This is a genomic window from Pseudoalteromonas sp. BDTF-M6 (assembly GCF_018334135.1).
Lineage (GTDB): Bacteria > Pseudomonadota > Gammaproteobacteria > Enterobacterales > Alteromonadaceae > Pseudoalteromonas.
Window position 1 is genome coordinate 1 of sequence record NZ_JAGXTQ010000001.1, and the last position, 461,373, is coordinate 461,373.

Here is a 461,373-nt window from a genome sequence, read left to right on the forward strand (position 1 = left end):
TTTGCTTGGTGATAATAGCGTTCTGGACCCACCTGACCCCATGCCGAACTCAGAAGTGAAACGGAACTGCGCCGATGATAGTGTGGCATTTGCCATGTGAAAGTAGGTCATCACCAGGCTCCTAATTAAAGAAAGCCCGGCTCAAAGAGCCGGGTTTTTTAGAGCAAAAAAAGAATTTACAAGTTTTTGCTTGGCGACCATAGCGTTTTGGAACCACCTGACTCCATGCCGAACTCAGTAGTGAAACGAAACAGCGTCGATGATAGTGTGGCATTTGCCATGTGAAAGTAGAACATCGCCAAGCTCCTAATTATACGAAGAACCCAGCTTATAGCTGGGTTTTTTCGTTTAAAAGCATTGATGCTCTACTTGAACATGGCAGGAAAAAAGCTGAGCGAAGCGAATTCATTCCTGTGATAAAGCTGTAAGGAACAGCTTTACATCGCGTAGGCGACCCGCAGGGCGGAGGGCAGGAGAGCCCGAAGTAAGGTAGTCGCTCCGAAGTAGAACATCTTACTGCGTAACGCACCAAGCTCATATTTAAAGAAACCCGTAGCAGTAATGCAGCGGGTTTTTTGCTTTCGGGGATTTAAGGTTATCCGTTTGGTAAAACTAAATCATCCTTAAAGCATTTATCCTTCGCGTATCCCTGCTCTCACGTTTTAAATAACGAACCGAGCTGCTATTCAACAAAGAACCCCGCCAAGTACTGGTTTTTTGTATTCATCCTAATAAAACATACTTACTCTAAACGGTTCCTGTGAATGCCCATATGATGTGGTCGAAATAAGTATTAAACGCTATGCTTCTTGGTCATACAGCTTTAGTACGGCTATAAGTCTGCCGTAATGGATTAAGGTGGCAAAATGACTAATAGGATTGTTTTTACGTTTTTTACACTTCTTTTCTTCGTAGTAAGTAGCAATGTTGTGGCGAAAACGATTGAGATAGGAGAGATCAATTTCTCTCCCAGGCTGTTTCATGTCGGGGATGGACAACCCTCTATATCAGTGTGTGATTTTAATTCAGATGGTAATAAGGATATTATTGTTTCGAATTATTTAGACAATAATATCGCTATCTTTCAGGGGAATGGCAAAGGAGACTTATCCGAATTAGCTCGCTTTCCCGTTGGCGAAAACCCTACTGATATGGCCGTATCTGATATTAACAAAGATGGAAATGTTGATGTCGCGATTGCTAACCATGAAACATCATATGTGACCTTACTTTTTGGGGACGGTAAGGGGGGGTTCAACAAGGCTTCCCAGTCACCATTAAATATCGGTATTAAGCCTCATCCCCATGAGGTGCAATTACAAGATCTTGACGGCGATAATATTGCGGAGCTGATCGTAGACAGTCGCGACAACGACGGGTTGTTAGTATTGAAAGGTCTGGCGAATGGTCAATTCAAAACACCCGGTAAAATAATCAATGTCGGAGGGGATCCATACCGAGGCTTTGCAGTTGCTGATATAAATGGCGATCGGGCCTTGGACTTAGTTACTCCCAATCAAAGCGATATCGGTATAGCAGTTAATTCTGGTTCAAATAATACGTTATTTTCTTTAACAAAGATGGGGCTGTCTGCGTCTCCATTTTCTGTCGAATTGGCAGACCTCACTGATGATGGCAAGTTAGACTTAGTTGTCGCTACAAATGGTCGTTTTTTATCTGTTTTACCTGGAGATGGGCAAGGGAGCTTTCATGAAACCCAAAAAACTGTGATAGCGACAACTTCTGGAGCTAAACAAGTAGCTACAGGAGATATAAACGGAGATCGAATACAGGACGCGTTAGTTGCCAATTGGTCTGGTGAGTTGACCGCTATTATTGGCAATAAAACAACACTTGAAAGTTATACATTCAAGCACACGAGTATTCCTAATCCGTGGGCAGTAGCTTTGGTAGATCTCAATAAAGATGGTAAAAGTGATTTTATAATTGCTGATGGCAACAGCAGCTTAGCTGCAGTTTATATTAGTCAAAAGCGTTGATGACTTTTGCATCAGAAATCATTGCCGGATATACGTGTAATTCTTGTTTTGCAGGCAGCCGTGCTAATAAAAGGGTCACGGTTTTACGCTTTTACTATAAAGTTGCTGAGCTATTACACCACATCAGTCTTTAGCCTAGTCTGTGGTTTAGTGGGATATTAGTTAGAAAGAAGGAAGGGTGTTCCCCGGCGTTGCGGTTACGAATATCAGCCCTTGAACCCTAAGGTTCAAGGCGGAAGACACCTGTAAGCCGTAGGCTTCTCGGTACATGCCGAGCTTGCGCAGTAGCCTACAAAATGCATTCCTAAATAAAAATTATCGGCTCAGGGACGTCATTCGCTGGCCAACAAGCTAGGGAACACCTTTAGTATATAAGACCCAACAACAGGGATACAGCTTAATCACAAAATTTCCTTCTAAGTGCGGGCAAAGTAAACAAGCTGGGCGTTATTTGATCGCTATCATACTTGGGTGGTAACAATACGGTGGAGTCGCTCTCGCAGCGATGGTAGCATTGGGCATTGAAATCAATATTTTTCGTCATACGCGAGCCAATCATGAGCGAACAACCTAGCTATCAGCAAGCCCAACTACTCCTGGAAAGTAACGACATCTTTGTGATGCCCTCCGAAGTGCAGGGAATTATCACCGGCCTGTTGGCCTGTGGCCTGGATATCGAAGAAAAAGATTACCTGGGTCTGCTGAGTGACGTGCTTAATGACGGCATCAGTTTCGAAAAGACCCTTAAGCAATGGCTGAGTGAGCTCTATACCCAAGCGGTTGAAAGCTTCTCAAACGAGCAACTGCAGTTTGAGCTGATGCTGCCGGACGAAGAAGAAAGCCTGATCGATCAGGCCAATGCCCTGGTGGCCTGGGTCAACGGCTTTTTACTCGGCTTTGGCCTAAAGCAAAAAGATTATGGCAAGCTGTCCGATGACGTAAAAGAAGTGATCCAGGACTTCACCGAAATCAGCCGCCTCGATACCCACTTCGATGAGACCGAAGAAGACAAGCAAGCACTGCATGAAGTGCTTGAGTACGTGCGCGTATCGGCCATGCTTTGCTTTGCCGAGTTGGGTAAACGAGAGAGCACGGCGACAACCTCAAAGACGCTACACTAATGAATATCACGAACGCAGAATACCGCGCGCGCCAGCACCAGTTGCTGGCGCAAATGAAACACAACTCGGTTGCCCTTATTCCCGCTGCCAAGGAAATTACCCGCAGTCGCGATACCGAATTCCCATTTCGCCAGGACAGCGACTTTTTCTATCTCACCGGCTTTAACGAGCCCGATGCCATGTTGGTGCTGGTAAAAGGTGAAGAGCAAAAGTCGATTCTTTATTGTCGCGCCAAAGATAAAACCGCCGAGATCTGGCATGGTCGCCGTATGGGCGCCGATGCCGCTAAGGAACAATTACCCATCGACGATGCCTATACTCTTGCCGAACTGGATCAGGGGCTCATCGATGCGGTGAATCAAAAAACCACCCTTTACTATGGCCAGGGCGTCTACAAAGACGTGGATGACCAGGTTTTTGCCTTACTCAATACGCTTCGCGGTGCCCCTAAGAAGGGTTACCGTGCTCCCGAGGTGATCCGCGATATTCGCACCCTGGTGCATGAAATGCGCTTGTTTAAATCACCTGCCGAGCAAGAGATCATGCGCCAAGCGGGCAAGATCAGCGCCGACGCCCATAAACGCGCCATGCGTTTTGCCAAGGCCGGGGCGACAGAGTATCAACTTGAAGCCGAATTACATCATCATTACGCCATGAACGGCGCCCGTTATCCGGCGTACGGCACCATAGTGGGCAGTGGCGATAATGCCACCATCTTGCACTACACCGAAAACGAGTCGCCCCTCAAAGACGGTGACCTGGTGTTGATCGACTCCGGCTGTGAGCTGGCTGGTTATGCCGCCGATATTACCCGAACCTTCCCTGTCAACGGCAAATTTTCTGACGCGCAAAAGGCCGTATATAACGTGGTGCTCAAGGCCCAGTATGCGGCGCTGGACATGGTTAAACCGGGTAATACCCTGGCGCAAACCGCCAAGGTGGTAAACCGTATTCTTACTCAAGGCCTGATTGACCTCGGTTTGCTTGAGGGCGAGCTTGACGAGCTATTAGAAAGCCAGGCCTATCGCGCCTTTTACATGCATGGTCTTGGCCACTGGCTGGGTTTAGACGTGCACGATGTGGGCGAATACAAGCAAGATGAAAAAGACCGTCCTTTCGAGCCAGGCATGGTGCTAACTATTGAGCCGGGCCTCTACATCAGCGAAGACGCGCCGGTTGCCGAGCAATATCGCGGTATTGGCATTCGTATCGAGGACGATGTGCTGGTCACCGAAAACGGCCATGAAAATCTTACCGTCTCGGTGCCCAAAGAAGTGGCCGAAATTGAAGCGCTAATGCAGGAGAGCTAATAGGTGCAGCACTTTGATGTAGTGATTGTAGGCGGCGGTTTAGCCGGGGGCACCTTGGCTAATGTTTTAGCACAGCAGTGCCCGCAATTGCGTTTAGCCGTTATCGAGGCGCACCAGCCGAGTAACGACTATCATCCCAGTTTTGACGATAGATCCATCGCCCTGGCCGCCGACTCGGTGCAATACCTCAAAGAGCATGGCTTGTTTAATGAGCACAGCGATTATGCCTGTGCCATCAAACAGGTGCAGGTTTCCGATCGCGGTCATTTTGGCAAAACCCAGATCAGCCATGAGGATTATGATCTTGACGCCTTGGGTTATGTGGTTGAGGTGCGCCCCTGGGGTCAGGCCTTGCATCGTGCCTTGGCAAGCCATACTCAGGTCACTCAGTTTTGCCCTGCGAAAGTCACCGCGGTGAGCATGCATGAGGCACACAACCAGATCACTTTGGATGACGGCAGTGAGCTCAGCGCCAGGCTGTTGGTGGTGGCCGATGGTGCCCAGTCACCCACACGCAAGTTATTACATCTGGATTTTGACACCCAGGAATATACGCAACACGCCCTCATTGCCAATGTCGAAGTGCAGGACGACCATCAATGTCAGGCCTTTGAGCGCTTTACCAGCCATGGCCCGCTGGCCTTACTGCCCATGTCGCGTAAGCGCTATTCATTGGTGTGGTGCGACCAAGGCCATAAGCTGGGCGACTTGCAAGATGCTTCCAGCGACGAGTTTGTTGCCAGACTGCAGCACGAGTTCGGCTATCGCGCCGGGCTCTTTACCCAGGTCGGCGAGCGCAGCGTTTATCCCTTGGTGTGGGGTCGGGCAAACAACCTGGTCAGTCACCGCGCCGTGGTAATTGGTAATGCCGCCCATGCCATTCATCCCATTGCCGGACAAGGCTTTAACCTTGGTCTGCGCGACATCAAAGAACTGGTGGCCAAAATTGCCTATGCTGGTGATGAGTTGGGCACATACGGCTTTACTTCGGCCTACGCTCAGGCGCGCGCCGAGGACATTACCCGGGTGATGACATTGACCGACGGTTTAGTACGTACCTTTTCCAATGGCTCGCGCACCATAGCCCTTGGGCGCAGTGTGGGTTTGGCGGCAATGCAAATATGCAGTTCGTTGCGCCAACCATTAGCAAAACAATTAATGGGGTTTAATTAACGCATGTTTCAAGCAAAGGTAGCCGTGGTAGGCGGCGGGTGTGTCGGTTTAAGTGCGGCGCTGGCACTGAGCCTGCAAGGCGTCTCCGTGGTGGTCATCGATGCCGGCGATAAATGCGCGCCCTTAAGCGACGAATACGGCCTGCGCGTCAGTGCCATTAACCAGGCCAGCGAAGCCCTGTTTACAGAGCTCGGCGCGTGGCCGCTGATGCAAGAGCAGCGTATTAGCCCTTATACGCAAATGGATGTGCGCGATAAGGACAGCTTCGCCCATATTCATTTCAGCGCCGACGACTACGATGTCACCCATCTGGGTCATATTATTGAAAATGATGTTATCCACCGCGCTCTGGTAGCCAAATTAGAGCAGCAAACCAATGTAACCTTGTTGTTTAATCACGCCTATAAAGACATTCACCAAAGCGACAGCAATGTATTAATTACCCTGGATAACGGCTCACCGGTGATGTGTGAGCTCTTGATTGCCGCAGACGGGGCCAACTCAGGTGTGCGTCAGCGCTTTAATCTGCCCATTACCTTTAAAGATTATGATCATCATGCTCTGGTCGCCACCATTAAAACCGAGCAGGGCAACGAGCAGTGCGCCCGTCAGGTGTTTTTGCCGGACGGCCCTTTGGCATTTTTACCCCTGGCCGATGAACATATGCACTCCATCGTCTGGTCGTGCTCACCGCAGCAGGCACAAGCCTATCAAGGCATGACTGACGAAGAGTTTAATAAGGCGCTCTACACCGCCTTCGACGGTCAGTGTGGCCTGTGTGAGGTGCAATCCAAACGCCCGGTCTTCCCACTGACCATGCGCTACGCCCGTCAATGGGTGAAGGAGCGTATCGTGCTGATGGGCGATGCGGCTCATACCATACACCCGTTAGCGGGTTTAGGTATGAACTTAGGTCTTAAGGATGCGGCGCGTTTTACCGAGTTGCTGGCCGAGCCTCTGCTCTGCGGTGAGGGCGATATTCAACGAGCACTGCGCACCTATGAGCGCGAGCGTAAGCTCGATGCGCAAAAGCATATTGCCACCATGCAGGGCCTAAAAACGCTGTTTGCCGGTAACAACCCCATCAAGAAGCTGGTACGCGGTTTAGGCTTAAGTGCGGTGAACGATATCAAGCCGCTGAAGCAGCTGTTCGCCGAGCAGGCGCTCGGCAAATAATCCAGGCTTAACTCAGGCGTAAGGTAATAAACTCTGCCAGTTTATCTATGGCATTAGCCGGCTCCTGAGCACGTTTGATTAAACTAATGCCCACTTGCCCAAGCACCGGCAGCATGTCGGTGTGTGTGGTAAAGGGTAACTCTTCGGGCACGGTTTTACGTGCCAATACCGTGATCCCCAGCTCTTCCTTAATGGCCGCCGTGAGTCCGGTCAAATCCGCATTGGTATACACAATACGCCAGGGAATGCCGGCCTGCTCTAGGGCGTCGATGGCGCGGCGGCGATAAATACAGCCCTGCGGTGCCACCACCAGGGTGACCGGTTTGTTTGGGTTGATGGAGGTGTTGCCCACCCACACCAGCTGATCCTGCAAAAAGCTTGGGTAGTGGGGGTTATCGAGCTGCTCGACCAGGGTCAGCAGCAGGTCAAACTCGTCGCGGTTACTCACATGCATCAGCTGTTTGCTGAGCTCGGATTTCACCTCCAGCGACACATCCGGATACAAGGACACGAAGTCGCCAATAATGGCGGGCAAAATGCTGGCGGCAAATTCACTGGGAATGCCCAGACGCACCTTACCGGTGACGGTTTCATTACTAAAGAGCTGCAAGATGGCGTCGTTTTCCTTGAGAATCTGCTTGGCCAGCGGCAGCAGTTGCTCTCCCTGGTGATTAAGCACCTGGCGTTGCCCCTGTTTTTTAAACAGCTTGCGGCCCAGTAAATCTTCAAGGCGCTTTATTTGCAGACTGACCGCAGGTTGCGACAGCCCCAGCAGCTCTCCGGCCTTGGCAAAGCCACCCACGTCAACAACGGTGACCAGGGTGCGTAAACTGTCCATGGGGATGTTTTTCATATTAGTAAAGGAAATTTATTGGCCTATATACATTGCAATTATTTATCAATCGATAAAAAATTACAATTTGTTGTTGCCCAAGCCCAGCCCTATACTGCCAACAGTTTAAAAATCCACAGTTGAGGCAGCCATGGCGTTCCAATCTCTCTTTTTTGCCCGCCATCACGGCGCAGAAAACGCCCAGACCAATACCTTTGTGTCGGCCAATGAACAGATCATCGATCTCGGTGGTTCGGAAGTGCTCTTGTTATTGCAAAGCCTGAAGACCAGCACCTTGAACTGGGCTAATAAAACCGGTATGGCGGTGCGTTATGAGCTTGCCGAGCAGGCGCTCAGTTTTGATGTCTTCTTCTTAAGTGATACCGCCTTGCGCATTGTGACCACCAATGCCGAGCAGCTGTTGACGGTGCTAACTTCGGCCAGCGAGTCATTTGATGTGGATATTTTGCCGCGTCCCGAGCTGAATTGTCTACACTTTAGCGGTCCCGATGCCGGCGAGTTCCTAAGCCAGCAATTCAGCCTGTATATGGGCATGGCCTTAGGCGATAACAGCCAGCATTATGGTGTGCAGTGCGACGACTGTTTTGTGGTTGCCAGCGCTAAAGATGCGCAGCAGTACTATCGCGTGTTTGCCCTGGCGTCAACGCTAACGGATTTAACCCATAACCTGACCAGCGCTCATTTTAACCCCCAAGCACAAGCTGCTTAAATGAGCTCTTCGGGTTATGTAAGCATCTTTTGCCAGATGTTAAAAAAGTAATCGTTAATTTGGGTGCCAGCGGCGAACAACTTATGTATAATCGCGGCCCATGTTATTCCCCCTCAATTTATGAGGCCACGCCCACCATACTGGGTTTGTAAAACGTGAAGGAATATTATGTCTTCTAAAACACCTCTACATGCCAAGCACCTGGAAGCCGGTGCAAAAATGGTTGATTTCTTCGGCTGGGATATGCCAATCAACTACGGTTCGCAAATCGAAGAACACAACGCGGTGCGTACCGACGCGGGCATGTTCGACGTATCACACATGACCATCGTTGACGTTCAAGGCGATGATGCCAAAGCCTTCCTACAAAAGCTGGTAGCCAATGACGTTGCTAAGCTGACTGTACCAGGTAAAGCACTTTACACGGGCATGCTTAACGAGCAAGGCGGTGTGATCGATGATTTGATCATCTATTTCTTCAGCGACACCGAATACCGTTTGGTTGTTAACTCGGCTACCCGTGAAAAAGATCTAGCGCACTTGGCCGTCGTTTCTGCCGATTTCAGCGTGAGTGTGACCGAGCGTCCTGAGTTCGCCATGATCGCCGTACAAGGCCCTAACGCCAAAGCAAAAACTGCCAAAGTACTAAGCGATGCACAACAACAAGCCGTGGCCGATATGAAGCCATTCTTCGGTGTGCAGGCCGGTGATTTATTTATCGCCACAACAGGCTATACTGGCGAAGACGGTTACGAAATCGTAGTACCGAACGAGCAAGCCGCTGATCTATGGCAACAACTGCTAGACGCAGGTGTAGCGCCGGCGGGTCTGGGTGCGCGTGACACGCTGCGCCTTGAAGCGGGTATGAACCTATACGGTCAAGACATGGACGAAAGCGTTTCTCCGCTTGCAGCGAACATGGCGTGGACCATTGCTTGGGAACCGGCAGAGCGTAACTTCATTGGTCGTGAAGTAGTAGAACAACAACGCGCTGACAAGAGCACCGACAAACTGGTTGGTTTGGTGCTTGAAGAGAAGGGCGTATTACGCGGTGGCCTAAAAGTGATTTGTGATGCGGGCGAAGGGGTGATCACCTCGGGTACCTTCTCACCTACACTAGGTCACAGTATTGCTCTTGCCCGTGTACCGCGCGAAATCGGCGATACGGCGCAAGTTGAAATGCGTAAGAAACTAGTCAATGTTAAAGTGGTTAAACCTTGCTTTGTGCGTCAAGGTAAAGCCGTAGTATAAGAATTTAAATTTACACCAAAGGAACAGACAATGAGCAACATTCCAAGCGACTTAAAATACGCTAGTTCACACGAGTGGGTTCGCGCTGAAGGCGATGGCACTTTCACTGTAGGTATCACCGAGCACGCGCAAGAGCTTCTAGGTGACATGGTATTCGTAGAGCTGCCTGAAGTAGGCGACGAAGTTGACGCCGGTGAAGACTGTGCTGTTGCTGAGTCTGTTAAAGCGGCTTCTGATATCTACGCGCCAATCGGCGGTGAAATCGTTGCAATTAACGAAGAGCTGGAAGATGCACCTGAGACGGTAAACAGCGACCCTTACGGTGACGGCTGGCTATTCCGTATTAAAGCATCTGATGCTTCTGAGCTTGATAATCTGCTTGACGCAGAAGGCTACACTAACAGCATCGACGAAGACTAATTAGTCGTTTGGGCGTAAGCCCGAAAAAGCCCCGTTTCGGGGCTTTTTAAGTTTATGTGCCGCCATATCGGCACCTTTACAGGTTTGGTGCAATGCCATATTTGTTGGCAATAACCCCCACTAAACCGCATTAAATTTCTTGGATCATAGGAATCTGGACACATGTCAAATGCCAAATCTCTTGAACAGTTAGAGCAAAAGCAAGATTTTATTCGTCGTCACATTGGCCCAAGCCCGGCGCAAATGAGCGACATGCTTAGCGCTCTTGGAGTATCGAGTGTTGAAGCGCTTATGGAGCAAACTGTTCCTGCTAGCATTCGTCTTGAGAACGGCCTGCAAATTGGCGAAAGCCGCACTGAGGTTGAAACCCTAAGCTACCTGAAATCGGTAGCCAGCAAAAACAAGGTATTCAAATCATACATAGGTCAGGGTTACCACCCGACACATGTACCTCACGTGATCCTGCGTAACGTTTTAGAAAACCCAGGTTGGTACACAGCATACACGCCTTACCAGCCAGAGATTGCACAAGGTCGTTTGGAATCTCTGCTTAACTTCCAAACGCTATCAATGGACTTGACCGGTCTTGACCTTGCAAGCGCGTCACTACTTGACGAGTCAACTGCTGCGGCTGAAGCCATGGCTCTTGCAAAGCGCGTTTCTAAAGCGAAAAAAGCCAACGCATTCTTTATTGCAGAAGACGTTCACGTACAAACTATCGACGTAGTAAAAACACGTGCCGAGCAGTTTGGTTTTGACATCATCATTGGTCCTGCAAGCGAAGCTGCAAACCATGAGATCTTCGGTGCCTTATTCCAGTATCCAACAACAAGCGGTGAAGTGGTTGATTTAACTGACCTTATCGCTGCTGTACAAAGCAAAAAAGCACTAGCCTGTGTTGCTGCAGACATCATGGCGCTTATGCTACTTAAAGCCCCAGGCAAACTAGGTGCAGACGTAGTACTTGGTTCAGCACAGCGTTTTGGTGTGCCTATGGGTTACGGTGGTCCACACGCGGCATTCTTCACAACCCGTGATGCATACAAGCGTTCACTACCAGGTCGTATTATCGGTGTTTCAAAAGACCGCCTAGGTAACGACGCATTGCGCATGGCAATGCAAACACGTGAACAGCACATCCGCCGTGAAAAAGCGAACTCGAACATTTGTACTGCACAGGTGTTACTAGCGAACATGGCAGCGTTCTACGCGGTTTACCACGGCCCACAAGGTCTGAAAACCATCGCTGAGCGTATCCACCGCTTTGCTGACATCCTAGCAGCGGGCCTTAAAGAGAAAGGCGTAGCGCTTAAGCACGACACCTGGTTCGACACCATTACCGTTGTTGCTGACAACAAAGACGAAGTGGTTGCACGTGCCGTGGCGAAAGAAGTGAACTTCGCGACTAACCACGCAGGTGAGTACTCAATCTCTGTATCTGAGACCACAACACGTGAAGACGTACTAGAGCTATTCGACATCATCCTAGGTGAAGGTCATGGTCTAGACGTAGCAGCACTTGATGCACAAATCAGCGCCAATGGTTCACAGTCTATCCCAGCTAGCCTGGTACGTGATGACGAAGTGCTAACGCACCCGAACTTCAACTCGTACCACAGCGAAACTGAGATGCTTCGTTATATCAAGCGTCTAGAAAACAAAGACTTATCGCTTAACCACTCAATGATCTCGCTAGGTTCATGTACCATGAAACTGAACGCGACCGCCGAGATGATCCCAATCACCTGGCCAGAGTTTGCTAACCTGCACCCGTTCTGCCCGCTAGACCAGGCGGCCGGTTACCAGATCATGATCAACGAACTACACGACTGGTTGGTAAACATCACGGGTTACGATGCAGTATCACTACAGCCTAACTCAGGTGCACAAGGTGAATACGCAGGTCTTATCGCGATTCGTAAATACCATGAGTCACGTGGCGAAGGTCACCGTAACGTATGTTTGATCCCAAGCTCTGCACACGGTACTAACCCTGCATCAGCACAAATGGCCAGCATGAAGATTGTGGTTGTTGATTGCGACAAGCAAGGTAACGTGGATATGGCTGACCTGAAAGCGAAAGCAGAAGAAGTGTCAGAGAACCTATCGTGCATCATGATCACATACCCGTCTACACACGGTGTATACGAAGAAACAATCCGTGAAATTTGCGACATCGTGCACCAGCACGGCGGCCAAGTGTACATGGACGGCGCGAACATGAACGCGCAAGTAGGTGTAACAAGCCCAGGCTTCATCGGTTCAGACGTATCGCACCTTAACCTACACAAAACATTCTGTATCCCACACGGTGGCGGTGGCCCAGGTGTTGGCCCAATCGGTGTTAAATCACACCTAGCGCCATTTATGCCTAACCACAGCGTAATCAACGTACCGGGTACTAACCTAGACAACGGCGCGGTGTCAGCTGCTCCTTACGGCTCTGCGGCAATCCTACCAATTTCATGGGCATACATTGCCATGATGGGTAGCGACGGCCTACGTGAAGCAACAGAAACAGCGATTGTGAATGCAAACTACCTAGCTGAAAAGCTAAGCGAGCATTACCCAATCCTATACCGTGGCCGTAACAACCGCGTTGCGCACGAGTGTATTGTTGACCTACGCCCACTTAAAGAAGCCACTGGCGTGTCTGAAATGGACGTAGCTAAGCGCTTAATGGACTATGGTTTCCACTCACCAACAATGTCGTTCCCAGTGGCGGGCACATTGATGATTGAGCCAACTGAATCTGAGTCTAAAGTTGAGATCGACCGTTTCATCGAAGCGATGGTGTCAATCAAGAGCGAAATCGACAAGATTGCTAACGGCGAATGGTCAATTGAAGACAACCCGCTAGTGAACGCGCCGCACACGCAAGCAGACGTACTAAGCAACGACTGGAACCGCGCATACGACCGTTTCTATGCTGCATTCCCAGTTGAAAGCGTAGCGAAGAACAAGTTCTGGCCAACAGTAACACGTATCGATGACGTGTTCGGTGACCGTAACCTGATCTGTTCTTGTCCTGCGGTAGATACGTATCGTGACGAGTAATTAGCTGATTACTCGCTGCAGAGCGAGGGCTGATTAACAAGTTTGGAAAGCGCCCCTGAAAAGAGGCGCTTTTTTTGTTCAGATGAATGAAGTAGGATATCGTCAAAAAAGAGGCTGAAATATGGATTCTGAGCTACAAAAGCAACTTAACTCTTTGAAAGCATTACATGAAGATGATTTCTCCAAATTAATTATTAAACCCTTATTTGAAGCTATGGGCTATCAGCGAGTTGATTTCAATGGGGGGCCCTTTGAGAGAGGTAAAGATTTAATTGCCCAGATTCGTGTTCCACCTCAGACAAAACCTACTGTAGTTTATATTCAATCTAAGAAAATTGGAGATATTCAAAATACTAAAGAAAGCGCGAAGTTTACAAGTTTAACGCATCAATTAAGGCAATGCTTAACGGGTAAGATAACGACAGTTACAGGTGATGAACTTAAAGCAGATCGTGTATATTTAGCATGCCCAGAACTTGCTTCAAATAGGTTTATTGAGGAAGTGAAAGAGCAAATTTTTAATGGGGATAGGTTGCCATTTGAGTTTTTAGATGGTCCAAGAATTGTCGAATTTATTAAGGACTACAAACCTGAATTGATGAAGTTACTTCAAGGGGAAGCTAATTTTATTTCAGAAAAATTCCAACCTAAATTAACTAATCAGTTGTTTTATGATGCATTGAACTATGAAAATAAGAATAATCATGAGTTGAAGGATATTTATTGCGAGTCAACTATAACTGTCGGTAATGAAAGGAAGTTCTGCTTACTAAATTCTGCCTATGTCGTTAAAGAAAGTAAAAAGTTGGTAAAAATAAATGAGTTCAATGAGTATCACCTTCTAAATGAAGATATATCAGTTAAAACAGGGATTGGGTTGTTTTCAAAAGAGATTTCCACTCTGTTATTAGAGAGATACAATCAATATCACTGTTATATAAAAAGTGAAGATTTATTGGATGATGAAATAAGTAATAAAAAGGAATTTATTAGAAATATATTAAGAAATACAAAGTTTAAATATCCAATATTTGGCAGTATTGAATTTGATTTATTTATTGGTGGTGGGTTTGAAGATTTAGAACTTAGAACAAGTGATAAAATTGATTTTTATAGTGAGATTAAAAATATAAAAGAAATATCACAGTTACTTGAATCGCTTTCCATAAAAAAGCAAGAATTAGGGAAAAATATTTCAACAGTTTCTGTACCTTTATCTATAGATTTTAATGCCGATGAAATCGTAGGGGTGTTTAATAAAAAGAAGAGTCAGCTTTTGTCTTTTGGAGAGGTAACTAAGGTGAACGTCTCAGGTTACTTAAAAATTGCAAAAGAGCTAGAAGAAATATCTCAAGTTTTTGATTACTTTCCTGAAATTTTTGAAGTGGTTAGATCTAATGAATCGATACAAAGGCCTCAGATAAATGTACTAGACGCCTTTCAAACGCAAAATAATATAATTTTACTTGGTGATGCTGGATCAGGAAAAACGACAAACTTACAGATCTTCGCCAAGTTGTTATACGAGCGAAAAGTGCAGGATTTAATAATATATGCAACTTTAAATGAAGTGTCTAGGTTTTTACCTGATAAAAATGAGCAAGTATTCGATAATCGTATTTTAGACAGTTTATTACGCTATCTAAAAGTAGAAATAGATCCATCAGTAAATGAGTCGTCACTCAGAGAGCATCTTGCTAAATCTGGAACAATTTTGATCTTTGATAGTATAGACGAAGCAATAGTTGAATTTCCCTGGATCATTGAGTCTCTAAGAGAGCTAACTAATCGTTTTAAAAATATTAGGGTAATCACCTCTTCACGGTTTAGTGTAGAAAATATAGCCGGTCTAGGCTTTGCCAACATATCTTTACTGCCATTTGGAGAGGAGCAAAAACGAAACTTCTTCGATAAGTGGTTTCTTGGAGACTCGGAAAAAGTAAAGTCAATTATGGAGCATTTAAAGAATAACTCTGCACTAGACAAAATTGTTACGAACCCCTTGTCGGCCACAATAATGGCTACTTTACAAGCGTCTGACGTGCCTCTCCCAAAGAATGAAACTTCGTTGTATAAAAAAAGATTTGAACTACTTAGTGGGGTTTTTGACAGATTCAAAGGAAGTAAAAGACAAGTTTGTGACAGTAGTGAATTGATCGAATGTGCAAGAATATTGGCGTATTTGATGCATTCCGCTAATAAAAGGGAGTGGGCATTAGATACCATTCTGAGAAAGCTAAATGATTATTATGATGATAGCTCTAAGTTAGAAATGCTTGTTCGTGAGCTACAGACCCCTAGTGAAATCCTTCTCATTAACTCAAATGGCAAACTTGGATTTGGTCATTTGAGATTCCAAGAATATTTGGCCTCAGAGCATATTGATAAACAACAAAACCATAGAATAGATAAAAAGCTCAAGAGCTCATGGTGGCATGATGTATTGGTTCTTTATTCGCAACATGCCTTCCAAATTGAGTGGTTAGTAAATGATGCTGCTAGTGGTGGATATGTTACAAAAGTTAAGACTTTGTTGAGAGAAATGGTTGCCAATCGCCCGCAAAAGGAATTGCAGACATTAACAAGTCGTATAGAAATCGCACTAAAAGATGAGTCACTACACGGCTAGTCTGAGCTTATTGAAACAGGTCTGCTTTTTTAACCTGACCCAGACATAGCGAACCAAAGGAGTCAGGTTTTGCTTTTTGCATTGCCTCTAGCAATTGAGGTAGTTTAGGGATATGCATTTGCACATGGAATTAATCATTAAGAATGGAAGCATCAGTAGTCTTTATCGGCAAAGTCGTCGTTATCTTAGTGGGTATCGCTTCAATCGTAGGTGTTATTAGTCGTGTCTACTTGGGTCATAGTTCGCAAAGCTACAAAAGAGTTGAGCTGTATCAGCAATTGCAAAAGCTCTGCGGTAGAGACGCGAGCACTAACTTGGCAGAAATCTTAGTTATCTTGCGCTTATTCACACGCGCTGATCTTACCAATAAAGAAATTGAATGGTTCATTTGGACGCCGGGTGCATTCCGCCACCTTCAAGAGTATGGAAAGAAAATCGAATTTATAGATATCGATTACGAGAAAGATTCTTTTAAATGGCGTGGGAAGTTCGATAGCTCACTGAAACGTAATGCTTTTTTGTCCTTCTTGTTTATAGCCTACTTCACTCTTGGTGTTGTCGGGGTGATTTTTATGCAGTTTGCATCAATGGATATTGTAGATAATGTCTACATCGAGTTTTTTCTGACTGTCGCATTAGGTTTTGGTGGGGCTGTTTGTTTTATTTTGGCGTATATTTCACTCATAAAATCCCTCATTCTCTTGCCTTGGGAATACTTAATCGATACGAACCTACGTGGCGACAGAGCCGATGAACATGTCGCATCGGTAGTTGCGGATACCAAAGAAAACAAACGGCGATATATTCATTTATAAATGGAGTGATTAACGATGAATAAGAAGCTGATAGCCTCAGCTGTACTCAACCTCGTATTGGTTGCAGTGTTGCTCAAGGGTACGTTCGAACCTAAAGATCAGAAAGTGTTTATTGCGACAAAAGATCAAGTCGCTTGTGTGGAGAACTGGAAAAAGAAGACATACGCCAAACAACAAATCTGGGGGCCAGAATATTTTGATGAACACTATGTGGTGTTCGATGACTCGGTTGAAGGAGCGCGCTCTTTTGAATCTGAAATTTCTGGGTGTTTTTATGATGCGACCACAGGCACAGACCAACTCCAGGAACTGGAGCCTCTTGTTAAGTTGCTAGAGAGCGAAGGCTATAAAAACATTAGCTTTTACAAACCTCCTCAAGACTCTAGAATCACAGTGTATGGTAAATAAACAACTAGAGATAAATTACAGGGAATTTACATGAGAGGAAAAAATAACACAGACACCCACTCTAGAAGGAAATAAAGGGGGCGGGTCTTGCATTGTGCAGTCCAGCAAATTCACCTGACCTCTTTTATCTTCTATCTCAATCCTCTGGCCCTTTCAGGGTAAAGGTTAAGTGCTTACGCATATCTTTTAGGATCACGCCTTTTTTCAGCATGGCGGCGCTTAAGCGTTTTTGCCATTTGAGTAGGTGAGGTTCGGCGGCCTTTAGTGCTTGGTCATTTTCGAATTGAAAACATAGGAGCAGGGAGCCGGGGAACAAGTGGTACTCCACATCAAACCAGCATTGCAACATGCCGGGTATTTCTGCGCGCGCTTGTTGTTCGAGTGCATCGGCAACTTTGAGCACCAGTGCTTGTTGTTTTAGCTGGACTTTGGAGAGCTTTTTTATGGAAGTTCGAGATAAGGAGTTACTGTAATAAAGCATAATTATAACCGTGTCCAGAGCGCTATGGAATGCAGAATGCATTAGACAAACTAACAAGGCATCTACCTTAAGAGGTATCTCGCATCTGCCACCACGACAAGATCTTACCCGTTCTTTATTGCATATACGCCTGAACTCAATCCATTTGGTTTTATCTCAGCAACCCCTTATAGTTTTGTTTAACTTACAGACATTTGCACCAATGGGGTCAGATCTTGCTTTTTGCATTTGGCCCAACCCAAGCCAACAATCCCTGCTTGATAGGTTGATAATGATGAAGCTTTTTATTGTGTCAGTTGTGTTGCTATTTGGTTTCGTTGCTCTCCAAAATCTCGAAAGACCTCCTAATGAGTTAAGAGTGACAGATGAAGAAATAGGTATGTCCCTTGAATCCCAAAACTTTTCTTCAAAGAAGGAGATTAAGAGTTATATAGAGGAGATGTATTCGAAAAAAGAAGAGATGATTAAAGTTAAAATAGAAGAAAGGAAAGAAAAATTACAAGCGCTCAAAGTATTAGCTTTGGCATTGTTGGCAGTCGCGCTAATTTCTGTCTTCGTCATCAAGTCAGTGCTTGAGAGGTTATTTTATGCTGCACTTCTGGTAATTTTTTCAATAATAGAATGGAGTAGATTTACCTTCAGTGGATTTGTAATTGGGCTTTTAGTCATAGCCTCAATCCAAGTTGTATTTTTTATCTTTAGTAAAGAAGGTAAGTTACCAGCCGAAAAAGGAAAGTGATAAGACCCCACCGTAAAAGATAGAATCTAGCCCCCCAAAAATTAATTACTTATTTTTAGCAGCCAATGAGGTCAGGTCTTGCATTGTGCATACCCAACCCAAGCCCACAGGTACTGTAAATCTCACCAAATAGCTCCGCTGTTTCAGCTCATTTCCCGTTTTAATTCGCACTTTCGATCTCGGCTTTTAAGCACAGCGTATAAATATTTAATGGCATTGCAGAGGATATTCAGGGTTTATTTTTGCTGTTTTCTTTTTCGTATTTCTCATAGAGATTAATGTCAAAAGTGTACTTAACGGTTCCAACACCCCATAAAAAGAGCATTGAAATCAGCCAGATGTTGGCTATCTCTTTTGGTATTACCCTTTCTTCTCCAAAACGGAATAGGTCGAAATACAACCCAAATATGGGTATGGCTGGGAATAAAACAAAGAACCAGTAGATAGAACCTTTGCCATCCTCAATGACGTTTCGTCTTCTTAGTTCATCGTAATAAATGAGATATAAATCACTCTCTAAATCCAACTCGCGAAGTTGTGTGAGTAGTTCTTCGTTTGTGAGTGACTCCGCTTCCTTTTCTGGGGTCATTATCGGCTGTCCATGTTTGTTATTGTTGAATAGAGGAAAATCTCAGCCATTATGTACCAACTAATGGCGCCAAGTCTTGCTTTTTGCATCTGAGCCACCTAATCCCACAGCCACTAAGAATCTAGCCCCAAGAGCCCGCTGTATCAGCTCATTTGCCCGTAGTTTTCAAACTTAGATCTCGTTATTTCGCCAACAAGGCTACCCCTGTTCAGTTACCGTGTTATATTCATTTTAAGTGTCATCATTTTATCCGCATTAGGCTGGTATCAATACCGGGCCAGCTTAGCAAATGGATGTAGCCGCGAATTTAAGAAGAGGCGTATGCAAGAATCAGATTTATTTTCACAACTGGGCCAACGCAAGCAGCAGCAAAGTGAGTTGGTCGACACGGTCAACAAACATTATGGCGATTATGTGTTTAACTCGGTCGGTGCAGTGACCACCAGTGAGAGTGTGTATTTCCCCATTAAAGAAGGTGTGCTCGCCGGCTATTGGCTGGACACGGATGCGGCAGACTATCAATCCCTGGAAGGTAAAACCCTTTCATCCATCCAAGACCTGTATTTCTTTGTCTTTACCCCGCAACAGATGCAAGAGCTGATCCTTGACGGTGACGAAGAGGAAGAGTGAGTAGACCCTGACCCCCTAATCATATCGGTTGGGTAAGGTCTTGCTCTTAGCCGAACCCACAACCACTCCAATCTCTATGTCGTCACACAAGTGTATCAGTTGATTTCCCGTTTAAATTCGCGCTGGAGAAATCGGCTTTTGTTGCGGAGTGTGATGATGACAGCGAGGCACGAAGCCGAGCTAGATTTACCAGTACAGGGAGGTGCTGTTAAATCGCGTCAGCAGCTAAGCGCAGCGTTTAACAAAAACCTGAGTTCGGAAGCATTAGCGAATTACGGGTTCGCGGAGTTTCCAAAGAGGGAGTCGAATCACTCCCTCTTTGGTTGTCGTCGCCAACGCGACAAGATCTTAATTTGAAAAGCCGCTGTCAGCGGCCTGACTCGACAACCAGACACGCTAATCAATCACCTCGCTTTGCTCACTAAAATACCGGCCGCGCTTAAGTTGCCACTGGCCGTCGCGGCTCTGGCACATGGCATAGCGAAAATAGGGCTGGATGCCAGGCCAGTGATAGCGCAGGTCGCTGAACCACACGCAGCTTTGCTCTGCCGATGTCTCTTTTGCTAACACCACCGGGTACTCGGCAAAGTCTCTAAAGGCCTTGAAGTCTGTGTGTTGCCACGCCTGGTGAATAGCTGGGTCGGAGTACGCCGGCAGTGTGTAGCTGCGCCATTGTAAAGTGCCCACCTCGGTATAGGCCTCGGCAAAGCCCTTTACCCCAGCGGCGTGTGACAGGCCGTCCGCCAGCGGGTCTGTTGTGAACTTACTATAGGCCTGATATATGTGTTCCTCGTCTTCGCTCAGCAGCTGCCAATAAAGGGGCGAAAAAGGCTGTGGCAGCAAGCGACTATCTGCCGCGGGAGCAGGTGGTTGCTGCTGTATTTGCGCCATTAAAGTGAGTTTTATGCCAAGCACAGCCGCAAGATAGAGCAAAGGCGGGCTCAAGGCCGCCAGGCGAAAGCGCTTTTTACGCCACCTTTTTTTTCGGCAAATATACATCAGCAATGCGGCCAGTATCACGCTCAGGGTGAAGTAGGGGTCGACAATAAACAAGAGATCCCAGCTGATCTTGTCGTCGGACAAAGGCGCAAACCAGCGGGTGCCGAACACGGTTAAGGTATCTGCAACTAGGTGCGAGAGAATAGCCAGCCAACAGATGGTAAAGACCAGTGCGGCGTTTGCCAGGCGCAGCAGTTTACACAAGAGATAGCTTATCAGCGCCGCCCACACGGGGGAGAGCAGCAAGGAATGGGTTTCAGCCCTATGCCAATAGGCCAGAAAGTCTAACGGGTTGAGCCAAAAGAGCAGGTAGTCAATGTCCGGAAAAAGGGCCACCGCAGCGCCGATCGCGGCCCTGAGTTTCCAGTCAGTCTTTGTGCAGGTGTCTGCGCCGGCATCTTCCGATAACGGCTTAGCTGCGGGCAACTGGGCGACAAGAGCGCCAATTAATACATGGGTGAGGGGATCCAAGGCTAGGTTGCTCGGCCCGGGTGGGAGAAAAAGCGATGGCCGGTATGGAGTCCCTTTAGCAAGCCTGCCAACAGGGATCTGGTTTTAGCATTATCGGCACTGTTATCGCTTAAAAAGAAATAAAAGCTGCTCAGGTAGGCGCTGGTGAGCGCAATCTCATCGGCCACCTTGGCCAACCCTTGTTGTCGGCGTGCCGCGGCTTCTCTGAACCACTGCACGGTGCGGCTGACGCGGGTCACACCATGAGCCTGCAGGTGAAAGTGCCCAGGCTCTAGTTTATAGCGCATAATATCGCGCACCACGGCTTTGTAAGGAGCCAGATAATGAAACCAGCTCATGATGCAATTGAGGGTGCGCTCTTGCTCTGAGCCCCGTCTACCGGCCTCGGTATCGGCGTATTCGAGCATGGCTTGGTCGGCGCGGTCGAATAAGGCTTCGGCGAGATCGTCCTTGGAACGAAAGTGCCTGTGTATATCGCCTAAGCCACAGTTGAGGGAGGCGGCTAACTCATGCAGCGAGAAGCTATCCCAGCTCGATTGCAATGCTAATACAATGGCACGATCAAGGATGGTCTGGGGCGAAAGCGTATAGGCAGCCATTGAAAGAACGCCTTGGGTAAAAGCCGGTTGATGTTGTTTTTAGTATAGGTAGCAGCGGGCGCAGCAGCAACTGGGTCCCTAGCGTGCCTTATCCTGCAGCGCTCTCAGTTACAAGGAGAAGCAGACAAACTGAACAGGTTTTTAGGCGCCGTGGCCAGGCTTTTCTTTTGCTGTAGTAGAGCAGAACCTGTGTATTCAAAAGAGGGAGAAGGTGACTGGTTCGGCAGGGGGGCCCGCCCGGTTGTGCCAAGCGAGGGGCTGGGCTCTTCTTATCTGAAACAGCAAAGTAGATTGCTGCGACAATATTGCGCTATGTGTATCTAAAACCTATGCTTTTTATATCTGCCTGGCTCGAAATTTGATAAGCAAATGGAAAACCTGACGATTGCAATGGCCGGTTTAACCGCCATTATTCTTTTTATTTTTGGGCTTCAGAATTTTTCTCGGGAAATTGAAAGCATCTCTGGCGAGCGTTTTCGTAAGTCGCTTAGCCGAGCGACGCGCATACCCATACTCGGCGTCTTTATTGGCGCCATCGTTACCGCTTTAATTCAGTCCAGCTCTGCCACCTCGGTGATCACCATTAGTTTAGTTAACGCCGGCGTTTTAACCTTTAAGAACAGTGTGGGCATTATTTTCGGCTCCAACGTGGGCACCACAATAACGGCGCAGTTGGTGGCCTTTAAGCTTACCGTATTTGCACCCGTGTTTATCATGATCGGATTCTTTTTATCCCTTACCCGCAATCGTTTTTCTATCTTTGGCAAGACCATTTTCTATTTTGGTTTTGTGTTTTTCAGCCTCAACCTGATCTCTTCTTCTTTGGCGCCATTGCAAAATAATCCGGCATTAATCGAAATTTTAACGCATCCGCAAAACCCTCTGATTGCTATTTTGGTCGGCTGTATTTTTACGGCCTTGGTGCAATCCAGCTCGGTTACAACGGGTCTGGCTATTATCTTCACGCAACAGGGGGTTTTGGGCCTTGAGAATGCGGTGCCCATCATCATGGGGGCAAATATTGGCACCACGGCAACGGCCATGATCGCTGTTTTTGGGATGGATATCGCCGCTAAAAAAGCAGCCTTGAGTCACTTCTTGTTTAATGTGGGTGGGGTGTTGTTGTTTTTGCCCGCCATTTTATTGTTTGGCCACAGGTTAAGTGAAGTGACCATGGACCCAGCCATTGCCTTGGCTAACATTCACTTCATATTCAACGTGGTTGCCAGCCTCATATTTATTATTTTTCTGACGCCTTTTACCCGCTTTGTCGACTTTTTGCTGGGTGAAGGGAAAATGGATTTTGAGCGCCTTGAGCTGCCAACCTATCAAGAAGATGAAGAGTTTCAGCTTATCGTGGACAGGCTTGAAGCGGGTAACCAACAGCTGCTCAACTTTTTAAAGGAGAACTACAACCTCGTCACCCTAAGCTTAGAAACAAACTACATGAGTATTCAGGACACGGCGCAAAAACGCATTGAATACGTCAACTTTATTGAAAAAGAGTACATGACTTACTTCACCTCGTTGTTAAGCAAGATGAAGGATGAAGAGCAGTCGAGAGAGCTGATAATACAAATTAATCGCTATGATTATCTGTTCCAGATCCATGACTCAATTACCGATCTGTTTGAGAGTAAGCGCATCATGAGCAAACAATTTATCGAGTTAAAAAGTGATATTTTGATTCTGGTGAGAGAGCTATCGAGCGATACCTTAAATCTTTTTACCCAAACCAGTGAGCATTTAGAAGAGCCAAAAAATGAGGAAATTGAGAAGTCGGCCAAGTTGTTGCAACTGCATTTAAATCAGGCCCACCGCAAGCTGTTATTGTTACTTGCCGATACCAATAGAAAAGATGCAGGGGCGCTCACCAACTTTGTTACTTACTCGCAACGCCTCAAAGATAAATTAATAAATTTCCATAAGGTGTCTTCAAACATAACCGCCGAATTATGACGCGCTGGCAAGGGAAGATAACGGGAGCTCTTGGTCGCATCGTCACTGCCACTATAGTCTTTGCCCCGATACTTCTTTTACCGCTTTTGGGTGAACCAAAACGCCGGTGGTGTAGTATCTTTGCTTATGATCATAACCAGCTGAGCGCTTGCAGTAGCGCATCAAACAGGAGCACGCATGTTAAATATGGATTTTGCCGAGAAGTTAGCGATTAAAACGGCAGCGCAACCCTGGCTGGCAAGCCCAGCCAAAGGGGTGTGGCGCAAGCCATTGGAGCGCGAAGGCAAAGAGTCGGGGCACACCACAAGCATAGTTAAATACGAGGCGGGCTCGCGTTTTAATCCGCATCCTCATCCTCTGGGCGAGGAGATCTTTGTGCTTGAGGGGGGGTTTTCAGACGAGCACGGCGATTACCCGGCAGGCACCTACATTCGTAATCCGCCTAAGAGTGTGCATGCGCCCTTTAGTAAAGAAGGCTGCGTGCTCTTTGTGAAGCTCAATCAGTTTGATGAAAAGGATACGCAAACGGTGCGCATCAACACCCGGGAAACGCCCTGGCAACAGGGGCAGGGTGGTCTTGAAGTGATGCCACTGCACACCTTTGAGCATGAACATACGGCCCTGGTCAAATGGCCCAAGGGCGAGCGCTTTGTGCCTCATAAGCACTTTGGCGGCGAAGAGGTTTTAGTGCTTAGCGGCGAGTTTTGCGATGAGTTTGGTCGTTATCCGCAGGGCACCTGGCTGCGCAGCCCGCATATGAGTGAGCACACGCCGTACGTAAACGAAGAAACGGTGATCTTGGTGAAGGTAGGGCATGTGCCTTTTCGCTATTAGCCTTGGCGCAATACCTGCGGCCCGGCTAGGTGGTTCAATTAAGGAACCGGCGCTGGTTTTGCACCCGTTTTTATTATCATGCTCCTTTTAACACCGGGATATATCTGGTTAGATAGGGCTGCAAACGCATTGCAATAAAGACAATAAGTAACAACGCAATGTGATAAATTTCGAATGAAACGTCGGCAGATGTGCAGGTGCTGCAGGCCTGGTGTATCAGTTGTCTGCCTATCGGCGTGATCTTATAAATAAAAAATAATCGAGGTAACAATGAAATCATTAATTCACTTTCTTGCGGCAATCACGCTTGCGTTTAGCTCTGCGGTCTTTGCCCATGTCGATTTGAAAACCAGCGTGCCCGCTGATAAGGCCACGCTAGCGCAAACACCCGAGCTTTTATCACTCACTTTTACCAAAGAAGTGCGCTTGGTGAAGGTATCACTAAAAAATGCGCAGGGTGAGGCCATTAAATTTGGCTTTAAGCCCACTAAGGAAGCGAGTCTTGAGCATTCCTGGGCACTTCCTGAACTTGCGCCCTCAAGCTATCAGGTTGATATGATTTTTCTTGGCCAAGACGGCCATAAAATGAAAAGCAGCGTTAGCTTTGTTGTGAACTAAGCAAGGCTAATACCCAGTGATGGACGTGTTTATCTGGAATACCATCATTGTGCTATCGAAAATGGCCTTTTATGCAGGCTTTGCCGGTGTTGCCGGTTATGCCTTCTTGGGTCAGGTGTTTGCCCATGAACAGGACCCCGCACGGCCAGGCGTATTGAGCGGCATTTGCCTGCCATTATCCCTGGTTCTGCTTGCCTTTGCCGGCAATGCTGTTTGGTTTTTTGCCAATACCGGTGCCATGGCAGAAGACGGCATTGGCGGCGCGTTCGATGGCTTTATCCTGGAAATTATGTGGGATTCATCCATAGGTGAAGCGACCCAGGTGAGAGTCCTGGGCTGCCTGGCTGCCTTAGGGGCGGTGATGCTATTGGCTTGCTCTGCCAAAGCCACATTAGTTAAATGGGCGCGCCATTGCCTGTTTGCTGCCAGCTTATTAATGCTTGCCTACTCCTTTACCTTGGTCGGGCATGTTTCTGAGTTAACGGCGCTAGAAAAAGCGCTTTTAATGGTGCATGTCGTGGTGATGGCCTGGTGGTTTGGGGCCCTGTATCCGCTTAAACATGCCGTTGAGGTGCTCAATGATGATGGGCTAATAGCCCTGATGAACCGCTTTTCACGGCAGGCTAGTGTATTGGTTGGTGCTTTACTCTTGGCTGGCACCTATTTGGCGTTTCAATTGCTCAGCAGCCCTCAGGCACTGTTTGCGTCGAGTTACGGACAAACCTTACTGATTAAGCTAGTGTTAGTGCTGTGTATATTGGCGCTGGCCGCCAGGCACAAGTTTATACTCGTTCCTCGGCTTAACAACCCGGATGGGCGGGCGGTGTTAGCTAACTCCATCACTCTAGAGATGGTCATCGCAGGGGCCATTTTGGCCGTAACCGCTTGCTTGACCAGTGTGGTAGGCCCTACTAACTAAAACAATAAAAAGAGAAGCATAATGAAATTACTATTCGCATTTTTATTCCTGCTGGCAACGACCAGTGTTGCCGTGCAAGCCCAGGGTGGCGATGAAAAAGACGCGAAACTGTTCAAAGGGTTGGACACACCAGCGGCCAAGGCGGTGCTAACCTTTAAACAGGCCCTTAAAAGCGGTGATAAGGCGCTCGCCAAGGCACAGCTTGCCGATGATATTATTATTTTCGAGGGCGGGCGCGTAGAGCGCAGTGCCGACGAATATGCGCATCATCATATGTTATCCGATATGAAATACCTGAAAATGATGGAATCAAAAACACTGGAACATCAGGTTGAGGTTTTCGGTAACACGGCGGTTTCTGTTTCACGCAGCCATACCAAAGGCAGCTATAAGGATAAGCAATACGATTATGAGGGCATGGAAACGATAGTGCTGGAGCAACAAGACGGACAGTGGAAAATCAAGCATATTCACTGGTCTAACTAAGCCCTGGCGCCACTGTATCCCTGGTTCTGGCTGCCAGGCCAGACGCACTCGCAAGTGATTGCGTTCAAGTGATTATCTTGATGCATAACGCTAATAAAAAAGCGCCCTAAGGCGCTTTTTTATTGATCTTGCTCGCCATTGGCGCAGGCAAGCGCTAAATGGCCGTGAGACTGTGCTCCAGCATGGCCTTAATCTGGGCCACGATTTTTGCTTCCACTTCAGGTTCAAACTGGGCGATACGCGGAGTGTGAAGATGCCCGGTGGGAATGTCGGAATTGAGCTCGTTGCGCAGGCGAATACTGCGATAGGAGATCTCGTTCGATAAATAGCCGCCACCGCCACCGTTTACCGCAACGGCGTTTTTAAGCTCTTCCAAGGTCTTGGGCTCAAAGGTTTTCTCCAACGTGGTGACCTTGTGGTTGTCGATGATTTTATATGGGCCCTTGGCCTGTTGCATTTGCGTTACCGGCAGGCTGAACTGCACAAACTCATCGCCGGGTAAGGGACGGCCATTGAGGCTGGAGATTTTCGGTGCCGTTTGCGTGCCGCCATAAACGATATTGGCGTTATCCGGAGCGGTGACGCTGCGACGTTTGCCGGGAAAGCGCTCAAGGTCAAAGTCTTTACGACCCATGCTCACGGTGACCACCATATCCACGCTGTTTAGGGCGTAGTAGGGAGCGAGGATCTCTTCAATCAGACCCTGGTCAAAGTCTTCATAACGCACCGGGATCATCACGGTGTTGATTTCCGCTTGTACGCCCTTAAAACTGATCACCTGGCCATCGAGTAACAGCGCGGCTACGCCGGAGGGGTTGCTTTGGTTAATGTTCCTGTCGAGCAAGAAGGGATCAAAGCCGGTGAGAAGGATTTTTTTGGCCGTGCCTTTAGTGTATTCCAGGTCATCACGGCCGCGGCTGCCGTGCTCTAACAGACTTAGCAAGGCGGCTTGCTCGGCCTCACTGAGCGCAAATGCGGGTTTAACCGAGCGCATCACCTTGCTAGATTGCAGCCGTGCCCAATAGAGTTCGCGATCATCATAACTATTTGTGCTGGTCAGGCGTTGTTTGGCGCTTTGCCATAGTTCGCTGGCATGGGCGAGAACCCGAACTTTGGCTTCGGCATAGCTTTTTGCCGTTTGCCACTGCTGCTCAAATTGACTGATATCAGTGCTAAAGGCGCTTAATACCTGGGGCATGGCGCTGGTGGCTTTTTCAATGCGCAGTTCTTCAACGGTGAGGTTGGCCGCAAACGCTGGGAAGGTGGATAAAATAACGCCAGAGGCTAATAGTGCTTTGATCATAGTGGTCCTATACAGTGTCAATGCCTAGTTGGATGCTTGCGTTACTATCCTATGCCTGTTTGCCCAGCGCAAATAAATCGGTCGGATGTTTTGGTGTGGTGGTGATTGAGCATTGCTGCGGTATTACCTACAATAGCGGCCAAATTCATAATTTAAGAAAAATCACCATGACAGATACAAGTGCAAAGCCCGCTATCCCAGATATGCTTTCTATCAACCCGCGTAGCAAGTTCTACAACGAAGAAATTCTAAAGCATGAGATTGGCGTACGCTTTAACGGCAAAGAGCGTTTCGACGTAGAAGAATACTGCATCAGCGAAGGTTGGATTAAGGTAGCCTCACCGAAAGCGCTAGACCGTCGCGGCCAACCACTACTGCTTAAAAGCAAAGGCACGGTAGAAGTTTTCTATCGTTAAGCCTCCGAGGCAGGCTGTTTTTAGCCTGCCTAATTCGCGATTGCTCTGTGAGTACCCGCGTTTTACTCTATTAGCTCACATTGGACGTGGCGTTAAACATAATGAAATGGACATTATTATTCAGTAGCTTGCTACTGAGCCCTGGCTTACTTGCCAATGCGCAGTACACCGAATCCGAGTGTATCTTGCTGCAACATCAAATCAACGACTATGGCCATGTAAAGCAGTCCTCACCTTATCTTGTTGCCAAAAAAGCGTACGATAGACACTGTGTTAGCCCGCGGGCGACGAATTCAGAAACCTCAACGCCTACCGAAATCGTCATACGTCCTAAGATTGCCAACTCTACCGAGCCAAACAAGACTTATGTCCCTCCTAAAAAGGAGGTATATCAATCTAAGAGTCCCTTTGAACAGATATTTTCCCCGCTGATTTCCATCGGTTTATGGGTCGCTTTTGCGCTCTTAATACTGGCCGCGTTTAAAATTGCTCTGGTATTTAAGGCCGGAACCATTGGCGAATGGTGGGTAAATCGGAAACTAAACGAGTTAACCAAGGGCACCAATCTTACCCTGTACGAAAACCTTCTGCTGCGCACCGAAAACGGTGAATTTACCGAGGTGGATCATCTGTTGGTGAGCCCATTTGGTATTTTTGTGATTGAAAGCAAGAACTACAGTGGCTGGATTTTTGGCGGTGAGAGGCAAGCTAAATGGACACAGCGAACCCTGCGCTCCAAATCTCAGTTTATGAATCCGTTGCGGCAAAATTATAAGCACTGTCTGGCGGTTCAGTCTTTTTTAAGGGTTAAAGAGGGCATTGAGTCGCTGGTGGTGTTTCACGATAAAGCGACTTTTAAAACGGACATGCCAAAAAATGTAGTAATGTTAAGCAATATGAATGACTACATTAACGGTTTTACCGAGCCAAAATTTAGCAAGGCGCAATTAGCTGAATATAATGTGCTTTTATCCATGAGACAAGAAAGCACTACAGCAGAAGATTACAAAGCGCATATTCAGCAAGTAAAAGCGCGCCACGAGTCGGCCAGTTAGCTCAGCGCAGGCAAGACACGGTAATAAACTAACAAAAATAAGAAATTACAGTATGCACGTCGATCCAACATTATTAGAGCGAGTCGAGGATAAGCTTAATAACCAAAATGCCGTGAAGGCTGGGCTCGCGGGGGCGCTCTGGAGTATGCCTTTACTGGTGATTTGGTATGCCGTGTATTACTTCGCGCCCGCTTTTTCACCCATGATGCTGTTTATTAGCGGGGCTCTTATTGGTTTTATGGCGCGCTATCATGGCCAGGGTTATGGTCGCCGTTTTGCTGTAATTGGCTTTGTCACCCATCTGATCCTGGTGGTGGTGGCCATCAATATCGGCATTGTGATCACCGGCACCATCTGGGGCGTCATTTTGCTTGGCTTGTATCTCTCGGGCGCCTGGGCGGCGGCGTTTTTTGCGCGTAAAGGCATTCCTTTAACCCAAAATAAGGCCTTTTATGTCTTAACCGAGCAACAGGCCCATTCCAGCGACTCCTTGCTGAAAAATCGCTGGTATGTGGCTGTGCCGCTCTTGCTGCTGGTGGCTTCGCTGACCAATGTGGCAACGGCATTTGGAATTCACATCTTCCACGGCATTAATCAGCAGGTGGCGGCCGCCGAGGATTATCAGCAAGAGTTGGAACGTCATCGTGCCAAGGCTATCGATGTGACACCTAACAGTCTGGATAAGCTCACCACCAAAGAAGCCTTGTTCTATGCCTATAGCTACTACACCGGCCGCCATGTAAATGCCCGAGGCCAGTATAAAGGTGAGTACCCACTTTCAACCTTCAAGGCAAAAACCATACTGAATTACCTGGTTAAGTATCGTCAGGAACCCAGAGCCGCCTTTATTTTAGCGCGGGTGAATGAGGATAAGTCGCGCGCAGAGATGTTGCAAACGGCCATCGCTCAGGGCGACCAATATGCCAAGTTCTACTCTGTGGTTGCCTATGGCTGCACCAGCGAAGAAAAACGGGCCAAGCAGCTTTTGGCGGGCATGCAAAGGTTGGTGAACGAGGAGCCCATCGCCTCGGACATTAATACCCTGATGCATTACGGCTTTGGGTATATGTGCGACGAACTCGATGATGCGGACTTTGAACTGCGTTTTCTTCGCGATTATTCGCCTAAGTCATAGTGCGCTTTATTTATCGGCTCGCCCAGAACTGCTACTCTAGACCTATAAGAGTTTAAGTGAGTAATGAGCATGATCAATGACAACGACATTATTGAAACCCTGGAAGAGCTTGAAGCGTTTTTACGTTTAGTTGAAAACGGCGGTTTGGGGCTAGATAAGGCCACAGGGATTGCCTTGGCCACCAATAATGCCGATGGCCGCCCCTTTGTGGCCGTGCTGGATGACAATCACCAGCTTCTGTATGGCCGTTGGGTGAGCGCCTATGTGTATGAAAATGGCAAAGAAATGATCCAAAACGCGCCGCAAAGAAGACATTAAGTTTGTTCTGCTTGGCGGCCGACAAGGCGTGTTGGGTGCCAAGCGCGTAGTCACGTGATACAAAATAAGCCAGTGTGATTCGAACTTCACACTGGCTTATTTATTAGCGGTGAATTTGTTAGCGCTTTCGGCAGTTGCTTCATCTATAAAGCATTTACTTTACACAAAAAGTAGCTTAGTCTTTTTAGGTTATTTAAATTGAGAGTGTTATGTTTAGACTAGTTTCACAGGTATTGGTTATTGCAGCCGTGCTGTTTGCTCTGCTTGGGCAGGCATTCGCGTATTCTGCGATGACGTGTGAAACGACTATGGACGCTCATCAATCTCATGTAGCCATGAAGATGGCCCCCGAGCACACCCAGATGCAGCATCATCAAGGCATGGCACACGGCGACACAGCCATGAGCGCAGCTATGATGGACGATTGTTGTGAGGTGCAGTGTGTTTGCCCGGCAAGCGCCTGTGCATCGGTGACCGTTGTCAATTCCTCTACCGCCATGGCCGACGTGATTGCCGTCAGTGAAGCTGTTATTAGCGCCACTCCCACGCAGCCAAGCGCGATTCAAACGTCTCTTTTTCGCCCCCCCATTTTTGCCTAACACAGGGTTAATGCGTCAAAAATCTGCTCAAAGATGATGAGCACTTTTGTGATAATACACGCTTAGGCGTGTTGAAAAGCCAGCGTTTGCTGGGGGCTAAAATGATTAAAAAGTTTTTAAAAGTAGCAGTGTTAGTACTGCTTTTACCGAGTGTTGTTCATGCCAATGAACGCAGCAACAAGCATGATGTTTTAGAGCTGTTGGTGTACAAAACACCGACCTGTGGTTGCTGTAAAAAATGGATCTCCCACATAGAGAGTGAGGGGTTCATTACCTATGCAAAAGACTACCTGGATATCAGTCCGGTCAAAGCTAAACTTGGCATCGCCGCCAATTATCGCTCCTGCCACAGTGCCATTTCACGCGATGGTTTTGCTTTTGAGGGCCATGTTCCCGCGAAGTTTATCCGGCAATTTCTCAAAGAAGATCACGCCGATGCCATTGGCCTGTCCGTTCCCGCTATGCCTTTGGGGTCGCCGGGGATGGAAGTGGGAGACAGGTTTACGCCTTATCAGGTGCTGATCCTCTATAAAGATGGCAGCAGCAAAGTCTATGCACATGTTAAGACCTACGAGGAGCAGTTCTAATGACTAGCTATTCTTTTAGCGCTTCTACCTGGCTGTTAGCTATCGCCGTCGCTACCTGTTCGCAGGTGGCTCGGGCACAGCAAGCGATCACCCTTGAACAAGCAGTCATGATGGCGCAGCAAAATGATCCTTGGTTGCATGGCAATCGCCTTAAACAGCAAGCCATTGAAAACAAGAGTGTTGCTTCAGGCGCCTTACCCGACCCTCAGGTTTCCCTCGGTCTTATGAACCTGCCGGTAGATACCTGGGAGTTTGAGCAAGAGGGGATGACGCAAGTGAAAGTCGGCGTGACGCAAATGTTCCCTCGCGGAGACAGTTTGCAATTAAAACAAAGCCAACTTGCGCTCGAGTCGAGTCAATACCCGCTGTTGCGCGCAAACCGTAAGGCGCAGCTTCAAAGCAAGGTGTCAGAGCTGTGGTTAGACGCTTACCTGGCGCAGCGCACAATAGAGCTCATAAAGGGCGACAGAGCGCTGTTTGAGCAAATTGCCGAGGTGGCAATGATTAGCTACTCCAATGTGATTGGTAAGACGCGCCAGCAGGATGTTATCCGCGCCGAACTGGAAATAGTGCAACTCGAAGACAGGTTGACGGTAGAGCAGCAAAAACTGGAGACCCTGTTGGCGCAGCTCAACGAATGGCTGCATAGCTACCATGAAGATGAGTTTGCAATAACATTCAATGACGACCAAAGCACGTTCGCTTTTGAGGTATCAAACCAGTTGCCTGCACTGCAGCTGTTAAATGCCGAACTGTTAAAGGCATCCGATTATTCTCGCCAGCGCCTTTCCGGCGAGCTGGCCTATCATCCCGCGCTTCTGGCCATCGATGTGAAACAGCAGGTGTCGGAAAAAGGGGTGCAGCTGGCCGAGCAGAGCTATAAGCCCCAATGGGGCGTCAACGCCAGCTACGGCTACCGTGGCGATATGCCTTCCGGCGACAGTCGTGCCGACTTTTTCTCTGTGGGCGTTACCTTTGACCTGCCGATTTTCACCGAGAATAACCAGGATAAACAAGTAGCCGCCTCGGTTGCCGAGTCTGAGTCGGTAAAAACAGAGAAGTTACTGCTGCTCAAGCAAATGATCAGCGCAGTGGAAAAAGAGCTCAAGCAGTTAAAGCGCTTGTCTGACAGAAAGGCGCTCTACGGCGAGCTGTTACTTAAACAAACACAAGAACAGGCAGAAGCATCGCTCAATGCGTACACCAATGATGATGGTGATTTTGCCGAAGTCGTTCGGGCCCGGATCGCCGTTTTAAATGCGCGTATTTCGGCACTTAACATTGACGTCAACCTGCTTAAAACCGTTGCCCGAATCAATTACTTTATGGCTCGCTACCAACCACAACAGCAAACCAATAGCCAGTCCATACCTACATACCGAATTGGAGAAGAATAATGTCGTCTAACAACAAAACGATTATCGCCGTAATTATTGGTGCCTTGATCGGAGTCGGGGGCATGAGTTTGTTTCACAGCCAAGAGTCTGACACCGGCCAAAAAGCAGCCGATTCAGGCGAAAAAAAGCCGCTTTATTGGGTGGCGCCCATGGACTCCAATTATCGTCGTGATCAGCCGGGTAAGTCACCCATGGGCATGGATCTTGTTCCGGTGTACGAGGAAGAAGAGTCGGGCGGTGATATTGGCCCAGGCGCGGTAAAAATTTCTCCAAATGTGATCCATAACCTGGGTGTGCGCACGGCACCGGTGCAAGTAAAAACAATGCAAACCAATATCTCCACCGTGGGCTACGTTCAATATGATGAAGACGAACTGATCCATATTCACCCCCGTGTTGATGGCTGGATAGAAAAGCTCTACGTCAAAGCGGCCGGTAACCCGGTGGATAAAGGGCAGGCGTTATACACCCTTTACTCGCCACAGCTGGTCAATGCCCAGGAAGAGTTTCTGATCGCCTTAAAGCACAGCACCGGTTCTTTGGCGGCGGCAGCAAGAGAGCGCTTAAAGGCGTTGCACATGTCTTCTGAGTTTATTAATGAGTTGGAGCGTACCGGCAAGGTGCAACAAACCGTTACTTTTTATTCGCCGCAGCAAGGGGTTGTGGATGGCTTGCAAGTGCGTGAAGGATTTTATGTGCAGCCCGGTACCACGCTGATGAGTATTGCCAAGCTGGATCAGGTGTGGGTTGAGGCGGAAGTGTTCGAGCGCGATGCCGATGTCATTAAAAAAGGCCTGCCGGTGTCGATGACACTGGATTATCTTCCCAGTAAAGAATGGGCCGGTGTGGTTGATTATGTTTATCCGACCCTCAATAGCCAAACGCGTACCCTGCGGGTGCGATTGAAATTTGATAATCCGGGCTATTTGCTTAAGCCGAATATGTTCGCGCAAGTGTCGATTCAAGCAGAGCAAACCGACAACACCATGGTGGTGCCAAAAGAATCGGTGATCAGAACCGGACAGCAAGATCGCGTCGTGCTGGACTTTGGTGACGGCCAGTTTAAATCGATAGCGGTAACCCTGGGTCGAGTGGGCGAGAATGAAGTTGAGATACTAACGGGTCTTGAAGAAGGCGATGTGGTGGTGACCTCGGCCCAGTTTTTAATTGACTCGGAATCAAGTAAAAGCTCCGACTTCAAACGCATGTCCCATGAGGAGGAGCCTGCGTCGGTATGGATGGAAGGTGAGATCAACAGCGTAATGGCGGGTCATCGCATGGTTAATATCACCCACGGACCGGCAAAAGAATGGGACTGGCCGGAGATGACCATGGACTTTACCGTGGCAGACTCGGTGGATATTGACGCCTTAAAATCGGGTCAGACGTTGCATTTTGAAGTGACCAAAACCGAAGACGGCGGTTATGAGCTAACCGGTATTCACATTATGACCGAGCCTGAGGTGTCCAGTGCCACCGTGATGGGGGTGATAAACCTTGTTGATGCGCAAAACCGCATCTTGAACATCAGCCGCGGACCGATTGAAAAGTGGGGCCGCCCGGCCGCTACCATGGACTTTATGGTCGCCGACGATGTTGATATCTCTGCTTTTAACGGCGGCGATGAAGTGATGTTCACCTTTGAAATCAGAGACGACTTTGTCATCACCGAAATCTCTCTCGCTGATAATACGCAACAGCAAGATGCTGTTGATCACTCAGCGCATTAAGTAGAGGGAAGTAGCTATGATTGAATCAATAATTCGCTGGTCGGTAGGCAATCGCTTTTTTGTCCTTCTGATCACCTTGATCATTGCCTTTGGCGGCTTGTACTCGCTGAAGAACACCCCGGTTGATGCCATTCCAGATCTCTCCGATGTGCAGGTGATCATTAAAACCAGCTATCCGGGGCAGGCGCCTCAGGTGGTACAGGATCAGGTGACCTTTCCGCTGACCACGGCCATGTTGTCGGTGCCCGGTGCACAAACGGTGCGCGGTTTTTCTTTTTTCGGTGACTCCTATGTTTACATCATCTTTGATGATGACACCGATTTGTATTGGGCACGCTCGCGGGTGCTGGAGTACCTAAGCCAGGTGGCCTCTAGCCTGCCGGAGACGGCCAAGCCGCAACTGGGCCCGGATGCCACCGGTGTGGGCTGGGTGTATATCTATGCCTTGGCCGATAAAACCGGCCAGCATGACCTGAGTCAATTGCGCAGTATTCAGGACTGGTTCTTGAAGTATGAGCTGCAAACCGTGCCCGGCGTATCGGAAGTAGCCGCAGTGGGCGGTATGGTGAAGCAGTACCAGGTGCAGGTCGACCCGGATAAGCTGCGTGCCTACAACGTACCGCTGGCACAAATTCAGGTTGCCTTGCAGCGCGGCAACAAAGAGACGGGAGCATCCGTGGTCGAGCTGGCCGAAGCCGAGTATATGGTGACCGCCACCGGCTATATTAAGTCGGTCAGTGACATTGAAAAAATCCCCCTGGGTATAAATGAACAAGGTACGCCGCTGCGTATAGGTGATCTGGCCAATGTCAGCCTGGGGCCGCAAATGCGCCGCGGTATCGCGGAATTAAACGGCGAAGGCGAAGTGGTTGGCGGCGTAGTGGTGATGCGCTTTGGTGAAAACGCCCAACAAACCATAGATGGGGTCAAAGACAAGCTCGAATCCTTGAAGTCGTCGCTGCCGGAAGGGGTTGAGATTGTCACTGTGTATGACCGTTCCAAACTGATCGAAAGCGCGGTGGATAACCTTTGGAGCAAGCTCGCGGAAGAACTGGCCATTGTGGCGTTAGTCTGTATGGCCTTCCTGTTCCATTTACGCTCCTCCATTGTCGCCGTGGTTACCTTGCCGCTGGGGATTTTGGTGTCCTTTATCATCATGTATATGCAGGGGATCAATGCCAATATTATGTCCCTGGGCGGTATCGCCATTGCCATTGGTGCCATGACCGATGGTGCTATCGTGATGATAGAAAACATGCACAAACACATGGAAAAAACGCCCCTGACCAACGAAAACCGCTGGGAAATCGTGGCCAAGGCCGCCTCCGAAGTGGGGCCGGCGCTGTTCTTTAGCTTGCTGATCATCACGGTGTCTTTCTTGCCGGTGTTTATTCTTGAAGCACAAGAAGGGCGTATGTTTGCGCCGCTGGCGTACACCAAAACCTATGCCATGGCGGCGTCTGCCGGTTTGGCTATTACCCTGGTGCCGGTATTGATGGGTTACTTTATCCGCGGCAAAGTAGTCTCGGAAAAGAAAAACCCGCTCAACCGTTTGTTGATTGCCATCTATAAGCCTGTGTTGGCACAGGTGATGAAGTTCCCGAAACTCACCCTGGTGCTGGCCATTGCCTTGACCCTGGTAGGATTCTACCCGGTAGACAAAATTGGCAGTGAGTTCATCCCGCCGTTGGATGAAGGGGATTTAATGTACATGCCAACCACCTATCCGGGTATTTCCATTGGTAAAGCCCGTGAGTTGTTGCAGCAAACCGACAGGCTGATCCGCACCGTGCCGGAGGTGGAGACTGTGTTCGGTAAAGTAGGGCGGGCGGAAACGGCGACGGATCCGGCGCCGCTGACCATGATAGAAACCTTCATTCAGCTTAAACCGCGCGATCAGTGGCGCGAAGGCGTGACCACCGAAAGCCTGAAAGCGGAATTTGATAAATTGGTGAAATTCCCCGGCCTAACAAACGCCTGGGTCATGCCGATTAAAACCCGTATCGATATGCTGGCAACCGGTATTAAAACCCCGGTGGGTATCAAGGTCGCGGGACCGAGATTGGATGTCATTCAAGACATAGGTCAGCAAATCGAGCAGCTTTTGCCCCAGGTGCAAGGAACCGCCTCTGTTTACTCTGAACGTGTGGCCGGCGGCCGTTATATCAAGGTGGATATTTCGCGGGAAAAAGCGAGCCGCTTCGGGTTAAACATTGAAGACGTGCAGCAGGTGGTCTCTACCGCCATCGGCGGCATGAATGTGACGCAAACCATCGAAGGCCAAGAGCGTTATCCGGTCAACCTGCGTTATCCGCAGGATTACCGCGACTCGCCCGAGCAGCTTGCTCGTCTACCCGTGGTGACCCCAAATGGACAACGCATTGCCCTTGGCGATGTTGCCGATATTCGTATTGAGATTGGTCCGCCGGGTATCAAGAGTGAGAATGCCCGTATTAACGGCTGGACCTTTATCGATATCGCCGATGTGGATGTGGGCACCTATGTTGAAAATGCCAAGGCGCATTTGGCAGCCAACCTGGATTTACCGGCGGGTTACTCGATCAACTGGGCCGGACAATATGAGTACATGGAGCGAGCGAAAGATAAGCTGGCCTATGTCTTGCCACTCACCCTGGCCATTATTGTGGTGCTGCTTTACTTAAACTTCAGATCCCTTGTTGAAGTCGGCATCATTATCATCACCCTGCCCATGGCGATGATCGGTGGCTTATGGTTGATGTACCTTGAGGGCTTCAACTTCTCCGTGGCCGTGGGTGTAGGCTTTATCGCCCTGGCCGGGGTCGCGGTCGAAATTGGCGTGATTATGCTGGTGTATTTAAACCAGTCCTATAAGGAGGCGAAGGAACGCTGTAAAGAACAGCGCATTGCCTTCGACAGAGCACAGCTGACAGCAGCCATTATGGAAGGGGCGGGCATGCGTATTCGCCCGGTAATGATGACGGTTGCCACCATTATCATCGGCCTAATGCCCATCTTATATGGTTCGGGAACCGGCTCCGAGGTGATGAGCCGTATTGCCGCGCCCATGGTGGGCGGTATGCTCAGTGCGGTGTTACTGACTCTGCTGGTCTTACCGGCGGTCTACTTTATCTGGCGCGCTCGCGCCCTTGAGGCAGACAAAACACCGCCCTTTAGCCTGCTAAAAAGCAGCCGAAAATACCACAAGTGGCTGATGCTGTTTTTAGGCTCTCAGTTTGTGATCTGGTCGGTTACCGGGGCCTACATGGTGTTTTTCGATATCGATTATATTCATGGAGACACCCTGGTTCACGACCATCAGACCAAGGTGCCGGTGCAGCAGGTCAACTATCCCATGAGCTCGTTAAGGGCTCAGTACACGGGCTTGGAGAAGCTCTCGTTGGGGATGCACCTGGATAAACCGGTTTATCGCTTTGTGCAGGACGATGTTCACTATCTGGTGGATGCCAACACCGGCGTATTGCTGTCGCCTTTGGCGAAAGACGAAGCCGTGAGGGTAGCCAAGTTCGAGTACACCGGCAGCGGTGACGTTGAAAGTGTTGAATACATAGACGACAACCCCCCCTTGGAGTTGAGTCGACGGGTGCATAATGCATTGCCTGTATGGCGTGTGAATTTCGACAACCTGGGCAACCCAGCGCTGTACATTTCCGCCCGAAGCGGTGAGGTACTGGCCAAGCGACACCAATGGTGGCGCTTGTTCGACTGGATGTTTAGATTCCACGTGATGGACTACGAAGACAGTGAAATAGACAATCAATTGCTGTTTTGGGTGACCCTGTTTAGCATCTTGGCCGCCTTGGCCGGCATGGTGCTGGTGTACTTTAGGGTGTTTAAAAAGAACGAAGAAGAGCATGCCTTAACGCAAGACCTCCAACAAAAAAATCAACTACAACGAGGTGGTGTCTGATGCAGTGGATACGATCAATACACAAATGGACCTCCCTGGTCGTGGGGGTTCAGTTTATGCTGTGGTTAGGCAGCGGCTTTTATTTTAACTTGATGGATCACCATAAGGTCGGCGGTCATACCTATCGCGCCCACGCGCATGACCAGGTGCAGATCGATACCGCAGCCTTGGTCGAACCAAGAAGAGTGCTGGAAAAAGCCGAGCCCAGTGTGTCGCTCAAGCAGATTGCACTGCTCGGTCAGCCCTATTATTTGCTTACCCATAAGCACGGCCTGTACCCTTACTTTGAGAACGAATACAGCCTGTTTGATGCCTATCGGGGCAATGAGGTGAGTCTAGATGCAGCCTTTGCCACGCGACTTGCCAAGCAATCCTACAATGGCCCGGGCAGCGTCGGAGAGGTGACCCTGCTGCAGCCACCCCTTGAAGACTTTCCCAAGCAGAAAAATGCCGCGTGGCGGGTGAACTTTAACGATGATATTCAAACCAGTGTGTATATCGAGACGGGGTCGGGCCGTGTGGTAGGGCACAGCGATGCCCACAAGCGCTTCGCCGATATCTTCTTTATGTTGCACTTTATGGATTACGGCAATGAGGGCAGCTTTAACAATATACAGATTATTCTGTTTGCGTTTGTTACCTTGTGGCTGTCGCTTTCCGGGCTGATCTGGACCCTAGATATGATTAAGCGCGGGCAGTATAAGGTCGCCCTGTTGTCGAAGCGCTCGTCGGTGAAAATATTTGATCATGAACAGCAGTTGCTTGATCAGCTTGAGCTTTCCACCGCCACTAACTTACTGGATGGACTCGCGGGCCATGACATTTCCCTGCCATCCACCTGTGGCGGCGGGGGCACCTGTGGGCGCTGTAAGGTGTTGATTAACCCTGCTCCTAAGGCCACATCCGACGACCATCAGCACTTCTCGCAAGCTGAGCTGGCGCAAGGATTTAGGTTAGCCTGTCAGCACTTCTCCAATGACGTTAAAGACATGACCCTGTTCGATGTCACCGATGCCAAAAAGGTGGAGCTGACCCTGGTGGGCAGTGAGTTTGTAAGCCCGGATATCAAGGAGTTGAGATTTAAGGTACAGGGGCCGCCATTGGCTTATAAAGCCGGTGCCTTTATGCGTTTCTTCATTCCCGAAGGGCAAGTACCGGTCAAGCCGAACGATATTCCCAGCGATTACAAAGCCTATTGGGACGATGAAGACCATACCCATTACCCCAGAGCGGCTTGCTCACGTAACTACTCACTCACCTCGGTGAGCCAGTTAGATGAAGAGCTGGTGTTCGCGATTAAATATCATCGCGCCCCGCAACAGGGCGTGCCGGCGGGCTCGGGTTCCAGCTATTTATGTACCATGGCGCCAGGTGACACGGTTGATGCGCTTGGTCCATTCGAAGAGTTCTATGTTGACCAAGACACCAAGGCGCCCATTGTGGTGATCGGCGCCGGCTCTGGTATGGCGCCGTTGAGAGGGATTATCAAGGAGCTGCTTTTGGCTCGCAATTCTAAGCAGCACGTTCACTTCTACTTTGGTGCTCGTCATGAAGAAGACCTGCTCTACCAGGAAGAGTTTTTTGCCCTGAGCCAACGCTTTGATAATTTCCGCTTTACCCCTGTGCTATCGCAAGCCGGCCCGGATTGGTTAGGCGCCACCGGCTATGCGCAGCAGGTGTTGTTCAATAATATGAATAAAGAAGCCCTGTTAGCCGCGCACTATTACATGTGCGGGCCAAAAGCCATGATGGATGAGACCATAGCCACCCTGGTTAATATGGGAGTCGATAAAAACGTTATTCACTTCGATAGCTTTAACTAGGCTCGAACGCGTTAGCCGATGAATAAGGGTCTAGCGCCGTTCGATTAAAGCCCGCAGATGCGGGCTTTAATTTATGTTCTAACACTAATTGTTATTTTTGGGCGCATAGACCGTGGTTTGCGCCGTACTGGTGTTACCCGTGAGATCGCTGCAGGCCAGATCGATTGTGTAGGTGCGACCGTCGCCGGAGCCTTCTCGCTCGGCGCGCAACTGTACGTTCAAGGTGGTGCCGGTTTGATTGGCGTCCCAGTACCAATCGGGTTCGGTACTGCCATCGCCCTTGCCATCGCTGCTCTCATTGCTGCTGATATGGGTGACGCGGCATACGGGGACACTGTTGTCGCAGACATCGTTGACCGTCAGGGCGATCACCACGTCGATCATTTCATGGTTTGGCGGCCAGAGGATATGCGGTGAGGCCAGGATGTCGTTGAATTGTGGTGCCAGCGTATCTTCCACCTTAATCGTACTGGTGCAGCTCGAGGTCAGCTCCTGGGCATCGGTGGCGGTGTAGATGAGCTCTGTGATCCCCATGGGGAAAGACTGGGTTGCTGGCCTGCTTAGCGCCACCGTGGTTGAACAGAGATCTGACCCGGTTGCCGCGCCTGGGGTCAGGGTTGCAGAGCGGTTGCCGCTGCACTCGGCTACTATGTTTTGCGGGCAGTTAATCTGTGGGGGCACAGTATCGACTATTTCCACCAGCTGCGGTGCCGTGGCCTGGTTATCGCTGCCATCGGTGGCGGTCCAGGTGATGGTATTGGCGCCAATGGGGATAATATTGGGGGCATCGTTGCTAATAACTGGAGTTAGGTCGCAGATATCTGCGGCACTTGCCAGCCCGAGTTCTGGGGAAGCACCTTGGGGTGAGGTGCACTCCACGGCGAGCACATCGGCGGGGGCGGTAATTTCCGGTTCCTGAGTGTCCTGTATGGTCACGTTAAAGAAACAGCTTTCGGAGTTTCTGCCACTGTCCATCACAGCGCAGGTTACCTGATTGTCTCCCACGCTAAAGAGCGAGCCTGAGCCTGGAATACAACCTTGGAAGGTGGCGACGCCACAACTGCCATCGCTCACGCTGGGGTCGGCAAATTGTGCCTCGGTATCAGGCCCGGTGCATTCTTTAACTACAGGCGCGGGGCAGCTAATACTCGCGGGTACGCTGTTGTCTCCCTGGCATAAATTGCTGCGAGGGCAGGTAAGCTCGGCCGGGGGACTCTCGGGGAGTAGCTCGCCATTTTTCAAGGCGGCAATGCGCAGGGCACGCTCCCACACGCGAATATACTGCTCCGCCGACTCAAACAAGGCATCGTTATAGGGTTTGGCAAGACCGATATTTTCCATGTCTTTCACTAGGTCGGGCAGCAGGCCCACATGGGCCAGTCCATCGACATTGAAGTCAAAGGCTTTAAATCCGCTCAGTTGCTTATCAAATGTACCATAGCCGTCGAGGGTAAAGGGGTAGATAAGTTTATTGTTTTCGCGCAGTTGGGCGCTGCGTTCAACATCGGCGCTGGAAACCAAAGTAGGAATATCACTGCCGCAGGCATTACCGCCAAAACGAGGGCCAACATGACCGGCGACGCCGTTAAAGTCACTGCCCAGAGCCACAGGGCCGCCCATCACATCCACCGCATACTGATAGGCTTGGGCAAAGGTTCTGGAAGAATGACGGCAGCTATCCTTGATGGCTACGCCAAAAAGTGGCTCTGAGTAGGGCAAGGTGACCTTATAGCCCTTGATTGCCGTGTCTTGCACATCGTCCTTGGTCATGGCCGCTATCATACCGCCACCATCGCGAATGGCTTCGAGTTGCTCTTTGGTGCGCATGCGTTCATGACGGCCTTGGTTGCCACCGAACGTACGCCGGTGCAAATCAAAAAACTGTACATGGCTGGCCACCAGGGGATAGTAGGCTAAGGGGTTATTTTCATCGCCCGCATTTAGGCGCGTCAGGGCCAGGGTGTTGTCCAGGGACTTACGGGACATATGGTCGATATCTATTATCATGCCCTTGTCCATCAGCGCCGAAAATAACTCACTACCTAACCCGCGTTTATCCGGACCTGGGTCGGTGTCGCTGAGGTTCAGACCATAGCGGTTGCATGCGGGGTAAAGAGGGTAGATGGGGCGCACGGGCAGCTCTGAGTCAAAGCCGATGGCGCCGATTAATCGTTTTAACAGGTCGTCGAAGGGCCCGCCGGACAGCCGGCTGCCATACTCACCATATCCCACACCACAATCTTCTATATGCCACCAGCGCTGCTCCGAATAGGCATTGCCGACGGCGATAATGTCGTTCCAGGTGGCGGCGCCGCCAAAGGCGTTATCGAAATTGTGAATAGGGAAGAAGTGACGCACGCCCTTGTCGAAGTAATGATTCACCGCTTTTGTCACCGTGTCTATGGGCTCACCAAGCTCGTTGCGCACCAGCTCGCCATTGCTGTCACGCATATTGGGGCAGCTGGCTTCGGGACGATTGCTATTTTGTTCTTTACAGTTAAAGAGGTTATCCACCTCTATGCCCAGCACCACGGCGAGCTTGCCTTCACTTATAACCTGGCGTGCTTCTGAGGGGCTGGTGACGATACGGAACCAGCCTTCTTTGGCGCCCGCTTCGCTGGCACAAAAGCCGGAGGCCGGGTCGGCAGCACAGTTTTCATCGATAAAGCGTTGGAAATCATAGGCGGCTTTTATTTGTGCGTCTATGGGACCCATGGAGTTGGCGCAGTCGCTTCCTTCGGTGGACTTGCACAGCGCCTCGTTGGTGACCGCCAACATGGTGGTCAAGCGCATGCCGCCACGAAACGCACGTTCCACCCAGGGGTAGTACATTTGCTGGTGGGTGGTGGTGGTCCAGGTTGGCCAGTTATTGAAATACGGAGGTGCACCCGTACCGACCGAGCCGTCCTTGGTGCCGGCGCCAACGGTGTCGCCGTTAATCAAGCCCTCGAGTATGGTGTGAGTGCCGTGGATGTCGAGATCTTCCTGTTGCGACATTGCTGAATTAATGCTGTTACTTGCATCTAGGGTAAATTGACCGAAGTCATCAACCGGGGCCGACTCACCGGCAAAGGTCCTGCCACCATGGGCTAAATGGGCAAACAGGTGGTTATGCAGGTCGGCGTAGCCGCGCAGGGCACAGGTTCGCGGCTCCTCGCTGGCGCTCCAGCCCGCTTGCGGTTCTTCGATAGCAACACTGCCGACACGTGCACAAGTACCACTGGATTGCGAGGGAATGCCACCAAGCCAGTCGGCGGGGTCAACCGTGCCGCAACTGCAATCACCGGTACAGCCAGGAATTTCTACTAGATCCGATTGACATGCCCCGCTGGTATTTGGCTCGCCTACACAGCAGGCTCTTTGTCCTTCACCGCCGCATTCGGTCACCGGCGCACAGGTATGTTGAGCAACTTGCCCCGTGGCTATGCTGCCACCACAATAACAATTGCCGGCGCAGCCAGCGACGGGAACTAACCCTGAGTTGCAGGCGCGTAGCTCACCCGAGGTGGTGGTTTCCGTCAGGCCATTGCAGCAGGCTCTTTGTCCTTCGCCGCCACAGGAGGTGGTGGCTTTACAGGTGCCCGATGCCTGAATGCCAAATGGATTCAGACCGCCGCAGGTACAGTCTCCTGAACAACCCGCGACTTCAACATTGCCGTAATCACAGGCCTGGCCAAGCCAGACCTCAAAGGTACCGGCACAGCAGGCGCGCTCGCCATCGCCGCCACAGCTGCTCACGGCGTAGGAATTGGGAGTATACAAACAGGCCAGTAGTAAGGTAACACCCGCCATTACGTTGAGCTTAAGTAAGTCGTTACTAATCTTTTTAGTTACGCTTTTTATGGCACTGGTTAGCAAAAGGCGAGAGCAGGTGCAGGCACACCTGACCAGCAGTGAAATCAACATAAAATCTCCTTGAGGATGATTCTTTTGTCGGCGGATTTCACTTCAGTTTGTCAGGCAGACTTGGTTTGAGTTTGTCGGGCAGACTTCATTCAGCCAGCAATGTTTCAACGTGGCTATAGCTATAGTTGTTTATTGTTATTTAGTAAAGAAACGCTCTGCAAGGCGGCCGGTCAGCTAGATTCGCGGCTTATTTGATAGGTAAAACAGCCTGTTAGCACCGTTTTCAAAAAGGAAACGGTTGGTCAATATGCCAGCGAAGGCGTCTTTCTAAACCTAAATGACACCGCTTTTATAACCTTATGACAAGGGCTTAGAGCAAACTATACGGCACCTGGATATTTTGCTTACAAGTTATAACAGCAGCCCTAATTTCTTGGCCGTTTGCTAATTACTGCACATATACGCGTTCAGGTTAGCTCTGTAATTTGAACTAAGTGATTTAAGTTTGACCTTGGTCCTACTCCCAGGTCTACACTTTCATCAATAATAGCGGTTAAACGAAATTTAGCCTTGGAACTTGGTTTTAACGCGTAATTTGGTGTGCGAACAAGGAGAACAAAGTGAGTGAGTCGAACGCAAATCAACAGCTTCTTATTGAAGGAGCCGGCTGTGCCAGCTGTGTTGGCAAAATAGAGGCGGCACTAAAAAAAACGCCGGGAGTGGTTAGCGCGCAAATGAATTTTGCCGACAGAATCGCCTCGGTCACCGGCACCGCATCAACCCAGGCCTTAATTGCCGCCGTGGAATCGGTGGGTTATAACGCCAGGGCTGTAGACGAGCAAAGCGATGAAGATTTGGTCGGTGAAAAAGAACTCGCCGATAGGACCTATTATAAAAAGCTGGTCAGGGATACGGTGACAGCCTTGTCGGTAGGTGTCCCTTTGATGCTGTTTGGTTTGCTTGGCGGCGATATGACGGTAACCACCGCGATGCAACGTGCAGCCTGGTTAGGCGTTGGCCTGCTCACTCTGGCGGTGATGTATGTCTCCGGCAAGCATTTTTACACCGGAGCCTGGAAAAGCTTTAAAAACCATAATGCCAATATGGATACCCTGATTGCCCTGGGCACGGGCACGGCCTGGCTTTACTCCATGGTGGTAGTGGCCATCCCCGAGGCCATTCCTCCCATGGCACGGCATGTGTATTTTGAAGCCACCGCCATGATCATTGGCCTGATCAACCTCGGCCTGGCGTTGGAATTAAAAGCCAGAGGCAAAACATCCGAGGCCATTAAGCGTCTGATTGGCTTACAGGCCAAGACCGCGACGGTGATCCGCGATAATAAAGAAGTGCAAATTAATATTGCGCAGGTCTTGCTGGACGATCTGGTCAAGGTCAAACCCGGCGAGAAAATTCCCGTTGATGGTGTGGTCAGCGAGGGCCATACCTTTATCGATGAGTCCATGCTGACCGGCGAGCCCATGCCGGTTGAAAAGTCTAAAAACGACGAAGTAGCGGCTGGCACCATTAACACCTCGGGCTCGATACAGTTTCGGGCCACCCGGGTGGGGAAAGACACGGCGTTGGCGCGCATAATCAATATGGTTAAGCGAGCGCAAAACTCCAAGCCGCCCATAGGCCGCCTGGCCGATGTAATCGCTACCTATTTTGTGCCCGTGGTGATGATCATTGCCGTACTGACGGCTTTGGCATGGCTTAACTTTGGCCCCGAGCCCGCACTGGCACTGGCCATGGTCTGCGCCACTACCGTGCTGATCATTGCCTGTCCTTGTGCCTTAGGCCTGGCAACGCCCATGTCGGTGATGGTGGGTGTGGGCAAGGCCGCCGAAGCGGGGGTGCTAATACGTAATGGTGAAGCCTTGCAAACCGCTTCTAAAATCACCGCCATGGTGCTGGATAAAACCGGCACCATTACCGAGGGAGCGCCTCAGGTCACCGACCTGGTGGTTGCCGACACTCATGAGCAGCAGGAAGTATTGCAACTGGCGGCGAGTTTGGAAAGCGGCTCGGAACACCCGCTCGCACAAGCCATAGTGAGCAAGGCACAAGAGCAGGACGTTGAGTTGTTACCGGTGGACTCCTTCAAGGCTTTGACAGGTTTAGGAGTAGAAGGGCGCTGCGATAATAAAACCTTGTTCTTTGGCAATGCCAAGCTGATGCAACAACAGGGCATAACGCTTGGCGATTTTAGCGAACGCGCTCATGGCTTGGCGAAACAGGCCAAAACTCCCATGTTTTTTGCTATCGATGGTGAACTGGCCGCCATTATTGCCGTGGCCGATCCGATCAAAAAGGACTCCATTGCCGCCATTGAACGCCTGCAAGACAATGGCATTCGTGTCATTATGCTGACCGGTGATAATCAGGAAACCGCCGCCGCGGTGGCACATAAAGCCGGGATCACAGAGTTTTTTGCCGAGGTACTGCCCGAAGATAAGGCCAACAAGGTTAAAGAGTTGCAAGAAGCCGATGAGGTGGTCGGGATGACAGGCGATGGCATTAACGATGCTCCGGCCTTGGCCTTGGCCGATGTCGGCTTTGCTATCGGCACGGGCACGGATGTTGCCATCGAAAGCGCCGATATCACGCTAATGCGGGGCTCACTCCATGGTCTGGCCGATGCCATTGCCGTGAGTAAGGCAACCCTAACAAACATCAAGCAAAACCTCTTTGGTGCCTTTATTTATAATGTCGCCGGTATTCCTATTGCCGCCGGCGTGCTCTATCCATTTTTTGGTATGCTTTTGAGCCCGGTGATCGCCGGTGCGGCCATGGCGTTTTCTTCCCTCACGGTCGTCAGTAACGCCAACCGTTTGCGTTTATTTAAACCCAAAGATGCGTGATTGTGCGCTTTAAGGAGAAACTTATATGATCATCATCAATATCTTAGGGCTGGCACTTATCGTCTTGATAGTCTGGTGGTTTTGGCTTTATAAGCCGGCGCAAACCGTTATGCAAACTCAGCCGCTGACCATAGAGGTTAAAGACGGAGTCTATACTCCCGCGGCGATTCAGGTGGCGGCGCATCAAACGGTGACCCTTAACTTTTTACGCAAGGATCAGTCGCCCTGCTCGGAGATGCTGTTGATCCCCGACTTGGGCGTCAGCGAGCAACTTGAGCTGGACAAGGTAACGCCGGTAACACTGACCGATTTGGCACCGGGAGAGTATCCATTTCACTGCCAAATGCAGATGTATCGCGGCACCTTAACCGTGGTGTGAGCTTGATTCAGTTAGTCGGTAATGACTAACTTATATTTTTGCGCAGCCATAGCTGCGTCTCTGATACGGACTGCTAAAAAGTATTGTTCACCATCAAACAATTGCGGGCCAGTAAATACATGGCCCAGCTCACTGGGGGTCTCGGTGCTATCCAATAACACCTCATTGGCGTTATAAAGCTCTAGATAGAGGTCGGGGCCATTATAAAATGGCTGGGTACAGGTGCTCGGCGTTGAACACAAATAGATACTGACGGTGATTTCACCATCCATAATAAAGGCGAATATATCGGCTTGATCGCTTGCTGCGTCAAGCTCTCCGGTGATCAGCACGCCGTTACTGGGCTTGAGAATAAAAGGTGTGGCTTGCTCAAACTCATTATTGGGCTCACTTTCCTGCAGTGACTGAGTCGTCCAGTTTTTGCTTATAAAATCATCGTCTATGACGCCATTTTCCGGGTCGACTTCGGGCACATTGCCGTCTTCCTGGCAAAACACTTCTCTAGTGCATTGGCCCGTGTACCAGGCTATGGTCAAAGCAATACCGAAAGGGTCATTAAAGGCGGAAGCGGGACAGTAATATAAACTGGTTTCTGTACATATTTTGACTGGGGGAGCACTGTCGCCGTCACTGCCACCACAGGCGACAAATAAGCTGCTAACTCCAAGAACGATAAGGCGAATAACAAAGGCTGAGCGAGTCATAGTGCGTTGTTTCTTGACTGTTCAATCACTAAACTATAGTTCGTTTTAACGCACCGATTGAACTCAATCGGCTTTGCCTTTTGGCTAGGTGGATGGGGTCATGGTGGGCACGGGAAAAGCAGCCTTGCGGCTGCTTGAGGAGATAGTTAAGAGGCTAGCAATAAGTCCCTTGGTGCTGTCCTAAGGGGTGCACTTTTTGCCACGGCAGGGTTTGTCGCCACCGCCCCCATCACCGCCACCGCTGCTTACAGTGACCTGTGACCAGTTGCTCCAGCTCGATGCGCCAGCGTTATTGGTCGCCCGTACTCGGTAGCGGAAGATGCCCGCGTCACTGCTGTCTACATAGTTACTGGTGTTTTGCGCAAGCTGGGCAATTACAGTTGTACCCCGCCAGGAGCCATTTTTATGTTGCTTCTCGCGCTGTATCTCAAAAGCGTTTTCGTCATCGCTGTTGTCCGTCCAGCTCAGCAGCGCCGTACCATCCTGGCCGTCGCTTGCACTGAAGCTGCTTGGCGCTGCTGGTGGCATGGGTTGCGCCGCCGTGGTGGCACACTCAAGTGCCGACGCCAAGGTTTGATTATTGGCCAAGTCTTTGGCCGTGACACTGAAGCAGTATTGGGTTTCACCTTGCAGTCCGGTTGCCATGAACTCAGTGCCGGTTTGCCAGGTTCCGGAGGTGCAATCCGTGCCGCCTTGCTGACAGCTAAACAGATAGCTCACCTGGGCGCCGCTGTCATCCGTGGCGGTCGTGGCCTGCATGCTGATCTCGCTATGGCTGATGGCGCTGGGAACTTGGGCAAAGCTCATGGGGTTAGGGTCCGGAGGCGTGGTATCCGGTGCCGCCGCAGGCAGGCTGCCATTTAAGTAATAATGGCCCTGGCTGGCATAATCGCTCACATAGGGCCCCGACGTGCCATACACCTCCAGGGTGTATAGATCGGCGGCAAGGTCAAGTTGCAGTGTGGCGCTGGTTTCTGCATCGCCAGCAGAGTCCGCAATAAGCGAGCCGCCAGCGTCATATAAACGCAGCCCAATATCAAGGTTGGCGCCGCGACGGGTGCTGCGTGTAAAGGCATCCCACGCCGGGGTGGCACTGATCTGGGCGCTGCCTGTACCGGCATTAAACTGGAACCAGTCACTGTCGCCCACCTGCACCGTGCCCTTATTGTCGCCAACAGCGTTGCTTGGATCCAACTCGCGATTGGTCGCGCTGAACTGGCCAAACTCATCGACTATGAGAGCCGTTGGCGATTGGGCATTGCCTTCGTTGTCGCTTGAAGCCCCCAGTTTATTGGTGATGATGGCAATATCGTCTTGCAGTTGGTTGGCGTCGGGGTACTCGCCTTTGCTCCACTGGGTGATATTCTTGCTATAGGAGTTACCCATGATCGGAGCCCAGCTGCCGAGTTCGGTATTCTCACCCAGACCACCATAGTAGGAGGTGGTGGATGTACCATCGTGGCTTAAGCCCAGGTTATGACCCAATTCGTGGGAGCCAGCTTCGGCCATATAGGTTTGACCGCCGCCACCGAGGCGGTTGTAGTACACGAAGGCCGGTTGATAATAGGTGTAATTACTTCTTCCCCAGACACTTAAATAGGCCACGCCGCCGGCGCCTTGAGAGGGCAGCGCCTTGTTTGTGGCGTCGCTGTCTTTGGTAAATAGTACCCAGCCCACATTGGCGCCAAAGCTCGCTGGAGCCTGGGTGGTTACGTCGATGTCAAAGGCAGAAAAGTCGTCGGCCATGCGCGCCCAGATTTGGTGGATGCGGCTGCGCTCCGAGTCGTTAAAGGTGCTGGGATCGCCATCCAAATCATAGGGCAGGGTGTCATAACTGGTACCACCGCCCCAGGCGCGGCCACTGACCAGACCACCGTCAAAATCTAAATAAACGGTATTGGCGGCGCCGGGTTTGCTATGCAGGTTAAATACATCAATGGCAGGCAGAGTCGCCGCGGCGCTCGGCGCTTCGCCGGTGCCAGCTCCCTGTACCAGACCCATTTCCACGTAAAAGAGTTCACCATTGTTATCCGCCTCCATAAAGGCCGTATCCAGCGCCGGCACTCCAAGGGCGGTGAGCTGAGCCAGTACTTTTTGTTGTACATGGGGAGGGAGCTTGGCAAGGCTGTGTTTTAAACGGTTGTCGGGGAGGTTTTCCAGGGCCTGATCTGGCAGCGTGTTCTGCGTGTCATTAGCTGTGTTGGCGTAGGCTTGAGTCCCTAAGGCGAGGCTAATGGCCGCGACCATTGAGCTTATTTTATGCGCTGTGGCTGATTTCATTGTGCATCCCAAATGGTTGGCTCGGCCTTGGGACAGAAACTCTGGTAGCCGCATTGCGACCGCACTGGCAATCCCGCTTTCTTTGGGCTGTACCCCAAGACCGGTGACTTTGCGCCCCATCCTCGCGAATGGTTTGCCCTTCATGTCTTTGTTAAATGACCATTTGAGCCTAGCAAGGGATAAATGAAAATCAAATATTAATTATTTAAAATAGGAACAGCGGGCGATGCCAATACCCCGGTTAGGGGAATAGGATAGGAATCAAGCTGCCAATAAGCGTTGTAACGCCGCGAATTAGTATTGTCAGCCATGGCTGATATTCATCCCGTCAGCATCAGGGGGCAATCTATCGCCCACTGCTTGTACCGTTAGCATGTACATTGTATGTTGGCTATTGGTACCAGTCGCATTTTTCTATGCCCTAGGCCTCGAGTTAGATAAGGCTCAGTAGGGTAAAGGAAAGCTAGACCAAGGTCGTGTTGCCTTAAATTAGGTACGTACAATAAGTTAGGTTAAGTACACACGAGGTGTACACACTAGCTAAAGTCAGTCGAGCCAAACAAGCAGGGAAGGCCGTTTAGGGAGGGCTTTAAAATGAGCAAAGCATGTATTGCCGTAGCCGATGATCATCCTTTAATTGTGTTTGCCATTGAACATAAAATTAAGGGGGCTTGGCCCGATATTCAGGTTGAAAGCGCCCATTGTTATCACCAACTTTTTCGCATTCTCGAGCAAAAAGAACAGCAAATTGATTTAGCCATCGTTGATTTGTCCATGCCGGGCAGTGAAGGGATCCAGGGGGTGGAATACATCTGCAAAAACTACGAAAATGTGCCCGTGATAGTGATCAGCGGCAATGATGACTTCAAAAGTTGCACCGCTTGTTTAGACGTCGGTGCGCTGGAATTTGTCTCTAAAACCGAGTTTGACTCGGTGATTATCGATTTGATCTCCAAGTACCTTTTTAACGACTCACCGCAACCGAACAAGGTCTTGTCTCAAGTCGAAGAACCCCAGACATTACCCCTACTCACCCCCAGCCAACGCAAGGTATTAAAGCAAATGGCCGATGGCTTAAGTAATAAGGCGATCGCCCGAGAGCTGAATATTTCGGAGAAAACCGTCCGTGTCCATGCCAGCGCCATCTTTAAACAGCTGGATGTGGAAAACCGTACTCAGGCGGCGGTGAAATACAAGCGTCTTGCACACGCCATTGAGCTTTAAACGGCCTTTTAAATCGCGTCAGCTGCGCAATTTATTTTATTCCTCTATTTGCAATAAAGTTGTGGCTTACCCTAAAAACCACGACTTTATTCGCATTTTTGAGGCCGTTTAGGCTAAATGACCTAGTCCATTTTAGCCGATCAAATTAGGTAATCTGCTTAATATGTTATGTGTTGTTAACTGCTTACACTGGAACTTCATAACAGACGAGGATGTGGTGCCATCTGGGTTGTTAAATGGCTCTCAATACTGTTTGAGCACGTTTATAAGTCTTTAAGGGAAGCCCCTTGAGTAAACGTGCAATAGAAAACATGCAATGAAGTTAATAATAATGACAGAGGGAGGACGTAATGGTCCAAAACAAACTCAAATTGCTTAGCATGGCGCTGTTGGCCGGTACCTTAACGAGCGGTTGTACCTTTATTGGCGAGCATAAGGTCACAGGTGGCGGCACCATGGCATCGGCGGGTGGTGATAAGAATGCCGTGTTTACTTTTAATGCCGAAAACTGCGGCGAGGACGAGGTTAAGGGTCGCGTGAACTATGTGGATCATAGCGCCATTGATTTCGAAGATGTTGGCGGCGTAAGTATTAAAGCTGAAGTGGACAACTTCGGTTATTGCGCGCTTACCGATGAAGGATTAGAAACTGGCGTGCAGGAATGTAACTGCATGGATCAGTTTGAAGCGCAATTTACCTACTCATCAAAAAACCCCCAGGCGCCCGGCGAGGGCACCGGCTTTGTCTGCTTCTTTGATACCGGCGAGGGCAAGGGTAACTTCCACGGCGCCATTACGGCCTTCAATCTTATCGACGGACCCTATGACGGCTACACCAATGTTGGCACCGTTAACGGTAATATTCAGCAGCACAGCTGCCTACAAACTAGCGAAGCAGAATAATAAGGAGCATACGGATGTTTAATAAAACTCTACTCACTGTATTGGTAGCCACTGCTTTTTCTGCGCAAGCCGAGTTAGTTGAGGGTACAGATATGCTGGCGGGCAAAACGGCCCGCGTCATTTTCGAATATCATCAGGGTAATAAGGCCGAACTGGTTGCCGCGATTGAAGCGGTCGGTGGTGACGTCAAACGCCAATTGGATGCCGATAACTCGGTGGCGGCGGTGATCGATGCCGATATGTTTGAGCAATTGCAAAATAATGGCGCGATTAAATCCATCGAACTCGATGCCGTGCGCCAGGTTATTCCCAACGCAGTGACGCCAAGTGGTTTTCAAGATTATGCCCCCTACGGCCTACCCATGGTGCAGGCCGAACAGCTCGATTATGCCGGTGGTATCAAGGTCTGTATCGTCGATACCGGTTATGATCTCGGTCACCAGGAATTGCCAAGCACCACGGTGACCGGCGACGATGAAGGTGCTGGCCCCTGGTACCAAGATGGTCACGGTCACGGCACCCATGTTGCTGGTACCATAGCCGCAATCGACGGCAATGGTGGGCTGACCGGGGTGCTCGGCTCTGGCATGGCCGAATTACATATAGCACGGGTGTTTGATGACGAGGGCGGCTTTGTCTATGCTTCGGATCTTGCCGGTGCGGTGGCAGATTGTGCCAGCGCCGGTGCTAAGGTGGTGAGCATGAGCTTGGGTGGCGCCTTTTCAACCAAGGTGGAAGCGCGTGCCTTTGCACGCTTAGAGCGTGCTGGCGTGATGGCTATAGCCGCTGCTGGTAACGATGGCAACGCCACTCATAGCTATCCCGCGTCCTACGATGCGGTGGTGTCTGTGGCTGCGGTGGATGAGACAATGCAACATGCGGCGTTTTCACAAAGAACCGCGCAGGTTGAGCTGGCGGCTCCCGGTGTCGATGTCATTTCCACCTACCCAGGCGGCCTGTATGCATCGATGTCTGGTACCTCTATGGCCACGCCCCATGTTTCAGGTGTGGCGGCGCTGGTGTGGAGTCACTTCCCACAATGCAATAATTACGAGATAAGAAATGCCCTTAGCGCCTCGGCGATGGACCTAGGCGAGGCCGGCTATGACTATAAATACGGTCATGGTTTGGTGCAGGCCAAAGCCGCGTATGATCACCTGATGGCCAATGGTTGTAACGGCAAGGGTGTGAAGTAACAAGCAAGTTCCCCTCCTAAAAGCATAGCCCCGCAAAGGGGCTATTATCCTCGATGGGGGCCAGGCCACCCGTTAAAAACCTTGTTCACCTCTTTATTGCGCGCTTTGCTTCTTTTGTGAGTGTAATGACCAACAAGAATCAAAATGAAAACCCTATGATCAGCTCTGAAAAGGAAGAGGGTGTGGAAGTGTGGTATCGCTATTGATTAACTCAAAGCTGCAGGCCTGCTTGCTAAGGCAGAGGGATAAACTCTTCCTCATCGCCGGGCACCTTGGGAAACAGACCACTACGCCATTTTTCTCTCGCCTGCTCAATATGGGCTTGGCTGCTTGAAACAAAGTTCCAATCGATGATCCTTGGTCCGAGGTGAGCGCCGCCAATCAAGACGATGCGGGAATATTCGTGAGCGCGGACGCTTAGCGCGGGTGTGCAATCGAACACCGCCATGCTTTGAGCGGGCACTGAGGTGCCGCCGCAGTGAATATGGCCACGCACTACATACAAGCCCAATTCCTCGCAGCTGGGGAGTTGCAGCGTTTGTCCGGGCGCTAGTTCAGCTTCGAGGTAGAGGGTATCGGAAAAGGTTTTTACCGGCGAGCCCTGGCCATAGGCGCAGCCCATCATCACCCGTACCGGTACGCCTTGAACCCTGGTAATAGGCAAAGAGGAGGCGGGGTAATGATAAAAAGCCGGGTCCATGTGTTCGCACTCCTGTGGCAGCACCAGCCAGAGTTGAAGGCCTTCTACACTGTGCGTGTCGGCGCGCTCCTGCTCACTTTGCCTTTCTGAATGCACCACGCCCTTACCGGCCACCATGAGATTGATATCGCCGGGACGAATAGGCTGTACACTGCCTAGGGAATCGCGATGTAGCAGTTCGCCGTCAAACATATAGGTGACGGTGGCGATACCTATATGAGGGTGAGGACGCACATTGACGCCCGCTCCTGGAGCGAAGGTCGCGGGCCCGAGGTGGTCGAAATATATCCAGGGTCCTATGGTCGTTACTTCTGTCGTGGGCAGGGAGCGCAGCACCGAAAAACCACCCATGTCTTTATAGCGAGGTGTTAACAGCGCTCGGATCGGCGAACGTGCGGCGATCGGTTTACTCTGCTGCGCTTCTGCATTACTGACTCGACTCATGCCTTGCTCCTTGAAATTGACCTCGGTAAATCAACTAAATCGCTAAGCTGCTTTTCAAGTTTAGCCTCCCTTGGGCAAATAGATAAAAAAAGTCCGGACAAAGGGGCTTGGCTTAGATAGTGGGGAGTAAGGGGTGTGCTTTTTATTTATTTTATCCCCAATATGGGACTTCTTATTATTTAAATATAGAAATGAATGTACCAATAATTTAAACTTTTACAAAAGCTTCATTTATTTTTAACAAATTGCGTTCAATATCGCCGCCCTGTACCACTATCAAAAATAGTTTTATCAGGGAACAAAAATGAAAATAAATAAAACCATGCTGGCGGCAGCCATTTCTTCAGCACTGCTGATGGGTTGTGACTCGGACACAAAAACAGTTGAAGTTGAGCGTGTCGTTGAAGTTGAAAAAATCGTCGAAGTACCGGTTGAACAGGAAGAAGTTACCTCGGTTAAAAACGTCATTTTAATGATTGGCGACGGCATGGGCCCACAACAGATAGGCCTGCTTGAGGAATATGCGCGTCGGGCGCCAAACAGCGTATTGGCGAGCACGACTACGGGCATGCAGAAGTTTGCCGACGGCGGTCGTGTTGGTTTGTCGCTTAATGCCCCGGGCGGTAAAAACGGTTCTTTGGTAACCGACTCGGCGTGCTCGGCGACTCAGTTGGCAACCGGCATGTCGGCGGCTTCTGAAGTGATTGGTTTGGATGACCAGGGTAATGTGGTCGAGACCATTTTGGAAAAAGCCAAAGCGGCGGGTAAGGCTACGGGTCTGGTGACCGATACCCGTATTACCCACGCAACGCCGGCGGCTTTTGCGGCGCATCAACCGCATCGCTCGTTTGAGAATGAAATTGCCGAAGATCTGTTGATGAACCAGGTCGATGTTTTATTAGGTGGTGGTGCTCGTCACTGGTTACCGCAAGATACCGCCGATCGCAAAGATGCTTTGGCGGCAGAGTTAGGCGGTAACACCAGCGTGATTAAAAAGTCCAAGCGTAGCGATGATCGTAACCTGATCGCAGAAGCACGTGACGCAGGCTATACCTTGGCCTTCGATAAGGATCAGCTGAGCGCGGCAGAAGGCGCTAAGCTACTGGGTCTATTCGACGACTCGGCGATGAATGATGGCATCGAATACACGGCCTGTAAAAACGATGAAAGCCAGTGTAACCATGAGCCTTCGCTGCGTGAGATGACGCTTAAAGCCTTGGATATCCTGTCTCAAGACGAGGATGGTTTCTTCTTGATGATCGAAGGCGGCCAAATCGACTGGGCGGCGCACGTTAATGACACCGGCTGGTTACTACACGAGCTATTGAAGTTTGATGAAGCGGTTGATGCCGTGTACGAGTGGGTAAGCGAGCGCAATGATACCCTGGTGGTGATCACCGCGGACCACGAAACCGGTGGTTTTGGTTTTAGCTACTCGGCTCATAATATTCCTGAAGCAACCACCTTGCCGGGCGACGGCATGAAAGGGGAAGACTATAAGCCAAACTATAACTTTGGTTCGCTGTCTACTCTGGACAAGATCTATGCCCAAAAAGCGTCTTTCTATGCGATTTACGACAAGGTGAATGCTGATTGGGATTTTGGCGCTTCAACGCCGGAGCAATGGCAAACTGCGGTAAACGCGACCCTGCACCCGGATTTCCATATCGATTATGCTGATGCCCAAGCGATTGCCGCGGTTAAGCCTAACGAAAACTATTATGCGGATCACAAGTACCTAAGTGCGACTCAGATACCGGCTATCAACGACTTCAGCGACTTCTATGTGTATGCCTATGAAGACCAAGGAGCTTTGATCGCTCGTGCGATTAGCTCGGAGCAAAGCGTGACCTGGGGTAACGGTACCCACACCGCGACGCCAGTTGCCGTGTATGCGTTTGGCCCGGATGGCGTGACCAAGCCATTCTCAAGCATGCTGCATCATACCGAAATCGGTCAGTTAATGGCCAAGGCCTTACTGGACAACAACTAAGAGAATGGGTGCCAGGGCGTTGTGCTTTGGCACCTTAACTACATATTTCTTAAAGGGCTTAGCGGTTTAGCTTACGGGCGCGGAAATTGCGGCCCTTCATTTTACCCTCACTGATGGTTTTCAGCGCCGCATTGGCGATTTTACGCTGCACGGCGACATATGAGCTGATGGCAGTGACCTTGATTTTCCCAATTTGATCCCCGGTAATGGCCTGATTAGAGGTCAGGGCACCGAGAATATCCCCCGGGCGCAGCTTGGACTTTTTGCCGCCATCGATTTGTATGGTCACCATGGGCGCACGCTTAATTGCTTTGCTAAAGACGTTGTCATTGGGCAGGTCGGTAGGCTCAATGGTTTGTTCCAGATAATCTTCTAAGGCATTGACCTTGTGCGACTCCTTATAACTCATCAAGGAGCAGGCGATGCCTTTTTTACCGGCACGACCGGTACGGCCGATGCGGTGTACATGGACCTCGGGGTCATGAGCAATATGGTAATTGATCACCATATCCACATGGTCCACATCGATACCTCGGGCGGCGACATCCGTGGCCACAAGGATACTCAGGCTATGATTGGCAAAGCGTACCAGGGTGCGGTCGCGGTCTTTTTGTTCTAGGTCACCGTGTAAGGCGGCGGCGTCAAAGCCCATATTCTGAAGTTGATCGCACACCTGCTGACACTCGGCCTTGGTATTGCAAAAAATCACCGCCGACTCGGGCTGGAAATGCAGCAGCAGTTTTTGCACCGCCTCCAGGCGCATCTCGTTGTTGTCCACCTCATAGAAGTACTGCTCTATGCTGCTGTCGTCATGGGTCGACTCTACCGTGACCTTTTGTGGGTTGTGCATCACGTGCTGGGCCAGCTGCTCAATCTTAGGCGGATAGGTGGCGCTAAAGAGCAGGTTTTGTCGCTCTGCCGGGCAGTGATCGATGATGTATTGCAGCGGCTCTTCAAAGCCCATTTCCAGCATGCGATCCGCTTCATCAAGCACAAAGGTGTTTACCTCATCCAGGGATAAGCGGCCCTTGCGCAGGTGCTCTTCAATGCGTCCCGGGGTGCCGACAATAATATGGGCGCCATGCTCAAGCGAGCCTATTTGCGGCCCCATGGGGGCACCGCCACACAGGGCGAGCACCTTGATATTGTGAATGGCACGAGCCAGTTTGCGAATTTCCACCGCCACCTGATCGGCCAGCTCTCGGGTCGGACACACCACCAGGGCCTGAACACGGAAGCGTTTTACATTGAGATTATGTAACAGCCCCAAAGAGAAGGCGGCCGTCTTGCCTGAGCCGGTTTTACCCTGACCAATCACATCCTTGCCCGCCAAAATGAGCGGCAAGGTTTGCGCTTGGATTTCTGTCATATGGTGATAACCCAAAGACTCTAGGTTATCGAGCAAAGAGCGAGAAAGCGGGGTGCTGGAAAAGGCAGGTAAGGTCACGGTGGCAATCATCTTTTAAAAGGAAAAGGGGATTATAACATGCTCAACCTCGTGCCGGCAGAATAAAGAAGCAGTTCACAACCTACCTAAACGTTTCATGCTGAGGGTTCAATTAAATCTTGACTTTAAAAAATCCAATTACTACATTTGTGGTAGTTGATAACTACAAGTGTAGTAGTGAGGAATCAAATGAAACTCAGTGATTTTGAAATGGATGTGATGCAGCTTTTTTGGCAACACGAGCCATGTACAGCGAGCCAAATCCATCAGTTGCTTAGCGAAGCAAAAAAGAATAACAAGCAAGTGGCCTATAACACGGTGAAAACAATTGTCGATCGGCTTGAAAAGAAAGGCGCGGTGGAGCGTTGTGGTCAGCAAGGCAGGGCGATTGTTTATCAGTCTATTGTGACGCAAAGCGCTCTGTCAGAAGAAGCCGTCCCCACCTTTATGCAGCGCTTTTTTAAGGGAAGTTCCCGTAATCTCATTGCTCACTTTATTAAAGAAGAGCGTCTTAATGATGAGGATATTGCCTATTTACAAAACTTGTTAAATAGCAAAAAGAAAGACATGTAAAAAAGGAGGGCGATATGACGGACTATTTCCTAACCAGCTTATTTATTTCACTGTGCGCACTGATCGCATTAAAGGGGCTACAAAGTGCTCCGGCACGACTGAGCTTCTATGTATCGGTGTTGGCACTGTCCAGCTGGCTTGTGCCCTGGCAGCATATGCCCGAAGTTTCTAAATATCAGCAAGACCCAGAGCTGACTTTTAACGTTGCACATTTTTGGCAGACGGCTCACTCGCAAGGCGAACAACAAGATGCTTTAGTTACTCAAGTTCAGGCACCAGTGTCGTTAGTTGATGGCTATGCATTTGATGTTTCTCATCTGGTATTTCTGGCGTTGCTAATTGGTGTCGCCTTGTTTATCTGGCGCATAGGGCAGTACTTCTCGTTTATCAAGCGACTTTATCGCCACTCCACACCCTGTAACCGGTATGAGCACAGTAGTGGGGGTTACCCTGTTCGGGTTGCAAAGTTGGGGGCTCCGGCTTTCGCCAGTGGGGTGACACGACCCACTATCTGGCTGGATCGGGCGCTGCTTGATGCCAAAGAAGTTCATTCGATTATTCAACATGAGGCAACCCATTTACGCCAGGGGGATGTGTATTGGAGCTGGGCTATTTGCTTGTTGGAAAGCCTATTTTGGTGGAATCCCCTGTGCTTATTTTTAGCTAAAAAATCAAAGCAACAGCTGGAACTCAGCTGCGATGAAAAGTGCGCAGCGAGCTTTCGGGAACAATATCAACTGGATCTTGCTAGTGTACTTTTATCGCAGCACCAAGCGAAAAACGGACATAGGCAATTTATGACCCCGTTGTTAAGTATCGCTCAACAACAGAGCTTTAACGTGCAACGGATTAAAATGTTAGACAAGGAGAAAACTATGAACAAAAAGCATGTCATTGCACTAGTTATGTCACTCGCCTTTAGTGCCGTTGCGGCGGCGCAAATTGTGGATAAAGATAAGCCGCAGCAGGTACAAGCACAGCAAACAGCCATTAGTTATGAAGAGCAAATGGCTGCGTTGCTCGATGGCGCAGCCGAAGCTAAAAGCAAAGATGTAGAAAAGCTCAATAAAGTGTTTGCTAACATCCTACATTGGCACGCCAATAGAGCCGTACTCAACGAACAGGACGAAAGCAAAATTAAGCTACTGAGCTTTACCCTGCTGAGTCATGTTGGTCACAAACTTGCTCGTTATGAAGATGTCATGCTTGCCTTCGCAGACTGGTATCCCGATGGGGACTCGGCGCCATATTTTTTGAAAAATGTAACGGCCTTGACGCACTTGCAGCTGCAGCAGCCTAATTTAGCAATCAATGAGTTAAACCAACTAAAGGCGCAGCTAAAAGACCAGACTAAACCTGGAACCCTGATGAATCTGGCCCGTTCGTACATAGAGGTGGAGGACTTTGACAATGCGCTAGCCATCCTTGAGCAGTTACCAGAAGACAACAAGTACACAGCCGTTTTGAAGTACTATGTTTACTTCCATCAAGGTGATAGTGAAAACATGGAGCGGATTAAAGCGCAGCTACCTACAGAAGTAGCCAGTTTACCGCCGAGTCTTCCGGATTTTGGTATCCCCATGTCGCCATTGTTAGCCAAGTTATAGTGCAATACTAAAGCCCCAAAATTGGGGCTTTGTTTTTATCATTGCTTTGTTGGTTAACAAGATAAAACGTCGCGGTACCGTTTTGCTTATCAATCCGACTATAATGACTGGCAGTGCCGGTATTCGTACCAATGGCGAAAATAAGTCCAGTAAGGCGCTTAGTTACATTGGAGGTAATAGTGAGTGAGCAACAGGCTGCGTTCGACTCTTTGCGTGCGCAAATGACAGAGTATGCTCCCATCGGTGAGCAGACCTGGCAGCAATTTAAGCCCCTGTGCACCTTGATTCATGTGGATAAGCACCAGCTGATTTATCCAGATGGGGTCGTGCCACGGTCCTTCTCTTATCTCTATCGAGGCTTGGTACGTTGTTTTGTTACCGATGAAAAAGGCAATGAATACAATAAGATGTTTTTCGATGAGGGCAAGTTTCCCGGGTCTATGACGGCGCTGTTAACACAGCAAGCATCAAGTTTGGCCTTTGAGGCACTGGAGCGAAGTACGCTGATTGCCATCGATTTTAAGGGCTATCGCCGGCTAATGCAGAGCAATACAGAGCTTATGCTCTACCATATCCATTATCTTGAGAAGAATTGGTTGTTGGCAAAAGACCAGCGTGAAATCGAGATAGTGCAGGACGATGCCACCACCCGTTATCTGCACTTTAGCAAGCAATTTCCAGCCTTAGCCGAGCGCTTACCGCAATACCATATCGCTTCGCATTTAGGGATCACGCCCACCCAGTTAAGCCGGGTGAGAAAAAACTTATCCCTTATCAACCTATGTAAATGAACCCTGAATAGCGCCTCGATACACTGTGTCTCATCCGCTGGAGCATTTCCGCTCCAGCCCCGAGAGGATCGATACAGAGGTGAGTATGGAGTTTTTAACCGCACTAGAGTGGCGTTACGCCGTAAAAAAATTTTCCCAGCAAAGGGTGCCTGAAGCGCAATTGCAAACCCTGTTACAGGCCGCCACCTTAAGCCCGTCGGCGTATGGATTACAGCCTTATAGGTTAATTCTGGTACGTTCAACATACTTGCGCGAGCAACTGGTGCCTCATTCCTACGGCCAGGATAAGGTGGCTAATAGTTCGCATTTACTTGTTTTTGCGGCGCAGACAAATATTGGTGATGAGACGGTGAACCGCTATATAGCCCGCCACAGCGAAGTCACGGGCACCCCCATTGCTGATTTACAACGTTACGGTGATCATATGAAGTCTGCGCTGGCCAGTAAAACACCGGCACAGCGGCAGGAATGGGCGCATCAGCAAGCTTATATTGCGCTTGGCAACTTGCTTACCTGTGCGGCACAGATGCGCATAGATACCTGCCCGATGAGCGGGATTGACGCGCAGCAGTATGACCGCATTCTTGGGTTAACAAAGCGCGGTTTAACCACGACCATGATCTGCCCCATAGGCTATCGACATCAAGAAGACAGTCAAGGTCAGGCTGCGAAGGTGCGCTTCGACTATGCCGAGATGGTAGACAGCATATGATGGCCTTAATGCTTTGTATGCTGGCCATTGCCGCCGGCGCCGCCATTGCCATACAAGCGGCCATGAATGCGCAATTGGGGGTGTTGCTCAACAGCGCAATGTTCGCCACTGGGGTGGCGTTTTTGACCAGCTTTACTCTTGTCACCGCGGTGCTGGTATTCACCAGTAAAAGCTACCCGAGTGTTGGTGTCATCACCAATGTGCCCTGGTATTTGTGGCTCGCCGGCGTGTTCAGTGCGTTTGGCGTCAGTTGTTTTTATTATCTGATCCCAAAAATGGGCCTAGGAAGCATGATGTCGTTTGCCTTGTCGGGGCAAATTGTGGTGGCCATGCTTGCCAGTCACCTGGGTTGGTTTAACTTGCCCGTTAAGGCTCTGGATGGCAGCAAGTTATTGGGAACGGTGTTATTGATTGGTGGTGTTATCTTAGTGAATTGGGAGTCGAGAAGTGGATATTAATCGAGCCAATATAGCGAACTTAACAAGCCTTTGGGAGCACTATGGTGCGGCGCCCTTGGCTGATGAGAGCACATGGCCATTTAAGGTCAATCATGTGTGGCCTCATCGCTGCTGGCACCCAGAGCCCGGTTCGCTGACCAGCATGGCGCCGCTAGCTGAGGCTCGAGCTGGGGTGATGTTTCCACTTTGGCCGGATTTGCACGGGGCGTCATTGCAGTTCCCCGAGGAGCGTGAGTTAGCGCTTAAACACGCCGGTTGGGATTGCGTCTTAGCACAAACGGCCATGTATTTGCCCTTGTCAGTAAGTGATTATCCACCCACCTCGGATAAGCCAATCACGAGCGCAAAGTTGGTGGTAAGAAACATTACTAGGGTCGAGGAGGTTTCTTCCTGGATAGAGGTGGTGAATGATGCTTTTGGTTATCGTGTGGATGCCCGGGCCATTGCGCCTTTACTCGAATGTGAGCAAGCACAATTATATGTTGGTGTATGGGCGGGAGAGGTTGTTGCCAGCGCGCTTTTGTATTACACCGGGGAGGTGGTCGGCCTTCATCAGGTCGCGTTAAAACAAACACATCAAGGACAAGGGCTTGCCAAAAGCATGATGCAGGATTTGCTCAGGCTTGCGGTAGCCTCGGGGGCGCAGTATATGGTCTTGCAGGCATCGGCGGCCGGTAGACCGTTGTATGAAAACCTTGGCTTTATAACCCAGTTTGAGATCCGCAGTTATAGCAACCGCGCTTAACAATTGAAATCTGTTACTGCTTGTCATTAAAGCCCTTACCGGTCAATAGTGCTATAACAAAAATGCCGGTCTATATAGACCGGCATGGGTGTTGCAATGTATCGGTAGTTTAACTAAGGCTTAGAAAACTACGGTTACAGTTGCAGAGCAGTTAGTCGTGCCTGCTTCACAGATTGAGTAGTTGTATACACCGCCGCCTTTTTGGTTGATAGCGTCAGTGTAGGCACCGTCATTGTTGGTTGTGGTGATAGCCGAGCCGTTGCGATAGATATCAACATTGCTGCTGTTTGCACCGCTCCAGCTTAGGTCTACGCGTTGACGACCTTTTACCTTGTAACCAAACGCATTTAGGTCGATAGAGCCGCCCGTAGCACCGCTGCTTACATTCACGGTTTGTGAGCTGGTGTCGGTTTGACCGGCGCTGTCGGTTACCGTTAGCGTCACGGTATAAGAACCGTCAGCCGCATAGTTGTGGCTAGGGTTTTGCGCCGAGCTGCTAGCGCCGTCGCCGAAGTTCCAGCTGTAGCCGGTTACGCCGTTGTCATCCGAGCTCGCGTCGGTGAAGCTACAAGCCAGGGCATCACATGAGAAGCCGAAGTCTGCAACCGGAGCATTGTCAGATGAACCGCCGCCACAGCTAGTACCCGCTAGGTAATCGATGGCCGCTTGTGCTTTAACCAGACCGTAACCGGTTTTCACGTCACGACCGGCAGCATCTAAATCTTCAGCAGTAACTGCCAGGGCGTTACGCACTTCCGCTGCCGAACAGGCGGTATGATATGACCACACCAGGGCTGCAACCGCACTCACGTGAGGGGTCGCCATTGATGTACCATTGTAGTAATCCCAGTCCTGGCCATCTACTTTAGATAGGCTCGCCGTTTGACCCGCTTTTGCAGCTAGCTCAAGGCCGGTTGCACGGTCAATTGAGGCCGTTGGAATGCCTTGAATTTTGCCATTGAAGTCAACCATAAATGGCGCTTGTAGGCCCGGGCGAGCAGCATTACTGTAAACGATAATACCTTCGGCACCGGCGTCGGCACAGGCATTGGCGCCACGGTATTCAGGGTATGAATTTTCCGTTGAGGTCGAGCTGTCACCTTGGTTTTCACCACGTTCAACAAGACAGATTTTACCCGTCATGTCGCCACACGAGTATGAAGTACCCGTTGTAGTACATACGCCTAGCGCGCCGCTGGCTGAGCCATTGTTGCCCGCAGGGTCAAATGACAGGCTGCTGTTGTAGAACAGGTGTGGTACCACGCCATTAGCGAAGTAGTCGGTACCGCCAACACTTAGTTGTGCTAGCTGACCGTCGCCTAGACCTACGCTTGACAGTACGGCTTCACCTGGACCGGCAAGTTCAACCTGGTTGGTGCGCTGTGAGAAGTTAGCGTGCATATTGCCAGAATCAACGGCCGCTACCGATACCACGTCATCATATGAAGCCGGGTAAGAGTGAGCGGTATTACCGTCGTTACCTGCCGCGGCGATGCTTAGTACACCTTGGCTGTAGTAGTTGGCAAAGGCATTGCCTTCGGTGCGGCTGCTGCCACCACCACCTAGACTCATGCTGATAACGTTGGCGCCCGCTGCCACACAGTCATCAACTGCTGATACCAAGCTTGAAGAGTAGCCCCAGCCAGACTCGTTAAATACTTTAATGATATGCAGGTTTACATTGCCGTTTGGCATTACACCCACAACACCCGAACCGTTAGTGATACCGGCTACGGTACCGGCAACGTGAGTACCGTGTGAACCGCCTGGCGTTGACCATTGGCCGGTACCTGAGTCGTTGGTGCCTGATACCAGGTTCGCATCTAGATCCGAGTGACGGATGTCATAGCCTGAGTCGATAATACATACGGTGCGGTTGCCGGCTAGCTCATCGGAAACGATATCCGCTTGCACGCGGCTGATACCCCATGGCTCAACCTCTGTGGTGTTTAGGTTGGTGGCAAGTAGGTGACGTTTAACGTCGGCTTCTACAAATTCAACATTTGGGTTGTTACGCAGGCCCTTAAGAGCCGCCGCTGGTACTTCCATGGCGAAGGCATCGTGCTTGGCCAGATCAACTTTAATCTCACCGCCTAGCTTTTTCGCCAGCGATTTTACTTCGGCAGACTTACCGCGAGTAAATTTTACGATTACGCGCTCTTTGCTCGCTCCGTTCGTTTTTACTTGTTCAGCTTTATCCTTGCTGCCTAAATTCGGTTGTAAAGAGTTTGCTAGTGCTGCTTCTGAGCCAAGGCCTAGAGCCAATAGGGTGGCCGTAGCAACGAGAGAGAATTTAGACTTCATAGTGAATACCTTAATTTAATTATTGTGTTGTCATTGTGCCTTGGTGACACAAGGGTATTTGACGTTGACGCGGTTGCCGCCAGTTGTAATTCGGTTACCGCGTTAGGCCCGATTATGAAAACATAGTTGTTAAAAAAAAGGTACATTTTTTTGTAATTGTTTTGGGTAAAACAGAGTTTGAAATTAAAAAGTTATTTAGATTCAGTGTGTTGTTTTTGTCTTTCTTTCGATTTAGATTTGCGTAAATTTTAACAAGTGTGCATTGGTTGTGTGTTTTTGGGCCATTTTTGCATTTTATGGGATGATAAGAAAACCCAGAACCCAGAAGTTGCTCTCACCTTTGAGGCTGTTCGCAATGGCTCACAAATTTAATCATCGATCACCTGTGGCGGTGGCAAGGTATCGGCAGGTAATGAGCCCAGTTGGTCATGAAAAAAGGTGGTCAGTGTTAGGAGTAGCTCATTACTTGGTGTCCATCTTCTTGGCCAATGTTCTATGATACTAGCTTGCAAAGGCGGGTAAATACATCTTTGCCGCAGGGTACTGGCAGTGTACCTAGTGGTGCTCTATTCGACTAAGCTTAAACGGAGTTGAATCATCACAGCGAGTTTAATTTATGAGTGTTCCTGCCATTCCTGCCGGTTACCATTCGATCACCCCCTACCTGATTATTGATGGGGCGGTACGTGCCATTGGTTATTATCAACAGGCCTTTGGTGCCGAATTGGTGATGCAGGTGCCTATGCCCGACGGTGGTATTGCCCATGCCGAGCTAAAAATCGGCGACTCTCATATTATGTTGGCGGATATGTGCCCGCAGGCACATTTTCAAAGCCCCCAGGTTTTAGGCGGTACGCCGGTAAGCCTGATGTTGTATGTGCAGGATGTGGATGCGGTATTCGCTCGAGCCATTGCCGCAGGAGCCAAGGAGGTGCGTCCGGTGCATGACCAATTTTACGGCGATCGCGCCGGCACCTTGGAAGATCCATTTGGTCATGTGTGGACCATAGGCACCCATAAAGAAGACTTAAGCGAAGAGGAATTGATGCGACGCATGGCTGATTTTATGAGCCAGCAAGAGGATGCCTAGGGGCTCATTGAACCGCTGAGAGCCAGCCCTGACGATATTCCAGGGGAAAAGTTTAACAATTGGTTGTAAATGTTGACCAAAAGGTACCTAAAAATGAGGGTTTGGTTAAGCATTCTATTGCGTACAGGGTAATAAGTTACTTGCTTGATGAGCTATGGTATATTTGTTAAAACATGCTGAATATTCAGAGTGTTAGGCTTTTTTCAACTCTTTATCGGCAATCTAACTCGGCTCATTCTCTTTATGGTCAAATTTTAGTGCATAACCTTTTTCACCCCAGTCATGCAAAAGAGTGGTCACAAAGCTCTTGGTATCTTGTTATCGCCCTCGTGTTTATGGTGCTAACCTTGCTCGGTGAGCAGCTCGGGCTGGTAAGCATTATCGAGAACTATATTCTGGTGCACTCATTCTTGGAGCTCGTTTCCATTATAATCTCGGTGCTGATTTGCGCTGTGGGTTGGAGTGCACGAAGCTACATTAAAAACCCGACCTTTGTATTTGCTTCCGGTGTTATGCTCTGGGTCGGCGTGCTCGACTTTCAACATGTGTTTTCATTTGCCGGTATGCCAGATTTTATTACCCCGGCCAGCACCGATAAGTCGCTTCACTTTTGGTTCGCCGGACGTCTATTTACCGCCGTTGCCATTATTGCCTTGGCGGCAGAGCCCTGGTGGCAAGTGCGCTCAAGCAGTATCTACCCTTCGCTGATAGTCGCCGGGATCTGTGCTATCGGTATCAGTTGTGTCTTGTTATTTTTTCCTCATTGGTTGCCACACAATTATATCCCAGGGCAAGGACTGACCGACTTTAAACGAAATTTTGAATACTTTTTGATGGCGTTGTATGCCTTTGCTGCGGTGCTGTTTTTATTGCGTCTCGCTCAGGCACGGCAAAGCTATAATGTAAGCCACTTGTTTGTGGTCGCCGTGCTGATGGTCTTAAGCGAGTATTACTTTACCCTTTACAACAACATAAGCGACTCGTTAAACCTGGTTGGTCATTTATATAAGATTGCCGCCTATTTGTTGCTGTACCAGGTGCTGTTTGTAGAAACCATTACCCGGCCATTTCTCGCACTTGAGCAGTCGCAGCAGCGCTTGGAGGCTACGTTAAGTGCCTTGCCTGAGCTGGTATTTGAGATAGATGAGCATGGCAATATAGTGCGTAGTCACAGCAAAGAGAGTGAGCCTTTTTTACTGCGCGGAGACGGTATTGGCCGCAGTATTTATACGCTTTTTGCTGGGGCCGATCAGGCGCGTCTATATAACGCTGTGGCCGAGGCAAAGCGCAAAGGCATGGCCGAGGTGGCCGACATGGTGATTAGCCGCCAACAGCAGCTTCGTCATTACCAATGCGTGGTGGTGAAACTCGTCGATAAGGCTTCCGTTAATTACCTGGTGGTGGTGCGAGATGTGAGCGAGCGCGTCGCGCAAATTGACGCCTTGGCCCATGAAGCCAAGCTCAAAGAGGGGTTGCTGGGCTTATCCGATGTAGCCTTCAGAGGCTGCGAGTCGGCGCTACTTGCTCATGGTGTGCGCTATGCGCGTTCCCTGGCGTCATGCCAAAGCCTCGCATTGTATGGCATAGATGGTGCCGGCCGGTTGCAGGTGCTGGCTAGCGAAGGGGAAGTGGAACCGACGCTCAGTGCCGAGCTAATGTCACAGTTATTGCCACAACTGCAAACTCAACAGCATGTTATTCGCACTCTTGGTGAAATAAGCGCAAAGGCTGATTGCACCTCGTCGGCACTGGGCACCATTTTGGCTGTGCCGGTTCGGGAGCAGGAAACGGTGCGTATGGCGCTTTTGCTACATAATGATAATGGTAGCTTTAGTCCCCGTGAGCTTGAAGCCATCACCATTTTGTTGCAAGCCATCTGGCACCTGCTTAATCGCCTGCGTCAGGACGAACAGATGAGCACCTTGTCGTTGGCGGTAGAGCAAAACCCGCATCCGATTTTGATCACCGATACCGAGGTTAAAATCGAATATGTGAATCGGGCCTATGTTGAGCTCAGTGGCTACAAGCGTGAAGAATTGCTTGGTAAGAACCCGGCTATTTTAAGCTCGGGCAAAACGGCTTCTCAGGTGTATCACTCCATGTGGCACAACCTCAAATCTCAACAGCCCTGGGTCGGAGAGCTGATCAACCGAAATAGGCACGGAGAAGAGCTGATCGAGCGCACGACCATTTATCCGATCACGGATAAAGACGGTGCGGTCAGCAAATATATCTCTTTTCAGCACGATATTACCGCACAGATAGAAAACGAAACCAAGATCCATCATCTGTCTTACTATGATCAGCTCACCGGGCTGGCCAATGTGAAGATGCTGCGGCATGTATTTGCATCATTGCGTGCGAAAAATAAGCTGACCGAGGGCGCACTGCTGTCCATAGGTCTGGACAACTTTAAGGTGCTTAACGAAGCCCTGGGCTATGACAAGGGTAACGTGATCCTTAAAAGCCTGGCTCAGCGGCTGCTCAATTTGGGCGATGAAGACGAATTAATTTGCCGTTTGCCCGGCGATCGTTTTGCTTTTTTTATGCCCTATGCCAACGCCAACAGTGCCTCGTGTAAGGCGCAGCGCATCCTCGAAACCTTGCGCACGCCTATTAATATTGACGGTAAAAACATAGTGCTCACCGCTTCTATCGGTGTGGCGCTTTACCCGCACGATGGTGATAACAGTCAGCGGTTATTGCAATTGGCCGAGGCGGCGCTGTTTGAGGTGAAAAAACGCGGTCGCAACAATTTCCTGTTCTATGCGCTGGAGATGAACCGACATGCCTCGCGGCAACTGCAAGTGATTAACGCCTTAAACCTGGCGCTGTTGGAAGATGAATTTTCCCTGGTGTTTCAGCCTCAGGTTCGTATCGACAATCGCCAGGTGGTGGGGGCCGAAGTGCTGGTACGCTGGCACTCACAGGAGCTAGGGAGTGTGTCACCGGGTGAGTTTATTCCGGTGGCCGAACGTGCTGGTGTGATCAAGGCGCTTGATGCCTGGGTGTTTACTCATGCGCTGGTGCAAATTAAACAATGGCTCACACTGGGGTATGAAGAACTGGTGTTTGCGGTAAATTTATCGGCGGCGAGCTTCGAAGATCATGAATTGCTGACTAACTTGATGCGCGAAGTTGACCGACATGGCGTGCCCGCAACTAGTATCGAACTGGAACTGACCGAGGCCATTGCCTTAATGGATCCAGACTCTGTGCTTAAGCGCATCCAATCTTTACGTGCCGCGGGCTTTAGGGTGTCCATCGATGATTTCGGTACCGGCTATTCGTCGATGAGCTACTTAAAGCGGTTCGATGTCGATAAACTGAAAATAGATAAATCCTTTATCGATGATCTTGCCAGCGGTGAGCCAGAGGATGTGGCCATAGTCAAGGCCATGGTACAACTGGCCAAGGCCCTTAATATTGGCAGCATAGCCGAGGGCGTGGAAACCGAGCAGCAGTGGCAGAGCTTGGCACGCTTGGGCTGTGATCAGGTGCAGGGTTACTGGTGCGCCAAGCCTTTAGTGGCTGAGGACTTTGTTGCCTTTATTAATACCTGGAAATAAACAGCGGGGCTTAAGTCGCCCCGCTAGGAGAGCTGCAAGGCGAGTTAACGTCCTTGCAGTTGTTCGCTTATCTCGGTAAAGATGCCAGCATCGTCTATGGTGGAGGGGATCTGCAGCTCTTCACCATCGACCAACTGGCGTAGGTTCTTGCGCAGTATTTTTCCCGAGCGTGTTTTCGGTAAGCGCGGCACACAGATAATATCCCGTAAACAGGCAATCGCGCCTATGGTAGAGCGCACCGAGGTTCTGAGCTGCTGCTCGACCTCTTCGTTGCTGCCGCTAAAGTCGTCTTTGAGTACCACCATGGCCATGGGTATTTGCCCCTTGAGGCCGTCATGGATGGCAAACACCGCACACTCGGCTACCGCAGGATGAGCCGCCACTATTTCTTCCATCTCGCCGGTGGAGAGACGGTGGCCGGCAACGTTTATCACATCATCGGTGCGGCCCATAATAAACAGATAGCCTTCCTCATCGAAGTAACCGCCATCGCCGGACAGGTAATAGCCCGGATACTGGCTTAAGTAGCTGCTTTTAAAGCGCTCGTTATTTTGCCAAATACTCGGCAGGCAGCCGGGAGGTAAGGGGAGTTTAATGGCTACGGCGCCATGCTCATTGGCTTCACATTGTTCACCATGGACATCGAGCACCTGCACATCAAAGCCCGGGGTTGGCACCGTGGCGCTGCCGGCCTTGGTGGGGAGGGTCTCGATGCCGATAGGATTACAGGCGATGGCCCAACCGGTTTCGGTTTGCCACCAGTGATCCAGCACCGGCAGTTGAGTGTGTTCCTTAAGCCACTCATAGGTGGGCGGGTCTAAGCGCTCACCGGCCAAGAACAGCCGTTTTAGGCTCGAGGTATCGTATAGTTTAAAGCCCTGAGCACTGGGATCTTCTTTCTTAATGGCACGAAAGGCGGTAGGGGCGCTGAACAGGGCCGTAACCTTATAGTCTTCGACCACCCGCCAAAATGCGCTGGCATCGGGCGTGCGTACCGGTTTGCCCTCGTAAAGCACGGTGGCACAGCGGTAAATCAGCGGCGCATAGACAATGTAGGAGTGACCCACCACCCAACCTATATCCGAGGCCGCCCAAAATACCTCGCCGGGGCGCATGCCGTACACGGTTTCCATGCTGTAATGCATGGCCACCGCATGGCCGCCATTTTCACGCACCACCCCTTTGGGTGTGCCCGTGGTGCCCGAAGTGTAAAGAATATACAAGGGGTCGGCGCCTAAAACCGGCACCGCCTCCACGCCCTGGGCGTGCCTCATGGCGGTGTCCCAGTCAAGGTCGCGGCGTTCGCTAAGGGGTGCATAACATTGCGGACGTTGGTAGATAATACAATGTTCGACCTGGTGCTGAGCTTGGCTAATGGCTTCGTCGAGTAGGGGTTTGTATTCGATCACCTTATTGACCTCGACCCCGCAGGAGGCACTGAGGATCAGTTTTGGCGTGGCATCATCGATACGCACCGCCAGCTCGTGGGCGGCAAAGCCCCCGAATACCACGGAATGAATCGCGCCGAGACGGGCGCAGGCCAACATGCCGATCACCGCTTCGGGGATCATTGGCATGTAAATTACCACGCGATCGCCCTTGGTGACGCCAAGGCCCTGCATGACACCGGCAAACTTGCTGACCTCATCGAGCAATTCGCGATAGCTATACTGGCGTTTGCTGTCGGTCACCGGCGAGTCGTAAATAAGCGCAATCTCATCGCCATGGCCGTTCAATACATGCTGATCCAGCGCCAGGTAGCTGGTATTGAGTTCGGCATCGGCAAACCAATGATAAAAGCCGTGCTCATCCTGATGATAGGCTTGCTGTGGGGCATTAAACCAAGCAATGCGCTCGCTTTGTTGCAGCCAGAACTGCTCTGGATTATCGCTAAAGGCGCGATAGGTGCGTTGATATTCGCCTGACATACAAGGCTCCAAAATAAAATTGTGAGAGAGTTATACCAGTTCACTTAAGTAGCTAATCATTCTAGCGGGCTAAATATCGTGCACACGGCGTTGGGGGTTTTACTATGTAGAATAACTACATAAGAAAAACTCCGCCTTGTTAGCACATCATTTATCCAGCGCTATCTCTGCTCACATACTTAACAGAATTGGTATTAATAAAAATAGGCGCTTATGGCGCTGAGCAAAATGCGACCATAGTCGGCAGTGGTGTGAGTCTAAGCGTTAGCGAATGACTGATAATGTCTTTAACGGCGGCGGATATGGGTGCAATAGGAGTTCATTACAATATTCAAGCCACCGGCCTAACCGGTGGCCTTTTTATTTACTCGGGCATATTCATCACGATACGCCCGGTGATCTCGCCTTTTTCCATATCCGCGAAGATATCGTTGATATCATCAAGGTGTTTCTCGGTAATAATGGCTTTCACCTTGCCGCGGGCGGCAAATTCTAAACATTCTTCCAAGTCTTTGCGGGTGCCGACGATGGAGCCGACCACGCTGACGCCGTTGAGCACGGTATCAAAAATAGGCAGGGGCATGTCCTCCGGTGGCAGGCCGACCAGCACGCATTTTCCGCCGCGGCGCACCACATCATAACTTTGGCGAAAACCCGCTTTGCTCACCGCAGTACAGACACTGCCATGTACGCCGCCGCTGACTTCTTTAATGGCGTCGACCACATCGTCCGTTTTAAAGTCGAAGAAATGCTCGGCACCCAGAGAATACGCCAGCTCACGCTTGGCTTCACCCGTGTCCACGGCCACAACCCGCATGCCCATGGCCACGGCATATTGCACCGCCAGGTGTCCAAGGCCGCCGACGCCGAAAACGGCCATCCATTGTCCGGGCTTGGTCTCGGATACCTTGAGTGCCTTATAGGTGGTCACGCCAGCACAAAACAGCGGTGCGGCATCTGGGTAGCTGAGCCCTTCGGGTATTTGCACCACATAATCGCCATGGGCGGCGCAGTATTCGGCGAAACCGCCATCGACGGAGTAGCCCGCATTTTGCTGCTCCAGACACAGGGTCTCCTTGCCATCGAGGCAATATTCACAATGGCCACAGGCGCTGTACAGCCAAGGGATACCGACGCGATCTCCAAGCTTTAAATGGCTGACGGCGCTGCCGAGCTCAACAATTTCCCCCACACCTTCGTGGCCGGGAGTGAGCGGCATTTTTGGTTTGACCGGCCAATCGCCGTGACAGGCATGTAAATCGGTGTGGCACACGCCACAGGCATGAATTTTAACCAGCACCTGATGGTCGTCGATACTGGGCTTGGCTACCTCTTCAATGCTTAGAGGGGTGCCAAAACTATGGGCAACTGCTGCTTTCATAATGAATCTCCTTATTGTTGTCATCATGAGGACTTATCCAGCTTAGCGCTAAATAAGCCCGATGATTTGCTTGGCCGTCCATGCTAGTTGTACCCCAGTCCAGTAATCGCCGTGATGATCCGGGGCAAAGAACACGCTGAAATTATCTGTATATGGAACTGAAAGTATCCATATTTTTACCTGTGTTGAGGGCTGCGAAAGGGGGAAGAGGGGTAAGGCGGTGACCTAACTATCGCGGTCACCGCCTTGAGGGGGTTACTTTTTATAACGGGCAAACCAGGCCAGGGTGTGCTCGATTTTCGAGATCATTCTTGATGGCCGCGAGGCGATGCCGTGGGGGGCACCGGGCACGCGGATCAACACGCTGTCTACCCGCTGCAGTTGCAAGGCCTGATAAAATTGCTCCGACTCAGAAATAGGCGTGCGGCGGTCCTGTTCGCCGGTCATAATCATGGCCGGGGTGGTGACATTGCCTACCAAGGACAGCGGCGAGCGCTGCCAGTAGTGCTCCAGGTTATCCCAGGGAAGGCCCGGGAACTGATTGCGAATTTGTCCCAAGTAGCTGTCGGCGGTAAGTACCTTACTCACCCAGTTGATCACCGGTTTGGTGATGGCCGCGGCATTAAAACGATCGGTTAAGCCAATAGCATAGGCGGTGGCTATCCCTCCGGCAGAGCCGCCGGCAATATAGAGGTTATTGCTGTCGATAAAGCCCTTGGCAATCAGCGCATCCACCGCCGAATTATGGTCGGCAAAGTCTTCCTTGGACGAGTATTTACCATCGAGCAGCAGCGCAAAGTCTTTGCCATAGCTGGTGGAGCCACGGTAGTTCACATACACCACCACATAGCCCTCGCTGGCGTAGCGTTGTAACTCGGCACTAAAGTGTGGGCCGTAGGCCAGGTGCGGGCCACCATGGATTTCTAACAACAGCGGATACTTTTTATTGGCATCAAAATCCGGCGGGGTGATATACCAGCCCTGAATGTTTTCGCCGTCGAACTGTGAAGCGACATTCAACTCATGCACCTGGCCCAGGGTTTTATGTCCAAGCAGATCTTCATTGAGGTTAGTGAGGGTGCGTGATTTGCCTTTACGGCTGTAGCCGAGATCGGCGGGGCGTTGGCTACTGCCCGAGGTATAGGCCAGGGTGCCATTATTGGCCATGGAGAACTCGCCGCTGACATAGGGGCGTCCCAGCGAGGTGCCGGAGACATTATCGACCAGCTCGTTTACCTTACCCTTGGTGTTCATGGAGGCCAGTTTGCGTTTACCAAAGTCGTCATATTGCACCACAAAGTCGCCCTTACCTGACCAACGGTAGTCGGCAATGGAGCGGTCCAAATCGGCGCTCAGGATGGTGATTTGGCCACTGTCTACGTCCATCATGGCCAGGTTGGTGTTGACGTAGGGCACCGGCTCATTGTCGCGGGTAAGAAAGGCAAGTGTATCGCCCTTGGCCGAAAAGGTAGCCTGGCTTTCACGTCCAGGTAGGTCGGTTAGCTGGGTGAGTTTGCCCGATGCCAGGTTGATGGCATAGAGATCTGACTCTGTGGTGCGATATTCCCACTGTGGGTGCTGATCGCTGGAGAATACCACCGCGCTGTTGTCCGGTTGCCAGGTCAGGGGGCCATAATGCTGGAAATCGCCCTGGGTAAGTTGGCGCGGCGTACCGCCCTCGGCAGGCAGCACGAAAACGTGGCGATAACTGGGCTCTAAAAAGCCGCTGCCATCGGCCTGATAACGGGCTTTTTCAATTACCGTGACCGGGTCTGACCACTTCGCGCCCTCGGGCTTTGTTGGTAACTTGACCGACTTTACATACTCGGTTTTGCCCTCTTTCACATTCATGGTAAAGGCCAGCTTGGTGCCATCGGGAGACCAACTGAGATCGCCAGCGGATTTAGGCAACTGGGTCAGCAGTGCCTCCTTATCCTCGGCCAAATAATACATATGCAGTTGGTTTGAGCCGCTGCGATTGCTGCTAAAAACGAGACGTTTGCTATCCGGTGACCAACGTGGCTGGCTGTAATTAAATTGATCGGCGAACAGCGGCACATGGGTGTCGTCTTTAAGGCGATAGAGCCACAATGACTTGGTGGCGCTGTCGGTCATAATATCGTAGCCGTTGCGTACATAGACAATATGGCTGCCATCGGGGCTGATTTGTGGGTCACCGACATATTCAAGGGCAAAAATATCTTCGGAGGCAAAGCTTTGGTGAGTATCGGCGTAAGCCGGAGTGGCGACGAGTAGGGCGGTGCCAAGGGCTGTGCCAAAGGCACTGCCAAGCACTTTGCCCAACAGGGGAAAACCGAATTTTTTCATTACAGATGCTTTATTTAGGATAAAAATTTATCCTAGGTGTGCAATTAGGGGCTTTCAAGCCGGACGCGACAAAGTGCAAAATTTGTTCGATCAAGTTCAGGTTTCAGCGATCCCCAAGCGCTAAAATGCGCCTCCTGGGTAAGAAATTAGTAAAAGCGCCCAAGTTTGCCTAAGATAGCGCTCAATACCCCAACGATAAGGTGGCGCCATGGACCACAGTCAGGCCCATAATTATTTGCTCAAAAAGCCACACGCCAAGGTAGAGCAGCCCTTTGGCCCGGGAGTGGATGTCTATAAGGTGGCGGGTAAGATGTTTGCCACCTTAACACTGCGTGCTATTAACGATGGCGCACCGCAATGGCAAATGAACCTCAAGTGTGACCCCGATGAGGCGCAGGCGTTGCGCGATATCTTTAGCGCTGTGCTGCCGGGGTATCATATGGATAAGCGTCTTTGGAATACGGTGATTTTAGACGGCAGCATTCCAACGGGGGAAATTGAGCGCATGATGGATAATTCTTACCTGTTAGTGGTGGCAAAATTGCCAAAAGCCACCCAACAAGAGCTCTTGGCGCGGTTAGGGTAATGACTGAGAGTCTGCCCATGCAGCGTATTATCGTCAGTGATATCTTCGGGCGGACCAGGGCGCTGGAGCGTCTGGCTGCTGAGCTAGGTAATAAGGTGCGTATTATCGACCCCTATGGCGGTGAGCCAATGGCATTTACCAGTGAAGAGCAGGCGTACGACCATTTTATGGCCCATGTGGGGTTGGCGTCTTATCGTCAGCTTTTAAGCGCTCACTTGGGTGGCTTAGCAATGCCAACAAGCCTCATCGGCTTTAGTGTGGGCGCCGCGGCTCTATGGCAACTTGCGTCGCACAAGCGCTTAGACAATATCACAGGTATGTTGTTGTTTTATGGTGGGCAAATTCGCCACCATTTGGCGTTAACCCCATCCATACCTGTCACGCTGGTATTGCCAAAAAGTGAGCCTCATTTCGATATCAACGACCTGGCTCAGGCCTTGTTTGCCAAGGAAAATGTTGAAATCATTTCCACCGAGTTTAATCATGGCTTTATGAACGCCTGTTCGCGGCATTACGCGAAAGAGGCATACCAGAGTTATGTACAAGCCTTGGGTGACATGGGCGCGCAGCATTGCTGGTCACAACTGCGCTTGGGCAGTTGGAACAGCGGCTAAGATACCCTGGTTTAAGCGGTTATTTATATTGCATTGCGTACCCTGTTTGGGATAGTAGAGAGATAGCGCTGACGACGTGGCGCCAGACGATTTTTGGAGAAGTGATGGGGTTGTATGGGCGACTTGTGCAAAAAACACGACAGTGGATCCACTCGCGGCATATGCTGTGGGGCGTGACCCTGGCCTCATTTTTAGAGTCGACCATAGTACCCGTGCCCTTGGAAGCCTTGTTAGTTCCACTGATGCAGGCGCGGCGCGATAAAATTTGGGCTATTGCCCTAGTGGCCACTCTGGGCTGTATGCTTGGTGCCTTATTTGGTTATGCCCTGGGATATTACCTCTTCGATGTGCTGGGTGATTGGCTCATTGACCTGTTTTCCACCCCGGAGCAATTCGCCAATGTTAAAGCGCAAATGCACAGCCAGGGCTTTTGGTTTGTGCTGACCCTAGGCATAGTGCCTATCCCCTTTCAAATTGCCATGCTGGCGGCGGGGGCGACCCATTATTCCCTGTGGCTTTTCTTCCTTGCCACCGCCATTGCCCGCTCGTTACGTTATTTTGGTCTCGCCCTGGTGGTGCATCTCGCTGGCAATCAGGCGGAAAAGGTGATCCGTAAACATAAAATGAAAGGCATCGCCGCTCTGAGTGCGCTGGTGTTGGGCACCTGGTGGCTGGTTAGCAGTTTGTCGACTTCCGGCGTTAATTAAAACGCATATGTAAATTTTGCTAAAAAGTGGTGATAAATACGTAAACTTGGTCATTGCTACCGGCACTTGTTATCAATTTTTGTTTATCTATATGATTTTTATGTGCTTTTAATCTTGGTCTAAAGTTTGCTGTAAAAGTACTAGCCTATATAGGATTACTCTTTAAGGAATTGAATTATGTCGGTACCCGTCGCGGATAGACCCCTAGAGCAGGTTAAAGAAGAAGTCATAGACCAGCTTATACTTAATTACAGCCATGGCGAGCTCTCTGCCGAGGCGTTCGAGCGCCGTTTAGATGCCGCTTACGACAGCACGGATCAAGAATATCTAGTGACCTTGGTTGCCGATCTCCCCTTACAAGCGGATCCACGCTATCAAAGCGAAAAGGCGGCCCGTTTGCGCCCACAATATGGTCGTGGCGATGAGCAACCGATTGGTGAGTCCATCACCACCATTTTAAGCACGGATCACCGTGGCGGCGATTGGGTGGTTCCTAAGGAAATGCAGATAAAAAACGTGCTTGGGACCTTGGAGCTGGACTTTAGTAATGCCATCTTCAGCAACCCGGACGTACATATTCACCTTAACTGCTATTTGGGCTCATGCGAGATTTATGTGCCAGAGGGAGTTGATGTGGTGACTCAAACCACTAATATTATTGCCTCCACTAGCAATCAGCGAGTGGCCTTAGGTCCGCGGGATCAAGACCGCCAACGTCCGCGCATTTTAATCACCGGTCGAAATGTTTTAGGCAGCGTAGAAATTAGCGTAAAAAGAACCATGAAAGAAAAGCTGAAATCCTTTGCCGACAACCTGCGCACCCTGTTCGATGACGGATATGGTAATGATAAAAGTGATAAATATTACTAACTTGTATTTTAGTGGCTATAATTAGCAATGCTGTTTCAAGCAGCTCCCAGGTTGCGGCGGTGTATTTAACCGCCGCTTTTTTTTGCCCGCATAAAAGCACAAGCCCAGGGTCGCATAGATGAAGGGGCATGGTTATAATGGCGCCTTGATTTTTTGGGTGCTGGTTAAGCGCGAATGAATGCAGTAGAGAAAATATTTGTGCTGGGCTTGCCCCGTACCGGCACCACCAGCGTGTGTGTGGCGGCCTTGCAGTTGGGCTTGCCTACGGCACACACCGCCTATACTCAGGCGTGCTTTGAACAGGCGCAGCTAGTGGCCGACACCCCCTGTTTTAGCCATTACCCTGAACTTGCCAGACGCTATCCACATAGCCGCTTCATTCTGCTAGGGCGCGACGAGCAGTCTTGGCTGGCATCCATAAAGCAATTATTAGCGCGCATGAGCGATAACCTGTTATGCACCCATGGCGGATTTAGCCCTTTATTAAAACAAAGCTATGGGCGCGTATTTGCGCCTCTCAATGAGCAAACACTCGCGAACGATGAGCATCTGTTACACTGCTATCGTCGTCACCAGCAGCAGGTACGCGAATATTTCGCAGGCCAGAGCGAGCGCTTATTGTGCCTAAACTTGAGCGAGCCCAACGCCTATCAAACCTTCTGCAGCTTTCTTCAGGTCTCCCCCAAGGAAAGTGCGTTTGCCCACCTCAACAAGGGCAATAAGGTAATGGCCTGGCGCGATATAAAAAGCCCCCTGAAGATCGCTTCGACCCGTAATGGCAAGGTTGATAATCTTGATAGCTGGTGGTTGGGTGAACGGCCATCGACCGTTGAGATGGACTAGCGTGAAGGACGATGGCTGCGTACAATAGCGCCAATTTTAGTTGTTAGTAATCCTTATGTTTGAACTCGAATTTAATACTCCACAACAATGGACCGATGCGGTGCTTGCCGACTTCGATGCCTTTTTACAAGACCACGCCGCCGCCGAGAAAAAAGCCTCGGGTATGGCGCTGTCCATGCTGTCTCACTATCCGGATAAGCGTAAACTGGTGAAGGCCATGACAGACTTGGCACTGGAAGAAATGATCCACTTTAAGCAGGTGGTGAAGCTGCTGACCGAGCGTGACGTTAATCTCGGCGACGATAAAAAAGACCCCTATGTAAACCAGTTGCGCGGCATGTTCCGCCATGGCAAAGAGGTATTCATGCTTGACCGACTCTTGGTGGCTGCGGTGATTGAGGCTCGAGGCCATGAGCGTTTTGCGCTGATTGCCGAAGCGCTGCCGCCGGGTAAGAATAAGGAGTTTTACACCGCCATCGCCAAATCCGAAGAAAAACACAAAAACCTGTTTGTGGAGCTGGCCTATGAGTATTTCGATAAAGAAGAAGTGGATGCCCGCTTGGCCGAGGTGATCACCCGCGAAGCACAAATCTGTGCCTCCTTGCCATATCGCGCCGCGTTACACTAAACACCCATGCCCCGGTGCCCGTTAGGACCACCGGGGACGAATCTATTAAGCCTGTGCCTTATCCAAGGCGCGTAGCTTGAAGCCCAGCCAACATAAGATGATGCCGAAGGCAAAGGCATAAATGGCGACCAGCCAAAGCATGGCAATGATCCCCTGGCCCGGGTTAATGATCAGATAGATGCCAAAGATAATCGACACCACACCGCTTAACAGCAACAAGGTCACTCCCTGCAGGTGTTTAAAAAGCTTGATGGCCGCGGCCATTTCCATCATGCCGATGGCGATGGCCCAAAACGCGATCAAATAGAGCATGATCAAGGCGGTTAGTTGCGGCATGCTGACCGTGACTATGGCCGCTAAAATTCCCAGAATGCCGGCGATCAATGTCAGGTGCCAGTAGGATGAATACTGCTTTTGTTTAAACGCCAGCCATACTCGCGAGCAGCCGTCGAACATAAAAAAGGCGGCAAAGACAAAAATTAAGGCGCCTATGGTCGCTTGCGGTGAAAACCAGGCAACGGCAGCAAAGATAATGGCGATAAATCCTTGGATAACAAAAATTGGCCACTGACCCGTTATTGAAGTATTAATACTCATTATTCGCTCCTATTGTGGCTGTTTATAAACTTGGCCTGCTTTCATAACAAAATCAACCCGCTCCAAGACGCTGATATCTTCCAGTGGATTGCCCTCGACGGCAATAATATCGGCGGCAAAGTCAGTGTTTATCTGGCCTAATTGCTTTTCGGCACGCAAGAGCTTGGCGGCATTGATGGTGGCGCTTTGAATGGCCTCTAAGGGCGTCATTCCAAACTCCACCATGCGAGAGAACTGCTTGGCATTATCACCATGCGGATAGATAGCGGCATCGGTACCAAATACCATATTCAATCCGGCATCCACCGCACGACTAAAGCTTTCTCGCTGACGCTTGGATACCTGGCGCTCTTTATTGAGGTTTTCCTCGGCGACGCCATTTTGCTCACCAAAGGTGAGGGTGTATTCGGTGTTATAGATATCCATCGACAACCAGGTGCCATGCTTTTTCGCGAGTTTTATGCCCTCGTCATCGATAAAGCTGACGTGTTCAACACTATCGACGCCGGCGATAATGGCTGCTTTAATGCCGCTGGTGCCATGGGCGTGGGCCGCTACGGTTAAACCGCGTAAATGAGCTTCTTCCACCAAGGCGTTCATTTCTTCCTGGCTGTACTGCTGTACGCCTACCTTGGTGCCTTTGGAGAAAACGCCGCCGGTGGCGCAAAACTTGATCACGTTGGCCCCGTATTTAATGTTTTCACGCACCTTGGCGCGCACCGCCCAAGGACCATCGGCCACGCCTTCAGCGCGATAATTTAACTCCGGCGGTACCCGGTTGTTGTCGCAGTGTCCCCCCGTGACCCCCAAGGAAGGGCCCGCCGCCCAAATGCGAGGACCGGGCACATCGCCAGCGTCGATGCCATCGCGCAGGGCAATCACGCTGTAGCCGGTGGCACCCACGTTACGCAGCGTGGTAAAGCCGGCGAGCAGGGTTTTATGGGCAAAGTAGGCCGCTTTTATGGCCTTGCGCGGCGCCGAGTCGCTAAAGCGTTGCACCCGCGGCACGGTGGGATCTGAGGTCAGATGCACATGCATGTCCATCAGCCCGGGCAGCAGCATTTTATCGCCCAGGTCGATTAATTGATCCTCGACTTGGAGTTCACTCGGCAGGGCATGGCCTATATCTGTGATCACGCCCTCATCTATGCTAATAACCACATCGTCAATAATCTTGCCATCGGTGACATCCAGCATTTTGCCGGCTTTAACATAGGTGGCGCCATGCGCTGGGCTAAACACAGCCAGAAGAGTCAGGCCGAAGGCGGCACTGATGGCAGTACCCACTAGGTTTTGAAGAGGCTTAAACATGATAATCCCGTAAATAAAAATAGCCGTTTAAATCTAGCAAGTGTCTGCTTTTCTGGCAATTTTTAACGATAAAGCGTGAGCTTTTTACGCTTGCTGACTATGCTAAGTTAAGACCGACGTAAGGATGAGAGACGATGTTGATACGGGTGTGCTTACTGGCCTTGATTGTGGTCAGTGGCTTGTGTGGTGCCACACAAGGCAAGGTAACGGTAAAAGAGATATTGCAACAGCAGCAACCGGAGCGCAGTGAGCAGGAGCAGGCCGAACAAGCTCAAGAGATTGAAGAGGTCATGCTCGATAAACTCCACCGTGAAACCCCCCGTGGTGCCATGCAGGGCTACCTTAACGCCGCCCGGACCCGCGACTTTGCCCTGGCCAGCGACTATTTAGATTTTCGTAACTTGGGCCCCGAGGTATTGGCGCTGGGCAAACCGCAATTGGCGGAGATCCTCTATCTGGTACTGGACCGCACCCTGTGGGTCGATGTGCAAAGCCTCAGTAGCCAGCCGCAAGGAAAAAGCCAGGACCTACTCCCTAGTTATCGCGACCTGGTGGGCGAGCTAAAAACCTCTCAGGGGCCGGTGCAGATCTTATTACAACGAGTGCCAGCCGACAGCGGCGGCGACTACATCTGGAAAATTTCCAATGCCACGGTGGCACAAATCCCCTTATTAAAGGAGCAATACAGTTATTCCCCCAGTGGTGAGTGGCTCTATAAGAATCTCCCAGATTATAGTTTTCTCGGGGTCAAACTCTGGCAATGGGTCTATTACAGCGCCAATTTGCTGGTGTATCTCTTACTGGCCTTTGCCATTACCCGGGTGCTTGCCTTTACCGCCAAGCGTATTAAGCCGGACTTAAGTGCCGAGGCCTGCAGCCTCATCAATGGCCCCTTGTGTTTATTGCTGGGTGTTATACTCGCCCGGAACCTAGCTTCCGACGCCAATTCGACGCTGGCCAGCAAGGCGGTATTTGAAGGGGCGACCTTATTGATCATAGCCTGGACCTGGTTTGCCCTGCGTGCCATTGACGTGGTTCGTTATCGCTTTAGCCAGCGACTGATCCAAAGAGGTAATGAGCAAGCCGTATACTTGCTGCGACCGCTAGGCAACGTCGTGCAAATCGCCGTGGTCATCATGGCATTATTTTTATGGCTGGAAAACCTTGGTTTTAGCGCCACCACCTTGGTGGCCGGGCTGGGTATCGGTGGCTTGGCGGTCGCCCTGGCGGCGCAAAAGTCGGTGGAGAACATCATAGGTGCCATCACCTTATATTCATCGGCGCCGGTGCGGGTGGGGCAGGTATGTCGTTTTGGTGAGCAGGTGGGCACGGTGGAAGAAATAGGCCTTAGGGCAACTCGGGTACGCACGTTAAACCGCACCGTGATCCATGTGCCCAATGCCCGCTTTGTCGATATGGAACTGGAAAATATTTCCGAACGTGAACGTATCGCCTATCGTCCCGAGCTGATCTTGGACAGGAGCACCACTAGTGCGCAAATCTCGGCCCTGCAAGCTGAACTGATAGACATGCTGACACGGCAGCCAGATGTCGCCGATAACCCCTGTCGAGTGCGCTTTACCGGTTTTGTGCCGCGGGGGCTGTGTATCGAAGTGCTTTGCTATATCGAGACCACCGATTTTAATGAGTATTTGACCCGTTGCGAAGCGCTCAACCTGGCTGCTTTATCCTTGCTGCATAAACTGGAGATTGATTTGGCGCCTCCGGAGTATCTTTGAATAGTCTATTTATTAACCATTTAGGTTTGGCGTTGGGCTTTTTATATTTATAAGTTTGGTCGGTATCGCGAAATATTATAATTCGGCTATGCTTAATTTTTGCGCATAAAGGACAAATGTCCTTACTTGCCGATAAAATCTTTAAAAATTCTTGATTGTGTCGGTAAATGAATAGAAATGTTGCAAAAAAATGAAATAAAGCTGAAGTAAAGCTTAATTTAGATGCTATACTTCGCCACCGTAATGTTCAGCCTTTTATTTGTGCTTGTACTCTCAAATTTAAGGTCCGCGTGGAGCACGCGAAAAATTGAGCATTGTGCCAGGTGATAGGGCGCTACATATCTACCAATGAACAAAAGAGTACAAATAAGGGTTAAATCCGACATGAAAGCGATGAAACGTACTGCGCTTGCCAATCTAATAAAAGCAACGCTGTTCTCTGCTGCTGCAGGTACTGCATTCACTTCTACCGCTGCTGAGCAACAAGGCCCGGCCGCGAAAGACAAATCACTTGAAGTTATTCAAATTACAGCTCGTAAACGTGTTGAAAATGCACAGGAAGTTCCTGTAGCCGTTTCTGCACTTCAGGGTGACAGCCTGGATGCGTATAGCGCAGCGGGTATGGACATTCGTTTTATGAATGCCAAGATCCCAAGCTTGTCGATTGAATCTTCATTCGGCCGTTCATTCCCACGTTTTTACGTCCGTGGTCTCGGCAATACCGACTTCGATTTGAACGCTTCACAACCTGTTTCTTTGGTTGTTGACGAAGTGGTGCAAGAAAACGCCATTCTAAAAGGTTTCCCAGTATTTGACGTGGCTCGCGTTGAAGTATTGCGTGGTCCACAGGGTACGCTGTTTGGCCGTAATACCCCGGCGGGTCTAGTGAAGTTCGACACCGTTAAACCAAGTCAGGAATTTGAAGGCTATGGTTCTGTATCATACGGCAGCCGCGGTGCTATCGACTTTGAAGGTGCTGTAGGCGGCGCTTTAACGGATCGCCTGTCAACGCGTGTTTCTGTGCTTTGGCAAGATAAAGACGATTACATCGATAATGTTGCTCCGGGTTTTGAACAAAAAGACGTGCTAGGCGGTTATACCGACCAGGCCGCTCGTATTCAATTCCTTTATGAAGGCGACGAGTTTACCGGTCTATTTAACTACCATGTTCGTGACATGGACGGCACGCCTATTGCGTTTCGTGCCAATGCCATCAAGCCGGGCAGCAACGACCTAGTATCTGGTTTTGACCACGATAAGGTTCAGCACGATGCCGCGTCACGTGCAACTCAACAAGTAGAATCACAAGGTGCCAGCCTGCGCCTAGAGTGGGATCTGGATGAGCACACGATAACCTCGATCACTGGGTGGGAAAGTGCTGAGATCTACTCACGCGCCGATATCGACGGTGGTTACGGTGGTTATGAAATCGACGGCCAAGCAGTGCCAAGCGGCCCTGGCTTTATCCCGTTTACCTCAGAAAGTGCCGATGGTATTCCGGATCACGACCAATATACGCAAGAATTACGCCTTTCAAGTAACTTCTCTGGCGACTTCAACTATCAGGTAGGCTTGTTCTACTTTGATGAAGCCCTGACCATTGAAAACTTCAGCTATGATACGGCCGCTAACGGTGCCCTAAACGGTTATGTACATCAGCAACAAGACACCGAAGCCTGGGCGGTATTCGGCTCGGTTGACTACACAGTGACCGATGATTTCAAAGTGACTGTGGGTCTGCGTTACTCTGACGACGATAAAGAATTCTCGGCCAACCGTACCCTTAGCCCTGTGGGCGGCGGTACCTTGTTCCTGACAGAAAACCCAAGCGACGACCATGTGAGCTGGGATATCTCAACCAACTATAAAGTGACCGACGATATCAACTGGTATGCTCGTATCGCTAACAGCTTCCGCGCCCCAAGTATTCAGGGTCGTATCCTGTTCGGTGACGAAGTAACCGTGGCCGAGTCGGAAACCGTGACTTCGTACGAAACCGGTATCAAATCTGACGTATGGGATGGCCGAGGCCGTATCAATGCCGCTATCTTCTATTACAACATGGACGATCAGCAGTTGACCGCTGTAGGTGGTGGTGCGAACTTTAACCGTCTAGTTAACGCTGACAAAACAACTGGTTATGGTTTTGAGCTGGATACTCAATGGGTACTGACAGACAACCTAAACGCGACGTTCAACCTGAGCTACAACAACACCGAACTGAAAGACAACGACTTGGCAGTTGCTGTGTGTGCTCAGTGTACGGTTACGGATCCAACCTATCAGGTTCCAGGTGCATTTGGTCCTGAAGACCGTGCTATTTTGGACGGTAACAGCCTGCCGCACGCTCCTGAGTGGATTTCTAACCTAACGCTTCGTTACAGCCGTGAAATGGCCGATGGTGAGTTCTTCACCTATGCGGACGTTTCATACCGCAGCGAGATCGACTTCTTCTTATACGAGTCGGTGGAGTTTGAAGGCAAGGCCTTGACCGAAGTGGGTCTGCGTTCGGGTTATGCCTGGGCTGAGGGCGACAACGAATATGAAGTGTCGGCCTTCGTTCGTAACCTATTTGACGAGCAGCAAGCCATTGGCGCCGTTGATTTCAACAACAACACCGCCATGGTGAACGAAGAGCGCTACATTGGCGCCGAGTTCAAGATCAGCTTCTTCTAAGCTAACGATTAAGCACGAAATTCAAAACCCGCCTCCCTGGCGGGTTTTTTCGTTTATATCCTCGCACCTTACTGGTACAGTACAGTTTTTATAGATACATGAGAGCATTTGCATGTCTGGATTTTGGAACTATCGCGTCATCTTGGCGGAAGAGCAGGGCAAAGAGCCGCTTTATCAAATCCACGAAGTGGAATACACAGCTAATGGCAAGGTGAGCAACTGGTCGGAAACCGGTGCCGCCCCTTTCGGCCATGACCTTGACGAACTTAAAGCCGATGCCGAGCGACTAAAAAGCGCTTTTGAAAAGCCGGTACTCAAGGTAGTACGCCAGGCTCGCGGCTATGAGCTGGTTGAGCTGGAAAGCGGTGAGCCAGCCAGCGCCGAGCCACCCACAGCAAGTTAAACCAATTAAAAGCGCCTCAGGGCGCTTTTGTGTTTATGGGGAGGGAGCATGATCAACACCTTATTATTTGATTTTGACGGCACCTTGGTGGACTCCGAGGCGGTGCACTATCGGTGTTGGGAGCGGGTGCTTGCCGATTATGGTATTCGCTATGATCAGACGACGTTCTGTCAGCGCTACGCCGGACGCCCTACGTTGGCCTCGGCCGAGGACATGGTGCGACAACATCAACTACCCGCCAGTGCCCAGGCCCTAGCGGCCAGAAAAAATACCCTTTTTTCCGAGCTGGCGCAAAGTAGTTTGCCGCCGCTGATGGCACACGCCCAACTTACCTTGCAGCAGGCTCATCAAGCGGGTTTTACTTTGGCCTTGGTGACCGGCAGTACCCGTGACGAGGTAGAGCCCATTTTGCAGGGCTATCAGCTGGCATCCCTGTTTAGTTGTATCGTCTGTAAGGATGATGTGCGTAACCCCAAACCGCACCCCGAACCTTACCTGCTAGCGTTAGAACAATTAGCGGTTCCCGCAAGGCAGGGGATAGCGATTGAAGACACAAGTACCGGCTCGCGCTCGGCGAAAGACGCCGGACTAGCGGTGGCGGCCATCCCCAATTGTCATACCCTGGTTCAGGACTTTAGTCATGTGGACAGGCGCTTTGATGACCTACAACAGTTTTATCTTTGGTTGTTGCAGCAAAAATAAAGGCCTGTGAGCGCTTAACTCTAGAGCAGCAGGTTAATGGCCAGCGCTATAAATATCAGCCCGGTGAGCCTGTCTATCCAGAGTTGGGCACTGGGGTTGCGTTTAAAGTAACGCGCAATCTTGTCACCGAAATAGATGTAGGTGCAATCCACAGGAAACGCCAAGATAGGGTAGAGCAGGCCAAAGATAGCCAGTTGAACCGTGGTGGAGGTGTTTAGTGTCGGGTCAACAAACTGGGGAATAAAGGCGATAAAAAAGAGCGCCACCTTGGGGTTGAGGACCTCGGTCATCATCGCCTGAAACAGTGGGCTTTGTTTTTTCAATTGCACATGGGGCTTGTCGTCACAACTATCAGCCACCGTATTTTGCTGCCAGCTTTGCCATAGAGTCATAATGCCGAGATAAGCCAAATAGCAGGCCCCTAAGTATTGCACAGTGGTATAGGCGGTGGTGGAAGCCTTGAGCAAGGCCGATAGGCCGACCACGGCAAACAGGGTATGGGCCACGCCGCCTAAAGCAAAACCCAGAGCACAATGCAATCCGGCGCGGCGGCCATTGGCAAAGGTTTGCGCCATTAAAAAGGCATTGGAAGGCCCTGGGCCGACGGCGATTAAAAAGCTGGCGCCGAGAAAGGACAAGAGGAGTTCGGGGTTAAGCATGATAACGAAAGGTGGCCTGTAAAGCGCACAGGGTAGCAGCTCGGTAAAAAACAATAAAGCGGGCATAAAGCCCGCTTTATCTACTTACTTCTAATTTGGCTTAGAAGCTAACAGTTACAGTTGTTGAACAAACTGAGCTGCCTTGCTCACACACTTGGTAACCGAAGCTACCAGATACCTTACCTAGGCTGTCTGTGTGGGCGTTGTCGTTGGCTGTGGTAGTGATCAGCTGACCGTTACGGTAGATATCTACCATAGAAGTTGCTGCACCGCCCCACGATAGGTCAACGTATGCGTCGCCGCGAGACTTATAACCGTTGGCATCTAGAGTTACGTCAGTACCTGGGTTGCCGCCGTTGCCGCCGTCACCGCCACAGCCGTTAGCCGTTAGGTAAGCATCAGCGTCAGCTGCTTTTACGATACCGTAACCGAAGTATACGTCTTTACCCGCTGCACCTTGGTCATCGGCAGTCGCTTTGAGCGCGTTGCGGATGTCTGTACCAGTACACTCAGGGTGGTTAGACCAAACCAGAGCCGCAATACCAGAAACAGCAGGTGTTGCCATTGAAGTACCGCTCATGTAGCCATAGTCGCTAGCAGAGATAGTAACAGTCGCTGAAGTTGCTGCCATTAGTGCAGTACGGTCTTCAAGGGCTGTGCCTACCGCCGGGATAGAAGTGCTGTTGGTGTCGCCCAGCGTGCCATATAGCATGCCTGGTTCGTTGTTCACGATAATCGCGCCTAGACCACCAGAAGCTTCACAGTTAGCAACCTTGTCGTGGAAAGAGATAACACCACGGTCGATTAGACATACTTTGCCAGCTGCGCCGCTGTCGGTCGCTTCTGCCGTGCCCATGAAGTAAAGATCGCCGGCTGCTGAACCTGTATTTTCCATTGCCGATACTTCTACGCCTACACCATCGGCTGAAGCTGAAGCAAACGCCGCCATACCCGCAGGGTAAGTAGAAAGCGTATCAACACCGCCTGCCGTTACTTCTACACAGATGGTTTCATCTTCGGTCACGTTTTTACCGCGGCCAGAAGTACAGCTTGGGAATTGTGAGAAGGTAGCAATGTTATTATCGGCATCGTTAGCACCGATCATCATTACCGATGGGTAACCCGCAGGGTATGAACGTACGCTGTTGCCATCGTTACCTGCTGCAGCAACAACAAGACCGCCTGCCGCAGTAAAGTTTGCAAATGCATTCGATTCAATGCTGTTTGAACCGCCGCCACCTAGGCTCATGCTGATGATGTTGGCACCCGCCTGTGAACACAGGTTTGTAGCGTGAGCCAGGTCAGATGAATAACCCCAACCTGAAGCGTTGAATACCTTGATGATGTGCATATCAACACCAGGAGCCATACCGACTACACCAATGTTGTTGTCTGCTGCACCGATAGTACCGGCTACGTGTGTACCGTGTGGACCACCGTTGTCGAACCAGTTACCAGTACCTGAATCATTGTCACCGGTAATTGCACCCCAGTTGAAGTCAGGGTTAGATGCATCAAGACCAGAGTCGATAACACATACTTTCATGCCGGCATTGGCGTTGAAAGTAACTTGGTTAGCTTGCGATTGGTAAACAGCATAAGGAGTCAGCTGTTGTGACATTGGATCGCCAAGGTCATCGTTATAAACGCCCATTGGGTAACGGCGCTGGTCCGCTTCTACCAATTTAACGTGTGGGTTGTTAAGTAATCCTTTAACCGTGGCCAAGTCTTTACCAGCGAAAGTCGCTGCGAAGAAGCCATCACTATCCATGTTAACTTCACCACCCAGTTTTTTAGCGAGCGCTTTCACGACGCCTTTCTTATCGTTGTCAACTTGGATGATGTAACGGTCATCAGCAGCCATAGACTGTGTTGCGCCACTTAGAAGTGCTAACGCAACCGCGCTGCGAATCATTGTTTTTTTCATAGAAACCTCAAAGCATTGAAGGGTGTTAACCGTTGTTTAACATTCGTTAACAATCTTACGTGGGTTGTCACAAAGTGCAATAGTATTTTGTTCCTTTTTTTGTACTTTTTTAGAATATTCTGTAGATGGTTTGGGTAATAAAGTTATAAAGAGGCGTCTATCTAGCTAAATTAAAAGAGGATTTAAAATGTGGACTACTATGGGGACAGAAGCCAGCATTGAAAGTTCATTCATAAAACACTGGCTAAAATTGCAACAGTTTGTCTTATTTATGTAACATTCTTCCCTTGCTGCCGAGTAGAATAAGCCAAAATGGCAGCAGCATGGCGATATGCAGGGCGATTAACGCCGGAGCCGTCAGCGGCAGTGATTGGGTTAACAGCACCAAGACTCCTGCTCCGCTCATCTGCATCACGCCAACCAGAGCCGAGGCTGTGCCTGCCTGTTTGGCAAAGGGGGCGAGGGCGGCGCCTGCGGCACTGCCAAGAATAAGCGCATAACCCAGGGCGCCTACGAACATGGGTATCATCAGCGCCGCCGCATGTGGGCTGTGTTGACCCGCCACCAAGGCAATGGCACACACTAGCATCAGGGTTAAACCCAGCCGTAAGGCGCGGCGTGAGCTGCGTTTTATCAGTTGCGGGGCGATAAAGCAGGCCACCATGCTAATGGCACCATTAATGGAAAACCACAGCGTGAAGGTTGGGATATCCTCGCCCAGATGTTCAATGATCCACCCCGGTGCACTGGTGACGAACATTAGAATCGAGCCCATGGTCAGCATGGTGATGCAGCCGTTAAACAGGAAGACGGGGTGGCGCAAAATTGGCGTGAAGCGGCGTAAATCGAAGATATGGCCCTGATAGTGACTATCCTGCGGTCGGGTTTCACGGTAGATAAACCAGGTCGCCAGGGCACCGAACACAGCCCATATCAACATAAAGATAAAATTGCTTTGCCAGTTAAAACGTAGCGTCAGCCAGGCCCCTAAAATGGGCGCCAGGGCAGGGATAAGGCACACCACGCCATTTAAATAGGTCAGTATCTGGCCGCTGCGAGCCGGGCCAAAGACATCGCGCACTATGGCAAACGCGGCAACAAAGGTAGCACAGGCACCGAACCCTTGCAGGGCACGGGCTACCAGCAGCCAATTCAAATCACGGGCCATGGCACCGGCCGCGGCGGCCAGGGCATAAATGACTATGCCGGCAAGGGCGATGGGGCGGCGGCCTATTTTATCGGCCAGGGGGCCGGCAATAAGCTGACCTAAGCCCACGGTGAGCATAAAAATAGCCACCGTTTGCTGTAGTTGCTGTTGTGATACCTGGAAATCATTGGCCATCACCACAAAGGCGGGCAGGTAAATATCGATGGCCAGCGGGCAAAACACCACTAGCATCATTAATACGGCGATCAGAGATTTGCTTGGTTGAGAACTGGATGAAACTGAAGAAGAACTCACGATAATAATACGGCCTAGCTTACAAAGACGTATTGTAAAAATGTCTCCAAATAGATGCCAGCATTAATGTGGAAATGTTTTGTGTGTCTGTCGCGTTTATTCGTAGGTCGGTCTTTAAGGTCGACACAAGGGCTAGTTGATAGATCTTGTCGGGTCGCCGACGACGACTTAGAGGAAATGCACCACCTATGTGCAAGTAATTCGTCCATGAAGCTCAGCCCCTGTCGGCATCCATGCCTCCACCGCCCGGCCTTGCACAGTGCGCAAGGCGTTCGCTTACTAAAAATAGTCCACCGGACTATTTTCTATACGTGCTCACCCTAGTGCTGCGAAGCAGTGCTTCGGTCACTCGTCGCCCTCTTGGAACTCCTAAGACACCCGTGATTCGCCTAGGCTTCCGAATTGAGCGTTTTGTTAAACGTTCCGCTTAGGTGTTGATGCGATTTAACAGCACATCCATGTCCTGATAAATCTAGCTCGACATCGTGTCTCGCTATCAACAACACACTTCACAACAAAAGCCGATTTCTCCAGCGCGAATCCAAACGGGAGAGGCGGCACCTGATACTTCAGAGTTTGCTGATGGGCTGATAAGTGCCACTAGTGGACTGTGGTAACGCCCGGCACACGCGCCGGTTTGGAGCCGCGAAGCGGCGGAAAAGCGGTCGCCGTGATGCCGCTTGTTAAATGGTTTAATCTCCAAAACCTTCCTTCGTAATCTCACCATCTTCAATCCAAATATCGTATCCCATATCTCCCCATGTATCGTCACCAAGAATCATGACAGCGATACGATTATCGGACTCAACCTCTATTAACGAGACATGGTATTTGGATGGGTCAACGAATACATCTTCCCACCCTTCGCACATAGCTTTCACATTCTCTTCAATGTGCGCTTTGTGGCGTTCGACCCATGATAAATACAGATCTAGCGTCGATGTGCTGGGTAGATCAATTTCAACGTCGGGGAAGTTGAACTCCACATCCTTGTAATGAAGACACCAGCAATTAGATTTTCCATCGTAAGAAACAGAAAACGATTCGGTGTTGATGGTTGGTCGAGGCTTCTTATTCAATCCGAACATGATGATTACATTTAACAATTTAATATCGAGCGATTGGGTCGTTTTTCTGCCGCAATCTGTCTCGTTTTTGTCCTAAGACCATTGATAGCAAATTTAGGAAGTACTTACCAGCATTGAAGTTACGCTATATTGCTCTAAACGTGGACACGACAAAAACGACCCATTGGGTCGTTTTCCTGACTATGGGAGAAACTCAACGATTATGGATGAATACACTGTGATTTCGGTGGAAGGATGAACGTTCGATCCTCGCTCTAATCAGATTTACAGTTTGCGTTGACCTAAATTGAAACGCAGATTTATCAGCTAAATCCCCTTACATTGTATCTGAAACGCGATGCGAGAAGAGTAATCGCCCGCAGGGATTGCGGGGGAAAGCGTGCTCAGGGCATGGACGCCCTGTGCGCGCTGGTTACGTTCACTTCTCGAAGCGCGTTGAGGAAATAATGCAATGTTGGGTTACGGGGGGTTAAAAGTATGTGCAAGCCATTCATCCTTGAAGCGGGGCTCCTGTCGGCCTCCTTGCCTCCACCTCCTCGCGCTGCGAAGCCGTGCTTCGGTCGCTCGTCGCCCACCGCGACAAGATCTAACTTATTAATTGCATTAGCATCTGTGCAAAAGATTCATTCCTGAACAGAAGTTCCTATTCGTGATGAAGTTACGGTGTCTCCGTTACTAGTAGAGCTTGAACCTTCAATACCAATAAATACGACTAAGGATGTAGTTGCATTTAAATCCAAACGCATGTTTACTGGTACGATGAGTGCTTAAGGAGAAGAACAATGACTGCCCCCCCATTATTACGTACCTATCAAAAGTTCACTAAGTGGCCCTGTGGGCACTGGCTGTTTTCAAAGGCCGTGTGCGCGAAAGCGCCGTATTTTTCCTCCATCAAACCGCAAATCACTGAGCTGATGCCGGGTAAGTGTGTGGCTAAGGTGAAAAACCGTCGTGCCGTGCATAACCATATCGGTACCATACATGCGATTGCCCAGTGTAATTTGGCTGAATTGGTGGCCGGTGTGATGACGGATGCGACCGTGCCCCATAAAACCCATCGCTGGATCCCCAAAGGGATGAAGGTGGAGTACCTAAACAAGGTGGATACCGATATGCAGGCGACGGCGAAAATACCCATGCCCCATCAATGGTTAGATAAAGAAGACCTAGTGGTACCGGTAGAGATAGTGAATATGCGTGGAGAGTTGGTGTTTCGCGCGGCTGTCACCATGTACATCACCGCGCGAAAAAAGTAGCCTTTAAGATTCGGCTACTAGGGCGTCATCGTTGCTGACAACCGACAGCGTTTCTTGCTGGTTCAGTTGTTTGATTTGCCCTTCCATCTGCGCACCGGCGGCGATGCTTAGGGTGTTGTGAAAAACATCACCCTGAACTTGGGCAGAGTTTTCAATGGCGACCTTGTTGGCGCGAATAGAGCCGCTCACACGGCCACGTATGGTCACTTCACCCGCTTCCACACTGCCTTCGACATGGCCCTGACTGCCAATCAGTAAAATCTCGGCTTTAATGTCGCCTTCGATGCGACCATCAAGTTGTACTTCGCCTTGACTAACCATTGAGCCACTGAGGCGCACATCTGCGGAAATTAACGAGGGGGTATTATTATTTTTATTAGTATTCAAAACGGGACTACTCTTCTGTGTATCTTTGTTCTTTGAAAACATCGGTTAATGCCTTGGTGATTTTGACCGGATTGATATGTTTATTATTGTGCAACACCTCATAGTGGAGGTGAGTTGCGGTACTGCGACCGGTGCTTCCCATTAATGCGATGACTTCGCCTTTAGTGACGATGTCGCCGCGCTTAACGTGGATTTTATTTAAGTGTCCAAAGCGTGTGGTAAAGCCATTGGCGTGCTCTATCTCGATGAAACGCCCATAACCACCGTTACGCCCGGCACGCACTACGGTCCCATCCGCAGGAGCAAAAATTTCGGTGTTACGCCAGGCCGCCAAATCTACGCCTTTGTGCATAGCGCGGCGACCATTCATGGGATCTTTACGCAGGCCAAAGCTGCTGGAAATATAATAATCGGCTGCCGGTAACATGTGTGGTACCTGCGCCAACATGGATTCAAGCTGATTTAGGGTCAACAGCTTATCGACCACGCTGAGCGAGCTGGTGTCCTGCTCGTCGGCATCAAGTAGCTCCAGTGGACCACCCTGGGCAACCTGTTCCTCGCTTTTTGCGATCAGCTCATCCATCACAGTGCTGGGTAGGCCGGCGCGCGCAATCGCGGCGCCAAGCAACTGTTCGCGTTTGGCGATGGCCTGGTCGAGCAATGAAAAGGTGTCGTATTGACGTTGCTGTAGCGTCGCTAAACGTTCATCGACGCTGCTGTCCACAGCTGGGGTGTCGCTGGCCTCGAAGGGAATGCCTTGCTCCGGCATCAGTGATGCAGGCAAGGAGGCCAATACATTTTGAGTCAGTTGCTGGCGTTGTTCCAGCTTGCTCAATTTGGCAATAAATTGTTCTTGTTGCTGCTGTGCCTGAGCGACTTGCTGACGTAAGTGCTCGTTTTCGGCAATGATATCACCGCTGCTCAACTGCAACTGGTTCTGCTGCCAAAAGTTATAGGCACCAAAGGAGGCCAAAGAAGCAACACATACAAAAGCACTAAGCGCCATGGCACACTGCTTCTTGGTTGTTAATTCAACCACTGTTACTTCGCCCTCTTGGCGAATTAAGAGCTGCCGTGCAGGGAAGTACTTAGCAATAAAGTATGATATTTTTAACTTCATAGAGACAAATTACTGACAAAAACGTTGCTAAGATAACAAGGTGAGCTTAAAAAGCCAGCAAAAAATTGTAATTGGCCGCAAAAAAAAGCAGCTTATCGTGGATAAAAGCACGAAAGCTGCATTTTTATTAGTTATCCTTCCTCGCTATAAAAGCGCTTATGTTGGAAGGAGACGCTGCCTTACAATGTATTAGTTGGCAGGTAAAACGGTGGCGCGACATTCGCCAAAACCGATGCGTGCAAAGCCTTGCTTCTCACACCAGCCACGCATGATCACGGTATCACCATCTTCCAGGAATTTACGGCTTTCACCATTACCCAGGTCAAGTGACTCTTTACCGCCGCGCGATAGCTCAAGTAGCGAGCCCGCTTCTTCATGCTCAGGACCAGACTGAGTGCCCGAGCCCAGCATATCACCGGCATTAAAGTTACAGCCGTTTACCGTGTGATGGGCAACCATTTGCGCTACGGTCCAATAGGAGTGCTTAAAGCTTGATTGTGACAACTTGGCTGCCGGTGTGCCTTCGGCACGCATCTTTTCGGTTTCTACCGACACATCCATTTGAATATCAAGGGCACCTTGCTCGCGGTTTTTAGCCGACTCTAGGTACTCAAGTGGCTGTGGATCCTTCTCGTCACGAGTCCAGGCCAGGCGATAAGGAACCAGGGCTTCATTGGTAACAACCCATGGAGACACGGTAGAGGCGAAGTTTTTCGCCAGGAATGGACCCAGCGGCTGGTATTCCCAGGCTTGTAGATCACGTGCCGACCAGTCGTTAAATAGACAGAAGCCAAATACGTGCTCGTCTGCGTCATCAAGAGCAATCGACTCGCCCAGCTCGTTACCTTTACCCAGGTAAATACCCAGCTCAAGCTCGTAGTCCAAACGCTTACACGGGCCGAAAGATGGCGTATCCGCATCCGGTGCCTTAGTTTGGCCCTTAGGACGCGGGAAGGTTTGACCGCTTACACCGATGCTTGAAGCACGGCCGTGGTAGCCGATTGGAACCCACTTGTAGTTTGGTAGCAAAGGGTTGTCCGGGCGGAACAGGCTGCCTACCGCGGTAGCGTGATAGATTGAAGTGTAAAAGTCGGTGTAATCGCCGATATGACAAGGTAAGTCATATTCAACTTCCGATTGGGCAATCAAAGCGTCGCTTAGTGCTTGCTCGTGCTCGCTGCCCGTGCGCAGTGCTTGTGAAAGCGCAAGACGCAGTGCCGACCAGTGTGCCTGACCCATGGCCATAAAGGCGTTTAGGCTGGTTTGTGACGCGACTTCAACGGCTTCTTGAGCAAGACCGCTGAAAATGCCCAGTTTGGCCACGGCGGCTAGGTCTACTACCTGATCACCAATGGCGACGCCACCACGGAATGCTTCGCTGCTACCGGCGCGGCGGAAAGTGGCAAAAGGCAAGTTTTGGATTGGGAAATCGGTTTTGCCATCGTTCGCAGAGCTGACCCAGCTGGTCAGGTTAATATCGTGCGTTTCATTGAGTTGCATGAGTTATTCCTTTTGCTAAAGCTTTTATCTGTTATTGAGCCAACAATAAAAAAAACAAGGGCTCGGAACTTAAAAAAGCAGTGCCCACACAAAGGTGGGCGCTGCTTTTTGGCGCTAGATTGAGGAGCGCTTAGATAACGCCACGGCGCTCTTGGTCACGCTCGATAGACTCGAACAGGGCCTGGAAGTTACCTTCACCGAAGCCGCCATCATCAACACGTTGGATCATCTCAATGAAGATAGGACCAAATAGGTTCTTGGTGAAGATTTGTAGTAGGTAACAATCTTCGCTTTGGCTATCTACCAGGATTTGGTGCTGTTTGATCTTCTCTTTATCTTCTTTAACCCAAGGAACACGGTCGAAGATGGTGTCGTAGTAGTGATCTACGATGTCCAAGGTCGCGATGTTGCTTTGATCAAGCTTATCAAGTGAGGCAACAAGGTCGTCGGTCAAGAAGGCTAAGTGCTGTACACCTGGGCCATTGTACTCGTTTAGGTACTCATCGATCTGGTTGTTGTTGTTGTCTTTACCTTCATTGATTGGAATCGAGAAGGTGCCACATGGTGATTTAAGGGCGTAAGACAATAGGGCCGTCTTCTGACCTTTAATGTCGAAGTAACGCACTTCGGTAAAGCCGAATACGTCTTTGTAGAAGTTAGCCCAGGTTTCCATCGTACCCTTGTACACATTGTTGGTCAGGTGGTCGATGCGAAGGAAGCCTTTGCTTTCTACAACGTTTTGCTCTTCTAGGTCTACGAAGTCGGTGTCGTAGATGCTGCCTTTGTCACCGAACTGGTCGATGAAATAAATCAGGCTGTCGCCGATACCGTAGATAGCAGGGTAAGGCATGTCTTTGTGCGTTGAATCGGTTGCTGGTTTGGCACCACGCTCAACGGCAGTGTCGAATGCTTTTTGCGCATCTTCTACACGCCAGCCCATAGAACAAATGGCCGGGCCGTGGCTCTTAGCGAATTCTGCAGAGAAGCCACCACGCTCATTGTTCAGTAGGAAATGGATATCGTTTTGGTTGTAGTAAACGATGTCTTTATCTTTGAATTTCTTTAACTTTGAAAAGCCAAAGTCGGTAAAGATCTTGTCCATGTAGTCCGCATCAGGTGTTGCGTACTCGGTAAACTCAATGCCCTTGAGGCCTAATGGGTTATTTACTTCACTCATGATTTTGCTCCACTTGCTGTGTGTTTGGCTTAGCGTTGGCGGTAAAGGTCGTTGCTGCGTATAAAGCGCCGCCATCGCCATCAAGCCATAATAGTTTGAGGGCATAATCGGAGAATTTGTTCGAAAGCGAAAGAGTGAGAGGCTAATTAACTAGTGGGTAAAGTGTAAACATTAGTGGACGAAATCATACTGGTGTAAGGTTTTCGTTAAATTGGGCAATAAAAAAGGCGCCCTAGGGCGCCTTCCTTGACATCTATGAAAGAATTATTGCTTCTCACCAGTGAGTTCTAATTCTTCTTCTAGCAGCTGCTCTTCGTCATGAGTGCCTTCTGCGCCATGCATCCAGTCTACTAGCTTGTCAGCCATCAACCATAAGCAGATACCAGCGAGGAACGCCATGATGGCCACGCCACCGAAGGTGCTTAATGGGCCTGCATCACCAACTAGCTTACCGATTTCAGCGGCCGCATAGTTACCGATACCCGAGAAGAAGAACCACATGCCCATAAGGAGTGAGGTGTACTTCAGCGGTGCTAGCTTAGATACCATAGACAGACCGATAGGCGATAAACAAAGCTCACCCATGGTGTGGAATACATAGGCCATGACCAACCAGATCACATGGGCTTTAGTATTGGCATCATCACCAATTTGCAATGCCGCACCTACCATAGAGATAAAGCCTAGGCCAAGGAAGAACATACCTAGGGCAAATTTGCGCGGTGAATCCGGCTCTCTGTCTCCCATACGTATCCAGAAGCTGGCAAAAATAGGCGCTAGTAAGATGATGAAAATAGGGTTAACCGCTTGCAGCCAGCTCGCCGGCATTTCCCAACCAAAGAATACCAGGTCGGTTTTGTATTTAGCGAATAAGTTCATTGAGCCCGCAGCTTGTTCGAAGCCGGCCCAGAAAATGATGGTGAAGAAGCTCATGATCAAAATAACTTTGATACGGTCACGCTCTTCATTAGTAAGAGGCTTTTTAGCAGCAGCTTGGTTGTCGTCACCGCCTTGCTTCGCTGCAGGCACGGTACCGATATTACCCAGGTACTTGTTAGCTAGAGCCAACTGCAGGATAACACCAAGAAGCATACCCACACCGGCAGTTAAGAAGCCATACTGGTAATCGAATTTTTCACCGATAGAGCCTACTACGAAGTAGCCTAGAATAGAGCCCAGGTTGATACCCATGTAGAAAATGGTAAATGCGCCGTCGCGACGTTTGTCACCTTCAGAATAAAGGTCGCCTACCATGGTGGAGATGTTTGGCTTGAAGAAGCCGTTACCGATAATCAGTAGGCCAAGACCCAGGTACATAAATTCAAGCTCTAAGCCTGGCACCATGGCATGAGGCGTACCCAGGGCAAATTGACCCAGGGCCATGATCACACCACCTGTGATAATGGCTTTACGTTGGCCCGAGACGTTATCTGCAAACCAACCGCCAAGTACTGGCGTTACATATACTAAGAAGGCATAGAAACCCAAGATGCTTAGGGCATTTGAATTCAATGCTTTTTGATATTCTTCGTCGGCGCCTGCTGACATAGGGTCAATGCCGAAGTAGGCCATATCCCAGCCCATGGCGGCAGCGGTAGCAATAGTAGAAAGGTAAAGCACGAAAATACCGCGCATACCGTAGTAGCTCATGCGTTCCCACATTTCTGTGAAGAACAGCAGGAAGAGCCCCTTAGGGTGACCTAGAAAATCACCTGTTTTTGGTGCTGAACTCATTAAAAATACTTCCTAACTAACAAATTTATTATTTTGCAATGTCGAGCATCGCTGCTAATTGTGAGGCCTTATTGTTGTTGCTTTTGCTACTTTAGCCGCCGCACTAAAACACGGCTTTAGTCGGTGTAACCTAGGGTGAAACCTCGGTTGACACCTCCGGGTGAGACCTCAGTAGTCGGCCTGTATCGGCAGGATAAAAGAGCGGCTAACTACCGAGTTTGGTAGAGCGGGCGCCACTTTACCCTAGCGACAAACGCGCCACAGTATACATATCCACTGGCATCAGGGGAAGTCCTACGACTTAACGGTAAATGAACCAGATGCTGTGCGGTGATATTACGGCCTAGCAATAAAGCATTAGCAAATTTGTGCAATATTCTTTACAATTTGCTACCCAATTATTGTTAATTTAGCGTATGATTGCGCCAGCCATACTGATAACCCGCTACTGAGGAACACATGCGTCTTGAAATTTACTGTCAGGACCGAATTGGTATCGCCCAAGAGGTACTAAATATATTGGTTAACTATCAGGTTGATTTAAAAGGCATTGAAGTAGATGCCAAGAATTGCCGCATGTATGTTAGTTTCCCGCCTATAGAGTTTGAACAGTTTCAAAAAATCATGCCTTCCATCCGCCTAATTGACGGCGTCGAGGATGTACGCACCACGGCGTTTTTGCCTTCGGAGCGTGAGCATAATGAATTGAATACCCTGCTAAGTGCACTGCCCGATGGCGTGATCTCCATCGATAACAAGGGCTGGGTGCGCTTATGCAATGCCGCCGCCTGTCGCGATTTGCAAATGACAGAGCAAGAAGCGGTTGGCGCCAACATCAACAACCTGCTTAAAGGCTTTAACTTTACTCGCTGGCTTGAGGGTAAAGAAGTGTTGGGACAAACCACCCGAGTGGAGGTTGGCGGGGAAGACTTTATCGCCGATATTCTGCCTATTTCTGTGCCCCAAGGGGATGATCAGGATGCACTCGCCGGTGCCGTGATCAACATTAAGTCGCAGAGCCGATTGGGACAGCAGGTCAGTGCATTTCGTCGCTACGGCCAGGAAAGTTTTGCCACCATCCATAACTATTCCACGGCGATGCGTCGCACCGTGCGCGAAGCCCGCAAGATGGCGCAGCTTGAAGCGCCGATTCTTATTACCGGTGAAACCGGCACGGGTAAAGAGCTATTGGCCCGAGCCTGTCACTATGCGTCAAACCGCTCCATTAAACCCTTTATCGCGCTGTCATGCGCTTCACTTCCCGATGATGTCGCCGAGTCCGAACTCTTTGGTTACGCTGGTTATGAAGACAACGCCGCGCCAAAACGCGGGGTGTTAGAGCAAGCGGATGGCGGCACTGTTTTCCTCGATGAAGTAGGGGAGATGTCATCCCAGCTGCAAACCAAGCTGCTGCGCTTTTTGCAGGATGGTACCTTCCGCAAGGTCGGTGATGAAAACGAAGTAAAGGTCAATGTGCGTATTATTGCCGCAACGCAAAAAGATTTACCGGCCATGGTGCAAGAGGGAACCTTCCGCGAAGACCTTTATTACCGCATCAATGTATTGACCTTAGAGATTGCGCCGCTGCGTGATCGCAAGGCCGATATTGGCCCGCTGGCGGAGCATTTTGTGCAAAAATATGCGCAGCAAAATGGCGCCCCGGTTCCGACCTTAAGTGAAGAAACCATAGAGTATTTGCAGCAATATCCCTGGCCGGGCAATGTCCGCCAGTTGGAAAATGCCATTTATCGCGCCGTATCCTTACTCGACGACAGCGAGCTGACCGTAGAGCATTTGCAACTGCCGACCTTTACCAATGATCTGGGTTACCTGGAGTCGGACTTTGAAGGCAGCTTAGATCAGGCGGTCAAACGCTTCGAAGCCACCTTGTTGCGTAAGCTTTATCCAGCGTATCCGAGCTCACGGCAATTGGCCAAACGCCTGGGTCTTAGTCACACCGCGGTCGCTAATAAGCTGCGCGAATACGGTATTAACCGTAAGACCGTGAAGGTGTAGGCCATACCCTAAGCGTTAGGCGCAAAAACAATTTTTACGGGCACCCAGTGGGTGCCTTTTTTATGCGCTCATATATAAGAAGATAATGGATTCAACACCTTGATGTTATTTGTTAAAGGAAGACGCAATTAGGTGAGCTTTTTTTAAAGCGGTGCTACCATGCTGGTCATACCTGTTTGAAGCCCTAGGAGCATACCTTGAACTTATATTTTCGGCTGTTGTGGTTATTTTTTAAGATTAAGCGCAACAAGGCGCGCCAATCTTTATTAGAAACTGTGGATATCGACTTTCGCGCCTGGCCCCTGGATTGCGATATTAATCTGCACCTGACCAATTCCCGCTATCTGGCCTTGATGGATATTGCCCGCACCTGGATGACCGAGCGTCTGGGCATGCTGGGTGCGGTGATGAAGCGCCGCTGGTTCCCTATAGTGAATGCCACCGCCATCACCTACATTCGTGATATCAAGCCTTGGCAAACCTTTACCGTGTCCACGCGTTTGGTGGGCTGGGATCATAAGTACTTCTATATCGAGCAAAAATTCACGTCCAATAGAGGTCTGCATGCCATTGCCTATGTGCGCGGTGTGTTTCGTGGTCGTGAAGGGGTTGTTGATGTGGCGGATATAGTCGCCTTGACTGGTTATGAGGGCGAAATGCCTATTTTGCCGCCGGAGATAGTGCATTGGAAAGCCATGTTGGAACAAAAAAAAGCGACTAATCAGAGTTAGTCGCTTTTGCTTTCGCTTACATTAGCAAGTGTGGGCTTGGTTATACCAATTCACTTAAATAGCTAGGATCTGTTTATCTTTGCGGTTTACTTTATGTTCAATCTAAACGCATTCTCATGAATATAATCATTGATTTATGCGGTTAAATTCATCCATGAAGCTTGGTTACATCGCGCATCCATGCGCTCACCTCGCTAAGCTGCGAAGCATTGCTTCGGTCTTGCTCGCCTATGTAGAATAACTACATAAGAAAAACTCCGCCTTGTTATCACATCATTTATCCAGCGCTATATCTGTTCACATACTTAACAGAATTGGTATTTAGAAGCTGTAACGTACACCGAACATGGCAACAACAGGGTCGATTTTAATGTCCAGAGTAAGGGCTTTAACGCCGTTGGCGTATACGCTGGCGTCGCTATCGATATCCATGTAGCTGACCATGCCGTGTAGGCCCCAGTTTTTGTCCAGCGCGTAGTTAAAACCTACCTGAGCGGCTAGACCCAGCGAGTCATCTAGCTCTACATCTACGTCGTTGGTACCCAATACGGTTTTAAGATCTTGGCTCGCTTGCTCATCGAAGAAGATGGTGTAGTTAATACCGGCGCCTACGAATGGGCGGAACTTATCGCCAGCCTGACCAAAGTGATACTGACCAAGCAGCGTCGGTGGTAGGTGTTTAACTTCACCGATTGATGCACCTTTAAGTCCGGCACGGCCGTCCACATCGTGGCTAAATGGTGTCGCCGCGATTAACTCTAACACCCAGTTGTCGTTTAATGCGTAGTCGATGGTAATACCTAACTGCGTATCGTCATCAACGTTTAGGCCTAGCGTTGGGTCTTGGTCGATTTTAGACACTTCGCTGTCCGGGTTTACATTAATGGCACCCACATTAATGCTCAGGTTGCTCATGTTTGCGTGAGCAAGAGAAGAGGTACCAAGTAAAAGACCAACTAAGGCTGCGCTAAGTGTTTTTTTCATCTTCATCTTCCTAGTAGAAATTTCGAATTTGTTGTGCTGATGGCGCCATTATCGGGGCTGGGAGAAAATAAAAACTGTTCTAGATCAAGATTTCGTCCGCGTTTATCCGCCACCTGGGTGGATCTTTGATTTAGATTAAACTTTACGTCGATTGCGAGCGACATAAGGCTGTCATAAAAAGGCGCTGTAATGGTTTTAACGCCATGCAATGGAGCATTTTATGTCGAACGCTGTCCGCCTAGCGGCAAACGCACCAAAACTTGCAGACGAGCTTGTGTACCTGCAACAGCTTATTCGCTTTCCCTCGGTGACTCCCAATGAGGCCGGCGCCATCGCCTGGCTGAGCGAGCAACTTACGCAGCGGGGTTTTAGTTGTGAAACCTTAGCTTGTCGGGGGGTGACCAACTTGATAGCCAAATACGAATTCGGCCCAGGTGCGGCTTTCGCGTTTTGCGGCCATATTGATGTGGTACCCGCTGCCGCCGAGCGCTGGCGTTGTGACCCTTTTGCCGGCGACATTATCGATGGCGAAATCTATGGTCGCGGAGCCGCAGATATGAAAGGTGGAGTTGCGGCCATGCTGGCGGCCACCGACCGCCTGTTGGCAACTAAGCCGACTCAGGGGCAGTTTTATTGGCTGATCACCTCGGATGAAGAGGGGGAGGCCGAATACGGCAGTGCCGAAATAGCCAAACATTTGGCAGCTCAGGGTGTACGCTTAGATGCCTGCTTAGTCGGTGAACCCACCGCCGATCTATATGCCGGTGATACCATCAAAAATGGCCGTCGTGGCGCCTTGTCGGCGCGTATTAGCGTGAAAGGTCGCGCCGGACATGTGGCCTACCCAGAACACACGCTAAACGCCGCGCATATCGGCGCCCAACTGGCGGTCGCGCTGCAACAAATTCAGTGGCATAAGGACATCGAGGGATCGAAAACCACATTACAGGTGACCGGCCTGCATGTACCTAACAGCCTGGATAATTTGGTTCCGGCTCAGTGTCAGTTGACCTTTAATGTGCGCTACAGCCATGGTTATCGTGGGGCCGATGTACAGGAAAAGGTCAATCAGGCCTTAGCGCCTTGGCTTAACGAATTAGAGATCAGCTGGGAGCGCCCCTGTGAGCCCTATTACACAGCCGGTGGTGGGGATATTGATCTGATCGCGGTACTGGAGAGCGCCATTTATTCCTGTACTCATAGTTATCCTAAGCTCAGTACCAGTGGTGGCACCTCGGATGGGCGTTTCTTTGCTAATGAGCATACCCAGGTGGTGGAGTGTGGCGTACGCAACCACACCATTCACCAGGATAACGAACGAGTCGCTGTGACGGATCTTAATGCCATTACCGATATTTATGCCCACACGCTGAAGCAGATATTTGCTCGCGCTTAACTCGTTGCTGAAGTTGATAAATGAAAAAGCCGGTGCAGACACCGGCTTTTTTGTGGTTGGGGGAATGCTATGTATTATTGCGCCTTAGTGCGGGCGATCAGGCTGTCATTGGTTAGATAACGCTGTGCCTTTTTCTCTTTGAGTTTGGCCATATCGACCAAGACCAGGCCATCGATACAGTTATTAAAGTCGGGATCGACACTAAAGCTTAAAAAGGAGACCCCATCCTCCTGGCAAAGTTCAGTGTATTGCTTGAACAGGGTGGGGACCTGAGCGCCCATATTGGCGAGGATATGCTTGAGCTCGGTAAAGTCTGCTTTGACATCGTCACCACAGAACACGCTGTGCGCCTGGGCCAGGCTATCGTCATGATGTTTAAACTCATGCTTTGGCGTGGCCAGTTGCTGCTTTTGTCCATAGTAGTGCTGATAATGATACACCAACAACTCCTTGGCATTTTCCGGCAGGGCATTGGAGAGGCTGACGGCACCAAACAAGTAGCGATACTTGGGGTAGCGGCTTACGAAAGCGCCGATGCCAAACCATAAATAGTCCAGGCTTTTACGACCCCAGTATTTGGGTTGTACGAAGCTGCGTCCGAGCTCGATGCCTTGCTGGAAATATTCATCCATGCCCGGCTCATAATAAAACAGGCTGTCTGTGTACAGGCCCTGGCGCCCTTGCTTGGCGATGATTTCATCCGCGCAGGCCAGTCTGTAAGCGCCTACTAACTCCAGCTGCTTTGGATCCCAGAGCAAGAGATGATGATAATCCATATCATACTTATCGATGTCGCGGCGTTTACCACTGCCTTCGCCCACGGCACGAAAGGCGATTTCCCGCAGGCGGCCAAGCTCGCGAAACAGCGCCGAGCTGCCTTGATACTGATACAGATAAATCTGCATGCCGTCCTGGGTTTCCCCTAAACGCTCGCACTCGTTAAGGGCGGACATCAAGGCCTTGCGGCACTCGGCATGGGCGATGGGGGTCTGGGTTTTTAGTAGCTCCGGCTTTTTCGTGCCGAGACGATACAGTTGCTTACGAATAAGTCGGCTGATCTCTTTATCGTTGAGGTTATCAAGCAGGTAAGACTTGGGCACGATGGCGGCGCCAATTTCAAATTCCAGCGACTTTTGTCTTTGCTTAAACATCTCTTTGACCAACAAGAGGCTGGCGAGCGGCTTGTAGATCATCGAAGTGCCATAAAACAGCGGGCTGTTTTTGGCCTTAACTAAAATCGGCAAAATGGGTGCGCTGGCTTTTTTGGCGATGCGTAAAAAGCCGTGGTTCCAGGTGCAGTCTTTAACGCCGGTCGGACGCAGGCGCGACACCTCCCCGGCGGGGAAAATCAGCAGTGCCCCTTCATCTTTAAGGTGTTGATGAATGGCGCCTAACTCTTTTTTGCGGCTGTTGCCGGACATATTGTCCACCGGCAATAATAAAGAGTGCATGGGCGTGACGCTCATAAGTAGGCGGTTGGCAACCACCTTGATATCCGGGCGGACTCGCGCCAAGACGCTGATCAGCGCCAGGGCATCAAGTGAGCCGATAGGGTGGTTTGCGACGATCACCAGTCGTCCTTCACTGGGAATATTGTCCAGCTGAGCCGAGTTAAAGCGGGCACTGAAATCAAGCTCTTCTAAAACTTGCTCGATAAATTCCAGGCCTTGTAAGTGCGGGTAATTATCACCAAAAGCAACAAACTCTTGCTCATGTAACAGATAACCCAGGCCTTTTTTAACCAGCCCTTTGACCTTGGGAGAGTTTGCTAAACTCGGTAGGTTATCTTCTACGACCTTATCAATGCTGATCATATTGTGCCCTTTGGCAGCGAAATAATAGCTAGATTAAAAATCGACCATGACACTAAGGTGTAAAATTGGTGACAATTTTAAGACTACTTATGTGATAGTCAAAAATGGTAGAAGGAATAAATTACAAAGGGTTTCAGAGCCTAGTGATCCAAGAAGCAAGCTATGTGATACTGCTCTTTTTATTGTTCGGGAGCACGTTATGGGCTTATTGATAGCCATACCTAATCGTAATACAGAGCGTTTAGAGGCGCAGTTGGTGGCGCAACTGGGTGCCGACAAGGTGCAGGTGTGGCCCGATATCCGAGATGCTGACAGCATAGACATGGTATTAGGTTGGCAGGTTCCGGAGCAACTATGGTCGCAGTTACCGAATGTGCGTGCGGTGATGTCCTTTGGCGCCGGCGTTGATGGCCTGAATTTGGCGGCGATCCCCGGCCAATTGCCGGTCAGTCGAATTGTCGACCCGGAACTGGCAACCGATATGGCCGAGTATGTGTTAACCCAGGTGTTATTGCATAAAACCAATATGCCCCGCTATATGCGCCAACAAGCGCAGCAAGAGTGGCGACCCAGGCGGGTGCATAGCCATAACAAGGTGGGTTTACTTGGGTTTGGTCAATTAGGGCAAGCCATTGCCCGGCGTTTAAACGCCAATGGCTTTTCGGTGCTGGCCTATTCGAACAGCGCCAAGACTGATAGCGACGATGTACAGCATTTCCAAGGTGCCCAGGGTTTACAGGCCATGGTGACACAAAGCGACTATCTGATCTGTATTCTCCCCTTAACCTCGCAAACGAAAGGCATTATCAATGCCGACTTATTGGCTCAATTGCCCGAGCATGCGGTGGTGATCAACGTAGGGCGCGGTGCCCATGTGGTAGAAGAGGATTTACTTGCAGCATTACAAATGCAGCAAATTGGTGGCGCATCTCTCGATGTCTTTAATCAGGAGCCTTTGCCACCGGCGCATCCGTTTTGGCAAACCCCAAACCTGATCGTTACTCCCCATTGCAGTGCGCTAAGCAGGATAGATACCGTGGTTGAGCAAGTGGTGGCTAATTATCAACGACTAGAGCGGGGCGACGCTTTGCTCCATTGCATAGACAGAAAAAGGCAATACTAATTTACTACTGGCTAAGTAAACAGCTTGTTAATTTTTGGTCGCTTGCTTATAGTGTCTGCCGTTACATACTTGATGTAAAAAAAAGAATAATAATTTTAGCCGACTACAGGCTAAGCCAAGTGGGAAGCGTCATGAAACACAATCAAGGTGGAGCTAAGATTAGCTATGTGCTGATTTGGGTTGCTTTTCTAGGATTAGCTGCCTGGTTCAACCAAGCTAACGGCATGCCTCTGTAAGGCAGCAGTACTACCATTCCAATGCATAAAAATGCCGAGCTGAGCTCGGCTTTTTTTTGTCTTTAATAGGCCAGGTTAGCGCTTGGCATGCAGCTCTCTGTTTTCCTGTTTTTTCTGCGCACTTTTCTTCAACAGCGCATAGGTTGAGCCGAGTCCGCCATGGCACTTCAGAGCGCTGTGAAAGGCCAGAACACAATCGAGTTGTTGTAACCAATGGTTAACATAACTTTTCAACAGGCCTTTATGTGGCTGACTTTTTTCACCGATGCCGTGCCTGATCAATAACACCCGAATGTTACGTTCGTGACAATCCGTAATGGTTTCATACATGACTTTGCGTGCCTGGACCAGGGTTTGTCCATGCAAATCCAAAGTCGCATCCACATCGTATTTACCGAGTCGGAGATTTTTAAACACGCCTTCTTGCACACCGGATTTTTTAAAGGTTAAAAAATCATGGGGGTCGAGCAGTTCAACGTGTTCGCTTGCTAACAGGTTGTCATCGAGTTGAATTGCCTGCTCTGCGGCACGGCGCTTTTCTTGCTGCGCCAGCGTGGGCTTGGATGAACGGTTAAAGTGACTGACGGTATCGGGTTTCGCCATGGGAGTGACGTCGCCCATAAACTCAGCAAATAAGTCGCTGTCGTGTGCTTGAGATGAAGAACTCATAATCGCCTCGCCAGAAAGAGTACTGCCAGGCTTTATGTTAGCTTATTTTCTTACGGCTGTACCACAGCATTTTTTCGCTGTGGTACCGAGTGCGTGCTTTTTGCGCTGAGCTCGATAGCTGTTGCACCGAGCTAGCGCTATGACATATTACATCAGGCGACCAACGCGGCTAGTGTACACCTTGAACAAATAAAAGGTATTAATTAACACTAGGGTAATGTTGGTCAGACCGTTGGGCGTAACCAGCTGTTGAGCATGAACAAAAAACAACAAACCAATGGCAATGCTTGCGGCGATACGCAATAGGGTGCCATGACTAATAAAGAAAGCGCCAATAGCCAGTGCTCCAAGTATGATTTGTATTCCAAGGTTGACGTCCAACTTGCTCGACTCCAAAGTGTAATAAGGCTAAAAAAGGAGCGCTATTATGCGAGTCAATATAGGCGTAAACAAACGAAAAAAAATATCGTTTTCGGATAAGTTATATTAATCTGAAATTTAATTCACCCAGAGTGAAAATACACCCAGATTTGATTGAAGCACTAGGAACTGGGAGCGGGTATTGAAGCCGAGTAAATACTGGAGAATGACGAGTTTTGTTGGGTAAAAGTCGGTAAATCAGTTGTTAAGGAGGCGTTCAGCAGTATTTTTGCCACTTAGTTAACTAGATAGTGATGCATATGCGGGCATAATTCAGGCGCTCCCGTTTGGTATTTTTGTACATTAATAGTGAGCCAGTCACGCTAGTTCGACAGAATAAACATAAGTTTGCGTAATGTTTACCAAGGCCATTAAGCGCCCTGTCAGTAGCCTGGGTGTAGAGTCGGCGCTTAGCCTGTTTGGTAAACTGGTGGCCGCTGCGCGATGTGTTCTTGTTGAAGTCTTGGCCTAACCGTCGCATGGCTCTATAATGGTGGCGGTTTTTAGTGTAGCGTGGTCATGTAAGTTAGTTCTTAGAATGCCCCATTCGGTAGGATAAGTTAGGAAGTTTCAATGGATGATATAGCAATTTTAATAGTGGATGATGTTGGCACGGTACGGAGTTTTCTCAACCAAACCTTGATGCATTTAGGGATAGACAATGTTGATGAAGCGGCAAACGCGGCGCAATGTATGTCGGCCTGTGCGCAAAAAAATTACCAGATTGTGTTTTTAGATATTGAATTGCCCGATGGCGACGGTAAGGCGATGATCGCCGATATTAATGCCGTGTTACCCGACGCTAAGGTAGTGATGGTCAGCGCTCATTCAACCATAGATAACGTCAAGGACGCCATAGACAAGGGCGCCAAAGGTTTTGTGGTGAAACCCTTTTCTCCAAAGAAGATAGCGGCGATGCTGAAAAAGTTTTATCCCAGTATAGAATTTGCGTAACAGGCAAAGTGTGGCGAGGAGCAGAGGCTCCGTCATTTGCTTTCACGTATTGCAGACATAAAAAAACCGGCCTAGGCCGGTTTTTTTGCTAGATTAAGAGCTAAATTATAGCGCTTTGATCTTAGCAGCAAGACGGCTCTTATGGCGAGCTGCCTTGTTTTTGTGGATTAGACCCTTAGTTGCGTAGCGGTCTAAAATAGGTGTAGCTACTGCGAAAGCCGCTTGTGCAGCTTCTTTGTCACCAGCTTGGATGGCAGCAATTACTTTTTTAGTGTATGTACGCATCATTGAACGACGGCTTGCGTTGTGCTGACGGCGTTTTTCGCTGGTTACAGCGCGTTTCTTTGCAGACTTGATGTTAGCCAAGGTTTGCTCCTAACAATCTTAAATAAAGCTTATATTTAAAGGCCGTGGACTATGCCCGTTTTTTTTAAATTTGTCAATCAAATTTACTCACGTGGCACAGCCAACTGCAGGAGTAACGAATCGCCAATGCCTACCGGGAGACACATATATAAGGTGCGATAGCGGGTTAGCGCACCCTATACCCAATAAAATTTGGTTTGTTATTGCAGTTAATGGCCTGTGACCGCGGCGGATTATAGCAAAGCAAATGAGCGGCGACCAGCGCTGTATTCGTTCGGCTTTTATTGGCATAATGCCGCAATTAATGTCGGCCCAAGAGAGGATGTGTGGCTAACAGCTTGTTTCGTTCCGGTATGATTGTCAGTGCCATGACAATGATTTCGCGGGTGTTAGGATTAGTGCGCGATGCGGTGGTGGCCAATTTATTGGGCGCCAATGCCAGTGCCGACGTGTTTTTATTCGCCAATCGTATTCCCAATTTTTTACGTCGTTTGTTTGCCGAAGGCGCGTTTGCGCAGGCCTTTGTGCCGGTGCTGAGCGAGATTAAAGAGCAACAAGGCGATGACGCAGTACGGCTCTTTGTTGCCCGCGCCGCAGGCACCTTGGGCACTATATTAATTATTGTCACCTTACTTGGGGTTATCGGTTCGCCCATTATTGCTGCGCTGTTCGGTGCCGGCTGGTTTGTAGACTGGTACCAAGGTGGCCCCGAAGGGGATAAATTCCTCTTGGCTTCGAGCTTGTTGAAGTGGACCTTTCCCTACTTATTCTTTGTCTCCTTGGTGGCCCTCAGCGGCGCAATCCTGAATGTCTATAACCGCTTTGCGGTGGCCGCATTTACTCCCGTGCTGCTTAATATTGCCATTATCGGCTGTGCTATTTTCCTGCACCAACACTTTGAGGTAGGAGCCTATGCGCTGGCCATCGGTGTGTTTGTGGGCGGTGTGGTGCAACTGGCATTTCAAATTCCCTTCTTGTACCGCGCCAAGATGTTAGTTAGGCCACGCTGGGGCTGGCATGACGAAGGGGTAAAAAAGGTACGCACCCTGATGATCCCTGCGCTGTTCGGGGTGTCGGTGTCGCAAATCAACCTCTTTTTGGATACGGTGATCGCCTCCTTTTTAGTTACCGGCTCCATTGCCTGGCTTTATTACGCCGATCGCTTAATCGAATTCCCGCTGGGGCTATTTGGTATCGGTATTGCCACTGTGATCTTGCCGACCCTGTCGAAATTACATGCCGGCGATAAAGGTTCGGACTTCCAGGTCACGTTGGACTGGGGCGTACGCTTTGTAATTTTCCTCGGGCTGCCGGCCATGGTTGGCTTGATGCTGATCAGCCCGTTGATCATTACCGTGCTGTTCGACCACGGCGCCTTTGCCAGTGCCGGTGAAGACCACGTAAAAGCGGTGGCCTTAGGGGTTGCCGCCTACGCGGTGGGCTTGGTGAGCTTTATGCTGATCAAGGTATTGGCGCCAGGCTTTTATGCCCGTCAAGATACCCGCACTCCGGTACGTATCGGTATTATTGCCATGGCTTTGAACATGGTGTTCAACCTTATGCTGGCCCCCTTTCTTGGCTACTTGGGATTAGCCCTGGCCACGGCGCTGTCGGCTACCTGCAATGCCTTGTTGCTTTATCGTCAGTTGGCCAAGGATGGGGTGTATCACTTTTCCCGCTTTAGCCTGGCTTTTAGCCTCAAGTGCGTATTTGCTAGCGCAGTGATGGGTATTTTGGTTTACCTGGTGCAAGCCCAGTTTGACTGGCAACACTGGCCGCTGCTCGAGCAGATTATGTTGCTGGCAGGCTTGATCGGAGCGGCCGCAAGCACCTACTTTGGCATGCTTTTTATTTTCGGTGTACGGCCAAGAACGATAAAAAATGTGGCAACTACTGAATCACATTAAAAAAAAGATTATAATCGGGCACTTTCGTCAGCAGTAGTGCGCAAAGACAAGGCATTTGAGCGATGGAGCTTATACGCGGAATCCACAACATACGCGACCAACATCATGGCTGTGTACTCACCATAGGTAACTTTGATGGAGTGCACTTGGGCCACGTCGAGGTGATCAAGGGGTTATTAGGGGACGCCAAGGCGCTCAACCTGCCTAGCACCGTGATGATCTTTGAGCCGCAGCCACAGGAGTTTTTTAGCAAAGAGCAGGCTCCGGCACGGCTAACGCGATTACGCGATAAGCTTGCCTTACTTGCCAAGCTTGGGGTTGAGCGGGTGATTTGCGTCAGCTTTAACCGCAAATTTGCCAATTTGGCCGCCGCCGACTTTGTGCAGCAGGTGTTGATCGATAAGCTGGGTGTAAAAGCCTTGACCGTGGGTGATGATTTTCGTTTCGGTCGTGGCAGAGAAGGTGATTTTTCTTTGTTGCAAGAGATAGGCAAGGGCGCCTGCATGGCAGTAAAAAGCACGGAAAGCTTTAAGAAAGCCAATGCCAGAGTGAGCAGCACCGCCATTCGCACCGCCTTGAAGGCGGGGGATTTGCAACTGGCGAAAACCATGTTGGGTCATGACTACGCCATCAGTGGCCGGGTTATCCATGGCTGGAAAAAAGGCCGTGAATTGGGTTTCCCAACGGCTAATGTGGCACTCAAACGACAGGTATGCCCTCTTAATGGCGTATTTGCGGTGCAGGCAGTGATAGCCGGGCGCACCTATAACGGGGTAGCGAATGTGGGTAATAAGCCTACATTTAATGGTACCCGGGCCTTGTTGGAAGTACACTTGTTCGACTTTGACCAGTCGATATATGGACAATTTATAGAAGTGAAGCTCAAACATAAGCTTCGCGACGAACAAAAATTTAATGGCTTCGATGAGCTGGTGCAGCAAATTAAGCACGACGCCATCGCGGCAAAGCAGTTTTTTACTTTAGCGACCACCGCTGAGCGCAGCGGCAGTCTGTAGCCGATACGGAAAGTAGGATTAATGAGCGACTATAAACACACCTTAAACTTACCGGAAACCGAGTTTCCAATGCGTGGCAACCTGGCCCAACGCGAACCGCAAATGTTAAAGCAATGGTACGAGCAAGACTTGTACGGACAAATTCGCGCCGCAAAAAAAGGTAAGAAGTCTTTCATCTTGCATGATGGACCTCCTTATGCCAATGGCAACATTCACCTAGGTCACTCAGTAAACAAAATCCTAAAAGACGTGATTATCAAATCGAAAACCCTGTCGGATTTCGATGCGCCTTATGTTCCGGGCTGGGACTGCCACGGTCTGCCAATCGAGTTGATGGTAGAGAAAAAGGTAGGCAAGCCGGGTCACAAGGTAACGGCCGCAGAATTTAGACAAAAATGTCGCGACTACGCAGCCAAGCAGGTGGAAGGCCAAAAAGCCGACTTTAAACGCCTGGGCGTATTCGGTGAGTGGGACAATCCTTATCTGACCATGAACTTCGATTTTGAAGCCAATGCCATCCGTACCTTAGGTCGTATTATCGACAAGGGCCACCTGCATAAGGGTGCTAAGCCGGTTCACTGGTGTACGGACTGTGGTTCGGCACTGGCCGAAGCCGAGGTTGAATACCAGGACAAGCAGTCGCCAGCCATCGATGTGAAATTTGTGTTCGCTGACGAACAGGCCGTTGAAGCGGCATTCGCCTTGAGCGCAGAGCACAAGGGCACAGGCAGCATCGCCACCGCGATTTGGACCACAACACCTTGGACCCTGCCGGCAAACCGTGCCGTAGCGGTGCACGCTAATCTTGAATATGCCTTGGTTCAAGTAGAAGACGAAGGTCAACAACAGCGTCTAGTGCTTGGCTCTGAATTGGTTAAAGATTGTATGGACCGCTTTGGCTTTAAGCATTTCCACACGCTTGGTTATGCCAAAGGTTCTGCCCTTGAAAACCTGCAAGCTGCGCACCCATTCTTAGAATTCAATGTGCCGGTGATTCTGGGCGACCACGTTACCACGGACTCGGGTACAGGTATCGTGCACACCGCGCCGGGTCATGGTCAAGAAGACTATGCGGCAGGTCTTGCCTATGGTCTAGAAGTTGCCAACCCGGTTGGCGCTAACGGTGTGTATCTTCCGGATACACCTATTTTCGCCGGTCAGCACGTATTTAAAGCCAACCCGAATGTGATTGAGCTGCTGCAAGAAAAAGGTGCCTTATTGCATCACCATGCGCTTCAGCACAGCTACCCACATTGTTGGCGCCACAAAACGCCTATCATCTTCCGTGCTACGCCACAGTGGTTTATCGCCATGGATAAAGCGGGCTTGCGCCAGGATTCACTGGCTGAAATCAAGAAGACAGAGTGGTTGCCAAGCTGGGGTGAAAGCCGTATCGAAAACATGGTTGAAGGCCGCCCGGACTGGTGTATCTCGCGTCAGCGTACCTGGGGTGTGCCGATTGCCCTGTTTGTGGATAAAGACACGGGTGATTTACACCCGAACAGCAGCGAACTGATCGAAAAAGCGGCGCAACTGGTAGAGGAAGGCGGCATTCAGGCATGGTATGACCTTGAGCCGGAAACCCTATTAGGTGCGGATGCCGAGCGTTATGTAAAAGTACAAGATACTTTGGACGTATGGTTTGACTCGGGTGTAACACACGCCTGTGTACTGGACGCCCGCGACGAGCTGAGCTCTCCGGCGGATCTATACCTGGAAGGGTCGGATCAGCACCGTGGTTGGTTTATGTCATCGCTGATGACCAGTGTTGCCATTCATGGCCGCGCGCCATACCGCCAGGTTATGACTCATGGTTTTACCGTGGATGAAAACGGCCGCAAGATGTCTAAGTCTTTAGGTAACGTAATTTCACCGCAAGACGTGATGAATAAGATGGGCGCCGACATTCTGCGTCTATGGGTGGCGTCGACCGACTTTACTGCAGAGATGACGGTGTCGGATGAAATTTTCAAACGTGCCGCGGATCGTTACCGTCGTATTCGTAATACCAGCCGTTATCTATTGGCTAACCTAAATGGCTTTAACCCAAGCACCGACTTGGTTGATGTGGCTGACATGGTTGAGCTTGACCGTTGGATCGTTTCTCGTGCGGCGCAGCTGCAAGAAGAAATCGTTAATGCCTATGACGAGTATCAGCTACTTGTGGTTACACAGAAGCTAATGAACTTCTGTACCGGCGAGCTGGGCTCTTTCTACCTGGACGTAATTAAAGACCGTCAGTACACGGCCAAGGCTGACTCGCACGCTCGTCGTTCATGTCAGAGCGCTCTGTACCATATTGCCGAGGCGATGACACGTTGGATGGCGCCGATTCTAAGCTTTACCGCTCAAGAGATCTGGCAGGTGCTGCCGGGTGAGCGCAGCGAGTTTGTATTCACGGGTACCTGGTATGAAGGTTTAACTTCGGTTGAAGGTCAGTTCTCTAATGAACAATGGCAAACCGTGTTGAATGTCCGTGATGCGGTAAACCGTGTCCTGGAAAGCGCCCGTAAGGAAGACATTATCGGTGCTACCTTGCAAGCAGAGGTGACTCTGTACGCCAATGACGAGCTTAAAGCGACACTGGATGCCTTGTCTGACGAGCTGCGCTTTGTGCTGCTGACTTCTAAAGTATCCGTGCTTGCCCATGGCGATAAGCCAGCTGACATTGAAGAGTCTGAATTGACTGGCTTAGCCGTATTCGTGGCCGCCACTAATGCACAAAAATGTGAGCGTTGTTGGCACTATTGTGATGACGTAGGCAGCGTTGAAGCACACCCTGAGCTGTGCGGTCGCTGTGTTACCAATGTTGATGGTGATGGCGAAACGCGTCAGTTTGCTTAATCTAAGTTGTAGGAGTGACTGTGTCAGCTAAGCGAAATGGACTAATTTGGTTGGTACTCACGGTGGTGCTTTTGGTGGTCGATTGGGCCACCAAAACCCTAGTGATTAATACCATGACTGTAGGGCAGAGCATTGATATTTTGCCTGTTTTCAATATTACTTATGTGCATAATCCGGGAGCCGCATTTAGCTTTTTGAGCGAGGCCGGTGGCTGGCAGCGCTGGTTCTTAAGCGCCATTGCGGTGGCTATTTCGGTGCTGCTTGTCTGGTGGCTTAAACGCCTACCCGCATCGAATAAATTACTTGGCTGTGCCTATGCTCTAGTGCTGGCCGGTGCCTTGGGGAATCTTTATGATCGCATGGTATATGGCTATGTGATTGATTTTATTCATGTATACTACCAGAACTGGCATTATCCTAAGTTTAATATTGCCGATTGCGCCATCTGTATTGGTGCCGCGCTATTGTTAATTGATGCCTTTAAATCAAGCAGTAAAAAGGAGTCGGTCAATGAGTGAAGCGATTATCGGTGCTAATTCTGAAGTACTGTTTCACTTTTCGATTAAGTTATCGGACGGCTCTGCCGCCGATTCTACCAAGGTCCACAACAAGCCTGCTAAACTGGTAATGGGTGATGGCAGCCTGACGGAAAACTTTGAGAAGTGTTTACTTGGCCTGCGCGCCGGTGAGGAAAAAAGCTTTGAGCTAGAGCCAGAGGACGCCTTTGGTCATCCTAACCCGGACAACATCTATCACGTTGACCGCAGCAAGTTTAGTGCCGAAGCGCCGGCCCAGGTGGGGGCGATCATTGCCTTTACCCAGCCCGATGGCACCGAACTGCCGGGTGTAGTACGAGAAGTGCTGGGCGAGTCGGTAACCATTGATTTCAACCATCCTTTAGCGGGTCAAAAGCTTACGTTTGAGGTGGAGATCTTGGAGGTCAGCAACGGATGAAAATCATGTTAGCCAACCCGCGCGGATTTTGTGCCGGGGTCGATCGAGCGATCAGCATAGTAGAGCGTGCCTTGGATATTTTCGAGGCCCCCATTTATGTGCGTCACGAGGTGGTTCACAATAAATACGTGGTTAATGGCCTGAAAGACCGAGGCGCCGTATTCGTTGAAGAGCTCCATCAGGTACCCGATGACAGTATTGTGATTTTCAGTGCCCATGGGGTATCGCAAGCGGTGCGCCAGGAAGCTAAACGTCGTGATTTGAAGGTATTCGATGCCACCTGTCCCTTGGTAACCAAGGTGCATATGGAAGTGACTCGTGCTTCACGCCGTGGCACCGAATGTATTTTGATTGGTCACCAGGGTCACCCCGAGGTGGAAGGGACCATGGGTCAATATGACAACCCTGAAGGCGGTATCTATCTGGTTGAAACCCCAGAGGACGTGGCTAAGCTTCAGGTTAAAGATGCCAGCAAGTTGTTTTATTGCAGCCAAACTACCTTGTCTGTTGACGATACCGCCGATGTGATTGATGCATTGCGTGAGCGTTTCCCCGACATCGATGGTCCACGCAAGGACGACATTTGTTATGCCACCCAAAACCGTCAGGATGCGGTGCGTGATTTGGCCGACAAGGTTGATGTGCTCTTGGTTGTCGGAGCGAAGAACAGCTCCAACTCTAACCGCCTGCGTGAACTGGCTAGCAAGATGGGCACTGCAGCCTATTTAATTGATGATGCCAGCTCCATTGATGCCAACTGGTTACAAAATGTTGATAGTGTGGGCGTGACCGCTGGCGCATCGGCGCCCGAGGTGTTGGTAAAAGAGGTGGTCAATCACCTTAAATCACTTGGCGGCGAACAGGTGGTGGAAAACCCAGGGCGCGAAGAAGATATCGTCTTTGCCGTTCCTGCAGAGCTTAGATAAGCATTTGGGGTGATTAATGAGTCAGTCGTTATCAGCCCAAGCTAATTCCTATTCTTTACTGACCACCTTGTGTCAAACGCGCGGTATTCTTAGCGCTTTGATCGTGGCACAGGTACTGGCCCTGATCATTAGTTTCAGCGAGTACCAACCGGATAATTTCTGGTTGGTACTTGGCCAGAGCAGCCTGCTTATTCAATTTATTACCTCTATTAGCATTGCCGCGCTTTATATTCTGAGCCGAGTTAAGCCCGACCTAAACAATTCGGTGCAAGCGCTTGCGGTGGTTGCCGTGTTGGTGCTTAGCACCCTGGCTATCACCTTGTATATCAGCTATCTCGAACTGCTCGATGCTGGGCTTTCTCATTGGTTTGTGTTTAAAAGCAGTGCCATCAGTCTGCTGGTCGCGGCTTTGTTTGTGCAGTTTATGGCCATCTATAACGAGCATGCCAAGGCGCATTCGGCCTATGCGCGAGCCCAACTAGATGCGTTACAAGCCCGTATTCGCCCACACTTTTTGTTCAATAGCCTCAATACCTTAGCTGAGTTGGCCCATGAAGATAGCGACGCCGCTGAGGAGTCGGCATTGGCGCTGGCATCTTTATCTCGCGCCGCGATGCAGGTGGGACAACAAAGCACCCTGGCGCAGGAGCTGGCCTTAGCTAAGCGCTATATTGCCCTTGAGCAGTGGCGCTTTGGCGAGCGTCTTAAAGTCAACTGGCACCTCCCGGCGAACATGCCTGAGCTGGTTTTGCCTTGTTTAACGCTGCAGCCCTTGTTGGAGAACGCCGTCGTCCATGGTATTGAGAGCAGTGATAAAGGCGGAGTGATCGATGTTGAGGTACATATTGGTAAGCAAAGTGCTACTGTTATTGTTAGCAATAGCCTGAGTGCACAGTCGACCCCAACGACTCGGGCGCACAACGGTATAGCTCTGGATAATATTCAAAAGCGCCTTAGTATCATATATGCGGGTCAGGCCAGCATGCGCGCGCGCCGACTGGCGAACAGTTACCGCGTTAAGTTGGTGGTGCCTAAAATGGAGTCAATACAGTGCAAGTTTTGATCGTCGATGATGAACCCATGGCGCAAAAACGTCTAAATCGTCTTTTGGCCGATCACCAGCATATTGATGTGATTGGTTATGCCGATAATGGCCATGAGGCTGTTGAGTTAGCCGCCCAGTTACAGCCTGATGTGATCTTTATTGATGTTGAAATGCCAGGGAAAAATGGCCTCACCGCGGCACAAGAAATTAACGAGCAAGCGATTCCTCCGGCCATCGTTTTTGTCACCGCTCACCCCCAGCACGCCCTCGATGCCTTTAAGGTGATGCCCGCTGCGTACCTTTTAAAACCCTTGGAGCGCCAAGAGCTCGATACAGTAGTGAATAAACTGAGTCAGCTAAATAAGGCACAGGTAAAAGGGCAGCAACAGCAGAGCATTAGCTATAAGGTAGGAAATCAGACCAAAAAATTAAACCTGGCTGATATTCTTTATTGTTGTAGCGATGGTAAGTACACCCAAGCCTTCTGTAGTGATACGCAGGTGTTACTCGATACCAGCCTCAAAGAGTTGGAGCAACAGTACCCGAGGGTGTTTTTGCGTATTCACCGCAATACCTTGGTAAACAAGGCGCAGCTTCAATCCGTGGTGCAGCAGGACAAGCAATATCAGGTACGGTTAAAATCTAGCCCCGAGTTATTGAGTGTCAGTCGTCGCGAAGTCTCGCGGGTAAAAGAAGCGTTAGCCGACTAACTTATCATTAACCATGTTTTTCGCTCCTGGATTGCTACCCGCTACTCAAGTTTGCAGGAAGCGATTTAACTTCCTTCACACGTCACTTATGTGAGTTCAGCTTAACGCTGTTTTTTAAGGAAAAAAATCTTAGTTTTTTTGGTACTACCTGAACCCTTTACTTAGCTCGACCGCTTATTCCTCTAAATATACCGTTTATTCCTTCTGACGTTGAGCCTGGTGCTTGAGTTACTAAACTGTTAAGAATTACTGCAACTCCATGGATCATTATGCGTCATCAACAAGGTTTTACCCTCCTCGAAACGCTTATCGCGTTTATTGTTTTAGTCTTTGGTCTCCTCGGTGCCATCGCCTTACAGGCAAAGGCAAAGCAGGCTACCTATGACGCCATGCAGCGTGCGGCAGCGCTGGGCGTTGCCAACGATGTGATTGAGCGTATGAAAGCCAATACCGAAGGGGCGCTGGCGGGCAACTATAACGGCAATATTGCCAGTAGTGATACGCCACCGGAAGCAAGCAGCTATAAGAGCTGTATAAACAACGGCTGTAGTGCAGCTGAAGTTGCTCTGTTTGATAAGGAACATTGGCGTAAGTCGATTCGTGGAGTTGATGCAACCGGTTCGCAGCCAGATAACACGGGTTCGTTGTCTGGCGCCATGATTTGTATTGATACCACCAATGGTGGGGCTGATAACCGAACTATTAAAGTGACTATTTCTTGGGATTCGCGTCAAGAGTTGACCAGCAATGCAGGTGCCGGGGCGGTTAAAGCGGATTGCGGTACCAATGATGACCGCCGCCGTGTTTTAGCACTTAATTCATTTCTATTTGTGTAGGGAGCGACAATGGATATAAAGCACAAGAGGTTTAATCGAATAGCCGGTTACACCCTATTAGAGCTAATGATCGCCATGGTCGTTGGTTTGTTTTTAATTGGCGGGGTTATGTTTACCTATTTGAGCATGAAGGTGACCACCTCGGATACAGTAGAAATGGGTGAGCTGCAAGAGACGGGGCGTATTGCTTTAGATATTTTGGGAAAAGAAATCACCATGGCGGGCTTTTTTGGTCGCGCTAAAGCAGATTCAATTGCTTTCAGTGAAGTTGGTGCCGTGACGGCTCCAGCAACAGATTGTACCGAAGGGCCTAATAACGGCAGTTTTCCAAACCCCGGAGTAGGGACAAACTTCCGTGTACTTTATGGAAGTGTAGTGCCTGAAAATTCAACGAATGCTCTGACTTGTATTGATGATGCAGTGGGAGGCAGTGACGTTATTCAAATTAAACGAGCTTCTGGTACTGATGTAAGCGGCAGTGGTACAGATGGTAATCAATTTTATGTGGAAACAACCCTGGGTAGCGCACGTTTTGTAACAGGTGGAAGTACTGCGGTTGACCTTACAGGTACTAATGTTTGGCCATATAATCACTCTGTCTATTACGTAAGCGAGCAAAATTATACTCGCGGGGACAAAAACATTAGCGTTCCGGTATTAATGCGTAAACGTTTAACCGTTAGTACAGGTATTGTCTCTGAGTCTGTACTTGAGGGTGTAGAGAATATTCGTTTTCTATACGGTCTCGATCAAAATGGTAACGGTGATGTCGATGTTTATCGAGATGCAACGCAAATGACCCCAGCCGATTGGGAGCAGTCCGGCACCACTAAGATTAAAACAGTTCAAGTTTCCGTACTAGTGCGTGCAGCGGAAGAAGATGCCAATATTCAATTGACCAATAAAACTTATGTATTGGGTGGTGATGCGGCAGGGACGCAGCGCTCTCTGACGTTTACTGATAATTATCGCCGTATGGTGTTTGTCTCTACCTTTAAGGTAAACAATTCGGGGGGTGACCAATGGTTAATCGCAATTTAAATCTATCGCATCAGCGCGGTGTAGTGCTTATCGCAGCTTTAGTGATGGTACTGGTAGTTAGCGGTATTGCAGTCACCTTGATGAGCAACAGCACCGTGGACATGAAGGTGATCAACGCTGCACAGGATTACGATGAAGCGCTCACTCGTGCCTACGCCGACACATCACGTGCCATTTATGACGAAATAAAACTAAATGGCGCTACCCACTTTACCACGCCTAACCTCGGCACTGAGGATGAAACTGTGGCGCTAACAGCAGCTGGGGCACAATCGACCTTTGAATTAGTTAAAGCGCCAGGGGAGTTACTTGCTACAAACTGCTCTCCCAGACGATCGGCAAATGATACTGCCTCAGATATAAAATGTAGCCGTGATTTAAGGCTCTTTACTACTAACAGTTACGGTAAAGGTAATCGCCATTTAGTTAGTGTGATTGCTGGCATAGAGCAAGAATCTCTATAGCATGCTTGAAATAAATTAATAGGTGAACGAAATGAAAGTTCTAAATAAATTAGCTTTGTTGTGCGCATTGTCTGTGCCAGCAGCAATCCATGCTGAGGATATCGAGGTATACGTTGGAGACCCAACTGCGGTAGGTATTAAGGCAAAGGTGCTGTTTATCATAGATAATTCAGGAAGTATGAACGAAGGCGTTATTGCTGCAGAGGGTTATAATAAGGACGTAGTTTACGGTAGTGAGGGCGCCGATAGCGGCTTTAAAGATGACTACGTCTTTTACTCCGTGGGTGTGCCTATCGATGATATAGCGCTAAGCGAGTTAGAAAATCGCTCCGATGCGAAGCGTTTTAACATGTTGCTTAATGGCTGTGATGCGGCCAAAGAAGCTTTAGAAGAGTTTGGTTATTTTACCGGCAAGATGCTCGAGTTTTCTGGCAAGAATAACTCTGGTGAATGGATAAACCTAAAAAATGACAATGGCGGTAATATGCAAAACGCCGTTGATTGTTTGGCTGATTTTCGTAATGACGATGGTGATAATACCTTTATCTCTCAAACGTCAAGCGAGGTACTTTTTGATCCTCACTTAAAAGTATCCGTGGGTGGGGGCGACCTATTAACCTCAGCGGATGACGATGAGTTAATAGGTTTCCCTACTAATAAAAGAAACCCTGATCATAGTGACTTTTTGGGTTATTCGGGAGCCGACCCCATAGCCACATATTCTCGAGACGAGATGGAAGCTGTTTTTGAACAAGCCAGTGTCGTTACCCTCTATTCTCCCAATTATATTCGTTGGTATATAGACAAAGAGAATAACCAAACCACACAAGATAAAATTGAAGTAGCAAAAGAGACAATCCAAACGACTCTAGGTGCAACGCCCGATGCGGACTTTGCGCTTATGCTTTATAACCTCAACTATCCTGAAAACAAACGTGATGGTGGTCGTATTGTTTCCGGCTTTGGCCAGGATGAAGGGATTGTTGATATTGTTTCGGCTATTTCTGGGGAAACAAATACACCTTTATGTGAAACCTTATTCGAGGCATACAATTACTTTGCCGGGAACGCAGTGGATTTTGCCGATGATGACACCACCTGTAGCAGTGATTCCGGCGCCTGCGCTGGGATAGGGTATCAGGGAAATAACCCACCATTTGATATGTCTACAACTTTAAACGGTGAGGGAGTTACTTACGTTAGTCCTTTTGATGATCGTGGTGGTTGCGGACAAGACATCAGTATTATCTATATTACCGATGGTGCACCCACACTAGATGGTGCGGCGGATGACTCGGTAAAAGCGCTGTTCCAAAATTACGTTGTCGATCAGATAGATGGCCAAACCCCTTCGACTGTGCCAAATGTTGAAGACTTAAAAGGGCGCGAATATCTGCTAGATGAGGAAGGGAATTATGTGACGGGCGAGGATGGAGGGCCAGTGGTGCTGGCTGAAAGCTACTTGCCAGCGCTAGCCCATTTCATGAATAAGCAGGATATCAATAAGAGTATTACTGGTAACCAAACCGCTACTTTATACACAGTGGGTTTTGGTAATGGCGCACCCGAGGCGATTCTTCAAAAAGCCGCCGAAGAGGGCGGCGGCAGATACTACTTTGCTGAAAATGGAGACTCACTTGCGGAAGCCATTACGGAAACCTTGAGCGGTATTTTGGAAACGTCAACCTCATTTACCGCCCCTGCGGTAGCAAGTAATAACTTTGACCGTACGAGAACGTCAGACTCTGTTTATTATGCGATGTTTTTACCAACAGAGGGTGCTCGTTGGGCAGGTAACTTGAAAAAGTTAAAAGTGTCCGATGGTAAAGTGGTGGATAAAAATGGTGTACCAGCACTAGATGCTCTTGGCAATATTAAATCGGGTAACGATATTGTAACGACTTTCTGGAGCGCAGCGCCGGATGGTCCCGATGTTCGTGCCGGTGGCGCTAACTATGTTCTATCACAGCAAGATTTAATTAACCGAAAAGTGTATTCCGATATTGGTGCCAACGGAGTACTTGATGATTTTACTCCGAGTAAGGTCAATAGCTTTTATGGCAGCGAAGGGGAAGCTGCGTTTGCAATCGGCGTACCGGAAGGAAGTGTGGCCGAATTAGTCGCTTGGGCGAGGGGATTCGATGTCGATGATGATGATAATGATGGACTGACATCCGACACTCGGCTAGATATTATGGGCGACCCCTTGCATTCACGTCCTGTGGCTTTGAGCTATCCTGACGGTGAAATTAAGGTTATTATGGGTACAAATGCGGGCTTTGTGCATTTGTTTTCGGATAGAAATAATACCTTAACAGAACAATGGAGTTTCATCCCGAACGAGCTGTTCAATATCTTGCCAGTGCTGCGCAATAACCGCGGCGGTGACAAAGTTTATGGGATGGATAGTACAGCAACAGTGCACTTTATCGATGCCAACAATAATGGCATCGTAGACGAAAGTACTGACACAGTATGGGCATTTATAGGTATGCGCCGAGGCGGATATTCATACTATGCTCTAGATCTTTCTAACAGTAATGCTCCTAGATTAATGTGGAAGTTGGATCCTACCACCCCAGGAATGTCTCAGCTTGGACAAACCTGGTCCAAACCTATAGTTACTTATCTCAAAGGTTTTGTTGACGCCAATAATAGACCCGAACCAATTTTAGTCTTTGGCGCCGGTTATGATACTAATAAAGATACGAGTTTCGATGAGGACAGCGTTGGTCGCGGTATTTACCTTGTTAAAGCCCGTGACGGCAGTTTGGTTGGTAAATTTACCAATGAGCCTTTAAACCTAATCAGCGATGGTATTTACTTTAAAGGCCTTCATGGCATTGTGGGTGATGTGGCCATGCTTGATAGTAATTATGATGGCTTTACCGATCGTATGTATGCCAGCGATACCGGCGGTAATGTTTGGCGTTTTGACTTACCGAGTGCAGATAAAAGTACCTGGTCGGTGTTTAAGTTTGCTCAATTGAGTAACCCTCTAATCGAGTCTGAACAGCGTCGTTTTTATTACGGCCCTGCAGTTGCTCGAACCTACTTCACTAGCGTTACCGAAGAGACTGTGACAATTGGTGGGCAGGAATCAACAACCGTTTCTAGGGTAGAATCGCCAGTTGAAGCAGTCTTGGTTGGTAGTGGAAATCGTTCTCACCCCTTGGAAAAAGTTGAGAACAATTACCTGTTTATGCTGCGAGATAAAAATACGCGCACACAATCATTTGGTGATTTAAACCCTGCGCCCTTGCCTTTAACACCAGCGAACTTGAAAGATATTTCAGATTTGCCTTTTGATAGTGTTGAAGCTGGAACGGATGAGTTTGAGCAAGAAGAAATATCCTTGAGTAGCTATCAGGGCTGGATGTATAACCTACCGAACACGACAAAGTCATTGGCTAAGCCCTCAGTATTATTTGGGGTTGCTTATTTTACATCATTTACACCCAGTGAACTGAATGACTTAGAGAAATGCGTCCTAGAAGGAGGGAAAGGTCATCTTTATGCATTTAACCTGCATTATGGCTCCACCGTTTATAGCTCGTTGACCTTTGACCTTGGTAATAAAATACCACCTTCACCTACCTGGGTGGTGGAAGATCAGTTTTATTGTCTAAACTGTGGTACCGGAACAGGTGAGGAGTACGGTGGTGAAAATGGAGGTGAAGGAGGTCTGCTTGAACTTATCGCTATTGATGAAAATGATCCTACCAAGACCGCGTTACCAGGCTTTAGAACGACGCAGAACTATATTTATCGCCTTGAGGATAGCAACTAATGAAAAGATGTAACGGATTTACCTTAATTGAGCTGATGATTGCAGTGGCCATCGTCGGGATTTTAGCGGCTATTGCCTATCCTAATTATCAGGACTTTGTTATCAGTAGTGCGCGCTCTGAAGCCATGAGTGCCGTGCTTGATGCGGCCAGTAAGCAAGAACAGTACTTTGCAGATAACCGTCAATATACAACAAGCATGAATAACTTGGGTGTGGCTACTCCTACGGAGTCGGGCTTATATGCGATTTCAGCTACCGTAGATGGGCAAAGTTTTGTAATTACCGCTACTCCAAATGGAGGGGTGGCACTAAAAGACACCAAGTGTACTACATTCACTATTAACGAGGTTGGCGTTAAAGGAGCAACCCCGAGCGCCAATACCGATACTTGTTGGAAGAGGTAAGCTATGAAAACATTTTCTATATTGATGTTAGTAGGCGCCTCGGTGCTTATGTCATCTAACCTATATGCGATTACGGTACTTAATGGCTATAAGTGTTATGCCTTACTGGAAAATAACACCTTTGCCGTTATTGATGTTGAGATAAAGCAAAAGAGTAAGGCGAAAGCCGCTCATGCTGCGATTGCCGAAGGCCATAAATACCCCGGCAAGGAGTTGCAACGGGTAGCCGAAGTTCAGCAGTGTGTTATGCGTAGCGAGGAGTTCTCAGATGCTAATGCACGTAAACTGGATAAGCTGAAACTGCGTTAGTCTCAATCAAATTGGTTTAACGCTATAAAAATGCCAGCTTAGCTGGCATTTTTATTTTATACAAAGTAGTTGGGGGATTTTATGTGCTTGGTTTGTGCTCTATCGCTTCGTTTAAGTACCAATTGAGCCGGCATTGAGATAGAAGCCCTCCGCCGTATAAGCAAGCCCGCGTGAACTTAGTGATGCAGCAGGCGTTTAAAATATACCTATTGTTCGAGGTGAACTTACAAACATACACCTGAGTCGGGCTGAGCCCAAACCTCACCCTTGATGCGACCCTAATTACATTTATCGCTATCCTCACGTAAGCGGATTCGACCGATTTGACTCACGGTAATACGCAATGCCGGTTGATTTAATTTAGAGTCTGTTGAGCAATAGACAAAGCTGCCGTTATTAAAGCCCAATAGCATTCCTGTGGGTTTAAAACTTAAACTGGTTCGCGGATAGCTAATGCTATCACCTGCACTTGGGGAAGCGATAATACTGAGGAGCTGTTCGTTAGCATTGCGCTGGCGGTCATTATTTTCATCAACAAAAATCATTATGTCATTTTGCCAGGAGTCTGTGCATCGCTGCGTTATGCTGGGGCAGATCCTGACAAACTGATTATGGTAGATGGCGTAGGCACGAGCTGACATCACTTGACGATGTAAGGTTTGTATATAGCTGGTGCGTCGATTAGTGAGTTGTATATCGGCAAAGCTAAATAGCGTGATGCTTATAAGAATAGATGCAACGGTCAGTGTCACCATCAATTCTATCAGCGTCATACCTAAGGTGGCATGGTGCGTATAAATAAGAGAATGTGCTTTCATCCTTGAAGCCCATATCTAGTCCTTTAACTGTAAGATTAGTTGCCTTCTTAGGAATCGCAAGTACTTGTGGTTTTACCTCGGTTGCGAATAGTGCCGGAAGACATCACTTCAAGTTGGATATTGTATTTATTGTCGGCCGATGGGCAGTAGATAAAGGAGCCGGTTTCTCCTGCACCTACCTGACCGCGTTGGTCAAAAGTTAGCTTCATATTTGTAGCGGTGCTTTTTATCTTGCTATTAGAAACAAGAGAAGACACCGAACGCAGTAGGATATCTGCACTGTTCTCAAACGTACCATTATTGTTGATATCGGAAAACATGATGATGGTGCCCGTCATCCAGTCTGCTGCACAAGCGCCATCAGAGCCTGGGGTAGCCATGGCGCACATTACAACTGGGTCTCCGGTCGTCATCGCTTTAGCGCGGGCAAATTTGACCTGACGTTTAAATTCCATGGCAAAATTATTTGCTTTTTCTTTATTCGTCATTTGTGTGGTGCTGAATAAAGCGATGCCTAATAAGATGGCGCCAATGGCGATCGTGACCATAAGCTCGATAAGGGTAAAACCGCGTTGCTTAGCAAGGTGATGATTTTTCATTACATCGTCCTGTTGGTGTAATTATATTAATTTTAACACTATTAACGCATTAGTCACCCCCTTTGATGTTTGCGTCGTCGTCAACAATTGACTAAAATCGGCCCATCTGCCAGTGCAAGAACGAAAATATGAAAAAAGTAGAAGCTATCATCAAGCCATTTAAATTGGACGACGTACGAGAAGCCCTGTCGGAAGTGGGGATCACGGGTATGACGGTATGCGAAGTAAAAGGTTTTGGCCGTCAAAAGGGTCACACCGAGCTTTATCGCGGCGCCGAGTATATGGTCGACTTTTTGCCCAAGGTGAAGCTGGATATTGTCCTTGCCGATGAGGATGTCGATCGCGCCATTGAAGTCATAGTTAGTACAGCACAAACGGGCAAAATTGGTGACGGTAAGATTTTCGTGACTGATGTTGAGCGCGTGGTTCGTATTCGTACACAAGAAGAAGACGAGCAAGCCATCTAATATCAATTACATTAATAAAATTGCTATTTAAGTTATAAAAAAATCCGATGTGTTGAGCATCGGATTTTTTATTATCGTCGTTAAGCTGATTTACTGCTTAACGTTTATCCTTGTTTAATTCCAGAGTCTGTCTGGTGTGCGCCGCCATGTCATCAAGGCCTAGCTTTTCATAGCTCTTCACCATCATTTCCAGAGCCGGGATCAAGTAGCTGCTTTGCGAGAAATGCTCTACCACATATTTACCGCGGTTGGCGGCCGCCAAATAAGCCTCACGCTCATAGTAATAATTCGCTACCTTTAACTCATTGCGAGCCATTTTATTGAGTAGCCATACTAGGCGACGTTTTGCCTCGGGAGCATATTTACTCTCTGGGTAGTTATTGATCAAGGTCGAGAAGTCGGTAAAGGCGACGCGGGTGCGCTGGGCATCACGGTCTGCTCTGTCTACACCAAAGTATTCCTGGAAGGCATTCTCATCGGCCTTAATATTCACCAAGCCTCGCATGTAATACATGTAGTCCAGGTCTTTATGGTTCGGGTTTAAGCGAATGAATCGATCGATGGTGGCCAGGGCCTGTTCGGTATTGCCTGTTTGATAATGGGCATAGACCAGGTCCATTTGTACTTGTTTGGAGAAGGGGCCAAAAGGATAACGAGCATCAATGGCCGATAGTAATTCGATGGCGCGGGCGTAAAGGCCCGAATCAAGCGTTTGGCGTGCATCTTCATAGAGTGCCTGCGCCGATTTATTTGGCACGCGTTCTATTTCTTCTTTTTCCGGTGCCGATGAACATGCGCTAAGTAAGGTGGCCGTAAATATGACAGCTAATGCCCGTTTACTTATTTTATTTATCATTAATTAGGTACCTTCGTTGTCTTTGGCTAGGCCAAGTAGGTAAAACCGAGTAAACTATGCGAATTATGCGATTCTAACCCAGTCAAGCAGAGCTTGCACTGGTAAATTAGGTAAAACTTGCTTATGGCAGAACAAATTTCCCTCAGTGCAGAGGTTCCCGTAGAGCTGGGCGGTAAACGTCTAGACCAAATTTTAGCGCAATTGTTCCCGGATTATTCTCGCTCGCGCATTAAAACTTGGATTCTCGATGACATGGTGCATGTGAATGGCCTGGTGGTAAACACCCCGCGAGAAAAATTGTTGGGGGGAGAACAGGTTAGCATCGAAGCTCAGCTAGAAGCACCACGTGAATATGAAGCACAAGACATCGAATTGAACATCGTTTATGAAGACGATGATATTTTGGTGATCAATAAGCCAGCCGGCCTGGTTGTTCATCCCGGTGCCGGTAACCCAGATGGTACAGTGCTTAATGCCTTGCTGCACCATTGTCCAGAAATTGAAAACGTGCCGCGTGCCGGCATCGTGCACCGACTGGATAAAGACACCACGGGTCTCATGGTGGTTGCTAAAACCGTACCGGCGCAAACGCACCTAGTGGCCGCGCTGCAAAAACGTGATAACTTTACCCGTGAGTATGAGGCCATTTGTTATGGCACCATGACCGCAGGCGGCATGGTGGATGCACCCATTGGCCGTCATGCCACCAAGCGTACCCATATGGCGGTTACCGAGTTTGGTAAGCCGGCGGTGACCCATTACCGTGTCGCCGAAAAGTTCCGTGCCCATACGCGTTTGCGTCTGCGTCTGGAGTCGGGACGTACGCACCAAATTCGCGTGCACATGGCGCACATTAGCCATCCACTGGTAGGCGACCCCTTCTATGGCGGCCGTCCGCGTCCACCGAAAAATGCCAGTGAAGAGTTCATTAGCGTATTACGTGGCTTTAAGCGCCAGGCCCTACATGCGATTAAGCTGCAATTGGCGCACCCGATCACCGGTGAGCAAATGCGCTGGCAGGCACCTGTGCCCGAGGACATGGTTGCACTGACCGAAGCCTTGCGTCTGGACACTCAGCTAAATGGTCACGAAGACTATTAAATCCAGCCTGTTCGAACCAAACTGGCCTGCTGCTGCGCCAACGGTCACGAATGCACCCGCGCAAGTGGGTGCATTGCAAAGCACTCGTCAAGGCGGTGTTAGTCTTGGCCAGTATCAAGGCTTTAACTTGGGTGAACATGTCGGTGACGACACCTCCCACGTGGCTCAAAATCGTGCCTTACTGAATGCCCACTTACCTGCTCCTGCGCATTTTGTGCAGCAGGTTCACGGCATCCATATTCATACCCTGGTCGATAATAGCGACACCGCTCATATTGAGGCTGACGGTTTGTTTACCCGCTGCGCTCACACACCACTTGCGATCATGACCGCAGACTGCCTGCCCGTATTACTTGCCAGTGATGATGGTGAAGAAATTGCCGCCTTACACTGTGGTTGGCGCTCTTTGCAAGGGGGAATTATTGAAAAGGCTATTCCCTTATTCCATTCACCTGCCGCTAAGATATCCGCGTGGCTTGGGCCGGCAATTGGGCCAAAGGCCTTTGAGGTCGGTGCCGAGGTCAGAGCGCAATTCCTGGCTCTTGATGGTGCCCACGAAGCTGCCTTTAAGGCTCATGGCGAAAAATTTCTCGCCGATTTATCCTTGCTGGCAACACAAAAGCTGCAAGGCCTTGGTGTGACCTCTATTGCCGATGCGCAGCAATGCACTTATTCATTGGCCGAGCAATACTTCTCCTATCGTCGCGATGGGCAAACCGGGCGCATGGCAAGTGTGATCTGGCGCAAATAATAACCAATTATTTCTATTCCCAACTTGAACATTTCCCATCCTGCACCCATTAAATAGGTAATCAAACTATTTAGTGGAAACAGATACATGCGTTTAGACAAATTTACGAGTAAATTCCAACAAGCGCTTTCCGATGCCCAATCTTTGGCATTAGGGCGCGACCACCAATTTATTGAACCCGTTCACCTCATGTATGCGCTGCTGCAGCAAAGCGGCTCGAGCGTGCGGGCCTTGTTTGCCCAAGCCGGCGTCAGTGCCGATGAACTCAATACCAAGCTTTCACAGGCGATTGAAAAAATATTTAAGGTCGAAGGTGTTGGCGGCGATGTGCAGTTGTCGAACAACATGGTCACCTTGCTTAACCTGTGCGACAAATACGCGCAAAAGCGTAAGGATAAATATATTTCCAGCGAAATTTTTGTTCTTGCCGCTTGTGACGACAAGGGCCCGCTGGGCGATATCTTTAAGGCGCTGAACATCAGCAGCAGCAAGGTCGAAACCGCCATCGAGGCCCTGCGCGGCGGGCAAAAAGTGGATGACCCCAATGCCGAAGAAACCCGTCAGGCCCTGGAAAAATTCACCATAGATCTCACCGAGCGTGCCGAGCAAGGCAAGCTAGATCCTGTGATCGGTCGCGATGAAGAAATTCGCCGCACCGTGCAGGTGTTGCAACGCCGCACCAAAAATAATCCTGTGCTTATTGGTGAGCCCGGAGTCGGTAAAACCGCAATCGTTGAGGGCTTGGCGCAGCGCATTATTAATGGCGAGGTGCCCGAGGGCCTTAAAAATAAGCGGGTGTTGTCGTTGGACATGGGGGCCTTGGTGGCCGGCGCTAAGTATCGCGGTGAATTTGAAGAGCGTTTAAAGTCGGTACTCAACGAATTGGCCAAGGAAGAGGGGCAGGTGATCCTCTTTATCGATGAAATCCATACCATGGTCGGCGCCGGTAAAACCGATGGCGCCATGGATGCGGGTAATATGCTGAAGCCGGCGTTGGCCCGCGGTGAGTTACACTGTGTCGGTGCCACCACCCTGGATGAGTACCGTCAATACATTGAAAAGGACGCCGCCCTTGAGCGTCGCTTCCAAAAGGTTCTCGTGGATGAGCCCAGCGTTGAAGACACGATTGCCATTTTACGCGGCCTAAAAGAGCGTTATGAGTTGCACCACTCGGTGGAAATTACCGATCCGGCGATCGTCGCCGCGGCAAACTTATCGCATCGTTATATTAGTGACCGCCAGTTACCGGATAAAGCCATTGACCTGATTGACGAAGCCGGTTCATCGATTCGTTTGCAAATAGACTCAAAACCAGAGCAGCTGGATCGCCTCGAGCGTCGTATTATTCAGCTGAAGCTGGAAGACAACGCGTTGGCGAAGGAAAAGGACGAAGCCTCACAAAAGCGCCGCGAAGAAATGCAGGAGCTGATCAAAGAGCTGGAAGGCGAATATGCCGAGCTAGACGAGGTGTGGAACGCAGAAAAAGCCTCGCTGCAGGGCACCCAAGTGATCAAGGCGGAACTTGAGCAGGCCCGTTTGGATCTGGAAGTGGCTCGTCGAGCAGGCGATCTGCAACGTATGTCGGAGCTGCAATATGGTCGTATCCCTGAGCTTGAGCGTAAGCTGGATCTTGCATCTCAAGCCGAGATGCAAGACATGAGTCTGTTGCGTAACAAGGTTGGCGAGGATGAAATTGCCGAAATCTTATCGCGTTGGACAGGTATCCCCGTTGCGAAAATGCTTCAAGGTGAGCGCGAGAAACTCTTACAAATGGAAGCAGAGCTTCACCAGCGGGTGATAGGTCAGGATGAGGCGGTAACCGCGGTGGCCAATGCCATTCGTCGCTCTCGTGCCGGATTAGCCGACCCCAATCGTCCCATTGGTTCCTTCTTATTCTTAGGGCCAACCGGGGTAGGTAAAACGGAGCTAACCAAGGCCTTAGCTCAGCTTATGTTCGACACCGAAGATGCCATGGTGCGCATCGACATGTCCGAGTTTATGGAAAAACATTCCGTCGCCCGTTTGGTCGGGGCGCCTCCAGGCTATGTTGGCTACGAGGAAGGCGGTTACCTGACCGAGGCTGTGCGTCGTCGTCCGTACTCGGTGATCTTGCTCGACGAGGTGGAAAAAGCACACCCGGATGTATTCAATATTTTGCTCCAGGTGCTTGATGACGGTCGCTTAACAGACGGCCAGGGGCGTACCGTGGACTTTAAGAACACGGTGATCATTATGACCTCAAACCTGGGTTCGGATGTGATCCAAGAGGAAGCGAGTAAAAACGACTACGCGGCCATGAAAGAGAAGGTGATGATGGTACTCGCTCAGCAGTTCCGCCCCGAGTTCATCAACCGTATTGATGAAACCGTGGTCTTTCATCCGTTGGCAAGTGAACATATCAAGCAGATTGCCGATATTCAGTTGGCAAAACTGTACGAGCGTCTCACCGAGAAGGGATACATTCTTGAGGTAACCAATGAGGCGCTGGCAAAACTGGCTGAAAGTGGCTTTGATCCTGTGTATGGTGCTCGCCCACTCAAGCGTGCCATTCAGCAGGCCATTGAAAACCCGCTGGCGCAGAAATTACTCGCCGGTGAGTTGACAACGGGCAATGTCATCTGCATTGATGCGGATGAAAACGGTTTTAGCTTTACCAGTAAATAAGTACAATCTTATAAGACATAACAAGGCGGCCTGTTTTTGGCCGCCTTTTTTATTGTCTCTGTGCTGCGGTAATGTCAATATATGTAATAAGAAATCGAACAAACAGAGTTGCTTATGACGCGCGACTATCAAGCCATGGCTATCCAGGCCTTTGGTGAGCCCGGAGCACTTAAACCCATCTCGGTGGCATACCCTACAATTGCCGAGGATGAAGTATTGGTAAAAGTGCTTAGTGCCGCCATTAATCCCATTGATGTAAAAACCCGTGCCGGTATTGGTTTTGCTGCAGAGCAAAACAAACACAACTTACCCTTGGTATTGGGTTATGACCTTTACGGCGAGGTGGTTGACTGTGGAGACAAGGTCTCTGGTTTAAGCAATGGCGACCTAGTGATGGGCATGGTGGGCTTTGCAACGCATCCTGGCACCTACGCGCAGTATGCCAAGGCGCGTCGCAATGAGTTGATCAAAGTTGATAAGGCGAATGCAGATCCCCTGTTGGCCGGTCTATGCCTTGCGGGTCTGACTGCATTTCAAGCCATCAATAAGCTCGAGTGTCCGAAAAGCCAGCCTTTGTATATCAACGGCGCCAATGGCACCGTGGGGTCATTGGCATTGCAAATTGCCGCCAATATGGGCTACCGCGTTGTGGCCATTACCCGCAGTCCGTTACCCGATGGATTGGCGGAGCGTTTTGAGCAAATCAGCTATGATGATTTCGTTACTGCGCCGGCCAAACGTTACCTCCTTGATGTGGTGGGCATGGAAGTGGGTATGCGTTGCCTGCAAGGGCTGAGCGCACACAGTGTGATAGTGACGGTTCCGACCCTGTCACAGGCGCAGATTATTGCCGCGGCAAAGGTACAGGGTGTAAAAGGCATGGGCGTGTTGGTAGTGAAAAATGCCGCGCAATTGCAACGCCTTTACTCTTGGTATTGTCAGGGCCGGTTAACATTGGCACACAGGTGTATGCCATTAAGTGCTGCCGGGATGGCGCATCAACAAATAGAACAAAATAGCAGCAAAGAGAAAGTAATTTTACTGCCCTGGTCTTGAGTAATGAGCGATGCCCCCCATAACAACACAATTGAGCCGACGCTCTAGAGGTAGGATTTTTTGACTTGTACACAATTACAGCAGCGACTTAGCGCTTTGTCGGCGCCATCGGAATTGGCGGCGATAGTAGGAATACAACGTGGTATTGAGCGCGAGGCGTTGCGTACGAATAAGCAGGGCGGTTTGTCGACGCGCCCGCATCCGATCGCCATTGGCTGCGCACTGACCAACTCAATGATCACCACCGATTTCTCCGAAGCCTTATTAGAATTTATTACCCCGGTGAGTGATGACCCCGAAGAAACCCTGGCGCAGCTAAGGGATCTGCAAAAGTTTACGCTCGAGCAACTCGATGGTGAACTGCTGTGGCCCGTGAGTATGCCCTGTTATATTCAGGATCAGGATGAAATTCCCCTGGCGCAGTTTGGCAGCTCCAACATAGGGCGGATGAAAACCCTGTATCGTGAAGGCCTAAAAAACCGCTATGGCAGCATGATGCAGGCCATTGCCGGTGTGCACTTCAATATTTCATTTCCACAGAGCTTATGGCGTAGCCTGCAAAAACAAAGCGGTGACACTGGCGACTTGCAGTCTTTTATCTCCGACGGTTATCTGGGACTGATTCGCAATTTTAAGCGCGAGCTGTGGCTGATCAGTTATTTATTCGGCGCGTCACCGGCTCTGTGCAGTTCCTTCTTGGAAGGGCGTAAAACAGACTTGCCCTTTAAATCGCTCGGCAAGGGTTCCTTGTATCTTGAGCATGGCACGGCGCTGCGTTTGGGCGATCTGGGCTATACCAACAGTGCTCAATCCAGTTTACGGGTCATGTATAACTCGCTTGAGGAATACGTAGACGGTTTGAAAAAAGCGATCAGTCTGCCTTCTGACTTATATCAGGACCTGAATGATTATCATGCGGCCCAGCCGCAGCAGCTTAACAAGAATATTCTGCAAATAGAGAACGAGTTTTACTCGCCTATTCGTCCTAAACGTAATGCTCGTTCAGGTGAAAAGCCAACTCAGGCCTTGTTGCGTGGCGGCATTGAGTATATCGAGATCCGCGCTTTGGATGTCAATCCTTTTGCCGATACCGGTATCGACCTGCAACAAATTCATTTCCTCGATGTCTTTTTGACCTATTGCTTATTAAAGGCGTCGCCTCAGATGAGTTGGGATGAGCAAACCCGTACTCAGGAAAACCTTGATCTTGTGGTTAATCAGGGCCGTGATCCAGAGCTCGTTCTAAAGCGTGGTGACCAAGAAGTGTTATTAACGCATTGGGCGGCGGATATTTTCGCCGAGCTAGCGCAGGTCGCCGATTATATGGATAAGGCCTATGGGGTGAATTATTACCGCGAGACGGTTAATGAGCTTGCGAGCTGGGTTGAGGCGCCAGAAAAAACCACGTCAGGACGTTATATGAGCCAGTTATTGGCCAATAATGAAGACAATGGCGTGTATGCACTGACGCTGGCAAAAGACTATCTGGAGCAGCATCAGCAATGGCAATACCATAGCTTTGATAAGGCCTATTTACAGCAACAGGCCGAGCAGTCGGTACAAGCGCAAAAAGACATAGAAGCGGCCGACTCGTTGAGCTTTGAAGCCTTTTTAGATGACTATTTTCAGGAAGAGTTTCAGGGATAAAAAAAGCGCGGCTAAGGTAGCCGCGCAAATTATTCTACAGGGATGAAACAATGCTAAACTGCTGCATTCATATACTCAGACTGGGCCTAAAGGAGTTAGTTCAAAAAAAATGAAAAAAATTTCGACTTTATTGCTGCTGACTCTGTATTTGTCTGGTTGTGCCACCGCACCACCAAAGCAACCCGATGATATTTGTAAGATTTTTGAAGAAAAGGAAGACTGGTATTTTGATGCAAAAGATGCCCAGGATAAGTGGGGATCACCGAAACATGTGCTGATGGCCATGATGTATCAAGAAAGCTCCTTCAAGCACGATGCCGCGCCGCCGATGGAATACTTCCTTGGTTTTATTCCCATAGGTCGTGCCAGCGATGCCTACGGTTATTCTCAGGCTAAAACTTTGACCTGGGAAGACTATACCCGTGAAACCGATAACGGCGGAGCCGACAGGGACGACTTTGACGATGCCATCGATTTTATGGCCTGGTTTGTATGGAAAACCCATCATGTCAACGGCGTGTCCAAGTGGGATGCCTATGCCCAATACCTTAATTATCATGAAGGCTGGGGTGGCTTTAAGCGCGGCACTCACAATAACAAGAAGTGGTTGCTCTCGGTGGCCAATAAGGTGAAACAGCGGGCCGGACGTTATGGCGCGCAGTTGAAACGTTGTGAGGCCGATTTAGACAAGAGTTGGCTGGAGCGTTTGTTCTCTTGAGTTAAAAAACGGCGCTAAGGCGCCGTTTTTTAATGCCGTGGGCAAGTTATTGCGCCTGCTGTGGAAAGGTGTGGATATACACATCGCGCTGCGGGAACGGAATGGTAATGTCGGCGGCATCAAAGGCAATTTTCACTCGCTCGTAAAGGCCAAAGTATACCGGCCAATAATTTTCAGACTTTACCCAGGCCCACACCAGCATGCCAATATGGCTGTCGCCGTGCTGGCTTACGTGCACCAACGGCTCGGGGTCTGCCAGTACCATGTCGTAGTCTTTTAGCACCGACATCAGCACCTCACGAGCCTTGTGCACGTCGTCACCATAGCTGATCCCAAATTCGATATCGACACGACGGTTTTCTTCGGCGAACAGGTTCTTTACCGTGCCGTTAGAGAGGGCCCCGTTGGGGATAATGATTTTTTGGTTGTCGTAGGTCAGTAAAACGGTCACAAAAATTTGTATCTCTACCACCTTACCCATATGGCCTTGCGCCTCAATAACATCACCCACCTTAAAGGGTTTAAAGAAGAGAATAAGCACGCCACCGGCAAAGTTTGCCAAACTGCCCTGCAGCGCCATACCAACGGCTAGACCTGCGGCACCGAGCATGGCGATAAAGGAGGTGGTTTCGACTCCGATCATGGAAGCGACGGAGATAAGCAACAGCACCTTGAGCACCACGCCGATAAAGGAGACCAAAAAGTGTGTTAACCCAGCCTCGACCTTCACCTTGTGCATGGATCGCTCGCACATGGTGGCTACGCGGCCGATAAGCCACCAACCAACAAAAAGAACCACAAGGGCGAGGACGAATTTAGGGCCATACTGCATCAGCATTTCGATGGCGGTGTTGTAGATATTTTCCAGGGAGATGTCTGTCATCTGTGCTTTCCTTCGTTAACGACAAAGTTTTATTAAAGCACAGATGACGGCAGTGATATTGATTTTTCTAGCTTTTCTTGCGCTTCTTTGGTGGGATGACGCGCACTAGTTTGATCATGTTTTCTCTTACTTCCAGCACCTCAATAGGGTAGCCGGCGATTTTTAACCCCAGGTTGGCGTCGGGAATATCTTCAAGATATTCAACAATTAAGCCGCTTAGGGTCTTAGGACCGTCGATGGGCAGTTTCCAACCCATCTCCTTGTTGAGGTCGCGAATATTGGCGCTCCCTTCGACCAGGACTGAGCCATCGGACTGCACCTCAACCTCTTCGCTCGGTGCGCGGGACTGGGTGGTCGTGAAGTCACCCACCACTTCTTCAAGTATGTCTTCTAGGGTTACCAGGCCTTGAATATCACCGTATTCATCGACCACAAGACCGATACGTTCTTTCACCTGCTGGAACTTATGCAACTGGGTGTTAAGCGAGGTTCCTTCCGGGATAAAGTAAATCTCTCGTACCGCGCGCAGCAACGACGACTTGTTAAACTGCTCTTTGGTGAGCAGGCGCAGGGCATCACGAGCGTGGATAAAGCCCACCGCATCGTCGATTTGGTCACGGTAGAGAAGAACGCGAGTATGTTGCGCATTGGTGAGCTGTTTGCTGATCACCTTCCAATCGTCGTTGATATCAATGGCGTTGATTTCGTTACGCGGGATCATGATGTCTTCGACGGTGACCTGCTCAAGGTCTAGAATCGAGGTGAGCATGCTTTTATGCTTAGCCGGTAAAAATGCGCCGGACTCGCTCACTACGGTTTTTAATTCTTCTTTACTCAGGCTGTGCTCTTCAATTTCCTTAGTCGACACACCGAACAGGCGCAGCATGCCGTTGGTCATAGCATTGACCACGACCACCAGTGGATATAGTACTTTTAATAAGATTTTGAGTATTACAGAGCTGGGGAATGCGACCTTCTCTGGGTAGAGCGCTGCCAGCGTCTTTGGCGTTACCTCGGCAAATATAAGCACGATCAGGGTCAGAGCAAAGGTGGCAATGGCGATACCCATATCCCCATACAAGCGCAAACCTATAATGGTAGCTACCTGAGCTGCGGCGATATTTACGAGGTTGTTACCGATAAGAATTAAACCGATCAGTCTATCGGGGCGAGTCAGCAGTTTACTGACACGCTTGGCGGCAGGATGATTTTCTTTTTCTAGGTGCCTAAGACGTATCCGGTTTATAGACATGATGCCGGTTTCAGAACCGGAAAAGTAGCCTGAAATCAATATGAGTATGCCCAAAACTATAAACAGGGTACTCGTCGATATGTCGTCCAAAGAAGGATCCTTTTGTTGTTAATCAGGGTATATTAAGCGGGACTCAAAGCTCAGAGTCAAGCCCACTTATGGTGGTCTGTCCGGGGTTGGTTAAAAACGATGCAAAATCACTTCTTGTACAAAGCGACTACCGAAGTAGGCAAGCGTTAATAAGGCGGCACCGACCATAATGGTCAGCACCGAGGATTTTCCGCGCCAGCCTTTCAGGTGACGGCCAAACACTACGGCAGCAAATATTGCCCATGCCAGCAGGGATAAAATGGTTTTATGGGCATAGTCTTTACTGATCATGGTATCGACAAAAATAAAGCCAGACAGCAAGGCGATGGTCAAAAGCGCTGTGCCCACGGTAACCAACTGGTACAACTGGCGCTCAACCACCATCAGTGGTGGCAAGTGGCTGTAGACAATGGCCAGGTCTTTGCGCTTAAGGCGCTTATCGATAAAGTAAAACTGTACCGCGTACAAGGTAGCGATAATCAGAATGCAGTAGGCCAGCAAGGAAAGGGTGATATGGGCTACTAAACCCGCCTCAAGGTGAATATTTTGCACTATCATATGGTGCGGCATAAACAGGCTGGCGAACAGCAAAATGGCGGCAAAGCCATACACCACGGGCAGCAGCAGGGTGGCCGGGAACTTGAGCGACACCGCGGTGACCGACAATACGATAACCCAGCAGGTCAATAAAGAGACATTAATAAAGCTGACATCTTGGCCCTGATTGGTAAAGACCGAATTCACCAACAGCACCATGTGCGTCAATATTGCCAGGGTACTCAAAATGACCGTGGCTTTTTGTGAAGGTCCTTGGGCGTGAAATAAGCGTGATAAAACGTGCGCCGTCGCCGCAGCGTAAAAAACACAACTCAATAATGTCAAAACTGTGATCAGCATAATGACCTTTATAAGGAATTAAATGAATGCTTTAAAAGGACATTGTATGTAATGCACACACGCTTGCCTAGATCTAATTATGTGAATCCATTGCACTTGCCTCTGGGATTTGCCCCTCGCTTTCAGTTATAATCGGCGCCAATGTAAGTAGCAACGGACTCGTTAGCGATGTTTGAAAACCTTCAGGAACGATTAGGAAAGACCCTAAAAAATATTAGTGGCCGCGGCCGTCTTACCGAAGACAATATTAAAGAAACGCTGCGCGAAGTACGTATGGCGCTACTTGAGGCCGACGTTGCCCTGCCTGTAGTACGTGAATTTGTTAAGCAGGTTAAAGAGCGTGCGGTTGGCACAGAAGTAACTAAAAGCCTAAGCCCGGGTCAGGTTTTCATAAAAATCGTCCGTGAAGAGCTTGAAAAAGCCATGGGTGAGGCCAACGAAGAGCTCAACCTGAACGCCCAGCCGCCAGCGGTAGTCATGATGGCGGGTCTTCAGGGGGCCGGTAAAACCACCAGTGTGGGTAAACTGGCTAAATTCTTAAAAGAGCGCAAAAAGAAATCGGTATTGGTTGTTAGTGCCGACATCTATCGTCCGGCGGCGATTAAGCAGCTAGAAACCCTGGCCAACGAAGTTGACGTAGAGTTCTTCCCCAGTGACATCAGCCAGAAGCCGGTTGATATTGCCACAGGCGCCATTAGCCACGCGAAGAAAAAGTTTATTGATGTGGTGCTGGTGGATACCGCCGGTCGTTTGCACGTCGATAGCGACATGATGGACGAAATAAAAGAGCTACACGCCGCCATCAATCCGATTGAAACCTTGTTTGTTGTTGACTCAATGACGGGTCAGGATGCGGCCAATACGGCTAAAGCCTTTGATGAAGCCCTGCCGCTTTCTGGTGTGATTCTGACTAAAACCGACGGTGATGCCCGTGGTGGTGCGGCCCTGTCAATTCGTCATATTACCGGTAAACCGATTAAGTTTATCGGTGTGGGTGAGCGCACCGACGCGCTAGAGCCATTCCATCCGGATCGTGTTGCTTCACGTATTCTTGGTATGGGTGACGTACTGTCGCTTATCGAAGAAGTGGAGATGAAGGTCGATAAGGAAAAAGCCGCCAAGGTTGCCGATAAGGTATTTAAAGGCGACGGCTTTACTTTGGAAGACTTTGCCGACCAGCTACGCCAAATGAAGAACATGGGTGGCATGATGTCTATGCTCGATAAACTGCCGGGTATGAACAATCTTCCTGATGCGGTTAAAGGCCAGATGAGCGACAAGACCTTTGTGCAGATGGAAGCCATCATCAATTCTATGACCCCGAAAGAGCGTGCTCGTCCGGAAATCATCAAGGGCTCGCGTAAAAAGCGTATTGCTGCAGGTTCGGGCACTCAGGTCCAGGAAATCAACAAACTGCTTAAGCAATTCACGCAAATGCAGAAAATGATGAAGAAGATGAAGGGTAAAGGCGGCATGATGAAGATGATGCGTGGCATGAAAGGCATGTTGCCTCCGGGCATGATGGGTGGCCCAGGCGGCCCTAAGTTCTAAGCCTTATACTAATAGAAAAAGTAAGATAAAAAAGCGTGATATCAAGCACGCTTTTTTTATGGGTTTGTAAAGCATCCTGGCTCATGGAATACTGGCAAGGAAAATAGCCGTGCTTGATGGGTTACTGCCATGCTCCGAGTCTTCCTTATTTGTTTGCTTACCTTGTTCGCATCTGGCTGTGCCAATTCAGATTGGCGCACCGCAAGTCGTGAGTCATCAGGTATTGCGCTTCCCGTTTCACAGCCGCAAGCGGCTATTGAATTTTATGCCGCCGATGCCTTTAGTTGGCGCGGTTGGTTTGCGGTGCACACCTGGTTTGCACTGAAGGAGCAGGGCGCCGATCAATATACCGTGTATGAAGTTGTAGGTTGGGGCGTAGACAGAGGGCGCTCGGCGCTGCGCACCTACAAAACCACCACCCCGGATAGATACTGGTATGGCGCCAAGCCAGAGAAGTTTTTATCCATTAGTGGTGAAAAAGCACAACAACTCATCCCAAAAATAAAAGCAGCGGCTAGACGTTACCCTTGGGCTGATGAATACAGCCTTTTCCCCGGACCGAACAGCAATACCTTTCCAGCCTGGATTGGTTTGCAGGTGCCGGAGCTGGAATTGGAAATGCCATTTTCTGCTATTGGTAGTGGTTATGCAAAGTAAGGGGGCGTCAATGAGGCTGCGCTCTTTTCGACAAGCCGATACTGATGCCTTAGTCACTATGCTTAACGATGCAAATGTACAGCGCTTTTTATCACCTAAAATTCCCTTTCCCTACACCCAAGAAGATGCTCTTTGGTGGGTCAACGAAGGAAGTAAAGCCGGCCTTACACGAGCTGTCGAGGTCGATGGGGCGCTGGTTGGTTGTATCGGTGCCCTACCGGGGGAGCATGAATACCAGCGCAGTGCCGAGGTTGGTTATTGGTTTGGTAAGGCTTATTGGGGCAAGGGCTATGCGCAAAGCGCACTTAATCTGCTCATCAAAGAAGTGCAAGCAGGTAGCGACTGGGTACGTCTGCACGCCAGCGTGTTTGACGCAAACCGGGCCTCTTCAAAGGTGCTCTCCAACACAGGGTTTATTCAGGAAGGGCGCCTGCACAAGGCGATTTATAAAAACGGACAATTTTTTGATGCCCTTATTTATGCCAAGCTGATTAAGAATCAGGTGTCTGAATAACAGGCAATTGCTCCTGCCACAGGGGCTTAGGATCAGCATTTAACCGACTTAAACAACGTATTAAATGCAGTTCTTACTTGCATTGTGGCAAAAAATTCGTACAATTCCCCAGCTTCCCTCTATGGGGAAGTAAACTTATTAATGAAAACAGTCAATCTATTTAGAGGACGGTATGGTAACTATTCGTTTGCAACGTGGTGGCGCTAAAAAGCGTCCTTTCTATCAAATTGTGGTTGCGGATAGCCGTTTCTCGCGTGACGGTCGTTTCATCGAGAAAGTAGGTTTCTTTAACCCTATTGCTGCTGGTCAAGAAGAAAAGCTTCGTCTAGACCTAGCCCGTGTTGATCACTGGGTAGGCCAAGGCGCATCTCTTTCAGATCGCGTAGCTAAGTTAGTTAAAGACGCTCGTAAAGCGGCTTAATAGGCGTAAGTGTAACCATGAGTCAACAAGAGCAAGCCTCTACAATCGTCGTTGGCAAACTCGGAGCCCCGTATGGGATTAAGGGTTGGCTTAAGGTGCATTCATTTACTGATGATCCCGAAGGGATCTTCGATTTCAGCCCATGGTTGATAGGGCAACAAGGTAAATGGCAAACCTTTGAAGTGAGTGATTGGCGTCGCCACAACAAAGGCTTTATCGCCAAGTTCGCGCAAGTAAACGACAGAGACCAAGCAATGGCTTTTACCAATGCGGAAATTTCTGTGTATGCGGCGCAACTTCCAGAACTGCCGGAAGGTGAGTTCTATTGGCGAGATCTCATCGGCATGGCCGTGGTAACCGAAAAAGGTTACGACTTAGGTCAGGTTGATGACTTGATGGAGACAGGCTCAAACGACGTGCTGGTTGTGAAAGCAAACAGTAAAGATGCGTTTGGCAAGGGTGAGCGTTTAATCCCTTTCTTAACCGATTCGGTTATTCAGAATGTGGATTATGAAACTCGCCAGATTACCGTGGACTGGGACCCAGGTTTTTAATGGCGCAAGCACCTTTATGGGTGGGGGTGATAAGCCTCTTCCCCGAGATGTTTTCGGCTATTACTGAGCAGGGCGTTACAGGCCGCGCAGTGAAACGCGGTTTAATCGATTTTCACTGCTGGAACCCACGCGATTACGCGACGGATAAGCACCGTACAGTGGATGACCGACCTTATGGCGGTGGTCCGGGCATGTTAATGATGGTTGAACCATTAAAGCAGGCCATAATCGATGCCAAAGCCGCAGCGGGCGAGGGTGCTAAGGTAATTTATATGTCACCGCAAGGGCGGAAACTAGATCAGCAAGGCGCGCAAGAGCTTGCTCTTAGCGACAAACTGATTTTAGTAGCTGGTCGTTACGAAGGTATAGATGAAAGGATCATCGAGTCCTATATCGATGAAGAATGGTCGATTGGGGATTTTATCCTCAGCGGTGGTGAACTACCGGCCATGACATTAATCGACGCGGTCGCGCGATTAGTGCCAGGGGTGTTAGGCCACAACCAGTCGGCTGAGCAAGACTCATTTTCGGATGGCTTGCTTGATTGTCCACACTATACCCGGCCAGAGATATTGGATGGCAAAGCGGTTCCACCCGTTTTACTAAGTGGTAACCACCAGGAAATTGCGAAATGGCGGCTTAAGCAGTCACTCGGAAGAACCTGGCAACGACGTCCAGACTTGTTGCAAAACCTAGCTCTGACTGAGGAGCAAGCAAGTTTACTTGCTGAATATCAGCAGGAAAACAAATAGCTTGTGGCTAGAAGACAGTTACACCTAGGAAAGTGAGAAATAAAATGGCAAAAGTAAACCAAAATATTATTAAAGAGCTTGAAGCTGAACAGCTTAAGCAAGACGTTCCTGCGTTCGGCGCTGGTGACACAGTTGTTGTACAGGTACGTGTAAAAGAGGGTAACAAAGAGCGTCTACAGGCCTTTGAAGGTGTTGTAATCGCTAAGCGTAACCGTGGCCTACACTCTGCATTCACAGTTCGTAAAATCTCGAGCGGTGAAGGCGTTGAGCGTGTATTCCAAACGCACAGCCCACTTGTAGATAGCATCGCAGTTAAGCGTCGCGGTGCGGTACGTCGCGCTAAGCTTTACTACTTGCGTGAGCGTTCTGGTAAGTCTGCACGTATTAAAGAAAAACTTAATTAATACGCGCGTTTTACTAAGACGTGATAAAACGGGTCAGCTAGCAATAGCTGACCCGTTTTGGTTTGCAGGGAATGCATGTACAATTGGCTCCTGCTCTCAGGCGACTTGCTCGCAACTTCAACCAGATAACCCTTCTTTTACGTAAGCATTGCTGTTAGTATCGGTGTAATTATTAATTTACCCTATGTAATTATAAGTTTACACCATGTCAGCCGAGCAGCAGTTAGCCCAGTTACGCAGCGAAATAGACGCCTGCGACAGTGAATTAGTCCGCCTTTTAGCTAAACGTAATCAGATCACCGAGCAGGTCGGTAAGGTCAAGCAGCGTTATGGTGCTCCTCTTCATGCCCCAGACCGCGAGGCCAAGCTGGTAGCCGAGCGCCGAGCGCAGGCAAAGCAACAGGGTGTTAATCCGGATTTAGTAGAAGATATTCTCCGTCGTATGATGCGCGAGGCTTACCAAAACCAACAAAGCGAACTCGCCTGTGTTTGCCCCGAGCTCAGTCCTGTGGTGATCGTCGGTGGTCGTGGTGCCATGGGTCAATTATTTGCCAAGCAACTTAAACGCAGCGGCGTTGAGGTGCGCATCCTGGATAAGGACGAGCAACAACAAAGTAAAGCCGAGGAAATTATTCGAGGCGCTAAATGTGTGATTATCAGTGTGCCCATCAATGCCGTTGACAAGGTGGTGGGATCGCTTCCTGCACTCGATAGCGATGCGTTACTGGTGGATATTACCTCAGTCAAGGAAAAGCCCTTAGCGGCGCTTACACAAAAGCACAGCGGCCCTGTGCTGGGTTTACACCCCATGTTTGGCCCGGATATCAGCCATTGGGTTAAGCAAACCGTGGTGGTGTGCCCGGGTCGCCAGAGTAAGGCGGGGGAGGCTCTGCAAGCCCAGCTTAAGGTCTGGGGTTGCCAGTTGGTTGAAATGAGCGCTAGAAAGCACGACGAAGCGATGCAAATTATTCAGGTGATGCGCCACTTGACCACCTTTGTATACGGCCAGTTCCTTGCTCGTCAAGAACACAGCTTGCAGGAAATTCGCGATTGCTCATCGCCTATCTACCAGCTAGAGCTAATGATGGTGGGGCGCCTATTCGCACAAAGCCCTGAGCTCTACAGCGATATTATGCTGGCGCAGTTTGACCGGGTTGAGCCGCTGCTTGAAGCGTATCAAAATACCTACGAGCAGACCCTGAGTATGCTTCGTGATAAAGACAAGGACGCCTTAATTGCCGCCTTTAGCGATGCCAAACACTTTTTTAGCGACGCCAGCGATCAGTTCCTACGCCAGAGCCGGGCACTGCTTAATAAGGCCAATGATGCCAAAGTGCTAGATTAATCATTAGCACGCCTCAAGCACAGGTCGGTGCGTGGCGCCGACCTGTGCTTTAATTTGGTGCTTTAGACGCTACCCTCGGCTTCGACCACCAAGATTCTCGAGGCCACTTTGGGGTGTGCGACATGCTCTGTGCCTACCGAAGCAAAGAATATATCGCCCGCTTCTAAAATCCTTGATGTTTCCTGGCCATTTTTCCGATAAAACATCTCTACCAGACCATCTAAGACCACAAAGACCTCTTCACCATCATTTGTGTGCCATTTATAAGGACTATCGGTCCAATGCAACCTAGTGGTTATGCCATTCATGTTGGCAATATCCATTGCCCCCCAAGCCTTATCGGCAACGAACTCTTTGCTTTTTATTATCTTCACAGAATTCCCCTGTGGTGGATGATTTTGATTAGTGAGTGAGGCTCCAATACGGAACTACCAGAACTACCAGTGAGTTGGTGTTAACTTTATCGGCGCCTACAACATGGCGCGGTTACAGTAGGTCGCCTTCTCAAAATCGCTAATATTCATGGCGATATTTGGCACCTCGGGAAAAAGGACAATAAGCTTTGAGACCAGCTGTTTGGACAGGTGTGCTTTTTGCTCTTTACTTCTTCCTTCCATGATATGGGCAAAGACATGAATAAAATCCTCAAGCGTGTTGCCCACAGAATACGTTTTAAATGGATTTAGCCGCACCTTAATATCGTTTTCATCAAACAAGCCGGTGGCAGCTGCCACCAGGTGAATTTGTTTGATAATAAACTCCTCGTCATGGGAATTTAAAATACTGGCGGAGCAGTCCATTACAAAATGTGGCATCTTTTTTTTCCCTAAAGTGTGTATTGTTAATCGCACTGTCTGTATTTATACCGCGATTGCGGGCATTTGCCCTAACAAGCAGTCGCTTCACCCGGCTTATCTTCGCTGTTACTGGTGAGACATGCCAAGGCTGGCCTGATTAATGAGGCACCGCTTGCCCATTCCAAAATAACATTAAACTCAAGTCGTTACTTATACATCTTTGTGGTGCGCTACTGAAATTAGGCATAAGTAATGGGTGTACCTTTTGGAATCATAAGTGCAGATAAAGGCTATAGTTAATAATGGGTTTGCAGACAAGGAGGTGGAGCACAGTTGCCCACAAGTGCCTCGCGCGATTAGCAACGGGGTCCTTAATGCAGAGCCGGCACAAGCCGGGGAGTCATAGTATGAATAAGCTCTTTATTTCACTCTTTGGTATTTTTGCCTATCTTGTTGGGCTGGCGGGGCTGAGTGCATTTATGTTGTATTTGGGGGGTTGGAGCTTTTTGCCGCTGCATATTAATTCCGAGCCGATCGGCGACGCTGGCACACAGGCGGTCCTCATTAACCTGTCCATTATGCTGTTATTTGGCTTTCATCATAGTTTGGCGGCACGCAGCAGTTTTAAGGCAAAGCTCAACCAAATTGTGCCGGCGGCGGTCGAGCGCAGTATCTATGTTCTGATTTCTGGCCTCTTTATGTTTGCCTTTTGTTTCTACTGGCAACCCATCGCCGGAACGGTTTGGCAGACGGATAACCAGGTGGCGGTGATTATTCTGCGTGCCCTGCATGTCTTTGGCTGGCTGATATTGGTCTTGGCCACCTTTGAGATAGATCATTTTCACCTTATGGGGTTAAAGCAAAGCCTGTCCATGAATCCGGAAGACGGCCATGAATTTAAAGAAATCTTTCTTTATAAAATGGTGCGTCACCCCATTCAAACTGGGGTGCTAATGGGTGTCTGGTTTACGCCTTATATGAGCATGACGCAGTTTATGCTCTCGGTGTGCATGACCGTCTATATCTTTATTGGGCTGTATTTTGAGGAGAAATCCCTGGTGTCTCGCTTTGGTAATGTGTATGTGGATTATAAAAAACGGGTGCCTGCAGTGATCCCGTTTTGGCCCATGAGCAGTAAGCAGACTGAAAAGTAACCTTCTCAGGTAATTGAATTTTTTGTTTATTAAATCGGCACTAGGCTATAAGCTGGCGACTGGTTTTTGAGATCAAAAATAGAGCCCCCAATGCTACAGGGGAATAATAAAGCAACCGCAAAGGAATGTGATATGTCAGCACCTGTTTTGAAATCTGCAAACGCCACGGCTCAGTGCGGTGTGGCGCGCGCCGATGGTGAACTGGTTCTTACCGAAAGTGAACTACAATTTTGCCCCTTCAATGAAACATTTGGCCTTGGGCCCTATGCCTTTTCTCGTAGCAGTATTGCCACTGTGCAAAGCACATCAGCAAAGGGTGGAGGTGTCATCCCACTATCGAATGAGGCGATTAAAATTACCCTCACTAATGGGCAAGCCTATGAGTTTATTTTGGCAAATTCTCAGCAGTGGCTGAAGATATTGCAAGGGCAGGAGACTGGGGTCAAAAAGGTTGAGTGAGTGCTATCAGCGTTTGCGCTTTAGCCAAATCACCTGAGCGAGCTTTTTGGGAGAATGAGGCTGTAACTCTTTATCGTCATTCTCATTCGCAAAAGAGCGCTTAAATGACATATAAATCACCTTATTGTGCACGCGGTAAAAAGCTCGTTTTTGGCTCATAATCTATGCTCCAATGTGTCTATAGAGTATAGCCCTTATATGGGCACTTGCCTTTTAGCGGCACAGACTGCGCCCGTGTGCGTCATTACGCGAGATGTGTAATGAAAATCATACTGGAGGCAGGAGGCCAATATGAATCGCGTGTTTGGTTTAGGCACAAAAGTGTTCTACACTGGCTACTCAAAACTTCAATGGACGAAGAGGTAACTCAATGAAAAATTTATTAATATTGGCCGCAATCGGCGCGGCAGTTTATTATTTCTACAACAATACCGATACTATTACTTCTATTATTACGCCTGAACGGGAAATGGTCTATGCCCAAGCCCGTATCACCTATAACTTACCCGGTCGTGAGATAGAGATGATCGGAGTGGGGCACAGATACAAGGAAGGTGCCTGTGATGCCAACTTGGTTCAGGACTTTGTGGACCAGTGTGTAGAGGAAAACTATTGTTCCCATGTCACCTTTGAATGTAAAGAAAGCCTGGATAAGCGTTATGCCTCCATGTTGCAGCAACAGCCGGCGCGCACCCACTATATTCACCTCAACGGGAATCGCGATGCCCGCAAAGGCGCCTTGATCTTCTGGGGCCTCACAGATCAGGAAGCGAAAAAGGTATGCACCAGCATCACCGCAAATATCAATCGCAAGAATGATTGGGATATGACCGCCCAATGTATTTAGCCGGTCGCTAAGCGGATAACGAAACGCCAACCCTAGGGTTGGCGTATTTTATGCGCTAACAAAAAGCCTAGTTTTTAAGGCGGGCGAGCACCTTATCCAGCCCTTGCTTTGATGCCGCCACGCTTTGCAGCGGTGTTATCTGCTCGGGATATTGTTCTTGTTCTAACACCAGCCACTGGGTTTTTCCCTCCTTAATCAGGGTCTCAATGATTGCCTCCCAAGGAATAGCGTTTCCGCCCACAATAGGGCTAAGGTCATTGTCTTTGGCCACCACCTTAATGTGCGCCGAGCGGGTGCGCTGTGGATACGCTTTTATTAATGCCTGGGCGTCCTGCTGGGCATACTGCACCCATCCAATATCGAGTTGCAGTGGTAAGGAGTTTGGGGAGTGGGTGGCGATATAATCCCAAAATGTCGCCCCTTTGTAGGGTTCAAACTCACGCTCATGGTTATGAAAACCGATCTCCATATCGAAGCGTTGTGCTTGTGCATGAGCGGCGTTTAACTGCTCGGTAAATTGAGCGACTTTGTCGGCATCCCAGGCGCGCTCGTCCCAGGGAATATAGAGAGTGTTAACCCCAAGTGTTTTATAAAACAACAGGGTGTGGGTGAGCACGTCTGCACTGAGGGCATCAAAGCCTATATGAGCGCTACTGGCTCGAAGACCCAGACTGGCCAGTGTTTTCTTAAGGGCGCTGGGATTATCACCATAGGGGCCAAAATCTCCGGCGAATTCAACGCCACTAAAGCCCATGGCTGCGAGGGCTTCAAGGGTGCCGTGGAAGTCGGCTTTAAGGGCCTCTTTTACAGACCACAGCTGCACGCTAATAGGCGGTGTCTTTATCTGCGGCTCTTGTGCTGCCACCGGCAAAGACAGAGCTAAAACACACAGCAATACCAGTGCGTTAAAAGAAAGATATTTCATAGTGAGTCCATAGAAGCAGAGCCCATAAATGGGCTCTGAAGTTCGTTAACTATTAATCCTGGTAGGCGTAGCTGCTGAGTCCAAGCTCATCAAGCACCTTATCCAGGTGGGCTTTGGCTTCTGCGTTGGGTCCCGGATAGTCGCCGGCAATGGGAACATTGCCCAGGTAGCCAATGTCTTTACAGCCCTCGGGCGAGCAGAAAAACGCCCCCAGTACCAGCTCTTTAAAGCGCCAGAAGGCTTTGCCAATGCGTTTAAATTGCTCCGGGGTATCATCCGAGTAATAGGCGATATCGTCGATAATTGCCTGCTGCTGAGCGCGACTCAGCGCGGCAAACTTGGCCTTGAAGCGCAGTTGAGCCTCGTCGTCTATCCAGGCCAGGGCATGTAAAATAGTGATGCGGTCGCGTTGTTGTCCCTCGTAGGGAGCGCTGACCCATTCATCTATTACCCCAGGAACTTCAAGCTCGGAGGCCGATGGAATATCGCCCTCACGAGGCACTATCCAATCCGCCAGTATTGCCACCAGGGTTAGCTGGGCGGCACTGAGTGTCAGCGGCCAGGGAGACTGAGGCGGCATAATCATATTGGGATCGGTGCCATACCCGGTCGCGGTCACGGGTTTAATATTTAAGGCCGGCCAATGGCCAGCATTACTTGTGCCTGCGACACCTGCCTCAAGGGCTTTTGAACAACCACCACTGAGGGTGACGGCGGAGCCCGCCGCTAATAGCCCAAGCCATTTAAGCGACTCGCGGCGGGTCATGCCCGATTTATATTGATAAGGGTTGTTACGATCATGGTGGTGCATTTATAACGCTCCTTTGGCAATTTGCTCGCTGAGCCAGGTTGAGTTGCGCATCGCTAGCGTCATAATGGTAAGCGTGCAGTTTTTATGTGGGTTAGAGGCGAAAACACCGGCGTCCATCACGAACAGGTTGTCGCAGTCCCAGGTTTGTCCCCATTGGTTGGTGACCGACTCCTTCGGTGAGCTGCCCATGCGGGTGGTACCCACCTCGTGGATGATTTCACCGCCCTTGGAAATGGCTTTTTCCGGGGACGGGAGCGTTCCTACCTTGGCGCCCATGGTTTCCAAGATGGCTTTAGCGGTTTGCAAACCATGTTCGATTTGTTTGAGCTCTCTGTCGGACCATTTGAAGTGGAATTTAGCCACCGGAATGCCCCATTTATCCTTCACCTCTGGGTCGATTTCCATATAGGTATCTTTATTAGGTAGCATCTCGCCGCGCAGGGCAAAGCCCACGTATGAGCCATAGGCGTCACGGACCTGTTGCTTCAGAGCCGGGCCATAGCCCTGCTTATCACCGGAGACCCCAGAGCCGGGTTGACCAAAGCCACTGCTGATCTCAAAGTGATAACCGCGTGGGAACGAAAGCTCACCTTGTGCCTGAGCTTTATGCCCCCACCATGGAATAAACAAATGGTTCGCGGTATGGCCATCTTCGTTGTAACGCGGACGCCCTTTCAATGCGGGGATCTGCGCCCCCAGCCAGGCACCCGTGCTGTCCATTAGGTTACGACCTACCTGGCCGCTGGAATTGGCCACACCATTGGGGTGCGCCGCGGACTTGGAATTAAGCATGATGCGTGCAGACTCACAGGCGCTGGCGGCCAGGATCACCACATCGGCTCCGATGGCATGCTCGGTTGCCGTCTTCTTATCTACATAGGTGACGCCTGTGACCTTACCGTTATCGTCGACAGAGACGGACTTAACCATGGCATCGGTGATCACTTCCAAGTTGCCGGTCTTTTTCGCCATGGGAATAAGCGAAGTGGTGGTTTGGAATGCCGCGCCGATGGAGCAGCCGTGACCACAAGGGGTGGCGTAGAAACAGGCCATGCGGTCGTCAATCGGGCGGGTTAACACGGCGCGGTGCATGGGCGCAGCTGGAATGCCAAGCTTTTTCGCCGCGGCCGCAACCAGTAACTCGGGTACGCGGGGTTTAGGCGGTGGCTGTAAGATACCCTCTGATGAAGGCGGCATATCGTCTAAGCCGGTGTTGGTGCCGCACACTCCGACTATGGCTTCGGTTTTATCATACCAGGGCGCAAGGTCTTGGTATTCAAACGGCCAGTCGGCACCGTGACCATCGCGGCTTTTCGCTTTAAAGTCGTGTTCGGAAAAACGCAGCGAGTAGCGACCCCAGTGATTGGTGCGCCCACCCAGCATGCGCGCGCGCCACCAGTAAAAGTCCGTGCCTTCGGCTTCGGTGTAGGGCTCATTAGGCACCTGCCAGCCGCCATCTACCGTGGCGTCGTAAAAGCCAAAGTTTTTGTCTTTATTGCCCGCTCCCATCAAGGGTGCTTCGCTATTGCGCTTAAACATGGGGCTTTCGGTTTTCGGGTTATAGTCGCGTCCCGCCTCGAGCATTAACACCTTGTGACCCAGCTTGGCCAGGGTATAGGCGGCCATGGCGCCGCCGGCACCGGAGCCAACGACGAGCACTTTATGATCAAACTTCGCCATCACTACAGCTCCTTAATCTTGATATTTTTAAACCACACGCGGTCGCCGTGGTCCTGCAAGCCAATGTGCCCACCTTGGCCCTGGGCAAAGCCCTGCCAGGTAGCAAACTTGCTGTTTTCCACCAGGGCATTCCAGGTGGTGCTGCCGATGACTATGCTGGTGGTGCTGACGCCGTTTTGCCATACCTCGAGGTGGTTATCGCGCAGACGAATACGCACATCATTCCACTGACCTGCCACCTTATGGGCACTGCTTGGCGCGGCGAATAGGTCGTAGATTGACCCCGCCAGGTGCGAGTCAATCTTGTTATCCGGGTGCTCCTGATTATCGAGAATTTGTATTTCCGGGGCGTGAGAATAGATGGCACTGCCTTTTTCATCCACTAACACAAAAATACCACTGTTGCCTTTTTGAGCGATTTTCCACTGCAGTTGCAGGTCAAAGTCGTCATAGCTTTTCTTGGTGAGAATATCGCCTCCGCCACCGGCGGTTAAGGTCATGGCGCCATTTTCAACCTGCCATTGTGTATTCAGGCCGTCACTTTTAAAGTTACGCCACTGCGACATGTCTTTGCCGTCAAATAGCAGCTGCCAACCTGCTTCTTGCTCTTGCGCTGTTAGCTGGTTGTCCTTTGCCCATACGCCAGAGGCGCAGGCTGAGGAGCCCAGGGCAAGCACCAGTGGCAGGGCTTTAATTGTTTGATTCATAATAGGAAACCCTTGTTACTCTTTACTTGTTGCTACATGGGCGTGTGCATCCACACCCTTATTGTTTTTGATATAAAAATACAGACCTAAGAAGGCGATGATAAGAATGGTGGGGAACAGTAAAATATTGCCAAGCACCGCCTGACCGGCAAGCACATCGGCCTGTTGGGCATCGAGATTGGCCGCCGTGGCCTGGGCTCTGGCGCTGTCGATCCAGCTGCCGATCACCGGGTTCCAGAGGCTAACCGCGAACATGCCGGCACCGCCCATCAATGACATACCCAGGGCACCTGTTTTTGGGGTGTATTCGGCCACGCAACCCAGCATGGTTGGCCAAAAATAAGTGACGCCAATGGCAAATAATACCGCCGCCAGATAGACCATGTTGCCTTCGGCTTGGCTCATCACAAAAATACCGGCCGTAGCACACACCGCCGAGCCTAACAGGACGCCCGTGGGATTAAATGTGTGCACGATTGGCCCGGCAAAAAAGCGACCCACCGCCATCAGTCCGGTGATCAGCGCCAGGATCATCATGGGCGAGGCTCCCGATGCACCTAAGATGCGCTCTATCCACTGCTGCGTGCCCAGCTCCGTGGTGGCGGTCAGCGTCATACAGACCACCAAAAATAAATACAATGGCGAGATCAGGTTTTTCAGGTTGCTGAGCGTCGAATGCGTGCGGGTATCGAAAAGTGGGAAGCGCGCTCGTATCATCAGGGCGCCATAAATGAGTGTGGGCAATAAAATTAGCGCCACTTGCCACTGCCAGTTAAAGCCGCTTGCCGTCATGGCGCTTGAGGCCAAGGCGCCAATGACGATGCCGCCAGGGAACCAGACATGGAAACGGTTCAACATGGTGGTGGTATTTTTCGGATACATTTCAGCGATAAGCGGGTTACAGCCGGCCTCAACGGAGCCGTTGGCAAAACCAATTAAAAAGGTTGAGAGCAGTAAGGCCCAAAATCCGTCGGCATAGATGGTCATTACCAAGCCGGCAAAATGGCAGATAAAGGCCAGGGCCACCAGCTTTTTCGCGCCGATGGCATTATAGATGGCGCCGCCGACCATGGTGGCGATGGGAAAGCCTAAAAAGGCCATGGCATTGACCCAACCAAGCTCGGTATCGCTGAGCGAAAACTGCTCGCCTAACTGACCAAGAATACCGGCGCGAATGGCGAAGGTCATCGAGGTTACAACCAGTGCGATGCAGCACAGGCGAAACACCAGGCGGTTATTATGATTATTATCCATTGTGGCTGTCCTCATTAGTTGATGCCCAAAATGCGTTTGTTGCGCTCGCTGTCGGTGCTGGCGCCAGCGAAATCATCAAAGGCCTTGTCGGTGGGCCGGATCAGGTGTTTGGCAATAAACTCGGCTCCCTCACGAGCGCCCGATTCCGGGTGCTTCAGGCAGCATTCCCACTCCAGCACCGCCCAGCCGTCGAATCCGTACTGAGTCAGCTTGCTGAAAATGGCGCCAAAATCTATCTGGCCATCGCCCAGGGAGCGGAAACGTCCCGGACGCTCTTGCCAGTTCAAATAGCCACCGTAAACACCGGCTCGGCCACTGGCATTAAACTCGGCGTCTTTGACGTGAAAGGCTTTAATGCGTTGGTGATAGATATCAATAAATTGCAGATAGTCCAACTGTTGTAAGACGAAGTGACTGGGATCGTAGAGGATATGCGCCCGTGGATGATTATTGGTCGCCGCTAAGAAGCGCTCAAAGGTGGCGCCATCGTGTAAATCTTCACCGGGATGCAGCTCGTAACAGACATCGACCCCAGCCTTATCGAAGGCATCCAAAATAGGCAGCCAGCGCTTCGCCAGCTCCTCAAAACCCTGCTCAACAAGTCCTTGTGGACGTTGTGGCCAGGGATACATGGTGTGCCACAAGATTGCACCTGAGAAGGTGGCATGGCTTTTTAGTCCCAGTCGTTCACTGGCCTTGGCGGCCATGACTAACTGCTCGGTAGCCCACTTTTGTCGCGCCTGAGGCTGGCCTTTAACCTCATCTGGGGCAAAGTTATCGAACATCTCGTCGTATGCCGGGTGTACGGCCACCAACTGGCCCTGCAGGTGAGTGGAAAGCTCGGTGATACACAGCCCGGCATCATTGACGATAGCGTTAATGGAGTCGCAATATTCCTGTGACTGGGCGGCGCGCTCAAGATCGAATAAGCGCTTGTCGTTGGTGGGAATTTGCACCCCTTTGTAGCCCAGGTCGGCGGCCCAGCGACAAATGCTAGGTAAGCTGTTAAAAGGCGCTTCATCGCTAACAAACTGGGCAAGAAAAATGGCAGGTCCTTTGATTTGTTTCATATTTTTAGTGATCCATGGTGAAGGGGTGCCACTTGCTGTCTTGCTTGGACGCCGCAACGGCATTGTAAATAAACGCCATGCCCCGCACGGCCTGGTCGATGCCCGGTACATCAAAGGTCTGGTTGCTAGACTCTTGGCCTGCCTTATGGGCGCTGATCTGCGCGGCAAAGTTGCGGTAGATGTTGGCAAAGGCCTCTAGGTAACCCTCGGGGTGTCCAGCCGGGGTGCGCATGGCCATCATGGCGGCGTCGCTTAAGGGGCAGACACCGGCACGCAGCAACTGGGCAGGGGCGTTATGGGGGCGAAGCCACAGGCTGTTCGGTTCCATCTGTGCCCACTCGAAGCTGGCGTGCTCGCCATAAATGCGCAGACGTAAGTTATTTTCCTCGCCGACGGCGATTTGGCTGGCCATCAGCACGCCCTTGGCGCCGTTGTTAAAGCGCAGCAGCACGGTACCATCATCGTCTAAGGCTCGTCCCGGCAGCACCTGATCAAGATCGGCACAGAGCTCGGTAATGGCCAGGCCGCTGACATACTCCACCAGGTTGGCAGCATGGACGCCAATGTCACCCATGCAGCAACTAATGCCCGACTTATGGGCATCCAAACGCCATTTAGCCTGTTTGCCCTGTTCATCCGCCGCTTGCGACAACCAGCCTTGTGAGTACTCGACCACCACCTTGCGAATGGCACCAAGCTCACCGGCGATAATGCGTTGCTTGGCCTCTTTAACCATGGGGTAACCGGTGTAGGTATGGGTTAAACCGTACAGGCTGGTATGTTGTTCAAGCAAGGTAGCAAGCTGTTGGACTTCACTAAAAGTGAGGGTAGCTGGTTTATCTGAGAGCACATGAAAGCCGTGCTCTATAGCCATTTTGGCTACTGGGAAGTGCAAATGATTGGGCGTGACGATGGCGATAAAGTCGGCGCGCACATCATCCGCTAGCTGAGCTTCTCCTTGCACTAAGCTTTGATAATCGCGATAGCAACGCGCCGGCTCCAGGCCGAGCGTTTGCCCTGTTTGCAAGCAGCGCTCGGGATCTGAACTAAATGCCCCGGCGACCAAGTCTATTTGCCCATCCAGGCGAGCCGCGATGCGGTGCACTGCGCCGATGAAAGCACCCTCGCCACCGCCTACCATGGCCATTCGAATTCGTTTGTTACTCATCTAATATTTCCTATATGCAGGGTTATACAAGGCGGTTGGAAAACACCCTGTTTATGAGTTTAGTTAACGCTATGTTATCGATAATAGGGAAGTGCGCTGCGAGGGGATAATAAAAATTCGGTTGACAATGCAACAAAATCGGCGTTTACAATAAAAGAACAAGGCCGTTATTTAGAGCAGGTGTAAGCCCATGGAACGTACCGAATTTCTCCATAAAGTCGGAGTAAATCAATTGATTGCCGCTTTTGATCTGATCCCCGATATTCTTTTTTGGGTGAAGGATACAGACAGTCGAATTCTGCATGGTAATCAACACTTTATAGAGCACCAGGGGTTTAAATCCCTCGATCAGATCCTGTTTAAAACGGATTTTGACTTTTCCCCTAAGCATTTGGCGTTTCAGTATGTAAACGATGATAAGCGGGTGATGCAGGGGTATGGGGTGACCGACCGTTTGGAATTGAATTACACGGACAGGGGAGAGCTGGGCTGGTTTTCCACCTCAAAACATGTGTTGAAAGATGAGCAAGGGGCAATCATCGGCACCTATGGCGTGACGCGCCATTTACAAAAAACGTCGAAGGCCCTTTCGCACGTCAAAGCCATTGAGGCGCCGGTAGAATATATTCGCAGTCACTTCCATCGTCATATTGGTATCGAAGAGCTGGCAGAGTTGGCACACCTGTCGGTGAGTGCACTGGAACGGCGCTTTAAAAAACATCTGGCAAAAACACCCAATCAGTATATTAACGAGGTGCGTTTGGAGAATGCGCGCAAATTATTGGTCGAAACCCAGCTGCCGGTCTCCCAGGTGGCCTACCAATGTGGTTTTGCCGAGCCCAGTTATTTTAGCAAACAATTCAAGCGCCTATTTGGCGATGTTCCCTCCAAACTGCGGGATACAATTGAGGATTAAAGCCTAAAGCCTAAAGCCTAAAGTTCAACCCCAAGTCGATGGCGTAATAACTGCAAGGCGCCGCTTTCGGGAGGCGTTTGCATGGGGGTGAGCAGGGCACGGTGCTCCTTGCTGAGCGAGGGCTCAAGGGCATGAGCAACCCCACCCATCAAGCAGATGCGGCTATAGCCTTGTTGTTGGAGATGGTCGATGTAGCGAGATACAAAATGCGCGGCCTGGCTGAGGAGCGCTTTACCCAGAGGTTCATGGCCATGACTAAACACCAAAGGAGCAAATTGGGCAAAGTAGCCCGGAGCCGCATTAATGCTTTGCGCGGTGAGCTCAATAGCTGTGTTGCAATGGGTGTATTGCAGTAGAGCGTCATTCAAGGGGCATGACGAACTCAGACCATCGAGCACCTCCAGGGTATGGCGCACCAGGCTCAGCCCCAACCAGGCACCACTGGCGCCGTCGCTTAGCAATAAGCCATGGCCACCGAACTCGGTGAGCTGATGATTATCTATGGCGCCAGCACAAAATCCGGTGCCGATAATGATCACCGCGCCTTTGCGGGCTTGATGGGCGCCGGCGCAGGCAATATGCATATCCGTCGTGATATCCAAGCGCGCAAACGGGTGTTGCCATTGTTGCATCTCGCTAAGGGCCGATGGCACTGCGGCCCCGGCTAATCCTGCGCAGACATAGAGGGTGTTTAATTTCTCCAGCGGCACATCGGCATACATCAAAGCACGCACCGCAGCATCGGTGATCGATTCCTGAGCCTGGGCGATGGAGGTGGCGATATTGGCCGGGCCCGATGTTGCCTCGGCGAGGAATAGGCCACTGCCATCTTCTAGGCGCACCCTGCATTTGCTGCCACCGCCATCGATACCCAGAAACAGCTTGGGAGCGCTGGGCGTTTGCGAGTCGTGTTTAGTCTCTTGCATCTAGTATTGCCTCGATGGCCGAACGGGAGACCAGGCCTTGAGCCCGGTGCACGCCGGCGTAACTGTGTAGTGAAATAGGGCCGTATTGCTGTGCCAGCTTTTGCCAAATGGGGGCGGCATTGTTAGGCGTTATCCCACCGCCTACCACCAGTTCCAATCGGCCACGGGCATGGCTTGCTAATGCCCGTAGACGCTCTATTCCCGCCGCAGCGCCAAGGCCACTTTGCCAGGGGGTACCGCTGCTTAGCACCCGATCAATACCCAGGTTGATCAGGGTATCCAGGGCATTGAATTGATTGTCGATGGCATCAAAAGCCCGATGAAAGGTGCACTTAAGATTCGCGCGCTGAGCTTGGCGCACCAGGGCCTCCAAAGCATGCGCATCGACGTCGCCGGCGTTTGTCAGGACACCAAAGACGACCCCGCTGGCACCATGGGCAGCGGCTGAGTCTATGCAGTTAAGCATTAGCTTTAGGGTTGAGCTATCCACAACAAATGAGCAAGCGGTTGGGCGGATCATTACCAGCAGCTCGGTATTGGCCGACACCAACTCTCCCCCAAGTGCCATGGCCTGGGTGCTTGGGGTGATCCCGTTTTGGTCCATATTGGCGCATAACTCGATGCGTTGGGCACCACTGTTGCACACCTTAGTCAGGTTTTGTCGCAGCACTTGGAGGTTGTCCGAACTCAGGCAAACTTCCAGAATTTTACTATTGTTGGTTGTCATCGACTGGCTCATCGCGGGTGACTACTTTTTGTTTTCATTGATTTTTAAGCGAATTAAATGGATTTAAAATCTTTTTTATCAACTAGTTGTAATTTTTACCCAAGGTATTTTTCCGCAATACCAATAGACATTGCACTATAAATTAGGTTGTGGCCAATTGGATCTTTTTTTGAGCCATACGCCGATTTTGTTTTAGTGCTCACCGAATTTATATTATCGCTCCCTATGGTCCTGATTCTATCCTGTGGGCAAGTTTTACAAACTATTAACTTGTGAAAAGTAAGGCAGTAATAGGAACGTAGGCGACACCCCTCGTCAGCCTTTGTTTGGCGAGCAACAATAAGAGAGATACTTGGAGACTGAAATGGCCAACAATAAGAACAACCGACGAGGCGCGGGTCATGCGCAGCGGTTCACAAAGTCTGCACTGTTTTTAGCAATGATGGCGGCGGGAAATGTGGCGTATGCGGACCCCGGTGCCGAAGAAGACGAAGATAAAAAAGAAATTGAAACCATCGAAGTGCGCGGAATACGTGCTTCAATGGCAGAAAATATGGCGATTAAGCGCCTGTCCAACGCCATTGTCGATGCCATTACCGCCGAAGACATAGGTAAGTTTCCCGATAAGAACGTCGCGGACTCCTTGCAGCGAGTTCCCGGTATCGTTATCTCCCGCAGTGGCGGTGAAGGGGAAAACGTTAGTATTCGCGGCTTATCATCGGATCTAACCTTTACCCAACTCAATGGCAACTTTATTGCCTCGTCTCCGGGCTCACCGTCACGTTCATTTAGTTACTCCTTACTGCCTTCGACCATGGTGCAGTCGGTGGAGGTCTTTAAGTCTTCCGAAGCCCGTTTGGATGAAGGCGGGGTGGGCGGTACCGTGATTATTCACAGCCGTAAGCCCCTGAATATGGAGGCCAACTCTGGCGCCCTAAACCTCGAATACACCTATGCCGATGTCACCGAAAAATACGAGCCTAACTTCAGCGGCGTGTATTCGTGGAAAAATGATGATGAGAACTTGGGTCTCTTAGTCGGCTATTCGCGCCAGGACCGCACTAACCGCTCACTGAGCGGCGATATGAGCGGCGGCGGTGGCTGGCGCTGGGCGACCAGCTCGGATTTACCCGCGGTGGATACCCAAGGCAACGAAATTACCGACAGCAGCCGTCGTTTTGCCGCCTTAGAGGATGCCTATGGCAATGTTTATGATGGCGTTTGGGCGCCTCAGGTTGCCGGCGTTGGGGTAACCAAAGAAAAGCGTGAGCGTGAAGGGATTCAAACCACCTTGCAATGGCTGCCTATGGACACCCTGGAGCTGACCTTTAACTACTTCCATTTTGAACTGGGCCAAGACAGAACCACCTCGCAAATGTGGATCCCCGAATGGAAATACAACCCCAATCATTTGGTTGGGGTTGAGCTTGACCAAAGCGGCACCATAGTTACGGGGATGGACTTTACCACGGGCGCAGGTGGCACCGAGGGAAATATGGAGTTTCCTTGGATAATAGGTAGTTACACCCTTGAAGAAGACACCTCAGATACCTACGACTTCGGTTTTGAATACAGCGGCGAGGTGTATGACTTAAAAGGTAAATTTGGTCGCACCGAGGCCAGTGGTGGCCCTTCCGAGTCATGGCGAGCAGCCTACAAAAGTGGCCAGCCTGCCGGTCGCAGTGATTCCGGTATGGTGGAAAATGCCGCGGCCTTCGCCGGTTGGCGTTTGGGTGATCGCGTCTCCTTATATACCGATCCAGCCTTGTTGGATAACCTGCTGGCCGGTGTTGCCGGCGACCCGGATCCGGGCTCGACCGGCTCGAGTTATATCGTCAGTGATTTGGAAGAAGACTATGCGCAACTGGACTTTAGCTACCACTTGAGCTCGGGGTGGGTCGATACCCTGCGGGTGGGGGTGAAACACCGTAAAACCAGCTTGCACCGTGAGACCAATAACACCTTCTTTATCACTCAAGAAGGGGCGGCAGGCATTGCCAACGGCACACTTGATCCATTTAGCCAAGGTGCCATCGACGAGGTTTCCTACCAGTGGATTGGCGGCATGCCAAACCTGGAGGATGTGCTTAATAGTCGCTCTGAGCAGAATATTCCCGGCGGCTTTGATGTCAATGTTATGCCCACCATTAACTGGGATAAATACCGCGATATCGTCACCAATGAATACGCTAAATATACCCGCAAAGAGCCGGATTTCGTCTTTGATATCGAAGAGAAAATTACCGCAGCCTATGTGCAGGCGGATTTTTCCTATGAAAGTCTGCGCGGTAATGTCGGTGTGCGTTACGTAAAAACCGAAACCGATATTATGTCCTCGGACAAAATCAATTTCTTCCTGGACGATATTGATGATGTCACTCAGGAGGATATTCTTGGTGAGCGTCGTTTAATCGACGTGGAAGAAACCATTGGCCGTACGTCTACCGACCATCAATTCTTACCCAGCTTAAACCTGGTGTGGGATGCCACCGATAACCTGGTGCTGCGCGCCGCGGCGGCGAAAACCATGTCTCGTGCCCCATACAACGACCTAGGGGCACCGGAGCAATTAACCTTTATCTCCCAGGAATGGGCGGACGACCGCCTGGAGTTCCGTGGCAACCCGGTTGAACCTGGCTGGCAGGGCTCAGGTGGTAACAAGGATTTAAAACCCTATGAGTCGGTGCAAACGGATATCTCCGCCGAATACTATTATGGTGACGGCTCTGCGGTGGGTATTGCCCTGTTTAACAAGGACGTAGATAACTTTATCGTGCCCTTGATCATCACCTCAACCCGTGCGTTTGATGGCTTCACCAACCCCAATACCGGCGAAGTGATCGTGCCCGAAGGGGAGATCACGGTGACGCCGTTTACCACCACGGCCAATGGTACCAATGCTACCTCGCGCGGTATTGAGATATTCGCCCAGCACGCCTTTGATAATGGCTTCGGCATTAACACCAACTACACCCTAAATGATACCAACCAGGCGGATGTCAGTGTCGATGGTGAAAAGGTCGGTGAGTCGGCTCTGGTGGGCAGCGCCGATAACCAGTTCAACTTCTCTGCTTACTTTGAGAACGACACCTTCAGCGTCCGCGCTTCGTACAACCGTCGCGGTAAAACGGCCCTGGGCCTAGCCGATGGCCTGATCGTGTACCAGGAGCCGTACCAACAGGTTGATGTTAATGCGTCATACAGCTTGATGGATAACCTGTCCTTTAGCGCCTCGGTGATCAACTTGACCGAGGAAGAGCCCAGAACCTTTTACGGTGAGGACAGCAAGGCCAGGTTACGCAGCAGCAGCTACAGTGGTCGTCGCTACTATGCCGGCTTAACGTATCGTTTTTAATCAACTCATTATGTGACATGCGCATCTAGGCCCTAATTGATGGCAAGAAAGAAGAGCAATAATGGCCAGCTTCGGGCGGTGCGCATCAGTAAAGAACAAGGTAGCAATATGAAAAAGTCTAATTTAATTAAGGTGACCTCGGTCCCTTTGGTGCTCTGTACCCTGCTCAGTGGTTGTGGTGGCAGCGATGATCCAAACCCTCAGGAGGTGCCGGTTACCCCGGCGAGTACGGCCGCTGAGCTGGCAGGCTCGGTAGTCAAGGGCACGCTCAGTGGCGCGCAAATCAGTGTGGCCAGCCTAAATGGCACGGCGCTTGGCATCGATGCCGAGGCCATCAGTGATAGCGATGGCAAGGTGTTTTTCACCGTCAGTGGCGCACCAGGATTTGGTATTAATACCACGGTGAAGGTGACAGCCAGTACCACCGCACAATCAAGCATGGTGTGTGATGCCCTGATGTGTGGTGATGCGCAAATTGCCCAAGAGCTAAGCGGTGAGACCCTTGCCGGTGCGCAGTTAAGCACCTTAACCCAGGTTAGCGTGCCCTATGGCAATCAGACCGATGGCGAGGCGGATGCGACCATGCAGGTCAATGCCCTGACCACGCTGGCGACGTTTTTAGTGGAGCAGGAAATTGCCAATGGCCGCAATGTCTCCAGTGCCGATCTGATGGCCCTGGCACAAGCGGAAATGTCCGCCTTACTGTTACGCGCCATGGGCTGGCAAACCAACAACACCAATGTCTTCGAGCTCCCTGTGGTCAGTGCCCATAGCCTGGCCAACTTTCAGGGTGTAGAGCAATGCGAGACCGATGAGGCCGGTGAGCAGCAATGCCAAACCCCGTTGATCGATGACGCCAGTATTAAGTTGTCCTTGCTCAATGCCGCTTTTGCCCAGCTTGATGGTGATGAAACCTTGGCCGGCAATATCTCGGTGGCGCAGGCTGATTTAAGTGCGGCCTTGGCGGACGATGCCGAGGCGCTAGAGCGTTTTCGCCAACGTCTGTTCGATGCCATTGAGCAGCACCCACTTACCGCTGAGCTTGGCCTCAGCGCTGCGACCATCGTTGATTTAACCCTGCCGCTGTTTGATGAGGCGAGCAGCACAGGGCCGCTGAGGGAAGTGAGCACGGTGCAAACTATGCTGGATGCCACCATCAGTGCCCGCAATGCCATCAGTGATGCGGAAAGCGCCGACAAGGCCTTCGATAAAGACTTACAAAGCAAATGGCTTGATCATAATGATTGGCAGGGCGCTCCCAGTGTCGAGGACCCGTCCTGGTTGCAGGTGGACTTTGCCGCGCCGCAGGCGATCAGCAGCGTGTTCATTACCAGTGCCAACGACGCCCCAGCGCGCGACCCGGAAAATTTCGACATTCTGGCGTCCAACGATGGCGGTCAGAGCTGGGTAACCCTCGCCAGCGTTGTGGGGGCCGCGTTTGATGAGCGCTTTGAGCGCCAGGAGTTTGCCTTTGCCAACGCCCAGGCGTACACCAGCTATCGTATCAATATCACCAAAAATCAGGGCAATGATGGCTTGCTGCAACTGGCGGAAATTGAGTTTGTTGGCCCTGTGCATGTGAGCGTGGACCACAGTGATGACCCACAAGCGATCGCCTCGGCGCGCAACAGCATTGGCGATGCCGAGAATCAGGATAAGGCCTTTGATAATGACCCCACCACCAAATGGTTGGATCACAATGACTGGCAAGGTGCGCCCAATGAAGCGGATCCGTCCTGGATTCAGCTCGACCTCAGTGCTCCAAAAGCGGTCAATGAGCTGGCTATTACCAGCGCCAACGATGCCCCGGAGCGTGACCCGGAAAACTTCTCGCTGCTGGCGTCCAATGATGGTGGCGAAAGCTGGGTAACGCTGGCAAGCTGGGTTGGAGAGGCCTTTGATGAGCGTACCGAGCGCCGTACCTTCGCCGTGGCTAATCAACTGGCCTATAGCAGCTATCGCTTGGAAGTAAGCAAAAATAAAAATAACGATGGCCTGCTGCAACTCGCCGAAGTGGAGTTGATTGGTCCCGAACTTGAGGGTGTGGACCACTCTCTGAGCGATGGCGCCGGCTACAGTGCCCGCTTTAGTATCAGTGACTCAGAAAGCGCGGCCCAGGCCTTTGACCGTGATGTAAGCACCAAGTGGTTGGATCACAACGATTGGCAGGGTGCCCCGAGCGAGGAAAACCCGGCGTGGATCCAGGTGCAGTTGGCCGAGGCGCAAGCCGTCAACGAGCTGATGATCACCAGTGCCAACGATGCGCCTGAGCGTGATCCGGCCAGCTTCTCGCTATTGGCATCGAACGATGGCGAAAACTGGTTATCTCTGGCTAATTGGGCGGGGGAGGAGTTTTCCGAGCGCTTCGCACAACGCCATTTCGCCCTGAGCAATGGTCTGGCCTATTCACATTATCGCCTGTCGGTGAGCGCCAATGCCAACAATGATGGTCTGGTGCAAATTGCCGAGGTTGGCTTTATCGGTCCTCAATATCAGTTACAGGATTTAACCGAGTTGCCCGATACCGCCTTTAGCGCTCGCTTCAGTATTGGTGAAGGTGAAAACCAGGATAAGGCCTTTGATAATGACGTAAACACCAAGTGGCTGGATCATAATGACTGGCAGGGGGCGCCAACGGCTGAGAATCCTTCCTGGATCCAGGCCGACTTCGGCACCGCTCAGGTGGTCAGTGAAATCGCCATTACCAGCGCCAATGACGCCCCGGAGCGCGACCCTGAAAACTTTAGCCTACTAGGTTCGAATGATGGTGGCCAAACCTGGGTTGAAGTGGCGTCATGGATCGGTGAGAGCTGGGATGAAAGGTTGGAGCGTCGCACCTTTAGTTTTAGCAACGGCTTTGCCTACAGCAGTTATCGCGTGAGTATCAGTAAAAATGCCAATAATGATGGCCTAGTACAAATCGCGGAAATCGAGTTAATTGGTCTTGCAAATTAACCTGCCCACAATGCAAAAGAGCCAGAAGTCATGACTTCTGGCTCTTTTTTTTGCCTGTTAATTCACTTCCACCGCTTGTAACGAGTCGCTTTGATAGCACCCCAGGATGCGCACAAACTGGGTATGATCTTTCAAGGCTTCAAGAGCACGCTGCACCTTGGGCTCGGCCAGGTTGGCAATTAAATCAACATAGAATACTTCTTCCCAGGGGTTGCCCGGTACCGGGCGTGACTCCAGTTTTACCATGTTAATGCCATGCTCTTTAAAGACCATCAGGGCATCGGCCAGCGAGCCCACATGTTGCTCGGTGGCCATAATAAGCGTGGTCTTGGTGGGGATTTGCGTTGATACCTGCATGGCCTTGCGCGCCACAACAATAAAGCGACTGTGGTTCTCACTTTGATTGGCAATGCCGGTTTTCAATACCTCTAAACCTAAGTGCTTGCCGGCTTCCGCAGAGCCGATGGCGGCACTGTTGTCACAACTCAAGGCTGCCTTCATGGCGCTGGTGGTGGAGTCACAGTTTTCCAGTTGTACTTTATTTAAACCTTGAATAAAGCGACTGCACTGGGCAAAGGGTTGGGGGTGACCGTAAAGCTTGGTAATGTCGCCCAGCTCGGTGCCGGGTTTGACCAAGAGGCAATGTTCTACAGAGTGAGTGACCTCGCCTACGATGGAGACTTGGGCGTGCTGGAGCAGGTCGAATACTTCATTGATACTGCCAGAGCTGGTGTTCTCGATTGGCAGCACGCCGAAGTCGGCCTGGCCTTTTTCCACCGCGCCGGTGATTTCATCAAACTGGGCACAACCCAGCTCGACCAGCTTACCAGGGCGGCGACTGAAATATTTGTGCACCGCCAGCTGGGAGTAGGAGCCCTGGCCACCCAGATAGGCGACTCGATTGGTCTCTCCCAATACCTCTGGGTTGAGGTTTTGCTGCAGCATGGCCTGCTGATGGAGTACCGAGTCTTCGAGCACCCGCTGAAAGACGCTATTGATGTAGTAGGCATCCAGGCCGAGGGATTTACCGTAGCTGATCAGCTTTTCCAGTAGTTCTTGCTCTCGGGCCTCGTCACGAATGGGCTTGTTATTGGCGATTTTATATTCCACCACCGAATGGCTGATGCGGCGACGCTTTGCCAATAAAATCAACAGCTCAGAGTCGATTTCATTGATGTCTCGGCGCAGTGCCAGGAGCGTATCATTGGTCATTATTAGGTTTCCTCATTCCCAAAACGAAAAAGGCCTCCCGGTTGGGAGGCCTTAGCATGTGTGTGAATCTCACGTACTCGCTCGCGCCTCCCTAACAAGGGTGGTAGATAAAAAAGCGAAAAAATACGAAAGACATAATGTTCATGACTTCAATCTACTGGCATGGGCAGTTAAAAGTCAATAGGCCAATGGCGGTAATGGAGGAAATAATTTTTGTCGCCCTTGGCCTTGCCAAAAAATCACTCACTGGAGACTAAGATATTAATTTATTGGGCGTTTGTTCCCAAAACGACTATATTGATCTTGTTGTTAATTCTTTTGTCTTAGTTGTTAGAGGGTTGGCAAAAATTCGCGTCAAAAAGGGCTATACATAAGCGCTGTGGCTGTTATATTTGCTAGCTGGCTAAAATAATAAAAAACCAGATACTTAAAAAGGATCGGCTGTGGTTTATAGGCGTCCGCCATCTCGATTTGGCATACATTCGTTAAGCATAAAGCTCTCGGTATTGATTTCGGCTATATGCCTGATCGCCGGCATTTTTGCTGCGGTGTTTATGCTCAAGTCCGAACAAAAACAATTAATGTTCCAGGAAAATGAGCAATTAAACCAATACAGTGCGCGGTTTATTGGCCAGTTTGGACAATTAATTGATAGTAAAACCAATATTGCCGAACAAGCCAATGCGGTGGTGGCTCGCGAATTATTTTCCGCTGAGCGTGACTACAGTGCACCCATGCCCCAGTTTATTGCCACCGATGAATCCACCCTGCGTAGCGTCACCCCAGATGGCATGAGCGCGGCGGTAATGCCAAAAGCCAATTACTCCCCCTATTATCAACAGCTCTTTACCCGCTCCGAAGCGCTATGGCGCATTATATCGCCCACGCTGACACAAGAATTTTTCAACTACTATCTGTTAACCGCCGATGATTTTGTGCGTATCGCCCCTGCAACCTGGGCCATGGATGCACCGGAAAATTATCGGGCGAATAATGCGGTTAACTTTAGTCGCGTTGGTCCAGAGCTGAACCCAGACAGGTTGGCGGTGTGGACACCTGTGTATTACGACAGAGTAGGGCGCAAATGGGTGGTGAGCATAGTGACCCCCATTTATCAGAACAATGAACATACCGCATTGACCGGTGCCGATATCGAGCTGAGCAATTTATTAAGTTTTTTACCCATAGACGATAAACACCAGCAGATGTTCGTGGTGGATGGCAAGGGTCAGTTATTGGCGCACCCAAAACTCGATGACGCCACCTACCAGCGTTATGGCCGTGAAGGCCGAGCGCTGCGTATGTCCGATTTTATTAATCCCCAACTGGTCAAATTAGTCGGTGATGCCTTGCGCCTTGAATTACCTACCATGACCGAAGAGTTTGAGTATGATGGTGAGCAATACCTGACTACCATCAGCAAGGTTGATGGCCTGGATTGGTATGTTGGCATTTATCGTAAGCAGTCCAGTGCCTTGGAAGCGCTGGAGGCGTTGCAGCTTAAGTTCCTAGGGCTGTTTATTCTTTATGCTATTCTGGTCGCTTTATTATTGCATCAGGCCTTATATCAACTGGTGTTGCGCCGTATTTATCTGCTTGTCGATGCGGTATCCAGCTTTGGTAAGGGCAAGATGGACACCGAATTTCCGCCCGAGGGTAAGGATGAAATAGGTGTTCTTAACGGCTCCTTTAAAGACATGAGTGTGGAGCTGATCAACACCATCACGGGCCTAAATCAACGTATTAAAGAAAAAGACATTGCCGAGCAGGCCGCCAATCGTTTGTCCAAGGCGGTGGCGCACTCGGGCACGGGCGTATTGATCACCAACTATCAGCTGCAAATCGAATACGTAAACCCGAAAATGCTGGAAATGACCGGCTTTGATGAAGAACACTTTACCAATGCCAAATTGCTGAGTGTAATCGCCAAAGAAATGGCGATATTCAACGATGATATCGAATATGATTTACGCACTCGTAATTACTGGCGTGGCGACACCATGTTGGAGCAAATCGACGGGCATGCCTTGTGGGTATCCCTTAGCGTATCACCCATCCGTGATGAGGAAGGGGGCGTCAACAGCTATGTGGTGTCGGCGCAGGATATTTCCTTTGTCAAAGAAAGCCAGCGCAAGATGGAGCAACTGGCTTATTTCGATACCCTGACCGGTCTGGCTAACCGTACCTTCTTCCGCATGCAATTGCGTAAGTCCATGGCCCTGGCCGAGCGTGGTCACTACGCCTTTGCACTGTTTTATTTCGATCTCGATGAATTTAAACGTATTAACGATACCCTAGGCCATGATATTGGCGACCAATTACTGGTGGAAGTGGCCAATCGCTTGAAGAATCGTTTGCGTACCGAGGATACCATTGCCCGCCTTGGCGGTGATGAGTTTGCCGTCTTGCTCAGCGGCATTGAAAGCCAGGAGCGCGCCAAAGAGGTGGCGCACACCATACAGCGTACCTTGAATCAACCCATTACCTTAGGAAATAACGAGGTGATCGTCAGCGCCAGTATCGGTATTACCATGGCGCCGGACGACAGCAGTGAGGAAGACCAGCTCCTTAAACATGCGGACTTGGCCATGTATGAGGCTAAGGCCAAGGGCAAAAACACCTACCATTTCTACTCCAGCGAGCTTAATGCCGCCGCGAACGAGCGCTTGTATATTGAAAATGAGCTGCGCCAGGGTATTCGCGACAGTCAATTCCATCTGAATTATCAGCCGCAGGTTGATAGCCGCACGGGCAAGGTCCTGGGCTTTGAAGCCCTGATCCGCTGGACGCACCCCACTCAAGGAGCCATCTCCCCGGTGAAATTTATCCCCATTGCCGAGGCCACCGGCCTGATCGTTGAGCTCGGTGAGTGGGTCTTGCGTGAGGCTTGTCGTTTCTCGGCGCGCCGTGCGCAGGCTGGGTTGGAAGCAAATATTTCCGTGAACTTGTCGGTGCGCCAGTTCCAGGATGCCAACCTGATCCCATGCTTGGCTAATATATTAGAACAAACCAAGGTGGCCCCGAAAAATCTGCACCTAGAGCTGACCGAAAGCATGCTGATGGGGGATGTGGATACCGCTATTTCTCAATTGCATGACATTAAACGCCTCGGGGTGTCGATTTCCATCGATGATTTCGGCACCGGCTATTCGTCGCTGAATTATCTCAAGCGTTTCCCCGTTGATGTGCTTAAGGTTGACCGCTCCTTTGTACAGGACATTCCTGACGATCCGAACGATATGGCTATCACCGCGGCGATCATCGCTATGGCGCAAAAGCTGAACCTTAATGTGGTGGCCGAAGGTGTGGAAACCAAAGAGCAGATGGAGTTCTTAAAAGCCAACAACTGCTTTGTGGTGCAAGGTTATTACTTTAGCCCGCCTTTGACCGAGCAGGGGGTGGCCGAGTTGCCGCATGTCATTTTCGGCTATGAGGCGACATCTCAATAGTGAGGCAGGGCCCGGGGTGGGCCCAAAGCGCTCACGCTCGTGAGCAGCTAAAGCAGTGGGCTGACATCCACCGGTAGGTCAATCAGAATCAATAAGGCACCCCGGCCACCATACTCCAATGGTGCCTGATGCATGGCGATAATATCCGGATGCTGCACCAGATACTGAGGCACCTTGTGTTTTAAAATGCGCTCGCCAATACCGTGCACCACACAGGCGCAGTGTACATGTTGCTTTTTACACGCGCTGATCAAGGCCGCCAGTTCCAGTTTCACCGTTTCTTTGCTCATGCCATGGCAGTCGAGGATAAGCTCCGGGGCATAGTCACCGCGCCTTAGCTGCTTGGCGAGATATCTGTCTTCACCTTCTTTGACATAGCTAACCGTACCCTGGGTATCGATATCGGGTATGTACTCGTCGGAAAAGTAGAATTCCGTTTTACTTTGACGCTGCACCTGTTGGCGCTCGCCGATGTGCTTCTTTTGCCCGCTGGTAAGGCGCACGGTGTCGTTTTTCACCCGCTTGGTCGAGCCAATGCTTTGGCGAAATAGATCGATGTCGTCTTGCGACAGTTCGGTGTTGGCCGAACTCGGAGGTTGCTGTTTTTTCATGGCCGAGACTTTGGGGGTTATTGACTCTTGCTGTTTGTTTCTGGCGCAGCTTGCAGGGTATTAATACAAGGCTGTGCATGTGCTAGCTGGATATTCTACATGAATATGAGAAAACGCAGTAGAAATACGCGGCATGCGTATCCGCTACAACTTACGTTGAGCTTAAAATAAACCAACTGGATAAACAGATACCAGGTAAAAAAAGCATAAAAACCTAGCGCTAAACACGCTACAATGGCGACATTATTAGCTGAACTAGCAACAGAATATGAACGACAACCTTATTAGCGATGCTGAACTGCAGGAAGCTCAGCAGGAACTGCATAGCATTAGCGATTGGCTACGTTGGACCACCAGTCAATTTAGCGCCCATGGCATTTATTTTGGTCATGGCACCGACAATGCCTGGGATGAAGCGGTAGCACTTATTCTACCTTCATTGCATTTACCCATGGATGCCCCGCAAAACCTGCTGGGCAGTCGCCTGACTAGTCGCGAAAAACAGCACTTATGTGCCTTGATCGCAAGACGCATTAACGAGCGTACGCCGGTGGCCTATTTGACCAATCAGGCTTATTTTGCTGGCATGCCGTTTTACGTTGACGAGCGTGTGCTGGTGCCGCGTTCGCCCTTTGCTGAGCTTATTAACGAGCAGTTTTCTCCTTGGGTTCAGCACCCTGAGCAAATCACGCGCGTGCTTGATATGTGTACCGGCTCGGGCTGTATCGCCATAGCCCTGGCGCAAGCGTTTGACAATGCCCTGGTGGATGCGGTGGATATTTCTCCTGACGCTTTAGCGGTGGCCGACTTCAATATTCAGGATTACCAACTGCAAGATCGGGTGATGCCGATTCTATCCGATGTCTTTAGCGGCGTCGGCGATGAAAAATACGACCTGATCGTCGCCAACCCCCCTTATGTGGATGCCGAAGACATGGCCGACTTACCAGAAGAGTTCCACCATGAGCCGGAGCTGGGTCTGGCATCGGGCGAGGACGGGTTGGATGTTACCCGTGAGCTATTAGCCAAGGCCTCCGCTCATCTCACCGAACAAGGTTTGTTATTTGTTGAAGTGGGCAACTCTATGGTACATATGGAGATGCTTTACCCCGACGCCCCCTTTACCTGGTTAGAGTTTGAACACGGTGGCCTTGGGGTATTTATGATTTCTAAAGCACAGCTTGATGCCTACTTCGGGCAATAAGCACCGCTGATTTTTCGCGCCATTTGGAATGAGGATGAAGTATGGCAGGTAATAGCATAGGGCAGCTGTTTCGGGTGTCCACATTTGGTGAAAGCCACGGCCCCGCCCTCGGTGGGGTAGTCGATGGCTGTCCCGCCGGTTTGCAGCTCGATGAAGCCGACCTACAGGGCGACTTAGACCGCCGTAAGCCGGGACAGAGTCGCTACACCACAGCGCGTCGTGAAGAGGATAGAGTGAAGATCCTCTCCGGCGTGTTCGAGGGTAAAACCACGGGAACCAGTATTGGTTTATTGATTGAAAACACCGATCAGCGCTCCAAAGATTACGGCAAGATCAAAGACGTGTTTCGACCGGGTCATGGGGATTACACCTATTGGCACAAATACGGCATTCGCGACTATCGTGGCGGTGGACGCTCCTCGGCGCGGGAAACCGCGATTCGTGTGGCCGCCGGAGCTATTGCCAAAAAATACCTTAAGCAGTTTCATGGCATAGAAGTAAAAGCCTGTTTGTCACAGCTTGGCCCCATTAAGGCCGAGCAGTACGACTGGCAGCAGGTTGAGCAAAATGCGTTTTTCTTTCCAGATAGCAGCAAGCTTGATGCCCTGGATGAATATATGCGCGATTTGAAAAAACAAGGTGATTCCATCGGCGCCAAGGTCAAGGTGGTTGCCAGTGGCGTCCCCGTGGGCTTGGGTGAGCCTGTTTTTGACCGCCTCGATGCGGAGCTGGCGCATTCGCTGATGAGCATCAATGCGGTCAAGGGCGTGGAAATTGGCGACGGCTTTGCGGTGGTCGAACAAAAGGGTTCAGAGCATCGCGATGAACTGACGCCGGAAGGCTTTACCTCAAACCATGCCGGCGGCGTGCTTGCGGGTATTTCCACCGGTCAGGACATTGTCGCCAGCATTGCCCTTAAGCCGACCTCCAGCATTACCGTGGTGGGCCAGAGCATTAATACCAGTAATGAGGCGGTGGAGATGATCACTAAGGGCCGTCACGATCCCTGTGTGGGCATTCGCGCCATACCCATCGCCGAGGCCATGATGGCCATCACCCTGATGGATCATCTGTTGCGTCAACGGGGGCAAAACCCCGATGTACGCCTCGAGCATGGGCCAATACCCGGACAAAGACCCGAATAAAAAACGCAGCCCTAGGGCTGCGTTTTTACTTTAGCGGCCAAAGCCCGTACAATCGCGCGGTGTTTTGAATTTACCCTTAGTTATGCACCAGGTTGACGAATTAATCACACTCTTTGAACGCACATTTTTTGCCACCCATAACACCCGATTGGTGCGTGGCGACGATGAGCCTATTTATTTGCCCGCCGACGACCGGTGCGACTATCATCGCATTGTCTTCGCCCATGGCTTTTATGCCAGCGCCTTGCATGAAATAGCCCATTGGCTGGTGGCCGGAGAGCGTCGTCGTCAATTGGAAGACTACGGCTACTGGTATTGCCCCGATGGTCGCAGCAAGGCACAGCAGCATGAGTTTGAAAATGTTGAGGTGCATCCGCAGGCCATTGAATGGGCGCTGTGTTTGGCCGCCGGTTTTACCTTTAACGTCTCGGCGGATAACCTAGGTGGTGAGCAAACCTGTCGCTTCTCCTTTCAAAAGCGTGTCTATGATAAACTCCTGACCTTGATAGAGCAGGGTTTTAATGCGCGCACCGAGCAATTGCTTATGGCCCTGGCACAGCATTATGATCAACCTTATCCGCTGTGTCGCACACAGATACAATGGCAACCTCCAAAGGAACTAGATTATGCAGTTTAAGCTGGGTTTTATTATCAATCCCGTGGCCGGCCTGGGAGGCGCGGTGGCTCTGAAGGGCAGTGATGGTGCCGATACCGCCGCTAAAGCCATGGCTCTGGGTGCAGAGCCCAAGGCGCACCTGCGTGCTCGCGCGGCACTTGAGCAGTTGCTGCCGCATCAAGAGCATGTGACCATCTATACCGTTAATGGCGGTATGGGGGAGTTGGTGGCCAGGGAGCTCGGCTTTAATGTCGAGGTGGTGTATCACAGTGCCCACCCTACCACGGCACAGGACACCGAGCGTGCGGCGCAAATGTTGTGCGAGCAAGGCGTTGACCTGATTTTATTTGCCGGTGGCGATGGCACCGCACGAAACCTTTGCCATGCCATTGGCGAGCGAGTACCGGCCTTGGGCATTCCCGCCGGCTGCAAAATCCACTCCGGCGTCTATGCCATTACCCCTAAAGCGGCGGGCCGGGTGGTGGAGATGCTGGTTATGGGTGAGCTGGTCACGCTTGCCGAAAGCGATGTGATGGATATCGATGAAGACGCCTTTCGCGCCGGTGCGGTGCGTGCCAAACGTTATGGTGAACTGCGTGTGCCGAGCGAATTGCGCTATGTGCAGGCGGTGAAAAATGGGGCCGGTAAGGAAGTGGACGAGCTGGTGCTTGCCGACATCGCCGCCTATGTGGTCAGCGAGATGGACGAAGATTGGCAATATATCATCGGTTCGGGTTCAACCGTGGCCGCGGTGATGGAAGAAATGGGTCTGGACAATACCCTGCTTGGCGTTGATCTGGTCCAGGATCAGGAATTGATCGGCCGCGATATGACCGCACAACAGTTGCTTGAGGCCTGCAAAGACAAGCCGACTAAACTGGTGATCACCTTGATTGGCGGCCAGGGCCACCTGTTTGGTCGTGGTAACCAACAGTTGAGTCCGGCCCTGATCCGTGCCATAGGCAAAGAAAACATTATCGTGGTGGCGACCAAGAGCAAGCTGCAGGCGCTAGAGGGGCGACCACTTATTTGTGATACCGGCGACAGCGCCCTGGACGACGAATTATCCGGTTATATTCAAGTAACCACAGGTTTTAATGACCACGTGCTCTATGCCGTGGGCCACAATGAGGAGCAGTAATGCCTTATTCAAATTATGTAGACGCGGCGCAGCGTTTTTTTGACGATTTGGTTGATCACGCCGATGACGACCAGCTATTTGCCGGCGGCTATTTACGCGGTCATTTCGATTTGGCCGTGGGTTATGCGCAAGTGGAAAACCTGGCCCTAAGTCCGGCAGAGCTAAACGAGCAAATTGAGCAGAGCCTGGTTAAGGCCTACCATAATGGGGAACTAACCGATGCCGACCGCGACCATGTAGTGGTTATTTGGGAGCAGGTGAAAGCCCTGGCCAGTTAACGGCTTCAAGCTCTACCTAGTTACAGGCATTAGGCGAGTCTAATGCTTTAGCATGTAGCCTTTATGTTAATTTTCAAGTAGGCTGCATGGTGTTAATCGCTCGGGACCTGTGCCCGAGTGACTGTTTTTAGGTTAGGAGTCACAAAATGAATAATAATAATGGTGACCAGCAAGGAGCTGCACCAAGTGGCGCAATCGCGCGCTTTCTCAATACCATAGAGCGAGTGGGGAATAAACTGCCAGACCCGGCAATGATTTTCCTCTTTGCCATGTTACTTATCTGGGTTCTATCCTGGGCCTTCTCGGGCGTGACCTTCGATGTTATCGACCCGCGCACTCAAGCCCCCATAGTGGTGAACAACCTGCTTACCGGCAATGCCTTGGCGGGCTTTTTGGCTTCCATGGTGAAAACCTTTACCAGTTTTGCACCCTTGGGCGTGGTGCTGGTGGCCATGCTGGGTGTGGGTGTGGCCGAGCATTCGGGCTATATCAATACCGGCATTAAACTTATGCTTAAACGCACACCTAAGGCGTTGCTGACGCCCATGGTGATCTTGGTGGGCATTGTTTCACACACAGCCACCGATGCCGGGTACGTGCTGGTAATTCCGCTTGCCGGGGTGATCTTTTATGCCATGGGACGTCATCCCTTGGCGGGTATCGCCGCGGCGTTCGCCGGGGTGAGTGGCGGCTTTAGCGCCAACTTTATTCCATCGGGCATTGACCCCTTACTGCAAAGCTTTACCCAAAGTGCGGCGCAGATCATCAACCCGACCATGGAAGTGAACCCACTTAACAACTATTACTTTACCTCGCTATCGAGCATCTTTATTGTGCTGGTGGGCTGGTATATCACCGACAAAATTATTGAGCCGCGACTGAAGAGCTCAGAAGTGGACGGCAATACCGATGAACTGCCTGCCTTTGACCAGGCCACGGGCAAAGAGAAGAAAGCCTTTTTAATTGCCACCGGCGTTATGCTGGCCGGCTTGGCCTTGCTGGCCTATGTTGCGAGCTTAGACACGTCACCGCTGCGTGCCAAAAATGGCAACCTGGCGGACTTTAGTGCGCCGATTATGCAATCCATAGTGCCGCTGATTTTCTTGCTGTTCTGGATACCTGGTGCAGTGTACGGCTTTGTTGCCGGTACCTTTAAGACCTCGAAAGACATGATCATGGCCATGACCAAGGCCATGGAAGGTATGGCTTATTATATAGTCATGGCGTTTTTCTGTGCCTTGTTTATTGCCGCCTTTGCGCAGTCAAACCTAGGGGCTCTATTGGCCATTGAGGGCGCTGCCGTGCTTAAGGCCATGTCGCTGCCAAGCGGGGTGACCATTATCGGCATCATCTTCTTAACCGCCTTTGTGAACCTGTTTGTTGGTTCAAGCTCGGCGAAATGGGCGTTATTGGGACCTATTTTTGTGCCCATGCTGATGCAACTTAATATCTCGCCGGACTTAACGCAGGCCGCGTATCGTGTGGGGGACTCCAGCTCCAACATCATTACGCCGCTGATGCCGTACTTCCCGCTGGTGGTGGTCTATTGTCAGAAGTATGTGAAGAACACAGGTATCGGCACCCTGATAGCCATGATGCTGCCTTACTCCATTGCCTTCTTGGTGGGCTGGAGCCTGTTTTTACTGGCCTATTGGGGTCTGGGTATTCCGCTGGGCATTCAAGCCTCTTATACCTACGGCTAAACGATTGTCCTTGGTATAACACAGCAAATAAAAAGGCCGCTATTTAGCGGCCTTTTTCATTTTGGCGTTTTAGTTAAAGCGCCATGTTAGGTTGGTGTAGATATAACGACCACGTGGGTTGTGTACCGAAGATACATAACCGTATAGGTCGGAATCACCATCACCGATAGCAAACGGTGGATCTTCATCGAAGACGTTGTTCATACCCACTGAGATACGAATATCGTCGTTGACGTTATAAGCGCCTTGAATATCTACCAGGGTATGGGAGTCAACATCGCGGGATTTGGCGGTGTCGAAATCAAGATCACCGTCAAAGTTGATATCCGGGGTGTCTTCAAACGAGCCCACATAACTGATGTTCATGTTGACATTGAAGTCCTGGAACTCCCAGTTGGTGGCGAATAAACCACGGTGACGCGGGTATTCGTATTCGCCGATATACTCACGACCGTCCTTGTTGAACTCGTGCATATATGACCACTCAAGGTTGAACTTGAGCAGACCCATATCGTCCATATCCATCTTATAGTTGGTGGATAGGTCGATACCCGAGGCCTCTTGCGAAGAAACGTTCTCGAACGTACTGTGCACCTGCTGGATCACACCCAGGCTCTGGCCTGCAACAGGAGGAAGACGCACACACACGGTGCTGTTTTGGTCATTACAATGGGTGTTGTATACGCTACCGAAGTCTTGTTCGTCGATCTTGTTGTCTTGCTCGATGCTCCAGATATCTACAGATATGCCGAACTCGTTAACCGGCGCCCAAATGGCACCTAGGTTCCAAGACTCAGACTCTTCGGCATCAAGATCCGGGTTACCGGCAAACTCAATATTGTAATCGAGTAGATCACAGTCTTGGCCCGTGGCCTGACAACGATAAGTATCAATGAAGAATTGACTCTCTTCCGATGGGCCTAAGCCAATTTGTGCCAGCGATGGAGCACGGAAGCCCTGAGCCCATGAACCACGTAGTGAAAACTCGCCACTGGGTGCCCATTTAAAAGCTACCTTCGGATTGGTGGTTGAACCAAAGTCGCTGTAGTCATCGTGACGACCGGCCAGTTGTAGTTCAAAATCATCGCTTAGAGGAATAGAGAATTCCACATAAGCAGCCCACTGGTCGCGCTCTGCCGCCGCCGATACCGACTCTGTGCCGAAGATCAGACCGCGCTGGAATTGGTCATCAGGCACATCGCTGACGTCTTCATCGCGGTACTCAAGACCGGCGGCCATCATGACCATATGCTCATTAAACTCAAAGGCTTCGCCGCTGATGCTGGCATCGAATGAGGTCATATGCGACTCACCGCGACGCACTAGGCTGGTGGTGATGCGGTCGATGACCTCAGGTGAGTTCTGAACGCCACCGAAGGGATTGTAGTTACCGGCGTCGATTTCCTGCTGCAGGAAGTCAACACGGACCCAACCCATAGAGCGGTCGCCGGTTTGCTCTGACTTACTGCGGCCTTTTTGCGCTGCTACTTCCCAGCCTCAGTCATTGATTTCACCGCGTAATCCCGCCACGATGCGCAGGGTATCGGACTCGATGTCCCAACGGCGAGGGCCCGCATCTACTGTACGGTAACGACCAATTTCAATATCTTGGTTGAAAGGGTTGTTTGGATGACTGCCAGGGACAGTTAAGCCAGCATCTTCATCCAATGGTGTTGGTGCACCACCGGCTTCCGAAGTATTATGCTGCGCGGCGATTTCCATAAAGGCGGTGATATCGTTATTAAATTTATAATCGAATTGGGCGATGGCACCAACACGCTCTGCAGGCGGCGTAATAAAGCCATAAGGGCCGTAATCAAATAAACAGCTACCGCTCGCGGTGGCGCTGTCGGCAGGACAATCCGGGTCAATGGTTTTCACGCCATCGACATAGAAATAGCCAGGGAAGCCACGCGATGAACGAAAATCCATACCGCCATAAGGCGATTGGTTAGCGGTGCCTAAACGGCCCATTTCATCGGCTTCAAGTCCGGTATTTTTAAAGTAATCAAGAATAACCGAGGCGCTGCCTTTGTCGCTGGTGGTACCCCATACTAGGCTGGCAGTGGTTTCTTCGTGGTTTGGTCCCGTGGTACCACCATAACCGAGGTTCACTTCGATGCCTTCGATGTCCTTTTTCAAGATCACGTTGACCACACCGGCGACCGCATCGGAACCATAAATGGCCGAGGCGCCGTCTTTTAGAATATCGATACGTTCGATGGCCGACACCGGAATCGAGTTGATATCAACGAAGGAATTGGTAATGCTCTCGGCAAAGGCACTAATGGCTACGCGGCGGCCATTGATCAGTACCAAGGTAGCATCTGGACCCAAACCACGTAAGCTTACCGCGGCACCACCGTTGGCGGTTGAATCCTGGTTATTGCCGCGGGTCGAGAAGGTACCATTACCGGCCACGGGCATACGCTCAAGCAATTGCTGCAGGTTGTCGTAACCCATGTTAGCGATATCTTCTTTGCCGATACTTTGTACCGGTGAAGGACCTTCCATATCGGTGCGTTTAATACGCGAACCCGTGATTTCAATGCGTTCGACGTTTTCCGCCGTTGTCTCTTCGGCTTGCGCTTGAATCGACATGGACAGCGCGCCGGTGCCTAAAGCCAAGGTGAGTGCCGTGCGCAGGGCACTGGGTGTGAACTTTCTCATCCTGAAATCCTTATTATTATCCCTGTGGGGATTTTTCGTTGTCATAATTATCTACTGCTAAGTATCCACGTAGGAGTGTAGTAGAAATTCAGTAGAAACATAGGATTAACATTATTAACAACTTAAAGGCAATGCATCTTTTGGCTGAATCTGTAAAAAAACGTGTAAAAAAATTTACATCATGGCGGTGACAAGCGCAGAAATAGGGGCTCGGACCGTTGGGGAGAAGGCTGATGGCGCAATATTTTGTTACTTAAAACGGGCATAAAAAAAAGCGAACTTAGGTTCGCTTTATCTTGCTTTGTGTTTCATGACCCGCTCTTTTTCGCGAGCCCAATCTTTTTCTTTGGTATCAGCACGCTTATCGTGCATCTTCTTACCCTTGGCGAGGTAAAACTCCAATTTTACCCAGCATTTTTTCCAATACATGGCGGTGGCCACCAAGGAGAAACCCTCACGCTCGGTGGCACCGATCAAGCGATCTATTTCGCGCTTATTCAATAGCAACTTACGATAGCGCATGGGATCGCAAATGGTGTGGGTTGAGGCGCTGTTCAGGGGTTGGATTTGGCTCCCCAATAGGTAGGCTTCCCCGTTCTTAATATGAATATAGGTATCGGAGATATTGACCTTACCGGCGCGAATACTTTTCACTTCCCAGCCCTGAAGCTCAAGGCCAGCCTCGAATTTATCGTGTAAAAAATACTCATGACGCGCTTTTTTATTGAGCGCGATGGTATTTGAGGTCGATTTTGCTGTTTTTTTCTTTGCCATAATGGCGCCATTATACTGATTGTATGCGTATTTACACCAGTTTTTTCTTGCCTCCCTGACGCTTTAAGTGGCGTGCTGTTTTCACCTTAACCGGGTGTGCAGCGAATGCCCCTTGGGGCTGGCCCTAAAGCTTGCTAGAATTGCGCTGTTGTGAGGAGAGGTTATGCCACAAATAGAAAAATCAGCGCTGGTGATGTATAGCAGCAAGGAAATGTTCGACCTAGTCAATGATGTCGATGCGTACCCTGAGTTTTTACCCCATTGCAGCGATGCCAAGGTGTTTTCAAAGCAGCACAATCATATGCGTGCTGGGTTGGAAATATCCAAGGCCGGACTAAAAAAGTGGTTTACCACCGAAAATACACTCGATGCTGAGCATCACACCATCGCCCTGGCGTTGGTGGATGGCCCCTTTAAGCATTTGCATGGCCATTGGCAGTTTAAGCCCTTGGATGAGCATGCCTGCAAGGTAAGCCTAAAATTGGAATTCGAGTTTGCCAGCAAGCTGGTGGAAATGGCTTTTGGTCGTGTTTTTAACGAAGTCGCGAAAAACATGGTACAGGCTTTTACCCAGCGCGCCAAAGTGGTTTACGGAGAGCGTTAATGATAGAAGTTGAAGTGGTATTTGCCTTACCCGATAAAGCGACCGTGCTCAGAGTTGAAGTGCCCAAGGGCAGCACCGCCGAAGAAGCGGTATTGAAATCGGGCATAGTGGAAAAATGCCCGGAAATTGATATGAAAAACCTGACCCTGGGTATTTGGAATCGCACCTGTAAGCTGGATACCGAGCTGAAAGCCGGGGATCGGGTTGAGATTTACCGACCGCTGATTGCCGATCCTAAAGAGGCGCGCCGAAAACGCGCCGAAAAAGCTAAGGAAGAAGGGCGTGCCAATAAAATCACCGGCGCCAAGGTAAAAAGCGATGACCCTAGCTAACTTGTAGACCAGTGACACAAAAAACGCGGCCATGGCCGCGTTTTTAGATCATCCCGATAATTTTGTTATTGTTCTAACGGGGTATTAAAGTCTTCTGGTTGTTCATAATCTTCCGAGCTGATGCTGGCAAGGCGATCATTGGCAAATTGCAGCGTAAGCTGTTTGCGCTGTTCGAACTTGCGACCAAGATTGAAAACATAAAGGTAATACCAGGTATCCTTGTCAAAGGCATCTTGCGCTACCGGCTTACCGAGCACGTAGAGTACTTGCTCGCGGGTCATATCGACACGTAATTTATCAACGTCGGATTGTTCTAGAAAGTTCCCCTGGGGAATATTGATGCGGTAGACCCAACTAGAGCATGCACTTAAACTACTGCACACAATAACGATGGCTGCTACCAGCGAAAACTGTTTAAACCACTGCATGTTCGATTATCAGTCCTTATTTGTTGTTGTTAGCATGATACCCATTCGACACCGAAGGTAAAGCGCGAAATCATAAATCATACCAATTCTGTTAAGTATGTGATCAGATATAGCGCTGGATAAATGTTGTGATAACAAGGCGGAATTTTTCTTATGTAGTTATTCTACATCGAAAAATTTCAACACAGTTAGCACGATATTTAGCCCGCTAGAGTGATTAGCTATTTAAGTGAATTGGTATAAGACCCTAACCGAGGTAATTAGTTTAATGAGTCTAGAGAAATCCGAGTCTTGGTGGTTGTATATTGTGCAAACAAGATACGGCCATTGGTACACCGGAGTCAGCAATAATGTTGCTAAACGCCTGCAAGCGCATGAGCGGGGGAAGGGGGCCAAAAATCTAAAGGGCAAGGGGCCGCTCACCCTGGTATTCACCATGCCAGTAGGAACCCGAAGCGAGGCCTGTAAACTCGAAATCGAGGTTAAAAAACGCAGCCGTGCCGGCAAAGAAAAGTTTGTTAACGAACATGAAAACCATCGCACCCAGGTCCTAGCAGCTCCTCAATAAAGTGCGTTAACAGTTGCAATGTTTGCGCATAACGCTCGCTTTGGATCTGTTCTGGGGTGTCGCTCGATTGATGATAATGTGGGTCATCCGCCGAGGTGACAAAGATAAAGGGGAGTTTTTTTCTGGCAAAAGCCCAGTGGTCGCTGGCTCTTAACCAGTCGATGCGCTCACCATCAAGGCGGCGATTAATACTGCGGTTGCTCCTCGCCATTTGTGTTTTTAAGGAGCTGTTATCAAGCTGTGCCTTAGCCATGGGGCATAAATCTTCCCGGGTATAGAAAAACAGCCGGCTGTTGGCGCGCGGTAGATTAAGCATATCGAGATTAATATTTAGGCGTATTGCTTCATGGTCTTTGTTGTCGACGAAGTGCTTGGCGCCATGCAGGCCGTTTTCCTCGGCGTCGAAGGCGGCAAAGGTGATGCGTTCACGCAGCGGCAGCAGCTGCTCTGCTAGATAGAGGATGGCAGCGACGCCCGAGGCATTGTCATTGGCCCCAGGATAATGGTGACGCCCGGGTTTACCTAAGTGATCATAGTGGGCGCTTATTACCAGACAATCCCGTAGGCAATCGTTGCTGATGATATTGCGCCCCTGACCTTGTTGAAAAAAGCCCTGCTTAAACGCAAAAGGCTGTAACTGCGTTTGATAACCCAGTTGTTGCAATCGTGTTTGCACATAGTCCCCGGCTAGCGCACCGGTGTCGCTGCCAGCCTTGCGCCCGGCCAAGGCTTCGCTGCTGAGGTAGATCAGGTCTTTATGCCATTGCGCAGAGGGAGAGGCTAGGGCCAGATGCGAAGCAAACAGCCCCAGCACGACCATCAAGTAAAAATTTATTTTCATCGATTTTTTGCGATCAGTTCCAAGCTGGCCAGTTTGCCGCGATAGCGTAATTTATCATAGTCAAAATGCGCTCTTTTTTGCGCCATCAGTAAATACTTCCGCGTCGCCTTGATGTCACCCATTAAGTAGTAGGTGTGGGCCATGCCAAAATAGCTTTCGTGGATACGTTCATCCAGCTCGCGGGCCTTGCGAAAATGATTTAAGGCTTGGGCATATTGTTTTTGTACCAGGCTGTCGTTACCCAAGGCAATATGGTAGTAGGGGTTATTTCTGCGCAGTTGTGCCAGTTTGCGCTCTATGTCCTCGGCCAAGTGTGTACGCTCGGTCAGGCGATAAAGAATCGCCAGATTCCCGAGCGCGGTGTTGTTATCCTTGTCGATATTGATGGCGTATTGATAGGCGCTTTCGGCGCGCTCGAAATCATTGATGAGCCGATAGAGGATGCCTAGATTCCCCCAGCCGCCCGAGTAGTAGGGATCCATTTGCGTGGCGGCGTAAAAGTAGCTGTAGGCGCGTTCATAGTCTTGTTCAACTAGCGCCGCTGCGCCCTTGTTGTTATAAAACATGGCGGCGACACGCTCTTTGGTGATTTCCGTGGTTTTAAAATTGCCATCGGAGATATCCGGGGCAAAGTCCACAATGACCTCGCGCTCGGCATTGTAGAGCTCATACACTTCGTTTCGGCGACGCGGCTGATATAAGCGCAGGTTAATATGGCCGGTGAGTAGGTTATAGCCGCGATTAAGTGCCCAATATTCGGGGATATGCACGCGTTGAAATTGCCCCTTTAAACCCAAGTGCTCGGCCATGCTAAAGGCTAAAATGGACAGGGATAAACAGTTGGCATTGAGTTGTTTATAGGTTTGCGCTGCGGTCAGAGTGGCACCGGATTGGTAGCGCACGCTTTTGTCGCCATTTTCTAAAATAAGCATCATCAAGCGCTTGGTGGCGCTCAGATTACCAGAGCGGGTGGCGAAGGCGTTGTTTAACTGGGCCTGCATCGAACTATCGAGGGCGAATATTTCTTCTAGACTCTCCACCGGCTGCGCTTGGAACTGCGGGTGATACGCCAAGTTAATTGGTGGTGCGGGAAGCTCTTTGACTTGTGTGCTATTGCACCCCCATAACAAAATAAGCGGCATCACTAGGGTAATTAAGCTGCGCATACTAACCTCCACGGCTCAGGCATAGACATTACTTGGGGCCCAATCCTTGGAGAAAATACTAGTCTAAGTATAGTTTAGCTTGTCGTTTAGGTAGTTGGCTAATTGTTACAAAGCATGAATGGGTGATTGATTCGTAAAGAAAAAAGCCCAAAGTATCGACTTTGGGCACAAGGGAGTGACGGCTATTTATTGCGTCTAAACAATCTTTTTCATCGCAGACATATAGCTGCGCAGCTTAGTGCCGACGATTTCTACCGGGTGGTTACGTAAAGCCGCATTCACCTGGATCAGGACCTGGTTGTCGACACCATTGTCCGTTTGCACAAGGCCGCGGCCGATCACGTCCGTGTCTATATTGCGCATAAAGGGTTGCAGCAGCGGCAAACACGCATGGTTATACAAATAGCAGCCATACTCCGCGGTGTCTGAGATGGTACGATTCATCTCATAAAGCTTTTTACGGGCTATGGTATTGGCGATAAGCGGCGTTTCATGGAGCGATTCATAATAAGCAGATTCCGCTTTAATACCTGCCGCCGTCATGGTTTCATAGGCTAATTCTACGCCCGCCTTGACCATGGCTACCATCAAAATCCCATTGTCGAAAAATTCCTGTTCACTGATGTGCACATCGCTATTTTGCTGTTGCTCAAACGCCGTTTCTGCCGTTTGCGCGCGCCAGCCCAGTAGCTTGGTGTCATTTTCGGCCCAATCCGCCATCATGCCCTTGGAAAAGTCGCCGCTGATAATATCGTCCATATGCTTGTTATAAAGCGGGCGCATAATGGTTTTCAGGTCTTCGCTCAGGGCAAAGGCTTTTAATTTTGCTGGGTTACTGAGGCGGTCCAGCATGTTGGTGACACCGCCGTGTTTGAGTGCTTCGGTGATCACCTCCCAGCCATATTGAATGAGTTTGGCCGCGTACCCGGGATCGATACCTTTTTCCACCATTTTATCGAAACACAGCAGGGAGCCGGTTTGCAGCATGCCGCACAGTATGGTCTGCTCGCCCATCAGATCCGATTTTACCTCGGCAACAAAGGACGAAAGCAGTACGCCGGCGCGATCGCCACCAGTACCCGCGGCATAAGCCTTGGCTTGCGCCAGGCCCTTGCCTTCAGGATCGTTTTCCGGATGCACGGCGATTAAGGTTGGTACACCAAAACCGCGTTTATACTCTTCGCGCACTTCCGACCCCGGACATTTGGGAGCGACCATGATCACCGTGATGTCGTCGCGGATCTGCTTGCCTTCTTCAACTATGTTAAAGCCATGGGAGTAGGCAAGGGTAGCACCTTGCTTCATCAGTGGCATAACCGCATCAACCACGGCGCTATGTTGTTTATCCGGGGTCAGGTTTAATACCAGATCTGCATCTGGGATAAGCTCTTCATAGGTGCCGACCACAAAACCATTTTCGTTTGCGTTTAGGAAAGATTGACGCTGCTCGCTGATGGCCGACTCTCGCAGGGCATAGCTAACGTCTAAGCCCGAATCACGCAGGTTTAAGCCCTGGTTGAGGCCCTGAGCACCACAGCCGACAATGACCAGTTTTTTGCCAATGAGCACCTGGACGCCGTCGCTAAACTCGCTGCGATCCATAAATTCACATTGCCCTAATTGTGCCAGTTGCTCGCGCAGGGGGAGGGAGTTGAAGTAATTTGCCATTGTCGGTCCTCGAAAATAATAGTTCTGCTAATAGGTCTGTTATTGACTGTAGGCAAAATAGAGTATTGCGTAAAATGATATATTTGCATTATTGTGTTGCATATATTGAAATGGGGTGGCCATGCAACATAAACAACTGCATTACTTTTTGGCGCTTGCCGAGACCCTGCACTTTGGTCGTGCCAGCGAGCGGTGTTATATCAGCGCCTCGACCCTGAGTCGTAACATCAAACAGTTAGAGCAGGAAGTGGGGTGTGAGCTGTTTGTGCGTGATAACCGTCAGGTACAGTTGACCGCGGCGGGGGAGCACTTCTCTCACTATGCCAAAAACACCCTGGTGCATTGGCAGCAGTTTAAAGCAAGCTTGAACCAAGAGCAGGAAGTCGCCGGCGAGCTCAGTATTTTTTGCTCCGTCAGTGCTGCCTACAGCTTTTTAAATCCTTTGTTATCGGCTCTGCGTCAGCGCCATGGTAAGATTGAAATGAAATTACATACCGGCGATCCTGCTCAGGCGCTGGAGCGCGTGCTGGACCATCATGAGGATGTGGCCATCGCCGCCAAACCCGCACGTCTAGCACAGCAGTTGGCATTTTGCCGTTTAGGTTGGTCGGAGCTGGTGTTTATTGCGCCAAAAATTCCCTGCGAAGTGAGCCAACGTATTAACCAGGGCGGGGCGATTGCTTGGGAGCACCTTCCCTTTATTATCCCCGAGCAGGGGGAGAATCGTAGCCGACTGATTAATTGGTGGCGAACAAGGCGAATTCAGCCGCCCATTTATGCTCAGGTCAGCGGTCACGAAGCCCTGGTTTCAATGGTGAGTTTGGGGCTCGGCGTGGCCTTGATCCCGCAGGTGGTGTTAGAGAACAGCCCATTTAGTGATAAGGTACAAATAGTCAAAGTGGCTGATGCGCCACCGCCTTTTGAAATTGGCCTGGTGGCCTTGCAGCGACGATTGTCCGAACCGGTGATCGGCGCCTGCTGGCAGGTGGCGGAGCAACTATAAATGGGGTTTAAGTGACCAATGCGGCGTGATTTGTTAACAATTGTTATTGCATGCTGAACAAAACCTTGACTGTTGCTAGGATAGCGGCCTGTTTATTCTCGGGAAAGCATATGCGTTTAGGGCTTCATAATTCTGTGTTGAGTGCCGCTTTAGCTGCTTTGAGCAGCGGCGTGCATGCTAACGAGGTGCCGTTAGAACAATGGCACCTTGGCGTTAACATCGGTTACGGAGTGATGACCAACCCTTTGCATGGCGGTGATGATGTGCACTTGTATGTGGTTCCCGATGTCGCCTATTACACCGATACCTGGTATCTCGACAACAACCAGCTAGGCTACACCTTTGTCAATCAAGACGAGCATGTGCTCAGTGCCATTACCGAGATCAACCCGGAAACACGGTTTTTTGTCGACTGGCACCCCAGCAATGTATTTGCGTTGCAACAAATAGACAGCAGCGCACCTTTGATAGCAGAGGGCCCGGCAAGAGTAAGAGTTGATGACCTGGATAAGCGTCATTGGGCCCTTGATGCCGGTTTTGAATATCATTATTTCACCTCAATTGGGCAGTTTCAGGCTAAGGCGTTGGCGGATGTCAGCGATGTTTATCGCGGCTGGCGGGCTCAAGCTAGTTGGCGCTGGGGGTATCGTTTTGAGCAATGGGTATTGGAGCCCAATATTGGCGTCAATTACAGCAGCCGCGAGCAAAATGACTATTTTTACGGCTTAAGCCGGGAAGAAACCGGTGGTTATGGCGCCATTGTCGTTGGTAGCAGTGTGCAGCCCTATGCTAAAATTGATGTCAGCTACCTAGTCGACGAACACAATGCGCTACGCATGCACCTTGGCTACATTGACTATCATAGTCAAGCCAAGGCCAGTCCATTGTTTAAGGAGTCTTCCTCGTTGACCTTATTTATCGGTGTGAAGCACCTTTTTTAGCATGATGAGTTTGGCGGCGACAGCAGTGATCGGCAGTGCGGTGATAATGACCGCCATGCCTGCATTGGCAAACGAACTGCTGGAAATCTCGCCGCAATATTGTGTGGTAGAAAACAAAGAACAAGCCTGTACGACGCAGGTGAATATTCGCTGGACTTTGCCCCAAGCCATACCGGTGTGTTTGCTTGAAAACAACCGCACCTTGGGCTGCTGGCCCGCGCAGCAACAGGGGGTGTGGCAGTATAAAGCCGAGGTTCAGTTACCAGCCATATACTCCCTCACTCACGCGCACACAGGCGAATTAGTCGTAGATACCCAGCTGGAATTGCAAACGTTACGCAGCTCGCGCAGACGCTTACGTTCCGTATGGAGTTTTTTTTAATTCAGGAGTTGGCCCATGGCGAACATACTCTTAGTCGAAGACGACCTGGCTCTGCAAGAGCTAACCCGGGACTACTTGCAACAGAACAACCTCAATGTGGAGGTATTATCTCGTGGTGACGAGGTGATGGATTATGTGCAAAAACATCAAGTGGACCTGATGATTTTAGACGTGATGCTCCCAGGCAAAGACGGCTTTGCCGTGTGCCGCGAAGTACGAGACAAGTACTCCTTTCCTATTTTGATGCTGACCGCCAAGGGCGAAGACTTTGACCAGGTAATCGGCTTGGAACTGGGCGCCGATGACTATGTAATCAAGCCGGCAGAGCCCAGAGTATTGCTGGCACGCATCACCGCCTTGTTACGTCGTACCCAGGAGCAAGATAAGGCGGTACAAAGTGTGACCTTTGGTGAGCTGAAAATCGATAAAAACAGCCGCATCGTCACCTTAAAAGACACTGAAATCACGCTTACCTCACATGAATTCGAGCTTCTTTGGTTGCTCGCCAGCAATGCCGGTGAGGTGTTAAGCCGTGAATACGTGCACGAGCAAATGATTGGTCGTCAGTACGATGGTTTGGATCGCACCGTCGACGTGCGTATTTCGCGACTGCGTAAAAAGCTCGGCGATAACAGTGATAAACCCTATAAAATCAAGACGGTTTGGGGCCAGGGTTATCTCTTTGTTAGCGATGCATGGAGTGAATAACTAATTTGGGCAAGCTCTTTGTCAGCCTTTATTTATACATTATTGTCTCGCTGGTCATAGCGACCGGGGCCATAGAAAGGCTATGGCCCGCCGACGAGCAATCAACCCCATTGGCGATGGAGCTGGGCAATAACTTTAAGGCCCTGGCACAGAGCGAGCTCGGTCGTCAGTATATCAACAGTCAATACCCCATGCGCCAATTGCAGCGTAGCGACATTGCCTTGCCGGAGCAGGTGCAAGTGCGTCTGGAGCAGGCGCAGGCGGTGCATGTTTTCGATGCCGACGAGCATCTGCTTTGGTATGTCCCCCTAGATAATGAGCAATTACTGCAAATAGGCCCGGTGGAATTGCCTAAGGCTCCCGGTGAGAACTTTGTCGGCCCCTATTTGCTGGTGCTGCTGCTGGTGGGCGCTCCAGTTGGACTTTGGAGCCTGATGCTGTGGCGCGATTTTAATAAACTCAGTGAAACCTGTGCGCAGGTGGACGGGCGCACCGACATTAATGTCAGTAACATGGGTCGCTCCTTCTTGTTGCCCATCACCGATGCCTTGCAAGTGATGCAACGGCGTATTCACAGCCTGCTCAATGCTCAGCGTGAGCTCACCTCTTCGGTCTCTCATGAATTTCGTACGCCCTTGGCACGGCTCAAATTTGCTTTGGCCATGCTTGAGCAGGGCAGTGACGAAAAGCAGCAAAAGTATATGCAGTCTATGACCTCGGATATCACCGAATTGGAAAATCTGGTCAGTGAAATGCTGCACTATGCGCGTCTGGATGCACAAGGGCCAACCTTGGCGCTAGAGCTAGTCGACTTAAACGAGCTGGTCGATAACATGGTGGAAAAACTGAACTTTGATAGTAAGGTCCACATCGAGGTACTGCATGAGCAGCCGAATCTCTATCGTTGCGACCCGCACTTTTTAGCGCGTGCCCTACAAAACCTACTCGGCAATGCCTTAAAACATGCCCGCCACCATATTCAGGTGCGTATTTGCTCCAACGAGGAACAATGCGATGTCTGTATCGAGGATGATGGTGCCGGCATTGCCCCGTCAAAAAGGGCCGATATCTTCAAACCCTTTATTCGTCTAGATCAAAGTCGTGCCAAAAGCACCGGCGGCTATGGCCTTGGCCTGGCGATTACCGCAAAAATCGTGCAATGGCACCATGGTAAAATCAGCGTCGATAGCAGCGCCCTGGGTGGTGCCAAGTTCGTTATGTCTTTACCCCAACCCAAGTCAAAGCCCAGTTAGCTCCTGTTTCTTTCACTCGTCGTTATCAAAACTTATAACTAAATTTAAATAAACTAATAAATGATATTGATTGTTATTTGCGTATCGTTATAATGAGGCCCAATTACAAACAAGAATGATTATTATCTAACTTGGGATGACAACATGAACTTGCGCAAATCTCTTATTACTACCGCTGTACTTGCGGCAACCTTAGGCCTAACTGCTTGTGGCGGTGGCTCTGGCTCTGATAATGACGGCGGTACTCCTCCGGCAAACCAAGCACCTACCAATATCACTGTTTCAGCCAGCTCGGTTAATGACGACCTATCGGTTAATGACGACCTAGTAGGTGGCGTAGTGGGTACGCTGAGCGCAACGGATGATAGCACCTCGGGTTTAACCTTCTCTTTAGCGGCCGACGAGGCCTTGTTTGAAATCGTTGACGGCACCACGCTAAAGCTAAAAGAGGGGATTGCCCTTAACTTTGAACAGCAAAGCGATGCCACAGTAACAGTCACGGTAACCGATGCAGGTGGTTTAACCTTTAGCAAAGAAATCACCATCAGCGTGGCCGATGTGGATAGCGAAAACGGCGTAAACATCTATGAGTTCGACTCTAAATTAGGTGCCGGTTCATCGGTTTCTTACGGCGGCCAAATTGCTCGCCACGCACTCTCGGCTGAAATTAAGCACTATATCGGTCAGTTAACCGGTGACTATGTGACCACTAATAGCCTTACTGGAGACATGGTAAAAGCGCGTTTGCATGCCCTTTGGGGTGACGTTGACGGTTCATACGAGGTAGTAAAGGATGACAGCCTGAGTTTCCTTGGCGATATCGACACGGTACAACACTCATTTGCGGACATTTCATCTTCCGGCAAAGAGCTGAGCGCTAAAGTAGCTGGTAACGATCCGTCTAAAATGCACAAAGCCTGGCAGGAAGAAGGTAACTTCCTGGGTTGGACTGACTTCGGTACACAGGCAAAAACGCCTGAAGGTTTGATTTTCCATTACTTTGATTTGTTGGCCGCCAACATCGATAAATACAATGGCGGTGAAATCCTGTTAGACCCTGCAGGCAACACCATCACTAAGCTTTATATCACAGAGTCTGGTTTAGACTTAAACCAGTTAATTCAAAAGCACACCCTGGGCGCCCTGATGTTCTCTCAAGGTACCGATGATTACCTAGAAGAAAGCATCGGCTTTAATACCGAAAATGTTGTTGATAACGTCAATGCCGATGACGGTGCCGCCTACACCACATTAGAACACCACTTCGATGAAGGTTTTGGTTACTTCGGTGCGGCGCGTAACTTCCTGGAATACAGCGACGATGAAATTGCAGGTAAAGGCGGTCGTGAGGCGTTTGCTTCAGGCTACAACGATTATTCGGGCGACACTCTAATCGACCTTAAGTCAGAATATAACTGGGGTAACTCGACCAATGCCGCCAAACGTGACCGTGGCGCCACGGTAACGACGGACTACTCGGCGGCGGCCATGAATGCCTTTATCGCCGGTCGTAAGATTATCAACGATAACGTAGGCTCTGCGCTTAGTGCCGAGCAAATGGATGCCCTAAAAGTACAGCGTGATATCGCCGTAGCCAACTGGGAAAACGCCATTGCCGCCACCGTTGTGCACTACATCAACGAAGTTCATGCCGACTTAGCCGTTGTTGCTGCGGGTGACTATACGGCAGATGACTTCGCTAACCTAGCCAAGCATTTCTCGGAAATGAAGGGTTTTGCCATGAACTTCCAGTTCAGCCCATTCTCTCCGTTCAATGCCGAGGCCAATGTCGGTAAATTTGCTGAGCTGCACGGCTTGCTGGGTGATATGCCAGTAATGACCGATGCTGCTGCCGTAGCGGATTATCAGTCTGACCTAATGGCGGCTCGCGACTTACTGCAAAGCATCTACGGCTTTAATGCCGATAACGTTGCTAACTGGTAAGCAATGAAATACGGCGACACGCCAAAATAGTATTTCCAAAGGTTAGTCGCGAGTTAAATCGCGCCTAGCCTTTTGTCGTTTTCAGTATCTCCCAAAAAATGGGAGTTTGGCCAAATAGGATGAACCATGACTACTGCGAATTTTCGCGTTAAAACTCTGGCATTTGCCTTGACCCTGGCCTTGGTAGGGTGTGGCGAGAGCACCTCAAGCTCGCAGGGCGAAGGCTTTAATAACGGTGGCGATCAAGGGGTAATCACCAACCCGACTTCATTCGATGAAGCCGAGCTGGTTGCCAGCCTGGTCGATAACGTTATCACACCGGCTTACACCTTGTTTTATACCCAAGCGCAAGCGCAGCGCACCGCGATTGCCGATTACTGTGCCCTTGAGCAGGCGAGCATAGAAAGCAGCTCGGAGCAGGCGTTAGCGGCGATGAACACGGCGCAGAATGCCTGGCTTGATACCATGGGGGCTTGGCAGCAGGTTGAAGTGATGCAAATGGGGCCACTCCTTAGCAACAGTGGTGAGCTGCGTAACCGCATCTATTCGTGGCCGGCTATTAGCCGTTGCGGTATCGACCAGGATGTGGCCTATCATCAGGATGGGGTGATCAACCTGGACCCTAATCGTCCTTACGATATCAGTACCCGTACCGCCACTCGCCGTGGCTTGTTTGCGTTGCAACATGTGCTATTTAACACCCAGTACGATCATCACTGCAGCATCGCCAACGAGGCTTTGGCAGATTGGAACAGCCTAACCGAGCTTGAACGTAAGGTGGCCCGCTGCGAATACGCCGTTACCGCCGCAGACGATCTGATCGTTTCGGCCGAGGAATTACTTAATAAATGGCAGGGTGATAATGGCTTTGCGGCGCAGTTGAAAAGCGCTGGCGAGCCAGGCTCTCAGTTTGAAAATGCCCATGTTGCCCTGAACCGTATATCGGATGCCATGTTCTACCTGACCGAAATGGTGAAGGATAAGAAGTTGGCCGAGCCCATCGGTATTTTACCTAACTCCTGTGGTACTTCGGCCTGTGCCGAGGACGTGGAAAGCTTCGATGCGAAAAGCTCACTTGCCAATATTCAGGCCAACCTGCTGGCTTTCGAAGCCTTGTTAGTGGGTCAACAGCAAGGCCAGGAGGCCCTGGTCGGTTTTGACGATTACCTGGATGAAGAGCAGGCGACGGCCACCAAGGAGCGCATGTTGCAAGCCATTAGCGAGACCAAGGCCGCCATTGCCGCCATCGACTCGAGCCTGGCCAACGCGCTTATCGACAATGAGCAGCAGGTGCGTGACGTGCATACCAAGGTGAAAGCCATCACCGATGAGCTGAAAAACGACTTTATCAACGAACTTGCCCTTGAGCTTCCGGCTACGTCGGCCGGCGATAACGACTAAGGAAGACCATGAATTACAGTAAATTAGCCTTAGCCGTAGGCATTGCGGCGCTGGGTTTTAACGCAGTTGCCGAAGAAAAAAAATCGCTTGAGCATATTCAGATAATCAGTCACCACGATAAGTTGCGTACCGAAGCCGGATCCGCGACTTTGATCGGCGAAGAACAACTGGAAGAGTTTGAATTCGATGATATTCACCGCGTGCTTTCTCAGGTGCCTGGCGTCAACATTCGTGAAGAAGACGGTTTTGGTTTACGTCCGAATATCGGTTTTCGAGGCGTGACACCGGAGCGCAGTAAGAAGATCACCATTTTAGAAGACGGTGTGTTAATAGGCCCTGCACCATACTCGGCGCCGGCGGCCTACTACTTTCCGGTCACCACGCGCATGACCGCGGTGGAAGTATTCAAAGGCCCGGCGGCTATTAAATATGGCCCGCAAACCGTGGCCGGTACCCTTAACCTGGTTAGTCGTCAGGTGCCGGATTATGCCACCGGTGGCATTGATTTGGCCGTGGGCGGCGATGGCTATAACAAGGCCCATGGTTACTACGGCGACCGTCAGGGTAACTTTGGCTTTTTGGTTGAAGGGTTGCACCTGGAAAGTGATGGCTTTAAGGAGCTCGATGGCGGCGGCGACACCGGCTTTGAAAAAGACGACTTTTTGGTGAAGCTTGACTATCAGCTTGATGGCCAGCGATTCGACCAACGTTTTGAGCTCAAGCTTTCATATGCCGATGAATTGTCAGATGAAACCTATTTAGGTCTAACCGACAGCGATTATGCAAAAAATCCATACCGTCGTTATGCGGCGTCGCAACCGGCGCAAATGGATACAAAGCACACCCAGGTGATGTTTACTTACCAGCTGAGTGCACAGGACTTTGACCTGACCACCCGTGTATATCGCAACGACTATGAGCGCGCCTGGCTTAAACTTAACGGCGTTGGCAATACCAGTGCCAGTCTGTCCGATATTCTTGCCAGCCCGGAGGAGTTTGCAGAGCAGTATCAAGTGATCACTGGTGAGCGCAACTCAGTGGTGGCCGGTGAAACCACCTATTACCTAACCATGGGCACCAATGACCGCGAATACTATTCGCAGGGTATTCAGGTCGATGGTAACTGGCGTACGGCTTTGTTTGGTATGGATCACAAGGTTTCATTTGGGGTGCGTTTCCATCAGGACGAAATCGAGCGTAACCATTTTGAAGACATCTATGCCATGGTGGATGGTTTTAACACGAGAGTCGCCGATACCCGATATTTCACCACAGAGAATACCGAGTCGACCGATGCCTGGTCGGTGTACCTGGAAGATCAGGTGACCCTAGGTCAGCTTACCTTGGGCTTGGGTGTACGCGGTGAGTTAATGGACATGGAGTACCAGAACGATAAGCCGGATTTTGCCGATGACTACCAGCAAAAAACCACTCGCATCTGGCTACCGGGCGTCAGCGGTTTTTATCAGTTGAACGACAACAGTGGCTTATTATTCGGTGTGCATCAAGGCTTTGTGCCGTCGAGCCCTGCGGCGCCCGTACGTGCTGGTGAAGATGACTTTGAGAAAAGCGTTAACTACGAGTTCGGTGGCCGCTTTAACGATGGCGTGACCAGCTTTGAAGTGATTGGCTTCTTTAATGATTATTCTAATTTAATCGAAAGCTGTGGCCAGTCAAACTGTGGGTCTCAAGGCCAGCTTGATCGTGAGTTTAGCGGCGGTGAAGTGGATGTATGGGGTGTTGAGTCGCAATTGGCGCAAACCTATCCGCTGAATCTGCATCTGGATATCCCCATGAGTCTGACCTACACCTACACGCAAAGCGAATTCAAGGAAGAGCTGTTCTCCGAGTTCGTGCAGTGGGGTCATATTCGCAAGGGCGATCGTTTGCCTTATTTGCCGACGCACCAGGCTACTCTAAGCATTGGCTTGGCACATCAGGACTGGGCCCTGGATATGCTGGTTAAGTATGTCAGCGATATGCCGGAGACCGCCGGTGTCGGGTATGAGGGATTCGACCTGGCTCTGGCAGGGGAAGAAGTACCGGCCACGACCGTGGTGGATTTGGCTGCCCATTACGAACTCGGTCAATATGGCCGCTTGTATGCCAAGGTTGATAATTTGTTCGATCAGGATAAGATTATCAGCCGCCGCCCGTACGGTGCTCGCCCAGGCAAGCCTCGTACCCTGTCGCTAGGCTACAAGTATCAGTTCTAATACCAATTCTGTTAAGTATGTGATCGGATATAGCGCTGGATAAATGATATGATCACAAGGTGGAATTTTTCTTATGTAGTATTCTACATAGGAAAATTGCAACACAGTGGGCATGAATTTAGCCCGCTAGAATGATTAGCTATTTAAGTGAATTGGTATACTTAGGAAGGGTCATGCTCGAGACAATTTGGCAAAGTGTTTTACAAACGCCCGATTATCTTTTTGATGCCAATAAACGCATTTTTATTGGTTATATCATCATGGCCCTGCTATTAGCCCTGTTTGTTTATGCCAGGCGCAAAGGCAAAGCCTCGCCACGAGGTTTTTTGCGCTACGTGTTTGCAAAAAAAATCTGGTGGGCCCCCAGTGCCCGCCAAGACTACCAACTCTGGATTTACAACCGTATCCTCAAGGCGCTGCTTTTTGCCCCTGTGGTTCTGACCATGGTGCCGATAGCACTTGGGACAACTGAGGTGCTCGAGGCCGCATTTGGCCAACATAAGCCCTTGGCGCTAAGCGAGACAAGTGTGGTGGTCATCTTTACCATCTTGTTGTTTTTAGCCGATGATTTCTCTCGTTTTATTCTTCATTATGCGTTGCATAAAATTCCGTTTTTATGGCACTACCACAAGGTTCATCATTCCGCCAAGGTGCTGACGCCTTTTACCATTTATCGCTCCCATCCGCTGGAAAGCTACCTTTATGCCTGTCGTATGGCCTTATCACAGGGCCTAGTGGTAGGGCTGTGTTATTACCTCTTCGGTAACACCTTATCTATGTTCGATATCTTGGGCGCCAATGTCTTCGTTTTTGCCTTTAATGCCATGGGCTCTAATTTACGTCACTCCCATGTCTGGTTGAGTTGGGGCAAGGGCGTTGAAAAGTGGTTTATTAGCCCGGCCCAACACCAGATCCATCACAGTGACAATCCGGTGCATTTTGATACTAATTTAGGATCCGCTTTGGCAATTTGGGACAGGTTGTTTGGCAGCCTGATCCGCGCCGATGAGGTGGGTAAAATCACTATTGGCGTTGGTCAGTATGATGCCGGCCACCATTCTATTTGGGCAATTTACAGCAAACCTGTTGTTGACTCCTTTGCCACTTTAGTGCCGCGACGCTTTAAAAGTCGGGCACAAAAACAGCCTGAATCTTAACCGGCTTAAGCTCAGGGTGTAATAATAGAGAGTGGGGAAAAATAGGCTGGCGACGGGCATTGCCAGCCTATTAAATGAGGGAGTAGGCCCTCACTAAACTAGTGGTATGTTTTGGCTTTGGCAAAGCCTAATTCTGTAAGCTGACTTATCAACCCAGGATCGTCCAAACGCTCCGGTGTGCTGTTGGCACGCATGGCATGATCTTTTGGCACCTGATAAACATCCAGCATCTTTTGGAATAACACATAACGTAAGTACTGAGGTGTTACTCCCGCATCTTGAATGGAATCAAGCTGCAATTGCACTTCTTGTAATTGTTGTGCATCTCGGTCTTGCAATGTCGTCATCTTTTTGTTGATGGACATACTACCTCCTACCTACGTGCTGCGCAAAAATCGTCCTCAATGCTGGCGTAAGCGAACACAAATTTGTGTTAAAAATAGAGACTTACATCAGCGTAAGAATTAAGTGTACTCCTTTTTTCGCTGCTATGACCAGTTGCCGTGTAAAGCTTTGTAAATAGCCTGGCAGAAGGCCTGGCTTTATGTCGTGCGGAGGGGAAATCAGGTGATAACACAAAGGCTTGCGTTATCACCTAAAGACAGTGGAATGGGTCTAGCTGAGGGCGATTTTGGCCTTCACGTGTTCGGCGAAACCGCTACCGGCTTCCAAATAGAAGTTGTAGGTAGAGTCCACACCCAGCTCTCGCAATTCTTTTTGTTGGTCCGGGTAATTGGCGATGGCGGTCACCTGACCTTTATAACCGGAGGCCTTGAGCTGCTGCAGCGCCAAAATATTTTGGTTGTGTTTGGGCATGGCTAACATAACCATTTCCACCTGCGAGTGGTTCAGTCGTTGCCAAAAATCCGGATCCGTGGCATCGGCGGTCAAGGCCCGGCGTCCGCGCTTAACATGGCGGGCAACCACTTCCGGTTTGATATCGATACCGGCCACCGCATCGGGAAAGCTTGCGGCGATGGTTTCATAGGCACCGGTGCCGATACGACCCATGCCGAAGATAACGATACGGGTGTTGTGCAGATTCACCGGCAGCTCTTCTTCCAAGCGCGTATCGCTTTCAAAGCGCAGCAGCCAGTTTTCCATACGGACATAGATTTCGTTGGCGCGCGCATTCAGCGGTGAGGCAATAATAAAGGTGACGGCCACCGCCGTGGCTACGACCGCCAACCATTGTGAAGATACCCAGCCGCTGCTGGCGGCCACCGCACAGACGATAAGGCCAAATTCGCTGTAGTTGGCCAGGGTAAAGGCGCTAAGCAAGGAGGTACGGGCGCGCAGGCGCACCGAGTTGGTCAATGCGTAATAGAGCATCACTTTTACGCCCAGTACCGACACAATCAGCAGGGCCGCGACTACCGCACTAAAGGTCAGCTCGGCGTTTAAGCCTATAGTCAGGAAAAAGCCCACCAAGAGAATGTCTTTAAAGCTTAATAAGGACTTGGCCAATTCACCGGCCTTTTTATGGCTGGCAAACATCATGCCTAGGATAAGAGCGCCGAGATCCCCTTTAATCCCCGCAAACTCAAAGGCTTGATAACCCGCGACCAAGGCGAAGAAAAATCCGAACAAGGGGAGCAGCTCACCGTGTTTGGAGCGGTTGAGGATCCAGAACATGACAGGGCGAACCAGCGGCAATAATACCAGCAAGGCCAAAGCCCAGTAATTGGGCATCTTGCCGGTGCTGGCGACTAAAAACAGCACCGCAAAAATATCCTGCATAACCAAGATACCGATGGAAATCTTACCGTGCAGACTGGCCATCTCACCGCGGTCTTCCAAGACCTTAACGGCAAACACAGTGCTTGAGAAACTAAAAGCAAAACCCAACAATAAGGCGGTTTGCCAATTTAACTCCACGAACAAGGGCAGAGCAAAAACACCAAGCAGCAATAACAAACCGCCAAATAGCGCCGTACTTAAAACGATATGCGCCGTTGCCGGGACCCAGACCTGCACCTTCATTAAACTGGATACCTTCAGTTTCAGGCCGATACTAAAGAGCAGCAGGGTGATCCCCAAATCAGCAATGCTATTTAACAGCTCCGTGGTTTTATAGCCGGCGAAATGCAAGACAAAACCAGCAATTAAAAAGCCCACCATAGGCGGAAGTTTTACTTGGTAGGCGGCGAAACCGCAGACAAAAGCAATGGCAAAAAAGATGAGTTCCATAGATTTCTTTTTATAGTCGATATGCTCACAGTGTAGCGAAAGCCTGGCTTGATGAAAATACGTTACCTTAGAGTTCAATGACTAAGCTCATAGCGGGTAAAAATTTCCATTATTTGTCGTTAACCTAAAGTTTTCACTGACAAGGCTGTAAAAATGTGGTTAAGATGCGAAAAAGGATCTTCAAACAGGAGTAGTTATGTTTAAAAAAATCCTGGCTTCAGTTGGCATTGGTGCGGCGAAAGTAGATACAGTGCTGCAAACCGAGCATTTGCACCCTGGACAAAAATTTCACGCCGAAATCATTATTAAAGGCGGCGATGTCGAGCAAGATATTTCCGGTCTGGAATTGGCATTAATGACCCGTGTTAAGGTAGAGGCGGATGACGGCGCTTATTTTGCCAATCATATTATCGACAAGTGGCGGGTGAGTGAAAAGCTGACATTACAACCGGGTGAGGAGCATCGTATTCCGTTTGAAGCGAGACTGCATTCGGAAACGCCGATCACCGAGTTTAGTGCCGGTTATAACCAGACTCAGGTTTGGATTCAAACCGGTTTGAATATCGATTTGGCGCTTGATGCCAGTGACCGTGATGTGTTGCACATCTACCCTAATGAGGCGGTTAAAGCCTGTATGCAGGCCATGGATAAGCTAGGCTTCTCCTTGGTGAAAGCGGATGTGGAAAAGGGTTATTTGCGTGCACCCAGCTTCCAGTCAACCTCTGGTTGTTATCAGGAACTGGAGTATCGCCCGGGGAATCGTGGCATGTTCGGTATTCAGGAAGTGGAGCTCTCTTTCGTACCTGAGGCCCATAAAACCCATGTGCTTATCGAACTGGATCGCGCGTTTCGTGCCGACGGTTACATCGACCTAACCATAGAGCATGATCATGTAAACCTATCGCAGATTTGCGATCAGCTTGAGCGTTTAATTCACTGATAACATTTGGTAATTAATCTAAAGCCCGGCTTAGCTGGGCTTTTTTGTCGGAGCAATCCATGAGTATTTTATGGCGGCATAAACATTTTAATGAGCTAAGCCTTGATGAGCTTTTCACCTTGATGCGCGCCCGCGTCGATGTGTTTGTGGTGGAGCAAAACTGCCCTTATCCCGAGTTAGATGATGCCGATATTGCAGCGGATACATTGCATCTGATGGGGTATCAAGACGGCCAGTTATGCGCTTATGCCCGTTGTATAAGTAAAGGGGAAAACCTAGCCATAGGACGGGTGCTTTGTGTCGATAGATGGCGTGGGCAGGGGGTTGCTAAGGAGCTGATGAATGAGGCCCTGTCCCTGTGCCACAGTCACTTTCCCGGGCGCACCGTGCTGCTGAGCGCACAAACCTATTTGCTCGACTTTTATCGCGGCTTTGGTTTTGAAACCCAAGGCGAGCGCTATTTGGAAGATGGCATAGAGCATCAGGATATGCAGCTAATCTGTCAATAGCAGCACCCATAAAGGCGCTGCAACCCTTACTCTAACTATTCAAAATGCACCCAGGTGATCCTTTGCTCTCGCGTGGCTTCAATAGCCTCGACAGTGGGTGCTTCTGCTTTGCAACAGCGAATCGCTAAGGTAAGTTCAATATGGCGCTCATCCACCCCTCTGGCAATTAGCTCCTGTACTATGATGGCAGAGCGGTGATGCGCCAGTACCGTATTGTATTGCTCGCTGCCAAAACCGTCGGTTTCTCCTATCACAGTGATGGGAGCTGCGCGATGTTGATATTTGGCCACAATCTCATCAAACATGCCTTGTTGCTCTTTATGGATGAGCGAACTTGCGAAGTCGAAATAAAAAATAAAGGTGCCAGGCTCAGCCTTTGGCCTCTCTATAAAATTATATTCCACATTGGGCACGTTTAGACCAAGCACGGCAAAGTGAAATCCGTCATATTCCAGTGAGTTGAGCTCTTCATGGGTGGCAAATTCGATGCCATCTGTTGAGTAAATATCAACCCGAGTAAGACTGGTTTGCGGCTGGGCGGTAAGTAAATGTGTTGTGGTACCGGCATTTAGCTTATCAGGCGCCCCAATCTGTAATATTGGGCGAGTTAACGCTGGTACGGCAACGGGGCCTTGGTATGGTGTTGCCGTTGGCACAGCCCGTGGCACAGCCCGTGGCACAGCCTGTGGCACTGCCTGTGGCATAGCCGTTGGCACTTTAATTGGGACCATCGCTGGAGCCGTAACTATTTGCGGTGTTTTAGGCGGCACCGCAATGGGCCTCTCCATCGGCACGGCGATGGGCGTTTTACCGGGCGTGGCAATAAGCTCAGGGGTCAGGACAGGCCTTGGCACTTTTTGTTTTATGGGCGTGGGCACGGCCACATCGGCTTTATTGGGTACCGAGTAGCCCGTGTTGGCACCCGTACTAGTGGGGGTCGGTGTTTTCTGCTCGATGGGCGTAGGCACGGCTACATCGACTTTATTGGGCTCCGGGTAGCCCGTGCTGGCACCCGTGCTAATGGGCGTCGGTGTTTTCTGCTCGATGGGCGTAGGCACGGCTATATCGACTTTATTCGGTTCCGGGTAGCCCGTGTTAGTCGGCGTCGGTGTTTTTTGTTCGATGGGTGTCGGCACGGCCACATCGGCTTTATTGGGCTCCGGGTAGCCGGTGCGAGTCGGCGTCGGTGTTTTCTGCTCGATGGGTGTCGGCACGGCCATATCGGCTTTATTCGGTTCCGGGTTGCCCGTGCTGGCACCCGTGCTAATGGGCGTCGGTGTTTTCTGCTCGATGGGCGTGGGCACGGCTGCATCGGCTTTATTGGGCTCCGGGTAGCCCGTGCTAGTCGGCGTCGGTGTTTTCTGCTCGATGGGCGTAGGCACTGGTACATCGGCTTTATTGGGCTCCGGGTAGCCGGTGCTAGTTGGCGTCGGTGTTTTCTGCTCGATGGGCGTAGGCACGGGTACATCGACTTTATTCGGCTCCGGATAGCCGGTGCTGGAACCCGTACTAGCAGGGGTCGGTGTTTTCTGCTCCATGGGCGTAGGCACGGCCACCTGAGTAAGTTCAGGCTCTGCAAGTTGGGAAGGGGTTGGCTTGGTCTTTGAATTGTAAGTGGCCGTAGTAGAGGGCCGAGGCTTTAACGTCGCTTTTTGTCCTGGGCCGGAGGCATTCGGCCCCTTATGGTATTTTTTCTTAACCGCCAAAGGGTGAGTGATAACTGGGGTCACATCGACATTGTGTTCGCTGGTAGTTGAGCCCAGTGTCGGGTTTACCGGATCTGGGTTCGGTGTTGTGCCCGCATTATTGCCGCTATTAGGCGGATTCTGATTTGTTTGCCCATGATTTTGCTGGCACTGCCAGGAGTGGGACGTTTGGCAATGAGGCGACGCCTCGGCTACCTTGGCCACAGCGATTGATGTGACGGCCAGGGTGAAAAAAATTAGGTTACTTTTCATGACTGCGGCCTTAAAAACTGTAAATGGCTTGCGCCCAAAAGCGATAATCACTGTCCGATTCATCGGTGTCGAAACCCGTGAGGGCATCGGCCCCCAGATTACTACCGACCTGTTTTCCTGCAATTAAATTTACGCTGAAGTCATCACGCAGGTTGATATGGGCACCAAGGCCTAAGGATTTGAGCTTAATTTTATTGCGTAGGGTCGGGTTATTTAGTTGCCAATTTGGCCAGGTGTTGTGGTACAGCTTTGCCTCGCCGTATGAATAGAAGGCTGAGACCTGTGCGCCATAAAGGACGTTAAAATCATAACGAATATCGGCATAAACAAGGGTCGCGTCATCACCGCTCAGTTCACCGACCGGATAGCCGGGCGAGCTATATGGTCCGCCGATATAAAACTTTTGCGACGCGTCCAGGTTTTCGCTGGCTCGCTGACCCTTTAATGAAAGATAGGCAGAAAATGCGCCCCCTAGGTGCTGAGCACGCGCAAGTTCAAAATTTATTTTGCTAAAGTGACCGGACGTTTGTGCATTGGCGTTATCAAAGTCGATGTAATCCTCATTTGCGGCTATGTCCAGGTCGCCGTAAGTCACCGATAAGGAGTAGTAGGAGACTCCAGCGGCAAAGAATTCATCATCGTGATCGCCACTGATCCCAAGTTGCAGCGCATTGAGCCGCCTTTTCGAAAGAAGCCCAGAGTTATCGCTGTCTTTTGAATAGAGGTGGACCAAATCACCGAGGAAATTAAGGTTTTTATGGCGGCTAGCGATAAATGGGTAGGAGGCAAACACCCTGAATTCGGAGCTGTGTCCCTTGGCATCAAGTACGGCGAAGCGTTTACCTAATTTGTAGTCCACCGCATCCGCACTGAGGCCAAAGCGGGCGCCATTACCGCCCAAGGGCCTGCTGTAACGAACCAGGAGGTAATTCGACTTTGAGCCAGAACTTACCACATCAAGGCTGAGCAGATCACCCGACTTGGTGGGGCTGTTAACGTTAATATTTGCACCCAGGCGCTCTTCGCCGGTGTAATAATTTCCAAAATTATTGACATAAACACTGCCATCGAGCCTTGGCTCATCGAAGGTCTCAACTAAAAAATTGGCTGTGCCAACTTCGGCGCCCGGGTAGAGCGTTGCCTTAGAGCTGATCCCGGGAATGCGTTCGATTAAGGTGATGACCCGCTCGAAGTCATCCGCAAGAACATGTTCGCCCTGAGTAATGTTGTTTTGCAAATAGGAGATGAGGCGCTCATTGTCTACCCGCTCCTGAGAATTACCCAGGTGAACGCCATTATTGGCCAGCAACCCTTCATAGACATGCAAAACAATCGTCCCTTTACTCACGGCCTGTGCTGGAATAATGACACGGGCCGCAAATAGGCCCTGGGCTCTATAGGCCTGCTGCAGTGCATTGGCGGCTTGGTGTATTTCTGCGGTGCTCAGTTTTTTATCCTTGTAGGGAGCCAGTACCTGTTCAACCAGCTGTTTGTTGAGTAGGGTATTACCATGAACTGTATAAGCCTGCACCCACACGGCTGCAGTCGACTGCGTCCGCTCGGTTGTGGGCAGCAACTGGTTTTGCTCGAGTTCGGCGCGCTCCACTGGTTTTAGAGGTTGCTTATTTTGTTGTCGTACCAATGTACTTGGGTCCGCGTTCCTTACTGGAGGCGCAGCAGATGCGTATCCATACCCACACATAAATAGGGCTGCAGGTATCCAGATTGCTCTGCCAGCGAAGCAACGTTTGTTCATGTTATTGTTGGCTTTTCTAAAAGAGAAACAGTTGTTTTCTACTCTTAGTCCATTTCCTTCTATTTTTCAATAAATTAGAAATGAATTTTTATATAAGGATGGCTGCTTAATTCGACACGGCAAAGCACATTTTTCTTCAGTAACTTAGATAAGTTGGCCGTTGAACCTGGTATTTTATTCCTACTACTGAGGCGAGTCTTATGCTTTGGGGCAAAACAAAGCGGAGTACTTGACTCCGCTTCTGGCTCTCACGGTTGGGGATAGCTCATAGATTAGGGGTAGCTTTGGAAGGCCTGATCTATGTATGGGGCTAGCGGCTCAAGCGGCGTCTCTTGGGTATAGCCAAACGGGTCTTGATACTTGATCCTAAACTGGTGGTCAGTGAAGCCATCAGGGAAGGTCTGCGTTTGAATTTCCAAATCGGCCGCTTTAAAGAATGAGTATTCTTCGGCCGGAATGGGTGCAGGGACGTTAATGATTTTTTCTCCGTTGCCCATCCAGTTCACCTTGATCTTAAAACCTTCGCCATTGAACTCGTCAAACTTGGGCTTTTGATACAAGGTGAGGGTCATGTCTTTCTCTTGGTAGCTGATGGTTTCAACATCGGCGACCGTCACCGGAGTGACATCGTTTAAAATACCGTTGGCGTTGAATATCATCAGGCCGTGCGAGTAATTTAGCTCGTTCAGCGCATTGGTCATTTCCATAACCTGTAAGTCGATAGTAAGGTCCTTACCGCCGCTAATTTTACCAGGAGCGGTTACGGTGACCAATACTTTGCTGTACACCCAGGCATCGTTAGCTACGGCTCTATATACTTCAGAGCCGTTATAACTGTATGAACCACCTTCTTTTTGAAAGCCTTTAACGATCAGGTTAGTGGCATTTTCGAAAACAATTTCGACTTCATCCAAAGATTGTTCGGGCGTATGAATTGAGCTCGATGTTTTGACCTTTACCTTTTTTACCATGTTCAGGTCCAGGCCCGGGTAAGGGACTGATGAACTGGCGCTAGGGTAGTTGATTTCATACTCTGCGGCCTTAGCTTCGGAGCTTAGGCCCAGTGTCAGAACTAGGGTAGATAAAAAAACCAGAATGGCTTTCATTTGTATTTCCTTGTTATGTGTTTGTTATTCCAAATGTGAAAGCCAACAAATGCTAACATAGAAAAATCGGTACATCCCGTCTAACGAGCAATTAGCTTGTTTTATAAGGCATATTTAAGGAAAAGGGGTGATAAAAAAGGCCGCGAGTGCGGCCTTTTTTAGTATTACGTAGAATTAACGTAATGAGTTAATAAACACCAGGGCAATACACACCGGGCATACAAATTTGATGTACCAGGGCCAAATCTTCCAGAACCAACCGTCAGCGGCTTCCGGGTGGCCGGATTGGATTTCTTTAAGTAAAGACGCACGATGCCAAATCCAACCCACAAAAATACAACACATCAAGCCCAGCAGTGGTTGACCTATGCGTGTGGTGATGGCGATCACCAGGCCGAAAAGCTGTTCGAAGTTAAGCAGGATGATGGTGCTGACAGAGCCTATCAATGCACCTATGGTCCAGGTGGCCGGTTTACGGTCAAGGCCAAACTTCTCTACCGTGTACGACACCGGAGCCTCGAGCATGGAAATAGAGGAAGTCAGAGCGGCAATACTCATAAGCGCGAAGAAAGCAAAACCTACAAACAAACCGGCGCTGCCCATGGTATCGAATAGGGCTGGTAGTACCTGGAATACTAATGTGTCTTCTGAGAGTAATTTACCTGCTTCGTCAAAGATTTGTACGCCTTGCTCTTGTGCCACATACATGGCTGGGATAATTAACAGACCGGCAACGAAGGCGATAAACACATCGATAAGCGTCACCGAAGCACCCAGGGTAACCAGGTTCTCTTGCTTAGAGATATAAGAACCATAGATGATCATCACGCTGGTACCGAGCGACAGGGAGAAAAACGCTTGGCCGAGCGCGCTTACCAACAGGGTCGGCTCGAAGATGGCGCTAAAATCTGGAAGTAAGTAATTGCGCAGACCTTCGCTGGCGCCGTCTTGGCTCATTACATAAGCGATCAACGCAAATAAAATACCCAGTAAGGCCGGCATTAGACGCTTAGACCACTTTTCGATGCCGTTCTCCACGCCCTTACTGATAATCATCACGGTCAGCACGATAAAGCCGCCGGCGAAAAGCAGGTTACGGGATAGAGACTGGCTGGTTAGCCAGTTTGCTGCCTCGGGAGCGCCTACAAGTTTGGCAACGGGTTCAGCCGTATAGCTGATCATCCAACCGGCCACGATGGCATAAAAACTTAAAATCATACCGGCACAAATAATGCCGCCAAAACCAACTAAAAATGCCAGTGGATGTTGCCATTTATGCTTGGATACTTTTTTCAGCGAGCTAACGGCATTGGCTTGACCATAGCGGCCAACAACCAGTTCGGCCATTAATGCTGGATAGGCTAAACAGAAGGCCAGAACCAGATAAGCAAGCACAAAGGCAGCTCCACCATTAGAGGCGGTTTGAGTAGGAAAGCCCCAAATATTACCTAGCCCCACCGCCGAACCGGCAGCGGCCATTATAAAACCAAAACGGGAGCTAAACTCCCCACGCGACGCACTCATATTATTATACTTCTCTGTAGGTGAACTGCGCCCTAAATCTACTGTAATTTACATGAAATAAAAAGCACAAAGCGGTAATTAGTGCTGTGCAGCCAGGGTAAAGCGCGCTATACGGACAAATTCCAATCTATCCGCACAGCGCCTAGTTGCAGAGCGTCGCCACGTTACCGAATTGCCTGAGCGTTGTAAACACTGTGTTACAACGGTAGCCTTAAGGTGAATTGTGCCCCGCCTAATTTTGTCGAGGAGCCTACCTGCAAGTTACCCTGATGCCACAGCATCACTTTATGGCAAATGGCCAAGCCCAAGCCATAGCCATCCTGGTTGCGGTGCTTGGCACTTTGATAAAAGGGCTTAAGCACTGCGGCGCGTTCTTGTGGCGGGATACCGGGGCCATCATCGGCGATGGCAATGCATAGTTGTTGGGCATGGGTGTAGGCGCTGATAACGACCTGGCCATTGGCATAGCGTAGCGCATTGGTAATTATATTGTGGATGCAGCGGGCTAACCAATGCAGATCGCCATGCACTACCAATTCGCTGGGACAGTCTATGTGCAGCTGTTTATCGCCCAGTTGTGGTAGTAACTGCTCACCTACCTCCTGTAGATAGGGGAGAAGCTCGGTGCGGGTATAATTAAGGGCAATATTTTGTTGTTGCAGCGCGGCAAAACTGAGGTAGCTTTTGAGCATGGACTCCATGGTGTCAAGATCCTTTTCCATGCGCTTAAGGTAGGCCTGTTTGCTGTGTTCGTCCTCACTGTCCATGGCAGCATCAAGGCCAAAGCGCAGGCAGGCGATGGGGGTGCGAATGTCATGGGAGAGACTCGACGCCATCAGTTTGTTTTCGGCCAGAAGCGCATTTATCTGCTCGGCCATGGAGTTAAAGCTGTGCTCGAGCTGCTGTGTATAGCTAAAACGGCTTTTAGCAATGCGGGTGTCGAGCTTGCCTTTAGCAAAGCGTGTGGCGGCATTGGCTAAGGTGGTAATGCGGCGGGTTAAAGGAATAAGGGGTAACCACATGCACAGGCTGAAGCCGCTGTAAAACAACACAGTGAGCAGCAGGTCGTGTTGGGTGCTGGCCGGTTTGGGTAGACGCATGGTGAGATGGTGGTTGTTCAGCTGCTCTGCCGAGCGCACCAAATAGAGGCCATCTTCATCGGCCAGAGTTATGCCCTGATAGTGTTCTAGCTGTTGGCGCAGGGGCGAGGGCAAGGCCAGGGTGCTGTTGGCTGCGTAACCTAGGTCGAGATTAAAGTGGCTGTTAAGCTCTGCAAGTCGTTGGCGTTGCTGCTCTGCGGGATAGCTGCCTAAATAGGAGAGCATGCCGCTCAACAGCGCCTGCTGCTGACTAAAATCATTGTGTTCATCATTATCGTTGGCAATCCCGTCGATCAGCCAGCTCAACAGCACCACAGACAGCAGTGCCGTGCCAAGTAGGGATATATAGAGCTTTTTCATTGCTGCCGCTTACCTTGGTCGCCTAGTCGGCGGCTTCCATATGCCAGGCATCTTTAACCAATAAGTAGCCCTTGCCCCAGATGGTTTTGATCCGTTGCGGTTGCTCGCCATCACCATCAAAACGCTTACGCAGCGCCGAGATCACTACATCTATGCTTCTGTCTAAGCCATCATATTCGCGACCCTTAATGGCTTTGAACACCGAGTCTCGGTCAACAACCTCGCCAGCGTGACGGGCAAGATAAGCGAGCAGTGAAAACTCCGCATGAGAGAGCTCCACGGGTTGCTCGGCCAGAGTCACGCGGTGCGCTTGAGTGTCGATATGCAATTGCCCCACGTTAATATGCAGAGGCTCTGCTGGTGGCTGTGAGTCATCGCTGACATCGCGTAAATTAGCCTTGATGCGTGCCAGCAATACCCGGGGACGAGCCGGTTTAGCGATGTAGTCGCTAGCGCCGACCTCCAAGCCAATCACCTCGTCGAGCTCATCATCCCGTGCGGTAAGCATAATAATGGGTTGCTGATAAAATTGGCGCAAGCGGGTACAGACGCTGATCCCGTCGAGACCGGGGAGCATAATATCGAGCAAAATTAAATCCGGGTTATGCTCGTGCACGTAGGCTTCGACGTCGGCGCCGTTATCGCATAAGCCGACGCGGTAGCCGTTTTGAGAAAGAAACTCACGCATCCACTCGCTTAGCGAGGGGTCGTCCTCGACCACTAAAATAAGGGGCTGCTGACTCATTAAAATAACCTCCATCGCCGTTTTTTCTGGCCACTGGTGTATACCCACTGCACCCGAACTTCGGTGCTGGCAAGTACTTTTCCCGTGGTGACATGAACCAATTCAAAACCTTGTGCCGTAGCGCTGGCAAATTCCAGTACCAATTCACCTTGTTGCTGCTGTTGCCAGCAGTGCAGGACCTGAGTTGCCTGGCTTTGACGGATACAGTAGCGCTCTTCATTGGCCACCTGCCAGCTCAGGGTGATATCGGAATAACAGGTGCGTCCCTGACGCAGCGCAACACAGGTATTCGGGGTACTTAGCAGTGCCGAGCTAGGCGATGGGCCTGGCGCCGAGCTCAGCATGGCTTCGCCCTGAGTGTTGCTCGCCCAACCCGGTGCGGCAAACAGTAAACTAAGGCTGGCATAGACTCTAAAAAACATAGCGTACGCCTACCTTGGCCTTATGCTGGTATTCTTGAGAAATTATCGGGCTGTCGCTGATCTCTGAGGAAAACCAAGTCGATAACCAGCCCGCTAAAAACACCCAGTTTTGCGATAGCGGATGTTCGGCGTGCAGCTCCAAGACTAAGGACTGGGAGGCATGGGCTTTGTATACGGACCGCTGGTCGGTGGTTTCATGGGGATCGATGCCAAAGTAATAATCGGTGAAATCGCCGCCATAGTAGTTAACACCCAGGCCGGTGCGCAGCTCCCAGTTTCGGTATTGGCTAATGCGCGTTAAGAAGCTGGTAAAAATCCATGAATTATGGGTGCCGGTCACATCATGCATCAATTCAAAAGACAGCTGAGCGTCGCCAAAGCGCCGAGTTAGCCTTAGGCCCACATCGAAATCGTAATGGCGGCGGTCGATACCCGCGAGCTCGTCCACCACATCGCGGTCATAGATTTTTAGCCCGGTTTCGTCGAACCCCGATTGCACATTGGTGCCGACTATATCCAAGCCCCAGTCAAACTTATCTATGAGGGAGTAACCTATGACCAGGCCGCCACTTAATTGACTGTGGTCGATATCCAGGTAAAAGTTGTTGTAGCTGACAACCAGGTTTAGATCCGGCTCAAGGCCGTCGTCATATGAGTCGAGACCAACCAGGTAGGAGTCTTCAATATAGTAGCCGGCGCCTATGCTCCAATCCCAATTGAAGCCAGGTTGGGGTTCCAGGCGGTTGTCGGAATAATAGCGGTTGGTAGCCAGCGTTTGTTGGCTAACAAGCAAAAACAGCAGGACAAGTAGGGTACGAATTGGCATGGCTTCAGGCTTTTTATTTTATAGTAGGTTGCTTGGGCGCCGAAAACTGTAAGAAATTGTAGATGGGCTTGCCCGTGCGTTGACAAGCCCCTGTGCTCAGTTGATGTTGATCTTCTCCAGCAAAATACCGCTTAAGTAGTAGTGCAGGTCCGGCACCAGGGCACTCACCTCTGTGTCATTGCAGGCACCGGCGACTTTTTCCAGCGCCGAGGTTTTGCTTACCACCTTATACTGAGGTGCCTTGGGCGCTGGTTTTTCGCCGCGCTTAGCGAGGGCGTCTGGTGAGTTATGAGTCTGTACGAATTCCTGCACTTGCTGCAGATTATCTATGTAATCTGTGATGGTCAGCTGATAGCGCAGTGGGTTGCGTTGGAAACTGGCTGTATCGAGGGATGATTTGGCAAACCAGACCACGTCTTTGGAATCACGATGAAACAGTTTCATGCTCACCGAGCCGGAGATATTGCTGCATTCTTGCTGCGCAAACTCTTCCATAAGGCGCTCATCACCCAGAATATGGCTGTTGCTTAGGCGATAATCAACCTTGTCTGCTTCGCTGATATCTAGTTGGTTGATGCTCAGAATATAGTCAGCCTGTTTGGCGTCACTGATCACCGTGAGCGCTTTATCGTTAAAAATGGCAACCAGGCGATTGCGCAGGCGGTCTGTTAGGGCCACTTGCTCGCTTTCGATCACCACGCTTTGCCCACGTCTAACCGGATGAGCAGGCAACTGCACAGATTTCACCCGTGGTTGCTGATGGTCAACCTGGTATTCAAGAACATAGGTGCGCTCACTGAGGCTCGGCTTAGCCGGCATAGCAACCCTTTGCGTCTGTTGTACAGAAGTGGTCTGGAAGCTGCTGCACCCGCTGATCAGGATTGCCAAACCAAGCATTCCCAGTGCTAAAGAATTCTTCATCATACTATTTATAACTCTTAGTTTCCCTTATCGCTGCGCCTGGGCGCCCCTACTCAGGTATACCCGAACAGCATTGTACGTGAGTTTAACCCAAAGTTCATGATAATATTTACCCAATCTGAATTGTTAACACTAAAACAACAATAATGAAAACCAAGAGTTTAGTTGCTTCTTTCTGTCTTTTCCTCAACAGTTTAGTGCCGGCTTATGCCGCTTCCATGGGGACCGATGCGCGTCAATGGCATGGCTTTGTGGATTCTTATGTCACCGATTTAGAGCGCCAGCTTAAGCAAAAGCGTGTGCCGGGGGCGGCCTTATCAATCGTGCACCCAGATTACCCCTCCATCGCCTTGGGTTTTGGTAAAACCAAAGTAAGAAGAGGGCGCCGCGTTGATGTTAATACCCGTTTTCGACTTGCCTCGGTATCGAAAACCTTTGCCGGGTCGCTGGCCGCAAAGCTGGCCGAACAAGGGGTGATCAAGCTGGATGCCCCTGTTTATCAATACATTCCCGAACTGCGTAGCACGGATTATAAAAATACTCTTAAGGTTTCCCACTTACTGAGCCACTCCAGTGGCCTAGTGCCCAATGCCTACGACAACCTAGTAGAATCGCGCATGTCCTATGCGGATATTGTCGAAAAGCTGCTTAAAGTAGAGCCCGTATGCGAGCCTGGAGAGTGTTATGGTTATCAAAATGTGATGTTTTCTTTGGTTGGCGATGTGATTGAGCGTGCCAGCGGCAAAGATTATGAAACCTGGATGCGAGAGGATATTTTCCAGCCGCTGCGGATGCGTCACGCCAGCTTAGGTTATGAAGGCATGATAGCCGATGAAAACTATGCCTATCCCCACATACGTGGGAGCAAACGTTGGCGTACTGCGCGTTTAAAGAAAAACTATTATAAGGTGCTGCCCGCGGCGGGCGTTAATGCCAGTGCCGCGGATATGGTGCAATGGCTGAAGGCGCAATTGGGCATGTACCCAAGTGTGTTGCCACCGGCGGCACTGCAAACCCAAGTGCAACCTTATACCCTGACCTCAAAAGAGCGTCGTCGCCGCATTTGGGGCGAGCATGTTAACGAGGCGCACTATGGTTTGGGGTGGCGCATTTACCAGTATGATCATGAAACCATCTACTACCATAGCGGTTGGGTACAAGGCTATAGAACCGATATCGTGGTGATCCCGCGTCTCAATGTTGGCTTTAGCCTATTACTCAATGCCGAAACGGGCTTAATCAATGAACTGACCACGCAATTTATCGACCAGCTATTGGCCTTGCCACGTACCGCCTAATTGTGAAGCCAAGAACTGAACAACAAAAAAGGTCAGCAGTTGCTGACCTTTTTTTCTTTATCCGATACGAGCCAAAGGCACGCCAAGCGATTAGTTGCGCGGCAACTGAATCTTGCGGTCTTCGCTTTGGCGATACAGAGCAATGATGTGACCAATGCTTTGCACCTTATGAGCACCGGTTTCGCGTACGATGGCGTCAAAAATCAGGGCTTTGGTCTCACGATCTGTGGTTGGCACCTTCACTTTGATCAACTCGTGAATATCCAAAGCACTGTCTATTTCGGCGATGACGCCCTCGGTTAGACCATTGGCTCCCAGTAAAACCACAGGTTTCAGTGGGTGCGCAAGGGATTTAAGATACTGCTTTTGTTTATTCGATAGTTTCATAGATTTTATAAATTTTGCTGATTCGAGCTTGAATTACGGGTATTCTAACGCCATCTAGCAGATATTACTATTAAGTTACGTGTTAATTTATGACGAATAAAAAGCACTCGGCGAGCTCGAAGCGCTGGCTAAAAGAGCATTTTGACGATCACTATGTTCATGAGGCACAGAAACAGGGCTGGCGCTCGAGAGCGGTGTTCAAACTCGAAGAGATTCAGCAAAAAGATAAATTACTCAAACCCGGCATGGCGGTGGTGGACCTCGGGGCTGCTCCCGGTAGCTGGTCCCAATACCTGGCACAGCAGGTGGGCGACAATGGCCAGGTGATTGCCTGTGACATTCTGCCCATGGACTCATTGGCCGGCGTTGACTTCCTACAAGGCGACTTCCGCGAAGAGGCGGTGCTTAATGCCTTGCTAGATCGTATCGATGGTAAAAACGTCGACGTGGTCTTTTCCGACATGGCACCGAATATGAGCGGGAATATGAGTACCGATCAGGCCGGCAGTATGTATTTGGTCGAACTGGCCTTAGATATGTGTCACCAGGTGTTGAAGAAAAATGGTGCTTTTGCGGTCAAAGTATTCCAGGGGGAAGGTTTTGATCAGTTCGTCAAGGACGTTCGCGAGAGTTTCCGTACCGTAAAAATCCGCAAGCCCGATGCGTCAAGACCGCGCTCTCGCGAGGTATATGTAGTAGCGACGGGCTACAAACTGTAGTACAGTTGTCGGGAAAAGTTGAACTTAATTAATTTAGATACAAGAGGTTAACACCTTGAGTGATATGGCAAAGAATTTAATACTCTGGCTGGTTATTGCCGTGGTTTTAATGTCTGTTTTTCAGAGCTTTAACGGTTCGGAAAACATCGACAGACAAACGAGTTACACCCAATTCGTAAAGGATGTACGCAATGGCGCGGTACGTGAAGTCGTTATCGATCGCGGCACTGGCGCTATTACCGGCACAAAAACCAGTGGCGAGCGGTTTCAAACCACCATGCCAATGTATGACGAAGACTTGATGAATGACTTGTTGAAAAACGACGTCAACACAAAGGGTGTTCAACCTGAAGAACAATCCCTGTTAGCCAGCATTTTCATTTCTTGGTTCCCAATGCTGTTGTTGATAGGTGTGTGGATCTTCTTCATGCGTCAGATGCAAGGCGGTGGCGGTAAGGGCGCTATGTCCTTCGGCAAGAGTAAAGCCCGCTTAATGAGTGAAGATCAGGTTAAAACCACCTTTGCCGATGTAGCCGGCTGTGATGAAGCCAAGGAAGATGTCACCGAGTTGGTTGATTTCTTGCGCGACCCATCTAAGTTCCAAAAATTGGGTGGCAGCATTCCTAAGGGCGTATTGATGGTGGGTCCTCCTGGTACGGGTAAAACCTTGTTAGCCAAGGCCGTGGCCGGTGAAGCCAAGGTGCCATTTTTCACCATCTCAGGTTCTGACTTCGTAGAAATGTTTGTGGGTGTCGGTGCGTCGCGTGTACGTGATATGTTCGAGCAAGCGAAAAAAGCCGCGCCTTGTATCATCTTTATCGATGAGATCGATGCCGTAGGTCGCCAACGTGGTGCCGGCATGGGCGGTGGTCACGACGAACGTGAGCAAACGCTTAACCAAATGCTGGTAGAAATGGACGGCTTTGAAGGTAATGAAGGCATTATTGTAATCGCTGCCACCAACCGTCCTGACGTGCTTGACCCTGCGCTATTGCGTCCTGGTCGTTTCGACCGTCAAGTCGTAGTTGGCCTACCGGATATTCGCGGTCGTGAACAAATTCTTAAGGTACATATGCGTAAGGTACCACTGGCAGACGATGTAGAAGCATCCGTGATTGCCCGTGGTACGCCAGGCTTCTCTGGTGCGGATTTGGCTAACCTGGTGAACGAAGCCGCCTTATTTGCAGCCCGTGGTAACAAGCGCGTGGTGAGCATGGCCGAATTCGACGCCGCTAAAGACAAGATCATGATGGGCGCCGAGCGCAAGTCCATGGTGATGTCGGAAGAAGAAAAAGAGATGACCGCCTACCACGAAGCGGGACACGCCATCGTGGGTCGCATTGTGCCGGAGCACGACCCTGTTTATAAGGTGTCAATCATTCCGCGTGGCCGCGCCCTGGGTGTAACCATGTACTTGCCAGAGCAAGACCGTGTGAGTCACTCTAAAGAGCATCTGGAGTCAATGATTTCCAGCCTGTACGGTGGTCGTATTGCCGAAGCCATCATCTACGGTGATGATAAGGTCACAACCGGTGCCAGCAATGATATCGAACGTGCCACGGAAATCGCCCGTAAGATGGTGACTCAGTGGGGTCTAAGTGCCAAGATGGGCCCACTTCTTTATGCCGAAGAAGAAGGCGAAGTCTTTATGGGTCGCGGCGGTTCGCGCAGCATGCACATGTCTGACGAGACCGCGAAAACCATCGATAGTGAGGTTCGCCTGCTCTCGGATCGCAACTATCAACGTGCCGAGCAGATCCTTCGTGACAACATTGATATTCTGCATTCAATGAAAGACGCACTGATGAAGTACGAAACCATAGATGCGAAACAAATCGATGACCTAATGGCTCGCCGTGAGGTTCGCCCACCGAGCGATGCCCATGACCAAAAAGCTGCCAAGGCAAAGCCGTCAGTAGCAGAGCCTGAAAAATCGGCACCAGATCAAAATGCCTCATCCTCTCAGGATGACAATCCAAGCTCTGAAGACGATAAGTAATAAACTCAAGCCCCAAAACATTGGGGCTTTTCCTTCTTTGGATCATCTTATATACCAGCACCCACCGAACTTTCGTTTCCAGGGCGCTGTGTCTTTTTATTAGGGAAGAGTAACCATGTTATCTTTACCCCGAGGTCGTCTACTGGACCTTAACACCCCTCAGGTGATGGGGATCCTCAATGTCACGCCAGATTCCTTTTCTGACGGTGGCCAGCACAATGACTTAGACAACGCTGTCAAAAAAGCGCTAACCATGTTGGAGCAGGGGGCCACCATTATTGATATCGGTGGTGAGTCGACCCGCCCAGGGGCGGCGGATGTAATCGAACAAGAAGAGCTTGAGCGGGTTATCCCGGTAATAGAGGCGATACGCGCACAGTCAGATTGCGTGATCTCCATCGACACCAGCAAAGCCGCAGTTATGACAGCGGCGGTTCAGGCCGGAGCCGATATTATTAATGATGTGCGTGCATTAGAAGAACCGGGCGCATTACAAGCAGCGGCCACCTTAGACGTTCCCGTGTGTTTAATGCATATGCAGGGGCAGCCAAGATCCATGCAGCAAGCGCCGGATTATAAGGATGTGACCGCCGAGGTCTGTGCCTATTTGGCTAAGCGCGCCCAGACCTGTATTGATGCGGGCATTAAAGCCGAGCATATTATGATCGATCCGGGTTTCGGCTTTGGTAAATCGTTGCAGCACAATTATCAATTATTAGCCGAGCTTGAGCAGTTGCAACAGCTTGGTTATCCGGTATTAGCCGGGCTTTCACGCAAATCCATGTTTGGCCAACTGCTGGGGCGACCGGCAGACCAACGCCTCAGCGCCAGTCTGGCGGGGGCATTGATTTGTATGCAAAAGGGCGCGGCAATAGTGCGCGTTCATGATGTTCAAGAAACCGTCGACCTGTTGCGAGTGCATGAGGCGATGTTGCGGCCCACAGACGTGCAGCCGAAAGAATAAGAGTACAGGAGTAACAAGAATGAGTAAGAGAAAATATTTTGGCACCGACGGCGTTCGTGGCCTGGTTGGGCAATACCCGATCACTCCTGAGTTTGCCCTAAAATTAGGTTGGGCCGCGGGTAAGGTGCTATCAAAAATTGGCACCAAAAAGGTCATTATTGGTAAAGACACCCGCATTTCCGGTTATATGCTAGAAACTTCGTTGGAAGCCGGACTTATAGCCGCGGGCATCGATGTGGTCTTACTTGGTCCTATGCCAACACCGGCGGTGGCGTATTTAACACAAACCTTCCGTGCCGAAGCCGGAATTGTGATTAGTGCCTCTCATAACCCTTACCATGATAACGGCATTAAATTCTTCTCCAGCGAAGGCTTGAAGCTGCCGGACGCGGTTGAGCTGGAAATCGAAGCCATGATGGATCAGGACATGGAATGTGTGCCTTCCGAAAAGCTGGGTAAAGCGCGCCGTCTGGTCAGCGCCGACGGCCGTTACATTGAGTTCTGTAAGAGTCAATTCCCGCAAGGACATTCCCTTGAAGGTCTAAAAATCGTGCTTGACTGTGCTAACGGTGCTACCTATCACATTGCCCCGGCGGTCATGCAGGAGCTCGGTGCCGAGGTGATCCCGTTTGCCTGTGAACCCAATGGCTTAAACATCAACGCCAAGTGCGGCGCCACCGATGTTGCCGCCTTGCAGCGCAAAGTGGTAGAAGAAGGAGCCGATGTGGGGATTGCCTACGATGGTGACGGCGATCGAGTGATGATGGTGGATCAGCAAGGGCAAGTATTCGATGGTGACGACATTGTTTATATCATCGCCTGTGCCCTGCATGAGCAAGGTGAGCTTGGCGGCGGAGTGGTCGGTACCGTAATGTCGAATATGGGCTTAGAAAATGCCCTGAAAGAGAAAGGCATTGGCTTTGAGCGCTCCAAGGTGGGCGACCGTTATGTGATGGCTCTATTAAAAGAAAAAGGCTGGAAAATCGGCGGCGAAAGCTCAGGTCACGTATTAAACCTGGACCTTATCAGCACCGGTGATGGCATTATTTCAAGCCTCCAGGTGCTGGCCGCCATGGTGACCAGCAGAAAAACCCTACGTGATCTTGGCAATGGCTTCGTTAAGTACCCGATGAATATGATCAATGTACGTTATCAGCCAGGCACGGACCCAACGCAAAATGCCGAGGTCTTGGCCGCGGTTAGCGAAGCAGAGGCATTGCTCGCGGGCAAAGGTCGAGTGTTACTGCGTAAATCCGGTACCGAGCCCGTTGTGCGAGTGATGGTAGAAGCCGAAGACCAAAGTCAAGTGCTTGAGTACAGCAGTAAAATCGCGCAAGTTGTTGAAAGTGTGAGCAGTTAAGCAGCGCTGCAGAAATAACTGCTTGTAACTTAGGGCGAGTCGAGTTAGTATCTCGCCCGCTTTCGAACATGGAGTAAATCATGACATCACGTAAGCCCCTAGTGGCTGGAAATTGGAAGTTAAATGGCTCTTTAGAGCTGCTTAATGAGATGGCCCCCGCGCTGAAAGCCGTAGCCGACCAAGATGTTGATGTGGCTCTTTTTGTTCCTGCATTGCTGGTAGCAAGTGCCGCTCAACAGGGCGTAGTGACAGGTGTTCAAACCGTCTCTGAATACGAATCCGGTGCCTATACCGGAGAGATTCAAGCCTCGCTGGCTAAAGAGCTAGGCGCAAGCTTTGCTTTAGTGGGTCACTCTGAGCGCCGCCATATTTTTGGTGAAAGCAATGACGATGTTGCCGCTAAGTTCGCCATGGCACAACAACAAGGTTTAACGCCTGTTCTTTGTGTTGGCGAGACCGAACAGCAACGCGAGCAAAACGAAACAGAATCAGTGATCAGCGCGCAAATCGACGCGGTGATTGAAAAATTAGGTGTGGCTGCGTTATCTCAATCTGTGATAGCATACGAGCCGGTTTGGGCCATAGGCACGGGTAAAACCGCAACGCCGGAACAAGCCCAACAAGTACACCAATTTATTCGTGCGAAAGTTGCTTCGTTAGACAGCGAGATTGCACAGCGACTGCTTATCCTTTACGGTGGCAGCGTTAATGAACAAAACAGTAGTGAATTATTTGCACAAGCAGATATAGACGGTGGCCTAATTGGTGGTGCCAGTCTTAAAAAAGATGCCTTCATCAGCATCTGCGAAAGTGCAAAAGGATAGAATTAAATGTACGAAATTCTTTTAGTAGTTTATTTGATTGTTGCATTAGCCTTAATTGGTTTCGTGCTAATTCAACAAGGTAAAGGTGCTGACATGGGTTCGTCATTTGGTGCTGGTGCCTCGGCAACCGTTTTCGGTTCATCGGGTGCAGGTAACTTTATGACTAAAACGACCACGGTACTAGCAACGATTTTCTTCGTTTTGAGCATAGTGTTAGGTAACCTAACCGCTGGTCAAATCAAGCAAACCGATCAATGGGAAAACCTTGAAGCAGCGCCAGCGGTAGAAACCGTTGAGCAACCTGCATCAGACGTTCCAGTTGAGGAAGAAAAGGGTTCAAACAACCCGGACGTTCCAAACTAAAAAAATTAAGCCGTGGTGGTGGAATTGGTAGACACGCCATCTTGAGGGGGTGGTGAGCATAGCTCGTGCGGGTTCAAGTCCCGCTCACGGCACCAAATTGAAAAACCAAGCTAAATGCTTGGTTTTTTCATGTATAGGCCTTGTTAATTCTGGCTTTAACGGTTATCGAAGGTTGCTTATTAATAACCACGGCACTATAATAGGTGCCACGAATGAAGGTCGTACTCAGGTACACTTCATGCAGCAGATTTTAAACAGTTAGATAGTCATATTTAATTGTTTTTTGAAGTTCGCGCATTCTTTGAAATGCGCGTTTTGCGTTTAGCAGAAGTGATTTTGCTAAGTCGTCGCAGCGGTTTTATCGTACGGATATAGCCCGCAGCCAAGCTAGGCCCTAGGCCGCACAGAAAATCAGGTTGCATATACTCGATATGTGCAGCCAGTGTGACGCCCCGCTTGGCTCGGGGCGTTGTTGTATCTGTATTGAAAATGGGGCTTTAGCCCTTTTTTTGTTTCTATGGAGAAGTTTCGTGACAAAGCTCGAACAAACATTAACCGAGATGTTAACTCCGGCGGTCGAAGCATTAGACTTCGAGCTCCTGGGACTTGAGTTTATTCAAGCCGGTCGTCATTCCACCTTGCGTGTGTATATCGACCACCCAGACGGTATTACGGTAGATAACTGTGCGGATGTCAGTCGTCAAGTTAGCGCGATCCTCGACGTAGAAGATCCCATTACCAATGAATATGATTTGGAAGTATCTTCACCTGGTGTCGATCGTCCACTGTTCAAACCAGAACATTATCAAAATGCAGTGGGTGAGGAAGTCAGATTAAGAACTAAGCTTCCACAAGATGGTCGTCGTAATTTTAAGGGCGACTTAGTAGCAGTTAACGGTGATATGATCACAATTAATGTTGATAATCAGGAGCACATGCTCATGATCAGCAACATTGAACGTGCGAACATCATCGCCAAATTTTAATTTCAGTGCGAAGGAATAGGGCAAGCGAGGCAATACCTATGGCAAAAGAAATACTGTTGGTGGCGGAAGCCGTTTCCAATGAAAAAGCGGTCCCCAAAGAGAAAATTTTTGAAGCATTAGAGTTCGCACTAGCGACCGCAACTAAGAAAAAACATGACGGCGATATCGACGTGCGCGTATCTATCGATCGCAAAACCGGCGAGTACGACACTTTCCGTCGCTGGCAAGTAGTTGAAGCGCTAGAAGATGGCAGCTTAGAAAACCCTTATCGTGAAATCACCCTTGAAGCGGCACAGGTAGATGAGCCGGAAATTCAACTGGGTGACTATGTTGAAGAGCAGATCGAGTCAATCAAGTTTGACCGTATCACCACGCAAATGGCCAAGCAGGTTATCGTACAAAAAGTACGTGAAGCAGAGCGTGCCCTTGTAGTTGAAGCCTATAAAGACCAAGAAGGCGAGCTAGTAACCGGTGTGGTTAAAAAAGCCAGCCGCGACGCCATCATTCTTGATTTAGGTAATAACGCCGAAGCGGTTATCTACCGTGACGACATGCTTCCACGCGAAAACTTCCGTCCGGGTGACCGTGTACGTGGTTTACTTTATGCGGTCCGCCCGGAAGCTCGTGGTGCGCAGTTATTTGTAACCCGCTCTAAGCCGGAAATGCTGATGGAGCTATTCCGCATTGAGGTGCCGGAAATTGGCGAAGAGATGATCGAGCTGCGCTCGGCAGCGCGTGACCCAGGTTCACGAGCTAAAATTGCCGTTAAATCAAACGACAAGCGTATTGACCCTGTGGGTGCCTGTGTAGGTATGCGCGGTGCACGTGTGCAAGCGGTCTCGGGCGAGCTTGGCGGTGAGCGTGTTGATATCGTGTTGTACGATGACAACCCGGCTCAGTTCGTTATCAACGCCATGGCGCCGGCGGAAGTTGCTTCTATCGTGATGGACGAAGACTCACGCTCAATGGATATCGCCGTAGAGGCGGACAACCTGGCACAAGCCATCGGTCGTAACGGCCAAAACGTACGTCTAGCAAGTCAGCTTACCGGCTGGGAGCTAAACGTAATGACGGTTGAAGACATGCAGGCGAAAAACCAGGCAGAGTCGGACAAGCTGATCACCCTGTTCACAGAAGGGTTAGACATCGATGATGATTTCGCCGAGCTACTTATCGGTGAAGGCTTCTCAACCCTAGAAGAAGTGGCGTACGTACCGACCAGCGAATTCTTAGAAATTGACGGTCTTGACGAAGAGACAGTTGAAGAGCTGCGCAATCGCGCCAAAGATGCGTTAACAACGAAAGCGTTGAAAGACGAAGAAAGCCTAGAAGGCGCAGAGCCGGCAGAAGACCTATTAAACCTTGATGGCCTAGATCGTCACCTTGCCTTTGTCATGGCAAGCAAGGGCGTAGTTACGCTTGAAGATCTAGCCGAGCAAGGCATCGACGAACTAGTAGAAATTACCGAGCTTTCTGAACAGGAAGCGGGCGACCTAATCATGGCCGCACGTAATATTTGCTGGTTCGGTGACGAGTAATTTATTAACGGAGGTAACAAAGAATATGGCAGAAGTAAGTGTAACAAAACTGGCCGAGGACATTGGTACAACTGTTGATAAATTGCTACAGCAATTGGACAGTGCGGGCATCAAAAAACAAGCGGACGACCAGGTAAACGAGTCGGAAAAAGCGCAATTGCTCGATCACTTGTCAAAGCAACATGGTGGTTCTGGCGCCTCGGGCCCAGAGCGTATGACGTTGCAACGCAAGAAGAAAAGTACTCTGAGCGTGACTGGCTCTACCGGTAAGGCCAAGGCAGTGCAGGTAGAAGTGCGTAAAAAGCGCACCTACGTCAAGAAAAGCGCTCTAGATGAGCAGCAAGAACAAGCGCGCTTAGAAGCCGAAGAGCAAGCGCGTCTTGAAGCCGAAGCACAGGCCAAGCAAGAAGCAGAGCGTAAGGCTAAAGAAGAAGCCGAGCGTAAAGCGAACGAAGAGGCAGAGCGTAAGGCCAAAGAAGAAGCCGAACGTAAAGCCAAAGAAGAAGCGAAGCGTAAAGCCGAAGCACAGCGCAAAGAAAGTAAAGGTTCTGCAAAGGATGAGGCGCAAACTCAGAAAGAACGTGATGAAGCAGAGCGCTTACAGAAAGAAGCAGAAGAGGCAGCATTGAAGAAAGCCGAAGAAGAAGCACAACGTCAAGCGGAAGAAGCTCGTCGCCTAGCCGAAGAAAACGAAGCACGTTGGAAGAAAGAAGAAGAAGAGCGTAAACGTCGTGAAGAAACGGCGGATCACCACCTAACTACTTCTACTTACGCACGTGAAGCGGAAGACGAGTCCGATGCACGCGAAGAGAAAAGCGCGCGTCGTAAAAAGAAAAAGCCTAAGGGTAAAGAGAGTGTTGATGCCAATGCTAAATTTGGCAAAGGCAAAAAAGGCAAGCTGAAAGCGCCCACGTCTTTACAACACGGTTTCCAAAAGCCTGTTGCCGATAAGAAGCAGGAAGTGCGTATCGGTGAGACCATCACGGTTGCAGAGCTTGCATCACGTATGGCGGTTAAAGGTGCCGAAGTCGTTAAGACCATGATGAAAATGGGCGACATGGTTACCATTAACCAGGTTATCGACCAAGAAACCGCGCAGCTAGTTGCCGAAGAAATGGGTCACAAGGTAGTGGTAGTTCGTGAAAACGAGCTGGAAGAGAAAGTACTGAGCGACCGCAGCGAAGGCGGTAAAGCGGAATCTCGTGCACCGGTTGTTACCGTTATGGGTCACGTTGACCACGGTAAAACATCAACCCTGGATTATATCCGTAAGGCGAAGGTTGCCTCTGGCGAGGCCGGTGGTATTACCCAGCACATAGGTGCATACCATGTTGATACCGATAATGGCATGATCACCTTCCTGGATACTCCTGGACACGCGGCATTTACCTCAATGCGTGCCCGTGGTGCGAAAGCAACGGATATCGTAATCCTGGTTGTTGCCGCAGACGACGGTGTAATGCCACAGACTAAAGAAGCGGTCCAGCACGCCAAAGCGGCTGAAGTACCACTGATTGTTGCTGTGAACAAGATGGATAAAGAAGGTGCCGATCCTGACCGAGTGAAGAACGAGCTGGCCCAGCTAGACGTTATTCCTGAGGATTGGGGCGGTGAGACGCAATTCGTACACATCTCGGCGAAAACAGGCCAGGGCGTTGACGAACTGTTAGAAGCCGTACTTATGCAATCAGAAATCCTTGAGCTAACAGCTGTTTCTGAAGGCATGGCATCGGGTGTGGTTATCGAATCTCGCCTTGATAAAGGCCGTGGCCCGGTAGCAACCGTGCTGGTACAAGAAGGTACTCTGAAGCAGGGCGATATCGTGCTGTGTGGTCTTGAGTATGGCCGTGTACGTGCAATGCGCGACGAAAACGGTAAAGAGATTAAAGAAGCAGGTCCATCGATTCCTGTGGAAATCCTGGGTCTATCGGGTGTTCCTGCTGCCGGTGATGAAGCAACGGTTGTACGCGACGAACGTAAAGCGCGTGAAGTAGCACTATACCGTCAAGGTAAGTTCCGTGAAGTGAAGCTAGCGCGTCAGCAAAAAGCCAAGCTAGAGAACATGTTCACTAATATGACCGAAGGCGATGTCTCGGAAGTGAATATCGTACTGAAAGCCGACGTACAGGGTTCAGTAGAAGCCATCTCCGATTCATTGGTTAAGCTTTCTACCGACGAAGTGAAAGTGAAGATCGTAGGTAGCGGTGTAGGTGGTATTACCGAAACCGACGCATCACTTGCGGCTGCATCTAACGCCATCATGGTTGGTTTCAACGTTCGTGCCGACGCCTCAGCGCGTAAGGTAATCGAAGCGGAAAACCTGGATCTTCGTTATTACAGCGTAATCTACGATCTGATCGAAGAAGTGAAACAAGCCATGACCGGTATGCTTGCACCTGAGTTCAAGCAAGAGATCATTGGTCTTGCCGAAGTACGTGACGTGTTTAAGTCACCTAAGATCGGTGCCGTAGCCGGTTGTATGGTTACCGAAGGTGTGGTTAAGCGTTCTAACCCAATCCGTGTACTACGTGAAAACGTGGTTATCTACGAAGGTGAGCTTGAATCACTGCGTCGCTTTAAAGACGACGTACAAGAAGTTCGTAACGGTATGGAATGTGGTATCGGCGTTAAGAACTATAATGACGTTAAGGTCGGTGACCAAATCGAGGTATTCGAGATCGTTGAAGTACAACGTTCTCTATAACCTTGATCATTAAGTAAATTTGATGGGGGCCTTTGTGCCCCCATTTGTGATTGTGTAATACCCGCCGTGCTCTGTGTGCGTGCTGGTATCCTAAATATAAGTGGTGAAAATGAGAGAATTTTCTCGCACAGAGCGCGTTGCGCAACAGATCCAAAAAGAAATCGCGGTGATCATTCAGCGTGAGATTAAAGACCCGCGTTTAGGCATGGTAACGGTATCGGCGGTAGAAGTGTCGCGTGACCTGTCTTACGCAAAAATCTTTGTTACCGTGTTCAATCAAGAAGACGAGAGCAAGAGCAAGCAGAGCCTGCGTGTGCTAAACGATGCCAGCGGTTATATTCGTTCTTTACTGGGCAAGCGTATTCGCGCCCGTATTATTCCAGAGCTGCGCTTCGTCATTGATACCTCACTGCTTGAGGGTATGCGTATCTCTAACCTGGTTGAGTCGGTGATGCGCGAAGACAAGCAAAAGCGCGGCGGCAGCGACGAGGAAGAATAAGCAGCATGGCCAGACGTACAAAAGGCCGTCCGGTCGATGGCGTACTTTTACTGCATAAACCGCAAGGTATTTCCAGTAACCGCGCATTGCAGCAGGCTAAAGGCATCTATTATGCACAAAAAGCCGGGCACACAGGGGCACTTGACCCGTTAGCCACCGGCATGCTGCCGATTTGCTTTGGTGAGGCGACCAAGTTTAGTCAGTTCTTACTCGATACCGACAAGACCTACGTGGTGCGCGCCAAGCTGGGTGAACGTACCACCACCTCGGATGCCGATGGTGAAGTGGTCGAAACCCGTGATGTCAATGTGACGAAAGAGCAGTTAGAACAACATGTGGCCGGTTTTATTGGCGAGTCGGATCAGTATCCGTCCATGTATTCGGCGCTAAAGTATCAGGGGCAACCTTTATATAAATACGCGCGCGAAGGCATCGAGGTACCGCGTAAGTGTCGTCGTATTAATGTTTACAGCTTGACGCTAGACGAGTTTGACGAGCAGACCAATGAAATTCAGATGACCGCTCATGTGTCTAAAGGCACCTATATTCGCACCATAGTGGATGACCTAGGTGAATTACTTGGCTGTGGCGCGCATGTGATCATGCTGCATCGCTCCAAGGTAGGTCATTATCCGGCTGAGAAAATGGTGACTCTGGACCAACTTCAAGCCCTGCTTGATGAAGCCAAAAGTCAGGATAAGGCGCCGAGCGAAATGTTAGATCCGCTGTTGCTGCCTATGGATACGGCAGTGCAAGACTTGCCCAGCGTGGAAATTGACGAGCAGCAGGCCATTGCCTTTGCCCATGGTCAAACCGTGGTGATTGGCGAGGTGCCAGAGGAAGTGTGCGCCGTGCGTTGTGGCGAGCGTTTCCTGGGTGTGGGTGAGCGTAACCAGCATGGTCATCTAAAAGCCAAGCGTGCCGTGGCCATCACAAATAACTTGTAGTTATTGGTCAGCTTGGTAAAATAGCGCGCTCAATTGGTGGGGCTGGATTAGTGATCGGCTCTTACCGTATATAAACACTCATTTTTTGGAGTAATTTATGTCACTAAGCAACCAAGAAAAAGCAGATATCATTGCTAAATTTGCACGCGCTGAAGGCGACACTGGTTCACCTGAAGTACAAGTTGCACTTCTAACTGCAGATATCAACAAGCTTCAAGGCCACTTTGCTAACCACAAGCAAGACAACCACTCACGTCGTGGTCTTCTTCGCAAAGTAAGCCAGCGCCGTAACCTGCTTAACTACCTTAAAGGTAAGAGCATCGAGCGTTACACAGCGCTAATTAAAGAACTTGGCCTACGTCGCTAATTCTTTGATACCAGTTTGAAAAAGGGGCCTAATCGCCCCTTTTTTTGTGCGCTTTTGGCGAGTATACTTAGCTCTGTCTAAGTAAGTAGGCTGAGCCTACACACTAGATGGCACCATATTGCCAATTGTAGTAAATAAAGGCATTCGCTCGAGTGTGGTTATTTACTGTAATTGGTAAGGTGCTTAAGAAAACCTTTTTAACCTAGCTTAAGGTTGGCAATTCAACTTTTGAGCGGGTTAAATGCAACTTAAGGAATGATTAAGTGCAAGCAATTATTAAAGAATTTCAGTACGGACAACACACTGTAACGCTAGAAACCGGTGCTATTGCCCGTCAGGCTGACGGTGCGGTACTAGCAAGTATCGGCGATACGTCGGTACTAGTAACCGTAGTAGGTCGTCGCGAAGCGAACCCAGGTCAGGACTTTTTCCCTCTGACTGTTAACTACCAAGAAAAAATGTATGCGGCTGGCCGTATCCCTGGTGGTTTCTTAAAGCGTGAAGGTCGTCCTAACGACGGCGAAACGCTTATCGCGCGTCTAATCGACCGCCCAATTCGTCCACTTTTCCCGAAAGGCTTCGTAAACGAAGTGCAGGTAATCGCGACCGTGGTTTCAGTAAACCCTGAAATCCAGCCTGATATCGTGGCCCTAATTGGTACTTCTGCGGCCCTAGCGCTTTCTGGTATTCCATTTAACGGTCCTATCGGTGCATCACGCGTAGGTTACATCGATGGTCAGTACGTATTGAACCCATCACTAACCGAGCTTAAAACAAGCAAGCTAGACCTCGTTGTTGCCGGTACCGACAACGCCGTACTTATGGTTGAATCAGAAGCAGAAACGCTTCCAGAAGACGTAATGCTTGGCGCCGTTGTTTACGGTCATGAGCAGTCTCAAGCCATCATCAATGCTATCAACGAGTTCAAAGCCGAAGCGGGTAAAGCTGCTTGGGATTGGACTGCGCCAGCAAAAGACGAAACCCTAGCGGGTAAAGTTGCAGCTATCGCCGAAGAGAAAATCGGTGAAGCGTACCGCATTACCGACAAGGTAGCGCGTAAAGACGCTCTTAGCGCAGCGAAAGCAGAAGTGATCGAAAAACTAAGCGCTGACCTTGGCGAAGACGAAAGCCTGGACGAGCAAGAAGTATCAGGCGAGTTCGGTTCACTTGAGAAGAAAATCGTTCGTGGTCGCATCATCGCGGGTGAGCAGCGTATCGATGGTCGTTCACCTGAAATGGTTCGTGCCCTTGACGTGAAAACTGGCGTACTAGCCCGTACTCACGGTAGTGCTATCTTCACCCGTGGTGAAACTCAGGCGCTAGTAACGGCAACACTAGGTACAGAGCGTGATTCTCAGATGATCGACGACCTAACAGGTACTTCTACTAACCGTTTCATGTTGCACTACAACTTCCCTCCATTCTGTGTGGGTGAAACTGGCTTTGTTGGTTCGCCTAAGCGTCGTGAAATCGGCCACGGTAACCTAGCGAAACGCGGTATTGCTGCGGTACTACCTACACTTGAAGAATTCCCGTACTCAATCCGTGTGGTATCTGAAATCACTGAGTCTAACGGTTCATCGTCAATGGCTTCTGTATGTGGTACCTCACTGGCGCTAATGAACGCCGGTGTTCCTACTAAGGCATCAGTTGCCGGTATCGCCATGGGTCTAGTGAAAGAAGGCGACAACTTCGTTGTTCTTTCTGACATCTTGGGTGATGAAGATCACCTTGGCGACATGGACTTTAAAGTAGCCGGTACCTCTGAAGGTGTTACCGCACTACAAATGGATATCAAGATCGAAGGTATCACTAAAGAAATCATGCAGATCGCCCTTAACCAGGCACAGGCTGCTCGTCTACACATCCTAGAGGTGATGGACGAAGCGATTTCTGCACCGGCTGCTGAGCTTTCTGACTACGCGCCACGCATCTATGTAGTGAACATTCCACCTAAGAAGATTGCCGATGTTATCGGTAAAGGTGGTGCGACGATTCGTGCGCTTACCGAAGAAACCGGTACTACCATTGAAATCGAAGACGACGGTACAGTTAAGATTGCCGCCACTGACGGTGAAAGCGCTCGCGCTGCCATCGCGCGTGTTGAGCAATTAACGGCTGAGCTGGAAGTAGGTACCATCTACGAAGGTAAAGTAGTACGTATCGTTGATTTCGGTGCCTTTGTTAACGTTCTACCTGGTAAAGACGGCTTAGTACACATCTCACAGATCAGTGATGAGCGTGTTAACAACGTTGCTGACCACCTGAGCGTAGGCCAGGAAGTAAAGGTTAAGGTACTAGAAGTTGATCGCCAAGGCCGTGTACGCCTAAGCATCAAAGAGGCGCAAGAGCAAAACGCGCCTGCAGCAGAAGCGGCAAAAGACGCCGAATAAGCGATAAAAGCATAGTAAAAGGGGCTGTTTAGGCCCCTTTTTTATGGTTTAATGAAAATCCACACACGGATTATAGGTATAGGACTTTGAGAAAAACATTATCGCTTACGGTAGCCAGCGTTATCACGCTACTCTTAACCGGTTGCCAATCCGTACCAGATAGTCCCCAATACGTTGTTACCGTGCCTTTTGCTGCACCTCTGCCGAGCGACTATCGCAGCGAAGTGGCGGTTGCCCGCTACAGCGAGCTTATTGAGCAGGCCGAACTGCCCAGTGATCAACAAGCCTTACTTTATTATGATCGCGGTAAACTTTTCGATAGCCTGGGTTTAAGCACCTTAGCGCGCATCGATTTTAGCCGTGCGGTCAACCTTAAGCCGGATCTGGCCGAGGTGTATAATTTCCTCGGTATTCATCACACCCTGATGCAGCAATACGGCAAGGCCTATGAAATGTTTGATTCCGTGCTAGAGCTTAATAGCGAGCATGAATATGCCTACTTAAACCGCGGCATCGCCTTGTATTATGGCGAACGCCCGGGCTTAGCCAGCGACGATTTACAGACATTTTTGCAATTTGCCCCGGATGACCCGTATCGGGTGCTTTGGGTGTATTTGGCCGAGCGTGCCGAAGACCCAGTGAAAGCCAAGGCCAGCCTGATGGATATGGCCCAGGCCTTAGATCCACAAAATTGGGCCTATCAACTGGTGGCCTTCTATCAGGGTAAAATCACCGAAAGGGAACTCCTGGCCACCTTGGCCGAGGGAGTCGAGTCGCATCAAGAATACGCCGAGCGCTTGTGTGAGGCCTATTTCTATATCGCTAAAAGCCATCAGGCCAAGGGAGAAAATACCCTGGCCAGCGATTATTTTAAACTGGCTCTTTCGACCAATGTGTATGAGTTTGTCGAATACAAGTATGCGCGCCTTGAGCTAGACATAATGGCAGGCGAGGGTGCGTACTAGCCTGTTAGGTATCTTACTGCTTGGCCTGTGCGGAAGTATCAGTCATACACCCGCATTGGTGCAGTTTCAGGTGCACAACAATGCCGCCGCCGCGACCTTTTGGTTTTATCAAAACCCCACAGAACTTACGTATCAGAATTACAGCGAACCCGTGTTGCGCCGCCTTGCTAGAGTAGGTGCGGCCCCAGCGCAGGTACTGCTTTCCCAGTTATTGCTTCATCAGGGCGATTTAGGTGGTGCGCGCTTACATTGGCAGCAGGCGCTTGATGGTAAAGGGGAGCGGCGCGTTATGCTGCAACTCTGGCAGCAACTGGCCCAGGCGATGGTGCAGCAAGGTCAGTGGCAGGCGTTGGGTGAGATCAATCGAGCTTATACCTTACCCGATGAGCTGGAATATCGTCGCCGCTTTCACCTTGGTTTAGAGGTCGGGGCCGATGGCCACGACTATGCTCGGCAGCTGGGTTTTGGCACCGACTTACATAGATTGCGGCCACAAGCCTGTCGCTATAACCTGCTTTTGCTCGGCGACAGTCTGGCGGCCATGCATAAGTTGCAACAATTGCGAGGGCGGTATCTAACTAACCCCGAGCCCAAGGCCGGTTTATTTTGCTTGTCTGAGCCACAGTATCTGGGGGATGCTCTGGATTGCCAATACTCGGCCGACAGCTTTGGTCGCTGTGACTGGCGTCCGTTAGCGCATAAACCGACTAAGCTGCCGCCGGGGTTTGATTTTATCGTCATGGTGACGGGTGGGGGCCTGGCCAATGTCCAAGGCGGCATTATGCACCTAGGCGTAAGTGCCCCTTACCATGTGTTTATGCACGAGCTCCTGCATTTCAGCGGCTTCACCGATGAGTATCCGGCGCCGCCAGCGCAGCAGAGCGCTTGTGAACAGTCGGGCAGAGTGTATGCCAACCTCTTTGTCGGTGAGCAGGCACCGCCAGGTTGGGCGCCCAGCGCCTATTGCGGCAATGGTCGTGGTTATAAACCCAGTGCCGGGCAAAGCCTGATGGAGCAGTCGGAAGTGGGGGTGACACCTTTATACAGAAGGCTATGGTTAGCCGAGCTAGCAAGGCCTGGGAAACATATCCGTTTTGCCGACTTCTTCTATCGCCTCAGTGGCGAAACTCAGTGGCGTGAATATCGTGACGCGCTGGATAATAAAAGTGACTCTGAGAGTCTGTAGTCTAGATTTTTGTTAGGTAGGTTAGTAGGGTGTTAACCGGCGTCTAAGATTTAGCCGAATAGCCTTGGCGAGTCTAGACAAAGCCTGGGCAGCCCAGTATAACTGATTAATTATTAAAATTTAATTGGCACTGAACTAATCTTAATATTAACGCTCTCGGTGCCCCAAGAGCCCGCACCTTGCGGGGTCAAAATAACAGTTTTACCAAGGAATTTGGTAACAAAAGTGAAGGTTTTTAAACTATGACATTGCTGTGGATACCCTTGTTATCCTTGTTAGGCAGTTTACTTGCGAGTTTTACAGGCAAATTATCGCGCAATCAAAGCGCCGCCGTGACTGCAGTCATGCCTATAATCTGCCTGGCGCTGGTGATCAGCATGGCGCCGCAGGTATTGGCCGGCGAGACACTCTACGCCAGCCTACCTTGGATACCTGAATTAGGGGTGAATTTATCCTTTCGCTTAGACGGTTTAAGCCTGCTGTTTTGTATTCTGATCTTGGGTATAGGTCTACTGATCATCCTCTATGCGCGCTATTACCTGAGCGCCAACGACTCCATGCCCAAGCTTTACGCCTATTTAATGCTGTTTATGACCGCCATGCTCGGCATAGTCACGGCGAACAACATTATTCAAATGTGGTTTTTCTGGGAGCTGACCAGTGTTAGTTCTTTCTTACTGATCAGCTATTGGTGGTATAACCCAGAGGCGCGTAAGGGCGCGCGTATGGCTTTGGCTATTACCGGGGCCGGTGGTCTGGCCCTGCTTGCAGGTTTGGTGCTACTGGGACAACTGGTCGGTAGCTATGAGCTGGATGTGATTTTGCAAAGTGGTGAACTGGTAAAAAGCTCTCAGTGGTATCCGCTTATTCTTGTTCTGGTGCTCCTTGGTGCATTTACCAAATCGGCTCAGTTTCCGTTCCATTTCTGGTTGCCTCATGCCATGGCTGCGCCGACGCCAGTCAGTGCCTACTTGCACTCGGCGACCATGGTTAAGGCGGGTATCTTCCTGCTGGCGCGTTTCTATCCTGCTCTAGCGGGTACCGAGCTGTGGTTTATTATCGTTGGCGTTACCGGCTTAACCACCTTGTTGGTGGGTGCTTACATTGCTTTGTTTAAGCACGACCTCAAAGGCTTGTTGGCCTATTCGACCATCAGTCACTTAGGTCTGATCACCTTGCTATTGGGTCTGGACACTCAACTGGCAACGGTGGCGGCGATTTTCCACATCATCAACCATGCCACCTTTAAGGCCTCCTTGTTTATGGCCACAGGTATTATCGATCATGAAACCGGCACCCGGGACATGCGCAAACTCAATGGCATGTGGCGCTATATGCCCTATACGGCGACGTTAGCCATGGTAGCCGCGGCGTCCATGGCCGGGGTACCGCTACTGAATGGCTTCTTATCGAAAGAAATGTTTTTTGCCGAAACCCTGCACCAGCAGATGCTAGGCTCCATGTCCTGGCTGATCCCTGTATTGGCGACCGTAGCCGGTGCCTTGTCGGTGGCTTATTCGGCGCGCTTTATCCATGACGTATTCTTCAATGGTGAGCCAAAAGATTTACCAAAACAGCCTCATGAAGCGCCGCGCTATATGCGTGTGCCGATCGAAATTTTGGTGACCCTGTGTGTTTTGGTTGGTCTGTTCCCAGCATTTGTGGTGGACCCGCTGTTAACCGTGGCCTCTCACGCCGTGCTGGGTGCCGAGGCGCCGGACTATCACCTGGCTATCTGGCATGGTTTCAACCTGCCGCTACTAATGAGTGCGGTGGCGGTGGCCGGCGGTCTCTTTATTTACTCGCAGCGTAAATACCTGTTCCAATTCCAGGCCTCTTTGCCTAGCGTCAGTGCCAAAAAAGCGTTCGATGCCAGTATTCAACGAGTGGTGGTGTGGTCGCGCGAGCAAATCCTGCGTATTGAGAACGGCTCATTGCAGCGTTACGTCTTTATTCTTTTGCTCTCTACCTTAGTGGTGGCGGGTTTACCCTTGTTTGAAATGCACACCCTGGCTGGGGCAACCGGACTTAGTGAGATAGATGCTCATAATGCCATCGGTGCGGCGTTGCTGATGATAGGTGCGCTGGCCACCTTGATATGGCATCGCTCGCGGATGATAGCCTTGATCCTGGTGTCCGTGGTGGGTCTGATGACGTCCGTGGCCTTCACCCGTTTCTCGGCGCCGGATCTGGCCCTGACTCAGCTTACCGTAGAGGTAGTGACCGTGATGTTGCTGATGCTGGCGCTGTTCTTCTTGCCGCAGCGCACCCCGAAGGAGTCGAGTTCGCTGCGTATTTTGCGCGATTTAGGGGTCAGTAGTGCCATAGGTATTGTGGTTGGCAGTATCTGTTATGCGCTGTTAACGCGCCCGCAAGAGAGTATTTCTCAGTTCTTTATCGGCAACGCCAAAACCGGCGGTGGCGGTACCAACGTGGTCAACGTGATCCTGGTGGACTTCCGTGGTTTCGATACCTTGGGTGAAATCACCGTACTGGGCATCGCCGCCCTGGGTATTTACAAGCTGTTATTGAATCTGCCGTTATTTATGCCGGCCTCGGACAGCGAAGGGCGTCCTTGGGCGCGTGAGCGTCATCCTTTGCTTTTGGCGAGTATTTCACAAAGCTTGTTACCGCTGGCTATCATGGTGTCCGTGTATATCTTCCTGCGCGGTCATAACCTGCCAGGTGGTGGCTTTATTGCTGGCCTGGTAACCTCCATTGCCTTTATTTTGCAATACATGGCCAATGGCTCCAACTGGATCCGAGCGCGTATGGATATTAACTACCGCAAGGTCATCGCCTCGGGTCTGGCCATCGCCACCCTGAGCGGCCTGGGTAGCTGGCTGTTTGGCCGTAACTTCTTAACCAGCTGGTTCGATTATTTCGATATCCCCTTGGTGGGTAAGACCGAATTGGCCAGCGCCATGATATTTGATTTAGGTGTGTATCTAACTGTGGTAGGCGCAACATTAATGATCCTTGCCAGTCTTGGTAAATTGACGGCAGAAACCCCGAAAGAAAAGGTTAATCTCTAATGGAACTCTTATATGCAAGTTGTGTAGGTCTGTTAGTGGCCTGCGGCATTTACCTGATTTTGCGCGCCCGTACTTTTCCCGTGGTGCTGGGGCTGACCATGCTCTCTTACGCGGTCAATCTATTTCTGTTTTCGTCGGGCCGATTAAAAATAAACCAGGCGCCGGTGCTAGGGCAGTCGGCCAGTTATGCAGATCCACTGCCGCAGGCCTTGGTGTTAACCGCCATCGTAATCGGCTTTGCGATGACCGCCTTTGTGGTGATCCTAGCCATTCGTGGCCGTGCCGATTTGGGTAACGACCATGTGGACGGTCAACCGCGCGCAAGCCGCGCCACTAAGGGGTCGAAATAGATGCAGCATTTGATCACCTTACCCGTATTGTTGCCGCTGTTGGCGGGCATTATTCTGTTGTTGCCGCCGTGTGGCAAAAACCTGGTATTAAGACGTTGGGTGGCCAGCTTTATGGCCTTATTTACCCTGGTGGCGTCGACCTTGCTATTAACTACTATCTTGGGCAGTGGTCCCCTGGTCTACGCCATAGGTGAATGGCAGCCGCCCTTTGGTATCGTCTTGTATGCGGACCCGCTGGCGGTGGCCCTGTGTATCCTCACCAGCTTTTTGTCTTTGGTGACCATAGTGTATGCCAGTCGTGGCGACGATAAGGCAGGGAGTTTCTTTCATCCTTTGGCGCATTTCCTGCTGATGGGCGTTAATGGTGCCTTTTTAACTGGTGACCTGTTTAACCTGTTTGTATTTTTCGAGGTCTTATTGATCGCCTCGTACGCCTTGCTGATGCATAAAAAAGACAAGCACACCACCAAGGCGGCGCTGCATTATGTGATTTTAAACCTGGTTGGCTCGAGCATTTTCTTGATAGCCCTGGGCGTGCTGTACGGCGTGCTGGGTACCTTGAATATGGCCGATATGGCAGTGAAGGTAGCGCTGTTGCAAGGCGATGATATTTATCTTGCCAAGATTGGCGGCCTTCTCCTGCTTATCGTCTTTGCCCTTAAGGCGGCCTTGCTGCCCTTGCATCTGTGGCTGCCGGCCACTTATGGCCGTGCTATGCCGGTGATTGCCGCTCAATTTGCGATCATGACCAAGGTTGGGGTCTACGCCATTATGCGTGTCTTCACCATGATCTTCGGCGAGCAAGCGGGGGAGCTAAGCGGTATCGCCAGCACCTGGTTGTGGCCTTTGGCCCTGGTTACCCTGGTGGTCGGTGCGGTGGGCGTGTTGGCGGCGGAAGACTTGCGCCGTTTAAGCGCCAATCTGGTCATTGTGTCCGTCGGTACCCTGATTGCCATGGTGGCGCTCAACAACGAGCAGGCCACGGCGGTGGCCATCTATTACCTGATCCACTCCACCATTGCCTGTGCCGCCATGTTCCTGGTTGCCGATATGATAGCCTTGCAGCGCGGCAAGGTGCAGGATCGCCTGGTTAATAGCCGTGGCGTGGCCGAGCCTAAATTGTTGGGTTTCTGTTTTGTGTTTGCCGCCATAGCCCTGGCCGGTTTACCGCCCTTATCCGGTTTCGTTGCCAAGCTGTGGTTGCTCGACGCCTCTTATGGCGCCGAGGTGGCCTGGGTGTTTTGGCCCATTTATCTGCTTGCCAGCCTAGCCACCCTGGTGGCTTTGTCTCGCGCCGGGACCAGTTTGTTTTGGCACGATCACCCCAATCAGGATGAGCAGTTTGAAGACAATGTCTACGCCGGTAAACGCCGTACCTGGGCCTTGGTGTTGATTTTGGCCGTGCCCCTGATGATGACGGTGTTTGCCGCGCCGCTAAGTGAGATGAGTAATCAGGCGGCCGCCGCTTTGCACAATTCTCAGGTGGCCATAGACACAGTATTTGCCTTGGCTAAGGAGCAATAACATGCGCTTACAAGCTCGTTATAAGTGGTTGCCAACGCCATTTCGCAGCATTTTATTATTCGCCGTGTGGTTGCTGTTAAACAACAGCGTTTCCGCTGGACACCTCATTCTTGGCGCCGTGCTGGCGATTGTGATCCCCCTGGTGATTGCACCATTTCGGACCGCCCAGCCACTGATTTTGCGCCCGGGCCTGGCGACCAAGCAGTTGTTTATTGTGCTTTGGGACATCATTACCGCCAATGTGGAAGTGGCCTTTAAAATTTTAGGCCCGACCAAACGCTTACGCCCAGGTTTTATCAAGGTGCCGCTGGACTTAGAGCATGAGCTGCCTATTACCATGCTGGCCAGCACGGTGTCATTAACGCCCGGCACCGTCAGTGCCGAGGTGTATCCCATTCCTGAGTCCTTGCCCAAAGGCGAGGTGCCGACGCAGCGCTTCTTACTTATCCATGTGCTGGACCTTGATGATGAGCAGGCCCTGATCGAGACCATTAAGCGTCGCTACGAAGCGCCCCTTAAGGAGATTTTCCAATGTTAGAAAGTGTATTACTGATGGTCTTTGCCATGATCGGCGTGTCCCTGATGCTTAATCTGTGGCGCTTGATCGTCGGCCCTTCGGTACCGGATCGCATCCTGGCCTTGGACACCATGTATATCAACACCATAGCGCTAATTATTCTCTATGGTATCGGCATGCAAACGCAGATTTATTTTGAAGCGGCGTTGCTTATTGCCATGTTGGGTTTTGTCAGTACGGTGGCGGTCTGTAAGTACCTGCTCCGTGGCGACATCATTGAATAGGAGCGGCTATGACTGAATGGCTTATTTCGGCGTTATTAATCGTCGGCGGACTGTTTATCCTTATCGGCTCCATTGGCTTGGTGAAAATGCCGGACTTTTTTATGCGCCTGCACGGGCCGACTAAGGCCACTACCTTGGGTATGGCCTTGCTACTGATAGCCGCCAACGTGTTCTTCAGCGTAGAAAATGGGGTGATTAATATTAAAGAAATCCTGATCTCCATCTTCTTGTTGATCACCGCGCCCATTACCGGCTATATGTTGATCAAATCAGCTATCCATCATGAGCTCAAGGCGAAGGATGGCACCAAGGGCATGGATAATATCGAGGACGATTAAATCTCGTGAGTTCAGCCGGTGGTCGCGGCAAACGCGGCCACTGATTTATTTCCCCGTTTCTTCTTGCGCACCATCATATTTTTGTGCCTCACTGCTACTTGGTATTTTCAGGGCTTTGCCGGGTTCAGTCAAAAGCGTCCGGTTTTCGCGAAAAAAGTGTCCGTTGCGGACACTTTTTATGTCCGCGGACAAGCGCCAAACTTCACCATCCACAATTAAAAACTAATAAAAACAATGAGATAAAGTTTTTATTATATTGGCATGCTTCTCGTAACTAATAAAACAATTAGAAAACATACGGATAGCACCATGTTGATCACTACCTTAGTCTTTTTTACCTCGCCACTGTTGATGCTAGTGGCGGCGTTTATTATTGGTTTGATAAAAACACCCAACCTCACTAATCAGTGTGAGGCGTTGTTATGATCCGCGATACTCAGGGACAAGATATTCAACTAGCGGCCACTAAAAGCTACCGCAAATATTGGCTTGGAGCGGCGTGCGTGACCTTGGTTGCGGCCTTGGCCGCCTACAGTTTGAGTGCCAGTAATGGTGATACCCAATTATCACTAAGCCGGGATTCGGTGAAAACTGCAGCCGTGGTCCGTGGCGATCTGGTTCGCGATATCGCCACCACAGGGTTTATTGTGGCCGCCAATGCGCCGCAAATCTACAGCCCGTCAAAGGGCTATGTGCAGCTACTGGTCAACCCAGGCGATGAAGTGGCAAAGAACCAAACCATAGCTAAGGTTCACAGCCCGGAACTGACCAACGAACTTAAACAACAAGAATCAGAGCTGCAGCGCCTGAGCGATGAGCTGTCACGCAAGGAATTGCAGATCCGTCGCGACAAGTTGGCGCTGGCACAAACCTTAGATATGGCCACGGTCACCCTGAATGCCGCCGAGCGTGAGCACCGTCGGGCGCTGTTATCTATTAAGGATAATCTTATCAGCCAAATCGACATGGAGCAGGCTCAGGACGACCTGGCGCGCGCTAAGTTGGCCTACAAACACGCCCAACAAGAAGTCGAAATCGGTAAAGACACCCTGGCATTCGAGCTTAAATCGGCGCAGGGAGATGTGACGCGCCAACAACTGGTGGTGGATGAACTAAACCGCCGCGTTAACGAGTTGCAGATAGTTGCCCCCGTTGCTGGGGTGGTGGGTAACTGGCTGGTGCAGCAACAGGCAGCAGTGTCGCCAAGTGAGGCACTGATGACACTCGTTGATCTGAGTGCCTTTGAAGCCGAGCTGCAGGTGCCGGAAAGCTATGCCAATGAACTGGGACTGGGCCTGGAGGTTGAGCTCAAAATTGCCGACAACCGTGTGGTCGGCACCTTGTCGTCTATCTCGCCGGAAGTGAAAGAACGCCAGGTCAGTGCCCGGGTGCGCTTCGATCAATCGCAGTTTGACAAAATTCGTCAGAATCAGCGCTTATCGGCACGCATCTTATTAGAAAACAGAGAAAACGTATTGATGGTGCGCCGCGGAGCCTTTATGAACGAGGGTGGCTTGATAGCCTACCGCGTCAATGGCGATGTCGCCGAGCGCATTCAAATTCAAACCGGAGCGACCAGCGTAGCCAATGTGGAGCTCACCGCCGGCGTCGCCGAAGGCGATACCCTGGTGGTATCAAACTATGACTCATTTAAGCAGGCCGAGCGCGTTTTACTGCGCTAACTCCAGCTCAACATCAGAGGAAGAATACAATGATTAAAATGAATAACATCAACAAGGTATACCAAACGGAAATGGTGCAGACCCATGCGCTACGCGACTTTAATCTCGAGGTGGAGCAGGGCGAGTTCATCGCCGTCACCGGCCCAAGCGGCAGCGGTAAAACCACCTTTTTAAACATTGCCGGCATGCTGGAGCCCTTCTCAAGTGGCACCTATGAGCTTGATGGTATCGATGTTGGCAAGCTCAACGACAATCAGCGTGCCGATCTGCGTAACCAAAAAATCGGCTTTATCTTTCAGGGCTTTAACCTTATTCCCGATTTGAACCTGTATGAGAACGTGGAAGTGCCGTTGCGCTATCGCGGCATTAAATCGGCGGAGCGTAGAAAGCGCATTGAACGCTGCCTGGAGCTGGTAGGCCTGGGCGCGCGTGCCAAACACCTGCCGCAGCAGCTTTCCGGTGGTCAGCAGCAGCGGGTGGCCATCGCCCGGGCCCTGGCCGGTGAGCCGCGCTTTTTACTCGCCGATGAGCCAACAGGGAACCTGGACAGTTTAATGGCCCGCCAAGTGATGGAAATCCTCGAAGAAATTAACCGTGAAGGCGCCACCATAGTCATGGTGACCCACGATCCTGAGCTGGCTCGTCGCGCGCCGCGCAATATTCAGGTGGTTGACGGTCAACTGGCCGACTTCAGCCTGTATCAGGGTGCGCCCAATAAAGAACAGACGGCGGGTGACATAGCCGCACGCGCAGCGGAGGCCTAATATGCTTTGGTACTATGTGGATTTAAGCTGGCGTTCGTTTAAACGCACGCCCCTGGTCAGCGCCTTAATGGTGATAGCCATTGCCATAGGTATCGGTATCACCATGACCACCTTGTCGGTGTATCACATGATGAGCGCCGACCCCATCCCAAGCAAAAGCGAGCAGCTATTTGCGCTGCAACTGCAAACCATGGACGAAGGCGAGGGTTGGTTTACCAAGGATGATATTCCTTACCAGTTGACCTTTAAAGATGCGCAAAGGCTGATGACGGACGCCAAAGGTGATGCCCAGGCAGCCATGGTGCGCACCGGCTTTGCCGTGCACCTGGGTGACGAGAGCAATGCGCCTAAATTGATGGACGCCAGGGCTACGGGGCGGGACTTCTTTTCCATGTTCAACGCCCAATTTATCCATGGCGGCCCGTGGAGCCAAAGTGATGAGGACAATGCCGTTAACAAGGTGGTGTTAGAGCGTAGCCTCAGCGAAGAGCTTTTTGGTGAGACTAACCCAGTGGGTAAGACGGTGTTTCTCGACAAGTTCTTGTTTGAAGTGGTCGGCGTGATTGAGCCGGTAACCGAGCACACCAAATACTACGATTTGAATAACGGTTCATTTAAACGTCCCGAGCGCGTGTTTTACCCATTCTCACTGGTTAAAGAACTGGAAATAGGCACCTGGGGTAACAGCAATGGCTGGAAACGCGAAATGGTGACCACCTTTAAGCAAAGGCTGGACTCTGAGATCGTCTGGATCCAGTACTGGGTGCAGCTCGATAGCCCAGAATCGAAAGCCAATTATGAGCAGTATTTAAAAGGCTATATTCAGGAGCAACAGAAGATAGGTCGCTTTGCCCGCAAAGAGCCTAAATACAGCCTGCGTGATGTAAATCAATGGATGGAATACAACGAGGTGGTCAGCGAAGATAATAAAATTTTAGTGTTGTTAAGCTTTATGTTCCTGGCCGTGTGCTTGGCTAATATTCTTGGCCTGCTGTTAGCGAAATTTATGCGCCGTGCACCCGAGGTGGGCGTGCGTCGCGCCTTGGGGGCAAGTAAAACCCAGGTATTTTTTCAGCACCTTGTTGAGGTGGGGCTATTGGGGCTCTTCGGTGGCCTGCTGGGCATTTTACTGGCGCAGCTATGTTTGTGGGGTGTCAGAGAAAGCTACAGCTATTATTCGGCCCTCGCGAAGATGGACTTTTTGATGCTCGCCAGCGCACCTATCATTGCCATTGTCGCCTGTATCTTGGCGGGTTTGCTGCCGGCCTGGCAGGTGTGCCGTACCAACCCCGCTTATTACCTGAAAACGCAGTAGGAGAGACCCATGTTAGAATTAAAACCCATGATCAACGCACTGCTGCGCTCAAAAATAGGGGCTGTGCTGTTGCTGATACAGGTGGCAATCACCCTGGCTATCGTCAGCAATGCCGCCTTTATGATCAGTGACCGTCTGACCTATTTAAACCAGGAAACCGGTTACGACGAAGAAGCGATTTTCAGCCTGAGTGTCAGCACCTTCGACCCAAGTATTAACCTGGTTCAACAATATGCGCAGGATGAGCGCGACCTGCGCGCCATTGACGGTGTTATTGATGCAGCCATGACCAACTGGATGCCGTTGTCGGGCAGTGGTTCCTCAAGTAGCATGCATTTGGTGCCCAATCCCGAAATTGGCACCGGGGTGCGGGCGGCCTACTTTACTACCAATGAGCATATGCTCAATACCTTGGGCGCCAAACTGATCGAAGGACGTAATTTCTACCCGGAAGAAGTGGTGCATGCGGATAACTACGATAAGTTGCCCAATACCACGATAGTTACCAAGGATTTTGCCGAAGAGCTCTATCCAGATGGTTCGGCCCTTGGCAAAGTACTGTATCAGGGCGAAGATGCGGTAGAAATTATCGGTATTATCGACACCATAAAAGGCCCCTGGCTGAATGACAGTCGTCCGGCCAACGTGGTGATCTTCCCGTTCAACCTGTCTCAACCTCGCGCCGGATTTTTAGTACGTACCGAGCCGGGCAAGCGCGCACAAGTGATGGCAAAAGTGGAAGAGCTCTTATTAAAAAGCGAATCGCGCCGTGTTTTTTACGGCATCGAAGGCTTGGACGAAAGCAAGGCATCTTATCTGGCCCGCGATACCCTGGTGATGCGCATGCTGGTGGTCTTGATAGTGGTATTGGTGCTGGTGACTGCTCTGGGTATTTTCGGTCTTACCTTATTCAATATCAGTAAACGCACCAAGCAAATTGGTACGCGCCGCGCGCTCGGGGCTCGCAAGTCGGCCATTGTTCGTTACTTCCTCATTGAGAACTTTTTGGTTGCCGGTTTAGGCCTGTTGATTGGCGCTGCCTTGGCGGTCTTATTAGGCCAGCAACTGATGAAAGTCTTCTCTTTACCCAGCTTATCCTTTACTTTCGTATTGGCGAGTGCGGTATTTATGCTCATAATGAGCCTAGTGGCAGCATGGGGACCCGCACTGCGCGCTGCCAAAGTGGCGCCAAGTATAGCCACGCGCTCAATATAATAACAATTCAGCGCGCCCTTGGGCGCGCTCTAGATAAGGGTCTGTTGACCTTTGTTGTTTGTTTCTGCAGCAGTTTGTAGTGAATTTATACAAGGCGGCACATGTGTGGTGTAGTTATTCTACATAAACATGTAACAACACAGTAGAAATGCGCTACACGCGCTGCCCTACGGGTTCATCTAAACGCATCCTGCTCTGTGTTACTCGCTATGAACATAGAATGACTATGCATCATAACGAGCGTCGTGATCAGAATGCGTTTAGATTGAACATAAAGTAAACCGCAAAGATAAACAGACCCTCAGGATAATATGAAAAAAATACTGATAGTTGACGATAACCCGGCGGTGTTAGACGCCTTGTCGCTGCTCCTAGAGCTGCATGACTACCACGCCGTGACCTGTGAAACGCCCGCCGAGGCGTTACATATTGTGCGCTATCAGCGTATCGCGCTGGTGCTTCAGGATATGAACTTCAGTGCTGATACCACCTCGGGTGAGGAAGGCAAAAAGTTGTTTTACGACTTGCGCGACATTAACCCTCATCTGCCCATTGTCCTTATCACCGCCTGGACCGAGCTCAGTACCGCGGTGGAGCTGGTTAAGGCCGGAGCCGCCGACTATCTGAGCAAGCCCTGGGATGACCAAAAGCTGCTCACCACCATAGATAACCTGGTGGCCCTAGGCGAGGCGGCCAGTGAAAATGCCACCTTTAAACGCCAGGCTCAAGAGCGCACCCAGGTCCAGGAGGGAGCTGATTTGGCCGGTCAGGTCTTTGCCAGTGCCGCCATGCATCGGGTGGTGGACATGGCCCTGCAGGTGGCGCGCTCGGATGTGCCCGTGCTTATCACCGGTGCCAACGGCAGTGGTAAAGAAGGCATCGCCGAGATTGTCCACCGTAATTCCCCTCTTAAAGCCAAGCCCTTTATCAAGGTTAATGCCGGAGCCTTGCCCGCGGATTTGATTGAGGCCGAGCTCTTTGGCGCCGAAGCGGGGGCCTTCACCGGTGCCAAGCAAACCCGAATCGGTCGTTTCGAAGCCGCCGATGGTGGCACCTTGTTTTTGGATGAAATTGGCAACCTGCCGCTCGATGGTCAGGTGAAGCTGTTGCGGGTGCTGCAAACTGGCGAATTTGAACGTGTGGGCTCAACCCAAACCCGTAAGGTGAATGTGCGGGTGATCTCCGCCACTAACGCCGATTTGCTCGGTGATATCCAGCAGGGGCGCTTTCGCGAGGACCTGTACTATCGTCTTAATGTTATCGAGCTTAGCATTCCCCCTTTAGCGCAGCGCAAGGACGATATTGCCGCCTTAATCGCACACTTTCTACCGGGACGGGAATTAAGCCCTCATGCCGAAGCCATGCTGCGCCAGCATTCCTGGCCTGGCAATGTGCGTGAGCTGGAAAATGCCTGTAAGCGCATTGGTGTGCTCAAACCCGAAGGAGAGTTGCAGGCTGAAGACTTCGCGCTGCATCCTGTCGGTGAGAATCACCAGGTTAAGCATGAACCGGAAAAACACGAAATTGAAGCGGCCATGCGTGCCCATCAGGGGGTCGTCGCTAAGGTCGCTCGGGAGTTTGGTTTATCGCGTCAGGCCTTGTATAGACGCATGCAAAAGTTTGGTATCGATTACTGATGATTATATTTCCCAAAGGGGCGGGTCGACTTATCTGGCAGCTCAGTCTGTGGATGAGCCTGTTTATCTGCCTGCTTGTCACCATCGGCGTCTTATTTGACGTATTTAACCTTATGCAGGGGCTGGTTCTGGCCCTGGCTTTGGGAGTAGTTCAGGCGCTCTTTGTGACCCTGGTGGTATCGCCCATAGCAAAAGGCTTACAGGCGGTCGAGTCGGGGCTGTTAAACTTTAAAGACGGGGATTTTTCAACCACCTTGGCCTATCAGGGCAACAATGAGCTGGGGGATTTATGCAGCCTGTACAATGAAACCGCCAACAAGCTGCATCAAGAGCGCCAGTGGATCTATCAACGAGAGCTGATGCTCGACAAGGTGCTGCATAACTCGCCGCAGGCTTTGCTGTTGGTGAATTCGAAAGGGCAAATCGTGTATACCAATCACAGTGCTCGCGGTTTGCTATTTGCCGGTATTAAGGTGGAAGGGGAAACGCTCTCGAATCTTTTTAGTGGCATGCCCGAGGCCATTGCCGAAGCCTTGCAACGTGGCGGAGAGGGTCTGTTTAGCGTTGATCAGGAGCAGCAACAAAGGCAAACCTGGCACCTGGCCACCGGCGAGTTTTTATTAAATAACCAACCCCATAATCTCTATATTCTAAAACCCATGACCCGGGAAATATCGCGCCAAGAGGTGCAGGTATGGAAGAAGGTGATACGCATTATCAGCCACGAGCTGAATAATTCACTGGCACCGATTTCTTCCATGTTGCACTCCGGGCGTTTAATTGCCCAGCGGGTAGACGATGAACGCCTAGAGCGGGTGTTTAATACCATAGACGAGCGCATCGCCCGCCTGAGTGAGTTTGTACAAGGTTATGGCAAGTTCGCCAAACTGCCGCAGCCACAACTCAGCGAATTTAGATGGGCCGAATTAATACAAGGGTTGGCGCAGCAATGGCAGTTCAAGATCAAGGGGGAGTTGGCGGAGTTTGGTTATGGCGACGAAACACAAATTCAGCAATTACTGATCAACCTGCTAAAAAATGCTCATGAGGCGGGCGGTGCCGCCGAGGATGTCTGGCTGAGCGTGGAAAGCCATGGACAGCAGGTGATTTGCGTTGGCGATAAGGGCAAGGGCATGACCGAGACCGTGATGGCCAGCGCCTTGGTACCATTTTATTCCACCAAAAGCAGTGGCAGTGGTCTTGGCTTAGCCCTGTGCCGGGAAATCTGCGAGGCCCATCATGGTGATATCAGCTTGCATAATCAACCCCAAGGCGGGCTGGTGGTGCGGGTAAATCTGCCGATGGTAAAGGTGTAGGCTTTGCCATGGCCTGGGCCAAATCAGCGTGGCGGGTAATTAAACTTGCTCGCCCACGGCGCTTGGGGCAAGCTAATGGCATGACTCCCTATTGTCCAAAGCTATGAGCAACACACTTTATATCACCGGGGCCGGCGTCAGTGCCGCCAGCGGTATTCCCACCTTTCGCGGTGAAGACGGCTTTTGGCGCATCGGCAGTAAAAATTATACGCCGATGGAAATGGCGACGCGGCGCATGTACCAAACGCGCCCGGATGAGTTTCTCGCCTGGTATTACCATCGATTTGCCAGTTATCGTGACCATGGTCCGAACGAGGTGCATTACTGGTTGGCGGATAAAAATCTGATCACTCAAAACATCGATGGTCTCGATGGCAAGGCCGGTAACCAGGACTACATTGCCATTCATGGTCGCCTGGATTTGATGACCGAATTTCACAATCAGGGCGAGCCGGTTGATAAACTAACTGCTCCCTGGGAGCAGGTGGATGAGTCGCGGCTAAGCCAATCCCTATTAGAGGTGTTTGCCATCCCAGAGCAGGGGCCGGTGCTGCATCGCTCGTTTAAGCCCTTTGTGTTGCTGTTTGATGAGTACTATACCGACCTGTACGGTATAGATGAGGCGCAGCGGCGCATGCTGGCGGCGGATCGCATGGTGTTTATGGGCACCTCTTTTAGTGTCAATATTACCCAGATGGCACTGGAGGTGGCGCGCAGCTTAGCCATTCCCATTGAGGTGGTCGACCCGCAGCCCACGCATATTCTGCACCCTAACGTCACTTATCATAAAATGACGGCCTTGGAATATATTCAAAAGCAGGGCTAGGGCGAGCCCAGGTTTTGGGCAAATAAAAACCCGGCTTTCGCCGGGTTTGGTAACATCACATTTGGGTGGTTAAACGCTTATTGATTCGCTTCTAACTCTTCACGGGTTTCGCGGATTTTCTCAATCAGCGCGTCAATCTGGTTTTTGGTTTCATCCGATAGCTCGCCGGCACCTTCTTTTGACTCATCCCAGGCCTTTTGCGCTAACTCTTTTGAGTCGGCCATCAGCTGGCTGAACTGAGTTTTGCCTTCTTCACTGGCCGCTGAGGCAAGCGCCTTGGTTTCAGCCATCAATTCATCAACTTTTTCAGAGAAGGATTCTTCCTGCAAGTTGTTGGCCGCTTCTTTTACTTCATCAACGGCGCTGTCCCAGGCAGCCACCACTTCTTCTTTGGCCTCTGCGGCGCTTTCTTTGGCTTTTTCGCTGCTGGTTTTGGCATCTTCACAGGCGCTTAGTACGAAGGCGCTGGCGAATAAGGTGATTACGGCAACTAGCTGTTTCATAACATTTTCCCTTTTTTGTATTACTAATGGGTTCATTATAGAACAAGAACTTAAATAGAGAATGAATGTTTTTACAGCTCGCACCGAAGCGGGGCACGGGCTTAGTGATTTCGCCCCGTTTTAGTACATCCAGAGTCCAGATAAAGGTGGTTTTAAGATGTAATCATATGATATTTAGGCTTAATTTAATTTGGCATCAAACCTGCGTGCAGAAAGTGTAAGCAATTGCAGCGAGGATTGAGTATGGCGATGAGTTACTTAAGCGTAATCGAGCGATATCGAGAACATTACGCCGATGTGGTGCCCTTATTGGAATCATTAATACATTCGCTGGTTGCCCAAAGCGATTGGCCGGGCAATGTGAATAAAGCGGTGGCGCAGGTATGCCGGTGCTATGGCTTTGCCGAGCTGGTGTATGTGCTAAATGCCCAAGGCATCCAGCTCAGTGCCAATATTCAAGCCGATGGTCATATTGCCCCGGGTCGGGGCGTCAATCGTGCCAGCAGGCCTTATTTTATCGCCATTGCAGACAATCAATCCGCCGTGGTGATGACCGAACCCTATATCTCTTTGGCATCGGGCAATTTGTGCGTCTCTGTATTAACAAGTTGTACCCTGGCAGAGCATAAGCAAGGTTACGCGGTTGTCGATGTTAACCTGGTTAAGCTTATTGAATATATCATGGGAGATCGCTCCCGCGGCCGCTTCAGTGGCGCATTTAAAGTCGGATACAGTGTGATTGTGGTGAGCCTATTTACCCTGGTTTTAGTTTTGGTTTATAACGTTGGCCTAGAGATAATGGATTTATTGGCCAACCTTAACAATGTGAGCGATCCGCTAAGGCCTTTCGGAATTATTATTTTTATCACCTTAGCTCTGTCGATATTTGACCTTGGGAAAACCATTTTAGAAGAAGAAATCTTAATGCATAAGGATATCTTCCGACATAGCTCTACCCGGCGCACCATCACCCGGTTTATCTCGACAATATTGATTGCCGTGTCCATCGAAGCCTTGCTAACCATGTTTAAAGCCTCTTTAGGGCAAGGTGAATTTACCATTCCCGCGTTATTGATGATGCTGAGTGTTATCGGCTTATTAATCGGTTTAGGGATTTATGTTTACCTCGGTGCCAAGGCCGAATTAATGCTGGTGGAGGCGCAGCAGCGGCGCTCAAAAGAGTAGGTTGTGCGATAAAAAGACAATGGGACAATGGCCCGTTTAGAGTCAAGATAGTCACGGGGAATTGGCCAAGCCTGGTATTCCCCGCGTTGTTAAGCCCTGATAGGATTTAGGTTATGAAACGAAGTCACCGGCGCGCTCGGGCTGATACAGGACTTCGGTAATTTTTACTTTTAAAGTGCCACCCGTGGGCTTAGGCCACTCTATTTCATCGCCCACTGCCAAACCAATCAGGGCACTGCCTGCCGGAGCAAGAATAGAGACCTTTTTGCCGCTGTTATCCATATCTTTTGGGTAAACGAGCGTCAGTTCGAACTCTTTACCCGCAGACTCGACATAAAACCTTACCGTCGAATTCATAGTGACCACCGCCTCCGGCATTTCTTTGGGCGGCACTACATTGGCCCGGTTTAACTCTTCCTCCAACAGCTCAAGGCCTGAGGCGTCGTTGTGCGGCAAAGACTCAATCAAGTTATAAAGGCGATCTAAATCCAAGGTGGAAATGGTGATGTCGGGTTTATTGTTCATTTTTATCAGCTAACAAATAAATGCCTAAAGGCACACACAGTATTTAGCCGAGTATATCTGCAAAATAAATAAAGCCAATGGTTATTTTTGCTGTTTTATTTAAGGGGGTTTATTAGGTTTTATGCAATATAAATTTTAATTGCAAGGCGGGGTAAAAATGATGTTGTACTTTTTACATGGCAAACCGGCTGGGAGCGCAAGGGAAACGGGGATTGCCATCTAAGGCCTCGTGGCCGGGAACGATGTGCTTACTGTGCAGGGATTCGGCTGCTTGAGCGAATGTGCTTAAGGTTTCCCATGTACACCCAGAGTAATCATGTGCTCCAACTACAAATTTAACAATACGCTTTATGTTTTCCAATGATAGAATCGCGCTCACTGCGTCTATTTTTGGTTTTATTAAATTTAGCTAATCATGTACGAAAACATTAGATACTCGTTAAACAACCTGAAGAACAACAAGCTGTTTGAGCTGGCCGTGGTGTCGGTGATCATTATTTCCGCCTTAGAGATAGGAGCAAAAACCTTTTCTTTGCCGGATGGCGCCATGTCCTTCACCAACATACTGGATGTATTCATCACAGTTTTCTTTTTGTTCGAAATATCGATCCGCTTTATCACCGATGAAGACAAGAAGAACTTCTTCAAAAAAGGCTGGAATATCTTCGATACCCTGGTTGTCGCCGTTAGCCTGCTCCCCATTAACGACAGTGAAATGGCCCTGTTAGCGCGCTTGGTCAGGGTGTTCCGGGTATTGCGTATGGTGTCGGTGGTACCTGAGCTTCGGGTGTTGATCAACTCACTTATTAAGGCCCTGCCGCAATTGGGCTATGTGATCCTGTTGATGTTTATCATCTTCTATATCTACGCCGCATTTGGCAGCTTTATCTTTAAGGACATTAACCCCGAATTATGGGGCGACATCGCCATCTCCATGCTGACCCTGTTCAGGATCATGACCTTCGAAGATTGGACGGATATTCAATACGAGACCATGGAAGTCTACCCCATGTCGTGGATTTTCTACCTGACGTTTATCTTCTTCACCGCCTTTGCCTTTTTAAACATGGTGATAGGCATTGTCGTCAACGTGATGGAAGACGAACACGCCAAGGTGCGTCAGGAAAAGGAAGCGGCGGACAATACCCCAACCATTGAAGACCTGCATAAGGAAATTCAAGAGCTAAAACAGCTCATAAAGGAGCAGGGCAAGGGACAAGGCAAGGAGCAAGGGTAAACGCTTTTATCTTGGTGGGTGTTTCATATCCACCAATCTAAATTATGACCAGCCATCGGATTGTAAACGAATAAATGCGTTGACCCGATGGCCGACTTTCGTCTCACTTTATCAGTTGCAGCGCACTTATAAACCTCCCTACACTTCACGATTGCTAACCTTAACTTTGCCTATCAATGTATTATGGTCGAAATTAGGCCGTAGGCTTTAGAAACTAATTGCACTTGATTGCGGCACTCAGATTTTCTGAGCAAGCTGCGAATATGAAATCGCACTGTAGCTTCACTAATAAAAAGGTGTTCGGCTAGTTGTTTTACCGAGTCTCCCTGCATTAGCCTTTGTAAAACGGGTAGTTCCGCTTTTGTTAGGTTAAAAGTATATGTCAACTGCTGCGCAGGCAATGCGTCGTTTAGAGGCGAGAGAATAAAGATAATACAACCGACAGGGTGCTTAAGCTGATCCATTTGTTGCTCTGTCGTGCGCCAAGGGAAACACAATACAGCCTTGCGAACGCCGTTTTCATAAAACGTCATCATTGCATCCTCCATGGTGTTATTCAGTACAAAGCGGATCATCTTATTGAGTTTATTCGTGTCCCTTATATTGGGCAAACGCACTCTGTATCCTTGTTTATCTGTATGGCTGCAGCACAAGTATTTATGCGCCCTGCTATTGCATTTCAGTAATGCCCCATGTCTTGAAAGTAGGATAGTCGCCGCCGAAACGTGCTCCAATGAGCTTAGTAGTGCATCGCTACACTGGCGGGCCCGGGCTAGTTTGCTGTTTATCATAAAAGCGCGTTTAAGGTGGGGTAACAGATTTTGCATCAAGGCCAATTCATGGTGTGAAAACAAGGGGTCTGCTGCGCTTCTAACCACCGACAACCAGCCTCGCTTATTTTCATCTTTATAAAACAAGCCGGCATTAAATATCTCGTACCCCAGCTGATGATAAAAGTGCCGGTAGGAATAAATATTCAGCAACTTTTCTCCCCTCCAGTAGTTTTGCGTCAATAGCACAGTGCCGGGCGGTATTTGTTCGAGCTGTTCTGTAAAGGTATCGCGGTGGGCAATATGCGTTTCGTAATATCGGGTATCGGCGAGACTGACTCCATTTGAGTAGACAAAAGGAAGGGTGTGCTCGGTTTTATTTTCTAACACCAAATTTACGCTGTGGCCACCGATAGCTTTTTGTACCGTCAAGGCGGCATTAGGCCAAAGGCGATGGTCTGTCGCCGCCGCATAAATGGCATCAATAATTGGCAGTATTCTTTCAACGCTCATGGTGCATTACCTTAGCGCTCTCAGACGATGCTAATCCTAAGCTTGAAAGCTGCATTTTCCGCAAAAATACCTAATACAAAAAGTGTAGCGTCAAAGTGAGAACTATCCATTTGGATAGGGTAATTTCACACGAATGAACCTAGCTTTTTATAGACCAACAGGGAAGTGTTCAAGTGCTTCCCAAGTTTTCCAAACAAAGGCGGCATATGATGAAATTCACGAGTGTTGGTGCAAGGTGTGCGGTAACTTATTGCGCCCGCCTTGGCACCTTTACTCAATAATACCTTCATTGATAGGAGTAAACATTATGACTATCAGTACCTTAACCAGCAGGCTAATGTGCCTGCTTTTAATGGTCCCCATGTTGGCGGTGGCCGGGCAGGCACTGGTCATTGACAGTGTTGAGCTTAGCGGCAGTGATAATGGCGATGGCAGCCATGCCCTGGTATGGCGGCTTACTGTTAGTAATCAAGGTGAACAGCAGTATACGGCCATCAGCCTGACGCCTCACCTCAGCGCCGCCATACCCGAACCGGCAACTAGTATTGATATAGGCACACTGGCTCCGGGCGCCAGGACCGAGTTTAGCTGGTCGTTTCAGGCGTTTTTACCCGCCGAGATACTAAAGCACGAGCCCCTGTTTATTGGCGTCACCTTTAGTGCGGCCGATGGTAGCACGCACAGTGTGAGCCAGGTGCTCGAACCCTGGAGGGCGCAACCATGAACGGCTTTAATACACACTTTCAGTACAACTTCTGCCGCTATTTTGCTTGTTTAAAGCCTGGGCTGGTAATGGCGGCGCTGGCGCTGTTGGGCTTGATATCGCTCAGTGCCTCGGCGCTCACCGAGCGGGTCAGCCAGAACGATGCCGGGATTGGGGGCAATGCTACCAGCTCTGCGTATGCTGCCGGGCAAAGCATCAGTGACGACGGCCGCTATGTGGTGTTTTCTTCTTATGCCACCAACCTGGTGGCCGATGACACCAATGGCTACATCGATATCTTTCTCTATGACAGAGACACAGACGTTATTAAGCGCATTAACCTGGCGCCGGACGGCAGTGAGGCCAATGAAAGTAGTTTTCACCCCAGCATCAGCGGGGATGGCCGTTACGTGGTTTATCGCTCTCATGCATCTAACCTGGTAGCGGGCAGAAGCTTTGGTACCTACTTATACGACAGGCAAACGGGAGTAACCGATTATATCGCCTATGGAGATACGCCGTCTATCAGCGTTGACGGTCGCTTTATCGCTACCAGCGACGGCTATGTGTATGACAGGCAAAACGCCACGCAAGAGCCATTTTGTATAAATTCGAGTGGAGCCTTTGTAGGTGGTTGCTACTGGCCCGCCATAAGCCGTAACGGGCACTTTGTGGTGTTCGAATCTTATGCCAACAATCTGGTGACCAATGATAATAACGGTACCTTGGATGTGTTTATTCGGGATCTGCAGTTGGGGGTGACCGAACGTATCAGTGTTGCTAGTGATGCCAGTGAAGGGAATCTAGGTTCCTACAGAGGAAAGGTCAGTGACGATGGCCGTTTTGTGGCGTTTTTTTCCCGTGCCACTAACCTGGTGGCGAATGACTCCAATAGCAACTGGGATGTGTTCGTTCGTGACCGGCTCAACGGCACCACAGAACTGGTGAGCAAGGCCAGTGACGGAACCTTTGGCAATAGCTATTCGGTACTCCCCACGCTCAGTGGCAATGGTCGTTATATTGCATTTCGTTCGGGTAGTAACAATCTGGTTGCCGGCGCCTTTGGTACTCAGGTATACCTGCATGACAGGCAAACCGGCGAGACAGAGCTGGCCAGCATCAATAACTCGGGCGTTGCGGCAAACAATACGAGTGATACACCTTCCCTGAGCGGCGATGGCCGCTATCTGGTATTTTCTTCCTATGCCTCCAACCTGGCGGATAACGACTTACCGGGTTGGGACGTGTTTGTACGCGAGCTGGATGTGTCGCTCGATAGCGACCAAGATGGTGTGCTGGATGCCTCGGACAATTGCCCGGATATGGCCAATGCGGATCAAGCCGATAACGACGGAGACGGCCTGGGTGATGTTTGTGATGATGACGACGATAACGACAATCTGCTTGATGGGGAAGATAACTGTCCCTACAGCGCCAACAGCAATCAGCTTGATGCGGATAATGATGGCTTAGGTGATGTGTGTGATGCAGATATGGACGGTGATACGGTTGTCAATGAACTGGATAATTGCCCCGCCATCCCCAACTCGGAACAGGTGGATACCGACGGTGACAGCACCGGCGATGCCTGTGATACGGATGACGACGACGACGGTGTGTTGGATACGGTGGACAACTGTCCCATAAATGCGAACGTTGGGCAGGAAGATCTCGACATGGACGGTATAGGCGATGCCTGCGATGCCGACCTAGACGGCGACTTGGTGGCGAATGACAGCGACAATTGCCCGCTTATGGCCAATGTGGATCAGGCCGATAATGATGCAGACGGAGAAGGCGATGCCTGCGACGCAGATGATGACAACGATACCATTGAGGATAGCGCTGATAACTGTCCACTTATCGCCAATATTGATCAGAGCGATAACGATAGTGACGGAGCGGGTGATGCCTGTGACCCGGATGACGACAATGACGGTGTAGCTGATGACCTAGACAATTGTCCGTTTAGTGCCAATGCCACGCAGGATGACACCGATGGCGATAACAGTGGCGATGCCTGTGATACCGATGATGACAACGACGGTGTGTTGGATGGCTCGGATAACTGCCCCTTAATGAGCAACCCGGATCAATCCGATCTGGATGGCGATGGTAAAGGCGATGTATGTGATGCCGACTTTGATGGTGACGGCACAGCCAATGAAGTTGATAACTGCCCAGCGATAGCCAACTCTAGTCAATCGGATAACGATGACGATGGCGTAGGTGATGCCTGTGACCCGGATGATGACAACGACACCGTGCTAGACGAAACAGACAACTGCCCCTTGGTGGAAAATCTGAATCAGCTCGACAGTGATGGCGATGGTTTAGGCAATGCCTGTGATATGGATGATGACAACGACACTGTGTACGACGATACGGATAACTGCCCACTCATTGCCAATACCGATCAGGCTGACTTCGATGGCGACGGACTTGGTGATGTGTGCGACCCGGATCGTGATAATGACGGTGTGGTCAATGGTGACGACATGTGTCCGAATACCGCAGGTGCAGTGGTTGACGGCGAAACCGGTTGCTCAATTGCCCAATATTGCCCCTGTGAGGGGGCCATGGGACAAACCTCATGGCGCAATCACGGTAAGTTTGTATCCTGCACAGCGAAAACAGCAGAAAACTTCGTGGCAATGGGCCTGATCACGGATGCAGAAAAAGACGCGATAGTGTCGGCGGCGGCCGCTTCTTCTTGCGGTTCTAAAAAGTAGTGATTAGCCGCATACAATAATGAATAAAGCCGGTGCGTAAATACGCCCGGCTTTATTTTAATAAGAGAGAAGACAGAAGCAAATTTGTCACTACCTGAATTCCAGCCAATAAACTACATTGTTAGGCAGCTGATGGTGTTATCTATTGGTGTTATTGGGAGCTTAAACTTGAATCCCCAAAGCTAAGCACGGTTTCCGTTTTTCTCATTACTTGGCTCTTGCTAGGTTTTGTGTTGTTATTCTATTACTCTCTGTTGTTATCAGCTTGTATGTATGGTGGTGGCAGTGGATCAGTCGCCCTTAATTATTATTTACTAAGCTAGTTCTATGATGAAAGCTATCGAGCATTACCTGGTGCTTGGGAGAGTTCCCCTCATGATTTTGAGGCCAAATATATTACTGGTTGTTGTCGTGCTCGGTTATTGCCTGGGGTTTGCCTCTAGTGCCAGCGCAGCCTTAACTTTAAAAGCCGAGCGCCAACACCATGTCAATGCAAGCACCTTCAATGTGGCAGATGGTCTATCCGCCAACTCGCTACAAGATATGGAGTTTGATCAGTTCTCCAGGTTGTGGATAGCAACGCAAGACGGCTTAAATATGCTTGATGCCAATCAAGTTATCGCCTTTGGTCCCACGCATATGGAGAGAGGGCTAAAGGGCAGTTACATTCATGAGCTCTTATTCGATAACAAGAGAGGTTTGTGGGTGTTGTCAAACCATGGGATCGAACGTTTGGATACGGTGGATTTTTCAGTCGTTGATGTCAGCCCAGAACTTCCGCAGGCTCAAGATTTTAAAAGTTTAATTCAGTGGGATAACCAGCACATAGCTGTGCTTGCGGATAATCAACTGGTTTTGATAGATACAAAAAACTTTAGTGTTGTTAAGGCTCCCGATTCACTTGGCCCGGTGAATAACCAAATAGAAATTAATGGCCGGGTGTTACTACAAAAAGAGAATGGGTTTAGCTGGGTTGAGCCTAAAACCTTTGCATTAACACCCGCCTATCCAGCCCCGGATAAGCGCAGGGTGATTAGTTATACAGTCGATAGTAATCATTTTCTTTGGGCTGTTTCCTTGGGAGGAAATATACACAGATGTGACGAACATCAATGTGAATCGGTGAATTTGGTCACCAAGGATGGGCAAGTCGCCTCCGCAGGTCGGATGGTCGCACATAAGGATCAACTCTTCATAGTAAGTAGCGAGGGCTTATTTGTTGTTAGCGCCGATCTGAGCGATGTTCGGGTCTTAACCACAGATAATCAGAAAAACCTTTTCATCAAGCGCCTTCGTTTTCTTCGCCTGTTTCTCAGTGATAATGGCGATATACTGATAGGCGCAATGGATGGGCTCTACCACTTTCCTTCGAGCTATGACGCAATTTCAAGCTACTCTAATTTTGACAGTATGTTCGGTGAATAGCCGTTGTCGGTGGCTGTTCTTCAAGCTGATCCGGAGCCTCGCCTTGTGGTGGCAGGGTCTTCCAATTTACTTTATTTTCATGAGGATCAGGGGGAACTTAGGTTACTTGAGCGCAGAAGTTATCCAGAGAGCTTTGAGCCCGTCCATTTTATCGATAATTCCTCGCATTTGTTTTTAAACTCGTATCACTCAGGAACCTTATACCATGAGAACGGGCAATGGCTTGGCTTAGGGTCGCTGATGCCTGAATTGGCAGAAGAAAAAACTCCTTTATCGGATATATACGAACTCACCTCGGGCGACCTCTTGCTTCTCTATCTCGATGAATTGATTCTTATGAAAAAGAGGGGCGATCAGTATTTCATTCAATGGCGCACCTCACTTCCGGTAGAGGTTGCCTACAATGTAACCGTGATGGCAAACACCATTTTTGTTGCAGCTTTCAACAATGGTTTGCTGGCAGCCAATTGGCACGATGAGCAAGCGCCAGAAAGTTGGCAAACCTTAGTCAGTGGAAAAATTTTAGCGGGCATGCAACAGATTGATAATAGCTTGGTGATGCTGACAGGTCAGGGTTTGTTTCGGATAAATGCAACCGAACAGGGGTTTGAAGAAGCGGAAATTGAAGACAATCATTTGCTGATCAATAAAGTGACACTGTGTATGGCGCCTTATATGCAAGAAGACTGGATAGTATCAACCAATAATGGCGTGGCGATATTTGATAGCAAGCTTTCTCTACAAGACTATTTAATCATGGATGACGGCCTGAGCCATCGTGAAAGCTTTCAATTTGGTTGTACAAGGATAAATAACAGCACTGTGAACGTTGGCTTCAATGGGGTAACGGTATTTCACGATAAATTGCTAAGCAAGCCACGGCCGCACTTGAGTTTGGTGAGTTCAAAGGTTGATGGCGAGCCCTTCACTATGAATGGCGAAGAGCAGCAATTTACCGCGCCCGATATATTGGCATTTAAAACAGCACTGAGTTTTACGTCTCTCAACGACAATACCGTTATCGAATATGCGCTAAACACAGAAGCGGGTGAGTGGACCAGGCAAGAGGAAACCTTGGTGACTTTGCCCTCCTTATCATCCGGTACATATCAACTCTTTGTTCGAGCTCGTTTAGATAACGGTGTACTCAGTGATACGCTTAAATTTCAGTTTAAAGTTAAACCGCCAGTGTGGCTGCAACCGCCAGCGATAATATTCTATACATTTACTTTTACGGCATTTGTTATTTGGGTGTATAGCCTGGTCATGCGCAGTAAATTGGAGCGACTCAAGTATCTGGAAAAGCAAAAAACCTTACAAGACGCTTACACCAAAGAGCTGCAATATCAAATTAAGCAAACGACCGAAGAATTAGAGCAAAAGCAGCGGCTGCGAATAAAGGAACAGCAGGATAAGGCAAGGTTTATTACAGGAGCCAGCCATGATATTAGAAACTTGGTGAGTTTATTGAAACTTGATGTTTTCAGGGGCTCATCGAAGGGAGAGAGTGCGATACCCAGTAGTGCCCATATGGGAAGTGTAGTAGAGAGCTTGGATCAGCTTACGGCAAATATTGTGCAACTATCAAAGCTTGATGCAGGGAGCATAGAACCCGTTGAAGAACAGGTTGCCTTGGGCAGTATCTTGAAATCCGTCGAGAATATGTTTTCACCTTTGTGTAAATCCAAAAACCTAGTATTAAAAGTGAGCAGTGCGCCTGATAAACTCGTGCAAACGGACTCACATCTGCTGCTCAGACTTATAAATAACCTGGTGGATAATGCCATTAAAAACACCCCAGAAAATGGAGAGGTATGTGTCAGTGCTACATGTTTGGGCGATGTGTGTCATATCCTCGTTAAAGACAATGGCCCCGGCTTACCCGAAGGGATCTGCCTCGATAACATAGTGCCATTTTCCAGAGGAACTCATTCCTACACGGGCAGTGGGTTAGGGCTCTCAGTGGTCAGTAAAATTGCCGAGCTGTTAAACATTCCCTTGCACTATCGCAGCGCTAAGCCCCATGGCGCCATTTTTGAATTGGCGCTTAAAACAGTCAAGCCAACAGATATCTTTGAACATACGCAGCAATCGCCATCGATAAAGCTGGCACTCGTTGAAGATGACCCGCAACAATTAAACTGGCTTGCAAACACTTTGAGAGCAATGAATTATGAGGTTCATTGTTTTACAGGTGCTGACGAGTTACTCGCCACGGCTGGGGCGCAGTTTTGGGCAATCATCTCAGATGTTGATTTAGCACAGGCAAAAGATGGTATAGATTATCTCGAAGAATATCAGCAAAAGCTGACAGAGCAGGGTATTGTTGTGTATGTTTCTGGTAACGCCAACGCTAAGTCACGGTTGGGCAAAGACACAGGTGTCTACTTTATGAAAAAACCCATAAAGTGTAAAAAGCTAGAACAACTTTTAATCAGAGGTTTAAAGCAATGAGTCGTTTTCAGGTTGTAATTGCAGATGACCACCCCCTTTTTATTTTTGCGCTAGAGCAGAAAATAAAAGCGATATGACCTGATGTTGTTATCCACAGCGCTAATAGCTACCAGCAACTATTTCGTATTTTAAGTGAAAAAGAAGAAGACCTAGATTTAACAATTGTTGATTTATCAATGCCCGGGTGCGTCGGTATAGAGGGAGCCAAGTATATTGCGGATAACTACCCCGCATTACCTCTTATTATTATCAGTGCCCACGATGATTTTCAGAGCATGAATGAGTGCCTAAAAGCAGGTGCTTCTGAGTTTGTATCAAAAACAGAAATTGACACAGATATAGTAAAATTGATTGCCAAGTATTTGGCGGATGATCAAGCTGATATAGCAAAAAAGCTAGAGTCGCCCTCAGGTTCTGGTAATTTACCCCTATTTACTCGACAACAACACAAAGTGATGGCTTTGATTGCTTCTGGCCTGAGTAACAAAGCGATCGCCAATCAGCTCAACATTTCCGAAAAAACCGTTCGTTCCCACGCTTATACGATATTTAAGCTGCTGGAGGTTGAGAACCGCACTCAAGCTACAGTTAAGTACCAACAGCTCCTTAATCAATAATCTCGTCTCAATTTCCTTACCGTAGGCCGCCTTCATTTTAAGTGCGGCTTCTACGCTCTATGTTTATTTCTTAAATTACAATTAATTCATAAAATTCAGATAGCTAAGCTTCTTATCCGTCTTTTTTTGAGTCAAATGACTTAAGTCCAGAGACTCAGAAAATTGGGTTATCTGTTCAATATTTTAATTTTTTGTAAACCCGTACACTGGGTCCATAGCAGTAAGGGTTTGGAGTGTCACCTATAGGATTAAGCTCCGTATTCTTACTGAGGTCGCATGAGCTTTATTCTCAAACAATAAACAAATGTTGAGATTATAAAGCTCAAGCGTAGTGACTCATAAAATAAAGTTCAAATAGGGGGACTCAATGGTCCAAAAAAATCTAAAAGTAATCACAATGGCGCTGTTGGCCGGTATGTTGTCAACGGGTTGTACTTTGGTAGGTGAACATAAGATGACAGGTGGCGGCACCATGGCCTCGGCTGGTGGCGACAAAAAAGCAACTTTCACTTTTAACGTCGAACGTTGTGATGGTGAAAATGCTAAGGGTCAGGTGAATTTTGTTGACCAAACTGCAATTGATTTTGAAAGTGTGGGCGGTGTAAACCTGCGTGCAAAAATAGATGACTTTGGTTTTTGCCAATTAACAGATGATCTCGAAGTGGGTGAGGAAGTGTATTTGTGTAACTGTGGGGATCAATTCGAAGCGTCATTTAGTTATGAGTCTAAAAATCCGCAAGCGCCAGGTGAAGGTACAGGTTTTGCGTGCTTTTTAGATACCGGTGAAGGTAAAGGTAACTTCCACGGTATGGTAACGGCGATGAACTTGGTAGATGGACCTTATGACGGTTATACAAACCTAGGCACGATGAATGGCAACATTCAGTCACACAGCTGTCCTGATAAAAACAAAGACGAAGAATAAGGAGTTCCCCAGATGCAAAATAAAAGTTTAATCGCTCTATTGGTAGCAACCGCTTTTTCGGCAAATGCTGAGCTTATTGATAATCCAGGCGCAACCGCAGACCGCGATGTACGCGTAGTGTTCGAATACCACCAGGGCAATAAAGCTAAGCTGGTATCGGCAATCGAGGATGCTGGTGGCCTGGTTATTCGTGAGTTGGACAGCGACAATTCGTTTGCGGCTACCATCAACGCTGATGTGTTCGCACAAATTAAAGATAATAAGGCCATTAAGTCTGCAGAGTTTGATGCAAAACGTTACGCGATACCGCAAATGGAAGATGCCAGCGCCAACTTCGAAGACTACACACCATATGGCTTGGCCATGGTACAGGCTGACCAGTTAAAATATTTAGGCGGTATAAAGGTGTGTGTGGTCGACACGGGTTATGACTTAGGCCACGGTGACCTGCCTTCATCAACGGTAGATGGTGACAGCGAAGGAGCTGGTCCTTGGTATCAAGATGGTCACGGTCACGGTACTCACGTAGCTGGCACTATTGCGGGTGTAGATGGCAATGGCGGCTTGACTGGCGTGATAGGTTCAGGTGCCCCTGAGTTACACATTGTTCGTGTATTTGACGACTTTGGTGGTTATGTTTATGCCTCTGATCTTGCCGATGCGGTTAACGACTGTGCTGATGCCGGCGCAAAGGTAATCAACATGAGTCTCGGTGGTGCCTTCGCAACAAAAGTAGAAGAGAGAGCTTTCGCCCGTATCGAGCGCTCTGGCGTGCTAGCCATCGCCGCCGCCGGTAATGACAGAAATGCAACCCATAATTATCCGGCATCTTATGATAGCGTAGTGTCAGTGGCCGCCATCGATAAGAATATGGAATGGGCGTTCTTCTCGCAAAGAACGGCAAAAATTGAAGTAGCGGCGCCGGGTGTCGGGGTTGTTTCTACCGTCCCAAGAGATGCAGAAGGCCAAGATTTATATGCGAGTTATTCTGGCACCTCGATGGCCAGTCCACACGTAGCGGGTGTAGCCGCACTTGTATGGAGTCATTTCCCGCACTGTAACAACTATGAAATTCGTAATGCCTTATCTGCCTCGGCTAAAGACTTAGGTGAGCAAGGGCGTGATTACAAATTTGGTTATGGTCTGGTGCAAGCAAAAGCTGCTCACGATTATTTAACTGAAAATAACTGTGATGGCCGCGGCGTGAAGTAACAGCCTGCCCGATTCTGCGCATTCATTAACGATAGTTATTAGACTGACGGGCAAATAGGTGGATGCGCAGCTTCTTACAGGGAAGTAGGATTTATCAGCTAGTTCAATTCTGGTTCCCAACCTCATTCAAGCTCCTTATTTAAGGAGCTTTTTTATTGCCTGAACTCCCGGAAAATTTGTCACCACCCAAATTCTAGGCAATAAAAAACCCCGTGCTTGTCAGCACAGGGTTTCTTTATTGGTGGAGCTGGGGGGATTTGAACCCCCGTGCAATGCACTAATTTACTGGGTTGAAGAATTGCTTGTGTAGTGGATGTGTAGTTAATGCTCGTGAAGACTCTAACTGGATTATTACTTTAAAAAGTATCTTACTTACCCATTTAAAATCAGATTTATTCGAGTAGAGCTAACAAAGAGTGGTAAGGCACTTTTTAGGGCTAGCTGTTTAATGAGGTTGAAAACACCCTTCTGAAATTGCCTGTCCAAAAGGTGGGTTTTCTATATTACTTTGACTTCTTCATTAGTAGTTCGATGCCTTCCCTTGGATCAATTCCCAGGACTTCGCATATACGAACGTACTCCATTACATCAAGCTTACGCTCAAATGTTTCTATTTTACTGATATAGCTGTGTGAGGGCAGCGATAACCTTTCTGCTAATTCGGGTTGTGATAGTCCCTTGAACTTACGCTCTGCGATCATCCAACCGATTAACTTTCTGTAATTAGGATCAAAAATTGTTTTCATAGTTGAAAACGATACGATCTTTATTAAAATGTCCGAGATTCGGACAAATGACCGAATTAATTAAAACTAAAAGAAACTGAGGAAATAAATGAAAACACAAGGACTAGCTACATTGGCAGTTGCAGTTGTCTCTACATTAATGACAGGCTGCGCATCGGTTAATAATGCATCTACTGAAAAGCAGAAAAGTATTGAGCTTTACCGCGTCTTTGATATTCAAACAGCGGGTGGCCGAGATGTGGTTGTAGAAGCTGCGAGTGACGGTCTTGGGGCAAACGTGCAATCTGCAAATGAATCCCGTCCAATAGTTATGGGAGAAAAGCCTGCAAAACCTGGTCGTTTTAAGCCAGTTGACGGTACTAAGGGGATGGGGCAAGCAGGCGGCATGATGGCCTTTGCGATGCAGATGAATGCGTCTTTAGGGAATATGCTAAAAACGGCTGAGTGTGATGGTGCAGTGTGGACAGCAACGGCACAAAAAAATGTATCAAATGCGTTTGATATGTCTTTTAACCTATGTCTTTGGGAATACCAGCAAGGGTATGCATTGGACGTCTATGCGAACTACACCAAGCAAGAAGGTGGTGGCTTCTTAGGTATGGACGGCCTAGCGCGCCAGGCGGCATATGCGATTTCCGGTTCGCCGGAAGAATGGGCTGAAAAAACAGTTCTAGATGTTGTGCGTAAGATTAAAGAAGAAGCTGGAGGTAGTGTTAAATTTGTGGAAGGTTACCCTAAAATGAACTCCACCCCATGGCAGGATTCAGGTGAAGTATTCAACGCGCAAGGGTACCTTGCTCCAGCTCCTGTTACGGCTGACTAGAGGATCATGGCAATGATTAAAAAGTTACTGGTCGTAGGCTTTTGTACTTCTTTGGTCGCGTGTGGTGGCCCTGGCAGCTCAGATATTGAAGGTGCTTTAAATGCACAATTAAAAGAGTCTAAATCTTTTCAAGCTATGGCAGGCAAGGATGATGGCTGTCCAAGCTATGCTGAGGAGCTCTCACGAGCCTCCTATACACGGCAACAGAGTTGTAGATTGTGGTACTCACAAGTAGAAGATGTGGACGTAGACAAGTGTGTTGAGGAGAGGAACGGGAACTATTCGTGTAAGTTTAGTTTAGTGTTTGCCTCACAGCGTTACGGAAACTTTTCCACCAGTATTGAAAGTACTTTTGCGGAAACAGCGAGTGGTTGGAAGGAAGTTCAGTAGGCTGGATTAATTTTCTAAACCCAGTTGAAATTCAGGCCATCCGACTGGGTGGCCTTTTTATTGTAAGGTCTTCCGGAAAATTAGTTTTTAATTCGTCATGCATGTGCCGAAGAGTTGCTATTCGAAATACCTGCAGCGGATTGCGCTGAATATTACATTATAAAAAAAGCCAGCTAGGAGCTGGCTCAAAGATTGTTATGATTCAAAAAGTGTTTTGATGGGGGCATTAAAAAGGTAGTAGTAATGCGCCATTTGTCCGCTTTTTAAAACATAATTCTGTATTTGCGATGTGTACTGCTTAAGTGCAAAGAAATGCCCTGGTAGAAACACGTTTGTAATTGGCCTCAGCTTAGACGGTAAGCGTTGTAACACTTGCTCTGAGACGACAATAAACTCCGCCTGAGCAATGTAGTTTCTTACGTAGTAAATACACTCATCACCTTCCTCTAGCAGCGCAATAAAGTCCTCGTCATTTGATAGAGCAGGGCGCTCTTGAATCAGTTCTATCACATTTGTATAGGTCATTTTGTCCTCCAAGTTTTTTGATGTCCTCAGAAGTAACTAAATTCCTCAACGGGAGAATTTTGCTGTTGGTGTTTCTATGTATTGTTATCAGTAATTCAGAAGGAATATTTATGAAACACCGATTCATTAATGCTGCGGTAGTTGAGTGTTATCTCAGATCCGTCAGTGAAGGTTTTAGATATGCGTATGACAGCTTTTGTGATATGCGCATGACCGAAGATAACTTTGATGTGGATAAAGTGATTTTTAAGCATTTTTCAAACCAGGGGTTTGCATATGAACAGCTGCCATTACTTAGGGCAATACTGACAGCCATTTTCGCAAACTATAGCCAGACAGACTTTCCTGACCCCGATGCACATCTTGAATTTCCTGAACCAGATTTTGATGAATTTTATGAAGAGGAGGATGAAGAGGATGAGCAGGTGCAGTTGACTCTGCCTTTTGAGTGGTAGTGTTTTTTTTTGGGGAAGTCTTTGTAGGCTTCTCCAGAATTTATGTGAAGCCCATAGTTTTTGAACTAGAATTATGATTAATGGAATGTACATTGGTGTATGGAAGGATTCATACGATGCCTCATAACTCCGGCTCTCATAAGTTACTACTCTCAATCTATAACATCTTAATCATTTGCCTGTATTTATTTGGCTGTGGCTTTTTGCTTTATGCATTTATGGCTGCTTCTTAAGCGCAGGCATCGTTATATTCCCCCTCAGTTGGCCCTTTTTATCTTCGAGTACAAAACAGGAGATAAATAATGAGCCATGAAATTCAATTCGTTAAAAAATATAGCCGAGAGAGTAAAAGCCCATTTGATGATGCGTCAACATCACTGTGGTTAGCTAACGTAGTTAGTGAGCCCGATGAAGCATTAACATTAGACTATTCTCGTTATATTTATGCTCACCGAGATGCATGTGGCCGAATAATTGGGATTAGCATCAGTAAGTCTATGGTTGCTGAACATCCAGATATTGACAGCCAGTACCTGTCGGGTGTGCCTATGCTCGCTGTGTTACTTTTCTATATTGATGAAATAGAGGCGTTTTGCGAACACTGGGCAGACGAATTCGAATCATTTTTCCTGCTGCCACCTGATCTGTTTTTTGAAATAGCTCAGTGGCGATGGAATGCAATCGTTGTAAACGATGATAGCTAATTGAAGCGACTCGAAAGAGTCGCTTTTTAGCGGCGGATTAGAATACTCTATGTCTTTCATGTGTAACATTGTTTCGTCTAAAAGAAATTTTTAAATCTGTAAGTTAACAATCAAAACATGAGGTAACTTTACCTATAATTTGCTAATTTATTGAGGCTTAGTATTGCGACGGAAAGGTATGTGACCGTTAAATATACTGATAAGGATGGCAGAAAGCCGATGTGCTTTCTGCCATTCATTTACTAAATATTACATACAAATAAACAGGTTTTAATGTTTACCGCATGAAGATTGTGCAGCATTGGAAATCAAAAATTTTCTTCTGCTTTTGTCAATTAAACCTCTGAGAACGAACTCATTAGTTACAGCTGATATTAGTGATATGTACTGACCATGGTTGCGCCAATGCTCTGTGCTACCTCTGGGCCCTGAACAAGGGACCAACTGGGTGATAGAGCATCCATTGGTTGGATCAACGACCTCAAACTGTGGGGTCAGCGGACATAGATCTACGTAATCGGTAACACTATCGTTATCATCGTCTGTATCACAAGCGTCACCGAGCCCATTGTTATCAAAATCAATTTGATTTGGATTGTAAACTGCAGGGCAATTATCAGCCTCATCTTCAATGCCGTCATTATCATCATCCAAATCACAAAGATCCCCGACTCCATCATTGTCTAAATCAAATTGCTCTGGGTTTGCGATATTGGGGCAATTATCTTGAGCATTAAGGTGGCCGTCATCATCTTTATCGGAGTCACAAGCATCACCCACTCCATCGCTATCTAGATCTAGCTGTTCACTGTTAGGAACTTCGGGGCAATTATCCGTTAAGTTTGCAACACCATCGCCATCAAGATCCTCATCACAAAGGTCCCCAACACCATTGTTATCAAGATCTGATTGATTAGCATTCGAAATCAAAGGGCAATTATCAAGTTCATCGTTAATGTTATCGTTATCATCATCCGAATCACAGGCGTTCCCCATGGCATCACCATCATTATTCTGTTGGTTTGAATTTTCCACCAAAGGACAATTGTCATTGCTATCGACGATGCCATCGTTATCGTCGTCCGGATCACAAGCATCTCCTATCGCGTCACTATCATTGTCAGATTGATCTTGGTTGGCTTCATTAGGACAATTATCATTGTCGTCATAGATTCCATCATCATCGTCATCTAAATCACAGGCATTACCGCTGCCATCAAAATCACTATCGCTTTGAGATTGGTTAGGTATGCCTGGACAGTTATCACTTGAATTATTCACTCCGTCACCATCCAGATCCATATCACAGATATCCCCGATACCATCATTATCAAGGTCATCCTGATTAGGATTAGGGGTAATGGGGCAATTATCATTTAAATCAAGCACATTGTCGTTGTCATCATCTGGATCACAAAGATCACCCATTAGATCATCATCGTTATTAGACTGACTTGGGTTGATTATAGTTGGACAATTATCGACTAAATCATCTATACCATCGCCATCACCATCATTATCACACTGATCGCCTTGCCCATCATTATCCCGATCTAGTTGATCTGGATTACTGTCAAATTGACAGTTATCACTAATATCAATAATGCCATCGTTATCGTCATCGGGATCGCACTCATCACCTATAGTATCCAAGTCATTATCTAGCTGATCAAAATTTGTAACTAAAGGGCAGTTATCCAACTCGTTGTTAAGTCCGTCATTGTCGTTATCAACATCACAGGCATTACCTATTCCGTCGAAGTCACTATCTATTTGGTCGGGATTGTTTACGCTTGGACAATTATCTACACCATTCGCAATACCATCGCCATCGTCATCGTTAGTACTTTCCTTTAAATCAAAAACATAAACAGCACCAGAGTTACCAGCTTGGGTATCATCATAAATATCAGCTCCCATGATACTATTGCCGGATATAGCTAGTGCCGTACCGAAATTTTGTGTTTCTGAAGGCTGTAACTGTTGGATTCTAAGCCACTGGTTAGTATCATCTTGAAGATAGAGGTCTGCAGTTCCTCTTGGTACTGACCCAAAAGTGTTACCACCAATTAGTACAACACCACTTTCTGTTGCCACAGCGCGACCAAAATTACTGGTTTCATCAAAATTTTCGCTAAGTAGTTTAACCTCATGCTGCCAAATACCACCATTACGACGGTAGATATAGGAAGACCCTGCAGTTTGACGAATAGTTTTATCTAGTGGTGCCCCTATTACTGCTACATCACCATCTAGCCCCACACTGTGACCGAACCCTAGTGAGCTTGAATCAGTAAGATCTTGAGGAACAATAACTTGTTGTAATTCCCAATTATTTAAGGCATTCAAAACAAACACATAAACACCTCCCGGACCAACTGTAGTTTTACCTGGCTCATTTAGTTTCCATGTTCCCACTAAAATAGTCCCGTTATCTATCACAATTGAGCGTTCGCCATAACCAAATGACAATTGCGGTTCTTCTGGAGCAGGGGTTAATATTGTTGGGAGCTCCCAACTATCAGCGATTCTTTTATAAACATAAGCTGCTCCCGTTATTGCCCCTGAGCCATTTCCTAATAAATATTGGGGGGCTCCAACTACTATGGTATTACCTTGGATAGCGACAGAACTACCCAGTTGCTGAGCTCGACCACTTGCGAATCCCAACAGCTTATCCTGTAGCATCCAGTCACCTTGCTCATCGCGGATAAACACATAAGCTGCTCCATCTTGATATCTCAAAGTCGTTTCTAATGGGGCTCCAACTACAACCGTATGACCAGATATTGCAACAGATTGTCCGAAGCAGATAGCGCTTTCTAATGTGTTGGGTATAAGGGTTGCCTCATATTGCCAGATGCCATCGTTATTACGATGATATATGTAAGCTTTCCCGCCATCCTCACCAGCAGCGCAGTTTTGATTAGCACCAATTACTGCAAGGTTGCCATCAATCGAAATAGAGCTTCCAAAATAATCAAAGTAGGCACCATCTTGAGCTAAGATTTTTTGGCCTTCAAGCGCGGTTAATGCGAATGTACTAGGTATGAAAAGTAGTATTAAAATTGCTATAAGCAACTGCTTAGGCAATGAGTAATAAGAAGTAGATAGTTGCATAGGTATCTCCCAGGATAAAAATACATATGATTATGTCGGTACCCAAGGAGTGAAAGAAAAATAAAAGCACATCCCACAAAAATAATATTTTGAGCAGGATTATTATTTCATTATGCTCCTTGTCTTTTATTAGCCAGCAAGCTTCGTTGAGGCGGTACCTAGGTTTGATGTAAATAGTTCGGTATCAAGAACCAATATCCATACGTGTGGTGCGCACCTTAAGCTTTGCAACTTTTAAGTAGAAGTGCAGTAGGTTTTCTAGCAACAAGCAGGCAGCATGATCATAGATAAGTAGGCGGCATAAGCAATGTAAGTTCCCACTACAACTAGTTGAAGAGTGATTTTCCAAAGAATAGTTCATGGAAAAAAAACTTCCAATCTTAGTTAGAGAATTATTGGTGTCGATTCAGGGAACCTAGGAGCAGTTACCTATAACGTAGTATATGCTCTAACTAGGAGAGTGGTACGCAAAATGGTTAAGTTGCATACCAAAATCAAAATTTCCATCAGAGGCAAGTGTGTCAGGGGCAGTTTTGAAGATAACTTCAGAGCGGAGCTACTCTTTCGCAAGAACAGTTAGCAAAGTATGCCCACGCCCTGAGGTTTCCCCAACAAGAAAGCCATTTTATTGTCTGACATCAATCAAACTTTTCCGCCCATTTTTTATATTCTTTTGATTTCAAAAAGTCTTCAAAGATTAAGCCTTTTTCCAAATCTGAGGGCGTTACTGGGATTTGATCCTTATTTTCATCGAGCAACTTCACCAATGCTTTAAAGTTTTTGTTGATTAAGGTCAGAATCATATCAATATGCAGCGGGTGCATGTCATATTCATCAAGTAGAAGTTGACGAAATTGCCTGACCTGCTTTTTATTTCCCAGCAGCGAATGCACTTGAGTAACTAAGAAAGCGCTCTGTTGATCCTTGTATTTATTGTAGTACTGCTCGGAATACGCCAAGGCTTGCTCATAACCTTTGGTGTCAATTAATATTTTAACCAACGCAGAATAGGTTTTCTCAGTGGGTTTGTATGCATGCTGCATTTTTGCATACACCAAGGCTTGCTCATAATTTTTGGAGCTAATGAGTATATTAATCAAGTCCGAATAGGTTCTCTCAGTGGGTGTGTTTTCATGCTGCATTTTGGCGTAGCGCAGGGCGGATTGATAATCACCTGACTCCCTGTAAGATTTTATCAGGTGGCGAATAATCTCTTCTGTGAGGCCAAAATTGCTTTCAACAATAGACAGCGCTTTACTCATCTTCTGATAGTCATTTTCATCCCAATACCAGGGCAACAGCCGCAATGCGGTATAAATACTTTCGCCATAGACTTGTTCAACTGTCTTGGCGGTACTTGCATAGTGGCGTTGTTGGAGTGCGAAATTTCTTAGGCCCTCTTGGCGAGTATCAATCCCAAGCTGCGCGAGGGTTTTATATTTAAGCGCTAGCATAAGTGGCGATACCCTGACGCTCGGAGATAACATATCGAAGCCGGCCATAACTTCTTTCCATTCCTCGCGAGCACCGTGCTCCCAAATACTTTGGAAAATCGCCCAATCTTCATCGGACACTTTTGCCGGTGATACAAACCTTTGCAGTAAAGCCTTACTGGGGTTGCTGGTAAAATACAAATCGTAGGCTATCCAGGTTGAATAAGTTAGGGCGTCATGTGCAATCACCACGTCGGCAACACGAGGGTCGTCTTTATTCTGAGACAATTCAAGCAAATAGAAATTACCAATAGGCTCGCGCTCACTGCCCAGCCTATCTTCCACAACAATTACCGGCCCATTAAAGTCGCCGAAGGTCCCCTTGCCCAAGGCACTAAAACTAATCTCGTATTCCCCAGCGTTGTTTACCTCTAACACTATACCGGGATACTGACTGAACCATTGGGCAAAATGATCAGCGACTTTTTGTCGGGTCTCAGGATCGTCGGTGACAATCATAGCCACCTTTGCACTTAAGGCTGGCAGGTCTACCTTATCCTTAGGTACTCCCCATGCACTAAAACCGAGAAAATCCACCAACCCTTCATCGGATTTATTATTTGCAAAAGCTGTGTGGGGAAACAGAATAAGAAAAAGTAAAAGCGCGCGACCAAAAAAAGGGGACATAGCAAAACTCCATTTACATGTTCAATTCACGTTGATTCGATGGCAATACAAAAGTCTCATCTTAAAGCACAAGGTGTAAAAATGCCATTAGAAATACGGAGCCTTGCAACACCGTGATATTTTGAAACAGTTAAGCAGTAAGCCAGATGCCAATAAATATTAGGCTATGGCTTTGAATGGCCTGACAGTTTAACTATTAGCTGCTGGAGTCATCTATACTCGCTACTTTGGTGACGGCGTTAATGCCATTTTTGTGACTATGCAATGAGTGATTATCAATCTGACACAACCCAATTTCGTGGCTGTTGGTATCAACTGATAGGCGGCAGTGCGTTTTCACCCAGAGATTATGGGATCGGCTCCTACAATAGCTATACTCCATTGGGATATAGCGCGTCCTTTTGTCTTGTAGACAGGCTCCGGAATTTATTAAGTTTGTATACAAATCATGATCCTATGATGCTCTTTTATTTCAGCAAACTCAAGGTGAGCGGGCACAATCAACAGACTCACAATTTTATCCCGACATGGATGCTCCCCTGGACAGGCTATTGCGTTCCATGCGACGCCAGCGTATTCAGCCTCCCGCGCTTAATAACGTTCAAGCCAGCCCGATGTCTGATAACTTTTGGTTTTACGCTGATATAAATCTGCCACTAAACTATTGCGGTACTCTGATTATTGACAGAATGCCGATGATTTCTGGCGATGAGAGCGAATTGTATATCCGTGAAGCGATTAAGAATATTGTGGAAAGCGGCAGTCATATCACCCGTTGGACGCTGCAGTTTGTCGTTGGACAACTTATTACCGAAACCGCCCATGAGCCTGATGAGCGCTTGGCGGAATTGATAGAGTGCTACGGCGAACAGGAACCCCTAGAATTAAATGCTGTCATTCCGGTCGAGGTAAAAAATACTAGGGGCTTGAATATGGATTTGGCGTCGGCAGCGTCATCGAACGCACTTCCCCTTAATGACAATGTGTTGTTTAATGATTTTGAGATTGAACCGCCTCAAACCACAAAAAATAATATTTTTTAGCGGCCAATATGCTTTGCTGAAGCTCTTGAACTAATAAACCCTTTACAAATATTCTGAATTTATAGGGTAGTTAGGTTTAAGCCTGAAGGACACAATGCTAGACTGCAACAGACAAGGTTAATTGTAGGGACTCACACGAGGTTTACTATGTCGATTCGATTGCTTTTCTCTCTTTTCATAAGCAGCTTGCTATTACCTAGCTGGGCAATGGGCTATGCAACTATTGAACAACAATTGCAGAGCTTTAGCTTCCCTGACAATTGCACTCAAGCTCCCGTGGTACCAGACTACGACGATAGAAACGTGGATTGGAATGCGCTTGAAAAAAAAGAGACGGAGTGGCGAACTTGCCTGATCAATGCTAAAGGAAAGGATGCACACGCTCTGAAGACGTTCTTTATCGAAATTGGTGGGGATTTAACTCAAAGTCCCATTAACCGTAAACTCTACCCAAAATACCCGCGTAACTGTCAGTGCGGTCAACTAATGGATCAACTGCTGGGGCAGTTATCAGTTCGTGAACAACAGCGATATACACGTTTTCAGCAGTATATTGCCGATCATGAAGAACGTAATCGCAGAGTTGATGAGTATAATCGAAATGTTGCTAAAGCGAATCAGCGTAATTTTGAACGCCAGTTAAGAAAGGAGCAAAAGCGTGAGCGCGAAGCTACCTACGACGCTATTTGGCGTGGAATGCAAAACGCCCGCTACCAGAACTGAAAAGAAATTATTAGGGTCAGGTCTTGCATTGTGGACACCCTGAACAATCATTTAGTATGAATGAATAGGTTCGAAAGACTATATTTTGTTCAAAGATGACCTTCTGTTCTCTACTTATTCTTACTTCAGTCTAAATCCCCCTATAACGAAGATACTTAGAATTAAGGTCGCATATCGATAATACTGAGGACGCTCAATCCCTACTTAGAAAATGCCGTCTCCCGTTGCTCCCAGGTAATGGATCTCGACAGAAGATCTTTTGGGGTTATCTAACCGATGGGAATTGGTGAATCTATGGCGCTGGAAAGTAATCTTGCAATCAGCAAAGCGCCACGAGAAGGTTGCTTTTCTATGGCAGATAAATAGCAATGATGGAACACTAAAATTATAAAAACGTTACTTCGATATTACCTCAAATCTGGCGTACCAAACTATGCACCTCACATCTGCCTAAAGCATCCGTAACTTAGTTAAAAAGTGATCCTTTGCCCTTCAAGTGATTATGAATCCTTGGGTATTAATATTCTCTCACTTATCTGTTGATGTGTACTTGGTTTGTCTATTTGATACGTAATCAGGTCTTGAGGGAGATTTGGTTTGAGTAAATCGTTAAATAACTCGTTATCAGTCAATGAGCTGTCGAGCCACATATTCATCACTTCATCCCCCTGGGGTAGCATGAGCGGCATGGCTTTTGAGTGGATGTGCTTTAGCTTGTTGTGCGGCGGTAGTGTTATGACGGAGCAACTTAATGCACGCTCACCTGTGAGCGGGTGAAGCCACTCGCGGTATAGCCCACCAAAGGCAATAGCTTCCCCCTCTAACGCTTCAAAATCATAATAATGAATGGGCTTCTTATTCACATATTCAGTCTCACCGAAACCTGAAGCCGGAATAATGCAGCGAGTCTTTCTAAATGCCTCAAAGCCAGCACTTCGAAGGACATTTAGCTTGTCGTAACGGGTATTAAAGGATGTGTATTTTGAGGGCTTAAATGAACTCTCTGTTCTCTCAAGTAACAACCACCAGGTGGCTTTCTCTGCCCGTCGTTGACTCTGTTGTTCCCTTATTATGGTAATTGGGCTGGCTGCGCGTAGAAAACGTCCCTCCTGGAGTGGCTCAGACCAAAACTGAATATTAAGCTGCTGGATTAGGCGCTTTACACCTGAGCTAGCAGCGACACTTAACCTGCCACACATACTTTTCTCATTAACGGACCATGTATCCAATTTAGACTACAGACTATTAGTTCTGTAGAAATATTTTCATTGCTCTCTGTTCTAACATGATAGAGTTAAATATACTGTATGTATATACAGTTTTGGTTGTTGTTATGAAGGTTATTCCTATTTACATAGAAGCTGGGATCACGGGCTTTGAGTCACCAGCCGCTGAATATACAGAGCTTGGCCTGTCATTGGACGAGCTGCTTATTAAACACCCACATGCAACTTTTATCGGGCTCGCGAACGGTGACTCAATGCAAGAGGCGGGTATCTTTGACGGCGATCTATTGATTGTGGATAGAGCCGAAGCAATCCAGCACGGTGATATCATCGTTGCCAATTACAATGGCGCATTTGTTTGCAAACAGCTTGATAAACATCAAGGACGACTGTTATCAGCATCTCCTGGCTATGCTGCCGTACAAATTAAAGAAGGCGATGAATTTCAAGTTGAAGGGGTCGTTACTCGCTCAATACGCTTACATCGTAAAGCAAAAGAGCTCTTGATATGTACGCATTAGTTGATGCCGTCGCCTTTTATGCCAGTGCTGAAAAGGTGTTTGACCCAAGCATAAGAAAGCGCCCCGTAGTTGTTCTAACTAACAACGATGGATGTGTGTGTGCGGTGAGTCCGGAGGCCAGGAAGCTCCAAATTCCAAAGTTTGAGCCTTACTTCAAACTAAGGCACCTGCTCAACAAACATAATGTCGTGGTGCGCTCGTCCAACTATGAGCTTTATGCAGACCTGAGCTCACGTATGATGGATGTTATAGGGCGTTTTAGTGACAATCAGTACATCTACTCAATTGACGAGTCCTTCCTGAGATTTGCTGGCTATAACGCACTGGTAAATGATTGGCACCAGTATGGCCAGGACATTCGCAGAGCTGTTTGGCGGGAGACTAAGTTACCCGTTGGCGTAGGCTTTGGTTTAACCCCAACACTTGCTAAAGCAGCCAATCATGCAGCTAAAAAGTTGGAAGGTTTTAAGGGGGTAGCGGTCATTGACGACAACCATTCTGCCAAGGCTATCCTATCCAGGATGAAAGTCACGGATGTATGGGGCATTGGTGGCCGTTTGGGGAAAAAGCTCAACATCATGGGCGTTCAGAATGCCTGGCAGCTTGCGTGTCAAAGTCCAAAGAATATGCGTCGGCAATTTTCTGTTGTAGTAGAGCGTACAGTTGAAGAGTTAAACGGCAAGCTTTGTTTGTCATGGGATGATGTCAAAAGCCCGAAGCAGGAAATCTTCTCGACGCGGAGCTTTGGTGAGCGGATAACGAATATTAACGACTTAAAAGCCTCATTAATCACGCATTGTGGAATAGTAGGGAAAAAGCTTCGGCAGCAAGCCTCTCTTACTCGTCGTATCATGATATTCGCTCATAGCTCCCCCCACGAAGATAATTTCTATAAGCGCAGTTACCTGTATGACTTTCCCGTGCCAACTAATGACAGCCGCATTATTGCCAATGCGGTTAGCGAGGTAATGCCTTATTTGTACGCACCTGGTGTGCGATTCTATAAGGCAGGTTTAGGTGCAATTGACCTGGTTTCTGAGCAGTTTATGCAGGCCGATTTATTCACCCCTTGCCTGGACAACAAAAAACTTATGAACAGCATGGATACAATCAACCAGCTCTTTGGCACTGGCACCATAAGGCTAGCTAGCGCACAGCAAAATCAGCGCTGGTCAATGCGACGCGATTTTTTAAGCCCCAGATATACAACTAGGTGGTGTGATATCCCTCGAATATTGTGCTGATGGTTTGGAGGCAGAAAGGTTGGGCGTTAGTGCATGGCTATTGAAGGCTTGTAGTTGAAGGGCTGGAATGTGCCATTGTGATACGCTTTTTCTCATTATAAGTATTTATAGATTAACTGTAATAACGGACGCTAAACTAACTATTTTGGACAAAAAAATATAGATAAGAAGGGCGGCTCAGTATCGTTGTGAACCGCTCAGCTTCTATTAAAGGGTTTATATCTAAAAAATAGGGTGATGTTCATACTAATTCTCATTTTGACATAATAGCTGTTGCCTCTACAGCAGGTAATGTTTGTTAGTTCAATATTTGAAAGTAACAAACACTAACCTGCACCAGTATTTTAAAAGAAAAGGGCTTGGTTATTACACGGCTGATAAGAAAAAACCAAACTAAATATCAATATTTGAAGCTTTCCTTAGTTTTAGCGTTGATTCAAGCTGCTTGAAATTTTCGTTTAAATATTGCTTTTTTCTTTCAGAAATTAGCTTTTCCAATGTTTTACCAGTTGTGTATTTTAATCGAACGACGACACCTGAATCGGTTAAGTTTAAAATGTATTCAACACCTATGTTCAAAGAGGAAACTTCATTGCTTCTAAAAAAATCATTCTTGATGGAAAAGTTATAGTTAATTATTTTAGAACCCTGCTTATAGTCTGGAGGTGTTCCATATTTATTGGTGATTGCCATAGAGATATCTCTTATAGATGCTCCTTTGTAAAATCTTTTAAGTAAAAAAAACCCTACTTTTCCATCTCTATCTGTTTCTATTATTTCTATTTTCCAAGTTGAAGGTATTAAAGAGTTGTCATCCAGGGATTTAAATTTATTTCCTTTTCCTTTGGTAAATTCATTTGTTAAACTTTTAATAAATGAGTTAAGCTCCTCCTCAGAAACTTCATATTTTTCATATATATCATTAAGGTCTTTATAGTCCGAATAAGTAGGGTGTGCTCCTTCCTGTGACATGCTACTGACTATATATTCGGAGTCTTCGAATCCTGAAATTTTTGCCTTTTTAATCACCGGACCAAATTGATTTTCTTGATATTCATAAAAATTCACGTTGAGTTCTGTACCGAATTGAACACCGTTGTAATTATTACTTATAAATGCTTTGTTTCTATCATCTAAAGTAGCAAACTCTCCTTTTTCTTTTTTGTTGATTGATTTCGAAAGCTGGTTATTGCCATCGAAGCAAAGTAGAATTGTTCCTACATCAATTTCCTTATCGCCAGAATATCGGTAGCGCCCTCTTACATTTTTTCCTAAATTAATGTTCCACATCATAGTGTCACTTGAAAAGTCCCCGCCGAAGTTAACGGAATATCTATTGTTTTTATTAGGGTGAGTGTTAGATTTTCCTAATAAAAGATCTTCAATTTTGTTTTTTATATTTCCTCTAAATAGTTTAGGGTTTAAGTCTGGTATAAAAAAATCAAAACTGTTTTCCATGCAATATTTCTGTGCAGCACTTTTTCCTATCATCCCTTCTTTCTGAACAATAATGGGATGTAAAGTTAAAATTTCTCCTTTGTGCTCGATTGAAATGGAAGCAAGCTTATTGCTGCTAGGAAACGCAGAAATCGAGAAGAAAAATAAGAATAGTAATGCTTTTAATTTTAACATAATCATTCCTTTTTTAGTAAAACGTAGAGTGAAAATTGCACCATAAAATCAGGTTAAATATCTTGATTTTTATTAGAGAACTTTTTTCAAACATTTATGACAAATATTGAGTTTAGCCCGTTCAATTATTAAGTCAAAAGTAAGCTAAGATTGACGTCCGCTATGGAGAAAAATGGATGAAACTGAGAAGCATAGTGAGCATCTCTAGTTCGCTCAAAGATGACCTTATCTTCCCTGTATAATTTCTTCAGTCTAAATTCCCCTTTAACGAAGATACTTAGAATTAAGGCCTCATCTCGATAACAAGAGGACGCTCAATCACTACTTAGAAAATGCCGTCTCCCGTTGCTCCCAGGCAACGGATCTCGACTGGAAACCTTTAGGGTTATCCAACCGAGGGAAATTGGTGTACCCACGGTAAGAGCTGGCACTGGGAAGGCTAGCTGGGTTAGTTGTACGAATGCGTTGCAAGTGGCCCTGGTGAATGGCAGAGCAATAATGTGAATAAGCAGGCACGTGTGCCTGCTTTTTTCTTTTCCAGCGCAGAAGGCTTTCGTGTCGGGGTAAACGAACGCCCTTAATTCCTCTGCCTCGGTGCTATGTACTCATGCAGGTCAAAAAATAGAGGAGTTTCTGCATGACGTCTAAACAAAGATTGGTTCTTACTACTTTAGATAAGCTTTGTTGGCTATTTATGAGGGTAGGGGATGTTTTGTTATTTGTGTTCCTGGTCGACATGCTGGTGCCGATACGTCAGGCATTGGGTTGTCCGCTGCAAACTATGGATATTCTGATTGCTTTAGTGTCAGCCTGGATGGGAGCGCTGCTGTTGTGGATTGTGCAGTTAGAGCTATCTAATAAGTATGAGTAGTTCCCCGAGTGAACGCTTATTTAGTTATGCAGTTGAATAAAACAGGAGGACGGACTGCATGAATCGAATGAGTAAAAGACAATATATTATCCGGGCAATACATGAACTGCTTCATACATTTGCTTTGGTAAACCTGGTTATCTGGATAAGTAACTGGCTTGGCCTGGTCACAGTCAATACAACTTACAAGTTGAGTGACATAACAGGGCTTATGATAATCACTGGCATCTATGTGATGTCCGTTGCACTCAAGGTTTGGAGCCTTGGTAAGCGCAACATATAACACTGTCGGCACCCTCGGGTGCCGATTTCTTATGAGTAAAATTATTCAGCTCACGCAGATATACCAATTATTTGCTGAATCCCAAACAATAGCGCCAATTGGTGCGCTCAAGCCATCAAGGCTAGGAGTTGTGTCACTTAAATATCGTAGCGTGCCACTTTTTACGGTGTAACCTTTTATTCTAAGTTTTAGTCTGTTTTTATCAGGTGAGTGCCCTTCGATAAATGCTAGTACTTGACCATTTTCATCGCTCCTGTCAGTGGCAAATTCTTGCCTATGCAACGAGCTATAGCCAACACCAACGTAGTTCAGTTGTCCATCTCTACAAACTTGTGAACCTATATTGGCTGGATCCTGTACAGCTTTCAACTGAGCTGCTCGAGCAACTTTTTCCTCAAATAGCCTCTTATCTAGCTCTTCACTCACAACATGAAGAAGATAACCCTCAGCTTGGTGTGTAAGGTTTTCATCTGCAAATTCGTGGTTCTTATATTTATCTAAATAGGCTGTTAATTGATGTTTGGCGCTGTTTGAGCTTAGTGCTGAAAGCTCATCTCTTTGCTGTTGAACGAAATGTAACTTTAGGCTCTGTTCTAAAGACTCTTTTTTAACTTGAACCTCGTCATGTAAGGTGTTCAAACTTTCTGCAAAAGCTTCTACTTCGGGAAAGCTATTAAACGTATTTTCGTATTTGAAATACTCATATGCTGAAAGGAGTTCCATTGAACTATATCTCTGGCGCAATGTGTTGTAGCTTAACGCTTCTCCTTCTAGTTTACTAAGTTCTTTGGATAGGGGTCCAAACGTTGCTTGTAACTTCGCTTCCCCCCCTATTTTTGTTAAGGCATCGGTATATGCTTCTGTATATTCTTCCGGTTGAAATTCAACTAACATATATGACGCTATTGCAGCAGATAAGCCGACAGTTGCGATGGCCATCTGTGCATTAGCGATAGCATCATACTGCCTCTCCATAAACCTGATCTCACTTGCGGTTGAGCAAGGATTATTTGACGAATCGTTACCAGTTACTGTAGTCACTGTGCATCGTTGTATGCGTTGATAGTCCCATGTTGGCTCTGATGTCATAAGGTTTACCCAGGCATAGCTTTTGTTATCGATCTTTCTTTTATCTAAAGTAAATTCAGTAAATTCGTAGCCATCATCAATTTTTTCTAGTTTTGCAAAAATATCTTTTTTATATGCTGTGGTTGGCTTAAAGAGGTTTGTGAGGTGGGAGTTATCGATACGACCATTAGAGGTTGTGGAGGTACTAGCACATCCCGTTAGTGCGGATGATATAAGTAGAGCTAGTCCAAGCTTTTTCATTTTTTGTTCCTTTAGTGTGTAATAGTTATTTTAATTATTTGCAGTTATTCTAATGAAGATAAATTAACATTCAATATAACACTATGAAATTATTGTTTTTTCTTTTTTGTTGACGGCAGGGCAGCTGTTAATTGACTGACAACATAATTTTAAGTGTAAAAAAGCGCGTTTATGAGCTCGGTGAATTTTGTCCTGAAAATTAACTTCTCTTGCAGCAAGGTCGCCTCCTGAGTGGTGAGATACGGCGCTTTGCTTTTCTTGTCATATCGATGCGGGAGCTCATCAAGTAACTGGCGTTGAAAGCGCCTGGTGTCGTCAATTACTCTGCCTGAGCTGCTGACAAAAAAGACCTTATCAAACAGTGGGCGCTGACAAAGCATATTGTTGGCAAGCTTCAGTAAGGTGGCCTCCACCTTGTTCTTATTTTTAAACGAATTCTCCAGCTCAATTGCAGCGGTACTGTAATCTGAGTTAATGACAACGGCATCAACGTTTTTGATGTCGTTGGACGGGTAGAGGCGTTTAAATTCTTTCTCGGTGACAAAGCCTCGCCATAGCGGGGCAGGCTGACCACTGGTGGTTTTGTTATGCACTCCCTGCATCAACACAAATTGTAAGATGGAATCGTGCATGATGCTGTTCTGATTGAGCTGCTCAATGGGATTGGTTTTGGACCGAAACAGTATTTCATGGCGTATTACTTCCTCAGCATATCTGGCACCGGAAAAGGTCAGCACGTAGACAACCCCATCCGCGGCGCGGCTGGTTTTTACTTTTGCGAGTAACTGTTTTTTGGTCAGCTTGTTTAGTAATTCGGTGACCTTGTGTCTTTGTATTTCGAAAATGGCCGTTAAGGTGATGGCTGAGACAAAGCCAAATCGCGCTGCCAGTACCACGGCTATCTCTTCTTTTCTTCTGGCCTTGTGTCGATTGCTCAAGTCCTTTGAGTAATACATATCGATTTCAAAATAGGGCTGATACACATTCCAGTTGGTAATACGTTCGGTATTGTCGAATAACAGCATAAGACTCCTTTGTAAGTTTATTGAGTAGGACTTTTACAAAGGTTCGTACTGTGCAAAATCGCGCAGTTTTCAGATTTCTATTGGGTAACTGAGTCGGTGTTTTAGTCGCGGCGCACTACCCAATAGAGCACCTGACGCTTTACCACTGTCAGCAGGAAGACATTTAAAAACTCAAAACGGTATTTTGATTTTTATCGCTTGAACCGCCCGCCAGCTCTGGATGTTGACGTTCGTCAACGAGCTGGCTCTACGTCACTTTGTGACTAGCTCATCAAGCTCAGCGCATGTTCGGCTGCGCCGCACTAACCCCATTTTTACCATGCTTAGCTATGCAACATTCAGTTGTGTTGCTGGCATAGCCAATCAGTCTACTCGGTTCCTCGTATGCCAGGGGTTTGGCACTTACACGCTTCGCTGCTGCGGCCAAATTTTTGCGCGGCAAAAACAAAACTGGGGTTAGTTCGCCGATGCGAACATGCGCTGCTTCACGTTGACATGTGCTTCGCAATGACAACATTACGCGATTTATTGGTTTGATTCTCAAACGCTTTTTATTGCAGCCAAAGCCTTGCTTTGCTGCGGGTGTTTGCGCTTCGCTTTCATTAACTAACGGTGCTTTAGAATGAGCAGAACTAGGTGAGTAAGAGGGAGGGGGAACCTAAAGGGATTGCTTGAGCGAAACAATTACATTGTTGCTGAGCTATCGCAGTCAATGAAATTGAAAATGCCATATTTTTTATTAATTTACTAGTAACACACAGCAATTTAAACAACGTTAGGGTAATAAAAATATGACGCTATTAAGCCAACAGCTGTTCGGTCATTGTGACTGTGAGAGCGATACCACCTCATCTCAAAGCAATGAGGTAGAAGCCATCTTATCGGAGCCTCAAGTAAATCCGGCCAACGGCTTACCGATGATTGCAGACTCCATGATAGACGTGAGCGGTAACGTTTACGGCACAAGCTCACAGGATATGACGCCGTCATTATGCACTGACAGCCATGAACTTACGACGCTCTGTGAACCATCAATGGGTAGCGTGGAGGAGTTAAACAGCGATGCAGGATTCATCCTTGAGGATGATAGCTTTAACACCTTTTCTGATGACAGCGGAGCCACAGATTGGGGCACCGGATTCTCAGACAATGCGGTGGGAGAGTGGTGACAGGCTAGTGTGCGTTTAAACCTATTATGTCTCTAAGTTGTTACTAGCAACGTCAATCAAAGGCACCTGTTTAATTGTTTTAGCTGGTGCCTTTTTTCACACTAATGCCTATCAGCAAAATGTTGTTTTTTACTCCTTTGGAAGCGGAATTTTTGTTAGTTAGGAGGTGCTTCTTTGTAATGTAGTAGCGGTGTTTGCTTAATCATTTTTTTTTGATTTAAAAAGCTTTTGTTCAAATAACGAAAATGTTTTAGGTCAACGAGAGTTTAAAAATGAGAAAATTAGTACCGCTTAGCAAGTATTGTGAACTTTCCGGAGAAAAGAGAAAAGCAGTTGAGCGTCGCATTGAGCGCGGAATATGGGCTTATGGTGAACAGGTTTTAAAAATTAAAGGAGTTCGCGAGCGATGGATAGACCTAGCCGCAGTTGAGGCTTGGGTTCGACAAAGCACAATGCACTGAAGGGTTGTACTCACATTAATAAAAAGCAAGTACCGAAAAAATCAGTGAGCTAAGCACCATACGTGGTGCTTTTTTTATGTTATTTAGAGCGAAAGAAATTGGGGTATTTAAGTTATGTAGGAGAGTTTATAGCAATTACATTGTTGCTGAGCTATCGCAGTCAATGAAATTGAATTTGCCATATTTTCCAGTAAATTACCAGCAATAAATACAAGCTTTTGTCAGGCGAGGTTTATTGTTAGCTCACAACAATAAAGTAAAGCGTTTTTTGTTTTGCATAATCCTAATTCTTTTTTTTTTAAATTTTCTGTTCAAATTTATTACTCATTAGCAACTCATTAAGAGGCTCATATGTTAAGAGTTTTACCACTTCAGATGTATTGCAAAGAGTTTGGCGTTGATAAGACTGAGATCGAACGATTGATAGCATCAGGGGTTTGGATTTACGGAAAACACATTCGCAAAGTAGAAAATGTACGCGAGAGATGGATAGACCTAGACAGTGTTGAAAGCTTGAACTAGAACAAAGTGGAAAGAAAATGACAATAAAGGTAGATAAGAGTTTAAAGCTTCAACGCGGCGTGACCGTGCGCAAGAATCGTTATGGTGTGCCTACGAGTATCCAAATTTGCTTCAAATACAAAGGTCATACTTGCCGTGAAAAAGTTAACTATCCGTTGACACAGCAAGGTGTAAATAGCGCTATTTATTTGCTTGGTAAAATTAAGACCGAAATTCAGCAGGGGACGTTTTACTATGCAGATCATTTTCCGAACTCTAACCGACTGACAACTTTTGGCCATGCTAAACGTGGGGCCGTAATTGCGGATTACTTAAACAAGGTTATAAAAAACAGTCAACAGAGAGAACTTGCTAAGTCGACTATCACTGGCTATGAAAAAGCGCACTCAGCATTGAAAGCGCTCTGGACTGTGCCCGTGGGTGAATTGACATTGATGATAATTATAAATTTTTTGAAAGCGCAGAATTGGTCTAGTAAGACAAGCCGGAATCGTATCTCAGTCCTTAGCAAAGCTTTAGACTTGGCTGTTATTGATGAACTTATTAATTCCAACCCACTGAAAAAGCTTAAGCTATCTGAGCATGTCAGAGTTAATAACAAAGTCAGTTCGAGGGGGAAACATGAAGATGTGAATCCTTTTTCTCCAGCTGAAATCGAAAAAATCTTGGGCGCTGCTAGCGGTACAGATCGTGCAATTATTGCGCTGTGCAATGACACAGGTTTGCGTAGCAGCGAATGGGTCGCTTTAAAAAAAGAAGATGTGTGCTTTGTCTCAAAAACAATTTCTATTTACGAAGCTATAGTTGAGGGAGTTACGAAAGACCCTAAATCAAAAAGTGGAAAAAGGACAATTCCTGTGTCAGATACAGTTATGTCTTATCTTGAAGAAGAGATGAATAGTCAAGATAGTGAGTACGTGTTTTTAAATAAGAAAGGAAATCATTTCAACCAAGACTCTTTTAGAAAGCATCGCTGGTCGAAAGTAATTGGTGAAGCAGGTGTTAAATATCGTTACCCTTATCAATTGCGTCATACTTTTGCTAGCCGACTAATTTCTGAGGGTGAGAATGTGTGGAAAGTATCTAAATTGCTGGGCCATAAATCCCCTGAGACTGTCTTTAAACATTATGCCCAATATATTGAAGCTTATGAGAAGAAGGTGGAGACTTTAAGATAACAGCCTTAGTTAGGCCTTCTCGTAAAGTTTATATCAAAACACCGCTGTAGAGCGGTGTTTTTCTTGATGTTAAGAAGTTTCAACCTAATTAGGGATGCAGTCTGAGTTAACACTCCTTAGCTAAGCTGAATGCTCTGGAATCGGCCGATACGAGCCGCGGATTATGGCTTTGACTTAAACTTTATCCAATTATCAATATCTGCTCTTTTCCACGCGACTGCACGAGCAGAGAGTTTAAAACCCTCGGGGAATCGACCTTCCTTAATCATAGTGTATATAGTGGAGCGGGATAACCCAGTCATCCGAGAGATATCTTGTAGCCTTACAAGCTCGCTCACTTGACTTTTTTCAGCCTCTAACAGAGATATTGAAGAAGGAGTCGGAGGTGCGGTTTCAAACTGACTTTGTTGTAATTTTAAAGCTGCTTTCAGGTTTGTGATTTGTGTGAGAAATAAGTTGAGCTCAGAAATTGTGTTGGTACAACGGAGCTCGATTAGCTCCAAATACATTTGAACTTCTGATGGGGTGTGATTGGCTGGCTTCATTTAGATAAACTCAAAAGCGATTACATAAGATCTAAAGTAGAAAAATCCCCTTACTTGGTCAATCTGCTATCAACTCTACTTTCGTTAGCTTCCTTATTTACGCCGTTTCACCGCCAAAAAGTCGAAAATTTTGTGTGTACTATGCGTGTAATTTGAGTGGAATTCGATGTTTTTAATTTAATGAATGATTTGGCTGAAACTCAGCAGTGGCGGTGTGTGTAGCAGGGGTGTACTTTGTAGTGGGTGCTCAGTGGGTGTTTATTAGGTAAAAACCCTTCCAAGCCCCGTGTAGTGGGGGCTTGGTGGGTGTTTGAGTGGTGGAGCTGGGGGGATTTGAACCCCCGTCCGGAAAGCGTCGACCTTCGGTCCTACATGTTTAGTATCGTCTATTGGTTAACCTTTGAGTCTCGGACGAACACGATAAACAAAGGCGAGGCCGCTTAGTTTTAGCCCTTCAACCCCGGCCAGGGTTTCCGTAGCGAGTCCGTGTAGGGTGACACTTCAGAACCGGGTCCACAGACATACACCGGAGAAGTGCTAGCGGGCTATTATGCCGCTAGAGCGTAGTTATCGTCGTTTGCGATTACTTTAAATGCGGCTTTTTTACGAGGCCAACCGCACCTCGACATGCACCTTAGGCTTCTTGAATCCCGTCGAATCCTAATCAGCCCCTGAAATACGTTTCAGTCCTTGTAGTATAACTGAGTCGGCGCCTTTACCACAAGCACGATATTAGAAATTGTTATAAATCAGGAGCCTTAGCCTAATTACTGTGCAAGAAAATGCGCTCTGCAGACCAAAAGACTTATCATCAGCCCTGTTTGCGGGTATCGGAGCTACTCCGAGGCCGTTTGCTCTTGCGCTTCTTCTGATTCTTCGACCGGCAAAGGCCAGCCGCCGAGGGCTTGCCATTTATTGACGATATAACAGAAGAGCTCGGCGGTGCGCTCGGTATCATACAGGGCGCTGTGTGCCTGAGAGTTATCGAATTCGATGCCAGCGGCACGACAGGCCTTGGCCAGCACGGTTTGCCCCAGTGCCAATCCCGCTAAAGAGGTGGTATCAAAGCTCACAAAGGGGTGGAACGGCGTGCGCTTAATTTTGCAGCGCTCAATGGCGGCATTAAGAAAGCCGTGATCAAATGCGGAGTTATGAGCAACCACCACCGAACGTTGGCAGCCCGCATCCTTTTGTGCCTTGCGCACAAACTTACAAATGCTTTTCATCGCATCAAGCTCGTCAACCGCACCGCGCAGCGCGCAAAACGGGTCGATGCCGTTAAATTCGATGGCCGCTTGCTCAATATTGGCCCCTTCAAACGGGGTAATATGAAAATGCTGGGTTTGGTCCAGGCTCAACACGCCCTGGTCATCCATTTTTAGGGTGGTGACGGCAATTTCCAATAACGCATCGGTTTCTTTATTAAAGCCAGCGGTTTCAACGTCGATAACTACAGGAAAGAAGCCGCGAAAGCGTTGTGAAAAAAGAGGTTGTTGTGCGTCTGCCATCTAATTACTGCCCAAAGCCGATAAAGGTCGGCTATTATGGCAAAAACTCGACGCGGCCAACAGGGCTAAGGAAAAATTATTCTAGTCACAGGGCTACTAGGTAATGGTATGTATATTGCTTGTAAAGTGAGAATGTAATTTGATGTCAAAGAACCAGCGAGGTGGGGCAACCCATGATTAAGTATACCGCCATTGTTATGGCACTTGTGGCCAGTGTCGGTGCCGAGGGAGCCATGCGCACCTATGCGGCCGATGCGCAATCATCAACGTGGCAAATGGTCGAAAACTCTCGCCTGCAGTGTCAGCTTAGTCATCCGGTACCTTTTTATGGCGATGCGGTATTTCGCAGCGTTGCCAGTAAAAACAAAGACGTACGCTTTAATCTCGATATGGTGGTGCGCCCCAATAACTACGATGTCGCGGCGTTAGAATCGGTGCCGCCAAGCTGGCGTCCGGGTCACCAGGGGAAGGTTTTGGCATCCATGGAGCTATTACGTCAGTTCGATGGTGAGCTTAATAACGACACCGCCTGGCTGATGCTGACCGAGCTGGAAAAAGGCAATCAGCCGACCTTTTACTATCAGGATTGGCGTAATGAGCAAGATCGCATTGCCGTGGCCCTATCGGCAATAAATTTCCCATCTGCCTATTGGACTTTTCTGCAATGCCGCGATGCCTTGCTTCCCTATAGTTTTGAAGACATTGCCTTTACGGTGATGAATTATAAGAAAAACTCCAGTGATTTAACCAAGTCGTCGAAGCAGCGTTTGCAACAAATTGGCGAATACCTCAAGCATGATAAAGAGATAGAGTCGATCACCATTGCCGCCTATTCAGATAGTTACGGCGGACGTTGGAATAACCTCGAGCTATCAAAGCGTCGGGCCGAGGCCATTGCCGAGTATATAAAAGAACTGGGCGTGGATGAGGGTAAGTTGGTTACCACTGGATTCGGTGAAAAGCGCCATATTGCGTCGAATGAAACCGTGATCGGTCGGGGTAAAAACCGCCGCGTGGTGATCCAAATAGCCAAGCCTTAGCAGGCATGAGAGGAAAGTAAAAAGCCAGCGAGATGCTGGCTTTTTTTGTGTTTACATGCCGCCGGCGGTCTTGGCATTGACCATGGCGCTGATTTCCGTCCATTCACCGCGCTGGTATACGGCGATGCGCAGCGGGTGGCCAGCAACATTATAAAACAGGGTAAAGCGGTCGATATCGCTGGTGATCTTCATTGGCTCACCTAATTTATCGCTGTAAAACGCCTGTATTTGAGTGTCGCTAAGGCGAGTGAAACCGTCCAATACCATAGGGTACTTCTTTTCCACCGTCATGTGGGTTTTAAAATCTTCTGGCAACGGCAAAATAGATAAGTCGGCGTTAGCCTGTTGGCTGGCGGCCATTAACAGGCCCGCAAATGTTAAGGTTGCCGCTCGACGAAGCGCGTTGTTCATGATTTCACTCCATTTATATAAAATTATTAACCTGCGTTGTGGGGTTAGGGCTTTATTCGCCTTGTCCTTGCTAAGAGAATAAATAAGTTACAGCTCAAGCAGTTACTATCCCAGTTCAGGTTTATTACTTATCATATATAAAGTTAACCCATGTTTAACGAAAAATCATGTTATTTGTCCGCGTTTTAGGCCGCGGATAATAAATCGGGCCGGGTGTAGCGCCTGATCGACCCGTAAACTCAGTGGGCTTGGCTCATCACACAGGCTCGCGACCAGAGCTTCGGCGCAGAGAGGCGCACTGCATAATCCCCTTGCTCCCAGGCCGGTAAACAGGTGCAAACCGGTATACTCGTGCTGCAACGGCTCGGCTTGTTGCCAAACACCCACACCCAGTTGCGGAAAGGCCTTCATATACTCATGGTCCTGGGCATATTGACCAAACAGCGGCAGGTGATCGCTTAAGGTGGCCCGTATCGCCGCTTTCGCCCCGCTAATGCTGCCTAATTCCTCGGTCCATTCACATTGGCCATAAAAGTCGGCAAATTGTTGCCAGTTGCTGTCGTTATCCTCGGCGCGAATATCCCTCTCTTGGGTGTCCTTGGTAAAGGTGGCGCCCATGCAATGCGCGCCCCGATTACTCGGGGTGAAATAGCCCTTGTGACAGAGCACGGTATTGAGCTTGCTTGACGCTGGACTGCTTTGCAGGTGTGACACTTGTCCGCGCACGCTTTGCAGTGCCAACCCCTGACCCGGCAGCAGGCTATCGCTGTGCTCACCCATGCAAATAAAGACATCGCTGAACGGGCCATAGGTCTGCTGCTCGCCCTCTAGATACCATTGTCCGTCTTGTTGGCACAGGGACCGGATAGGGGTATTGAAGTTGAGTTCATGTGCCACTTTTTGACAGGCGGCATTCGTTAGCGCCTGTACCAGTTGCGGTGGGCTCAACCAGCCGCCTTGGGGGATAAACAGACCGCCATAAGGAATATCCACGGCGGCTAATTTGCTGGCCTGCTCGGCATCCACTTCATGGATAAGCCAGCTTGGCCAGTTATCCTTGGCCACCAGGTTAGCATGACGTTTGCGCATTTCCTCTTTTACGCCTTGTAACAAGACGCCGCACCATTGATGGTCGAAGGCATAGCCATCGGCCAGCAACTGCTCATAAAGGCGTTTGGCGTAGATAAAGCTATGGGCGAAGAATTCGCTTGAAGGTGACACATCCGCCTGCAGGTGCGGATACAGAGCACCCTGATTATTATGCGAGGCTCCCTGGGCCAAATCGCCATCGGCACAAAACAAGGTGGCGGCTATATTACGGGCGCTGAGGCGATGCAACAACAGGCTGCTGGCGATGCCGCCGCCGATAATGGCGACCTTATTTAAGGTGCGAGCCTGGCGTTGATAGGGAGCAGGGTAGTTGGCCTGTGCGGTAGGTGTAGTCAGCTGACCGACGATCATCTCCCGTTTACGACCATAGCCTTTTACTTTTTGTACCTCAAAGCCGGCACCCTTCAAGCCGCGACGGACAAAACCGGCTGCGGTAAAGGTGGCAAAGGTGGCCTGCTCGCGGCCTAAATGGGCCATGGCATCGAAAAGGCTCTGCTGCCACATATCCGGGTTTTTGCTCGGTGCAAAGCCGTCTAAAAACCAGGCGTCGACCAGTCCGGCGCTGCCATAATTAAGCTGTGTTAAGGAGTCTTGTACATCGCCAATCCATAAGTCCAGGGTGACCTTATCGAAATGCAAACGATGGCAACCGGGCAGGGCATCCGGGTATTGGGCCAGCAGTTGCTCGGCGAATTGGCTCAACTGTGGCCAGTTATTCAGGGCCTTGGCCAGGTCTTCTTTGCGAATGGGAAATTTTTCAAAGGAGATAAAATGCAGGCGTTCAGCCTTTTTATCGGCACACTGGCTAAAGCGATGCCAGGCGTTAAGAAAGTTTAGGCCGGTGCCAAAACCGGTTTCGGCAATCACAAAATGTTTGCGCGGGTGCGTTTTTAATCTCTCATCTATATGATTATGCTGATAAAATACAAAGTCAGATTCGGCCAAACCGTCTTCGTTGGAAAAATAAACATCGTCAAAGGCATCGGCAACCGGGGTGCCGGTGTCATTAAAATGGATAGTCGCGTGGGTGATCATGAAGACTCAAGGCTTAACAGTTTGGCCACTATTTTAGCGTCTTTAAAGCGGCACGTATATTGTCACCAAAAGATCATCGCGACACGCTTGAAAAATTCAGAGTACAGATGTACGCTGGAATGACCACTTCGTAGGAAGTTTCCGCGTACACTACACGCAATTTAGGAATAAGCAGGGTAAATTCTCATGAGAAGAGCCGTCATTACGGGTATCGGTGTGGTTTCAAGCATCGGTAATAATAAAGAAGAAGTATTAGAGTCTTTAAAAACGGGCAAAAGCGGCATCGCTTTTAACCCGGAGTTTGCTGAATATAACCTTCGCAGCCAGGTTTCTGGCAGCATAGATTTAGATGTAAAAGAGCACGTTGATCGCAAAGCATTCCGTTTTATGGGTGATGCGGCGGCTTATGCTTATATCTCAATGGCACAGGCGATTGCCGATTCTAAACTATCGGATGAGCAAGTATCTAACGAGCGCACCGGCCTTATCGTTGGTTCGGGCGGTGGTTCATCTAAGTACCAGGTTGAAGCGGCGGATACCCTGCGTGAAAAAGGCGTTAAGCGTGTAGGTCCTTACATGGTTCCTCGTACCATGGCGAGCACCACCTCTGCGTGTTTGGCCACTCCTTTTAAAATTAAAGGCGTTAACTACTCAATCAGCTCGGCCTGTGCCACATCTGCACACTGTATCGGTCACGCGGTTGAGCAAATTCAGCTGGGTAAACAAGATGTGATCTTCGCCGGTGGTGGTGAAGAGCTACACTGGACCCTGGCAATGGAATTCGACGCCATGGGTGCCTTGTCTACTAAGTACAATGAGACTCCTGAAAAAGCATCACGTACCTATGACGCTAACCGTGACGGTTTCGTTATCTCTGGTGGTGGCGGTATCGTGGTTGTAGAAGAGCTAGAGCATGCCCTTGCTCGTGGCGCGCACATCTACGCTGAAATCACAGGTTACGGTGCCACGTCTGACGGTTACGACATGGTAGCCCCTTCGGGTGAAGGTGCGGTACGTTGTATGCGCCAGGCCATGCAAGACCTAGACACGCCGGTTGATTACCTGAACACGCACGGCACTTCGACACCTGTGGGTGACGTAAAAGAGCTGGGTGCGATTCAAGAAGTATTCGGTGGTAACTCACCTGCTATCAGTGCAACCAAGGCGATGACGGGTCACGCCCTAGGCGCGGCAGGTGTACACGAAGCGATTTACTCACTGCTAATGCTTGAGAACAACTTCGTAGCGCCGTCTATCAATATCGACGAGCTGGATGAGCAGGCACAAGGCCTAGACATTGTGACTGAGCGTCGTGATGTTGAGCTTAACACCGTGATGTCTAACAGCTTCGGTTTTGGTGGCACCAACGCGACCTTGGTAATGAGCAAGTACAAAGCTTAATACCGACCTGAGTTTGCAGAAAAAGCCACGCAATTGCGTGGCTTTTTTGCTTTGTGGCAGCAGCATGATTAAAATAGCGCTCCGCCGTTGTTGCTAGGATAAATAATGAAAATATTAGCAGACCAAAACATGCCCCTTGTGGATGCCTTTTTTGCCCCTCTGGGCGAAATTGAGCGATTCGATGGCAGGGCCTTGACTCCAGAAATGGTCAAGGATGCGGACGTATTACTGACGCGCTCGGTGACCCAGGTTAATGCTGCGTTATTGGCGCAAAATACCAGCTTAAAATTTGTCGGCACCGCCACCATAGGCGTGGATCATATAGATCAAAACTACCTGGCCGAGCGCCAGGTGCCTTTTGCCAGTGCCCCAGGCTGTAATGCGGTGGCCGTAGCCGAATATGTGCTCAGTGCGGTGTTTGCCCTGGCGCAAGAGCAGCATTTCTCGGTGTTCGACAAAACCATCGCCATTGTTGGTGTGGGCAATATCGGCCAGTGTCTGGCGGATAAACTCGCCGCTATCGGTGTGAAAACCCTGTTGGTCGACCCACCACGGCAGGCGCGCGGTGATGCCGATGACTGGCACAGCCTGGAGGCGGCGTTAGCCGAGGCCGATATCATCACCTTTCACGTGCCTCTGGTTAAAGACGGTGAGCATTGCACCTATCATTTACTCGATAAGCAGCGCATTGATGCTCTGGCCGAGGGTAAAATTGTGATCAACGCCAGTCGTGGCGATGTTATCGATAATCAGGCCCTGTTAGTGCGTCAACAAGCCCAAGATGATTTATGTTTGGTCTTGGACGTGTGGGAAAACGAGCCGGACATACTCGAAGACTTGTTGCCCTATGTGGAGCTGGCCTCGGTGCATATTGCCGGACACACGCTAGAAGGCAAGGGCCGTGGCACCTTGATGCTGTATCAAGCCCTGTGCCAGCACCTGGGTCTAACACCTAGCAGTGATTTAGCGCAGCACTTACCGACACCAAGCCTAGCTCAGCTCACTCTGAGCGAGAGTTGGAGCAAGGAGGAGCTTGGTGCCCTGGTTCACCTAATTTACGATGTGCGTCGTGATGACGCCATTTTACGTGCACAACTGCATAGCCACGGCTTTGATCTGTTGCGCAAAACCTATCCGGTTCGCCGCGAGCTCAGTACCTTGACGCTCGGTGGCAACAACCCTTACCTGAGCGCCTTGGCAGCGTTTGGGTTTAGTATTTAACGCCTTGAGGAAGACACATGTCGCAAAAATATAATGTCGCGGTATTGGGCGCCACTGGTTTAGTGGGCCGTCAAATCATAGAGACCTTGGCGGAAAGAAAATTTCCGGTTGACCAACTGTTCCCATTGGCCAGCAGCCGCTCGGCGGGTGAAGAGATTGAATTCAACGGCGAAACCATTGAGGTGCTAGATGTTGAGCAATTCGACTTTGCTAATGCGCATATCGGCTTGTTCTCAGCCGGTGGCAGCGTTTCTGAAAAATACGCGCCCATCGCCGCCGAGGCTGGGTGTGTGGTGATCGACAATACCTCACAGTTTCGTTACGACTATGATGTGCCTCTGGTTGTGCCGGAAGTGAATGCGGCCAGTCTGGCGGATTTCCGTAACCGCAATATTATTGCCAACCCAAATTGTTCAACCATCCAGATGCTGGTGGCGCTCAAGCCAATTTACGATGCTTACGGCATTGAACGCATTAATGTCTCTACTTACCAGGCGGTGTCGGGTGCCGGCAAAGAAGCGGTTGACGAGCTGGCAAAACAAACCGCTAATCTGATGAACGGCCGTCCTCTGGATAATCAAGTCTTCACCAAGCAGATGGCGTTTAACGTGATCCCGCAAATCGATGCCTTTGAAGATAATGGCTATACCCGTGAAGAAATGAAGATGGTGTGGGAAACACAGAAGATCCTCGGTGATGAAACCGTGATGGTAAACCCAACCGCGGTACGTGTGCCTGTGTTCTTCGGTCATGCCGAGGCCATTCATTTAGAAACCCGTATGCCGGTGGACATTGAGCACGTTAAGCAGTTATTACAGGATGCGCCGGGTGTAGAGCTTATCGAAAACGAGCATGATTACCCAACGCCGGTTTCCGATGCCAGCGGCAACGACAGCGTGTATGTAGGTCGTGTCCGCCAGGATATCTCCCATCCCCATGGTTTAAATATGTGGGTGGTGAGTGATAACACCCGTAAAGGGGCGGCAACCAACAGTGTACAGATTGCCGAAGAGCTGATTGCTCATTACCTCTAAACTGTGTCTAAAAAGAGAGCGGCCAATGGCCGCTTTTTTTATACATATCAACTGCTTCGATATACCTTGAAATTGCTACCTTGGCCGTGGATATTCACCCATATCTGGTTTATAGTTTGCTGGTGGAATAATACTTGCTATAAAACGCAATAAAGCTCAAAAATAATAACGAATCGTCAAAAAATGCTCGTTTGCCCACGGTCCTGCAAATACAGCACTTAACGTTAGTAAAGGAAAAGCATGCGCTCTCTAGTTACCCTGTTTTTTTTACTCCTAGCCCTGAGCCATGGGGGTGCCAGTGCGCAAAGCACCGAAATTCGCGGCCCCAAAGGGGTTGATAATAGCGAGCAAGGTCGCGCTATCGGTCCCATCAAACCCAGCGATACGCTGTGGCGTATCGCTGCCAAGGTGCGCCCGGACAATTCGGTGACCATGTACCAGGTTATGGTCGCGCTGTATGAAAAGAATCCAAATTCCTTTTTAGATAACAACCTCAATCACATGCGTGACGGTGCTTACTTACAGATACCGTCAATGAGGGAAATTCGCACCGTTGATCCGCAGCAGGCCAAGGCCAAATCGGAGCAGGATGACAAGCTGTGGGCCGGCCTTAAAACCGCCTCCGCGGCAGGTAACAAGGCGGGGGCCAGCGCCACTTCGACTACCACTACCACAGACAAGCAAGCGAGTGCCGCGCGTCAACAGCAAGCGGCCCTAGCAAAACAAGAATTGGAATTAGAACTGGAGCGGCTGAAACAGCAGCAAAATGAGCGCTTAATCGAACTACAACAGCAGCTTAGCGCTTCGGTAAGCAATGCGGAGTCGATCTTGGCGGACAATGATCGTCTGCGAGCACAATTGCAGAAGATCACCGAACAGCTCACCCAGGTTAAGGCGCAACTCGATGAAAAAGATGCCGAGTTGCAGCAACAGCTACAGCAATTTATGGCCGAACGTAAGGCCATGGCGCGGCAACAGCAAATTCAACAAGAGCAAAATGCCGGCTGGTTTAACGCCCTGCCGGGTTGGTTGAGTTTACTGTTAATGATGACCTTACCGGCGCTAGCCATTTTGGCGCTGGTGGTGGTGTTCTTGAAAAAGCGCAACCAGGGCGAGGATTCAAAGCCGGTCGCCGAAGAGCCCTTGATGGACATGTCACAGCCGATTGCAGCGACTAGGCCTACGAGTGGATTGGACGAGCTGGATTTGTCGAAGGGCGACGATACCCTGGAAGACTTGCCGCTCGATGACACTCTTGAGGAACGCCTGGATGACTTCCTTGATGAGCCCTTAGACGAGCCTCTGGATGACCCTTTAGACCAGCCGTTGGAAGACCCTTTGGAGGACCCCTTGGGGGACATGTTCGCAGAGCAGGGTATCCAGCTTGATGAGGGCAGCGATGATACCCTCTACGACGACAATGATGACGGCAAGAGTATAGACTCCTTGCTAGAACAAGATGAGTTAGATGATCTGCTTGCCGATGACGATCTGCTTTTTGGCGATGATGGCAAAAAAGACATTAGCCCGGAGGAAGCGGTCCTTCAGCAGAATTTTGATTTGCCCAGCGACGATATGGAGGCGCTGAGTGATGACGAAATTGATGACTTGTTTGCGACAGAAGCGCCTAGCAGTGTGGAGCCTGCTCTTGATGACTTGCTTGATACGCTACCGGAAGATTTACCCGAATACTCGGATGAGCGAGAAAATGAGGTATTACCCGAGGACGTATCTGAGCTTTCAGCCGAGCCGTCAGCCGAACTTTCAGCCGAACTTCTACCTGAAGATCTACCCGAGCTCTCGGGTGAGCAGGAAAATGAGGTAGCCAAAGTAGTAGAAGACGTCGCGGATGAATTCGATATCGATGATCTACTTGACGAGGTTCAGGACGAACAAGATGAGTCTGTGGCCGAGCCTTCAGCCGAGCCTTCTGCCGAGCAATCAGATGAACTTTCAGTGGAACTTTCAGCCGAACTTCTACCTGAAGATTTACCTGAGCACTCAGCCGAGCAAGAAAATGAGGTATTACCCGAGGACTTGCCTGAACTTTCAGCCGAACTTTCAGCCGAACTTCTACCTGAAGATTTACCTGAGCACTCAGCCGAGCAAGAAAATGAGGTATTACCCGAGGACTTGCCTGAGCTTTCAGCCGAGCATTCTGCCGAAGTAGTAGAAGAGGTTGCGGATGAGTTCGATATCGATGATTTGCTGGATGAGGTTCAGCAAGGCGACGACACGCTTGATGAACTCGAAGAGGAAGGCTTAAGTGAGCTTGATGAAGCTGAACCCACCAAGAAATCTGCACAGCTACTTGAGGATGAATTGGACGAGGCGCTGGCACTGAGCGACGATTTGGATGCGGGGGACGATCCACTGGCGCAGCTGGACGAGCCTCTAGCGGAAGAAGACAGTGGCGACGCCAGCATGCCTTCAGCCGAGCTTTCACCCGAGCCTTCAGCTAAACTTTCACCCGAGCTTTCAGTCGAGACCTCAAATACAGCCCTATCCGGTGACAATTTAGCCGAGTCAGCGGCATCTCTCGATGCTGTTGACGCAGACTTAGACATCGACCTGGGTGATGATCCCTTGTTGGCGGACGACGACCTCGAATCGCAAAGTAACGCCGACCTTCTTAGCGAACAAGTCGACTTGGGTGATGTGAACAATCCCAGCGCACAGCTTGAGGATTATCCCGAACTGGAAATGGATGAGCAGTTCAGCAGTGCCACCGAGCAGCAGCTGAGCGAGGCGATGGCCGACGCCGATGAGTTTGATATAGATGCCATGTTGGCCGCCGAGTATGATGAAGACTCGGCCCTGGATGATGAGCAACTGGATGAAGACTTTCTTGCCGACCTGAGCGAGACGGACTTCGATGCCATGCTCGACGAATTGGCGGAGTCGCCGGCTCAGTCACAGGAACACTCGCCGGAGGGGGATGATATTGCCGGTGATTTAGACCTTCAGGCACTGTTGCATGACGGTGATAATGAACTGGCTGACCTTGAAGAAGCCGCGGATGCAGCCCAAAACACAAATGATGCCCAGCCGGCAGAGGTAACGCCTGAAGCGGTCACCGACAGTGAGGGCAATTATGTGGACATCGATGAACTATTGGCGCAAAGCGATGACGCCGAGCTCGATGATGAGCCCTATAAGGATGCCAATATGGATGTGGGCCTGGGTGAGTTCGATGATTTGCTGGAAGATACACCGAAAACCGATGTCGATACCGAAGACGGTGGCTACAGCGCCAAGCTGGATCTAGCTCGTGCCTATTTGGAAATTGATGATGTCGACTCGGCACTGGAGGCCTTGCAGGAGGTGCTTGATAACGGCCCGCAAACCTTGCAGCAAGAAGCGCAGGCACTTAAGGAGCGACTACAAAGCTAAGTGCCTAGGCGTAAGCTTGTAAATCGATAAAAAGCAGCCCTAGGTTGCTTTTTTTGTCGCTGCCGGACTATACCAGTTCACTTAAATAGCTAATCACGCTAGCGGGCTAAATATCATGCTCACGGCGTTGAAATTTTTCTATGTAGAATAACTACATAAGAAACATTCCGCCTTGTGAATATATCATTTATCCAGCGCAATCTCTGCTCACATACATAACAGAATTGGTATTAGCTATTTAGGGCCAGAGCAGATAAAATGCCGAAAATTTTGCAAACGAAAAGAGTGTCAATGCGCGTCGCGTTAGGAATTGAGTATAACGGTGCTCGCTACAGTGGTTGGCAGCGCCAGTCCCATGTCAGCAGTATTCAGCAAGAAATTGAAACGGCCTTATCGCGAATTTGCGATCATCCGGTTGAGATCACCTGTGCCGGGCGCACCGATGCCGGTGTCCATGCCACGGGGCAGGTTATACACTTTGATACCCACGCCAAGCGTGATATGGGCGCTTTTACCCTGGGCATGAACTCGCAACTGCCCGACGACATTGCCGTGCGTTACGCCATGCAAACGGATGACGAGTTTCACGCCCGCTTTAGTGCCACCGCTCGCCGTTATCGTTATGTTATCTACAATCATCCCTACAGACCGGGTATTTTACGCTCCGGTGTGACCCATTATCATCACCCTTTGGGTGCCGAGCGCATGCAGGCCGCTTGTCACTATATGCTCGGCGAGCAAGACTTTACCTCATTTAGGGCGGTGCATTGTCAGTCGAACACGCCGTTTCGCAATATTCATCATCTCAACGTTGAGCGGGTGGGGGATTACATAGTCGTCGATATTAAGGCCAACGCGTTTTTGCACCATATGGTGCGTAATATCACCGGCTGTCTGATGGACATAGGCGTTGGGGCACAAGAACCCGACTGGATGCAACACTTGTTGCAGATTAAAGACCGCACCCAGGCCAGCGCCACCGCCAAGCCTAACGGGCTGTACCTCGTTGATGTCGACTATCCCGAGAAGTGGCAGATACCCTCTACGCCCTTGGGGCCTCTGTTTTTACCTAATAATTAAGCATGAGAGGTCGGTAGTTTGGACTACACCGACCAGTTTTTTATATCTAAGCAACTAAATTCATGTTTTAATTGTGCTAATTTATCGGCTAATTTTGGGGTGGTGCATCTGCCCCGCTACTAACAAGCATTAAGAGAGTTGCAAATGAGCTGGTTAGAAAAGATCTTACCAAAAACAACCAAGTCTTCGGGCAAAAAAGAGATCCCAGAAGGTGTTTGGGCTAAATGTACTTCGTGTGACGCCATCCTTTATAAGGCTGAGCTAGAAAAAGCGATGAACGTGTGTCCTAAGTGTGACCACCACATGCGTATCACCGCCCGTAAGCGTCTGGAGCTATTCCTAGACGACGCCGGTCGCACCGAGTTGGGCGCTCAGCATGAGCCTAAAGATGTCTTGAAATTTAAAGACTCGAAAAAGTATTCAGATCGCATCAACGCTGCACAAAAGAGCAGCGGTGAGAAAGATGCTCTAGTGGCCATGAAAGGCCAGCTTAAGGGTATTCCGGTAGCTGCTGTTTCATTTGAATTCGCCTACATGGGTGGTTCAATGGGCTCGGTAGTGGGTGCGCGTTTCGTTGAAGCCGTGAATGTGTGTTTAGAGCACAACATGCCACTGGTGTGCTTCTCTGCGTCGGGCGGTGCTCGTATGCAAGAAGCGCTTATGTCACTGATGCAGATGGCGAAAACCAGTGCTGCACTGGCGAAGATGAGCGAAAAGGGCTTGCCGTTTATTTCGGTATTGACCGACCCAACCATGGGTGGTGTATCGGCGTCATTAGCCATGCTAGGTGACGTTAACGTGGCTGAGCCAAAGGCACTTATCGGTTTCGCCGGTCCACGCGTAATCGAGCAAACTGTACGTGAAACCCTGCCTGATGGTTTCCAACGCAGTGAGTTCTTATTGGAGCACGGTGCCATCGACATGATCGTTGACCGCCGCGAAATGCGTGACACCTTAGCGCGTCTGCTGGCCAAGTTAATGAACTTGCCTTCTACTGAACAAGAGCATAGAGTAGCGTAAATTTCTCGGCAATCTAGAAACTTACCTATGTCAGATTCGAAACCGAGCCAATCATCTAGCCTAGATGATTGGCTTTGTTATTTAGAGCAGATCCATCCTGCCAATATTGAAATGGGCCTCGAGCGCGTCCAGCGCGTGGCAGAGCAAATTGGCCTGCTTGATACCCGCAGCAAAATCATTCTTATCGCCGGCACCAACGGCAAGGGCACCACAGCACAATGCCTGGAAGCGCTCTTGTTAGCCCAGGGCTATAGCGTCGGTACCTATGCCTCGCCTCATTTGATTCGATATAACGAGCGGGTGCGTATTAACGGCGCCGAGCTTGACGACCAAGTCCATGTGGATGCCTTCAGCGCGCTTGAGCAAGGGCGAGGGGATACCGCACTCACCTATTTTGAATACGGCACCTTAGGGGCGCTACACATCTTTAAGCGCATGGATGTTGACTATGTGCTGATGGAAGTAGGCTTAGGCGGGCGTTATGACGCCACCAATATCGTCACTCCCGTTGCCAGCGTGATCACCACGGTAGACCTGGATCATAAAGAATACCTGGGCGATACCCGCGAATTGGTAGGCTATGACAAGGCCGGTATTTTCCGCACCGGTGTGCCTGCGATTGTGGGCGATTTGGATATACCCCATACCGTAGTCGATTACGGTGAGGAAATTGGCGCCGACCTCTGTTTATCCCGTCGTGATTTTCATTTCAGCGAAGATGAGGTCACCTTTAGCTGGCAAATGGACGATTATGATCTGTGCTTTGCGCAACCGGCCATTCCGGCGCAAAACGCCGCTACGGCGCTGAGCGTACTCTATAAACTCAACCTATTACCGGATATTACGGTGATCGCCGATTGTCTCAAGGCCCTGAAAGTCACCGGGCGTTTCCAGACCTTGGGCGAAAAGCCACTGGTGGTTACGGATGTGGCCCATAACCGCGAATCTGCACGTTTTCTCGCCAAGCGTTTACAATCCTTTAAGCAACAAGGGCTTACTATCTATGCCGTGGTTGGCATGTTGGCCGACAAAGAGCATGATGATGTGATTGGTGCGATGAAGGATGTGGTCGATTATTGGCATGTAGCTACCTTGGATAACCCCAGGGGCACACAGGCCGAGCAGCTGTCACAGACCTTGAGTAAGCAGGTAAATGTGGCTGGTGCGCATACGTGTGTTGGTGATGCCATTGAGGCGGTTTTACCACAACTTTGTGAGCAAAGCCTTTTGATTATATTCGGATCGTTTTACACTGTAGCAGAAGCAATCACATTTTTTGAGAGTTAGGGGCTGTAAAGAGTGAACTCAGGGTTTGTTAATCGTTTGATCGGAACCACTATTGTAGTTGTTGCTGCTATTGTTTTTATTCCCAACATCTTGGATGGAGACAAGGTGCGCTACAAGGAAGGTTTTAAAGCCATTCCCGAGCGCCCTGAGTTCAAGTCTATCGACTTACAGCAGGCCCTCTCTGCCAAGGCCGATGCGGCTGCGCTACCCAAAGATGAAGCAGTAGAAGAAGTGGCTCCGGACGATGACAAGCTAGTGGCTGAAGGTTCGGCCGACGGCTCGGTTGCTAACACCGCCGATGAGCCATCACCAAAACCGCAACAAGCCGACGCTGAAAATGACACCGTAACAGTTGCGACCCTAAACAAGGAAGAGCCTCTGGAGCGTCCGGCACAAAGCGGTTTAACGCAAATGGCGTACGTAGTTCAATTAGGGGCCTTTTCTCGTCAGGCTAGTGTCGATGCTTTGATGGCCAAGCTCAAAGACAACGGTTTTAAGGTCTTTACCCGTAAAGTGAAAACGCCTAATGGCACGCTCACCAAGGTGTTGGTGGGCCCAGAGTTGAGTAAGGCAACCCTTGAAAAGCAACTGCCTAAGTTACAAAAGCTGACTAATTTACAAGGTCGCATCACCCAGTTTCAAGTAACAAAATGATCTGGTATTTAACGCCTCGCTCCGCTAGAATGCGCCCCAAACGAACGACTAGTGGTTATTATGATCTGGGTTGATTACGCCATTGCCGGCATTATTGCACTGTCTACCATTATTGGCTTAGTGCGAGGCTTTATTAAAGAGTCGATGTCGCTGGCCGTTTGGGCCGCTGCGTTTTTTGTATCCAGTATCTTTTACCCCTATTTAGCTTCCTACCTAACCAATATTTCAGAACCCCTTTTAAGAAATGCCGCAGCGATAGCCATATTGTTCTTCTCTACGCTGTTGTTGGGTGGATTGTTAAATTACATTTTAGGTGAATTGGTGCAACGCACCGGTTTGTCGGGTACCGATCGCGTTTTTGGAATCGTGTTTGGTGCTTTGCGTGGCGTGTTGGTCGTAAGCGCCGTCCTATTCTTTCTCGATGCCTTTACCGGAGCCCCAAATACAAACTGGTGGAGCGCATCTCGACTTATCCCTGAATTTGGCTTTGTGATCGAGTGGTTTTTTGACTACCTCGAACACAACTCAAGCTTTTTAAATTCAGCTAACCGTTAATCGGCGAGGAAAATTTAATGTGTGGTATCGTTGGTATAGTCGGAACATCGCCTGTTAATCAGGCTTTGTATGATGGCTTAACTGTTTTGCAACACCGCGGTCAGGACGCGGCGGGTATTATTACGATTGAAGATAATACCTTCAGTCTGCGCAAGGCCAATGGCTTAGTAAAAGATGTGTTCCATACAAGGCACATGAAGCGCCTGCAGGGCAATATCGGTCTTGGCCATGTGCGCTACCCAACCGCGGGCACATCAAGCTCAGCGGAAGCCCAGCCTTTCTATGTGAACTCGCCATTTGGTATTGCCATGGCCCATAACGGTAACTTGACTAATGCTGAGCAGCTAAAAGAGCAGCTGTTCAACGAGGCACGCCGTCATGTTAATACCACCTCGGATTCAGAGATCCTGCTGAACGTGTTAGCTCATGAGCTGAGCAAGAGCGATAAGCTGAAATTAGGCGCAGAAGATATCTTTGCCGCGATTTCAGAGGTGAACTCTAAGGTGATCGGTGGTTACGCCACGATTGCCATGATCATCGGCCACGGCATGGTGGCGTTTCGTGACCCACACGGCATTCGTCCGCTTATCTTTGGTAAGCGCGAAACGGAAAAGGGTACCGAGTACATGTTCTCATCAGAGAGCGTGGCACTGGACACCGACGGCTTTGAAGTTATCCGTGACGTTGCCCCTGGCGAAGCCATTTATGTGACCGAAGACGGCCAGCTATTCTCACAATTGTGTGCCGATAAGTCGGTTTACAACCCCTGTCTCTTTGAATTCGTATATTTTGCCCGCCCTGACTCGACCATAGACAATATGTCGGTATACGCCACGCGCGTAAACATGGGTACCAAGCTGGGTGAGAAGATCAAACGTGAATGGGCTGATAAGGACATTGACGTGGTGATCCCAATTCCTGAGACGTCGTGTGATATCGCATTGGAAATCGCTTCTGTACTTGAACTGCCTTACCGCCAGGGTTTTGTGAAGAACCGTTATATCGGTCGTACCTTCATCATGCCGGGTCAGGAACTGCGTAAAAAGTCGGTACGTCGTAAGCTCAACGCCATTGCCCGTGAATTTAAAGGCAAAAACGTCTTGTTGGTTGATGACTCAATCGTTCGTGGTACCACTTCGGCCCAGATCGTAGAAATGGCCCGTGAAGCCGGCGCTAAGAATGTGTACTTTGCCTCAGCGGCGCCAGAAGTACGCTTCCCGAACGTCTATGGTATCGATATGCCATCGGCCGCCGAATTAATCGCTCATGGTCGTGAAGTAGAAGACATCAATGCCAGCATTGGTGCCGATGGTCTTATCTATCAATCGCTGGAAGATTTGGTTGCTGCGGTGTCGCAAGAGAACCAGGAAATCACCCGTTTTGAAACCTCCGTTTTCGATGGTAACTATGTGACCGGTGATATTAACCAGGATTATCTAAATCGTATCGACGAGCTGCGTAATGACTCGGCCAAATCTGGTCGTGAAAAGGCGATGTCGGCCAACTTGGAAATTCATAACCAAGACGATTAAGTGCGTGCATAAGCAATAAAAAAGGAGCCATAGGCTCCTTTTTTATTGCTTAAAATTATTGCTAGCGGCTGAAGTCAGCTAGCTAAAGATGGGTGAGACGATACCGTTGGTCCATAAAATGGCGGTAGCAGCCAAGATTATCACCAGTAACACTAAACCACAGGTCACCACCGAGCTGGCATAAATAAAACCGCGCTCGTAGGGGATATGCATCAGGATCGGCACACCGGTGTAGAGTAGATACACCGAATAGCTGAGCGCTACCAGGCCAACACAGACAATAAACCACAGAGTCGGGTAGAAGGCCGCAAAGGCCGCCATAAATACCGGAGTCGAGGTATAGGCCGCAAGCTCAAGCGTTTGCGTGAAGGTCGGCTCGGCGCCGAAGGTTTTTGCCATCCAATGAGCCAGATAAGCGAGCGCAAATACGCCGACAATCAAGGCCGCATACATGGCGCCAGCGATCATCAAGGCACTGTCGTGAGTCAGGTAAACCGGATCACCGGTACCAACACTCCAGCCTAAATGAACTGCCGAATAATAGCCCATGATACTGGGGATCAAGGCAATGAGTAGAATGTGCGATAAGCTATAGAGCAGGCTTTCGTGGCGATTGTCGATGGTTTGCCACTCTTCAACTGGATGGGCATATAAGCCCCAAAGGTGATTTAGAATCATAGAGTTACCCCTTAAATAAACTGGTTTTTGGCTGTATTATTTTTCACCAGCACTCATTTATGTATCGTCTAGAGCCTGGCGTTTGTCAAGAAAGTCCCCGAGCGCGTCGAATATGGTAAAATAGCGCCAATTACCAAGATATTGATTGAAGTTATGCTGGCCAAGTACCAAGAATTATTAGCTCCCATTCACTCATTTTTAGGATGTGAAACGCCGCAATCCTGGGTTGAAGAAGCGAAAAAGCCTGAGAATTTACGCATTATTCTGACCGATCACCTGATCTGTGAACTTAAAGCCGCGCAGAGCGCCATGTATCTTATTCGCCGTTATGCGGTGGACGAGCAAAGCGGCGAGGCCTTGTTGCAGTGGCTGAAGCCTTACGAAGACTTTACCTATCGCCAGGTGGGTGATTGGCAGGCCTTGGCTGATCACAATAAGCTCAATAAATCCATGATCCCCAAGTCTAGTGTGCCCTATGGCCAGGACCTCATAGATAAAATGGTGCTGCTGATCAAAGAAGAGCTGCATCACTTTTATCAGGTGCTGGAAATCATGCAGGAGTGCGGCATCGACTACGATAAAATCACCTCCAGCCGTTATGCCAAGGGGTTATTGCGCCATGTACGCACCTATGAGCCACAAGCCCTGATCGACAAGCTGATCTGTGGTGCCTATATCGAAGCGCGCTCATGCGAGCGCTTTGCCATGTTAGCGCCTCATGTAGATACGCGCCTGGGAGAGTTTTATGTATCCCTGTTACGTTCTGAAGCGCGTCATTATCAGGATTACCTCACCTTGGCTTCGGCTCTCGCCGGTGAGGATATTTCCGAGCGCATCGCGTTTTTTGGTGAGGTGGAAGCGGAGTTAATTGCTTCACCGGATGAGGATTTTAAGTTTCACAGTGGCGCACCCGTTGCCGCTTAGTACCTAACTAAAAGTGACTAACTAAAACAAAAAAGCCCAGGTTCAAATTACGCCTGGGCTTATTTCAAACAGAGCTATCGGCCGAGTTGCTAAAAGAACAAACGCTCGCGTTCATGGCCATGACACAGGGTAAGACCGCTAGCATCGGCTACTATGTAGGAGCTGTGCTCATACCAATCACCGAGTACCACCCGGGTTTTACCGCCGTGGTCATGAATAGCGGGGCGGTGGGTGTGGCCGTGGATCATCAGCTCCACCTTATGGGCAGCAAAGGTTTCCAGCACCGCACTAGGCTCGACATCTAAAATCTCGGCGCGTTTGTTTTGCTGGCTCATTTTACTCTTGATACGCGCATTGCGGGCAACGCGGCGGCGATACCAAAGCGGCATGGCCAGCATTAAGCGCGGCCACCACCAACCGCGTGACTTGCGGCGAAACTTTTGATATTCGATATCCTGCGTACACATTTCATCGCCATGGAGCAGTACCACCTGGGTACCGTAAAGGTCGATAACGGTTTGCTCGGGTAACAAAGTCATGCCCGCTTGGGCCGCGTATTTTTGGCCGAGCAGGAAATCACGGTTGCCATGAATAAAGTAGACCTTAACGCCACTATCACTTATCGCTTTTAATCTTGTGGCAATATCATCGCTCAGTGCTTCATTGGCATCATCACCAACCCAGACTTCGAAAAAATCCCCGAGAATATAAAGCGCATCCACATCTGCATCTATATGGGTATCTAAAAACTCAAAGAAGGCGGCGGTGATATCTGGCTGAGCGGCGCTCAAATGCAGGTCGGAAATAAACAGCGTACGTTTCATGGGGCCCTTAATAGCAAAAAGCGCGACAGAGCCGCGCTTAATAAAGTATTACTCTACAGTAACCTTAGTGATCACCACATCTTCAAGTGGTACATCCTGGTGGAAGCCAGCAGAGCCAGTGGCTACGCCTTTAATCTTCTCTACCACGTCCATGCCTTCTACTACTTCTGCGAAGACACAGTAGCCCCAGCCTTGTGACGTTTCGCTGCTGAAGTTTAGGAAGTCATTGTCATTAACATTGATAAAGAACTGAGCGGTCGCAGAATGTGGATCCGGCGTACGCGCCATGGCTACCGTGCCTTTTTTATTGCTAAGGCCGTTGTTAGCTTCGTTTTCTATTGGATCTTGCACAGACTTTTGGTCCATACCCGGTGCAAAACCACCACCTTGAACCATAAAGCCATCGATAACACGGTGGAAAATAGTGCCATCGTAAAAGCCGGACTTGGCGTAGTTTAAAAAGTTGGCGACCGTTTTTGGTGCTTCTGTTTCAAATAGCGCCAGCTTAATGGTGCCCATATTGGTTTCTAATACAACCATGATGATTCTCTATGTATTAAGGTGAAAAGGTTATTTTATCCCACGGTGGTGAAACTCTCAATCTACTAAGGGAGGATAGGGCTATTAAGTCCTTTAATTTTGTTGCTTTTAGCCTTTTGCGCGGTGGCGGCTTGCCAAGCGCGGTGGTAAGATAACGGCATTAATATAACCGATAGGATCCCCTTGTAATGTTGCAGATATACAACACACTTTCACGTCAAAAAGAACACTTTGAGCCCTTGAATGCCAATAAAGTGGACATGTATGTGTGTGGGATCACCATTTACGATTATTGCCACGTTGGCCACGCCCGTACTTATGTGTCGTTCGACGTGATGAACCGTTATTTGCGTTACCTTGGCTATGATGTCACCTATGTGCGCAACATTACCGATGTCGACGATAAGATCATCGCCCGTGCCAATGAGAACAAAGAGCCCATCGACGCTTTAACCAAGCGTATGACGGCCTCCATGCATGAAGACTTTGCTGCCCTTAATATCCTTGCGCCGGATATCGAGCCTACGGTAACCGGTCATATGGACGATATCATCGCCATGATTGAGCGTTTGATTGCCAAAGGCCACGCTTATGTAGCGCAAAGCGGCGACGTGCTATTCGACGTTTCCAGCTTTAACGATTACGGCAAGCTTTCACAGCAGGACTTGGAGATGCTTCAGGCCGGTGCCCGTGTCGAAGTTGCCGAGGGCAAAGACGATCCTTTGGACTTCGTGCTATGGAAAAAAGCCAAGGCCGGTGAGCCAAGCTGGTCGTCACCTTGGGGTGAAGGTCGCCCGGGCTGGCATATCGAATGTTCGGCCATGAGTTCAAAACACCTAGGCGAATACTTTGATATTCACGGCGGTGGTTCGGATCTGCAGTTCCCACACCATGAGAACGAAATTGCCCAGTCGTGCTGTGCTAACAATGGCCGCTATGTGAAAACTTGGATCCACACCGGCATGGTGCAGGTAAATAAAGAAAAGATGTCTAAGTCATTAGGCAACTTCTTTACCGTGCGTGAGGTATTAAAAGCCTACGATCGTGAAACCGTGCGTTACTTCCTGATCAATGGTCACTACCGCAGCCAGTTGAACTACTCGCAGGAAAACCTGGAGCAGGCTCGTGCATCCTTGGAGCGTATCTACACCGCCTTACGTGATGTTGAGCCGGTTGAGATTGAGCTTAAAGGCAACAAGTATGCGGCGCGTTTTGAAGCGGCCATGAATGATGACTTCAATACGCCGGAAGCCTTGCCTGTGTTATTCGAGCTGGCAAAAGAAGTGAACCGCCTTAAGGGTGAAGATGCCCCAGCGGCGGGCCAACATGCTTACCTGCTGGTTAAGCTGGCGGAAGTATTAGGTATTGCTCAGCAAGACCCTGCAGCTTTCCTTCAGGGTGAGCAAGACGACGATGAGGCGGCGCACATCGAAGCGCTGATTGAACAGCGTCGTCTGGCCCGTGAGAACAAAGACTGGGCAGCAGCGGATGAAGCCCGTGATGCGCTTACGGCCTTGGGTGTGGTGCTTGAAGACAGTGCCGGTAAAACCACCTGGCGTAAAGCGTAAACGCAAAGGTATAACGCCTTGTTAAAAACGCCGCGCATTTGTTCGCGGCGTTTTTGTTTGTCGTTTCTGTCTTGACCTCAAGCTAATACCAATTCACTTAAATAGCTAATCATTCTAGCGGGCTAAATATCAAGCTCACTGTGTTGGAATTTTTCGATGTAGAATAACTACATAAGAAAAATTCCGCCTTGTGATCCTATCATTTATCCAGCGCTATATCTGATCACATACTTAACAGAATTGGTATAAAGGTCTTAGCCTGGCTGCCGTTATTATCAATCAGGAATCCGAATGAATATTTTTCTTGCCATGATCCCCGCCTTCTTATGGGGAACCACCTATGCGGTCACCAAGTACGCCATGCCCGACTGGCCACCCATTTTACTTGGTGCCTTGCGAGCTTTACCGGCAGGGATTGCGCTGTGGTTTCTTAAACCCTCTTTGCCCAAAGCCGGGCAGTGGCGCCCCTTGCTGCTTTTGGCTGCGGTGAATATCGCTCTGTTTTTTGCCTGTATCTTTGTGATGGCGGTTAATTTGCCAGCGGCCATTGCCGGGGTTGGCATGGTTTCCGTACCTGTGGTGGCACTGCTTTATGCTTGGCTAGTGAAAGGGCAGAGGCCCGCCTTGGTGCAATCCATTTGCGCACTGGCTCTGGTCTTTTTAGCCTGGCTGTTGTTCGACCCTAAAGAAGTGAGTTTAACCCTGATTGGCATGCTGGCGTTATTTGCCTCCTTGCTCTGCATCGTGGTTGGCAGTGCCCTGGTGCAAAAGTTCTCCATGCATATTCATTGGTGGACGGTACTGACCTGGCAACTGATCCTTGGCGGCACCTTGCTTGCAATCGCTGCGCTTATCCAGGCATTTTATCTTGAGCCCGAGGCTTATCAGGCGCTGCAAAATCCCATCGAGCGTCAACAATGGTTGGCAGTAGTGTGGCTGGTGCTGCCCAACACCGCGGTGGCGTACAGCTTATATGTGTGGCTGTTGGGACGCATGTCGGTGGTGGAGTTTACCTTTGGCACCATAGCCAATCCCATCGCCGGTATTATTACGGCGGTGCTGTTATTGGCAGAGACGTATCAAGGTTGGCAATATGCCCTGATGATGGCGATGATAGTATTTTCGGTAACGCCGCAAGGGGTGCAATTACTGCGCTCGCGATGGGAAAACAAAAAGGCCAGCGAATAGTGCTGGCCTTTTTTGAATTTAGCGTATTGCATTAGCTGTGATAGTTTTCACAGGCTTCCAAGGTGTTTTCAATCAGGCTGGCAACCGTCATTGGGCCCACCCCACCCGGAACCGGGGTGATATAGCTGGCGCGTTGACTGGCAACGTCATAGGCCACATCGCCAACCAGGGTGCCGTTGTCCAAACGGTTAATCCCCACATCGATCACCAGGGCGCCTTCTTTAATCCATTCACCGGGAATAAACTCAGGTTTACCCACGGCTACAACTACTAAATCGGCACGGCGTACATGAGCCTCTAAGTCCTGGGTGAACTTGTGGCATACAGTGGTTGTACAACCTGCCAGCAGCAGCTCAAGAGACATAGGACGACCAACAATGTTCGAGGCACCAACAACAACGGCGTGCATACCTTTATAACGAACGCCGGTTGAGTCTAGCAGGGTAATAATGCCTTTTGGCGTACAAGGGCGTAGCGCTGGCATGCGTTGAGCTAGGCGGCCAATATTATAAGGGTGGAAGCCATCCACATCTTTATGTGGAGTAATACGCTCTAACACCTTCTCGGCGTTAAGACCTTCTGGAAGCGGCAATTGTACCAGGATGCCATCTACTTCAGGATCGGCATTAAGCTGGTCAACCAAGTCAAGAAGTTGTTGTTCGCTGGTATCACCAGGTAGATCATAAGACTTAGAAACAAAGCCTACTTCTTCACATGCCTTACGCTTAGAACCTACATAAACCTGGCTTGCCGGATCCTGACCTACCAGTACAACCGCGAGGCCCGGTGCGCGCAGACCTTGCTCTTTACGTTCGGCGACACGCGCTGCCACTTGGGCGCGAACTTGCTTTGCAATTGCCTTACCATCAATGATGTTTGCCGTCATGAGTAACCTTTAATTGGGGTGGTGTGCTTTTTAGGGGGCGCTAAAGAGTCACACGAAATTAGAACGAAATACTTTTATTAGAGCCGTACGGTATAAAAAGGGGTCACCGTAAGGAACCTGTGCAATATTTTCGCAGAAAAGCGCTGCCTAGCCAAGCTAAGAGCCATAGGAAAGCACTGTTTTATGGGCTAAATTGATAAAATATCGAACAAATTCGTTAAAACTTAAACAAAGCGAGTTAAAAATAAGCAAACGCACCGTTGCGGCGAAAAAAATGTTTGACCTCGCCAGGTCAAATCACTATTATGCACCCCGTTGTCAACGAGGGGTCGAGTTCGAAACCTCAGGCAAAACAAGTATCGGCGATTAGCGCAGCTTGGTAGCGCACTTGGTTTGGGTCCAAGGGGTCGCAGGTTCAAATCCTGCATCGCCGACCACTTTTCAAAAGTGAAGTGAGCGTCTTGGTTTGGGTATTTAATCCAAACTATCGCAGAATCTAATTCCGCAGGTCGTTCACTTTCTTTAGGAAGTGTCACTTGATGAGCACGAAGAAGTATTCGTTGCACCGCGCCCGTAGCTCAGTCGGATAGAGCAACGGCCTTCTAAGCCGTCGGTCGAAGGTTCGAATCCTTCCGGGTGCGCCATTATTGTGGCGGCTGTAGCTCAGTTGGTAGAGCCCTGGATTGTGATTCCGGTTGTCGCGAGTTCAAGTCTCGTCAGTCGCCCCATTTTTCTAAATATACGTATATCGGCGTTTAGCGCAGCTTGGTAGCGCACTTGGTTTGGGTCCAAGGGGTCGCAGGTTCAAATCCTGCAACGCCGACCACCTTTTCTTAAGGTGAAAGCGAAAACATATTTAGAAAACACAATTTGAGTATCGGCGATTAGCGCAGCTTGGTAGCGCACTTGGTTTGGGTCCAAGGGGTCGCAGGTTCAAATCCTGCATCGCCGACCACTTTATTTATAAGAAATAAAAAGCAGTTTGTTTGGGTATTGTGCCCATCGCTTGCAGGTTAAAATCCTGTATCGCAACCACGTTCTCCCCCCCCCCCCCTAAAAAATATCTCTTTTTTCTTTTAGATAGCAATAACTCTTAATTTAAGTAGCTCCAGCGTATCATTGTGATCAAGTATTTGACGCGAACTGTATGCAAAGTGCGCTAAGTCATGCCCAATAGCCGCAGATCCGCTAATTTCTCGGCCTGCGCTCTCGACTCTTATAAATATTAGGTTATAATGCCGCGTCTATTGTTAAACATAAGTGCCCATAGGGCAGTGCAGGCATAGGGATCGCCCCCGTCATCACCGCGGCAAAATTGCCATTTTGCGTGAGTGGCCATGATAAACGATCGCCGTGTATGTAACGAAGGCGCAACGCCGCCATATTTGAAGATTGAGGTAAATCATGCAAGTTTCTGTTGAGACGACTCAAGGCCTTGAGCGCCGTCTGACTATCACTGTTCCTTCAGCGAACGTTGAGACCGAAGTTAAAAAACGCTTACAACAATTGTCTAAAACTCAGCGTATCGACGGTTTCCGTCCGGGTAAAGTACCAGTTTCTATCATCCAAAAACGCTTCGGCGCAGCGGTACTTCAAGAAGTAGCTGGCGACCTAATGCAGCGTAACTACATCGATGCCATCATCGCTGAAAAAATCAACCCAGCCGGTGCACCTACTTTCGCTCCTAAAGCGCTTGAAGCAGGTAAAGACCTAGAGTTTGAAGCCACTTTTGAAGTTTACCCAGAAGTTGAGCTTAAAGGCCTAGAGAACATCGAAGTTGAGCAACCAGTTGTTGAAGTAAAAGACGAAGACCTAGCTAACATGCTAGAAACACTTCGTAAGCAACACGCTTCATGGACTGAGTCTGAAGAAGCTGCTGGCGAAAACGCACGCGTTACTATCGACTTCGTTGGTACTATCGACGGCGAAGAGTTCGAAGGCGGTAAAGCTGAGAACTTCCCACTTGAACTTGGTCAAGGTCGTATGATCCCAGGTTTCGAAGACAACATCGTTGGTAAGAAAGCCGGTGAAGAAGTTGTTGCCGATGTAACTTTCCCAGAAGAGTACCACGCTGAAAACCTAAAAGGTAAAGACGCGCAGTTCACTATCACTGTGAAGAAAGTAGAAGTACAAGAGCTTCCAGAACTTAACGAAGAGTTCGCGGCGCTATTCGGTATCACCGAAGGTGGTGTTGACGCACTTAAAGAAGAAGTGAAGAAGAACATGAGCCGTGAGCTTAGCCAAGCTGTTAAAGCTAAGGTTAAAGAGCAAGCGATCGAAGGTCTTCTAGCGCAAAACGAAATCGAAGTACCAAAAGCCCTTGTAGAGCAAGAGATCGACGCACTTCGCAAGCAAGCTGCACAGCGTTTTGGCGGCGACGCTCAAAACATGCCTGAGCTTCCAGCTGAGCTATTCCAAGAGCAAGCTATCAAGCGCGTTAAAACTGGCCTACTACTAGGTGAAGTGATCAAGTCTGGCGAAATCAAGGCTGACGACGCGAAAGTAGAAGAGCTAATCAGCACTATGGCTTCTGCTTACGAAGATCCAAGCGAAGTAGTTGAATACTACAAAGCCAATGAGCAACTAATGCAGCAAATGCGTAACGTTGCCATGGAAGAGCAAGCGATTGAAGCAATCGTTGAGAAAGCTAAAGTAACTGACGTAGAAACTGCGTTCGACGACATCATGAACCCGCAGGCGGCTCAATAAGTCGTTGACTTAAGTTACAAGCAACGTTTAAATGGCTCGTATGCTTTGCTCGCAAAGCACCGAGCCATTTTAGTTTGTGTCGCTCATTAAGGAATCAAGTAATAATGAACAATGGTATGACAGATCCGCTTAACGCATTAGTTCCCATGGTGGTAGAACAAACCGCTAAGGGAGAACGCTCTTATGACATCTACTCGCGCCTTCTTAAAGAGCGAATCATCTTTTTAACGGGTCCGGTTGAAGACCATATGGCCAATCTGATTGTGGCCCAGTTGCTATTCTTGGAATCAGAAAATCCAGAAAAAGACATTCACCTGTATATCAACTCTCCGGGTGGCTCGGTCACCGCAGGTATGTCTATTTACGACACCATGAATTTTATCAAGCCTGACGTCAGCACCTTGTGTGTGGGTCAAGCGGCCAGTATGGGGGCATTTTTGCTTTCTGGTGGTGCCAAGGGTAAGCGTCATTGTCTGCCTAATTCACGTGTGATGATCCACCAACCGCTAGGCGGCTTCCAGGGTCAGGCATCCGATTTTGAAATTCACGCTAAAGAAATCCTGTCTATCAAAGATAAACTAAATAGATTGTTGGCAGAGCACACGGGACAGCCTTTGGATGTGATCTCTCGTGATACCGACCGTGACAACTTTATGAACGCCGATGCAGCGGTTGAATATGGTCTGGTTGACTCTGTTTTTGATCGACGCAGCGCCAAGTAATCTAATTGCTGCGCTTTAACCAATTGGCGGCGCAATGCGCCGCAAAGTTTGGTATATTTGTTTAAGAAGTCCATTTGCTACAATGTAATAAAGCTCGTAGCGTAAAGAATGAGGTAGCTGAATGTCCGATAAACCAACAGACGGCGAAAAGACAAGTAAACTGCTGTACTGCTCGTTTTGTGGTAAATCTCAGCACGAAGTACGAAAGTTGATCGCAGGCCCATCCGTTTATATTTGTGATGAGTGTGTTGACCTGTGTAACGACATCATCAGGGAAGAAATTAAGGATATCGCGCCCAAGGCGAACGCATCTGACAAGTTGCCGGTTCCAAAAGAGATCCGCTCTCACCTAGATGATTATGTAATTGGCCAAGAACACGCCAAAAAAGTACTGTCGGTTGCGGTTTATAACCACTATAAGCGTCTGCGTAACGCCGGTAATACCGATGGCGTTGAATTAGGCAAGAGTAATATCTTGCTGATCGGTCCAACCGGTAGCGGTAAAACCCTATTGGCCGAGACCATGGCGCGCCTATTGGATGTGCCTTTTACCATGGCCGACGCCACCACCTTAACCGAAGCCGGTTATGTGGGTGAGGATGTTGAAAACATCATCCAAAAACTACTGCAAAAATGTGATTACGACGTTGAGAAAGCGCAGCGTGGTATCGTCTATATCGATGAAATCGACAAGATTTCTCGTAAGTCGGATAACCCGTCTATCACCCGAGATGTATCCGGTGAGGGCGTGCAGCAAGCGCTACTGAAACTGATTGAAGGTACGGTTGCCTCAGTTCCACCGCAAGGCGGCCGTAAGCATCCGCAGCAGGAGTTCTTGCAGGTAGACACCTCTAAGATCCTCTTTATCTGTGGTGGTGCCTTTGCAGGTCTTGATAAGGTTATCGAGCAACGCAGTGCCAAGAACACGGGTATTGGCTTTGGTGCCAATGTGAAATCGAGCAGTGCCGAGCGCAGCCTAAGCGAATCCTTTAAAGACGTGGAGCCGGAAGATCTGGTTAAATATGGTTTGATCCCAGAATTTATTGGTCGTCTTCCCGTGGTAGCAACACTGACAGAGTTAGACGAAGATGCGCTGATTCAGATCTTGAATGAGCCGAAAAACGCCTTAACGAAACAGTTTGCCTCCTTGTTTGCGATGGAAAATGTTGAACTGGAGTTCCGTGAAGACGCACTAAAAGCCATTGCTCATAAAGCGATGGAGCGTAAAACCGGTGCCCGTGGTTTGCGTTCAATTGTTGAGGGTGTCTTGCTTGATACCATGTACGAGTTACCGTCTATGGAAGATGTCAGCAAGGTAGTAATCGACGAAACCGTGATCAAAGGTGAGTCCGACCCCATCCTTATCTATGAAAATAACAGTCAGGATAAGGCTGCATCAGAATAAAAACTAAGCAATTGAATTTAAAAAGGAGCCTAAGGCTCCTTTTTTTATAAATTTGTTGAACTTTGCCCCGCCAATCCCCATATACTTGGGTAATTGTTAAATTTTGAGAAGTCCGAAGAGAGTTAGTATGACGCTTGAAAGAACGGATCGCGTTGAAATTCCAGTACTGGCATTAAGGGACGTGGTGGTCTATCCCCACATGGTGATCCCGCTATTTGTCGGTCGCGAAAAGTCGATTCGCTGTCTTGAGGCAGCGATGGATAAAGACAAACAGATTTTCCTAGTGGCGCAAAAAGACGCCTCGGTAGACGATCCAACCAGTGAAGAAATTTATACCGTTGGTACGGTTGCCAGCGTTTTACAACTATTAAAGCTGCCCGACGGCACGGTTAAGGTGCTCGTTGAAGGCACCCAGCGTGCGCGCATCGAAAAATACACCCAAGAAGATGACTTCTTTGTTGCCGAGGTTGAGTACATTCCCTCTAGCGATATCGACGAGCGTGAGCACGAAATCTTTATTCGCAGTGCGGTGAGCCAATTCGAAGGCTACGTCAAACTGAATAAAAAGATCCCGCCCGAGGTACTGACCTCGGTGTCCGGCATTGAAGAGCCGGCACGTTTGGCCGACACCATGGCAGCACATATGCCGATTAAGGTGCCGGAAAAGCAAAAGGTGCTTGAGATCAGCGATGTGACCGAGCGTCTGGAATACCTGATGGCGATGATGGAAGGTGAAATCGATCTATTACAGGTCGAGAAGAAAATCCGCGCCCGGGTGAAAAAGCAGATGGAAAAATCGCAGCGTGAGTATTATCTCAACGAGCAGATGAAAGCCATTCAGAAAGAGCTCGGTGAGATGGAAGATGTGCCAGACGAGTTCGAAGGGCTGCAAAAGAAAATAGCCGAGTCGGGCATGCCGGCCGAGGCCGAAGAAAAGGCCATGGGCGAGCTGAAAAAGCTGAAAATGATGTCGCCGATGTCGGCCGAAGCCACGGTTGTGCGCTCCTACATCGAGACCATCACCAATGTGCCGTGGAAGAAAAAGTCGAAAGTGAAAAAAGACCTGGCCGGGGCGCAGAAGATCCTCGATTCTGACCATTACGGTTTAGAAAAGGTTAAAGACCGCATCATCGAATACCTCGCGGTGCAGCAGCGTACCAATAAGCTCAAAGGGCCGATTCTGTGTTTAGTAGGGCCACCGGGTGTAGGTAAAACCTCGCTGGGGCAGAGTATTGCCCGCGCTACCGGTCGTAAGTATGTGCGCATGGCCTTAGGTGGCGTTCGTGATGAAGCGGAGATCCGTGGTCACCGCCGTACCTACATAGGTTCTATGCCAGGTAAATTGATTCAGAATATGACCAAGGTCGGCGTACGCAACCCGCTGTTCCTGCTTGATGAAATCGATAAGATGTCATCGGATATGCGTGGCGACCCGTCATCGGCATTGCTTGAGGTATTAGACCCAGAGCAAAACAGCACCTTTGCGGATCATTACCTTGAGGTGGATTACGATCTGTCGGATGTGATGTTCGTGGCGACCTCCAACAGCTTTAATATTCCTGGCCCCTTGTTGGACCGTATGGAAGTGATCCGTCTGTCCGGTTATACCGAAGACGAGAAACTTAATATCGCCAAGCAGCACCTTATTCCTAAGCAGATTAAGCGCAATGGTTTAAAAGAAAAAGAGCTGACCATAGACGACAGCGCCATCATCGGCATTATTCGTTACTACACCCGCGAAGCGGGCGTACGTGGTCTCGAGCGTGAAATTTCTAAACTGTGTCGCAAAGCGGTGAAAAACATTCTGCTTGATAAGAGCCTGGAGCATATCACCATAGACGACAATAACCTGGAGGAATACCTCGGGGTGCAGCGTCATGATTATGGTAAGGCCGAAGGTGATGATCGCATTGGTCAGGTAACCGGTTTGGCGTGGACCGAAGTGGGCGGCGATTTGCTAACCATAGAATCATCTGCGGTACCAGGCAAGGGCAAACTAAGTTACACCGGCTCCTTGGGCGATGTCATGAAAGAGTCGATTCAAGCGGCCATGACGGTAGTACGCTATCGTGCCGAAAAGCTGCGTATTAGTTCGGACTTCCACGAGAAGCGTGATATTCATGTGCACGTGCCTGAAGGGGCAACGCCGAAAGACGGCCCAAGTGCGGGTATCGCTATGGTGACTGCCTTGGTGTCTAGCCTCACTGGGAACCCGGTGCGCTCGGATGTGGCCATGACAGGAGAAATTACACTGCGCGGTGAAGTATTGCCTATCGGCGGCTTAAAAGAGAAGCTGCTGGCGGCACACCGAGGTGGCATTAAGACGGTGATCATTCCGCAAAAGAATGAACGCGATTTAAAAGAAATCCCTGAGAATGTTCGCGAAGGCCTAGCTATTCACCCTGTGCAATGGATTGACGAGGTGTTGGAGCTTGCTTTAGCCCAGCCAATCGAGCGTTTTAGCCTTGATTGCGCAAAAAGTGAGTAAAAATAGTAAAAAAATATCGTAAAGGGCTTTTCAAATCACTAAGGTGTGATAAGTTAGGCACTGGATTTGAGCCTAGGCCTTGTGTGGCCTAGGTTTCAAGACGATTAAGGCGTTTGGAAAGGATGCGTTCTTTTCTAAATTTAATAGCACAGAGATGCTCTCAAGCTGTACACTTTTCACAAGCTGAGTCGCTCTGGATAATAACAATGTAAGGGGATGATATTGTGAATAAGTCTCAATTAATCGATCAAATCGCAGCTGATGCTGATATCTCTAAAGCGGCTGCCGGTCGTGCGTTGGATTCATTCATTGAGTCAGTATCAAATGCACTTAAAGAAGGCGATTCAGTTGCCCTAGTTGGTTTCGGTACTTTTTCTGTACGTGAGCGTGCTGCTCGCACCGGCCGTAACCCACAAACTGGCGAAGAAATTCAAATTGCTGCTGCAACCATTCCTTCGTTCAAAGCAGGCAAAGCGCTTAAAGACGCAGTTAATTAATTTGCGAAGCTTGAATTACTAGCAAACGGAAAACGATTGTTAGCTTCAAGTGAAAAAGCGTATCTGCTAAGATACGCTTTTTTTATATCCTTCACTTTATTGTAAGGTTAAAACCGTACTGGAAAGTGAAGGGGGTACTAAATAAATAGAGATAAAGATAAATGCTAGAAAAAATCAGAGAAGGCTCGCAAGGCTTGGCGGCCAAAATTATTCTAGGGCTAGTGATTTTATCTTTTGCTTTGGCAGGGATCGGGGGCTACTTAGGTCAGACTACCGAGCAATCCGTCGCTGAGGTGAACGGGGTAAAAATCACGCAGCGCGACTTTGCCAGAGCATTCGACAACGAACGCGCTCGTCAAGAGCAGCAATTCGGTGAATACTTTGCGCAATTAGCCAATGACCCAACCTTTATGGCTCAACTTCGCCAGTCCGTTACCAATCGCTTAATCCAACAAGAACTACAATCGCAATTAGCGGCAGAAATGGGTTTACGCGTAAGTGATGCAGAAGTACGTAAAGCAATTATAGACATGCCAGCCTTCCAGTTTGGCGGCAAGTTTAGCAACGACCGTTACCTTCAGGTCATGCGTCAAATGGGTTTCCAAGCCGATGACTTCCGCGAGTTTCTTCGTAAAGAAATGACGCGTTCACAGCTGGTCAGCGCCCTGGCAGGTACCGATTTCACCTTGAGCAACGAGCTAAACCAAGCGGTTGGCTTGCAGCAACAAGAGCGTGCGATTGATTATTTAGTCATTGATAACGACAAGTTTAAAGAAACGGTCACCGTTAGCGATGAAGAAATTCAAAATTACTATGACCTAAACCAAGCCCAGTTCTTAGCGCCTGAGCAGGTTAAGGTGGCGTACGTTGAGCTTAATGCCGACACCCTTGAGTTGGCCGAGCCTATCAGCGCAGAGCAAATCAAAGAGTACTACGAGCAGAACCAGGCCATGTACAGCGAGCCGGAAAAACGCCGGGTTGCGCATATCTTAATTGAGAACAGTGAAGATGACGCCGCAGCACAGCAAAAGGCCGAGGAGCTATTAGCGCAACTGCAGCAGGGTGCCGACTTTGCCGAACTGGCCGAAACTCAGTCGGACGATATCGTCAGTGCTGAACTAGGTGGTGATCTAGATTGGATTGAGCGCGACATGCTTGACCCTGACTTTGAAGATGCGGCGTTCGCACTGAAGGACGTAGGTCAGCTGTCAGAGGTAGTGCAATCTGAGTTTGGTTATCACATCATCAAACTAACCGACTTGCAGCCGGGTGAAATGAAGGCCCTGGCCGATGTTGAGCCTGAGATCCGCAGCGAGCTTGAGAAAGTTGAAAAAGCCGACATCTATTACGAAAAACAAACAGAGCTGGCAGAGCTGGCGTTTGAAGTATCGGATAGCTTGGAAGATGCGGCAGCGGCAATTGGCGCCACGGTGCAAACTACCGACTTATTAGCACGTGTACAACTGCCTGCACCGCTAAATCAGCCCAACGTTGCTAGCGTTATCTTCTCGCCTGAACTGCTTGAAGATCGTGTTAACTCAGAAGTATTAGAGCTGGGTAACGAACATGTAGTAGTGGTACGTGTTGTTGATCACAAACCTGCGGCTACCAAAGAATTGGCACAAGTACGTGAGCAAATTCAAGATATCCTGGTAGCAGAAAAAGCTTCATCGCTTGCTAAAGAGCAGGCCGAGACCTTGTTCGCCGAGCTAGAAGCTGGCACGGCTATCGCTACACTAGCGGAGCAAGCCGGTGTTGAACTGCTAAGCGAAGATAAACTAACGCGTCGTACCTTTAGTGTGCCGCCAGCGTTGACTCAACAGGTGTTCAAGCTGGCTCACCCGGATGCGACTCCTGTGGTTGACCTGGTCGAGCTTAATAACGGTAACGTGGCCCTGGTAGCGCTTAAGTCGGTAAATACGCCGAGCGAAACCGAGGTGGACGATCAGGTTAAGCAAAGTCTAACCATGCAACTTGCTAATAAAAACTACCAGACCTTCGTAGAAGCGCTAGAAGCGCAAGCGGAAGTGGTACGTAAGCCAATGGCACCGCAAGGCGAATAATCATCGCTAAAGCATAAAAGAAAGGCCGCATTTGCGGCCTTTTTTATTGCTGTGCGCGACTCTTCGGTGAGCAAGGGCAGAGTGTTTAATAGGTTAAGTGTGTCCTGAGTCCGTACTTGAACCCTAAGCTTGTTTTATCCAGGGTAACTAGCAGGTCAGCAGCCGCTGACAGGTTTTTGATTGCGGGTTGGTGAAGATTTCCCGGGTGTTACCGTACTCCACAACCTCGCCGTGATCCAACACCATCACCTGATCGCTCATATGCTTTACCAGGCTCAGGTGGTGGGTGATCAATACATAGCTTAGGCCGCTCTCGCGTTGCAACTCCAACAGCAGATTCACCGTCTGTGCCCGTACCGAAGGATCCAAAGAGGATAAGGCTTCATCAAGCACCAACACCTTGGGGTCGAGGATAAGCGCTCTGGCGAGCGCCACTCGCTGCAACTGCCCGCCGGAGAACATATGCGGATAATAGTGGCGGTGCTCAACTAACAAGCCCACTTTGGAGAGGGTCTGCTTAATTTTTTCCAGGCGCTCGGCAGCGCTTAATTTAGTATTAAAACGCAGGCAATCGTCCAAGGTTTCCTCTATGGTCAGGGCCGGATTAAGCGAGGTCGTTGGGTCTTGAAAGATCAGGCGGATAGCACTGCTATCACCCAAATGCTTGGGGCCATCCTTAATCAGCTCGCTTTCAAGAATGATCTGCCCACTACTGACTTCATCGGCACCGGCCAACACCTTGGCGAGCGTGCTTTTCCCCGCGCCGGTTTCGCCTATCACCGCCAGGGTTTCGCCTTGGCCAATACAAAAGGAAATATCTTTGAGCAGGGACACCTTTTTATGGCTGAGCAAACCGGCGCGGACATTGATCATTTTATTCAGTGCTTGCACTTTCAGTAGGGGTTGCATCAGCTTTGCTCCTGCTTATGTTCCTGTAATTCCTGCTCTAGCGTATGTTCTTTCTCCTGCTTATGCAGCGGAAAGTGGCAGGCGTAGCTGTGGCCATGCTCTTTTTCCAGCTTAGGTGTCACCACACAGGCTTTTTGTGCGTTGGGACAGCGGGGACCCAAGCGACAGCCTATTGGCAGGTGCTGCAAGGTCGGAATGGTGCCTTTGAGGGCGTACAGGGGCTGCTTATGGCCCAGGGCCATATCGTAGTCGGGCAGGCTTTGCAGTAATGCCTTGGTGTAAGGATGGCGCGGGTGAGCAAATACCTGCTCGGTGGGCCCGGCTTCTACCATCTGACCGCAATACAGTACATGCATGCCATGGGTCCAGTCTGTGAGCTCTTCGAGTTCGTGGGAGATCATCAAGATGGACATGTTTTTGAGCTGGTTTAAACTCTTTAACAGCCTAAATACCTGGGCGCGCGTGGTACTCTCAAGCGCCGTGGTGGGTTCATCGGCAATAAGCAAGCGCGGTGAGCGGGCGATGGCCATGGCGATCATCACCTTTTGACACACCCCTTCGGAGAGTTCATGAGGGTAGCTGGACAGCACCTTTGAGTGCTCCTTGATACCGACCTTATGCAACAAGGCACGTACGCGTTTTTTCTTGGCACGGCGGCGCTGGAAAATATTACCGCTTTGGTCCGTTTCGGGAATACTTTCTTCAATCTGGTCGCTGATTTTCGCCGTTGGATCCAGGCAGCGGCTTGGCTCCTGATAAATCATCGCCAGGTCTTGGCTCACCAGCTTACGGCGCTTTTCATCGGACAGGCGCATTAGGTCCACACCGCGCCAGTGCATACGATCCGCACGCACCTCCCAGCGTTTATTGAGGGCACCCACCAAGGCTTTGGCAATCAGACTCTTCCCCGAGCCGGACTCGCCGATAAGGGCATGCACTTCACCTTCTTTAAGGCTGAAATTAACACCGTCAACCACGCGAATAATGGAGTCCGAGGTTTTCAACTCTATGGTGAGGTTGCGAATATCAAGTAACTGCATTAGTCCGCCCGTCGCTCTTTAAGTACGTTGCGCAGGCCATCGCCAACCAGGTTGGTGGACAGCACGGCTAAAAATAGCAAGATCCCCGGCAGCGCTACGGTCCAGGGCGCCAGATAAATTAAGCCGAGGTTTTCCGCCAAAATCGCACCCCATTCTGCGGTCGGGGGCTGGGCACCGAGCTTTAAAAAGCCCAGGGCAGCAATATCGAGGATTGCCAGCGACAAGGCCATGGTGAAGATAACCACGATGCGCTCATAAATGTTGGGGAAAATACCGCGCACTAAAATTTGCCAATGGTTAGCGCCGTCCAAACGAAAGGCGCTGATATAGTCCTTGCTCAGCTCTTCCACCACCAGGTTGCGTACCGAGTGAATAAATTGCGGCAGCAGTGCGAAAATAATGGCCCAGACGGTATTCATCAGACCCGGACCGAGTATGGCAATAATAATAATGGCCAGCAGCAACGAGGGGATGGACAGGGTGATATCAAGCAGGTGATTCAAAAAGCTGGCCCGCAGTCCGCGGCTGATCCCAGCAACCGTACCCACCAACACGCCCACGAGCGTGGTCACCAGCGCCGCCACGATAGATAGGCCAAAGGTGTAGGTGGCGCCATTCATTAGCCTGGAGAGCACATCACGGCCCAGATCATCGGTGCCGAGAATAAAGCGCACATCGCCGTCTTCGTGCCAAGATGGCGGGATCAACAGCGCGTCGGCATGTTGCTCATTGATACCATAAGGCGCCAACAGGGGGGCGGTGGCCGCTAACACGGTAAGCGCCAGGAACAACCACAAGCCAACCAGGGAAACGTGGTTGGCCCTAAATTTACGCCACAGCCTGAAAAGCGGCGAGACGTTGGATTGTTCGGTAAATAATTTAAAGTTTGCCATGCGCTTGATTCCGTGAGATCGGGTCGAGCAGGGTATAGAGTAACTCGGTGAAAATAGTCGCAAAAATAATAAACATGGAAATGGCTAACAGGCCACCCTGAATAGCCGGGAAGTCACGCTGATAAATGCTGTCGATAAGCCAACGGCCTATACCCGGCCAGGAGAAAATAACTTCGGTGATCATCGCCAGGGTGATCAAGGCGCTAAACTGCAAACCAATTTGCTTAATGACCGGCAGCAAGGCGTTACGCAGGGCGTGGTGAATAATCAACTGGCGACGACTCAGACCCTTGGCGCGCGCGGTTTTGATGTAATTTTGTTCTAGTACGTTGAGCATGGAATCACGGGTAAAGCGCACCAATACCGTGGTTGGGTAGGTGGCCAGCACTAGGGTCGGCAATGCCAGGTGATGCAGGGCATCGGTAAAGGCCTGACCGCCATAGGGGAAACCGGCAAGCATCACATCAAGGAGAATAAAGTGGGTGCTGGCGGGTATTTCATACAATAAACTGATGCGCCCGGACATGGGGAACAGGCCCAATTGCAGGCAAAACACCATGATCAATAACAGCGCCAGCCAAAATATGGGCACCGAGTAACCCACCAGGGTGATGCCGCTGATCAGCTTATCGGGCCAACGACCCTGCGACAGCGCCGCGAGAATACCGGCGGGAACGCCGACAATCACCGAGACCAACAAGGCATACACGGCGAGCTCGAAGGTGGCCGGTGCCAAGGTAAGCACATGACTAAAAACCGGATCCCCTGAGGCAAAGGATAAGCCCCAGTCCCCTTGGAGAATACGCCCGACAAAGGCCAGATATTGGCTGATATAGCCCTCATCGAGATGGTACTTGGCGCGTAGCTCGGCGCTTTGTGAAAAGCCCGCAGTTTCTATGCCACTGAAATTGGTGAGCGGCTCTCCGGGAAACAGATAGCCCAGGGAAAAGGTAAACAGGCTCAGGGTAAAGAGCATAAACAGCAGCAGCGAGAAGCGGCGAATGGCAAATTCAAACATCATGGCTCTTTACTCGCGTGGGCTAGGGAAATACCGCCAAACGGGCTTAGGGTAATGCCTTGGATATTGGCATCATTGGCCTGTGAGCGTTTACCGTGGGCCAAAGGCAGCAGCGGCAATTGCTCGGCAATCATTTGCTGGGCCTTAACATAAAACTCTTTGCGCTGTGCTTGATCCGTGGTGGCCAGTGCCTGGGTGAGCAAAAAGTCGAATTCCGGGTTACACCAGTTGGCTGGGTTTTTACCGCTAAAGGTAGCGGCACAACTGAGTAAGGGACTAAAGAAGTTATCTGGGTCCGGGGTGTCGGCAGCCCAGCCCAATAACACGCTGTCGTGACGATGTTCATCGACGCGCTGCAAGAAGGTGTTCCACTCGTATTCGACTATGCGCACCTTCACGCCCACCTCGCGTAAGTCGCTCTGCATCAGCTCCGCCATTTTACGCGCGTTGGGGTTGTAAATCCGGCTCACCGGCATGGCCCAAATGCTCATTTCAAAGCCATTTTCATAGCCGGCCTCGGCCAGTAGCTCGCGGGCCTTATCCGGGTTGTATCCGGGTAAGTTATTTTGTTCCTGGTAGGCCCAACTAATGGGCGGCAGCATGGAGGTCGCCTTCACACCTTGGCCGTAATACACCGCCTGCATGATTTTATCCACATTAATGGCGTGGGCGAGGGCACGACGCACCTCGGGGTTGTTAAAGGGCACACGCTCTGTGTTAAAGGCCCAGTAGCCAATATTTAAATTATCCTGCTGCTGTAAGTCTATGTCACTGCGCTGGCGTAATACATCGAGCTGGGTGGCACTGGGGTGCGGGGTGACATCACACTCCTTGGTTAACAGCTTGACGATACGCGTGGTGCCGTTGGGGGTAATATCAAACACCAGCTGGTCGAGGTTGACCTGGTGCTCCCAATAATCCGGGTGGCTGTAATAGCGAATAAAGCGGTCTCGTTGATACTCGCGATAAACGAAGGGTCCGGTGCCCACTGGGTATTGGTCGAACAGCTCCATTTGCTCGTTTTCCATCAGTTTCATGGCGTACTCGCGCGAGGTGATGGCGGCAAAGTCGGTGGCCAGGTTGGCTAAAAAGCTGCTTTCCGCATTAAAGAGCTCAAAGGTCACCTGATATTCCGAGTCCTTGCGAATATTGCGGATCAACTGATCCAAGCCGACACTTTGAAAATACGGGTAATTGGCTTCACCAACAAAGTGATAAGGATTATAGACATCGAACAATCGATTAAAGGAGAAGACTACATCGTCGGCGTTGAAAAGGCGCGTGGGTGAGAAATAGGCGGTGTTATGAAAATGCACGTCTTCACGCAGTTTAAAGGTGATTTCGGTGCCATCTCGGCTTATTTTCCAACTGGTCGCCAGCTCGGGAATAAATTCGCCGCTGACCGGGTCGATACGCAGCAGTCTGTTGTAAAGTTGTTTGGAAATGATGTCTATGGTGGAGCCGGAGGTGGTCACCTGAGGGTTAAACGACACCGGGTTGGCTTCGGCGCAATAAACCATGCCTTCTATGGGCGCATAGTGGGCATCTTCATTTTGGCACCCAGCGAGAACTAACGCCACGGTGCCCAACAACCATTTATACACGGGCTAAGCCTCTTGTTTTTGCTGCGAATCAAGCAAATTGTATTTCTTTAAATATCCTCTCAGTTGATGATACGTTAATCCGAGCATTTGTGCAGTTTTCTTTTGATTAAATTGACTAAATTTAAGCGCTTGGCGTAACAGCTCGGTTTCGTATTCAGCGGATAACTGCTTCAGGTCGCACGGGAAGCTAAAGCTTGGTTCGCTGGTGTTGTTGGCCACCGCGCTAGCGCTACCAGGGTCAATGTTTTGGGCCGAGTCGTGGGCGCCTATGGATGGCGTGGCGATCGGGCGGTTAGTTGATGCCTGTGGTCGAAACGGGCTGGCAAAGGGATCAAGGTTAATGCTGTGCACCGCCAGGTCTTCATTACCATGGCGATAGAGGCTGCGTTCAATTACGTTTTTTAATTCACGCACATTGCCGGGCCAGTGATATTCCAACAGGGCTTGTTTGGCTCGGGTGGTAAAGCCGCTAAAGAGTTCCCAACCGAGATTACGGGCCATGTTTATGGCGAAGTGCTCTGCCAACAGCAATATATCTTCTTGGCGCTCACGCAGTGGCGGCAAGGTGATCACATCAAACGCGAGGCGGTCGAGTAAGTCGTGGCGAAAATGCCCTTGGTCGGCCAGGGCGGGTAAGTCTTCATTGGTGGCACAAATGAGCCGGGTGTCGACCTTAATTGGCGCGCGGCCACCGACGCGCTCAAACTCGCCATATTCTATTACCCGTAACAGTTTTTCCTGTACCGCGGCCGGGGTATTGGCTAATTCATCGAGGAACAGGCTACCGCCATTGGCGCGCTCGAAGCGCCCTTCATGGCGTTTGCTGGCGCCGGTAAAGGCCCCGCTTTCATGGCCAAACAGCTCGCTTTCCAGCAAATTTTCGTTCAACGCCGCACAGTTGAGGCTCACATAGCTTTGATCCCAACGTCGCGAGAGATAGTGTAAACGGGCGGCAATAAGTTCTTTACCCGTACCGCGCTCGCCAATCACCAACACCGGCTTATCCAGTGGCGCCAGTTGAGAAACCTGATCGAGCACGGTTAAAAAGCTGTCGGATTGGCCGAGCAGATTGTCATTTTTACGAAACTGACTCATTTACACTAACTCTTAGTAATTTTTGCTAAAGCTTAGTGTATTTCATTATTTGACGATTAGAAAGGGGTTTGTTAAAAGTGGTGTAACTGAATGAAAAGTATGGCTTTATTAAGTTATTTTAAAGTTGGCAAGCAACTTGATACCACGTAGAGTAGTCAACGAAGACTTCTACATTTGAGGTATAAGATTATGGGAATTTTCTCACGTTTTGCAGATATCGTTAATTCGAATATCAATGCCATTTTAGACAAGGCCGAAGATCCTGAAAAGATGGTACGCCTGATTATTCAGGAAATGGAAGACACCTTGGTTGAGGTGCGTTCTACTTCGGCAAAAACTTTGGCGGAAAAGAAAGATCTTAGCCGTCGCTTGGAAACACTGAACAAGCAGGTTGAGCAGTGGCAGGAAAAAGCCGAGCTGGCGCTGTCGAAAGACCGTGACGACCTGGCTCGAGCGGCGCTTATCGAAAAGAATAAGGCGGCGGAAGCCCAAGTTGCTCTAGAGCGCGAGATGGAGCATGTTGAAGAGCACATCAACAAGCTGCAGCAAGAGATCAGTACCTTGCAGGAAAAGCTGAGCGATGCCAAAGCTCGTCAAAAAGCCATTATTTTGCGTCAACGCTCGGTACAATCGCGCCTTGATGTCAAGAAAACACTTGATGGCAACAAGGTACAGGACGCGCTTGATAAGTTTGAGCGTTACGAAACTAAAATCGACGGTTTAGAAGCCCAGGTTGAATCGTACGAGCTAGGTCAAAAGTCATTGTCTGACGAGATCGAACAGTTGGAAAAAGACGAAAAGATCGACGACGAATTGTCGGCGCTTAAAGCGAAAATGGGTAAAAGTGAAAAAGCAGAATAACAATGATTAGTGGGCGAGCTCGACAAGTTTCACGGCTACGCCCACACTTATAATACGCCGAAGCAACAGGCAGGAGAGGAAGATGTTTGATTTTGATTTATTATTGCCCCCCATCGTAATATTTTTGGTGTTGGTGGCGCCGCTGTGGCTTATTCTGCACTATCGCAGTAAAAAGCAAGTAAGCCAGGGGTTGAGCGAGCACGAGCATCGTCAATTGGTTGAGCTGGCGAACAAGGCCGAGAAGATGGCCGAGCGTATTCATACGCTAGAAACGCTGCTTGATCAGGAATCGCCACAGTGGAGGAATAAGGTATGAGCACCAAGCGCGAACTCTATCGCGACCCCAAACGCGGTAAATTAGCCGGGGTATGTGCGGGGATCAGCGATTACTTTAATATCGAACTGTGGCTGGTACGCATTGTTTTCGTCACCGCCGTTCTACTTGCCGGTGGCCCACTGTTTATCGTTGCCTATATTGCCGCCTGGTTTATTCTGGATACCAAGCCCGCAGACGTGGCTCAAGCAGACGCGCAAAAAGCGGCACATGTGGGTGAGGTTAAAGCCAAGGTCTGGCAAAGGGGTGAGCCGCCACGCAAGGCACTGAAAGATTTAAAAGAGTTTATGACCGATTTAGATGGGCGCATTCAGCGCATGGAAACCCATGTGACCTCGCCAACCTTTACGGTGAGCCGAGAAATAAACAAACTTTAATAATCCCATCCTGCCCAATGGATAAGCTGACCTCGTCGGCTTATCCTTTTATTGTTTTAGGGAAAAAGGAGCTAATTTGTCCTACTCTCGCCTTGATACGCTCAAAGACAAAGCTAAAAAAACACTGCAGCGCACCCTCGATGGTCATATCACTCTGGCGGTGACCGGCTTGTCTGGCAGCGGTAAAACCGCATTTATTACTGCCTTGGTACACCATTTAAGTGAGCAGGCCAACGATAAGAATCTGCCTTTTTTCCGCGTCATGCGCGAAGGGCGCCATATAGCGACCACCCAGGTGCCACAAAAAGCCCTGAACATTCCGACTTTCGGCTATCGCCATGCCATCGAAAGCATTACTCAGGAGCCGCCACAGTGGCCACAATCTACCAAGCGCATTAATACCTTGCGCCTGGCCATGCGCTATCGCCCCCACCGCGGGCTGCGGGCGCAACTTGGCGACACCGCCACCTTGACCATAGATCTAATCGATTACCCCGGCGAATGGTTAATGGACTTGCCGATGCTGAATATGGATTACGCTACCTGGAGCGAACGTCAGCTCACCATGCTTAACTCCAAGGTCCGCCGCGCCCATAGCGAATCCTTTTTAGCGCAACTGGCAGGCTTTGATAGCCAGGCCCCAGTGGATGAAGCACAACTAAAGACCCTGAGTAATGAATATAAACAGGCGTTGATGACCATTAAAGCCAATGCCCATGCCGCCAATTTACAACCAGGGCGCATGCTTATTCCCGGTGAATTGGAAGGGGCACCCTTGTTGGCATTTTTCCCTTGCCCAACGCCGCAGGAATCTGGTGAGAACACCCAGTATACCCAACTGCAAGCGCGTTTCGAGGCCTATAAAAGCCAGGTGGTGAAGCCGTTTTATAAAGACTATTTTTGCCGCTTTGACCGTCAGGTGGTGTTGGTGGATTTACTTCAGGCCTTAAAACTCGGTCCGGAGATCTTTGCCGAGCAGGCCGAAGCCATTACCGAGTTACTGGCGTTTTTTGAATACGGTAAAAGCAACCTGCTGAGACGCTTATTCCGCCCCAACATAGATAAGCTGCTGTTTGTAGCGAACAAGGCCGATCAGGTCGGGGTGAACTACCACCAGGACTTAGCCCTGCTGTTGCATGACTTGGTGAAGGCCAAGGCCAATGAACTCGCTTTTGCCGGGGTCGAAGTCGACACCATGGCTATGGCCGGGGTGTGCGCCACTCAAAGCAAGACGGTCAGTGAGCAAGGCCGTAATTTGCACTGTATATATGGTAAACCCCTAAGCGAGGAAAACTGGCTTACCTATTTACCGCCACAGCCACCACGGCATCGCCTTAACGAAGGGCAGTGGCCAAAACAAGGTTTTGATTATATCGATTTTGCGCCGCTGCCAGGTAATGACGGCAAGCTGCGTCATATGCGCCTCGACCATGCCTTAGAATTTTTATTGGGAGATAAGCTGCGATGAGCGACGAAGTAAAGTTGAGCGCCGGACGCCGCATACAAGAGCAAGGCCCCACACCAGGGGCCGAACAACTGCAAGGCGCGCAGATAGTGGCGCGCTCTGAACAAGCCCCTAGCAGCGAAGAGGAAGCCCTCTTTGGTGATGACTCTGAACTTGAACAAAGCATCGAGAGCACCATCAAGGGTCGCAAGGGCTCGCTGTTAAAGCGGTTATTTGTATTATTGTTACTTAGTTTAATCCTGGTGGAGACCGGATTGAGCATTGTCGCCAGCTTTGCCACCGCATGGTGGTTAGGCGCCTTATACAGCGCCGTGATCGCCTTGGCTGTGCTATTAATGGGGCGCTTGTTATGGCGTGAGTTGGTGAATTTAAAGCGTTTGAAGGTCAATCAACATCATCAGCAGCAGGCCGAGCGTTTGCTTGAGAGCGAGCAAATAGGTCAGGCCTTGCCCTGGTTGCAAAGCGTTAATCAGATACAAACTCATCCTGAATTTGAAACCTTTAAGGCGCGCATTGGCGATCATTTAAGCGACCGTGAGGTGATGATCTTATATCGCGATACCCTGCTGGTCAGTCAGGACCAACAAGCCAAGCAGTTGATCAATCGTTATGCGGTGGAGTCTGCGGTACTGGTGTCGGTGAGTCCACTGGCGGTGGTCGATATGCTGGCGGTGCTGTGGCGTGGCTTAAAGCTGGTGGATGTATTGGCTAATAACTATGGTCTGGCTCTGGGATATATGAGTCGGGTGCGCTTATATCGCAGTCTGCTCAAGCAAATGCTGTTCGTGGGCTCAACCGAATTGCTGGCCGATTTGGCCGCCACCGCCTTTGGTGGCAAGTTGTTAAGCGTGTTGTCGACGCGAGCGGCGCAGGGCCTCAGTGCCGGCGTACTCACCGCGCGCATAGGCTATAAAACCATGGAGCTATGTCGTCCCTTGCCGCGTCTTGAAGCGAAACCTTCGCTGCTTAAGGCCACGGTGAAAAGTCTGGCCAGTCGGTTGGCTCGAGTCGACAAACAAACCAATGAAGAGCAAAAAAACGTCAACTAAGGTTGACGCTTTTTTGGCCCTAAAATAGTGTTTCATGGCCGTCCAAGCGGCTAGCTTGCTTGTTTTTAAAACAATTATGCCCCTATTTTAAAAGAAAAAAGGTGGCAATATGAGCAAACACACATACACAGACGAAACCCTTTGCATCCACAGCGAGCAAGGTCGACAGGATCCCCACAGAGCGCTTGCGGCGCCCTTATATCAAACCTCTACCTTTGTCTTCGACAACGCTGCTCAAGGGGCAGCACGCTTTGCTGGCGAAGAAGCCGGCTATATATATTCTCGCTTAGGCAACCCTACTGTCCGTGAGCTTGAAGAGCGACTGGCGGCACTTGAACAATGTGAAGATGCGGCGGCCTGTGCCACGGGGATGGGAGCGGTTTCGGCGGCGGTCATGAGCTTTTTAAGCGCCGGCGACCATTTGATTGCATCCAAGACCGTTTATGGCTGCACCTATGCCTTATTTAGTCATCTGCTCACTCGCTACGGGGTTGAAGTGACCTTTGTCGACTTTAGCGATCTGGACGCTATTAAGGCGGCGCGCCAGCCCAACACCAAGATGGTCTTTGCGGAAACCCCGGCCAACCCAAATATGAAGGTGTATGATCTTGAGCAGATCTGCGCCTTTGCCAAACTGCATAACCTAATAAGTGTTGTCGATAACACCTTCTTGACGCCGCTGTTGCAAAAACCGGCTACCCTGGGGGCGGATTTAGTGGTGCACAGTGCCACCAAATACCTAAACGGCCACGGTGATGTGGTGGCAGGGCTGGTGTGCGGCAGCGCCGAGCATATACAAACGATTAAGTTTACCGTGCTTAAGGATATAGGCGCGACCATGAGCCCGTTCGACGCCTGGTTGATCCTGCGTGGTTTAAAAACCTTGTCGGTCCGCATGAAGGCGCATTGCCAAGGGGCACATACGGTGGCTGAGTACTTGGCCGCTCACGAAAAAATTGAAAAGGTGTATTACCCAGGTCTGGCAGGGGACCCCGGCCATGCTTTTATTGGCACGCAGATGAAAGACGCAGGCGGTGTTATTGCGTTTGAGCTCAAAGCTTCGTTGAAAAAAACGGAATCCTTTATCAATCGCCTTGAACTGTGCACCCTGGCGGTGAGTTTAGGTGACACCGAAACGCTAATACAACATCCGGCCTCAATGACACACTCCACCTATGAGCCTGAGCAGCGCCGCGCCGCCGGGATAAGCGATGGCCTGGTGCGCATTTCAATTGGCCTCGAAGATGTTAACGAAATTATTGCGGATCTAGAAATGGGATTAGCATCCATTTAGTCAGGTGTAATTAATATTGTACGAATATTTTGATAGACACCCCTTTAATTTTAAGGGGTGTCTATTTTTGTTTATATTGGTGTAATTTTAGGTTTACGAACGATTGTGTTTGCCGATAGCCCTTGTTAGCTCCATCTATTACAAATCTGCGTACTTTTACTTAGTATCTGGTTAACACAGATTAGCTACCAGTTGAGCGTTTAGGTACGTTCATTGGTCGAAGATGTAAAGGTTATTATGGCTAAGTCAAGTAAGTATGTCTCCAAGACCCCCGATGAAAATGGGGTGATCCACTGGAGCGATGAAGAGAACCAAATTTGGTCAGAATTGGTTGAGCGTCAGTTGGCCTGTATTGAAGGCAAGGCCTGTGACGAATACCTGGAAGGGTTAAAGAAAATTAACCTGCCACATGATCGCATTCCGCAATTACACGAACTGAATGAAGTGTTAGAGCGCGAAACCGGCTGGCAGGTTGCCCCTGTGCCGGCGCTTATCGACTTCGATGAGTTTTTCCGTTTATTGGCGAACAAGCAGTTCCCTGTGGCGACCTTTATTCGTACCCGTGAAGAGTTCGATTATCTGCAAGAACCGGATATTTTCCATGAAATCTTTGGTCACTGCGCCATGCTGACCAACCCGGATTTTGCCGAGTTTACTCATAAATACGGTCAGCTAGGCTATGCGGCAGATAAAAAAGACCGCGTCTATCTAGCACGTCTATACTGGTTCACCGTTGAGTTCGGCCTGATGCAAACCGAAAAAGGTCTGCGTATATACGGCGGCGGCATCTTATCGAGCCCGGGCGAAACCCAGTACGTGTATGGTGATGAGCCAGAAATTAATCCAATGAATGTACTGAATGTGCTGCGCACACCGTACAGAATCGATATTATGCAACCGGTGTACTACACCATTAACTCCATCCATGATTTATTTGATATTTCACAGATGGATCTGATGGCATTGGTAGCCGAGGCAAAAGAATTAGGCTTGTTTGAGCCCAAATTTCCCCCTAAAGAAAAGATAGCAAGTTAAGGAATTAGTAATGTCTGAATTAAGCGCACAAAAATGTGAAGCGTGTCGTGCGGATGCGCCTAAGGTGTCAGATGATGAATTGGCAGTATTGATCAGAGATATCCCTGAGTGGGTGCCTGAAGTACGTGATGGCATTATGCAGCTTGAGCGAGTATTTAAGTTCAAAAACTTCAAGCAAGCACTGGAGTTCACCAACCTAGTAGGCGCCATGGCCGAAGAAGAAGGTCATCACCCGGGTCTTCTGACCGAATGGGGCAAAGTGACCGTGACTTGGTGGTCGCACTCTATCAAGGGTCTGCACAAGAATGATTTCATTTGTGCTGCCAAAACAGACGCGGTTTTTGCTGCTCTGTAATTAAATACTTCCGTGTTTGAGCCACCTCGCTATTCTCTAGCCGGGTGGCTTTTTTGTTTTTCACAACTTGCTATAATGCAGCGCTAAACAAAACAAAATATGAAATGAAATATGAGCGCTGCTGATCTTGATTACATCAAGCAATCCATTGCTACGGTTGCCGATTATCCTAAACCGGGCATTATGTTCCGTGACGTTACCAGCCTATTAGCCGACCCTAAGGCATTACAACTGACCATAGATCATATGGTTAATAAGTATAAAGACCTTGGTTTTACCAAGATCATTGGTACCGAATCGCGCGGCTTTATCTTTGCCGCACCTTTGGCTTATGTATTAGGTGTGCCTTTTATTCCGGTGCGTAAGCCGGGCAAATTACCTCGTGCGGTCATTGCACAAAGCTACCAGTTAGAATATGGTGAAGATACCCTGGAGCTGCACCAAGACGCCATAGTGGCCGGCGATAAGGTATTGTTAGTTGATGACTTATTGGCAACTGGCGGCACCATTGAAGCCACCGCGAAACTGGTTGCCAAGCTCGGTGGCGAAGCAACTCATGCCGCCTTTGTGGTTTCCTTACCGGATTTAGGCGGTGAGCAACGTGTGCGCCAACAGGGAATTGACGTATTTAAACTAGTCGAATTCGAAGGCGATTAAGCATGAGCTATCAGGTTCTTGCCAGGAAATGGCGACCGCAAACCTTTCACCAACTTGTTGGTCAAGACCATGTAAAACAGGCACTGGTAAACGCCCTGAATGAACAGCGTTTACACCATGCTTATTTGTTTACAGGGACGCGAGGCGTGGGTAAAACCACCATCGCCCGAATCTTTGCCAAGAGCCTGAACTGTGAGCAGGGCATTTCAGCTCAGCCCTGCGGCCAATGTAGCACCTGCTTAGATATCGAAGCGGGTAAGTACATAGATCTTATCGAAATCGACGCGGCCTCACGTACCAAGGTTGAAGACACCCGGGAAATCCTCGATAACGTGCAATATGCACCGACACGAGGACAATTCAAGGTGTACCTTATTGATGAGGTGCACATGCTTTCCAAACACAGCTTTAACGCGCTGTTAAAAACCTTGGAAGAGCCCCCCGAACATGTGAAATTCTTGCTGGCGACCACAGATCCGCAAAAATTGCCGGTGACCATCTTATCTCGCTGTTTGCAGTTTAATCTCAGCGCCTTATCGGTTCCGCAGATCAGCACCCAGTTGCAGCACATTCTCGGCCAGGAACAAATCCATTACGAAGACTCGGCCCTGGCTGTACTGGCCAAGGCAGCCGACGGCAGTATGCGTGATGCCTTGAGCCTGACCGATCAAGCCATAGCTCAAACCAATGGGCAGCTGGTGGAAGAGGCGGTCAAAGACATGCTCGGCCTAATGGATGTACGTTTTGCCCAGCAACTACTGAGTGCCGTACTCCTGCACGATGGCGCCGAGCTGATGCAACAAACCCGAGCCTTAGCGCAGCGTAACCCTAATTATGTTGCGGTGTTAGATGATTTACTTAACCTGATGCATGGCATCCAGCTGACTCAGCTGGTGCCCAGCGCCGCGGCGCTTAGCGAGCGCGATGCCCAATACGTCAGTGCGGCGGCCAGCAGCGCCGATCCTCAGCATATTCATACTCTGTACCAATTGCTGTTAAGCGGCAAACGTGACTTGCAATGGAGCAGCTCACCACAGGTGGGCTTTGAAATGCTGATGTTACGCCTACTTGCCTTTGAACCGGCGGCCTTGGCATCCATGCCAACAGCGCAAACCAGTGTGAGCGAGATGGCCAGCCCTAAGGCCTCGGGCCAAGAGCAAGCGGCTAACCTGCGCGCCATGCTGGCCCGCAATAATAATGATCTGGCTTCAGCGCCAAAAGCTGCTAGGCCAGAGCCTGTGTCCGCACCTGCGGCTACACCCGCGACAACGCCTGTCGCTGCACCTGAAGTGCCTTCTGAATCCTCTGCACTAGCTGTAGAAATGGATGAGGAAGTGGCGCAGGAGCAAGAAGCAGCGGCGCAATTTGATGCCGTGTTACAACAGGCTCAAGAGTTAGGTTATCAGGGCAGCGAGCCAGTGCAGCCTAATATAGCAGAGCCTGTATTCCAGCACCAAGCCGCACCAGAGCAAGTACCTCAGGGCGCCGTTCAAGAACAAGACCAAGTGCAAGCGCAACCCCGCATTGAGCAAATGCAGTCAGTAAGTCCAGAGCCGGACAATCAAGCTCAGGCGGCACCGGCCGAGCAGCTTCATGCCTTGGAAGAGCAAACTCAATCGGCCATCGCCCGTATTCTGCAAAACCGTAAGTTGGCAACGCCTGCAGCCGCACCTGGCCAAAGGGCGCAAAGCGGCAATGAAGTGACCCAAGGTGGCGGTGACGTAAAAAAGGCAGCGGCCCGGGGTGAGCGGGCCGAACTAAGCGCATCACCAGGTTATTTTGATACCGCTGTTGCAACTGCAGTTGCCATGCCTGAGCCTGCTCAGCAACAGCAACAGCAACAGCAACAGCAACAGCAACAGCAACAGCAACAGCAGCAGCAACAGCAACAGCAGCTAGAAGCGGCCAAGCGTAAGCAAACGCCGGCGCAGCGCCTGCTCGACAGGCACCAGCCGGACCCGCAAAAGCTGGCCCCCGAGTTGCTGCAACAGTTGCAGGCACCGGTGACAAATACCGAGGCACAAGAGCAGCCCTTGGTGATCCCCGTGCCCGAAGGCTTTACCAGCAGCATTAGTGACATCAAATTTGCCCATCAGCAAGATGCTTGGGCGGCCTTGATAGACGAGATGAATTTAGGTGGGCGTACCCGTCAGTTTGCCCTGCAAAGCTGTTACCGTAAGGAACGAAACCAGGTGTTTTTGCAGGTCGATGCCAGTCAGCAACATCTTGATGGACCGGCGTTGCGCGAACGCTTGGCGCAATGTTTTAGCGAGCAACTGGGCGAGCCTATCGAATTGCATATAGCGTTTAGCCCAGAGGTAGCGGGTACGCCAAAACTGATCCAAGAAACGCTCGACGCTCAGCGTTTGCAACAGGCGGTGGCGGCGATGCACGGTGATAACAATGTGCAGCGTTTAATGACGCAATTTTCGGCGATCCTTGATGAAAACTCGGTGCAGCCATTGTAATTTTTCCTCGCTGGCCTTATCTTTGCCAGCATAGATTTAAATGAAGAGAGAACACTATGTTTAAAGGTGGAATGGGCAACATGATGAAGCAAGCGCAGCAAATGCAAGAGCGCATGCAAAAAGCCCAAGAAGAAATCGCAAACTTAGAAGTAACCGGTGAAGCCGGTGCTGGTCTGGTTAAAGTAACCATGCTGGGTAGCCACAATGTGCGTCGTGTTGAGCTGGATGAGAGCTTGATGGAAGACGACAAGGACATGATTGAAGACCTACTGGCCGCGGCCTGTAACGACGCCGTACGTCGTGTAGCCGAAGAAAGTCAGAAGCGCATGGCCGAAGTAACCGGTGGTATGAACTTACCTCCTGGCTTTAAAATGCCGTTCTAATTAAGAACATCATAAAAATTAGCGCCTTAGGGCGCTATTTTTTTGCCTGTTAGTACCTATGACCAATACCCACATCTACCCTGATGTTTTATCATTGGCACCACAATAAGAACCCCCCAAAAAAACCAAGAGAAAGGACACTCTGTTATGAAGTACAAACTCACCGCTATGGTATTGGCCGTTAAATTGTTAGCGCTTGGTTCGAATCACGTCCAGGCCGGCGACCGAGGCTTTAATACGCTCCAGGCTATCGACGAATATAAAGTACCCTCTATACGGATGATTGAGGACGGTGGTGAATTTTTTTGCCCGGATGCGGATACACAGGGAAGCCTAAGAAAATATGCCAGTTGCGATGAGTATTCGGCTTTGATCAAGCGCGGTTGCTATGGTAAATCACGAGAGGAATTTGGCCGGGAGCTCGTCTACGGTGCAGCGTGCGCCGAGTTTACCCTGCTTGATCAGGTCAAGGTGGCCAAGGAAAATCATTTTGATATGGACTCTGCCAATTGGTGGCACCATATTCCCGCCAGCATCATTCCATTACCAGGTGGGATTGAGAGCGACGAAATGAAGCAGCAAGCACAAGGTGAGCTTGAAACCCTGGTTAAAGGCAAGACCCTAGGTGAGCTCTCGCTTGTTAATAACAAAAGTAACCCACGCTTGTTTGAGACCGTGCTTGGCTCACATACGCGAGAGTGTGGCGTGGTCAAGGATACGTTTAAATTGTTTGTGCAATTAATCGCCGACTTTAACGGCGATGGCAAGGCCGACTTGTTGCTGAGCGGCACTCGCGATAACCTTTCCGATGATTGCCCTTTAAATGCCTACAAAGAGGGCGGCGGCTCGACCACTTTCTTGTACGAGAAACACAGTGCTCAGTCAGAACTTAAAGTTACGCCATATCGAGAGCTAATCGAGTCGGCCTCAAAGTAGGGCTAACAACTCCCTTATACTTTTGCGCTTGGTTTTGATACCTTAACGCCACATAATAGAGCGCTGAATTACACAGTGTCGCAGCTTAATCGGAATTTACATGCAGCTTTCGCCAAAATTAACTCAACTTGTTGATGCTTTGCGTTGTTTACCGGGCATAGGCCCGAAATCGGCTCAGCGGATTGCCTTTCACTTATTGGAGCGTGACCGTGAGGGCGGCAGCCAATTGGGGGCTGCGTTAAGCCAGGCCATGGTGGATATTGGTCATTGCAACAGTTGTCGTACTTTTACCGAGCAAGAGCAGTGCGAGCTGTGTGGCAATATTAAACGCCAGGATTCCGGCTTGCTGTGTGTGGTGGAATCGCCCAGCGACGTATTAGCGGTGGAGCAAACCGGGCATTATCAGGGCCTATACTTTGTCTTAATGGGTCACTTGTCGCCCCTTGATGGCATTGGCCCAAAAGAAATTGGCCTGGATGTGCTCGAGCAGAAGCTGGCCGCGGGAGACATTAACGAGGTGATCCTGGCGACTAACCCGACGGTAGAGGGCGAAACCACGGCCCATTATATTGCCGAGCTGTGCAAGCAATACCAGGTGGGTGCCTCACGCATCGCCCATGGCGTGCCTGTCGGTGGCGAGCTGGACCTGGTTGATGGCATGACCTTATCCCATGCCTTTAACGGCCGTAAGCAGGTCACCTTCGACGATTGATTTGCTCTAAAATCCAGCAAAAAGGCGCCTTTTGGCGCTTTTTTCGTTTTTTATCTCTTGAATCCCAACCGCATCACCCCATATACAAGAGCATATCTGGTTATCAACCTACTCAGTTGAACCTGTTTGCTAACGGAGAGAGAAATGACAGCAACATCAGAAAAAGAAACGCTTGGCTTTCAGACTGAAGTAAAGCAACTGCTTAACTTAATGATCCACTCTTTGTATTCAAACAAAGAGATCTTCCTGCGTGAGCTGGTATCGAATGCTTCTGATGCCGCAGATAAACTGCGCTTTCTAGCCCTCGAAAATGGCGATCTGTACGAAGGCGATGCAGAACTCAAGGTGCGTATTAGCGCCGATAAGGACAAGGGCACGGTAACCATTGCCGATAATGGTATCGGTATGACCCGTGATGAAGTGATCAGCGCCTTAGGCACCATTGCTAAATCAGGCACCGCAGAATTTTTCAAAAACCTGACCGGCGACCAAGCCAAAGACTCTCAGTTGATCGGTCAATTCGGTGTGGGTTTCTACTCGGCCTTTATTGTGGCCGACAAAGTAACCGTGCGCACGCGCAAAGCCGGTGAAACGCATGCTATCGAGTGGGAATCAAAAGGTGAGGGTGACTACACCCTGGCCGAGATCGACAAAGACAGCCGTGGTACCGAAATCATCCTGCACCTGCGCGACGATGAAAAAGAGTTCCTGGACGATTTCCGCCTGCGCGGCATCGTCAATAAATACTCGGATCATATCGCCATTCCGGTAGAGATGTACCGTGAGCCGGTGCCAGAATCAGAAGGCCCAGACGGCGAGAAAATCGAGGCGCAACCGGGTCACTGGGAAGCCATCAATAAGGCAGAGGCGTTGTGGACTCGTGATAAGTCTGAGATCAGCGATGAAGAATACCAGGAGTTTTACAAGCACGTAGGTCACGACTGGGAAGAGCCGCTGACCTGGGCACACAACAAGGTGGAAGGTAAAACCGAATACACCAGCTTGCTGTACATTCCTAAGCGCGCACCCTTTGATATGTATAACCGCGAGCGTCAAAGCGGCTTAAAGCTGTATGTACAACGCGTATTTATCATGGATGACGCCGAGCAGTTTATGCCAAGCTACCTGCGTTTCGTAAAAGGTCTGTTGGACTCAAACGATCTGCCGCTAAACGTATCCCGTGAGATTCTACAAGATAACAAGATCACCCAAACAATTCGTAAGGGCTGTACGTCTCGCGTGTTGAAAATGCTGGATCGCATGGGTAAGAACAAACCGCAAGAGTATCAAACATTCTGGGATGAGTTCGGCAGCGTGATCAAAGAAGGTCCGGCGGAAGACATGGCGAACAAAGAAGCCATTGCCAAGCTGCTGCGCTTTGCTTCAACGCATACGGACGAAGCCACGCAGAATGTGTCACTCGAGCAGTACATCGAGCGTATGAGCGAAGGCCAGGACAAGATTTATTACGTGGTGGCCGACAGCTTTGAAGCAGCGAAGAACTCGCCACACCTAGAGATCTTCCGCAAGAAGGGCATCGAAGTCTTGCTACTGAGCGACCGTGTTGACGAGTGGATGATGAGCCACCTCACCGAGTTCCAGGACAAGCAGTTCCAGTCGATCACCCGCGGTGATTTAGACTTAGGCGATTTGGACGACGAAGAGAGCAAAAAGGCCCAAGAAGAGTCTGAGAAGGAAGTGGAAGGCTTGCTTGAGCGCATTAAAACGGCACTGGGCGATAAGGTCAAAGAAGTACGCTTTACTCACCGTCTAACGGACTCACCTGCCTGTGTGGTAGCCGATGAGCACGATATGAGCTCACAGATGATCAAGCTTATGGAGTCCGTCGGTCAAAAGGCACCGGAAACCAAGCCGGTCTTTGAGCTTAACCCTGAGCACCAGCTGGTTAAGCACTTAAACGACGAGCAGGACGAAGACAAGTTTACTCAGTGGTCAGAGGTACTGCTGGACCAGGCTCTGCTTGCCGAGCGCGGCAGCTTAAAAGACCCGGCCGGGTTTGTAACCCGCCTGAATAAGCTGATGCTGGATTTAAGCAAGTAACAAGTAAAAAACCCCAACTTTGAGCCCGAGCTAACCACTCGGGCTTTTTTTATGAGATATCGAGTGATTTCCATAAATTACATAAGATAGACTAGGGGAGTTCTTTTCTAACTAAATGATTTCAAGGATGAAAAATGCAAGACTTTTTGTTAGTTATGATTTTTATAATCTCAGCGCTCATCTATCCAGTTTTTTTTGTTTTTATGATGATGTTTTCGCAGCACTTAGACAAACAGGTGTTTAAAGAGAAAACTCCGGCTTTCTTTAGGTATCTAGCCTTACCACTATGGAGTGATAAATATAATAAGTTTGAAGAACGTTCCCACAAAAAAATTTTATTCTTTTTTATTCCGGGCATCTTGTTAGCGTGTTGTTTTGGTTATGCGCAAAAAGCGATTAAAGACAAAACAGCTTCTTTTTTTGCGACCTTTCTTGCGGTATTAATAGTGCTTGATATCACTCTTATAATAATTAGATAAGCTTCCAAAAGTGCCCATTGGTTGTTGTGGTTTTACTTTGGTTACGTGCCAGAGTGATGAAATAACAGTGACACCTAGATGCCTGTCAAAACAAGGAAGGGCGGATGACAACCACAGAGAAAAGTCGCTATTACGACTTAACCGAGCACAGCGCCGTGAGAGATGACTTGCGCTTCGCTGTGACGTGCGTGGCTAAACATGGGGTGGTTATCGATTGTGGTTGTGGTGCGGGTGCCGACATTGCCTATTTACGCGCACAGGGTTTTACCGTGCATGCCTTTGATATAGAGCCCGAAGCCATTGCGCGTTGCCAAACGCGTTTTAGTCATGACCCGCAGGTTCACCTTAGCCAAGCGAGCTTTTCCAGTTTTGCCTATCCTCAGGCCGACCTCATTGTTGCCGATGCCAGCTTATTTTTTTGCCCGGTAGCTGAGTTCGATCGGGTTTGGGAGAGACTCACTGGCGCCCTGTTGCCGGACGGTCTATTTTGTGGCTCCTTTGTCGGCCCCGAAGACACCATGGCCTCCGAGCACTACAGCAGGGATGCCTATTGGCCCGAGGTTTTGGTGTTGGATGAAAGGCAAATCAAACATAAGTTGCTAGGGTTTGACATACTGCGTTGGCAAGAACACAGGGTATCCGGTGAAACCGCCAATGGCGAGCCGCATCACTGGCATATATTCTCCATGGTGGCGAGAAAATCAAACTAAAGGCGTTGCCAGCGGCGTTGAAACATACACGGCCCATCGCAAGCACTTGCGCACAACATGAACATTGCGCATAGTGGAATTCTATTATCCCCATCATTAAGGCAAGGTATGAATTCGTCTTTACTCGGTGCGTTAGCACTTCTTAGCATGTCTTCTTTTTCGTTATTCGCAGAGACTTCTGCAAACCCAATCGCCATCGCCATTCACGGCGGTGCCGGCACCATTGAAAAGGCACGCTTTACGCCGGAGCAAGAAAAGGCGTATCGCGCTAAATTAAGCGAAGCGGTGGAAGCAGGCTATGCGGTGTTAGACCAAGGGGGTGCCAGCCTTGATGCCATCAATGCGGCCATTAATGTGCTGGAGAACTCGCCTTACTTTAACGCCGGTAAGGGTGCTGTGTACACCTATGAGGGGGAGCATGAACTCGATGCCTCGATTATGGATGGCCGTACCCGTGAAGCCGGTGCCGTTGCCGGGGTGAAGCATATTGAAAACCCTATCGATTTAGCCCGTCTGGTGATGACCAATTCCGTGCATGTGATGCTCAGCGGCGCTGGGGCTGAAGAATTTGCTCAGCAGCAGGGCATGAAGCTGGTGGAAAACAGTGTGTTTGATACCGAAAATCGTTATAAAGCTTTGCTTAAGGCCAAGGAAAAGCTGGATAAGGCCAAGCCGGCCACAAAAGATTACCAGGCCCTGCATCAGGCGCTGCCAACATCATACAAGATGGGCACGGTGGGCGCGGTGGCACTCGATAGCCACGGCAATATCGCCGCTGGCACTTCGACCGGCGGCATGACGGCCAAGCGCTTTGGCCGTATCGGCGATTCACCTGTGATAGGCGCGGGTACCTTTGCCGATAATGCCTCCTGTGCGGTTTCTGCCACGGGGCATGGTGAATACTTCATTCGTTACCAGGTAGCGAGCGATATTTGCGCCCGGGTGCAATACCAAGGAAAGAGCATTGAGCAGGCGGGTAATGAGGTTATTTTTGGACCCATGTTTGAAGCCGGTGGCACAGGTGGGGTGATCATCGTCGATGCCAAGGGAAACATCAGCATGCCGTTTAATACAGCGGGCATGTATCGTGCCAGTAAGAGTAGCAATACCCCAACCTATGTAGCTATTTTTAAAGATGAATAATAACGACGAATTACACTAAAGTAGCTACGCAAAATCCCTGGCGCCAACTATATTTACAATGTTGGCGCTAATAATTTTGGGGGTGCGTATGCAATCTATCAAAGTCGCTGATTACTATAACCACAGACCTGTGACTTTCAAAGCCAATATGTCCATTGAAAGCGCGGTGGAAAAACTACTTCAAAGCTGTCAAACCGGTGGTCCGGTGGTCGACGATCTCGGCACCGTCATAGGTTTTGTCTCAGAGCAAGACTGCTTGCAACAAATGCTTAATTCAACTTATCAAAACGAAGCCCATTGTGTCATTGGTGATGTGATGACCAAGGATCCCTTGTGTGTTTCGCCTGAGCACAGCGTGATGACGCTCGCCGAAAACATGAAGATAGATAAGCCGAAAATGTATCCGGTGTGCGACGAGCAAGGCAGGTTGCTTGGCATAATCACTCGGGCTCATATTTTGTTGGCGCTGGATAAGCACTTACATGACAATTATGCACCTGGGAAACGCTTTGTCTAACGATACACTTTAGAGCAATATTTTGCTAAGCTGGCCGACCATTTTATGCCGTTAATTAGGGGCCTGCGTGTCTGCCAGCAAATCCTTGTATGCCAAGCTCAATGAGTGTTTGAAAAAAGATCAGTTTATACTCAAAAAACGCCTACAAGGGGCGCAAAAAATAACCGACGCCCACAAGCAGCAGGGTGTAATAGCCAAAATAGCCGCCGCTATTGATGCCAGTATTGCCGCTCGCGCCAAACGCCAGGCCGAGCTGCCCAAGCCCAGCTTCCCAGCGGCCTTACCCGTTAGTGAAAAACGCGAAGACATTAAAGCGGCCATCGCTAACCACCAGGTGGTGATTGTTGCAGGTGAAACCGGCTCGGGTAAAACCACCCAGCTACCAAAAATCTGCCTGGAATTAGGCCGGGGTGTCGAAGGTTTAATCGGTCATACTCAGCCACGGCGTCTCGCGGCACGCAGCGTGGCCGCCCGTATTGCTGAAGAGCTAGACAGTGAAATTGGCCAAACCGTCGGTTTTAAAATTCGTTTTAGCGATCAGGTGAGCGAGCGCAGCTATATTAAGCTGATGACCGACGGTATCTTGCTCGCCGAGATCCAAAACGACCGCTATCTCAACCAGTACGACACCATCATTATCGATGAGGCCCACGAGCGCAGCCTGAATATCGATTTTATTCTCGGCTATCTGAAGAATCTCCTGCCCAAGCGCCCAGACCTCAAAGTCATTATTACCTCGGCCACCATAGATCCGGAGCGTTTTTCTCGTCACTTTAACGACGCGCCTATTATCGAGGTGTCTGGGCGTACCTATCCGGTTGAAGTGCGCTACAGGCCGATTACAGAGCTTAGCGGCAGCGACGAGGAACAGGATGAAAACGATCAGTTGCAAGGGATATTCGATGCCGTAGATGAGCTCTACGACGAAGGCCCGGGCGATATCCTGATCTTTATGAATGGTGAGCGGGAGATTCGCGACACCGCCGATGCCCTTAGCAAGCGTAACCTCAAGCATACCGAGATACTGCCTTTGTATGCCCGGTTATCCAATGCCGAGCAAAACCGTATTTTCCACCCCGGTAATAAGCGCCGTATCGTCCTGGCCACCAATGTGGCGGAAACTTCGTTAACCGTGCCGGGCATTCGCTACGTTATCGACCCGGGCACCGCCCGCATTAGCCGGTACAGCTATCGTACCAAGGTACAGCGCCTGCCTATTGAAGCCGTGTCCCAGGCCAGTGCCAATCAACGTAAGGGCCGTTGTGGACGTGTGGAGGCGGGTATTTGTATTCGCCTTTATTCAGAAGAAGACTTTTTAGGGCGCCCCGAGTTTACCGATCCGGAGATCCTGCGCACGAATCTGGCCTCGGTTATTTTGCAGATGCTTGGCCTTGGACTGGGTGATATCAGCCGTTTCCCCTTTGTGCAGCCGCCGGATAGCCGCAATATTAATGACGGTGTACGTTTACTCGAAGAGTTAGAAGCGGTTAAACCGGCAAAGCAACGTAATCAAATCGAGCTCACCAGAATGGGCCGTGATTTGGCGCGCATTCCGCTTGATCCTCGTCTTGCGAAAATGGTGCTGGCCAGTGTGCCGCTTGGCGCCATGCGTGAGGTGATCATCATCACCGCCGCCTTAGCTATCCAGGATCCGCGCGAGCGCCCGCAAGATAAAAAGGGCAAGGCGGACGAGTTACACGGTCGTTTTAACGACGATGATTCGGACTTTATCGCCTTTTTAAATGTGTGGAACTACCTTGAAGAGCAACAAAAAGCGCTGACCAATAATCAATTCCGTAAGCTTTGTAAGCAGGAATTCTTTGCCTATATGCGCATTCGCGAATGGCAGGACATCGTTTATCAGGTATCGACCATCTGCGATGAAATGGGCTTAAAGGATGCGACCAATGAGCCCAGTTTTGAGACCCTGCATCAGGCCCTGCTCAGTGGCCTGCTGAGTCATGTGGGGCAAAAGGACGATAAAAACGCCTTCTATCAGGGCGCGCGCAACAGTCAGTTTCATATCTTCCCAGGCTCTAACCTATTTAAAAAGCGGCCTAAATGGCTGATGTCGGCGGAGCTGGTGGAAACCTCCAAGCTCTACGCCCGTATCAATGCCAAAATCGATGTTGCCTGGCTGGCGTCTCTGGCACAGCATTTGGTCAAGCGCAGCTACAGCGAACCCCATTGGCAGAAAAAAGCCGGGGCGGTCATCGCCTTTGAGCAGCAAACCCTGTATGGCCTCACCATAGTGGCGAAAAAGCGCAGCCAGTATGACAAAATTGACCCGGTAGTCAGCCGTGAAATCTTTATTCGCACCGCCTTGGTGGAGCAGGAGTTAGGCGCCAACGAGTCCTTCTTACAGGTGAAGCGTAAACTCATTGAAGAGGTGCAGGACTTAGAGAACAAGGCGCGTCGTCGCGATATTTTGGTCGACGAGCATACCCTGTACGAGTTCTACGATAAGCACATTCCGGCGGATGTCTGTAACCGCGTCAGTTTCTTGAAATGGTATAAGGAACAAAAGCGCAAAGATAAACGCTTTTTGCATATGAGCAAAGAGGCGCTGATGCGCCACGGCGCCGATGATATTACCGCCGATAATTACCCGGATGTGTGGATGCAGGGCAACCTGGTTTTGCCGCTGCGCTACAGCTTTGAACCGGGACAGGATATCGATGGTGTGGCGGTGCAAATACCCTTGGCACTGCTTAACCAGGTGCAAAGTGAGGGCTTTGACTGGCATATTCCCGCCTTCAGGCATGAGCTTATTTGTGCGCTGATTAAGTCTTTACCAAAGGCCCAGCGCCGAAACTTTGTACCTGCGCCTAACTATGCCGATGCGGTATTGAGTTCGGTGCAGCCGCTGCAGGGTAAGCTGGTGGATGCCCTGGCACTGCGCCTATTCCGTATGACCGGCGCCAAGGTTGAGGCCGAACAGTTCGACTTGCTGAGTGTCGATGAGCACTTACGCATGGCCTTTGAGGTGCGTGACGATAAAAACAAATTGGTTGCCCGTGGTTATGATTTGGATGCCCTCAAAGCCAAGCTGGCAGATCAGGTGAGTGATACCCTGTCTCAGGTGGCCGATGAGGGTATAGAGCGTCAGGGCTTAACCGAGTGGCAATTCGACGCGCTGCCCGAGTCGTACGTGAAGAAACAGGGGCAGTATGAGGTTAAAGCCTATGTTGCCCTGGTGGATAAAAAAGACAGTACCGCCATCGAGTTGTTCGACTCGCCAACCAAGGCGCAAGTGGCCCATCAACAGGGTTTGCGCCGTATGGTACTGCTGAATATTCCTTCGCCGATAAAATACCTGCAGCAAAACCTGCCGAATAAGGCCAAGCTGGGTCTGTACTTTAATCCCTTTGGCAAGGTGCAGTTACTGATTGATGACTGTATTGCCGCCGCCGTCGATAAGCTCTTGGCGGACTTTGGCGATATTCGAGACGCCGAGCAATTCAATGGCGCAAAAGAACACATCCGCGGTGAACTTGGCGACACTGTAGTGGCCATCGCCTTGCAGGTGGAGCAGGTACTCAGTCGCGCCCATGCCATTCATAAGCGTATGCGCGGCAAGGTGGATCTCAGCATGATCACCGCCCATGGCGACATCAAAGCGCAGCTTGAAAGTTTGATTTTTAAAGGCTTTGTCAGCCACCATGGTGCCGATAAAATGGCCGATCTAAGCCGTTATATGCAGGCCATTGAGCGCCGTTTGGAAAAACTCCCAGTGGATCCGAATCGTGACCGTTTGTGTACCTTGGAGCTGGATAAGGTCGCCGAGGCCTATAAAAAATGCCTGGCCAAGCACCCTAAAGGGGAGCCGCAACCCGAGGCGTTAAAAGAAATATTTTGGATGCAGCAGGAGCTGCGCGTCTCTTTATTTGCGCAAACCCTGGGCACGCCTTATCCGGTGTCAGCCAAACGCGTCCTTAATGTTATAAATGAATACCTTAGCAATGGCTAAGCGGCTGTGAGCTTGGCCTAAGGTGAGTTATAATTACAATTATGAGAGCGCATAGACAAGGAGTGAGATAGCGTTGCGTACACAAGATAAAGCTAGGCTACTGGTCGTTGATGATGAGTATTTTAACTTTACCTTCTACACTCATGTATTAGGTGAGCAGTTTGAGTTGAAATACGCAAAGTCAGGTGAGCAATGCTTAAAAGAGGCGCTTATATTTCGTCCCGATGCCATCATGCTGGATGTGTGCATGCCCGGGCTGGACGGCTTCGATACCTGTCGCATATTGAAAAACACGCCAGAAACCAAAGACATCCCTATATTGATGGTGTCTGGACTGGAGTCTGAGGCAGCTAAAAAACACGCCTATGAGGTTGGTTGTGATGCGTTTTTTGTTAAACCTCTGGCGCTGAATGAGCTAATGGAGAGCTTGCAGACACTGATTTAAAGCAGCTTGAGGAGATCCTTATGCTTTATCATCAAGAGCAACGCAACTTCCGGCGCATGTTGGTGGACGCCCACGCCACCGTTGAAGTCAATCAAGGCCACGAGGTGTTTAGCCGAACGGCTATTTGCCACGATTTGAGCGCTTCCGGCATGCAATTATTTCTCGATACCGCCGTCGACCCCGGCGCAACCATCAAGGTCCGTATTCAATCCGCCACCGCCAGCGTGGCTCCCTTAAATGCCCTCACTCGAGTGGTACGCTGTACCCGCGAGGACGATGGTCAATACAGTGTCGGCGTGCAAATGTTGGAAATTAATTAAGTGAGTGCAGGGCTGCACTCACTCAGAGGTGACTAGGATTAGTAAACCTTACACACCAGGCCTTTAAGGTAAAAGCCTTCCGGGTAGGGGCCTGAAATAGGGTGATCGGCGGCCTGATTGAGACGTTCGACAATCAAGAGATCACGGTGCGCGTCCAGCGCCGCATCGGCCACCACTTTTTGGAATAAATTCTGCTCCATCAAGCCCGAGCACGAGAAGGTTAACAAGGTGCCGCCGGGCTTCAGCAATTGCATTGCCAGCATATTGATGTCCTTATAGCCACGACAGGCGCCGGTTAGCTGTGCCTTGGAGTCGGCAAACTTTGGCGGATCCATGACGATAGTGTCAAAGGTACGACCTTGCTCACGATACTCACGTAGCAGCTTAAATACGTCCTGCTTTACAAAATGCGCTTTAGTCATATCCAGCTTATTATGCTCGACGTTGCGTTTTGCTATATCCAGGGCATTTTGTGATACATCGACATTGGTGACTTCCTTACAGCCGCCACGCAGGGCATACAGACCAAAGGTGCCTGTGTAGCAGAAGCAGTTCAGTACTTCCTTGTCTTTGACAAAGCGCTCAAGTGCGGCGCGGCTGTCACGTTGATCCAGGTAAAAGCCGGTTTTATGGCCACCTATGATATCCACTTCACAGGTGAGGCCGTTTTCTTCAATCAGTACCGGGGTCGTTGGAGCGTCGCCTACTAAAGGACCCGTGGTCGGAGCCAGGCCTTCTTTTTTGCGCACATCCACATCTGAGCGCTCGTAAATGGCACAATCAGGGAAGATGCGCTGCAAGGCGGCAACAAGATCGCCTTTATGGCGCTCGGCGCCGGCACTGAGAAGCTGACACACCAGGTAATTGGCGAACTTGTCTATGGTAATACCGGGCAGTCCGTCGGACTCGGCCGCACACAAACGAAAACCGGTTAGACCGCCTTCGGCTATGGTATGTTGACGTGCGTCGAGTGCACGCAGTAGGCGCTGATGGAAAAAATCCACATCGATTTGTTCGCGCTCGTCAAAGCTCCAAACACGGGCGCGGATCTGCGACTCAGGGCTGTACGCTGCGGTGGCGAGGAATTTGCCTTGGCTGTCGTAGACAGTAACTGTATCGCCAAGGGCTAGATTGCCTTTCACTTTCTTTACGGCCTTGGAAAAAATCCAAGGGTGTTTGCGCTTAAGTGATTTTTCGCGCCCAGGTTGAAGATAAATTGCGCCGGCCATAGCAGCTCCTGATAGTAAATTGAGGCGCTATTCTAGGTAGTCGAGGGCCGATACTCAAATTAATTTTGCCAATTGGCTATCATACCAATTCACTTAAGTAGCTAATCATTATAGCGGGCTAAATATCATGCTAACTTTGTTGGAATTTTTCTATGTAGAATAACTACATAAGAAAAAATCCGCCTTGTTATCACATCATTTATCCAGCGCTATCTCTGATCACACACTTAACAGAATTGGTATCAGTCCTTTATTGTCGGTTACAATGACCCTGGCGCTGATTTTATTAGGTGCCTAGTAAGCGTATAGTTAAGCGTAAACCCAGCCAAGCATAGAGCGAGAAACTGTGAATTATCAGGCCCCACTGCTGAGCGAAGCGATGCAGCAATTAGAACTACAATGCCGAGACTTTATCCTTGAATGCGGCAGTGCCGATTCGGCCCATGATATTACCCATATTGAGCGCGTGGTGCAGGTGGCCAAACACCTGTGTGTGCAAGAGCAGGCAGACATGGCAGTGGTGTTGCCGGCGGCCTGGCTGCATGACTGTGTGGCGGTGGCAAAAAACCATCCGGATCGTGCCAAGGCGTCTTTGCTTGCCGCCGATAAGGCGCTCACGTTTTTGCACAGCATCGGCTATGAACAACAATATTTAGAAGGCATTCATCATGCCATTGTGGCTCACAGTTTTAGTGCCAATATCACCCCGGTGACCTTGGAAGCACAAATCGTTCAAGATGCCGATCGCATGGATGCCCTAGGCGCGGTAGGTATAAGCCGTTGCATGAAGGTGGGCGGCGCTATTTGTCGTGGCCTGTATCATCCGAGCGACCCGTTTTGCCAAGCGCGTGAGGCCGATGACGGCAAGTACACCTTAGATCATTTTTTCGTAAAGTTACTTGGCTTGGCCAAGACTATGAATACCCACAGCGCGCGCGTTGAAGCGCAGCAGCGTACCGCGTATATGCAGGACTTTCTACGTCAGCTGGGGAAAGAGATAGGAATGAGCTATGACTAAGGCGCCGCTGTTGCGAGGAGTGCACCATTGTCACCTACAGGTAAAAGACATGGAGCAGGCGTTAGCCTTCTATCGCACTGTGATGGGCTTTGAAATTGTGCCCGAGCTGGAGTTTTGGTATCACCATCAGGACGATGGTCCATTGATGTTGCAAGATCAGGCTAAAACGATTTGCCTGGCATTGTTTATGGGCAACCGCAGCAGCAATGGCATTGCCTTTGCCGCCGATGCTCTGGCCTTTGTTCACTGGGTTCGTCATCTTGAAGAGCAGGGCGTTAAGACTACCTTGGCGGATCATCAGGTTTCTCACTCCCTTTATTTTCGCGATCCCAGTGCCAATATGCACGAGATCACCTGCTTTGAATACGAGGCCGTGCAGAAACTGCTTTAACCTAAGGCAAAGCCTAAGGCGACTCAGGCTTAGCCCATTCACCTAATCGAACTACCCAAGCAACGAAATAAGGCGTTATTGTGCATCAACAAGTGGCAGCCGATGTGCCGATGGACTATCAAATTACTTACAGTGCGAAGCGCTCCACTGTGGCCATTATCATCAAAGCGCAGCAACTGCAGGTCAAGGCGCCAACGGGCACCTGTGAGCGTTTTATTGCCGAGTTTGTCGCCAGTAAACGGGATTGGATTGCCAAACAGCTAGTGCGCCAGGGAGCGCTGCGAAGCTTTAAAAGTCGCCCCCTTGTGGATGGCGCCCTAAGCTTATTCGGTCAGCCTGTGCCCCTGGCGCTTAAAAGCGCCAGGAACAGCTCGGTTAGACAGTTCGATAACCGCATTGAGGTGAGCCTGGGCACTCGGGTTCAACACCAACAGGAAAAAGCCAAGGAGCTGTTATTGGCTTTTATGGCCGATAAGCTAGGGCGCTTTATTGAGTCTCGCTTGGACTATTGGCAGCCGCGTTTGGGCGTACAGGCACAGGGTGTAAAGGTACGTGTCTATAAACGCCGTTGGGGCAGCTGTGATCGTCGGCAAAGATTGACCTTTAATACACTGCTGGCGGGAGCGCCACACTGGGTGATTGATTATGTTGTGGTACATGAACTGGCGCACATTTGTCATATGGATCATGGTCCAATGTTTTGGCACCTGGTTAATCAGCATTACGAGCATACACACAAAGCTAAGGCGTGGCTGCGAGAGCAAGGAGCGAGTTTAGAATTGGAATTTTAATACCAAGCCATGCCATGGTTCGATGCGTTATAGCAGGTTACCGATGAGCTGGGTTTTATTTACTGGAAACAAGTAAGAAAGAAGTGGTGGAGGGAGCTGGATTCGAACCAGCGAAGGCAGTGCCGTCAGATTTACAGTCTGATCCCTTTGGCCGCTCGGGAACCCCTCCACTAAAAATGGATGCGTGCTTATGAAACTTTATAAAAGTGGTGGAGGGGGCTGGATTCGAACCAGCGAAGGCAATGCCGTCAGATTTACAGTCTGATCCCTTTGGCCGCTCGGGAACCCCTCCTAAGCAACGGCGGCGATAATAGCAAACTGAGCATTCAAGTAAAGAAAAAAACTAAAGAAATACTAAATTTTGCCGATAACAGCATAGATATAAATCAGCTTGTCGAAAGTTTATGCAAATCGAGTCGGTGCTCATCAATGAGGCACAATTAGGAACAGCACTTAATAGCAGTCTTACGCAAAGACGTCGTAATGACTTTGCCTTGCTGTTGGCTTCGCTCTCTTATGACGCCCTGGATTTTGCTCAGTTTCAACTGCCTAAGACTCGCAATCAATCTCCCGTTGTTGGCGAGCAGCAGTTGCGTCGTGAGCTTGGGGCAGCAAAGCACAGGCCCTGCGCGCCCCCTCATTATGATGTTGTTTTAACTCAGGGGCAGCGCCAAACCCTGGCGTTGAGTTCCTTAACCAGCCTGCGTCTACAGGACTGCTTGGCGCCCACCCCCCTTGCCATACGTGATGATGCCACCCATATACCCTTGCCCGTTATCACCAATTGTGCGCCCAACGTGCAAGCAAAGCACGGTCAGCAGAGCATGTCGCTTAGTGAAGCACAAATGGATGCCGCCGCATTCTACGACCAACTTAGCGAGATAAAAGCACAAAAGCTGTTTGCCAGCGCATAACACCACGGCATAGGCCATAAATACTGGGCACAGGGCCCAGGGCGTCTATACTCTTTAAGGCAGTATTTAAGGTAGTAAAACTCACCTGAGGATAGTGTTATGAACAAAACAACCGCTCTAGTGCTGAGTGCTTCACTGGCCGCAGTGGCCGGCTCAGCCACTGCTAATGAAGATACACAGGCCCTACTAGAGGATGCCCTGAGCGCCGCGCCGCCGACGTTAAGAGATAAGGTCACGGTGATGGACTGGCAACAAAATGTGTTGCAAGAAGGCACCAGTAATTACACCTGTTTCCCCACACCGCCGAGCCTAAGCGGTACCGCCCCCATGTGTATGGACGGGCCTTGGATGGAGTGGGCCGATGCCTGGACCAATAAAAAACCATTTCAAGCCAAGGCGGTAGGGATTTCCTATATGTTGGCCGGTGACGGTGGCGCCAGTAATACCGACCCGTACGCCGAAGGGGAGACGGAAGATAATCAATGGATTGTTGAAGGTCCGCATTTAATGATTATTATGCCGGACAATGCCTTACTGGATAGTTTGCCCACAGACCCTTATGCAGGTGGCCCCTATGTTATGTGGAAAGGAACCCCCTATGCGCATATCATGGTGCCGGTCGGCCCGAGAGAATAAGTGCTCTTATCAACGCCCAGGCAATACTTGCACGGGCGTTTTTTATTCTAGCTTCCACAGCACTTTTTATATTTTTTACCACTGTCACAGGGGCAAGCGTCGTTGCGGCTGAGTTTGTGCTCCGGCGTCGGCATCAGGGTGCCCGAGTCATAAAGCCACTGACCGTTTTGCTCAATAAAGGTTGAGCGCTCATGAATACAGCACAGGGTATTGGCAAATAGATAGAAGGCTTTAAATTCCACTTCGCCGGGGTAAGTGTTGAGATTGGTGTCGACTATCTCAAGCTTAATAAATTTAGCTGCTTTGGCAAATTCGGCTACCTCGTCGGCCTGATTGTTCTGCAGTGCAGATGCCGAGCAAGTGGCGACCAGATACTCTGTGGCTTGGGTACAAAAAGCGCTGTAGCGCGATTTCATCAGGGTGAGGGGATCGCCAGCGTGTAACCCCCCATCGATATACCGACCACAACAATCGGCATACTGCTTTTCAGACCCACAATAACACATACATGCACTCACAAAGGCAAAAGCAGCATTTTATACCAATTCACTTAAATAGCTAATCGTTCTAGCGGGCTAAATATCATGCTTACGGCGCTCTACCGGAGCACATAGTTAACAGAATTAGTATTAGCAAATTTGCATGGCTTGGGGCAGCGTCGCCTGCTCATCATAGGTGTCGGAGGCAAAACAATATAATTGTGCCTTGGCCTGATGGGTATTGAGTTGCATGGTGTCGAGTTGTGCCAAGGTAACAATATCCGTCCAGGTAACAATGGCGGCAAAACGGCCATTTTGCAGTGCGCAATTGAGCATATATTCGCAATCAACAATGTGTTTACGGCGGATCACTAACAGCTTGCTGGTGTCGATAGAGCAAGAATCTAGCAAGTCGCGGCTGGGGATATGATCCGGTGCAACCAGCAGGGTCCAACCATTACTGCTGTTGTAGCGGTGAATGATTTTTAGCAACTCAAACGATGCCGAGATCTCATCGTCTGTGTGCACCAGGTTGATGGCCGTGGGGTTGTCTTGCTGATAGCTTTTTACGCGTCGAACCGTTGCTGTATGTAACATAATTGCCTCGCTGGGGGTAAAGTGAACGATATACAGTGTTTTATACAGTGTTAATATACAGTAGTTTATACAGTTGTTGGGTGCAAGCTTTTTTTGCCTCTTTTTTAAACTGCGCCTTTTTGTTGGCATTAAAATTTTGCATGGAAATATGAGTGAAAGCCGCTATTTATGCGGTCATTTGTCCGTATTTGTGCTAGCATTGCCGGCTTGTTTGTTAGCTCGAAAAAGACCAATGCTAGAGAGTGTTTTTAAGATCAAAGCGCATGGAAGCTCTGTGAAACGTGAGGTGATTGCCGGTATCACTACCTTTATCACCATGGTGTACATTGTTTTTGTTAACCCAGCGATGCTGGCGGAAGCGGGTATGGATCAAGGCGCAGCCTTTGTTGCTACCTGTATTGCTGCGGCCATCGGCTGTTTTATTATGGGTTTTTGGGCCAATTATCCGCTGGCCTTGGCACCGGGAATGGGGTTGAACGCCTTTTTCACTTATGGTGTGGTATTAGGCATGGGCTATACCTGGCAAGCGGCTCTGGGTGCGGTCTTTATGTCAGGCAGCATCTTTTTACTGCTGAGCCTGTTTAAGGTGCGGGAATGGATTATTAACGCCATTCCCCTGGTGCTTAAAAGAGCCATCGCCACGGGTATCGGTGCATTTTTAGCCTTGATCGCCTTAAAAAATGCCGGCATTGTCGTTGCCAGCCCGGCGACCTTGGTGCAGATGGGCGATATCACCAGCAGCGGTCCGCTGTTGGCTATTTTGAGCTTTTTTATCATTGCCGCGCTGCTGTATCGCGATATCAAAAGTGGTGTCTTGATCAGCATTATGTTGGTTACCCTTGTAGCCCTAGGCCTTGAATTGGTCGAATATCAGGGCATTGTTTCCGCACCACCGTCAATTATGCCGACCTTTATGCAACTGGATTTTGCCGGCGCCTTGGAGCTGTCAATGCTCAGCGTGGTCTTTGCATTTTTGTTCGTTGATTTATTTGATACCTCAGGCACTTTAGTTGCGGTAACGCAAAAAGCGGGTTTAGCCGATGATGAAGGTCGCATGCCACGCCTGGGTCGAGCGCTGAGCGCCGACAGTAGTGCTACTATTGCAGGATCCATGCTGGGTACATCAACCACCACATCTTATATTGAGTCGGTGGCCGGTGTTTCCGTCGGCGGACGCACGGGTTTAACCGCCGTTGTGGTCGGTGTGTGTTTCTTATTGATGATGTTCTTCGCGCCCTTGGCAGCCATGGTGCCTGCCTATGCCACCGCTGGAGCAATTTTGTATGTTTCCATTTTGATGCTGCAAAACCTGAAGCTGGTTGACTGGGACGATATGACAGACGCCATTCCGGTCGCCGTGGTGTTACTGATGACGCCGCTGACCTTCTCGATTGCTCACGGTATTGCCCTTGGCTTTATCGCCTACACTGCGGTCAAGGTGGTCTGCCATAAGGCCAACGAGGTAAGTATCAGTGTGTGGATACTCAGTAGCCTGTTTGTGCTGAAGTTTATCTTCTTATCCTAATTCAGAAAGCCGCTGTTAAGCGGCTTTTTTGTATCTCCGGTGCTGTCCCTTGCTTATTGATGTTGCGCTCGCTGTGCTAGTTTAATAGAACTCACAGAAAGATAGGTGCTTAACTGGCGGCATGAAGTCACAAAACCTGGCTTTATACCACCAAGTGACTGAGCTGCGCGAAACAAACAGGCAGTTAATAAAGTCAATCAACCTCTCAACTAAGAAACACGGCATATCATTGTATTAGCCAAATAATATAGGAAGACAGAGCTACAAAGCGGTTCTCTTAAAACAGTCCTAACTGAGGCTCGCTGAGTTGCTTAAAGTCGTATCCCACAAAAGGTAAGATGGCGTCAGCAACCGGCTTTAGTTGCTTTTCAATGTAATGCTGGTAGTCAATCGCACTTTCCAAGTACTCTTTAGGCTCTGGGCCTTTGACCGTAATTAAATACTCTATGCGGCCACGGTTTTGGTACTGCTGCGGTCGTCCCAGACTGGCGTTTTTCTCATCGGCTATACGCGCAGCTCGAACTTGAGGGGGAATATTTTTTTCGTATTCGTGGAGTCGTCGACGCAATCGCTTTTGATAGGTCAGCATGTCATCAAACTCACCCGCTTGAGTGCGTTCAACCATGTTTCTCACATACCCAGATGGGTCCTGGCCGCGAAATACCATCATATAAAGTTTTTGCTGAAATTCTTGAGCGAGTGGGGTCCAGTCGGACCGCGCACTTTCAAGACCTTTAAATACGATTTTCTCCTCGCTGTCTTTGACCACCAGTCCTGCATAGCGTTTCTTTGACCCTGTCTCTGAACCACGAATGGTCGGCATCAAAAATTTGCGGTAGTGGGTTTCGTATTCCAGCTCCAAGAAAGAGTCGATCCCGAAACCTTGTTTTAGTTCATGCTTCCACCACGCATTTATTTCCTTAACGAGCTTCTTGCCAATTTCATCGGCTTGTTGCTCTGAATAAGTACTATTAAGTGACACAAAAGTAGAATCGGTATCACCATAGATGACTTGAAAACCTTGTTCCTCTATCAGTTGTTTAGTGGTTTTCATGATTTCATGTCCACGCATCGTGATACTCGAAGCCAAACGGGTGTCGAAGAAACGACAGCCAGAAGACCCCAGTACCCCATAGAAGGAGTTCATAATGATTTTTAGGGCTTGAGAAAAGGCGGGCTCATTGTTTTTCTTAGCTAGATCGCGTGCTTGCCAAATATCCTCAACCATTTTCGGTAAGAAGTGTTTTTCTCGATGGAATTGTCCACCTCGGAACCCTTCGATAGCACTACCCGGTGTATTACCCGTTGGCAAGCGCAGTCCTTCTATAAGCCCAAGCGGGTCTATCAGAAATGAGCGAATGATCGCCGGATAAAGGCTCTTGTAGTCAAGGACAAGGACCGAATCATAGAGGCCAGGGAGGGAGTCCATTACATAGCCACCAGGGGAGGCTATCCAGTTTTCAGAGTGCAGGTTGGGTGCCACATAACCTGCACGGTGTAACTGGGGCAGGTAAAGGTTAGTGAAAGCCGCAACAGAACCACCGACGCGGTCTAGCTCAAGCCCGGTTAGGCATGAGCGTTCAATGGCAAAATCGAGTAGATGGGTTTTAGCGAAGATTCGATTAACCAAAACGCAGTCTTGCAAGTTGTACTTAGCCAAAGAGGGCTTATCCGAGCGGAACATGTGATTGATTTCTTCCATTCGGTCGTGAACGTTGTGAATGATCTTACCTTCACCTAACAGCTCTTGTGAGACAGACTCAAGCGACCAAGAGCGGAATTGGTAGGTCGCTGTTTTGAGCATATCAATGCCATCAATCACGACTCGCCCTGGAATGGAAATAAAGCCTTGTTGGTTGTTGTTCGAGCGAAAGAATGCACTGCGCTTATTACGACCAATAGCGAGGGAAATGTTATTCCACTGAGCGCGCGTATCCAATAAGCGGAAATCGAAATCGATAATATTCCAGCCTATGATGACATCAGGATCGAATTGTTGAAACCACTGATTGAGCGCAAGCAGGAGGGCTTTTTCATCGGCAACCCATTGAATTGGTGTTTCCGCGGGGGTTGGTTGGCCAATCATAATCACACGGCTATCTCGCTCGCAATCAAGGCTGATAGAATACAGCACGCCTTTTTCCGAGCATTCAATATCGAGTGAGACTACACACAAACTTGGCTTGAATTGCCCAGGGCGACATTTAGCCGCAGACATATAGTAGTGATTACGACGTGCGACTTGATGCCCGGTAAACTCGATACTGCCTTTAATGAAACGCTCCATCAAATAGCGGTCAGCGAGGCGAATATCACTTTCGTAAGCGACAACGTCATTTTGTTCTAGTAGCTTGATTGCCGTATTGGCATCTGCAAGCGTAGCGAAGTAACAGGCTGCTATCTTGTAATCTTGGAAAGTCTTGAGTGGCAGAGGCTTGAGTTCAAATTTAAGCCCTTGGCTAATGAACAAGGCCCTGGCTTTCTCGGCACTGCTGACTTCGATGAAAAACGTTGGACGCTCACCCTCAATATCCAGCTGCACCGGCCCTTGAGGGGTTGATACCCAGAGTTCGATAATGGTTTTGTTACCTCTGTCTCTTGCTTGTCGGGTTAAAACAAACCCCTGATTGATGTTCAATCGACTTCCTACATTATGTTGCTACTCACCATTATCTTAATCATGGTATCAAAAATCGTTGAACGAAATGGATATTATTTGGATGTGAGCAGGAGATGCGATTAGTCGTTCCGGTGGACCTGCGGCAAATCGCGTTGAAGCAGCTTTGTTTGTATATCAGCTGCTTGCGTCGAATAACCCATTGGTTGTACCTTGCATATTCTCAATAGCCTAAGGGATTAGCCAAGTTAGTTATGAATTATTTGATAGTATTCTTGTGTGCGTTTGTTACTAGCAGCATTCACGCCAAAGAGGGGCCTACCGCTGATGCGGCCTTGCCTCCGGCTTCTTCTTCGCAATTAATCTATGTGCCTCTGAATAAGATAAAAGACCATTCGCCCCTGATCATTGGCGAGACACATGGCACCCAGGAAGTGCTTCTCTTTCTAACCAAGCTCATCAAGAGTGAACAAAGACCCGCCGAATCCACGGCCGTATTATTAGAGCTACCGGCGGACTTAAATCCACTCATTGAGCTGTATCTCAAAGGAGAGTCAGCGCAAGATGCGCTTGTGCGGCATCCATTTTGGCATCGAAAAGTGCAGGATGGGCGAAGTAGTCAGGCCATTGTGGACTTTCTGGAAAGTGTCAAAGTGGCCCGTGATAACGGCGCCGTTGTAGAGGTTTACGGCTACGATAGAAAACGGGATGGTTCACAGCGGCCCTCGCAACAGGGCTTAGAGCGTGAAAACATCATGGTCAATAACGTCAGTGCTTATCTTAAAGCAAATAAAGCGGACACCACCTTTATTGTGACCGGCAGAGTGCATGCCAAAAAAAACTTTGTGTATGTTGGCGATATCCCAAGCCTGGCGAACCAGCTAAGTGATGTACATCGGGTGACCAGCGTAAACATGGTGGCCAACAAAGGAAGCTATTGGGCCTGTTTTGCCCACCCGGTAAAAACCTTTGATTGCGGCGTTAAGGAAATTCAAACTAAAAGCGAATTAGCGGCGCAATACCTCCAGGGGGAGGGGGTGTATTTATTTCCTAAAGCGAGCTCAGACTTTGATGGTGAACTTTATTTTGAGCGCGTGCAATTTTCCCCACCCGTTATCACTTCGCAGCAACAATAAGGGTGATTTTGCTATAGAAAAAGTGCCATTTATTTAGACTAGCTCGTCTTGGCTAATGCCATCACCACTTTTTCTTAGGTGCAAATAACACGTCTAAGTCGTCTTTTTCCTGCTCTTCGCGCTTTTTCCGTGCCGAGGCATTGGATGCCTTTAGATGTGTACTGATCTCATTGAGCAGTTGCTCCAGCTGTTGTTTCTTGGCGTTGACATAGTCATCCTTGTAGCTCAGGGCGCAAATGGTGGCGTAAGCCTTTTCGAAATACTGACGCGCCGAGCCCACCATATTGGCATGACGAGCGGCGTTACCGCGTTTGATCAGGCTTTCAATATTAATCTTCAGTTGCAGGTGCTCAAACAGCTTGTCTTCTTTGGTGAAGGTGGGCGTGTCTATTTTACCCTTACTGTGCTCCGAGCGCAGAATACTGCGCAACTTTTTAATCCCCTGAATAAGGCTGATCAGTTGTTTATCATGCTCGGGTAAGACAAAGGTGTCGCCATTATTAACCTTATCGTCGCTGCCATTGATAAGGCGCTGTTTGGCATCATGAAGGCGGGTTTTTAATTCTTTTGACTGGGGCGACATTTCCACCATGACCGCCAGGGCATTGTAGATACGGCGATACAAAATGGTCAGCAAACTGTTGGAGAGGGGAATATTTACACTGTTAACCAAAGCCTCTTCGGTGTCTTCGATGATTTTCTTTTGCTTGCTCAACTCCTGGCGTCGCAAGGCTTCTTGTTTTTCTCTATGTTGCTGTACGGCGCTGACCCACACCGCAATAACGATTAGCGCAACAATCAACATGATTATGATAGAGGCAATCATGCACAGGCTCTCTTAGTGGTTATTATTCTTTGTTGTGGACCCATGTTACCTAAAGAACCGGGGACGCGGTAGTAATTCAGGTTAAATTCAATAAATAACCTTGCCCCGTTTAACACCCTAATTGAGCGCAATGGTAAGACCTCTAGGGGGTGGAGCTAAATCAACAGTACCGAGCACCAATTAAATATGCTAGCCTAACCCTCCGCAATAGTTGGCTCATTTTTGGCGTTTATCGACTTGTCGTTTTGGCGACCTGGTTTTGTGCATACGCCTAGCGGCGCTTTGAGCGCTGTCCCTAGTGGCCGCTGCTTGTGTTTGTTTTTTAAGTAAAATAATAAAAGAAAGTAAATATCATGAAATTACAGCAGCTAAAGTACATAGTTGAGGTGCTTAATCACAACCTCAATGTGTCCGCCACCGCAGAGAGCCTCTATACCTCTCAGCCGGGGATTTCTAAGCAAGTACGCATGCTTGAAGACGAGCTCGGTGTGCAGATATTTGGCCGCAGTGGTAAGCATTTGACTCATGTTACCAGCGCCGGTAACGACATCATCAACATTGCTCGAGAAATTCTTTCCAAGGTCGAGGGCATTAAAGCCGTGGCCAACGAGCATACCTTGCCGGATCAGGGCAAGCTCAACATTGCTACTACCCATACTCAAGCCCGTTACGCCTTACCCGGTGTGATCCAAGGCTTTATGAACAAGTATCCGGCGGTGTCCCTGCATATGCATCAAGGCACACCACAGCAAATCTCCGATGCCGCCGCTCGCGGTGATGCCGACTTCGCCATTGCTACCGAGGCGCTGCACCTGTATTCGGATTTGGTGATGTTGCCTTGCTATCACTGGAATCGCAGTATTGTGGTAGCCAAAGATCACCCCTTGGCAAAAAAGGCCCATAACCTTACCATCGCCGATGTGGCTCAGTATCCTCTGATCACCTATGTATTTGGTTTTACCGGTCGCTCCGAGTTGGATAAGGCCTTTAACGCCCAGGGTCACGAACCTCATATAGTCTTTACCGCTACCGATGCAGATGTGATTAAGACCTATGTGCGTTTAGGATTAGGAGTCGGTGTGGTGGCTTCTATGGCCATAGATCAGGTGAGCGACACAGATCTGGTCTGTATCGACGCCAGTCACCTATTTGAAGCCAGCACCACTAAGATTGGCTTTAGAAAGGGCACCTTCTTGCGCGGTTATATGTACGACTTTATAGAGCGTTTTGCTCCGCACCTGACTAAGGACAGGGTTGAAAAGGCCTGCTTATTGCGCAACCAGGATGATGTGGATGCCATGTTTGCCAATATTGAACTGCCCATACGCTAAGCGCTCGCGCTATCTTTGGCGCTTTAATGACGCAATAAAAAAGGCGACCTGGGTCGCCTTTTTTATTTGTAACTCGAAGCCGAATTAACACTCGATAATATTAACCGCTAGGCCGCCGCGGGCGGTTTCCTTGTATTTGGTTTTCATATCGTTGCCCGTATCCCACATGGTTTTAATCACCTTATCCAGTGAGACCTTTTGTTCGCCGCTGCCACGCATGGCCAGGCGAGAGGCATTAATGGCTTTTACCGCGCCCATGGCGTTACGCTCGATGCAGGGTACTTGCACCAGACCACCAACCGGATCGCAGGTTAGGCCCAGGTTGTGTTCCATACCGATTTCCGCGGCATTCTCAACCTGAGTTGCGTTGCCGCCCATGATTTCGGTGAGTGCACCGGCGGCCATGGAGCAGGCCACGCCCACTTCACCCTGACAGCCAACTTCGGCGCCAGAGATAGAAGCGTTCTTCTTGTACAAGATGCCGATAGCCGCCGCGGTTAGCAGGTAACGGGTGGCAATTTCCTTATCCACTTCCTTGATAAAGGTGTGGTAGTACATCAGTACCGCAGGCAAAATACCGGCCGCACCATTGGTCGGCGCCGTCACCACGCGGCCGCCGGCGGCGTTTTCTTCATTTACGGCCAGAGCGAATAAATCAACCCAGTCCATGGCGCGCAGCGGGTCGTTATTGCTCTCAACATTGAGCTTTAAGTACAGGCTAGGGGCGCGACGGCGTACCTTAAGGCCACCAGGCAAAATGCCTTCCGTGCGCATGCCGCGCTCGGTGCAGGCCTTCATGACTTCCCAGATATGGAAAAGCTCATCGCGAATCTCGCTTTCATTGCGCAGCGTTTTTTCATTGGCCATCATCAGGCTGGAGACGCTGAGCCCCGATTCCTTACACAGCTCAAGCAGCTCTTGTGCGCTATCAAAGGGATAAGGGGCCGGGTTTTGCTCGCGAATATCCAGTGCCGCCTGCTTTTCTTTGTCGAAGTCTTCATCGCTGACGATAAAGCCGCCGCCGATGGAGTAGTACACCTGAGAGGCGATAATTTCTTTGTCTTTAAAGGCGATCAGCTCCATGGCATTAGAATGCTTAGGCAAGGTTTTACGGCGGTGGAAAACAATCGCCCCTTGTTTGGGAAATTTGACCTGATGCTTTTTATCGAGGTGAATGATTTGCTCTTGCTCAATCTTGTCTAAGATATCCGGTACCGCGTCGGCATCAACGGTTTCTGGATCATAGCCGGCCAGGCCTAAGATCACCGCCTTACCCGAGCCGTGACCGACGCCCGTTTGGCCTAACGAACCAAACAGCTCGGCTTTGACTTCGGTAACGTCCTTAAGCTTACCTTGCTGCTCAAGAGATTGGACAAACAGTCGCGAGGCGCGCATTGGGCCTACTGTGTGCGACGATGAGGGTCCAATACCAATGCTGAACATATCGAATGCACTGATCATATAACCTATTACTCACATAACCTTTGAACGGTCGGCCATGATAACGTTAAATAATTATAGATGTAATCCCAGGGATCGGTTTTTTAGCTGATCAGACCAAGTTGTTTTACGAATTGGTTGATGATGCGCTCGGTGGCGCCCCACAACACCCCATAGGGCGTGTTGAGCAGCGGAAATTCCAAGGGTTGGCCATGGCGCTCGACGACCAGCGGGTACCAGTTTTCCTGTACCGCCAAGGTGGCAAATGGAATAAAAAAGGCGGCATCCACTTCATTGCGGTCCAGCTGCCAATGGGCACCGGGGTGCAAATAGGCCAGATAGGGGGTAATGACCATGCCACCCAGGGTTTCGATCTCCCCGAGGTGGCCGACAATATCCACCTCGCGGGCGGCAATATTGAGCTCTTCGTGCAACTCGCGCAGTGCGGTGTGTTTTAAGCTGGCGTCCTGGCGCTCTTGTTTGCCACCAGGGAAACACAACTGACTGGGGTGGCTGCGTAAATGGCGCGGGCGTTTACACAGCAGTACTTGGGCGCCCTGGGGCGAGTCGCTAAGCAGCATAACCACGGCGCTGCGCCGTTTTGGGTGGCGCTTGGGCTGCGGGTCTTTAACCACAGAGAGGTTAAAGCGGCTGATCAACTGGGCACAGGTACTGGCTGGCAAAAGGCGATACTCACTCTAATACGGGTAAGATTTTATTTACCTTATGGTAGGTTTCCTGGTATTCCAAATCAACGTTTGAGTCGGCCACTATGCCGCCGCCGGCCCAACAATAGAGTTGCTGGTTGTGGGCCACCAAGGTGCGAATGGTGATGCTGGTATCCATATCGCCGCAGGCGCTCAAGTAACCGATGGAGCCGCAATAGGCGCTGCGTCTGTGTGGCTCCAGCTCTTCGATGATCTCCATGGCGCGGATTTTCGGCGCGCCGGTGATAGAGCCACCGGGGAAGGCGGCGCGCAATTGATCAATGGCGGTTTTACCTTCCGCCAGTTGGGATTGCACCGTGCTAACCAAATGATGCACCGCCGGGAAGCTCTCGATAGCAAACAGCGAGGGTACGGTGACGCTGCCGGGCTTGGCTACTTTACCTAAATCGTTGCGCAGCAAATCCACTATCATGACGTTCTCGGCGCGATCCTTTGGCGAGCTCGCAAGTTGCTCGGCCAGGGCCTTGTCTTCTTGCGCGTCTTTACTGCGTGGCAGTGTGCCCTTAATGGGCTTGGTTTCCACTTGCTTGTCTTTTACCTCGATAAAACGCTCCGGCGAGATGGACAGGATGGCGCCTTGGGTTAGACGAATAAAGGCGGAGAAAGGTGCTCGGTTATGCTCGCGCAGACGCTGATACGCTTGCCATTCGCAGCCTTGATATCGGGCGCAGAAGCGTTGCGCCAGATTGATTTGGTAACAATCGCCGCTGCGCAAATAGTCCTGGATCTTAGCAAATTGCTGCGCATAAAAGGCATAGCTCATATTCGATTGCCATGTTGAGCTCAGGGCAAATTCTTCGCTCTTAGCGGGAGTATTAAGCCGATCGAGGTATTTTTGTAATCCGGCTTCGGCGTCGATACTAGGCTGCGCCAGGTAATACCATTGGTTGGCAGCCTTATCGAAGATCAGCGCATCGAGATACAAACCGATTTGCATCTCGGGCAGGTTAATATCTTTTTCGGCGGTTTCGGGCAGGCGCTCCAATAAGCGACCCAGGTCGTAGCCAAAATAGCCAAGCCAACCGCCGTTAAAGGGCAGGCCATAAGGGGCTTTGTCCTGACAAAGTTCGTTGAGCTCGGCCTGCATCTGCACAAAGACGTCTTGCTCTAGGGGCTGGTCGTCCAACATGGCTTTGCCATCTTCGACACTGAGCCATTTGCTAGGGGCAAAGGCGATGATGTCATAGCGACTATTGACATGGTTATCGCTTGCCGAGTCGAGGAAAATGGCGCCCGGCAAATGGTGAAAATGGGTAAAAACATCACAGGGTTGTGCCTGTATTGGCGCCTTGATGCAGTGCAATTGCGATTTTGTCATTATCTTCAACTCGAAGAACTAGCCCGAAACGGGCTGGGAGGGTATCATAAGTTACACTTTTTCAGAAGTCGCGGTCTCTCACCGTGCGCACGTCACCGAGTTGTCGTGCTTGCCATCACTTTATTTTGGCACCACGACCCAGTATGAAGGAAGAATTATGAGCACTATTCGTCAGCAAGACTTCATCGACAGCATTGCCGATGCGTTGCAGTACATTTCGTTTTATCACCCATTGGATTTTGTTCAGGCGCTTGAAAAGGCATATAACAAAGAGCAAAACAAAGCGGCAAAAGATGCCATTGCACAAATCCTAATTAACTCACGCATGTCTGCTGAAGGTAAACGTCCACTGTGTCAGGACACGGGTATCGTAACCTGTTTCGTTAAAGTCGGTATGGACGTGAAGTGGGACAAAACGGACATGACGGTGCAGCAAATGGTTGATGAAGGTACCCGTCGCGCCTACCTAAATCCGGATAATCCACTGCGTGCCTCTATCGTTGCCGATCCGGCCGGTTCACGTAAGAACACCAAGGACAATACGCCATCTGTTGTGCACATCGACTTGGTACCAGGCGCGGAAGTGGAAGTGATGATCGCGGCCAAGGGCGGCGGCTCTGAAAACAAAACCAAGATGGTGATGTTGAACCCGTCGGATGATGTCGCCGAGTGGGTTGAAAAAACCTTGCCAACCATGGGCGCTGGCTGGTGTCCGCCGGGCATGCTGGGTATAGGTATCGGCGGTACCGCTGAAAAAGCCGCGGTACTGGCAAAAGAATCCCTGATGGACCCGGTTGATATTCACGAGCTAATGGAGCGTGGCGCCGAGACTACAGAAGAAAAACTGCGTCTGGAAATCTTCGAGCGCGCTAATAAAACAGGTATTGGCGCACAAGGTCTGGGCGGTTTAACCACGGTTGTTGATATCAAGGTTAAAACTGCGCCAACGCACGCGGCCTCTAAGCCGGTGGTGATGATCCCTAACTGTGCGGCGACCCGTCACGTACACTTCACGCTAGATGGCAGCGGTCCGGCCGACCTTAAAGCGCCAAAGCTTGAAGACTGGCCAGAAGTGACCTGGGAAGTGGGTGCCGACACCCGTCGCGTAAACCTTGATACCTTGACCAAAGAAGATATCAAAGAGTGGAAGATGGGTGAGACCGTGCTGCTAAGCGGTAAAATCCTCACTGGCCGTGATGCCGCCCACAAACGTCTGCAAGGTATGATCGAAAGCGGCGAAGGCATGCCAGAGGGCGTGGACTTCACTAACAAATTTATCTACTACGTGGGCCCGGTTGATGCGGTTGGCGATGAAGTGGTAGGCCCTGCAGGCCCAACAACTTCTACCCGTATGGATAAGTTCACCGACCTGATGCTGGAAAAAACAGGCCTTATCGGCATGATAGGTAAAGCAGAGCGTGGCCCGGCAACCGTTGAGTCAATCAAAGAAAATAAAGCGGTTTACCTGATGGCCGTCGGCGGCGCCGCTTACCTGGTTGCTAAAGCAATCAAGAAAGCCCGTGTCGTGGCGTTTGAAGACCTAGGTATGGAAGCTATCTACGAATTTGAAGTAGAAGACATGCCGGTAACCGTAGCGGTGGACAGCGAAGGTGCCAATGCGCACACCCAGGGTCCGGCTATTTGGAAAGCAAAAATCGAAGAATTAGACGGCGCTTTAAAGTAATGTCTAAACCTTAGAAAAAGAGCGCTTTGGCGCTCTTTTTTATGGAGTAAAAAATGATAACAACAACTCGTATCGCCGCCGCATTGGCGCTAAGTGGTCTCAGTCTAAGCGCTCAAGCCGATGTATTGACAGTAGATAAGCTTAACAGCCTAAACAAAATTCACAGCGTGGCGCTGTCACCGGATGGCAACACCCTGGTCTACGCCATTAAAACGCCAAAGGGCAGCGAGCTTTATGCGCAGGCGTTAAATGCCGCTGGCGCAGCAGGGCAGGCGCAGCCAATCACACAATTAACCTACAGCGCCGGTACCGAGTCGGATGTAAGCTTTAGCGCCGACGGCAAGGGTATCTATTTTCTATCGCCGCGCTCGGGTTCGCAGCAGCTTTGGTATTTGCCATTAGCCGGCGGTGAAGCCAAACCCATCAGCCAATTTCCACTGGATATTGAAGGCTACCGTCTAAGCCCGGACAACCGCTCTTTGGTGGTGACGTTTGACGTCTATCCCGAGTGCGACTCGCTCGCCTGCACCGTGGAAAAAGACAAGCAGCAGCAAGAGGTGGCCCATAACGCCCAGGTCTACGATAGCCTGATGGTGCGTCACTGGGATCACTGGAATGACGATAAGGTCAGACATTTGTTTGTTGCTGGCATGGGCAAGGATCTTATTAAAGATGCCAAGGACCTGACCCCACAATGGCAAACCGATGTTCCGGCGAAGCCTTTTTCCGGGATGGAAGAGGTGGCGATCAGCCCAGACGGGCAAAAGGTGGTGTTTAGCGCCAAGGTGAAAGCCAAGGATAATGCCTGGAGCACCAACTTTGACCTGTTTGAAGTAGCCATTGACGGCGGTGAGGTTCGTAACCTTACCGAGGATAATAAAGCCTGGGACTCGAGCCCGCAATTTTCCAGCGATGGTCGTTATCTGGCCTACAAGGCCATGAGTAAGCCGGGCTTCGAGTCGGATAAATTCACTCTGCAATTGATTGACCTGCGCAGCGGCGAGCGCCAGGCCTTGGCATCGCAGTGGGACAGAAGCGTCGGCAGCTTTAGCTTTGGCGCCAATGGCCGTGCCATCTATGCTACCGCTAAAGATCTAGGGCAAACCAGCTTATTTGAGGTGAGCACCGCCTTTGGTGATGTGCGCAGCCTGTTCTCCGACGGTTACGTCGGCGATGTGCTGGTGCAGGGGCAGCAGATCATCTTCTCGCGTCACGCCCTTAATTCACCCAAAGAGCTGTATCGCATTAACCGCGATGGCGCCGGCCTAAGCCAGCTTACCGAGGTGAACAAGTCTAGCCTTGATACCCTGCAACTGGGTGAGGTGGAGCAGTTTACCTTTACCGGCGCCAATGATGATCCCGTGTATGGTTATCTGGTTAAACCGGCCTTATTCGATCCCCAGCAGCGTTATCCGCTGGCGTTTTTAGTGCACGGTGGCCCACAGGGCTCATTCGGTAATATGTTCCATAGCCGTTGGAATGCGCAGCTGTGGGCGGCACAAGGTTATGGCGTGGTGATGATCGATTTCCACGGCTCGGTTGGCTATGGCCAGGAATTCACCGACTCTATCTCCCGGGATTGGGGCGGAAAACCACTGGAAGACTTACAAAAAGGTCTGGCGTATGTGAAGAGCAGCTACAAGTGGCTTGATACCGATAACGGTTGTGCACTGGGTGCTTCGTACGGCGGTTATATGATGAACTGGATCGCCGGCAACTGGCCAACGGGCTTTAACTGCCTGGTAAACCACGCCGGTTTGTTCGATATGCCGAGTTTCCATCAAAGCACCGAAGAGCTGTGGTTCGCCGAGCATGAAATGGGTGGGCCGTTCTGGGCCAAAGACGCGGATTATAGCCGTTATAACCCAGCGAACTTCGTTGAAAACTGGCAAACGCCCATGTTAGTAACTCAGGGTCTGAAGGACTATCGCGTCCCTTATGCGCAAAGCCTGGGTGCCTTTACTACCTTGCAGCGCAAGGGCATCGACTCGCGCCTGGTGGTTTACCCGGATGAAAACCATTGGATCCGCAATCCAGACAACTTGAAGCACTGGTATGAGCAAGTATTTACCTGGATGGCGAAATACACTGGCAGCTCTGACCAGTAACCCTTGGCTGGCGCTTTTTCGGCGCCAGCTCCCACCATCACTGGATTCGACATTTTCCCCACGCGTATTAAAATATTTACATAATTGTTGCCGTTGACGTAAACGTCACAAGGTGAGGGTTAGATGTTATAATTTAGCAGGCATGAAGTGGTTCCAGAATCTGCTTCAAGAGACTTTGATGAATATATTTTTCTAAATAAAGTTTGCATGGGGATATAATATCCACATTGTTAACCAGCTACGACTTTATCATCTCATTATGTGGCAAGGGACGCGACTTAGTGATAGAGTCAGCGGCAATTTCAGCACACCCGTATCTCGGGTATAAAGTTCGGAGAATAATAGTGGCTGTATTTAATCAAGTTGACTTCGATAACCACGAACAAGTGGTATTTTGCAGTGATAAAGAATCAGGCCTTAAGGCAATTATCGCCGTTCACAACACCAAGCTAGGTCCAGCGGTAGGTGGTTGTCGCCTTTGGAACTACGCCAGTGACGAAGACGCAATAACCGACGTTCTGCGCCTATCTAAGGGCATGACTTATAAAAACGCGGTAGCGCGTTTACCGTTCGGCGGTGGTAAGTCAGTGATCATCGGTGATGCGAAAACGATTAAGTCAGAAGCATTGTTCCGTGCTTTTGGTAAACAACTAGAGCGTTTAGGCGGTAGCTACTACTCGGCCGAAGACGTAAACATCACCACGGGTGACGTGATGATGATGCACAAAGAGACCAACTATGTAATGGGTCTTGAAGGCAAAAGTGGTAACCCATCGCCATTTACCGCACTAGGTACTTTCCTGGGCATTAAAGCGGCGTTCCAGCATAAGCATGGTCACCAAAACCTTGAAGGCGTTAAGGTAGCGGTTCAGGGTCTAGGCGCGGTTGCTTATGATCTGTGTAAACACCTACACAATGCCGGTGCTGAGCTATTCGTAACAGATATCAACGAAGAGTCGGTTACCCGTGTGGTTAACGATTTCAATGCCACTGCCGTGGGCATCGATGAAATCTACGACCTGGACGTGGACGTATACGCACCTTGTGCCCTAGGCGCAACGGTTAACGACAACACCATCCCTCGTCTTAAGGCAAGCATCATTGCCGGTTGTGCTAACAACCAGCTAGCCGAACCTCGTCATGGTGAAATTCTACGTGAGAAGGGCGTACTTTACGCACCAGATTACGTGATCAACGCCGGTGGTATCATCAACGTATACTACGAGACTAAGCCAGAAGGTTACAGTGCCGAAGCGGCTACCAAGCACGTGGAAGGCATTTACGATACGCTTATCGAAATCTTCCAGCGCTCGGATGTTGAACAGGTATCTACACACGTAGTTGCCGACGAACTGGCAGAAGAAATTATTGCCAAAGGGCTTTAATCTCTTCCTACTTGCGCGTAATTGATTGCGTCGCAATGATGAATAAGGCATGCTCCAGAGCGTGCCTTTTTTATAAGTAATTACCTTATGTCCGCATCCTACACCAACGTCGATTTAGATAACTGGGAAAGGCAGCAGCATTTCGCCTTTTTTAAAGATTTTCAACAGCCTTACTTTAATGTGTGCGTCAGCCTCAGGGCCGAACCCCTGTATGATTATTGTCGTGCCCAGCAAAAGTCGTTTTTCTTGGCCTATCTTTATTTGGCGCATATTAGCGCCGCCGAGTATTGGCCCATGGGCCTGCGGATTGTCGATGGCCGTCCGGTGCATTGTGCCGACCCCAGTATTAGCGTGGTGCAATTAGCACAAGATGACACCTTCCGTTTTAGTTATTTGCCTTCGGCCCAAGGTTTTAGTGAGTATTGCGAGCAGCACCGCCAGGCCAGGACCAAAGCCTTGCAGCAACCCTTGTTTAGTGAGGGCTTTGCCGAGAGTGAAGGGCGCTGCGACTTAATTCATGTGTCCGTGCTGCCCTGGCTTAATTTTTCCGCATTTTCTCATGCTACCCATGAGGGCAATGCCAGTGGTGTGCCTAAGCTGGTCTTTGGCCAATACGACAAGGGGACGGGCAGCATGACACTGTCTCTCGATGTGCATCATGCGCTGATGGATGGTTTACACAGCGGCCAGTTTATTGGGCAACTGCAACAGAAATTTCGCGACCCACAACGCTACCTGAGTGGCGACCTGGCCGACTAGCAGGCCGCTAAGCCAGTAAATATGCGGGGATGAACGTTAAATAATAAGGTAATCCTTTGTAATTGAGCCGCAAGCGTGTAAAGTTATACGTTCATACTGTGTTAAGAATAATTATAACTAAGAGTTCAGATGGGCAAGGTGCGGCTTTTAAATATTCCCATGGCGCTGATGGTCAGCCTGGTTTGCTATGCGTTATTGCTCATACCCCGTGCGAGCATGGCCAATGCAGCCACCGATTATGCCTTATCTGCGCTTGTTCCCTTGGTCGAATCCGAGGCTTCACCGGGAGTTGCCCTCGCAGCGACTTCAGCGGCTGCACCCGCAGTTGCACCCGCATCTGCAGTGAAACCTCTTCCTGAGAACGTCCCCCTTAGCCATTACTTTGCCGAAACCTGGGACACCCGAGACGGACTCCCCCACAATAGTATTAATGCCCTTGCTCAAACCTCATACGGCTATATTTGGGCCGGTACCTGGGAAGGGGTTGCACGCTTTAATGGTCGTAAGTTCTCCTTGTTTACCCGTGGTGATGAGACGGGGTTACCGGACTCCGGCATACGCAGCCTGAGCCTGGATAGCCAGACGAACGAGTTGTATGTCGCCGGCTCCCGCGGCGGCGTCAGCATAGTCAACGGCAGCCCTTGGCAGACATTACCCGCCGCCGCTTACATGATCAACTTTGCCCAGCGCGTAAGCGGTGGGGCATTATGGCTGGCTCTTGAGGACGGCGGCGTGGTACGCCGTCACCAAGGGCAAGAGCAGCTTTTCCTCAGCGGTACCAGTACCTACCATGTGCTTGAACAAGGCGACCGGGTGTGGGTGGCCAGCAGTGATGGCCTATATGTTTATGAAAATGGGCAAATGCAGCGCCCTGACGGGGTTAACGGCGCGCTCAAGGGTATGACCTTTAAGCTGGCACTGGATCATCAGCAGCGTCTGTTGGTGGGCGCCGAGCAGGGTATTTGGCGTGAAGACAACGAAGGCTTTAATCTTCTCGATAAAACTCTGGCGTATGAGTCCGTGTCGGCGGTGTTGGTCGATTACCGGGGCGATATCTGGTTTGGCACCATCAACCATGGCTTGTTCCGCTACAGTGAATTTGGCCTGGAAAAACTCGATGCCAATGTCGGTCTGCCCAGCAATCGTATTCTTTCTTTATTAGAAGACCAGGAACGCAGCATCTGGATTGGCACCAATGCCGGGTTATTTCGTCTGCGTCAGGCACCCTTTACCACCCTAAGCCAATCGCGTGGGTTGTCCGGTGACTATGTGCGTACCTTGCTAAGTCATAGCGACGGAGTATTGTATTTAGGCACCAGTAACGGCCTTAATCGCTATCAAAATGGCCGGGCAACGCCTTTAGCCCAACGCCCGGGCGCGCCCATTTCTGTACTCAGCCTAACCTCCGCAAATAAGGGGGGGATTTTTGTCGGCACTTACACCGATGGCCTGATGTATTTCGACGGCCACAAACTAACCCCGTATTTAAACCGTGACACCGGCCTGCCCAGTAATGAGGTGCGCGCCATATTAGAGCAGGATGATGGTGGGGTGTGGGTCGGTACCGCCGCCGGGTTGGTACACCGTGATAAGCACGGGCAATTGCAGTTCTTCACCGATGAAGATGGCTTGCCCGGCAACTTTATTATGGCGTTAACCCAAGATGATAGAGAACGTATCTGGGTTGGTACCGGAGTGGGGGTGGGCTATTTTGAACAGGGTCAATTTTACCAGGTGCCCTTAACCGATCAATTCGATGCCGAATATGCCTTTGGCTTCTTAATGGAGCCGGGTCTGGTCTGGATGGCCACCGACAGGGGCTTGGTACGCTTCAACAGCGAGACCGGGCAAATGAATAAGGTAGGGAAGGAGCAGGGTTTACCCGTGGATAAGCTGTTTGCCGTGGTGGTGGATGAATTCGATCACTTCTGGCTCAGCAGTAACCGTGGGGTTATTCGGGTCAGTCGTAAAAGTCTCGTTGCCAGCTTAGAGCAACCGCAACGACAAATGGAATACACCCTGTTTGATCAGGGCGATGGCATGCTGAGCTCACAAGCCAATGGCGGCTCGCAATACCCTGCGATTTTGCATAATGACAATAATGTCTGGGTGGCCACCGCCCGTGGTGCCGTGATGGTGGACCCCAATAAATTGACGCGCATGGCCAACGTCGCGCTGCCGGTGAGTATTGAGGCGGTGCAGTTTGACAACCATCCGCAGCAGGCCTATCAAAATACCGTGGTAAAGGTGCCGCCTGAGAACAATCGTATCTCTTTTACCTACGCCGGGCTGGGCTATGTGATGACCGAGCGTATTGAATACCAGACACGCTTATTAGGTTATGAAAAGCACTGGGTCGATCGTGGCAATCTGCATATCACCGAATACACCAACCTGCCGCCGGGCAGTTATCGTTTTGAGGTGCGCGCCCGCTATCCTTATGGTGCCTGGCAACCCAGTGGCGCCGCCGTTGACATTAAAGTGGCTCCCAAGGCCTGGCAGACTCTGGGCTTTAAAGTTGCTGTGGTGGTCATGCTGGTGCTGCTTCTGTTACTGGTGTACCGGTTGCGTTTCTATCACCTGAAACGCTCCGAAGCACAGTTGAAGAAACGGGTGAAGGAGCAAACTCAGGTGCTGGCAAAACAGGCGCAGGCATTTGAGCACCAGGCTACCCACGACCAACTCACCGGCATAGCCAACCGTCGTGCTTTCGACCAATGGCTGGTGGCGCATTTTGCCGAGGCCCAACGAGAGGAGCAAGCGCTCAGCCTGCTGTTGATCGACATCGACCACTTTAAGCAAATTAACGATCACTACTCTCATTTGGTTGGCGATCAGGTCATCGCGACCGTGGTGCAAATTATTGCCCGGTGTTTACCGCCACAAGCCTTGTTTGCGCGTTGGGGCGGTGAAGAGTTTACCATTTTACTCCCCGGTCTTGATGAGGAGGGGGCGCTGCGCTGGGCACAACGTATTCGCCACCAGGTCGCCAGCTATGATTACTCGGTATTGGCCAATGGGCTGCATGTGAGTATCAGTATTGGCGCCGCCGATATCGACTGTGCGGTCAATGCCGATAGGCTGTTATCCCATGCCGATAAAGCCCTGTATCTGGCCAAAGAGCAGGGTCGTAACCGCAGTCTGGGGCATCGTAGGGATTATCTCTTGTGCGAAGAGTTGCCCTAGCGAATATCCACTACCTTGCTGGCTTTTTTATAGCGAATATTCAGGCCACTCCAACTGGGTAATTCCCAGCGTTTCGGCGGATCCTTGCGTTCGCCGCTGTGATAATGGGCTATGACTCGCTTGGCCTTAAATAAATATTCGATGGCCAGGGTCATTCCCGGTAACTCAACGTGCAGTGGAAAGCGCTCCATAAATTCCTTGCCTTGCCAAGGCTCAAGTCCTTGGTAATGCAGATCTTCCGCCTCAATCAGCATTAAATCTTCCTGGCTTTGCACGCCAAGCTCAACGAGTCGGTTGTGCAGATGCTCGCTTGGAGAGGGAACAACCTGTTGCTGCTGGTGATACTGCAGATACAGAGCATGGTAGGCCAGGGCATCGCTGATTTCCTCTGCCAGCCCGGGAAAGAGTGCCCCGGCGAGGATAAGCTCGTTCAGCGCCGGCAGTAAAAGTTCATCGGCTACCCGGGTATCGATATTTGCAAGTGGAACCCCCGCATAGCTGTAGGTCAGCGTGGCTCTTATTTCGCCCTTTAATGCCTCTGTCGTCGTGTCATCTTGAGGATGCCAATAACAGCCGTTTAGCGTTTGGGTTGTTGGCGCATAGTCCAACACCTGTTTTAAAGTCAAAGGCGTGCACAGGGTTGCCAGGGTATCGGCATGCTTTTTACCTTTGCCCGCCAGCGAAAAGGTCGCCAAAACCAGAGCAGCATCCTGGTGCTCGCCGAGCAAGGAGCTTTTGGCGGGGCGAATTTCCTGCTCGCCGTTGCCAAAGCCGCCGCGGCGATTGCTGCGTTTTACAAAAATGCAATCCGGGCGCGCCGTGGCTATGGCCTGTATCAGCGCCTGGTAGTCGAAACGGGCGCTGCGTGATAGTTCCGGGAGCTGATAGGCCGCGCGCAAATAATTGCTGTAGGTTTGTGCTTCCGTTAGGGCGAGGTCATCCAGGTGCAGATAGTCACCGCATTGACCGCGCAGTGCGGTAATACACAGGGCAATATCGCTGTGCTCCAGGTGCTCGCCCATTGCCTTGGCCAAGTTGCTGAGCGTGTCCGGGTTTGGCAGGGTATAAAGCTGTGCCGGTGTGGCAATCACGGCGGCTAGGTCTATCATGGCCTGACGCAGCGTGGAGCTGGGCATTTTTTCTATCAGGTAGCCAAGCTCTGCATCCACGGGCAGGGGATAAATGCGCCGCCCCAGGTCGGTGGCCATCCCTTGTTCATCAATGGCGCCCAAGTTCGTAAGAGCCTGCTTGGCTCGGGCCAGGCTGGAAGGCGCAGGTGGTGTCAGCAGCGCTAGGTTGTCTATGGCGATATTGGCGCAGGCACTGGCTAATACCAGTTCATCGAGGGCTTCTCGTTCTATTTCCACCGGTGTGTGCGCCAACAAGGGCGCATGCTCGCCAAAAAGCGCAATATACAGACCTGGTGCGGTGCGCCCGCACCGCCCTTTTCGTTGCTGTTGTGAGTCTTTGGCAATGGCATCGAGGCCGAGCACGGTTTTGCCTTTACGCAAATGGGTGCGCCGTTCAAGGCCGGAATCTATTACGCACTCGATACCCGGTACCGTCAGTGAGGTTTCGGCGACATTAGTGGCGAAAATAATGCGCCTTTGCTTGCTTTCTTGCATGGCGCGGCGCTGCTCGGAAACCGGGCTGGCACCATGTAAGGCAACGCCTTCGGCGGGTAAATCACGACAGGCACTGAGGCAGCTGGCTATCTCGGCGCGCCCGGGTAAAAATACCAGGATATCTCTCTTACTGTGCGCTAGTGCATAGGCACAGGCCTCGCGCACCCGCGGGGCCAAGTCCAAACGCGAGGGCATACTTTGGCGGTCGTCCGCCAGATATTCACTGTCAATAGGGAAGAGTCTTCCTTCGCTGTACAGGGTTTTGGCGTCTATATAGGCAGCCAGCCGCTCATCATTGAGGGTGGCCGAGGTGACGATAAGGCGATGACCGTTGTGGTGCTCGAGCAGCCCTAATAACAGATCGGTATCCCAGCGGCGCTCATGAAATTCATCCAGCATCACCACATCATAATCGCTCAGCTTGCTCTCAAAAAACCATCGCAAGGCTACGCCTGGAGTGGCGAAGACCACCTGGGTCTGCTCACTGAGCTGGGCTTCGAAGCGAATGGCGAAGCCAATGTCTTCCCCAGGCTTTTGCTGTCTTTGTTCTGCCAGGTAGTCCGCCAAAGAAGTGGCGGCGATGCGCCTTGGCTGGATCACCAGCACGCGGCCAGAGGTAGCGGCCCAAAGGGGTAAGCAGGTCGATTTACCACTGCCAGTGGGGGCATGAACAATAACATTGTGCTGCTTAAAGGCGGCCAAAAAAGCCTGCTCTAAAGCCAAAATCGGAAGCGTCATGATGCGATTTTATTCGTAAATATGTGTCGTTGAGATTGAATTAGCGCGCTAAGGGTCATATTTACAAGTAACTATGTCAAGGAATTAACAGATGATAAATGTTGCATTGATAAGCCTGTTGGTGGCTTTTGTGATCGTATATTGGCAGCAGGACGCGCTGCGTTTGGGTTATTGGCGGCGTAAATACCAAAGCGCCGCGCTAAGTGCGCCGCAAAAGCAAATCTTGCTCAGGGCCATGCCCATATACCGCGCCATGACGGATGCAGACAGGGCCAAGCTTGAGCGCCATATCTGTTGGTTTTTAGGGGAAAAACGTTTTTTAGGTCGCGATGGCCTTAGGGTTAATGAGGCCATGAAGTTGGTGGTGGCGGCCAATGCTAGCCTACTGATGCTCAATAAACCCTGGCCGCTGTATCCCAATGTCAAAGAGATCTTGCTGTACCCCAGTGCCTATTATGCCGATGTGACCGAGCGGGATATGGCGGGCCTGGTGAGTTATCACCAGGTGGTGCGCGAGGGCGAATCCTGGCCCGGCGGCACCTTAGTATTAAGCTGGCATGACGTGCTTGAGGGTAACCGCTTGCCTGGTGATGGCCACAACCTAGTGTTTCATGAATTTGCCCATCAACTCGACCAGGTGACCGGGCAAACCAATGGCACCCCCTTATTGGCAGACAGGCAAAGCTATCGACGTTGGGGTGAGGTGTGTTCGCGTGCTTACAACAAGCTTAAAAGCCATATCGCCTACAATATGCCGCACGTGATGCACGGTTATGGTGCCACCAATGAGGCGGAGTTCTTTGCCGTGGCCACCGAAACCTTTATCGAGAAGCCCGCCGCCATGCGCCAATTTGATGCCGAGCTTTTTAATGTCCTTAAAGACTACTATCAGTTTGATCCCAGTGACTGGCAGCGCTAGGGTCACCCTTGCCAAGCAAAGCTTACATTTTGCCCGATTAAGGATGAGTGTTAATTAATGTGATTATTGTAATTTAATTGTTATTAACATACCGTATCTTACTTCGCCATAACGAGTAATAAACCAAGGAGGGGCGCGATGATAATAAGGATTGTGGCATTAATTACGGTATTTTTGCTGAGCGGTTGTGACATGGCCGCCACCTTTGCCGACATGAACAATAAAACCGAGGCCGTACAGGCCAGTTTGCGCTCCGAGCTAGGAATTGATGCTCAGTTAAGCTGGAATATCCATAATGGGGTGCTGACACAAGTCTCGGTGCACATTGCCGCCGATACTGCTCCCGATGTCCAAGTACAGCAGCTCCAACAACAAATCTATCCCATAGTGCTTAGGCACTTCGACGAAAACCCCCAGGTATTTCAAATTGTATTGCAGTACGAGGAGATGCAGTAGCACTCACCTCGCACATTAAACCCAAGTGAAACAAAACATAAAAGGAAATAATAATGCTTAAAAAGACCTTACTAGCCGTTGTTTTGGCTGGCACATCATTCGCATCGCAAGCTAACTGGCAAGCGGGCGCGGGCTATATGAACCTATCGGATGACGACGCGGGCATCGATATCAGCTTAGATGGTATCTATGGCTCTATCGGTTACAAGTTTGACTCGGGTAACGACTTTTACTTTATGCCTGAGCTGCGTATTGGTACGGGTATTGGCGATGACAAGGTTAATGTCTTCGGCACGAACGTTAAAATTGAAATGGACAGCTTCATTGCTTTATCGGTACGCGGTCAATATGACTTTAATAACGGCTTCTATTTATATGCCGCGCCTTCTTATGCCAACCTAGAAGTAACCGCTTCCGCTGGTGGCGTTTCCGAGTCTGGTGATGATTGGGAATTCGGCTTTGGTGGTGGCGCGGGCTATCAGTTTAGCAAAACCATGGCTGCTGAGCTGTCATACGAGCAGTTTGACGGCACCGATGCAGTGAGCGTGGCCCTTAAATTTGATTTTTAAGGCCTCTTAAGCATCCCTGCGTTTGGTTGCGCTCAACGGCAGCCAAACGTAAAGCGGGCGCAAAACGCGACCCGCACTATACCGGCCACTCACTCATCAGCTTATTTCCTATCACTAGCCTTTGGCTCCGCAATTTTCATCCATCCCTCATTTTTGCCCATTAACCCCAACTGACTTTCCCTTTATCGCACATTTTGCTTTAGTAGGGGGTGATAATAACTAAATCCGATGAGAACTCTATGAAGACTCCATTATACAGTGCGCTCGCACTGGCTATTTCTCTGGCGCAGCCTAGTGCGTTTGCCGAGGAAGCCGCAAAAGAAGAACAAAAATGGCAAGTAGATAGTCCGCAAGGCGAATTCCTGGATGCCAAGATCAGTGTTAACCAGGGCACCTGGATGAACGTGGATATCAGCCCCGACGGCAAAACCCTGGTATTTGACCTGCTAGGTGATATTTACACCATGCCGATTAGTGGCGGCAAGGCCACTCAGTTAACGTCGGATATCGGCTGGCAAATGCAGCCGCGCTTTAGCCCGGATGGCCAACATATTGCCTTTACCTCAGATCAAGGCGGTGGCGACAATATTTGGGTGATGAAGGTCGACGGCTCAGAGCAAACTCAAGTGACCAAAGAATCTTTCCGCCTGTTGAACAGCCCGGCCTGGAGCCCGGACGGTGACTTTATCGTTGCCCGTAAACACTTTACCGCCAGTCGCTCACTGGGTGCCGGTGAGGTGTGGATGTACCACAAGGCCGGTGGCTCGGGTGTGCAGTTAACCGAGCGTCCAAACGACCAAAAAGATCTAGGCGAGCCGGCGTTTTCACCGGATGGCCGTTATGTGTATTTTTCTCAGGATGACACCCCCGGAAAAACTTTCCACTATTCCAAAGACTCGGTGCAGGGCATCTACAAAATTAAGCGCTATGACCGCGAAACCGGTGAAATCGACACCATCCTAAGCGGCACCGGTGGCGCCATTCGCCCAACGCCGTCGCCCGATGGTAAGACCCTGGCTTATATCAAGCGTGACGACTTCCAAAGCACGTTGTATCTGTATGATTTAGAGTCTGGTAAAGAAACCAAGCTGTACGATAAGCTTGAGCGTGATATGCAGGAAACCTGGGCCATTCACGGCGTCTATCCGACCATGGCTTGGACCCCGGATAACGAGTCCTTGGTGTTTTGGGCCGGCGGTAAAATCCATAAGCTGGACGTAGACAATGGCGAGAGCGAAGAAATCGCTTTTGAGGTTGAAACCACCAAGTCGATTCAAAAGGCGCTGCGCTTTGAGCAAAACCTGGATACCGATGAATTTGACGTAAAAATGCTGCGCAACGTACAGGTATCGCCGGACGGTGAAACCGCCATTTTTGAAGCCATGGGCCATATCTACAAGCGCGACCTTGAGTCGGGCAAGATCAAACGCCTGACCAAGCAAGACGATCATTTTGAATTTTTCCCGACCTTCTCACGTGATGGCAAGCAAATCGCCTATGTCACCTGGGACGACGAGAAGCAGGGCAGTGTGCGTGTTGTTTCTGCACGCTCGGGCCGCGGTGATACCCTAACCACAGAGCCGGGCAAATACGTTGAGCCGGCCTTTAGTCCAGATGGTGAAACCCTGGTCTTTAGAAAGTCATCCGGCAGCAGCTTGTTGGCGCCGGAGTGGTCGTTGAAACCGGGTATCTACGCGGTGAACATAGACGATCCCGAAAAGCCTGAGCTTGTTACCCAGCACGGTTATCAGCCGCAATTCGGTAAAGACAATGACCGCGTGTATATCATGAGCCCTTGGCCTAAGCCGACCTTCAGCGTGGTTGAACTTGAAAGTAAGAAAATTCGCAAGTTGTACGAGTCTAAGCATGCCACCGAATTCCGCATCTCGCCCGATGGCCAGTACCTGGCATTTGCCGAGCGCTTTAAGGTGTTTGTGACGCCTTTTGTTGAGCGTGGCAAAACCATCAGCATAGGCCCGAAAGACAGTCAGTTTCCGGTTGAACAGCTTTCTGTACGCGCCGGCGAGAACATTAGTTGGAGCGGTGCCAGCGATCGCCTGTATTGGAGCCTGGGTCCTGAGTTGTACCATGCCTCTCTCGACGGTATGTTCAATATTAAAGGCGATGCCGATGCCGACTTTAAGGTGAAAAGCGGCGAAAATATTGGTTTCAAAAAAGCCATGGCCGAGCCTAAGGGCATGATTGCCCTGGTTGGCGCCAAGGTGATCACCATGAAGGGCGAGCAGGTTATCGACAATGGGGTCGTGCTAACCGACGGTAAGCATATTAAAGCCGTGGGTGCGCAGGCCGATGTGCAGATCCCTGAAGACGCCGAAGTGATTGATGTCAGTGGCAAAACCATTATGCCAGGGATCATCGACGCCCACGCCCACGGTGGTCAGGGTAGCGATGAAATTATTCCCGAGCAGAACTGGAAAAACCTGGCTGGTTTATCCTTAGGTGTCACTACGATTCACGACCCAAGTAACGACACCACGGAAATATTCGCCGCCAGCGAAATGCAAAAAGCGGGCGAGATCCTCGGTCCGCGTATCTTCTCCACCGGGACTATCCTTTATGGTGCCAATATGCCGGGCTATACCTCGCACGTTGACTCCCTGGATGATGCTAAATTCCACCTTGAACGCCTGCAAAAGGTGGGTGCCTTTAGTGTTAAGTCTTACAACCAGCCGCGCCGCGATCAGCGTCAGCAGGTGGTGGAAGCCGGCCGTGAACTCGGCATGATGGTAGTGCCAGAAGGGGGCTCTTTATTGCAGCATAACCTCACCATGGTGATCGATGGCCACACCACCATAGAGCACTCGATTCCGGTGGCCAATATCTATGATGATATTCGCCAGCTGTGGTCGCAAAGTGACGTGGCTTATACGCCGACGCTTGGCGTGGCCTACGGTGGTATCTGGGGTGAGAACTACTGGTACGATAAAACCGAGGTGTGGAACCACCCGCGTCTAAGTAAATTTGTCCCTAAAAACCAGTTGTTGCCGCGCTCTATGCGTCGCACCAAGGCGCCTGAACATCACTACAACCACTTCAACAACGCCCGTGTTGCCGGCGAGTTGCAAGATCAGGGTGTGTTAGTGAATGTCGGTGCGCACGGTCAACGTGAAGGTCTGGCTGCGCATTGGGAAATGTGGATGTTTGCCCAAGGCGGCATGACGCCCCTTGAGGTGATCCGCACCGCCACCCTAGATCCCGCTAAGACCCTAGGCTTAGATAAAAATCTCGGCTCATTGGAAGAGGGAAAACTGGCGGACTTAATTGTGATTGACGGCGATATCCTCAGCGACATTCGTCAGTCCGATAAGGTGCAATACACCATGATAAACGGTCGTTTATTTGACGCCGAAACCATGACGGAAGTGGGTAAAAAAGCACGTACCAAGCTGTTTTTTGAATAAGCTCGGCAACGTTTAAATCAGCAATTAGGCCCGTATTTTACGGGCCTTTTTTATGCCTAAAAACTGGGCAGTTAGGGCGCGCAATATCCCGAATTGCTTGCCTTAGCCCAGGGCTAAGGTACACTGCCGCCAGTATTTATTTTTAAGGATAACCATGAAAAATCTGGTAATTATGCTAACGCTATTGAGCGTATTATTTACCGCCAGCTTCGATGCCCAGGCGCGTAAAAAGTTTGGTTCGAAACGCACGACGGGTAAGACCGAACAAACACAGACCACACAAAAGCAGCAAACTACGGACACCAATACCGTGACGGCGAAGAAAAATTCAAGCAAAAAAGGCATCATGGCCGGTGTGCTTGGCGGCCTGCTCGCCGGTGGTTTAATTGCTGCCATGATGGGCGATGATTTTGAAGGCGTGCAACTGCTGGAAATCTTATTGCTGGCGGGGCTTGGCTTCTTACTCTTCAAGTTTATTCGCTCGGCAATGCGCAAAAACCAGCCCCGGCCCATGATGGCAACGGCGCAAGGCCAGGCCTATGCGGGCCAGGGTCAGTGGCAGCAAAGCAGCGCCTCGGCTCAATCTCGGCCGCAACCGAGCTCTGTGCCCATGCAACTGCCGCCGAACTTTGATCAGGTTGGCTTTATACGTGCGGCCAAAGAGCATTATGTCACCATCCAACAGGCCTGGAATGACAATAACTTGGACCTGGTGTCGGAGTATTTAGCTCCCGAGCTGATCGATGAATTTAAGGCGCTGCGCGCCGAGCAGGGCGAGGTACTCACCGAGGTGTTGTTTGTTGATGCCAATATTGTTCGCGCCAGCTGCGACAATAATGTGTGGGCTATCAGCATCCACTTTAGCGGTCAGTATCAGGACCGCATTGCTCATGCGAAAGAGCGTATCGATGAAATTTGGCACATGGAGCGTCAAAACGCTGATTCGGCGCCTTGGTTGATTGTTGGCACCGAAGACTTGGTTGACTAAGCCAAGCGCTATTTTTCACTCACAAGGCCGCATATGCGGCCTTTGTTCTATTGTTCTTTTAATTCATCCCTTGTTGGCAATACCCTCGTGGCGATACCCCAAAATGGCCCTTAAAGCTGCGGCTAAAATGGCTGACGCTGTTAAAGCCGGTTTCAAAACAGGCATTGGTCACCGACTTGCCCTGATTGAGCAACAGCTGCGCCCGCTCGAGGCGGCGCTTAAGAATATAGGCCTGGGGACTGAGACCAAAGCGATGGCGAAAGGCGCTAAAGAACTTGCTGCGGCACATGCAGGCGAGGCTGCACAGGGTATCGACATCAATCAGGTTGCCAAGATTGTGTTCGATATGCGTGACCACCGCGTGCCACAGGGTCGCTTGCGGGTCTTGCTGGGCGCAGCTAAGCAACTGCTTATGCTCTTGTTCGCGCAGTAAGCGCACCAGTAATTCGGTGCTGGCAAGCTCGATCAGTAAGCCTCGGTCTTTTTCATTTTCACTGAATGCCTCAATCAAACGCCGATACACGCCTTCGGTGCTGGCGCTGTGGTTGAGTTGCAAGGTGGCCGTCTGCGCAGGGGCGTCACTATCGCTATGCAAACGCATTTGCCGGGCTACCCGATGCAGCTTTTGGGTGTCTATTTCTATGGTCAAACATCGGGTCGGTGTGCTCAAGGTGGCATCGGGGAAATCGATGGCCACATGCTCTTGGGGCGCAATCACAAAACTTTGCCCAGGGATGAAATCCTGCCCCTGCTCCAAGCTTGGATGATGCATCACCTTACGCCCTTGGATCATGGCACAAAACATGATTTCGTCGGCCTTAAAGGGTATGCCGTCGCTGTGCTCATAGGTGTCGTATAAACACAATTGCACGCCGTCGGCGTTAAACACCGAGCGGTGATCGACTAGGGTATCGAGGCGCTCGAGTGCATCTGGGTGGGTTGCTGCTTGCATCGCTAGGCTCCTTTGCTGTGACCAAAGCTTGTTCAAGGCTTGCTCTAGCATGGCCAAAAAGTGTACGTGGAGTCAAGCAAGATGGAATGCCAATCAAGTTTTTATCACCAAACTGGTCTAGCGTTAAAGGGATTGCAGCAAAGAAGGACAATAACAATGATCTATGCAAAGCCTAATTCAACCGACGCGGTGGTGTCTTTTGCCGCCCAGTATGAAAACTATATTGGAGGGGCCTGGGTGCCGCCGGTCGATGGCGCCTATTTTGACAATACCACGCCGGTGACCGGCGAAGTCTTTTGCCGGGTGCCACGCTCAAACGACAAAGACATCGAGTTGGCGTTGGATGCGGCGCATCAGGCCAGAGTAGCCTGGGGTAAAACCTCGGTCACCGAGCGCAGTAATCTGCTGCTGAAAATTGCCGACCGCATCGAGGCTAATTTAGAGCAATTGGCGGTGGCGGAAACCTGGGATAACGGCAAGGCGGTGCGTGAGACCCTCAATGCGGATATTCCTTTGGTGGTGGATCACTTCCGCTATTTTGCCGGCTGTATTCGCGCCCAGGAGGGCAGCATCGGTGATATCGATGAAAACACCGTGGCCTATCATTTCTATGAGCCCCTGGGCGTAGTAGGGCAAATCATTCCCTGGAACTTTCCGCTGCTGATGGCGGCCTGGAAGCTGGCTCCGGCCCTGGCTGCCGGTAACTGTGTGGTGTTAAAGCCCGCCGAGCAAACCCCGGCGTCGATTTTAAAGCTGGTTGAGGTGATTGGCGACTTGTTACCTCCCGGCGTGCTTAACGTGGTTAACGGTTATGGTGCCGAGGCGGGGCAAGCCCTGGCCACCAGTACCCGCATCGCCAAAATCGCCTTCACCGGCTCCACCCCGGTGGGGGCTCATATCTTAAAGTGCGCCGCCGAAAACATTATTCCGTCAACGGTGGAGCTCGGTGGTAAATCTCCCAATATCTACTTTGAGGATGTGCTTGGGCAATCGGATGAGTTTATCGATAAGTGTGTGGAGGGCGCTGTGCTGGCGTTTTTCAACCAGGGCGAGGTCTGTACCTGCCCATCCCGCTTGTTAGTGCAGGAGAGCATCTATGATGAGTTTATCGCCAAGGTGATCGATCGCACCAAGCAAATTAAGCGCGGTAACCCGCTCGATACCGAGACCATGGTCGGTGCCCAGGCATCGCAGCAGCAGTTCGATAAGATCATGAGCTACTTCACCATAGGCCGCGACGAGGGTGCCGAGGTACTCATTGGCGGCGATGCCGAGCGTTTCGATAACGAGCTTAATCAAGGCTACTATATTCAACCAACCCTGTTTAAGGGTAATAACCAGATGCGGGTGTTCCGCGAGGAAATCTTCGGTCCCGTGGTCAGTGTGACCACCTTTAAGGATGAGGCCGAGGCCATTGCCATCGCCAACGACACCGAGTTTGGCTTGGGGGCCGGTTTGTGGACGCGGGATATGAACCGCGCTTATCGCATGGGCCGCGCCATCGAAGCCGGGCGCGTCTGGACCAACTGCTATCACCATTATCCGGCTCATGCGGCCTTTGGTGGCTATAAAAAATCTGGGGTAGGGCGAGAAACCCATAAGATGATGCTGGAACATTATCAGCAGACCAAGAACCTCTTGGTGAGTTACTCGGACAATGCCCTCGGCTTTTTCTAACCCAAGTATTCCGAGTTAGATTTTCCAACCAACAAAAAAGGTGGCCTAGGCCACCTTTTTCATCTGTGCGCTTATTTGGTTTTTAAAATCCATTCGCTCAGCAGGCGCACACCATAACCTGTACCACCTACATTCACTTCACCTTTGGCCTTGCTGGCCAGGGCATTACCGGCGATATCGATATGCACCCAGCGGGTGTCTCCGGCAAAGTGCTGCAAGAAAGAAGCGGCCGTGGTTGCACCCGGGCCACCAGAACCTATGTTTTGCAGATCGGCGATATCCGACTTCAGCATGTCTTTATAGCCCAGTGGCAGGCGCCATACCTGCTCATTCACTACCTTACCGGCGGCGGTCAGCTCGCTAACCAGTTGGTCGTCTTCAGAGAAAATGGCGCTGTAGCGGTTACCCACGGCACGCACCTTAGAGCCGGTTAATGTGGCCACGTCCACCATGATCTCTGGTTTAAAGTACTCGCGGGCATACCACATGGCATCGCTCAGTACCAAACGGCCTTCGGCATCGGTGTTCACCACTTCCACGCTTAAGCCTTCGGCGGTGCGCAGTACATCACCCGGGGCAATGGCGTATTGGGACACCATGTTGGCGGCCATGCCCATCACGGCAACGACATTAACATCGGCCTTGCTCAGCGCCATGGCCTTAACCGTGCCCAGTACCGCAGCAGCGCCGGCCATATCCGATTTCATGCGGGCAATGGAAGGGCCGCTTTTAATGCTGTAGCCACCGGAATCAAAGGTAATGCCTTTACCCACCAGGGCGATTGGCGCATTGTCGGAACCCTTGTAGTGTGCAACAACAAGGCGGGCGCCATGCTCACTGCCGCGGCCAACGCCTTCTAAGGCACCCATACCCAGCTTTTTAAGCTCTTTGGGACCCAGCACGGTGACTTCAACACCGTATTGCTCAAGCTCTTTGGCGGCCTTGGCAAATTCGACCGGGGTCATTTCTGTGGCCACTTCCGAGGTTAGGTCGCGGGCTAAAAACACCCCTTTTTCGATATGAGCCAGGGCTTGGTAAGCCGCTTCGGCGCGCTCGCCGTTAGCGACATTGAAGTGATAGCTGACACTGGTTTTCTCGGCGTCTTTTTTGTAGACATCGAAGCTGTGGTCGCGAAGACTGGCGCCGTGGGCAAACTGAGCTGCCAGTTGGGCATTGCTTAACTGGCCTTGTACCTCGGCAAAAGCTAGGTCAACATCGGTGATTTTATTGGCTTTTAGCTGGCCATGAACGTTGCCACCGAGCTTCGCCAGGTTGGCGGCGTTTAACTCATCCTTGTCACCCAAACCCACAACCAAAATGCGCTCATAGTCGGAGTCAACAGGAGCTAGGAGCTCGAAGGTGCTGCCTTGGCTGGCATCAAATTGAGCAGCGTCCGCAGCCTTTTTCAATTGCGCCTGAGTCGCTGTAGATAATTGACCTGCAGGTAAGTCTTGCCCTTTGGTTTGCATAACCACCAGGGTTTTTGCGCCGTTTAGGCCAGTAAAATTAAAATCTGCTGCATAAACATGAGCACTCAAGAGTGTGGCGGCAACCGCACTAAGACTAAAAATACGCGACATATTGCTCTCCTAGATTCGCAAAGTTGCGCCTTTTTACCTTATTTCACTACTAATATTAACCAAATGTCGGTGAATGAACGAGAATTACGGTTTAACGTCGGTACTGGGTGTGTGAGCGGGGCGACACATGGCTATGCCATCTTGTGTCGCCACCTAGTTTGGCAAATAAAGTATTATGCTGTTTTGAGGGAGGTTTTACGCATGTTGCATAGCAGCATGGCGGCAAGTAAGGTAATAGGTAGTGGTGTTAGCACCTTTATAAATTGCGCCCAAACAGCGTGTTGTGGGTGCAAATACACTCCCAAAACACCGTACAGGGTGAGAAAAATGCCGCACACCAGGGTGTTTTTATATCCTAACTCCTTACCGAAACGCACGCTCATCGCACCAACCAGCAGACATCCAATGAGCCCTGCGAACATACTCTGAATTTGCAAGCCTAAGTCCTGCTCTGCCAGTATCATGGCTTGCTCTGTTGCTATACCATCGGGGAGCCATAATTGGACCAATACTATGCCTGCAATAAGCACGTATATGAAAAAGGCGGCGATGGTTACGCTAATAAGTTTAATATCTAATTTATTGCTAAACATGGGTTTTCTCCTTTGGTTAAAATGGAGTTAGCAAGGAGAACCCCGATGCTTTGGTTAAGTGACTATTACTTAAAGATACCTTCTTTATAGCCCTTGTAGGCCAGCAGACCCACCGAAGAGAGCAGCGCCAGCGACACCAGGTTTTTGAGTAAACTCATGGTCTCGTGATCGATGCGCCCGCCATGATAAGCATCAAAAATGCCCCAAAAGCCAAAGCCATTGGCGGCGATGACCAGTAGCATACTCCACAGGTAGCTGTGCTTATTGGCTTTAGGTTTAGCGGCCGCTTGCTCCTGTGGAGCCTGTGCTGAGGCGGTCTCTGAGTCAGTCTTTGTGGCAGGGGTCTGAATGTGTTCAGACACAGCCGCCGCTGAGGCGCTGCCTTGTACATGAACACTGTGATCCAGAGCCAATAATTGCTGACAATCGATATCCAGTGCCGCGGCGATACTTTTAATCGACTCCAATGAGGCAACGCCCTTGGCTTCGATTCTTTGTACCGTGCGCAAACTTAACCCCGACATCTCTGCCAGCTGCTCTTGTGAGTAACAGCGGCTATCGCGCAGGGTCTTAATGACCTGAACATTTACTTTCATTTTCATCTTGCGGGTCTCCTTGCTAACTGGATTTTAAATTAGCAATAGACCCTCTCCAGCAATACGTTAGGGCTGCGACACGCACCCGAAATCATTACGTAACCAATACGACACTATAGGTGATGAATGTTGTTTTACAAAGGTTTTTTAAATTTCAGTTCCACCAAATAAAGGCTCTGGACAGCGACTTAAATCAGTACTTGGTATCCACTTGACCGGCCTTAAACATTACTCTTGTTCTTTTTTCTGTGTCAGTTTTTGCTTCATCCAACGTCGTCGGGCATAGCGACGCATGTTTGCTATTTGATCGGTCTCATCCAAAATCGAACGGCCGATAATGGTTTCTATAATGTCTTCCATGGTGATTAAGCCTTGCCACGAGCCGTACTCGTCATACACCAAACACATGTGGTTTTGCTCTTCGATGAGCTGGGTAAGCAAATGCTCCAAGCTGGTGTTGTTAGAAACGACTTTAGCCGGGCGAGCAAACTCAATCGCGTATTTTTTGTCGCCCACCATAATCAAATCCGACTTAAAAATGATGCCGTGGGGAGCCTCGTCCTCATCTATGATGGGAAACCGGGTAAACTGACTTTTGACGACTTTGGTACGAATGTCGTCCAGCGGTAAGTCTGGTTTTAGCGTTTCACACACAATACGGGGCGTCATCACATCGCGCACCTTAATAGTATGTAAATCGAGAATATTGCTGATCGCTCTGTACTCGGTCTCATCAACACAAGCAAGCTCGGTACCAAGGGAGGCCAAGGCTTTAATTTCTGAGCGCAGGTCCTCTTCGCTGGTGCTGCCACCGAGTAAACGGGTAATTTTGTCCGAGATCCAAATAAAGGGTTTGAGTATCCAGATCAAGACGTTAAGTATTGGCGGTAAGACCACGGCAAGCTGGCGCCAAAACTGAGCGCCTATGGTTTTGGGGATTATTTCTGATAGCACGAGAATAAGAATGGTCATGACCGCCGAGGCGATACCCAGATAGCCATTACCGAAAACGACCGTGACCTGAGCGCCAACCCCGGCAGCCCCCACGGTATGGGCCACTGTATTAAGCGTGAGAATCGCCGCCAGCGGTTGATCAATCCTTTCTTTGAGATTTTTTAGTGCCTGATAGCGAACCGGGTTCTCCAATTTTTGTTTGGCAATATAGCTAGGTGTAATGGAGAGTAAGGCCGCTTCTAAAATGGAGCACATAAATGACACGGCAATAGAAAGTACGGCGAATGCAATGAGCAATAGCATAGTGGATTGTGTGGCCTCGCTGGCAAAGTGACTTACTGTTAGTTTAGTTAGCTATCTTTGGGTTAAAACGAATAAATAAAGGGTGCTACCCAATAAACTCATCAGTGCACCCCATTAACTGATGTTGTCGGTGTTTTAATAGGGTATAGAGCTCGCCCATCAGCAGTTTAATTCTGGGGACTTCAATGAGTGTGGGGTGTGTCAGCACCCAAAACTGTGCAAATTCCTGCGGCTCAGCATCACCGATTGGCATCAGCTGCTCCATGGTATCGGCGATATAACAGGCGCCGCGAATAAGGCCCAAGCCCTTATGTGCGGCCTCATGGCGTACCATCAAATCATCAATCACTAAGCCCGCGGGGGCGTGTGGGTAGGGGCTTTGTTTGATCCATTCGCTGTGGGCGGCATCGGCTGAACTAACGAGCCAGGTGTATTGCTCACTGGCTGTATGCGTGAAGTAGTGCTTTTGGGCATAGTAATTCACGGACACAACGCCGGCGCGGTGGCCAACCAGGTGCTCGGATGGCGCGTTGGCGACGCGAATGACAATATCCGCCTCGCAGTTGTCGATATCGGCGATGTGATAACTACACTGCATAACCAAGCGAATGTTTGGGTAGCGTTTAACAAAGGCAGCTAAGTCATCCAGAAGCAGATAGTGCGCAATGGCAGGGGGCACTGAAAGGGTGATTTGACCGCATTGATCCAGGTTATCAGCGCGCTGCGCATGCCTGTCTGCCAGTACCAGCGCTTCAACTTGCTGCGCTGTGTGCAATAAGGTATGGCCCGCCACGGTGAGTGCGTACCCTGAGGGGGTGGACTCCACCAGGGTATGGCCGTGGCTGTGATTGAGCTGTGCTAATCGCCTTGCCACCGTGCTGTGGTTCACGGCCATTATTTTTGCCGCGTTGCGCAGTGTTTTCCCCCTGTGAATTGCCAATATCAGGCGATATGCATCCCAATCTTCCATAATCACGTGTTACGTTAAAGAGTTTGCACTCCAGTATGCTCGTGTACCGCGAAACTAGCAATACGCCAGTTTTTCCCTGTTTTATACAAGAAGTAGGTTGCCCCAACTTTATTAAACACTTCGCCATTATCGCGATAGCGAACAGCAAGGTTGGTGGCTATGGCAATGTTTGTATCTATCAGGCGCACATTAACCTGTTGCCAGTTGACCGAGGCCACCCCCTTGGACTTTAAACCATCGAGAAAGACCACCACCTGTTTGCCAAACTCGTCGGCACTCATGGCCACCGGTGGGTTGGCACTGGACATCAGCATGACCCGGGGCATATATAACTGCTCCACATGTTCCAGCGACTTGCCTTGTATATAGCCATTGTACTTATTCATGTAGCTGGAGAAGAGGGCTTTAATAGCGGCCTCGTCCTCTGCTTGCTGCGCTGAGCCAGTGGCCAAAGCCTGCGAGCAAAACAGCGGCGCTAAAAATAGCGTTAAGAGTAGAAACAGTAAGTTAGGTAAACGCATCATGATCCCCTTGGAGCAAAATTGACCGTTTAAGCGTACCAACTTAATGATGCAAGGGCGTGGATTGTTTTGTCGTTACCCTGGTGTGGATTTGCAACACACGGGCATAACGTCGGAATAAGGCTAAACGGAAGCACAGACTAGGACGTAAGGTCTTCGCTAAGAAAAATGGTTTTGTGGTCTTTGAACAAAGTTTATTTAGGAGGTTAAGGGCACGTTAGGTGCGAGAACGAATTAAGATTTGAATGGGGAGAGAAAAGAATGGTCGGCATAGCAGGATTTGAACCTGCGACCCCTGACACCCCATGACAGTGCGCTACCAAGCTGCGCTATATGCCGACTAGGACTGCAATAGTACGGATAATTTTTTCAAATGCAAGCCTGCTTTGATTCGTTTGCCTATAAATTATTCATATCGATGAAGTTTCTTATTTTTTCTAAAAAAGCGCTGCACTGACAGCGCCTTTTGCGTCTTATTTAGCCGTGTTAGTTGCGCTTAATTGCGGAGCGGCCAACCAGGCTTCGATCTGCTCGGCCATAATATCGCGCAGCAGTGGTTGGGCCTCAGCATTGGGATGAATATTGTCGTTTTGCATCAAGGAGCCGTCGGTGGCGACTTGCTCGACGAAAAATGGCAGTAGGTGAGCGCCCTGTTGTTCGGCCACGGTGGCAAAGCTGGCCTCAAACATTTGTGTGTAGCGGGGGCCATAATTGGGTGGGATGCGAATGGCCATCACCGCCACTTCGGCGCCGGCCGCTTGGCTTTGCTTTATCAAGGCGCTGAGGTTTTGCTGCATCTTGGAAATAGGGAATCCACGCAGGCCGTCGTTGCCGCCCAGTTCAATCAGCACGTGGCTGGGCTGGTGGCTGGCTAAAATGCCTTCTAGGCGTCGCAGTGCGCCGCCGGTGGTTTCGCCACTGATACTGGCATTGATTAATTTAATGGGCTTTTTTTGCTCTTCATACGTATCTTGTAACAATTGCACCCAACCTTGGTGTTGTTTTAGACCGTAGGCAGCGCTTAAGCTGTCTCCTAGGATCAGGATTTGGTTGTCAGCCCAAGCCATTAATGGTTTAGTGACAACTAATAGGACGAGCAAAATACGTAGGATTAAAGCATTCATATGTCAGCGTTATCTCAATTAAACATTATTCAAGTCAAAGAATTAACCAAATCCGTTAATACGCTTGACGGCGATTTAACGATCCTCAGCGACATCAGCTTTAATGTCAAGCCGGGTGAGTCGGTGGCCATAGTGGGTGCGTCCGGCTCGGGTAAATCAACCCTGCTGAGCCTGTTGGCGGGGCTTGATAGAGCCACTTCCGGCAGCATTATCGTTGATGGCGATGCCTTAGAGACCTTGGATGAAGAAGGCCGCGCCGCACTGCGGGCTAAAAAGGTCGGTTTCGTGTTTCAATCTTTTATGCTGGTGCAAAGTCTGAGCGCTCTTGAAAACGTAATGCTGCCGGCGGAGCTGGCCAATCAGCCGGATGCCAAAGAGCAGGCTCTGGCGCTGTTAGAAAAAGTGGGCTTAAGCCATCGTATCGAGCACTACCCGTCGCAACTGAGCGGTGGTGAGCAGCAAAGGGTGGCTATTGCCCGCGCCTTTGTCGGCACCCCAAAAATTCTGTTCGCCGATGAGCCTTCGGCCAACCTCGACAGCAAAAACGGCAAGTTGATCGAAGAATTGTTATTCGAGCTAAACCAACAGCAGGGTACTACCCTGGTGCTGGTAACCCATGACGAAGCCTTGGCTCAGCGCTGTGAGCGAATCTTACATATCGAGGGCGGTGAGCTCACCCAATTACGTGAGCCACAGGAGCGCGCGCATGTGGGCTAAGTTAGCGATACGATTATTTTTTAGAGAATTGCGCCGCGGAGAACTAACGGTGATCTGTGCCGCCATTGCCCTGGCGGTGATGACGGTGTTAACCCTGTCATCGGTGACCGACCGTATCGGCCAGGCCATTTTACAAAAGTCCAATGCCTTTATCGCCGCCGACCGCGCCCTGGCCAGTAACCATGCGTTGCCTGACAACTACTTAGAGCAAGCGCAAAACATGGGGCTACAAACCGCCCAGCTGACCTTTTTCGATACCATGCTGTTTGCCAATGAACGTATGCAATTGGCGGCCATCAAGGCGGCATCAGTAAACTATCCTCTCAAGGGCGAGCTGTTGATCAAGCGTGATTTCGACGCCCAGGAGCAGGTGGCCAAAGGTGGCCCAGAGCCAGGCAGCGTGTGGTTGAATGAGTCGGTGATGTATTCGCTGGATTTGGCGGTGGGTGACAGCGTGGAGCTTGGCGCCGCGACCTTTAAGGTCAGTGCCATTTTAAGTGAAGAGCCGGACGCGCCCTTTAATATTTTCTCCGGCAGTCGCCGAGTGCTGCTCAACGAAGCGGACATTGAAAAAACCAAGGTTATTCAGCCGGGCAGCCGGGTGTTTTATCGCCAGCTATATGCCGGGGAGGGCGACAAGGTTGAGGCTTTTTATCAGTGGTTAAAACCCAAACTGGCCGAGAATCAACGCTGGTATGGGGTTAAAGACAGGCAGTCGCCTATTTCCAATTCTTTGGAACGCTCGGAGCGGTTTTTGCTGCTGGCCGGCCTGCTTGGCATTATTCTCGCTGCGGTGGCCATTGCGGTTTCGGCGAAGCGCTATTGTGAGCGCCAGTACGACCCGGTGGCGATGATGAAAACCTTGGGTGGAGCGCGCTCGCAAATTCGCAATATCTACCTGCTGCATCTGGCTTTGGTGTGTGGCTTTTCTCTGTTGCTTGGTTTAGCGGTAGGTTATGGGCTGCAATATGCGGCGGGCAATTACATGGCCGCCAATATGGATGTGCAATTGCCGCCCGCGTCGCTGCGCCCCTGGTTGAGTGCGGTGTTTATCGGCGTGGTGTGTGCGGTGATGTTCTCCATCAAGCCGCTGCTCGATCTATTCGATATTCCACCCCTTAGGGTCTTGCGTCGTAACCTGGGTGACCGTTTACTGGTGAGCAAGATTCACCTAGCGCTTTCAGCATTCACCGTGTTTGCCCTGATGTGGCTGTTCAGTGGCAAGATTATGATCACCCTTATCTTGTTCCTATCCTCGGCGGCCGTGGTCTTAGTGCTCTTTATCCTGTCAAAATTGATCTTCGGCGGCGGCCGTAAACTAGGTCTAAGTCCTGGTAACAGTTGGTCTTTGGCCATAGCCTCCATTCAAAAGCGGGCCAACGCCAATGCGGTGCAATTGATCAGCTTTGCGTTGGCCATTAAGCTGCTGCTGTTTTTAATCGTGCTTAAGAACGACATGATCAATGACTGGCAATCTCAGCTGCCAGCGGATGCACCAAATGCGTTTTTGGTGAACATCACCGAGCAGGAGAAACAGCCGGTTAGCGACTATTTAGCGGCCAAAGACATCGAGGTGTCGCGTTTTTACCCTACCATTCGCGGTCGTGTTAACGCCATTAATGGCGAGCTGGTAGCCCGTGAGGTGTCGTTAGAAGACAATGAGAAAAAAGATGAGGAAGCGCGCTCGGGGGTGGGCCGCGAGCTCAATCTTACCTGGGTTAGTGATATGCCCAGCCACAACACCTTGAGTGCCGGGCAGTGGTTTAGCGCCGATAGCCAGGGCGAAGTGTCGGTAGAGCAGTCTATGGCCGAGCGTTTGGACATCAAGCTGGGCGATACCCTGAGCTTTTTAATTGGTGCGCAAAGCTTTGAGGCCAAGGTAACCAGCTTCCGAGAGGTTAACTGGTCAACCTTAAAGCCGAACTTCTTTATGATTTTAAGCCCGGATGTACTGGCGGATTTCCCCGCTACCTATATTGCCGCGGCGCGCATCGACGACGGTGAGAGCAAGGCCTTTACCCAGCTGCTGCGCCAGTATCCGACCATCACCGCCATTGATGTCGATAATTTTGTCGACCAAATTCGCTCGACCATAGAACAGGTTTCCTTGGCAATCGGCTTTGTGCTTGCCATCGTTGTCGTGTGTGGTGCCCTGGTGCTTATTTCCCAGGTGCAAGCGAGTCTAGGCGAGCGCATGCAGGAGGTGGTGATATTGCGTACCCTGGGCGCGCGTGGGCAGCTAATTCGCCATGCGACCCTGTATGAGTTCTTACTTCTGGGCCTGGTTGCCGGTGTGGTGGCGGCGCTCTCCAGCGATCTAGCCTTGTTTGTAGTGCAGCGTACCCTGTTTGAATTGCCGGGCAAACTGCACCCGGATATCTGGCTGATAGGGCCCTTAGCGGGCGCTCTATTTGTGGCGGTCCTTGGCTACACCATGATTGCGCGCACACTCAACAAGAACACCAGTGGGTTGCTGCGCAAAATAATGTAGGGGTTAGCAGACTGAGCCGCTAATAGCGGCTGAGGATCTGCGAAAGCGCCGGTTTCAGGTCGGGATGGCGAAAACGAAAGCCTTCTTTGAGCATGCGTTTTGGTTGCACATTTTGCCCGTACAACATGAGATCGGCCATTTCTCCCATTAACAGGCGCAGCACGGCTTTAGGCATACGCATAAATGCCGGACGGCGCAGGACCTGCGCCAGGGTTTTGCTGAATTCTTCATTGCTCACCGGGTGTGGGGCGGTGGCATTAATGGGGCCGCTGATATGGTCGTATTTGATCAGATACATGATCACCTGCACCATGTCATCGAGGTGGATCCAGGACATGTATTGGCGGCCATCGCCCAAGGGACCGCCCATGCCAAAGCGAAAGGCTGGCAGCATTTTCGTTAACGCTCCACCCCGGGCGGAGAGCACTATACCGGTACGCAGTAGACACACTCGGGTTTGCGCTTTTTGCGCCGCCTGCTCCCAATCCTTACACAACTGATGGCTAAACTCGTCATAACAATGTTCGTAGTCTTCGCCAATCACCTGATCACCTTGGCGTCCGTAATAGCCGATGGCACTGCCGGAGATCAGGGTTTTTGGTTTTTTTTCAGCGTGGTTTATACGCTCGGCTATTTCCTCGGTGAGGGTGATACGGGAGTCATAGACCCGCTGCTTTTGCTCCGGCGACCAGCGCTTGTTGACGATGGGCTCTCCGGCGAGGTTAATCACCACATCGGTGTCGTTGAAATTAACCTTGTCTAAGCTACGCACCGCCTCGATACGGTGGCCGAGTTTTAGATAGGCTCTGGCGGGCGTGCGCGTGAGCACAGTCACGCTGTGATGATTTAAAAGGTGTTTGTAAAGCTCAGAGCCAATCAATCCGGTGGCTCCGGTAATAAGAATATTCATGTTGCTATTTAATGCCAAGCCGCTCTATACAAGTGTAGGACATTTCTGGCGCTGTGCCGATTGCGTCTATTTTCTAACCCATATCAAGAGTTTATTTTCGCCAGCAAGTCGCCTAAACTAGGGTCGTTGACCTTGGTAGAGCGTTATTTAAAAGAATAACCATACGCGCTTAGCTGGCGTTGCGATCAACATCCGTTTAAATCGAAGCAACCTATACCGCAAAGATAAACAGACCCTAATATTAGAACAACAAAAAGGAATGAAGTGTGCCAAGCTTTATTGGAGCAAGTAAAAGTTTAATGGTGATGGCGTCTTTGGTCATAGTTTTGGCCGGGATAAAAATTGCCAGCCCTTTGGTGGTGCCGTTTATTCTCTCGGTGTTTATTGCGGTGATCTGTAGCCCCTTGATCAATGCGTTAGGGCGCTACCGAATTCCCAAGGGTGTTGCCATTACCCTGGTGATTATGCTGGTTTTTGGCTTGATTTTGAGCCTAGCCGGGCTGGTCGGGCAGTCGGTGAATGATTTTTCGGCGCAATTACCCCAATATAAAGAACAGCTAAAAAGCGAGTTTGAGTGGCTGGTCAACACCCTGGCCAAATACAATATCTTCCTCGATAAGTCGCAAATTATAGCCATGTTTGACCCGGCTAAAATGATAGACGTGGCCACCAATATGCTTACCGGTTTTGGTGGGGTGATGGCCAATCTGTTTTTAATCATAGTCACCGTGGTGTTTATGCTTTTTGAGGGCCCGAGCATAGGCAACAAAATACACCTAGCCATGGATGATCCGGACATGAAAATGGCACAAATTGACCGTTTTCTTGCCTCTATTAATTCCTATCTGGCGATAAAAACACTCGTCAGCCTCGCCACCGGTGTCTTGGTTACGCTGATGTTATGGCTGCTTGATATTGACTACTTCCTGCTATGGGGCGTGGTTGCCTTTATGTTCAATTATATTCCCAACATTGGCTCTATTATCGCCGCCATTCCTGCGGTGCTTTTGGCGCTGATAACTCATAGTCCGATTACTGCGGCGCTGGTCGGTGGCGGTTATATGCTGGTCAATATGGTGATGGGTAATATGATAGAACCGCGCTTTATGGGCCGGGGCTTGGGGTTGTCGGCGCTGGTGGTATTCTTATCGTTGATTTTTTGGGGCTGGCTACTCGGTAGCGTTGGCATGCTGTTGTCGGTGCCGCTGACCATGGTGGTAAAAATTGCCCTTGAAGAGAGTGAAGAGGGGCGGTGGATCGCCACCTTACTGGGTAGCGAGGCCGAAGATATCAATAAGCCTAGCTGAAGGTCAGCTGGCGTCAGTTGGCGCTAAGGTTTAATCCAGCGCCAGTTTATGGCTGGCCATGCGTTGTTCAAACATATGGAGTTTACATCGCTTGTAGACGCCGGCGGCTTTTTGGCTGTCCGGCAACAGGCGAACGTAACGCCAACGACAGCTGTCTTCCAGGTAGGTCTCAAAGCTTTGCTCGGAACGCAGAAAAATATCCAGTGCCTGAGTCAGCCCCGAGTGCTTGGCTTCCGTTTCCAATTGCAAGCGACGTTTATTAGACCAGGCTTGTAATTGACGCTCGGCTCCTTGCAGGGCGGAGTCCAAACATTGTAGGTAATCACGGTGTGCTGCAGGCGTTGTGTCTGCGAGCTCGCACGCGGTTTCTTGCGCTTGAACTGCATCGGTGGCAAAGGCGCTGCCAAGCAGAACCAATGCCACAAAGCGCTGTTTATAGATTGTTATCACGCTTAAGTGGTTTCCTGATAATCAAATTCTAACTCGAATAGGGCGCCGCCAAGAGGGCTGTCGCCTATGGTCAAGTGGCCATGGTAACCTTTTACCAAATCGGCAACAATGGCCATACCTACACCGTGCCCGCTTTCATAGCTGTCGAGGCGGGTACCACGTTGTAATAGTAATTCGCGTTTCTGCTCGGGAACGCCTGGGCCATCGTCTTCAATAATCAAGCGCAGGCGTTTTTTCATCTGTACAACCTTGAGGCTTACTTGCGACTCGCAGGCCTTACAGGCGTTATCCACTAGGTTGCCAAGCAACTCCATTAAGTCGGTTTTATCGCCAAGGAAAAAGTGCTTATCATTAACCTCGACGTTAAATTGGATATTTTTGTCGCGATACACCTTACTCATGGCGTTAAAGATGGAGTCGGCCACGGGCTTGATTAGGGTTTGCTTTTTCCAGGTATCCGAGGCGCCGGTGGCGGCCCGTTTTAATTGGTGCTCGATCATCACATTAATGCGGTCGAGTTGTTCCTGGGCATCTCTATCTTGGGCTAAAGGGCTCGACTTTAATACCGCCAAAGGGGTTTTTAAGGCATGAGCCAGGTCGCTTAAGGAAGCGCGATAACGTTCTTTTTGGCGCTGTTGAGATTCCAACAACAGATTAAGATCTGCCTTGATGGTTTGCAGCTCCACCGGGTAATGACCCTTGATACTCATGCTGTCGCCGCTTTCGATTGCCTTAATTTCCTTATCGAGACGATGCAGAGGCCGAGAACTCCAAAAAAAGCCGATAATCATCAGCACGGTGATTACCACGCCCATGATCAGCATCCAATTGATGGATGTTTCTTTAAAGCCTTCCATCAGGCGTAAAATACCGTCATTGCTCTTAACTAGAATAAAGCGGGCTTCTATGTCCTGGTCGAGGTTGCCAAGTATACCGGTAAGCGACAGCTGCCAATATTTCTTACCCTTATGGGTGACCATGCGAAAATCGGACTTGCCGGTTTCGGCGATAAAAAGATCCGGTTTAAAGTCGATATTGAGTGCCGACTCACTTTGCCATAGCTGTTGATCGCCATTGTAGATCATCGCATAGGTGTCTGAAGTGACTCGGTTGAGCTCTGGAGCGAGGATACTGCGCGGCATTTCCACTCCTTGCTCCGAGTATTCGACTTCGGAGATCAGCGAGTAAAGGTGTGCTTCGAGGGTTTTTTCGGTGGCCTCGATTAAGGAGGCGCGATAGGCATTTCCAATGGAAACGAACAGCGTGGGCATGGCCACGATCAACAAAAAGACAAGGATAAATCCTTGTCTTATTTTCAGTGAAACCTGATTGCCTACCACTGCGAACGTAACCTGTATCCTCGACCACGCAGGGTCTCAACAGGGTTTAGCGTGCCCTCGGGGTCAAGCTTTTTCCGTAATCGCAGGACGAAAACCTCGATGACGTTAGAGTCCAGGTCAAAGTCCTGGTCATAAATGTGCTCAGTCAATTCCGATTTTGAGATCACCTTTTGCGGGTTAACCATCAGGTATTCCAGTACCTTGTATTCGTAAGCGGTTAGGTTCAGCTCGCGATCTTCAACCCATACTTGCTGAGAGCGAGTATGAATACGGATTGGACCATTTTTAATTTCTGGGTTGGCCTGACCGGCGCTGCGACGAATAAGGGCGTTACAACGTGCGATCAGCTCTTCCACGTGGAAAGGCTTGGTCAGGTAATCGTCGGCACCGGCATCCAGGCCTTCTACCTTGTCCTGCCAGCGGTCGCGAGCGGTCAAAATAAGAATAGGAATATCAACGCCGTTTTTACGGGCTTGTTTAATGACCTCAATACCGTCAATTTTTGGTAAGCCTAAGTCTACCACCGCCATGTCCAGCGGGTATTCGCAAATGTGGAACAAACCGGCTTCGCCGTCGTTACATAGGTCCACGCTATAACGCTCTTTTTCCAGAGCGCTACGTAAGTTATCTGCTAAATGCAAATCGTCTTCGATGACTAAAATACGCATTAATTATTTTCCTTCTCAACTTGCCCCGTGCGTTTAGAGACAATAATGTCGATAACTCGGCCCTTGGGCTTTAGGATTCGAACAACAAATTTATCCTTTTGTTCCGAAATTTTTAAAACTTTACCGTTTTCGGCTTCTTTCGCAATGGTCACTGCCTGTTTCTTATCGATCACCTTAGCGGGTGCCGGTGCGGCATAGGCCGCGGAGATAGACAGTGTAAATGTGATTAAGATGGCTGCGATTAGTCTTAACATGATTCAAAGAGCTCCCGGTGAATCCTCGGTAACCTTATATGGGTTAACCTCTGGTTTACCCCTTGGATTAATACTTAGACTAATCTGTGGGCATACCCATAGGCAGTGACATATGGTTAGCATACGGAACACCAATTAACCTTTACTGAACTTAGGCCCCTAGTACTTTCTTAAATGGCTTTACGATGGAATTGTCGTAAACGCCGGCAGCAATATAAGGGTCTTCGGCAGCCCATTCCCGTGCTTGTTGCAGCGATTCAAACTCGGCGATAACCAGCGAACCGGTAAAGCCGGCTTCACCTGGGTCATTGCTATCGACGGCGGGAAGCGGTCCGGCTACAAGCAAGCGGCCTTGGCTCTCAAGCTCTTGTAAGCGGGCTAAATGAGCGGGGCGGGCGGCTAGGCGTTTTTCCAGCGAGTTTTCGACATCGCTTGAGTAAATCATGTACAACATAAATAAAACCAAGTATTTGGTATCAATTACTTTTATGATAGCCAGCATTGAGGGCGCTTGTAAATTTTTATCGTGCAATGACATAGTCGCTTGACGAATAAAAGGGCATGTATTAATACGAATGCACGTAATTTACGCTGTAAACAAATGCACACCGATTTACTCGGGCAAATACGTCTATAAAGCTTGAAAAGGCCGGTTTAACACTGCTAGAGTCGGGTTAAAACAATAACAAGGTTTTTCTATGAGCGAAAAACGTGAACACTTTAGCTCGCGCCTGGGCTTTATTCTCGCAGCCGCCGGTTCGGCGGTCGGTATCGGTAACCTGGTTGGTTTCCCTGTTTCGGCTACCAAAAATGGTGGTGGTGCCTTCTTACTTGTCTATGCTCTTTTTGTAGCCTTTATTTGTCTGCCGGTGATGATGGCGGAAATGGCCATGGGTCGTAAGGCTCAAAAAGACCCTTACGGCGCGTATCGCATGTTATCGGAAAACTCGCCCCGTTGGTGTGGTGCCGGTGCGCTGGCGGTAATGACCCCCTTTATGATTGCGGTTTTCTACATGGTGATCACCGTGTGGATCTTCGGCTATCTGGCGCAAACCGCCTTTGGTAACCTAGAAGCCTTGGCCGATCCGGGCAACTTTGGTCGCTTTATCAATGAATACAGTGTCTTTGCCTATATGCTGGTGGTGGCCGTGGTGGTCAACCTGATCCTAGTCGGTGGGGTCAAGGACGGCATTGAAAAGGCGGCGAAGTTTTTAATGCCTGCGCTATTTGTGTTGCTGATTGCCCTGGTAGCGTATGTATTGACCTTGGACAATGCCATGGCTGGGGTGCGTTACTATGTGGTACCCGATTTCTCTAAGATGAATGCCAGTGTGCTAAACGGGGCGCTATCGCAGGCGTTTTTCTCCTTGTCCCTGGGCATGGGTATCCTGATGACCTACGCATCCTATATCTCGAAAAAAGACGATATCGTTAGCGGCGCCAAAATGGTGGCGATCACCGACTCCTTGGTGGCCTTTACCGCCGGTCTTATGGTGTTACCGGCTATCTTTAGCTTTAACCCAAGCACCGACCCAAGCGAGTTATCCGAGTCCTCGGTGTCCATGATTTTCGTATACCTGCCGAAAATCCTGCTCGCCCTGCAAACGGACATCGGCTATGTCGGTGCGTCCATCGTCGCCTTTATCTTCTTCTTATTGGTGTTCTTCGCCGCTATCACTTCTTTGGTGTCTATTGTCGAAGTACCGACCGCCACCCTAATCGAAGAGCGTGGCTACAGCCGTAAAAAGGCCCTGCTCGTCTTAGCCGGTGCCATTGGTATTTTGACCGTGGGCTGTACCTTGTCATTCGGCATGGTTGATTGGCTTACGCAATTAACCCATTACGGTGGCAGCGATAAGAGCATGTTCGATGTGGTTTATGATGTTTTCTATGACACCATATTGCCGCTGAACGGTTTGATGGTCTGTTTATTTGTGATGTACCGTTGGAAAAAAGCCAAGCTAAGCGCCGAGCTTTCGCAAGGCTGTGAAGGCTACGCCGGCAGCTTTATGGAGAAGTACGTGAACTTTTCGCTGTCGACCTTTATCCCAGCCATCTTATTGCTGATCTTTATCAATACCGTGGCGACCAAGTTCTTCGCCGTGAGTATCTTTGGTTTCTAAACCAAGCGCGGGAGCCTAAATGGCTCCCGCATCCAAATAACTGCCTGCCCCAATCGTAAACATCCACAACCCCCACAAACTGTGTTCAAGCACACAAGCTATGGTCGAGCGCGAATGCGCATAGGTGTAAGAAAACAATAAGCCGCCAAAGAACGCCAACAGTACGGCCACCACATTGCCGTAGACCACATGGGCCAGGGCAAATACGGCTGCGCTCAGCCACACGCGTTTGGTCTTGTTGGGAATAATCGGTTTATAGCGATGAAAGAAATAGGTGCGAAAGATTAATTCCTGGGGTAACACCGAGAGCAAGGGGTAGAGAATGAGCAGCATCAGCCAGCTCGCCGGTGATTGCAGCGGGTAGCTAAACCAGTTCTCCTGGTTAATGATGCCGTACAAGACGCCGGAGAGCAGGGCGCCGGTGAGAAAAAATGTGGCCATGCGCTTTTTCACCACGGGAAACTGGCCCATGGAGGTAATGCGAAAGCGTTTAAAATGGGGGTCGGTTAACAGAATAAAGCAGCACACGGCGGTGAGGATGATCAGCGCCGGGATCAGCCAGTTTTGTAAATGCTCACGCAGGCCTAAGCCGGCCAGGGGCAGGAGTATAAAAACGCAGAAAAGCTCAAGCCAGCGATACTGGGTATTAGTCAAGGAGACGCTCCATTGCTACACCGCGATGCATTAAGTGTAGCAATGGATTAAGGCAGGGTTATGACTGTTCGTCAGGAAAATAAGGGTAGACGCGTGCTATGGTGAAAATGATGGCAACAAAGGTGATCCCCATCAGACCGAAGACCTTAAAATTCACCCAAAAATCAAGAGAGAAATTATAGGCCACATAGATATTGAGCGCGGCAATGGCGCTAAACATTACCACCCAAAATATATTCAATTGCTCCCACACCTTTTTGGGTACCAATATGCTCTCGGCGCTAGTGCCAGCCTCGCCCTCATTTTGCTTTTCGGCAACCGAGTTTAAAAGTCCAAGCAGGGCTTTTTGCACCAGGTTTTTATCAAAAAACCATCTTGAAATAATCAAGGTCAGCGCCAGTATGGCGTAGACAAAGGTCGCCTTCCACTGAATAAAATGCTCGTCGCGAAACAAGATGGTCATGGTGCCGAGCACCAGGGCGATGGCGAAAAACACCCAGTGACGGGTGCCTATTTTACCTTCCTTAAAATAGGCGTAGGCCATTTGTATGGCGCTGGCAGCGACCAACACCCCAGTGGCCCAATAGATATCGACCATTTTATAAACGGCAAAAAATAAAATTAGCGGGATATATTCGATTAGTGTGCTCATAGCCACATCCATTACTTCTGGTAGCTGGTGTTTTACCAGTAACGGCGCCTAAGCTCAAGGATAAAGGCTGTGTTTGACATTTACAGCCGGCGCTTTTAGGCTGCGCGCCTTTAAAGTTTTTAGTAGGGATTCAAGTGAATAAAAAACAGCTTATTGATGCCATGGGGCAACACAGCGGTTTAACAAAAAAGCAATGCGGCGCGGCGCTAACGGCCATGGTCAAGGCCATCAGCCGGTCACTGCATGAAGGGGATGCGGTGTTTATTCCCAAGTTTGGCAACTTTTCTTTGAGCTATCATCCGACCAAGATGGGCCGTAACCCGCAAACCGGCGAACAAATCGAAATTACCGGGCAAAACAAGGTGGCCTTTAAGTGCGCCAAGGCACTTAAAGACCGATTACAAGCTTAACGGGTCGCGGCCTTCATTTCACGACAAAACTCACGCAGTGCCTGGCACATGGCCGCTTCATCATCTAGGTGCTGGGCAATGATTTTAACCACGGCCGAGCCACTAATAGCACCGCTAGCACCACTTTGCAGTGCTTGCCTTACATCCTCAGGGGTGCTGATCCCAAAGCCCAGCAAGGCTGGAGCGGCGTGATACTCGCTCAACTTAGTGACTAACTCCTGGGGCGGCATCTGCGCTTTGGTTTCTGTGCCTGTGACCCCGGCGCGAGAGAGCAAATAGGTGTAGCCGCGGCCATAGGAGGCACATTGGCGCAAGGTGTCATCATCGGCATTGGGCGTGGCGATAAAAATAGGCGCTATGCCCTGGCTCATCGCCGCACGGCGAAAGACCTTGGACTCATGCAAAGGCACATCCGCAACCAAAATGGAGTCCACACCCGCGTCCTTGGCCAACTGGTAGAAGTTTTCTATGCCCTTGGCAAACACCAGGTTTGAGTAAAGCAGCAGGCCGATGGGAATCTCAGCGTTGTATTCGCGCACTTGCTTGATGATATCGAAGCAGGCATCGGTATCGATATTCGCCGCCAAGGCACGAATATTGGCCTGTTGTATCACCGGACCATCGGCAATAGGGTCGGAGAAGGGAATGCCCAGCTCCAGCGCATCGGCGCCGCCATCGATCAGACTTTTAATAATCGCCAGGCTTTGCTCCTTGTTGGGATCGCCTATGGTGACAAAGGGTACAAAGGCACCTTCGTTGTTGGCACTTAGATTGGCGAAGGTGGTGCTATAGCGATTCATTACTGCTCTCCTTTTGCTTGTAACACACTGTGGACATGGGTTAGATCCTTATCCCCGCGACCACTGAGGTTCACCACTAAAATGGTGTCCTGCTCTTGCTGCTCGGCGTATTTTAAGGCGTAGGCCAGGGCGTGACTGGACTCGAGCGCGGGAATAATCCCTTCGTTGCGGGCCAATGCCTTAAAGGCATCCAGGGCTTCGTCATCGGTTATTCCCACATACTGGGCGCGCCCGGTTTCATGTAAATAGGCGTGCTGCGGTCCCACAGCAGGGTAATCCAGGCCTGCGGATACCGAGTAGGACTCTTCAATTTGCCCCTGCTCGGTTTGCATAATATAGGTGTAGGCACCGTGCAGCACACCCTTGGTGCCCTTACACAAGGTGGCACCGTGCTCGCCGCTGTCCAATCCCTTACCCGCAGGCTCAACGCCAATCAATTTGACGCTAGGCTCATCGATAAAGTCGTTAAACATGCCAATGGCATTAGAGCCACCGCCAACACAGGCGATCACCGCATCCGGCAAACGACCTTCTGCGGCCAGCACCTGTTGCTTGGCTTCTTCGCCGATCATTTTTTGGAATTCGCGCACCAGCGTCGGGAAGGGGTGTGGTCCCGCCGCCGTGCCCAACAGGTAGTGAGCGGTTTTATAGTTGGCAGACCAGTCGCGCAGCGCCTCATTGACTGCATCCTTCAAGGTGCCGGAGCCAGCGGTGACGGGGATCACTTCGGCGCCCATTAAGCGCATGCGAAACACATTGGGCTGTTGGCGCTCAACGTCCTTGGCACCCATATAAATACGGCATTTAAGGCCCAGTAAGGCACAGGCGAGGGCCGTGGCCACGCCGTGCTGACCGGCACCTGTTTCCGCTATCACTTCTTTTTTGCCCATACGCTTGGTCAGCAGGGCCTGGCCAAGCACCTGGTTGGTTTTATGGGCGCCGCCATGGAGCAGATCTTCTCGCTTAAGGTAGAGCTTTACCTTAGGGTTTTTGACCAGGTTGCGGGTCAGGGTTAGTGGCGTTGGCCTGCCGGCATATTCGTTCAGCAATGAGCAAAACTCTTCCTGGAAGCTGGCATCCTGTTGCGCCTTGTTAAATTCATCTTCTAGCTGCTTAAGCGCCGGGACCAAAAGTTGCGGCACATACATGCCGCCAAAGTCGCCAAAATAGGCTGGATTTTTCATAACCACCTCAGTAATTCCGTATTGCCGCAAAGGCAGCGTTAATCTTATTAATACATTTTTTCCCGGGTGAGGACTCCACCCCGGAATTTAAATCTAAGCCCAGAGCGCGGCTTTGCTGGGCGCTTTGGATATTGTCGGCCTGAATACCGCCGGCGAGCATATAGGGCGCAGTGGCGCCCCCGAGTAAGCTCCAATCAAATTGCACGCCGGTGCCCCCCTTGGCCGTTTTGCTATAGGTGTCGTACAGCACTCGGTCCACCCCTTGAATACCCACGGGGAGGGTGTCGGCCACCGCCTGGGCCTTCCAGATCTGGCAGGTCAGGGGCAGGGTGTTACGCAGGGTGCGAATATAAGCCTCATCTTCATGACCATGTAACTGCACCGCAGCTAATTTAAGGCGATTGGCGTACTCGCTGACCTGCGCAATATCGGCATCGACAAACACCCCAACATAGCGCAGCGGCGCGCTGTCGACGATGGCCGAGGCACAGTCTATATCAACATAACGGGGCGAGCCCGGGTAGAAAATAAGGCCACCATAATAGGCACCGGCCTGGTACACGGCCTCGGCATCCTGGGTGCGGGTCAGGCCGCAGACCTTGTTCTCACCAAAAATCAGACTGCGACAGGCGCCTTCTAAATCCGCCTGGGCCATCAGCGAGCTGCCCACCAGGAAGCCATCGACCAGTGGGCTTAGGCGCTTAACATCCTGATGACTGTAGATGCCGGACTCGGAGATCACCAGGGTAGCTTCAGGAATAAGTGCCCGTAGGCGCTCCGTGGTGGCCAAGTCCGTGCTCAAGTCCCTGAGGTTGCGGTTGTTGATGCCGATAATCTTGGCATCTAGCGCCAGGGCGCGAGTCACTTCTTTTTCGTTACTGACCTCGGTTAGCACCGCCATATTCAGCGAGTGCGCCAGTGCGGCCAACTCTTGATAGGTATCGTCATCGAGTACCGACAGCATGAGTAAAATGGCATCGCCGCCGTACAGGCGCGCCAGATAAACCTGGTAGGGGTCGATAAAGAAGTCCTTACAGATCAGGGGTTGTTCTACCAGAGATCGCACCTTGGCAAGGTAGTCATAGCTGCCTTGAAAATACTTTTCATCGGTCAGTACGCTGATGCAACTGGCATAGTGCTTGTACACAGAGGTGATGGCCTCTAAGTCGAACACCTCACGGATCAAGCCCTTTGAGGGCGAGGCTTTTTTGCACTCGAGAATAAAATTGGTCGGCGCCGTGCTTAGGGCGCCATAAAAATCACGGCGACTTGGCTCGATTTGCGCGCTAAAAGTTGCCAGCGGGCGCGCCTGTTTACGCGCTTCCACCTCGATGCGCTTGTCGGCGACGATTTTCTCTAAAACATTAGCCATGGCTCACCTCGATAATGGCGTTAAGTGTGTGTTGTGCCTGGCCGCTAGCCAGGACTTGGCGCACCTGCTCGGCGGCGTCCTTAAAGTTTTCCGCCTTATTATTGATAACCAGCAGGGCGGCGACATTGGCAATGATGGCGGCGTTATGGGCATCACTTCCTTGTCCGGCGAAAATGGCACGGGCCGCCTGGGCATTATATTCTGGACCCTGACCGCTTAGCTCATCCAGGCTAAAGTGGGGGAGACCAAAGTCATTTGCGGTCAGGGTATATTCGCGTAACTGACCATCATTTAGCTCTACGACTTTAGTGTCGCCGTGCAGGGCAATTTCATCGGTACCACTGCCGTGCACTACCATGGCGCGCTGGCAACCGAGTTGCATCAAGGTTTTCGCCATGGGTAGGCACAAGGCCGGGTCGTACACGCCAAGCAGTTGCGCTTGAGGCTTAGCCGGGTTAGCCAAGGGGCCAAGCAGGTTAAACAGGGTGCGGGTTTTCAAGGTGGTGCGCACCGCCATGGCGTGTTTTACACCACTGTGATACAGAGGGGCAAATAAAAATGTAAAACCGGTTTGTTCCAGCAAGTTGGCGGCCTGCTCTGGGGTCATACTAATATTGACGCCCAGACTTGTAAGTAAGTCGGACGAGCCGCTGTTGCTGGAGACACTGCGATTGCCATGCTTGACCACATTTAGGCCGCAGGCAGCCGCCACTAATGAGGCGGTGGTACTGATATTGATGGTATTGGCGCCATCGCCACCGGTACCGCAGCTGTCGATTAAGTCCGTGGCTTGGGTGTGAAAGGGCACCGCATTGGCGCGCATGGCAGCCGCCGCACCGGCGATTTCTTCGCTGCTTTCACCTTTGATTTTGAGCGCGGTAAGCAGGGCTGCCAGGGTAATATCATCCATACGCCCTTGCATAATGTCGTTAAAGAGCGCCTGGGTTTGTGCAAAGCTCAGGTCCTGTTGTTGGTAAAGTTGGGTTAGTGCGTCCATGGCTCACTCCTTAGCGGTTAAATAGTCTAGGCTTTGGCGCAGCAACTGGGCGCCATTGGGCGTGAGGATCGACTCCGGATGGAATTGATACCCGAGCACCTTATCCTGCCCCTGGCAAATGGCCATGGTCATACCGTCATAGTCGGCGATCACCTCAAGTTCAGCCGGTACGCTGGTTGCTACCAAGGAGTGGTATCGGGCCACCACTAAAGTATCGCCAAAACCGCTAAACGCCAGATGTGGAGCCAAGGAAATAGCCGATGACTTACCGTGCACCGTTTCCTTGGCGTGACCGATAGTGCCGCCATAGGCCTGAGTCAGGGCCTGCTGGCCAAGGCAAATGCCCAGCATGGGAAATTGGCCGCGACACAACTCAATTAACGCCATCAGGCAACCGGCATCGTTTGGCGCGCCCGGGCCGGGGGAGAGCACCAGCACTACCGGCTGGGTTTCGGCGCACATGCGCTGATAAATGCTCTCGGCATCGACCGTATTGCGATAGACCACCAGGTCTTGTCCTAGCTGGGCAAACTCATCTACCAGGTTGTAACTGAATGAGTCGACATTATCTAAGAAGTAAATCTTATATTTCATGCCCTTGTCTCCTGGTTACCTGCCACTTGGTTGGCCGATTGGCTAGCCGCGATGGCGCTGAGCACAGCGCCGGCCTTGGCTCGGGTTTCATCCGCTTCGCTTTGCGGGTTGGAGTCATAAACCACGCCTGCGCCCGCTTGCACATGGGCATAACCGTCTTTAACAAAGGCACTGCGGATCACAATACAGGAGTCCATGGAGCCATCGCCGGTAAGATAACCCACGGCGCCGCCGTAGCTGCCGCGGCGCTTTTGCTCCACCTCACGAATTAGGCGGGCGGCACTGACCTTGGGGGCGCCGACCAGGGTGCCCATATTCATGCAGGCCTGATAGGCGTGCAGGGCATCCAAGTCTTCCTTCAATTGACCGACCACGCGAGATACCAGGTGCATCACATGGGAGTAGCGGTCGACCTTAAGCAACTCCTTAACATAGCGGGTGCCGGCTTGGCTGATACGGGCCACGTCGTTACGAGCCAAGTCGACCAGCATAATATGCTCGGCGCGCTCTTTGGTATCATTACGTAAGTCCAGCTCGATGCGTGAGTCGAGGTCGAGATTGATACTGCCATCGGTATTTTTGCCGCGCGGCCGAGTGCCGGCAATGGGGTAGACTTCAACCTGATTACTGCTGGCGCAATATTTAAGCGCCGACTCCGGCGAAGCGCCAAACAGGCTGAAATCTTGATCACGCAGATAGAACATGTAAGGGCTGGGGTTTTGCTCCTTCAACTTGGCATAGGCGGCCAAAGGATCGGTGCAGGGCAGGGTAAAGGTGCGCGATGGCACGACCTGGAAAATATCGCCATCGATAATGTGTTGCTGCAATTGACTGACCTGGGCCATAAAGTGGGCATCGTCGATATCGACCTGAGCCTGGCTTGGCGCTACTGGATTGGGTGTGCTCGCTAGCGTGAATTGGTTCAGGTCGTCACACAGTGCATTAAGGCGCTCAACCTGCTGTCCTACTTCGAAACAATTGGCGTGAACCTCGGGGCCATTAAAGACATTGCCGATGATTTCAGTGCTTTGTTGTTGATGGTCTATGACCACTAAGGTTTCTCCAAGGTAAAAAACATAGTCGGGACAGGTATTTTCCTTGCTTGGAACGCTGGGTAAATCCTCCGCATTGGCGACCATGTCATAGCCCATGACACCGCCAAGAAAGATCGAGAAGGGATTATCGCCGTTGCTGTGGATACCTTTGATACATTGTCTTAGCGCATCAAATGCATTGGCAGCTTTGAGCTTGGCATACTCATCCAGGTTTTGGTCAACGCCCGGGTAATCTATGTTCAAGGTATCTTGGTGTAACTCGGTCTGGGCGTCGCGCAGTTGTTGCTGCAGATAAGGCAGCAACTGGGCGCCATTGTTGGACAGTGCCTTGACTTGTACCTGGTTGCCGTTGCACTCGATACGCAGCGCCGCATCGACGAGCACCAGGCTTTTCAAGTTGGCTTTGGAGTCGATTTCCGCCGACTCCAGCAACAGCGCATTGTGCTTGTCCAGTTTGGCGAACAGGCTTAGCGCGGACGGAATATAATCCCGCCGCTGACTAATGCTGGTCACTTGCCCGGCGTTTGTCGAGATGTGACTAAATATCATAAAAAGGTCCTCATTCCCTAGTATTTTCAGAGGCTTAAAACGCGATGTTTTGGTTTTAAACGCTCCATAATAAAAAACCCGCTAACTTAAGAATAAGCAGCGGGTTTGAAAATTGCTCAGCCACGATTAGGCCCACCCGCTATCTCGAGTGCCACCACCAAATGTTAATATGCTTAGACTGAGTAAAAATCATTGTTAGTTACCAAATTTAGTTACAAAAAAACCCGCTGCATGGGCGGGTTTGTTATCAGTTCTTTGCTGGCCACAGCCACGACTAATCCCACCCGCTAGTTCGAGTGCCACCACCAAGTGATATGAATTAGTTTTGCTGAGCGCATAATCTATTACTTATTAGAACCGATTAATTGTGCCGATTAGTAAAACTTACCTCGGCATTGGTGTCAACCCCGAAGGGCATAAAAGTACAAAGAAAACTTTGTTGCCCCAAGGTCCGGCATAAAATGGTACACTGGCCTGGAGTTAACAGTATGACCGAATGGGATAACCGCGTTGAAGTATGATCTCCACAGCCACAGTCAATTTTCCGATGGCAAGCTTAGCGTTACTGAGTTGGTACAGCGCGCCGCAGACAAGGGCGTGGATGTATTGGCCCTGACCGATCATGACACCCTGGCCGGCATCGCTCCGGCGCAGGCGGCCATTCGCGAGTTGGACCTGCCCCTGGCCTTAGTGCCTGGGGTTGAAATCTCCACCCGCTGGCATAGTTTTGAAATTCATATCGTTGGTTTGCAGGTCGACACAGAAACAGAACAACTCAATGAGTTGCTCGGTCAACAGCAGCAAAAACGCAGAGAACGTGCCGCTAAAATAGGTGAGCGTCTCGATAAGGCCGGTTTTGAAAATACCCATGAAGAGGCCCTGGCGCTGGCCGAAAAAGCTCAGGTAACCCGTGCCCATTTTGCCCGGGTGCTGATGGCACAGGGGGCGGCGAAAACCATGCAGGGGGTGTTTAAAAAATACCTCAGCCGCGGTAACACAGGTTATGTACCAAGCACCTGGTGCGATATGGGCACGGCTATCGACGCCATTCACAGCGCCGGCGGTCAGGCGGTATTGGCTCATCCCGGGCGCTACAAGATGTCAAACAAGTGGTTGCGTAAGCTCATTGGCGAGTTTAGCGCCCTTGGCGGTGATGCCATGGAAGTGGCACAAACCCAGCAGGCGCCTTGCGAGCGGCAGTTTTTGGGCCAGTTGGCGCGCGAGCATGGGCTCTTAGGTTCACAGGGTTCTGATTTCCATTTCCCTTTACCTTACATAGAATTAGGAAAGAACCTATACTTACCAAAAGACTGTGAAGGCGTATGGCAACGCTGGCAGTCACACGCTTAAATTAATACCAAGGATAGCAATGAGTCAGTTTTTCCATATCCATCCGCAAAACCCGCAGCGTCGCCTTGTTCAACAGGCGGTGGACATTATTCGCCAAGGTGGGGTGGTGGTCTACCCAACCGACTCTGGTTATGCCATTGGCTGTCAGCTCGGTGAAAAACAAGCGCAGGAGCGCATTACCCGCATTCGCGGCATCGAAAAGCACCATAACTTTACCCTGATGTGCCGCGATTTATCCGAGCTTGCCACCTATGCCCGAGTCGACAACCAGATGTTCCGCCTCATTAAAAACAATACCCCAGGGCCCTATACCTTTATTTTAAAAGGCACCAAAGAGGTTCCGCGCCGAGTCCTAAATGAAAAAAAGAAAACCATAGGTATTCGCGTCAGCAACCATCCTATCAGCCAGGCCATATTAGAAGAGCTCGGCGCGCCCTTGATGAGCTGCTCGCTGATCTTACCCGGTGAGCAATTTACCGAGTCGGACCCGGATGAGATTCGCCTGCGTTTGGAAAAACAGGTGGATGTGATTATTCACGGCGGCTATTTAAGCGAGCAGGCCACCACTGTGGTGGATATGTCTGAGGATGAGATCGAGGTGTTGCGCGTCGGCTGTGGCGACCCAAGTCCATTTCAATGACAGAGCAACTCGCCCCCCAGCAACAAAAATTACCTCTGGCCTTTATTCGCGGTGAAGCCGTAATAGAAAAGCCGGAGGACTTGTATATTCCCCCGGATGCCTTAGAGGTGGTGTTGGAGACCTTTGAAGGCCCGCTCGACTTGCTGTTGTATCTGATCAAAAAGCACAAGCTCGATGTGCTGGAACTCTCGGTGTTTAGCATCACAGAGCAATACATGAAGTATGTGGAGATGATGCGCGAGTTTCAGCTTGAGTTGGCGGGAGAATACCTGGTGATGGCGGCGCTGCTGGCGCAAATTAAGTCACGGCTGTTGCTGCCGGTGCACCAGGAGCTGGGGGAGGACGAGGAAGATCCCCGTGCCGAGCTGGTGCGTCGTTTGCAAGAATACGAACAATTTAAAAAGGCCGCCGAGCGCCTTGACGAAATCCCCCGGCTGGAGCGGGATATTTTTACCGCCCATGCCTTGGTCGACGAGCAGGCAAAACCCGAGCCGCTGTTCCCCGATGTCGCCATGCAGGACCTTATGTTGGCCCTGAGCGATGTTATGGCGCGAGCAAAAACCTTTGAGCATCATCATATTAGTCCTGAGCACTTGTCTACTCGTCAGCGCATGAGCGATATCCTAGCGCGACTGCAACAGGCGCCGGGCTACCTTGACTTTCATGCCTTATTTACCGTCTCCGAGGGCCGCGCCGGCGTTGTCGTCACCTTTATCGCGATTTTAGAGCTGACCAAAGAGGGGCTGATTTTATGCCAGCAGGCTACTAGCGATGCGCTTATTCATGTGCGCCTAAAACCTCAAGACGCGGCATCTTCTCCTTTGCCTTCGGCCGAGGCTCTGCCATAATAGCCGCTGCGACGGAGGTGCAGTCATGAGCAGCAGACGTATTAGTGATGAGCAACTGGTCGAGCTTGTAGAAGCGGCTATTTTTGTATCACCACAACCACTGACAAAAAAACAATTAAAAGAAACCGTACTCAGTGATATCAGCGTGACGCCCAAGCGGCTAAACCAGGCACTGGAAAGCATCGAAAACCATTATCAAACCCGCGGTATTCGTCTGGTTCAGGTGGGTTCCGGCTATCGTTTTCAGGCTTGTAGCAGCCTTAGCCCCTGGCTTAGTCAGCTGTTTGTGGAGCGCGCTCCTAAGTATTCGCGGGCGTTACTTGAAACCCTGTCGCTTATCGCTTATCGCCAGCCCATTACCCGGGGTGAGATAGAGCAGGTACGGGGTGTCACCGTGGCCAGTAATATCATCAAAACCCTGCAGGAGCGGGGCTGGGTAAAAGTAGTGGGGCATAAAGAAGTACCGGGTAGGCCGGCTCTGTATGCGACCACCAATGAATTTTTAGACTATTTTTCTTTATCTGGCCTGGAGCAATTGCCGCCCTTACCGGCGCAACAGCAAAGCCAGATTGAAAAGCTATTACATGATCCTTCTGTGAGAGAACCATCTTAATGAATGAAAAGTTACAAAAAGTGTTAGCCCGTGCCGGTGTTGGCTCCCGTCGTGAGATGGAAAAGTACATCGAAGCCAATCGCGTCAGCGTTGACGGCAAGGTGGCGCGCTTGGGCGATAGGGTTGAAGCGACCCAGGTGATCCGTGTTGACGGTCATATCGTCAAGATTGAGCAACCGGCTGAGCGTATTTGCCGCGTGCTCATGTACCATAAGCCCGAGGGTGAGTTGTGTACCCGTAAAGACCCGGAAGGCCGTCGCACCGTATTTGACCGCCTGCCACGTGTAGAGGGTGATCGCTGGATTGCCATCGGTCGCTTGGACATCAATACCTCGGGCCTGTTGTTGTTCACCAACGACGGTGAATTGGCCAACCGCCTGATGCACCCAAGTTATGAAATTGAACGTGAATACTCGGTACGTGTGTTTGGTGATGTCACCAATGACACCTTGCGTACCCTGACCAAGGGTGTCGAGCTTGATGACGGCCCGGCGCGCTTTCACAGCATTCAACCCATGGGTGGCGAGGGAATCAACAAATGGTTTAACGTCACCCTGAGCGAAGGTCGTAACCGTGAGGTGCGTCGCATGTGGCAATCACAGGGCGTGGAAGTATCCCGTCTTATTCGCGTACGTTACGGTGAGCTGGATTTGGATAAGCGTTTGCCGCAAGGCGGCTGGGTAGAGCTGGAGTTAGGCCGAGTAAACTATTTGCGTAAGAGTGTTGGCCTGCGTCCAGAGAAGCAAACCAAGCTGACCGTTGAGCAGATGCAGCCCAAGCGTAAGGACAAGCGCGCCCAGGTGAACCGTATTCGCAAAGCGGTGAAAAAGCACAATCAACGAGTGCAGCAGCAAAAGAAACGCAGATAAGCTGCATGCAACCGCAAAGAATAAAAAACGCCGTGTAATACGGCGTTTTTTATGTCTAAGCCAAATTAAATTGTGGCTTACTTTTTTGTTTGCGCATCCAGCGATTGACCATTTACTCCGATTGAGTCGTCGCTCATCAGGTAAAGGTAAGTCGGCATAAGATCTTCAGGGGTGGCCAATTTATCTCTGTCTTCACCCGGGAAGGCGCTGGCACGCATGCTGGTGCGCGTTGCGCCCGGGTTAATGCAGTTGATGCGGATATTGGTTTTAGCCACTTCCTTAGACCAGGTCTGCATCATGCCTTCGGTGGCGAATTTCGAGATAGAGTAGGCACCCCAAAACTCACGGCCCTCGCGGCCTACGCCCGATGAGGTAAAGATAATCGACGCATGTGGCGCCTTACGCAGAACCGGGAACATGGCTTTGGTCAACATTGCCTGAGCGGTGACATTGACCTTCATAATGCTTTCAAAGGTCGATGAACAGAAATGCTCAAGGGGACCCAGAGAGCCTAAAATACCGGCGTTGTTTAACAGGCCATCAAGCTTGCCAAATTGCTGTTCTATGGTGGCAGCCAGGTCGCGATAGTTTTGTTTGGTTGCACCTTTTAAATCAAGAGGTACAATCGCCGGCTGCGGGTAACCGGCTTCGACGATTTCGTCGTACACGGCTTCCAGCTTTTTGGTGGTTTTACCCAGCAGGATCACGGTGGCACCGTGTTTAGCGTAAGATAGGGCGGCGACACGGCCAATGCCATCACCTGCACCCGTAACAAGGATTACTTTTTGGTCTAATGCATTCGCACTTGCATTGTAGTTTTGCATAACTGTAGCACCCAGTGCATGATTTTTGCGGGATTTTACCACAGTCAATAAACAAGTAAGTGATTTATTACAAATTTAAGTAGCGAAACGTACCTGTTTACGATAAGTTAAACTGGTCTAATGTGTCATTAACGATTTTCTATCCTTTTGATTAACATTATTTGCGCAGAACAATAAGAATAGGTTTGGAGCCAACACAATGAAAAAAATGCTACTTTCTCTCGCTGTAGCTTCTGCTCTCGCTGGCTGTGGCAGCGAAGACACGCTCGAAGAAATCAAAACTGAGACCCCGACTGTAATCCCGCAATCCACCGTGGTTTTTGACCCCAGTAACGGCAAGGTGTCGGTTCCTAACGACCTGCTTTTTGGCGGCACTCAAGATGGTACGTTAGCGATTCCTGGCGAGGGAGATGATTACAGCAGCCCTCAGCTGGCCTTAGGTGCCCTGGACGGTTGGTCAACGCAAACCCCCTTTAAAATCGATTTAAGCTTCGCAGACGGTGTAAGTCTGGACGCAACCTCGGCGGCTACCCCAGGAAGCGTGCGTATTTTTGAAGTGGTGATGGGCGCAGATCAAAGCTCGCAAACCTGTGCTGCCGTGCCTGCTGGCATTGCCTGTGAGTTTGTTAAAGAATTAAGTTTTGGCGTAGATTTTATTACTCAGGGCAGCGGCGATGCGGTTGCCGTGGTGCCGTTGAAACCTTTTACTCAAGGTCGCTCTTACATCACCGTATTGACGACGGGTCTTAAAGACAGCGAAGGTCGCTCTATCGCGCCATCGTCAACCTATGCTCTAGCAAGCGGTGAAGAGCCGCTGGTGACTCCCGAGCAAAAATCTCTGCAAGCCGTGCTGAACAGCTATGAGAATGTCATTGTCGGCAGCACCGATTTAAATAAAGACGATATTATCTATTCGGCGGCCATGACCATGCAATCGGCTGGTGAGATCCTCAATACCATTAAGGGTATCCTGGCGGCCTCATTGCAAGAGCCAAGCCTGCCGACGCCTGCGGTGCAAATTCCGGAACAGCCGCTGATCACCGTGGGTCAGGTGTTCGCGTCACAAGGGATGCAGAATGTTCCGGTGATGTTTAACGCGGTCAGTTATGAAAAGGGGAGTGTGGTACTTCCTAATTATATTAAGACGCCACAAGGTACCGAGCTTAGCGATTTAAAAGACATATACTGGCAGGGCGCCTGTGACAATGCCGTAGCGGTCATGGCTTACAAAGCTGAAGTAGGTGAAGCCTTCCCAGAACAGCCATTAACTGTCGAAGACGGATTTTGTCACACCTTAAGTGGCGGCCTGCTGCGCGATCTTGGTCTTGATGATAAGCGTCACCTCACCAAATACAACAAGATCCCTAAAGTACAAAGTTACGCCAATATCCCGGTGCAAATCACCAAGCCGAGCGATTTGGCTACCCTTAATGCCATTCGTGGTCAGTTAGGGTTGCCAGCGATGAGCATGCCTGAAGGCGGCTGGCCTGTGGTTATCTTACAACACGGCATTACCCGTCAAAAAGAAGATATGCTGGCGCTGTCTGGTGCGCTTAGCCTACAAGGCTTGGCAACCGTGGCCATCGATTTACCGGCGCACGGTGAGCGCGGTATTGACGTTGACCATGATGGTAAAGACGACTTCAATGCTACCACTGGCTCTATTCTGGCCTATATGAACCTGCAATCATTATTAGTAGGCCGTGATAATGTACGCCAGTCAACGGCGGACCTATTAGGTCTGCGTTTGGCTTTAAACTTCAGTGGCGACCCTGAGCTAAACGCCCAAGACGTGAGTCTGGGGGCTATTTCCATGGGCTCCATCGTGTCACCTTCGTTCTTGGCAACAACTAATACGCCGCTGGCACCTCAGGTAGACCCGTTATTCAAGGTTCATACCGCAGCGCTAAGCAGTGGCGGTGGCGGAGCAGTCAGCATCTTGCTTAACTCCGACACCTTCGGACCCTTTATCCAGGGCTCGGTATTGCTAGGTGCAGGAACGGCAGAATCGGCCACCTTTAATGCTTTCTTGCAAGACGGTGCCCTGGCCAGCTGTGCTCAGTATGTAGAAAATCAAGAAGCCTATGTAACCTGTAGTTATCAGGCCTTCCTGGCTTCGCTACAAGCCATGGGCGACAGCGCCAGCCTGGCGAGCATTCAAGGATTGGTAGGTGAATTTTCATTTGCGGCGCAGACCATTATCGACGCAGGTGATCCGACCAACTATGCAATGCGTGTCAATGCCCAGGGCACACCTGTGCTAACAACTGCGGTTGTTGGGGATGGCACAACAACAAAACCCGATACCGTGGTTCCTGTGCAGGTGGCAACAAACCCGATTGCCGGTACTATACCACTGTCATTATTGATGGGTGCCACTGTGGCTACCGACATGCAAATGACACCGGAGCCGGCGAGCTATCTGGTGCGCTTTGCCAAAGGTCATCATGGTTCGTTATTAACGCCAGCACCTGATCCGTCGGCCAGTTTGAGCTCTTCGGCTGAGGAAAATGCGCAAAGCAGTGCTGCTGCAAACGCTGAAATGCAGCGTCAGTTTGCTACTTATTTGGCAACCAAGGGCACGGTGTTGCCTATCACAGATACCTCTGTGATTGCTCAATAAGGCTACTTAGTAAAGAGATAAGCCGTACCCTAGGGTGCGGCTTTTTTTATGCCTGTGCGCTGTGTTACATTGCCTGCATACCTAATTTAAGAGGAATTTCAGTGGAATACTTATTCGAATACGGCCTTTTTTTGGCTAAAGCCCTGACCATAGTGTTAGCCATAGGCGTGGTGATTGCGCTTATTGTTGGCGCCGCGGCAAAGCCAAAAAGTAAACCTGGCTTTTTAGAAGTTGATGATTTATCAAAGGAAATGAAACAGATAAAGGATGACTTCCTAGACAATACTTTGGATAAAAAGGCGCTGAAGATACTTAATAAAGAGCGTAAACAGGCGGCCAAGGAAGAGGCGGATAAAGAGCCTAAAGGCAGGCTCTATGTGATTGACTTTAAAGGCTCAATGGATGCCCATGAGGTGGAGTGCCTACGCCAGGAAGTGAGCGCCATTATTAGTTTGGCGGATAAAGAAAAGGATCAGGTGTTGGTGCGCTTGGAAAGCGGCGGCGGCGTGGTACACGGCTATGGCCTAGGCGCATCGCAACTACAGCGCCTGAAAGATGCAGGTATTAAACTGACCGTGGCCATAGATAAGGTTGCCGCTAGCGGCGGCTATATGATGGCCTGTGTGGCCGATGAGATTATTGCCGCGCCTTTTGCCATCGTTGGTTCCATTGGCGTGATCGCGCAAATCCCCAACTTTAATAAGGTATTGAAGAAGCACGATATTGATTTTGAACAGATCACCGCGGGTCAATATAAACGCACCCTCACTCTGTTTGGTGAGAATACCGATGCGGGTCGAGAAAAATTTCGCGAAGAAATCGAACAAACCCATGTCTTGTTTAAACAGTTTGTTGCCCACCATCGTCCCACCCTGGATATGGAGCAAGTGGCCACCGGTGAGCATTGGTTCGCTTTGGATGCTCAAAACAAGGGTTTGGTGGATAGGATCAGGACCAGCGATGACGAGCTTTTGAGTTTGGTGAAGGACTATCAGACCTACAAGGTAACCTATAAACAGAAAAAAGGTTTGGCCGAGAAGGTGGCGAAAAACTTTGCCATCACCATAGAGCACCTGGGCCTGCGTCTTTGGAGTAAAAGCAAAGGGTTAAGACCTTAATTTTAAAACCTGCATAAAAAAAGCCTCGCGGATAGCGAGGCTTTTTTACGGGCGAGAGTCATTAGCCAGCGGCGTTAACTCTGTGCCTTAGGCTTGTATTCTTCGAGCTCTTTCGCCGACTCTAAATCGTTAAACACGGCTTCATCGAGCTGGCCTTCTGATTTGGCTACTACACAGGTCACCATACAGTCTCCGGTGACGTTCACCGCGGTACGGGTCATATCTAACAGGCGGTCAACGCCTATGATCAAGGCAATCCCTTCTACCGGCAGACCCACCTGGTTCAGTACCATGGCCAGCATAATAAGGCCGACACCGGGCACACCCGCGGTGCCTACCGAAGCCAGGGTCGCGGTAAGAATAACCATTAGGTAGTCTGAAATGCTGAGATCAACGGCGAACACCTGGGCAATAAATACGGTAGCCACACCTTGCATAATGGCGGTGCCATCCATATTGATGGTCGCGCCCAATGGTACGGTGAAAGAAGCCACCGAGTTGCTGGCACCGAGCTTTTTGGTTGCCGTTTCAAGGGTCACCGGCATGGTTGCGCTAGAGCTTGAGGTACTAAATGCAAACAAACAGGTGTCTTTCATTTGCGCCAGGAACCTAACCGGGCTCAGACCGGTAAAGAGTTTGAATATAATCGAATAGTTTACCAAAGCATGAATAAGCAGTGCGGCAATAACGATGCCAAAGTACTTTGCCAGGCTCCAAATTAGACCGATTTCAATGGTGGTAAATAATTTCGCCATCAAACAGAACACCCCGTATGGGGCGATATTCATAAGCAGAGTTACCAGCTTAAGAATGACATTATTTAGGTCTTCGAAAATCGCGCTAAGGCGCTGTCCTGCTTCGCCGCTCAGTGCCATAGCGACACCAAAAAGCAATGAAAACACGATGACCTGCAGCATGTTACCGTTGGCCATGGCATCGATTGGATTGGTCGGGAACATACCGATAATCACCTGCGCCAGGGTCGGAGCCTGCTTGGCATCGAAGTTAGCATCATGGGGCAGGGCAATGCCTTCACCTGGGTTAAACAGCAGAGCCAGGGTAATGGCGACAGTAATGGCGATGGCGGTGGTGGCAAGATACATGACGATGGATTTGCCGCCTAGGCGCCCCAGGGTCTTTGGATCGCTGAGATTACAGGTACCGCAAACCAATGACACAAACACCAAGGGCACTACCAGCATTTTTAAGCTGGCGATAAAGATTTGCCCGCCTATATGGAGCAATCCATCGACGAAAAATGCTTTTACCGGCAGGGAGAAAAGCCCTAAATTAAGCAGTAACTCTTGTTCACCGCCGAGTATGAATTTGAACAGGAAGCCAACAAATACTCCCAGTCCCATACCCAGCATAATGCGTGTGGTGAGGCTTAATGAACCTTGTGAAGACATAAGTAACATTCAACTTCATTATAATAATTTTGCTATAGCCTATCAGCGAACCGGCTTTAATGCAGCGAAAAACGATAACTTTTTATCAATATGCGCGCTAATTAAGCAGGCTGTCAGAAACGTTTTGTTAGGCGGTGAACAGCCAATAAACAGGCCTTTTTTCACCTTTAGTGGTAAATGGAGGGGTCGCGGTTGGCAATTTTGTTTTTATTCCTATATATTTGCCCCGAATTTGCCAGCGGCCGCTATTTTACATAATTCGCCCCTGGTTAAAAGCGCAGCAAGCGCTGGTTAAAAAATCACTGATTGGATAAAAGTTTAGTCTTAAAGCTTGTAACAATGGGTGATAGTAGATATACCTATATTTATTCGTGCCCAGGACAAGGGCAGTCATTACATACAAGAGATGGGTCAACTTAGGCTATTATGGGCAAATCGCTAGTCATTGTAGAGTCTCCTGCAAAAGCAAAAACAATCAATAAATACCTGGGTAAGGACTACATCGTTAAGTCCAGCGTTGGTCACGTCCGTGACTTGCCAACGTCTGGCTCGGGTAAAGCCAAAGCACCTGCAGGTAAGTCTCCGGCAGAAGTACGAAAAATGGCGCCGGAGGAAAAGGCGGCATATAAAAAGAAGCGAGACTACCAAAACCTAGTTGCGCGCATGGGCATCGACCCGGAAAAAGGCTGGCAGCCCCATTATGAAATCCTTCCCGGAAAAGAGAAGGTGGTTCAGGAGCTGAAAAAGCTAGCGCAAGATGCCGATGAAATCTATCTCGCAACCGATTTGGATAGAGAAGGGGAAGCCATCGCCTGGCACCTGGAAGAGATCATCGGTGGCGATAAAGACAAATATAAGCGTGTGGTGTTTAACGAAATCACCAAAAACGCCATTCAACAAGCCTTCTCTGCTCCCGGCGAGCTAAACACCGACATGGTACAAGCGCAGCAAGCGCGTCGTTTCCTTGACCGTGTGGTGGGCTTTATGGTGTCGCCTCTGCTTTGGCAAAAGGTCGCCCGTGGCTTGTCTGCCGGTCGTGTGCAGTCCGTTGCGGTACGCTTGTTAGTTGAGCGCGAGCGTGAAATTAAGGCCTTTATCCCGCAAGAGTTCTGGGATATCCATGCCGATGTAAGTGCCAAAGAAGAAGCGTTGCGTTTGTTGGTTAGCAAACAACAAGGTCAGGCATTCAAACCTGTTAATAAAGAACAGGCCGATGCCGCTACGGCATTGCTACAAGACGCGCGTTATGTGGTCAGCGAAGTAGAAGAAAAACCGAGCAAAAGCCGCCCAAGTGCACCCTTTATTACCTCGACCATGCAACAGGCCGCCAGTACGCGCCTAGGCTATGGCGTAAAGAAAACCATGATGTTGGCGCAGCGTCTGTACGAAGCCGGTTACATCACCTATATGCGTACCGACTCGACCAATTTGTCGCAAGACGCCATCAACATGTGTCGCGATTATGTTAATGACAACTTCGGTGCCAATTACTTACCGGAAAAAGCCAATATCTACAGCGCCAAGGGCAATGCCCAGGAAGCGCACGAAGCGATTCGTCCTTCCGATGTTAAGGTGCTTTCAGGACACGTTGAAGGCGTCGATGCCGATGCCAAGAAGCTCTATGAGCTGATCTGGCGCCAGTTTGTAGCCTGTCAGATGGTGCCAGCACAGTACGACTTAACCACCATTCGCGTTGAGGCCGGCGACTTTGAGCTTAAAGCCAAGGGCCGAGTAATGCGCTTTGACGGTTGGACACGGGTGCAACCCGCGGTACGCAAAAAGAACGAAGAAGAGCAGGCGCTACCGGCATTGACAGTCGGTGATGAGCTGTCGCTAGTCGAGCTCGATCCACAGCAGCATTTTACCAAACCGCCGGCGCGCTTTAGCGAAGCCAGTCTGGTTAAAGAGCTTGAAAAGCGTGGTATTGGCCGTCCTTCGACCTATGCCGCCATTATCAGTACCATTCAGGACCGCGGCTATGTGCGCGTTGAAAACCGTCGCTTCTTCGCCGAAAAAATGGGTGAAATCGTCACCGATCGTCTGCTTGAGAACTTCACCGAGCTGATGAATTACGATTTTACTGCGAAGATGGAAGAGCGCCTCGATGATATCGCCGAGGGCGAACGTCAGTGGACTCAGGTGCTGGATAATTTCTACGAGGACTTTCGCAGTCAGTTAAGCATTGCCAGTGGCGATGAAGCCGAAGGCGGGATGCGTCAAAACCAGATGGTGGAAACCGATATCGATTGTCCGACCTGTGGTCGTAAAATGGGTATTCGCACCGCCTCGACAGGGGTGTTCTTAGGCTGTACCGGTTACAACCTGCCGCCGAAGGAGCGTTGTACCACCACCATGAACCTGACCCCAGGTGAGGAAGCGGTAAACGCCGACGAGGTCGAAGACGTAGAAACATCAACCCTGATGCAGATGAAACGTTGTCCTAAGTGCGAAACCGCGATGGACTCCTACCTGATCGATGAAAACCGCAAACTCCATGTTTGTGGTAATAACCCGGCCTGTAGTGGTTATATCATTGAGCAAGGCCAGTTTAAGCTTAAGGGCTATGACGGCCCCATTATCGAATGTGATAAATGCGGCAGCGATATGGAGCTGAAAAACGGTCGTTTCGGCAAATATTTTGGCTGTACCAATGAAGAGTGTAAAAACACTCGTAAGCTGTTGAAAAACGGCGAGCCAGCGCCACCAAAAGAGGATCCTGTGCACTTGCCGGAATTACCTTGCGAGAAATCGGACGCTTACTTTGTGTTGCGTGATGGTGCCGCCGGAATATTCCTGGCCGCCTCGACCTTCCCGAAATCAAGGGAAACACGAGCACCTAAGGTGGAAGAGCTGCAACGTTTCCGCGACCGAATTTCGCCTAAGTTTTATTACCTGGCCGATGCGCCTGCAGAAGACTCGGACGGTAATCCGGCGATTGTACGCTTTAGCCGTAAAACCAAGTCTCAGTATGTGATGACCGAGGTCGATGGTAAGGCAACGGGCTGGAAGGCAACCTACGAGCATGGCAAGTGGGTGGTTGAAGAAAAGAAAAAAGCCGCTGCTAAAAAAGCCAAATAAGATTTAAGCATATAAAAAAGCCGCCCAACTAAGTTGAGGCGGCTTTTTATTTTCCCCTAGGCTTATAGCAAGCGTTTGAAAGCGCTTGCTATGAATAAGCTAAGTGGTTATTTGATATCCACTTTCTCTACCGTTTGGTAGCCGGCAGAGGTCAACTCGTCGTTGACGCAGTCCAAAACGTACTGATACAAGCCTTGCTCGTCGATGTCATCTTCCTTGGCCCAGTCTAGGCACATCTGCGTGTACTCCTTGAGAGTCTCCGCGGGGGCGACTGGTAAATCATCACTGGCGTAAGCATTGCTTAAGCTAATAGCAAATAACACACTTAAAAGTTGGCATTTCATATTCTTATCCTCTAGGAATTAATATAGTTGCCTTGGCAGCTCTGAGCTGAACCATTCAACATGGCTGTATTTTTAGCCCAGTGTTGGCACTTAGAGAAGTGAGTTATTTTTATCGTCAGGATAAATTAAATCGCCGTAACTGCGGTTGCTGTTAGGAAGGCAAAAAAAAAGAGCACCGCATGGTGCTCTTTAACAAGGAACGCTTGTAACTGTGAATTTTATAAGCGTACTTAAAGCGCGGCAAACCAGCAGCCGAAGCCGGGCAGGGTAAGGGTGCTTCCCTCAAGGGAGCCGGTGTGATGGCTTAACTCACTAAACTCTTTTGCCGGTTGTGTCTCCACGGTGATCTGTGCGCTATGTGCTGCCAGATTGAAGTAACACAGCAGAGTTTCGCCCTGGTGCTCTCGTTGAAACGCTAAAATTGGCTCATTGCTGTCAATAAAGGTGATATCACCTTCAAGCAGCACGCTTTGGCTACGGCGCCAGTGCATAAACTCTTGGTATGCATTTAACATGGAGTCTTGATCTTGCTGCTGCGTGGCCACATTGCTTGCCAGGTGTGCAGGACTCAACGGCAACCAGGGTTTAGTGCTACTAAAACCGCCTTGCTCGCCGTCCTGCCAAGGCATCGGTGTACGGCAACCATCACGACCCTTAAAATTCGGCCAGAAGGTAATGCCATAAGGGTCTTGCAGGTCCTCGAACGCCACGCTGGCTTCACCCAGCCCCAGCTCCTCACCTTGATACATGCACACGCTACCGCGTAAGGACGCGAGCATAGCGGTGAGCATTTTCACCTGCTGCGGCTGCACTTCGCCGGTTGCAGACCAACGGCTTGCAACCCGCTCCACATCGTGGTTGCTAAAGGCCCAACAAGGCCAGCCTTCAAGCATACGAGCCTCTAAGGTCTCTACTGTGGTGCGTATGTATTCGCTGCTGTAGTCATTGGTCAGCAGCTCAAAGCTATAACCCATATGCAGTTTGTCGCCACCGGCGGTGTATTCGGCCATGGTCGCTAACGAGTCTTCCGAAGAGATCTCGCCGAGCGCTACTGTACCCGGGTACTTATCCAGCAGGGCACGGATGTCGCGCATAAACTCAAGGTTTTCTGGCTGGGTGTTGTTGTAATAGTGATATTGGAAGGCATAAGGGTTATCTTCGCTAAAGCCGCGACCTTGACGCTTTTCCTTCGGTTTAGCCGGGTTATCCCTTAGTTGGGCATCATGATAACAGAAATTAATGGCATCCAAACGGAAGCCGTCTACTCCCTTTTTCAGCCAAAACTCGACATTATCAAGCACCGCCTTACGTACGTCCGGATTGTGGAAGTTAAGATCCGGCTGCTCGGTTAAGAAGTTATGTAGGTAATACTGGCCGCGACGGGGCTCCCATTGCCAGGCCGGACCACCGAAAATAGATAACCAGTTGTTCGGTTGGGTGCCATCTTCTTTGGCATCGGCCCACACATACCAATCCGCTAAGTCAGCGTCTTTGCTTTCGCGGCTTTCTATAAACCAAGGATGTTGGTCCGAGGTATGACTGAGCACCTGATCGATAATAATCTTGATATCACGTTTATGAGCTTCTTCTATCAACTCATCGAAGTCGGCAAGGTTGCCAAACAGTGGGTCGATATCGCGGTAGTCGCTAATATCGTAACCAAAGTCTTTCATGGGGGACTTAAAAAACGGCGAGATCCACACGGCATCCACGCCTAAGTCATTAATATAGTCTAAGCGGTTGATAATACCGCGAAGATCGCCAATTCCATCGCCATTGGTGTCTTGAAAGCTACGGGGATAAATTTGGTAAATAACCGCACCTTTCCACCACTGTGGGTTTGCCATATCGCACTCCAGATGAAAACCTAATTAGTTAAACTGGGAAAAGAATACGGCAAGCCGCAAAGACTTGTAAAAGAACTGCATACGTATGCATGCTGGATACGTATGCATAGAGTAAGGCGGTGGAGTTCTCTTGGACTCCGCTTGGGGCGGGTCATCAATCCAAGGGTAAGCTTACCAATGCTAATCGTGCACGGCTTAGTTGCTTTTTGGGCAACAATAAGAATGCACTGGATTAGGGCGTTACGGCTGGGTTTTGCACCACCATGGTGTTATTATATTTTGGTCTGACCAATTAACACTGTGCTTGATGCGCAAATTGCCGTTTGACCGGGGGTCGACCTGAACGGTGATAGAGGCCCTACTTTTGTTAACATTTACTCCGTTTGGGCAGTCGCGTGGCTATCACTTAACACTTTTATAAATGCGTCCCTGCTGTACACTGCGACAACTGGCGCCGTGCCTATATCGGTGTTATTTTTTGTGTAAGCCAAATGTTAACAAAGTACCTGTTGTAGCCTCTGAATACGTATGCATAAATTTGTTATTAATTTAACACGGGAGTTAGTATTTTTTGCGACAACAACATGAGCCAACTTGGTGCAGCGCTAACTACCACCTCGTTCGGCCACAAATTATGGTTAATTGGGGTAAAACAGTATGTCTATGTTCAAACCAAGTATGCTAACTCTTGCGTTGATCAGCGCCGGAGTTGTCAGTAGCAATGTTGCATTGGCACAAGAAAATGATGCGGCAAGCGCCGAAGAACAACAAAAGGTTGAAGTAATTGAAGTGCGCGGCTTCCGCCGTAGCGTTGCCGAGTCAATCAATACCAAGCGCTTCGCCAGTGAAGTAGTAGAGTCTATTTCTGCCGAAGACATTGGTAAGCTACCGGATTCATCGATTGCCGAGTCAATCGCGCGCTTACCCGGCCTAACCGCCCAGCGTCTTGACGGTCGTGCATCGCGTGTGAGCGTACGTGGTTTTAGCGAAAACGAAAGCGCCACTACTTTTAATGGTCGTGAGCAGGTATCCATCAGCGATAACCGCGGTGTTGAATTCGACCTGTATCCGTCTGAGATCATGAGCGGTGTAACCGTATATAAAACACCGAGTGCCTCGATTGAAGCCGAAGGCATTGCCGGTGTAATCGACATGCAAACTGTTCGCCCCTTAAGTAAAGGTGAGCAGGTTATTCAGTTTAATGGTCAATACGAGCAAACCAGCTTCGATAAGCTAAACCCGGACGGCGACGATAAAGGTTTCCGTGGCACTCTTTCTTATATTGATCAATTTGCCGATGACACCTTCGGCGTGGCCTTTGCTTACACCACGATGAGCTCACCTAACCAGGAGAAGCGTTGGAACTCGTGGGGCTACCCCGACCTTGAAGCCCCGGATGGCAACACCTATTCGGTACTAGGCGGTGCTAAACCTTTCGTTCGCTCTTCTACGTTAGAGCGTGATTCGGCTATGTTGGTGCTTGAATATGCTCCGACCAGCGAACTAAATATGACGTTCGATGCCCTCTATGTTGATTTTTCGGATGAAAAGATCCTCCGTGGTATCGAGGTGCCTTTTGCCTGGGGTCAAGGTTCAATCGATCCAGACAGTGTTGAAGTCGATGCGCAATCGGGTTTTATCACCAGTGCCATCACCGAAGGTCAGCGTGTCGTTGTACGTAACGACTTTGAAGAGCGTAACGCCGAGCTGACTCAGTTTGGTTTTAATGTTGAATACCTCATCAGCGACGAATGGTCGGTCGAGTTTGACGCCAGCCGTTCTGAAGTAGAGCGCCAGGTATGGAGTATCGAAAGCTACTCAGGTACAGGCCGTGGCGATAATAATGGTGTGGCCGATGACCTGGGTTATAGCTTTAACGGCGGTAACACGGGTGCGCAATTTACCCATGGTCTGGATTACAGCGACTTTAACCTGATCCAATTGGGCGGCCCATTGACCTGGGGTTACAGCCAACCACTCAATGAGAAATACGGCCTTATCGGTTCGGCGTATGAAAATGCCGCGCAGGATGGCTTTATTAACGCCCCTGAGATTGAAGACGAGTTAAGCACCTTAAAGCTTGCCGCCAGCAAACTGTTAGACAATGCCTACTTCAACAAGGTGAGCTTTGGTATTTCTTACCGTGACCGCGAAAAGAGCAAGCTGTCTGAAGGCTACTTTATGACGCTTTCAAGCTTCTCATTGGATAACCCGGGTATGATGATGGTGCCTGAGCAGTACCGTGTGGGCTCGGCTAACCTCGACTTTATTGGTATGGGCGACATGATTGCCTATGATACCCGGGCCCTGATTGACGATGGCTACTACGATCTGTTGCAAGAAAGCTTGAACGACTCTAAGCACAAGACCCGTTCTTGGACCGTACAAGAAGAAGTGACGGCGATGTTTGTGCAGGCCGATATCAACGCCGAGCTAGGTGACATGCCGGTAACCGGTAATATTGGCGCCCGCTATGTTAAAACCGAGCAATCATCGCAGGGCTTTGAAGCAGCAACAGTTGATGGCCAGGTGGTGGCGACGCCAATCGATGTAAGCCATGATTACTCGCACTTCCTACCAAGCGTGAACCTGAATGTGGCGATCACCGATGACCAAACCATCCGTTTTGGCGCGGCTAAGACCATCTCTCGTGCCCGTTTGGATGAGATGAACTCATCGGTAGCGATCAGCTACAACGCCACAGACAAACCAGATGAAAATGGTAACTTCTGGTCTGTTTCAGGCGGTAACACCAAGCTTGAGCCGAAAGAGGCGGTGGGTTTTGATCTCAGTTATGAAAACTACTTTAGCGCCGAGGGTTATTTCTCAACGGCTATTTTCTACAAAGATCTAAAAGAGTGGACATTCGACGAGACTTACTTTGTCGACATGGGTGACAGACCTGATCCGGCCACCGGTATCGTTCCTCCGGCGGACAGACAAACGGCTTCACGCAGCAGTAAGATCAACGGCGGTGGCGGTGACCTTTGGGGTTATGAGCTATCGGTAGCACTGCCATTTAATCTGTTCGCCGATGAGCTTGAAGGCTTTGGTTTGCTTGCCAGTCACACTGGGGTTGAGCAGGACATCGAAGACCAAAATGGTAACGAATATGAACTGCCGGGCCTTTCTGATAGCATTCAAAGCCTGACCCTATATTATGACCGTTATGGTTTCAGTGCCCGTACCAGCATGCGTAAGCGTAGCGACTTTAAAGGCGATGTGTACGGACCGGGTTTTGCAACCAACCAGGTTGCTATCCAAGGTGAGACCATCTGGGATGCACAAATCGGCTATGACTTTGGTGAGTCGGGTATTGCCGGCCTAGAAGGCCTGGAAATGACCTTCCAGGTGCAGAACATCACCGAAGAGCCATTTGTGTCTCTACAAGGTGATAACTCACTGCAAGTACGCGACTACCAGGATTATGGTCGTACTTACTTGCTGGGTTTCAAGTATGAGCTATAACTCTTAAATGAAGTTAAAAAAGCCCTTGAATTTTCAAGGGCTTTTTCACAGGAGTAGAAATATGGCGGAAGTAAAAAAGGTGCTGATCCTTGGCGGCGGTACCGCCGGTTGGCTAAGCGCGGCCTTGTTGGCGAAATTGATGGGGTCGCGTGTTGATATCACCTTGGTGGAGTCGACGCACATTGGCACCATCGGGGTAGGCGAGGCGACCATACCGCCCATAGTCGCTTTTAATCAGGCTCTCGGTATCGATGAGCAAACCCTTTTGGCGCGCACCAGTGCCACCATTAAACTGGGTATCCAGTTCGAGAACTGGGGTCAAGTAGGCGACAGCTATATGCACGCCTTCGGCTCGCTCGGTAAGGCCTTTCCATTTTGTGACTTCCATCATATTTTTCATGCCGCCAAAGAGCAGGGCCACAGTGGCTCGCTTTGGGATTACTCGTTAAATTACCAAGCCGCCAAAGCGGAGCGTTTTACGCCTATGGCGCACATTCCGGGCACGCAATTGCCTGGCACTCAACACGCTTATCATTTCGATGCCTCACTGTATGCCCAACTGCTTCGCGAGCGTGCCGAAGCGTTAGGAGTGACACGTATCGATGCCAAGGTGACCTATGTTAGCCAGCATCAAAATGGCGATATTCGCGCTCTGACCTTGGATAACGGCACAGAGGTGGAAGCCGACCTCTTTATCGACTGCAGTGGTCTGCGCGCCTTGCTTATTGAACAAACTCTGGGGGTGGGTTTTGAGGATTGGAGTCATTGGCTGCCGTGCGATCGCGCCATTGCCGTGCAAAGCGAATTATCCGGGGGGCACAGCCCTAAGCCTTATACCCGGGCTATTGCTCGAGAGTCTGGCTGGCAATGGCAAATTCCCCTGCAACACCGCATGGGCAATGGATTGGTTTATTGCTCGCGCTACATGGATGAAGCGCAGGCGATGGCCCAACTGAATGAGCATCTGCCGGGTAAGGCTATCACCGAGCCCAGAGTCATAAAATTCCGCACTGGTCAGCGACGCAAACAATGGCAAAACAATGTGGTGGCCATTGGCCTCAGCAGTGGCTTTTTGGAGCCTCTGGAGTCCACCAGTATCCACCTTATTCAAACCGCCATTATTCGCCTGATTAAGCATTTTCCCCATCAGCAAATAAGCAGCGCGGCGCGGGACTCGTATAATCAGCAATTTAGCACCGAGATGGCGCAAATTCGCGATTTTATCATCCTCCACTACGCCTTGAATCAGCGCCAGGACACTGCATTCTGGCGCCATTGCCAAAGCATGGAGTTACCCAAGTCGTTAACGCAAAAGCTGGCCTTGTTTGCGCAAACGGGCACGGTATTTCGCCACCAGGACGAGTTATTCTCCGAAGTGGCTTGGCAGCAGGTGTTGTTGGGGCAAAATTGTTGGCCGCAGCAGCATCATCCCTTGGCCGAGCAGTTCAGTGCCGAGCAGCGCAGCGAATTACTTGCCAGTTTACGCACCCTGATAGAGCGCACCGTAGTGCAAATGCCGAGCCATCAGGAATATATTGATACCCTGGTAGCGAGCGCCAAATAAAGGTGCTGATCTGCGCCTGAACGACCGGGTATTCTGGCTTGAATACGTATGCACGCCATACCCAAGTTGGTGCAGAGCACGTAATATTTTTGTCATAACAATAGATAAACAAAGTAAGCGAATGATAAATAGCAAGTTGAAAACGCCGTTATTGGCATTGTCGCTAAGCGCGGCGCTGGTTGCTTGTGGCCAGGAGCCGCAGCAGCAAGACGTAGACGCCGATAGCAGCATAGAGCAGGGCCAGCAGCTGGTACAAAAGCCCGTGGTTTACCAGGTTTTTACCCGCTTATTTGGTAACGCCAACACCACCAATGAACCCTGGGGAACACTCAAGCAAAATGGCGTCGGTAAATTTGCAGATTTCAACGATGCGGCCCTTAGAGGCATTAAAGAGTTGGGAGTCACCCATATCTGGTATACCGGAGTTTTGCATCATGCCATGGTGACCGATTACAGCGATTTTGGCCTGCACGGCGACGATCCGGACGTGGTGAAAGGCCGTGCTGGCTCACCCTATGCCATTAAAGATTATTACAACGTAAACCCGGATCTGGCATCCAAGCCGGCCGACCGCCTGCGCGAGTTTGAAGCTCTGATCGCACGCACCCACGAGCATGGCATGAAGGTGATCATCGACATAGTGCCCAATCATGTGGCCCGCGATTACCACTCCGTCAGCAAGCCGCAGGGCGTTGAAGACTTTGGCGCCAACGACGACACCAGCTTTGCCTATAAGCGCGACAACAACTTCTATTATGTGGTGGGTGAGGACTTTATTGTTCCCCAAGATGCCAATTACCAGGTGCTGGGCGGCCAAAGTCACCCGCTAGCGGATGGCAAATTTACCGAAAGTCCGGCGAAGTGGACCGGCAACGGCGCGCGCAAAGCCCAGCCGGATATTAACGATTGGTATGAAACGGTGAAGATAAACTACGGTGTTAAGCCCGATGGCAGTTACGACTTCCCTCGGCTGCCGGATAACTACGCCGAGCTGGATTACCGCGCTCATTACGCCTTTTGGCGGGAACAGGAGCTGCCGGACAGCTGGTATAAGTTCCGCGATATCACCCAATACTGGCTCGAAAAGGGCGTAGATGGCTTCCGCTACGATATGGCGGAAATGGTGCCGGTGGAATTTTGGAGCTTTTTAAACTCCTCCATCAAGATGAGCAACCCGGATGCCTTTTTGCTGGCCGAGGTTTATAACCCCGAGCTGTACCGCCCTTATATTCATTTAGGCAAGATGGATTACCTGTACGACAAGGTCGGCTTCTACGACAGCCTTAAGGCCATTATTCAAGGTAAAGCAGAGGCCAGCGAGCTGCTGGCGACGCACCAAGAGGTGGCAGATATTGAACAGCATATGCTGCACTTTTTGGAAAACCATGATGAGCAGCGCCTGGCGAGCCCGGACTTCGCCGGCGATATGAACTGGGGCAAGCCGGCGATGACGGTCTCAACCCTGATTGGGCGCTCACCGAGCATGCTGTATTTCGGTCAAACCGTGGGCGAAGATGGCTCCGAAGAGCCGGGATTCGGCGACCCAACACGCACCAGTATTTTTGATTATATCGGCGTACCTGCCCACCAAGCCTGGATGAACGGCGGTAAGTTCGACGGCGGCGCGCTTAACGATGAGCAGCGTGCGCTGCGTCAGTTTTATGTCGATCTGATGGCGCTTAATTCTCTTCCTGCGATTGTCGCCGGTGAGCTGATCCCGGTGCCAAACTCGGCGCCCGATTCAGTGATCAGTTTTGAGCGCAGGCTCGGTGAGCAGCGTATTGTCGTGGTTGCCAACCTTGGTAAGCATGCGGTGTTTGTGGATATTGAGCCGGAGCAAGCCATGGTCGGGAAAACCCTTTTGGGCACGCGTCCTCTGTATTTAGAAAAGCAAATTCCAATCAAGTTGCCATATCAGGGCGTTACCGTGTTGCAACTGGGGGTCCAAGTAGATGAATAATGAAAGACCTAGCCTGAGTTTCTGGCAAATTTGGAACATGTGCCTGGGCTTTATGGGTATACAGTTCGGTTTTGCCCTGCAAAATGCCAATGTCAGCCGTATTTTCCAAACCCTGGGTGCCGATATCGATGATATTCCCATTCTTTGGGTCGCGGCGCCGCTAACCGGTTTAATTGTACAGCCGATCATCGGCTATATGAGCGATAAAACCTGGGGCCGTTTAGGCCGTCGCCGTCCTTACTTTTTCTACGGCGCCATCGTCACCACTGCGGCGCTGTTGGTGATGCCAAACTCGCCAACCCTGTGGGTTGCCGCCGGCATGCTGTGGATTATGGATGCTTCCATTAACGTCACCATGGAACCGTTTCGGGCCCTGGTCGGCGATAACCTGCCGAATAAACAGCGCGCCCTGGGTTATTCGCTGCAAAGCTTTTTTATCGGTGTTGGTGCGGTGGTGGCCTCGAGTCTGCCTTGGATACTGAGCAACTGGTTCGATGTCAGCAATACCGCCGCTGCCGGGGTGATCCCGGAGTCGGTGCAATATGCCTTCTATATCGGCGGTGCCTTCTTACTGGTGTGCGTCATGTGGACCGTATTTACCACCAAGGAGTACAGCCCGGAACAGTTGGCAGCGTTTGAACAAAGCGAGTCGACGCTGATACCCGAAACGCAAAAACAAGAGATTAAATTTGGCCGCACCATGACGGTGAGTGGCGTGATTGGCGCGGCGATTATCGCCTTGGTCACCCTGATGAGCCTGGAAAAAGAGCTGTACCTGCTCGGCGCTGGTCTAGTGGCCTTTGCCTTGCTGCAAGGCATTGCCCTGTGGCAACAAACCAAGCAATACACAGAGAACGGCTTTTTCGCCGTGGTGTACGATGTTTTCACCATGCCGACGGCGATGCGCCAATTGGCTTGGGTGCAGTTTTTCAGCTGGTTTTCACTCTTTGCCATGTGGATTTATACCACAGCAGCGGTGACCAGTTATCACTATGACACCCTGGATGTGACTTCCAAGGCCTATAACGATGGCGCCGATTGGGTGGGGGTGCTGTTTGCCGCCTACAATGGTTTTGCAGCACTTGCTGCATTAGTGATCCCGGTTATGGTTAAACGAATAGGTATTCGTATGACCCATGGGGTGAATCTTATCGCCGGTGCCATTGCATTAATCAGCTTTATGTTTATAGACGACCCCAGCTGGCTTATGTTGCCCATGCTTGGCATCGGCTTTGCCTGGGCATCCATATTATCTTTACCTTACGCCATGCTATCAACCACCTTGCCAAGCGCAAAAATGGGCGTGTACATGGGTATTTTTAACTTCTTTATCGTAATTCCACAATTGCTCGCGGCCAGCGTCCTGGGTCTTATCCTCAAGCATGGGTTCGCCAATCAGCCGATTTACGCCTTAGTGATTGGCGGCATTTCCTTTGTCCTAGGCGCCATCGCGGTTAGTCGAGTCAAATTAGTAAAATAATAAGGGGACACTCAGTGAAAGTTTTAAACTCAATTATGGCGGCCATGTTGGTCGCAGGGCTGACGGGCTGTAACAGCGCCGAGCAACAAACAACTGCGGTTGTGGCTTCCTCCGAGGCTGCGCCGGGCGCCCCTGGCGATACGCCTTATTGGGCCTATTCGGGTAAAACCGGCATAGGCACCTCGTTTGAGGCCTATCATAACGGCCAATACAGCGATCAGGCTGCGACCGGCCCCGTGTCTAAGGTGTGGTTCTCCCTGGCCAAGGGCATGATCACCGAAACCATGTTTGGCCTTATTCATCAGGCGCAAATTCGCGATATGCAGTTTATCGTCACCGGTGCTGACTTTGTGGTCAGCGAACAAGATGGCTTAAAAAATACCGTTGAATACCTGGACACCGACGAGCAAGGGCGCCCGCGCTCCTTGGCGTATCGAGTGACCAGTGAAGATGAGCAGGGACGTTTTCGTATTATCAAGGATATTTTTACCGATCCGGATGCCCAGTCGTTGCTGGTGCGGGCGCGCTTTGAAGCCAACCAGCCCGGCCTAACGGCGCATGTGCAGGTGAATCCCTATGTAAACAATGATGGCTTAAACGACAGCGCCAAGGTTGCTGGCGGTGCTCTGCTTGCCTATAGCGACGGCAAACATTTCCTCAGCCTGCAAAGCAAACAAGGTCTGAGCGATGCTTCGGTAGGCTTTTTCGGTCAAAGTGATCGCCTAACCCAGCTAAATAAGGAAAATACCTTTTCGCGTTACACCAGCACCGGTGAGCAAACAGGTAATGTCACCATGAGTGCAACCCTGGGGAAGATCAACAAGAGCAGCGAGTTTGATCTGGTATTGAGCTATGGTAATACGGAACAAAGTGCTATTGATGAGGGACAGAAAACCCTAAAGCGCGGCTATGATACGGTGCTTGCCCATTATAATGGCGAAGGCGACTTTATTGGCTGGCAGGACTATCTACAAAGCCTGACTATCACGGACTTATACCCATCCACAGAGGATGGCGGCAAGCTGCTTAACACCAGTGCCTTGGTACTCAAAGCGCAGGAAGATAAGACGCACGCCGGTGCACTGATTGCGTCATTGTCGAACCCCTGGGGCGATACGGTGAAAGCGGAGCAGGGCCACACAGGTTATAAGGCGGTGTGGGTGCGTGATTTCTATCAGGTTGCCATGGCGTTTTTAGCCATGGGCGATAGCGATACCGCCAAGGCTGCATTCAACTACTTGCCTAAGGTTCAGGTGCGTGAGAACACGCCCGACAATCAGGGCGACAGTGGTTGGTTCTTACAAAAGACCCATGTTGATGGTGAGTTGGAATGGGTGGGGGTCCAGCTGGATCAAACCGCCATGCCTATTATGCTGGCGTGGAAACTTTACCAGGGTGAGGTACTCACCAAGGAAGAATTGAGCACCTGGTATACCCAGATGCTTAAACCCGCCGCCGATTTCCTTGTCGACGGTGGTTTGGCCAAAATTCTTTGGAATGATACCCAGATCACTCCTCCGCTGACGCAGCAAGAGCGCTGGGAAGAGCAGGCTGGATACTCGCCTTCGACCACGGCGGCGGTGATTGCCGGCCTTATCAGTGCCGCCGAAATCGCCAAGCTAAGCGGCGATGAGAAGAATGCCGCACGTTATCTGGCGACGGCCAAGCAATATAACCAGGATGTTGAAGCCCTGATGTTTACGACTAAAGGGACACTTGAAGGCGACGGCGTCGATGGCCGTTATTTTGTCCGTATTGCCCAGGACCTGGATGCCAACGCCGACACTAAACTGGCCGCCAACAATGGCCGTCAGGGCATGGATAAAAAGCAGATCCTCGATGGCGGTTTCCTGGAGCTGGTGCGTTATGGCGTACGTGCCGCAAGCAGCGACTCGGTACTCGAATCACTGCCGGAGTACGATGACCAAACTCTAGCGGAAAACCTGCGCGTTAAATACACCTTTACCGATGCCCAGGGCGAAGCCTTCCCGGGCTGGCGTCGCTATGGCAATGACGGCTATGGTGAAGATGAAAAACGCGGTACCAACTATGCCGAGGGTGGAGTGAATACCGACGGTCAGCGCGGTCGCGTGTGGCCTTTCTTTACCGGCGAGCGCGGTCATTATGAAATTGCCGCGGCACAATCGCTAACAGGTGATGCGGCAGCGCAGAAGTACGCCGATATCCAACACACATACGTGCGTGGCATGGAAGGTTTTGCTAATAAGGGCATGATGCTACCCGAGCAGGTGTGGGATGGCGTGGGCGTCAACCCGTTTGGCTATGAATTAGGGCAGGGCACTAACTCGGCTACACCACTGGCCTGGACTCACGCCGAATATGTGAAACTGCTGCGCTCGCTAAGCGATAAACGGGTGTGGGATCACTATCCGCTGGTGGAGCAGAAACTTAAGCAAGATTAATAGGGCTGCGACCAATTAGGCTAAAAAAAGCCGCCTATATTTTTAGGCGGCTTTTTAGTGTGGAGTCGTTTAAAACTGTGTTGGTATTAGGTTAGACAAGGCTGATTGTGAGTAATTAAGATCATTTACTGTCAATTGAACTGTCTTTGTTTTAGCTCGCGCATATTCAGGGTCATTAAAGGTACTGAGTTGTCTAGTCGGACGTCGCCTCATATAATCTTCGTAGCCGGCTATGCCACCCCAATCTCGAGCAGTTACGGACAAACTTAGTGAATTCACTTTAGACTCAAGTGCTGACTCATCTATAAACTCAGCAAGGTTTAAATTTTCGATATTTATACTTGTGCCGCTTGGAGGCGCAAAAATACTCCACGCAAGAAGTGGACGATTATTGTAAGAAGCTTCCATGCCAATGAAAATGAAAGCGTAGTCTACTCCGCTTTCGGCTATATCATAATCTTGACCGTCAAGCGTCAGTACAGAGGCCAGGTCATCTACACTCAGAGCTATGGGAGGTAAATCAAATGTTTGATTTACCTCTTTTGTTCTGACAGTTGATGAGGTGAATATGTATCCATCACCGGTTGGATTGTCTAAATTCTCATATTCGTAAGCAGTAATGCTGTGATTTTCGATGCTCTCATGGGTGAAAGCGTAGACATCGTTTGAGCCGTTAAATGCATAATTGTACAAGTGGTTTCCGTTATCCACGATAGCAGAGACTTGTTTGTAGGACATATAAGAATTGATGACAACAGGGGTGCCGATAAGCTCCGCTGCAACCTCTGTTGTGCCACCGTCATTGAGGTCGGCGAATAAAGCGCCATACGCTTGCTCAGGCGAGCTAAACTGGTTAACCACAGAAAGCTGCGGCCATTGCTCGGAACCACTTTGTTTACACTGAGTAACTGCTTGATACGTGACTGAACCAGTCCCTTTCTGGTAGGTGTCGAACATTGCACCACGCAACATGCTTCTTTCTACATAGCTGTTAACGCGTGCGGGGACGTCTACTTGTACATTGCTTGTCCTACATTCACATGCGCTGCTGTCACCCGTTTGGAAAGCGTTTTTTCCTAGATCAATCACAGGGTGATCAACGAAGGTAAGCAAATCTACGGGCGTAATACCATCGATTTTCTCTTGTACTAGCCTGACTAAAGAAAATGTTTCAGAGCCATTCGTGGTTGGGTAGCTAATGACGCCATTATCATCGGCATAAACCGTGGCTTTATTGGAATAATCGGCATTATGTATGATCAGGGCTGCATCCCTGTCCGGGGTTTCGTTGCCACACGCGTCCCTGTACACAGCGGTAATGGTTAACGTTTTACCGCTGGGCTCAGGGGTTGTTGTTGTTGTTGGATCAGAGTCGCCTGAACCACCACAACCGGATAACACGGCAACGCTTAATGCACTTAGGATAAAGCTGCGATACATAGGACAAGTTCCTTCTTTTGTTGTTATGACTAGGAGGGTCATTTTCATAATAGCCCTTGATTTATTATTGTAAATAAAACAAGTAGTTATTTAACACCTGTATCAAAGTGTGCGTTGTAATCCTGCTAGTATTCTTCGTTATTTACTCTTTAGCTCTTAAGTCGCGGTCTTTAAACTAGGCGCAATGAATTTACCTGGTGTAAGCTGGCGTAGATATAAACGAGAGAAACCAGGTTTACTCGAGGTAAAAGTGTGGAAATAAGAAATGGGACCTATACCCTGTATAATAATACCCATATGCTGGTCAGGGAGTATTACGGGCATGGCATATCAGACCCTGATATAGATAACATGAGAGAAATCTCTTATGCAAAAAAGTTAGGTTATATCAAGGGGTTTACACTGGATGAGAAGGAAGGCCGTTATTGTAAAAGCATCAAGATTGCAGATATGAGCAATGCTTATGAAGTAGAAACCAGAGGGCGTTACAAGGGGCAAGAGTTTATCATATTCGGATATCGCGCCCGCTCTAATGTGTTTGGCATAATGACCCGTGATGAAAAGCTCGCATCGAGACTCGGATTTATAAGCCTATCAGATGGCTTTATACTAGAGGTCGATGCCGCCGATGTGGATGAGATATGGGAGGTAAGAGGCAAAAGTAAACTCGGTTTACCCTTGCCGCAAGGGCTAAAAGAAAAGGTTATTATCCTTTAACTATGCGTTTTTTTTAGACAAAACCGCATAACCTACTTGCTTGACTGCCTGACGATTAATTGCGGCGGCAGCACGCTGCTGGCAACATCTACCTCTTGATCGGCAATCAGGTTAAGTAAATTAGCCACCAACATTTGTCCTGCCAAGGTGGTGTTTTGCTGAATTGTAGACAGTGGCGGGGTGCAAAAACGAGCCACCGCCAGGTCGTCAAAACCGACCACAGAAACATCGTGAGGCACCCTGAGTCCCGCTTCTTGCAGCGCACGAATGGCACCAATGGCGATTAAATCGCTGGCGCCGAACAGGGCAGTGAATTTAATGTTATTGGCCAGCAAAGACTTGGTTGCCTGATAGCCGGATTCCTCGGTGGAAATGGCGGTGGCAATTTTGCGCTCACTCACATGCACGCCATGAGCTTTCAGGCGCTCGGCAAAGCCATTAAAGCGGGCGCTGAACTCCGGGCTATGATGCGATGTATCGCCAATAAAGGCGCAATCGGTCCGCCCTAATTCAATAAAGTGTTCGGCCACCAGGGTTCCGCCTCGACTGTTATCGCAACTCACGGTTAATTCCGGACGCCCCTCAACATTGGCACCCCAGCAGACAAATTTGGTATTGCTCTCAAGTAGGCGGTCAAACTTGCTTTGGTAATCAATATAGTCGCCGTAGCCGAGCAGGATAATGCCATCGGCGCGGTGACTTTCGGCATAATCGGCATGCCAATCGTTGCTACTGGATTGAAATGAAACCAACAGGTCATAGCCAGCCTTGGCGCAGGCGCGCGTAATGGAGCCGAGCATGGACAAGAAGAAGGGGTTGATCTGCGATTCGTCTGATGTCGGGTCTTCGAACAGCAGCACGGCCAGGGTTGAGCTTTGTTGCGCCCTTAGGTTGCTGGCGTTTTTGTCGACCTTGTAGTTGAGCTTACGCGCCACCTCGACCACCCGGCGGCGGGTTTCTTCATTGACCAAGGGACTGCCGCGCAGTGCCCGTGATACCGTTGATTGCGATACCCCAGCATAGTGGGCGATATCGAAAGAGGTGGCTTTACCTTTCATGTACTTCCTCATGGGTTGATAACCAACCCAGTTAAAACTGATAGTTGTGCGTTCAGCACGCAGCCTACGGATTTAATAGGGGCGCATTTTGCATTATTTTTAGCGCGAACTGAAAATTTTTATTGATCCCCATCTGACACCGGTGTCATAATGTTGGCGTTTTATCATTTTGTTGTCACAAAACGGTTTGGCTGCCCGCTGCCCGGGCAGCACTTTTTTCAGTAGCGCGAAAAAAGAACTGCTAACATAAACTTAATAAGTTTATACCAAGTAAGTCAATGGTGGGTACAAGCTATGTCACTGGATAACCCAAGACGACCCTAAGACTTGGTATAAATTAAAAAAGAGAAACGACAATGAGTTCATCAGGTCCACAGGCAGGTAGCAAGGTGGCTTTTGCACCTATTTTAGTCGCCGACATTGGCGGCACGAACGCCCGTTTTGCGTTAATTACCGATTATTGCAGTCGCAGTAACTCTTTCGCTATCGATCACCAGCACACCTTTCCAAGCTGCGAATTCAAGTCTTTCGAAGATGCGGTCGATGCGTATTTATCTCAGGTTAACGCCATCAGCATTACTCGAGCCTGTCTTGCCGTTGCCGGTCCGGTTAAGGGCGAGGAGGTGACACTCACAAACCTGGGTTGGCAATTTAACGTCAATCAGCTCAAGGCGCGTTTTGGTTTCGCCAATTTACAGGTGATCAATGATTTCGCCGCTTTTGCTTATGCCGCCCCTTACTTGAATGAACGCGATAATATCTGCGTGAAACAGGGCATTGCCCAGGCGCATGCCAATATTGCCGTGTTCGGCCCGGGCACCGGTTTTGGCGCCGCTTGCCTGGTGCGCTCGCAAGGTCAACAGGCGGTGATGAGTTGTGAAGCGGGGCACATCAGTTTAGCTCCAGTCACCGAACTGGATCGTCAGCTCCATAATGTACTGCGTGAAGACCTGCAGCATGTGTCGGTAGAAAATGTCTTTGCCGGCCCGGGTATTGCCCGTTTATACCGTGCCATGGCTAAGGTGCATGGAAAGCAGGTGGAAGATATCGATGCGGCGCAGATAGCGGCATTGGCAGAAAATAAACAATGCATGATTGCCGATCGCACCTTGAATCATTTTTGCGATTGGCTCGGCAGCGTTGCCGGCGATATTGCTTTGAGTTTTGGTGCCCTAGGCGGTGTCTTTATCGGCGGTGGCATTTTACCTCGGATGCAACAGCGCCTGTTAAATAGCAGATTTAATGAACGATTTATTGCTAAAGGGGTGATGTCGCAGTATAACAGTCAAATCCCTGTCACCTTGGTATGCCAAGAACATATCCCCTTTATTGGCGCCGCAGCCTGTATTCATATGGGTTCCCAATCGGCTGGCCCGACGGGCTTCCCAACCGGGCAAGGCGATTAAGGAAGATACTAGTCAACGATGAAAAAGATAACCATAAACAGTGTTGCTAGCTATGCTGGTGTATCGAAAAAGACCGTTTCCCGGGTGCTCAATAATGAGCCCAACGTCAGCGACGTGACGCGGGAGAAGGTGCTTAAGGCGTTTAAAGAGCTGGACTACACACCGAACCCCATTGCCCGAGGGTTGGCCCGTAATCGCAGCTTTATTATTGCCTGTCTATACGATAACCCCTCGAAGAGCTATATCACCCGTTTGCAAAGCGGTGCCTTAGCCGCCTGCCATCAACATGGCTTTAACTTGTTGATCCACCCCTGTGAGCTGCGTGGTCAGGCGTTGCTCGATAATATTGAACAGTTATTGCAAACCTCACGCCTTGATGGCTTGGTATTAACGCCGCCGTTTTCCGATCATGGTGAGCTGGTGGCCTTTTTGCGCCAGAAAAAAGTGCCCTTTGCCCGAGTGGCCTCGGTGAAACTCGACGATGAGTCGATTTCCGTACGCAGCAATGACGAGCAGGGCGCCTTTGAAATCACCGAGCTGCTTATAAAGCTGGGCCATAAAGACATCGCCTTTATCAAGGGTCACCCGGACCACAGTGCCACCGAGCAGCGTTTTAACGGTTATCGCCGGGCCCTGGCTCAGCATGGTATCGAGTATCAGGAGCGGCTCGTGGAAGAGGGGAATTTCTCCTACCATTCCGGTGCCGACAGTGCGGAAACCATACTGCATTTAGACCCCAGGCCCACCGCCGTGTTTGCGTCAAACGACTACATGGCGGCGGCGGTGCTCAAAGCCGCCACCCAGATGGATTTAAAGGTGCCCGACGACATTGCCATTGCCGGTTTTGACAATGCCCCCATTGCCCGTCATATCTGGCCGGGGCTGACCACCATAGCCCAGCCGGTAGAAGAAATGACACGCTTGGCGGTTGAGCACCTTATTGAGCAGATCAATCAGGGTGACAATGGTGATGAGGAGCAGCCAAAAGAACCGTTGCAGATCACCTTGGAAGCCAAACTGATTTGTCGTGAGTCCACCGCGGCGCCGAAATCCTAACGATTTAATCCCAATTGCACGGAAATTAAAAACCAACACCCGGGTTAACCCAGGTGTTGGTTTTTTGTTTTCTGCGTTCAATTACTCGCAACATAGATTTTTTAGACTAAATTTACAAGGAGGGTTGACACCGGTGTCAGGGTTGTGAGTTAATGCTCTGACACCGGTGTCAGCTTGGTTGTGAGAGACAAGTTGGCAGCGTACCTTTGAACGGGTAATCAAAGCTGCTCAGTACCTCAGTGCGGGGAGTCTGTACTCAAGTGCTGAGCCTTTTATACCAATTCTGTTAAGTATGTGAGCAGATATTTGGCTATTTAAGAGAATTGGTATTCATCCCCTATAACTGGTAAGAAAGAGCAGAACTATGTTGCATCCGCGTATTAAAGAAGTCACCGAACGGGTAATTGAACGCAGTAAAGCGAGCCGTGCCGCCTATTTGGCCCGTATGCAAGCGGCTAAATCACAAACGCGCGTACGTGCCGGTATCGGATGTGGCAACCTTGCCCATGTTATGGCGGCTTGTACAAGCGATGACAAGGCGCGTCTAAGCGGTGATGAAAAGCCAAATTTAGCCATTATCAATTCTTACAACGACATGTTGTCGGCCCATGTGCCGTATAAGGAATACCCGGATTTAATTAAGCAAATCGCTACCAAATTCGATGCCACTGCTCAGGTTGCCGGCGGCGTGCCGGCCATGTGCGATGGCGTGACCCAGGGGCGTGATGGCATGGACCTGTCGCTGTTTTCCCGCGATGTGATTGCCATGTCGACGGCTATCGCCTTATCCCACGATGTTTTCGACGGCGTATTCTGTTTGGGTGTGTGTGACAAAATCGTCCCTGGACTGGTTATTGGCGCCTTATCATTTGGCCATTTACCGGTATTTTTCCTGCCTGCCGGCCCCATGCCTTCAGGCATTCCCAACAAAGAAAAAGCCCGCGTAAGACAAAAATTTGCCCAGGGCCTTGTCAGCCGTGAAGAGCTGTTAAAGGCCGAAAGCGAGTCATATCATAGCGCCGGTACCTGCACCTTCTACGGTACTGCGAACTCAAATCAAATGCTGATGGAGATCATGGGCCTGCACCTGCCGGGCAGCTCATTTGTGAACCCTTATACCGAGCTGCGCGATGGTTTGACCGCACACGCGGTAGAGACCATGCTTAAACAGCTAGTCACAAGTAAGGATGCGGTGCCCATGGCCGAGGTGATGAGTGAAAAAACCATTATCAATGGTCTGGTTGGCTTATTGGCCACCGGTGGCTCAACCAACCATGCCATTCATTTGGTGGCCATGGCCAAGGCCGCAGGCGTGGAGCTGACCTGGAAAGACATGGCTGATCTCTCGGAAGTGGTGCCCTTATTAACCCGTATTTACCCTAACGGCTCGGCCGATGTGAACCATTTCCAAGCCGCCGGCGGCATGGGCTATTTGATGAAGCAACTGCTGGCTAAGGGCCTGTTGCACAATGACGTCAAAACCATCTTGGGTGAGGGCCTTGAGGCTTATACCACTGAGCCGCGCCTGGACAAAGACGTGAACTTAATCGTCTCCGACAACACCGGCCCGGCCAAGGTGAAATGGGTACCGTGCGCCGAGCAGTCTCACGATCAAGAGGTCTTGCGCCCTGCAGACAACCCATTTAACCGCAGCGGCGGCTTGCAACTGCTGACCGGTAACCTCGGCAAGGCGGTGATCAAGGTCTCCGCGGTGCAAGAACAGCATCAGGTGGTGAGTGCCCCGGCCAAGGTGTTTGCCGATCAGGGCTCGCTACAAAGCGCCTTCGCCCGCGGCGAACTCAACCAGGATTTTATCGCCGTGATTAAAGAGCAGGGCCCCAAAGCCAAGGGCATGCCGGAGCTGCATAAGCTCACTCCGGTTATGGCCAGCTTGCAGGACCAAGGCTTTAAGGTGGCCATTGTCACCGATGGGCGTATGTCCGGTGCCTCCGGTAAGGTGCCCGCGGCCATCCACCTGGCGCCAGAAGCGGTTGAAGGGGGCATGATAGCCAAGGTCAAAGATGGCGATTTACTGACCCTAGATGCGCCAAACGGAATACTCAAACTGCATGTTAGCGATGAAGAGTTGGCGGCGCGCCATATCGAATTGGTGCACAGCGGCGCCACCTTTGGCACCGGCCGTGAGCTGTTTGCCGGATTTAGGAATATTGTCAGCAGTGCTGATTTAGGGGCCAGTGCCTTCGCTCCGGCCTACGAACAAGAATAACCGTCACTGGGAATGAGGATTTAACATGACAATAGAAAAGATTTTAACATCGGCCCCCGTGGTTCCTGTGGTGGTGATAGAGCGCCTTGAAGACGCCGCACCGCTGGCACAAGCCCTCTACAATGGTGGCTTGCGCGCCTTAGAAATTACGCTGCGCACACCGGTGGCGGCAGAGGCGGTCAAAATCATGAAGGAAACAGTCCCTGAGGCTTACGTGGGCACAGGGACGGTGATCGATAAGGCCACCTTTGAAGCCTCAATCGACGCTGGCGCCGATTTTATGGTGAGCCCGGGCGTTAACGATGAATTATTGGCTTTGGCCAGCCAAAGCGATACCCCTTTCTTGCCCGGAGCGGCCACGCCAAGCGAAGTAATGAGGCTCGCCGAACGTGGCTTCTCTTTTTTAAAGTTTTTCCCAGCGGCCGCAGCCGGTGGTCCGGCCATGCTTAAGTCCATCGGTGGCCCTTTACCCGGTGTTAAATTTTGCCCCACCGGCGGTATCAGCCTGGCGAGTGCGCCCGAGTACCTAGCATTAGACAACGTGGTCTGTGTCGGTGGAACCTGGATGCTGGATAAAACATTAATCGCAAATAAGGACTGGCAAGCGATCGAAGAACTTGCACGCCAAGCCAGCCAACTAAATAATTAATGGGGAGAGTGAAGATGATTAAAGTAGCTATCAATGGTTATGGTCGTATCGGTCGTAACACCCTACGTGCGCTCTATGAATCTGGTCGCAATGAATCCATCGCCATCGTCGCCATCAATGATTTGGCGCCGGCCCATGTTAATGCGCACCTGACTCAATTTGATTCTGTGCACGGCCAATTCTCCCAAAAGGTGAGCCTGCAAGATGATGTGATGCTGATTGGCAATGATGAAATCAAGCTGGTGCAGGAGCGCGATCCGGCAAACTTGCCGTGGGCGCAACTAGGCGTCGACATTGTGTTGGAATGTACCGGCCTGTTTACCAGTCGCGAAGCGGCGGCCAAGCATATCGAAGCGGGTGCCAAGAAGGTGATAGTCTCCGCTCCGGGCACCGACATGGATGCCACCGTGGTGCACGGCGTGAACGATCAAGTGTTGAACGCCCAATGTGCCATTATTTCCAATGCGTCCTGCACCACTAACTGTTTGGCTCCAGTTGCCAAGGCCTTAAACGATGCCATCGGCATAGAGCAGGGCAGTATGACCACCATTCATGCCTATACCAATGATCAAAATCTGTCAGACGTTTATCACCCGGATCTATATCGGGCGCGCAGTGCCACGCAGTCGATGATCCCGACCAAAACCGGCGCCGCTAAGGCGGTGGGCTTGGTGTTGCCGGAATTGGCCGGTAAGCTCGACGGCATGGCGGTGCGGGTGCCCACCATTAATGTCTCCTTGGTTGATTTGACTTTTATTGCCAAGCGCGAAACCAGTATCGACGAGGTCAATGCCGCGGTGAAGGCCGCCTCTGAAGGCGCCATGGCCGAGGTGTTGGCGTATAACGAGCTGCCGCTGGTGTCTATCGACTTCAACCACAACCCGGCCTCATCGGTATTCGATGCCACTCAAACCCGAGTGGATGGCAAATTGGTTAAGGTCATGGCCTGGTACGATAACGAGTGGGGTTTTTCTAACCGCATGTTGGATCAGGTGCAAAACCTCGCCAAGTTTTTATAATTCCATTGTTGTTATGTCAAAGCCGCCTCGAGCGGCTTTTTTTTTATGCCCGGGTTTTGAATAGCTTATGTATATACGTTATTGCGTATATACAAAACCTGGGCTAGTATTCGCTATATACGAATTTTCATATATACACGATGGCCGTTAACTTTTTTAAAGCCCTAAGCGACGATACCCGCCTACTTATCTGCTTGTTGATCCTCCACGAGCAGGAGCTGTGTGTGTGCGAACTGGTCAGTGCCTTAGCCCTGAGCCAGCCCAAAATATCCCGTCATTTGGCGCTGTTAAAAGAGGCGCAGATGTTGCGTACACGCAAACATAAACAGTGGGTGTATTACCGTATCAATGAGCATATGCCTGCGTGGCAACGTCAGGTATTAGACACTACATTAAGCGAGAATCCACACCTGTTGGCGGCGGCCTTAACCGGTTTAGACAATATGGGAGCCAGGCCTGAACGCCAGGCTTCATGCTGCAATTAGGGTTAATACACCCAAAGGAGACAGAGATGACAATCAAAGTAGGGATCAACGGTTTTGGTCGCATGGGGCGGCTGATTATGCGCGCCGCCTTCGACTGGCCCGAGCTCGAGTTTGTACAGATCAACGACCCCGCCGGCGATGCGGCTACTCTGGCGCACTTATTAGAATTTGATTCCGTGCACGGGCGTTGGCATCACGCTCCAAGCGCCAGCGATGGGCAGATGCAGGTTAATGGCCAAAGTCTAAGCTGCTCAAAATATAAAACCATCGCCGAGGTCGACTGGTCAGGGTGCGATATTGTGATTGAGGCCTCGGGTAAAATGAAAACCCGAGCTCTGTTACAGCAATACCTGGATCAAGGGGTTAAAAAAGTAGTAGTAACGGCGCCGGTTAAAGAAGAGGGCGTGCTCAATATCGTGATGGGGGTGAACGATCACCTCTATAAGGGCGATGAGCATGATATTGTGACCGCCGCTTCTTGCACCACAAACTGTTTAGCGCCTGTGGTTAAGGTGCTACAAGAAAAAATAGGCATTAAACACGGCTCAATGACCACGGTGCACGATATCACCAATACGCAAACCATTTTGGATGCACCGCACAAGGATCTGCGCCGCGCCCGCGCCTGCGGCATGAGCCTGATCCCCACCACGACCGGGTCGGCGACCGCCATTACCCATATTTTCCCCGAGCTTAAGGGCAAGCTTAATGGTCACGCCATTCGTGTGCCCCTGGCCAATGCCTCAATCACGGATTGTGTGTTCGAGCTTAATCGCGAAACCACGGAGCAGGAGCTAAATGCCTGGTTTAAGGCAGCCGCAGAAGGCGAGCTAAAAGGCATTTTGGGTTACGAGGAAAAGCCACTGGTGTCCATCGACTACCGCACCGATCCTCGCTCGAGCATCGTTGATGCGCTCTCAACCATGGTGGTGAACGGCACCCAGGCGAAAATGTACCTGTGGTACGACAATGAGTGGGGTTATGCCAACCGCAGCGCCGAGTTGGTGCACAAGGTGGCGGCCAGTCTGTAATTAGGGCCCTATGATGATGAAATCAACGCCCTTGCAGCAGTACGGGGTGATCACCGCCAACTACTGGGCCTTTACCTTGAGTGACGGCGCCCTGCGTATGTTGGTGGTGCTTTACTTCTATCAGCTTGGTTATACGCCCTTGGCGATAGCCATGCTGTTTTTGTTTTATGAGTTCTTTGGCGTCGTCACCAATTTGGTCGGCGGCTGGCTGGGTGCCCGCATCGGGCTTAACCGTACCATGCAGCTGGGAATGGCACTGCAAATTGGCGCCCTGGCCATGCTCTTGGTGGATAAGAGCATGTTGACCGTGCCCTGGGTGATGGCGGCACAGGCGCTCAGCGGTATCGCCAAGGACCTCAATAAAATGAGTGCTAAAAGCGCCATCAAGCTGGTGGTCAAGGAGCAGCAGCAAGGGCGTTTATATCAATGGGTGGCATTGCTGACCGGCTCGAAAAATGCGCTTAAGGGTTTAGGCTACTTTCTTGGCGGCCTGTTGTTATCCCTGTTGTCGTTTCAAGGCGCGGTATGGTCGTTAGTTGCCTTGGTAACACTCGGATTTATAATGAGCTCCTTGCTGCTCGGTGAAGACCTGGGGCGCAGCAAGTTTAAGCCTAAATTTAGGGATGTGTTTTCTAAAAGCGCCGCCTTAAATCGCTTGTCTGTAGCCCGTTTACTCCTGTTTGCCTCTCGAGATGTGTGGTTTGTGGTGGCCTTACCGGTGTTTTTTATTAGCCAGTTGGGTTGGCAGCATCAGCAGGTGGGCGGCTTTATGGCGCTGTGGATCATTGCCTATGGCGTGGTACAAAGCATGGCGCCTAAGTTTACCCGTAGCGCCGCGCACTCGGTGTTTGTGCAGGCGAAACGATACAGTGGTTTGCTGGCTGCGGTCACCGCCTTATTGCTGTTGGCCCTGACCCTGCTGGCAGACAGCATCAGTGCACAAACCTGGGTTTTGGTCGTGGGCTTGCTGCTGTTTGGCGCCGTATTTGCCATTAACTCGTCGCTGCACAGTTATCTGGTGGTGAAGCTGGCCGACCGTGACGCCGTGTCTTTGGATGTGGGCTTCTATTATATGGCTAACGCCAGTGGTCGTTTGCTTGGCACCTTGCTGTCGGGTTGGCTCTATCAGGTGAGTGGCTTGCTGGCCTGCCTAGTCTGTGCCCTGGTATTTCAGTTGGCAACCTGGTGGGTGTCGCGGCATTTGTCTGAAGGATAATGTGACGACTATATAAGTTGTTACATTTGCGGCTAAACTTTTCTTATATGGGGCGCTCTAACCAGGAATATAAAATCCTAATTGGAGCGCACCATGGCAAAAAAAGAAGCGACCAAAACATCATCCCTAACCCTTTCTAACGTATCTCTTATTTCGCACAAGGCCCTTAAAAATAACTGGGGCTTGATCCTTTTTCTTGCGTGTTTATTTACCATGCGCAGCTCCTTTGCTGATTGGTATAGGGTGCCGAGCGGCTCCATGTTGCCGACCATAGAAATAGGGGATCAGATAACGGTCAATAAGATGGCTTATGACTTACGTATTCCCTTTACCGAATACTCGCTGATGCGCACCGGTGAGCCAAAGCGCGGCGATATTGTGGTGTTTCAGTCCGCCGCCGCCGATGAGTTGTTGATCAAGCGGGTTATCGGTTTACCCGGAGACACCATCACCATGGAAAATGAAATACTGACGATCAATGGTGAGCCGCTGAGCTACAGCGTCACCTCTGATAATACCAACGCGCTGTTGGCTATAGAACAACTCGGTGAAGTGAAGCATGCTATTCGTATTGATAAAACACGCTCAGGCGCTAGCGGCAACTTTGCTTCTGTGCTTATTCCCGCGGACTATTACCTGATGATGGGGGATAATCGTCGCAATAGCGCCGACTCGCGCTTTTATGGTTTAGTGCCCCGAAGCGAGCTCAAGGGCAAGGCGCACCATGTGGCTTATTCGCTGGACTATGACGACCATTATTTACCCAGGTCTGAGCGTTTCGGCAAAAGCCTTTATCGATAAAAAAGACTACACTGGATACACGGGTTTTAAAGGCAGCAGGCCTATGCCAATGTCGGTGGGTTCCTATGGATACACAAGCCAAGCTAAGAAGCTATTACTTCACTGCCGTGATCAGCCTCGTTTTTGCCGTTATTGGCTTTACGTATAATGCCTGGCGGTTAGAGGTTTCAGAGGATAATAACATAGTTCGCACCGCTTCCTTCGAGGTGCTCAAGGAATTGTGGGAGCTAGAGCGCATCATTTATGCAGCCCATTATGACGAGGATGAAGTCGAAGGTAACCCAAGAAAGGGCTGGATTCAGGTCGGACTTATCACCGATTTAAGTGTTTTGATCAGCGGTGATATTGAACGCCAAACTCAGCAATTAAAACGCCTTTGGGCCGCACATTGGCAGGACCTGGGTCGTGATGATAAAAAGGCCGATGAGCTAATTGAGACCTTACATGGTGTGCGCCAGGACATAAAGCAGGTGCTTATCGAGCTCGATTAATAGCGGCTGCTGCTTAACTTGCATCAGCCGGGGCAACACTCCACTTTTTAACCGCCTGCATGCCCAATTCAAAACCAAGGCGGTAATCATCTTGCAGGTTTTTAGCATCTGAACCCAAGGTCATGGAATGCAATGGCCGGGTGGGGGCTATTTGCACTATGTTGACGCCCTCTGGCGGTGCCTTCATAAAGTCTACCGCATCGGCATAACGATGCTGATAGTGATGATACATGGCAAACATGCGCGGCGATTGATTGATGCGGCTCATAATGGGTTTTAAGCGCTCGAGTATGGGCATTTTTCCATCGTCATGGGCTTCCACCGTGCGGATCACCCAGATGGTCTTAGCACCTTGTTCGTGAGCCCAGCGCACCGGGATGGGATCGGCTACGCCACCGTCCATCAAGCCATGCCCCTTCACTTCAACGCCGGGTCGATATAAAAACGGAATGGCACTGGAAGCCTTAAGATGATCGAATATATTATCGTGCCAGGTATGTAAATAGTGGGGGGCAAATGAGTCAAAATGACTGGCCACCGCGTAAAAGTTGCTCTGCGGGGTTAAATTGGAGGGCGTGGTCGGAAAGCGCACCCTGCCTTCTTGCTGTATCTGACGAAAATACCAGTCTAGATCGATCACATTACCACCGGTAAAAAACCGGGCGGGGCGAAAAAAGTTTTGTTCTGTAGTAAGTTGGGAGATTGCCGTGTGTGCGTATTGGTGGGCTCTGGCACAGTAGGCAGCGAGGTTTTGAGCGCCGGCTGAGACGCCGACTTTCAAATCAAAGGGGGTGAATTTCTGTTCTAAAAATGCATCTAACACACCGGCGGTAAAAATACCTTTTTGACCACCACCTTCGGCAACCAATGCAGAATTTATCATGCGTTTCATCCTCTACTGTTGTTATTAACGTCACTGTGAAGAGGCTTCCGATCGCCTTTATGGGGAATCGGGTGGGGCGCCGAGCAAGGTCGGCGCTTGATTAAGTGAATAGCCTTGGAGTTGACTCCGTGGATATGCGCTTACCCCTTAGTATAGCAATAAGGGCGCATCACGCTGATATCAAGTCAGTGTTTTTGAATGGCTCTCAGTAGCTGAGCCGACATCTGCTCTAAAATGTTTTGATCGGCGTTGGTAAAGGCATAGGTGCGCATACCGTAAATACCCATGGTGATAAAGCGCGCCAGGGCTAAGGGTGCTTCGTCGCTAATGGCCTCACCTTGACGCTGTGCGCGGGCAATTTGCTCGCCAAGGCTGTGCTCAATTTGTTGCAAGTTAGTGGCGAGCAATTGCGCGATTTCTGGGTCTTGCCCTTCAATCTCATTAAGCGAGCGGGTTAACAGGCACACCTTGGCACAGGTGTTTTGCACACATTCCTGCACCGTATTAGCGAGTAATTGTTTTAGGCTCGACAGCACCGCTTGGTCATCACTAAAAAGAGCTTCAAAGGCCAGCAATTTTTGCTGGTGGTAATAGCTGACCGCCTCGATAAACAACCCTTTTTTACTACCAAAGGCGCAGTAAATAGAGCCCGGGTGTAATCCGGTTGCCTGGGTTAATTTCTGCATACTCGCTTTGGCGTAGCCATGCTCCATAAAGGTATGCATGGCTTGCTCTAAGACATGGGAGCGGTCGAACTCGGCACTGCGCATGGGTGTTGAGGTCCCTTATTTTTATGATGCATAAGATAGTATCATTTATTTTTTGGATATACTTGAATGTTCATTCAAGAGTCCTTATCTTGATTGCACATTCAAAGTTAAATTGAGTATTTTATGACGGACTTATTGTTGCAACCCTATGCCTTATCTTCAGGCACCATCCTTAATAATCGTGTCTTGATGGCACCGCTTACGCGTTGTATGGCTGATGCCGACCTGGTTCCTACTCAGGCGATGGCTGAGTATTATGGGCGCCGTGCCGATGCGGGATTGATCATCAGTGAAGCCACCATTATTCGTCCCGATGGTCAGGGTTATCCGAATGTACCGGGAATATTCAGTGAGGCGCAAATAGCAGGGTGGCGCAAGGTCACCGACAAGGTGCATGCCAAGGGCGGCAAGATCTTCTGTCAATTATGGCATGTTGGCCGCGTTGCCCACCCGCACTTTTTTGATGGCGAGGTGTTAAGTGCCAGCGCCATCGGGATTGAAGGCACGGTACCAAGAATGCGCGAGCTTAGCTACCAGACTCCGAAAGCGGCTACCCTGGAGCAAATAGCGGAACTTGTTAACGACTACGCCCAAGCCGCAGAAAACGCCATTGCCGCAGGTTTCGACGGTGTCGAGATCCATGGCGCCAACGGCTATCTGATCGATCAGTTTTTGCATCACAGCGTCAACCAACGCGACGACCGCTACGGCGGCAGCGCCGAAAATCGCGCTCGCTTTGCCTTAGAAGTGGTTGATGCCATTAGCGCCCGTATTGGTGGCGAGCGTGTTGGTTTGCGCCTTTCTCCCGGTGCCTACTTCCTGCTTGAGCCGGGCGACAGCGAAGACACCAAGACCTTTGATCATCTGTTGCAGGAGCTCAATCAACGGGAGCTGGCCTTTTTGCATCTGGGTATTTTCGATGATGCCATGGAATTTGATTATCTCGGTGGTCGTGCATCGGATTATTTACGCAAACGCTATAAAGGCACCTTGGTGGGCGTCGGTAGTTATACCCCGGAGCAGGGGGCCGAGGCCATTGCCAATGAACGCTTTGACTTGTTGGCCATAGGCCGCCCCTTTATCGCCAATCCGGATTTGATCGCCAAGGTCAAGGGTCAGCAGGCGCTGACCCCATACAGCGAAGACATGCTTGCTGAACTAATCTAACCCCCACTGGCAACGCCTGAGCGTTAAGGCGTTGCCATAAAATCGTCATCCTCCTTTCATGGCGATGCCATTGTATTGTCACCTTGCGACTATTTACTTAACCCTTTCCATTTCTTACAACAATTGAGACAGGGTTATGAAAAAAACATTAATAGCGTTAACTTTGGCCAGCGTGTTGGCCGGCTGTTCACTCGATGGTGATGATGGCAGCGTGGGGGCAACCGGGCCGCAAGGGCCACAGGGTGAGCAGGGCGAGTCAGGCGTGAGCATTAGCGGTGATATAGAGTTAACCCTGGTGGGTCGTGCGGTTTTGAACGCCGAGTCGCCGGAAGGGGCTGCGGAGATCGTCGCTTATCATGCACGGACTCAGCATATTTACGCTATCAACAGCTCGGGCGATACCGCTACAGTGGAAATCATCGCCGCCGATAACTTCGATACCGCTGCCTTGGTGGCCGATAACGAAGGGGTGATCAGTAACACCAATTTGGACATCACCACCACCTTGGATGTCTCGGCGAATACACCGGGTGATGCTAACAGCATTGCTATTGACGCCAACAACGATTTACTGGCGGTGGCCATGGCCGGCGAGACCGGGGTAAAGGGTCAGGTGGCCTTTTATGATATCAGCGGTGACGCGCCGCAGTTTTTGCACAATGTGGAGGTGGGTTACCTGCCGGACATGGTGACCTTTACGCCGGACGGCACCAAGGTCGTGGTAGCCAACGAAGGGGAGCCTGCGGGTGATTATAGCGTCGACCCTGAGGGCTCCATCTCAGTGATCGTCATTGAAGGCGGTAAACCTGCCGAGCAGGCCAGCATGTTAGGCTTTAGTCAGTTCAATGACCAACAAGCGGAACTTGAAGCCCAAGGTGTGGTGTTTGCCAACCCAACCGGACGTACCATCAAGGGACAATTGATCAATACCACTGTGGCCATGGATCTGGAGCCCGAGTATGTGACCGTCAGTGCCGACAGTAAAACCGCTTATGTATCCTTGCAGGAAAACAATGCCTTGGCCGTGGTTGACCTTGAAAATATGACCCTGGAAGTACGTGCGCTAGGCTTTAAGGACTGGGGTAATTTGCTAATTGATGCCTCGGATAAAGACGGCGGCATTAACTTCCAACAATATCCGGGTTTGTTTGGCATGTACCAGCCCGATACCATTGCCACCTACCAATGGCAGGGCGCGGATTTTGTGGTATCGGCAAACGAGGGTGATGGTCGCGAATATTTCTTTGACTCTGCCGACGAAGCCAGCTGTTTGGCCGAAGGCGGTTTGGAGTTTGATGAAGACGATGGCTGTTTGGCTTATATCGATGAGTCCCGTGTTGAAGACTTAGATCTGGCGGATAATTTTGCCTATGTAAATAACGATGATGACGACATTGGTCGTTTGCTTGTGACCACGGTGCGCGGCGATGCCGACATGGATGGCCGCTACGAGCAACTGTATGCCTATGGTGCGCGTTCATTCTCTATCTGGGATGCCAATACCGGCCTGGTGTATGACTCAGGTGACGATGTCGGTCGTATTACTGCGGCGATTCACGGCAGTGCCTTTAACAACAATGAAGACGAAAACGAAGGGGATACGCGCTCAGACGCCAAAGGCGCGGAGCCCGAAGCCCTGGCCGTGGGTCAAGTGCAGGGTCGTACCTATGCCTTTGTCGGCCTGGAGCGCATGAGTGGCATTATGGTGTATGACATCACCAACCCATTCGACGTAAAGTTTAAAAACTACGTCAGCAACCGCGGCCTGGTTGAAGGCGCCGATATCACCGGTGATCTGGCCCCGGAGGGTATGCGTTTTATCAGCGCCGAGCACAGCCCTAATGGTATGCCGCTATTGGTGGTGGGCAATGAAATTTCCGGTTCGGTAAGCGTGTGGCAAATCGATCTTAAGTAACGGGTATAAAGCGGTGGTGATTTAAGTCTCATTTTTATGACGGATGTCATTAAACTGCAATATCAATTACTTAAGCTACTCGGCAAGTAATGACCTGCTTGTTGCTTGAATTCTGATTAGACAACCCTGACTTAGCCGCTCAAATGAGCGGCTTTTTTTGTACCTGCTCCGGCGCTAAGTCGCAGATAGAATACACATTGACCGGCAAACCTAGGCGGCGCTTGTCATTAATGCTGAACTCATCCTCTCCCCACAACAGGTTGCAATCAAGCTGTGACAGGGTTTCTTGAACAACAAAATTATCCATTTCATGGTCGATGGCGGTGTACCAGAGCACATATTGCTGGCCCTGATAATAAAGACTAATGTCCTGCCACAGTCTGTCTGTTGAGCGCCCTAAAAGGGGTTCATCCGAAGTGAGGGCGGCAAAACTAAACTGGCCTTGCTCGTCGGTGATCGCCTGGCTGACAAAATGCTGCTCGCCTATGGATAAGGTCCGGGTGACTTTTACATTGGCAAGGCGGGTATCGCCCATGGCAATTCGCCCTTGGATTTGCGGTGATAGGGTCTGTGCCTGGAGCAGGAGTTGCGACAACGGCGTGCGACTGGAGTTGGCTTGCGTAAAAAATAAAACGGCGCAGGCCAAGATGCCGGCACACAGTAAACTGGAGACGATTAAACGCATATTCACACCCTGTGAAAATTTCATCCGAGAAAGCTTGAAAGGTACTGCATAATCGCGTTTTTTGCAAACCTAAGGGGCTAATTCACCTTATGTTACAGTGGCCTAGAGTATCGATAAAAAATTGCGTACACTGGGCCTTTATCCCTTAACCGCCGTTACGCATGCTGCATATCATTCAGTCTAATCGCATGGAGATCCTCAGCGCGCAATTATGTGCGTTGCTCGCAACCCCCAGTAGCGAGGATATTTTCGCTCGGGAGCTGGTGTTGGTGCACTCCCCAGGTATGTCGCAGTGGCTCAAGCTCGAGCTTACCAAGCAACTGGGTGTCTGCGCTCAGGTCGACTTTCCCTTACCCTCAAGCTTTATCTGGTCTTTGTACCAGCAGGTGCTGCCGGGGGTGCCAGAAGAGTCCGCCTTTAATAAGGCCAATATGGCCTGGAAACTCTATGAATTGCTGGAGCAAAAGCTGTCTCAGCCTCTTTATCAGGCACTCGCCAGCTACTTAGAGGATGATAGCGATGGCAGTAAACGCCATGCCTTGTGTGAAAAAATTGCCGACGTCTTTGACCATTATTTGATGTATCGGCCCCAGTGGCTGCAAATATGGGAGCAGGGCGAGGATGAGCTGGAGGAAGTGGACATCGCCCATGCCCCCTGGCAGCCGGATTTATGGCGCAGCCTGGTTGCGGCCGTGGCCGAGCGTCAGCAAAGTCCTTATCATCGCGCCAATATGCATGATGCCTTGATGACTGCGCTAGAAGGCGGCAAAGTGCAATTGCCACCGCGTATCTGTTTATTTGGCATCTCGGCTTTGGCTCAGTCGCAGTTAGAGGTGTTTAACGCCCTGGCGCAACACACCCAGGTGCTGATCTTTCTTTTTAACCCAAGCGAGCATTATTGGGGCGATCTGGTTGATGAGAAAACCCTGGCCAAGATCAACAGCCGCTATCAGGTCAAGCCACAACTCGACGCCGCCGCCGAGGGCGCCCATTACTATATTGTTGGCAATCCTTTATTAGCGTCCTGGGGCAAGCTGGGACGGGATTATCTGGAGCAGTTAATCCAACTGGATGGCAAATGGTTAGACGGTTTCGACGATGAATTTGCCCCGCATTTGCTTGGTCAGTTACAAAAAGAAGTGTATGAGCTGGCCTTTAAGGGCCAAAGCCTGGCAGACGACAACCAGTGGTTTGTCAGCGATGACGGCAAGATGCCGGTGCGCGATGATGACACCTCGGTGCAGCTGGCCAATTGTCATACGCAACTAAGGGAAGTGGAATGTTTGCATGACCATTTGTTGCGGGAATTTGCCAAGGACCCGAGCCTCACGCCCAAAGACATTATCGTGATGATGCCGGATGTTGGCCAGTACAGCCCCTTTATCGAAGCGGTTTTTGGCGGTGCCAAGGGCGCCCGTCATATTCCCTATGCCATCGCCGATTTATCCATCGCCCAGGAGCGTCCCTTACTCAATGCCATTTTGGTGCTGGCGAACTTACCCTTTAGCCGGTTTGGCGTCAGCGAACTGATGGACCTGCTGCAAATTGGTGCCATCAGCAAGCGTTTTGCCTTGTCCGAGCAGGAATTACAGCAATGCCATGTCTGGCTTGAGCAGGTCGGCGTTAAATGGGGCATAGACGGCGAGCATAAAAGTGAATTTGCGCTGCCTACGCTGGCTTTGAACACCTGGCAGTTGGGCTTACAGCGTTTGTTACTCGGAATGGCAACCCGAAGTGAACCCTATTTGGGCTTGTATCCCGCCGATGCGGTGGAGGGCATGAACAGCGAAATCCTGAGCAAGCTGCTGAGCTTTATCAATGCTTTGCTTGACGCCAAATCCTTGCTTAGCCCGGACGCCGACTTGGCGCAAAAGGTCACGGCCATGCGCCAGGTGCTGGAGCAAATGTTTGCCGGCGACAGCCTTAGCGCCGTGGATTTGGCGACCATGGACAGCCTGTTTACCAGCATAGATAAACATTATTACAACGGTGACTATCTTGGCGCTATTTCGCAGCGGGTGTTTGTGAACCTGCTGCAACAGGGCATTGACGATAAGGGCGTGGGCCAGCGTTTCTTAATGGGGCAGGTGAACTTTTGTACCCTGATGCCAATGCGGGCTGTGCCCTTTAAAAAGGTCTGCATTCTTGGTTTAAACGATGCCGATTATCCTCGCAACGTCCAGCCTATTGGCTTCGACCTGGTGCCCTTTAGCAAACGCCGAAAGGGCGATCGCTCGCGGCGCCTGGATGACAGATACCTGTTTTTAGAGGCGCTTCTGAGTGCCCGTGACAGCGTGTACCTTAGCTATATTGGCCGTTCAAGCCGCGATAACAGCGAGCGCATGCCCTCTATTTTGTTAAGTGAGTTATGCGAATATATCGACCGTTGCTTTTATTATCCGGACAAGGCCATGCCAGTGAGCGCCGTGCTTACCGCGGTGCATCATTTGCAGCCATTTCACAGCGATTACTATCAAAGTGAAGGAAGCTGGCAAAGTTTTAACCCCATCTGGGCTTTGACCTATGAAGATGGGCAAGAGCAAGGCGAACAACCTGCCTTAGAGGCGCACCCAGAGGCAATTATTGAGCTTGATGCCTTGTTACACTGCGCCACTCGCGCCCAGCAATTTTTCTATCAACAGGTGTTGGCGGTGCGCATCGCCGATATCGATGAAGGTAGCGATGATAACGAACATTTTACCCTTGAGGCGCTGGCCCGTTATCAATTGCTTGATGAGCTGCTCGAATGTGCCGTTAATGATAAAGAAGTAGATGATGCCGAGCTAATTCAACGCGGCGTGTTACCTCAGGGGATCATGGCTGAGGTGACCCTGGGGCAATTAAAAACCCGCATCACAGCGTTAGCGCAGCAAGTGCGCATGCGCCTCGGCGAACAATCACCGCTGCTGGTGGAAGTGGATGTCAACGTCGGCGGTCACCAGATACAGGGCTGGCTGAGTCATATCTATGCCAACGAGCAGGTCTTTTATCGCAGCGCCAGTATTAAGCCTAAAGACCGCATCAAGGGCTTTATTTATCACCTACTGGCGCAATTAAGTGGCCATGCCGTTAGCACGGTTGTGATGGGTCTGGACGAGCAGGTGCGTTTTGCCCCGCTCACTGCAGATCATGCCGAACAACTGCTATTGCCCTGGCTGGCGCTATACCGCGAGGCACACACACGCAGCCCAGCGTTTTTTCCGATCAGCGCCTGGGAATGGTTGCAACAGGGTGAAATAAGCAAGGCCAATACAAAATTTGTCGGAGCCTATATCGGCGTGCCAGAGCGCGCCGATCCCTATATCAGCGCCGACTACCGGGATTTATATCAATGCGAGCAGGAATTTTGCGACTGGGCGCAGCAGTTATTAGCCCCCATCAATGAATTGGCTGAGGAAGAAAAATATGCAGATTCTTGATCCCCTCAGTTTGTCCTTGGTCGGGCAGCAGCTGATTGAAGCCAGCGCCGGGACGGGTAAGACCTACACCATTACCGGCTTATACCTGCGTTACTTGTTGGGTATGTACCAGCAGACAGACGGTAGTCAAGGCGAGCCCTTAAGCGTTGAACAAATCCTAGTGGTGACCTTTACAGAGGCGGCCACCAGTGAGATAAAAGACAGGGTGCGTGCGCGCATCACCGAGGCTAAGGAAGTGCTGCTAGGCAAAGCAAGTAGCGATGAGCTGGTACAGCAATTATTGGCTCAGGTAGAGCAGAAGCAGCAGGCCTATAACCTTTTGGATGCGGCGGCAAAATCCCTGGATGACAGCGCCATTTTCACCATTCATGGCTTTTGTCAGCGGATGTTAAAACAGCACGCCTTTGCCTCCAATATGGCCTTTAACCTGCATTTCGTCTTGGATGAAAGTGAGCTGCAACAACAAGCGGTGTTCGACTTTTGGCGTCAATTCGTTTATCCCTTATCGGCGCAGCAGGTACAGGCGGTGTTGGCGCATTACCCTTCGCCTTACACCCTGCTAAAAACCCTGAGCCCGCTGATCAACCGCGAGCAACTGGTATTGGAGCCCGCCTTTGACGACCCGCAGCAGGCATTAGCGCAGGTTTGGCAGCAGCAAGCGCAATACCTTGAGGCCCTGGAGCCGTTTAAGCACGAGCTGCGCAATGGCGATTTCTTCAGTGCCCTGGCCGCCAGCGATATCAAGGGTAATGCCAAACCCAAACACAAGGCCAATGTCGCCGGTCTGCAGGCCTTTGCCCACAGCGACGACCTTGATCTGGCGCTGGGTAAGGCCAAGCAGTCCTTTGAGATCTGGTCGGGCGAGTCGTTACAAGACCCGGGAATTTATAAGAAAAATGGCACGGTTTTCAGCCATGAGTTGGTGAGCGAGTTTGAGCGCTTGAGCGAGCTCAGTGCCGGCTTTGGCAGGTCCTTGGCCCAGCTATTGTGTGTTTATGCCTTGGATTATGTCCGTACGCATGTGCAAACGGCGAAAAAACGCCAGCAATTATTGGCTCCGGACGACCTGCTTAGCGGTCTCTATCAGGCCCTGGGCAACGATAGCGAAGGGGAGCTGGCCCGGCAAATTCGCAGCCAGTATCCGGTGGCGATGATCGATGAGTTCCAGGACACCGACCCCGTCCAATACGGGATTTTTGATACCCTCTATCGCCCCCTGACTTCGGCGGTGAACGGCCTGACCATGATAGGCGATCCCAAGCAGGCCATTTATGGTTTCCGTGGCGCCGATATCTTTACCTATATCGAAGCCAAGCGACAACTCGATAAGCAGCGTTTGTATACCCTGGCGGTCAATCACAGATCCAGCACAGAGCTGGTGGGCTGTGTGAACGACCTTTTCAGCGGTCATCCCCAGAGCTTTATTTACAACGATGAAATTCCTTTTTTCAAGGTTAAAGCCAAGGGCAAGAAAGAGCAGTTATGCCTTGATGGCAAGCCATTGGCGGCGATGGAATTTATCTGGCATGGCGGCGGCGCTGAGATCCTCTCTAAGGAGCAGGGGCAGGGAGCCTTGGCGGAAAGTTTTGCCACGCGTATCCATTATCTGCTGGCCGAGGCGCAGCAGGGGCGTTTGACCCTGGGTGAGACTTCCCCCTGTGCCGGTGACTTTTGCATTCTGGTGCGCGACCGTCGTGAGGCGGCGCTGATGAAAAAAGCCCTGGCCGAGGCGGGGGTGGCCAGTGTTTATCTGGCGCGTGAGAGTGTCTTTAAGCAGCCCTTGGCGCAGCACTTGTATCGCCTGTTAAGCGTGTTGCATGGCCCTTACGATGAACGCTTGCTACGCGGTATGTTGAGCGGACCTTTTTATAACTTTTCGGCGGCAGAGATCTACGCCCTGGGTGATGATCAGCAGCGCTGGAGCGAATTATTAAACGAATTTGCCGAGCTAAGACGGCGCTGGTATGCCGACGGCGCCCTGGCCATGCTTGAGCAGCTGTTATGGCAAAATAACCTCCCTCAGCGCTGGCACGACCAGGGTTGGGATGTGCAACGGGCGTTAACGGATTTTCGTCATCTCGGCGAAATTCTTCAACATAAGCAAATCGAACTTGATGGCACCACGCGCCTGCTCAGTTACTTTCATCAGCAACTGAGCAGCGAAAACGGTGAGGGCGACAGCGCCCAGCTGCGCCTGGAAACCGATGCAGAGCTGGTGCAAATTGTTACCATGCACGCCTCTAAGGGCCTGCAATACCCCATTGTTTTTATGCCTTTTGCACAAAGCTATCGCAGTGCCGCCTTGGCCTATTATCATAGCGACGGTCAATTGCGCTTGGATCTGGCCCAGGGCGAGCAGGCCATGATAGCCGCCGAACGTGAGCGTTTGGCCGAAGACCTGCGTTTGCTGTATGTGGCGCTGACCCGTGCCATCTATCATTGCGCTTTGGGAATGTACGGCATAGGCCAGTGGGGACGCTCGCAGATGCATGGCTGCGCCTTGGGTTATTTGCTATTTAGTGAGGCCGAGCCGCAGGCGGACTTCTACGCCTTATTGGCCGATAAGGTCGCCACTAACGCCGATATGGCCTTGATAAACACCGAGCAGGTACCCGAGTCCAGTGTCGTACTGGCGCACAGTAATGAGCTTGCCTTGGAGGTTGCTACGCCACCAGCGGGCATAGAGCGGCATTGGCGGGCGACCAGCTTTAGTGCCTTAAGCTATAAACGCCATGAAGCGCCGAGTTTTGGCGCCGGAGGTG

General features: G+C 49.9%; 390 protein-coding genes, 9 tRNA genes, 2 rRNA genes, 2 other RNA genes, 1 pseudogene and 1 riboswitch (1 of these 405 only partly in view). Of the genes and pseudogenes, 265 read left to right on the forward strand and 139 right to left on the reverse strand.

What is annotated here, in order from left to right:
- Nucleotides 1-4: 4 nt before the first annotated feature.
- The 3 genes from rrf (KD147_RS00005) (at nucleotide 5) to KD147_RS00015 (ending at nucleotide 2,000) form a co-directional block, all read left to right on the forward strand.
- A 5S ribosomal RNA gene (rrf, locus tag KD147_RS00005) occupies nucleotides 5-119 on the forward strand.
- 70 nt (nucleotides 120-189) lie between these two features.
- Nucleotides 190-304 (forward strand): 5S ribosomal RNA (rrf, locus tag KD147_RS00010).
- Nucleotides 305-866: 562 nt separating this feature from the next.
- Complete coding sequence (locus KD147_RS00015) at nucleotides 867-2,000, forward strand: FG-GAP repeat domain-containing protein (RefSeq protein ID WP_212546481.1); 1,134 nt, start codon at nucleotides 867-869, stop codon at nucleotides 1,998-2,000.
- A 178-nt stretch (nucleotides 2,001-2,178) separates the two neighbouring features.
- Here the strand turns inward: KD147_RS00015 and ssrS are convergent.
- Nucleotides 2,179-2,361, reverse strand: a non-coding RNA gene (gene ssrS, locus KD147_RS00020) — 6S RNA.
- A gap of 196 nt (nucleotides 2,362-2,557) precedes the next feature.
- Between ssrS and KD147_RS00025 the strand changes: the two genes are divergently transcribed.
- The 4 genes from KD147_RS00025 to KD147_RS00040 are packed head-to-tail and all read left to right on the forward strand — an operon-like array spanning nucleotide 2,558 to nucleotide 6,780.
- Entirely contained in the window at nucleotides 2,558-3,121 is a 564-nt protein-coding gene (locus tag KD147_RS00025; RefSeq protein WP_105190225.1) for a UPF0149 family protein, read from the forward strand.
- Nucleotides 3,121-4,431 (forward strand): Xaa-Pro aminopeptidase, encoded by a 1,311-nt coding sequence (pepP, locus tag KD147_RS00030; protein WP_212546482.1) that lies wholly within the window; start codon nucleotides 3,121-3,123, stop codon nucleotides 4,429-4,431. The genes KD147_RS00025 and pepP overlap by 1 nt, the downstream gene beginning before the upstream one ends.
- A gap of 3 nt (nucleotides 4,432-4,434) precedes the next feature.
- On the forward strand, nucleotides 4,435-5,604 hold the full coding sequence (ubiH, locus tag KD147_RS00035) for a 2-octaprenyl-6-methoxyphenyl hydroxylase (protein ID WP_212546483.1): 1,170 nt from the start codon (nucleotides 4,435-4,437) through the stop codon (nucleotides 5,602-5,604).
- Between the two features lie 3 nt (nucleotides 5,605-5,607).
- Entirely contained in the window at nucleotides 5,608-6,780 is a 1,173-nt protein-coding gene (locus KD147_RS00040) for an FAD-dependent oxidoreductase (protein WP_212546484.1), read from the forward strand.
- Between the two features lie 7 nt (nucleotides 6,781-6,787).
- Here the strand turns inward: KD147_RS00040 and KD147_RS00045 are convergent, their stop codons facing one another.
- A complete protein-coding gene (locus KD147_RS00045; protein ID WP_105190222.1) occupies nucleotides 6,788-7,633 on the reverse strand; it encodes a LysR substrate-binding domain-containing protein in 846 nt (281 codons plus the stop codon).
- Between the two features lie 130 nt (nucleotides 7,634-7,763).
- Between KD147_RS00045 and KD147_RS00050 the strand changes: the two genes are divergently transcribed.
- The 7 genes from KD147_RS00050 (at nucleotide 7,764) to KD147_RS00080 (ending at nucleotide 16,922) form a co-directional block, all read left to right on the forward strand.
- On the forward strand, nucleotides 7,764-8,342 hold the full coding sequence (locus KD147_RS00050; protein ID WP_105253567.1) for a hypothetical protein: 579 nt from the start codon (nucleotides 7,764-7,766) through the stop codon (nucleotides 8,340-8,342).
- Between the two features lie 168 nt (nucleotides 8,343-8,510).
- Complete coding sequence (gene gcvT, locus KD147_RS00055) at nucleotides 8,511-9,593, forward strand: glycine cleavage system aminomethyltransferase GcvT (protein ID WP_105190220.1); 1,083 nt, start codon at nucleotides 8,511-8,513, stop codon at nucleotides 9,591-9,593.
- A 30-nt stretch (nucleotides 9,594-9,623) separates the two neighbouring features.
- Nucleotides 9,624-10,013, forward strand: a complete 390-nt coding sequence (gcvH, locus tag KD147_RS00060) for a glycine cleavage system protein GcvH (protein ID WP_105190219.1) — start codon at nucleotides 9,624-9,626, stop codon at nucleotides 10,011-10,013.
- Nucleotides 10,014-10,175: 162 nt separating this feature from the next.
- Nucleotides 10,176-13,070 (forward strand): aminomethyl-transferring glycine dehydrogenase, encoded by a 2,895-nt coding sequence (gcvP, locus tag KD147_RS00065; RefSeq protein WP_212546485.1) that lies wholly within the window; start codon nucleotides 10,176-10,178, stop codon nucleotides 13,068-13,070.
- 121 nt (nucleotides 13,071-13,191) lie between these two features.
- Nucleotides 13,192-15,699, forward strand: a complete 2,508-nt coding sequence (locus tag KD147_RS00070) for an NACHT domain-containing protein (protein WP_212546486.1) — start codon at nucleotides 13,192-13,194, stop codon at nucleotides 15,697-15,699.
- A gap of 143 nt (nucleotides 15,700-15,842) precedes the next feature.
- Nucleotides 15,843-16,514 carry a hypothetical protein gene (locus KD147_RS00075; protein WP_212546487.1) on the forward strand — a complete coding sequence of 224 codons (672 nt, stop codon included), beginning with the start codon at nucleotides 15,843-15,845 and terminating at the stop codon, nucleotides 16,512-16,514.
- A gap of 15 nt (nucleotides 16,515-16,529) precedes the next feature.
- On the forward strand, nucleotides 16,530-16,922 hold the full coding sequence (locus tag KD147_RS00080) for a hypothetical protein (protein ID WP_212546488.1): 393 nt from the start codon (nucleotides 16,530-16,532) through the stop codon (nucleotides 16,920-16,922).
- A 136-nt stretch (nucleotides 16,923-17,058) separates the two neighbouring features.
- Here the strand turns inward: KD147_RS00080 and KD147_RS00085 are convergent, their stop codons facing one another.
- A complete protein-coding gene (locus tag KD147_RS00085; protein WP_212547021.1) occupies nucleotides 17,059-17,367 on the reverse strand; it encodes a hypothetical protein in 309 nt (102 codons plus the stop codon).
- Nucleotides 17,368-17,674: 307 nt separating this feature from the next.
- Here KD147_RS00085 and KD147_RS00090 point away from each other — a divergent pair, with 307 nt between their 5' ends.
- Nucleotides 17,675-18,142 (forward strand): hypothetical protein, encoded by a 468-nt coding sequence (locus tag KD147_RS00090; protein ID WP_212546489.1) that lies wholly within the window; start codon nucleotides 17,675-17,677, stop codon nucleotides 18,140-18,142.
- A gap of 229 nt (nucleotides 18,143-18,371) precedes the next feature.
- Here KD147_RS00090 and KD147_RS00095 read toward each other — a convergent pair whose 3' ends face one another.
- Nucleotides 18,372-18,731, reverse strand: a complete 360-nt coding sequence (locus KD147_RS00095) for a hypothetical protein (RefSeq protein WP_105200905.1) — start codon at nucleotides 18,729-18,731, stop codon at nucleotides 18,372-18,374.
- A gap of 321 nt (nucleotides 18,732-19,052) precedes the next feature.
- Here KD147_RS00095 and KD147_RS00100 point away from each other — a divergent pair, with 321 nt between their 5' ends.
- Nucleotides 19,053-19,361, forward strand: a complete 309-nt coding sequence (locus tag KD147_RS00100) for a hypothetical protein (protein ID WP_105190215.1) — start codon at nucleotides 19,053-19,055, stop codon at nucleotides 19,359-19,361.
- Between the two features lie 396 nt (nucleotides 19,362-19,757).
- On the opposite strand, the gene KD147_RS00105 is transcribed toward KD147_RS00100, so the two are convergent.
- Nucleotides 19,758-20,831 carry a metal-dependent hydrolase gene (locus KD147_RS00105; RefSeq protein ID WP_212546490.1) on the reverse strand — a complete coding sequence of 358 codons (1,074 nt, stop codon included), beginning with the start codon at nucleotides 20,829-20,831 and terminating at the stop codon, nucleotides 19,758-19,760.
- 2 nt (nucleotides 20,832-20,833) lie between these two features.
- Nucleotides 20,834-21,430 carry a TetR/AcrR family transcriptional regulator gene (locus tag KD147_RS00110; RefSeq protein ID WP_105190212.1) on the reverse strand — a complete coding sequence of 199 codons (597 nt, stop codon included), beginning with the start codon at nucleotides 21,428-21,430 and terminating at the stop codon, nucleotides 20,834-20,836.
- Between the two features lie 369 nt (nucleotides 21,431-21,799).
- Between KD147_RS00110 and KD147_RS00115 the strand changes: the two genes are divergently transcribed.
- The 5 genes from KD147_RS00115 to KD147_RS00135 all read left to right on the forward strand — a co-directional run bounded on the left by KD147_RS00115 (nucleotide 21,800) and on the right by KD147_RS00135 (nucleotide 26,246).
- Nucleotides 21,800-23,389: a Na/Pi cotransporter family protein gene (locus KD147_RS00115; protein ID WP_212546491.1), complete on the forward strand. Its 1,590-nt coding sequence runs from the start codon at nucleotides 21,800-21,802 to the stop codon at nucleotides 23,387-23,389.
- Nucleotides 23,390-23,566: 177 nt separating this feature from the next.
- On the forward strand, nucleotides 23,567-24,223 hold the full coding sequence (locus tag KD147_RS00120; protein ID WP_212546492.1) for a cupin domain-containing protein: 657 nt from the start codon (nucleotides 23,567-23,569) through the stop codon (nucleotides 24,221-24,223).
- A gap of 270 nt (nucleotides 24,224-24,493) precedes the next feature.
- Nucleotides 24,494-24,841: a copper resistance CopC family protein gene (locus KD147_RS00125; RefSeq protein WP_105265133.1), complete on the forward strand. Its 348-nt coding sequence runs from the start codon at nucleotides 24,494-24,496 to the stop codon at nucleotides 24,839-24,841.
- A gap of 19 nt (nucleotides 24,842-24,860) precedes the next feature.
- Nucleotides 24,861-25,760, forward strand: a complete 900-nt coding sequence (locus KD147_RS00130) for a CopD family protein (RefSeq protein ID WP_212547022.1) — start codon at nucleotides 24,861-24,863, stop codon at nucleotides 25,758-25,760.
- A gap of 21 nt (nucleotides 25,761-25,781) precedes the next feature.
- The gene (locus KD147_RS00135; protein ID WP_212546493.1) at nucleotides 25,782-26,246 is read left to right on the forward strand and encodes a YybH family protein; all 465 of its coding nucleotides are present in this window, start codon (nucleotides 25,782-25,784) and stop codon (nucleotides 26,244-26,246) included.
- A 154-nt stretch (nucleotides 26,247-26,400) separates the two neighbouring features.
- Here the strand turns inward: KD147_RS00135 and KD147_RS00140 are convergent, their stop codons facing one another.
- Entirely contained in the window at nucleotides 26,401-27,549 is a 1,149-nt protein-coding gene (locus tag KD147_RS00140; RefSeq protein WP_212546494.1) for a PA0049 C-terminal domain-containing protein, read from the reverse strand.
- A 167-nt stretch (nucleotides 27,550-27,716) separates the two neighbouring features.
- Between KD147_RS00140 and KD147_RS00145 the strand changes: the two genes are divergently transcribed.
- From KD147_RS00145 to KD147_RS00190, 10 genes are all read left to right on the forward strand, one after another.
- Nucleotides 27,717-27,965, forward strand: coding sequence for a DUF3297 family protein (locus KD147_RS00145; RefSeq protein WP_105190275.1), 249 nt, complete (start codon nucleotides 27,717-27,719; stop codon nucleotides 27,963-27,965).
- Between the two features lie 86 nt (nucleotides 27,966-28,051).
- Nucleotides 28,052-29,020, forward strand: coding sequence for a nuclease-related domain-containing protein (locus tag KD147_RS00150; protein ID WP_349304665.1), 969 nt, complete (start codon nucleotides 28,052-28,054; stop codon nucleotides 29,018-29,020).
- 52 nt (nucleotides 29,021-29,072) lie between these two features.
- Nucleotides 29,073-30,155 carry a hypothetical protein gene (locus tag KD147_RS00155; protein WP_212546496.1) on the forward strand — a complete coding sequence of 361 codons (1,083 nt, stop codon included), beginning with the start codon at nucleotides 29,073-29,075 and terminating at the stop codon, nucleotides 30,153-30,155.
- A 69-nt stretch (nucleotides 30,156-30,224) separates the two neighbouring features.
- Complete coding sequence (locus tag KD147_RS00160; RefSeq protein ID WP_105190274.1) at nucleotides 30,225-30,473, forward strand: hypothetical protein; 249 nt, start codon at nucleotides 30,225-30,227, stop codon at nucleotides 30,471-30,473.
- Nucleotides 30,474-30,682: 209 nt separating this feature from the next.
- Nucleotides 30,683-31,072, forward strand: coding sequence for a hypothetical protein (locus KD147_RS00165; RefSeq protein ID WP_212546497.1), 390 nt, complete (start codon nucleotides 30,683-30,685; stop codon nucleotides 31,070-31,072).
- Between the two features lie 101 nt (nucleotides 31,073-31,173).
- Nucleotides 31,174-31,659, forward strand: coding sequence for a DUF411 domain-containing protein (locus KD147_RS00170; protein WP_212546498.1), 486 nt, complete (start codon nucleotides 31,174-31,176; stop codon nucleotides 31,657-31,659).
- On the forward strand, nucleotides 31,659-33,056 hold the full coding sequence (locus KD147_RS00175; protein WP_212546499.1) for a TolC family protein: 1,398 nt from the start codon (nucleotides 31,659-31,661) through the stop codon (nucleotides 33,054-33,056). Before KD147_RS00170 ends, KD147_RS00175 begins: the two co-directional genes overlap by 1 nt.
- The gene (locus KD147_RS00180) at nucleotides 33,056-34,786 is read left to right on the forward strand and encodes an efflux RND transporter periplasmic adaptor subunit (RefSeq protein WP_212546500.1); all 1,731 of its coding nucleotides are present in this window, start codon (nucleotides 33,056-33,058) and stop codon (nucleotides 34,784-34,786) included. Before KD147_RS00175 ends, KD147_RS00180 begins: the two co-directional genes overlap by 1 nt.
- 16 nt (nucleotides 34,787-34,802) lie before the next feature.
- Nucleotides 34,803-38,696 carry an efflux RND transporter permease subunit gene (locus tag KD147_RS00185; RefSeq protein ID WP_502710191.1) on the forward strand — a complete coding sequence of 1,298 codons (3,894 nt, stop codon included), beginning with the start codon at nucleotides 34,803-34,805 and terminating at the stop codon, nucleotides 38,694-38,696.
- Nucleotides 38,696-40,519, forward strand: coding sequence for a 2Fe-2S iron-sulfur cluster-binding protein (locus KD147_RS00190; RefSeq protein ID WP_212546501.1), 1,824 nt, complete (start codon nucleotides 38,696-38,698; stop codon nucleotides 40,517-40,519). Before KD147_RS00185 ends, KD147_RS00190 begins: the two co-directional genes overlap by 1 nt.
- Nucleotides 40,520-40,603: 84 nt before the next feature.
- On the opposite strand, the gene KD147_RS00195 is transcribed toward KD147_RS00190, so the two are convergent.
- Nucleotides 40,604-44,425, reverse strand: a complete 3,822-nt coding sequence (locus KD147_RS00195; protein ID WP_212546502.1) for an HYR domain-containing protein — start codon at nucleotides 44,423-44,425, stop codon at nucleotides 40,604-40,606.
- Nucleotides 44,426-44,985: 560 nt separating this feature from the next.
- Here KD147_RS00195 and KD147_RS00200 point away from each other — a divergent pair.
- A complete protein-coding gene (locus KD147_RS00200; RefSeq protein ID WP_212546503.1) occupies nucleotides 44,986-47,229 on the forward strand; it encodes a heavy metal translocating P-type ATPase in 2,244 nt (747 codons plus the stop codon).
- Between the two features lie 25 nt (nucleotides 47,230-47,254).
- Nucleotides 47,255-47,608: a cupredoxin domain-containing protein gene (locus KD147_RS00205; protein WP_105190195.1), complete on the forward strand. Its 354-nt coding sequence runs from the start codon at nucleotides 47,255-47,257 to the stop codon at nucleotides 47,606-47,608.
- Nucleotides 47,609-47,619: 11 nt separating this feature from the next.
- Here KD147_RS00205 and KD147_RS00210 read toward each other — a convergent pair whose 3' ends face one another.
- The gene (locus KD147_RS00210; RefSeq protein WP_212546504.1) at nucleotides 47,620-48,312 is read right to left on the reverse strand and encodes a hypothetical protein; all 693 of its coding nucleotides are present in this window, start codon (nucleotides 48,310-48,312) and stop codon (nucleotides 47,620-47,622) included.
- Between the two features lie 180 nt (nucleotides 48,313-48,492).
- Nucleotides 48,493-50,592, reverse strand: a complete 2,100-nt coding sequence (locus KD147_RS00215) for a M12 family metallo-peptidase (protein WP_212546505.1) — start codon at nucleotides 50,590-50,592, stop codon at nucleotides 48,493-48,495.
- A gap of 63 nt (nucleotides 50,593-50,655) precedes the next feature.
- Nucleotides 50,656-50,740, reverse strand: a riboswitch (cyclic di-GMP riboswitch).
- Nucleotides 50,741-51,186: 446 nt separating this feature from the next.
- On the opposite strand from KD147_RS00215, the gene KD147_RS00220 reads away from it, so the two are divergent.
- From KD147_RS00220 to KD147_RS00230, 3 genes are all read left to right on the forward strand, one after another.
- Nucleotides 51,187-51,816 (forward strand): response regulator transcription factor, encoded by a 630-nt coding sequence (locus KD147_RS00220; protein ID WP_212546506.1) that lies wholly within the window; start codon nucleotides 51,187-51,189, stop codon nucleotides 51,814-51,816.
- A 350-nt stretch (nucleotides 51,817-52,166) separates the two neighbouring features.
- Nucleotides 52,167-52,718 (forward strand): hypothetical protein, encoded by a 552-nt coding sequence (locus KD147_RS00225; protein WP_105255224.1) that lies wholly within the window; start codon nucleotides 52,167-52,169, stop codon nucleotides 52,716-52,718.
- A gap of 14 nt (nucleotides 52,719-52,732) precedes the next feature.
- Nucleotides 52,733-53,914, forward strand: coding sequence for a S8 family peptidase (locus tag KD147_RS00230; RefSeq protein WP_212546507.1), 1,182 nt, complete (start codon nucleotides 52,733-52,735; stop codon nucleotides 53,912-53,914).
- Between the two features lie 232 nt (nucleotides 53,915-54,146).
- On the opposite strand, the gene KD147_RS00235 is transcribed toward KD147_RS00230, so the two are convergent.
- Nucleotides 54,147-55,058, reverse strand: a complete 912-nt coding sequence (locus tag KD147_RS00235) for a pirin family protein (protein ID WP_212546508.1) — start codon at nucleotides 55,056-55,058, stop codon at nucleotides 54,147-54,149.
- 304 nt (nucleotides 55,059-55,362) lie between these two features.
- Between KD147_RS00235 and KD147_RS00240 the strand changes: the two genes are divergently transcribed.
- Nucleotides 55,363-57,051 carry an alkaline phosphatase gene (locus KD147_RS00240; protein ID WP_249318858.1) on the forward strand — a complete coding sequence of 563 codons (1,689 nt, stop codon included), beginning with the start codon at nucleotides 55,363-55,365 and terminating at the stop codon, nucleotides 57,049-57,051.
- 58 nt (nucleotides 57,052-57,109) lie between these two features.
- On the opposite strand, the gene dbpA is transcribed toward KD147_RS00240, so the two are convergent.
- The gene (gene dbpA / locus KD147_RS00245; protein ID WP_502710192.1) at nucleotides 57,110-58,498 is read right to left on the reverse strand and encodes an ATP-dependent RNA helicase DbpA; all 1,389 of its coding nucleotides are present in this window, start codon (nucleotides 58,496-58,498) and stop codon (nucleotides 57,110-57,112) included.
- A gap of 189 nt (nucleotides 58,499-58,687) precedes the next feature.
- Between dbpA and KD147_RS00250 the strand changes: the two genes are divergently transcribed.
- The 6 genes from KD147_RS00250 (at nucleotide 58,688) to KD147_RS16970 (ending at nucleotide 63,384) form a co-directional block, all read left to right on the forward strand.
- Entirely contained in the window at nucleotides 58,688-59,071 is a 384-nt protein-coding gene (locus KD147_RS00250; RefSeq protein ID WP_105190189.1) for a BlaI/MecI/CopY family transcriptional regulator, read from the forward strand.
- 14 nt (nucleotides 59,072-59,085) lie between these two features.
- Nucleotides 59,086-60,678, forward strand: a complete 1,593-nt coding sequence (locus KD147_RS00255; RefSeq protein ID WP_212546510.1) for a M56 family metallopeptidase — start codon at nucleotides 59,086-59,088, stop codon at nucleotides 60,676-60,678.
- Nucleotides 60,679-60,857: 179 nt separating this feature from the next.
- Nucleotides 60,858-61,469, forward strand: a complete 612-nt coding sequence (locus tag KD147_RS00260; protein ID WP_349304652.1) for a Crp/Fnr family transcriptional regulator — start codon at nucleotides 60,858-60,860, stop codon at nucleotides 61,467-61,469.
- Between the two features lie 85 nt (nucleotides 61,470-61,554).
- A complete protein-coding gene (locus tag KD147_RS00265; RefSeq protein ID WP_212546512.1) occupies nucleotides 61,555-62,181 on the forward strand; it encodes an NAD(P)H-dependent oxidoreductase in 627 nt (208 codons plus the stop codon).
- Complete coding sequence (locus tag KD147_RS00270) at nucleotides 62,178-62,639, forward strand: DMT family transporter (RefSeq protein WP_212546513.1); 462 nt, start codon at nucleotides 62,178-62,180, stop codon at nucleotides 62,637-62,639. The genes KD147_RS00265 and KD147_RS00270 overlap by 4 nt, the downstream gene beginning before the upstream one ends.
- A complete protein-coding gene (locus KD147_RS16970) occupies nucleotides 62,629-63,384 on the forward strand; it encodes a GNAT family N-acetyltransferase (RefSeq protein ID WP_212546514.1) in 756 nt (251 codons plus the stop codon). Before KD147_RS00270 ends, KD147_RS16970 begins: the two co-directional genes overlap by 11 nt.
- Before the next feature lie 120 nt (nucleotides 63,385-63,504).
- On the opposite strand, the gene KD147_RS00280 is transcribed toward KD147_RS16970, so the two are convergent.
- Nucleotides 63,505-65,688: a S8 family serine peptidase gene (locus KD147_RS00280; RefSeq protein WP_212546515.1), complete on the reverse strand. Its 2,184-nt coding sequence runs from the start codon at nucleotides 65,686-65,688 to the stop codon at nucleotides 63,505-63,507.
- Nucleotides 65,689-66,304: 616 nt separating this feature from the next.
- Here KD147_RS00280 and KD147_RS00285 point away from each other — a divergent pair.
- A complete protein-coding gene (locus KD147_RS00285) occupies nucleotides 66,305-66,778 on the forward strand; it encodes a VOC family protein (RefSeq protein ID WP_212546516.1) in 474 nt (157 codons plus the stop codon).
- A 257-nt stretch (nucleotides 66,779-67,035) separates the two neighbouring features.
- Nucleotides 67,036-70,347 (forward strand): EAL domain-containing protein, encoded by a 3,312-nt coding sequence (locus KD147_RS00290; RefSeq protein ID WP_212546517.1) that lies wholly within the window; start codon nucleotides 67,036-67,038, stop codon nucleotides 70,345-70,347.
- Between the two features lie 44 nt (nucleotides 70,348-70,391).
- Here the strand turns inward: KD147_RS00290 and KD147_RS00295 are convergent, their stop codons facing one another.
- From KD147_RS00295 to KD147_RS00305, 3 genes are all read right to left on the reverse strand, one after another.
- Nucleotides 70,392-72,275: a propionyl-CoA synthetase gene (locus KD147_RS00295; protein ID WP_212546518.1), complete on the reverse strand. Its 1,884-nt coding sequence runs from the start codon at nucleotides 72,273-72,275 to the stop codon at nucleotides 70,392-70,394.
- 364 nt (nucleotides 72,276-72,639) lie between these two features.
- A complete protein-coding gene (gene adhP, locus KD147_RS00300) occupies nucleotides 72,640-73,656 on the reverse strand; it encodes an alcohol dehydrogenase AdhP (RefSeq protein ID WP_212546519.1) in 1,017 nt (338 codons plus the stop codon).
- A gap of 255 nt (nucleotides 73,657-73,911) precedes the next feature.
- Entirely contained in the window at nucleotides 73,912-75,984 is a 2,073-nt protein-coding gene (locus KD147_RS00305; RefSeq protein ID WP_212546520.1) for a S9 family peptidase, read from the reverse strand.
- A gap of 208 nt (nucleotides 75,985-76,192) precedes the next feature.
- Between KD147_RS00305 and KD147_RS00310 the strand changes: the two genes are divergently transcribed.
- The 6 genes from KD147_RS00310 to KD147_RS00335 all read left to right on the forward strand — a co-directional run bounded on the left by KD147_RS00310 (nucleotide 76,193) and on the right by KD147_RS00335 (nucleotide 80,232).
- Entirely contained in the window at nucleotides 76,193-76,570 is a 378-nt protein-coding gene (locus KD147_RS00310; protein ID WP_212546521.1) for an MmcQ/YjbR family DNA-binding protein, read from the forward strand.
- Entirely contained in the window at nucleotides 76,570-77,184 is a 615-nt protein-coding gene (locus tag KD147_RS00315; RefSeq protein ID WP_212546522.1) for a dienelactone hydrolase family protein, read from the forward strand. The genes KD147_RS00310 and KD147_RS00315 overlap by 1 nt, the downstream gene beginning before the upstream one ends.
- Before the next feature lie 104 nt (nucleotides 77,185-77,288).
- Nucleotides 77,289-77,891, forward strand: a complete 603-nt coding sequence (locus KD147_RS00320) for a YqaA family protein (protein WP_212546523.1) — start codon at nucleotides 77,289-77,291, stop codon at nucleotides 77,889-77,891.
- 177 nt (nucleotides 77,892-78,068) lie between these two features.
- Nucleotides 78,069-78,761 carry a LiaF domain-containing protein gene (locus tag KD147_RS00325; protein ID WP_212546524.1) on the forward strand — a complete coding sequence of 231 codons (693 nt, stop codon included), beginning with the start codon at nucleotides 78,069-78,071 and terminating at the stop codon, nucleotides 78,759-78,761.
- 174 nt (nucleotides 78,762-78,935) lie between these two features.
- The gene (locus KD147_RS00330; protein WP_212546525.1) at nucleotides 78,936-79,604 is read left to right on the forward strand and encodes a sulfotransferase family protein; all 669 of its coding nucleotides are present in this window, start codon (nucleotides 78,936-78,938) and stop codon (nucleotides 79,602-79,604) included.
- Nucleotides 79,605-79,659: 55 nt separating this feature from the next.
- Nucleotides 79,660-80,232: a MiaE family protein gene (locus KD147_RS00335; protein ID WP_105255241.1), complete on the forward strand. Its 573-nt coding sequence runs from the start codon at nucleotides 79,660-79,662 to the stop codon at nucleotides 80,230-80,232.
- Nucleotides 80,233-80,277: 45 nt separating this feature from the next.
- On the opposite strand, the gene KD147_RS00340 is transcribed toward KD147_RS00335, so the two are convergent.
- Complete coding sequence (locus KD147_RS00340; protein ID WP_105255242.1) at nucleotides 80,278-80,829, reverse strand: HdeD family acid-resistance protein; 552 nt, start codon at nucleotides 80,827-80,829, stop codon at nucleotides 80,278-80,280.
- Between the two features lie 9 nt (nucleotides 80,830-80,838).
- Complete coding sequence (locus KD147_RS00345; RefSeq protein WP_105255243.1) at nucleotides 80,839-82,140, reverse strand: Xaa-Pro dipeptidase; 1,302 nt, start codon at nucleotides 82,138-82,140, stop codon at nucleotides 80,839-80,841.
- A 134-nt stretch (nucleotides 82,141-82,274) separates the two neighbouring features.
- On the opposite strand from KD147_RS00345, the gene KD147_RS00350 reads away from it, so the two are divergent.
- The 4 genes from KD147_RS00350 (at nucleotide 82,275) to KD147_RS00365 (ending at nucleotide 87,660) form a co-directional block, all read left to right on the forward strand.
- The gene (locus tag KD147_RS00350; RefSeq protein ID WP_212546526.1) at nucleotides 82,275-83,879 is read left to right on the forward strand and encodes a mechanosensitive ion channel family protein; all 1,605 of its coding nucleotides are present in this window, start codon (nucleotides 82,275-82,277) and stop codon (nucleotides 83,877-83,879) included.
- Nucleotides 83,880-84,263: 384 nt separating this feature from the next.
- Nucleotides 84,264-86,555, forward strand: a complete 2,292-nt coding sequence (locus tag KD147_RS00355) for a TonB-dependent receptor (RefSeq protein WP_105190170.1) — start codon at nucleotides 84,264-84,266, stop codon at nucleotides 86,553-86,555.
- Between the two features lie 112 nt (nucleotides 86,556-86,667).
- Nucleotides 86,668-86,958, forward strand: a complete 291-nt coding sequence (locus KD147_RS00360; protein WP_105190169.1) for a hypothetical protein — start codon at nucleotides 86,668-86,670, stop codon at nucleotides 86,956-86,958.
- 48 nt (nucleotides 86,959-87,006) lie between these two features.
- Nucleotides 87,007-87,660, forward strand: coding sequence for an HAD family hydrolase (locus KD147_RS00365; protein ID WP_212546527.1), 654 nt, complete (start codon nucleotides 87,007-87,009; stop codon nucleotides 87,658-87,660).
- A 20-nt stretch (nucleotides 87,661-87,680) separates the two neighbouring features.
- Here the strand turns inward: KD147_RS00365 and KD147_RS00370 are convergent, their stop codons facing one another.
- The 4 genes from KD147_RS00370 to KD147_RS00385 form a co-directional block, all read right to left on the reverse strand.
- Nucleotides 87,681-88,319 carry a LysE family translocator gene (locus KD147_RS00370; protein ID WP_212547024.1) on the reverse strand — a complete coding sequence of 213 codons (639 nt, stop codon included), beginning with the start codon at nucleotides 88,317-88,319 and terminating at the stop codon, nucleotides 87,681-87,683.
- A gap of 100 nt (nucleotides 88,320-88,419) precedes the next feature.
- The gene (locus tag KD147_RS00375) at nucleotides 88,420-90,234 is read right to left on the reverse strand and encodes a S8 family serine peptidase (RefSeq protein WP_502710214.1); all 1,815 of its coding nucleotides are present in this window, start codon (nucleotides 90,232-90,234) and stop codon (nucleotides 88,420-88,422) included.
- Nucleotides 90,235-90,511: 277 nt separating this feature from the next.
- A complete protein-coding gene (locus KD147_RS00380) occupies nucleotides 90,512-91,708 on the reverse strand; it encodes a multidrug effflux MFS transporter (protein ID WP_349304655.1) in 1,197 nt (398 codons plus the stop codon).
- 692 nt (nucleotides 91,709-92,400) lie between these two features.
- A complete protein-coding gene (locus tag KD147_RS00385; protein WP_212546529.1) occupies nucleotides 92,401-92,796 on the reverse strand; it encodes a hypothetical protein in 396 nt (131 codons plus the stop codon).
- 782 nt (nucleotides 92,797-93,578) lie between these two features.
- Here KD147_RS00385 and KD147_RS00390 point away from each other — a divergent pair.
- A complete protein-coding gene (locus KD147_RS00390) occupies nucleotides 93,579-94,052 on the forward strand; it encodes a hotdog fold domain-containing protein (RefSeq protein WP_105190162.1) in 474 nt (157 codons plus the stop codon).
- Nucleotides 94,053-94,055: 3 nt separating this feature from the next.
- On the opposite strand, the gene KD147_RS00395 is transcribed toward KD147_RS00390, so the two are convergent.
- From KD147_RS00395 to KD147_RS00415, 5 genes are all read right to left on the reverse strand, one after another.
- Nucleotides 94,056-94,439: a bactofilin family protein gene (locus KD147_RS00395; protein ID WP_212546530.1), complete on the reverse strand. Its 384-nt coding sequence runs from the start codon at nucleotides 94,437-94,439 to the stop codon at nucleotides 94,056-94,058.
- 7 nt (nucleotides 94,440-94,446) lie between these two features.
- Nucleotides 94,447-95,559 (reverse strand): M23 family metallopeptidase, encoded by a 1,113-nt coding sequence (locus KD147_RS00400; protein WP_105190160.1) that lies wholly within the window; start codon nucleotides 95,557-95,559, stop codon nucleotides 94,447-94,449.
- A 189-nt stretch (nucleotides 95,560-95,748) separates the two neighbouring features.
- Nucleotides 95,749-97,059, reverse strand: a complete 1,311-nt coding sequence (fahA, locus tag KD147_RS00405; protein ID WP_212546531.1) for a fumarylacetoacetase — start codon at nucleotides 97,057-97,059, stop codon at nucleotides 95,749-95,751.
- 130 nt (nucleotides 97,060-97,189) lie between these two features.
- Nucleotides 97,190-98,236 (reverse strand): 4-hydroxyphenylpyruvate dioxygenase, encoded by a 1,047-nt coding sequence (gene hppD, locus KD147_RS00410; RefSeq protein ID WP_105190269.1) that lies wholly within the window; start codon nucleotides 98,234-98,236, stop codon nucleotides 97,190-97,192.
- A gap of 264 nt (nucleotides 98,237-98,500) precedes the next feature.
- A complete protein-coding gene (locus KD147_RS00415; protein WP_105190158.1) occupies nucleotides 98,501-99,970 on the reverse strand; it encodes a peptide MFS transporter in 1,470 nt (489 codons plus the stop codon).
- A 459-nt stretch (nucleotides 99,971-100,429) separates the two neighbouring features.
- Here KD147_RS00415 and tyrR point away from each other — a divergent pair, with 459 nt between their 5' ends.
- Nucleotides 100,430-101,986 carry a transcriptional regulator TyrR gene (tyrR, locus tag KD147_RS00420; protein ID WP_212546532.1) on the forward strand — a complete coding sequence of 519 codons (1,557 nt, stop codon included), beginning with the start codon at nucleotides 100,430-100,432 and terminating at the stop codon, nucleotides 101,984-101,986.
- 197 nt (nucleotides 101,987-102,183) lie between these two features.
- Nucleotides 102,184-102,717, forward strand: a complete 534-nt coding sequence (locus tag KD147_RS00425) for a thioesterase family protein (RefSeq protein ID WP_105255257.1) — start codon at nucleotides 102,184-102,186, stop codon at nucleotides 102,715-102,717.
- A gap of 321 nt (nucleotides 102,718-103,038) precedes the next feature.
- Here KD147_RS00425 and KD147_RS00430 read toward each other — a convergent pair whose 3' ends face one another.
- Nucleotides 103,039-103,701: an OmpW/AlkL family protein gene (locus KD147_RS00430; RefSeq protein WP_105255258.1), complete on the reverse strand. Its 663-nt coding sequence runs from the start codon at nucleotides 103,699-103,701 to the stop codon at nucleotides 103,039-103,041.
- A gap of 220 nt (nucleotides 103,702-103,921) precedes the next feature.
- Here KD147_RS00430 and dapE point away from each other — a divergent pair, with 220 nt between their 5' ends.
- Complete coding sequence (gene dapE, locus KD147_RS00435) at nucleotides 103,922-105,097, forward strand: succinyl-diaminopimelate desuccinylase (protein ID WP_105255518.1); 1,176 nt, start codon at nucleotides 103,922-103,924, stop codon at nucleotides 105,095-105,097.
- A 74-nt stretch (nucleotides 105,098-105,171) separates the two neighbouring features.
- On the opposite strand, the gene olsF is transcribed toward dapE, so the two are convergent.
- Complete coding sequence (olsF, locus tag KD147_RS00440) at nucleotides 105,172-106,911, reverse strand: bifunctional ornithine lipid synthase OlsF (RefSeq protein ID WP_105255259.1); 1,740 nt, start codon at nucleotides 106,909-106,911, stop codon at nucleotides 105,172-105,174.
- A 199-nt stretch (nucleotides 106,912-107,110) separates the two neighbouring features.
- Here olsF and KD147_RS00445 point away from each other — a divergent pair, with 199 nt between their 5' ends.
- A complete protein-coding gene (locus KD147_RS00445) occupies nucleotides 107,111-108,034 on the forward strand; it encodes a 2-hydroxyacid dehydrogenase (RefSeq protein WP_212546533.1) in 924 nt (307 codons plus the stop codon).
- A gap of 311 nt (nucleotides 108,035-108,345) precedes the next feature.
- Here KD147_RS00445 and smrA read toward each other — a convergent pair whose 3' ends face one another.
- On the reverse strand, nucleotides 108,346-108,939 hold the full coding sequence (gene smrA / locus KD147_RS00450; protein ID WP_212546534.1) for a DNA endonuclease SmrA: 594 nt from the start codon (nucleotides 108,937-108,939) through the stop codon (nucleotides 108,346-108,348).
- Nucleotides 108,940-109,086: 147 nt separating this feature from the next.
- Complete coding sequence (locus KD147_RS00455) at nucleotides 109,087-109,320, reverse strand: hypothetical protein (protein ID WP_199883049.1); 234 nt, start codon at nucleotides 109,318-109,320, stop codon at nucleotides 109,087-109,089.
- A gap of 612 nt (nucleotides 109,321-109,932) precedes the next feature.
- Here KD147_RS00455 and KD147_RS00460 point away from each other — a divergent pair.
- A complete protein-coding gene (locus KD147_RS00460; protein WP_105255263.1) occupies nucleotides 109,933-110,313 on the forward strand; it encodes a response regulator in 381 nt (126 codons plus the stop codon).
- Nucleotides 110,314-110,418: 105 nt separating this feature from the next.
- On the opposite strand, the gene rpsT is transcribed toward KD147_RS00460, so the two are convergent.
- Nucleotides 110,419-110,679, reverse strand: coding sequence for a 30S ribosomal protein S20 (gene rpsT / locus KD147_RS00465; RefSeq protein WP_105190149.1), 261 nt, complete (start codon nucleotides 110,677-110,679; stop codon nucleotides 110,419-110,421).
- Between the two features lie 326 nt (nucleotides 110,680-111,005).
- Between rpsT and murJ the strand changes: the two genes are divergently transcribed.
- The 14 genes from murJ to KD147_RS00535 all read left to right on the forward strand — a co-directional run bounded on the left by murJ (nucleotide 111,006) and on the right by KD147_RS00535 (nucleotide 126,925).
- Nucleotides 111,006-112,586, forward strand: coding sequence for a murein biosynthesis integral membrane protein MurJ (gene murJ, locus KD147_RS00470; protein WP_212546535.1), 1,581 nt, complete (start codon nucleotides 111,006-111,008; stop codon nucleotides 112,584-112,586).
- 62 nt (nucleotides 112,587-112,648) lie between these two features.
- Nucleotides 112,649-113,602, forward strand: coding sequence for a bifunctional riboflavin kinase/FAD synthetase (ribF, locus tag KD147_RS00475; RefSeq protein WP_212546536.1), 954 nt, complete (start codon nucleotides 112,649-112,651; stop codon nucleotides 113,600-113,602).
- A gap of 21 nt (nucleotides 113,603-113,623) precedes the next feature.
- Complete coding sequence (gene ileS, locus KD147_RS00480; RefSeq protein WP_212546537.1) at nucleotides 113,624-116,446, forward strand: isoleucine--tRNA ligase; 2,823 nt, start codon at nucleotides 113,624-113,626, stop codon at nucleotides 116,444-116,446.
- A gap of 14 nt (nucleotides 116,447-116,460) precedes the next feature.
- A complete protein-coding gene (gene lspA, locus KD147_RS00485) occupies nucleotides 116,461-116,964 on the forward strand; it encodes a signal peptidase II (protein WP_105255266.1) in 504 nt (167 codons plus the stop codon).
- Nucleotides 116,957-117,400, forward strand: coding sequence for an FKBP-type peptidyl-prolyl cis-trans isomerase (gene fkpB, locus KD147_RS00490; RefSeq protein WP_212546538.1), 444 nt, complete (start codon nucleotides 116,957-116,959; stop codon nucleotides 117,398-117,400). The genes lspA and fkpB overlap by 8 nt, the downstream gene beginning before the upstream one ends.
- The gene (gene ispH / locus KD147_RS00495; protein WP_105255268.1) at nucleotides 117,397-118,326 is read left to right on the forward strand and encodes a 4-hydroxy-3-methylbut-2-enyl diphosphate reductase; all 930 of its coding nucleotides are present in this window, start codon (nucleotides 117,397-117,399) and stop codon (nucleotides 118,324-118,326) included. The genes fkpB and ispH overlap by 4 nt, the downstream gene beginning before the upstream one ends.
- A gap of 16 nt (nucleotides 118,327-118,342) precedes the next feature.
- Entirely contained in the window at nucleotides 118,343-119,389 is a 1,047-nt protein-coding gene (locus KD147_RS16755; RefSeq protein ID WP_249318860.1) for a sensor histidine kinase, read from the forward strand.
- The gene (locus KD147_RS00505) at nucleotides 119,377-120,081 is read left to right on the forward strand and encodes a LytR/AlgR family response regulator transcription factor (RefSeq protein WP_212546539.1); all 705 of its coding nucleotides are present in this window, start codon (nucleotides 119,377-119,379) and stop codon (nucleotides 120,079-120,081) included. The genes KD147_RS16755 and KD147_RS00505 overlap by 13 nt, the downstream gene beginning before the upstream one ends.
- Before the next feature lie 269 nt (nucleotides 120,082-120,350).
- Nucleotides 120,351-120,917, forward strand: a complete 567-nt coding sequence (gene pilV / locus KD147_RS00510) for a type IV pilus modification protein PilV (RefSeq protein ID WP_105213062.1) — start codon at nucleotides 120,351-120,353, stop codon at nucleotides 120,915-120,917.
- A 9-nt stretch (nucleotides 120,918-120,926) separates the two neighbouring features.
- Nucleotides 120,927-121,958 carry a PilW family protein gene (locus KD147_RS00515; protein WP_212546540.1) on the forward strand — a complete coding sequence of 344 codons (1,032 nt, stop codon included), beginning with the start codon at nucleotides 120,927-120,929 and terminating at the stop codon, nucleotides 121,956-121,958.
- Nucleotides 121,940-122,422, forward strand: a complete 483-nt coding sequence (locus KD147_RS00520; protein WP_212546541.1) for a pilus assembly PilX family protein — start codon at nucleotides 121,940-121,942, stop codon at nucleotides 122,420-122,422. The genes KD147_RS00515 and KD147_RS00520 overlap by 19 nt, the downstream gene beginning before the upstream one ends.
- 31 nt (nucleotides 122,423-122,453) lie before the next feature.
- Nucleotides 122,454-126,212, forward strand: a complete 3,759-nt coding sequence (locus KD147_RS00525) for a pilus assembly protein (protein WP_212546542.1) — start codon at nucleotides 122,454-122,456, stop codon at nucleotides 126,210-126,212.
- Nucleotides 126,212-126,616 (forward strand): type IV pilin protein, encoded by a 405-nt coding sequence (locus KD147_RS00530; protein ID WP_212546543.1) that lies wholly within the window; start codon nucleotides 126,212-126,214, stop codon nucleotides 126,614-126,616. Before KD147_RS00525 ends, KD147_RS00530 begins: the two co-directional genes overlap by 1 nt.
- Nucleotides 126,617-126,619: 3 nt before the next feature.
- Entirely contained in the window at nucleotides 126,620-126,925 is a 306-nt protein-coding gene (locus tag KD147_RS00535; protein ID WP_212546544.1) for a hypothetical protein, read from the forward strand.
- Between the two features lie 278 nt (nucleotides 126,926-127,203).
- On the opposite strand, the gene KD147_RS00540 is transcribed toward KD147_RS00535, so the two are convergent.
- Together KD147_RS00540 and KD147_RS00545 are read right to left on the reverse strand one after the other, a co-directional pair.
- A complete protein-coding gene (locus tag KD147_RS00540; protein ID WP_212547026.1) occupies nucleotides 127,204-127,743 on the reverse strand; it encodes a GspH/FimT family pseudopilin in 540 nt (179 codons plus the stop codon).
- 47 nt (nucleotides 127,744-127,790) lie between these two features.
- Nucleotides 127,791-128,342 (reverse strand): GspH/FimT family pseudopilin, encoded by a 552-nt coding sequence (locus tag KD147_RS00545; RefSeq protein ID WP_212547027.1) that lies wholly within the window; start codon nucleotides 128,340-128,342, stop codon nucleotides 127,791-127,793.
- A gap of 128 nt (nucleotides 128,343-128,470) precedes the next feature.
- Between KD147_RS00545 and glnB the strand changes: the two genes are divergently transcribed.
- A complete protein-coding gene (gene glnB / locus KD147_RS00550) occupies nucleotides 128,471-128,809 on the forward strand; it encodes a nitrogen regulatory protein P-II (protein ID WP_105190133.1) in 339 nt (112 codons plus the stop codon).
- A 97-nt stretch (nucleotides 128,810-128,906) separates the two neighbouring features.
- Here the strand turns inward: glnB and KD147_RS00555 are convergent, their stop codons facing one another.
- Nucleotides 128,907-129,665 carry an outer membrane protein assembly factor BamD gene (locus tag KD147_RS00555; protein ID WP_105255277.1) on the reverse strand — a complete coding sequence of 253 codons (759 nt, stop codon included), beginning with the start codon at nucleotides 129,663-129,665 and terminating at the stop codon, nucleotides 128,907-128,909.
- Between the two features lie 123 nt (nucleotides 129,666-129,788).
- Between KD147_RS00555 and rluD the strand changes: the two genes are divergently transcribed.
- The 6 genes from rluD to KD147_RS00585 all read left to right on the forward strand — a co-directional run bounded on the left by rluD (nucleotide 129,789) and on the right by KD147_RS00585 (nucleotide 137,602).
- Nucleotides 129,789-130,766: a 23S rRNA pseudouridine(1911/1915/1917) synthase RluD gene (gene rluD / locus KD147_RS00560; protein ID WP_105255278.1), complete on the forward strand. Its 978-nt coding sequence runs from the start codon at nucleotides 129,789-129,791 to the stop codon at nucleotides 130,764-130,766.
- Nucleotides 130,747-131,517 carry a peptidoglycan editing factor PgeF gene (pgeF, locus tag KD147_RS00565; protein ID WP_212546545.1) on the forward strand — a complete coding sequence of 257 codons (771 nt, stop codon included), beginning with the start codon at nucleotides 130,747-130,749 and terminating at the stop codon, nucleotides 131,515-131,517. The genes rluD and pgeF overlap by 20 nt, the downstream gene beginning before the upstream one ends.
- 87 nt (nucleotides 131,518-131,604) lie before the next feature.
- Entirely contained in the window at nucleotides 131,605-134,181 is a 2,577-nt protein-coding gene (gene clpB / locus KD147_RS00570) for an ATP-dependent chaperone ClpB (RefSeq protein WP_105255280.1), read from the forward strand.
- 114 nt (nucleotides 134,182-134,295) lie between these two features.
- Nucleotides 134,296-135,237, forward strand: coding sequence for an alcohol dehydrogenase catalytic domain-containing protein (locus tag KD147_RS00575; protein WP_105255281.1), 942 nt, complete (start codon nucleotides 134,296-134,298; stop codon nucleotides 135,235-135,237).
- Between the two features lie 60 nt (nucleotides 135,238-135,297).
- Nucleotides 135,298-136,884 carry a glutamate--cysteine ligase gene (gene gshA / locus KD147_RS00580; protein WP_212546546.1) on the forward strand — a complete coding sequence of 529 codons (1,587 nt, stop codon included), beginning with the start codon at nucleotides 135,298-135,300 and terminating at the stop codon, nucleotides 136,882-136,884.
- 109 nt (nucleotides 136,885-136,993) lie between these two features.
- The gene (locus tag KD147_RS00585) at nucleotides 136,994-137,602 is read left to right on the forward strand and encodes a transglycosylase SLT domain-containing protein (protein WP_212546547.1); all 609 of its coding nucleotides are present in this window, start codon (nucleotides 136,994-136,996) and stop codon (nucleotides 137,600-137,602) included.
- Nucleotides 137,603-137,648: 46 nt separating this feature from the next.
- On the opposite strand, the gene KD147_RS00590 is transcribed toward KD147_RS00585, so the two are convergent.
- The 3 genes from KD147_RS00590 to KD147_RS00600 form a co-directional block, all read right to left on the reverse strand.
- Nucleotides 137,649-138,485 carry a mechanosensitive ion channel family protein gene (locus KD147_RS00590; RefSeq protein WP_212546548.1) on the reverse strand — a complete coding sequence of 279 codons (837 nt, stop codon included), beginning with the start codon at nucleotides 138,483-138,485 and terminating at the stop codon, nucleotides 137,649-137,651.
- Between the two features lie 67 nt (nucleotides 138,486-138,552).
- The gene (locus tag KD147_RS00595) at nucleotides 138,553-139,827 is read right to left on the reverse strand and encodes an HlyC/CorC family transporter (protein ID WP_105255284.1); all 1,275 of its coding nucleotides are present in this window, start codon (nucleotides 139,825-139,827) and stop codon (nucleotides 138,553-138,555) included.
- A 90-nt stretch (nucleotides 139,828-139,917) separates the two neighbouring features.
- Nucleotides 139,918-140,724, reverse strand: a complete 807-nt coding sequence (locus KD147_RS00600) for a cytochrome C assembly family protein (protein ID WP_212546549.1) — start codon at nucleotides 140,722-140,724, stop codon at nucleotides 139,918-139,920.
- A 168-nt stretch (nucleotides 140,725-140,892) separates the two neighbouring features.
- Here KD147_RS00600 and ffh point away from each other — a divergent pair, with 168 nt between their 5' ends.
- From ffh to tyrA, 8 genes are all read left to right on the forward strand, one after another.
- Nucleotides 140,893-142,275: a signal recognition particle protein gene (gene ffh, locus KD147_RS00605; protein ID WP_105255286.1), complete on the forward strand. Its 1,383-nt coding sequence runs from the start codon at nucleotides 140,893-140,895 to the stop codon at nucleotides 142,273-142,275.
- 129 nt (nucleotides 142,276-142,404) lie between these two features.
- Complete coding sequence (locus KD147_RS00610) at nucleotides 142,405-142,932, forward strand: DUF3750 domain-containing protein (RefSeq protein ID WP_105255287.1); 528 nt, start codon at nucleotides 142,405-142,407, stop codon at nucleotides 142,930-142,932.
- Between the two features lie 10 nt (nucleotides 142,933-142,942).
- Nucleotides 142,943-143,446 (forward strand): GNAT family N-acetyltransferase, encoded by a 504-nt coding sequence (locus KD147_RS00615; protein WP_212546550.1) that lies wholly within the window; start codon nucleotides 142,943-142,945, stop codon nucleotides 143,444-143,446.
- 172 nt (nucleotides 143,447-143,618) lie between these two features.
- Nucleotides 143,619-143,867, forward strand: a complete 249-nt coding sequence (gene rpsP, locus KD147_RS00620; protein WP_045978188.1) for a 30S ribosomal protein S16 — start codon at nucleotides 143,619-143,621, stop codon at nucleotides 143,865-143,867.
- Between the two features lie 17 nt (nucleotides 143,868-143,884).
- A complete protein-coding gene (gene rimM, locus KD147_RS00625; RefSeq protein WP_212546551.1) occupies nucleotides 143,885-144,421 on the forward strand; it encodes a ribosome maturation factor RimM in 537 nt (178 codons plus the stop codon).
- Nucleotides 144,421-145,173, forward strand: a complete 753-nt coding sequence (trmD, locus tag KD147_RS00630) for a tRNA (guanosine(37)-N1)-methyltransferase TrmD (protein WP_105255288.1) — start codon at nucleotides 144,421-144,423, stop codon at nucleotides 145,171-145,173. Before rimM ends, trmD begins: the two co-directional genes overlap by 1 nt.
- Before the next feature lie 44 nt (nucleotides 145,174-145,217).
- Nucleotides 145,218-145,577 (forward strand): 50S ribosomal protein L19, encoded by a 360-nt coding sequence (rplS, locus tag KD147_RS00635; RefSeq protein ID WP_070986741.1) that lies wholly within the window; start codon nucleotides 145,218-145,220, stop codon nucleotides 145,575-145,577.
- Between the two features lie 205 nt (nucleotides 145,578-145,782).
- Complete coding sequence (gene tyrA / locus KD147_RS00640) at nucleotides 145,783-146,922, forward strand: bifunctional chorismate mutase/prephenate dehydrogenase (RefSeq protein ID WP_212546552.1); 1,140 nt, start codon at nucleotides 145,783-145,785, stop codon at nucleotides 146,920-146,922.
- A gap of 62 nt (nucleotides 146,923-146,984) precedes the next feature.
- On the opposite strand, the gene KD147_RS00645 is transcribed toward tyrA, so the two are convergent.
- Both KD147_RS00645 and KD147_RS00650 read right to left on the reverse strand, forming a co-directional pair.
- On the reverse strand, nucleotides 146,985-147,296 hold the full coding sequence (locus KD147_RS00645) for a cupin domain-containing protein (RefSeq protein ID WP_212546553.1): 312 nt from the start codon (nucleotides 147,294-147,296) through the stop codon (nucleotides 146,985-146,987).
- A gap of 96 nt (nucleotides 147,297-147,392) precedes the next feature.
- Entirely contained in the window at nucleotides 147,393-147,737 is a 345-nt protein-coding gene (locus KD147_RS00650) for a 5-carboxymethyl-2-hydroxymuconate Delta-isomerase (RefSeq protein ID WP_105255291.1), read from the reverse strand.
- Between the two features lie 389 nt (nucleotides 147,738-148,126).
- On the opposite strand from KD147_RS00650, the gene KD147_RS00655 reads away from it, so the two are divergent.
- Nucleotides 148,127-148,873: a methyltransferase family protein gene (locus KD147_RS00655; protein WP_105255292.1), complete on the forward strand. Its 747-nt coding sequence runs from the start codon at nucleotides 148,127-148,129 to the stop codon at nucleotides 148,871-148,873.
- 132 nt (nucleotides 148,874-149,005) lie between these two features.
- Nucleotides 149,006-149,332, forward strand: coding sequence for a hypothetical protein (locus tag KD147_RS00660; protein ID WP_212546554.1), 327 nt, complete (start codon nucleotides 149,006-149,008; stop codon nucleotides 149,330-149,332).
- Between the two features lie 6 nt (nucleotides 149,333-149,338).
- Here the strand turns inward: KD147_RS00660 and KD147_RS00665 are convergent, their stop codons facing one another.
- On the reverse strand, nucleotides 149,339-149,491 hold the full coding sequence (locus tag KD147_RS00665; protein WP_158678947.1) for a hypothetical protein: 153 nt from the start codon (nucleotides 149,489-149,491) through the stop codon (nucleotides 149,339-149,341).
- 211 nt (nucleotides 149,492-149,702) lie between these two features.
- Between KD147_RS00665 and KD147_RS00670 the strand changes: the two genes are divergently transcribed.
- On the forward strand, nucleotides 149,703-150,179 hold the full coding sequence (locus tag KD147_RS00670) for a hypothetical protein (protein ID WP_105255294.1): 477 nt from the start codon (nucleotides 149,703-149,705) through the stop codon (nucleotides 150,177-150,179).
- A 67-nt stretch (nucleotides 150,180-150,246) separates the two neighbouring features.
- On the opposite strand, the gene KD147_RS00675 is transcribed toward KD147_RS00670, so the two are convergent.
- The 7 genes from KD147_RS00675 to KD147_RS00705 are packed head-to-tail and all read right to left on the reverse strand — an operon-like array spanning nucleotide 150,247 to nucleotide 157,794.
- On the reverse strand, nucleotides 150,247-151,104 hold the full coding sequence (locus KD147_RS00675) for a sugar phosphate isomerase/epimerase family protein (protein ID WP_212546555.1): 858 nt from the start codon (nucleotides 151,102-151,104) through the stop codon (nucleotides 150,247-150,249).
- Between the two features lie 52 nt (nucleotides 151,105-151,156).
- Complete coding sequence (locus KD147_RS00680) at nucleotides 151,157-151,915, reverse strand: gluconate 2-dehydrogenase subunit 3 family protein (protein WP_105255296.1); 759 nt, start codon at nucleotides 151,913-151,915, stop codon at nucleotides 151,157-151,159.
- Entirely contained in the window at nucleotides 151,916-153,595 is a 1,680-nt protein-coding gene (locus tag KD147_RS00685; RefSeq protein ID WP_212546556.1) for a GMC family oxidoreductase, read from the reverse strand.
- A 2-nt stretch (nucleotides 153,596-153,597) separates the two neighbouring features.
- Nucleotides 153,598-154,302: a 3-keto-disaccharide hydrolase gene (locus KD147_RS00690; RefSeq protein WP_105255298.1), complete on the reverse strand. Its 705-nt coding sequence runs from the start codon at nucleotides 154,300-154,302 to the stop codon at nucleotides 153,598-153,600.
- A gap of 15 nt (nucleotides 154,303-154,317) precedes the next feature.
- The gene (locus tag KD147_RS00695; RefSeq protein ID WP_212546557.1) at nucleotides 154,318-155,556 is read right to left on the reverse strand and encodes an MFS transporter; all 1,239 of its coding nucleotides are present in this window, start codon (nucleotides 155,554-155,556) and stop codon (nucleotides 154,318-154,320) included.
- Nucleotides 155,557-155,570: 14 nt separating this feature from the next.
- Nucleotides 155,571-156,626, reverse strand: a complete 1,056-nt coding sequence (locus tag KD147_RS00700; RefSeq protein ID WP_212546558.1) for a sugar phosphate isomerase/epimerase family protein — start codon at nucleotides 156,624-156,626, stop codon at nucleotides 155,571-155,573.
- 4 nt (nucleotides 156,627-156,630) lie between these two features.
- The gene (locus KD147_RS00705) at nucleotides 156,631-157,794 is read right to left on the reverse strand and encodes a Gfo/Idh/MocA family protein (protein ID WP_212546559.1); all 1,164 of its coding nucleotides are present in this window, start codon (nucleotides 157,792-157,794) and stop codon (nucleotides 156,631-156,633) included.
- 190 nt (nucleotides 157,795-157,984) lie between these two features.
- Between KD147_RS00705 and KD147_RS00710 the strand changes: the two genes are divergently transcribed.
- Nucleotides 157,985-158,710 (forward strand): helix-turn-helix transcriptional regulator, encoded by a 726-nt coding sequence (locus KD147_RS00710; RefSeq protein WP_105255302.1) that lies wholly within the window; start codon nucleotides 157,985-157,987, stop codon nucleotides 158,708-158,710.
- Between the two features lie 17 nt (nucleotides 158,711-158,727).
- On the opposite strand, the gene KD147_RS00715 is transcribed toward KD147_RS00710, so the two are convergent.
- Together KD147_RS00715 and KD147_RS00720 are read right to left on the reverse strand one after the other, a co-directional pair.
- Complete coding sequence (locus KD147_RS00715) at nucleotides 158,728-159,636, reverse strand: glucosamine kinase nucleotide-binding domain-containing protein (protein ID WP_212546560.1); 909 nt, start codon at nucleotides 159,634-159,636, stop codon at nucleotides 158,728-158,730.
- Nucleotides 159,623-160,363: a copper homeostasis protein CutC gene (locus tag KD147_RS00720; RefSeq protein WP_212546561.1), complete on the reverse strand. Its 741-nt coding sequence runs from the start codon at nucleotides 160,361-160,363 to the stop codon at nucleotides 159,623-159,625. The genes KD147_RS00715 and KD147_RS00720 overlap by 14 nt, the downstream gene beginning before the upstream one ends.
- Nucleotides 160,364-160,727: 364 nt before the next feature.
- On the opposite strand from KD147_RS00720, the gene KD147_RS00725 reads away from it, so the two are divergent.
- Together KD147_RS00725 and KD147_RS00730 are read left to right on the forward strand one after the other, a co-directional pair.
- Nucleotides 160,728-163,718, forward strand: coding sequence for a TonB-dependent receptor (locus tag KD147_RS00725; RefSeq protein WP_212546562.1), 2,991 nt, complete (start codon nucleotides 160,728-160,730; stop codon nucleotides 163,716-163,718).
- Nucleotides 163,719-163,826: 108 nt separating this feature from the next.
- Complete coding sequence (locus KD147_RS00730; protein WP_212547028.1) at nucleotides 163,827-166,673, forward strand: discoidin domain-containing protein; 2,847 nt, start codon at nucleotides 163,827-163,829, stop codon at nucleotides 166,671-166,673.
- A gap of 57 nt (nucleotides 166,674-166,730) precedes the next feature.
- Here KD147_RS00730 and KD147_RS00735 read toward each other — a convergent pair whose 3' ends face one another.
- Nucleotides 166,731-167,885 (reverse strand): chorismate mutase, encoded by a 1,155-nt coding sequence (locus tag KD147_RS00735; protein WP_212546563.1) that lies wholly within the window; start codon nucleotides 167,883-167,885, stop codon nucleotides 166,731-166,733.
- Between the two features lie 443 nt (nucleotides 167,886-168,328).
- On the opposite strand from KD147_RS00735, the gene KD147_RS00740 reads away from it, so the two are divergent.
- A complete protein-coding gene (locus tag KD147_RS00740) occupies nucleotides 168,329-171,334 on the forward strand; it encodes a bifunctional diguanylate cyclase/phosphodiesterase (RefSeq protein WP_212546564.1) in 3,006 nt (1,001 codons plus the stop codon).
- Nucleotides 171,335-171,381: 47 nt separating this feature from the next.
- Here the strand turns inward: KD147_RS00740 and smrB are convergent, their stop codons facing one another.
- Entirely contained in the window at nucleotides 171,382-171,945 is a 564-nt protein-coding gene (gene smrB / locus KD147_RS00745; RefSeq protein ID WP_105190098.1) for an endonuclease SmrB, read from the reverse strand.
- Between the two features lie 268 nt (nucleotides 171,946-172,213).
- On the opposite strand from smrB, the gene prmB reads away from it, so the two are divergent.
- The 6 genes from prmB (at nucleotide 172,214) to KD147_RS00775 (ending at nucleotide 178,032) form a co-directional block, all read left to right on the forward strand.
- Complete coding sequence (prmB, locus tag KD147_RS00750; protein ID WP_105190097.1) at nucleotides 172,214-173,149, forward strand: 50S ribosomal protein L3 N(5)-glutamine methyltransferase; 936 nt, start codon at nucleotides 172,214-172,216, stop codon at nucleotides 173,147-173,149.
- Nucleotides 173,150-173,190: 41 nt separating this feature from the next.
- On the forward strand, nucleotides 173,191-174,294 hold the full coding sequence (gene aroC / locus KD147_RS00755) for a chorismate synthase (protein WP_105190096.1): 1,104 nt from the start codon (nucleotides 173,191-173,193) through the stop codon (nucleotides 174,292-174,294).
- 82 nt (nucleotides 174,295-174,376) lie between these two features.
- On the forward strand, nucleotides 174,377-174,931 hold the full coding sequence (locus KD147_RS00760) for an elongation factor P hydroxylase (protein ID WP_212547029.1): 555 nt from the start codon (nucleotides 174,377-174,379) through the stop codon (nucleotides 174,929-174,931).
- Nucleotides 174,921-176,051 carry an ATP-NAD kinase family protein gene (locus tag KD147_RS00765; RefSeq protein ID WP_212546565.1) on the forward strand — a complete coding sequence of 377 codons (1,131 nt, stop codon included), beginning with the start codon at nucleotides 174,921-174,923 and terminating at the stop codon, nucleotides 176,049-176,051. Before KD147_RS00760 ends, KD147_RS00765 begins: the two co-directional genes overlap by 11 nt.
- Nucleotides 176,051-176,329, forward strand: coding sequence for a YfcL family protein (locus tag KD147_RS00770; protein ID WP_105265709.1), 279 nt, complete (start codon nucleotides 176,051-176,053; stop codon nucleotides 176,327-176,329). Before KD147_RS00765 ends, KD147_RS00770 begins: the two co-directional genes overlap by 1 nt.
- A gap of 146 nt (nucleotides 176,330-176,475) precedes the next feature.
- Nucleotides 176,476-178,032: an AbgT family transporter gene (locus tag KD147_RS00775; RefSeq protein ID WP_105190092.1), complete on the forward strand. Its 1,557-nt coding sequence runs from the start codon at nucleotides 176,476-176,478 to the stop codon at nucleotides 178,030-178,032.
- Between the two features lie 69 nt (nucleotides 178,033-178,101).
- Here KD147_RS00775 and KD147_RS00780 read toward each other — a convergent pair.
- Nucleotides 178,102-180,702, reverse strand: a pseudogene (locus KD147_RS00780) (TonB-dependent receptor plug domain-containing protein).
- 291 nt (nucleotides 180,703-180,993) lie between these two features.
- The gene (gene smpB, locus KD147_RS00785) at nucleotides 180,994-181,476 is read right to left on the reverse strand and encodes an SsrA-binding protein SmpB (RefSeq protein WP_105255315.1); all 483 of its coding nucleotides are present in this window, start codon (nucleotides 181,474-181,476) and stop codon (nucleotides 180,994-180,996) included.
- 163 nt (nucleotides 181,477-181,639) lie between these two features.
- Here smpB and KD147_RS00790 point away from each other — a divergent pair, with 163 nt between their 5' ends.
- Together KD147_RS00790 and KD147_RS00795 are read left to right on the forward strand one after the other, a co-directional pair.
- A complete protein-coding gene (locus KD147_RS00790; protein WP_105255316.1) occupies nucleotides 181,640-182,080 on the forward strand; it encodes a type II toxin-antitoxin system RatA family toxin in 441 nt (146 codons plus the stop codon).
- Nucleotides 182,080-182,412, forward strand: a complete 333-nt coding sequence (locus tag KD147_RS00795; protein WP_105255317.1) for an RnfH family protein — start codon at nucleotides 182,080-182,082, stop codon at nucleotides 182,410-182,412. The genes KD147_RS00790 and KD147_RS00795 overlap by 1 nt, the downstream gene beginning before the upstream one ends.
- 65 nt (nucleotides 182,413-182,477) lie before the next feature.
- On the opposite strand, the gene KD147_RS00800 is transcribed toward KD147_RS00795, so the two are convergent.
- Nucleotides 182,478-182,840 (reverse strand): outer membrane protein assembly factor BamE, encoded by a 363-nt coding sequence (locus KD147_RS00800; protein ID WP_105255318.1) that lies wholly within the window; start codon nucleotides 182,838-182,840, stop codon nucleotides 182,478-182,480.
- Between the two features lie 268 nt (nucleotides 182,841-183,108).
- On the opposite strand from KD147_RS00800, the gene KD147_RS00805 reads away from it, so the two are divergent.
- Complete coding sequence (locus tag KD147_RS00805; protein ID WP_105255523.1) at nucleotides 183,109-183,408, forward strand: GIY-YIG nuclease family protein; 300 nt, start codon at nucleotides 183,109-183,111, stop codon at nucleotides 183,406-183,408.
- Here the strand turns inward: KD147_RS00805 and KD147_RS00810 are convergent.
- The 3 genes from KD147_RS00810 to ilvC form a co-directional block, all read right to left on the reverse strand.
- Nucleotides 183,359-184,249: a M28 family peptidase gene (locus KD147_RS00810; RefSeq protein ID WP_212546566.1), complete on the reverse strand. Its 891-nt coding sequence runs from the start codon at nucleotides 184,247-184,249 to the stop codon at nucleotides 183,359-183,361. The two genes, KD147_RS00805 and KD147_RS00810, sit on opposite strands and share 50 nt — an antisense overlap.
- Entirely contained in the window at nucleotides 184,246-185,415 is a 1,170-nt protein-coding gene (locus KD147_RS00815) for a tetratricopeptide repeat protein (RefSeq protein WP_105255320.1), read from the reverse strand. Before KD147_RS00815 ends, KD147_RS00810 begins: the two co-directional genes overlap by 4 nt.
- A 195-nt stretch (nucleotides 185,416-185,610) precedes the next feature.
- Nucleotides 185,611-187,083 carry a ketol-acid reductoisomerase gene (gene ilvC, locus KD147_RS00820; protein ID WP_212546567.1) on the reverse strand — a complete coding sequence of 491 codons (1,473 nt, stop codon included), beginning with the start codon at nucleotides 187,081-187,083 and terminating at the stop codon, nucleotides 185,611-185,613.
- Nucleotides 187,084-187,204: 121 nt separating this feature from the next.
- Here ilvC and ilvY point away from each other — a divergent pair, with 121 nt between their 5' ends.
- From ilvY to KD147_RS00865, 9 genes are all read left to right on the forward strand, one after another.
- Nucleotides 187,205-188,086, forward strand: coding sequence for an HTH-type transcriptional activator IlvY (ilvY, locus tag KD147_RS00825; RefSeq protein WP_212546568.1), 882 nt, complete (start codon nucleotides 187,205-187,207; stop codon nucleotides 188,084-188,086).
- 110 nt (nucleotides 188,087-188,196) lie between these two features.
- Nucleotides 188,197-189,027, forward strand: coding sequence for a MipA/OmpV family protein (locus KD147_RS00830; protein ID WP_212546569.1), 831 nt, complete (start codon nucleotides 188,197-188,199; stop codon nucleotides 189,025-189,027).
- Nucleotides 189,028-189,037: 10 nt separating this feature from the next.
- Nucleotides 189,038-189,409: a DUF3019 domain-containing protein gene (locus KD147_RS00835; RefSeq protein WP_158678949.1), complete on the forward strand. Its 372-nt coding sequence runs from the start codon at nucleotides 189,038-189,040 to the stop codon at nucleotides 189,407-189,409.
- A gap of 15 nt (nucleotides 189,410-189,424) precedes the next feature.
- Nucleotides 189,425-190,117: a response regulator gene (locus KD147_RS00840; RefSeq protein ID WP_105255325.1), complete on the forward strand. Its 693-nt coding sequence runs from the start codon at nucleotides 189,425-189,427 to the stop codon at nucleotides 190,115-190,117.
- 5 nt (nucleotides 190,118-190,122) lie between these two features.
- On the forward strand, nucleotides 190,123-191,370 hold the full coding sequence (locus KD147_RS00845) for an ATP-binding protein (protein WP_105255326.1): 1,248 nt from the start codon (nucleotides 190,123-190,125) through the stop codon (nucleotides 191,368-191,370).
- A gap of 144 nt (nucleotides 191,371-191,514) precedes the next feature.
- Nucleotides 191,515-193,314 carry a DUF4856 domain-containing protein gene (locus KD147_RS00850; protein ID WP_212546570.1) on the forward strand — a complete coding sequence of 600 codons (1,800 nt, stop codon included), beginning with the start codon at nucleotides 191,515-191,517 and terminating at the stop codon, nucleotides 193,312-193,314.
- 126 nt (nucleotides 193,315-193,440) lie between these two features.
- On the forward strand, nucleotides 193,441-194,715 hold the full coding sequence (locus KD147_RS00855; RefSeq protein WP_212546571.1) for an imelysin family protein: 1,275 nt from the start codon (nucleotides 193,441-193,443) through the stop codon (nucleotides 194,713-194,715).
- 8 nt (nucleotides 194,716-194,723) lie between these two features.
- Entirely contained in the window at nucleotides 194,724-196,931 is a 2,208-nt protein-coding gene (locus tag KD147_RS00860) for a TonB-dependent receptor family protein (protein ID WP_212546572.1), read from the forward strand.
- A 173-nt stretch (nucleotides 196,932-197,104) separates the two neighbouring features.
- Nucleotides 197,105-198,088 carry a sterol desaturase family protein gene (locus tag KD147_RS00865; RefSeq protein ID WP_212546573.1) on the forward strand — a complete coding sequence of 328 codons (984 nt, stop codon included), beginning with the start codon at nucleotides 197,105-197,107 and terminating at the stop codon, nucleotides 198,086-198,088.
- 98 nt (nucleotides 198,089-198,186) lie between these two features.
- On the opposite strand, the gene KD147_RS00870 is transcribed toward KD147_RS00865, so the two are convergent.
- Together KD147_RS00870 and KD147_RS00875 are read right to left on the reverse strand one after the other, a co-directional pair.
- Nucleotides 198,187-198,453 carry a hypothetical protein gene (locus KD147_RS00870; protein WP_105255331.1) on the reverse strand — a complete coding sequence of 89 codons (267 nt, stop codon included), beginning with the start codon at nucleotides 198,451-198,453 and terminating at the stop codon, nucleotides 198,187-198,189.
- 250 nt (nucleotides 198,454-198,703) lie between these two features.
- Entirely contained in the window at nucleotides 198,704-200,278 is a 1,575-nt protein-coding gene (locus tag KD147_RS00875) for a cation:proton antiporter domain-containing protein (protein ID WP_105255332.1), read from the reverse strand.
- A gap of 196 nt (nucleotides 200,279-200,474) precedes the next feature.
- Between KD147_RS00875 and KD147_RS00880 the strand changes: the two genes are divergently transcribed.
- Nucleotides 200,475-201,218, forward strand: coding sequence for a sporulation protein (locus KD147_RS00880; protein WP_105190073.1), 744 nt, complete (start codon nucleotides 200,475-200,477; stop codon nucleotides 201,216-201,218).
- A gap of 59 nt (nucleotides 201,219-201,277) precedes the next feature.
- A complete protein-coding gene (locus KD147_RS00885; protein WP_212546574.1) occupies nucleotides 201,278-201,727 on the forward strand; it encodes a GNAT family N-acetyltransferase in 450 nt (149 codons plus the stop codon).
- A gap of 35 nt (nucleotides 201,728-201,762) precedes the next feature.
- On the opposite strand, the gene KD147_RS00890 is transcribed toward KD147_RS00885, so the two are convergent.
- The 9 genes from KD147_RS00890 to KD147_RS00930 all read right to left on the reverse strand — a co-directional run bounded on the left by KD147_RS00890 (nucleotide 201,763) and on the right by KD147_RS00930 (nucleotide 212,448).
- Nucleotides 201,763-203,685: an OmpA family protein gene (locus KD147_RS00890; RefSeq protein ID WP_212546575.1), complete on the reverse strand. Its 1,923-nt coding sequence runs from the start codon at nucleotides 203,683-203,685 to the stop codon at nucleotides 201,763-201,765.
- A 10-nt stretch (nucleotides 203,686-203,695) separates the two neighbouring features.
- Nucleotides 203,696-205,291 carry a ShlB/FhaC/HecB family hemolysin secretion/activation protein gene (locus KD147_RS00895; protein ID WP_212546576.1) on the reverse strand — a complete coding sequence of 532 codons (1,596 nt, stop codon included), beginning with the start codon at nucleotides 205,289-205,291 and terminating at the stop codon, nucleotides 203,696-203,698.
- Nucleotides 205,292-205,713: 422 nt separating this feature from the next.
- The gene (locus tag KD147_RS00900) at nucleotides 205,714-206,547 is read right to left on the reverse strand and encodes a hypothetical protein (protein WP_212546577.1); all 834 of its coding nucleotides are present in this window, start codon (nucleotides 206,545-206,547) and stop codon (nucleotides 205,714-205,716) included.
- A gap of 174 nt (nucleotides 206,548-206,721) precedes the next feature.
- Nucleotides 206,722-208,071, reverse strand: coding sequence for a sodium-dependent transporter (locus tag KD147_RS00905; protein ID WP_105190068.1), 1,350 nt, complete (start codon nucleotides 208,069-208,071; stop codon nucleotides 206,722-206,724).
- A gap of 197 nt (nucleotides 208,072-208,268) precedes the next feature.
- Nucleotides 208,269-209,531, reverse strand: coding sequence for an ATP-binding protein (locus KD147_RS00910; RefSeq protein WP_212546578.1), 1,263 nt, complete (start codon nucleotides 209,529-209,531; stop codon nucleotides 208,269-208,271).
- A 22-nt stretch (nucleotides 209,532-209,553) separates the two neighbouring features.
- Nucleotides 209,554-210,276 (reverse strand): response regulator, encoded by a 723-nt coding sequence (locus KD147_RS00915; protein ID WP_212546579.1) that lies wholly within the window; start codon nucleotides 210,274-210,276, stop codon nucleotides 209,554-209,556.
- Nucleotides 210,276-210,698: a DUF3019 domain-containing protein gene (locus KD147_RS00920; RefSeq protein ID WP_105255342.1), complete on the reverse strand. Its 423-nt coding sequence runs from the start codon at nucleotides 210,696-210,698 to the stop codon at nucleotides 210,276-210,278. Before KD147_RS00920 ends, KD147_RS00915 begins: the two co-directional genes overlap by 1 nt.
- The gene (locus tag KD147_RS00925; RefSeq protein WP_212546580.1) at nucleotides 210,688-211,524 is read right to left on the reverse strand and encodes a MipA/OmpV family protein; all 837 of its coding nucleotides are present in this window, start codon (nucleotides 211,522-211,524) and stop codon (nucleotides 210,688-210,690) included. Before KD147_RS00925 ends, KD147_RS00920 begins: the two co-directional genes overlap by 11 nt.
- Nucleotides 211,525-211,620: 96 nt before the next feature.
- Nucleotides 211,621-212,448, reverse strand: a complete 828-nt coding sequence (locus KD147_RS00930) for a hypothetical protein (RefSeq protein WP_212546581.1) — start codon at nucleotides 212,446-212,448, stop codon at nucleotides 211,621-211,623.
- A 143-nt stretch (nucleotides 212,449-212,591) separates the two neighbouring features.
- Here KD147_RS00930 and KD147_RS00935 point away from each other — a divergent pair, with 143 nt between their 5' ends.
- Entirely contained in the window at nucleotides 212,592-213,743 is a 1,152-nt protein-coding gene (locus KD147_RS00935) for a serine hydrolase domain-containing protein (protein WP_105255345.1), read from the forward strand.
- Nucleotides 213,744-213,833: 90 nt separating this feature from the next.
- Here KD147_RS00935 and yhbY read toward each other — a convergent pair whose 3' ends face one another.
- Nucleotides 213,834-214,130 (reverse strand): ribosome assembly RNA-binding protein YhbY, encoded by a 297-nt coding sequence (yhbY, locus tag KD147_RS00940; RefSeq protein WP_105190062.1) that lies wholly within the window; start codon nucleotides 214,128-214,130, stop codon nucleotides 213,834-213,836.
- 89 nt (nucleotides 214,131-214,219) lie between these two features.
- On the opposite strand from yhbY, the gene rlmE reads away from it, so the two are divergent.
- The 29 genes from rlmE to KD147_RS01085 all read left to right on the forward strand — a co-directional run bounded on the left by rlmE (nucleotide 214,220) and on the right by KD147_RS01085 (nucleotide 246,747).
- Nucleotides 214,220-214,849, forward strand: coding sequence for a 23S rRNA (uridine(2552)-2'-O)-methyltransferase RlmE (rlmE, locus tag KD147_RS00945; RefSeq protein WP_105255346.1), 630 nt, complete (start codon nucleotides 214,220-214,222; stop codon nucleotides 214,847-214,849).
- 64 nt (nucleotides 214,850-214,913) lie between these two features.
- Complete coding sequence (ftsH, locus tag KD147_RS00950; RefSeq protein WP_105255347.1) at nucleotides 214,914-216,848, forward strand: ATP-dependent zinc metalloprotease FtsH; 1,935 nt, start codon at nucleotides 214,914-214,916, stop codon at nucleotides 216,846-216,848.
- Nucleotides 216,849-216,963: 115 nt separating this feature from the next.
- Nucleotides 216,964-217,812 (forward strand): dihydropteroate synthase, encoded by an 849-nt coding sequence (gene folP, locus KD147_RS00955; RefSeq protein WP_105255348.1) that lies wholly within the window; start codon nucleotides 216,964-216,966, stop codon nucleotides 217,810-217,812.
- A 19-nt stretch (nucleotides 217,813-217,831) separates the two neighbouring features.
- The gene (gene glmM / locus KD147_RS00960; protein ID WP_105190058.1) at nucleotides 217,832-219,172 is read left to right on the forward strand and encodes a phosphoglucosamine mutase; all 1,341 of its coding nucleotides are present in this window, start codon (nucleotides 217,832-217,834) and stop codon (nucleotides 219,170-219,172) included.
- 80 nt (nucleotides 219,173-219,252) lie between these two features.
- Nucleotides 219,253-219,996, forward strand: a complete 744-nt coding sequence (gene tpiA, locus KD147_RS00965; protein ID WP_105190057.1) for a triose-phosphate isomerase — start codon at nucleotides 219,253-219,255, stop codon at nucleotides 219,994-219,996.
- A gap of 6 nt (nucleotides 219,997-220,002) precedes the next feature.
- The gene (gene secG / locus KD147_RS00970) at nucleotides 220,003-220,359 is read left to right on the forward strand and encodes a preprotein translocase subunit SecG (RefSeq protein WP_105190056.1); all 357 of its coding nucleotides are present in this window, start codon (nucleotides 220,003-220,005) and stop codon (nucleotides 220,357-220,359) included.
- A gap of 9 nt (nucleotides 220,360-220,368) precedes the next feature.
- Nucleotides 220,369-220,454: transfer RNA gene (locus KD147_RS00975), tRNA-Leu, on the forward strand.
- Nucleotides 220,455-220,889: 435 nt separating this feature from the next.
- Nucleotides 220,890-221,345 (forward strand): ribosome maturation factor RimP, encoded by a 456-nt coding sequence (rimP, locus tag KD147_RS00980; RefSeq protein WP_105190055.1) that lies wholly within the window; start codon nucleotides 220,890-220,892, stop codon nucleotides 221,343-221,345.
- A gap of 38 nt (nucleotides 221,346-221,383) precedes the next feature.
- The gene (gene nusA, locus KD147_RS00985; RefSeq protein ID WP_105190054.1) at nucleotides 221,384-222,883 is read left to right on the forward strand and encodes a transcription termination factor NusA; all 1,500 of its coding nucleotides are present in this window, start codon (nucleotides 221,384-221,386) and stop codon (nucleotides 222,881-222,883) included.
- Nucleotides 222,884-222,908: 25 nt separating this feature from the next.
- Complete coding sequence (gene infB, locus KD147_RS00990) at nucleotides 222,909-225,587, forward strand: translation initiation factor IF-2 (RefSeq protein ID WP_212546582.1); 2,679 nt, start codon at nucleotides 222,909-222,911, stop codon at nucleotides 225,585-225,587.
- A gap of 109 nt (nucleotides 225,588-225,696) precedes the next feature.
- Complete coding sequence (rbfA, locus tag KD147_RS00995; RefSeq protein WP_105190053.1) at nucleotides 225,697-226,086, forward strand: 30S ribosome-binding factor RbfA; 390 nt, start codon at nucleotides 225,697-225,699, stop codon at nucleotides 226,084-226,086.
- Between the two features lie 5 nt (nucleotides 226,087-226,091).
- Nucleotides 226,092-227,033 carry a tRNA pseudouridine(55) synthase TruB gene (gene truB / locus KD147_RS01000; protein ID WP_212546583.1) on the forward strand — a complete coding sequence of 314 codons (942 nt, stop codon included), beginning with the start codon at nucleotides 226,092-226,094 and terminating at the stop codon, nucleotides 227,031-227,033.
- A gap of 97 nt (nucleotides 227,034-227,130) precedes the next feature.
- A complete protein-coding gene (gene rpsO, locus KD147_RS01005; RefSeq protein WP_105190051.1) occupies nucleotides 227,131-227,400 on the forward strand; it encodes a 30S ribosomal protein S15 in 270 nt (89 codons plus the stop codon).
- Between the two features lie 263 nt (nucleotides 227,401-227,663).
- Nucleotides 227,664-229,793 carry a polyribonucleotide nucleotidyltransferase gene (pnp, locus tag KD147_RS01010; RefSeq protein WP_212546584.1) on the forward strand — a complete coding sequence of 710 codons (2,130 nt, stop codon included), beginning with the start codon at nucleotides 227,664-227,666 and terminating at the stop codon, nucleotides 229,791-229,793.
- Between the two features lie 86 nt (nucleotides 229,794-229,879).
- A complete protein-coding gene (gene nlpI / locus KD147_RS01015) occupies nucleotides 229,880-230,758 on the forward strand; it encodes a lipoprotein NlpI (RefSeq protein WP_105190049.1) in 879 nt (292 codons plus the stop codon).
- Nucleotides 230,748-231,944, forward strand: a complete 1,197-nt coding sequence (locus tag KD147_RS01020; protein WP_105190048.1) for a tetratricopeptide repeat protein — start codon at nucleotides 230,748-230,750, stop codon at nucleotides 231,942-231,944. Before nlpI ends, KD147_RS01020 begins: the two co-directional genes overlap by 11 nt.
- Nucleotides 231,945-232,186: 242 nt before the next feature.
- Nucleotides 232,187-234,979 (forward strand): monovalent cation/H+ antiporter subunit A, encoded by a 2,793-nt coding sequence (locus KD147_RS01025; protein ID WP_212546585.1) that lies wholly within the window; start codon nucleotides 232,187-232,189, stop codon nucleotides 234,977-234,979.
- On the forward strand, nucleotides 234,979-235,329 hold the full coding sequence (locus KD147_RS01030) for a Na+/H+ antiporter subunit C (RefSeq protein ID WP_105190046.1): 351 nt from the start codon (nucleotides 234,979-234,981) through the stop codon (nucleotides 235,327-235,329). The genes KD147_RS01025 and KD147_RS01030 overlap by 1 nt, the downstream gene beginning before the upstream one ends.
- Nucleotides 235,330-236,853 carry a monovalent cation/H+ antiporter subunit D gene (locus KD147_RS01035; RefSeq protein ID WP_212546586.1) on the forward strand — a complete coding sequence of 508 codons (1,524 nt, stop codon included), beginning with the start codon at nucleotides 235,330-235,332 and terminating at the stop codon, nucleotides 236,851-236,853.
- 1 nt (nucleotide 236,854) lies between these two features.
- The gene (locus tag KD147_RS01040; protein ID WP_105190045.1) at nucleotides 236,855-237,391 is read left to right on the forward strand and encodes a Na+/H+ antiporter subunit E; all 537 of its coding nucleotides are present in this window, start codon (nucleotides 236,855-236,857) and stop codon (nucleotides 237,389-237,391) included.
- Nucleotides 237,385-237,654, forward strand: a complete 270-nt coding sequence (locus KD147_RS01045) for a K+/H+ antiporter subunit F (RefSeq protein ID WP_105190044.1) — start codon at nucleotides 237,385-237,387, stop codon at nucleotides 237,652-237,654. The genes KD147_RS01040 and KD147_RS01045 overlap by 7 nt, the downstream gene beginning before the upstream one ends.
- A gap of 8 nt (nucleotides 237,655-237,662) precedes the next feature.
- The gene (locus KD147_RS01050; RefSeq protein WP_105190043.1) at nucleotides 237,663-237,992 is read left to right on the forward strand and encodes a Na+/H+ antiporter subunit G; all 330 of its coding nucleotides are present in this window, start codon (nucleotides 237,663-237,665) and stop codon (nucleotides 237,990-237,992) included.
- Nucleotides 237,993-238,414: 422 nt separating this feature from the next.
- Nucleotides 238,415-239,674, forward strand: coding sequence for an efflux RND transporter periplasmic adaptor subunit (locus KD147_RS01055; protein WP_105190042.1), 1,260 nt, complete (start codon nucleotides 238,415-238,417; stop codon nucleotides 239,672-239,674).
- A gap of 29 nt (nucleotides 239,675-239,703) precedes the next feature.
- Nucleotides 239,704-240,438: an ABC transporter ATP-binding protein gene (locus tag KD147_RS01060; protein WP_105190041.1), complete on the forward strand. Its 735-nt coding sequence runs from the start codon at nucleotides 239,704-239,706 to the stop codon at nucleotides 240,436-240,438.
- Nucleotide 240,439: 1 nt separating this feature from the next.
- A complete protein-coding gene (locus KD147_RS01065) occupies nucleotides 240,440-241,753 on the forward strand; it encodes an ABC transporter permease (RefSeq protein ID WP_105190040.1) in 1,314 nt (437 codons plus the stop codon).
- 9 nt (nucleotides 241,754-241,762) lie between these two features.
- Complete coding sequence (locus tag KD147_RS01070; RefSeq protein WP_105190039.1) at nucleotides 241,763-242,968, forward strand: ABC transporter permease; 1,206 nt, start codon at nucleotides 241,763-241,765, stop codon at nucleotides 242,966-242,968.
- Between the two features lie 311 nt (nucleotides 242,969-243,279).
- Complete coding sequence (locus tag KD147_RS01075; protein ID WP_212546587.1) at nucleotides 243,280-244,605, forward strand: sigma-54-dependent transcriptional regulator; 1,326 nt, start codon at nucleotides 243,280-243,282, stop codon at nucleotides 244,603-244,605.
- Nucleotides 244,605-245,921 carry a sensor histidine kinase gene (locus KD147_RS01080; protein ID WP_249318863.1) on the forward strand — a complete coding sequence of 439 codons (1,317 nt, stop codon included), beginning with the start codon at nucleotides 244,605-244,607 and terminating at the stop codon, nucleotides 245,919-245,921. Before KD147_RS01075 ends, KD147_RS01080 begins: the two co-directional genes overlap by 1 nt.
- A 103-nt stretch (nucleotides 245,922-246,024) precedes the next feature.
- Nucleotides 246,025-246,747 carry an SIR2 family NAD-dependent protein deacylase gene (locus tag KD147_RS01085; protein ID WP_212546588.1) on the forward strand — a complete coding sequence of 241 codons (723 nt, stop codon included), beginning with the start codon at nucleotides 246,025-246,027 and terminating at the stop codon, nucleotides 246,745-246,747.
- Nucleotides 246,748-246,824: 77 nt separating this feature from the next.
- Here the strand turns inward: KD147_RS01085 and KD147_RS01090 are convergent, their stop codons facing one another.
- A complete protein-coding gene (locus KD147_RS01090; RefSeq protein WP_212546589.1) occupies nucleotides 246,825-247,250 on the reverse strand; it encodes a hypothetical protein in 426 nt (141 codons plus the stop codon).
- 249 nt (nucleotides 247,251-247,499) lie between these two features.
- On the opposite strand from KD147_RS01090, the gene KD147_RS01095 reads away from it, so the two are divergent.
- Nucleotides 247,500-248,435, forward strand: a complete 936-nt coding sequence (locus tag KD147_RS01095; RefSeq protein WP_502710215.1) for a PDC sensor domain-containing protein — start codon at nucleotides 247,500-247,502, stop codon at nucleotides 248,433-248,435.
- A 111-nt stretch (nucleotides 248,436-248,546) separates the two neighbouring features.
- Here the strand turns inward: KD147_RS01095 and rnk are convergent, their stop codons facing one another.
- The gene (gene rnk, locus KD147_RS01100) at nucleotides 248,547-248,960 is read right to left on the reverse strand and encodes a nucleoside diphosphate kinase regulator (RefSeq protein WP_212546591.1); all 414 of its coding nucleotides are present in this window, start codon (nucleotides 248,958-248,960) and stop codon (nucleotides 248,547-248,549) included.
- A gap of 415 nt (nucleotides 248,961-249,375) precedes the next feature.
- Here rnk and KD147_RS01105 point away from each other — a divergent pair, with 415 nt between their 5' ends.
- The gene (locus tag KD147_RS01105) at nucleotides 249,376-250,197 is read left to right on the forward strand and encodes an ion transporter (RefSeq protein WP_212546592.1); all 822 of its coding nucleotides are present in this window, start codon (nucleotides 249,376-249,378) and stop codon (nucleotides 250,195-250,197) included.
- Between the two features lie 173 nt (nucleotides 250,198-250,370).
- Here KD147_RS01105 and KD147_RS01110 read toward each other — a convergent pair whose 3' ends face one another.
- Nucleotides 250,371-251,480 (reverse strand): response regulator transcription factor, encoded by a 1,110-nt coding sequence (locus KD147_RS01110; protein WP_212546593.1) that lies wholly within the window; start codon nucleotides 251,478-251,480, stop codon nucleotides 250,371-250,373.
- 307 nt (nucleotides 251,481-251,787) lie between these two features.
- Here KD147_RS01110 and KD147_RS01115 point away from each other — a divergent pair, with 307 nt between their 5' ends.
- From KD147_RS01115 to KD147_RS01170, 7 genes are all read left to right on the forward strand, one after another.
- On the forward strand, nucleotides 251,788-252,204 hold the full coding sequence (locus KD147_RS01115; protein ID WP_212546594.1) for a hypothetical protein: 417 nt from the start codon (nucleotides 251,788-251,790) through the stop codon (nucleotides 252,202-252,204).
- On the forward strand, nucleotides 252,201-254,915 hold the full coding sequence (locus KD147_RS16760) for a thrombospondin type 3 repeat-containing protein (protein ID WP_249318865.1): 2,715 nt from the start codon (nucleotides 252,201-252,203) through the stop codon (nucleotides 254,913-254,915). The genes KD147_RS01115 and KD147_RS16760 overlap by 4 nt, the downstream gene beginning before the upstream one ends.
- Before the next feature lie 327 nt (nucleotides 254,916-255,242).
- Nucleotides 255,243-256,340: a ligand-binding sensor domain-containing protein gene (locus KD147_RS01150; RefSeq protein ID WP_212546595.1), complete on the forward strand. Its 1,098-nt coding sequence runs from the start codon at nucleotides 255,243-255,245 to the stop codon at nucleotides 256,338-256,340.
- Between the two features lie 9 nt (nucleotides 256,341-256,349).
- Entirely contained in the window at nucleotides 256,350-258,794 is a 2,445-nt protein-coding gene (locus tag KD147_RS16975) for a hybrid sensor histidine kinase/response regulator (RefSeq protein WP_212546596.1), read from the forward strand.
- An 89-nt stretch (nucleotides 258,795-258,883) separates the two neighbouring features.
- Complete coding sequence (locus KD147_RS16980; RefSeq protein ID WP_349304666.1) at nucleotides 258,884-259,411, forward strand: LuxR C-terminal-related transcriptional regulator; 528 nt, start codon at nucleotides 258,884-258,886, stop codon at nucleotides 259,409-259,411.
- A gap of 367 nt (nucleotides 259,412-259,778) precedes the next feature.
- Nucleotides 259,779-260,336: a hypothetical protein gene (locus tag KD147_RS01165; protein ID WP_105212995.1), complete on the forward strand. Its 558-nt coding sequence runs from the start codon at nucleotides 259,779-259,781 to the stop codon at nucleotides 260,334-260,336.
- Between the two features lie 12 nt (nucleotides 260,337-260,348).
- Nucleotides 260,349-261,548 (forward strand): S8 family peptidase, encoded by a 1,200-nt coding sequence (locus KD147_RS01170; protein ID WP_212546598.1) that lies wholly within the window; start codon nucleotides 260,349-260,351, stop codon nucleotides 261,546-261,548.
- 503 nt (nucleotides 261,549-262,051) lie between these two features.
- On the opposite strand, the gene KD147_RS17040 is transcribed toward KD147_RS01170, so the two are convergent.
- Complete coding sequence (locus KD147_RS17040) at nucleotides 262,052-262,294, reverse strand: helix-turn-helix domain-containing protein (protein WP_105212993.1); 243 nt, start codon at nucleotides 262,292-262,294, stop codon at nucleotides 262,052-262,054.
- An 88-nt stretch (nucleotides 262,295-262,382) separates the two neighbouring features.
- Between KD147_RS17040 and KD147_RS01180 the strand changes: the two genes are divergently transcribed.
- Together KD147_RS01180 and KD147_RS01185 are read left to right on the forward strand one after the other, a co-directional pair.
- Nucleotides 262,383-263,117 (forward strand): hypothetical protein, encoded by a 735-nt coding sequence (locus tag KD147_RS01180; RefSeq protein ID WP_212546599.1) that lies wholly within the window; start codon nucleotides 262,383-262,385, stop codon nucleotides 263,115-263,117.
- 12 nt (nucleotides 263,118-263,129) lie between these two features.
- Nucleotides 263,130-263,507 carry a hypothetical protein gene (locus KD147_RS01185; RefSeq protein ID WP_212546600.1) on the forward strand — a complete coding sequence of 126 codons (378 nt, stop codon included), beginning with the start codon at nucleotides 263,130-263,132 and terminating at the stop codon, nucleotides 263,505-263,507.
- Nucleotides 263,508-263,702: 195 nt separating this feature from the next.
- On the opposite strand, the gene KD147_RS01190 is transcribed toward KD147_RS01185, so the two are convergent.
- On the reverse strand, nucleotides 263,703-264,032 hold the full coding sequence (locus KD147_RS01190; RefSeq protein ID WP_212546601.1) for a hypothetical protein: 330 nt from the start codon (nucleotides 264,030-264,032) through the stop codon (nucleotides 263,703-263,705).
- A 20-nt stretch (nucleotides 264,033-264,052) separates the two neighbouring features.
- Here KD147_RS01190 and KD147_RS01195 point away from each other — a divergent pair, with 20 nt between their 5' ends.
- Nucleotides 264,053-264,487 (forward strand): hypothetical protein, encoded by a 435-nt coding sequence (locus KD147_RS01195; RefSeq protein WP_212546602.1) that lies wholly within the window; start codon nucleotides 264,053-264,055, stop codon nucleotides 264,485-264,487.
- Nucleotides 264,488-264,789: 302 nt separating this feature from the next.
- The gene (locus KD147_RS01200; protein WP_212546603.1) at nucleotides 264,790-265,191 is read left to right on the forward strand and encodes a hypothetical protein; all 402 of its coding nucleotides are present in this window, start codon (nucleotides 264,790-264,792) and stop codon (nucleotides 265,189-265,191) included.
- 270 nt (nucleotides 265,192-265,461) lie between these two features.
- On the opposite strand, the gene KD147_RS01205 is transcribed toward KD147_RS01200, so the two are convergent.
- A complete protein-coding gene (locus tag KD147_RS01205) occupies nucleotides 265,462-268,311 on the reverse strand; it encodes a thrombospondin type 3 repeat-containing protein (protein WP_212546604.1) in 2,850 nt (949 codons plus the stop codon).
- A 638-nt stretch (nucleotides 268,312-268,949) separates the two neighbouring features.
- On the reverse strand, nucleotides 268,950-270,431 hold the full coding sequence (locus KD147_RS01210) for a tetratricopeptide repeat protein (protein ID WP_212546605.1): 1,482 nt from the start codon (nucleotides 270,429-270,431) through the stop codon (nucleotides 268,950-268,952).
- A gap of 560 nt (nucleotides 270,432-270,991) precedes the next feature.
- Here KD147_RS01210 and KD147_RS01215 point away from each other — a divergent pair.
- On the forward strand, nucleotides 270,992-271,474 hold the full coding sequence (locus tag KD147_RS01215; RefSeq protein WP_212546606.1) for a hypothetical protein: 483 nt from the start codon (nucleotides 270,992-270,994) through the stop codon (nucleotides 271,472-271,474).
- Between the two features lie 147 nt (nucleotides 271,475-271,621).
- Nucleotides 271,622-272,197 carry a hypothetical protein gene (locus tag KD147_RS01220; RefSeq protein ID WP_212546607.1) on the forward strand — a complete coding sequence of 192 codons (576 nt, stop codon included), beginning with the start codon at nucleotides 271,622-271,624 and terminating at the stop codon, nucleotides 272,195-272,197.
- Nucleotides 272,198-272,697: 500 nt separating this feature from the next.
- Here KD147_RS01220 and KD147_RS01225 read toward each other — a convergent pair whose 3' ends face one another.
- Nucleotides 272,698-273,396, reverse strand: coding sequence for an SOS response-associated peptidase family protein (locus tag KD147_RS01225; RefSeq protein WP_212546608.1), 699 nt, complete (start codon nucleotides 273,394-273,396; stop codon nucleotides 272,698-272,700).
- A 134-nt stretch (nucleotides 273,397-273,530) separates the two neighbouring features.
- On the opposite strand from KD147_RS01225, the gene KD147_RS01230 reads away from it, so the two are divergent.
- Together KD147_RS01230 and KD147_RS01235 are read left to right on the forward strand one after the other, a co-directional pair.
- Nucleotides 273,531-273,944, forward strand: a complete 414-nt coding sequence (locus KD147_RS01230; RefSeq protein ID WP_212546609.1) for a LexA family protein — start codon at nucleotides 273,531-273,533, stop codon at nucleotides 273,942-273,944.
- On the forward strand, nucleotides 273,932-275,188 hold the full coding sequence (locus KD147_RS01235) for a Y-family DNA polymerase (RefSeq protein WP_212546610.1): 1,257 nt from the start codon (nucleotides 273,932-273,934) through the stop codon (nucleotides 275,186-275,188). Before KD147_RS01230 ends, KD147_RS01235 begins: the two co-directional genes overlap by 13 nt.
- Before the next feature lie 393 nt (nucleotides 275,189-275,581).
- Here the strand turns inward: KD147_RS01235 and KD147_RS01240 are convergent, their stop codons facing one another.
- A complete protein-coding gene (locus tag KD147_RS01240) occupies nucleotides 275,582-276,820 on the reverse strand; it encodes a hypothetical protein (RefSeq protein ID WP_212546611.1) in 1,239 nt (412 codons plus the stop codon).
- A gap of 712 nt (nucleotides 276,821-277,532) precedes the next feature.
- Between KD147_RS01240 and KD147_RS01245 the strand changes: the two genes are divergently transcribed.
- A complete protein-coding gene (locus tag KD147_RS01245) occupies nucleotides 277,533-277,691 on the forward strand; it encodes a hypothetical protein (protein ID WP_212546612.1) in 159 nt (52 codons plus the stop codon).
- A 328-nt stretch (nucleotides 277,692-278,019) separates the two neighbouring features.
- On the opposite strand, the gene KD147_RS01250 is transcribed toward KD147_RS01245, so the two are convergent.
- Together KD147_RS01250 and KD147_RS01255 are read right to left on the reverse strand one after the other, a co-directional pair.
- Entirely contained in the window at nucleotides 278,020-279,303 is a 1,284-nt protein-coding gene (locus tag KD147_RS01250) for a hypothetical protein (protein ID WP_212546613.1), read from the reverse strand.
- 149 nt (nucleotides 279,304-279,452) lie between these two features.
- The gene (locus tag KD147_RS01255; protein ID WP_212546614.1) at nucleotides 279,453-280,328 is read right to left on the reverse strand and encodes a hypothetical protein; all 876 of its coding nucleotides are present in this window, start codon (nucleotides 280,326-280,328) and stop codon (nucleotides 279,453-279,455) included.
- A gap of 791 nt (nucleotides 280,329-281,119) precedes the next feature.
- On the opposite strand from KD147_RS01255, the gene KD147_RS01260 reads away from it, so the two are divergent.
- Nucleotides 281,120-281,497, forward strand: a complete 378-nt coding sequence (locus KD147_RS01260) for a hypothetical protein (protein ID WP_212546615.1) — start codon at nucleotides 281,120-281,122, stop codon at nucleotides 281,495-281,497.
- A 1,000-nt stretch (nucleotides 281,498-282,497) separates the two neighbouring features.
- Nucleotides 282,498-283,658, forward strand: a complete 1,161-nt coding sequence (locus tag KD147_RS01265) for a site-specific integrase (protein ID WP_212546616.1) — start codon at nucleotides 282,498-282,500, stop codon at nucleotides 283,656-283,658.
- Nucleotides 283,659-283,819: 161 nt separating this feature from the next.
- Here KD147_RS01265 and KD147_RS01270 read toward each other — a convergent pair whose 3' ends face one another.
- The 3 genes from KD147_RS01270 to rnt form a co-directional block, all read right to left on the reverse strand.
- A complete protein-coding gene (locus KD147_RS01270) occupies nucleotides 283,820-284,203 on the reverse strand; it encodes a helix-turn-helix transcriptional regulator (protein WP_233998415.1) in 384 nt (127 codons plus the stop codon).
- 315 nt (nucleotides 284,204-284,518) lie between these two features.
- Nucleotides 284,519-284,875, reverse strand: a transfer-messenger RNA (tmRNA) gene (gene ssrA, locus KD147_RS01275).
- A 164-nt stretch (nucleotides 284,876-285,039) separates the two neighbouring features.
- On the reverse strand, nucleotides 285,040-285,711 hold the full coding sequence (rnt, locus tag KD147_RS01280; RefSeq protein WP_105190008.1) for a ribonuclease T: 672 nt from the start codon (nucleotides 285,709-285,711) through the stop codon (nucleotides 285,040-285,042).
- A gap of 173 nt (nucleotides 285,712-285,884) precedes the next feature.
- Between rnt and KD147_RS01285 the strand changes: the two genes are divergently transcribed.
- Nucleotides 285,885-286,751: a flagellar protein MotY gene (locus tag KD147_RS01285; RefSeq protein ID WP_212546617.1), complete on the forward strand. Its 867-nt coding sequence runs from the start codon at nucleotides 285,885-285,887 to the stop codon at nucleotides 286,749-286,751.
- 51 nt (nucleotides 286,752-286,802) lie between these two features.
- Here KD147_RS01285 and KD147_RS01290 read toward each other — a convergent pair whose 3' ends face one another.
- Both KD147_RS01290 and mnmC read right to left on the reverse strand, forming a co-directional pair.
- Nucleotides 286,803-287,162, reverse strand: coding sequence for a hypothetical protein (locus KD147_RS01290; protein WP_212546618.1), 360 nt, complete (start codon nucleotides 287,160-287,162; stop codon nucleotides 286,803-286,805).
- Between the two features lie 165 nt (nucleotides 287,163-287,327).
- Complete coding sequence (gene mnmC, locus KD147_RS01295) at nucleotides 287,328-289,307, reverse strand: bifunctional tRNA (5-methylaminomethyl-2-thiouridine)(34)-methyltransferase MnmC2/FAD-dependent 5-carboxymethylaminomethyl-2-thiouridine(34) oxidoreductase MnmC1 (protein WP_212546619.1); 1,980 nt, start codon at nucleotides 289,305-289,307, stop codon at nucleotides 287,328-287,330.
- Between the two features lie 186 nt (nucleotides 289,308-289,493).
- Here mnmC and fabB point away from each other — a divergent pair, with 186 nt between their 5' ends.
- From fabB to purF, 10 genes are all read left to right on the forward strand, one after another.
- On the forward strand, nucleotides 289,494-290,708 hold the full coding sequence (fabB, locus tag KD147_RS01300; RefSeq protein ID WP_105255386.1) for a beta-ketoacyl-ACP synthase I: 1,215 nt from the start codon (nucleotides 289,494-289,496) through the stop codon (nucleotides 290,706-290,708).
- A 105-nt stretch (nucleotides 290,709-290,813) separates the two neighbouring features.
- A complete protein-coding gene (locus tag KD147_RS01305) occupies nucleotides 290,814-291,929 on the forward strand; it encodes a 4-phosphoerythronate dehydrogenase (protein ID WP_212546620.1) in 1,116 nt (371 codons plus the stop codon).
- Between the two features lie 17 nt (nucleotides 291,930-291,946).
- Nucleotides 291,947-292,963 (forward strand): aspartate-semialdehyde dehydrogenase, encoded by a 1,017-nt coding sequence (locus KD147_RS01310; protein ID WP_212546621.1) that lies wholly within the window; start codon nucleotides 291,947-291,949, stop codon nucleotides 292,961-292,963.
- 240 nt (nucleotides 292,964-293,203) lie between these two features.
- Nucleotides 293,204-296,356 carry a FimV/HubP family polar landmark protein gene (locus KD147_RS01315; protein ID WP_212546622.1) on the forward strand — a complete coding sequence of 1,051 codons (3,153 nt, stop codon included), beginning with the start codon at nucleotides 293,204-293,206 and terminating at the stop codon, nucleotides 296,354-296,356.
- Between the two features lie 291 nt (nucleotides 296,357-296,647).
- Entirely contained in the window at nucleotides 296,648-297,436 is a 789-nt protein-coding gene (gene truA, locus KD147_RS01320; RefSeq protein ID WP_212546623.1) for a tRNA pseudouridine(38-40) synthase TruA, read from the forward strand.
- A gap of 144 nt (nucleotides 297,437-297,580) precedes the next feature.
- Nucleotides 297,581-298,456 (forward strand): acetyl-CoA carboxylase, carboxyltransferase subunit beta, encoded by an 876-nt coding sequence (gene accD / locus KD147_RS01325; RefSeq protein ID WP_105199116.1) that lies wholly within the window; start codon nucleotides 297,581-297,583, stop codon nucleotides 298,454-298,456.
- A 27-nt stretch (nucleotides 298,457-298,483) separates the two neighbouring features.
- The gene (gene folC, locus KD147_RS01330) at nucleotides 298,484-299,743 is read left to right on the forward strand and encodes a bifunctional tetrahydrofolate synthase/dihydrofolate synthase (protein ID WP_212546624.1); all 1,260 of its coding nucleotides are present in this window, start codon (nucleotides 298,484-298,486) and stop codon (nucleotides 299,741-299,743) included.
- A gap of 12 nt (nucleotides 299,744-299,755) precedes the next feature.
- Nucleotides 299,756-300,397: an SPOR domain-containing protein gene (locus KD147_RS01335; protein WP_105255391.1), complete on the forward strand. Its 642-nt coding sequence runs from the start codon at nucleotides 299,756-299,758 to the stop codon at nucleotides 300,395-300,397.
- A 60-nt stretch (nucleotides 300,398-300,457) separates the two neighbouring features.
- The gene (locus KD147_RS01340) at nucleotides 300,458-300,952 is read left to right on the forward strand and encodes a CvpA family protein (protein ID WP_105255392.1); all 495 of its coding nucleotides are present in this window, start codon (nucleotides 300,458-300,460) and stop codon (nucleotides 300,950-300,952) included.
- A gap of 17 nt (nucleotides 300,953-300,969) precedes the next feature.
- Nucleotides 300,970-302,484 (forward strand): amidophosphoribosyltransferase, encoded by a 1,515-nt coding sequence (gene purF, locus KD147_RS01345; protein WP_105255393.1) that lies wholly within the window; start codon nucleotides 300,970-300,972, stop codon nucleotides 302,482-302,484.
- A 78-nt stretch (nucleotides 302,485-302,562) separates the two neighbouring features.
- Here purF and KD147_RS01350 read toward each other — a convergent pair whose 3' ends face one another.
- Nucleotides 302,563-303,162 (reverse strand): Yip1 family protein, encoded by a 600-nt coding sequence (locus tag KD147_RS01350; protein ID WP_105255394.1) that lies wholly within the window; start codon nucleotides 303,160-303,162, stop codon nucleotides 302,563-302,565.
- Between the two features lie 153 nt (nucleotides 303,163-303,315).
- On the opposite strand from KD147_RS01350, the gene miaE reads away from it, so the two are divergent.
- Nucleotides 303,316-304,086: a tRNA isopentenyl-2-thiomethyl-A-37 hydroxylase MiaE gene (gene miaE, locus KD147_RS01355; protein ID WP_212546625.1), complete on the forward strand. Its 771-nt coding sequence runs from the start codon at nucleotides 303,316-303,318 to the stop codon at nucleotides 304,084-304,086.
- Between the two features lie 89 nt (nucleotides 304,087-304,175).
- On the opposite strand, the gene KD147_RS01360 is transcribed toward miaE, so the two are convergent.
- Together KD147_RS01360 and KD147_RS01365 are read right to left on the reverse strand one after the other, a co-directional pair.
- A complete protein-coding gene (locus KD147_RS01360; protein WP_105255396.1) occupies nucleotides 304,176-304,910 on the reverse strand; it encodes a UDP-2,3-diacylglucosamine diphosphatase in 735 nt (244 codons plus the stop codon).
- 48 nt (nucleotides 304,911-304,958) lie between these two features.
- Nucleotides 304,959-305,450: a peptidylprolyl isomerase gene (locus KD147_RS01365; RefSeq protein WP_105255397.1), complete on the reverse strand. Its 492-nt coding sequence runs from the start codon at nucleotides 305,448-305,450 to the stop codon at nucleotides 304,959-304,961.
- Nucleotides 305,451-305,638: 188 nt separating this feature from the next.
- On the opposite strand from KD147_RS01365, the gene cysS reads away from it, so the two are divergent.
- Together cysS and KD147_RS01375 are read left to right on the forward strand one after the other, a co-directional pair.
- Nucleotides 305,639-307,018, forward strand: a complete 1,380-nt coding sequence (gene cysS, locus KD147_RS01370) for a cysteine--tRNA ligase (RefSeq protein ID WP_212546626.1) — start codon at nucleotides 305,639-305,641, stop codon at nucleotides 307,016-307,018.
- 291 nt (nucleotides 307,019-307,309) lie between these two features.
- Complete coding sequence (locus tag KD147_RS01375) at nucleotides 307,310-308,206, forward strand: DMT family transporter (RefSeq protein WP_212546627.1); 897 nt, start codon at nucleotides 307,310-307,312, stop codon at nucleotides 308,204-308,206.
- A gap of 31 nt (nucleotides 308,207-308,237) precedes the next feature.
- Here the strand turns inward: KD147_RS01375 and folD are convergent, their stop codons facing one another.
- Nucleotides 308,238-309,092: a bifunctional methylenetetrahydrofolate dehydrogenase/methenyltetrahydrofolate cyclohydrolase FolD gene (gene folD, locus KD147_RS01380; protein ID WP_105189989.1), complete on the reverse strand. Its 855-nt coding sequence runs from the start codon at nucleotides 309,090-309,092 to the stop codon at nucleotides 308,238-308,240.
- A gap of 360 nt (nucleotides 309,093-309,452) precedes the next feature.
- Here folD and KD147_RS01385 point away from each other — a divergent pair.
- From KD147_RS01385 to KD147_RS01435, 11 genes are all read left to right on the forward strand, one after another.
- Nucleotides 309,453-309,529: transfer RNA gene (locus KD147_RS01385), tRNA-Pro, on the forward strand.
- A 130-nt stretch (nucleotides 309,530-309,659) separates the two neighbouring features.
- Nucleotides 309,660-309,736 (forward strand) — tRNA-Arg (locus tag KD147_RS01390).
- A gap of 8 nt (nucleotides 309,737-309,744) precedes the next feature.
- Nucleotides 309,745-309,820: transfer RNA gene (locus KD147_RS01395), tRNA-His, on the forward strand.
- A gap of 21 nt (nucleotides 309,821-309,841) precedes the next feature.
- Nucleotides 309,842-309,918, forward strand: a tRNA-Pro gene (locus tag KD147_RS01400).
- Nucleotides 309,919-309,970: 52 nt separating this feature from the next.
- Nucleotides 309,971-310,047, forward strand: a tRNA-Pro gene (locus KD147_RS01405).
- Between the two features lie 449 nt (nucleotides 310,048-310,496).
- Nucleotides 310,497-311,801, forward strand: a complete 1,305-nt coding sequence (tig, locus tag KD147_RS01410; RefSeq protein WP_105255400.1) for a trigger factor — start codon at nucleotides 310,497-310,499, stop codon at nucleotides 311,799-311,801.
- A 104-nt stretch (nucleotides 311,802-311,905) separates the two neighbouring features.
- Nucleotides 311,906-312,523: an ATP-dependent Clp endopeptidase proteolytic subunit ClpP gene (gene clpP / locus KD147_RS01415; protein ID WP_212546628.1), complete on the forward strand. Its 618-nt coding sequence runs from the start codon at nucleotides 311,906-311,908 to the stop codon at nucleotides 312,521-312,523.
- 121 nt (nucleotides 312,524-312,644) lie between these two features.
- On the forward strand, nucleotides 312,645-313,928 hold the full coding sequence (clpX, locus tag KD147_RS01420) for an ATP-dependent protease ATP-binding subunit ClpX (protein WP_212546629.1): 1,284 nt from the start codon (nucleotides 312,645-312,647) through the stop codon (nucleotides 313,926-313,928).
- A gap of 127 nt (nucleotides 313,929-314,055) precedes the next feature.
- Nucleotides 314,056-316,416: an endopeptidase La gene (gene lon / locus KD147_RS01425; RefSeq protein WP_105255403.1), complete on the forward strand. Its 2,361-nt coding sequence runs from the start codon at nucleotides 314,056-314,058 to the stop codon at nucleotides 316,414-316,416.
- Nucleotides 316,417-316,640: 224 nt separating this feature from the next.
- The gene (gene hupB / locus KD147_RS01430; RefSeq protein WP_105189984.1) at nucleotides 316,641-316,913 is read left to right on the forward strand and encodes a nucleoid-associated protein HU-beta; all 273 of its coding nucleotides are present in this window, start codon (nucleotides 316,641-316,643) and stop codon (nucleotides 316,911-316,913) included.
- A gap of 161 nt (nucleotides 316,914-317,074) precedes the next feature.
- Complete coding sequence (locus KD147_RS01435; protein ID WP_212546630.1) at nucleotides 317,075-318,976, forward strand: SurA N-terminal domain-containing protein; 1,902 nt, start codon at nucleotides 317,075-317,077, stop codon at nucleotides 318,974-318,976.
- Between the two features lie 147 nt (nucleotides 318,977-319,123).
- Here KD147_RS01435 and KD147_RS01440 read toward each other — a convergent pair whose 3' ends face one another.
- The 6 genes from KD147_RS01440 to pspF are packed head-to-tail and all read right to left on the reverse strand — an operon-like array spanning nucleotide 319,124 to nucleotide 325,535.
- Nucleotides 319,124-319,885 carry an ATP-binding cassette domain-containing protein gene (locus KD147_RS01440; RefSeq protein WP_105255405.1) on the reverse strand — a complete coding sequence of 254 codons (762 nt, stop codon included), beginning with the start codon at nucleotides 319,883-319,885 and terminating at the stop codon, nucleotides 319,124-319,126.
- A complete protein-coding gene (locus tag KD147_RS01445) occupies nucleotides 319,885-320,925 on the reverse strand; it encodes an oligopeptide/dipeptide ABC transporter ATP-binding protein (protein ID WP_105255406.1) in 1,041 nt (346 codons plus the stop codon). The genes KD147_RS01440 and KD147_RS01445 overlap by 1 nt, the downstream gene beginning before the upstream one ends.
- Complete coding sequence (locus KD147_RS01450) at nucleotides 320,925-321,818, reverse strand: ABC transporter permease subunit (protein WP_105255407.1); 894 nt, start codon at nucleotides 321,816-321,818, stop codon at nucleotides 320,925-320,927. The genes KD147_RS01445 and KD147_RS01450 overlap by 1 nt, the downstream gene beginning before the upstream one ends.
- Nucleotides 321,805-322,839 (reverse strand): ABC transporter permease, encoded by a 1,035-nt coding sequence (locus KD147_RS01455; RefSeq protein WP_105255408.1) that lies wholly within the window; start codon nucleotides 322,837-322,839, stop codon nucleotides 321,805-321,807. Before KD147_RS01455 ends, KD147_RS01450 begins: the two co-directional genes overlap by 14 nt.
- Nucleotides 322,836-324,440: an ABC transporter substrate-binding protein gene (locus tag KD147_RS01460; protein ID WP_212546631.1), complete on the reverse strand. Its 1,605-nt coding sequence runs from the start codon at nucleotides 324,438-324,440 to the stop codon at nucleotides 322,836-322,838. Before KD147_RS01460 ends, KD147_RS01455 begins: the two co-directional genes overlap by 4 nt.
- Before the next feature lie 3 nt (nucleotides 324,441-324,443).
- Entirely contained in the window at nucleotides 324,444-325,535 is a 1,092-nt protein-coding gene (gene pspF, locus KD147_RS01465; protein WP_212546632.1) for a phage shock protein operon transcriptional activator, read from the reverse strand.
- 189 nt (nucleotides 325,536-325,724) lie between these two features.
- Here pspF and pspA point away from each other — a divergent pair, with 189 nt between their 5' ends.
- The 21 genes from pspA (at nucleotide 325,725) to KD147_RS01570 (ending at nucleotide 347,106) form a co-directional block, all read left to right on the forward strand.
- On the forward strand, nucleotides 325,725-326,396 hold the full coding sequence (pspA, locus tag KD147_RS01470) for a phage shock protein PspA (RefSeq protein WP_105255410.1): 672 nt from the start codon (nucleotides 325,725-325,727) through the stop codon (nucleotides 326,394-326,396).
- A gap of 82 nt (nucleotides 326,397-326,478) precedes the next feature.
- Nucleotides 326,479-326,712: an envelope stress response membrane protein PspB gene (gene pspB / locus KD147_RS01475; RefSeq protein WP_105255411.1), complete on the forward strand. Its 234-nt coding sequence runs from the start codon at nucleotides 326,479-326,481 to the stop codon at nucleotides 326,710-326,712.
- Nucleotides 326,709-327,107 (forward strand): envelope stress response membrane protein PspC, encoded by a 399-nt coding sequence (pspC, locus tag KD147_RS01480; RefSeq protein WP_105255412.1) that lies wholly within the window; start codon nucleotides 326,709-326,711, stop codon nucleotides 327,105-327,107. Before pspB ends, pspC begins: the two co-directional genes overlap by 4 nt.
- Before the next feature lie 76 nt (nucleotides 327,108-327,183).
- Nucleotides 327,184-328,575, forward strand: coding sequence for a YcjX family GTP-binding protein (locus KD147_RS01485; protein WP_212546633.1), 1,392 nt, complete (start codon nucleotides 327,184-327,186; stop codon nucleotides 328,573-328,575).
- Nucleotides 328,572-329,621 (forward strand): TIGR01620 family protein, encoded by a 1,050-nt coding sequence (locus tag KD147_RS01490; RefSeq protein ID WP_212546634.1) that lies wholly within the window; start codon nucleotides 328,572-328,574, stop codon nucleotides 329,619-329,621. The genes KD147_RS01485 and KD147_RS01490 overlap by 4 nt, the downstream gene beginning before the upstream one ends.
- A gap of 109 nt (nucleotides 329,622-329,730) precedes the next feature.
- Nucleotides 329,731-330,915 (forward strand): methionine gamma-lyase, encoded by a 1,185-nt coding sequence (megL, locus tag KD147_RS01495; protein ID WP_105255415.1) that lies wholly within the window; start codon nucleotides 329,731-329,733, stop codon nucleotides 330,913-330,915.
- A 237-nt stretch (nucleotides 330,916-331,152) separates the two neighbouring features.
- Nucleotides 331,153-331,950, forward strand: coding sequence for a phenylalanine 4-monooxygenase (phhA, locus tag KD147_RS01500; protein WP_105255526.1), 798 nt, complete (start codon nucleotides 331,153-331,155; stop codon nucleotides 331,948-331,950).
- A 10-nt stretch (nucleotides 331,951-331,960) separates the two neighbouring features.
- Nucleotides 331,961-332,305 carry a 4a-hydroxytetrahydrobiopterin dehydratase gene (locus KD147_RS01505; RefSeq protein ID WP_105189970.1) on the forward strand — a complete coding sequence of 115 codons (345 nt, stop codon included), beginning with the start codon at nucleotides 331,961-331,963 and terminating at the stop codon, nucleotides 332,303-332,305.
- A gap of 111 nt (nucleotides 332,306-332,416) precedes the next feature.
- The gene (gene apt / locus KD147_RS01510) at nucleotides 332,417-332,962 is read left to right on the forward strand and encodes an adenine phosphoribosyltransferase (protein ID WP_105199146.1); all 546 of its coding nucleotides are present in this window, start codon (nucleotides 332,417-332,419) and stop codon (nucleotides 332,960-332,962) included.
- Between the two features lie 2 nt (nucleotides 332,963-332,964).
- On the forward strand, nucleotides 332,965-335,430 hold the full coding sequence (dnaX, locus tag KD147_RS01515; RefSeq protein ID WP_212546635.1) for a DNA polymerase III subunit gamma/tau: 2,466 nt from the start codon (nucleotides 332,965-332,967) through the stop codon (nucleotides 335,428-335,430).
- A gap of 56 nt (nucleotides 335,431-335,486) precedes the next feature.
- Nucleotides 335,487-335,813, forward strand: coding sequence for a YbaB/EbfC family nucleoid-associated protein (locus KD147_RS01520; protein WP_105189967.1), 327 nt, complete (start codon nucleotides 335,487-335,489; stop codon nucleotides 335,811-335,813).
- A 147-nt stretch (nucleotides 335,814-335,960) separates the two neighbouring features.
- On the forward strand, nucleotides 335,961-336,749 hold the full coding sequence (locus KD147_RS01525) for a hypothetical protein (protein ID WP_212546636.1): 789 nt from the start codon (nucleotides 335,961-335,963) through the stop codon (nucleotides 336,747-336,749).
- A 100-nt stretch (nucleotides 336,750-336,849) separates the two neighbouring features.
- Nucleotides 336,850-337,461, forward strand: a complete 612-nt coding sequence (recR, locus tag KD147_RS01530; protein ID WP_105212950.1) for a recombination mediator RecR — start codon at nucleotides 336,850-336,852, stop codon at nucleotides 337,459-337,461.
- Between the two features lie 144 nt (nucleotides 337,462-337,605).
- Nucleotides 337,606-339,522, forward strand: coding sequence for a molecular chaperone HtpG (htpG, locus tag KD147_RS01535; RefSeq protein ID WP_212546637.1), 1,917 nt, complete (start codon nucleotides 337,606-337,608; stop codon nucleotides 339,520-339,522).
- Between the two features lie 134 nt (nucleotides 339,523-339,656).
- Nucleotides 339,657-340,001 (forward strand): hypothetical protein, encoded by a 345-nt coding sequence (locus tag KD147_RS01540; protein ID WP_212546638.1) that lies wholly within the window; start codon nucleotides 339,657-339,659, stop codon nucleotides 339,999-340,001.
- Between the two features lie 104 nt (nucleotides 340,002-340,105).
- Nucleotides 340,106-340,711 (forward strand): class I SAM-dependent methyltransferase, encoded by a 606-nt coding sequence (locus tag KD147_RS01545; protein ID WP_212546639.1) that lies wholly within the window; start codon nucleotides 340,106-340,108, stop codon nucleotides 340,709-340,711.
- Nucleotides 340,712-340,819: 108 nt separating this feature from the next.
- Nucleotides 340,820-341,854, forward strand: a complete 1,035-nt coding sequence (locus KD147_RS01550; protein WP_212546640.1) for an isoaspartyl peptidase/L-asparaginase family protein — start codon at nucleotides 340,820-340,822, stop codon at nucleotides 341,852-341,854.
- 88 nt (nucleotides 341,855-341,942) lie between these two features.
- Complete coding sequence (locus KD147_RS01555) at nucleotides 341,943-342,371, forward strand: CBS domain-containing protein (RefSeq protein ID WP_105190259.1); 429 nt, start codon at nucleotides 341,943-341,945, stop codon at nucleotides 342,369-342,371.
- 67 nt (nucleotides 342,372-342,438) lie between these two features.
- The gene (hrpA, locus tag KD147_RS01560; protein WP_212546641.1) at nucleotides 342,439-346,341 is read left to right on the forward strand and encodes an ATP-dependent RNA helicase HrpA; all 3,903 of its coding nucleotides are present in this window, start codon (nucleotides 342,439-342,441) and stop codon (nucleotides 346,339-346,341) included.
- Between the two features lie 73 nt (nucleotides 346,342-346,414).
- Nucleotides 346,415-346,786 carry a response regulator gene (locus KD147_RS01565; RefSeq protein WP_105255423.1) on the forward strand — a complete coding sequence of 124 codons (372 nt, stop codon included), beginning with the start codon at nucleotides 346,415-346,417 and terminating at the stop codon, nucleotides 346,784-346,786.
- A gap of 20 nt (nucleotides 346,787-346,806) precedes the next feature.
- On the forward strand, nucleotides 346,807-347,106 hold the full coding sequence (locus KD147_RS01570; protein ID WP_105255424.1) for a PilZ domain-containing protein: 300 nt from the start codon (nucleotides 346,807-346,809) through the stop codon (nucleotides 347,104-347,106).
- A gap of 38 nt (nucleotides 347,107-347,144) precedes the next feature.
- Here the strand turns inward: KD147_RS01570 and KD147_RS01575 are convergent, their stop codons facing one another.
- Nucleotides 347,145-348,335: a class I SAM-dependent methyltransferase gene (locus KD147_RS01575; RefSeq protein WP_105255425.1), complete on the reverse strand. Its 1,191-nt coding sequence runs from the start codon at nucleotides 348,333-348,335 to the stop codon at nucleotides 347,145-347,147.
- Between the two features lie 379 nt (nucleotides 348,336-348,714).
- On the opposite strand from KD147_RS01575, the gene KD147_RS01580 reads away from it, so the two are divergent.
- The 3 genes from KD147_RS01580 to KD147_RS01590 all read left to right on the forward strand — a co-directional run bounded on the left by KD147_RS01580 (nucleotide 348,715) and on the right by KD147_RS01590 (nucleotide 350,535).
- Nucleotides 348,715-349,353, forward strand: coding sequence for an HD domain-containing protein (locus tag KD147_RS01580; RefSeq protein ID WP_105255527.1), 639 nt, complete (start codon nucleotides 348,715-348,717; stop codon nucleotides 349,351-349,353).
- The gene (locus KD147_RS01585; protein WP_212546642.1) at nucleotides 349,346-349,744 is read left to right on the forward strand and encodes a VOC family protein; all 399 of its coding nucleotides are present in this window, start codon (nucleotides 349,346-349,348) and stop codon (nucleotides 349,742-349,744) included. The genes KD147_RS01580 and KD147_RS01585 overlap by 8 nt, the downstream gene beginning before the upstream one ends.
- Before the next feature lie 80 nt (nucleotides 349,745-349,824).
- Entirely contained in the window at nucleotides 349,825-350,535 is a 711-nt protein-coding gene (locus KD147_RS01590; protein ID WP_212546643.1) for a M48 family metallopeptidase, read from the forward strand.
- A gap of 84 nt (nucleotides 350,536-350,619) precedes the next feature.
- Here KD147_RS01590 and KD147_RS01595 read toward each other — a convergent pair.
- Nucleotides 350,620-350,704 (reverse strand) — tRNA-Tyr (locus KD147_RS01595).
- Between the two features lie 38 nt (nucleotides 350,705-350,742).
- Nucleotides 350,743-350,827: transfer RNA gene (locus KD147_RS01600), tRNA-Tyr, on the reverse strand.
- Between the two features lie 112 nt (nucleotides 350,828-350,939).
- Here KD147_RS01600 and KD147_RS01605 point away from each other — a divergent pair.
- Nucleotides 350,940-351,449 carry a VC2046/SO_2500 family protein gene (locus KD147_RS01605; protein WP_212546644.1) on the forward strand — a complete coding sequence of 170 codons (510 nt, stop codon included), beginning with the start codon at nucleotides 350,940-350,942 and terminating at the stop codon, nucleotides 351,447-351,449.
- A gap of 99 nt (nucleotides 351,450-351,548) precedes the next feature.
- On the forward strand, nucleotides 351,549-352,085 hold the full coding sequence (locus KD147_RS01610; RefSeq protein ID WP_105255429.1) for a hypothetical protein: 537 nt from the start codon (nucleotides 351,549-351,551) through the stop codon (nucleotides 352,083-352,085).
- Between the two features lie 47 nt (nucleotides 352,086-352,132).
- On the opposite strand, the gene KD147_RS01615 is transcribed toward KD147_RS01610, so the two are convergent.
- The gene (locus KD147_RS01615) at nucleotides 352,133-352,591 is read right to left on the reverse strand and encodes a YchJ family protein (protein ID WP_105255430.1); all 459 of its coding nucleotides are present in this window, start codon (nucleotides 352,589-352,591) and stop codon (nucleotides 352,133-352,135) included.
- Between the two features lie 123 nt (nucleotides 352,592-352,714).
- Nucleotides 352,715-353,161, reverse strand: coding sequence for a hypothetical protein (locus KD147_RS01620; protein ID WP_105255431.1), 447 nt, complete (start codon nucleotides 353,159-353,161; stop codon nucleotides 352,715-352,717).
- Between the two features lie 232 nt (nucleotides 353,162-353,393).
- Between KD147_RS01620 and KD147_RS01625 the strand changes: the two genes are divergently transcribed.
- Nucleotides 353,394-354,686: an NCS2 family permease gene (locus KD147_RS01625; RefSeq protein WP_212546645.1), complete on the forward strand. Its 1,293-nt coding sequence runs from the start codon at nucleotides 353,394-353,396 to the stop codon at nucleotides 354,684-354,686.
- 277 nt (nucleotides 354,687-354,963) lie between these two features.
- Here KD147_RS01625 and KD147_RS01630 read toward each other — a convergent pair whose 3' ends face one another.
- Nucleotides 354,964-357,324 carry a DNA polymerase II gene (locus KD147_RS01630; RefSeq protein WP_212546646.1) on the reverse strand — a complete coding sequence of 787 codons (2,361 nt, stop codon included), beginning with the start codon at nucleotides 357,322-357,324 and terminating at the stop codon, nucleotides 354,964-354,966.
- 233 nt (nucleotides 357,325-357,557) lie between these two features.
- On the opposite strand from KD147_RS01630, the gene KD147_RS01635 reads away from it, so the two are divergent.
- Entirely contained in the window at nucleotides 357,558-358,439 is an 882-nt protein-coding gene (locus tag KD147_RS01635; RefSeq protein ID WP_212546647.1) for a hypothetical protein, read from the forward strand.
- Nucleotides 358,440-358,500: 61 nt separating this feature from the next.
- Here KD147_RS01635 and KD147_RS01640 read toward each other — a convergent pair whose 3' ends face one another.
- Nucleotides 358,501-359,265, reverse strand: coding sequence for a hypothetical protein (locus KD147_RS01640; protein WP_105255434.1), 765 nt, complete (start codon nucleotides 359,263-359,265; stop codon nucleotides 358,501-358,503).
- 353 nt (nucleotides 359,266-359,618) lie between these two features.
- Here KD147_RS01640 and cysB point away from each other — a divergent pair, with 353 nt between their 5' ends.
- On the forward strand, nucleotides 359,619-360,596 hold the full coding sequence (gene cysB, locus KD147_RS01645) for an HTH-type transcriptional regulator CysB (protein WP_105255435.1): 978 nt from the start codon (nucleotides 359,619-359,621) through the stop codon (nucleotides 360,594-360,596).
- Nucleotides 360,597-360,680: 84 nt separating this feature from the next.
- Here the strand turns inward: cysB and KD147_RS01650 are convergent, their stop codons facing one another.
- The 3 genes from KD147_RS01650 to pabB all read right to left on the reverse strand — a co-directional run bounded on the left by KD147_RS01650 (nucleotide 360,681) and on the right by pabB (nucleotide 364,082).
- Entirely contained in the window at nucleotides 360,681-362,057 is a 1,377-nt protein-coding gene (locus KD147_RS01650; RefSeq protein ID WP_212546648.1) for an L-serine ammonia-lyase, read from the reverse strand.
- A gap of 83 nt (nucleotides 362,058-362,140) precedes the next feature.
- Nucleotides 362,141-362,719, reverse strand: a complete 579-nt coding sequence (locus KD147_RS01655; RefSeq protein WP_212546649.1) for an NUDIX hydrolase — start codon at nucleotides 362,717-362,719, stop codon at nucleotides 362,141-362,143.
- A 10-nt stretch (nucleotides 362,720-362,729) separates the two neighbouring features.
- A complete protein-coding gene (pabB, locus tag KD147_RS01660) occupies nucleotides 362,730-364,082 on the reverse strand; it encodes an aminodeoxychorismate synthase component I (protein ID WP_212546650.1) in 1,353 nt (450 codons plus the stop codon).
- 157 nt (nucleotides 364,083-364,239) lie between these two features.
- Here pabB and KD147_RS01665 point away from each other — a divergent pair, with 157 nt between their 5' ends.
- From KD147_RS01665 to KD147_RS01685, 5 genes are all read left to right on the forward strand, one after another.
- Complete coding sequence (locus KD147_RS01665; protein ID WP_212546651.1) at nucleotides 364,240-365,766, forward strand: fumarate hydratase; 1,527 nt, start codon at nucleotides 364,240-364,242, stop codon at nucleotides 365,764-365,766.
- Nucleotides 365,767-365,819: 53 nt separating this feature from the next.
- Nucleotides 365,820-367,874 (forward strand): alpha/beta hydrolase family protein, encoded by a 2,055-nt coding sequence (locus tag KD147_RS01670; RefSeq protein WP_212546652.1) that lies wholly within the window; start codon nucleotides 365,820-365,822, stop codon nucleotides 367,872-367,874.
- Nucleotides 367,875-368,218: 344 nt separating this feature from the next.
- Nucleotides 368,219-369,259, forward strand: coding sequence for a Leu/Phe/Val dehydrogenase (locus KD147_RS01675; protein WP_212546653.1), 1,041 nt, complete (start codon nucleotides 368,219-368,221; stop codon nucleotides 369,257-369,259).
- 87 nt (nucleotides 369,260-369,346) lie between these two features.
- Nucleotides 369,347-370,018 (forward strand): CatA-like O-acetyltransferase, encoded by a 672-nt coding sequence (locus KD147_RS01680; RefSeq protein ID WP_212546654.1) that lies wholly within the window; start codon nucleotides 369,347-369,349, stop codon nucleotides 370,016-370,018.
- Nucleotides 370,019-370,147: 129 nt separating this feature from the next.
- The gene (locus tag KD147_RS01685; RefSeq protein WP_212546655.1) at nucleotides 370,148-373,204 is read left to right on the forward strand and encodes a ligand-binding sensor domain-containing diguanylate cyclase; all 3,057 of its coding nucleotides are present in this window, start codon (nucleotides 370,148-370,150) and stop codon (nucleotides 373,202-373,204) included.
- Here the strand turns inward: KD147_RS01685 and KD147_RS01690 are convergent.
- The gene (locus KD147_RS01690; RefSeq protein ID WP_212546656.1) at nucleotides 373,201-375,567 is read right to left on the reverse strand and encodes a DEAD/DEAH box helicase; all 2,367 of its coding nucleotides are present in this window, start codon (nucleotides 375,565-375,567) and stop codon (nucleotides 373,201-373,203) included. The two genes, KD147_RS01685 and KD147_RS01690, sit on opposite strands and share 4 nt — an antisense overlap.
- Nucleotides 375,568-375,658: 91 nt before the next feature.
- On the opposite strand from KD147_RS01690, the gene KD147_RS01695 reads away from it, so the two are divergent.
- The 5 genes from KD147_RS01695 (at nucleotide 375,659) to KD147_RS01715 (ending at nucleotide 381,921) form a co-directional block, all read left to right on the forward strand.
- Nucleotides 375,659-376,486 (forward strand): M90 family metallopeptidase, encoded by an 828-nt coding sequence (locus tag KD147_RS01695; RefSeq protein ID WP_212546657.1) that lies wholly within the window; start codon nucleotides 375,659-375,661, stop codon nucleotides 376,484-376,486.
- A 138-nt stretch (nucleotides 376,487-376,624) separates the two neighbouring features.
- The gene (locus KD147_RS01700; RefSeq protein ID WP_105189935.1) at nucleotides 376,625-376,942 is read left to right on the forward strand and encodes a hypothetical protein; all 318 of its coding nucleotides are present in this window, start codon (nucleotides 376,625-376,627) and stop codon (nucleotides 376,940-376,942) included.
- 53 nt (nucleotides 376,943-376,995) lie between these two features.
- Nucleotides 376,996-377,511 carry an outer membrane protein gene (locus KD147_RS01705; protein ID WP_212546658.1) on the forward strand — a complete coding sequence of 172 codons (516 nt, stop codon included), beginning with the start codon at nucleotides 376,996-376,998 and terminating at the stop codon, nucleotides 377,509-377,511.
- A 239-nt stretch (nucleotides 377,512-377,750) separates the two neighbouring features.
- A complete protein-coding gene (locus KD147_RS01710; protein WP_212546659.1) occupies nucleotides 377,751-380,933 on the forward strand; it encodes an amidohydrolase family protein in 3,183 nt (1,060 codons plus the stop codon).
- Nucleotides 380,934-381,087: 154 nt separating this feature from the next.
- Nucleotides 381,088-381,921 carry a Tim44 domain-containing protein gene (locus tag KD147_RS01715; RefSeq protein ID WP_212546660.1) on the forward strand — a complete coding sequence of 278 codons (834 nt, stop codon included), beginning with the start codon at nucleotides 381,088-381,090 and terminating at the stop codon, nucleotides 381,919-381,921.
- Nucleotides 381,922-381,979: 58 nt separating this feature from the next.
- Here the strand turns inward: KD147_RS01715 and KD147_RS01720 are convergent, their stop codons facing one another.
- Nucleotides 381,980-382,873, reverse strand: coding sequence for a helix-turn-helix transcriptional regulator (locus KD147_RS01720; RefSeq protein WP_212546661.1), 894 nt, complete (start codon nucleotides 382,871-382,873; stop codon nucleotides 381,980-381,982).
- 156 nt (nucleotides 382,874-383,029) lie between these two features.
- Here KD147_RS01720 and exaC point away from each other — a divergent pair, with 156 nt between their 5' ends.
- A complete protein-coding gene (gene exaC / locus KD147_RS01725) occupies nucleotides 383,030-384,550 on the forward strand; it encodes an acetaldehyde dehydrogenase ExaC (protein ID WP_105189930.1) in 1,521 nt (506 codons plus the stop codon).
- Between the two features lie 71 nt (nucleotides 384,551-384,621).
- On the opposite strand, the gene KD147_RS01730 is transcribed toward exaC, so the two are convergent.
- The 8 genes from KD147_RS01730 to KD147_RS01765 all read right to left on the reverse strand — a co-directional run bounded on the left by KD147_RS01730 (nucleotide 384,622) and on the right by KD147_RS01765 (nucleotide 391,191).
- A complete protein-coding gene (locus KD147_RS01730; protein ID WP_212546662.1) occupies nucleotides 384,622-386,130 on the reverse strand; it encodes a leucyl aminopeptidase in 1,509 nt (502 codons plus the stop codon).
- 173 nt (nucleotides 386,131-386,303) lie between these two features.
- Nucleotides 386,304-386,723 carry a hypothetical protein gene (locus tag KD147_RS01735; RefSeq protein WP_212546663.1) on the reverse strand — a complete coding sequence of 140 codons (420 nt, stop codon included), beginning with the start codon at nucleotides 386,721-386,723 and terminating at the stop codon, nucleotides 386,304-386,306.
- 65 nt (nucleotides 386,724-386,788) lie between these two features.
- The gene (locus KD147_RS01740; protein WP_212546664.1) at nucleotides 386,789-387,325 is read right to left on the reverse strand and encodes a helix-turn-helix domain-containing protein; all 537 of its coding nucleotides are present in this window, start codon (nucleotides 387,323-387,325) and stop codon (nucleotides 386,789-386,791) included.
- A 222-nt stretch (nucleotides 387,326-387,547) separates the two neighbouring features.
- Nucleotides 387,548-388,576, reverse strand: coding sequence for a CNNM domain-containing protein (locus tag KD147_RS01745; RefSeq protein ID WP_105255453.1), 1,029 nt, complete (start codon nucleotides 388,574-388,576; stop codon nucleotides 387,548-387,550).
- A gap of 85 nt (nucleotides 388,577-388,661) precedes the next feature.
- Nucleotides 388,662-389,546: a LysR family transcriptional regulator gene (locus KD147_RS01750; protein WP_212546665.1), complete on the reverse strand. Its 885-nt coding sequence runs from the start codon at nucleotides 389,544-389,546 to the stop codon at nucleotides 388,662-388,664.
- 14 nt (nucleotides 389,547-389,560) lie between these two features.
- The gene (locus tag KD147_RS01755; RefSeq protein WP_212546666.1) at nucleotides 389,561-390,070 is read right to left on the reverse strand and encodes a DUF6841 family protein; all 510 of its coding nucleotides are present in this window, start codon (nucleotides 390,068-390,070) and stop codon (nucleotides 389,561-389,563) included.
- Nucleotides 390,071-390,329: 259 nt separating this feature from the next.
- Nucleotides 390,330-390,406: transfer RNA gene (locus tag KD147_RS01760), tRNA-Pro, on the reverse strand.
- A 134-nt stretch (nucleotides 390,407-390,540) separates the two neighbouring features.
- Nucleotides 390,541-391,191 carry an arylesterase gene (locus KD147_RS01765; RefSeq protein ID WP_212546667.1) on the reverse strand — a complete coding sequence of 217 codons (651 nt, stop codon included), beginning with the start codon at nucleotides 391,189-391,191 and terminating at the stop codon, nucleotides 390,541-390,543.
- On the opposite strand from KD147_RS01765, the gene KD147_RS01770 reads away from it, so the two are divergent.
- Nucleotides 391,192-391,908 (forward strand): ABC transporter ATP-binding protein, encoded by a 717-nt coding sequence (locus KD147_RS01770; protein ID WP_105189921.1) that lies wholly within the window; start codon nucleotides 391,192-391,194, stop codon nucleotides 391,906-391,908.
- Nucleotides 391,898-394,399 (forward strand): ABC transporter permease, encoded by a 2,502-nt coding sequence (locus KD147_RS01775; RefSeq protein WP_212546668.1) that lies wholly within the window; start codon nucleotides 391,898-391,900, stop codon nucleotides 394,397-394,399. Before KD147_RS01770 ends, KD147_RS01775 begins: the two co-directional genes overlap by 11 nt.
- A 19-nt stretch (nucleotides 394,400-394,418) precedes the next feature.
- Here the strand turns inward: KD147_RS01775 and KD147_RS01780 are convergent, their stop codons facing one another.
- Nucleotides 394,419-395,309 carry a TIGR01777 family oxidoreductase gene (locus KD147_RS01780; RefSeq protein ID WP_212546669.1) on the reverse strand — a complete coding sequence of 297 codons (891 nt, stop codon included), beginning with the start codon at nucleotides 395,307-395,309 and terminating at the stop codon, nucleotides 394,419-394,421.
- A gap of 299 nt (nucleotides 395,310-395,608) precedes the next feature.
- Between KD147_RS01780 and KD147_RS01785 the strand changes: the two genes are divergently transcribed.
- A complete protein-coding gene (locus KD147_RS01785) occupies nucleotides 395,609-396,616 on the forward strand; it encodes an AI-2E family transporter (RefSeq protein WP_249318919.1) in 1,008 nt (335 codons plus the stop codon).
- Between the two features lie 30 nt (nucleotides 396,617-396,646).
- Here KD147_RS01785 and KD147_RS01790 read toward each other — a convergent pair whose 3' ends face one another.
- The 5 genes from KD147_RS01790 to KD147_RS01810 form a co-directional block, all read right to left on the reverse strand.
- Nucleotides 396,647-397,066, reverse strand: coding sequence for a lysozyme inhibitor LprI family protein (locus tag KD147_RS01790; protein WP_212546671.1), 420 nt, complete (start codon nucleotides 397,064-397,066; stop codon nucleotides 396,647-396,649).
- Nucleotides 397,067-397,068: 2 nt separating this feature from the next.
- Nucleotides 397,069-398,406, reverse strand: a complete 1,338-nt coding sequence (locus tag KD147_RS01795) for an ATP-binding protein (RefSeq protein ID WP_212546672.1) — start codon at nucleotides 398,404-398,406, stop codon at nucleotides 397,069-397,071.
- A complete protein-coding gene (locus KD147_RS01800) occupies nucleotides 398,400-399,074 on the reverse strand; it encodes a response regulator transcription factor (protein ID WP_105189915.1) in 675 nt (224 codons plus the stop codon). The genes KD147_RS01795 and KD147_RS01800 overlap by 7 nt, the downstream gene beginning before the upstream one ends.
- Nucleotides 399,074-399,328 (reverse strand): PepSY domain-containing protein, encoded by a 255-nt coding sequence (locus KD147_RS01805; protein WP_105255463.1) that lies wholly within the window; start codon nucleotides 399,326-399,328, stop codon nucleotides 399,074-399,076. Before KD147_RS01805 ends, KD147_RS01800 begins: the two co-directional genes overlap by 1 nt.
- Nucleotides 399,329-399,479: 151 nt before the next feature.
- Nucleotides 399,480-399,782, reverse strand: coding sequence for a YciI family protein (locus KD147_RS01810; RefSeq protein WP_105255528.1), 303 nt, complete (start codon nucleotides 399,780-399,782; stop codon nucleotides 399,480-399,482).
- 244 nt (nucleotides 399,783-400,026) lie between these two features.
- Between KD147_RS01810 and KD147_RS01815 the strand changes: the two genes are divergently transcribed.
- The gene (locus KD147_RS01815) at nucleotides 400,027-401,451 is read left to right on the forward strand and encodes a sodium-dependent transporter (RefSeq protein WP_212546673.1); all 1,425 of its coding nucleotides are present in this window, start codon (nucleotides 400,027-400,029) and stop codon (nucleotides 401,449-401,451) included.
- A 15-nt stretch (nucleotides 401,452-401,466) separates the two neighbouring features.
- On the opposite strand, the gene KD147_RS01820 is transcribed toward KD147_RS01815, so the two are convergent.
- Together KD147_RS01820 and KD147_RS01825 are read right to left on the reverse strand one after the other, a co-directional pair.
- Complete coding sequence (locus KD147_RS01820) at nucleotides 401,467-402,105, reverse strand: CPBP family intramembrane glutamic endopeptidase (protein WP_105255465.1); 639 nt, start codon at nucleotides 402,103-402,105, stop codon at nucleotides 401,467-401,469.
- Nucleotides 402,106-402,163: 58 nt separating this feature from the next.
- Nucleotides 402,164-402,757 (reverse strand): inner membrane-spanning protein YciB, encoded by a 594-nt coding sequence (locus KD147_RS01825; RefSeq protein WP_212546674.1) that lies wholly within the window; start codon nucleotides 402,755-402,757, stop codon nucleotides 402,164-402,166.
- A gap of 134 nt (nucleotides 402,758-402,891) precedes the next feature.
- Here KD147_RS01825 and KD147_RS01830 point away from each other — a divergent pair, with 134 nt between their 5' ends.
- Nucleotides 402,892-403,167 (forward strand): HU family DNA-binding protein, encoded by a 276-nt coding sequence (locus KD147_RS01830; RefSeq protein WP_105255466.1) that lies wholly within the window; start codon nucleotides 402,892-402,894, stop codon nucleotides 403,165-403,167.
- On the opposite strand, the gene trpA is transcribed toward KD147_RS01830, so the two are convergent.
- From trpA to KD147_RS01860, 6 genes are read right to left on the reverse strand one after another with little or no spacing between them, the layout of a single operon-like run.
- Nucleotides 403,164-403,967 carry a tryptophan synthase subunit alpha gene (gene trpA / locus KD147_RS01835; RefSeq protein ID WP_212546675.1) on the reverse strand — a complete coding sequence of 268 codons (804 nt, stop codon included), beginning with the start codon at nucleotides 403,965-403,967 and terminating at the stop codon, nucleotides 403,164-403,166. The two genes, KD147_RS01830 and trpA, sit on opposite strands and share 4 nt — an antisense overlap.
- Nucleotides 403,967-405,151 carry a tryptophan synthase subunit beta gene (gene trpB, locus KD147_RS01840; RefSeq protein ID WP_212546676.1) on the reverse strand — a complete coding sequence of 395 codons (1,185 nt, stop codon included), beginning with the start codon at nucleotides 405,149-405,151 and terminating at the stop codon, nucleotides 403,967-403,969. Before trpB ends, trpA begins: the two co-directional genes overlap by 1 nt.
- Before the next feature lie 7 nt (nucleotides 405,152-405,158).
- Nucleotides 405,159-406,523, reverse strand: coding sequence for a bifunctional indole-3-glycerol-phosphate synthase TrpC/phosphoribosylanthranilate isomerase TrpF (gene trpCF / locus KD147_RS01845; protein ID WP_212546677.1), 1,365 nt, complete (start codon nucleotides 406,521-406,523; stop codon nucleotides 405,159-405,161).
- The gene (gene trpD / locus KD147_RS01850; protein WP_212546678.1) at nucleotides 406,516-407,520 is read right to left on the reverse strand and encodes an anthranilate phosphoribosyltransferase; all 1,005 of its coding nucleotides are present in this window, start codon (nucleotides 407,518-407,520) and stop codon (nucleotides 406,516-406,518) included. The genes trpCF and trpD overlap by 8 nt, the downstream gene beginning before the upstream one ends.
- Nucleotides 407,521-407,523: 3 nt before the next feature.
- A complete protein-coding gene (locus KD147_RS01855; RefSeq protein WP_105255470.1) occupies nucleotides 407,524-408,114 on the reverse strand; it encodes an aminodeoxychorismate/anthranilate synthase component II in 591 nt (196 codons plus the stop codon).
- A complete protein-coding gene (locus KD147_RS01860; protein WP_212546679.1) occupies nucleotides 408,111-409,718 on the reverse strand; it encodes an anthranilate synthase component 1 in 1,608 nt (535 codons plus the stop codon). Before KD147_RS01860 ends, KD147_RS01855 begins: the two co-directional genes overlap by 4 nt.
- 510 nt (nucleotides 409,719-410,228) lie before the next feature.
- Between KD147_RS01860 and rnm the strand changes: the two genes are divergently transcribed.
- From rnm to rluB, 5 genes are read left to right on the forward strand one after another with little or no spacing between them, the layout of a single operon-like run.
- Entirely contained in the window at nucleotides 410,229-411,068 is an 840-nt protein-coding gene (gene rnm, locus KD147_RS01865; protein WP_105255472.1) for an RNase RNM, read from the forward strand.
- Between the two features lie 19 nt (nucleotides 411,069-411,087).
- Nucleotides 411,088-411,708 carry an L-threonylcarbamoyladenylate synthase gene (locus tag KD147_RS01870; RefSeq protein ID WP_105255473.1) on the forward strand — a complete coding sequence of 207 codons (621 nt, stop codon included), beginning with the start codon at nucleotides 411,088-411,090 and terminating at the stop codon, nucleotides 411,706-411,708.
- Entirely contained in the window at nucleotides 411,705-412,556 is an 852-nt protein-coding gene (locus KD147_RS01875; RefSeq protein WP_105255474.1) for a segregation and condensation protein A, read from the forward strand. The genes KD147_RS01870 and KD147_RS01875 overlap by 4 nt, the downstream gene beginning before the upstream one ends.
- A gap of 25 nt (nucleotides 412,557-412,581) precedes the next feature.
- Nucleotides 412,582-413,169 carry an SMC-Scp complex subunit ScpB gene (gene scpB / locus KD147_RS01880; protein WP_212546680.1) on the forward strand — a complete coding sequence of 196 codons (588 nt, stop codon included), beginning with the start codon at nucleotides 412,582-412,584 and terminating at the stop codon, nucleotides 413,167-413,169.
- A complete protein-coding gene (gene rluB, locus KD147_RS01885; protein ID WP_105255476.1) occupies nucleotides 413,169-414,038 on the forward strand; it encodes a 23S rRNA pseudouridine(2605) synthase RluB in 870 nt (289 codons plus the stop codon). Before scpB ends, rluB begins: the two co-directional genes overlap by 1 nt.
- A 77-nt stretch (nucleotides 414,039-414,115) precedes the next feature.
- On the opposite strand, the gene KD147_RS01890 is transcribed toward rluB, so the two are convergent.
- Entirely contained in the window at nucleotides 414,116-414,862 is a 747-nt protein-coding gene (locus KD147_RS01890) for a YciK family oxidoreductase (RefSeq protein WP_212546681.1), read from the reverse strand.
- Nucleotides 414,863-415,061: 199 nt separating this feature from the next.
- Between KD147_RS01890 and KD147_RS01895 the strand changes: the two genes are divergently transcribed.
- Both KD147_RS01895 and sohB read left to right on the forward strand, forming a co-directional pair.
- Nucleotides 415,062-417,485 carry a VolA/Pla-1 family phospholipase gene (locus KD147_RS01895; RefSeq protein ID WP_212546682.1) on the forward strand — a complete coding sequence of 808 codons (2,424 nt, stop codon included), beginning with the start codon at nucleotides 415,062-415,064 and terminating at the stop codon, nucleotides 417,483-417,485.
- Between the two features lie 101 nt (nucleotides 417,486-417,586).
- Nucleotides 417,587-418,603 (forward strand): protease SohB, encoded by a 1,017-nt coding sequence (sohB, locus tag KD147_RS01900; protein WP_212546683.1) that lies wholly within the window; start codon nucleotides 417,587-417,589, stop codon nucleotides 418,601-418,603.
- A 74-nt stretch (nucleotides 418,604-418,677) separates the two neighbouring features.
- Here sohB and KD147_RS01905 read toward each other — a convergent pair whose 3' ends face one another.
- Entirely contained in the window at nucleotides 418,678-420,012 is a 1,335-nt protein-coding gene (locus KD147_RS01905) for a dicarboxylate/amino acid:cation symporter (protein ID WP_212547032.1), read from the reverse strand.
- Nucleotides 420,013-420,438: 426 nt separating this feature from the next.
- On the opposite strand from KD147_RS01905, the gene topA reads away from it, so the two are divergent.
- Nucleotides 420,439-423,090, forward strand: coding sequence for a type I DNA topoisomerase (topA, locus tag KD147_RS01910; RefSeq protein ID WP_212546684.1), 2,652 nt, complete (start codon nucleotides 420,439-420,441; stop codon nucleotides 423,088-423,090).
- A gap of 107 nt (nucleotides 423,091-423,197) precedes the next feature.
- On the opposite strand, the gene KD147_RS01915 is transcribed toward topA, so the two are convergent.
- Both KD147_RS01915 and KD147_RS01920 read right to left on the reverse strand, forming a co-directional pair.
- On the reverse strand, nucleotides 423,198-423,434 hold the full coding sequence (locus KD147_RS01915; protein WP_212546685.1) for a hypothetical protein: 237 nt from the start codon (nucleotides 423,432-423,434) through the stop codon (nucleotides 423,198-423,200).
- A gap of 230 nt (nucleotides 423,435-423,664) precedes the next feature.
- The gene (locus tag KD147_RS01920; protein WP_212546686.1) at nucleotides 423,665-425,281 is read right to left on the reverse strand and encodes an alpha-glucosidase family protein; all 1,617 of its coding nucleotides are present in this window, start codon (nucleotides 425,279-425,281) and stop codon (nucleotides 423,665-423,667) included.
- Between the two features lie 657 nt (nucleotides 425,282-425,938).
- Here KD147_RS01920 and KD147_RS01925 point away from each other — a divergent pair.
- From KD147_RS01925 to KD147_RS01945, 5 genes are all read left to right on the forward strand, one after another.
- Nucleotides 425,939-428,749, forward strand: a complete 2,811-nt coding sequence (locus KD147_RS01925; protein ID WP_212546687.1) for a TonB-dependent receptor — start codon at nucleotides 425,939-425,941, stop codon at nucleotides 428,747-428,749.
- A gap of 61 nt (nucleotides 428,750-428,810) precedes the next feature.
- A complete protein-coding gene (locus KD147_RS01930) occupies nucleotides 428,811-430,313 on the forward strand; it encodes a tryptophan halogenase family protein (protein ID WP_212546688.1) in 1,503 nt (500 codons plus the stop codon).
- A 121-nt stretch (nucleotides 430,314-430,434) separates the two neighbouring features.
- Nucleotides 430,435-432,273: an alpha-amylase family glycosyl hydrolase gene (locus KD147_RS01935; protein WP_212546689.1), complete on the forward strand. Its 1,839-nt coding sequence runs from the start codon at nucleotides 430,435-430,437 to the stop codon at nucleotides 432,271-432,273.
- On the forward strand, nucleotides 432,266-433,753 hold the full coding sequence (locus KD147_RS01940) for an MFS transporter (RefSeq protein ID WP_212546690.1): 1,488 nt from the start codon (nucleotides 432,266-432,268) through the stop codon (nucleotides 433,751-433,753). The genes KD147_RS01935 and KD147_RS01940 overlap by 8 nt, the downstream gene beginning before the upstream one ends.
- A gap of 14 nt (nucleotides 433,754-433,767) precedes the next feature.
- Nucleotides 433,768-436,176: a glucan 1,4-alpha-glucosidase gene (locus KD147_RS01945; protein WP_349304656.1), complete on the forward strand. Its 2,409-nt coding sequence runs from the start codon at nucleotides 433,768-433,770 to the stop codon at nucleotides 436,174-436,176.
- A gap of 69 nt (nucleotides 436,177-436,245) precedes the next feature.
- Here the strand turns inward: KD147_RS01945 and KD147_RS01950 are convergent, their stop codons facing one another.
- Nucleotides 436,246-437,664 (reverse strand): hypothetical protein, encoded by a 1,419-nt coding sequence (locus tag KD147_RS01950; RefSeq protein WP_212546691.1) that lies wholly within the window; start codon nucleotides 437,662-437,664, stop codon nucleotides 436,246-436,248.
- 204 nt (nucleotides 437,665-437,868) lie between these two features.
- Here KD147_RS01950 and KD147_RS01955 point away from each other — a divergent pair, with 204 nt between their 5' ends.
- A complete protein-coding gene (locus KD147_RS01955) occupies nucleotides 437,869-438,333 on the forward strand; it encodes a UCP033725 family protein (protein WP_212546692.1) in 465 nt (154 codons plus the stop codon).
- Nucleotides 438,334-438,365: 32 nt separating this feature from the next.
- On the opposite strand, the gene KD147_RS01960 is transcribed toward KD147_RS01955, so the two are convergent.
- Nucleotides 438,366-439,391 (reverse strand): LacI family DNA-binding transcriptional regulator, encoded by a 1,026-nt coding sequence (locus tag KD147_RS01960; RefSeq protein ID WP_105189889.1) that lies wholly within the window; start codon nucleotides 439,389-439,391, stop codon nucleotides 438,366-438,368.
- A gap of 356 nt (nucleotides 439,392-439,747) precedes the next feature.
- On the opposite strand from KD147_RS01960, the gene glk reads away from it, so the two are divergent.
- The 10 genes from glk (at nucleotide 439,748) to KD147_RS02010 (ending at nucleotide 449,772) form a co-directional block, all read left to right on the forward strand.
- Nucleotides 439,748-440,797 carry a glucokinase gene (gene glk / locus KD147_RS01965; protein WP_212546693.1) on the forward strand — a complete coding sequence of 350 codons (1,050 nt, stop codon included), beginning with the start codon at nucleotides 439,748-439,750 and terminating at the stop codon, nucleotides 440,795-440,797.
- A gap of 18 nt (nucleotides 440,798-440,815) precedes the next feature.
- Nucleotides 440,816-441,853: a LacI family DNA-binding transcriptional regulator gene (locus KD147_RS01970; RefSeq protein ID WP_212546694.1), complete on the forward strand. Its 1,038-nt coding sequence runs from the start codon at nucleotides 440,816-440,818 to the stop codon at nucleotides 441,851-441,853.
- Between the two features lie 364 nt (nucleotides 441,854-442,217).
- The gene (gene edd, locus KD147_RS01975) at nucleotides 442,218-444,080 is read left to right on the forward strand and encodes a phosphogluconate dehydratase (protein WP_212546695.1); all 1,863 of its coding nucleotides are present in this window, start codon (nucleotides 442,218-442,220) and stop codon (nucleotides 444,078-444,080) included.
- Between the two features lie 25 nt (nucleotides 444,081-444,105).
- Entirely contained in the window at nucleotides 444,106-444,729 is a 624-nt protein-coding gene (gene eda, locus KD147_RS01980; RefSeq protein ID WP_212546696.1) for a bifunctional 4-hydroxy-2-oxoglutarate aldolase/2-dehydro-3-deoxy-phosphogluconate aldolase, read from the forward strand.
- A gap of 14 nt (nucleotides 444,730-444,743) precedes the next feature.
- Nucleotides 444,744-445,748 carry a type I glyceraldehyde-3-phosphate dehydrogenase gene (gene gap, locus KD147_RS01985; protein WP_105255495.1) on the forward strand — a complete coding sequence of 335 codons (1,005 nt, stop codon included), beginning with the start codon at nucleotides 444,744-444,746 and terminating at the stop codon, nucleotides 445,746-445,748.
- 140 nt (nucleotides 445,749-445,888) lie between these two features.
- On the forward strand, nucleotides 445,889-446,233 hold the full coding sequence (locus KD147_RS01990) for a metalloregulator ArsR/SmtB family transcription factor (RefSeq protein WP_105189883.1): 345 nt from the start codon (nucleotides 445,889-445,891) through the stop codon (nucleotides 446,231-446,233).
- Between the two features lie 26 nt (nucleotides 446,234-446,259).
- Nucleotides 446,260-447,264 carry an ArsJ-associated glyceraldehyde-3-phosphate dehydrogenase gene (locus tag KD147_RS01995; RefSeq protein ID WP_105255496.1) on the forward strand — a complete coding sequence of 335 codons (1,005 nt, stop codon included), beginning with the start codon at nucleotides 446,260-446,262 and terminating at the stop codon, nucleotides 447,262-447,264.
- A 10-nt stretch (nucleotides 447,265-447,274) separates the two neighbouring features.
- Nucleotides 447,275-448,480: an organoarsenical effux MFS transporter ArsJ gene (gene arsJ, locus KD147_RS02000; RefSeq protein WP_212546697.1), complete on the forward strand. Its 1,206-nt coding sequence runs from the start codon at nucleotides 447,275-447,277 to the stop codon at nucleotides 448,478-448,480.
- Between the two features lie 93 nt (nucleotides 448,481-448,573).
- Nucleotides 448,574-449,281 (forward strand): signal peptidase I, encoded by a 708-nt coding sequence (lepB, locus tag KD147_RS02005; RefSeq protein ID WP_212546698.1) that lies wholly within the window; start codon nucleotides 448,574-448,576, stop codon nucleotides 449,279-449,281.
- 65 nt (nucleotides 449,282-449,346) lie between these two features.
- Nucleotides 449,347-449,772: a hypothetical protein gene (locus tag KD147_RS02010; protein ID WP_212546699.1), complete on the forward strand. Its 426-nt coding sequence runs from the start codon at nucleotides 449,347-449,349 to the stop codon at nucleotides 449,770-449,772.
- A 13-nt stretch (nucleotides 449,773-449,785) separates the two neighbouring features.
- On the opposite strand, the gene KD147_RS02015 is transcribed toward KD147_RS02010, so the two are convergent.
- Nucleotides 449,786-450,655, reverse strand: a complete 870-nt coding sequence (locus KD147_RS02015) for a patatin-like phospholipase family protein (protein ID WP_249318869.1) — start codon at nucleotides 450,653-450,655, stop codon at nucleotides 449,786-449,788.
- 185 nt (nucleotides 450,656-450,840) lie between these two features.
- Entirely contained in the window at nucleotides 450,841-451,425 is a 585-nt protein-coding gene (locus tag KD147_RS02020; RefSeq protein ID WP_105189877.1) for a TetR/AcrR family transcriptional regulator, read from the reverse strand.
- A 123-nt stretch (nucleotides 451,426-451,548) separates the two neighbouring features.
- On the opposite strand from KD147_RS02020, the gene KD147_RS02025 reads away from it, so the two are divergent.
- Both KD147_RS02025 and KD147_RS02030 read left to right on the forward strand, forming a co-directional pair.
- Complete coding sequence (locus KD147_RS02025) at nucleotides 451,549-452,592, forward strand: alkene reductase (RefSeq protein WP_212546701.1); 1,044 nt, start codon at nucleotides 451,549-451,551, stop codon at nucleotides 452,590-452,592.
- A 136-nt stretch (nucleotides 452,593-452,728) separates the two neighbouring features.
- A complete protein-coding gene (locus KD147_RS02030) occupies nucleotides 452,729-454,507 on the forward strand; it encodes a choice-of-anchor I family protein (RefSeq protein WP_212546702.1) in 1,779 nt (592 codons plus the stop codon).
- Between the two features lie 139 nt (nucleotides 454,508-454,646).
- Here the strand turns inward: KD147_RS02030 and KD147_RS02035 are convergent, their stop codons facing one another.
- Nucleotides 454,647-455,216: a DUF6795 domain-containing protein gene (locus tag KD147_RS02035; protein WP_158678958.1), complete on the reverse strand. Its 570-nt coding sequence runs from the start codon at nucleotides 455,214-455,216 to the stop codon at nucleotides 454,647-454,649.
- 137 nt (nucleotides 455,217-455,353) lie between these two features.
- Between KD147_RS02035 and recC the strand changes: the two genes are divergently transcribed.
- On the forward strand, nucleotides 455,354-458,611 hold the full coding sequence (gene recC / locus KD147_RS02040) for an exodeoxyribonuclease V subunit gamma (RefSeq protein ID WP_212546703.1): 3,258 nt from the start codon (nucleotides 455,354-455,356) through the stop codon (nucleotides 458,609-458,611).
- Nucleotides 458,598-461,373, forward strand: the 5' portion of a protein-coding gene (gene recB / locus KD147_RS02045; RefSeq protein WP_212546704.1) for an exodeoxyribonuclease V subunit beta. 797 nt of this gene lie beyond the right edge of the window; 2,776 of the gene's 3,573 nt are visible here — the first part of the coding sequence; the start codon lies at nucleotides 458,598-458,600; its stop codon lies off the right edge, out of view. The genes recC and recB overlap by 14 nt, the downstream gene beginning before the upstream one ends.

Excerpts from the sequence above, each read along its gene's own strand:
- KD147_RS00015 (WP_212546481.1), top strand. The coding sequence starts at position 867 with ATGACTAATAGGATTGTTTTTACGTTTTTTACACTTCTTTTCTTCGTA.
- KD147_RS00025 (WP_105190225.1), top strand. The coding sequence starts at position 2,558 with ATGAGCGAACAACCTAGCTATCAGCAAGCCCAACTACTCCTGGAAAGT.
- pepP (WP_212546482.1), top strand. The coding sequence starts at position 3,121 with ATGAATATCACGAACGCAGAATACCGCGCGCGCCAGCACCAGTTGCTG.
- KD147_RS00040 (WP_212546484.1), top strand. The coding sequence starts at position 5,608 with ATGTTTCAAGCAAAGGTAGCCGTGGTAGGCGGCGGGTGTGTCGGTTTA.
- KD147_RS00045 (WP_105190222.1), bottom strand. The coding sequence starts at position 7,633 with ATGAAAAACATCCCCATGGACAGTTTACGCACCCTGGTCACCGTTGTT.
- KD147_RS00050 (WP_105253567.1), top strand. The coding sequence starts at position 7,764 with ATGGCGTTCCAATCTCTCTTTTTTGCCCGCCATCACGGCGCAGAAAAC.
- gcvT (WP_105190220.1), top strand. The coding sequence starts at position 8,511 with ATGTCTTCTAAAACACCTCTACATGCCAAGCACCTGGAAGCCGGTGCA.
- gcvH (WP_105190219.1), top strand. The coding sequence starts at position 9,624 with ATGAGCAACATTCCAAGCGACTTAAAATACGCTAGTTCACACGAGTGG.
- gcvP (WP_212546485.1), top strand. The coding sequence starts at position 10,176 with ATGTCAAATGCCAAATCTCTTGAACAGTTAGAGCAAAAGCAAGATTTT.
- KD147_RS00070 (WP_212546486.1), top strand. The coding sequence starts at position 13,192 with ATGGATTCTGAGCTACAAAAGCAACTTAACTCTTTGAAAGCATTACAT.
- KD147_RS00075 (WP_212546487.1), top strand. The coding sequence starts at position 15,843 with ATGGAAGCATCAGTAGTCTTTATCGGCAAAGTCGTCGTTATCTTAGTG.
- KD147_RS00080 (WP_212546488.1), top strand. The coding sequence starts at position 16,530 with ATGAATAAGAAGCTGATAGCCTCAGCTGTACTCAACCTCGTATTGGTT.
- KD147_RS00090 (WP_212546489.1), top strand. The coding sequence starts at position 17,675 with ATGATGAAGCTTTTTATTGTGTCAGTTGTGTTGCTATTTGGTTTCGTT.
- KD147_RS00095 (WP_105200905.1), bottom strand. The coding sequence starts at position 18,731 with ATGACCCCAGAAAAGGAAGCGGAGTCACTCACAAACGAAGAACTACTC.
- KD147_RS00100 (WP_105190215.1), top strand. The coding sequence starts at position 19,053 with ATGCAAGAATCAGATTTATTTTCACAACTGGGCCAACGCAAGCAGCAG.
- KD147_RS00110 (WP_105190212.1), bottom strand. The coding sequence starts at position 21,430 with ATGGCTGCCTATACGCTTTCGCCCCAGACCATCCTTGATCGTGCCATT.
- KD147_RS00115 (WP_212546491.1), top strand. The coding sequence starts at position 21,800 with ATGGAAAACCTGACGATTGCAATGGCCGGTTTAACCGCCATTATTCTT.
- KD147_RS00120 (WP_212546492.1), top strand. The coding sequence starts at position 23,567 with ATGTTAAATATGGATTTTGCCGAGAAGTTAGCGATTAAAACGGCAGCG.
- KD147_RS00125 (WP_105265133.1), top strand. The coding sequence starts at position 24,494 with ATGAAATCATTAATTCACTTTCTTGCGGCAATCACGCTTGCGTTTAGC.
- KD147_RS00130 (WP_212547022.1), top strand. The coding sequence starts at position 24,861 with ATGGACGTGTTTATCTGGAATACCATCATTGTGCTATCGAAAATGGCC.
- KD147_RS00135 (WP_212546493.1), top strand. The coding sequence starts at position 25,782 with ATGAAATTACTATTCGCATTTTTATTCCTGCTGGCAACGACCAGTGTT.
- KD147_RS00140 (WP_212546494.1), bottom strand. The coding sequence starts at position 27,549 with ATGATCAAAGCACTATTAGCCTCTGGCGTTATTTTATCCACCTTCCCA.
- KD147_RS00145 (WP_105190275.1), top strand. The coding sequence starts at position 27,717 with ATGACAGATACAAGTGCAAAGCCCGCTATCCCAGATATGCTTTCTATC.
- KD147_RS00155 (WP_212546496.1), top strand. The coding sequence starts at position 29,073 with ATGCACGTCGATCCAACATTATTAGAGCGAGTCGAGGATAAGCTTAAT.
- KD147_RS00160 (WP_105190274.1), top strand. The coding sequence starts at position 30,225 with ATGATCAATGACAACGACATTATTGAAACCCTGGAAGAGCTTGAAGCG.
- KD147_RS00165 (WP_212546497.1), top strand. The coding sequence starts at position 30,683 with ATGTTTAGACTAGTTTCACAGGTATTGGTTATTGCAGCCGTGCTGTTT.
- KD147_RS00170 (WP_212546498.1), top strand. The coding sequence starts at position 31,174 with ATGATTAAAAAGTTTTTAAAAGTAGCAGTGTTAGTACTGCTTTTACCG.
- KD147_RS00175 (WP_212546499.1), top strand. The coding sequence starts at position 31,659 with ATGACTAGCTATTCTTTTAGCGCTTCTACCTGGCTGTTAGCTATCGCC.
- KD147_RS00180 (WP_212546500.1), top strand. The coding sequence starts at position 33,056 with ATGTCGTCTAACAACAAAACGATTATCGCCGTAATTATTGGTGCCTTG.
- KD147_RS00185 (WP_502710191.1), top strand. The coding sequence starts at position 34,803 with ATGATTGAATCAATAATTCGCTGGTCGGTAGGCAATCGCTTTTTTGTC.
- KD147_RS00190 (WP_212546501.1), top strand. The coding sequence starts at position 38,696 with ATGCAGTGGATACGATCAATACACAAATGGACCTCCCTGGTCGTGGGG.
- KD147_RS00195 (WP_212546502.1), bottom strand. The coding sequence starts at position 44,425 with ATGTTGATTTCACTGCTGGTCAGGTGTGCCTGCACCTGCTCTCGCCTT.
- KD147_RS00205 (WP_105190195.1), top strand. The coding sequence starts at position 47,255 with ATGATCATCATCAATATCTTAGGGCTGGCACTTATCGTCTTGATAGTC.
- KD147_RS00210 (WP_212546504.1), bottom strand. The coding sequence starts at position 48,312 with ATGACTCGCTCAGCCTTTGTTATTCGCCTTATCGTTCTTGGAGTTAGC.
- KD147_RS00215 (WP_212546505.1), bottom strand. The coding sequence starts at position 50,592 with ATGAAATCAGCCACAGCGCATAAAATAAGCTCAATGGTCGCGGCCATT.
- KD147_RS00220 (WP_212546506.1), top strand. The coding sequence starts at position 51,187 with ATGAGCAAAGCATGTATTGCCGTAGCCGATGATCATCCTTTAATTGTG.
- KD147_RS00225 (WP_105255224.1), top strand. The coding sequence starts at position 52,167 with ATGGTCCAAAACAAACTCAAATTGCTTAGCATGGCGCTGTTGGCCGGT.
- KD147_RS00230 (WP_212546507.1), top strand. The coding sequence starts at position 52,733 with ATGTTTAATAAAACTCTACTCACTGTATTGGTAGCCACTGCTTTTTCT.
- KD147_RS00235 (WP_212546508.1), bottom strand. The coding sequence starts at position 55,058 with ATGAGTCGAGTCAGTAATGCAGAAGCGCAGCAGAGTAAACCGATCGCC.
- KD147_RS00240 (WP_249318858.1), top strand. The coding sequence starts at position 55,363 with ATGAAAATAAATAAAACCATGCTGGCGGCAGCCATTTCTTCAGCACTG.
- KD147_RS00250 (WP_105190189.1), top strand. The coding sequence starts at position 58,688 with ATGAAACTCAGTGATTTTGAAATGGATGTGATGCAGCTTTTTTGGCAA.
- KD147_RS00255 (WP_212546510.1), top strand. The coding sequence starts at position 59,086 with ATGACGGACTATTTCCTAACCAGCTTATTTATTTCACTGTGCGCACTG.
- KD147_RS00265 (WP_212546512.1), top strand. The coding sequence starts at position 61,555 with ATGGAGTTTTTAACCGCACTAGAGTGGCGTTACGCCGTAAAAAAATTT.
- KD147_RS00270 (WP_212546513.1), top strand. The coding sequence starts at position 62,178 with ATGATGGCCTTAATGCTTTGTATGCTGGCCATTGCCGCCGGCGCCGCC.
- KD147_RS00280 (WP_212546515.1), bottom strand. The coding sequence starts at position 65,688 with ATGAAGTCTAAATTCTCTCTCGTTGCTACGGCCACCCTATTGGCTCTA.
- KD147_RS00285 (WP_212546516.1), top strand. The coding sequence starts at position 66,305 with ATGAGTGTTCCTGCCATTCCTGCCGGTTACCATTCGATCACCCCCTAC.
- KD147_RS00295 (WP_212546518.1), bottom strand. The coding sequence starts at position 72,275 with ATGTCAGGCGAATATCAACGCACCTATCGCGCCTTTAGCGATAATCCA.
- adhP (WP_212546519.1), bottom strand. The coding sequence starts at position 73,656 with ATGAAAGCAGCAGTTGCCCATAGTTTTGGCACCCCTCTAAGCATTGAA.
- KD147_RS00305 (WP_212546520.1), bottom strand. The coding sequence starts at position 75,984 with ATGAAAAAATTCGGTTTTCCCCTGTTGGGCAAAGTGCTTGGCAGTGCC.
- KD147_RS00310 (WP_212546521.1), top strand. The coding sequence starts at position 76,193 with ATGGACCACAGTCAGGCCCATAATTATTTGCTCAAAAAGCCACACGCC.
- KD147_RS00315 (WP_212546522.1), top strand. The coding sequence starts at position 76,570 with ATGACTGAGAGTCTGCCCATGCAGCGTATTATCGTCAGTGATATCTTC.
- KD147_RS00320 (WP_212546523.1), top strand. The coding sequence starts at position 77,289 with ATGGGGTTGTATGGGCGACTTGTGCAAAAAACACGACAGTGGATCCAC.
- KD147_RS00325 (WP_212546524.1), top strand. The coding sequence starts at position 78,069 with ATGTCGGTACCCGTCGCGGATAGACCCCTAGAGCAGGTTAAAGAAGAA.
- KD147_RS00330 (WP_212546525.1), top strand. The coding sequence starts at position 78,936 with ATGAATGCAGTAGAGAAAATATTTGTGCTGGGCTTGCCCCGTACCGGC.
- KD147_RS00335 (WP_105255241.1), top strand. The coding sequence starts at position 79,660 with ATGTTTGAACTCGAATTTAATACTCCACAACAATGGACCGATGCGGTG.
- KD147_RS00340 (WP_105255242.1), bottom strand. The coding sequence starts at position 80,829 with ATGAGTATTAATACTTCAATAACGGGTCAGTGGCCAATTTTTGTTATC.
- KD147_RS00345 (WP_105255243.1), bottom strand. The coding sequence starts at position 82,140 with ATGTTTAAGCCTCTTCAAAACCTAGTGGGTACTGCCATCAGTGCCGCC.
- KD147_RS00350 (WP_212546526.1), top strand. The coding sequence starts at position 82,275 with ATGTTGATACGGGTGTGCTTACTGGCCTTGATTGTGGTCAGTGGCTTG.
- KD147_RS00355 (WP_105190170.1), top strand. The coding sequence starts at position 84,264 with ATGAAAGCGATGAAACGTACTGCGCTTGCCAATCTAATAAAAGCAACG.
- KD147_RS00360 (WP_105190169.1), top strand. The coding sequence starts at position 86,668 with ATGTCTGGATTTTGGAACTATCGCGTCATCTTGGCGGAAGAGCAGGGC.
- KD147_RS00365 (WP_212546527.1), top strand. The coding sequence starts at position 87,007 with ATGATCAACACCTTATTATTTGATTTTGACGGCACCTTGGTGGACTCC.
- KD147_RS00370 (WP_212547024.1), bottom strand. The coding sequence starts at position 88,319 with ATGCTTAACCCCGAACTCCTCTTGTCCTTTCTCGGCGCCAGCTTTTTA.
- KD147_RS00375 (WP_502710214.1), bottom strand. The coding sequence starts at position 90,234 with ATGATTCGCAGCGCGGTTGCGTTAGCACTTCTAAGTGGCGCAACACAG.
- KD147_RS00385 (WP_212546529.1), bottom strand. The coding sequence starts at position 92,796 with ATGTTCGGATTGAATAAGAAGCCTCGACCAACCATCAACACCGAATCG.
- KD147_RS00390 (WP_105190162.1), top strand. The coding sequence starts at position 93,579 with ATGACTGCCCCCCCATTATTACGTACCTATCAAAAGTTCACTAAGTGG.
- KD147_RS00400 (WP_105190160.1), bottom strand. The coding sequence starts at position 95,559 with ATGAAGTTAAAAATATCATACTTTATTGCTAAGTACTTCCCTGCACGG.
- fahA (WP_212546531.1), bottom strand. The coding sequence starts at position 97,059 with ATGCAACTCAATGAAACGCACGATATTAACCTGACCAGCTGGGTCAGC.
- hppD (WP_105190269.1), bottom strand. The coding sequence starts at position 98,236 with ATGAGTGAAGTAAATAACCCATTAGGCCTCAAGGGCATTGAGTTTACC.
- KD147_RS00415 (WP_105190158.1), bottom strand. The coding sequence starts at position 99,970 with ATGAGTTCAGCACCAAAAACAGGTGATTTTCTAGGTCACCCTAAGGGG.
- tyrR (WP_212546532.1), top strand. The coding sequence starts at position 100,430 with ATGCGTCTTGAAATTTACTGTCAGGACCGAATTGGTATCGCCCAAGAG.
- KD147_RS00430 (WP_105255258.1), bottom strand. The coding sequence starts at position 103,701 with ATGAAAAAAACACTTAGCGCAGCCTTAGTTGGTCTTTTACTTGGTACC.
- dapE (WP_105255518.1), top strand. The coding sequence starts at position 103,922 with ATGTCGAACGCTGTCCGCCTAGCGGCAAACGCACCAAAACTTGCAGAC.
- olsF (WP_105255259.1), bottom strand. The coding sequence starts at position 106,911 with ATGATCAGCATTGATAAGGTCGTAGAAGATAACCTACCGAGTTTAGCA.
- KD147_RS00445 (WP_212546533.1), top strand. The coding sequence starts at position 107,111 with ATGGGCTTATTGATAGCCATACCTAATCGTAATACAGAGCGTTTAGAG.
- smrA (WP_212546534.1), bottom strand. The coding sequence starts at position 108,939 with ATGAGTTCTTCATCTCAAGCACACGACAGCGACTTATTTGCTGAGTTT.
- KD147_RS00460 (WP_105255263.1), top strand. The coding sequence starts at position 109,933 with ATGGATGATATAGCAATTTTAATAGTGGATGATGTTGGCACGGTACGG.
- ribF (WP_212546536.1), top strand. The coding sequence starts at position 112,649 with ATGGAGCTTATACGCGGAATCCACAACATACGCGACCAACATCATGGC.
- ileS (WP_212546537.1), top strand. The coding sequence starts at position 113,624 with ATGAGCGACTATAAACACACCTTAAACTTACCGGAAACCGAGTTTCCA.
- fkpB (WP_212546538.1), top strand. The coding sequence starts at position 116,957 with ATGAGTGAAGCGATTATCGGTGCTAATTCTGAAGTACTGTTTCACTTT.
- ispH (WP_105255268.1), top strand. The coding sequence starts at position 117,397 with ATGAAAATCATGTTAGCCAACCCGCGCGGATTTTGTGCCGGGGTCGAT.
- KD147_RS16755 (WP_249318860.1), top strand. The coding sequence starts at position 118,343 with ATGAGTCAGTCGTTATCAGCCCAAGCTAATTCCTATTCTTTACTGACC.
- pilV (WP_105213062.1), top strand. The coding sequence starts at position 120,351 with ATGCGTCATCAACAAGGTTTTACCCTCCTCGAAACGCTTATCGCGTTT.
- KD147_RS00515 (WP_212546540.1), top strand. The coding sequence starts at position 120,927 with ATGGATATAAAGCACAAGAGGTTTAATCGAATAGCCGGTTACACCCTA.
- KD147_RS00520 (WP_212546541.1), top strand. The coding sequence starts at position 121,940 with ATGGTTAATCGCAATTTAAATCTATCGCATCAGCGCGGTGTAGTGCTT.
- KD147_RS00525 (WP_212546542.1), top strand. The coding sequence starts at position 122,454 with ATGAAAGTTCTAAATAAATTAGCTTTGTTGTGCGCATTGTCTGTGCCA.
- KD147_RS00530 (WP_212546543.1), top strand. The coding sequence starts at position 126,212 with ATGAAAAGATGTAACGGATTTACCTTAATTGAGCTGATGATTGCAGTG.
- KD147_RS00535 (WP_212546544.1), top strand. The coding sequence starts at position 126,620 with ATGAAAACATTTTCTATATTGATGTTAGTAGGCGCCTCGGTGCTTATG.
- KD147_RS00540 (WP_212547026.1), bottom strand. The coding sequence starts at position 127,743 with ATGAAAGCACATTCTCTTATTTATACGCACCATGCCACCTTAGGTATG.
- KD147_RS00545 (WP_212547027.1), bottom strand. The coding sequence starts at position 128,342 with ATGAAAAATCATCACCTTGCTAAGCAACGCGGTTTTACCCTTATCGAG.
- glnB (WP_105190133.1), top strand. The coding sequence starts at position 128,471 with ATGAAAAAAGTAGAAGCTATCATCAAGCCATTTAAATTGGACGACGTA.
- KD147_RS00555 (WP_105255277.1), bottom strand. The coding sequence starts at position 129,665 with ATGATAAATAAAATAAGTAAACGGGCATTAGCTGTCATATTTACGGCC.
- rluD (WP_105255278.1), top strand. The coding sequence starts at position 129,789 with ATGGCAGAACAAATTTCCCTCAGTGCAGAGGTTCCCGTAGAGCTGGGC.
- pgeF (WP_212546545.1), top strand. The coding sequence starts at position 130,747 with ATGGTCACGAAGACTATTAAATCCAGCCTGTTCGAACCAAACTGGCCT.
- clpB (WP_105255280.1), top strand. The coding sequence starts at position 131,605 with ATGCGTTTAGACAAATTTACGAGTAAATTCCAACAAGCGCTTTCCGAT.
- KD147_RS00575 (WP_105255281.1), top strand. The coding sequence starts at position 134,296 with ATGACGCGCGACTATCAAGCCATGGCTATCCAGGCCTTTGGTGAGCCC.
- KD147_RS00585 (WP_212546547.1), top strand. The coding sequence starts at position 136,994 with ATGAAAAAAATTTCGACTTTATTGCTGCTGACTCTGTATTTGTCTGGT.
- KD147_RS00590 (WP_212546548.1), bottom strand. The coding sequence starts at position 138,485 with ATGACAGACATCTCCCTGGAAAATATCTACAACACCGCCATCGAAATG.
- KD147_RS00600 (WP_212546549.1), bottom strand. The coding sequence starts at position 140,724 with ATGCTGATCACAGTTTTGACATTATTGAGTTGTGTTTTTTACGCTGCG.
- ffh (WP_105255286.1), top strand. The coding sequence starts at position 140,893 with ATGTTTGAAAACCTTCAGGAACGATTAGGAAAGACCCTAAAAAATATT.
- KD147_RS00610 (WP_105255287.1), top strand. The coding sequence starts at position 142,405 with ATGCTCCGAGTCTTCCTTATTTGTTTGCTTACCTTGTTCGCATCTGGC.
- KD147_RS00615 (WP_212546550.1), top strand. The coding sequence starts at position 142,943 with ATGAGGCTGCGCTCTTTTCGACAAGCCGATACTGATGCCTTAGTCACT.
- rpsP (WP_045978188.1), top strand. The coding sequence starts at position 143,619 with ATGGTAACTATTCGTTTGCAACGTGGTGGCGCTAAAAAGCGTCCTTTC.
- rimM (WP_212546551.1), top strand. The coding sequence starts at position 143,885 with ATGAGTCAACAAGAGCAAGCCTCTACAATCGTCGTTGGCAAACTCGGA.
- trmD (WP_105255288.1), top strand. The coding sequence starts at position 144,421 with ATGGCGCAAGCACCTTTATGGGTGGGGGTGATAAGCCTCTTCCCCGAG.
- rplS (WP_070986741.1), top strand. The coding sequence starts at position 145,218 with ATGGCAAAAGTAAACCAAAATATTATTAAAGAGCTTGAAGCTGAACAG.
- tyrA (WP_212546552.1), top strand. The coding sequence starts at position 145,783 with ATGTCAGCCGAGCAGCAGTTAGCCCAGTTACGCAGCGAAATAGACGCC.
- KD147_RS00650 (WP_105255291.1), bottom strand. The coding sequence starts at position 147,737 with ATGCCACATTTTGTAATGGACTGCTCCGCCAGTATTTTAAATTCCCAT.
- KD147_RS00655 (WP_105255292.1), top strand. The coding sequence starts at position 148,127 with ATGAATAAGCTCTTTATTTCACTCTTTGGTATTTTTGCCTATCTTGTT.
- KD147_RS00660 (WP_212546554.1), top strand. The coding sequence starts at position 149,006 with ATGTCAGCACCTGTTTTGAAATCTGCAAACGCCACGGCTCAGTGCGGT.
- KD147_RS00665 (WP_158678947.1), bottom strand. The coding sequence starts at position 149,491 with ATGAGCCAAAAACGAGCTTTTTACCGCGTGCACAATAAGGTGATTTAT.
- KD147_RS00670 (WP_105255294.1), top strand. The coding sequence starts at position 149,703 with ATGAAAAATTTATTAATATTGGCCGCAATCGGCGCGGCAGTTTATTAT.
- KD147_RS00675 (WP_212546555.1), bottom strand. The coding sequence starts at position 151,104 with ATGAAATATCTTTCTTTTAACGCACTGGTATTGCTGTGTGTTTTAGCT.
- KD147_RS00680 (WP_105255296.1), bottom strand. The coding sequence starts at position 151,915 with ATGCACCACCATGATCGTAACAACCCTTATCAATATAAATCGGGCATG.
- KD147_RS00685 (WP_212546556.1), bottom strand. The coding sequence starts at position 153,595 with ATGGCGAAGTTTGATCATAAAGTGCTCGTCGTTGGCTCCGGTGCCGGC.
- KD147_RS00690 (WP_105255298.1), bottom strand. The coding sequence starts at position 154,302 with ATGAATCAAACAATTAAAGCCCTGCCACTGGTGCTTGCCCTGGGCTCC.
- KD147_RS00695 (WP_212546557.1), bottom strand. The coding sequence starts at position 155,556 with ATGGATAATAATCATAATAACCGCCTGGTGTTTCGCCTGTGCTGCATC.
- KD147_RS00700 (WP_212546558.1), bottom strand. The coding sequence starts at position 156,626 with ATGAAACAAATCAAAGGACCTGCCATTTTTCTTGCCCAGTTTGTTAGC.
- KD147_RS00705 (WP_212546559.1), bottom strand. The coding sequence starts at position 157,794 with ATGAGTAACAAACGAATTCGAATGGCCATGGTAGGCGGTGGCGAGGGT.
- KD147_RS00710 (WP_105255302.1), top strand. The coding sequence starts at position 157,985 with ATGGAACGTACCGAATTTCTCCATAAAGTCGGAGTAAATCAATTGATT.
- KD147_RS00715 (WP_212546560.1), bottom strand. The coding sequence starts at position 159,636 with ATGCAAGAGACTAAACACGACTCGCAAACGCCCAGCGCTCCCAAGCTG.
- KD147_RS00720 (WP_212546561.1), bottom strand. The coding sequence starts at position 160,363 with ATGACAACCAACAATAGTAAAATTCTGGAAGTTTGCCTGAGTTCGGAC.
- KD147_RS00725 (WP_212546562.1), top strand. The coding sequence starts at position 160,728 with ATGGCCAACAATAAGAACAACCGACGAGGCGCGGGTCATGCGCAGCGG.
- KD147_RS00730 (WP_212547028.1), top strand. The coding sequence starts at position 163,827 with ATGAAAAAGTCTAATTTAATTAAGGTGACCTCGGTCCCTTTGGTGCTC.
- KD147_RS00735 (WP_212546563.1), bottom strand. The coding sequence starts at position 167,885 with ATGACCAATGATACGCTCCTGGCACTGCGCCGAGACATCAATGAAATC.
- smrB (WP_105190098.1), bottom strand. The coding sequence starts at position 171,945 with ATGAAAAAACAGCAACCTCCGAGTTCGGCCAACACCGAACTGTCGCAA.
- prmB (WP_105190097.1), top strand. The coding sequence starts at position 172,214 with ATGAACGACAACCTTATTAGCGATGCTGAACTGCAGGAAGCTCAGCAG.
- aroC (WP_105190096.1), top strand. The coding sequence starts at position 173,191 with ATGGCAGGTAATAGCATAGGGCAGCTGTTTCGGGTGTCCACATTTGGT.
- KD147_RS00760 (WP_212547029.1), top strand. The coding sequence starts at position 174,377 with ATGCACCAGGTTGACGAATTAATCACACTCTTTGAACGCACATTTTTT.
- KD147_RS00765 (WP_212546565.1), top strand. The coding sequence starts at position 174,921 with ATGCAGTTTAAGCTGGGTTTTATTATCAATCCCGTGGCCGGCCTGGGA.
- KD147_RS00770 (WP_105265709.1), top strand. The coding sequence starts at position 176,051 with ATGCCTTATTCAAATTATGTAGACGCGGCGCAGCGTTTTTTTGACGAT.
- KD147_RS00775 (WP_105190092.1), top strand. The coding sequence starts at position 176,476 with ATGAATAATAATAATGGTGACCAGCAAGGAGCTGCACCAAGTGGCGCA.
- smpB (WP_105255315.1), bottom strand. The coding sequence starts at position 181,476 with ATGGCAAAGAAAAAAACAGCAAAATCGACCTCAAATACCATCGCGCTC.
- KD147_RS00790 (WP_105255316.1), top strand. The coding sequence starts at position 181,640 with ATGCCACAAATAGAAAAATCAGCGCTGGTGATGTATAGCAGCAAGGAA.
- KD147_RS00795 (WP_105255317.1), top strand. The coding sequence starts at position 182,080 with ATGATAGAAGTTGAAGTGGTATTTGCCTTACCCGATAAAGCGACCGTG.
- KD147_RS00800 (WP_105255318.1), bottom strand. The coding sequence starts at position 182,840 with ATGCAGTGGTTTAAACAGTTTTCGCTGGTAGCAGCCATCGTTATTGTG.
- KD147_RS00805 (WP_105255523.1), top strand. The coding sequence starts at position 183,109 with ATGAGTCTAGAGAAATCCGAGTCTTGGTGGTTGTATATTGTGCAAACA.
- KD147_RS00810 (WP_212546566.1), bottom strand. The coding sequence starts at position 184,249 with ATGAAAATAAATTTTTACTTGATGGTCGTGCTGGGGCTGTTTGCTTCG.
- KD147_RS00815 (WP_105255320.1), bottom strand. The coding sequence starts at position 185,415 with ATGCGCAGCTTAATTACCCTAGTGATGCCGCTTATTTTGTTATGGGGG.
- ilvC (WP_212546567.1), bottom strand. The coding sequence starts at position 187,083 with ATGGCAAATTACTTCAACTCCCTCCCCCTGCGCGAGCAACTGGCACAA.
- ilvY (WP_212546568.1), top strand. The coding sequence starts at position 187,205 with ATGCAACATAAACAACTGCATTACTTTTTGGCGCTTGCCGAGACCCTG.
- KD147_RS00830 (WP_212546569.1), top strand. The coding sequence starts at position 188,197 with ATGCGTTTAGGGCTTCATAATTCTGTGTTGAGTGCCGCTTTAGCTGCT.
- KD147_RS00840 (WP_105255325.1), top strand. The coding sequence starts at position 189,425 with ATGGCGAACATACTCTTAGTCGAAGACGACCTGGCTCTGCAAGAGCTA.
- KD147_RS00850 (WP_212546570.1), top strand. The coding sequence starts at position 191,515 with ATGAACTTGCGCAAATCTCTTATTACTACCGCTGTACTTGCGGCAACC.
- KD147_RS00855 (WP_212546571.1), top strand. The coding sequence starts at position 193,441 with ATGACTACTGCGAATTTTCGCGTTAAAACTCTGGCATTTGCCTTGACC.
- KD147_RS00860 (WP_212546572.1), top strand. The coding sequence starts at position 194,724 with ATGAATTACAGTAAATTAGCCTTAGCCGTAGGCATTGCGGCGCTGGGT.
- KD147_RS00865 (WP_212546573.1), top strand. The coding sequence starts at position 197,105 with ATGCTCGAGACAATTTGGCAAAGTGTTTTACAAACGCCCGATTATCTT.
- KD147_RS00870 (WP_105255331.1), bottom strand. The coding sequence starts at position 198,453 with ATGTCCATCAACAAAAAGATGACGACATTGCAAGACCGAGATGCACAA.
- KD147_RS00875 (WP_105255332.1), bottom strand. The coding sequence starts at position 200,278 with ATGGAACTCATCTTTTTTGCCATTGCTTTTGTCTGCGGTTTCGCCGCC.
- KD147_RS00880 (WP_105190073.1), top strand. The coding sequence starts at position 200,475 with ATGTTTAAAAAAATCCTGGCTTCAGTTGGCATTGGTGCGGCGAAAGTA.
- KD147_RS00885 (WP_212546574.1), top strand. The coding sequence starts at position 201,278 with ATGAGTATTTTATGGCGGCATAAACATTTTAATGAGCTAAGCCTTGAT.
- KD147_RS00890 (WP_212546575.1), bottom strand. The coding sequence starts at position 203,685 with ATGAAAAGTAACCTAATTTTTTTCACCCTGGCCGTCACATCAATCGCT.
- KD147_RS00900 (WP_212546577.1), bottom strand. The coding sequence starts at position 206,547 with ATGAAAGCCATTCTGGTTTTTTTATCTACCCTAGTTCTGACACTGGGC.
- KD147_RS00905 (WP_105190068.1), bottom strand. The coding sequence starts at position 208,071 with ATGAGTGCGTCGCGTGGGGAGTTTAGCTCCCGTTTTGGTTTTATAATG.
- KD147_RS00910 (WP_212546578.1), bottom strand. The coding sequence starts at position 209,531 with ATGAAAAAGCTCTATATATCCCTACTTGGCACGGCACTGCTGTCTGTG.
- KD147_RS00915 (WP_212546579.1), bottom strand. The coding sequence starts at position 210,276 with ATGAGTCAGCAGCCCCTTATTTTAGTGGTCGAGGACGACCCCTCGCTA.
- KD147_RS00920 (WP_105255342.1), bottom strand. The coding sequence starts at position 210,698 with ATGTTTTTTAGAGTCTATGCCAGCCTTAGTTTACTGTTTGCCGCACCG.
- KD147_RS00925 (WP_212546580.1), bottom strand. The coding sequence starts at position 211,524 with ATGCCAATTCGTACCCTACTTGTCCTGCTGTTTTTGCTTGTTAGCCAA.
- KD147_RS00930 (WP_212546581.1), bottom strand. The coding sequence starts at position 212,448 with ATGATGAAGAATTCTTTAGCACTGGGAATGCTTGGTTTGGCAATCCTG.
- KD147_RS00935 (WP_105255345.1), top strand. The coding sequence starts at position 212,592 with ATGAAAACCAAGAGTTTAGTTGCTTCTTTCTGTCTTTTCCTCAACAGT.
- yhbY (WP_105190062.1), bottom strand. The coding sequence starts at position 214,130 with ATGAAACTATCGAATAAACAAAAGCAGTATCTTAAATCCCTTGCGCAC.
- rlmE (WP_105255346.1), top strand. The coding sequence starts at position 214,220 with ATGACGAATAAAAAGCACTCGGCGAGCTCGAAGCGCTGGCTAAAAGAG.
- ftsH (WP_105255347.1), top strand. The coding sequence starts at position 214,914 with ATGGCAAAGAATTTAATACTCTGGCTGGTTATTGCCGTGGTTTTAATG.
- folP (WP_105255348.1), top strand. The coding sequence starts at position 216,964 with ATGTTATCTTTACCCCGAGGTCGTCTACTGGACCTTAACACCCCTCAG.
- glmM (WP_105190058.1), top strand. The coding sequence starts at position 217,832 with ATGAGTAAGAGAAAATATTTTGGCACCGACGGCGTTCGTGGCCTGGTT.
- tpiA (WP_105190057.1), top strand. The coding sequence starts at position 219,253 with ATGACATCACGTAAGCCCCTAGTGGCTGGAAATTGGAAGTTAAATGGC.
- secG (WP_105190056.1), top strand. The coding sequence starts at position 220,003 with ATGTACGAAATTCTTTTAGTAGTTTATTTGATTGTTGCATTAGCCTTA.
- nusA (WP_105190054.1), top strand. The coding sequence starts at position 221,384 with ATGGCAAAAGAAATACTGTTGGTGGCGGAAGCCGTTTCCAATGAAAAA.
- infB (WP_212546582.1), top strand. The coding sequence starts at position 222,909 with ATGGCAGAAGTAAGTGTAACAAAACTGGCCGAGGACATTGGTACAACT.
- rbfA (WP_105190053.1), top strand. The coding sequence starts at position 225,697 with ATGAGAGAATTTTCTCGCACAGAGCGCGTTGCGCAACAGATCCAAAAA.
- truB (WP_212546583.1), top strand. The coding sequence starts at position 226,092 with ATGGCCAGACGTACAAAAGGCCGTCCGGTCGATGGCGTACTTTTACTG.
- rpsO (WP_105190051.1), top strand. The coding sequence starts at position 227,131 with ATGTCACTAAGCAACCAAGAAAAAGCAGATATCATTGCTAAATTTGCA.
- KD147_RS01025 (WP_212546585.1), top strand. The coding sequence starts at position 232,187 with ATGACATTGCTGTGGATACCCTTGTTATCCTTGTTAGGCAGTTTACTT.
- KD147_RS01030 (WP_105190046.1), top strand. The coding sequence starts at position 234,979 with ATGGAACTCTTATATGCAAGTTGTGTAGGTCTGTTAGTGGCCTGCGGC.
- KD147_RS01035 (WP_212546586.1), top strand. The coding sequence starts at position 235,330 with ATGCAGCATTTGATCACCTTACCCGTATTGTTGCCGCTGTTGGCGGGC.
- KD147_RS01040 (WP_105190045.1), top strand. The coding sequence starts at position 236,855 with ATGCGCTTACAAGCTCGTTATAAGTGGTTGCCAACGCCATTTCGCAGC.
- KD147_RS01045 (WP_105190044.1), top strand. The coding sequence starts at position 237,385 with ATGTTAGAAAGTGTATTACTGATGGTCTTTGCCATGATCGGCGTGTCC.
- KD147_RS01050 (WP_105190043.1), top strand. The coding sequence starts at position 237,663 with ATGACTGAATGGCTTATTTCGGCGTTATTAATCGTCGGCGGACTGTTT.
- KD147_RS01055 (WP_105190042.1), top strand. The coding sequence starts at position 238,415 with ATGATCCGCGATACTCAGGGACAAGATATTCAACTAGCGGCCACTAAA.
- KD147_RS01060 (WP_105190041.1), top strand. The coding sequence starts at position 239,704 with ATGATTAAAATGAATAACATCAACAAGGTATACCAAACGGAAATGGTG.
- KD147_RS01065 (WP_105190040.1), top strand. The coding sequence starts at position 240,440 with ATGCTTTGGTACTATGTGGATTTAAGCTGGCGTTCGTTTAAACGCACG.
- KD147_RS01070 (WP_105190039.1), top strand. The coding sequence starts at position 241,763 with ATGTTAGAATTAAAACCCATGATCAACGCACTGCTGCGCTCAAAAATA.
- KD147_RS01075 (WP_212546587.1), top strand. The coding sequence starts at position 243,280 with ATGAAAAAAATACTGATAGTTGACGATAACCCGGCGGTGTTAGACGCC.
- KD147_RS01080 (WP_249318863.1), top strand. The coding sequence starts at position 244,605 with ATGATTATATTTCCCAAAGGGGCGGGTCGACTTATCTGGCAGCTCAGT.
- KD147_RS01085 (WP_212546588.1), top strand. The coding sequence starts at position 246,025 with ATGAGCAACACACTTTATATCACCGGGGCCGGCGTCAGTGCCGCCAGC.
- KD147_RS01090 (WP_212546589.1), bottom strand. The coding sequence starts at position 247,250 with ATGAAACAGCTAGTTGCCGTAATCACCTTATTCGCCAGCGCCTTCGTA.
- KD147_RS01095 (WP_502710215.1), top strand. The coding sequence starts at position 247,500 with ATGAGTTACTTAAGCGTAATCGAGCGATATCGAGAACATTACGCCGAT.
- rnk (WP_212546591.1), bottom strand. The coding sequence starts at position 248,960 with ATGAACAATAAACCCGACATCACCATTTCCACCTTGGATTTAGATCGC.
- KD147_RS01105 (WP_212546592.1), top strand. The coding sequence starts at position 249,376 with ATGTACGAAAACATTAGATACTCGTTAAACAACCTGAAGAACAACAAG.
- KD147_RS01110 (WP_212546593.1), bottom strand. The coding sequence starts at position 251,480 with ATGAGCGTTGAAAGAATACTGCCAATTATTGATGCCATTTATGCGGCG.
- KD147_RS01115 (WP_212546594.1), top strand. The coding sequence starts at position 251,788 with ATGACTATCAGTACCTTAACCAGCAGGCTAATGTGCCTGCTTTTAATG.
- KD147_RS16760 (WP_249318865.1), top strand. The coding sequence starts at position 252,201 with ATGAACGGCTTTAATACACACTTTCAGTACAACTTCTGCCGCTATTTT.
- KD147_RS01150 (WP_212546595.1), top strand. The coding sequence starts at position 255,243 with ATGATGAAAGCTATCGAGCATTACCTGGTGCTTGGGAGAGTTCCCCTC.
- KD147_RS01165 (WP_105212995.1), top strand. The coding sequence starts at position 259,779 with ATGGTCCAAAAAAATCTAAAAGTAATCACAATGGCGCTGTTGGCCGGT.
- KD147_RS01170 (WP_212546598.1), top strand. The coding sequence starts at position 260,349 with ATGCAAAATAAAAGTTTAATCGCTCTATTGGTAGCAACCGCTTTTTCG.
- KD147_RS17040 (WP_105212993.1), bottom strand. The coding sequence starts at position 262,294 with ATGAAAACAATTTTTGATCCTAATTACAGAAAGTTAATCGGTTGGATG.
- KD147_RS01180 (WP_212546599.1), top strand. The coding sequence starts at position 262,383 with ATGAAAACACAAGGACTAGCTACATTGGCAGTTGCAGTTGTCTCTACA.
- KD147_RS01185 (WP_212546600.1), top strand. The coding sequence starts at position 263,130 with ATGATTAAAAAGTTACTGGTCGTAGGCTTTTGTACTTCTTTGGTCGCG.
- KD147_RS01190 (WP_212546601.1), bottom strand. The coding sequence starts at position 264,032 with ATGACCTATACAAATGTGATAGAACTGATTCAAGAGCGCCCTGCTCTA.
- KD147_RS01195 (WP_212546602.1), top strand. The coding sequence starts at position 264,053 with ATGTCCTCAGAAGTAACTAAATTCCTCAACGGGAGAATTTTGCTGTTG.
- KD147_RS01200 (WP_212546603.1), top strand. The coding sequence starts at position 264,790 with ATGAGCCATGAAATTCAATTCGTTAAAAAATATAGCCGAGAGAGTAAA.
- KD147_RS01205 (WP_212546604.1), bottom strand. The coding sequence starts at position 268,311 with ATGCAACTATCTACTTCTTATTACTCATTGCCTAAGCAGTTGCTTATA.
- KD147_RS01210 (WP_212546605.1), bottom strand. The coding sequence starts at position 270,431 with ATGTCCCCTTTTTTTGGTCGCGCGCTTTTACTTTTTCTTATTCTGTTT.
- KD147_RS01215 (WP_212546606.1), top strand. The coding sequence starts at position 270,992 with ATGCGACGCCAGCGTATTCAGCCTCCCGCGCTTAATAACGTTCAAGCC.
- KD147_RS01220 (WP_212546607.1), top strand. The coding sequence starts at position 271,622 with ATGTCGATTCGATTGCTTTTCTCTCTTTTCATAAGCAGCTTGCTATTA.
- KD147_RS01225 (WP_212546608.1), bottom strand. The coding sequence starts at position 273,396 with ATGTGTGGCAGGTTAAGTGTCGCTGCTAGCTCAGGTGTAAAGCGCCTA.
- KD147_RS01230 (WP_212546609.1), top strand. The coding sequence starts at position 273,531 with ATGAAGGTTATTCCTATTTACATAGAAGCTGGGATCACGGGCTTTGAG.
- KD147_RS01235 (WP_212546610.1), top strand. The coding sequence starts at position 273,932 with ATGTACGCATTAGTTGATGCCGTCGCCTTTTATGCCAGTGCTGAAAAG.
- KD147_RS01240 (WP_212546611.1), bottom strand. The coding sequence starts at position 276,820 with ATGTTAAAATTAAAAGCATTACTATTCTTATTTTTCTTCTCGATTTCT.
- KD147_RS01250 (WP_212546613.1), bottom strand. The coding sequence starts at position 279,303 with ATGAAAAAGCTTGGACTAGCTCTACTTATATCATCCGCACTAACGGGA.
- KD147_RS01255 (WP_212546614.1), bottom strand. The coding sequence starts at position 280,328 with ATGCTGTTATTCGACAATACCGAACGTATTACCAACTGGAATGTGTAT.
- KD147_RS01260 (WP_212546615.1), top strand. The coding sequence starts at position 281,120 with ATGACGCTATTAAGCCAACAGCTGTTCGGTCATTGTGACTGTGAGAGC.
- KD147_RS01265 (WP_212546616.1), top strand. The coding sequence starts at position 282,498 with ATGACAATAAAGGTAGATAAGAGTTTAAAGCTTCAACGCGGCGTGACC.
- KD147_RS01270 (WP_233998415.1), bottom strand. The coding sequence starts at position 284,203 with ATGAAGCCAGCCAATCACACCCCATCAGAAGTTCAAATGTATTTGGAG.
- rnt (WP_105190008.1), bottom strand. The coding sequence starts at position 285,711 with ATGGCAGACGCACAACAACCTCTTTTTTCACAACGCTTTCGCGGCTTC.
- KD147_RS01285 (WP_212546617.1), top strand. The coding sequence starts at position 285,885 with ATGATTAAGTATACCGCCATTGTTATGGCACTTGTGGCCAGTGTCGGT.
- KD147_RS01290 (WP_212546618.1), bottom strand. The coding sequence starts at position 287,162 with ATGAACAACGCGCTTCGTCGAGCGGCAACCTTAACATTTGCGGGCCTG.
- mnmC (WP_212546619.1), bottom strand. The coding sequence starts at position 289,307 with ATGATCACCCACGCGACTATCCATTTTAATGACACCGGCACCCCGGTT.
- fabB (WP_105255386.1), top strand. The coding sequence starts at position 289,494 with ATGAGAAGAGCCGTCATTACGGGTATCGGTGTGGTTTCAAGCATCGGT.
- KD147_RS01305 (WP_212546620.1), top strand. The coding sequence starts at position 290,814 with ATGAAAATATTAGCAGACCAAAACATGCCCCTTGTGGATGCCTTTTTT.
- KD147_RS01310 (WP_212546621.1), top strand. The coding sequence starts at position 291,947 with ATGTCGCAAAAATATAATGTCGCGGTATTGGGCGCCACTGGTTTAGTG.
- KD147_RS01315 (WP_212546622.1), top strand. The coding sequence starts at position 293,204 with ATGCGCTCTCTAGTTACCCTGTTTTTTTTACTCCTAGCCCTGAGCCAT.
- truA (WP_212546623.1), top strand. The coding sequence starts at position 296,648 with ATGCGCGTCGCGTTAGGAATTGAGTATAACGGTGCTCGCTACAGTGGT.
- accD (WP_105199116.1), top strand. The coding sequence starts at position 297,581 with ATGAGCTGGTTAGAAAAGATCTTACCAAAAACAACCAAGTCTTCGGGC.
- folC (WP_212546624.1), top strand. The coding sequence starts at position 298,484 with ATGTCAGATTCGAAACCGAGCCAATCATCTAGCCTAGATGATTGGCTT.
- KD147_RS01340 (WP_105255392.1), top strand. The coding sequence starts at position 300,458 with ATGATCTGGGTTGATTACGCCATTGCCGGCATTATTGCACTGTCTACC.
- purF (WP_105255393.1), top strand. The coding sequence starts at position 300,970 with ATGTGTGGTATCGTTGGTATAGTCGGAACATCGCCTGTTAATCAGGCT.
- KD147_RS01350 (WP_105255394.1), bottom strand. The coding sequence starts at position 303,162 with ATGATTCTAAATCACCTTTGGGGCTTATATGCCCATCCAGTTGAAGAG.
- miaE (WP_212546625.1), top strand. The coding sequence starts at position 303,316 with ATGCTGGCCAAGTACCAAGAATTATTAGCTCCCATTCACTCATTTTTA.
- KD147_RS01360 (WP_105255396.1), bottom strand. The coding sequence starts at position 304,910 with ATGAAACGTACGCTGTTTATTTCCGACCTGCATTTGAGCGCCGCTCAG.
- KD147_RS01365 (WP_105255397.1), bottom strand. The coding sequence starts at position 305,450 with ATGGTTGTATTAGAAACCAATATGGGCACCATTAAGCTGGCGCTATTT.
- cysS (WP_212546626.1), top strand. The coding sequence starts at position 305,639 with ATGTTGCAGATATACAACACACTTTCACGTCAAAAAGAACACTTTGAG.
- KD147_RS01375 (WP_212546627.1), top strand. The coding sequence starts at position 307,310 with ATGAATATTTTTCTTGCCATGATCCCCGCCTTCTTATGGGGAACCACC.
- folD (WP_105189989.1), bottom strand. The coding sequence starts at position 309,092 with ATGACGGCAAACATCATTGATGGTAAGGCAATTGCAAAGCAAGTTCGC.
- tig (WP_105255400.1), top strand. The coding sequence starts at position 310,497 with ATGCAAGTTTCTGTTGAGACGACTCAAGGCCTTGAGCGCCGTCTGACT.
- clpP (WP_212546628.1), top strand. The coding sequence starts at position 311,906 with ATGAACAATGGTATGACAGATCCGCTTAACGCATTAGTTCCCATGGTG.
- clpX (WP_212546629.1), top strand. The coding sequence starts at position 312,645 with ATGTCCGATAAACCAACAGACGGCGAAAAGACAAGTAAACTGCTGTAC.
- lon (WP_105255403.1), top strand. The coding sequence starts at position 314,056 with ATGACGCTTGAAAGAACGGATCGCGTTGAAATTCCAGTACTGGCATTA.
- KD147_RS01435 (WP_212546630.1), top strand. The coding sequence starts at position 317,075 with ATGCTAGAAAAAATCAGAGAAGGCTCGCAAGGCTTGGCGGCCAAAATT.
- KD147_RS01440 (WP_105255405.1), bottom strand. The coding sequence starts at position 319,885 with ATGCAACCCCTACTGAAAGTGCAAGCACTGAATAAAATGATCAATGTC.
- KD147_RS01445 (WP_105255406.1), bottom strand. The coding sequence starts at position 320,925 with ATGCAGTTACTTGATATTCGCAACCTCACCATAGAGTTGAAAACCTCG.
- KD147_RS01450 (WP_105255407.1), bottom strand. The coding sequence starts at position 321,818 with ATGGCAAACTTTAAATTATTTACCGAACAATCCAACGTCTCGCCGCTT.
- KD147_RS01455 (WP_105255408.1), bottom strand. The coding sequence starts at position 322,839 with ATGATGTTTGAATTTGCCATTCGCCGCTTCTCGCTGCTGCTGTTTATG.
- pspF (WP_212546632.1), bottom strand. The coding sequence starts at position 325,535 with ATGAGTCAGTTTCGTAAAAATGACAATCTGCTCGGCCAATCCGACAGC.
- pspA (WP_105255410.1), top strand. The coding sequence starts at position 325,725 with ATGGGAATTTTCTCACGTTTTGCAGATATCGTTAATTCGAATATCAAT.
- pspB (WP_105255411.1), top strand. The coding sequence starts at position 326,479 with ATGTTTGATTTTGATTTATTATTGCCCCCCATCGTAATATTTTTGGTG.
- pspC (WP_105255412.1), top strand. The coding sequence starts at position 326,709 with ATGAGCACCAAGCGCGAACTCTATCGCGACCCCAAACGCGGTAAATTA.
- KD147_RS01490 (WP_212546634.1), top strand. The coding sequence starts at position 328,572 with ATGAGCGACGAAGTAAAGTTGAGCGCCGGACGCCGCATACAAGAGCAA.
- megL (WP_105255415.1), top strand. The coding sequence starts at position 329,731 with ATGAGCAAACACACATACACAGACGAAACCCTTTGCATCCACAGCGAG.
- phhA (WP_105255526.1), top strand. The coding sequence starts at position 331,153 with ATGGCTAAGTCAAGTAAGTATGTCTCCAAGACCCCCGATGAAAATGGG.
- KD147_RS01505 (WP_105189970.1), top strand. The coding sequence starts at position 331,961 with ATGTCTGAATTAAGCGCACAAAAATGTGAAGCGTGTCGTGCGGATGCG.
- apt (WP_105199146.1), top strand. The coding sequence starts at position 332,417 with ATGAGCGCTGCTGATCTTGATTACATCAAGCAATCCATTGCTACGGTT.
- dnaX (WP_212546635.1), top strand. The coding sequence starts at position 332,965 with ATGAGCTATCAGGTTCTTGCCAGGAAATGGCGACCGCAAACCTTTCAC.
- KD147_RS01520 (WP_105189967.1), top strand. The coding sequence starts at position 335,487 with ATGTTTAAAGGTGGAATGGGCAACATGATGAAGCAAGCGCAGCAAATG.
- KD147_RS01525 (WP_212546636.1), top strand. The coding sequence starts at position 335,961 with ATGAAGTACAAACTCACCGCTATGGTATTGGCCGTTAAATTGTTAGCG.
- recR (WP_105212950.1), top strand. The coding sequence starts at position 336,850 with ATGCAGCTTTCGCCAAAATTAACTCAACTTGTTGATGCTTTGCGTTGT.
- htpG (WP_212546637.1), top strand. The coding sequence starts at position 337,606 with ATGACAGCAACATCAGAAAAAGAAACGCTTGGCTTTCAGACTGAAGTA.
- KD147_RS01540 (WP_212546638.1), top strand. The coding sequence starts at position 339,657 with ATGCAAGACTTTTTGTTAGTTATGATTTTTATAATCTCAGCGCTCATC.
- KD147_RS01545 (WP_212546639.1), top strand. The coding sequence starts at position 340,106 with ATGACAACCACAGAGAAAAGTCGCTATTACGACTTAACCGAGCACAGC.
- KD147_RS01550 (WP_212546640.1), top strand. The coding sequence starts at position 340,820 with ATGAATTCGTCTTTACTCGGTGCGTTAGCACTTCTTAGCATGTCTTCT.
- KD147_RS01555 (WP_105190259.1), top strand. The coding sequence starts at position 341,943 with ATGCAATCTATCAAAGTCGCTGATTACTATAACCACAGACCTGTGACT.
- KD147_RS01570 (WP_105255424.1), top strand. The coding sequence starts at position 346,807 with ATGCTTTATCATCAAGAGCAACGCAACTTCCGGCGCATGTTGGTGGAC.
- KD147_RS01575 (WP_105255425.1), bottom strand. The coding sequence starts at position 348,335 with ATGGCCGGCGCAATTTATCTTCAACCTGGGCGCGAAAAATCACTTAAG.
- KD147_RS01580 (WP_105255527.1), top strand. The coding sequence starts at position 348,715 with ATGCAGCAATTAGAACTACAATGCCGAGACTTTATCCTTGAATGCGGC.
- KD147_RS01585 (WP_212546642.1), top strand. The coding sequence starts at position 349,346 with ATGACTAAGGCGCCGCTGTTGCGAGGAGTGCACCATTGTCACCTACAG.
- KD147_RS01605 (WP_212546644.1), top strand. The coding sequence starts at position 350,940 with ATGCAAATCGAGTCGGTGCTCATCAATGAGGCACAATTAGGAACAGCA.
- KD147_RS01610 (WP_105255429.1), top strand. The coding sequence starts at position 351,549 with ATGAACAAAACAACCGCTCTAGTGCTGAGTGCTTCACTGGCCGCAGTG.
- KD147_RS01615 (WP_105255430.1), bottom strand. The coding sequence starts at position 352,591 with ATGTGTTATTGTGGGTCTGAAAAGCAGTATGCCGATTGTTGTGGTCGG.
- KD147_RS01620 (WP_105255431.1), bottom strand. The coding sequence starts at position 353,161 with ATGTTACATACAGCAACGGTTCGACGCGTAAAAAGCTATCAGCAAGAC.
- KD147_RS01625 (WP_212546645.1), top strand. The coding sequence starts at position 353,394 with ATGCTAGAGAGTGTTTTTAAGATCAAAGCGCATGGAAGCTCTGTGAAA.
- KD147_RS01635 (WP_212546647.1), top strand. The coding sequence starts at position 357,558 with ATGAATTATTTGATAGTATTCTTGTGTGCGTTTGTTACTAGCAGCATT.
- KD147_RS01640 (WP_105255434.1), bottom strand. The coding sequence starts at position 359,265 with ATGATTGCCTCTATCATAATCATGTTGATTGTTGCGCTAATCGTTATT.
- cysB (WP_105255435.1), top strand. The coding sequence starts at position 359,619 with ATGAAATTACAGCAGCTAAAGTACATAGTTGAGGTGCTTAATCACAAC.
- KD147_RS01650 (WP_212546648.1), bottom strand. The coding sequence starts at position 362,057 with ATGATCAGTGCATTCGATATGTTCAGCATTGGTATTGGACCCTCATCG.
- pabB (WP_212546650.1), bottom strand. The coding sequence starts at position 364,082 with ATGACAAAATCGCAATTGCACTGCATCAAGGCGCCAATACAGGCACAA.
- KD147_RS01665 (WP_212546651.1), top strand. The coding sequence starts at position 364,240 with ATGAGCACTATTCGTCAGCAAGACTTCATCGACAGCATTGCCGATGCG.
- KD147_RS01670 (WP_212546652.1), top strand. The coding sequence starts at position 365,820 with ATGATAACAACAACTCGTATCGCCGCCGCATTGGCGCTAAGTGGTCTC.
- KD147_RS01680 (WP_212546654.1), top strand. The coding sequence starts at position 369,347 with ATGTCCGCATCCTACACCAACGTCGATTTAGATAACTGGGAAAGGCAG.
- KD147_RS01685 (WP_212546655.1), top strand. The coding sequence starts at position 370,148 with ATGGGCAAGGTGCGGCTTTTAAATATTCCCATGGCGCTGATGGTCAGC.
- KD147_RS01690 (WP_212546656.1), bottom strand. The coding sequence starts at position 375,567 with ATGACGCTTCCGATTTTGGCTTTAGAGCAGGCTTTTTTGGCCGCCTTT.
- KD147_RS01695 (WP_212546657.1), top strand. The coding sequence starts at position 375,659 with ATGATAAATGTTGCATTGATAAGCCTGTTGGTGGCTTTTGTGATCGTA.
- KD147_RS01700 (WP_105189935.1), top strand. The coding sequence starts at position 376,625 with ATGATAATAAGGATTGTGGCATTAATTACGGTATTTTTGCTGAGCGGT.
- KD147_RS01705 (WP_212546658.1), top strand. The coding sequence starts at position 376,996 with ATGCTTAAAAAGACCTTACTAGCCGTTGTTTTGGCTGGCACATCATTC.
- KD147_RS01710 (WP_212546659.1), top strand. The coding sequence starts at position 377,751 with ATGAAGACTCCATTATACAGTGCGCTCGCACTGGCTATTTCTCTGGCG.
- KD147_RS01715 (WP_212546660.1), top strand. The coding sequence starts at position 381,088 with ATGAAAAATCTGGTAATTATGCTAACGCTATTGAGCGTATTATTTACC.
- KD147_RS01720 (WP_212546661.1), bottom strand. The coding sequence starts at position 382,873 with ATGCAAGCAGCAACCCACCCAGATGCACTCGAGCGCCTCGATACCCTA.
- exaC (WP_105189930.1), top strand. The coding sequence starts at position 383,030 with ATGATCTATGCAAAGCCTAATTCAACCGACGCGGTGGTGTCTTTTGCC.
- KD147_RS01730 (WP_212546662.1), bottom strand. The coding sequence starts at position 386,130 with ATGTCGCGTATTTTTAGTCTTAGTGCGGTTGCCGCCACACTCTTGAGT.
- KD147_RS01735 (WP_212546663.1), bottom strand. The coding sequence starts at position 386,723 with ATGTTTAGCAATAAATTAGATATTAAACTTATTAGCGTAACCATCGCC.
- KD147_RS01740 (WP_212546664.1), bottom strand. The coding sequence starts at position 387,325 with ATGAAAATGAAAGTAAATGTTCAGGTCATTAAGACCCTGCGCGATAGC.
- KD147_RS01745 (WP_105255453.1), bottom strand. The coding sequence starts at position 388,576 with ATGCTATTGCTCATTGCATTCGCCGTACTTTCTATTGCCGTGTCATTT.
- KD147_RS01750 (WP_212546665.1), bottom strand. The coding sequence starts at position 389,546 with ATGGAAGATTGGGATGCATATCGCCTGATATTGGCAATTCACAGGGGG.
- KD147_RS01755 (WP_212546666.1), bottom strand. The coding sequence starts at position 390,070 with ATGATGCGTTTACCTAACTTACTGTTTCTACTCTTAACGCTATTTTTA.
- KD147_RS01765 (WP_212546667.1), bottom strand. The coding sequence starts at position 391,191 with ATGAATGCTTTAATCCTACGTATTTTGCTCGTCCTATTAGTTGTCACT.
- KD147_RS01770 (WP_105189921.1), top strand. The coding sequence starts at position 391,192 with ATGTCAGCGTTATCTCAATTAAACATTATTCAAGTCAAAGAATTAACC.
- KD147_RS01775 (WP_212546668.1), top strand. The coding sequence starts at position 391,898 with ATGTGGGCTAAGTTAGCGATACGATTATTTTTTAGAGAATTGCGCCGC.
- KD147_RS01780 (WP_212546669.1), bottom strand. The coding sequence starts at position 395,309 with ATGAATATTCTTATTACCGGAGCCACCGGATTGATTGGCTCTGAGCTT.
- KD147_RS01785 (WP_249318919.1), top strand. The coding sequence starts at position 395,609 with ATGGTGATGGCGTCTTTGGTCATAGTTTTGGCCGGGATAAAAATTGCC.
- KD147_RS01800 (WP_105189915.1), bottom strand. The coding sequence starts at position 399,074 with ATGCGTATTTTAGTCATCGAAGACGATTTGCATTTAGCAGATAACTTA.
- KD147_RS01805 (WP_105255463.1), bottom strand. The coding sequence starts at position 399,328 with ATGTTAAGACTAATCGCAGCCATCTTAATCACATTTACACTGTCTATC.
- KD147_RS01810 (WP_105255528.1), bottom strand. The coding sequence starts at position 399,782 with ATGTTGTACATGATTTACTCAAGCGATGTCGAAAACTCGCTGGAAAAA.
- KD147_RS01815 (WP_212546673.1), top strand. The coding sequence starts at position 400,027 with ATGAGCGAAAAACGTGAACACTTTAGCTCGCGCCTGGGCTTTATTCTC.
- KD147_RS01825 (WP_212546674.1), bottom strand. The coding sequence starts at position 402,757 with ATGAGCACACTAATCGAATATATCCCGCTAATTTTATTTTTTGCCGTT.
- trpA (WP_212546675.1), bottom strand. The coding sequence starts at position 403,967 with ATGAATCGCTATAGCACCACCTTCGCCAATCTAAGTGCCAACAACGAA.
- trpB (WP_212546676.1), bottom strand. The coding sequence starts at position 405,151 with ATGAAAAATCCAGCCTATTTTGGCGACTTTGGCGGCATGTATGTGCCG.
- trpCF (WP_212546677.1), bottom strand. The coding sequence starts at position 406,523 with ATGGCTAATGTTTTAGAGAAAATCGTCGCCGACAAGCGCATCGAGGTG.
- trpD (WP_212546678.1), bottom strand. The coding sequence starts at position 407,520 with ATGGACGCACTAACCCAACTTTACCAACAACAGGACCTGAGCTTTGCA.
- KD147_RS01855 (WP_105255470.1), bottom strand. The coding sequence starts at position 408,114 with ATGAAATATAAGATTTACTTCTTAGATAATGTCGACTCATTCAGTTAC.
- KD147_RS01860 (WP_212546679.1), bottom strand. The coding sequence starts at position 409,718 with ATGATATTTAGTCACATCTCGACAAACGCCGGGCAAGTGACCAGCATT.
- KD147_RS01870 (WP_105255473.1), top strand. The coding sequence starts at position 411,088 with ATGAGTCAGTTTTTCCATATCCATCCGCAAAACCCGCAGCGTCGCCTT.
- KD147_RS01875 (WP_105255474.1), top strand. The coding sequence starts at position 411,705 with ATGACAGAGCAACTCGCCCCCCAGCAACAAAAATTACCTCTGGCCTTT.
- scpB (WP_212546680.1), top strand. The coding sequence starts at position 412,582 with ATGAGCAGCAGACGTATTAGTGATGAGCAACTGGTCGAGCTTGTAGAA.
- rluB (WP_105255476.1), top strand. The coding sequence starts at position 413,169 with ATGAATGAAAAGTTACAAAAAGTGTTAGCCCGTGCCGGTGTTGGCTCC.
- KD147_RS01890 (WP_212546681.1), bottom strand. The coding sequence starts at position 414,862 with ATGCAAAACTACAATGCAAGTGCGAATGCATTAGACCAAAAAGTAATC.
- KD147_RS01895 (WP_212546682.1), top strand. The coding sequence starts at position 415,062 with ATGAAAAAAATGCTACTTTCTCTCGCTGTAGCTTCTGCTCTCGCTGGC.
- KD147_RS01905 (WP_212547032.1), bottom strand. The coding sequence starts at position 420,012 with ATGTCTTCACAAGGTTCATTAAGCCTCACCACACGCATTATGCTGGGT.
- topA (WP_212546684.1), top strand. The coding sequence starts at position 420,439 with ATGGGCAAATCGCTAGTCATTGTAGAGTCTCCTGCAAAAGCAAAAACA.
- KD147_RS01915 (WP_212546685.1), bottom strand. The coding sequence starts at position 423,434 with ATGAAATGCCAACTTTTAAGTGTGTTATTTGCTATTAGCTTAAGCAAT.
- KD147_RS01920 (WP_212546686.1), bottom strand. The coding sequence starts at position 425,281 with ATGGCAAACCCACAGTGGTGGAAAGGTGCGGTTATTTACCAAATTTAT.
- KD147_RS01925 (WP_212546687.1), top strand. The coding sequence starts at position 425,939 with ATGTCTATGTTCAAACCAAGTATGCTAACTCTTGCGTTGATCAGCGCC.
- KD147_RS01930 (WP_212546688.1), top strand. The coding sequence starts at position 428,811 with ATGGCGGAAGTAAAAAAGGTGCTGATCCTTGGCGGCGGTACCGCCGGT.
- KD147_RS01935 (WP_212546689.1), top strand. The coding sequence starts at position 430,435 with ATGATAAATAGCAAGTTGAAAACGCCGTTATTGGCATTGTCGCTAAGC.
- KD147_RS01940 (WP_212546690.1), top strand. The coding sequence starts at position 432,266 with ATGAATAATGAAAGACCTAGCCTGAGTTTCTGGCAAATTTGGAACATG.
- KD147_RS01950 (WP_212546691.1), bottom strand. The coding sequence starts at position 437,664 with ATGAAAATGACCCTCCTAGTCATAACAACAAAAGAAGGAACTTGTCCT.
- KD147_RS01960 (WP_105189889.1), bottom strand. The coding sequence starts at position 439,391 with ATGAAAGGTAAAGCCACCTCTTTCGATATCGCCCACTATGCTGGGGTA.
- glk (WP_212546693.1), top strand. The coding sequence starts at position 439,748 with ATGAGTTCATCAGGTCCACAGGCAGGTAGCAAGGTGGCTTTTGCACCT.
- KD147_RS01970 (WP_212546694.1), top strand. The coding sequence starts at position 440,816 with ATGAAAAAGATAACCATAAACAGTGTTGCTAGCTATGCTGGTGTATCG.
- edd (WP_212546695.1), top strand. The coding sequence starts at position 442,218 with ATGTTGCATCCGCGTATTAAAGAAGTCACCGAACGGGTAATTGAACGC.
- eda (WP_212546696.1), top strand. The coding sequence starts at position 444,106 with ATGACAATAGAAAAGATTTTAACATCGGCCCCCGTGGTTCCTGTGGTG.
- gap (WP_105255495.1), top strand. The coding sequence starts at position 444,744 with ATGATTAAAGTAGCTATCAATGGTTATGGTCGTATCGGTCGTAACACC.
- KD147_RS01990 (WP_105189883.1), top strand. The coding sequence starts at position 445,889 with ATGGCCGTTAACTTTTTTAAAGCCCTAAGCGACGATACCCGCCTACTT.
- KD147_RS01995 (WP_105255496.1), top strand. The coding sequence starts at position 446,260 with ATGACAATCAAAGTAGGGATCAACGGTTTTGGTCGCATGGGGCGGCTG.
- arsJ (WP_212546697.1), top strand. The coding sequence starts at position 447,275 with ATGATGATGAAATCAACGCCCTTGCAGCAGTACGGGGTGATCACCGCC.
- lepB (WP_212546698.1), top strand. The coding sequence starts at position 448,574 with ATGGCAAAAAAAGAAGCGACCAAAACATCATCCCTAACCCTTTCTAAC.
- KD147_RS02010 (WP_212546699.1), top strand. The coding sequence starts at position 449,347 with ATGGATACACAAGCCAAGCTAAGAAGCTATTACTTCACTGCCGTGATC.
- KD147_RS02015 (WP_249318869.1), bottom strand. The coding sequence starts at position 450,655 with ATGATAAATTCTGCATTGGTTGCCGAAGGTGGTGGTCAAAAAGGTATT.
- KD147_RS02020 (WP_105189877.1), bottom strand. The coding sequence starts at position 451,425 with ATGCGCAGTGCCGAGTTCGACCGCTCCCATGTCTTAGAGCAAGCCATG.
- KD147_RS02025 (WP_212546701.1), top strand. The coding sequence starts at position 451,549 with ATGACGGACTTATTGTTGCAACCCTATGCCTTATCTTCAGGCACCATC.
- KD147_RS02030 (WP_212546702.1), top strand. The coding sequence starts at position 452,729 with ATGAAAAAAACATTAATAGCGTTAACTTTGGCCAGCGTGTTGGCCGGC.
- KD147_RS02035 (WP_158678958.1), bottom strand. The coding sequence starts at position 455,216 with ATGAAATTTTCACAGGGTGTGAATATGCGTTTAATCGTCTCCAGTTTA.
- recC (WP_212546703.1), top strand. The coding sequence starts at position 455,354 with ATGCTGCATATCATTCAGTCTAATCGCATGGAGATCCTCAGCGCGCAA.